Consider the following 454,572-nt stretch of genomic DNA (forward strand, 5'->3'; position numbering starts at 1 on the left):
TCTGAATCTTTGGCCATTTTATGCTAGAGCACCATATAGTTTGAAACTTAGGCGGCTCTGATACGCCTTTGATCGAAGGCATTGTTGATTTTGGCGAGGCAGAAGCCGTCGGCCAAAGGGTGTTACTCCTCCGGCACGCCGTCGGGCCTGATACTCGCCATTTCGGCCTGCTGCGAACATTCACTGGATGTTCGGTCAGGCCGAAATGGCTCGTCACGGCGAGCAAGCTCGCCCCATGGGGGCTCCGCCGCGCCCTCCCTGGCGCGGAGGGCCGGCGGAGCAGTGCTCTTTGTCCTCCCTATCGCACTGCAGCTGCCTGCTGGCACCACCCTCAGATGGCGTCAGCACTTGAAAGAGGCAACAGACAACAAATAGCTAATTGGGCGATGCCACCCAGGCCATTACCGGGCTGCTGGTCAATTATCACTTCTGAGCCGGTGCCGCCCGCTCAGAGCGCCACCGCCGCGCCGCTGACCCGGATGCCGCCCGCGGCCGGTACCCTCACCCGCAGCTCACTGGGCCGGCCCATGGCCTCGCCCTGGCGGATCAGCAGCTCGCCCGGTACCGGCATCAGCCCCGCCGCCCGCAGGTAGCCGCCCAGGGCCGCGGCCGCCGCCCCGGTGGCCGGATCCTCCACCACGCCACCCACCGGGAAGGGATTGCGGGCCTGGAACACCAACTCCCCCTCCCGGTATACCAGCTGCAGGGTGACCAGGCCGGCGTCTTCCATCAGCGCCTTCAGCCGCTCGACGTCGTAGTCCAGCCGGGCCAGGCGCGCGGCCGAGTCCGCCGCCAGCACCAGGTGCCAGGCCCCGGCATAGGCCAGCATCGGCGGCAGCCCCGGATCCAGCTCCTCGGGACGCCAGTCCAGCGCCTTGAGCACCTTCTCCAGCCAGCCGGGCGGCACCGCCTTCTGCTCCGGCTCGACCGAGGTCAGCGCCGCCAGCCACTGTTCGCCGTCCCGGAACACCTCGACCGGCACCTCGCCCACCGCCGTCTGCAGCCGGTAGCGGCCGGCGCCCGCCGTCTGGCCCAGCACCACGCCGGCGGCGATGGTGGCGTGGCCGCAGAAGCTGATCTCCCGGAGCGGGCTGTAATAGCGGATATGGCGCTCGGTTCCGTCGAGCGGCGCCACGAAGGCGGTTTCCGAATAGCCGACCTCGGCGGCGATGCGCTGCATGGTGGCGGCGTCGGGCAGGGTCTCGCCCAGCCAGACCCCGGCGGGATTGCCGCCGGCCGGGCTGGTGCTGAAGGCCGCCAGGCGATAAAGGGGCTCGTTCATCGATCATTCTCCTGTGGTGGTGACAGGCGCATTCTGACATTAGCCATCCTTAAGACAACTGCTATATTCTAGCCCTAAGACTTAGCTGAGTTTACCCTTAAAGATGCCCACATCCCCACCCCTCAACACCCTGCGCGCCTTCGAGGCCGCGGCCCGGCTCAACAGCTTCAGCGCCGCGGCGGGTGAGCTCCACCTGACCGCCGCCGCCATCAGCCACCGCATCAAGGAGCTGGAGCAGGCCCTGGGCGTGCCGCTGTTCATCCGCCAGGCGCGGGGCGTGCGCCTGACCGAGGCCGGGCGCCGCTACCAGGCCAGGATCGCCGACGCCTTCGGCATCATCGCCAGTGCCACCACCGAGCTGAGCCAGCCCCCGCTGGCCGGCCCCCTGCTGCTCTCCCTGCCCCACGGCTTCTGCCGGCACTGGCTGCTGCCGCGCCTGGCCGGGCTGCTCGCGCGTCATCCCGGGCTGAGACTGACCCTGCAGGCCGAAGACCGGCTGGCGGATCTGCGCACCGGCCAGGCGGATCTGGCCATCCGCTTCGGCGCCGGTGACTACCCGGGGCTGCATACCGAGCTGCTGCTGGACGATGCCGTTACCGTGCTGGCCGCCGCCCGACTGCTCGACCGCCATCCTCACCGTCGCCCCGCAGATTGGCTGGCCGACACCCCCCTGCTGGACGATACCGGCGTCCGGGCCACCGAGCCCTGGAGCGGCTGGCGCCCCTGGCTGCGGGAGGCCGGGGTCGAGGCGGCCGGCACCATCGGCGTGACCGATGCGGGCCTCGCCCTCGACGCCTGCCGTCAGCGGCTGGGGCTCTGTCTGGGCCGCTGGTCCCTGGCCCAGCCGCTGCTGCAGGCGGGTGAACTGCGCCCCCTGCTGCCCTGGCGCGGCACCGACTTCGCCTATTACCTGCTGAGCCGCCCCGGCGAGGAGGACAACCCCCGCATCCGGGCCCTGCGGCTCTGGCTGCGGGAGCAGGCCGCGCTGTTCGCCCGGGAGCCACGACCCTCGCCATAATTTACTGCTCCTAATAGCACCACAGCGACCGAGCACCGCACGCAGACACGCCGAGAGGACATGACACTCGCGGTTTCAGCCTGCTGCGAACATTCACTGGATGTTCGGTCAGGCTGAAACCGCGAGTCACGACGAGCAAGCTCGTCCCCTTGGGGCTCCACCGCGCCATCCCTGGCGCGAAGGGTCTGCTTAGCAACACCCGGTCGCTGTCAGCAGGGATCTGTTATTCGAAACAGCTATTTAGTCCGGTGGAGCCTTGCCCCGCCCTGGCCTACGCTTAAGCCTATATGACACCGGCTCCGGGCCCCGCCCGTCCGCTAGCGTTGCGAGGCGCCCCATGCTCGACTTGCCCGTTCGTCTGCTGCTGATCGAAGACAACCCGCTCCATCGCCGGCTGATCCAGCAATTGCTCACGGCCGATCCCCAGCTGCAGTGCGAGGTGGAGGCGGTGGAGCGGCTGGCCGACGGCCTCGCCTGCCTGGCCCGCAACGACGTGGACCTGGTGCTGCTCGACCTGGTGTTGCCCGACAGCCAGGAGCTAGAAACCCTGCTGCGGGTGCGCCTCGCCGCGCCCCAGGTACCGGTGGTGATCCTCACCAGCCTGGACGACGTCAAGCTGGCGGCGCGGGCGGTGGAGTCCGGCGCCTACGACTACCTGGTCAAGTCCAACCTCAAGAGCACCGCCCTCAGCCGCTCCATCCGCTATACCCTGTCCCGGGCGCGGGCCCGGGGCGGCGAGTGGGACTCGCCCATGTTCCGCCTGGCCCAGCAACAGTTCCTCAAGGCCGCCCAGTACATGGATCTGGACGACAATATCCGCCAGCGGCTGCTGTTTCCCCAGCGCACCCAGGTGGTGTCCTTCCCCTTTTTCCGCGACGATCGCAGCCAGGTCGAGACGGTGTTCGGCTACCGGGTGCAGCACGTGCTGTCCATGGGCCCCACCAAGGGCGGTATCCGCTACCACCAGGACGTGGACCTGGGCGAGGTGGCGGCCCTGGCCATGTGGATGACCTGGAAGTGCGCCCTGATGAAGCTGCCCTTCGGCGGCGCCAAGGGCGGGGTGCGGGTCGATCCCACCAGCCTGAGCAAGCGCGAGCTGCAGCGCCTGACCCGGCGCTACACCGCCGAGATCATCGACATCATCGGCCCCGACAGGGACATTCCCGCGCCGGACATGGGCACCGACGAGCAGGTGATGGCCTGGCTGATGGACACCTACAGCCAGCAGGTGGGCCACGCGGTGCCAGCGGTGGTGACCGGCAAGCCGGTGGTGCTGGGCGGCTCCCTGGGCCGCAAGGAAGCCACCGGCCGCGGCCTGGTCTACCTGATCAAGGCCTCGGCCGAGCACCTGGGGCTGGATCTGTCCAAGTCCCGCGCCGTGGTGCAGGGCTTCGGTAACGTGGGCAGCTACACCGCCCGCTTCCTGGCCGAGGCCGGAGTCAAACTGGTCGGGGTCAGCGACGTCTCTACCGGCCTGTTCAATCCCGCCGGCCTGTCGGTGGACGCCCTGCTCGCCCATGTGGCCGAACACCGGGTGCTGGCCGGCTTCCCGGATGCCGAAGCGGTCAGCAACCAGGAGCTGCTCGAGCTCGACTGCGACGTGCTGGCACTGGCGGCGCTGCAGAACCAGGTGACGGTGGAAAACGCCGACAGGCTCAAGTGCCGGTTGCTGGCGGAAGGGGCCAACGGTCCCACCATGCTGGAGGCCGACGACATCCTGTTCGAGCGGGGCATCTTCGTGCTGCCCGACATCCTCGGCAACGCCGGCGGCGTGACCGTGTCCTACTTCGAATGGGTGCAGGGCATACAGAACCTGACCTGGACCCTGGAAGAGATCAACGCCCGGCTGCAGACCATACTGCTGGACGCCTTCCACCGCACCCTCAAACGGGCCGGTGAAAACCACATCGACATGCGCACCGCGGCCCTGATCGAGGGTGTTTCCCGGGTGACCGAGGCCAAGCTGCTGCGCGGCGTCTTTCCCTGAGCACGGGAGCGATCATGGCCCACCGCCGCACCCAAAGCGCCCTGCTGCGCCTCAACCAGCTCATCACCCGCGCCGCCAACGAGGCCCGCAGCGTCGACGAAGCGATGCAGACCGCCCTCGATCTGGTCTGCGCCCACACCGGCTGGCCCCTGGGGCACGCCTGGTATCCATCCGCAGACGGGGATGGCCTGGTGTCGACCCGGCTCTGGCACCTGGGCGACGGCGAGCGCTTTCGCCTGTTCCGGGATCTCACCGAAGCCAGCCGCTACGGCTCCAGCATGGGCCTGCCGGAGCGGGTGCTGGCAAGCGGCGAGCCCGCCTGGATCCCGGACGTAACCCGGGACCCGGACTTCCAGCGTGCCCACCAGGGGCAGGACACCGGGGTGCGGGCCGGCGCCGCCTTTCCGGTGCTGTCCGGCAGCCAGGTCATGGCGGTGCTGGAATTCTTCTCCGACCGGGTTCAGGAGCCCGATCCGCCGCTGCTCGAACTGATGGCCCAGATCGGTACCCAGCTGGGCCGGGTGATGGAGCGGGAAGGCGCCGCCCGCGAGCTGCAGGAAAGCCGGCGCCGGCTGGCCACCCTGATGGCCAACCTGCCCGGCATCGCCTACCGGGGTCTGAACGACCCCCAGTGGACCATGACCTTCCTCAGCCAGGGCTGCCGGGCCCTGACCGGCTATGCGCCGGAAGAGGTCACCGCCGGCCGCCCCCACTATGCCGAGCTGGTCCACCCCGAGGATCGCGACACCCTGTGGCAACAGGTGCAGGAGGCCATTCAGAACAAGCGACCCTACCAGTTCGAATACCGCATCCATAGCCGCCACGGCGAGGAGAAATGGGTGTGGGAGCAGGGCTGCGGGGTGTTCGACGAGGCCGGTCGGCTGCAACTGCTGGAAGGCTTTATCACCGACATCACCGCCCGCCGCCAGGCCGAGCTGGAGCTGGCCCAGCAGTACCAGGAAACCCGCCGCCTGCAGGCCAGGGCCGAGGCCGCCCACCAGCAGTTGATCGAGGCCATCGAGTCCATCTCCGAGGGCTTTACCCTGTACGATGCCGACGACCGCCTGGTGGCTTTCAACTCCCGTTTTCGCGACGACTATTCGGCCGCGCCCGACATAGTGCGGGAGGGCATGCCCTTCCGGGATCTGATCCAGGCGGTGGTGGACCGGCGCCTGCTCGAGTTCGGCGAGGATGACGGCCGGCAATGGTTCGAGTGGCGCCTGGCGCAACGCCGCCATCCGGGGCCACCGTTCAAGCTCAAACGAACCAATGGCCTGCAGCTGCGGGTCAGCGAGCGCCGCACCAAAGACGGCGGCGTGGTCGCCATCTACACCGACATCACCGAGCTGGAAGAGCAGCGCGAGGATCTCGAGCGGCAGGTGCGGCTGACCGAAGAGGCCCAGCGCCGGGCCGAGTCGGCCCGGGATCAGCTGACCGAGGCCATCGAGTCCATCGCCGAGGGCTTTACCCTGTACGATGCCGACGATCGCCTGGTACTGTTCAATTCCCGCTTCAAGGAGCATTTCGCCCTGCCCAACGATCTGGTGGCGGTGGGCATGGCATTCGAGGCGCTGCTGCGCGACGTGGCCAAGCGGGGACACGTACCGCTGGGCTACGCCTCGGGAGAGCAGTGGATAGCCGAACGACTCGAACGACACCGGCATCCCCGCGGCCCCTACTTCTTTATCCGCAGTGACGGCCTCGCCATCCAGGTGAGCGAGCACCGCACCGGGGACGGCGGCTATGTGGCGGTGTACACCGACGTCACCGAGCTGGAACGCCACCGCCATCACCTGGAGGAGCTGGTGGCCGAACGCACCCAGGAGCTGCAGGCCACCACCGAGCAGTTGCGCCGCTCCCAGGCGGAGCTGCAGCGGGCCCGGGATCTGGCGGAGCAGGCCAGTCTGGCCAAGAGCGAGTTCCTGGCCAACATGAGCCACGAGATCCGCACCCCCATGAACGGGGTGATCGGTGTGGCCGAGCTGCTGGCCCGCACCGAGCTGACCGAGCAGCAGAGCGAATACCTGGCCATCATCGAGAAGTCGGCGGACACCCTGCTCGGCCTCATCAACGACATCCTCGACTTCTCCAAGATAGAGGCCGGTCGGCTGGAGCTCGATTCCCTGCCCTTCCAGCTGCGCGACACCCTGGGCGACACCCTGCAGACCCTGGCCCTGCGAGCCGACGAGAAGGGCCTGGAGCTGGCGGTGCACATCCCCACCGAGATCCCGGACCGGCTGGTGGGTGATCCGGTGCGGTTGCGCCAGGTGGTGGTCAACCTGGTGGGCAACGCCATCAAGTTCACCGAAAGCGGCGAAATCGTGGTGGACCTGGGGCTGAAAAAGCGACAGAAGACCCGCATCCGCCTGCATTTCGAGGTGCGCGACACCGGCATCGGCATCCCCGAGCATCAGCGCCGGCGCATCTTCGAGGCCTTCGCCCAGGCCGATGGCTCCACCACCCGCCAGAGCGGCGGAACCGGGCTGGGCCTGTCCATCGCCGCCCAGCTGGTGGGCATGATGGGCGGTCAGATCCGGGTGGACAGCGGCCCCGGCGGCCGGGGCAGCCGGTTCGCCTTCGACGCCGACTTCGGCCTGGCCGAGGAGCGCAACGAGCCACTGACCGCCCCGACCGCCCTGCACGGGCTCAGGGTACTGGTGGTGGACGACAACCACACCAACCGCATGATCCTCGAGGAAATACTGCAACACTGGGGCATGCGGCCGGTGCTGGCCCACAGCGCCATGCAGGCCCTGACCCTGCTCGACCAGAGCGGGGACGACCCCTTTCCCCTGGCTCTGCTCGACGTCATGATGCCGGGCATGGACGGCTTCGAGCTGGCCGCCCGCATCCGCGAGCGGCCGGCCCTGGCCGGCCTGCGCCTCCTGATGCTGTCCTCGGGGGGCTACTCGGGCGACACCGCCCTGCGCCGGCAATTGCGCATTTCCCGCCAGCTGATGAAGCCGGTGAAGCAGTCGGAGCTGCTCAATGCCGTGGGCGAGGCCCTGGGTACCGTGCTGGCCGAGGCCCCGCTGCCGCCCGGCGAGGCGGTAGCCCGGCCGCAGGCGCGCCGGGTACTGCTGGTGGAGGACGGCCTCACCAACCAGCGGGTGGCCATGGATCTGCTGCACCAGCGGGGCCACCAGGTGACGCTCGCCGAGAACGGGGAAGAAGCGGTCGCCGCCGTGGCCCAGGACAGCTTCGACGTGGTACTGATGGACATCCACATGCCGGTGATGGACGGCCTGGCCGCCACCCGGGCCATCCGCGTCCGGGAGGCCGATCACGGCGGTCATGTGCCCATCATCGCCATGACCGCCAGCGCCACCAAGGAAGACCGGGAGCGCTGCCTGGCCGCCGGCATGGACGACTATGTCACCAAGCCGTTCCGTGCCGCCGAACTCTACGCGGCGGTGGAGCAGCAGGCAGCCGCAGTCTCGGAACGGCGGGGGCCGCCCGCCACCACGGTGGCGGCACCGGAAATACCAGAAACGCCGGACACCGGCGCCATCCTGGACTGGGTTCAGGCCCTCGCCCGGCTGGAGGGCAACACTGCCCTGCTGGCGGAGATGGCCGGGCTCTTCCTGCAGGAGGCACCCGGCCTGCTACGGGCCATGACCGAGGCCCTCGCCCGGCAGGATACCGCCGAGCTGCGCCGGGCGGCCCACACCCTCAAGGGTTCGGCCCAGGTGGTGGGCGGCCGGGCTCTGGGTGAAGCCGCCCTGGCGCTGGAAACCCTGGCCCGCAACGGCGAGCTGGAAGCGGCGGCCGAGCAGCTGCCGCAGCTCGCACAACGGCTGGCCGAGCTGGAGTCGGTGCTGCGAGCCCAGCTGGCGACATAGCGAAGGCTTCATATGAAATCAAAACTGACGATGACGAACTCCGACTAACGTCGTAGGATATGCTTAGGTGAAAACAGTCTCCAGACGATACCGGCACGAGGATAGGGACGCCCTTGAGCATTATTCTCCCGAACAACCCGCTGAAGCGGCTGTCTCCATGGCTGCTGTTTTTTCTGCTGCTGCCCCCGGCACAGGCCCAATCCGTGCGGCTGGGACTCTACCATAATCCTCCCAAGATACTGGCCGATGCCCGGGGGCAAGCCACCGGCATCTTCGGCGATCTGATCGCCGAGATCGCGGCGGAAGAGGGCTGGCAGCTGGAGCCGGTGCCCTGCCAGTGGCAACAGTGCCTGGAGTGGCTGGCGGAGGGACGCATCGACCTGATGCCGGACGTGGCCTTTACCGAAGAGCGGGCCGCCCGCTTCGACTTTCACCGCACTCCCGCCCTGTTGAGCTGGTCCCAGATCTATACCGCGTCCCACCGCCGCCTCGCCAGCCTGCTGGAGCTGGACGGCAAGCGGCTGGCGGTGCTGCGCGGCTCGGTGCAGCAACAGTTCCTGAGCCAACTGGTCGACAGCTTCGGCCTGCGGGTGGAATGGTTGCCGCTCGACAGCCAGAACCAGGTGTTCGACGCCCTCGCCAGCGGCCGGGCGGATGCCGCCGCGGCCAACCATTTTATCGGCAACCTGCAGGCGGCCAGCCGGGATCTGGTGGCCTCCCCCATCCTGTTCCAGCCGAGCAAGCTCTATTTTGCCGTGCCAGCCGGCACCAATCCGGCCCTGCTGGCACGCATCGACCACCATCTGCAACGCTGGCAGTCGGACAACGACTCCCGTTATTTCGACATACTGGCACGCTGGAGCGGCCGGCCGGCTCAACCCCTGCCGCCGGCCCTGTGGTGGAGCCTGGGACTGCTGCTGGCAGCCCTGCTGCTGGCCATCGGCTTCAACCTGCTGCTGCGGCGCAAGGTTGCCGAGCGCACCTTCAGCCTGCAAGCCAGCGAAACCCGGCTCAACACCATCCTCGACAGCGTCGAGGCCTGTATCTATATCAAGGACGAGCAGCTGCGTTACCAGTACGCCAACCGCAAGGTGTGCGAGCTGTTCGGCACCACGCCGGCGCAGATCCTCGGCCAGACCGATGACCGCTTTTTCGACGCCGCGACCTGCACCCTGCTGCAACAGAACGACCTGCGAGTGCTGCGCCGGGGCGAGCGGGTGGCCGGGGAGGAAACCAACGGCCTGAACCACAAGGGGGAGCAACGCACCTTCCTCACGGTCAAACTGCCCCTGCGCCAGCCGGATGGCCGCATCCATGGCCTGTGCGGCATCTCCACCGACATCACCGAATACCGCCGGCTGCAGGAAGACCTGCACCAACTGGCTTTTTTCGATCCGCTCACCGGCCTGGCCAACCGCCGCCTGCTGCTGGACCGGCTGCGCCATGCCCTGGCCGGCAGCCAGACCACCGGTTACCAGGGGGCCCTGGTGCTGATCGACCTCGACAATTTCAAGGACATCAACGACAGCCGGGGACATGAGGTTGGCGACCAGTTGCTGCGGCAGACCGCCGATCGCCTGCGGCACAGCCTGGCCGGCACCGATAGCGCCGGCCGCCTGGGCTCCGACGAGTTCGTGCTGATCCTGGAGGATCTCAGCCCCCGCCAGGAAGACGCCATCCTGCAGGCCCGCAACCGGGCCCGGCAGCTGCTCGAACAACTGGCCAAGCCCTACAACATAGCGGGCAAGGAGCACCGTTGCTCCGCCAGCATCGGCATCGCCATGTTCTCCGATGTCCGGGGCAATATCGAGGAATTGCTCAAGGCCGCCGACCTGGCGATGTTTGCCGCCAAGGCCGACGGTCGCAACAATCTGCACTTCTTCAACCAGGCGATGCAGGAGGAGGTCAATCTCCGCAGCCGGCTGGAGCACGATCTGCGCCAGGCCATGGAGCGGGACGAACTGGAGCTGCACCTCCAACCCCAGGTCGACGCCGGGGAGCGGATCACCGGCATGGAGGCCCTGCTGCGCTGGCAGCACCCGGAGCTGGGCCCTGTTTCCCCCGCCGACTTCATCCCCCTGGCGGAGAGCAGCGGGCTCATCATTCCCCTCGGTGACTGGGTGTTGTCCAGGGCCTGCCGGCTGCTGGACGACTGGAGCCGGGAGCCGGCGCTGGCCCCGCTCAGGCTGGCGGTCAATATCAGTCCGCGCCAGTTCCGCCACCCGGACTTCGTGGCCAGCCTGCAACGCCTGCTGCGCGACAGCGGTGTCGAGCCGGCCCGGCTGGAGCTGGAGATCACCGAAAGCCTACTGATCGACGATATCGAGCAGACCATCGGCCGGATGGAGCAGCTGCGCCGGCTGGGGCTGCGTTTCTCCCTGGACGACTTCGGCACCGGTTACGCCTCTCTCGGCTACCTCAAGCGGTTGCCGCTCAGCCAGCTGAAAATCGATCAGTCCTTCGTGCGCGACCTGCTCAGGGATCCCAACGACGAAGCCATAGTGCGCACTATCATCGCCCTGGGCCACAGCCTGGACCTGCAGGTGATCGCCGAGGGGGTGGAAACCGCCGAGCAGGCAAGCCGGCTGCAGGAGCTGGGCTGCACCGCCTTTCAGGGCTACTGGTTCGGCCAGCCGGACAGCCCCCGGCACTGGCGCGCCCGGCTGAGCGAGCTCGCCGGGGCCGAGCGCCGCGCCGCCGGCGACTAGAGCTCGACCGCCCGCCCGATAAACTGGATGGGCCCGGTGGGCAGGCCAGTGGGCGAACCGCCGGCCTGCTCCAGGGTCAGCTCGAACAGCTGGTTGGGCGCCAGGGGCGGCAAGTCGTCCAGCGCGACGCGCAGCCGCTCACCCGGCGCCACCAGCCCCAGGGAGACGGGTTGGTTCCAGTCGTCGCCCTTGGTCCAGAATTCCAGCACCTTGTCCGCCGGCACCTCCACCGCGGCCAGCGGGATCAACTGAACTTCCCGCGGATCCCGCGCCTGCACCAGCCAGCCCGGCGTGCTCTGCTCCGGTGCCACCAGCACCACCACATAGCGCGGCTCGGGCAGGGGCCGCAAGACCTGCACGGCCAGCACCAGGCTCATGGTCAGGCCGGCGGCGGCCAGTCCCCGCCACCAGCCCAACCGCTGCCACCAGTGCCGGGGCCGGACAGGCGGACGCCAGCGGCCCAGGGCATCCAGGCTGCGCTCTACCCGGGGCCACAACCGGGGGGAAGGCGACCTCGGCTCGGCCAGTGCCGTCAGGGGATGCAGCCGCTCTTCCCACTCCGCCACCGCCTGTTGCAAGCGTTCGTCGGTCTCCAGGCGCTGCTCCAGACGTTGCCGCTCGTCGGCGGGCAGGGTACCCAGCACATATTCGCCGGCCAGGGCATAACGTTCGGGATCCTGCCGATGCAATTCGCTCATGCCATGCACTCCCGCAATGCCGCCAGGCTGCGCCGGATCCAGGCCTTGACGGTCCCCAGCGGGGCGCCCATACGGCCGGCGATCTCATGATGGGTGCAGCCGTCCACATAGGCGTGGAGTATACAGCTGCGCCGTTCGGGCTCGAGCTGCTCCAGGCAATGCTCGATGCGTCTGCCGTCCTCTTCCCAGGTAGCGGCGTCCTGGCGTTGTCGCCAGTGTTCGAACGACTGGCGGGCATCCAGGGCCGCGGCCATGGCTTCGTCCATCCCCAGTTCTCGCCCCCTGTTGCGTACCGCATTCAGGGCCAGATGGCGGGTCACACTGTAGATCCAGCCCCGGGCGGAGCCACGGGTCGGGTCGAAACTGTCGGCGCGCAGCCAGATGTTGATCAAGGCATCGTGCACTATGTCTTCCGCCAGGGCGTGGTCGCGCACGATGCGCATCACCACCCCGAGCAGACGGGATCCTTCCCGCTCATAAAGGCGATGCAGGGCACTGCGCTCTCCCCGGGCACAGGCCGCCAGCAGGGCCTGGTAATCCGTATCTGGTGTCGGTGTTGTCATCGGCGAGGCGCCATCCGCGAAGTAGTCAAACGAACCCATAGTAAGACTCAAGTGTAGACTACATCGGGACGGACAGCGCCCTTTCTCCTAGCCGGCTTTCCAGAAAATATAATCGGCCTGGTACCGGACTATCTGGCGCTCGCCCTTGTTGTCCTCGCCGCAGGCCATGGCCGGCGCCACCCCGCCCCGGGTATCCAGTCGCTGGATATAGGTGACGCCGGTCATGGCGCCCTCGCCCATGGCGGGGTTGGCCTGCACCAGCTGGTAGGGAATATTGCCCTCGCCGGCCGGTGCCACGGCCAGTTGGGTGGCGGTGACCCTGGAGCCGTCCGCCGCCTCCCAGGTGGCCGGCGGCCCGAAATAGCGACCCACCGGCTTGCCGCTGCGATCATTCAGCACCGCATCCGGCCCCATGAACACCCAGCCCAGTTCACCGGGGGCGTCTGGCTTGTCGCGGCATTCGTAGGTGATTTCACCTACCCCCACGGTTTCCCAGGCCACCTGGTGGCCTGCCGGCACCTGTATACTCTCGGGCACTCGGGCCTGGGCGGCGGAGGCGAGGCCGAGCAGCAGGGCCGGGGCCAGCACCGGAATCATCTTGCGGTGAAGCTTTTGCATGTCATGTCTCCTTATGACGGTCGTATCGAGCGCGGCAACGGGTGCCACCCTTGTACTACCCGCCAGGAGCACAAACGGATGCAGGCAAAAATAAATTTTTTGTCTTTTTCGCAGGGTCAGGGACCCTCGCCCTGGCGGGCCGACAGCAGGGCCGCCCTGAGTTCGGCTTGGGAGCCCCGGCCCAACTCTCCGGCGAAACGCGCCACCGCCCAGCCGAGCCGGGCCGGACGAAAGCGGATCAGGCGGGCCAGCTCCGCCAGGGCCGGCGGCAGCTGGTCGCGGCGATGGACCATGCCGCCGGCCGCATCCTCCACCAGGTAGACGATTTCCCCCACCCCGGCGTACAGGGCCCGGGTCAGGCACATCGGGCAGGGCTCCAGGCTCACCCAGAGGCTGAGCCCGGTGGCGGCGGGACGCACCGGCAGTCGTTCAAAGGCATCCAGCGCCTGCATCTCGGCGTGGGCCGCCGAGCAGAAACCACTGCTGAACACCCGGTTCTGCCCCTGCGCCCAGATCCGGCCCGAGGCATCCATCAGCCAGGCCGCCACCGGGTAGTCGCCCCGCGTCCCGGCCGCCAGGGCATCGGCCAGCAGGCCCAGGGCCGGACCGTCGTCCGCCGTTTCGGCCTTGAGTCCCGCCAGTCGTTCCGTCCAGTCCATGCGCCCACCCTCCTCTTCGAAGTTGCAGATAGTGTAGCCGCCGCTCCGGCAGGCGGGTGTCACCACCTCTGCCGCTCCCTTTGGCGGCTTACGACGCCGGGGAAGGCCAGCGTACCTGGCAGACCTCGGCGGGGATGCCGACCCGGTGGAAGAAAGCCAGCCAGCGGTGCTGGTTGTCCTGCAGCCGGTCGCCCGGCCCCTTGACCTCGACCAGCCGGTAGTGGCCCTGGTCCGGATACAACTGGATCAGATCCGGCAGGCCGCTGCCGTGGCCACGCAGATCCGACAGCAGGCGGGTGAAGATGGCGCTGAGATGCGCCGGCGGTATGCAGCTCAGCGTCCGCTCCAACAGCGGCTCGGACAGCACCGGCCAGGCCAGCAACGGGCAACTGATGCCCCGCTTCTGCCGGTAACACGCCATGATGGCAGCGTGGTAACTGCCGTTCTCCAGCCGGGCCAGGCAGGCATCGAGCAAGTCCCGCCGCCGCTCGGCGAAACCGGGCCGGTACAGGTCCGCCGGCCCGGCGTGGAAGGGATGGAAGAAGGCGCCGGGCAGGGGCGCGTACAGGGCCTCCCAGCACAGCAGCGCCAGCAGGCCGTTGAACAGCTGGTTCTCCACGTAATAGACCGGGGCGTCCGGCCCGGCCAGGGCCTCGGCCGCCGCCAGCTCGACCCGCACGCCGGACGCCGGCAGCGTCAGGGTGCGGGTAGGGATGGCGGCCTCGGTGACGGACACCGGCGCCGGGGCCCCCACCTTTTTATAGAGCCGGCGATACAGCCGCTGCAGGCCCTGCAGCTCGGCCTCGTCCCGGGGCTGTGCCAGCCCCGCCTGCACCAGGGCAAAGGCGTCGCCATGGTCACCCCGGCGCTCCAGCCCCCGCGCCAGCCGCAGTCGGGCCTCGGGGTGACGGCTCTGCCGGTAGGCCCGCTCGGCGCCGTCTCGGTCGCCGGCCCGTTCCGCCGTCCGGGCCAGCGCGAACAGCAGCTTGTCCTGCCGGGCCGCCAGCCAGTCGTTGTCTGGCCGGGCCGGCAGGGCGTCCAGCAGGGTGGCCGGCGCCTCGCCCTGCTCCAGCCGCTCCCGCAGCCGGTGCAGGAGTAGATACTGATCCACCTCGGCCCGGAAGCGGAAGGTGCGGGACTCGGGCGTGAAGGCCACGGTTTCGTAGCGCTGGTTGCCCAGTTCGGTGAGCACGAATTCGGACCAATCCTGGCGCAGGTTGCCGAAGAACATCAGCCGCAGTCGCTCGAACAGGGGCTTGCAGGCGAGGCTCAGCAGGCGATCCTGGCTTGCGGGCCACCAGTCGGCGAATGGCCTGGAAACGGCGTATTCGGGCCGGGCCTGCAGCCAGTCCCGTTTCGCCCCTTTGGCAGCGCGGGCCAGCCCGGCCCCGGCGAAGGCCTCGGCAAAGCAGGCATCCAGCTCCGCCAGGGTGAGCTGGTCGGTCAGTGCCGCCACCGATATCGACGCCCCGCCCTGCACCAGCCCGAGCGACAGCAGCTCCTCCGCGGCCGGAGACGGATCTCCAATCTCCGGGTAGCGCAGCCGGCTCAGCCGAAAATGCTCGCCCTTGCGCATCACCATGCGCACCAGCAGGGCCCGGGCTTCGCGCCCGGCGCCGAGCCAAGCGGCCAGCTGCGCCTTTTCCCCGTCCAGCAGCAGCTCGCCATGGTGGTCCAGCACCCAACCCACCAGGGTGCGGGCATTGGCCAGGTAGTAGAAGGGATCCGCCAGCGGCGCCGCTCTCAACCGCATATCAGAATTCCTTTTTCATCGCTGCAGGCTTTCCAGCAGGCCGCTCTGGCGCTCCACCCGGCGGGCGATGGCCTGCTCGAACACCCCGGGGCGCGGCTCCAGCAAGGTGAACCAGTGCCGGGCGCGGGTGATGGCAGTGTAGAGCAGCTCCTTGGTGAGCACGGGATTGAGGCTTTCCGGCAGCATCAGGGCGGTGTGGGCGAACTCGGAGCCCTGGGACTTGTGCACCGTCATGGCGAACACCGTCTCCACCGCCCCCAGCCGGCTCGGCAGGATAAAGCGCAGGCCGCCGCTGCCGTCGTTGCGGGGAAAGGCCACCCGCAACACCGGCCTGCCGTCCTGCTCCGGCAGGCGCAGGGCGATGCCGATGTCGCCGTTCATCAGGCCGAGGCCGTAGTCGTTGCGGGTCACCAGCACCGGCCGCCCCTCGTACCAGCCCTGATCCGCCTCGAGCAGACCCTGGCGGTGCAGCAGGGCGGCGATGCGCAGGTTGAGCCCCTCCACTCCCCAGGGTCCCCGGCGCACGGCGCACAGCAGGCGGAACTGGTCGAAGGCGGCCAGCACCCCGGCCGTCCAGCCGGTCCAGGCCGGGTCGGCGAAGGGGGTCTCGGGCGCCGGGCGCGTGGCCTGCATCCGCTCGAGATAATGGCCGTAGCCCGGGGCCCGGCCCCGTCCCTGGTGCAGCAGCCGGTCGAGGGCCCTGTCCTGCTCGCCCCTGAGGCGCAGGCCGGCCACCTCGTCGCCGCCGCCGAGCACCGCCCGGGCGGCCCCGGCCCGCTGCTCGTTCACCGCCCGGGCCAGCTGGCCGATGCCGGAGCCGCCGGCGAAGCGGCGGGAATGGCGCAGCATCAGGATGCGCTGGGCCAGGGGGTAGCGACCCTCGGCATCGGGCACCAGCGCCGGGTGGGCCAGCCGCTCGCCGCTGACCTGCTCGAGCCAGCGTACCCGTTCGGGCTGGTAATGGCCCTGCTCCGCGTGGCGGCACAGATCGCCCAGCAGGGCCCCCGCCTCCACCGAGGCCAGCTGATCCCTGTCCCCCAGCAGCAGCAGCCGGGCATGGGCCGGCAGCGCCGACAACAGGCAGGCCATCATTTCGAGATCGATCATCGAGGCCTCGTCCACCACCAGCACGTCCAGGGGCAGCGGATTGCCGGCGTGATGGCGGAAGTGGCGGCTGTCGGGCAGGCTGCCCAGCAGCCGGTGCAGGGTGCCGACCTCGGTGGGGATGCGGCGACGCACCGCCTCGTCCACCGGCAGCGAGGCCACCTGGGCGCCGATCGACTCGGTAAGCCGGGCCGCCGCCTTGCCGGTGGGCGCCGCCAAGCGGATGCGCAGGGGCTGCTCCGCCGTGGCCTGCAGCAGGGCCAGCAGCCGCACCACGGTAGTGGTCTTGCCGGTGCCGGGACCGCCGGTGATCAGGGTGAAGCCGCTCGCCGCCGCCAGGGCGCAGGCCAGCTTCTGCCAGTCGGTCTGGCGCTCGCCGTCCAGCACCAGGGGCTCGGGAAAGAGCCGCTCCAGCCAGGCGGGCAGATCCTGAGGCACCGGCCTGTCGTCGCGGATGCGCGCGGCAAGCGAGCGCGCCACCGCCTGCTCGTAGTTCCAGTAGCGGCGCAGGTAGAGGCGTCCGCCGTGCAGCACCAGGGGCCGCTCGGCTTCGCCCTCGGGGCCGGCCACCAGGGGGCTGGCCGCCAGGGCCGAGCGCCAGTCGTCCAGGGTGAGGCCGGCGAGCAGGCGCGAGGGCAGCCAGGCGTCGGCCAGGCCTTCCTCCCCTTCCGGCGGCAGCGACAGGGCGAAGTCGGGCTCGGCCAGGGTAGCCGCCAGATCCAGGCAGACGTGGCCGTGGCCGAGCTGGTGGCTGGCGAGCGCCGCCGCCAGCAGCACCCTGGCCTCGGCGTCCGGGTCCAGCCCGGCGAAAAAGCCCGCCAGGGCCCGGTCCAGGGGCCGCAGCCAGCCCAGATCGAGCCAGCGCTCGAGCAGCGCCAGCAGTTCCCGCTGGCCGGCCAGGGGCGTGATGGTAGCCGTCATGGCGCTGTCTCCTCGGGCTGTTGGTGGCGGAACAGGGCGTCCAGGCCTTCGATCAGCGCCTTCGGCGGCCGGTCGAACCAGACCGCGCCGGGCCGGCGCACGAACAGGTAGAGGGCTCCGCCCATGTGGCGGTCGTAGTCGTAATCGGGCAGGCGCAGCCGCAGCTGGCGGTGCAGGGCCAGCAGGTAGAGCAGGTACTGCAGATCGTAGCGGTGCCTGAGCACCTGGCCGGCCATGGCCTCCCGGGTGTAATGTTCGTCCTCCGGGCCCAGCCAGTTGGACTTGTAGTCCACCAGGTAGTAGCGCCCCTCATGCTCGAACACCAGATCGACAAAGCCCTTGAGCATGCCGTTTAAGGTATCGGGGGCCAGTTCGGGCCGCTCCCGGCCCGGCAGCACCGTCTGTTGCGCCAGCCGGTCCAGGCGCTGCACCGGCACCCGGCTCACCTCCAGCCAGAACTCCATCTCGGGCTGGTAGTGGGACAGTCCGGCCAGGGTCGGTCCGCCCTCGAACAGGGGCGTGTCCAGCAGGCCCAGCAGCCAGTCCGCCAGGGGATCCGTCCAGTCGGCGAGCCCGCGCAGCTGGCAGCGCCGGGCGATCTGGTCCCGGAGCGCCCCGGGGTTATCGGCCAGCCGCTCCCTGAGCGCCAGCTCCAGCAGGCCGTGCAGGAAGGTGCCCGCCGCCGGGCCACGGGCGAAGCGGTGCAGGCTGGGATGCTCGCCGGGGCGCAGGGGCACGAAGGCCAGCTCCAGCTCGTCGTCGCCGGCCTTGCCCGCCTCGGGCCGCTCGGGCGAGGCGTCGTCGAAGCGCCGGCCAGTCGCCTCCCGGGTGCGCAGGGCGCTGTAGGAGGCGATCCACCAGTGCTCGGCGGCCGGCCGGGCCGGCACCGCCCACACCGGGGGGGCCTCGTCGCCCGCGGCTTCGGTCCAGCATTCGTCGCCCGGCTCGGGCGCCGGGCACAGCCGGGTATGGGCGCACACCAAAGGGACGAGCCAGTCGGCCAGGGGGCCGGCAAGCGGGCTGCCGCCGCCCAGCACCCGGCCCATGGCCGAGTCGTGCAGGCGCGAGCTCTTGCCGTTGCCGACCCCGATGTCGGCCAGCCCCAGCCAGCAGGCGTGGCGGGCCCGGGTAAGGGCCACGTACAGCAGGCGCAGATCCTCCCCCAGCCGCTCCCGCTCGGCCAGGGCCTTTTCCTCCTCGCTGGGATTGAGCACCAGACGCTTGCGCCGGCCGTCGTAAAGCTGCACCGGGCCGCCCTTGCCGCCGCTTTCCCGGAAGGAGCAGATAAAGGGCAGAAACACCAGGGGGTACTCCAGGCCCTTGGACTTGTGAATGGTCACCACCCGCACCAGATCCGCGTCGCTCTCGAGCCGGAGCACCTGCTCGTCGGCGGCCTCGGCGCCCGCCTCCCGGGCCTCGGCCAGGTGGCGGATCAGCGCTTGCTCGCCGTCCAGGCCGGCGGCGGCCTGCTGCAGCAGCTCGGCCAGGTGCAGCAGGTTGGTCAGGCGGCGCTCGCCCTCGGCGCCCGCCATCAGCCGGGCCGGCAGGCCGAAGTCGTGCAGCAGCCGGTGCACCATGGGCAGCACTCCCTGGCGCTGCCAGCAGCGGCGGTAGTCCCTGAACTGCAGTACCCGCCGTTCCCAGTGGCGCTCGTCCTGGTTGAGCCGCTCAAGCTCGGCCAGGCCGAGCCCCAGGGTGGCGGTGGCCAGCGCCGCCCGCAGGCGGGCGTCCTGCTCGGGCTCGGCGCAGGCACGCAGCCAGAACAGCAGATCCAGCGCCTCCGGGCTCTGGTAGACCGAGTCCTTGTCCGACAGGTAGACGCTCTTTACCCCGAGTTCCGCCAGCGCCCGGCGGATGGCCTGGGCCTCGCGGAAACCGCGCACCAGCACGGCGATGTCGCGGGAACGCACCGGCGCGAACCCGTCCGCCCCGGCGAAGCCCGCCTGGCCCCCGCGGCCCAGGTTCAGCAGCCGCACTATCTCGCCGGCGCAGCGCCCCGCCATCTGCGCCACATAGGCGCCGCCGGAAAAGGGCTTGCCGTCGGCGCCGTCGAGCTGCCACAGGGTCAGGGCGGGCTGGACCTCGCCACCGCACTGCCAGCGCTCCTGCCGACCCCGGGCCGCGACCGGCGCGAAGGGCAGCGGGTTCTGCCCGCCCCGGCGGAACAGGAAGGCGCCCTCGGGGTGCTGCTCGGCCCGCTCGAACAGCCGGTTGACCGCGTCCACCATGGCCTCGGAGGAGCGGAAGTTGGTGTCCAGGCTGTAGTGCCGGCCCTCGGTGGCGGCGCGCGCCGCCAGGTAGGTATGGATGTCGGCGCCGCGAAAGGCGTAGATGGCCTGCTTGGGATCGCCGATCATGAACAGGCCTCGGTCGGCGCCGTTGTCGGCCACCCGATAGATGGCGTCGAAAATGCGGTACTGGAGCGGGTCCGTGTCCTGGAATTCGTCGATCAACGCCACCGGAAACTGGCGGCGGATCACCTCGGCCAAACGCGGGCCGTTCTCCCCCGCCAGGGCCTGATCCAGCCGGGTCAGCATGTCGTCGAAGCCCATCTCGGCCCGGCGGCGCTTTTCCGCCTCGAAGCGGCGGCGCACCCAGGCGGCGGCATGGCGCAGGGGGGTCTCGGGAGGTGCGGCAAGGGCAGAAAGCTGCCCGGGCAGCGTCTGCATGGCCGTAAAGGCGGGGTGCGATGGTGCGTTTCCGTCTTTCCAGGCTTCCGCTATCCCCTCGGGCGTCAAACGGTAAAGAGCCGCCTCGCTGAGCGAAAGCTCAACCTCATCACTCTTGAGCCAATGGCGTATGGCCGCCAGCCAGCCGTCGGTTCGCTTGGCCTGTAGCCATTTGCCGTGTACCTGTTTTGCCGCTATCGCCGATTGCAGCAGACCATCAATTTCTTCCAGCCAAGCGCTCCAAGGCGCCTTGAGTTCGGCCAGCGCCCGCTCGCGTTCGCTTAAGGCGCCTTCCAGCAGGGCGCCCAGCTCGCCGCCGGCGTTATCCTGCTCCCCCAGCAGGGGGCGCAGCTGGCGCAGCAGCCGGTCCGGGGTTTGCCAGTGCGCCATCACCCAGTCGAGGGCGTCGCCGTCCAGGGGGTAGCACTGGCGGCGCCAGTAATCCCGCGCCACCTCGGCCAGCAGCTCGCCGTGATCCGTTTCCAGGGTCTGGGTAAAGAGGCTGCCGCTGTCGAAGGCGTGCTCGCGCAGCATCCGCTGGCACCAGCCGTGGATGGTGGACACCGCCGCCTCGTCCATCCACTGGGCGGCGATGTCGAGCCGGTGGGCGCAGGCGGGCCAGCGCTCGGGTGCGAAGTCGGCCTTCAGGGTGTCGAGCAGGGCATCGCCCTCGCGCTCGCCGCGAAACACCGCCGCCGCCTCCACCAGGCGGGCGCGGATGCGATCCTTGAGCTCCTTGGTGGCGGCGTCGGTGAAGGTCACCACCAGGATCTCCGGCGGCAGCAGCTCGCGGGCAAAGCCCTGCTCGCCGCCGTGGCCCAGCACCAGCCGCAGGTACAGGGCCGAGATGGTAAAGGTCTTGCCGGTGCCGGCGCTGGCTTCGATCAGCCGGCTGCCGTGCAGCGGAAAGGTCAGCGCCAGGGGACGCGGTGCCGTCATGATGAGGCCTCCTGCGGTTCCGGTTGCGGGCCATGCGCGAGCAATGGCCGGTAGAGCCGCTCGCACCAGGCGGCGAAGTGGCCGTCGGCGGTGAGGGCGTCGAAGTCGGGATAGTGGCGGGCCAGGGCGCCGCTCTCGGCGCGCTCGCCGCCGGGGCCGAAGCCGTCACCCTCGTAGGCCTTGCGGGCGGCCTGCCCGGCCTTGCCCTCGTCCTCCTGGCCGAGCCAGGCCATGGCGGTCTTGAGCGCCACCGGCAGGGGCGCCGTCATGCCCGCCTGCAGCGCCTCCAGCCAGCCTTGCACCAGCTGCCGCGCGGTGTCCCGCTCAAGGGGCGTGCCGTGCAGGGTGGCGTCCTCCCCCACCAGGTAGAGCCAGAGCTCAATGCCGCAGGCGCAGGCTACCGCCTGGGCGACAAAGGCGCGCAGGGTGCGATGCCATTTGGGCCCGCTCTTGCCGAGCAGTTCCCCGGGCTGCAGTTCGATCAGCGCCAGCCTGTCGCCCTGCCGGCGCAGGCCGCCGAGCCAGCCTTCCAGTTGCAGGCCGCCGTGCTCAAGGGCCAGCGGCAGGGGGGAGTTCAGCGGTGCGGGCCAGGCATGACACAAGGCCCGGTAGCGGGCCAGCTGGTCCGGCAGCGCCGCCTCCACCTCGGCGCGCAGCCGCTCGCCAAAGCCCGCCAGCGGTAGCCGGCCCTGACCCTGCAGCCTGGCCGCGGCCCGGGCCAGGGCCGGCTGTGCCTCGTCGGCGCCGGCGGCGGCCTCCAGCAGCTCGCGCTTGATCACATAGCGCTCCAGGCCGTCCAGGGCGAAGGGCTCCTCGTCCAGCCGGACGGCGGCGACCTCATCCAGCACCACCTTGAGCCGGCGGGAATAAAAGCTCGCCACCGGCTGGCGCAAAAACTGCTGCAACTGCTCCGGGGCGACCGGCTCCTCGGGCTGCCAGGGCGGCAGGGGGCCCTCGGCTTCGGGGGCCCTGTCCCGGGCGGCCCACTCCCGGGCGTAGCTGACCAACCCCTCGCCGCTGAAATAGCGCCGGCTGAAGGGCTGCAGCGGGTGCTCGGTGGTGATCGCCGACAGCAGCTCGCCGCCGTCGGCCAGCCGCCATTGCCCCAGCAGATCCCTAAGCTGGCCCACCAGCACCGAGGGCGGGCGCTCGCCGTTGTCGCGGATGCTGCGCCCCACCCAGCTGATATAGAGCCGGTCCCGGGCCGAGAGCAGCGCCTCCAACATCAGGTAGCGGTCGTCCTCCCGCCGGGAGCGGTCGCCGGGCCGGTAGTCCCCGGCCATCAGATCGAAGTCCAGCGGGGTGACGCTGCGCGGGTAGTCGCCGTCGTTCATGCCGAGCAGGCAGACCTGGCGGAAGGGGATGGCGCGCATCGGCATCAGGGTGCAGAAGTTCACCGCCCCGGCCAGAAAGCGCTGGCTGAGCCGGCCCTGCTCCAGGGCCCCCAGCCAGGCCTCGCGCACCACGGTGAGCGGCAGCGGCTCGGCCAGCGCCACCTCGGCACACAGCGCCTGCCACTGCTCCAGCGACTCGGTGAGCCCGTTCAGCAGCTCCTGCTCCTGCTCGCCCTCGGCCAGGAAGAAGCGCGCCAGCAGCCCCTGCAGCCGCGCCGTCCAGTCGTCGGCCGGCACGCGCTCGGCCAGTTGGTCGTGCAGGGCGTCGATGGCGTCGAGCAGGCCCGCCAAGGGGCCGATGACGGCCGCGTCCAGGCCGCCGATTTCGTCGTAGGGCTCGATCTCGGCCCAGGGCTCCCCCGCCCCCACCGCGTAGCCCAGCAGCATGCGGCGCAGGCCGAAGCGCCAGCTGTTCTGCTCCAACGCCGGCAGGCCCAGGGCGGCCCGGCGGCGGGCGTCCAGCCCCCAGCGGATGCCCGCCCCCTCTATCCAGCGGTGCAGCACCGGCAGATCCGCCTCCTCGATGCCGAAGCGCCGGCGCAGGGCGGCCACATCCAGCAGATCCAGCACCTCGCTCACCGGCAGCCGGCTCTCGGGCAGGCGCAGCAGGTGCTCCAGGGCGATCAGCAGCGGCTCCCGGCCCCGGCTGCCCTGATCCGCCAGGGTAAAGGGAATGAAACGATCGTCGTCCCGGCCGTACTGGCCGAACACCGCCTGGACATGGGGCGCATAGAGGTTGATGTCGGGCACCATCACGATGATGTCCCGCGGGCGCAGGGTCTCGTCCTCGGCAAAGCGCGCCAGCAGCTGGTCGTGCAGTATCTCCAGCTCCCGCTGGGCGCTGTGGGCGATGTGGAAGCGCACACTCAGCTGCTGGCGTTCGAGCGGCGGCCAGTGGTCGCGGCTTTCCGCCGGCGGGCGCAGGTTGAGGATGTCGTCCTGCAACTGGCCCAGCAGGTGATCGGTGTCGCCCGGGCCGAACAGGTCGATGCGCTCGCCCAGGGCGTCGAAACGCGCCTGGTACTGGCCGGGATCGTCCAGGCTGTCGAGCAGGTTGATGTAGTCCCGCCCCTGCTTGCCCCAGGCCGCCAGCAGCGGGTGGGCGTGCTGGTGCAGCTCGGCTTCATCCAGGCCCGGGGCCAGGCCGCCCTTGCGGGCGTGGCGGCGGTACTGGTGGCGCAGCAGATCCTGGTCCGGCACTATGTCGCCCCAGTGGTGCTGGCAGGGGTTGTGCACGCACAGCAGCACCTGGCTGAAGCGGGCCATGGCGGCCAGGGCCTCCAGGGTCTGGGCCGGCAGCGAGGAGATGCCGAACACCACCACCCGGCGTGGCAGCCCCGCCGGGCGGCGCTCGCAGGCGCGCAGCTCGGCCACGAAGCGCGGATGCACCCCGGCCCGGCTGCCGGCCAGCTCCTGTTCGCCCACGTCCGCCAGCAGCGCCCGCCACAGGGCCGGCTGCCAGCGCACCGCCGGATCCAGGGCCACCCGGCCCCGGCGCAGGCTGACTATCTCGTCCCGCCCCTCGGCCCAGGCGGCCAGCCAGTCGGCCCGGTAGACCTGATACTGATCGAACAGGTCCGCCAGCCGCTCGGCCAGCTGGTAGCGCTTGCGATAGTCGGCGTCGTCCTGCAAAAAGCGGTGCAGGGGCGTGAACACGGCCTCGGCCAGCAGCCCCGGCAACAGCCGCATCAGCCGCCAGGTGAGCGGCGCCTTGTCCAGCGGCGACTGGCGGGGAATGCTGTCGCTGCCGAGCACGGCCCGGTAGCTCGTCCACAAAAAGCGCGCCGGCAGCTCCACCTGCACGGCGGCGGCGATGCCGCCGCTGCGGTGCTCGGCCAGGGCCAGCTTGAGCCACTGGGCGATGCCGTTGCTCTGCACCAGGATCACCTCGTTCTCGAGCGGCGCCAGGGGATGGCGCCGCATCCAGGTCACCGCCAGCTCGCGCAATGCCTCCAGCTGGTTGCCGTGCACCACCATCAGGCCGGGGGCGAGGTTGTCGTCATGCTGCATCTGGGTTCCTTATACCGCTCCGTTCGACACCCATCATAGCGCCGAACAGACGCGCCGGGCAGTTGAAACGGCAAACGGAAAAAAGCGGGAGACAAGGCCGGGATGGTAGCAAGGCCGGGCACAGCGGGAAAGGGTGGCCGCTTGTATTGTCGCCCCCGCGAAGGCGGGGGTCCATGGGATGGCACCGGGCATCAGCCTGCCCGGTGCTGCAAGCGGCCACCGCCTCAGGGCGACTCCGCCTCGTCGACGGCGTCCATCCAGAACAGTTCCCAGATATGACCGTCCGGATCTTCGAAGGCGCGGCCGTACATAAAGTCGTACTCTTCCGGTTCCCGCGCTTCCCGGCCGCCGGCGGCCAGCACCTTGGCCATCAGCTCGTCGACCCGGGTGCGGCTTTCCAGCTGCAGCGCCAGCAGCACCTCGGTGGTGCTGGCGGCGTCGGCGATCGGCTTGCGGGTAAAGCGCCGAAAGCTGTCCGGCGTGTGCAGCATGGCGTAGATGGTGTCGGAAATCACCAGGGCGGCGGCCTGCTCGTTGGTGAAACGGGGGTTGAACGCCAAGCCCAGCGCCTCGAAAAAGCGCATGGCGCGGGGCAGGTCCGCCACCGGCAGGTTGACGTAGATGGCCTGGGGCATAAGGTACTCCTTGTGATGATGAAGGATTAGTCCAGGGAAGCTTCATCCTGGCAGAGCAGGTGGATGATCTGGGCCGGGTTGGCTATCCAGAAGGCGGCAAAGCCTTCCGGCAGCGGCTCGATTTCGTCCCGGCGCACCACGCCGGCGGCCTGCAGGTGTTCGGCGGCGCCCTCGAGATCGTTGGTGACCACCTCGAGCCAGGTTTCGGCCTGGCTGAGCCCGGGCACCTTGTCTATCCACAGCTGGCAGGCGCCGAACTCGAAGGCCACCGACGGCAGCTGTTTGTCGACCTGGCGCAGCGCCAGCACGTCGCGGTAAAAGGCCACCGTGGCCTCGAACTGATGGGGCGGAACCTTGAGCGCGATATTGCGCCCGCCGCCGAAGCGGAGTGACTGGGTCATGGGGCCTCCCGGGGTCCGGTTGAGGATACGTCCCCTCAGTATAGGAGGCACCGGGTTTGCCGGACCCACTTCAGTGGACCAACAGGGCACCGGCGCCGGGGTTCGGTCGAATAAATTCGGCCGACAGGGGATCGGTTTTGTACGGCGCAATAAAACAACTACCGGGGTTCGCCGCCATGCGACCGGGCCAGCAGCATATAGAGCGAGGGCACCACGAACAGGGTGAAGAAGGTGCCGATGGCCATGCCGCCCACCAGCACCAGGCCGATGGCGTTGCGCGCCGCTGCCCCCGGGCCGTCCACCAGGATCAGCGGAAAGTGCCCCGCCACCGTGGCCATGGAGGTCATCAGCACCGGCCTCAGCCGGGTCATGGCCGCCTCCTCGATGGCCGCCCGCTTGGCCAGGCCCCGCTCCTGCAGCTTGTTGGCGAACTCCACGATCAGGATACCGTTCTTGGCGATCAGTCCCACCAGGGTCACCAGCCCCACCTGGGCATAGATGTTCATGGTGGTGGTCCAGCCGTCGGTCCAGTAGGGCAGGTCCGGGTTGGGCATCTTCAGCAGGGTGAACACCAGGGCCCCGAACATGGCCAGGGGCACCGAGCCCAGCAGGATGACGAAGGGATCGCGGAAAGAATTGAACTGCACCGCCAGCACCAGGAAGATCATCAGCACCGCCAGCCCCAGGGCCGGCAGGAAGCGGCCGCCCTCGGTGCGCAGCTGGCGCGACTCGCCGGTGTAGTTGACGCTGTAGTCCGCCGGCAGTATGTCCCGCGCCGCCTGCTCCAGCACCCCCAGGCCCTCGTCCAGGCGGGCGGTCATGCCCGACAGCTTGATGGCGTTGAGCTGCTGGAAGCGGTTGAGGGAGCGCGGCACCGTGCCGGGGCGCAGGGTGGCGAAGGCGCTGAGCGGCACCAGGTTGCCGTCGGGGCCGGTGACGTGGATATCCTTGAGCTGCTCCGGGTTGAGCCGCTCTACCCGCGCCAGCTGGGGGATCACCTTGTAGGCGCGGCCCCGCACGTTGAAACGGTTGACGTAGTTGCCCCCCAGGGCCGCCCCCAGATCGGCGCCCACCTGCTGGTTGGTCAGCCCCAGGGCCGCCACCTTCTGGTGATCGAGCACGATTTCGGTCTGCGGCTGGTCGACCTTGAGATCGATTTCGGGCGGAAAGTAGAACAGGCCGCTTTCCATCGCCACCTGCTGCAGACGCTCCGCATAGGGCAGCATCTGCTCCGGCTCGGCGGTGGAGGCGATGATGAATTCCACCGGGAAGTTGCTGCCCCCGGGCAGGGCCGGCGGCTGGCCGGCAAAGATCTGCAGGCCGGGAATGGCCGACAGCCCCGCCTGTATCTCGGGCACGATGTCGGAAATGGTGCGCTCGCGCTCGCCCCAGGGACTGACCACCATGCCGCTGAAGCCGCCCACCCCCATGGCCGCGGCGAAAGGGTCCGAGGGCGACAGCAGGATCTGGAAGGTCAGCTCCCGCTCGGGCGCCTCGAGGAACACCTGCTCCGCCGCCCGGCCGAAGTGGATCTTCTGATCCGCCGAGGCGTTGGCGGCGTTGTTGATGATGGCGAACATAAAGCCCTGATCCTCGAGCGGCGCCAGCTCCTTGGGCGAGAACAGGTACATGGGCACCACCGCCAGGCTGAGCGCCGCCCACAGGGCATAGACCGCCGGCCGACCGTTCAGGCTGTGGTCCAGCACCCGGCCGTAACGCGCGCGCAGCCGGTCGAAGCGGTGGTTGATCCAGCCGGTCAGGCCCCGCTCCTCCCGCTCGGCGCTGCGCAGCAGGCGGGCGCTCATCATCGGCGACAGGGTCAGCGCCACCAGGCCGGAGATGGTGACGGCCCCGGCCAGGGTGAGGGCGAACTCCCGGAACAGGGCGCCGGTGAGTCCGCCCTGCAGGCCGATGGGGGTATAGACCGCCGCCAGGGTGATGGTCATGGTGATAATGGGCCCAATCAGTTCCCTTGCCCCCACCAGGGCCGCCTCCCGCGGGGTCCGCCCCTCGCGCAGGTGGCGCTCGACGTTTTCCACCACTACTATGGCGTCGTCCACCACCAGGCCCACCGACAGCACTATGGCCAGCAGGGTGAGCAGGTTGAGGGTGAAGCCCAGGGTCTGCATCAGGAAGACGGCGCCGATCAGCGACACCGGTATGGCCATCACCGGCACCAGCACCGAGCGCACCGAGCCCAGGAACAGGAAGATGACCACCACCACTATGCTCAGGGTGTCGATCAGGGTGCCCACCACCTCGCGGATGGCGTTGTCGATGTATTCGGAGGCGTCGTAGGCCAGGCGGGCCTCCAGCCCCGGCGGCAGCTCCGGCTCGAGTGCCGCCAGGTCGACCCGCACCCCCTGGATCACCTCGATGGTGTTGGTATTGGGCAGGGGGAAGATGCCCATGAACACCGCCGTTTCGCCGTTGAAGCTGACCTCGGTGTCGTAGTCCTCGGCGCCCAGCTCCACCTCGGCCAGGTCCTGCAGCCGCACTATGGTGTCGTTCTCCCGGCGGATCACCAGCTGGCGGAACTGTTCCACCGTATGCAGATCGGTGTTGGCGGTGAGGTACACCTGCACCAGGGCGCCCTTGGTGCTGCCCACCGCCGAGATGAAGTTGTTGGCCGCCAGGGCGGCGCGCACCTGGGCCGGGCTGACGTTGAGCGCCGCCATCCGCTCCGGCTGGAGCCAGACCCGCATGGCGAAGGTGCGCGCCCCGAAGATCTCGGCCCGCTGCACCCCGGCCAGGGCCGCCAGCCGGGGCTGTACCACCCGCACCAGGTAGTCGGTGATGTCGCTCTGAGACAGGCTGGACGAGGAAAAGCTCAGGTAGGCGGCGGCGAACTCGGAGTCTGCCGACTGCACGCTGATGGAAGGCAGCTCCGCCTCCGCCGGCAGTTCGTTGCGCACCTGGTTGACCTTGGCGGTGATGTCGGCCAGCGCCTTGGTCGGCTCGTAGTTGAGCTTGAGCCGGGCGGTGACCAGCGACAGCCCGAGCAGGCTCTTCGACTCCACGTAATCGATGCCGTCGGCGGAGGCGATGGCGCCCTCGATGGCGGTGGTGACGAAGCCGCGCACCACCTCGGCGCTGGCCCCCACATAGGGGGTGGCGACGATGACGGCGGCGTTCTCGCTCTGGGGATACTGGCGCACGCTGAGCGACCACCAGGCCTGCAGCCCGGCGATGACGATGACGATATTGACCACCAGCGCCAGCACCGGCCGGTGGATGAAGAGATCGGTAAAGGCCTTCATGGCGGCGCGCTCAGCTGTTGCCGGGATCGGGGTCGAGCCGGAATGCCGGCGCCAGCCGGTTGTCGACCACCACCGCCATGCCGCTGCGCAGCTTGAACACCCCGGTCGATACCACCCGCTCGCCCGCCGCCAGCCCCTCGCTGACCGCCACGAAATCCCCCCGCCGGGCCCCGAGCCGCACCAGCCGCTGCTGCACCCTGAGGGTGTTTTCGTCCTGCCCGTCCGGCTGGATCACGAAGACGACGTCGCCGTAGGGGCCGTGCTGTACCGCCGTGACCGGGATCAGCAGCACCCGCTCGGTGCGCTCGGGCAGCAGCAGCACCGACACGAACATGCCCGGGCGCAGCCGGCCCTCGGGGTTGGCCAGGGTGGCCTGCACCCGCACGCTGCGGGTCTGGAGATCGAGATCCGGGTTGAAGGCGGTGACCCGCCCCTCGAAGGGTCGTTCGGGATAGGCGTCGGACCACACCCGGACCGGCAGCCCGCCAGCCAGTTCGGCCAGTTGCGGCTGGGGCAGGGAAAACTCGACATAGACGGGATCGAGGGAGTGCAGCGACACCACCGGGCTGCCCTTGTCGAGGAACTGGCCGACGCTGACACGGCGGATGCCGAGCCGGCCGTCGAAGGGGGCGCTCAGGGTCTTCTTGGCGATCAGGGCGCGGATCATGTCGGCCCGGGCCTCGGCCTGCTGCAGGTTGGCGGCGGCGGCATCGAGTTCGCCCTGGGAGATGTTGCGGCTGCGGGCCAGCTCCCGGGCCCGCCGGAAGGACTGTCTCGCCAGGGCGGCGGCGGCCTCGGCCTCGCGCAGCTGGGCCCGCTCGATGTCGGTGTCGAGCCGCACCAGTTCATCCCCGGCCTTGACCGGGGCCCCGGCCTCGAAGCGGATCTCCCGCACCAGGCCCTCGGCCTCGGTACGGATCACCGTGCCCTGCACCGCCACCACCGAGCCCACCGCCTGCAGCTCCGGATGCCATTCGGCCTCGCGCACCAGTTCGGCATTCACCGGCTCCGGCGGCATCTGCATCTGGGCCGCGGCCGCCCCCATGGCACCGAACTGCAGCGCCTTGATCAGTACCAGGGTGCCGACGATGGGCAGGGCCAGCAGCAGGCCCATGCCCACCCACAGCAGCTTTTTTGTCGTTGGCCCCCGGCCCCGTCGTTCCGGCTCCATGCTCCCTCCCCCGCCTGCCCGGTGCCACCCCGAGCGCGCCACAATAGGAGAAGTTTAGATGGCACCTCAGCGGCCCGCCTGCAAAGTCACCGACAGGAACACACCGCCGTTTGCAGATCTGGCGGGACACAGCGGGCCGCCCGCGCCCCATAAAACGGCACTGCACCTGCCTTACAGGCCTTTTTCCAGCTCCACCAGGTGCGCCTTGAAGCCGGCGGCGCGATAGAGGGCCAGGGCAGGCGCGTTGGCGGCCAGCACCCCGATGCGCAACCAGCGCACTCCTTGCTGGCGGGCCCGGGCCTCGGCGGCGGCGAGCAACTGCCGGCCCAGGCCGCGCCGACGCCAGGCCGCACGCACATGCAGATCGGTGATCAGGCCGTATTCCAGGCCGCCGTCGTCCGGCTCCTCGCTCACCACCCGGGTCAGCACCACCACGAAGCCAGCCAGGGTGCCGGCCCGCTCCGCCACCAGTATCCGGCCCGCGCATTGCGCACAGCGGCGGAACAGCTCGGCGAGGTAGGGCTCCAGGACAAGCTCTCCCGCCGGCAGGCGCGGGTCCAGTGCCCGCTCCGCCTCCTGCAATTCGTGCACGCAGGTCCGCAGCCCGGGCAGATCGGTGGCGGGGTCGAAGGGCCGGATGATCACGCGCCCTCCCCCGGCCGCCAGTCGGCCCGCGCCAGACGAAACACCAGGCAGTCGTCGTCGCCGAAACGGCGCCGCTCCAGCGGCCGGAAGCCGAACCGCTGGTAGAAGCGATGGGCGCGCACATTGGTTGCCAGCGGGTCCACCAGCACCGCCGTTACCGCCGGCACGGCAAAACAGCGGGCCAGGGCCTGGCGCATCATCTCGCCGCCATGGCCGCGGCCGAGCAGGTCGGGCTCGCCTATCCAGATGTCGATGGCGCGCAGATCCGCCGGTACCTCGCCCCAGTAACGGCTCTCTTCCCGCGCCGGGTCGATGATCTGCACAAAACCGATGGGCCGGCCGTCCAGCTCGGCGATCAACTGCTCCCGCCAGTCCGGCCGGCGGTACAGCTCGGTTTCCCATTGCCAGTCGTCGTTGGGATCCGCCGCCCGCACCTGGGGTGCCTGGTCCCAGCGGCGCAGCAGGGCCAGATCGGCGGGGCCGGCGGGCCTTAGTCTGATCATCGCTATGCTCCCTCGGGTTATATTCCAAATCCATGCAAGATAGCACCGAGGCCGGGCTCAGGCATCGGGCCTGGCGGCCGAGCCCGCCAGTATGCCGCCGTCGATGTTGAGCTCGGCGCCGGTCATGTAGGGCACCTCGTCCGAGGCCAGCATCACCGCCAGGGCCGCCACCTCCTCCGGGCGGCCGAAGCGGCGCTGGGGGCAGTCCTGCACAAAGTCGCGCAGCCGCTGCTCCCGCTCCGGCCCCGTGCCCAGCACCGGCTCCCACATGGGAGTGAGGATGGCCGCCGGGTGGATGGAATTGCAGCGGATGGCCAGCCCCTGCTCGGCACAGTAGAGCGCCACCGTCTTGGTGTGGTTGCGCACCGCCGCCTTGGAGGAGGCGTAGGCGGCGGCACCGGGAATGCCCACCAGGCCGGAGCGGGACGAGATGTTGATGATGGCGCCCGCGCCACCGCAGCGGCGCATGGCACGGATGGCGTACTTGCAGCCGAGGAAAACGCCGTCCAGGTTGGTGCTGTGCACACTGTGCCAGTCGGCCAGGGAGGCGTGCTCGGGATCCTGGGCCAGCATCCCCCGCTCGAAGCCGGTGATGCCGGCGTTGTTCACCACCACCTGCAATCCCCCGGCTTCCGCCAGTATGGCCTCGGTCACCGCTTGCCAGTCGGCCTCCCGGCGTACGTCCAGCCGCCGGTAGCGGGCCCGCTCGCCCAGGCCGGCGGCCAGGGCCCGGCCCCGGTCGTCGTCGATGTCGGTGAGGTAGACGAGGGCGCCCTCGGCCACGAAGGCGCGGGCCATGGCCTCGCCGATGCCCCGGGCCGCGCCGGTGATAAGGGCGGTTTTATGCTGTAAACGCGGCATGGTTGCCTCCTGTCAGCTTAGGTTCTGGTCCGGTTCGGGCCGGACCCGGGCAAAGCGCACCGGCAACCGGCGCAGGCTGTCCTTGCCGCGGGCGCTGAGATCGGAAACAAACTGGAACTGCTGGCGCGGATCCATGGGGTAGGCCTTGATGCGATAGTGGGTGCCCCAGGGCCGCTCCGCCAGCACCACCGAGATCGGCTTGGCCAGCTTCACATAGGGGCTGGACAGGGCCACCTGCTCCAGTACCCGGCGCACCTGGTGGGCGTCGTGCTCCGGCTCCAGGTAGAAATGGGCCACGCACATCAGGCTGGCGCCGCCGTTGTTGGCGTTGTGGATAAGGCCGGTCCACAGCTTCTGGTGCGGCACGTACACCAGGGTGTCGTCGGGGGTGACGATCTCCACCGCCCGCATGCCGATATGGCGCACCTCGCCGTAGCAGCCATCCACCTCTATCCAGTCGCCGGGCCGGTAGGGGTGCTCGTAGGCCGCCACTATGCCGGCGATCAGGCTGCTCACATAGTCCTTAAGGGCGAAGCCGATGGCCAGGCCCGCCGCCCCCAGTATGGCCACCATATTCTGCAGCGTGGGCGCCAAGAACAGCGGCACTATCCACAGCAGGGCGCCCAGCAGCACCAGCAGGCGGATGGTCGGCATCAGCGCCAGCACGAACAGCCGGCGTTCGCTGTGCAGCCGCGCCGCCAGCCAGGGCAACAGCCGCTGGCTGAGCCAGATGAGCAGCAGCGCCGCCCCCGCCACCGCCAGGGCCTCCACCAGGGCAGCACCGGTGATGCGCTGAAAGAGCCCGGCCAGTTGTTCCCTGTCCATGCCGTCGTCCTCCCGTCTTCAAAAGCCGTCCGGCCAGAAATCGCGCTCGGCGAGGAAATCCCGCACCACCAGGTAGCCGTGGATGCTCACCCGCCAGCGTTCCTCTTCCCGCAGTACTATGCCGCACTGCTCCAGGCGCAGCAGTTGCACGTTGAGCAGATCCGGCGACACCACCGGCAGCACCCGCTGCAGCAGCGCCACCCCCAGCCCCCGGTGCAACAGCAGGGCATGGAGCACGAAGGCGGTGACGTCGTCGGCCTCCGGCGGCAGTTCTGGCAGCTCCTGCTGCGCCTGCCGCTCCACCGTCCACAGCGCCAGGGCCAGCCCCGGGTTGCCCCTGGCCCGCGCCGCCAACCGGCACAGCACCTTGTCCGACGCCCGTACGCCGAGCTGGCGCAGCAGGCCGGGGGCCACCGGCGCAAAGCAGTACACCCGGGGCAGGCACAGCGGCCAGGCCCGCCCGACAAAGGCGAACATCCAGCTGTCGCACACCACCAGCCCCTGCCCCAGTTCGCCCTGCAGCAGCCGGGGCAGCAGGGCGCGCACAAAGCCCATGCCCTCGGCCGTGCGCAACAGGTAACGGGCCAGATCGTCGATAAGCCAGGGGCCGCTGCCGCGCTGGTCGCGCCACCATTGCTCCACGTCGGCCCGCTCCAGGGTGGCGGTATCCGGCGGGGTCAGGGCGCGCCAGCCATGCAGGCCGGCCCAGTCGCGGGCGATGGCGGCGGTGCCGCTGTAGGGTGGATCCAGCAGGAAGCAGGCCCCGGCCCGGGCCTCCCGCCGCCAGGCGCCGAGCCGCTCGTCCAGGGCGGCCACCGCCGGGCGGCGATCGTAGGCCTGGTAGTCGGGCAGATCGGCCTCCTCCTGCTCCGGCTCCGCCTCGGCGGCACGCAGGCGGAGCAGACGCAGCAGCCGCAGCCAGCCCTGGCGGAGCCGGGTCACCGCCGGTGGCGACGGACAGCAGAAGTCCTGCGCCGGGATCAATTGCCAGTGGTTGTGCTCGGTCATCGAATACGCTGCCTCCCTGCGCATCAGATCTGCCGGCAACGCCGGCCGGTGCGGCATATGAAAAAACAGGACTAGCCGAGCACTGCCGCGGTGATGGCGAAGTAGATAAGGATAGTCGACAAGTCCTGGATCACGGTGGCCAGGGGGCCGCTGCCGAAGGCCGGGTCCAGCCCGGCGCGATACAGCAGCCAGGGCAGCCCCATGGCGGTGATGGTGGCGGTGGAGCAGGCGGCCAGCACCGCCAGGCCCACGCACAGGGCCACCGTCGGGTCGCTCCAGCGCAGCCACACCAGGGGGCCGGCCACCAGCGCCAGCACCAGGCCGATGGCCAGGCCCGCCAGCAGCTCCCGCCTGACCATGGTGCGCATGGCCACGCCCACCGAGAGGCCGCGCACCACCACGGTTTCGGTTTGGGTACCCACCGCGTCCGCCAGGTAGACCAGGCCGGGGATGAAGAAGGCCAGCATCAGGGTGCGCTGCAGCTGGGATTCGAACCAGCCGACCAGATCGGCGGCGATCAGGGCGCCGAGCAGGCCCACCAGCAGCCAGGGCAGCCGGTGGCGGAAGCGGCGCGGCACCGGCTCCTCGCTGGAGGAGCGCGCCGCCTCGGTGCTCTTGGTAAAGCCGCCCAGCCGGGTGAGATCCTCCTCGTGCTCGGCCAGCAGCACCGCCAGCATCCGGTAGGGCGGGATCAGGCCCACGAAGCGCCCTTCCCCGTCCACCATGCCGAGGGCCGACTCCGCATGGCGCACCGCCCGCCAGGCCACCACCTCCTGATCCACCCCCGGTGCCACCACGGGCGGATCCTGTTCCATCAGCGTTGCCAGGGTGACATGATCGGGAGCGGGCAGCAGATCCTCGATGCGCACCATGCCGCAGAGCCGGCCGTCCCGGCACACCACCACGTGGCTGGCGCATTCGTAACGACGCTCGGTCAGCCCCTGCCGGGCCTCGGCGGCGCGGCAGTCGGGGGCGAACACCGGCACCTCGGTGCAAACGTGCTCCGCCGCCGTTTCAAAGACGACCGGCTCCCCGAGTGATGGGAGATCTCGCGGCATGGGGCCTCCTCGGGCAACGCGCGGATACAATGGGACTCATTTCAGCATAGCCCCAACATCCGCCGTCGCCTCAGGCCGGCGCCCGGGTTGCCAGCAGTTCGCCCTTGCCCACCGGCACCAGGCAGGAGCTGAAGTCCGGATCCGCCGCCAGCGTGCGGCTGAAGTCGGCCAGTTGCGCCTGGTGGGAGATGGCGTTGTCCACCACCAGCAGGCCGCCCGGACGCAGGGCCCGCTTCAGCCAGGGCCACCAGTCCAGGTACCGGGCGCGGTCCGAGTCGAGGAAGATCAGATCCTGGCCGGCCGGCGCCAGCTCGGGCAGCACCTGGCCGGCGTCGGCACAACGCGCCTCTATCAGCGCCTCGAGGCCGGCGGCGGCGAAGTTGGCCTGCGCCAGCCGGTGCTTGTGGGCGGCGTATTCCAGGGTCAGCACCCGGCCGCCGGTGCGGCGGGCGGCCTCGGCCAGCCAGAGGGTGGAATAGCCGTTGGACGTGCCCACCTCCAGGATGCGGCGGGCCGCCGTGGCCTGCACCAGCACGGCGAGCAATTCGCCGGTATCCCGGGTGATGTTGAGCATGCGCGCGCCGCGCTCGGCGGTCACGGCGTCGTGTTCCGCGCCGAAGCGTTCCAGCTCCCGCTTCAGTTGTTCGAGTGGGGTCATGTGCTGTTTCCGTGTTGTGGTTGAAGTCTACAGCGCCAGGGCCATGGCCACCCGGCCCTTGAGCCCCAGGCTGCGCTCGCCGGCCAGCTGTCGGGCCAGCCGTTCGTCCAGCTCGGTGTCCGCCAGGAAGCGAAAGCCCAGCCGGGCGTAGAAGGGGGCGTTCCAGGGCACGTGCTCGAAGGTGGTCAGGGTCAGGCTGCGGTACCCCCCGGCCCGGGCCCAATCGATGGCCGCCGCTATCAGCCGCCGCCCCAGGCCGCGGCGCTGGTGATCCGGGAGCACGTCCAGCTCCACCAGAAAGGCCGCCTCCGCTCCCGGCTCCGCCAGGGCAAAGCCCACCGGCTCCCCCCGGGGCGACAGCGCCACCCACAGCCGCCGCTCCGCCTGGGCCCGCTCCAGCCGGAGCGGCGACACCACCCCCTGCCTGAGGGCGGGCGGGAGCACCGACGCCGGGAACAACGCCGCCGCCGCCCGCTCTATGTCCGGCAGCAGGGGCAGGTGGGCGGGCTGGGCCGGTTCGATACGGTAATGGCTGCTCATGTCGGCTCCGCGAGCGAAGAGAAAGGCCGGCAGTCAAGCTGCCGGCCGCAATACGAAAGGGTTGTCCGGCCTGCGCTCAGGATGTGCGCGGCGAGCAGAACCACAGCTTGTTGCCCTCGCTGTCGAGGAAGCTGCCGATATGGAAGAGATCGTCGTACAGCGCCACCGGATCGGCGATGGTCACGCCCCGTTCCCGCAGCCGGGCCTCGGTGTCGGGGGCGTGATCGCAGGCCAGGGTGAGGCGCGGGTTGGGCTCGGCCGTGGGCCGGCCGTACCAGTCGTCCTTGAGCAGCAGGGTCACCTCCCCCAGCTGGAAGCCCACCGCCTCGCCGCCCTCGGTGGCCGGTGCCAGCCCGAGCACTTCGCCGTAGAAACGCTCGGCCCTCGCCTTGTCGGACACGGCCAGGGCGATCACCTTGACCTGCCGCAATCCCAATGAAGAAGTGGCCATGGTGGCCTCCAGATGGTTGAGTGGACACCTTAAGTATAATGGTTGTCGCGACGCCGCCCCTGTTCCGCTTTCAGCGCAATACCTGCTTCACCAGCAGGGGGCCGAGCAATTCAAACACTATGGTGGAGCAGACCACCACCGGCAGCAGGCGGGCGCCGTATTCGGGGAACTGCTCCGCCGCCAGCAGCGCCATGCCGATGGCCATGCCCGCCTGGGGCGTCAGTGCCAGGCCGATATGGGGCGGCAGCCGCGCCCGGCGGGCCGGCGACGCCAGTCGAATGCCGATCCAGCCCCCCAGCCAGCGGCCGAACAGGCGCAGCAGCACATAGGCCAGCGCCAGGCCCAGGGCGTCGTCCAGCTGGCGGAGATCGATGATCATCCCCGACAGCACGAAAAAGAACACCAGAAAGGGCCACTCGATATGCTCGATGGCGCGGAACGAACGGGTATGGTGCGGCGAGAAGTTGGCAATGAGGGTGCCGGCGGTCATGGCCGCCAGCAGGGGCGACACCCCGAGCCAGGCCGAACAGCCGGCCAGCAGCAGGATAAGGGCCACCGCCTCCACCTGGGTCGGCTCGCCCGGTGCCAGCCGGCCGGTGAGCCAGGCGGCGGGAAAACCGATGAGTCCGCCCAGCAACAGGGCCCCGCCCAGCTCCCACAGCGCCCGCCACAGGGCCAGGTTGCCATCGCCCGCCAGCAGCCAGCCGAGCAGCGCCATGGCCAGGCCGAACACCAGTATGCCCCAGCCGTCGTCGATGGCGACAATGCCGAGCAGCACCCGCGCCGCCAGCCGGGTGTCGTTGCTGCCGCGCACGGTGTCGCGCACCGCCGCCGGATCCGTTGCCACCGAAATGGCCGCCAGGGCGATGGCCACCGCCAGCGGCACCCCCAGCAACCACAATCCCGCCCCGACCACCACCACGCTGCACAGCACCACCGCCAGTGAAATTACGGTGATCAGCCAGCCGGTACGGCGCAGCCGCGCCAGGGTCAGCTCGCTGCCGAGCAGAAAGGCCACCATCACCAGCGCCAGCTCGATCAGCGGCCGGGCCAGCTCATCCAGCAGGGCGGCGGGCCGGGGCAGCCACAGCTGCTGCACCACGGCGATCAGCACGCCAAGCAGCACCAGCAACGACACCCGGGGCAGCGCGGTGCGCGCCGCCAACACATCGGCGGCAATGCTCAACGACAGTATCCCCCCCAGCAGCACCATGTTCAGCGCGGCGCCGTGGGCGGAAAAGGCAACCAGGGAATCGGCAAGCAGCGGCGACACGGCATTCTCCCGTCAGGATCACGCTCCCAGTGTAGCCAATGGATCAGGCCGAGGCCGGATAAAGCCGCACCCAGCCCAGCAGCAGGGCGGCGGCGCACAGCACAACCGCTCCTCAGGCCTTATCCGCCAGCCATTTGTACATCACCAGGGCGTCCACATCGCCCAGGCGGGGGTGATGGAAGGCCTTGGGCAGCCGGCCCACGGTGGCGAAGCCGAGTCTGGTCCACAGCCGCACCGCGCCCTCGTTGGTCGAGGCCACAAAGTTGAACTGCATGGCCCGGTAGCCGAGCGCCAGCGCCACCTGCTGGGAATGGTCGCACATGGCACTGGCCAGGCCCCGCCCGCGCGCCGCCGGCGACACCATGTAGCCGCAGTTGCACACGTGGCTGCCGGGGCCGGCCTGGTTGGTCTTGATGTAGTAGGTGCCGAGGATGCGGCCCCCCTCCTCGGCCACGAAGGTCTTACGCGGCAGGTCCAGCCACAGCTGGCGGGCCTGCTCGCGGTTAATATCCCGCGGGTAGGCGTAGGTGTCGCCGGCGGCGGCGATGTCGCGGAAGATGGGCCAGATCTGCTCGAAGTCGTCTTGGGTTGCTGCTCTGATGTTCATGGCTCGGTTTGTCGCAATGTGAGTAATAAACGGATGTATTGTCACTCCCGCTCGGCCCCTTGTCACTCCCGCGCGCCCTCTTGTCACTCCCGCGAAGGCGGGAGTCCAGTGCACACTGTCGTGGATCTCCGCCTGCGCGGAGATGACCGCTAACACCAAGGATGCAGGCAGGAACAAGGCCGGCGAAAATAATAACGATGGACCTTGCCGGCAAACGGCGGCGCCCGCGGGCGCCGCCGTGGCAAAATCCGGCTCAGCGCCGGCCAGAGCGCAGGCAGTCCAGGCTCCAGCAGCCACCACCGGCGAACACAAAATAGAAGAAGGTGAAGCAGAACATGATGGCCAGTTCGCCGCCGTTGTTCAACGGCCAGAAATCCCGCGGGGCGTGGGCGATAAAGTAGGCGAAGGCCATCAGCCCCGAGAGCACGAAGGCCACCGGCCGGGTGAACAGGCCCACCAGCAGCAGGGCGCCGCCGAACAGCTCGAGCACCCCGGCCGCGCCGGAGAGCGAGAACAGCTCGAACTCGCCCCGCGGTGCGGCGGGAAAGCCGAACAGTTTTTGCCCGCCGTGTTGCATGAACAGGAAGGCGGACACCATGCGCACCACGCTCAGCACCCGGGGACGCCACGCATTAAGGAATTTTTCCATTTTTATTCTCCTTGTTGTGTTGTTATCGGTATTGAATGTAGGTCAGTCGCCGCCGGGCGCAACGCCGCTTTCCGGCGGCCGCCACGGCGGCACCTCGTCCCGGCTGGGGGGCTGCCAGTCTTGCTGCATTACCCGGCTGAGGGTTTCTTCCAGCTTCATGAACAGCTCGCCGTAGCGGGGGCTGAAGTGGATGCCCTGCTCTATCTCTTTCCAGGCCTCGAACAGCTCGTCTTCGTGGGCCTTCTCGTTGTTGACAAAGGCCCAGGTCATCTGCCGGGCGCGCAGCGGGTGCACGCCGAAGGCGGTCAGCGCCTGGCCGCCCAGCTCCAGGGCGGAGTGGTAGGTTTCGCTCACCACCTCGTCGGCCCCCGCCCGCCGCAGCTCGTAGCCGTGGCCCCGGTCGAAGGCCCGCGCCAGCACCCAGAGCCCCGGGTAGTGCCGCTTGACGTGGTGCACCAGGGCCACCGCCCGCTCCCGGTCGTCGATGGCCACCACCAGCAGGCGGGCCTGGGCGATGCCGGCGGTGTCCAGCAGATCCAGGCGGCTGGCGTCGCCGAAGTAACTCTTGATGTGGATGCGGCGCAGGTTCTCGATTTGATCCAGGGCCAGGTCCAGCGCCACGATGGGAATGTTGTTGGCCCGCAGCAGCCGGCACACGATCTGGCCGAAGCGCCCGACGCCGGCCACGATCACCGGCGCCTGCTCCTCGATGGCGTCCGCCTCCCGCGGGGCGTTGCGGTCCTCCCGGTATCGCGGCAGGATCAGCCGATCGTAGGCGATGAACAGCAGCGGCGTGAGGAACATGGACAGCGCCACCACCAGCGACAGCAACTGGGCCAGCTCCGCCGGCATGACCCGGCTCTGCATGCTGTAGGTGAGCAGCACAAAACCGAACTCGCCGGCCTGGGCCAGGCCCAGCACGAACAGCCAGCCGTCCCGCCCCCGCAGGCCGAACAGCAGCGCCAGCCCCAGCAGCACCGCCGCCTTCACCGCCATGACCGCCAGCCCCAGGGCCAGCACCTTGCCGCCCTGGGCCGCCAGCACCTCGAAGTTGATGCCGGCCCCCACCGTGATGAAAAACAGCCCCAGCAACAGGCCCTTGAACGGCTCGATGTTGGCCTCCAGCTCATGGCGGAACTCGCTGTTGGCCAGCACCACCCCCGCCAGGAAGGCGCCGAGGGCGGGCGACAGGTTCACCACGCTCATCAGCGCGGCGATGCCGATCACCAGCATCAGGGCGGTGGCGGTAAACACCTCCCGCATGCCGGAACGCACCACGTAACGAAACAGCGGCCGGCTCAGGTAGTGGCCCCCGACGATCACCGCCGCCACCGCGCCCACCACCACCAGCGCGTGGGCCCAGTCGGGCAGGTCGGCCACCAGGCTGAGGCCGCCGTGATGCCCCGCCTCCGGCCCGGTCGCGCCCGCCCCGGACAGCGCCAGCAGGGGGATCAGGGCCAGCATGGGAATGACCGCGATGTCCTGGAACAGCAGCACCGAAAAGGCACCGCGGCCGCCCCGGGTTTTGGTCAGCCCCTTCTCGTTGAGCGTTTGCAGGACGATGGCGGTGGACGACAGGGAAAAGATCAGCCCCACCGCCAGCGCGGTTTGCCACGGCAGCCCCAGCCACCCGGCGATGGCCATGCCGGCGGCGGAAGTCAGCACCACCTGCAGCCCGCCCAGCCCCAGCAACTGGAGCCGCATGGCCCACAGGGATTTGGGATCCAGCTCCATGCCCACCAGGAACAGCATCATCACCACGCCGAATTCGGCGAAATGCTGGATGATGGCGGCCTCCTGGCCCACCAGCCCGGTGACCGGGCCGATGACCACGCCGGCCACCAGGTAGCCGAGCACCGAGCCGAGCCCGAAGCGCTTGGCCAGCGGCACCGCCACCACCGCCGCCAGCAGGTAGATAAAGGCCTGGATAAAATACAGGGTCATGGCTGTTGTTCCTTCTTGTTGTGAACCGGGCGCGGCCGCTCAGGGCCGTTTCGGCGCCGGGCGCCCTTTGCGGGCGGGGGTTTTCCGGCCCCGGCCGCTCCCGGGCCTGCCGGCGGCCAGCCCCAGCAGGCGGCGGAAGCTGGGGCATTCCATATGGCTCGGCGCCGGGCAGGCGGCCGCGTGGCGCAGCCCGTCGCGCATGGCGGTTAACCGGCGGATGGCCTGGTCCAGCTCCTCCGCCTTGTTCGCCAGCAACTGCCGGTCGATCCGGGGCTGGCCGTCGGCACCGAACATCAGGGCTATCTCGTCCAGCGAAAACCCCACCGAGCGCCCCAGCGCGATCAGGGCCAGCTGCTCCAGCACCCCGGGCGCGAACTGGCGGCGCAAGCCCCGCCTGCCGGAGGAAACAATCAGCCCCTTTTGCTCGTAGAAGCGCAGCGTGGACGCCGGAACGCCGGCGCGCCGCGCCACCTCGGAAATGTCCATCGGCCCCCCTTGACCTCAAGTCGACTTCAAGTTGTACGCTACCACCGGTATCACCCGCAGACAAACACTTGGAGACTCTTATGACTCATCTTATCTTCACCCTGTGCATCGGCATTGGCGCCACCATGGTCATGGACTTGTGGGGGCTGCTGCGCCGGCCGCTGTTCGGTGTGCCGCCCGCCAACTACGGGCTGGTGGGGCGCTGGGTCGCCCATATGGCGCGGGGCCGCTTTCGCCACGACGCCATCGCGCAAGCGGCGCCGGTGCCGGGCGAACAGCCGCTGGGCTGGGCGGTTCACTACCTCACCGGCATCGGCTTTGCGGCGGTGCTGACCGGTATCTGGGGGCCGGCCTGGGTGCAGCAGCCCACCCTGGGCCCCGCGCTTATCGTGGGCATCGGCACCCTGGCGGCCCCGTTCCTGCTGATGCAACCCTGCATGGGGCTGGGCGTTGCCGCCTCCCGCATGCCGCGCCCCGGCGCCGCCCGCCTGCAGAGCCTGATCACCCACGCGATCTTCGGGCTCGGCCTGTACGCCGCGGCCTGGGCCATGCGGCTGTTTTACCCGGTGTGAAGCCCTACCGTGCCCTTGCTGGCAACGATAAACACCGATCCCTTGCCCGGCTGCCACTGGTGCTCGATGCGAAAGCCGGCCTTGGTCAGCCCGGCCACCAGCTGCTGCCGGCCCAGGCGGTTTACGTAGGGGGCCAGGCCCAGGCGCTGCATCAGGGGGATCAATAACCGCCAGAAGACAGCGATGTCACCGACCAGCGCGGTGCTGGAAACGAAAATGCCGCCCGGTTTCAACAACCGGTGCACCCTGGCCAGGGCCGCGTCCAGATCGTCGAGCAGGTGCAACACGTTGAGCCCCAGGACGGCGTCGAAGCTTGCCGCGGCCAGTTCGAGGCTTTCCAGGGTGCCCTGTTGAAAGCTGATATTGTCCACCCCGGCCTCCCTCGCCCTCTGCCCGGCGATGTCCAGCATGGTGTCCGAAATATCGGTCGCGAGGATATGCCCGACGTGGGGCGCATGGATAATGGCGGTGCCGCCGGTGCCGCAGCCGAACTCCAGCACCGACCAGTCCGGCCGGAAATACCCCTGGGTGATCGCCAGCTTCCTTTGATAGGCCTGCTCGTCCCGGATCCGGCTCTTGGCGTAACGGGGCGCGCTTTTATCCCAAAATGTTTTTGCGTCCTTCAATGGTCACCCCCTTAACCCGTGCATTTCTGTTCATATTTATTGATCCTGTCGACGTTGGTTAACCCCATGCCCCTGCCCCGGTGCAAGCCGGGGCACAGCTTTGTCCACCCACTTGGCTATGACTTTTCCGTACCTGACTTTCTTGCGATATAGACACCGTAGCCGTAATAAGCCTTGTACTTTTCATAAAGCTCGATTTCTTTTCTTTCGGCCTCGACGATCGCGCGAGCGTCTTGGCTATTGCCGTTGCGGCTCAGAAAGCCCTGAAAGCTGGCCCGCAGGGGGTCGTAATAGTTTTTCAACCAGCAATGTTCTGGCAGCACAAAGTAGCCTATTGGCGAATAGCCACATTCCTCCAGCGCTCTTATCTTTGAAGAGACCAGGTCAATTTCGGGATATTCGTTTTCCCAGTAACGCTGGATTTCTGAAGGGCGAGCCTGGGTGATCCAGCTCATCTCCGAGACGACCAGCAGCCCCCCAGGTTTCAGATAACGCTGCCAATCTGCGATGCCTTGTTTAAAGCCGATGTTGTAGATCGCGCCCTCGGACCAGATAACATCAAACTCCTCCTCTGCAAAGGGCAGTTGGTCCATTGACGCACAAAGCGGAGTGATGCTTTCAGCAACGCCTTCGCGCCGTGCTCTCGCGGCCAGAACATCGAGGAAGTCCGGGAGCAAATCAACGGCCGTAATGTTGGCATTCAATAACCGCGCCAGCGTCAGCGTCGATGCTCCCGTGCCACAACCTATATCCGCCACTTTCAGCGGCGCATTGCGATCCATGCAGGCAAGGTCGACCGCTTTTTCGGTTTCGGCATCGCCCCCCGGGCCTTGCCGCCAGGCGCCTTTATGGAGGTCTATCAGTAACTGGAACGCATCCACTGGTGTCTCCTTCTGCAACGCACCCATGCTTCACTCACCGGCGGCGGGAACGACGCCTGGTACGGGCCGTCCGTGAGGGTGCTATCTGCTTACGGGCCGCTTGAATCGCTTGCGCGACTGCTCGACTTTTTCTCTAAATACACAGGCATCGGAATGATCATTTACCAGCCCCATCGCTTGCATGAATGCATACACGGTGGTGGGGCCGACAAACTTCCATCCTCTTTTTTTCAACTCCTTTGCCAGCGCGACAGACTCCGTTGAGGTAGAAACCGTCTGCGGCTCAGGCAAGTCGGATCGGCCGGGCTCGAAGCGCCAGAAAAAAGCGGCGAGCGAGCCTTCTTGCTGGACGAGTTCACACGCCCTCTGGGCGTTGTTGATGACAGCTTCAATTTTTCCCCGATGCCGGACGATACCTTCGTTGAGCAGTAACCTCTCCGTGTCTGCATCACTGAACCCGGCGACTTCGTTGAAGTCGAAATTTAAAAATGCGGCACGAAAGTTATCGCGCTTGGCCAGAATTGTACGCCAGTTCAATCCGGACTGAAAACTTTCCAGGCACAGCTTCTCGAATAACCGGACATCATTATCGACGGGATAACCCCACTCGGTATCATGGTATTCAAAAAACTCCGGGGCCGCCGAGCACCAGCCACAGCGTGCTCTGCCGTCGGGGCCTTCAATGGTCGCATTCATCGCCAACTCCTCCCTATGTCAGTCCAGAAGAAAATCCAGCCGCTCATCGGCTTTTTTAGGCTCAATTTCAAGTATCTCGGGGGTAACAATATTCTCAGCGACAAACGGATCTTTGCTGACACGGTCTTCAAGATCCTCCCGCGATACCCCATGAGCCATGATAGCGCCACCCAATCCCGGCCGGAGGCTGCCAGCCATTAGAAAAACGCCGTCGTCAAAGCCCTTTTTAATCCATTGATTGTGGCCTTCCATAAATGCACTGGCCTGGGCCTTATTCTCAGAAAAGCGTAAATTCACAATAAACATTTAAAGCACCTCCTGTGAAGAAAGAGTGAGGAGTGAAGAAAGAAGAAAGGGATCAGGCCTGGCCTTTTTCCTCTCTAACGAGAGCCGGCAGCAAAAGGCAAGACCTGGCCCCATGACTCGCTTTGGGCACATCACCAGAGCCCCTTCGCCATCCTGCCGCGCCGCGCCAGCTCCTTGTCGCTCGGCTCGGCAGCGGCGAACGTGCCGGGCCGGATTTCGCCAGCGGGCACATAGGTGCTCATCACCACGCCGCTGGCCGACACCCGGGAGCGGACCAGCCGCAGCGCGCAGGGCCTGAGCGCCTCGCCGAAGAGGCGCTTGCCCCGCCCGAGCAGCAGCGGAAAGGTCCAGACATGGTATTCGTCTATCAGGGCGGCGGCCTGCAGCGTGTGCAGCAGATTGCCGCTGCCGATGACCTGCAGGCTGGGGCCAGGCCGGGCCTTGAGCGCCTGGATGGCCGCGACGACATCGCCACGGAGCAGAGCCGAATTGTGCCAGTGGAGCGCCGTTAGTGTGCGCGACGCGACATGCTTTTTGGCGGCATTGAGCGTGTTCGCCACCGGATCCTCGCCGGGCTGGTACGGCCAGTAGGCCTCGAAGATCTCGTAGGTTTTGCGGCCGAGCACCAGCTCCCGATCCTGGCCGGTGAACCCCGCCGCCGAGAGATCCATGGCCTCATCCCAGTAGTTGAACATCCAGCCGCCGAGGGCAAAGCCGCCGGTCGGATCCTCCTCCGGCCCGCCTGGGGCCTGCATGATGCCGTCCAGCGACACAAAGGTAGAGGCGACAAGCCTTCTCATGGCAACACTCCTGCCGTGTTCAAGAGGCGGGCCCGGCCGGGCGCCGCCCTGTGGTTAGCCGAGGATATCGGCCCCTTTATGGCCTTCCGGCACGCCCTGGACCAACAGCACCTCGCCCCGGGTATGCCGGGTGCGAAGCGGGCGAATCGCCTCATAGGCATCGGACTCGTACCAGCCCCTGGCTTGCTCCATTGAGGGAAATTCGATGACGACCAGATCGCCGGACCAGGCTCCCTCCAGTGGCACACAGGGCCCGCCGTGAACGAGGTACTTGCCGGAGAAGGGCGCCAGCGTCGCGTCTATGCGCTGCAGGTACTCCTTTATCTCCGGGCCAAACCGGGTTTCGCGTATCACGGCAACAGCATATGCGGTCATCTCTGGCTCCAGGGGGTATAGGGGTGGCGGTGTAGTCCGGCGCCTGCGTTAAAGGGCGCACTGTGGCGAGTTTAGTTGAATGTTGGGTTGGGCGGCTTTATGGGAACGAAAACAGGTTGACGAGCAGCCCATTCGGGTCGGCAACCATAAAACGCCTCATGCCAAAGCTTTCATCACGCAGTTCCTGCGCGATACGGAAACCGCGCTGCCGCACCGCGGAGTACGCCGCATCGACGTCTTCGACCTGTACGGAGAGGATGACGCCCTGCGCCGGATGCCGAAAGGCCTTGGGTGTGAACTCGTGATCACGACGCATAATGCCGACTTGAAGCTGAGGATGGGTTGGCGATGCCAGCTGGATGTACCACCCTTCATGCTCGAACCCGACCACGAAGCCGAGCAGCGCCATGTAAAAATCCCGGGTCTCCTCCATTTTATCCGTGCAGATATTGGGAAGCAGTCTTGTGACGGTAATGCTTTCCATCGCGGTTGCCTTCTTCGGCATGGCTCCTCCACTCACTGCATCAAATATGATCGGCCCAAGGAGCTGGGCTGGCTCGCCTCATATCGTTATCGAGGTGTCCCCGTTAAAGCGGGTGAGATCCAGTGTCCGGTTAATGGAATGGTGAGTGGCAAGGCGATAACACTCAGGCTAGAGCCTGGGCACCAAGCAGCCCAAACTGGATCTCAATACGATTGTCTTCCGACCTTGCTCCCAGCCAATCGATATAAACCTCTCTGACTTCACCAGAGAGTGCATATTTGTTACGCCGAACCTCGTCAAGGAGCGGACCATACCCATCGTTGAACAGGTTAGCCAAGTCCCCTGTGTACTCATTGCTTATGCATGTGAATTGGTTCAGGATCTTTACCTGGCAGTCACTTTCCGGCACATCGTCTGCACATCGGACAGGCAAACAAAAATCAATCTGAAATTGATCATAAGGATTTTCAGGCAGGTTGTAGGAAATGAAAACCCATGGTCCCGCAATCTCCATGCCCAGGCTTTCAGACTCCGCCAGGATGCCGGCACAATGTTTTTCAGCATAAGCAGCAACCTCTGGAATTGTGAGGTATTGGCTTTTAAATAGAACCGGCTGCTGGCCGATAGTCTTCTTTTGCACAGTACCCTCCTGTTAACACCGCAATGTGCGGCCGTAGCGGATCTGCGAGGCAACGGAACGAAGGTCCAGAGTGCTGGGTTCGCTTTCCTGTTTTGTAGGCTGGCATGGCTCACCTCTCTACGTTATCGAGGTGTGTCCGTTAAAGCGGGTGAGGTCCACGCGACACTTATCCTTATTTGTTACATTCTTATACTTGCTTATTTTCTGCATCATTATAACTTTCGCTAACTGCGACAGACATCCATAAAAATGGGGCAGCCAGCACCAAGAAAATTAATGGGTATTTTAACTCTCCTAGAATAGGGAAGTATGTTACTCCTACAATTCCACAAGCAAGTATTGATCCCGTAATCACTCTATAAAGGCAAACTAAGCCAGAACCGACTTCATTCAATATTGGATACGCGGTGTGAAATAGTCTTTTTACTTTTTCATATGACCTTGGTGACCAGAATCCAAGATGTGAAACTAGAGAATGAGCAAGAGCTAATATAGCAAAGTAATACACCGTTGTATCAGATGTATCGATTGCTATCAGATAACTTTCAATTCCAGCTACACCCCCCGTCTAAATGCTATTAAACAAGGGACACCACCCAATATAAACGACACTACGATTTCTCTTCCAATGACTTTAAATTTCATCGACTTACTCTTCTTGGCATATAACGTCGTTGTAAGCGACTAAAAAACAGTTGGCTTTGTTCGTATCTCACAAAATTTTAGTCAACTGTTTTTTAGTCGCGTTGACGACTTTGTTAAATGCCGTCAGCAAACAATCTAAAACTGACGTCAAATCCAATATTTGGATTGCTATTTTTAAACCTAACATTTTCCTGTGATATGTAAATAGGCTCACCAGTTTCATAGCAATTATCATTGATCGAAACATACGATCCAACCAAATTACCAATATATTCGTTAGCTATAGTGAAGACTTCATTACCACGAAGAAAACCGACTAACTCATACTTTTTATTAAAAATCTCACCACCCAATTCCCAGCCAACTGCACTACTTTTTAGATTTTTTATCTGTCTTGCGGCCTTTTGGCTTGCTAAATAAATTGCTAAATAAAGTCGATTGTACTTCCTTACCGCAGGATGAGAGCCAATACTTATAGCTGAGCCACAGTTATTGACTTGAATTTCCCCCAAGGTGAATTTAGACTCACCTTGTTTCATTAATAGCTCTCCTTTAGCGTTGACTGTTACCTGCGTGTCTAAGTACCTTCCTTTCATTCTAGATATATTTATAACTTCTCCACCCTCTCTATCCATTTCTAAACACTTAAAACCACCTGAATGGATAGTTAATATCGTGGATTCACTTTTCACATCCTGATTACTAGAAAAGGCGATGAACTGGTTTCGATTTACATATGAAATTGGTTTACCACTATCATCACAAAAGATTGCACATAAATTATATAGTTCATTTTCCTCCACTGGGGGTTCAAACCATAAAATTGGCTTTCCATGGATAGTTAGAATAACTTTCGTATCTTTATACCTTGAGTTACCAATTCTGATTTCCATGTTTTCTGTATCGGTAAAAAGAAGGTCGTGTACGGCGCCATCTTGTAACGCCTTTGGATTAGATCTTGCCTCCCACACTTGATTCTTTGATATTAATTTTCTAGTCACCCTTCCATGACAAGAAATACAAAGGAGCGTCATTTTATCCGGATCATGTTCCTTAGCATTGTGAAACTCTGGCTCTATATGTTCATAATCAACAAGAACACATCCACAAATTACGCAGCCAAAACCAGAGTTCTTCCTGATCTTTGAGCGTATATCAGCTGGGATGTATCGTTTTAAACCATATTTATTTATATTTTGTTCCAACGCTTACTCCATATACGTGAATTAGGCAACTAACGCTTGGGCTCAGCCGACCCGAAAACGCCCCAGCGTTTTTGGGTGATGTTCACCCGATAAAACGGACACACATTGTTGTTAAGCGGCTTTCTCGTACTGTATCGGAGATACATAATCGAGGCTACTGTGCAGCCGCACCCTGTTGTAAAAATACCGGATGTAATAATCCACCTGTTTCCTCAACGATTCGAGTGAACCGAAGTAGCTGGCATGGATCAGCTCAGCCTTTAGCGTCTTGAAGAACGACTCCACTTCCGCATTATCGGTACACTTACCTGGCCGGTTCATGCTGTGACGCATGCTATAATGATCCGCCGTTTCAGACGCTTCAGCTCATCCTGCTCTTGCAGCTTGCCTTCGGGCGCCGGGGTCTTACGGTGTTTTGTCATGCCGAATTTTCCTTCTCGATACTCTTTGCGCCAACGAGACAACATGAAGGGATGGATGTCCAGTGCTTCGGCAACTTCCTTCACACTCCGGTGCTCTTCATGGCTCCAGAGGACAGCTTTTATCTTGAAGTCGTTGCTGTACTGCTGGGTTCGCTTTCCCGTTTTGTAAGCTGGCATGGCTCACCTCTCTACGTTATCGAGGTGTGTCCGTTAAAGCGGGTGAGGTCCACGTTGCTGTGCCTGCGTTTGTTAGGCCTTGGGTATTTGCTAAAAGAGACTATTGATTGCATAGCCGCATGCCTTTAATTCTTTTGCCACTTCGGTTTTCCATGCGCCGAATGGATCCAAGGTAACGTATACGACACCACTTATATCATTCGGCGTCTCAATATCACCCTTCACAAGTGAGCATACGTTTTCTCTGCCTAGCTTTGCCATAAGGTAGCCATGCTCAAATACCACGTTTTGTCGCGCTCTATTCATAGGCCTAATATTCGATTCATGTGCGCCGCGCCCGAGATCACAAGCGGTGTAAAGCACGAGCGCAAAGTCCGCGTCGTTGGAATAGTGTTCAATTTTTTCAATGATCGTCATCCCGGCGCTTGCTTGTTCATGCAAGACAATTGCTTCGAGACCCAGCTTTTCAATAAACCGGCTGACCTCTTGCTTAGCTTCATTATCTCGCCCATGAACAATAAAAACTTTCCGCTTATTTCTGGCCACGACCTTTGCCTGGTTCGGTAACATATTCTGAAAAGAGTCAACTTGTGAGGTCGGCTGTGCTAGTTGGCCAAACTCAAGCATATCAAGAACCGGGGTAAACTCCTCCGATAGATATGTTCTTCGCTCAGCATATGTCCCGAACTTCTGTTTTATGAATCCCCAAAAAGTGTCTAGGTTTCTGTGTTGCTTTAACCATTGAGGAAGGTAAGGAGAAACGGCGGGATTGCTTAGCAATTGATGGCGCAAGATTTCAAACTCTCGTGAGTCAGCCGCCAACCCAGTAGCCCTCGAAGTCAAAAGGTTCACAAGATAGCTGACCTTATCGAAATCACTCTCTAAAAATTCGATACTCAAATTTAATTCCTTTGCTCAGTCTATGTGCCCGTCCGGCCTAACAATTGTATATTGACCTGGCTTGATAACCTGCATTCACACAGATCAAAAAGCGATGATAACACTCTAATTTTACTAAAACTTTCCCAAAATCACGTTTTTCTTGAAAGTGTAGAACACGCATTCTCGATAACCGCCTACTTCGGGCACGGATGTTTTTGAAAGTTGTTCGTAGCTTATTGAATAATAAAAAATCATATCTCTACTCCTACTGCCAACCGAGAGATCCGATGCACCGACCTCTTTGGTCCATTGAAATGGACCCTACGGCCGGCACGGAATTGCTGGCAGGTACGCTACCGCCCTGATGTTACAGGCCATCATCTCCTGCCAGCACGGTTTCCATATGCGACTATTCTGGACGGGGTGGCGGAGGCTGGCAATTGCAAAAAGGTGAAATGGGGATGCAAAACGCGCCGAGTGGCGATTATTTAAACAGGAAGCGCAACGGTGACAGATCCGCCGCCCTGCCGGCGGCGCTTTTATTGTGGCGGCCTTATCCGGCCACGGTTGCGGGTTAACGCCGTCCCGGCGGATCAGCCGTCGGCCGGCTCCTGCCCCAGCCAGGCGCGTTCGAGGGTGGCGATATCGAGCTTTTTCATGCCGAGCATCGCCTGGGTCAGGCGCGCCACCTGCTCCGCGCTGCCGTTTTGCAGCAGTTCATCCATGATGGCGGGCACTATCTGCCACGACAGCCCAAACCTGTCCTTGAGCCAGCCGCATTCCACCGCCTGGCCGCCATCGGCGCACAGCCGCTGCCAGTAGTCATCTACCTCCTGCTGGCTGTCGCACTTCACCATAAAGGAGATGGCTTCGTTAAAGCGGAACAGCGGGCCGGCGCTAATGGCCATAAAGGGCTGCCCCAGCAGTTCGAAGCTCACCACCTCCACCCTGCCCGAGGGGTGTCGGAGATGGTCACCCGGCTGGTGATGCGGGCGTCGTCGAAGATGGCGGTTTGACATCCTCCCCCGCCTGAAGGTGGGGGATTCCTACGGCGCTCAGGGACGGCATCGAGCCACTCCTGAGTCGCTTCGGTGGGTTCCTGCTGCTGGCGGCATTACCGCACCGCTCACTTCACAGGCTAACCGGGCGTGTCCCGCCCTTAGTACGTTGATCGCGCCAACCACGTCAGCGTTTTCCTCGAAGCCACAAGCCACACACCTGAACTGGGCCTGGGTCCGGCGGTTGTCCGCCGACACATGGCCGCAGCACGGACAGGTGCGGCTGGTGTTTTGTGGCGGCACCGCAATGAGATAGCCGCCGTTCCACGCCAGCTTGTAATCCAGTTGGCGGCGGAACTCGAACCAGCCTTGATCGAGGATGGATTGGTTCAGGCCGGATTTGGCCCGAACCTGCTTGCCCGGTTTCTCGGTTGTGCCTGTCGCCGACCTGGACATATTCCGCACCTGCAAGTCCTCGATACACACCATCGCGTGGTTTTGGCTGATCGTGGTCGTGGCCTTGTGCAGGTAGTCGCGGCGGGCATTGCCGATGCGGGAATGGATACGCTGGACGCGGGCTTTCGCCTTCTTCCAGTTGCTGCTGAATGTGGTTTTGCGGCTCATGGCCTGCTGCGCCTTGCGCAACCTGTCCTCATGCCGCTTGAAGCTGTTGAGCGGGGCGTGGAAGGTGCCATCCGACAGCGTGGCGAAACGCGCCACGCCCAGGTCGATACCGACCGCGCCGCCTTGTGGAATGGACTGTGCCACTTCCCGCTCGGTCTGGATACTCACGAACCACCGGCCGGCGCCCCGGTTCCCGCATGTCTGGCTGACGGTGACGTTTTTCACCCGGCCCAGCACCTCCCGGCTGTGGCGGTAGCGCAGCCAACCCAGCTTGGGAAGGAAGAGGCGGCGGTTAGCCTGATCCAGTTTGCAGCCCTGGGGAAAACGGAAGCTGTCGTGCCGGCCGCGTTTCTTGAAGCGAGGGAATGCGGCCCGTTGGTCGAAGAAGTTCCTGTACGCCCGTTCCAGATCCTTGAGCGATTGCTGCAAGGCCTGAGAAGGGGCGTCGGCCAGCCAGAGGGTTTCAGGCTGGCTTCTCCAGTGGGTCAGGTATTTGCACAGGCCGGCATAGCCGAGTTTTTTCTCGCCTTGCTCATAACGCGCTTTTTGCAATGCCAGCGCCTGGTTGAACACGAAGCGGCACGAGCCGGCGAAGCGGCGCATCACGCGCTGCTGCTCGCCAGTCGGCATCAATTCGTATTTGAAGGCTTGCAGGCGTTGCATCATCCAGACCTGTTCATTTATACAGTATCGGAATTATAGGACGGCTGCGCTGTCCACGCTATCCATCTCCCCCCATGAATGAGGGAGCTTTTCGCGCGAACTTGGTAAAACTCGGCCGCCACCTGCGCCTCGTGGTCGAACCACAGGTGGGGCACTATCTTGTGCTTGAGGGTTGCCATGGCTGCTCTCCTTGCGGGTCCGGCGGCCGGTGCCGTGCCGCTTGATGTTCGTTGCGCCACCTGTAACCGGCTGCTGCACGTTATCAGGCCGGGCGCCGGGCTTCCAGGGTGATCAGCCGACAACCCGGCCGGGGCGGCTCGGCCCGGTAATCACCATAAACCCGAACATCGACAAAGCCCAGTTGTTCAAGCAGCAGGCTCAGTTCCTGGATCCCCCACCACCGCAGGGAAAACCGCTCCAACTCGCTCAACACCAAACGCCCCGCCACCCAGTGCTCGTAGCGCAGCAGGGTGCGGCTTTGCTGGGCCAGGTAGTCCAGCTCCGGCGGCGAGGCGGTCAGTGTCAGCAGTTCATCCTCTCCTGCGGGCCAGCTACGCAGGCCACTCACATCCTGGATGAGTTCGCCCATGGCATCCAGATCCAGCAACAGCACGCCGCCCGGATGCAAGTGCTGATAAAAACGCTGCAGGGTTATCCTGGCCTGTTCGAAGTCGAGCAACTGAAAAGAGCCGGCCGGCACCATGATGGCCGCGAATGGCTCGGCGTAGTAAAAATCCTGAAAGCGCTGTCGACTGAGCGCCGCGGACAAGCCTCGCTGGCGACAATGGGCCCGGCATCGGGCCAGCATGTCTTCCGAGGCATCAAACCCCACCATTGCCAGCCCCTGCTCCAGTAGGGGAATAAAAACACGGCCATTGCCCACCGCCGGTTCCAGGATGGGCCCTCGGCAGTCGCGCAGGCGGTCGTGGTAAAAGGCGATATCGCCGAAGCTGTGTCCGATGGGCTTGTCGAGATCGTATACCCAGGCGGCGAGGGAGCCATAACGATTGTCTTGCTTCATGCCGGTTTCCTCCCCACGAGGAAATGCCCTTTCTTGTCCACCAAGAACTCTGCCGCCTGGCCCCCACCCATTTCCCCGCTGACAGAGTGGCATATCGGCGGCAGGTACAGGCGAGGGCTATACAATGAAGTAGGGATATTCATGGAGTGTTCCTGTTTGGTCATGGCCCAGCGGCTACCCTGGCCCGGGGTCCGGGTCAGGCCGGTCCGCAGGCTCGCCCCGGTCGCATTTTTTGCAGTTCAGCATCATCCCCAGCATGGCCTGCCGCCCGGCGGCGGTGGTCACCCAGGGCCGGTTGATAAAGGGCGGCTGGTGGCGCACGTGCTGAAAATGGCCGCAGCGCAGTTCGGCCACCCAGTGCCCTTCTTCATCCCGATGATAGCCCACAATGGCCTGCTCCATGCCGGCGTTAAAACCGCTCGAGCAGGCGCGGATCGTAGTCGTCCGCGTTCAGCACCAGGCCGTGCCGCCCGGCCAGCAGGTCGAGCTCGGCCTGCTTGGCCGCCAGCTCGTCCATCACAATGGTGTTGTCGTCCAGCTGCCACAGCTGGCGCGAGCCGGCATAGCAGAACTGCAGCGCCAGCATGGCGTTGCGGTCGCCCTGGCGGGCGGCGGCTTCAATGTGGCGCTGCTTGCGGCTGATCTTGTTGAGCTGCTGTTTCAGCTCCCACACATAGACCACCTCGGCCAGGAAGGGATGACGGCGCAGCCGGCTCAGGCCGCCCCCCAGGATGAGGGCGCCGGCCACCACGCCCAGCAGGTTCCAGTGGAAGTGGCCGCCGTCGGGGCTGGGAAAAACGCGGATCAGCAGCTGGGAAATGGCCAGGCTCAGGGCCGCCAGCACCAGGGCGCAGCCCACAAACACCAGGTTGAGGTGGCGGCGGTAACGGGTTTTGTCTATCGGGGTGAGTTTCATAACAGCCTGAAAAAATGGGTGAAAATGGCCGCATTATAAGCACGAAAGCGCCCCGGCCCAAACCGGGGCGCCTTCAGTCCTTTACTCGAACAGCGGCCGGAAGAAGCTGCGCTCGTAGCTGAGGATGCAGCGGGTGTCTTCCGCGTATTTGAACGCCGCCTGGCAGGCGGGATCCTCCAACGAGGCGACCCGGTATTCTTCGTACAGCGCCAGGCTGGGAAAGGTGAACAGCGCCAGGGCGACGTTGTTGGCCCCTTCCGACGGCATAAAGTAGCCGTGATGCCGGCCGCCGAACTTCTCGACCAGGGGGATCCACATCCGGCCGTAGTATTCGAATTCCTCCAGCTTGTAGGGATCGATGATGTAGCGCAGGTAACAGGTAACCATGGTGTCTCCTTGGGATATTAACGGTTGGGGTAAAACGGGCCTCAGCGGCCGCCGGCAATGTCGATAAAGGAGCCGGTCACGTAGGAGGCGGCATCGGACAGCAGCCAGGCGATGGCGGCGGCCACTTCTTCCGGCCGGCCGCCACGCTGCAGCGGGATCTGCGGGCTGAGCCGCTCGACCCGGCCCGGCTCGCCGCCGTCCGCATGCATCTCGGTGTGGATAAAGCCCGGGCGCACCCCGTTAACCCGGATGCCGGCGGCGGCCAGCTCCAGCGACAGCCCCCGGGTAAGGGTGTCTATCGCGCCCTTGGCGGCCGCATAGTCGACATATTCGTTGGGCGAGCCGGTGCGCGCCGCCACCGACGACACATTGACGATGGCACCGCCCCCTTCCATGCGCCGGGCCGCCTCGCGGCAGCACAGAAAGCAGCCGATCACGTTCACGTTCAGCACTCGGGCAAAACGCGCCAGCTCCATCTCCGCCAGCCGCGCCTGGGGGGCGAGCATGCCGGCATTGTTCACTAGGTGGGTAACGGGGCCCAGCACCTGCTCGGCGGCGTTGAACAGGCCAGGGACCTCGCCTTCCTGCGACACGTCGGCGGCGTGGGCAAAGGCGCGCCCGCCCCCGGCGGTGATGTCGGCCACCAGCGCCTCGGCCTCGGCCGACCGGCTGCGATAATTGACGCACACCCCGTAGCCCTGCTCGGCCAGCAGCCGGGACGTGGCGGCCCCTATGCCCCGGCTGCCGCCGGTAACGATCACGACCTTGTTCATATGTCTCCTCAATATTTGCGCCGGGGGCCGTTAAACAGGGCCCTGAGCGTCGGTTGCGGCTGGTTCAACGGTAGTACTCCACCCCGTCGAACACCAGCACGCGGCCATCGTACCGGCAGGGTACCGTGCCCGAGGGGGCGCTCATGCGCTGCAGCACCTGGCCGCTGGCCGCATCGCTGTAGGTGCCGTTGCCGTAGGTGACCGACATGCTGTCGGCGGTGGTGGTAAAGCTGAAGCCGATGTCAAAGCGGTATTTCGCCGCCCCGCCTTTGGTGTAGCTCACCAGGCTGCCGTTGCCCTGGCCGGGGCCGTCCAGGCGCAGGGTCGAGTTGCCGGTTTGGTCGCGGAAGGTGCCGCTGGCCGCGCGGCAACCGGCCGGTTCCGCCACTGGTGCGGCGGCGGCCGGCGCGCTCTCCGCCTCGCGCCGGCGGTCGGCGGCCAGTTGGCGATCGCGCGCCATCAGGGCGGCCAGCGCTTCGGCGCCGGCGAGTTTTTTACCGCTGTAGTAATAGCATTCGCCGGCCGGCACCCGTTCCCCGCCGCAGCTGAATGTACCGGTCTGGTGGGGAAAGGCCGCCCCGTCGGGCATGTCCATCCAGCCGCCTTGCCACCAGATCAGGCGCCCCTGGCCGGCCGGTTTGCGCTCGCTGACCGGCCCCCGCCAGACGTTGCCGTCGGCCATGTGCAATTCGCCCTGCTGTGGCTCAAAGGCCCGGTAGCTGCCGGTAAAGCGGGTGCCGTCGGGCCAGGTGGTGGTGCTGCCCGGCTCAATCTGGTGGCTGTGGTTCAGGTAGTCGCCATCCACCTCGCGGCCATCGGCATACCGGGTCTCGCCGGTGATCTTGTCGCCGGTCACCTCGGCATGAGTGATCTCGGCAAAGGGTTGCCCGTGCCGGGTGATCTCGACCCGGCCGGTGCCGACCCGGTCGCCGTTGTTTTGCGGGCCGGTATATTCGGCCCGGTAGCCGTTGTGGGCAAAGAGCGCTTCGGGGCCATAGCTGGCCGAGACGGGCGTGCGCCAGGCGCGGGTATCCAGCTCCGGGCTGGCCCGGGTCGGATCGGGTTCCCGGCTGATCACGATATCGTCGAACAACAGGCCGTAATCCGCATACACCACGGTGATTTCGCCCGGCACCACCTCGACCCAGTCGCTGAATTCCAGCTTGCCCAGGCGATACACATTCACCGCATAGCGGTCCGGCCACAGCGCATATTCCTTGCTCGCCCCGGCGGAAAGCTGCTCGGTGATAAAGGGTTTGAAACCCTGGTTGCGCGCGGCCTTTGTCACCTGCATCTGCCAGCCGTAATAGGCTCCGACTCCCGACGGGTTGATCCTGAACTGGATAACGCCCGGATCGGACACCTCGGCGGCGGCAAGCCGGTATGGTGAGGAAGCGGGCGGGGCCGGTTGTACGCTGTTGGCGGTGTTGCCGCCCTGGCACGCCGCCAGGCCCAGCCCGACCAGGCCGATCAAACCGGCCCGCGCCGCCGCGGCCATCTTCGGGTCCAAAAAGGTATTCAGCATCTGGTTTCCTTCTGTCTGCGGGTGGCGGCACCCTTCAGGTTGAGCGACGGCGGGGTCGCCATATGGACACCCCTATGCCCGCCAGGGTGATGACCATGCCGAGCAGGGCGCCGGCGCTCTGGGCCTCGCCCAGCCAGAGCCAGGCCATGATGCTGGCGCTGATGGGCGTGGACATGCCGATGATGTTGTGCAGGGTCGGGTCCAGCCTGAGCGACGCCTGGTTGTTGAAAATGTTGGGCAGAAAGGTGGCCACTACCCCCAGCCCCAGCAGGCAGGCCAGGTTGGCCGGGCCCAGGCTGTGCGCGGTAAGCGGCTGCGCCAGCACCGCCGGCAACAACAGCACCAGGCCGAGCACGAAAATGTCGTTGCTGGTATAAAAGCTGTCCATCGGTTTGCCTTGCTGGGCGCCTTGCCAGGCGACATGGGTGAACAGCGCGCGCAGCATGGCCGCCCCCAGGCCGCACAGGCCGCCCAGCCACAGGCTGGCCGGCACCTCGCCCGCGCCGCCCTCCCGGCTGCCGAAATACAGCAACAGCCCGGCAAAAGACAGTACGAAACCCGCCGCCTCATTGGTCTGGTAGCGGCGGGTGGCAATCAGTTTGAGCAGAAAGGTAAAGAGCGGCGCCAGGGCAATGAGCAGGGCCGCCACCCCCACCGGCGCGTAATAGAAGGCATAGGTCGCCAGCACGTAATAGCCGGTCATGGCGGCGGCCAGGCCGTAGCGGCGCGTCGGCGGCAGGCGCGCGGGCCGGGCCCGGCGGGTGAGCACCACAAACAGCCAGCCGCAGGCAAGCGCCACCAGAAAGCGCCCCCAGATCACCTGGGACATGCCCAGCCCCTGAAAGAGTTTGACGAACAGGCCGGTGGAGGCCCACAGGGTGGCGCAGAGCAGGCTGTACAGCATGGGATCAGGCCAGATCGGGGCGGATACGCGCCATCAGCACCACATCGTGGTAGCGCCCCGCCTTGAAGGTGGCCAGCCGTTTCACTCCTTCCTGCTCGAACCCCAGGCTGCGGTACAGCGCCTGGGCGGGGGCGTTATCCGCCTGCACTTCCAGCTCCAACCGCACCAGGTTCAGCCAGTGGTCGGCCTGTTCGATGGCCGCCTGCATCAGGAGCCGCCCCACGCCCCGGCCCTGGCTGTCGGGGTGCACCGCTATTGCCAGCATGGCGCCGTGCCGCTCCCGCGGCTTGTGGCGGAGGAACAGGGTCAGGTGCCCCACCACCCGGCCCTCCGTCTCCGCCACCAGGGTGTAATGGCCGGCCTGGTGGAAGAGCCCGGCCACCTGTTCGCGGCTGAGGTAGGGCAGCTGGGAGGAGTTTTCGGTCACAGCGGTATGACGGTAGATCTCGAACAGATCGGGGTTATCCGAAAGTTCGCAATGCCGGATGCTGATGGTCAAGGCGGGTCCTTAGTCTGCTTTGAAGATCCGGGCCTTCATCGACGGATGAAAGGCTTTGTATGGAACACATTTTGGGGATGGCCGGGCTTGTTGTCCAGACCGGGATCCGCCGGCGGTCGCGCACCGCCACCCTGTCAGCGCCGCGACTGTCGGGGATCCCGTCGGACGGCTCGCCATGGCCGGAGCAAATCAGTGCCGGACGAGCCCTTCCAGCCTGATCTCGTATTCTGCGCTCGCGGCGTCGTAGCGTACGCCATACCCGGTGGGATAGGCGAAAGCGGGATCATGGACCTCCGGCTGTTTCACCGGGGTCGAGACCGCCGGGCGGGATGCCAGGAATTCCAGCGTCATCATCGGCTCCACGAAGACGATGCGCCCGTCGTAGAAACCGTAGATAAAGGTCTGGGTAAAGGGCTTGTCCTGGAACTCGTCGCTGCCGGGATCGACGGCGTGGGCCCCCATTCTCGGCACCTCGGTGCCCGGCGGCAGCACGTAGCCCGCCGGCATATGGGCGGGCTCGGGTGCCTTGCGCGCCCGTTCCAGATCTTCCCCCTCGACGGTGATGGCATTGCGTTGCTCCTTATCGATCACGTAGAAGTGGAAGTCGAAGTGGGGCTTGTCGTAGATGCCCGGGGGGATATGGCCATGGGGATTCCAGTCGACGGTGACATGGTCGTAGCCGGTGCCGGCGGCTTCCTCGGGCAGGCTCAGCGGGTATTCCCGTTCGCCGTCGGCCGGCAGGCCGGACAACGCCGCCTCGCTCAGCCTGATCCCGAGCGTGTTGGCCTGCCCCCGCTCATCCAGCACGACGAAGGTGCGCGCCTGCCCCTGGCCGATGGCCACCGGCGGCCCCTCGTAGGTGCCGGCCGGGGAATAAGCCGCCCGGTCGGGCATGGCACAGCCGGCAAGCAACGCCGTGCCCAGCGCAAACAACGCACACCGCTGGCCGCGGTCGGCAGGACTGAGTCGCATCATACGGGATCCCTCGTGTTCTCACCCTGAATCGCCGGCGCCAAACAGGATGCGCCGGCCCGTTCGACAAGAATGGTTCCGGCCCCGCGTTAGCGCCAGGGTCCGCACCAGATTAATCTTGCGGCGGATGCGGTATGGGTCGGTGGCGGCCATTCAGGGCCTGTTGCGCCTGGGTTTTCCGTACAGGGCCCTCAGCTCGTCCTTGGCCGCCTCGAGGATCCGGCGCCGCTCCCCGGAGAGCTGCCGGCCGGCCCGGTTGATATAGAAGTTGAGCATCGACATGGCCGAGGCAAAGGGCGATGCCTTGCGGCGCTCGCTGCCGTCGGCGGCGCGCTTGAGGGATTCGGCAATCTTGCGCGGATCCTCCCAGGAGAACACACCCGGCTCGAGATCCAGCGCCGGGCTGCGCTCGGTGACTTGCCGGGACCACTGTGTCGGCTTTTTCATGACCGCTCCTGGTGTGCAGGCAGGCCGTGCCGGCCTTGGCGGGCGCTTACTGGCTATCGAAGCACATGGCCACGCTCAGGCCGGTGTGCATGGCGAAGCGGTAACCGTCGAAGACGCCGTCGTTGTTCATCACTATATCCAGGCGCAGCACGCCGTCTCGGGTCGCCACCTTGAGACCGGTGGCCAGATCGATGCTCATGATGGTGCCCGGCCTGAGGCCGAAGTTGTCCTCCTGCAGGGCCGTGGCCTGCAGCAGCTGCACCTGGCTCGCGCCCATCCGCAGCAGGCTGCCGTACTGGGGATTGCCCGCCCGCACCATGTCGGCGATCCGGGCCGCATCCTGCTGGCGCCAGTCCACCCCAAGCTTGTCCGGCGTCGGCATCGGCGCCAGGCTGGCGCCCTCCCCGTCCTGGGGCCGCAGCGAAGGCTTGCCGCCCGTCGCCGCCAGTTGTTCAACCACCCGCTCGACCAGTGCCGGCAACCGGGCCGCCATCCGCCCGAGCAGGGCATTCAGGGTGTCGTAGGGCCCGATCTCGAAGGGCTCCTGCAGCAGCACCGGGCCGGTGTCCATCCCTTCCTCGGCCCGGATCACGCTGTATTGGGAATGACGATGGCCTTCGCGGATCAGCCAGTACAGGGGCTGGGCGCCGCGGTAGGCCGGCAGGTGGGAGGGGTGGATGTTGTAGCAGCCCCAGGCCGGCGCCGTGCGCAGCGCCTCGGGCAGGCGGTGGCGAAAGGCGCAGATCAGGCCGAGATCCGCCCCCAGATCCCGCACCGCGGCGACACAGCCGTCCGGCTGATCCGGCATCAGCGGCAGGCGGACGATGCCGGCCTGCTGCAACTGTTGCTCGAACAGGGCGAACTCGCCGTCCGGGCGCGGCGTCAGCACCACGGCGGCCAGCCGGCCCTGGCCGTGCAGGTGCAGGATGGCGGGCAGCGCCAGCAGGCTGGAAGAGAAGAACACGACCTTGACCGCCCCGGGCCGGTGGACATCAGGATTCATATTGGCCTCCTAGGCCCAGGTGGGCATAAAGCCGGGCTGGCCGGTCAGCTTGTAATAAAACTGGATGTGATCGCCGCTTTTCAGCAGCAGGTCGTCGGGCTCGGCGGCGCGGGGCCGGAAGTCGATGCACACCGAGGTGTCGGGCAACGGATGGCAGATGCCCGAATCGTACTCGCGGATCCCTTCCTCGCCGAAGGTGGTGGCTTCCACGCAATAGAGCATCAGCTTGCGCGACAAGCCGGGCTGGTCCTTGGGCAGCTGGACCCGGCCGCATTCGATCACCGAGGCCCCCTGCCCCAGCCGGATTTCCTTGAGTTGCCGCAGCGAGTCCAGGGTCAGATCCAGGATGGTGCCCAGCTCGACCCGGGTGCCGGCGGCCTCCGGCTTGACCTTGCTGGAGTGGGTATAGCCGGCGTCCCGCCACTGGTCCACGAATTCGGCCTGGCCTTCGTTGAGGAAGGCCCGCACCCGGATGCGCTCGGGGATCATCAGCGCATCCTCTGCCAGGTAGTGGCCCAGGTGCCGCGCCATGCTGAGGTGTCCCTCGCGGCTGAACCCCCGTTGCAGGGCCTCCAGCATCAGCAGATCCAAGGGCTGGTCCGGCCGGTAGTCCATGACGTCCATGCACAGGACGTCTTCGATACAGTCCTCGATGTCCAGCGCCCGGATCAGGTTGCGCAGCACCTGCACGGCCCCTTCCTGAATGTCGATCAGGGTGACCCGCAAGGGGCGCAGCCCGGCCTGGGGCCGTGCCTTGTAATGGCGGATCAGCGGCAGCAGCAGGGGCGCGAAGGGGCCGCAGGCCGGGTACAGCACCCGCAGCGGCTGGGCCGGATCCCGGCTGCTCTGCGCCCGGATGGCCTGGTCGACGCCGCGGATAAAGGCCCGGACCCGGTAGATGTCCTTGCAGGTATGCACGGCGTCCTTGACCGCCATGACGCAGCCGGTGCGGGTAAAGAACTGGCGGGTATCCTGCGCCTCGCCGAGCTCGCTCTGTTGGTAGACGGTGAACAGCTGGCTGGCGGTCTCGGCGAAGAGGTCCACCAGCTGCTGGTGGTCCGCCTGGCCGTCCTGCAGCAGGGTCGAGGCCAGGGTTTCCACCTGCTGCCTGAGCCGCTGCTGCTGTTCATCCTCTGGCACCGCATGCAGCAGGTTTTCCAGCTGGCGTCGCAGCGACTGGGTGAAGAGCCTTTCCAGTTGGGGATCGACGAAGGCGGTGTCCGCCTTGAGCGGCTGGGTCGAGGGGGCGGCGTCGCCGGCCTGGTGCTGTGCCTGTTCCAATCTCATGGCCTTTCCTTTTCCGTCTCGAAATTAAACGCGCCTGGCGCAGGTCGTGCCGCGCGAAAAACGGGTAGAGGCCACGGCATTGAACGCGCCGTGGCCAGGGTCCATCAGGGCCGCATGGGATACGACCCGCCCTGACTGCCCAGGATCACGTAGGTCACCGCCTGAACCGGGCTCTGGGTGGAAAAGGGCTGCGAACCGCCGGTGTTCCCCACCGCGACGCCGCCCTGGATCTGCAGATCGCTGAGCTGGGCGCTGCTGTGGATGGTGCCGCCGTTCAGGCTGCTGTCCGCGGTATTGGCGTAGCCGTTGGTCACGGCCGCCAGGCCCGCCGTCGCCGTCGCCAGGTAGTTGCCTTCGGCGGTGGAGCTGTTGCCCTTGCCGCCGTTCACATAGAGGGTGCTCTGTACGCTGACCTCGGCGCTGGCCGACTGGATAGCGATGGCCGCCGCGTGGGTATGGCTCGGCATATTGAGGGTAGACAATCTTTGCGTCGGGGAGCCATCACGTTCACCCAGCACATAGTTGTCCAGCCCCGGCCCCTGGCCGGTGCCGATGGCGGCCCGGCCGCGCAGGTCGGGCAGGCCGAACGTCACCCGTCCGTCGCCGCCGAAAGCATCGCCCATCAGGCTGTAGAGCGCCGTTTCATCGGCGATGGCCAGCAACCGGCCATCACAGGGGTAGGTATTCCTCGGGGCAAAGGTAATGCCCAGCGGCAAAATGGTGCCCATGGTCAAGGTATCTTGCATTTTGGTCTTCCTTGTCTGCCGGCAGTCCGGCGTGGTGGTTGTCTGAGGCTCCCCGGAGACCGCCCGCCACCGGGGAAAGGTTCCGCACTATCCGGTTACGGCCGCTGGGGATACAGGCCGCCGGCCAGGATCACGTAGGTCACCGCCTGGACCGGGCTCTGGATGGAAAACGCCGCCGACTCGCCGGTATCATCCACCGTGACGCCGCCCTGGATCTGCAGATCGCTGAGCTGGGCGCTGCTCTGGATGGCACCGTCGTTCAGGTTGCTGTCCGCGCTATTGGCGTAGCCGTTGGTCACGGCCGCCAGGCCCGCCGTCGCCGTCGCCAGGTAGTTGCCTTCGGCGGTGGAGCTGTTGCCCTTGCCGCCGTTCACATAGAGGGTGCTCTGTACGCTGACCTCGGCGCTGGCCGACTGGATAGCGATGGCCGCCTGGTGGTTATGGCTTGGCAAGTTGTCGACCGACAATGTCTGCGTTTGGGAGCCAACACGCTGGCCCAGACCCAGTTCGACCAGCCCCGGCCCCTGGCCGGTGCCGACGGCGGCCCGGCCACGCAGATCGGGCAGGCCGAAATTCACCCGCCCGTCGCCGCCGAAATAGGTTCCCATCAGGCTGTAGAGGGCCTGCTCTTGGTTAATGGCCAGCTGCTGGCCATAGCAGCGGTAGGTGTATGCCGGAGCAAAGGTAATGCCCAGCGGCAATATGGTTCCCATGGTCAACGAATCTTGCATGCTAATCATCCTTCCCTGTTATGCCGGCGCGCCGGCGTGATGTGCGTCGTTCGTCTCCTGGGAACACCCGACTACCACCCAGGAAGCCATCTCTACCCTAAAGTAATTTTTGAAGGGAGCAAGAAAAATAAGGCTCCAAACTGGTCCGACTGGTTGAGTCGATCGCGGCGTGTCCGTGAAAGCGATAGCGCCGTCGGCTATGCACGCCGGATGGGCGGGCGCAATGGACCCGCTCGGCCACCCCTTCAGTCATGCGTGTTGCACTTGTGAGTTGAATTCGCGCTTGTCTGAATTCCCGAACACCTTGCCCGGCGATGAATGCCCCTGTATCCTATGCGGCCTTTTTTGCTTTTGGACATCAACATGATCGGATTTGACTACGGTACATCAAACTGTGCCGTCGGTATTATGGAAGGAAATAACCCCCAAATTTTACCTTTAGGTGATCATGGTCGATATATATCGTCAACGTTGTATGCTCCGAGTCGTGATGTCATTGTCAACTGGCTGTGCAAGCACTTGCCATTGGCAGAGCAAAAAAATTTTCAGCAGCAACGCCAGAGGCAATTGCAAAAAGGGCAAGCCGTATTAAGAGAGCTTACATTGGATGGCTGCCCAACCGAATTGTCGTTTGGCCAGCAAGCATTAAACAACTACTTGCAGGAGCCCGATGAAGGTTACTACATAAAGTCGCCAAAATCATTCCTTGGCGCCAGCGGTTTAATGCCACAACAGGTTGAATTATTCGAAGACATTGTTGCGGCCATGATGAGCAATATAAAAATGCTCACCGAAGCGGCACTCGGAAGAACTGTTAGCCAAACGGTTATCGGCCGCCCTGTTAACTTTCAAGGTTTACGTGGTGAAGAAAGCAACCAGCAAGCACTGACAATATTGACCAATGCCGCAAAGCGCGTCGGCTTTAAAGATGTTGAATTTCAATTTGAGCCAGTTGCCGCGGGCTTTGAGTATGAAGCCAGCCTGAATAAGGAAACCAGGGTTCTGGTAGTGGATATTGGCGGCGGCACCACGGATTGCTCAATGTTGTTAATGGGCCCTAAACAAGCCGCTTCACAAGATAGAGCCGGTGACCTGTTAAGCCACAGTGGCGAGCGTATTGGCGGTAATGATTTTGACATTGCCTTTGCGCTTAAAGGTATTATGCCAAGTTTTGGCATGGATACCATGTTGAAAACGGGAAAGGCCATGCCAGTCAACAGCTACTGGCAAGCCGTGGCAATTAACAACATTACTCATCAAACCGAATTTTATAGCGCCGCCAATGGCCGTTTTTTACAACAGCTGATCCGTGATGCGGAGCAGCCCCGGTTATTAAGACGCTTATTGACCGTGCAACAACAAAAATTGAGCTATCGTGTGGTCAACGCCGCAGAGCAGAGCAAAATTGCCTTAACGGATCACATGCAACAGCAGGTGGATTTATCCGACATCGATGACGGACTGACCGTCAGCCTGGATAGGGATGGCTTTGCCAAGGCATGCAAGCGCGAACTGGGTGCCATAGCCGCACTAATGGCAGATGCCATTGCTCAGGCCAGCTGCCAGCCCGATGTGGTCTTTGTTACCGGAGGCACCGCTAAATCTCCCGTAATAAATCAGTTTTTAAAACAGCAGTTTCAGCATACCCCCATTGTCATAGGTGACCATTTCGGCAGTGTTACCGCCGGCCTGACACGTTGGGCCCGGACTATTTACTCATAGAAAAAACAGCCATACTTCAAGGCGATTAAACTTTACCATCCCTGACCTTTAACCGCCTTGAGTCCGTGAATTTTACAGACTTGAAAAACCAGACAGCCAAATGAAAACTGTTATCGTTTCAATATCATCCAAACTTAACGGTGAAATAACACCGCCAGATATTGAAAGTTGCCATTGAACACCTTGTCACGAGACCGGCTCAGGGTTTTGGCAGCGGGTTTATACCCAGCTCTTGTTGTTTTCGCTTGCTGAGGCCGAGTGACACTATCCGATATGACTCGGATAAATAGTACTTCAACTCCTCGTCCAAGATACCGGAGGTGTCGGTCTGCTGTATCCATTTCATGCCACGGCTGGCGAAATAGGGCGCAGGCCGATAACCTTCATGGCTACTGAGAAATTCAAAATTCAGATTTGATGTTTTAAAAGTGAATGCCGGTTGACCCTGCTTGCCCCAACCACCGATGGCGAATACTTTGCCACCGACTTTCCAAACGTGAGCGTCCCCCCATTGAACAACATGGGTGGTTGCATGCATAGAGCCACAAAATTGGTTGAATGCATTATAATTCAAGCTTGTCTCCTTCCGTTCTCATGGCATTGTCATCGGGGTGGTCACAGTTCTGTCCCTTGGGCAATGGCAAGTGTTTGCGGATACGTGCAGACTTATTGGCAGCTTATCACCATAACGCCCGATTCAGAGAGAGCTTGAAGCGCAGCGTAAATCGAATTTATACACTACCTTCACATTCCACCACCAGCACCCTTGCTTCCCCTATGGGGTGGGCAACATGCTCGGTACCAATTGAAGCGAAAAAAATATCACCTGCATTCAATAAAACCGACTCTTCTTTACCGCTAAACCGATAATACATTTCAACTTGTCCATCCAAAACAACGAACACTTCTTCGCCATCATTAACATGCCACTTGTACGGCTGATCTGTCCAATGCAGACGCGTCGTTATGCCATTCATATTAGCAATATCCTTCGCACCCCAGGCTCGCTCAGCCTTAAATTCTTTACTTCTTACTACTTCCATAAATTTGCTCCAATAGAGATAAGTGCATACCAGTATAAGGCCACAATAAAGGCCCGCATCGGCAACAGGCACGCTACCGCCCGGGCGTTACAGGCCGCCATTCCTGCCACCACGGTTTCCATATGCAACCATTCTGGACGGGCTGGCGAGCGGAGGCAATTGCAAAAAGGTGAAATGGGAATGCAAAACGCGCCAAGTGGCGATAATTTGAACGACGTGAGTGGTGGACATAAAAAAACCGCCTTGCGGCGGTTTTTTCGGGCTCGTTGCGATTAGGCGCGAACGAAGTCCAGGTGAGCCAGCTTGGGCTTGTAGGGGTGACGCTGAACGTCTTGCAGCTTCACTTTTACTTCCTGGCCGTTGATCACCAGGGTCAGCACGTCGCTGTAGAAAGCGTCGTTTTGCTGGGCGATGATGGCTTTTTTGTGGTCCAGGGCGATGGCTACCGGCTCCTGGTCGCCGCCGTAAACGATGGCGGGTACTTTGTCTTCATGACGCAGGCGGCGGCTCGCACCTTTCCCCAGGTCTGAACGGACTTCGGCTTCAAATACGAATGACATAATTTTCTCTCTAAGGTTAGTGGCGAAAGCTGCGACCGGCCTTCGCCTGTAAAAAGCGCGCGGATGGTAACACGCGCCGGGGGTGAGGGCAAGCTGGAAGCTGGAAGCTGGAAGCTGGAAGCTGGAAGCTGGAAGCTGGAAGCTGGAAGCTGGAAGCTGGAAGCTGGAAGCTGGAAGCTGGAAGCTGGAAGCTGGAAGCTGGAAGCTGGAAGCTGGAAGCTGGAAGCTGGAAGCTGGAAGCTGGAAGCTGGAAGGATGATGGTGAAGGAGCCTGGTGGTTGCAAGCCCCGAGTCACCGGCGTGACTCGGGTTTCCCATTTCCGCCCTCTTCAAGCTTCCGGCTTATGGCTTCCGGCTTGTTACAACCCTTCTATCTGCTGCAGTACCCGCTTGTCCGACACCGGATAGGGGGTGCCCAGGGTCTGGGCGAAGTAGGACACGCGCAGCTCTTCTATCATCCAGCGTATTTCCTTCACCTCCGGGGCCAGGGGCTTGCCCTTGGGCTGCTTGTTCAGCAGCGCCTGGTAGGCGGTTTGCACCTGCTGGATCTTCAGCAGGTGGGCCCGGTCCCGGTGCGGATCTATGCCCAGCTTGTCCAGGCGCCGGCTCAGGGCCTCCAGGTAGCGGCTCAGATCTTTCAGCCGCTCGGCGCCGGTGTCGGTGACGAAGCCGCGGAAAATCAGGCCGTCGAGCTGGGCCTGGATGTCCGACATCGCCATGGCCATGGCGAGATCGATCTTGCCCTTCAGCCGTTTCTTGATGGCCTGGGCCCGGCTCAGCACCTCTTCCACCTGCAGGGCGATGGCCGCCACCGTGGGGTTGAGCTCGCCGGCCACCCTGTCCTTGAGCGCGGCGAACTCCTCCGGCGTCCAGGCCGGCGCCCCGTACTGGCGCATCAGCTGGTGGATGCCGGCGCGGATGCAGTCGTCCACCAGATCCAGCACCTTACCGTAGGGGTTGAAGTAAAGGCCGAGCTTGGCCTTGTTGGGCAGCTTGTCCTGCAGGTACTTGATGGGCGACGGCAGTTGCAGCTGCAGCAGCTTGCACTGGCCGTCCCACATGGTGCGGGCCTGGCTCGGCTCGTCCTCGCACAGCTGCAGCGCCACGCTGTCACCCTGATCACTCAGCGCCGGGTAGGCCTTCACCTCGAAGCCGGCGCGTTTGGCGGCAAAGGTCTGCGGAATGGCCTTGGCCGGAAAGGTCAGCAGCCCTTCCTGCTCGAAACGGTCGTCGTCCACCGCCTGGGTCAGGGCCGTCTGTACCTGGCCCTGCAGGGCGAGCTTTATCGGCTCCAGATCCCGGCCGGCGGCCAATTCCTTGCCGTCCGCGTCCAGCACCGCAAAGCGCATGATGAGGTGGGGCGGCAGCGCGCTCCAGTCCCAGTCCTCGCGCGGCACCGTCACCCCGGTCATGCGGCGCAGGTGTTTTTCCATCTGGTCGAGCAGCCGGCCCTCGAAGGGGATCATGGCCGCCAGCAGCGCCTCGGCGAAGTTGGGCGCCGGCACAAAGTGCTTGCGCATCGGCTTGGGCAGGGATTTGATCAGCGCGATCAGCAGCTCCCGGCGCAGCCCCGGCACCTGCCATTCGAAGGGCTCGGCCGCCACCTGGTTGAGCAGCGGCAGCGGAATGCGCACCGTCACGCCGTCTTCGTCCTTGCCCGGCTCGAACTGGTACTCCAGGGCCAGGTTCAGGCCGTCGTGCTGCCAGGCGTCCGGGTAGTCGCGCACCGTCACCGCCCCTGCCCGCTCGTTCAGCAGCATCTCTTCGGTAAAGTGCAGCCGCTCGGGGTTGTCCTTGCGCGCCTTCTGCCACCACTTGTCGAAATGGCGGATGGAGACGATGTCCGCCGGCAGCCGTTCATCGTAAAAGCGGAACAGGGTCTCGTCGTCGATCACCAGATCCCGGCGGCGGGACTTGTGCTCCAGGGTTTCGGCCTGCTCCAGCAGGGCCCGGTTGTGGTGGAAGAACTCGTGGCGGGTGCTGAGCTCCCCCTCCACCAGCGCCTGGCGGATAAACAGCTCGCGGCACAGTTTGGGGTCCACATGGGAATAGTTCACCCGCCGGCGCACCACCACCGGCAGGCCGAACAGGGTCTGGCTCACATAGCCCATCACCGCCCCCTGCTTCCTGGACCAGTAGGGCTCGCTGTAGCTGGACTTGAGCAAATGCGCCCCCGCCTCCTCCAGCCAGCACGGGTCCACCTTGGCGGCGATGCGGCCGTACAGGCGCTGGGTTTCGGTGAGTTCGGCCACCATCAGCCAGCGCGGCGGCTTCTTGGCCAATGCCGAGCCCGGCACCAGCACGAAGCGGGCGTTGCGTGCCCCCAGGATTTCCTTCTTGTCGCCGTCGCGCATGCCCACCTGGCTCAGCATGCCGGTGAGCAGCGCCCGGTGCAGGCTGTTGTAGTCGGCGGGCTCGCTGTTGAGGGCAAAGCCCAGCTCACGCACCACCAGCCGCAGCTGGCTGTAGATGTCCTGCCACTCGCGCACCCGCAGGTAGTTCAAGAATTCCTTGATGCACTGCTTGCGGAACTGGTTGCCGCTCAGCAGTTTCTGCTGCTCCCTGAGGTAGTTCCACAGGTTCAGGTAGGCGACAAAGTCGGAATCGCCGTCGGCGAAGCGGCGGTGCATCTCGGCGGCGGCCTGCTGCTTGTCGAGCGGGCGCTCGCGCGGATCCTGGATGCTGAGCGCGGCGGTGATCACCATCACCTCGGTCACGCAGCCATGGTCCCGCGCCGCCAGCACCATGCGGCCCAGGCGCGGATCCACCGGCAGCCGGGCCAGATCCTGGCCCAGTTTGGTCAGCTTGAGCTCACCCTGGTGGCCGGTGACGGCGCCCAGCTCTTCCAGCAGCCGGATGCCGTCGGAGATGTTCTTGTTGTCCGGCGCCTCCACGAAGGGGAAGGCGGAAATGTCGCCCAGCCCCAGGGAGAGCATCTGCAAAATGACCGAGGCCAGGTTGGTGCGCAGGATCTCCGGGTCGGTGAACTCCGGCCGGCTCAGAAAGTCGTCTTCGCCGTAGAGGCGGATGCAGATGCCCGCCTCCACCCGGCCGCAGCGGCCCATGCGCTGGTTGGCGCTGGCCTGGGACACGGGCTCGATGGGCAGGCGCTGCACCTTGGTGCGGTGGGAATAGCGGCTGATGCGCGCCGTGCCCGGATCGATCACGTAACGGATGCCGGGCACGGTGAGCGAGGTTTCCGCCACGTTGGTGGCGAGCACGATGCGCCGGCCCGTGTGGGATTCGAAAATGCGGTTCTGCTCGGCGTTGGACAGCCGCGAGTAGAGCGGCACTATTTCGGTGTGGCGCAGTTCGAGTTTGTTCAGCGCATCGGCGGTGTCGCGGATCTCCCGCTCGCCGTTCATAAAGATGAGGATGTCGCCCGGGCCTTCGCGGGTCAATTCGGTCACCGCATCGAAAATGCCCTGCAACTGATCGCGCTCGCTGTCGTCTTCCACCAGCGGGCGATAGCGCAGCTCCACCGGGTAGGTGCGGCCGGACACCGAGATGATGGGCGCGCCCTCGAAGTGGTTGGAAAAGCGCTCGGGGTCGATGGTGGCCGAGGTGATGATCAGCTTGAGATCGGGCCGCCTGGGCAGCAACTGCTTCAGGTAGCCCAGGATAAAGTCGATGTTGAGGCTGCGCTCGTGGGCCTCGTCGATGATGATGGTGTCGTACTGGCGAAGCATCCGGTCCTGCTGGATCTCGGCCAGCAGGATTCCGTCGGTCATCAGCTTGACCTGGGTTTCGCTGCTCACCTGGTCGTTGAAGCGCACCTTGTAGCCGACCCGCTCGCCCAGCTCGCATTCCAGCTCCTGGGCCAGCCGGCTGGCCACGCTGCGGGCCGCCAGCCGCCGGGGCTGGGTGTGGCCTATGGTGCCCTCGATGCCGAGGCCCAGCTCCAGGCACATCTTGGGGATCTGGGTAGTCTTGCCCGAGCCGGTTTCGCCGGCGATGATCACCACCTGGTGATCGCGAATGGCGGCCTTGATGGTGTCGCGCTTGTCGCTCACCGGCAGTTGCGGCGGGTAATGGATGGGGCTGTGCAGCAACTGTTGCCTGCGGGCCCGCTCGGCCATGGAGGTGGCCATCTCCAGGGCGATGTTCTCCAACACCGGCTGCCGCTTTGCCTCGGGCAGTTTTTCCAACCCCTGCAACCGGCGGCGAAACCGCCCCCGCTCCGCGCCCCGGCACTCTTTCAGCCTTGCCTGCAACTGTTCAACGGACTGCGCCAAACCCAACCCCATTTGCTCCTGTTAAAACTGGCGCGCAGTCTAGCAGAAACGGGGCGGGAATGGAGCCGTCAGCTCATGGCCTGCAGCAACAGCAGCAGCTCGGCGTGACGATGGCAGCCGGTCTTGTGGTAGATGGACTGCTGGGTGGTTTTCACGGTTTCCTGGCTGACATGGCGCTGCTCGGCGATCTGTTTGCTGTCGCAGCCCCAGGCCAGCAGGCGCAGATGGGCTTTTTCGGCCCGGCTCAGGGAGAAGAGGCAGGCCAGGCTCTCGATATCCAGCCGGGGCGGCAGCCCGGGATCCTTGATCATCACCAGCCAGTAGCGGCTTTCCGGCAGGCGGATCAGGTGCGCCACCTGAAAGGCGCAGGGCATTTTCATCACCTGCTGGCAGCCGTCGTCCAGATCGCCGATGACGGCCCCGAAGCGGATCACCTCGCCCCTGTCGCCCTGCATCAGCAGTTGGCCCGCCTCATCCTGCATCAGGGTCGCCCCCTGCCGCAACAGGGCCAGGGCGCTCTGGTTGGCAAACAGCAGCTGGCCGGCCTCGTCCACCATCAGCTGCGGCCGATCCGACAGGTTGGCCCATTGCTCCAGGCAACGGCTGTGCGCGCGCAGCCGGCTCAGCTGCCAGAAATGCAGCTGCCACAGTTGCAGCTGCAGGGCCAACCAGCGCAACGAGGTGGCCAGCTGTTCATAATCGCCTTTCAGGGCCACCACCAGGGCACCGCGGCAATGGCTGCCGGGCAGGTAGAGGGAGCGGAACCAGTGCCGGCTCGTCAGTCGCGTCTGGCACCGATGCAGCAAGGGATGCAGCTTGCTCAACGGCCGGTAGCCGGTGCCGCCGTCGAAGCAGCGATACTGCTGGGGTTGCTGCCAATTGATCTCCGGCGGGGCCAACACCAGGGTGATCCCCTCGATGTCCAGCACCCGGCACAGCTCATCGAAGATGGGGTCGTAGGCCTCATTGCCGGTATGGCAGTGGTACAGCCGTGCAAACAGTGGCACCAGCATGTCCATATGCTTCATTCGCTCTCTCCCGCTCATTGTTGGTATTTTTATCATCACCAAGCCTAGTCACAGGCTCAAAGTTTGACCAGCGGCCGCGTGCCACTTTGAAATAAAGCATCACAAGCGGGGTATGTCCGCCCTGCCCCGCCAAAACAGAAATCATCACCAAAAATAAATCTAACCAAATGATTAAAATGGATTTTAACTACTCATAACCACCATTGAGCAGCGCACTCTCCGCCACCGACCGGCAGTGATTCGAAAGGTAAATTGTCAAAAATAGACGCTTAAGCACGCGAAACAAGAAACACCCTAAAAAATCGCAAAATACAGATTGAAAAGACAACAGCATGGCCGTATATTGTGCGTACAGCCCACTGTTGAGGAAGGTAAAAAATGAAAGAGTTAGTAGTAACCGTCATTTTTACAGTCTGTGCGGCCCTAATCGCCGTTTCTGCACCTTCCTTGGCACAATTTTAACTGAGCCCGGGAAGACAGGACTGTAACACACTAAGAAATAACAATATTTCCTGTTAATAAAAAAGGCGCCCTCCTGGGCGCCTTTTTATTTTCTTCGTTCATACCTACATCGGGGCGACGCTCATGTTGCCGCCGGAGCCGACCATCCGCACCCGCTGGCCCGGTTGCCAGGTACGATCGGCTTTTTGTACCACCACCAGGTGCTCGCCGCTGTCGGTACGGATCTCCAGCTCTACCGCACTCACCTGGTTGATCTTGTCCTCGGCCCGCGAGCCCACCATGGCACCGGCGATGGCACCGGCCGCGGTGGCCAGTGAACGGCCGGAGCCGCCGCCCACCTGGCTGCCCAGCATGCCGCCCACCACGCCACCCCCCACGGTACCGATCAGGTTGGGGTTCTCGTCCCCGGCCTGTATGGTGACCGGGCGCACCGACACCACGGTGCCGTAGGTGACGCTCTGGGCCTGCTTGGCGGCGCTGCCGCTGTATACGTCGCCGGAGTACACATCGGGATTGGCACAGCCGGCCAGGCCAAGGGCACCCGCCATGGTCACAATGGATAATGTTTTCAGCTTCATCGGTTCCCCCTGTTGAGCATAGGTGTGCTGATGGTTGTTTTTGGCTGCTGACAGTATAGACCCGGGGTGGTCGCGACGGGTTTCACTCCCCGGCGGCGCCGGCCCCTCCCGGCAGTGTACGCCGCCAGGCAGGACAAGGAAAAAAACCCGAAAGGCAGGCGTCAGGAAATGGCGGAGGCGAGGCTGCAGACGGAAAACGGCGGCCAGAGGGCCCGGCGCGGGTCTAGCGCATCCCCCTGGCCGACCGCCCTCAGGCGGCGTCGCCCAGGGGCTTGTCCAGCACCAGGCGCACCAGCAGCAGCCACAGGGCCCAGCCCGCCACCAGCAGGATGATAAAGAGGAAGAGGCCGGACTGGAATTTCTCCAGCATCATGCCCGCCATCATGGGCCCGGTGAGCGAGCCGATGCTGTAGGCGAACATCAGCTTCTGGGTCATCTTCACCAGGGCCCGGCCGTGCATCCTGCCGCAGGCGTAGGACATGGTGGTGGGATAGAGGGTGAACACCCCGGCGCCCAGCAGCGCAAAGGCCAGGATCAGCATGCCGTCGCCGCCGGATTCCCACAGCAGCAGGCAGGCCGCCCCTATCATCAGGGTCTGCGCCGCCATCATGGTGCGCTTGCCCAGGCGGTCGGCCAGGCTGCCGTTGGGCAGCTGGAAGGCCATGCCGCAGAGGATGAGCCAGGCCATGTAGAGGCCGATTTCATCGCCCCGGGCCAGTTGCTGCAACTGGATGGGCATGAGCGCATACAGCGCCCCCAGCAGCATGCCGGCCACCAGGCAGCCGGCCAGGCCCAGGGCCCGGTCGGCCCGGGGCGGCTTGCCGCTGTTGGCATTGCTGCCGGCCTCGGCACTCAGATCGGGCCTTTTGGCCCACAGCAGCGGCAGCATGGCCAGGGCGCACAGGCCGGTGGCCAGCCAGAAGGCGGCATCATGCGCGACCGGGATCCAGTCGATAAACAGCTGGCTGATGCCGTAGCTGAAGTAATAGACAAGCATATAGCGGGCCATGGCGCTGGAGCGGCGATGCAGCGGCGCCACCCCCAGCACCCAGCTTTCCACCGCCACGAAGCTCACCGCCGCCGCCATGCCCGCCACCATGCGCAGCGCCAGCCACAGGGGCAGCAGGCTGGTCCAGGTGAGGGCCACCGCCGCCAGGGCCAGGGTCAGGCAGCACAGCACCAGGGCGCGCACATGGCCCAGCCGCTGGATCAGCCGGTCGGCGAAGAAGCTGGCGCCCAGCATGCCCAGGTAGAAGGCGGAGCCCACCAGGCCGATCTGCGCCGCCGGCGCCCCCTGGCCATTCAGGTACACGGCGACCAGGGTCACCAGGAAGGCGTTGCCCAGGGTCAGCAGGATCAAATGGGTGTACAGGGGAATTAAGTGCATGGCGCCTCCGGATTTCGAGGCGCGCATTCTAGGTGGGGCTAAATGGCAAGTACAACGAGAAAAACTTGTGAGTTAGCGCAAATTTTTTATGTTTAACCAATGTTACCGGAGCCATGCCAGATAATGCCCTGGCCAAGGGTCAGAGCCCCTATCATTAACAGGGCAGCGACCGCGATCACCGGCGGTTTTGTCTGCTCCTTGCGCAGCAGCGGGGCGAACCATACCAGGGCTCCGATCAGCACGGCCGCGCTGACCTGCACAAAGGGCATAACCAGCCCCTGCAACTGCGCCTCGCCGAGCCCCAGGGTGCGCACCAGCAGGGCCAGCAGCCAGCAGACGCCGAACAGGGAGCCGGCCAGGGGCAGCAGGGTATTGAAGGCCTGCAACCGGTGTCTGGCGCGCACCATGATGAGGTGGGCGAACACACAACCGCCGCAGCCCGCCGCCAGCAGCGCCCAGCCCGGTCCCATCAGCCAGCCCAGCCAGAGCCCGTAGAGCACCGCCAGGCCCAGGGCGGGATAGTGCCAGCTCAAGCCCAGGCTGCGCTTACCCTGCAACCGGGCCTGATACAGCACGCTGCCCAGCCCCGCCGCCAGCGCCAGACCGCCCAGCCACAGCAGGGGCCGGGGCGCGCCGGCTTCCACCCCCAGCATCAGCGCCAGACCAAACACCGCCCAGGCCGACAGCAGGCCGTCGCTGATCCGCCGCCGCTGGCCCGGGCACAGGTCGCCGTTGCGCAATACCCAGATCAGCAGGCCCAGGGCCGCGACGGCGGTGAGAGCCAGGGGCGCATACAGCCGCGCCGGCAGCAGTTCTGTCATCAGTGTGTCTCCCTCTGTTAAAACCGGGCCATTCTACCCTTGTCGGCGGGCGATCGCGACTATGCGGGCGAACATCCGTCGCAGCTCCACCGGCACCAGCTGTGGCCCTTGCAATTCAATGGCCTCCACCACCGCCAGTGCCATGCCCGGCTTGCTGCGCCGGCTCAGGGCGCGCTCTATGATGCGTGTGGCCGGGGTGTGCTTGTCGTGGATCTGCGCTTCTTGCCGGAACACCGGCTCCAGGCCGTTGTAGAACAGGTAATGCTCGATGTCGGAGCGGGGCAGCACCGTCAGGTGGTCCGTCTCCCGCTCGCCGCGCAGCATGCTGCGCACGCCCTGGGCGTATTTTTGGCCGGCCTCGTCGCCGTCGGTCAGCAGGTGCCAGCCGATACCGAAATCCCGCGCCACCTTGATCAGCGGGCTGTGGCCACACTGGGCGAACTCGATGATGCGGATACCCTCGGCGGGCAGCACATAGCCGCAGATCCGCGCCAGCTCCGCCAGCAGCCAGATCTCGGTTTCCCCTTCCACCAGCAGCCAGTAACGGGCGAACAGCGACATGGGCCGGTTGATGCGCACGTGGAAGGCGATACGGCGCATGTCCTCCCCGCTGTATCTCTCGCTGCCGAGATGGAAGCTCAGGGTTTCGTGCTCGACCCGCACCAGCCGGCGCAGGTGGTTGAGCGGAAAGGCGGAGAGCAGGTCGCCGGAATTGGTAGTGACCAGCTTCTGGCCGGGAAAGCGCTCGAGGATGCCCCAGGTGACCGCCAGGGTGGTGGGGTGCAGCCGGCTCTCGGGATCTTCTATCAGCAACAGCGGACGGGAGCCCGGCTCGATGGGGCGGCCGCCCCGGGCCTGCAGGACGGTGCGGGCCACCGCCGAGAGCGCCAGCGACAGGCCGCTCTCTTCCCCCGTGGGCTGCCAGTCGTTGAGCTTGCCCAACTGGCTGAGGGTCACCGGGTGCACGGCGATGTCCTTGGCCCGGCGGGGCGCCCGGCTGGTGGCCCCCTGGGGGGTGAAGTAGTGCTCGAACAGCTGGCGCACCGCATCCAGGCCGGCCTTGATGTCCCGCTGGCTCAGCTCGTCTTCTTCCGCCAGCTGTTCGCTCAGGCGGGTCAGCAGCTGTTCATAGTCGCCGTTCAGGCTGACGATGGGCAGGTTTTCCGGCGCCCCACGGGAGTCGCGCAGGCGGAACACCGGGTTCATCTCGATCAACTGATGGACCAGCTGGGCGGCGTTGTCCAGCGCGATGGGGTTGCCGGCGGCGTCGACGAAGTCGTGCTCGCTCACCACGCCCCGGCCGGTGCGCCGGGCACGGGCACGGTAGTGCACCCTGTGGTAGTTGTCCCTGTGCCTGACCCACACCGGCTCCAGCCTGGCCAGGCGGGAGGAGTGCTCGCTGATGCCGGGCCGGTGCTCACGGTAGCTGAGCACTATCTGCAGTTCGTCGGCGGTGACGTTCTGTTCGGTGCGGTAGAAGTCGTCTTCCACGAACTGGTAGCAGCAGGCCCCCTGCCCCAACAGCCGCCACAGGGCCCGGAACAGGCTGGTCTTGCCCCAGGCATTCTCCCCCATCAGGGCCGTGCTCTGATCCAGCGGCAACGACAGCTGGTTGATGCCCATGAAGTTGCGGATCTGGATGTGTTCAAGGTACATGTGCGATGTCCGTTGGGGAAAGGCAGGCGGTCAGTTGCGGTAGAGCACCTTGATCAGATGATAGCCGAAGCGGGTCTTGACTGGCCCCTGTACCTTGAGCTCGGGGCCGCTGAACACCGCCTTGTCGAAGGGGCCGACCATGTCGCCCTTGCTGAACTCGCCCAGATCGCCGCCACGCTTGCCGGACGGGCAGATGGAATGCTGCTTGGCCAGCTTGCCGAAGTCGGCGCCCTTGTCCAGTTGTTGCTTGAGTGCCAGGCACTCGGCCTCGGTTTTGACCAGTATATGCAGGGCGCAGGCGCGTTTTGCCATCGGAGAAGTCCGGATAAATAAGGAAACAAGGGGCAAGTGTGCCAAAAACAGGCGCCGCAGGGAAGCTGGAAGAATCGTAGCCGGCGCTTTAGCCGCCGGGCAAGGACGAGCAAAGGGTGAGGGATCTTCGGCCCAGATGGCGGTTGCCGGTTTGCGCCGGCTAAAGCGGCGCCTACCATTCACCTCACCCTTAACGCAGGATCAGGCGACCGCCAGGGCCACGGTGTCGGCGTGGGTCTGTACCAGTTCGTCGTGCAGGGACACCACCGCCTGCTCGTAGTATTCGTCGTCCACGATAAACTGCATCTCCACCGCCCGCAGCGACTGGTGCACGGCGCGCACCGGCACTTCGGCCTTGTTGAGTGCGCCCACCGAGCGGGCCAGCAGGCCGGGGATGCTCATGTCGCTGCCCACCGCCGAGACCAGCGATACCTTGTGGGTGTTGACCTCGGCATTCTCGAACCGGCGCTGCAGCGAGCCGACCAGGCGGCGCACCTGCTTGCGGTTGCCGGCCAGGTAATAGGTCAGGGTGTTGGCGTTCATGTCCTTGGCCACCAGGTTGAGCTGCATCTTGTCCAGCTCGTCGGTAAAGCCCTCGGCGTAATGGGACACCCGCCCCACCATGTCCTGATCGAACAGCTCCACCGCGAACAGGTTGCGGCGCCCGGCCACCATTTCCACGCAGGGCGAGGGGCTGCGGTAGTCGGTGGTGATCAGGGTGCCTTCGTGATCCGGCTCGAAGGTGTTGCGCACCCGCAGCGGAATACCCTGCTGGCGCAGCCCCTTGGCGGCCTGGGGGTGGATGGCCTCCATGCCCAGGTTGGACAGCTGATCGGTCACGTCGTAATTGGTGCGGCCGATGGGGATCACCTGGTCTTCCCCCGCCAGCCGCGGATCGGCGCTGCTCAGGTGGTACTCCTTGTGGATGATGGCCTCGGCCGCGCCGCTCAGCACCGCCAGCCGGCTGAAGGTCATTTCGCTGTAGCCCCGATCGAAGCTGCTCATCAGCCCCTCCCGGCAGTGGGCATAGCCGGTGACCACCGGCAACTGGCTGGACAAATCCACCCGCGCCAGGGCCTGGCGGAGCACCTCATCCAGCGGCAGCGCCTCGTCGGTGCGCCAGCCAGTCAGATCCATCAGCACCGCGTTGACCCCGCTCTGGCGCAGATAGAGCACCATGTTGTGGGCGCTGTGGGCTTCGCCCATGGCGGCCAGCAGCTCGCGGATAGTCTGCAGCTGCTCGGCCAGCTGGAACTGGCCGAAGGCGCAGACCTGGCGCAGGTGATGCAGGCAGTCGCGGATGCCGGCGATGCGCTCGTTGAGGAAGGCGTCGGCCAGCGCCCGCTCGGGGGTGGTGCCGAACATCTCTTCATTGATCTGCGCCATGCGCTGGCTGACGTTGTCGAGCGTCTGCTCCCAGGCGCCGTCGTCCTCGGCGTCCGCATAGGTGGCGTACACCCCCGGCGCACCGGTACGCTTGCATTCGAGCAGGCCGTCGGTGATGCCGCCGAAGGCCGACACCACCAGCATGCGCCGGTAATAGTCGCCGGCCTTGCGGTTGTGCAGCACTATGTTGTCCCGCACCGCCCGGTACTGGCTCATGGACGTTCCGCCGATTTTTTCTACCGTGTGTGACACAAGTTACTCCCGTTTCCTGAAGATAAGGTTGGCAAGTCTGGTCGCACATTTTCACTGGGCCTGGGCCGGACCCTGCCCAGTGAAAATGTCCGGTGCGGGGGCCTTGGCCCCCGCGCGGTTTCAGCCGCCCACTTCCTCGGCCTCGAGCGGATAGACGCCGTCGGCATCGTGCACTTCCTTGCCGGTGAGCGGCGGGTTGAACACGCAGGCCAGCTTCATGTCCTCGCTGCCGCCGCGCAGCAGGTGCTCGTCGTGCTTGTCCAGGATGTAAAGGGTACCGGGCGCGATGGGATAGACCTTGCCGTCGGCCAGGGTCTCGATCTCGCCGTTGCCGTTCATGCAATACACCGACTCCAAGTGGTTCTGGTAGTGGATATGGGTCTCGGTATTGGCATAGATGGTGGTGATATGGAACGAAAAGCCCATGTTGTCGCTTTTCAGCAGCATGCGGGTGCTTTCCCAGGTGCCGGTTTCGGACTTGACCCGACGCTCGGTTTGTTCACATTCGGCAAGAGTACGTACGATCATGGTGTTTCCTTCGATTCTGTTGGCCTTTCCCGCCTCGGGCGGGAAAGTAAAGGTCTGCCGTTACCGCCCGGCCCTTGGGCACGGGCGGCTGCGACGCAGAAAGGGGGATGCCCCGGGGCGGAGACGGCCGCCGCCGGGGCTGCGCTCAGGAGGCCTTGCTCAGGCGCTCGCCGGCGGTCTCGTCGATGGCCGCTTCCAGCCAGTCCAGGCCCTGGTTCAGCTCGGCCTCGGTGATGACGAGCGGGCACAGGCACTTGACCACCTCGTCGTCCGGGCCGGCGGTTTCGATGATAAGACCCCGCTCGAAGGCCTTGCTGGTGATCACATCGGCGATGTCACCGCTCACGCAGGCGATGCCCTGCATCATGCCCCGGCCCTTGACCTTGAGGAACAGCTGCGGGTGCTTGTCGACCATGGCCTGCAGGCGACGGCTGAGCAGTTCGCCCTTGGCGCGTACCCCGGCGGCGAATTGATCGTCCTGCCAGAAGGTTTCCAGCGCCTTGCGGGCGGTGATGAAGGCATGGTTGTTGCCACGGAAGGTGCCGTTATGTTCGCCGGGCTCCCACTGATCCAGGTCCGGGCGCATCAGCACCAGGGCAAAGGGCAGGCCCATGCCGCTCAGGGACTTGGACAGGGTGATGATGTCGGGCTTGACGCCGGCGGGCTCGAAGCTGAAGAAGGTGCCGGTACGGCCACAGCCGGCCTGGATGTCGTCGGCGATCAGCAGGATGTCGTGCCGGCGGCAGATGGCTTCGAGTCGCTTGAGCCATTCGACCGAGGCGGCATTGAGCCCACCCTCGCCCTGCACCACCTCGAACAGCACGGCGGCGGGCTTGTCCAGGCCGCTGGAATTGTCGTTGAGCATGGTTTCGAACAGCAGCAGGCTGTCGTCACCGGCGCCGGGGTAACCGTCGTAGGGCAACCGGGTCACGTTGGCCAGCACGGTGCCGGCGCCACCGCGGTGATGCTGGTTGCCGGTGGCGGCCAGCGCCCCCAGGCTGACACCGTGGAAACCGTTGGTAAAGGCCACTATGTTCTCCCGGCCGGTGACCTTGCGTGCCAGCTTCATCGCCGCCTCCACCGCGTTGGTACCGGTGGGGCCGGTGAACTGGGCCACGTGATCCAGGCCGCGGGGTTTGAGGACGATGTCCTGCAGCGCGGTCAGGAAGGCCGCCTTGGCCGAGGTGTGCATATCCAGGCCGTGGGCGATGCCGTCGGCCTGGATATACTCAATCAGGGCCTCTTTCAGCACCGGATGGTTATGGCCGTAGTTGAGGGTGCCGGCACCGGCCAGAAAATCCAGATAGCGCTTGCCCTTGGTGTCGTGCAGCCACACGCCCCGGGCCTGGTTGAACACCACCGGAAAAGAGCGGGCGTAAGTTTGTACACTGGATTCCATTACATCAAAAATACTCATTTCGACTCCTTAAAGTCCTGAGTTCAAATCTAAACATCGAAAATAACGCGAACGGGGCCGTTCGGCTCAGTCGAGGGGGATGCGATAGAGGATCTCGCTCTTGCCGGCGCCGTCGAAGTGCCGTTCCCGATCGAACAGCACATGGCGCACGCCCTGGCCCTTGCCCTTGTCGCGCACCAGGCTGTCAAACAATGCCCAGGAAGCGGTGTTGTCGGCGGTGATGGTGGTCTCGACATGGGTGACGCCCTCGCAGGCCGCGGAGCCCAGTATGGTGTCGAGCAGCCGGCGGGCCAGGCCTTCGCCGCGGGCGCGTTTATCTATGGCTACCTGCCAAACAAAGAGGGTGCTTGGTTCGGTCGGTTTACGGTAGGCAGAGATAAACCCCAGCAGGGAGCCGTCTTCCTCGTCTTCGGCCAGCATGCAGGTCTCGGCGAAGTGCAGGCACTGCAGCAGGTTGCAGTAAGTGGAGTTGGTGTCGAGCGGCTTGCAACGGGCGATCAGGCGATTCACCTCGTGGCCGTCGGTCGACTTGGGATGACGCAGCAGCAGCTGCAGGTCAAGTGTGGTATCTGTGTCCATATCCATCATTTATAAGCCTAATTAGTTTTAGTTAGTAGGCGAAACATAAAATCCTTTATTAACCTAACAAAACATTGATAAATTGCAAGACAACCCGTATTAAATTAATTTGAACAGCACTTAATTTAGCATTGAAAAGCAACTTAAACGGGTCTCTTATGGCGCCTTTCTACAGCCATTCCCCGCCTTGCCGGCCGCGTCATCGGCAGAAAATTAACGGCCAGTGAGCCTCGCCTCCGATGACAGCTGCTACTATCAATCCAGTGGCGGTGCTTTTATCGCCACTCTGTCAGACCAACACGGAAATACACTATGAGCACCAAAGAAACAGGGACCGTAAAATGGTTCAACGAGGAAAAAGGGTTTGGATTCATCTCCCGGGCATCCGGCGCGGATCTGTTCGTTCACTTCTCCTCCATACGGGGTGATGGTTTCAAGACCCTCAAGGAAGGCCAGCCGGTCAGCTTTGTGGTCACCCAGGGCAAAAAAGGGCCACAGGCGGATGAGGTGGAACTGATTTGATCCCTAATCAGGCGGCACGTCCGTGCCGCCCCAGTCTTCATTTGAAAACGAAGTAGCTGACACCGCCTTTAGTCTCCCGATCCCGCGCCTCATTTACCGCTCCGAAGGGCGCCGCCGTAGCCACGGCCTCCGGGCCTCTTCTCCTTTCTCCATGCCCGCCGACGTGCATCTGCACCACGTCGAGATGAGCTGTCAGCTCATCCATAAGATTCATGTGAGACATACCCCATGACAAAAAACACACGTGAAAATATTTTCAACGAAACATAAAAAAAATTGATTTTGCGTACCGGCATGCGGTGCCATACTTTCCGCGATCTATAGAGCCACTTAGAGTGAGAGTGAATATGAGCTTTGAGTCACCCAAGCCTTTTCAGGACTTCGCCCACTTCCCTCGCGGGTTGCGTCGCTGTGGCGAGTTTACGGTGGCGGAAGCCCAACTGCTTGAGCAATGCGGCCATGCCATGCTGGGGCTGTATACCGGTCAGCGGGCAGCAGCCACCGATGAAGAGCAACGTTTTATCGAGCAGGTTCAGCAAGGGGCAGCCCAGGAAAGCCGCCATGCCAAAGTCTGGCTGAAATACCTGAAAGTAATCGGGCCCAAGCGAGTACACCGCCTGTGTACCCCCATGGCCTCCGGCAGCGGCGACGAAGACTACGAGCCGGTAGAAGACGTAGCCGAGTGATCCCATCCCCAAGGCCGGATTCGTTCCGGCCTTTTTGATCCCCTTTCGCCCGTTGGCGGACAAAACTCAGGCGATCGTGCCTTCCCTGCCGCTTTAGTCCCCTTCCCGGCTTGGGTTCACCGCCTTGCTCGCGCATAATGACGGTACCCGTCAGGCACACCCAAAAAGAACGACCATGAGCGAGCAGGCACAGCCCAGTTTCTTCTTCCATGATTACGAGACGGCGGGAGTCAATCCGGCCCTGGACCGGCCGGTGCAGTTCGCCGGCATCCGTACCGACGCCGAACTCAATGAAATCGGCGAACCGCTGATGCTTTACTGCCGCCTGCCGGTGGACTACCTGCCCTCTCCCGAGGCCACCCTGATCACCGGCATCACCCCGCAGAAAGCCCAGCAAGAAGGGCTGTGCGAGGCCGACTTTATCGCCCGCATCCACGACGAGTTCAGCAAACCCAACACCTGCATCCTCGGCTACAACAATATCCGCTTCGACGACGAGGTGACCCGCCACACCCTGTACCGCAACTTTTACGACCCTTACGCCTACAGCTGGCAGCAGGGCAATTCCCGCTGGGATCTGCTGGACGTGGTGCGCGCCTTCTATGCCCTGCGCCCGGAGGGCATCCACTGGCCGGAAGACGAGGACGGCAAGCCGAGTTTCAGGCTGGAGCGGCTGACCGCGGCCAACGGCATCGACCACGGCAATGCCCACGACGCCCTGGCCGACGTGCGCGCCACCATCGCCCTGGCCCGGCTGTTGCGCCGGGCCCAGCCCAGGCTGTTCGACTACCTGTTCGAGTTGCGCAACAAGAACAAGGTAAAGGCGTTGATCGACGTCATCGGCAACAAGCCCCTGGTGCATGTGTCCGGGATGTTCTCGGCCTGGCAGGGCTGCGCCAGCTGGATTGCCCCCCTGGCCTGGCACCCGGACAACGCCAACGCGGTGATCTGCGTCAACCTGGCGATGGATCTGAGCCCCCTGGTGGAGCTGGAAGTGGAGCAACTGCGCGAGCGGCTCTATACCCGGCGGGAGGAGCTGGGCGAGCTGGCACCGGTGCCGGTAAAGCTGGTGCACATCAACAAGTGCCCGGTGCTGGCCAAGGCGGCGGCCCTGACCGAAAGCCGCGCCGACGCGCTCGGCATCGATCGCGCCCGCTGCCGCCAGAGCCTGGACCTGCTGCGCCGCCATCCGGAAATCCGCGCCAAGCTGGTCGAGCTGTACCAGCAGGATAGGGAGTTCCCCCCGGTGACCGATGTGGACGCGGCCCTCTACCAGGGCGGCTTTTTCAACGACGCGGACAAGGCCGCCATGGCCATGGTACGTGCCAGCCACCCCGAGGCCCTGGCCGAGCTGCCCCTGCAGTTCAACGATGCCCGCCTGCCCGAGCTGCTGTTCCGCTACCGGGCCCGCAACTATCCCCATACCCTGAGCGAGCAGGAGTGGCAGCGCTGGCGGCTGCACTGCCAGGAGCGGCTGCAGGCCCAGGCCGAGCCCTATATGCACCGACTGGAACAATTGGTGATCGAACATCAGGATGATGAACGCAAGCTGGCCCTGCTGCAGGCGGTGGCCCGTTATGTCCAGTCCCTGTGAGTGACGCCATGAAACTGATACGCGACTTTGCGCTGATCCTGGCCTGCCTGCTGGTGGGCAAGGGTGTCGCCGCCCTGTTGCCCTTTGCCTTCCCGGGTAGCATTATCGGCCTGTTCCTGCTGTTTTTCCTGCTGAGTACCCAGCTTATCCCGCTGTCCTGGGTGCATGACGGCGGCCAGTTGATCCTGCGCCATATGGCGCTGCTGTTCATTCCGGTGGCGGCCGGCCTGCTCGGCTATGTGGACGTGCTGAGCCAGGGCCTGGGACTCATCATCAGCTCGGCCCTGAGCGGCCTGGTACTGATCCTGCTGGTGGTGGGCCGGCTTTACCAGAGGCTGCAGCCATGATGCTCTGGCTCGCCATCCCGCTCACCGCCCTGCTCTACCTGCTGGTGAAAAAACTGGCCCGCCGGCTGAACAGCCCGCTGATCAACCCCATCTTGCTGCCGGCGCTGGCCATCATCGGCATCCTGCTGCTCACCGGCCAGGATCCCGCCGACTACCAGGCCGGCGCCCGGCCGCTCAGCCTGCTGCTGGAGCTCGCCGTGGTGGCCTTTGCCCTGCCGCTTTACCAGCAGGCGGCCAAGATCCGCCGCCAGCTGGGCCCCATACTGCTGTGCTGCAGCCTGTCGGTGCTGATCTCGGTGGGCACCACCCTGTTGATCGGCGCCCTGGTGCACGCCAATCCGGCGCTGCTGGCCTCCATCGCCACCAAGTCCATCACCACCCCCCTGGCCATGAGCGTGAGCCAGGCCATGGGCGGCATTCCGGCCATTGCCGCCGGCCTGGTGATCATCGTCGGCATGATGGGCGCCATCATCGGTTTTCCGCTGATGCGGCTGGCGGGCATCCACCATCCGGAAGCCCAGGGCCTGGCCATGGGCGCCGGGGCGCATGCCATCGGCACCGGGGCCGCCGCCGAGGTGGGCACGGTGCAGGGCGCCTTTTCCTCCCTGGCCATGGTGGTGTGCGGCATCGCTACCGCCGTGCTGGCCCCGCCGCTGTTTCATCTGTACCTTTGGTTCATGTCCTGAGTCCCACTAAGGAGGCTGTGATGGCCCAATCCCTCGACAAGGCACTGCAAGAACGGCAACTCGACACCCTCTGCCGCTTCAGCCCGGCACAGATAGACACCCTGCAGCGGGCCACCGGCCTCGGGCAGGAGGCGCTGGCCCTTGCCCTGCTGCCCCTGGCCCAGCAGAAGGCGCTGGTGCCGGTTTCCCACTTTCGGGTCGGCGCCCTGGCCATCGCCGGCTCCGGCCACTGGTACCTGGGCGCCAACCTGGAGGTGGACGGCCTGCCGCTCAACCACTCCCTGCACGCCGAGCAGTCCGCCATCGGCCACGCCGCCCTGTGGGGGGAAACCGCCATCGACAAGGTGGTGGTCACCGCCAGCCCCTGTGGCCATTGCCGCCAGTTTATGAACGAACTGAACCAGGACAAGCTGGCCATCGTCCTTCCCGAGACGCGCCAGAGCCTGGCCGAGCTGCTGCCCCACGCCTTCGGCCCGGCGGATCTGGGCATTGACGGCGGCATGCTCAATGCCCCGGCCGGCAGCCTCGCCTTCGATACCGAGGATCCGCTGATCCTGGCGGCGCTGGCGGAGGCCAATGCCAGCTATGCCCCCTACAGCCAGAACCGGGCCGGGGTGGCGCTGCTGCTGGACGACGGCCGCGTCTGCCGCGGCCGCTACCTGGAAAATGCCGCCTTCAACCCGAGCCTGAGTCCCATGCAGCTGGCCCTGAGCCAGGTGCTGCTGCAGGGGGCGACGCCGGCGCGGATCCGCCAGGCGGTGCTGGTGGAGGCCGCGGCCGGCATCCGCCAGCACGACACCGCCGCCCAGACCCTGGCCCGGCTCAGCCCGGTCGCCCTCTACAGCCTGGTACTATAAGGAGATGTCATGAAGCTCTACCTGTTCGACCATTGCCCCTTCTGCGTCAAGGCCATGATGGCCGCGGGATACGGCGGGCTGGCCGTGGATTATGTCTGCCTCGACAACCACGACGTGGCCGCCCGGGAGCGGATGGTGGGATACAACGCCGTGCCCATACTGGAAAAGGACGACGGCAGCTTTATGGCCGAAAGCGCCGACATCGTCGCCCTGCTGATGGCGCAGAGCGGGCGCGACCTGGCGCCGGCCACCCATGGGGAGCGGATCAGCCAGTGGCACGAAAAACACAGGCAGACCTTCTGGGGCCTGCTGTTTCCGCGCAACGTGCGCCTGCCGCTGCCGGAGTTCGCCAAACCCGAGGCCATCGACTACTTCACCCGCAACAAGAGCGCCCTGCTGGAACGCAGTTTCGAGGATGCCCTGGAGGACACCCCGGCCTACCTCGCCAAGGCCGCCCAGGCCCTGGCCGAGCTGGACTGGCTGGTGCCGCCATCGCACCGCGAGGACAGCCGCCTGGGCTGGGACGACATCCACCTCTTCCCCACCCTGCGCAACCTGACCATGGTCAGGGGGCTGGACTTCGGCCCGGGCCTGGATGCCTATCTGGACGAGGTATCCCGCATGACCAGGGTGCCCCTGTACCGGGAATGGGCCTGCTGAGCCTGCGACCTTTGGCTAATGGCCGGGTGGGCGCCCGGCCGGTTACACTGGCCACAACAAACTGTTAACACAAGGGCGCCGACGCGGTGCCGGGAAGGGGCGTCATGCACTGGCTGAAAATCATCGAAGTGTTGCTGTTGCTGGCCGGGTTGATCCTGGTGCTGGCGGGCACCCTGCGCTACGGCAGCCGCAAGAAGGACTGGCTGGCCCTGCCCAGGATCGTCTTCAACCGGGCAAAAGATCTCACCTTAAGCGAATACCAGTGGCTGCGCTACGGCGGCATGCTGCTGTTCGCCGGCGTGCTGGTGCGCATCGCCAACCTGACCTTTTATCCCTGAGCCTGCCATCGAATAACGGAAATGGCCGCTCGGACGGCTGACAAACCCTCGTAGTTCTCTGTGGTCACTCCCGCGAAGGCGGGAGTCCAGTGCACTATGTCATGGGTCTCCGCCTTCGCGGAGATGACCAGAGGGAAACGACGGAGATGACGGCGGTTGAACAGCGATGATAAAGGGAAATATCTGGCGACAAAGCAGGTGATGGACTTTGCCATGACGCCGAGGGCCCTATTTCAATCGGCGAAAGCCTTGCGCCCCATCAGCGAATGGCTGAGGGTATTGCCGTCTACCAGCTCCAGCTCGCCGCCGATAGGCACCCCGTGGGCGATACGGCTGACCCGCACCCCGTGGCTGCGGGCGATGTCGGCAATAAAGTAGGCGGTGGCTTCCCCCTCCACGGTGGGATTGGTGGCCAGGATCAGCTCCTCGAAATGCTCGGCGGCCAGCCAGTCGGCCAGCTTGTCCAGCCCCAGCTCTTCCGGCCCCACCCCGTCCAGGGGCGACAGATGCCCCATCAGCACGAAATAGCGCCCCTGGAACTGGCCGGTCTGCTCGATGGCGACCACGTCGGCCGGGCTTTCCACTATGCACAGCTGCCCGCTGATGGCCCGCTTGGGGTTGGCACAGAGGGGGCAGATCTCCTCCTCGGTAAAGGTCCGGCACTGGCGGCAGTGGCCGATGCGATCCAGCGACTGCTCCAGCACATGAGCCAGTTTGCGGCCGCCGGCACGCTGGCGCTCCAGCAGGGCAAAGGCCATCCGCTGGGCCGACTTGGGCCCGACCCCGGGCAACACTTGCAGGCTTTTGATCAGTTCATCCAACAGGGGGCTAAAGCGCATAACGGAACTCTTGGAAAGGGAGCTGGAAGCTGGAAGCTGGAAGCTAGAAGCTGGAAGCTGGAAGCTGGAAGCTGGAAGCTGGAAGCTAGAAGCTAGAAGCTAGAAGCTAGAAGCTAGAAGCTAGAAGCTAGAAGCTGAAATATAAAAACGCAGCAGATCAGGCACAAGTGTTTTTCTTCCAGCTTCCAGCTTACGGCTTCAAGCCTTAAAACGGCATCTTGAAACCGGGGGGCAGCTGCATGCCGCCGGTGAGTTCGGCCATGCGGCTCTTGTTCTGCTCTTCGATGCGACGCACGGCATCGTTGACGGCGGCGGCCATCAGGTCTTCCAGCAGCTCCTTGTCGTCTTCCAGCAGGCTGTCGTCCAGCTCGACCCGGCGTACCGAGTGGCTGCCGGTCATGGTGACCTTGACCAGGCCGGCGCCGGCCTCGCCCACCACTTCCATCTGGGCCAGCTCTTCCTGCAGCTTCTGCATTTTTTCCTGCATCTGCTGGGCCTGCTTCATGATATTTCCAAGTCCACCTTTACCAAACATAGGTTGTCACTCTTAATTGATGGGTTAACAAACGCAGTGCCTCACTGCGCCATGGGTTCAATGCTGTCGCTGTCGAGCACGGCGGCAAAGCGCGAGATAAAAAATTGTACCGCATCATCGGCCTCTATTTCATCCCTGGCACGCTCCCTGGCCGCCTGGTACAGCAGTTGCTCTATTTCGAAGGGGGTCTGCCCCTCCCCCTCGCCGATCTCCACCCTCAGGGTGACAGGCTCGGGTGCTTGTCCGTTGATCACCGCCTCCAGCTCCTGCCGGGTCTTGTCGGTCAGCAGGTGGCGATGGGCCGGCCGCAGCCAGAGCCGCCACTCGGCGCCGTTGCGCTCCAGGGTACTGTGCATGGCCAGTTGACGCAGCAGGCCGCCCAAGGGCAGCGTGGCCACCCGCCGGGTCCATTCGTCATCGGCCCGGGGCAGCAGGCTGGCGGCCTTGAGCGGTACCGGCCCGGCGCCGCCGGCCGAAGCATCGGTTGGGCCCGCGGCCGTATCCGTGAGCTCGGCAGGGCCGGCATCGGGTCTGGCTGTTGCTGGTACCTTGGGCCGCACCAGGGCCGGCTCGGGAGCCGGCGCGGTGCGGACGGGTGCGCGTTCGGGCACCACGGCATCGTCCTGCCAGGGGGGCAGATCGTCGTTGTCCCAGGGCATGTCTTCGTAGGCATCGAGCGGCGGCAGCTCGTCCGCCTCCGGCCTGGGCTCGGCGGCGGGTCGTACCGGCGCGGGCCTTTGCGGGGCCGTCGCCATGGAGCTTGACGAGACCTTCGCCGGCGCACCGGCCCGCGCCGTCGCCGGAGCCGGCCTGGCTTCGGCCGGGGGGGGCGCCGAGGCCGGTTTTTCCGGCTCCTGGCTGCGCAGCCGGTTACGGGTTTGCAGCAGGCGACGGATGCGGGCCACCTCGGCGGCGGCTTCGTCCACCACCGGCTCCGCCGCCGATGAGGCTTCGCCCGCCGACGCCTCATCGGCGGCAGGGCCCACAGGCGGCAAGGCGGCCGCCGGCGCCCTCTCCTGAGCCGGCGGTTGCGGTTGCGGTTGCGGTTGCGGTTGCGGTTGCGGTTGCGGTTGCGGTTGCGGTTGCGCAGCAGCAGCCTGTGTCGGCGCCTCGCCGTTGGCAAGGGTGGCCGGGTGGCCCAGGCGGCCGGCTTCGGTCAGGATCTCGGCCTGCTCCTGCAGCAGTTTCGCCGCCATGGCCTCGTCATCGTCCGCCTCGGCGGAGGCGGCCTCGGGCAACGGCGGCTCAGGCTTTTTTGCGGGAGCAACTCCGACGGCCGGCGCCGGGGCGGTGGGCGCCTCGGCGCGGAAAGCCAGGGTGCGCAGCAGCGTCATTTCCAGCGCCGAGCGGCCATCGGGGGCAAAAGGCAGATCCTTGCGGCCCTGCAGGCAGATCTGGTAATAGAGCTGGATCTGCTCGGGGGAGACCAGCGGGGCCAGGCGGTTGAGTTCGGCGGCATGGGGCTGGTGGTGGGCCGGCACCACCTGGGCCAGTGCCAGCTGGTGCCAGAAGCCGATCAGCTCCTTGTGGATCTGGTCGTAATCCGGCCCCAGGCTGGCCAGTTCCGCCACCCGCGCCAGCAGGGCCTCGCCGTCGCCGGCCAGCACCGCCGCCACCAGCGCCAGCAACTGCTGGCGGTTGAGGTTGCCGAGCATGGCTTCCACCTGCGCCAGCCGTACCTCGCCGTTGCCGAAGGCCAGGGCCTGGTCGGCCAGGCTGAGGGCGTCGCGCAGGCTGCCGTCGGCCGCCCGCGCCAGGGCGGCGGTGGCTTCGGGCTCGAACGGCAACTTCTCCTGCTGCAGTATGTGCCGCAGCTGGCCGTCGATAAGATCCGGCTCCAGGCTCTTCAGGTGGAACTGCAGGCAGCGGGACAAGATGGTGATGGGCAGCTTCTGGGGATCCGTGGTGGCCAGCAGAAACTTCACGTGGGGCGGTGGCTCTTCCAGGGTCTTGAGCAGGGCGTTGAAGCTGTGGCGGGACAGCATGTGCACCTCATCGATCAGGTACACCTTGAAGCGGCCCCGGGCCGGCTGGTACTGCACGTTGTCGAGCAGCTCGCGGGTATCCTCGACCTTGGTGCGGCTGGCGGCGTCTATTTCCAGCAGGTCGACGAAGCGGCCCTGCTCTATCTCCTGGCAACTGGCGCACCGGCCGCACGGGTCGGCCGTCACGCCGGTTTCGCAGTTCAGGGCCTTGGCCAGCAGCCGGGCGATGGAGGTCTTGCCCACCCCCCGGGTGCCGCTGAACAGGTAGGCATGGTGCAGCCGCCCCAGGGCCAGGGCGTTGACCAGGGCGGTCAGCACGTGCTGCTGGCCCACCACCTCGGTGAAGCGGCGGGGACGCCATTTTCTGGCAAGAACCTGATAACTCATCGCCGCTTAATGGCCCTCGAACTCGACCAGGCTGGTCACCTTGACCCCCAGCTTGTTCAGGCGCTGCATGCCGCCCAGGGCCGGCAGGCCGATGACGAAAGCCGCATCCTGCACCTCGCCGCCGCAACGGCGCACCAGCTTGACCGCCGCTTCCACGGTACCACCGGTGGCCAGCAGGTCGTCGATGATCAACACCTTCTCGCCGGGGGCGATGGCATCCACGTGGATTTGCAGCTTGTCCTGGCCGTACTCCAGATCGTAGGCCACCTCGATCACCTCGCGCGGCAGCTTGGAAGGCTTGCGCGCCGGAACAAAGCCCACGCCCAGGGCGGCCGCCACCGGCGCGCCGAAGATAAAGCCCCGGGCCTCGGTGCCCAGGACTTTGTTGATGCCGGAGTGGCGATACAGTTCCACCAGGGCTTCGATGGTCAGGCGAAAGGCCTCGGCGTTTTCCACCAGGCTGGTGATGTCGCGGAAGATAATGCCTGGTTTGGGGTAATCGGGAATAGAGACGATACTGTCGGCAATCAGCTTAAGGGTTTCTTGTTTCATATCGGACAGGAGCCTTGTTAGGCCCGGATAGCACACGGGCACGGCATATAGGTTGAACTGCGGCTAGCTTAGGGCCTCGGCTGTTTCATTGCAACCGCAGGCTGGTCGGGGACCAGGGGTAAGCGCAAAAACCACACCAGCAACGCCAAAAATGTGAGCACCAGGCCCGCCTTGACCCACCACAGCGGCACTATGTAGATGGAAAAGGAAAAGCTGAGCGTCATCAGCAGCAGGGCCCTTCTGCGCACATGGGCGCGCAGGCCGCGATGAGCCTGCCAGTCGTGGATCATGCCCCCGAACCAGGGGTGATTGACCAGCCAGGCGTGCACCCGGGGCGAAGACTTGCCGAACAAAAAGGCCGACAACAACACGAAGGGCGTGGTGGGCAACACCGGCAGAAAGGCGCCCAGTACTCCCAGCCCCAACGAAAGACTGCCAAGCAGGGCAAACAATATCCGCATCCGGCCCTCCTTTGTTAACAGCCTGAGCATAGCAGGAAGCGACTTCCCGCCGCCAGCCTTAAGCTTTACAATCGCCGCTTTTCCTCGATACCGAATGACTATGCGCCTGATACTGGCCCCGATGGAAGGGGTATTGGATCACCTGATGCGGGATCTGCTCACCCGCCTCAACCCCTTCGATCTCTGCGTGACCGAGTTTATCCGGGTGGTGGACATGCGCCTGCCGCCCCGGGTGTTCTACCGGTTATGCCCCGAGCTGCACCGGGATTGCCGAACCCCGGCCGGTACGCCGGTGCGCATCCAGCTGCTCGGCCAGGATCCGGACTGGCTGGCGGAAAATGCGGCCCAGGCCTGCCGTCTCGGTGCCAGGGGCATCGATCTCAACTTCGGCTGTCCGGCCAAAACCGTCAACCGCCACAGAGGCGGCGCGGCCCTGCTCGATGATACCGAGTTGCTGTATCGCATCGCCCGGGCGGTGCGGGCGGCGGTGCCGGCCGGACTGCCGGTCAGCGCCAAGATCCGCCTGGGCGTGGAGCAAAAGGACACTTACCTGGAAAACAGCCTGGCCCTGTATGAGGGCGGCGTCAGCGAACTGGCGGTGCATGCCCGCAGCAAGAAGGACGGGTATCGCCCCCCCGCCTACTGGTCGCTGGTGGCCGGGATCCGCCAGGCCCTCCCCATTCCGGTGGTGATCAACGGCGAGATCTGGAATGCGGCCCAGGCCGGCCAGGCCAGGGCCCAGAGCGGCTGCCCGGATGTGATGCTGGGCCGGGGGGCGCTGGCCCTGCCCAACCTGGCCGCCACCATCAAGCAAGGACACCCGGCCATGGCGTGGGAGCGGGTGGTGACCCTGCTGCTGGACTATTCCGCCCTGGAAATCGAAGGCGACAAGGGGCTCTACTACCCCAATCGCATCAAGCAGTGGCTGAGTTACCTCAGGCTGCAATATCCCCAGGCCCAGGCGCTGTTCGGCCAGGTTCGCACCCTCAAGCACACCCGCGATATCAGGCAGACTCTGGCTTCCCTTTGACTTGTATCATGATGTGCCGTAAGAGCGGGCCCTATACTGGCGGCCAGTATTCCCTTTTTTGGATATCATCATGAGCAGCATCATTACCGAATCCCAGCTGGAGGCCCGGTTGCTGGCGGTGGTGGAGCAACGGCGCCAGCTCTTCTTGCAGGCGCTGCTGGGGCTGGATGCTCCCCTCGCCGCCGAGCTGCACCGCCTGCCGGCGGATGAATGGGCCGACTATCCGTCCCTGGCCGCCTATCCCCAACTGCAACCGCAGCTGACCGCCCTGAAGCAGGCGGATGCCGCCCTTTGCCAGTGGCAACTGGGCCTGTACGGCCTGTGCAGCGACTGCGAGGCCGAGCTCAGCCCCGAGCAGCTCTGGGACAACCCTTGCCGCCAGCGTTGCGACCCTTGCGAAGAGAAATTCCGCAAGGCCCAGCACGGCGCCTGGGAATTGTAGCGTAAGGCGTAAGGCGTAAGGCGTAAGGCGTAAGGCGTAAGGCGTAAGGCGTAAGGCGTAAGGCGTAAGGCGTAAGAATAATAGACCGACCAGATTTAAAGCCCAATAAAAAAGCCGGCTTTCGCCGGCTTTTTTGAACTTGCCAAGTTAGCTTAAGGCTAGCTTAGAAGTTGTACTGGATACCAACGCCGTAGCGGTCATCTTGATCCAGGTCGTTATCGTTGATTTCGTATTCGGTGTACAGTTTGGCCTTGGCGGTCAGGTCGTACTGAACACCCAGGGTTACGGCGTCAACAGTATCTACCTTGCCAGAAACGCCTTCTATTTCCAGCTCTTCTTTGGAGTACTGGGCCAGCAGAGTCCAGGCATCCACATTGTAAGTGGCGGTCAGTTCGTAACCCTTGGTTTCAATCTTCTCGACGTTGTCTTCAGCTTCCTGTTGGGTATAGGCAGCGGCAACATAGAAACCGTCCAGGGTGTAGTTTACGCCCAGGATCCAAGCGTTGAATTCACCGTCACCGTCAGCAGGAACGCCACCGTTGCCGAAATTCTGCTGCTCATAACCTGCACCGAAGCCCAGGCCCATCGGCAGGGTGTAACCGGCGGCTACGGACCACTGGTTTTCTTTTTCTTCTTCGGTCAGATCGCTTTTCTGATCGTCAGCAAAAGCATAGGCGGCACGCAGGTCCAGGCCGTTGGCGGCGTAGGAAACGCGTACCTGGTCGTCAGTCTTGTCGTCAACCAGGCCCAGTGAGCCGTAAGTGGCATTAGCGCCGAAGATGTTGAAGATATCGTGGTGGTAGACAACCAGTGCATAGGGATCCTGGCTGCGACCGAAGGTCAGGTCGGTGGTGTCCATAAAGCGGAAACCGGCCCAAGCGTAACGGGCGCTGATATCGTCGGAACCGGTAGCGTCGGAACCTTCGGCGGTAACCTGCCACTCCAGCTTACCGATCAGGTCGACGTCGTTGTTCAGGCCGTATTTAACGTTCACGCCCAGACGGGCTTCACCGTCACCACCGAAGTTTTCTGCTTTACTGATAGAGTCACCACCAGCATCTTTCTGGAAGCGCATCTGGCCGGCTTCGTACTGGACGCGGCCGTAGATATCAACCTGGGCGCCTTCGTCGGAGTAAACGGTTACGGCGCTGGCAGCAGAGGTCGCGAACAGCGCAGGGATAGTCAGTGCAAGAATAGTCTTTTTCATAGTTTTGAATGCCTACTGTAATTAAACACTAAGTCCTTGTTATTCCCTGTGTTAGCAACGCGTACGTTACTATGGCTGGCAGCCTATCACCGGTTTTTTGAGCTTGCAACAAAATCCCGGGAACTTTTTGTGACATTAATACTCATTGAAGATGTAAATGTGACCTCGGCCACTTTTCCCGGAATCGTGGTGGCAACTAGCATAAAAAGTGCTGGCGGGTATACTTGGCCCCGGATTTTATACCGGAAGCAGCCGATGCCGAGCGCCGATTACCGCACCCTGGTGCGCGCCAATTACCGCCGTTTAAGTCAGTCTATTCAAGGCTTTAGCCCCCGCCGCGAGCAAAACTACCTGATCGCGGAAATCGGCAAGGTGCTGCTCGGCCACTACGATAACACCAGGCGTATCCTGGTGGCAGAAGCCGGCACCGGCATCGGCAAATCCCTCGCCTACCTGCAGGCCGCCATCCCCTGGGCCCGGCTGCAGCAAAAGAAATTGATCGTCTCCACCGCCACCCTGGCGTTGCAGGAGCAGCTGGTCGACAAGGATCTGCCCCTGTTTCAGCCTCATTGTCAGCCCGGATTCCGCTTCGTGCTGGCCAAGGGGCGAGGCCGCTACTGCTGTGTGCGCCGGCTGGAGGCCCTGGCCCGGGGCGACGGCCAGTTCAGCCTGTTCGAAGCCACCCATGCCCTCACCGCCCCCCAGCAACGGCAGCTGGCCGAACTCTGGCAGGCCTGGTGCGACAACGGCTGGCCGGGAGACAGGGACAGCTGGCCCTACCCGATCGACGATGCGCTCTGGCAACAGCTGCAGGCGGAGCCGCACAGCTGCCAGCCGCAATGGGGCCACCAGCGGTGTCCTTTTCACCTGGCCCGGGCGGAACTCGACAAGGCCGACGTGATAGTGGTCAACCATGCCCTGCTGCTGGCGGATCTCGCCATGGGCGGCGGCGTGATCCTGCCCGAGCCCGAGCAATGTGTTTACGTGCTGGATGAAGCCCACCATATCGCCCCGGTCGCCCGGGAGCAGGGCTCGGCCCGGCTGGCCCTGGGCCCGGGCCGACGCGCCCTGGAGCAGTTCAACAAGCAGTTTGCCGGCCTGCACGAACTGTTGGGGACGGAAGGCCAGCACCAACTGGGACAATTGCAGCAGGCCATCCAGCAACTGATACCGGCCCTGACCACGCTCGGCCAGCAGTTTAACGGTGCCCTGCAACGGCAGGAGCTGGTTCCCGACGAGCAGGGTTGCCTGCGCTTTGCCGCCGGTGAGCTGCCCGGCTTTCTGGATGAGGCACTGCGTGTGCTGAGAGAAGACAACAAGGTGTTCGGCCGCGCCCTGGACCGGGTGCAGGGACAGCTGGCGGAGCAACTGAAACGACAGCCGGCCAAGGCCGCGGTGATCGAAGCCGCCCTGGCCGCCTTGAGCCAGCAACGGCTGCGCGCCGAACAGACAGCCAGCCTGTGCGAGCTGATGCTCAGCCCCAGCGGCCCCAAGAAAACGCCGCCGGCGCGCTGGCTGGAGCAGAGCCGGCAGGAGCTGACGCTGTGCGCCACGCCACTGGCGGTGGGCCACCTGCTGGAGCAGTGGTGCTGGTCACGGGCGGCGGCGGTGATCATGGTGTCGGCCACCCTCACCGCCCTGAACGACTTCGGCTACTTCCGCCGTGCCGTGGGGCTGAAGGCGGACGACGGCAGCCATTACCTGCGCCTGCACTCTCCCTTCGATTACCGCAGTGCCCGCCTGATCATCCCGCCCCTGGCGTGCGATCCCACCGACGCCGGTTTCGATCGCCTGCTGGCCGAGCAGATCCCCCTCTGGCTCGAGGGCCAGGGCGCCAGCCTGGTGCTGTTCTCCTCCTACCGGCAGATGCAGGCCGCGGCCGAGGCGCTGCGGGCCAAGGGCCATTCGCTGCTGGTGCAGGGGGAAGCCAGCCGCCAGGCCCTGTTGCAGCTGCACAAGCAACGGTGCGACGGCAACAGCCCCAGCATCCTCTTCGGCACCGGCAGCTTTGCCGAGGGGCTGGATCTGCCCGGCCATTACCTGACCAACCTTATCATCACCAAGCTGCCCTTTGCCGTGCCTACCTCGCCGGTGGAGCAGGCCATGGCCGAGTGGATCACGCTGTGTGGCGGCAATCCCTTTATGCAGCAGGCCATGCCCGAGGCCTCCCGCAAGCTGATCCAGGCGTGCGGCCGGCTGCTGCGTACCGAGGCCGACCATGGCCGCATCATCCTGCTCGACAAGCGCCTGGTGAGCCGCCGTTACGGGGCCGCCCTGCTGGCTGCCCTGCCCCCTTTCACCCGGGAATTGCCATGACCCTGGATATCTCCGTTTTTCTGCTGCTGGCCGCCACCGGCCTGGTTGCCGGCTTCCTCGATGCGGTGGCGGGCGGCGGCGGCCTTATCACCATTCCCGCCCTGCTCAGCGCCGGCCTGCCGCCCCACCTGGCGCTGGGGACCAACAAGGTCGCCGCCAGCATCAGCTCGCTGACCTCCGCCACGACCTTTTATCGCCAGCGGCTCTTTACCCCGGCCTTCTGGTGGCGGGCCTGCCTGGCCGCCGCCCTGGGCGCCCTGGCCGGCACCCTGCTTATCAACCAGATCAGCGCCGTCTGGCTGGAAAAGGCCCTGCCGCTGCTGATCCTGATGGTGGCGGTGTACACCGTGCTCAACCGCAAGCGCGAGCCCCAGGGGACACAACTGCCCAAGGCCGGGCCCCGGCTGTATCGCCGCCAGTGGGGCCAGGGACTGCTGCTCGGCGCCTACGACGGCGCCTTCGGTCCCGGCACCGGCGCCTTCCTGATCGTGTCGGGCATGGCCCTGTACCGGCTGAATATCCTGCTCGCCTCGGGGCTGGCCAAGCCGATGAACTTTATCAGCAACTTCGTTTCCCTGCTGACCTTCGTCGCCCTGGGTCAGGTGGACTGGCTGCTGGGCCTCGCCTTAAGCCTCGGCATCATGGCCGGCTCCTTTATCGGCGCCCGCTCCGCCATTCGTTTCGGCGGCGGCTTTATCCGCCCCATCTTCGTGCTGATGGTGCTGGCCATCTCCGCCAAGCTCGCCTGGCAGGCCTGGTTTTGACCGTTGCGCTCCGGGCCATTAATTGCCACAATCCTGCGCTTTAGTGGGTATTTGGTTCAATTACTTAGCAGCCCGTTACGGGAATCATAATGGCTCAGGAGCCCCAGATGAAAATGCGTTCAACCCTCGCCGCCCTGGTTGTTGCCGGCCTGTCCTTTGGCGCCAGCGCGGCGACCTTCGAAGCCCAGCAGCCCTACCAGATCTACCTGGTGGATGGCGAAAAAACCGCCAACAGCATCACCAAGTCCATCCATAAGGTGGAGATCGGTGAGGGCAAGCACCAGTTTGCCGTGGCCTATACCAAGGACTTTTCAAACCGCTCGGAAGTACGCCTGCTGAACGGCGATCCCGTTATTATCACCCTTGAGGTTCCGGCTGATGCTCAGTTGAGTCTTGATTACAGCCCCCCCATCAACTACCAGCTTACACGCCAGTTCCTGCGCGAACAGGAGACCCAACTGCGGGTGGTCGACAAGGCCAGCGGCCGGGTGATGGAGGCGGATATCTTCACCATCCCCACCCCGGCCGGCCTGGATACCGGCCGCGGTATCCAGAGCTATCTGCAGGAGCAGGGCAAGGCCTTCAACGGTCGCACCGAGGCCGCCGTGGCCGCCGCCCAGGCAAAATTCGGCGAGGCCGCCGTCGATGCCGATGCCCTGGACATGCTGAAACACTGGTGGAACGCCGCCGACAAGGACACCCGCCGCGCCTTCCAGATCTGGCTGATCCAGCAGCAATAACCGGCAGGTCATTGCGCAGAAAAGGCACCCGCGGGTGCCTTTTTTCATTTGGTCAGAAACTCGAGCCGGGCTGTTCCAGGAACCGCTTTTCTTCCTCGGTAGACGCCCGCCCCAGCAGGGCGTTGCGATGGGGATAGCGCCCGAAACGGGCGATGATGTCCCGGTGGCGCACCTCGAACTCCAGGTTGTCCGTCAGGCCGTTCTGCTCGAACAGCGCCAGGGCCACGTCGTGCACCTTGAGCGACTCGCTGTGCATAAAGGGCATGTAGAGAAACAACCGCTCCTGCGGACTCAACCCCTTCTCGGCACCGTTGCTTATCGCCTCCTGGGCCAGCACCAGGGCCATGCCATCGGCGGCAAAGGCTTGCGGCCTGCCCCGGTAAATGTTGCGGGAAAACTGATCGAGCACGATGATCTCCGCCAGCCTTCCCCGGGTCCGGGTGCGCCATTCGAACAGTTCGCCCAGGCAGGCCTGGGCGTGCAGCCGGCCGAAGCGGCGGCGGATATCCATATCCAGCTCGGGGCTCTTCACCCACCACTGGTCCGGGTCCAGTTCTTCAAACCAGAATTGCAGTACAGACTGATACATGAACATCCCCTCTACCATGGCTAGTGGCCACAGTATAGGGGATGCTTCGGGAAGTGGCGGGCTCAGAACACCAGGTGGGCGATCAGGGCGATCACCGGCAGGGTGACCAGGGTCCGCAGCAGGAAGATCACGAACAGCTCGACGATATTGACCGGGATCTTGCTGCCCAGCAGCAGGGCGCCCACTTCGGACATGTAGATAAGCTGGGTGACCGACAGGGCGGCGATCACGAAGCGGGTCATGTCGCTCTCGATGGAGGTGGCGAGAATGGCCGGAATAAACATGTCGGCAAAGCCCACCACTATGGTCTCGGAAGCGGCGGCGGCTTCCGGGATCTGCAGCAGCTCCAGCAGCGGCACGAAGGGCAGGCCCAGCCAGGTGAACAACGGCGTGGTTTCCGCCACCACCAATGCCAGGGTACCGAAGGCCATCACTACCGGCAACACGCCGAACAGCATGTCCAGGGCATTGTGCACCCCGGTGCGGGCCACCTGCCCCATGCCCTCTACCTTGCCGGCCCGGGCCAGGGCCAACGCATAACCGTGGCTCAGGCGGGAATAACCGGCGGGTGTGCTTTCATCGTCGGCCGGGCGGGTCTCGCCATTGATGAAGGTGTCTTTCTTCCAGCTGAGCGGCGGCAGCCGCGGCACCACTATGGCCGCCACTATGCCGGCCAGGCATACCGCCAGGTAAAACTGCACGAACATGTGCTCCAGCTTGACCTGGGCCAGCACCACCAGGCTGAAGGTAATGGACACCGCCGAGAAGGTGGTGCCGATCACCGCCGCTTCACGCTGGGTATAGTGGTGGCCTTCGTACTGCTTGCTGGTCAGCAGGATACCGACACTGCCGTCGCCCAGCCAGGAGGCCATGCAGTCCACCGCCGACCGGCCGGGCAGGCGGAACACCGGGCGCATCAGGCCGGTCAGCAGGGTGCCCACGAACTCCAGCAGGCCGAAGTCCAGCAGCAGCGGCAGCAGCAGGCCGGCAAAGATGAACACCGCGAACAGCACTGGCAGCAGGTCGTTCAGCACCAGGCCGCCGGTGTCCCCGCTGTACAGCAGCTCGGGGCCGGACTGGGTAAAGACCATCAGCACGAAGGCCGCGCCCAGCAGCCGGCTCGCCAGCCATACCGGCCGCACGTTGAACAGGGTATTCAGGAACAGGCTGCGGGTCACGAAGGCCGGCTTGAGCAGGGTGGTCAGCAACGACAGCAGCGCCGAGAGGGTGATGAGCACGGTGACGATGGCCGTCAGCCGGTCGGACAACAGCGCCTGCAGGCTCTTGGCCAGTACCGCTATCATGATGGTGAGATCGCCGTTATAGCTGACCGGAGTCATAAACAGCAGTATGCCCGCGAGCGAGGGCAGCAGGAACATCAGCAGGTTTCGCTTGCTTGCCTCGCCCTGCACCGTCAACGTCTTTTCCATGGTTACTCCTTCCTTATCGGGCAACAGCACCCAACTCGGCTAAAAAAGGTAAAAAACCGCACTTTTATGCAGCCCAGCCAACCAACCCAGAATAAAAACAACTTTTAAGCGCATAAGTTGCCAATAAAGAGATGGCTTGCTGAATACTTATTTTATAGCCAAATATATTTAATCAAAACATTTAATCGAAACATAAACCCAAAAATATGGATCTTGTTAGATATTTGTTCTGCATTGTTAATTTCAGGGGGGAGTATAAGGATTTTGTACGCGCATGCAAACAGATCCGGCGCACAAAACGGAAACAAGCCTGATGGTACAGCGTGGGCATGAAGCGCCAGGGCAGCCGGTGTACACCGGGCCGCCGGCATATTTCGGTGACGCCTGACAGCGCCGGAGACAGGGCATTTCACCACATCGCCGCGATGTTCATCGTTGTTTTTTCGGCAACAGGCTATCGGGCCGGATACGGTGCCATGAGTGAATAGACCCCGGGGATGGCGCCCGGCTCCATATGCCGGCGGGGTCGGCATCCAGAACCGGCTATGCGGCTACAGATGTGATGAAGGCGGGGCGCCCGGCTGCCGGCCGGCGCCCTCAAGCGGGAGTCATGCTTTCGGAGTTACGACTTTCGCCGCAACACAAAGCAGAGTTCATCGAAAAACTGCCGTTCGCCGCTGGCCACCCGGGGGTTGCTGTTTCCCTCTGCGATGCGGCCAAGCAGGGTCACCTCGAAATCGGCCCCGAACAGCCGCCTGACTTCCTGCTCGTTCACCGCAAAGGGAGGAGACTCGTGCTGCACCGGGGCGTAATCCAGGGTCACCAGCAGCATGGCCGCCCCCGGATTGAGCAGCCGCGCCAGCAAACGGGCATAGAGCGGCCTGACCGGCTCGGGCAAGGCGACCAGGGCAGCCCTGTCGTAGGCGGCATCGAAACGCCTGCCCAGGGATTCCGCCTGGAAGAAATCGCCTTCATACAGGCTGAAACCGCCGGCTTGCCAGCAAAGATAATGAACCAGCTTCTGTTGCTGTGGCAATACGCCCGCCTCACTGAAAAAATCGCGGATAGCCAGCGGAGACAGCTCGAAGCCGGCGACATGGTGGCCCTGCTCCGCCAGCCAGTGCATGTCGCGGCTCTTGCCGCACAGGGGCACCAACACCTCGGTGTGCTCGGGCACCCCCAGCTGCCGCCAGAAACGGCTGAGCAGTTCGTTAACCTGCTGCTGGTGAAAGCCGATGCGCGATGACTGCCAGCGTTGATGCCAGAATTGGGCGTCCATTTCATCTCCCGTAATACAATAAGGAGGACTACTATCTCAGGACTCATCCGGTCATTTCAAGCCGCCTTGAACTGGTTGCTGCCAGTGTCGTAGTGGTAGCCAATCCGGGCCATGCGTGCGTTTACATGGCCGCTGTCCAGCTCATACAGCGCCAGCAGGGCTTCCAGGCTTTCACACTCCAGGCGCAGCTTTTCGTTGAGGATGCTGAGCAGCATATGATCGTCCATCTGTTCCAGTTGTGCCTTGTTCATGTCCCTCTCCTGGCTGCCGTTCTTTTGTAGTCAGTATAGATTGGGCCCCGTGGGCCACCAGCCCACAATACTGTAAATTTAAACAGTATTTTTCTTGACCTGTCCCCTCGATGATCGATACTGTATATATAAACAGTAAAACAACAGGGAGTGCATATGGCCACCATCTTGTTATCGCGCGTTCAGGCTGTTCCCGCCTTGTCCCGGCAGTGGCAGCGCCCAGCAGAACCCACCGCCATGGCCACCACATTGGTCGAGTGGATAGAAGACTGGAGCAACGGCCGCCAGGGCCAGTTGCTGGCCGAGTTGGCCGCCATCAGCCGGAGCCGCCGCGGATGGATACTGATGCTCAACACGCCTGCGCCCCTGTCGCCTCGCGCCCTGGCCACCACCGGCGTGGACCCGGCCCTGGTCGTCGACATGGGCAAGGGAGTGCTGCAGCCCCTCGGCCTGGTGCACCGGGCCATCGCTCACAAAGGCATAGCGGCGGTGGTGTGCTGGCAATGCCGGCCGGTGGCCGGGCAACGTCAGTCACTCGAGCAGGCGGCACAACGGCACCGCAACAGGGTATTCCTGATTGCGCCAACTAACGAGATGCCGGCCCTGCACTGAGGCAGGGCCGGAAAAGAAAAGGTTACGCCAGCTCGCGGCAGACCAGATCCATCATCATGCGGATATGGCCGGGCTGATCATTCAGGGCGGGGATATAATGATAGGCTTCGCCACCAGCGGCCATGAAGAGCCCCTTGTTCTGCTCTGCGATCTCTTCCAGGGTTTCGAGGCAGTCGGCGGAAAAGGCCGGGCAGATCACGTCCAGCCGTTTAACGCCCTCCCCCGGCAGGGCCTTCATGGTGTCGTCGGTATAGGGCTGCAGCCATTCTTCACGCCCGAAGCGAGACTGAAAAGTGGTGCGCCACTGGTGACGCTCCAGCCCCAGTTCGGCGGCCAACAGTTCGGAGGTTCGGTGGCATTGCCGGCCATAGGGGTCGCCTTCATCTTCGTAGCGCTTGGGGATGCCGTGGTAGGAAAGCAACAGCAACTCACCCCGGCCGTGCTGTTCCCAATGCCGGCGGACCGATTCGGCCAGCGCCTGGATATAACCGCCGTGATCATGGTAGTCGTGGATAAAGCGAAAGGCCGGCACCAGGCGTTCTTTTTTCATCAGTCCCGCCCAGCTGTCGAACACCGATGCCGTGGTGCTGACCGAGTACTGGGGGTAAAGCGGCAACAGAATCACCCTGTCCACGCCGGCCGATTTCAGCTCCTGCCAGGCCGTCGCCATGGAGGGTTCGCCATAGCTCATGCCCAGGGCGACCGGCATGTCGATGCCCGCTTCCTTCAGCGCCTCGCCCAGTGCCTTCTGCTGGTGCCGGCTGATCACCATCAAGGGTGAGCCTTCTTCCCACCAGATCGACTGATAAAGCCTGGCAACCTTGGGCGAGCGGAAGGGCAGAATGATGCCGTGCAGCAGCGGGCACCACAAGGCCCTGGGAAGATCAACCACCCTGTGGTCGTGCAGAAACTGGCTGAGAAAAATTTTTACCGCCTTGGCGGTGGGGGCGGTGGGGGTACCCAGGTTAACCAGTAAGACGCCTGTTTTCACCTTGTTACCATATCCTGAATAGAAAAGGCCGGGAGCCAAGGGGCACCCGGCCGAAGAACGGTAGAATTAAGACAGAATATCGGTCAGTTCGCGGCTGACTTGCTCGACCGACTGGGTACCATCCACCTTGTAGTGGCGGGTATGACCGGCTTCGGCCTCTTGCTTGTAGTAGTCGATCAGCGGTGCGGTTTGCTCATGGTACACCGCCAGGCGCTTGCGTACCGTGCTTTCCTCGTCGTCGGCACGGATCACCAGCTCTTCGCCGGTGACATCGTCCTTGCCCTCCACCTTGGGCGGGTTGTACACCAGGTGGTAAACCCGGCCCGAGCCCGGATGCACCCGGCGACCGCTCATGCGCTTGACAATTTCTTCGTCCGGCACCGCGAATTCCAGCACGTAGTCGACGGGAACACCGGCTTCCTTCATGGCGTCGGCCTGGGGAATGGTGCGCGGGAAACCGTCGAGCAGGAAGCCCTTGGCACAGTCGTCTTGGCTGATGCGCTCTTTAACCAGACCGATGATGATATCGTCGGAGACCAGTTGTCCTTGATCCATGACTTCCTTGGCTTTCAGCCCCAGCGGGGTGCCGGCCTTGATAGCGGCACGCAGCATGTCACCGGTGGAGATTTGCGGAATGCCGAACTTCTCCATGATGAATTGAGCCTGCGTTCCCTTACCCGCGCCCGGAGCACCCAGCAAAACGATGCGCATAACAGCGTCCTCTTCTGATTAGTTATTACATAATTTGGGGCATGATTGTGTCATGACACCGGCATGGGGACAAGGGAGAGGAAGGCCCTGTTAGACCTATTGATGAGATTGACGGCAAGCCTCGCCTTCACAGCCGTGCCGAACGATACCTGCCTCCCCGCCGGGGAATCGCCTGGCCATCATACCCCGGATAACGGTCGGTCCGCCTGCTCGGTGTCCCTCATCTGCACCCGGGATGGGCACTAAACTGAACATAGGGCATGGCAATATGGGTCCTCCGGGGAGCAAGGCATGCAGCTGCAGACGTTCAGCGCCAACACCAGAGGTAACGACTTCGCCATCGGCGATCTGCACGGCTGCTTTGACGCGCTTCGCGCCAGCCTAGCCGAGGTCGGTTTCAATCCCGGGCGTGACCGTCTGTTCAGCGTGGGCGACCTGATTGACCGGGGTCCCCGCTCCCTCGACTGCCTTAGCCTGGTGTTCGAGCCCTGGTTTTTCGCGGTGCAGGGCAATCATGAGCAGATGATGTGGGCCGCCCTGGAATGCGCCGGCCCCGGGGCCCTGGCGCAGTGGGTCATGAACGGTGGCCAATGGGGCTTCGAGTACGACTGGTCCGAGCTGAAGGCCTATGCCCGCACCGCCCTCGCCCGCCTGCCCCATGCCATCGAAGTGGAGCTGAACGGCAGCAAGGTCGGCCTGGTACACGCCGAGGTCCCCGAGCGGGATTGGCACAGCCTGCACCGGCCACTCACCCCGGTCCAGCTTGCCCAGCTGGTATGGGCCCGGGAGCGGCTGGCCCGACGCGACGCCACGCCCATCGCCCATGTCGACCTGGTCCTGGCCGGACACAGCATAGTCCCCGAGGTTACCCGACTCGGCAACATGCTGTATATCGACACCGGCGCCTTCACCCCCCGGGGGCATCTGACCCTGCTGGAAATCCGCAGCTGGCTCTGAGCCGCCGAGCCTGGTACCACCGCACCATGTCGGTTGGCCCTGGCTTCGGTGGCCCGGATGCAGTGTGATGCCACTTGCTAGCAATTTCATAACAATTGGTTAGCAGAAATTACCACCGTCAGGCAAATGGATGTGATAAAGGAAACGCGATGGATAACACAAGAGACAAAACGGCATGGTCGGCCATGCTCCTGGCTTCTGCCATGACCTTTTCCGCCGGGGCCGCTACGGACGGGGGCGAAGCCGAAACCATCTACTATAATGCCCGGGTCATCACCGTCAATGACCACTTCGACATTACCGACGCCGTGGCCATCAAGGCGGGACGGATCATGGCGGTCGGCAGCCATGATCAGTTGCAGGAGCTGGCCGGAAACGATACCCGGCAGATCGATCTGCAGGGCAAGTCCCTGCTGCCCGGCTTCTATGACGGTCATATCCACGTGGGGACCGGCCCCCGCCCCTTCGGTGCCACCTTCAGCATTCCCACCCCGGATCAGTTAACGGAAATACTGGCCCGGGAGGCCGCCAAGGTGCCGGCCGGTGACTGGCTGGTCGGGATGATGAACCGCCCCCATTGCCATATGCAGATGCCCGACCGCCGGGAGCTGGACGCCATCGTGCCCGACCACCCGGTGATGCTGGCCTGCGGCGTGCTCAAGCTCACCCTCAACTCCAGGGCCATCGAACTGGCCGGGTTGAGCAAGGACACGCCGGACCCCAAGGATGGGCTTATCGTACGGGACGAGCAGGGCGAGCCACAGGGCGTACTGACCATGGGCGCGCGACGCTACGCCACCCGGGTCATCCCCAACCCGGCGCTGAGTGACGACAGCGCCCGGGACAACCTGCGCGCCCAGTTGGCAAAATTCCTGCCCATGGGGGTCACCAGCGTCAATATCGCCGGCGTGCGCCCGAACGAGTTGCGCCTGATCCAGGATGTCTACCAGCGCTGGGGCGACGAACTGCCCCGAGCCACCCTGCAGATTTTCCTGTTTCCCGGTTACGACGATGTCGAGTCCAGCCTGGCCGAACTCGACGGACTCGGTTTTCGTACCGGTATTGGCGATGAACGGCTGAAACTCGGCGCCATCAAGATGAGCATGGACGGCGCCATAGCGGTACCGGACTTCAGGACCCTCAAACCCTATGACGGCCAGGTGCGCTTCGATGAACGCGGCCCCTGGGAAAACCGGGAGGGCAATTTCGACGGCGTGACGGTGATCCCCAAGAACAGCCTGTACCGGGTGGCCAGCCGGGCCCATGAGCTGGGCTGGCAGCTCGGTATCCACACCATAGGGGATGCCGCCGTGGTCGAGGCGGTCGAGGTGCTGGAGCGGGTGCTGCGGGAGCGGCCCCGGGAGGATCACCGCCACCATCTGCATCACCTGACCATCAGGCCGCCGGAGGAGACCCTCGCCAAGATCGCCGAGCTGGAGCTGATCGTCGATACCCAGCCCAACTATACCTACTACAACAACGCCTTTATGCTGGCGGCGGTGAGCGGCAACCGGCTGGAGCGGCAGAACCCGCAACGCTCCCTGCTGGATCACGGCATCCGCATCGCCTACGGCTCGGACGGCCTGCCGCATGGCCCCCTGCTCGGGATCTGGGCGGCGGTGAACCGCCTCGGCCATGACGGCAAGGTCTATGGTGCCGAAGAGGCGATTTCCGTGGAAGAGGCGATCCGGGCCTACACCCGGGGACCGGCCTACCTGACCTTCGACGAACAGGAGCGCGGCAGCATCGAGGCGGGCAAGGTGGCGGATCTGGTGGTGCTGGCGGAAGATCCCCTGAGCATCGATCCCCGGCGACTGCGGGATCTGGCGGTGGAAAGAACCATTATCGCCGGCCGTGAGCTGTTCCAGGGCTCCCATGTCGAACCCTACCATCAACGGCCGCCGGCGCCCTGAAAAAGCAACGCCCTGCGAAGGCAGGGCGTTGCTGGGGATGGAAGGAAAACCGCCCCGGTGCGCCGGGGCGGTTTTGTGCTTAGCCCAACAGCAGGCGGTTGACCCGGGCCACGAAGGCGGCCGGGTCTTTCAGGCCGCCCTGCTCGGCCAGCTGGGCCTGCTCCAGCAGCAGCTGGGACCATTCGGTGAACTGCTCACCTTCGGCCAGGCTCTCCAGCTTTTTCACCAGTACATGGTCGGGGTTGAGCTCCAGGATGTACTTCTGCTCCGGTACCGGCTGGCCGGCGGCGCGCATCAGCTTGATCATCTGGGTGCTCATGTCGTGCTCGCCGGCCACCACGCAGGACGGGGTGCTGGTCAGGCGGTGGGTCAGGCGCACTTCCTTCACCTCGTCGCCCAGGGCGGTCTTTACCCGCTCCAGCAGGGGGGCCAGGGCTTCCTTGGCTTCTTCCTGGGCCTTTTTGGTTTCCTCGTCGTCCAGCTCGCCCAGGTCCAGTTCGCCCTTGGTCACCGACACGAACTGTTTCTCTTTGTAGTCGTGCAGATGGTTCATCAGCCACTCGTCCACCCGCTCCCACATCAGCAGTACTTCAATGCCCTTCTTGCGGAAGATTTCCAGGTGCGGGCTGTGGCTGGCGGCGGCGTAACTGTCGGCGGTGATGTAGTAGATCTTGTCCTGACCTTCCTTCATCCGGCCGAGGTAATCGTCGAGCGACACCGTCTGGGCATCGGCGTCGTTGTGGGTGCTGGCGAAGCGCAGCAGGCCGGCGATCTGCTCCCGGTTGCCGTAGTCCTCGGCCGGGCCCTCCTTCAGCACGTTGCCGAACTCCTTCCAGAAGCCCTGGTACTTGTCGGCGTCGTCTTTCGCCATCTGCTCCAGCATGCCCAGCACCCGCTTGGTGCAGGCCTTGCGCAGCTGGGCGGTCACCTTGTTGTCCTGCAGGATCTCGCGGGACACGTTGAGCGGCAGATCGTTGGAGTCCAGCACCCCTTTGACGAACCGCAGGTATGTTGGCATAAACTGCTCGGCGTCATCCATGATGAACACCCGCTGCACATAGAGCTTGAGGCCATGGCTCTGATCCCGGTTCCACATGTCCCAGGGTGCCTTGGCAGGCACATACAGCAGGCTGGTGTATTCCTGGTTGCCTTCCACCTTGTTGTGGCTCCAGGCCAGGGCGTCCTGCCAGTCGTGGGAGATGTGCTTGTAGAATTCCTGGTATTCCTCGTCGCTCACCTCACCCTTGGCGCGAGTCCAGAGCGCCGTGGCCTTGTTCACCTGCTCCCACTCGCCTTCGGTGGCGAGAATTTTTTCGCCGTCTTCTTCGCGCTCGGGTTCACCCTCTTTCCACATTTCCACCGCGATGCTGATGTGGTCGGAGTACTTGCCGATGATGCTGCGCAGGCGCCAGTCGTCGAGGAACTCCTGCTCGGCCTCGCGCAGATGCAGGATCACGTCGGTGCCACGACCGGTTTTCTCGATGTCGGCCACGGTAAAGGTGCCGTCGCCGTCGGACTCCCAGCGTACGCCGCGATCGGCGGGCTGGCCGGCGGCCCGGCTCAGCACAGTCACCTTGTCGGCCACGATAAAGGCGGAGTAGAAGCCCACCCCGAACTGGCCGATCAGCTGGGAATCCCTGGCCTGGTCGCCGGACAGCTGGCTGAAGAAGGCCTTGGTGCCCGACTTGGCGATGGTGCCCAGGTGCTCGATCACCTCGTCCCGGCTCATGCCGATGCCGTTGTCGGAGATGGTCAGGGTTTTGTTATCCTTGTCCAGGATCAGGCGTACCCGCAGGTTGCCGTCATTTTCATAGAGTTCACTGTCAGACAGGGCCTTGAAGCGCAGCTTGTCGGCGGCGTCGGCGGCGTTGGACACCAGCTCGCGCAGGAACACCTCTTTATTAGAATAGAGGCTGTGCGCCATCAGGTTGAGCAGTTGTTTGACTTCGGTTTGAAAACCATGAGTTTCGGTATGCACGGCTTCTGACATGATAAGTTCCTTGCTTGGTTTAACCTACAGCCTGAAAGATGGGGTTGCCGCGCGGGATTTCAAGGGCTGGGTGGAAACAAAGCCGGAAGCCGGAAGCCGGAAGCCGGAAGCCGGAAGCCGGAAGCCGGAAGGATGGCTCTTCCAGCTTCAAGCTTCAAGCTTTAGTCAGTAGTAGCTGCGCCCTTCTTCCGCCAGTCGGCGCAGGGCGTCGCAGGGGGCGAAGCGTTCGCCGTACTTGCGGGCGTATTCCTCCATTTTGGCGATGATTTCGCCGATGCCCTGCCGGTGCATATGGTGGAAAGGGCCTCCGCTGAAGGGCGGGAAGCCGATGCCGAAGATGGCGCCGATGTCCCCGTCCCGGGCCGAGGCCACCACCCCTTCGTCCAGGGTCATGGCCGCCTCGTTCAGCATCAAGAGCACGCAGCGTTCGGCCATGTCCCGGGCCGGCAGCCGGCCCTGGGGCTTGACGCCGAGCAGCTTGTAGACACTCTCGTCCACCGGCTTGCCCTTCTTGTCGAACCGGTAGAAGCCGCGGCCGTTTTTCTTGCCATGACGCTTGTCGTCCAGCAGCTTGCCGAAGGCCTCCGGCGCCTTGAAGCGGCTGCCCAGCTCCCGCTCCAGGATGGGGGAGATCTTGGACGCCACGTCGATGCCCACCTCGTCCAGCAGGGTGATGGGCCCCACCGGGAAGCCGTAGTCCACCAGGGCCCGGTCGATGACCTCGATGGGCTCACCTTCCAGCAGCAGCCGCGCCGCCTCGTTGAGGTAGGGGGCGAGGATGCGGTTGACGTAAAAACCGGCCTTGTCCCGCACCACTATGGGGGTCTTGCCCTGGGCCCGGGCCAGCTTGATGGCGGTGGCCACCGTCTCATTGCTGGTGCCTGCATGGGGGATGATCTCCGCCAGGGGCATCTTGTCCACCGGGCTGAAGTAGTGCAGGCCGACCACCCGCTCCGGCCGCGCCGCCCCTTCCGCGATGCGGTGGATGGGCAAGGAGGAGGTGTTGGAGGCGAAGATCACGTGGGCCGGGCAATGGGCTTCCACCTCCGCCACCATCTTGCGCTTGACCTCCAGATCCTCGAACACCGCCTCCACCACCATGTCGACCCGGTCGAAGCCGCTGTAATCCAGGGTGCCGGTCATGCGCGCCAACTGGCGTTGCATCTCGGTGGCGCGCAGCTGCTGCTTCTTGACCCTGGGCGCGAGCAGCCGGTGGCCGGTGGCCATAGCCTGGTTGATGCCGTCATGGGCAATGTCCTTGATGCGCACCGGCAGCTCCGCCTTGGTGGCGGTGACGAAGGCGATGCCGCCACCCATCAGGCCGCCGCCCAGCACACCGATGCGCTTAAGCGCCATGGGCTCGGCGCCCTGGACGGTTCTTTCCTTTTTCATCTCGGTAGTGGCAAAGAACAGGTGGCGCAATGCCGCCGATTCCGGCGTCATCACCAGCTCGCCGAAGGCCCTTGCCTCGGCGGCCAGGCCCTGGCTCATGCCCTCGTCCAGACCGGTGCGCACCACCTCCAGCAGCCGCTCGGGTGCCGGGTAGTTGCCGCGGGTCTTGTGGCGCAGGGCGCTCAGCGCCTTGTCGAACACCAGCTTGCGGCCGAAGGGGTTGGCCTCGAGCGCCAGAGTCTTGAGATCCGGCTTGCGCTTGTGCTTCGGCTTGCCCTTGCGGGCCAGGGCGATGGCGGTATCCAGCAGTATGCTCCTCGGCACCATATCGTCCACCAGGCCGGCTTTCAGCGCCTGTTTGGGCCGCAGCTGCTTGCCGGTGAGCATCATGTCCAGCGCCCTGGTCAACCCCACCAGCCGAGGCAGGCGCTGGGTGCCGCCGGAGCCGGGCAACAGCCCGAGCTGCACTTCCGGCAGCCCCAGGCGGGTGATGTCGTCGTCGCTGCACACCCGGCCGTGGCAGGCCAGGGCCAGCTCCAGGCCGCCCCCCAGGCAGGGGCCATGGATGGCGGCGATCAGCGGCAGTTTCAGCGCCTCCAGGGCGGTGAAGATCTCCTGGCCGGCCCGGGCCAGGGCTTCCGCCTCGCCGGCGCTCCGGCAGGCGGCCAGCATGTTGACGTCGGCGCCGGCCACGAAGGAGTCGGGCTTGCCCGAGCAAAGCACCAGCCCCTTGAGGCTGGCGTCGGCCAGGATCTCGTCCAGCAGGGCGCGGATCTCCCCGGCAAAGCTCGCCCGCAGGGTGTTCATGCGTTCGCCCGGCACATCCATGGTGATGATGCCGATGCCGTCGTCCTTGCGCAGGGTGAAGGTCGGTTGTTGTTCGCTCATTCTGCTGCCTCCAGTACCATGGCCGCGCCCAGGCCACCGGCGGCGCAGGCGGTGGTCAGCGCCAGGCCGCCGCCACGGCGGTTAAGCTCTCTCAGGGTTTGGGTGATCATGCGCGCGCCGGTGGCGGCGAAGGGGTGGCCGTAGGCCAGGGAGCCGCCCAGCACGTTGAATTTGGCCATGTCTACTTGTCCTATGGCCTGGCCGCGGCCCAGCTCGCGCTCGGCGAAGGTCTGGCTTTCGAACATCCTGAGGTTGGCCAGGGTCTGGGCGGCGAAGGCCTCGTGCATGTCGACCAGATCCATGTCCGCCAGGGTACAGCCGGCGCGCGCCAACGCCAGGGGGGTGGCGTAACTCGGCCCCAGCAGCATGTCCTGCCACACATCGATGGCGGCGTAGGCGTAGCTGCGCAGGTAGCCGAGCGGCCTGAGGCCCAGCTCCCGGGCGCGGGTCTCGGTCATCATCAGTACACAGGCGGCGCCGTCGGTAAGCGGGGTGCTGTTGGCGGCGGTCACGCTGCCGTGGCGCTTGTCGAAGGCGGGCCTGAGTTTGGCGTAATCCGCCAGGCTGGACTCGGTGCGGATATTGTTGTCCCGTTCGAAGGGCGTCTTGAAGGGCGGCACATAGGCAGCCATCACCTCCCCGTCGAGCCGCCCCTGCTGCCAGGCCCGGGCCGCCAGCTGGTGCGAGCGGTGGGCCAGTTCGTCCTGCTCCCGCCGGCCGATGCCGTGGCTCTTGGCCATTTGCTCGGCGGTCTGGCCCATGGACAGGCCGGTGGTGTATTCCGCCACCGCCGGCGGCACCGGCGCCAGATCCTTAAGCTTCAGGCGGCGCAGTATGGCGAGCCTGGCGCCCAGGGACTTGGCCTTGCTCAGATCGAGCAGCGCATCCGCCAGCCTGGCGGATACCCCTATCGGCAGCACCGAGGAAGAGTCGGCCCCGCCGGCGATACCCACCTGGATATGGCCGGCCATCATCGCCTCGGCGATGTTGGATACCGCCTGGAAGCTGGTGGCGCAGGCGCGGGTCACGCTGTAGGCGTCGGTGCCCACCGGCAGCTCGGTGCCGAGCACAATCTCCCGGGCGATATTGGGGGCCTTGGGCATCTGCACTACCTGGCCGAACACCAGTTGCTGCACCTCGCTGGCGTCCATGGGGGTGCGCGCCAGCAGCTCGGCCACCACCATGCACCCCAGATCCAGGGCGGGAATGCCGCGATAGGCGGTGGCTTGCCGGGCGAAGGGGGTTCTCAGGCCGGAGACGATGGCAATGCGATCGCCGGCTCTGGTGGTTAAGGGGTTAGTCAGCGTCATGTCTGCTCCTTGTTGGCAAGAGGTCTGACCTCGCGGCCATATTAACAATGCCCCTACAAGTTTTAAACAGGTGATTGAAATTTTTCCTTGGGGACTGCCCGTCGCATAACAGCAGTTCCAGACAAATACTCCTGTCGCGTAGCCCTTCAAGAGTGAGTAGACTGATAGAAGCCACCCCTAGCCCACGGTGAATGATGATTTCCATATTCAGGCGAAAGAAGACAAAGCCGGATGCGGTCTCTAACAGCATGAAGATCAAACAAAAGCGTTACGAGGCGCTGGTGTATGCCTTGCATGGCGATCTGTTCCGCTATGCTTACTGGCTATGCCACGATCGGCAGGTGGCGGAAGACTTGGTGCAGGAAACCTTCCTGCGCGCCTGGAAGGCGCTCGACAGTCTGAAGGATGAAAAAGCGGCCAAGGCCTGGCTCATTACCATACTGCGGCGGGAGAACGCGCGCCGGTTCGAACGCAAGCAGTTCGATCTGGTGGATCTGGAAACGGTGCCCGTGGCCGACAAGCAGAGTCTGGGGCCGGAGCAGGACATGGAGAACGAATGGCTGCGCCGGCATATCGCCGAGCTGGCCGTGGAATACCGGGAACCACTGTTGCTGCAGGTCATCGGCGGCTTCAGTGGCGAGGAAATCGCCGAGATACTGGACTTGAACAAGAACACCGTAATGACCCGCCTCTTTCGCGCCCGCAACCAGCTGAAAGAGGCCCTGGAGCAGGACAAGAGCATACGAGGCCGCAGCAATGGATGATCTGGAATTTCGCCGACGGGCTTATGCCGATCCCTGTGACAAGAGTCCGGAGTTTGTGTCCGCTTCTACCACCAACGCCGGCAACCGGCAGTTCATGGAAGAATTGAAAGAGTTCAACCGCAAGCTGGAACGGGCACTGAACGAACCCGTCCCCCCGGCCCTGCCCGACAAGCTGATGCTGTCACACCTGCTGCGCCAGCCCGACCAGAAGGATGGCCTGGGCTGGCGCCACCTGGCCGTGGCCGCTTCCATCGCCTTCGCCCTGGGCTTTTCCACCCGTTTCATGCAGCTGTCGGCGGAGTCCGGCAACCAGCCCCCCTCGGTGGCCAAGGTGGCGATGCAGCATGTGCAGATGGAAATGCCCTTTACCCGCTATGTCGACGAAGAGCTGACCCTGGCCACGGTGAACGCCAAGCTGCGTCCCTACGGCGCCAGGCTGAAGGACATCGCCGCCGTCGGCAAGATCTACTATGCCAACCACTGCATGTTCGGCGGTGGTCCGGCGGCGCACCTGGTGATCCAGGGCGAGCATGAGCGCGTGCACGTCTTCCTGGTACCCATGGAGCGCGCCTTGCAGATCGTCGCCGAGTTTTCCGACGCCAACCTGCACGGCGAGGTGATCCCCATGACCTACAACCGCCTGGTGGTGGTCAGCGACAAGCTGGAGAACGTGCATTCCATGGCCGAGAAAGTCCAAGCGTCACTGGAAAGAGCACTATAACCTTACGGGCGCCCCGGCCGCCCGCTTGTCTTGCTCTCCTGCAGGCGCGGCCCGCCGGTGCACCGACGTATTCAGGCTCGGCGCCGGGCTCCCACTATGCCTGCCACAGCAGGCGGCCCGTACGGTGACACCGGCATCGGATGTCCTCATCGACACCGTTCAAAAGCAACACCAATCGCTGGGAGTTCAATGGCTTAATGGTGTAACATTCGGCCTCCTTGCCCACACGGAAGCGAAAACGCTGTTCGGAACAACAGGAATGCGCTATGACCATAGAACTCCCCATTCTGATAACCTTCGTCGGCTATCTGTTGCTGACCATGCTGATCGGCCTGGTAGCCTATAAGGCCACCAGCTCGCTGAGCGATTATATTCTCGGCGGCCGCCGCCTCGGCCCCGGCGTGGCGGCCCTGAGCGTCGGCGCCTCGGACATGAGCGGCTGGTTGCTGCTCGGCCTGCCCGGCGCGGTGTACCTGTATGGTATCAACCAGGCCTGGATCGGCATCGGCCTGGTGATCGGCGCCTGGCTCAACTGGCTGTTCGTGGCCAAGCGGCTGCGGGTCTATACCGAACAGGCCAACGACTCCCTCACCCTGCCCGATTTTCTGGAGAATCGTCTGGCCGACCACAGCGGCCTGATCCGGGTGATCTCGGCCCTGACCATACTGGTGTTCTTCATCTTCTACACTGCCTCCGGCCTGGTGGGCGGCGCCATCCTGTTCGAGAAAGTTTTCGGCCTGCCCTACCTCACCGCGCTGTTCGTCGGCGGCGGCGTGATCGTCGCCTATACCTTTATGGGCGGTTTCCTGGCCGTGTCCTGGACCGACTTCTTTCAGGGCATACTGATGCTGCTGGCGCTGATCGTGTTGCCCTGGGTGGTGATGAACGAACTCGGTGGCATGAACCAGACCCTGGCCAGCCTCGAGGGCATGGACAGCAGCAAGCTCGATCTCTTCCACGATTTCTCGCTGCTGAGCGGGCTCAGCCTGCTGGCCTGGGGCCTGGGCTATTTCGGGCAGCCCCATATCCTGGCCCGCTTCATGGCCATCGACTCGCCGCGCTCCGTGCCCCTGTCCCGCCGTATCGCCATGAGCTGGATGATATTGTCGCTGATCGGTGCGCTGGGAGTGGGTCTGGCCGGGGCCGTCTACTTCAGCGACGCCCCCTTGGACAACCCGGAGACCGTCTTCCTGGTGCTGGCCAACACGGTGTTCAACCCCTGGGTGGCCGGCTTGCTTATCGCCGCCATCATGTCCGCCATCATGAGTACCATCGACTCCCAGTTGCTGGTGTGCTCCTCCGCCATTACCGAAGACTTCTACAAGCGCTGGCTGCGTCCCCAGGCCGGAGACAACGAACTGGTCTGGGTGGGGCGTTGCGCGGTGCTGGGGGTGGCGGTATGCGCCATGCTGATCGCCCTGGATCCGCAAACCACGGTACTGGGCCTGGTCAGCTATGCCTGGGCCGGCTTCGGTGCCGCTTTCGGCCCGGTGATCATCCTCGCGGTGTTCTGGCCCCGGCTCACCCGCAACGGTGCCCTGGCCGGCATCGTACTGGGGGCCCTGACCGTGATCGGTTGGAAGCAGCTGAGCGGCGGCCTGTTCGACCTGTACGAAATCGTGCCCGGTTTCCTGGTCTGCGGCCTGGCCGCCATGCTGATCAGCCGGATGGACAAGCAGCCATCCAAAGCCGTGGTGCTGGGATTCAGGCGGATGGAGTCGGACCTTTAACATTTGATTATTCTCACAAAAAGGGCCTGATGGCCCTTTTTTTGTAAACAAGTGTTTTACTTTTTAATTACATTTTTTTATTCTCCCAACTGGTAAGAGTTCATACCTCCTGCCAGTTGCGCAAACAGCAGTAGCGCCCGATTCACATAACAACGAGAAGAGAGTCTTCTATGAGCAAAAAGACGTTGAAACTGTCCATGCTCGCCGCTTCCATTGCTGTGGTAGCAGGGCAGGCCCATTCCGCCGCTTTCCAGCTGGCCGAGCAGAATACCACCGGCCTCGGCCGCGCCTACTCCGGTGAAGGCGCCGTGGCCGACAATGCCGCGGTATTGGGACGCAACCCTGCCGCCATGACCCGGTTCGATCGCCCCGCGCTTTCCACCGGCGCCGTCTATATCAATCCGGAAGTGGATGTGGAGGGCAAGGACAGCGTGCTTGCGCAAACGGCCGAAGACATCGCCAATGATGCCGTGGTGCCTTTTTTCTACTATGTGCATCCCATCAACGAACAATGGGCGGCCGGTTTTGGCGCCTTTACCAACTATGGCCTGGCGACCAATTATCCCAACGACTATTACGCCGGCCCGGTCGCCGGTAAGACCTCGCTCAAAACACTGAACCTCAATCCCAATCTCGCCTTTAAGGTGAACAACAGGCTCTCCTTAGGCCTCGGCTTCAACGCCGTCTACGCCGATGCCGAGTTAATTCGTCATGCCGGTGCGATGTACGATCAACGGCTTGGCCAAGCCACGCAGGGGATCCTGGCGGCCAATCCCGGGCTGGCTCCGGAACAGGCTTCCCAGCTTGCCGCCCAGGGCCTGGCTCAACAGGGTCTTGAGGGACGCGGCACCGAGGTCGCCCGCCTGACCGGGGATGATTGGGGCTACGGCTGGAACACCGGCCTCCTGTTCGAGGCCGATGAGAATAATCGCTGGGCCCTGAGCTACCGTTCCAAGGTCGACCTGAGCTTCGATGGTCAGTACAGCGGCATCCACTCCGGCTTCCAAACCGTTCCCGGAAAATTGGAACTGACGTTGCCCGCCATCGCGGAGTTTTCGGGTTTCAATAAAGTATCGCCCGACTGGGCCCTGCATTATGGCCTGATGTGGACCGAATGGCGCCATTTCGATGAGCTGAAAGCCACCAGTGACCAATGCCTCGATGGCGTCTGCCTGGAGAAGCCCGAGCAATTCAAAAACAGCTGGCGGATCAGTGCCGGCGCCACCCATTACTTGAACGATCAGTGGACCCTGCGTGGCGGCCTTGCTTATGATAAATCACCGGTGCAGGAGCAGTACCGCTCTATCTCCATTCCGGACAGCAACCGGACCTGGTATACCCTGGGTGCCACCTATGCCTATAACCAGAACCTGAGTTTCGATACCGCCTTTGCCTTCCTCAAGGGTAAAAAAGTGGACGTGATCGAGGATGGATTTACCTTCGTCTCTGGTGGCGATGCCTATCTGTTTGGCCTGCAGATGAACTACAGGTTCTAAGCGGTGCGAGCCATGAACGATAAAGCGCCCTCGGGCGCTTTTTTATTGGCCCCGCCTTTGTCAGCCCGGGGATTATCCTGTATATTCCACAACCTGTTTTTGACGTGCCGGGTCTCTATGAACTGTTTTGTAGCCAGACAAGCGATTCTCGACAAACAGGGTAATCCCCTGGGGTACGAGCTATTGTTCCGCCTCGGCCTTGAAAACCGCTTCCCCAATATCGGTGCCGAGCTGGCTACCCGCCGCCTGATGGCGGAACAGTTTTTAAGTCAAAAAATCGAGGAGCTGGTTGGCGATAGCCTCTGCTTCGTCAACTTTCCCGATACCCTGCTCCGGGAAGGCATGGCGGATGCCTTTCATCAGCACCGGCTGGTGATTGAGATCCTCGAAGATGCCACACCGGATACGGCCCTGTTGGAATGCGTCAAACGGCTTAAACAGCTGGGTTTTAAACTGGCCCTGGACGATCATCTGCCGAACGGCGAGTGGGATGCTTTCCTGCCTTTTATAGACTTTATCAAGCTGGACCTGCGCCAGACCTCCCTGGCCGACTGCGCCCGCTTTATCAACGACTGCCGTCGTTATCCGCAGTTGCGTTTTATTGCCGAGAAAGTGGAAACCCGAGAAGAATTCGCCGCCGCCGCCGAAGTCGGCTTCGAATTTTTTCAGGGGTATTATTTCCAGCAGCCCCAGGTGATCCGCCGGCGCATCCTCACCACCGACGAACTGACCGCCTTCGAATTGTTGTCCGCCGTCAATGAAGATGATATCGACTATAACAAGTTGACCGAACTGTTCAGCCGTGATTTGTCGCTGTCCTACAATCTGCTGCGCTACGTGAATAACCTGCACATGGGATATCGGCACCAGAATATCGAAAACCTGCGCAGCGCCATCGTCTATCTCGGACACCAGCAACTCAAGCGTTTTACCGCCCTGGTCATGACCGCCTATATCAGCAAGAACAAGAACATCGAGCTTTATCGGCTTTCCATCATCAGGGCCAAGTGGTGCGAACTGCTGGCCGAGAAAGTGAACCCCACCCTCAAGGATGACGCCTTTATCTGCGGGCTGTTCTCCCTGCTGGACGTCCTGCTCGAACGCCCCATGGCCGAGATATTACCGCAATTGTCGGTATCGGACGGCATCTGTCACGCCTTGCTGGAAAGCAAGGGCGAACTCGGCTTTTTTATGGGTTTGGTGCACGATCACGAGCAGGCGAACTGGCCCCAGCTGCAGCAACGCCTCGCCTTTATCCGCCTGAGCGAAGCCACCAGCAGCCAATGTTATGAGCAGGCGGTGCAATGGAGTAACCGGCTCGGCAATGACCATCACCTGACCTGAAACCCCGCGCTCAGCCCCTGGCCTTGCCTTGGATATAATGCTGGCGGCACAGGGCCACATAGCGCTCATTGCCCCCGATCTCGATCTGCTCACCGTCATGCAACACCTGGCCATCGCTGGCCAACCTGGCGTTCATATGTGCCTTGCTGCCACACCAGCAAATGCTCTTCAGCTCCTCCAGCTTATCGGCCAGGCACAGCAGATAATAGGACCCCTCGAACAGTTCTCCTCGAAAATCGGTTTTCAAGCCATAGGCCATCACCGGGGTGTGAAGCTCATCCACGATACGGGCCAGCTGATACACCTGGGCTCGTGTCAGGAACTGGGCTTCATCAAGAATGAAAACATCGGTGGGATGCCGCTCGATGCGCGCCTTGAACAGTTCAAAAAGATCACAATGGCGGCTGAAGGTATCCACCTCCAGGCGCAACCCGACCCGGGCTTCGATCACCCCCACCCCGGCCCGATCATCCAGCCGCGGCGTCATGGCATAGGGGCGGAGGCCCCTTTCCCGGTAATTGAAATGGGCCTGTATCAGTTGGGTGGACTTGCCCGAATTCATGGCCGCGTATTTATAGTGCAGAGAGGCCATTGACGCTTATACCCGTTGCTGCCAGGCCCAGAATGCCAGTATCAGCATGAAGCCAGTCATCGCGGCCATCATTCCCATGGCCAGAGAGGCACTGTAACCCAGTGCCAGGTACCCTATCAGGCTGACCACGGCAATGGACAGGGCATAGGGCAGTTGGGTGATAACATGATCGATATGATGGCAGGACGCCCCGGTGGAAGACAGGATAGTGGTATCCGAAATCGGTGAACAGTGATCCCCGAATACGGCCCCCGCCATCACCGCCGACATGCCCGGTATCAGCAGTTGGCTATCGATGGCCATGGTCATGTCGGCCGCAATGGGCAACATGACGCCGAAAGTTCCCCAACTGGTACCGGTCGCAAAGGCCATTACCCCGGCCAGCAGAAACAGGATGGCGGGCAACACGAACAGGGGGATGCGTTGCTGTACCAGGGAAGCGAGGTACTTGCCCGTCTCCAACTCGCCAATCAGGCCGGCGATGGTCCAGGCGAACAGCAGAATGTAAATCGCCGGCAGCATGCCCTTTATTCCCACCTTGAGGGCATGCCCCCAGGCCGCAGGAGAAGCCTTGTGCCTGAACATGGCAAGGGCGCATACCAGCACGCCGGCGACGCCGCCCAGTACCAGGGAGCGCCCCACGTTGGTGTTCTCAAGCGCAGCCAGCATCGTAAAAGGGGCTTTGTCGGCCGCCAGTGCCGCAGCGCCGGTGCCGATAAGTGACAGCACGGTTACCAGGGTGAGAGTACCAATCGCCGCCAGCAAATCGCTGACATGCCCCGCCGTGCTGGCGCTATCGGCCACTCCAGGCGGTGTGCCCTTGGCCTTATCAAACAGGTGACCTTCCAGCGCCTGTTGCTCATGATGCGCCATCCCCCCCAGATCCCAGCCACCGCGGATGACCAGCAACACCATCAACAGGGTAAACAGCGCGTAAAAATTCATGGAGCCCATCATCAGGAAAGCGCCCAAGGCACTTTGCCCGGTAAGGCCGTAACTCGCCAGTATGCCGCCCACCAGGGCGATAATATAAGCCCCCCAGGAAGAAACAGGCATCAGCACACAGATGGGCGCCGCGGTGGAGTCCAGCAAATAGGCAAGCTTGGCCCGGGAGATACGAAAACGATCGGTGACGGGCCGGCAAATAGTCCCCACTGAAAGGCTGTGGAAATAATCATCGATAAAAAAGATAAACACCAGCATCCCGGTCATCACCTTGGCCTGACGGCGGGTTTTGATCCGGGTTTGGACCCATTCGGCAAAGGCGAGTGTGGCGCCGGTGCGGCTCAGCATGCTGATCATGCAACCCAGCAGCAATAAAAACAGTAATATATTGACATTCCACTCGTTCAGAGAACCCGCTGACCAGAATAACGCGGCTACACTAGCACTCAAATGCATCACCCCGGCAACAGGATTGAATTGCTGCAGCAACAGGGTGCCCAGAATAATGCCGGCGCCTAAGGAAAGCAGAACCCGGCGGGTGGCGATAGCCAGGAAAATTGCCGATAACGGTGGTAGCAGAGACCAGAAGGTCTGAACAAAGGGGTGTGATTCCACGACGACACCTGAATATGAGTTGTTAACATGACTACCAGGAGCAGGATATCGATGCCATGTCGGCCTCTCTTTCCCAGCAGTAGCGCATCATGAGAAAGTCATGACAGTATCGGTCCTTTCGGCACTGATCCCAACCAGGCCACCGGATAAATGCCATCATCCCGCCCTGGTTTACTGATAAGATACGCGCCAAAATGCAGTTAAGCCGGTGGATTTTACTGACAAAAAGTAAAAAATCAACATATTTAACCAACATTTAGCCAATTTAAGCCTTCCGCCGTGGCCTTTAGCATATCCGCGCCCTGCCGTTGCCTGAAAAAATGCTGTCCGGTTCACATGTTTTTGTTAGTCATTGGCATCCGTCCTCTCCTTTTCCCATTCACACCAATGCTGTCAGATATTAATGCACTCCTTATTAATTTTTTTAATAAGCAAATGATTTTGCAAAATGCAATGCTATATCCGTCAGTATATGACGACTTATCACCATATATGACGAGCGGAATTTACCTTTACATTAATTAACTTGCTTCATTTAAAATGAAGTTGTAAATTTAATTTATTAAAAAACCAATAGAACACCACAGGTGAACCCAATGACTGAATTTCTGAAAACACTGCTCAACATTCGCAGCCTGCGTGCTGCCACTCGCGAACTGACGCTGGAACAACTGGAAGAGGGCTTGGCGAAATTAACCTCAGTTGTCGAAGAATTGCGCGAAACCAAGGCTGCCGAACAAGCCGCCGCAGAAGAACGTGAGCGTAAACTGAAAGAGTTCGTCGACAAGCTGGAAGCCGATGGCATCGATATTAACGAGCTGATCGAGTTGGCCGAGCCCAGCAAGAAAGCGGCCAGCACCCGCAGCAAGCGCCCCGCCAAATATCAATACCAGGACGAAAGGGGCGAATACAAGACCTGGACCGGTCAGGGCCGTAAGCCCGCCCCTATCCAGAAAGCCCTGGACAGCGGCGAGAAGCAACTGGAAGATTTTCTCATCAAGTAATCCGATGCAAACTAAAACAGGGCCGTGGGCCCTGTTTTTATGTCCGAACCTTATCTGCTCCCTTTCCGCACTTGCTTTACCGCCAGCCCGAATAGTGCCCGATGAAGGATCAATTATTTAAGTAAGTGTTCCGAATGGTAGATCACTACCGGCAGCGACTGGGTTTCGCTGAACAGACCCTCCGAGCCAGGGATGGCGCGGCGGAGCCCCAGGGCGGGTTCACGGCGTGTCTGCGTGCGGGACCCGGTCGATGTAGCACTATTATGATCAGTTATTTAACCAATAGGCGATAGAGTCCCTCGTCAACCCCGTCCAGCTTGAGTTCGTAAATCAGCGCCAGCTCGGCACCAAGCCGGCCTTCGGGCCAGCCTTGCCGCTCCATCCAGCACAAATAGGCCATGGGCAGCCGCAGCAACGGCTTCCCTTTGTATTTGCCGAATGGCATGGGTCTGTTGATGATCAGCTCCAACTCGGCAGCGCTTGCCATCATGGCTCCCTGTTACGGCCAAATGCCGAAAACCTGGCGATCAGGTTAACCGAGGGCAATCAGACTGCGATTAATGTCGGCCAGTACCCCGGCCGGGTCGACGGCCTGGGTGATGGGACGACCAATCACCAGGTAATCGCTGCCGGCGGCCAGAGCCTGCTCCGGCGTCATGATCCTGCGCTGATCACCGGCATCGCTTCCCGCCGGACGAATGCCGGGGGTCACCAGTTTGAAGTCCGGCCCCAGCTCCGCTTTTAGCAGGCTGGCCTCCTGGGCCGAACAGACCACGCCGTCCAGGCCCGAATCCCGGGCAAGGCGGGCCAGGGCCAGCACCTGCTCGGCAGGAGAGCGCATGATCCCCACCTGGTGCAATTCTTCCCCGGTCATGCTGGTCAGCACGGTGACGGCAATAAGCAGGGGCGCCTTGTCCCCATAAGGCTGCAGGGCCGCCTTCGCCGCCTGCATCATGCGAGTGCCCCCGCTGGCATGGACGTTGACCATCCATACCCCGAGCTCCGCCGCCGCCGCCACCGCCTTGGCCACGGTGTTGGGAATATCATGAAACTTCAGATCGAGAAAGACATCAAATCCGGCACTCACCAGAGAGCGGACAAATTCCGGACCGAACAGGGTGAACATTTCCTTACCGACCTTCAGCCGGCAGTTGGCGGGATCCAGCTTGGCGACCAAGGCCCGGGCCTGCTGTTCATCGGCGAAGTCGAGCGCGATGAGGATCTTGGGATCATGAATGTTTGAATCTTGCATGGGTTACCTTTTTTATCAGGGGTCGTAAGGAGTGGGGGGTGAGCAGTAAGGCGTCCTTCTCTCGTTACGCCTCACGCCTCACGCCTCACGCCTCACCCTTTATTCACCATCGAGACCACGCACCGGTTTGATGCTGCCCCATTGCTTGCAGGAGGGACACTGCCAGAATAAAGATTGGGAAGAGAAGCCGCACTGACCACAACGATGGCTGGGTTTGGCCTTGAGCTGCTCTGCCACCAGCGACTTGAGCATTTCCAGGCTTTCACGCGCCCTCCCCTGCTCGGCATTGGCTGCATGATAGGACATCAGCCGATGGAAGCCCTTCATGGTCGGATGTCGCTGCAATTGCCGCAGCACCAGCTGCTCGGCACTGAGGGGGCCTTCGGACTCACCGATCTTGTCGGCCAGCATCAACACCACACTGGCGCCGCTGTCGCTGGCCACCCAGTGTTCGAGCTGATGGACGAAGTCGGCGTCTTTACCCAGCTCCTGGTAACAACGCTGCAACGCCGGCAACACCTCGCAGATAAAGTCCGCATCCTGCTCGGTCACGCGCAGCAGGCACTGGCGAGCTGGTTCCCATTGATGTTGGGCCATATGGATAGCGGCCAGGCGGATATTGGCCCTGACACAGCCGACATCCACTTTCAGGGCCCTCCTGAAGAGCTGCATCGCCGCCTTAGCATCCTGCTGCCGCCATTTCTGCTCGGCCAGCTCGCAATAGAAATGCCCCATGGGGGTCATGGCCTTGATGCCCTGTCGCTTTTTCAGCCGTTCGGCCACGGCAATGGCTTTTTCCCATTCCCGCAGTTGCTGATAGATCTGCATCAATTGACCCAAGGCTTCTTCTTCGTAATCCGGATCCTCTTTCAACTCGACCAGGATATGCTCGGCCCTGTCCAGCAGACCCGCGGCCAGAAAGTCCCGGGCCAATTCGAGCATCGCCAGATGCCGCTGCTCCAACAGCAGGTTGGGACGGGCGATCAGGTTCTGGTGAATGCGAATGGCGCGGTCGACTTCACCCCGGGAGCGGAACAGGTTACCCAGTGCCAGATGGGTTTCTATGGTCTCGCTGTCGACCTGCAACAGCTGAATAAAGAGATCGACCGCCTTGTCAGGCTCGTCGGAAAGCAGGAAATTCAACCCGGCAACATATTGCCGGGAGAAACGATTGGACTGTTGCTGGGCGTCCTGCCGAACCCCCCTGCGTCCCATATACCAGCCATAGGCGGCGGCCACAGGCAGCAGCAGAAACAGCAATTCCAGCATGGGGCTCGTCAATCCTTAATGGGCAAGGCCCTGAGCTCTTCCAATTCCTTATGTTGACGCTCAACCTTTTTACGCAGCCCGCTGTTGTTCATCTTGAGGCGCAGCATCACCAGACCGAATACCAGCCAACCGATAAGAAAACCGGCCACAAAAACCACAGCCAGCAATGTGGAAAGACGGTATTCACCTTGGGCCAGCAGGTAGTTCACCTGTACCAGCTGGTCGTTTTGCGCTCCCAGGGTCAATCCCGCCGCAAACAAGATTGCCAGGATCACCAAACCAAAAATGATTTTCACCTTATCCTCTCAACTTCCTGATTTTGAGTGTTGGCATTATCCCGGAAAAGCGCCGTACCCGCCAGCCGGGTGAACATGAAAAGTGATATCGAACGGATCAGGGCTTGCTCAGGAGGGGTTGACCCGCTCCCGCAGCTCTTTACCCGGTTTGAAGTGGGGAACATATTTACCGGTCAATTCCACTTTTTCACCGGTTTTGGGATTGCGACCCTGGCGGGGAGCACGATAGTGCAATGAGAAGCTGCCAAAACCGCGGATCTCGATACGATCACCGGTTTGCAGGGTGGAGGCCATCTGCTCGAGGATTTCCTTAATGGCGTTCTCCACTTCCTTGGCGGAAAGATGACCGTATTGCTCGGTCAAACGCTCAATCAGATCGGATTTGGTCATGATGTGTATTCTCCTGAACACCAAATAAAAAGGGGGCGCGAAGGCCCCCTTTTGAATTCGGACAGGCTTATTCGCCTTTCGCAGCCTTGAAAGCTTCGGCCATGGCACTCAAACCAACTTCTTCTTGCTGTTGCTGGTTCAGGTTGTCCATAACGGCTTTTTCTTCAGCTTCGTCTTTCGCACGGATAGACAGGCTGACGGTACGGTTCTTGCGATCAACGCCCATGAAACGCGCTTCGACGACTTCACCCACGCTCAGGACGGAGGAGGCGTCTTCGATGCGATCGCGGGAGATGTCGGCAACGCGGATGTAACCTTCCACGCCTTCTTCCAGCTCAACCACGGCACCCTTGGCGTCAACGGCGGTGATGGTACCCTTAACGATAGCACCTTTCTTGTTGTCGGACAGGTACTTATTGAAAGGATCTTCGTCGATTTGCTTCACGCCCAGGCTGATACGCTCACGCTCCGGATCGACCTGCAGCACCACGGCGTCGATTTCGTCGCCCTTCTTGAACTCACGAACGGCTTCTTCGCCGTTGGCGTTCCAGGAGATGTCGGACAGGTGAACCAGACCATCGATGCCACCGTCCAGACCGATGAAGATACCGAAGTCGGTGATGGACTTGATCTTGCCGGAAACACGGTCACCCTTGTTGTGGGTTTCCGCGAACAGCTGCCAGGGGTTGGACTTGCACTGTTTCAGACCCAGGGAGATACGACGACGTTCTTCGTCGATGTCCAGCACCATCACGTCTACGTTGTCGCCAACGGAAACCACTTTGGACGGGTGGATGTTCTTGTTGGTCCAGTCCATTTCGGACACGTGCACCAGACCTTCAACGCCTTCTTCGATTTCAACGAAGCAGCCGTAGTCGGTCAGGTTGGTCACGCGGCCGGACAGGCGGGTGCCTTCCGGATAACGGTTGGCGATATCGACCCAGGGATCTTCGCCCAGCTGCTTCAGGCCCAGAGACACACGGGTGCGCTCACGGTCGAACTTCAGCACCTTGACGTTGATTTCGTCGCCCACGTTCACGATCTCGGAAGGATGCTTGACGCGCTTCCAGGCCATGTCGGTGATGTGCAGCAGGCCGTCTACGCCACCCAGATCGACGAAGGCACCGTAGTCGGTCAGGTTCTTGACGATACCCTTGACTTCCTGGCCTTCCTGCAGGTTTTCGAGCAGTTGCTCGCGCTCAACGCTGTTTTCGGTTTCGATCACGGCACGGCGGGAAACCACCACGTTGTTGCGCTTCTGGTCCAGCTTGATGACTTTGAACTCAAGCTCTTTGCCTTCCAGGTGCAGGGTGTCACGTACCGGACGCACGTCAACCAGAGAACCGGGCAGGAAGGCACGGATGCTGTTCACTTCTACGGTGAAGCCGCCTTTGACCTTGCCGTTGATGATACCCACAACGGTTTCCTGATCTTCGTAGGCTTTTTCCAGTTGCAGCCAGGCTTCATGACGCTTGGCTTTTTCACGGGAAAGCAGAGTCTCGCCGAAACCGTCTTCTACCGCATCCAGCGCAACATCGACGCTGTCGCCAACGCTGATCTCCAGCTCGCCCTGGGCGTTTTTGAATTGCTCGGCGGGGATGGCGGATTCGGATTTCAGACCGGCGTCAACCAGAACGATGCCGTTCTCGATGGCAACAACGGTGCCCTTGACGATGGAACCGGGACGGGTTTCGAGTTCTTTCAGAGACTCTTCAAAGAGTTGAGCAAAAGATTCAGTCATGTTTAATGAATACACTGTTTAGAGTTGAACATCCACTGGGCAATCCGGCACCTGTGGGGTGATTAACACTGGCCTGCCTCTTCCATAAGGCGGGCATTGCCAAATCGCTTCAGCGACCAAGGATAACCTTAGTATGACTCAATACTTTGTCCAGCACCTCGGCGATGGACAAATGGGTGGAGTCGATAACAAGGGCATCGTCGGCGGCTTTAAGGGGCGCCACGCTCCGGTTTCTGTCCCGGTCGTCACGCGCCTGGATTTCGCTTAAAAGACGGTCAAAGCTAACATCAAAGCCCTTATCTTGCAACTGTTTAAGCCGCCTGTACGCCCTTTCCTCGGCGCTGGCATCAAGGAAGATCTTGACCTGGGCATCGGGGAACACCACCGTGCCCATGTCCCGCCCGTCGGCAATCAGTCCGGGCTTGGCCCGGAAGGCTCGCTGGCGCCGCAGCAGGGCCTCGCGCACACGGGGAAAGGCGGCGACCTGGCTGGCCGCCTCGGCGATATCCTGGGTGCGGATGGCTCGGGAGACGTCCTCCCCTTCCAGGATGGTCTTGATCTGCCCCTCCACCACCGGAAACTGCACATCCAGGTGGGCCGCCAGGGGCATGAGCCCGGCTTCATCATCCAGCGCCACATTGTGATGCAGTGCCGCCAGCGCCAGCACGCGATAGATGGCGCCGGAATCAAGCAAATGCCAATCCAGTTTTTCGGCCAGCAACTGACAAAGCGTTCCCTTGCCGGCTCCGCCCGGGCCATCGACGGCGATGACGGGAGCTAGTTCAGACATTGCATCCTCCACTCAATCATGTATCTGGGCACCTCGGGTGCCGCGCGGCCGGCATTATACCCGAGTTGGGGAACAAAGGGCATAATTTACAATTAATTAACCTTCCTACATTGCATATTGCGCCTATACCTGCAGCCCCATCCGCTTTACAATGGCCGCTATTTTTTGTTGCTTGAGAAACGAAGAGGAACGCCATGAGCAGTGTTACCCGGATGGCAAACTCAAAACTGCCGACACCCTGGGGCACCTTTACCCTGGTCGGGTTCGAAGAAAAAGGCACCGGCAAGGACCATGCCGCCCTGGTGATGGGCGACGTGGCCGACGGCCAGCCGGTACTGGGCCGTATCCATTCCGAATGTCTGACCGGTGACGCCCTGTTCAGCCTGCGCTGCGACTGTGGCTTTCAACTGCAGGCGGCCATGGAAAGGATCGCCAAGGAAGGCCGGGGCGTGCTGCTCTATGTGCGTCAGGAAGGCCGCGGCATCGGCCTGCTCAACAAGATCCACGCCTACCATCTGCAGGATCAGGGCAAGGACACGGTAGAAGCCAATGTGGAGCTGGGTTTTGCCGCCGACATGCGCGACTACACCATCTGTGCCGACATGCTGCGCAGCCTGGGTATCAAGCAGCTCAGGCTGATGACCAACAACCCGCGCAAGGTCAAGGCGATGGAAAACTTCGGCATCGACGTGGTGGAGCGGGTACCGCTGCAGGAAGGCCGCAACCCCTTCAACGAGCATTATCTGGATACCAAGGCCGGCAAGCTGGGCCACATGCTGAAAGAGCAGGACTGAAGGTTCCTCTCCCCCGCCCCATGAGTCATACCGGCCCCAGGCCGGTATTTTCTTGCTCGGATTCGCCGGCGTGCCGGCTCAGGTAATCCACCATCTGCGACAGCTGAGTGATGCTGGCAAAGTCGGCTTCCGGAATAGGTATCTCCAGCTCCCGGCCCAGCGCCTCAACCAGCCGCAGAAAATCCATCGAGTCCAGATCGAGTGCGTCTCTCATGTCTTCTCCCGGATCCAGCTGTGCGGTATCGGCATCCGGTGCTATGTCCCGAATGTGGCGACAGACCAGCTCGGTCAGCGCTTGCTTGTCTTTCATTCCAGTTGCTCCGGCTGTTGCAATAAGTTGTCTATCCGATTAAGCAAACGGGCGCCCTCGTGACCGTCACTCACCCTGTGGTCGGCGGCCAGGCTGAAGCTGGCCTGGAGCATGGGCACTATGCTCTGCTGCTGTACCCAGGGAGCCAGGCGCACCCGACCAATACCCAGCAGGGCCACTTGCGGCGGAAAGATCACCCCCTGAATGCGATCCACTCCCCGCTCCCCCAAACTGGACACGGTCACCGTCGCCTCCTGCAGTTCAGCGCTGCGCAGCCCCCCTTCCCGGGCCCGGATCACCTGATCCCGAAGGGCCGCCATCATTTGTGCCGCTCCCAGTAGGTGCGCGTCATGGATGGCCGGCACCACCAGCCCGCCCCGGCGCAGGTGGATGACGTTGCCCAGGTGCACCCGGGGCTCGCTGTAATAGTGACCGTCCCGGTAAAAACCGTTGAAGCGGGGAAACTCGGCCAGTGCTCGAGCCAGGGCACAGTAGACAAGGGCATTGACCAGCACCAGTTGTTCGGCGGGCTTGCCATGATTAAAGGCCGTGCACCAGGCCTGGGCCTGCGCCAGGGCAATGTCCTGCTCCAGATAGTAATGGGGGATCTCCCGCTTGGAGCGACTCACCACGGCGGCAATGGCCTGGCGCATCCGCGGCTCCGCTTCCTGCGGCTTTGAAGATGACGCCAACGCCTCGATGTCCGCCAGCACCAGGGCGCCATCGGGTCCGCTGCCGGGTCCCAGACCACGCCAGTCGATGCCCAGCTGGCCGGCCCGCTGGCGGGCCGCCGGCGAAATGCGAACGGATCTCCCGGCAGTCGCCGGCCTGGTCGGTTCCGGCTCAGGCATATTCGGTACCCGGGGTTCTCTGACCGTTTCCTCCTGTTCGGCATCACCACTCAGGCGCAAGTGAGCGATGGGCTCACCCACCTGCAACGGCTCACCTATCGGTGCCAATAGTGTCTCAACCACGCCGTCGTCGAAGACTTCCAGATCAATCAGCCCCTTCATGGTGTCGATGGTGGCGATCACATCGCCCCGGTGAACCGCATCCCCGGGTTTCACCCGCCACTCCGCCACCGTGCCCTTGGCCATGTCGGATCCGAAGGATGGCATGCTGATGGTTTTGATCATTTTCCCACCACCCTGATGGCGGCAGCCACTATGCCCTCGACCTGGGGGGTGGCCGCCAGCTCCAGATGCCGGGGATAAGGGATCGGTACCTCTGTGCTGCACACTCGCTGGGGCGGTGCATCCAGCGACCAGAAGCAATGCTCCGCCACCTGGGCGCAAATTTCGCCGGCCAGGCTGCCGGTGCGCCAGCCTTCGTCCACTACCAGCAAGCGCCGGGTCTTGTTGACCGAGGCAAACAGGGTGTCGCTATCGAGCGGACGCAAACAGCGCAGGTCCACCACCTCGGCGCTGATGCCCCGGCCTTGCAGCAACTCGGCCGCCTCCAGCGCCTTGGGCAGGGAGCCGCCGTAACTGACCAGGCTGAGCTCCGTCCCTTGCCGGCGCACCAGCGCCCGGTGCATGTCCGGGCATTCCTCCGCCGTGGGGGCCGGCCCCGTCATGTTGTAGAGCAGCACATGCTCAAACAGCAGCACAGGATCGGGATCCGACAGGGCCATGGCCAGCATATAACGGGCATCGGCCAGGGTGGCCGGCGCCAGCACCTTGAGGCCGGGCACGTGGGCATACCAGTTTTCCAGACTGTGGGAATGCTGGGCCGCCAGCTGCCGGCCGGCGCCGCAGGCCATGCGGATCACCAGCGGCACTCCCAGCTGACCACCGGACATATGGCGCAGGGTGGCGGCATTGTTGACGATTTGATCCAGCGCCAGCAGGCTGAAATTGACCGTCATCACCTCCACAATGGGCCGCATGCCACCCAGCGCCGCGCCTATCCCCGCACCGACGAAACCGGACTCGGACAAGGGCGTATCCCGCACCCGCTGCTCGCCAAACTCCTGCAACAGCCCCTTGGTCACCGCATAGCAGCCACCGTAATGGCCCACATCCTCGCCCATCAGGAATACCCGGGGATCCTGCCGAATGGCTTCCCGTATGGCTTCCCGCACCGCTTCCCGATAGCTGATGTCTGGCATATTCATGCTTCCGGCTCCTGATAGACACCGCGGCACAGCTCCGACTCGGGCTCAAACGCCGACTGCTCGGCAAAGGCAACGGCGGCGTTAATCTCCAGCCTGACCGCCTGCTCCAGCTGTTGCCACCGGGCTTCATCCAACTCACCGCGCTGCTCCAGATGCTGTCTGAGCTGCACAATGGGGCCCTTTTTCTGCCATTGCTCGACTTCTTCCGGAGTACGGTAAAGCTGGGTATCAAACATGGAGTGACCGCGAAAACGGTAGGTCAAACATTCCAGAAAACGGGGCCCGCCCCCCTGGCGAATGGCCTCGCAACATTCCCGCGCCGCCGCGTCCACCGCCAGCACCTGCATGCCGTCCACCTCGCGGGCGACCAGGCCATAGCTGGCGGCCTTTCTGTAAATGTGTTGCTCCGACTCGGAGATAGCCAGGGCCGTGCCCATGGCGTAGCGGTTGTTCTCACACACGAACAGCACCGGCAGTTGCCACAGTTGGGCCAGGTTGAGGCTTTCGTGAAACTCCCCTTCCGCCGCCGCCCCTTCGCCAAAAAAGCAGCAGGTCACCCGCTTGTGCCCCTGCAGCTTGTCGGCCAATGCCAGCCCTACCGCCATCGGCAGGGCGCCGGCGACAATGGCATTACCGCCATAAAACCGTTTTTCCTGATCAAAAATGTGCATGGAGCCGCCCCGCCCCCGGCTGCTGCCCCCGACTTTGCCGAACATCTCTGCCATCACCGCTTTTATGTCCAGCCCCCGGGCCAGGGCATGGCCGTGCTCCCGGTAGGTGGCGATCACCGCATCTTCCGCCGTCAGCGCCTGCATCACGCCCACCGCCACCGCTTCTTCGCCAATATAGAGATGCAGAAAGCCGCGGATTTTCTCTTCCATATACAGCTCGGCGCAGCGCTCTTCAAAACGGCGAATGCGCAACATCGCCTGCAGCAACTGCAGCAAGTGACGGCTGTCCGGCCCGCGGCCGTCAGCTTCGGGGTGAGTGTTCATAACCGTTGCCCTCATCGCTTTCCAGGGTGGAAATATCGCCCGGTGGCAAGCCCAGATCGCGGGCCCGCAGCAGGCGGCGCATGATCTTGCCGCTGCGGGTCCTGGGCAGATTGTCCTTGATGGCGATCTCCCGGGGCGCCACCGCCGGGCCCAGGCGCTTTCTGGCATGGGCCATCAGGCTTTTCAGCACGTCCTCACCGGCCTCATAACCGGGTTTGAGCGCCACAAAGGCCTTCACCACTTCACCGGCGACCGCATCGGGAATACCAATTACCCCGGCTTCCGCCACCGCCGGGTGCTCGAGCAGCACGCTTTCCACCTCAAAGGGGCCGATCAGATGGCCGGAGGACTTGATCAGCTCCTTGCTACGGCCCACAAACCAGTAGTAGCCGTCCTCATCCCGCCAGGCCAGATCACCGCTCAGATACCAGTTGTCCCTGAAGCAGTGGCGGTAACGTTGCTCATCATGCAGATAGCCCCTGAACATGGACGGCCAGCCCGGCCTCAGCGCCAGCTCGCCCACCTGCCCGGGAGCGCTCAGCTCGGTGAGCCGCCCCTGGTCATCCACCCGGACGATGCCCGCCGTGATGCCCGGCAGCGGCTGCCCCATGGAGCCCGGCTTCACCGGCTCGGATGCAAAATTGGCCAGCATGATGCCGCCGGTTTCGGTCTGCCACCAGTTGTCGTGAAAAGGCATGCCAAATAGCCGCTTCCCCCAGACCACCGCCTCGGGATTGAGCGGCTCGCCGACGCTGGCCAGAAAACGCAGTGCCCCCAGATCATACCGGGCCGGCAGCTCGTCACCGGCTTTCATCAGCATGCGAATGGCGGTGGGGGCCGTATACCAGACATTGACCTTTTCGTCGGCCAGGATCCGGTACCAGCGCTCGGGATCGAACTCCGCCTCGTCCACGACCAGGGTGACCCGGTTGCACAAGGGGGCAATGACGCCATAACTGGTGCCGGTAACCCAGCCCGGATCCGCCGTGCACCAGTAAATGTCGCCGGGATGCAGATCCAGCGCGCACCAGGCGGAATAACTGTGATGCACCACCGCCTCATGCACATGCAGGGCGCCCTTGGGCAGGCCGGTGGTGCCGCTGGTAAAATGCAGCAGGGCCGGGTCTTCAGGCTGCGTCGGATAGATGTGAAAGGTTTCGGCGGCCCCCGCCAGAGCGGAGTCCAGATCCAGGCAGCCGGCGGGGCAGTCGCCGTGGCAGTGGTAGAGCAACACATGCTGAAGATAAGGCAGCTCGCTGCGCCAGGGCGCCACTTTCTTTTGATAAAGACGGGCGCTGCTGATCAATACCCTGGCATTGCCAATCTCCATACGGGAACGAATGGGCTCGGGGCCAAAGGCGGAAAACAGCGGGCAAAACACGGCGCCGGCTTTCAGGCTGCCCAGCAAGGCGGCATACAGCTGGGGCGTGCGTCCGCACAGGCTGAACACGGTTTCTCCCTTGACGACTCCCAGGCTGGCCAGCAGGCTGGCAAAGCGGTTGCTGAGCCCCTGCAATTCGCGGTAACTGAAGGTGCGCCGCTCCCCCTGTTTGCTCAGCCAGACAAGCGACGTCTGCTCGCCCAGCCCCTCCAGCACATGGCGATCCAGCGCCTCAAAAGCGATGTTGATGCCCCCCTCATGGCCCTTAATCCTGGCTTGGGCCTGCTGCCAGTGAAACTGACGACAGCCTTGCCGGTAGTCCGGCAGATTGGGTCTGACGCCGGACGGCTCCGGTGTCTTGGTGATGATTTCAAAGCCCATGCGAGCCTCCTGCTTGCCGGTGGCTTTACGGGTGGCAGAGCGGGTGACCGAATGATGCCACCCTTTGACGCTCTTGAGGCAAGTTTAGCCATAAACCGGCTATTCGCGCCGCAGCCTGAACTGCAGAAAATGGGTGGAGCAGGAAATGCAGGGGTCGTAGTTGCGGATCAGCCGCTCGCAGAACAGTTTGAGCTCCTGATCGCTGTGGTGCAGGCCAAAGCGGGTGACCGAAGCCCTGAGATCCTGCTCGATACGGGCCTGATTCTGACTGGTGGGCGGAATGATGGAGCAGGACAGCACCCGGCCCTGCTCATCCAGCCGGTAATAATGATAAATCATGCCCCTCGGCGCCTCGGTACAGAAAAAGCATTCTCCCGCGGTAGGAGTGACCGGCAGGCTGGCCTCGCCGTTGGGGCATGGCTGCGCCAGCAACCGGTTGGCCTCGAACAGAGCCCAGTATATTTCCAGTGCCCGGGCTCGAATGCTGGTAAACATGTTGCGACTGGGAAACGCAAAGCCGCATTCCCGGGCCAGGACGCGCACCTCGGCAGGCAGCCGCTCAAAACTGTTGTTCATCCGCGCCAGCGGGCCGACCAGGTAATCCTGGCCATTGAGCAGGGAATAGAGCGCGGTGGAATGAGGCTCCTGATGCTCGGCAAAATGTCGGGGGTAGTCGGAATAATCCAGGCTCAGGCCATGGCTGCTGGTGATACGGCCACCATTGATGGCATAACCGTCGGGCTCGGTGAGGCTGACCCAGATAAAGTCGTGGCTGTAATCGGGCAACGTCAGCTCCGCAGTCCAGCGCACCAGTGCCTCGGCGGCGGGCAGCGCCTGCTTCACCAGCCCACGCACTTCATGCCAGCGTTCGTGATCGGGCAGACGGCCAAAGCCCCCCACCTGCAACCCCACCGGGTGTACGGAGCGACCGCCCAGCAGCGCCATCAGGGCATTGCCGGCTTCCTGCAGCAACATGCCCCGTTTAAGCACCTCGGGGAACACCTTGGCCATGTCGAGGGCATGATCAAACCCGAGAAAGTCGGGTGCCGCCAGAAAGTGAATATGCAGGGCATGGCTTTGCACCCACTCTCCCAGATTCATCAGCAGTCTCAACTGCGCCAGCGGCGGGGGCAGCGCTATGCCGAACAACCGCTCCATCGCCTGAATGGAAGTGAGCTGGTAGGCCATGGGGCAGATGCCGCAGATGCGGGCGTTGAGATCCGGCACCTCCTGATAGCCCCGCCCTTCCAGAAACTTCTCAAACAACCGGGGCGGCTCGAAAATGGCCAGATGCAACCGGTCGATGCGGTCGCCTCTGGCGTTCAGCTCCAGACTGCCTTCCCCTTCCAGCCGGGTCACAAAGGGCACCTTGAGAGCGATGCGACGCCTGGCCTTTTTCTTCATTCGTCGACCTCCCGCACATCGATGCGCTGCCAGCGCCGGTACTGCTCGCGAAACGGCGGACTGTGGCTGTGAATGGCGGCAAACCGCCGGGCAATGTCGTCGGGCAGCAGCCCCAGGCCAGCGAAGCGGTTGGCCAGGCTGTCGCCGTTGGGCTGCTCGGACGGACCAAAACAGCCATAGCAGGCCCGGCCAAAGGCGGGGCAGAGGGCACCGCAGCCGGTGCGCACCACCGGTCCCAGACAGGGGGCGCCCCTGGTGACCATGACGCACACCTGCTGGCGGCGCTTGCACTCCATGCACAGCTTTTCAGCCTCGGGCCGGGGCCACACGCCCAGGCGCAACTGACTCAGAAAATGGCGCATCTGCTCCACGGTAATGGGGCAGCCCCAGAGTTCAAAGTCCACCTGGATGTGCTCGGCTACCCCGGTGGACGTGGCCAGGGTGGCGATAAAGTCCGGCCGGGCATAAACGGCCGCTTTCCAGCCCGGGCCATCCGCCAGATTGCGCAGGGCCTGAATGCCGCCGCTGGTGGCACAGGCGCCCATGGTCACCACCAGCCTGCTGTTGCGGCGAAGGCGCCGGGTGCGTTCGAGATCGTCCGGCGTGGACACACTGCCCTCGACAAAGGCCACATCCACGGTTTTGTCCGGCCCGGTTATGCCCGCCTCGATAAAATGCACAAACTCCACTTCCTCCAATAAATCCAGCAGCGCCGGCCCCTGATTGAGCAAGGCCAGCTGGCAGCCGGAGCAGGAGGTCAGCTTGTGCACCGCCAGGGTCAGCTTGGCCGTCATACGCCCTCCCTGCCCAGCCAGGGCTTGACCTGCGGATAATGAAATACCGGACCGTCCTTGCAGACAAAATACGGCCCCAGCTGACAATGACCACACAGGCCCCGGCCGCACTGAAAATTGCGTTCCAGGCTCAGATAAACCGCCTCGTCCGCCACTTTTAAGCGCGCCAGCTGTTTAAGGGCCGCCAGCATCATGATCTCGGGCCCGCACATCATGACCGCACAGTGATCAGCAGCGAACTCCGCCAGCGCCAGCAATTCGGTCACCAGCCCCAGCCGCCAGTGATGCCGGTGCCGGTGTTCCTCGCTGGCGGCCAGCAATACCTGGCATTCGCCCAGGGCTTGCCAGCGCCGGTACTGCGTCTGCCACAGCAGATCGGCATGGTGCTTGACCCCTTGCAGGATCACGATGCGACCGTATTGATCCCGGTTGGCCACCGCATGGTGAATGGCCGCCACCACCGGGGCACAGCCCAGCCCGGCGGTAATAAACACCAGGTCCCGCCCCCGCAGCTGCGCCAGTGGCCAGCCCCGGCCAAAGGGGCCGCGCAGGCCCAGCTGCTGGCCGACCTCCAGCGCTGCCAGCGGCCGCGTGACCCGGCCCACGGCGCGAATGGTGTGCTGCAACAGCCCCTGATGCCAGCCCATGATGGAAATGGCTACCTCACCGGCGCCAAACAGGTAAAGCATGTTGAACTGGCCGTAATCGAAGTCGAACGGTGAGCGCGTGTCCAGCGCCAGACTCAGGGTATGTACTCCCGGCACCTCCATGGTTTTGGCCGCCAGGGTGGCGACCATGGGCACCCCGTCAGCCATGTTTGCCCTCCTGTGATGGCTCCTCCAGCAGGGCCTGGCTTTCTTCCACCAGATCGATGGCCACCGGACACCAGGCAATGCAGCGACCGCAGCCGACACAGCCACTGCGGCCGAATTGCTGCTGCCAGGTGGCCAGCTTGTGCACCAGCCATTGCCGGTAGCGGTGGCGGAGTTCATGGCGGATCACCTTGCCGGTGATGTAACTGTGCTGCTCGCTGAAGCAGGAGTCCCAGCGCTGCACCTGCTCGGCCTGCCGATGGCGAATGTCGCCTTCGGTGTCCTGTTTCGAGCAAAAACAGGTAGGGCAGACCGAGGTGCAGTTGCCACAGGCCAGGCAGCGTTCGGCCACCTGCTGCCAGCGCGGGTGGTCGAGCCGGTCCACCAGCTGCGCCAGTTCGGCTTCGCCGGGCATGACTCGCTGTTGCCGGCGGGCGGCCGCCAGCGCGGTTTCCGCCTCGCTCAGTTGCTTATTCTTCGCCTTGTTCAGCGGCAATTGAGCCGCAATGGTGTCGCCCTTGTCGCTGCTGGTCTGCAACAGGTAGCCCTCTGCCAGCTCGTCGAGCAGAATATCAAAACCGAAACGGGCCTCGGGACCGTCGCCGGTCGACACACAAAAGCAGGTGTCGGCGCTGCGGCCGCAGTTCACCGCCACAATAAAGAGGTGCTCGCGCTGAGCCCGGTAAAAGGCATCGGCATAAGGCCCTTTGATAAAATGCTGATCCTGAATGCGCAGTGCCGCCAGATCGCAACCCCGCAGGCCGATAAACGCGAGCAGCCTGGGCTTTGGCTCCACGGCGCGAAAACACAGGCCATCGTCGGTGTGCTCGGCCCGCCAGAGGGTTTGCTCAGGTAAAAACAGCCAGGGTTTGAGGCCCTGCGGGCCGGTGTTCCAGGCAAAGGCGCGCTCGCCGGCGGTGCGCTGCAGGCGGTAGCTGCCCGCGTCGGCCTGCTCCTGCCAGCCCCAGGGAAGTTGATCGACATGTGCCAGCGGCGCGAACACAATGGCGTCGTCTTTCACTTGCGGGCCAATCACCTCATAACCGGCCTGCACCAGCGCGTGATGCAGCCGGTGCAGGTGCTTTCGCGGCAGAAAACGCCGGCTCATGGCCGCGTGCTCAACAGCCAGTCGTACCAGGCATTCAGCCCCTCGCCGCTCTGGGCAGACAGCACCAGGATCTGAACATGAGGGTTAAGCCGGCGCAGGGCGCTTTTTATGCTGTCGAGATCCACCTTCAGATAAGGCAGCAGATCGGCCTTGTTGATAATAACCAGCCCGCAGCCGGCAAACAGATGAGGATATTTTTCCGGTTTGTCGTCGCCGTCGGTCACCGCCATCATGGCGACACGGTGCTGCTCGCCCAGATCGAACAGCGCCGGACACACCAGGTTGCCGACGTTTTCGACCAGCACCAGCGCGCCGTCCGGCGCCGCCAGGGTGGCCAGCCCCGCCTGTATCATGTGCGCGTCCAGATGACAGCCGGTGCCGGTGTTGATCTGCACCACCCGGCCGCCACAGGCCTGAATGCGCCGCGCATCGTTCTGGGTGTGCTGATCCCCTTCCAGCACCGCCATCGGCGGCCAGCCGGCCTGTCTGGGGGCATGGGCAAAGGTGGCTTCCAGCAGCCGGGTCTTGCCGGCGCCCGGGGTACCCATCAGGTTGATGCAGGTAATACCATGGGCGATCAGCCAGTCGCGGTTTTGCCGGGCCAGTTCATCGTTGCCGGCCAGCAGTGCCTGCTGCAGTTGCAGGCTGTCACCTTCATGGTGAAGGTGACGATGGATTTCGCTGCCCGGTGTCGACAACCGGGCCTTGTCGCCGGAACATCCGCAGTGACCACACATCAGCCGAATCCTATTTCCGTTAACAGCAGTTGCCTTCCTGACGTCAAAGTATAGTCGTGGCTGCTGCAGGGACAGGCGTCCCCCGGCTTGTCCGGGGTGAAATGCCGGCCGCAGTGCCGGCATTCGGCCCGGGCCGGCACCACCTGGATGACCAGCTCGGCACCGCTTAACCCGGCCTCTTCCTTGACCATGTCAAAACAGAACTGCAGCCGTTCACCATCCACGCAGCTCATGGCGCCCACCTCGACGGTAATGCGGCGGATCTCCCGGTGTTGATAAGGCTTGAGCCGGGTCAGCAGGGCCCGCACCACCGAGAGCTCATGCATGCTCAGCAGATCCGTGGCAATTGCAGGCCATGGGGCACCTCCAGCAGCCGCGCGCCGCCGTAGGGACCGAGCAGGCTGAGCCGTCCCGGCGAAGCCGGCGCCCTTACCTCGCCGATAATGCGGGCATGCCGGCCCAGGGGATGAGCCTGCCACAACGCCAGGGCCTGCCCGGCCTGCTCGGGGGCGATCACCATGGCGGCCAGCCCTTCATTGGCAAGCAGCAGCGGCTCCAGCCCCAGCAGTTCGCACAACGCCCGGGTCTGCGGGCGAATGGGCAGATCCTGTTCGGTCAGCCGAATCTCCACCGACGACGCCTCGGCCATTTCGTTCAGCACCCCTCCCAGGCCGCCGCGGGTGGCGTCGCGCAGGCAGCGCACGCCCGCGCATTGCGCCAGCACCGGCTGAATAAGCGTGTGCAGGGCGGCACAGTCGCTGGCAAGCTTCCCCTCCAGTCCCAGCTCTTCCCGGGCCAGCATGACGGCGGCGCCGTGATCCCCTACATGACCGTTGATCAGCACTTTGTCGCCGGGCCGGGCCGCGGCAACGGACAGGGTCAGCCCCGCCGGGATCACTCCCACGCCGGTGGTGTTGATAAAGAGTTTGTCGGCCATGCCCCGTTCCACCACCTTGGTATCCCCGGTGACGATGGTAACCCCGGCCTGGCGGGCGGCCTCGGCCATGGAGCCGACCAGGCGTTGCAGCAGCGGCAGCGGCAGTCCTTCCTCGATGATAAAGGCGGCACTCAGATAAAGCGGCACGGCCCCGCCCACGGCCAGATCGTTCAAGGTGCCGCACACCGCCAGCTTGCCGATGTCGCCCCCGGGAAATTCCAGCGGGCTGACCACAAAGCTGTCGGTGGTCAGCGCCAGCCGGTCCCCCCGGGCCTGCAGGCCGGCCAATGGCAAGCGGGCCTGATCCTCCTTTTGCAGCAAGGGCATATCGCCAAAGGCGGACAGAAACAGGCCGTCGATCAACCCATGCATGGCCCCGCCCCCGGCCCCGTGAGCCAGGGTGATGGTCTCTTCGGCGCTAGTCACGGCGGGCCTCCTCGGGGTGGTCTTGCTCGGGCCGGTACTGGTAGTAGGCGGCACAGGCGCCCTCGCTCGATACCATCAGGGCTCCCTCCGGGTGCTCGGGGGTGCACCGGCGGCGAAACAGCGGGCACTGATCCGGCTTGATCCGGCCGGTGAGCACGCCATGGCACCAGGCAGGATCACCGGCGGCCTTGGCCGGCCCGGCCACGGCCAGCAGCCCGGTCGCATCCAGATGCCGGTATGGTGCGCGTATCCGCACCCCCGAGCCCGGCACCCGGCCAAGGCCGCGCCAGTGGCCGTCAACGCCCGATTCAAACGCCTGCTCGATTGCTTGCAGGGCGGCCGGATTGCCTGTGTCCGCCACCACCCGGGCATAGGCGTTTTCGATGTCACAACGCCCCTGATCCAGCTGCAACACCAGCTGATACAGGGCCTGCAGAAAGTCCACCGGCTCAAAGCCGGCAATCACCAGCGGCTTGTGGTACTGCCGAGCAATGGGGGCATACACCCGGCTGCCGATCACCATGCTGACATGCCCCGGCCCCACAAAGCCATCCAGCTTAACCTCGCCCGCCTCAAGCAGGCCGGTCAGGGTCGGCATCAGCCGAATGTGGTGACAGAGAAAACGCAGGTTACCGATGCCGGCCCGGTCGGCGGCCAGAATCGAATGGGCGGTGCCCGGCATGGTGGTATCGAAACCGATGGCAAAAAACACCACCTGTTTGCGGGGATGTGCCTTTGCCAGCGCCAGGGCGTCATAGGGGGAATAAAGCACCCTCACCCCGGCGCCCTCGGCTTTGGCCTGCAGCAAACTGCCCCGGCTGCCCGGCACCCGCAGCGGATCACCAAAGCTTGCCAGGATCACGTTGGGCTGCCGGGCCAGAGCGACCGCCTGATCCACCGCCGCCACCGGCAGCACGCACACCGGGCAGCCGGGGCCGTGAATAAACTCGATGGCATCAGGGATGAGCTGGTGCAGCCCGAAACGAAAAATGGCATGGGTATGGCCGCCACACACTTCCATGATCTGCAAGGGCCGGCCAAGGCGCGCCGCCACCCGTCCGGCCACCGGGGTCATGGCGGCCAGCAGGGCCCGTACCCGGTCGGCATCACGAAAGTCTGTGTTAAGGCTCATCACATTCCCTCTGCTCAATTTGCGCCAGCAAGGCCAGGGTGCGGTCGGCTTCCTGCTGGTCAATCAGCGCCATGGCAAAACCCACATGCAGCAACACCCACTTCCCCACCAGCGTCGAGAGTGCGCGCCCATCGGCAGCCAGCAGCGCGATATTGATTTGCCGGCGTACCCCGGCAGTCTCTGCCAGCGCCAGGCCGGCGTCGGCATCCACAATGCTCACGATTCGGGCCGGTATTCCCAGGCACATAAACACCCCCTTCCCCTCGGCGCAGGTCGAAACAACCTGCTCGCGCCGGCTAACGCGGCGCCTTCCCCCTGCTCCTGCCCCGGGCAAGGGCGATGGCGGCCTGACCCAGGGCAATGCCCCCGTCGTTGCTGGGCACCCGGCTTTGGGTCAGTACCGTCAGCCCCATGGCTTCCAGCGCCTCAACCAGGGCCGCCAGCAGCAGGCGGTTTTGCATCACACCACCGCTCAGGGCCACGACGTCAAAGCGAGCTTGGCGTTGCAACTGCTGCACCATTCGGCACAGCCCACTCACTAAACTTAGGTGAAAATTGGCCGCCAGCACCGCTTCGCTTGCTCCCGCCAGCAGGGCATTGATCATCATGGGCCACATCGGGGCCGGGTCCAGTTGCCAGAGTCCGCCTTCTCGGCTTACCCGAACGTCATAACAGGCGCTGGCCTGCACCCTGCCGGCCAGGCTTTCAAGCTTCATGGCCGCTTCCCCTTCAAAACTCTGCTCGGCAGGCGCCACGCCCAGCAGTGCCGCCACCGCATCGAACAATCGCCCCGCCGATGAGGTCAGCGGAAAACGCGGCGCCATGGCCAGCAACGTCTCGGCCTCATCCCCGAACAGTAACGGACAGCGGGATTGCAGCTCCGGCCATAAAGAAAACGATGCCCGCTGGGCCAGCAGGTTGCGCCAGGGCTGGCGGCTGGCCTGATCACCCCCCAGCAAAGGGAAAGGCCGCAGCCGCCCCAGCCGGCGGTAAGCGGTGTAATCGGCCAGCATGAACTCCCCGCCCCACAGGCTGCCGTCATCGCCAAGGCCCAGGCCGTCGAGCACCACGCCCAGCACCGGCTCATTTGGCCCATGGCTGTTTTCCACCAGGCAGGACACCAGATGGGCATGATGATGCTGCACCCGGTACAACGGCAGTCCGCGCTCCCTTGCCAGGCGCACGCCCAGCCGGGTGGCGGCATAGTCGGCATGCAAATCGACGGCAATGGCCCGGGGCTTGAGGCCCAGCAGCGCCGGCAGACGTTCCACTTCCTGCCCTAACGCATCCAGACAGGCCGGACTGGCCAGATCGCCCATGTGGGCAGACAGCACCGCCCGGCCTGAACCGGCCAGGCAGCAACTGTTTTTCAAATCCGCGCCCAGCGCCAGCACGGTGCCGTTCAGCCCGGCAGGCAGGGGGATGGGATCCGGGACAAAACCCCGGGCCCGGCGAATCAGCCTGGGCCGGCCGGCCACCACGGCCAGCACCGAATCATCGCAGCGGTTCACTATGGGTCGGTTATGCAGCAGAAACGCATCGGCCAGTGGGGCCAGCGCCGACAGGGCCTGCCGGTTACCGGTACAGATGGGCTCGCCCCCGGCATTGCCCGAGGTCATCACCAGCGGACCGTCCAGCTCGTTCAGCAACAGCCAGTGCAGCGGCGAGCTCGCCACCATCACACCGAGGTGCGCCAGCCCCGGCGCCAGCGCTTCGGCCGCCATGCCCGCCAGCTGCGGTCGCAGCCGCGCCCTGGGCAACAGCACAATGGGCGCCGCCGGGCTGCTCAGTTGCACCTGCTCGGCGTCATTCAGTTCAAACCAGGCGTCCACTTGCGCCAGATCCCGCATCATGACCGCAAAGGGCTTGGCGGGTCTGTACTTGCGCTCGCGCAATAACCCAATGGCCGTTGCCGAGCCGGCATCGCAGGCCAGCTGAAACCCGCCAATGCCCTTGAGCGCCAGCACTCGACCTTGCTTCAGCCAGGTGGCACATTGCGCCAGCAGGCTCGCCGCGGCCCCCCGGATATGCTGCCCTTCGGCACCTTGCAGCCACAAATGCGGACCGCAAACGGCACAGGCCACGGGCTCGGCATGAAAACGCCGGTTGCCGGGATCGCCATACTCTTCATCACAGGCAGTGCACAGGGCAAACTCCGCCATGGCGGTATGGGCCCTGTCCCAGGGCAGGGCCCGCACGATGGAATAGCGGGGGCCACAATTCGTGCAGTTGATAAAGGGGTAACCATGGCGCCGGTCGGTTGCGTCGTTCAGCTCCGCCAGACACGCCGCACAAGGCGCCAGATCCGGCGGGATCCGGGCGCCCTGTCCCTTCGTCTGGCTGTTCACCACTCCAAACTCGCGGGGCACGGACACCCAGTCAAAGGGCTCGGTATCGATACGCTCAATGCGGGCATGAGGCGGGCACTCGGCCCACAACCGCCGGCAAAACGCCGCCACCGTGGGCTCATCGGCGGCCAGCCGGATTTGCACTCCGGCGCCGATATTGCCGACCTCCCCCACCAGACCGAGCCCGGTGGCCAGCCGATAAACAAAGGGGCGAAAGCCCACCCCCTGCACACACCCGGTAATGTGCAGGCGGTAACCCGCCGGCGCTTCGCTCGCCAGGCCGGGCGGCATCAGCTCTTCCGTTACATAGCCATGCAGGCGCCGGCACAATGCCGGCAGGGCACAAGCCAGCTCATGGCTGAGCTCGAGGGTACAGGGCGTAAAACGGTGCCCGCCAATCACCATCAGATCGACAACCGGGGCCGGTGATACCAGTTGCGGCACCAGCGCCAGCAGCCCCTTGATGCCGCCGCCATGTTCAGCCCCATCACTGCCCGCCAGTGCGTCCGCCGTCACATTGCGCAAAAGATTAATGCCGCCCGCACGCCCGGCGGTCAAAAAAGTGTCCACCAGTATCACGCGCCGGCAGTGGCGAAACAGCGGCAGCAGACTCACTCCTCCCGTGCCCCCGTCCACCAGCTCGACCCCGTCGGGCCAGGAAAAGCGCCGGCACAGTGCCAGCGCGCGCAGACCGGCGGCATCGTCGCCCCGCAGAGGATTCCCCAGAAACACAATCCGTACCCCGGCCGTCGCCTTCATTGCCGTCCTTCTTCGATGTCTGGTCTTTCAACTATGGCTCACCCACTAAAAACGGGCGCCGCAGCGCCCGTTTTTAGTGAAGAAGGTGCATCCGTCATTCCTTGCCAAAGTGCACCTCTTCTTCCTTTTCACCGGCGTGGTGAGGCGTGAAGCGTGAAGCGTGAAGCGTAAGTAATTGGAGACAAAAAACCCGGGAAACTCCCGGGTTTTTTATTGCTTCGGCCGTTATGCCTTGGCGGCGGCCTGCTGGCTGGCGGCCAGCATTTCCGCGTCGCTGCGCTTCAGTACCGAGTAGAGCACACCGGTGACGAGGGAGCCGACGGCGATCGCCAGCACGTACCACGTCAGTTGCTGGATGGCGTTGGGGATGAACAGCACGAAGATGCCGCCATGGGGTGCCAGCAGCTTGGCGCCGAACAGCATGGACAGGGCGCCGGCCAGGGCACCGCCGATCATGCAGCTCGGGATCACCCGCAGCGGATCCCGGGCCGCAAAGGGAATGGCCCCTTCGGAGATAAAGCACAGCCCCAGCACGAAGGAGGCCTTGCCCGCTTCCTGTTCGTTGGTGTTGAACTTGCGCCGGGCCAGGAAGGTGGCGATGCCCATGCCGAGCGCCGGCACCATGCCCGCCGCCATGGCCGCCGCCATGGGGCCATAGGTCTCGGACGCCAGCAGGCCGACCGAGAAGGCGTAAGCCGCCTTGTTGACCGGGCCACCCATGTCGAAGCACATCATGGCCCCGATAATGATGCCGAGCAGCACGGCGTTGGCCGAGCCCATGTTGTTGAGGAAGTCGGTCATGGTGTTCATGATGGCCGCGACGGGACCGCCGACGATGTAGATCATCACCAGGCCGGTAAAGAGGCTGGCGAACAGCGGGATGATCAGGATCGGCTTGAGCGACTCCAGGCTCTTCGGCATGGGGATGTTGCGTGCCAGGAAGCGGGCGGCATAGCCGGCCAGGAAACCGCTGGCGATACCACCGAGGAAACCGGCTCCCAGGGAGCTGGCCAGCATGCCGCCGATCATGCCGGGGGCGATGCCGGGACGGTCGGCGATGGAATAGGCGATATAGCCGGACAGCACCGGGATCATCAGGGCGAAGGCCGAGGCGCCGCCGATCTGCATCAGGGCGGCGGCCAGGGTGCCTTCCTCTTTAAAGGCCTCGATGCCGAACACGAACGACAGGGCAATGATAAGGCCCCCCGCCACCACCATGGGCAGCATGAAGGAAACCCCGGTCAGCAGGTGCTGGTAGGGGCCGGCCTGTTTCTTGTCGTCCTTGCCTTCCTGGGCGGCGCCGTTGCCCTGCCCCTGATGCTGGTACATCTTGGCTTCGGCGAGGGCGGTCTCGATGGTGAGCTTGGGCTTTTTCAGCGCCTGGCCGGTGCTGGTGCGGTAGACCCGCTTGCCGTCGAACCGGCTCAGGTTGACGTCGATGTCGGCGGCCACGATGACGCAGTCGGCGGCGGCGATGTCCTCGGCGGTAAGGGCGTTCTGGGCACCCACCGAGCCCTGGGTTTCCACCTTGATTTGGTGGCCCATGGCCTTGGCGGTCTCATTCAGGGCCTCGGCGGACATAAAGGTGTGGGCCACCCCGGTCGGGCAGGCGGTAATGGCCACCAGCCTGACGCCGGCAGCGGCGGCCGGCGCGCTCCCCTGCTGCCTGACCGCCTGGCCGGCGGCCTGCTGCAGCCAGGCCTTGGGCCCGTTCAGCGCCTGCTGGATATCACTCTTGTACAACGGCTTGCCGGCAAAGCGGGACAGGTCCAGTTCGGTGCCGGCGGCCACCACCACCAGTTCGGCCTCGTCGATCTGGGCCTGGGTGAAAGGGATCACCGGCTCGAGCTGGCTGTGGCATTCCACCGTGGCCTGCCAGCCCAGTTCCTCTGCTGCCTGGCGCAACAGGCGGGCTGCCATGTAGCTGCTCGCCATGCCGCTGGGGCAGGCGGTTACGATCAATGTCTTCATTTATATCTCCTTGGCCTCGACCTGAGTGATCAGGATGGCGTTTTGATAGTCACTGACTTCCTTTTGATTGCGAATGCCTACCCCGATCTGGGTCACCGCCATCAACGACAGTGCCACGGCCCGGCGCAGGGTCTCTGCTTCTTCCAGTCCTTCCACGAAACCGGCGCACAGGCCGGCCACCAGGCTGTCCCCTGCCCCGACGGTGCTGACCACCTTGACCTTGGGCACCTGGGCCCGCCAGTACCCCTTGGGGCTGAACCAGTGCACGCCGTCGGCACCGGCCGACACCACCACGTGCTCGATGCCCTGGGCCTGCAGCTCGCGGGCGCAGGCGGCGAGATCCGCATCATCCTGGATGGGCCGGCCGACCAGGCCGGCCAGCTCGTCGATATTGGGCTTGATCAGCGCCGGCAGGCCCTTGATGCCCGCCCGCAGCGCCTCGCCGCTGGCGTCCAGCAGGACCGCCTTGCCCCGCTCCCGCCACATTTCGATCATGCCTTCGAGCTGCTGGGGGTGGACCCCGGGCGGCAGGCTGCCCGCCACCACCAGGGTGTCGAAGTTGTTGGCCAGGGATTCCAGCCGCGCCAGCAGCCGGTTCCAGTCCACGTCGGTCACCTTGAGGCCGGGCAGGTTGATGTCGGTGACCCGACCGTCCCCCTCACTGACTTTGACGTTGACCCGGGTATCGCCCGCCAGGCGCACGAAGTCGTCTTCGATGCCGTGCTGGCTGAACAGGGCCCGGAACGACGAGTCGTTGTTCAGGCCGAGAAAGCCGCAGGCCCGGGGGGTATGGCCCAGATCGGCCAGCACCCGTGCCACGTTGATGCCCTTGCCGGCCGCACCCAGGTGGCCGGACTTGGCGAGGTTCACCTCGCCAGGCTTGAGAGAATCCAGGGAGACCGTCAGATCCAGGGCCGGATTCAGGGTCAGGGTCAGTATGCTCATTTGGCTTCTCCTACCAGGGCCCGCACCGCATTGGCATCACTGGCCTTGAGGGCCTGCTCGGCCAGTTGTTGACACTCGCTCAGGCTCCAGTCGCGGACCTGGGCCTTGACCATGGGCACCCGTTTGAGGCTGACCGACAGCTCATCCACCCCCAGGCCCACCAGCAGCGGCAGCGCCTTGGGATCCGAGCCCAGCTCGCCGCACACCCCGACCCACTTGCCCTTGGCGTGGGCGGCGTCGACGGTCATCTTGATGAGGCGCAGCACCGCCGGGTTGAGGCCGTCGGACAGGCTGGCCAGCTCGCCGTTGCCGCGGTCCACCGCCAGGGTATATTGGGTCAGGTCGTTGGTGCCGATGCTGAAGAAATCGGCCTCGTCGGCAAACACCTGGGCGTTGAGGGCGGCGGAAGGCACTTCCACCATGATGCCCACCTGCACGTCCTTGGCATTCACCTCGGCCTGGACCTTGTCGAACATGTCCTTGGCCCAGCGCCATTCGGACCAGTCCGCCACCATCGGGAACATGATGCGGATGGGCTGGTCACCGGCGGCGGTCAGCAGGGCCCGCAGCTGGGTTTCCAGCAGCTCGGGCTTCTGCATGCACAGGCGGATGCCGCGCACCCCGAGGAAGGGGTTTTCCTCTTTCGGCACCGGCCAGTAGGGCAGCGGCTTGTCACCGCCCACGTCCAGGGTCCGGGCCACCAGGGGGCGGCCGTCGAGGGCGTCGATGGCCTTCTTGTACTCGGCAATCTGGGCATCCAGGCCAGGCGCACTGCTCTGGGCCATGAACACGAACTCGGTGCGCAACAGGCCCACGCCCTCGGCGCCGGCCTCCACCGCCTCCACCGCCTTGGCGGTCTCACCCAGGTTGGCACAGATCTCCATGCGATGGCCGTCGCGGGTGGTCGCATGCTGATCGCGGCTGGCCCAGGCCTTTTCCGCCAGTTCCTTCTCTTGCTGCTGGCGGACCTTGGCCTGCGCCAGCTGCTCGGCCTCGGGCGCCACCCAGAGGGTACCGGCCTCGCCGTTCAGTATCACTTCGGTGCCCTGCTTCAGGGTCATGACCGCGCCGCCCATGGCCACCAGGGCCGGGATGCCCAGCGAGCGGGCCAGGATGGCGCTGTGGGAAGAGGCGCCACCGCCGGCGGTGACCATGCCCAGCACCTTGGCCGGATCCATGTTGACCACGTCGGAGGGGCCGATGTCTTCCGCCACCCAGACATAGGGGGTATCCGGCTTCTGCGGCAGGCTGGTATTGCACAGAATGGCCATCACCCGCCGACCGATGTCGCGGATGTCGGCGGCCCGCTCGGCGAGCAGGGCATCGGGGCTGGCGGCCTGCAGGGTGGCGGCGGAGTCGATTTCGCTCCACCAGCCGGCGGCGGCGGACTGCCCCTTCTGGATACGTTCGGCGGCGCCTTCCGCCAGGGAAGGATCGTCCAGCAGCTCCTGGTGCATGGCCATGATTTCCTTGGCCTGGGGCTGGGTCGCCTTGGCCACGCTGGCGGCCAGGTCGCTGTGGGCCTGCTTGATGGCGGCGCTCAGCTTGCCCTGTTCGGCGGCGGCATCGCTGGCCTTTTCCGGATACTCGAACTGAATGGGGGCCTCCACGAACACCGGCCCGATGGCGGTGCCCGGCGAGGCGGCCACGCCCTGTACTTCGGTGTTGGGGGCAATATCGTGCACCTGATGGATCTCGGGCTGCTCGGCCTCGGCCACCGGGGCGGCCGCAAGCGGGGCGAGTTCTTCTCCCAGGCCGCTGTTCACCGCCTCGACCAGGCCGTTCAGAGCGGCCTCGGCATCGGTACCCTCGGCCTTGAATACCAACTGGTGGCCGGCCTTGACGCCCAGGCTGATGACCTTCATCAGGCTCTTGGCGGACACGCTGTGGCCGTCGCCGTCCAGGTTGCGCACCTGGATGTCGGCCTCGAATTTCTTGGCGGTCTGCACCAGCATGGCGCCGGGTCGGGCGTGCAGGCCGTGGGGATTGCGCACCTCCACCAGCCGCTCGTTGGCGGCCAGGGCCGGCGTCTCGCTCTCGACCGGCGCCGGCACCACTTCCTCACCCAGGCCGGAACGCACCGCGTCCACCATGCCCTTGAGGGCGGCGTCGGCATCTTCACCGTCGGCGGTGAAAGCCAGGGTATGGCCGAGCTTGACGCCCAGGGTCATGATCTTCATCAGGCTCTTGGCGGACACGGCCTTGCCGTCGCCGCTCAGGTTACGCACCTTGATATCGGCCTGGAACTGCTTGGCGGCCTGTACCAGCATGGCACCGGGTCGGGCGTGCAGGCCGTGAGGGTTGCGTACTTCTACGGTCACCTCGCCGACGGCCAGGGCGGCCGGTCCCTGACTCAGGGCGGCGAGCAGCGCCTCGGGGGAGGACTGGGCGGCCAACTCATGGCCCTTGCCGGCGGCCAGCCAGTCGGCCAGTTGGCTCAGCAGGGTCTTGTGGGTCGCACCCTTCACCGCCAGCGCCAGCAGGGCCGCTACCGGCTGCTGCCGGTGCTCGAAGGCATCCGCGGTCACCAGCGCCGCCCGGGAGGGGCCAGTGGTCGGGGTCTGGCTCAGCCACCAGCCCTGTCCCAGGTGACTGGCGTCGCCCTTGATCAGGGCGGACTGCTCGCCGGCCGAGGCCTTCATCAGTACCGCGGCCTGTTCGGCCAGTTGGCTCAGGGAGCTGGCCTTGGCCTTGACGGCGATGCTTTCCACGCCCAGGGCCAATTCGGGCTCGCTATCGCCCTGCAATAGTTGCAGAATATCCTGCGGCTCACGGGCGGACCTGACCCGCTCGGCCAGATCGTCCTGGGACAGGGCCCGGGCCAGTTGCTTGAGCAGTCCCAGGTGCTCGTCGGAGCCGGCGGCGATGCCCAGCACCAGATAGGCTTTTTCACCGTCGCCCCACTCTACGCCTCCAGGCAGGTGGATGGCCTTGATGCCGGTTTTTTTCACCAGATGGCGGGTATCCTGGGTGCCGTGGGGAATGGCGATGCCCTGCCCCAGGTAGGTGGCGGTTTGGGCTTCACGTGCCAGCATGCCGGCCTCGTACCCGGCGGCCACATTGCCGTCCCGCTCCAGCCACTGGGCCAGCGCATTGATAACGGAAGTCTTGTCGGCCAAGGCGGCACCGATTTTTACGTCTTGTGTAGACAGTGAAAGCATGACATCACCTGCTGATTTACAAGGATATTTACACCCTAGAACAAGATGGGAATAGCTTGGGTTATTTTGTAACTGAATTCATACTGAATCGTTTCAGCCATTCAGGCAAGCTATCTGCACCGGCAGATTGCGATGATATGATCTGGTGCACATTTTGATGGATTTAACGAACGATGAAACTTGACGAAGTCGCCCGCCTGGCCGGGGTATCGCGCACCACCGCCAGCTATGTGATCAACGGCAAGGCAGAGCAGCACCGGATAAGCCAGGCCACCCAGGACAAGGTGATGGCAGTGGTGCGGGCCCACAACTACCAGCCCGACCGCCAGGCCGCCGCACTGCGCGGGGCCCTGTCACATACCTTCGGCCTGATAGTGCCGGATCTGGAAAACCCCAGTTATGCCCGCATGGCCAAGCTGCTGGAATGGCATGCCCGCAAGGCCGGTTTCCAGCTACTGGTCACCTGCTCCGATGACGAGCAGGACACCGAGAAGGACCTGGCCATGATGCTGAAAGGACGGCGGGTGGATGCCCTGATAGTGGCGTCCTGCCTGCCGCTGGATGATGAATTTTACCTGAAGATCAACCAGGAGTTGCCGGTTATCGGGGTGGACAGATCCCTGCCCTCTCCCCTGATCTATGTGAGCAGCGAAAACAAGGCCTCCTCCTTCCGGCTGACCCAGACCCTGGCCAGTCCCGAACTGGAGCAGGCCTGGCTGATCGCCGCCGCTCCGGATCTGGGCATCAGCCTGGAGCGGGAGCAGGGCTTCGTGAAGGCCCTGGAGAAAACCGGGGTGCCTTACCAGGTGCTCTATGGCGAGCGGTTCGAACGCCAGACCGCCTTCCGCCTGCTGAACGAGCTGGAGCAGGTGGACTGGCAACGGCCCCAGGCCATCGTCACCACCGCCTTCGTGTTGCTGGAAGGGGTACTCGATTATTTCTACCAGCACGAAGCCCAGTTGCCGCCCCGCCTGCGGCTCGGCACCTTCGGCGATCACCGGCTGCTCGATTTCCTGTCGAGCCCGATCAACACCATCGCCCAGGATCACCATATCGTGACTCAGCAGGTACTGAACCTGACGCTGGACGCGGTGCGGGGCAACTACCGCAGCGGCCATTACCCGGTACCGCGGATACTGCACAAGCGCTGAACCCGGGGCTGGAGTCGGTGTCGGCGCCCTGGCAACCGACGCAAACGGGCCCCGCTCGATGGGCCTGTCCTCCCGGGCTCAGGGTGCCCATCAGCGCCCGTCCGTTCGGGAGGTTCGGCCGAACATCCGCTCCCAGACCCCGTCCTGCAGCACCAGCCGGTGATAGAGCGCCGCCAGCATGTGCAGCAGCAACACCACCACCAGCAGGTTGGCCGCCAGCCGATGGGTAGCGTTGGCCAGACTCGCCAGTTGGTCCAGCGGCGAGACCCAGCCTCCAATCACCCACCAGTCGAATACCGCCACCTCCCGTCCGGCGGCCACCGACATCAGGATGCCCGACAGCGGCATTACCAGCATCAGCAGGTAGAGCAGGTGGTGGCCGGCCCGCGCCAGTTTTGCCTGCCCACCCCGGAGCACGCCGGCCGGCACCCGTGAAACCCGGTGCCACAGCAGCCGGCCCAGCAGGGGCAGCAGCAGGAGAACGCCCAGGCTCTTGTGCCAGAAGAAGGCGTCACCGCGCGCCGGCCCGCGCGGCAGGCTGCCGGCGTACCATCCCAGACCGATGATCAGGAAAATCAAAAGTGCCATGCCGAGGTGCAGGAACCGGCTGGTCACGCCATAGCGTTGTGCGTTATTGCCCCATTGCATCTGTTGTGTGTCTCCCGTTAGCAGTGTCGGGGAAGACTATCCATTTGATCCCGCAGATTGATGTCAAGTTGTGACATCTTGTGACAGGGCCCAGCGCTCCATCGCCTCGCCCGACTCCAGGAAAAACCGCCCTTCGCGCAAGGGGGCCCGGACGCTCAGTCGTTCGCCGCCATAGCCGAACGCCAGTTGCCAGGCGTGTAGATAGCCCCGGTCCGCCGGGCTGCCGCCGTAGCGTTCATCGCCCAGAATGGGGCTACCCAGGCTCTTTAATGCGACCCGCAGCTGGTGGGTCTTGCCGGTATAGGGCTGCAGCAGAAAGGCCCGCAGTCCCTCGGCAAGCGGAGTGCTGTAAAAGCGGGTGATGGCCGGATTGAGCTGGGTGCGGCACAGTTTCCAACTGCCACCCCGGGCCTTTTCCATGTCGCCTCTGATCAGTCCTTGTTTCTTGCTGGGTCTGCGATCCGACAGGGCCAGATAGAGCTTGCGGGTACTGCGCTCGGCGAACTGGCGGCTGAGCTCCCGGTTAGCATCCGGGGTGCGGGCCAGCAGCAGGGCGCCGGTGGTCATCTTGTCGAGCCGGTGCACCGGGTAGAGCGGCTCGCCCAGTGCCTCGCTCAGTCGGCGTACCAGACCCGGGCTGTCTCCTTCCTGGTGCATGCCGAGACCGGCGGGCTTGTTGATCACGTAGAAATGGTCGTGGCGTAACAGTATGTCCATGGGCTCACTCCGGGAGGGATAATGCAAAAAGCCCGCTGCGATGACGCAGCGGGCTTTTCAGGTCTGGCGGAGGAGGTGGGATTTGAACCCACGGTGGGCTATTAACCCACGCCGGTTTTCAAGACCGGTGCATTCAACCACTCTGCCACCCCTCCGGACAGCGCGCATCATACTTGCACCGACCGGAGCTGTAAATAGGGCGGGATTCAACTGCTTTCTAAATCACCATTCTGGTCACGTTCTGACTGGGGTGCTCCCCTGGAAGGGCGATCGAAAAAATACCGGTGCAGGAATTCTTCATCCAGCGGCGACAGATCGAAATGCCGGCTCGCCTCGGCAATCAGCCGGGGTGTCAGCCGTGGCTGCTGCAGTAGCCAAGCCAGTGCCTTGCGCAAGGGTTCATGTTCGTTCATCTCAGCCTCCGAGCCTGTTGCAATACGCCACACACCTCTGGCCACGGCGTCACCCTTTAATTTTTTATATATTTTAAATACAATTTAACGCTCTGCCGAGTTCCAACGACACGCAATTTCTCATTGCCACCGAGGTCTGCATGCATTTTAAACACCGGCTGCGCGATGCCACCCTGGCCGGTCTGGCCGCCTTTGTTGCCGTCATCTGCCTGAGCTACCTGAAAAGCTGGGCCCACTTCATGGTGCTGAGTGCGCCCCTCGGTGCCACCCTGGTGCTGCTGCTGCTGCTGCCTTCGGCGCCCCTGTCACGGCCCAAGCACGTGGTCCTGGGACACCTGTTGACCACCAGCGTGGCGGTGATCGGGCTGGAGTTGCTCCCGGATCCCATCTTGGGGCTGGCCGTCTGCTTCGGCCTGGGAATCACCCTGATGGTGCTGACCGATACCCTGCACCCACCGGCCGGCGCCAACCCGATACTGATCTACCTGTCCGGTGCCCATCTGCCACCGATGGACTTCATCCTGCCCACCCTGTCCGGCACCCTGTTCATGGTGGCCTTCGCCAGCCTCTATCACCGCGCCTTTACCCATCGCCGTTATCCCTTCGGTCCCAAGGCGGCGCCGTCAGCGGCGGGAAACACTCCCCGGGCCGGTGGCAAGCAGGAGCGCTGCGGGAAGAAATCTTCATAAAAAGAATCTTCACATGAAGATTTATATAAAATTGTGACTCCCTTCACAACCTCACTGGTAACAGTTGGGTAACATTGCGTTACCGTTAACTTGATACAAGTTAACGGAATTTATAACCCAATATAATCCACAATATTGTATACAAAAGTGACAGGGAGTCATGATGAGAAAAACCGCCTTAGCGCTGCTGGTAACCGTGGCCGCCGCCCCCGTATTCGCTGCTGACTGGAGTTCAACCGAACTCCAGTATCAGCTGGGCAGCCTGAAGCAGAATCCCTTCGGGGCCGATCCCGATCAGCAGTCGACCACTCATATCTACACCCTGCAACACGCCAGCGGCTGGAAATACGGTGACAACTTCTTCTTTATCGACTACTCCGACTGGGACGACGGTCAACGGCAGCGGGACTGGTATGGGGAAGCCTATTTCAACTTCAGCCTCGGCAAAATCGGCGGCACCGAACTGGCCCTGGGCCCGATCAAGGACGTCGGGCTGGTGCTGGGAGTCAATGCGGGAGGTGACAGCAAGATCCGCAAGTACCTGCCAGGTATCCAGCTGGCTCTCGATGTACCCGGCGCCGCCTTCTTCAATACCCTGGTCACCGCTTACATCGACGACAATCTGGGCGTCGCCAACGGCGGGGCTCCCAAGGAAGGTAACAGCTGGATGCTGGACACCGCCTGGGCCTTTCCCTTCGCCTTCGCCGGTCACGACTTCAGCCTGGAAGGCCACGCCGAATACATCGGCAGTCGCACCAACGAATTCGGCGACAAGGTCAAGGCCCATATCCTGGCCCAGCCCCAACTGCGCTACGATCTGGGCAAGACCCTGTTCAATGATCCCCAGCGGCTGTTCGTTGGCGTAGAGTACCAGTACTGGCACAACAAGTTCGGCAGCGATGTCAACGAAAGCGCGGTGCAGGGACTGGCGGTCTGGCGCTTCTGACAGTAGCGAAGAAGAGCGCCGCGGCGCTCTTCTGCTCTATGCACAGGGATAATGGGAAGTAGGCAGACAGCTTAGAAATGCCATTCCAGCTGGAAGGTCGGTGCGCGGGTATCCACTCCCGGCTTGCCGTGGTTGCCGAACTTGTTGTCCCAGTATTCGTAGCCGACACCGGCCCAGAGGGTGTTGCTCTTGTTGAAGGCCAGCTGGCCCACATCCACCATCAGCGAGCTGCGTGACAGTATCTCCGGCTTGGTGCCGTTGTTGAAATAGTCATCCCCCTTCTCGGTGTTGTAATTGGCAAAGCCCTGGAACTTCATCGGCACCGGACCGGCCTGGAATGGCAGCCCCCAGGCCAGGCTGACCACATAATAGGGATCGAAGCTGATATCGTTGCTGTTGCCCGGGGCACCGCAACCGGGCAAGCCACAGTGGTTCTGCTCATAGGCATAGAGCAGGCTCAGGTCTACAAAGCCCTTGGGCACACCGAACTTCAGGGTGGGACCCGCCACCAGCATGCGCTTGCGCGGGGCGAAGGTGGTGTTCTTGGTGTTCAGATCGAAACCGGCGGTCAGGGCGACTTCCTTGACCGGGCCAAAAGCCAGATCGGTGTCGAACACCTTGCCCAGGTGCAGCTGGTGGCGATAGGTCAGATAAGCTTCCACCGCGCCTTTGTCGCTGCCGTTCGCCCTGTCGTTGCCGTCCGACTGCAGCAGATCCAGGTTAAAGAAGTTCTGTCCGTAGGTGTAACCACTGGCGTGGGTCAGCTGAAGGACATGCTTCTCGATATCCTCGGGGTTATTCGGCTCGGTGAACTGGGTGCCGTACCTGTAGCCGATATAGGTATCGGACCAGGTGGCGGCACTGAGCTGGGGGGCGGCGGATACCGCCAGTGCCAATGCAGAAAGGGTAAAAATACGCTTGCCGATGCGCTTCATATCCGTGATTCCCTCACATTCTTGAAGTGTGACTTCCTGATTTTTATGAATACAAAAACGTTAGTTAATGTGCCTTTTTAGCTTATTGTTAAAGCACAAAAATGATTACATAAAACAACTATAAAGATCTACATTTTGTTCACAAAAACACAAACAAAAAAGACCACAGTGGCATTGCCACCATGGTCTTGGCAAAGCGGGACGGCTCAGGCTCAATACATCTGGTCGGGAGCCAGCTCGGTAGATACCACCATCAGGGCTGCCCTGTGCCCGTCCGCGACCTTGGCATTGGGGAAAATGACCGCCTCCTCCCGTTCCCGCACGAACCAGCGTTGGTCGCCGTCTTCCGCCAGCAGGGTGCCGGCGGGAAAGGCAGTGAAATTGGCAACGTCGTCGGCGAAATGGAAGTGAAAGTCGCCACTCTGCTTGACGATTTCCTGGCATACCCGGAACACCCGGATCTGGTCGAGCGCGACCGGGGCTGCCTGCCAGGCGGGTTCGCCGATCAGTGTCTCCAGGCTGCGCTCCATGGCGGCGAAGCGGCTGGCATCGTTCTGACCGAAGGGCATCACCTTGCCCAGCTCGACGGTGAAGGCATGAGCCCCGAAGCCGCGGGCACTGAAATAGCTGAAGGTAGTGGTAGGGCCATGGGCCAGCAGTATGGTGTCCACACCGGCCCCCGCCAGGAAGGACAGCTGTTGACGGCAGTAGGGCGCACCATGGGGAAAGGGGTAGATGGCGAATTTTTCGTAGGCGGAAGGCCGGATAGCCGTGTGCAGATCGTAATGCAGCCGCTCGACGCCCCGGCGCGCCTCGAAGAAGCGCGCCACATAGCGCTCGAGCCTGGCCGCCCGCTCCCGCTCCCGGCTGTGCCTGCCGCCCCTGGCGTGAGCACCGGAAAACAGCCGATTGAGGTTTTCTTCCAGCTCCCGCACGCCCAGATTCATCGCCGCCGGATTGCCGAAGATCAGCAACAGCCGCTGGCGGCAGGGCAAGCGACCGGTCACGATGCCCTGCAACAGCCGTTCGCACAGCTCGATGGGGGCGGTCTCATTGCCGTGGATGCCACAGGAAAGCACTATGTCCTTGTCCGCCGGCGAGGCCGGCTCGATGCAGAGGACGCCGGTGTCCCACACCTGGATGTCGCCGCCATCGGGCAAGCTGTCGCTGAAGGGGGCAAGTTCCCAGGGATGCTCCCTGCTGAGGGTCAAAAAATCACCGAGCCGGCTTCCGTTCACATTTACCTCCAGTAACATCATTAAAAGCAAAATATCACATGGCGATAAAACATGATTTCAGCAGTAAAGTCTAGCAACGGCAAACCGCCCCCGGCGCTCCGAAAACACCCCGGGATGCGGTTCTAGGCAGCAGACTTGAACGGTTATGCCAAGTGGTGGGTATGGTGCGTTTTGTTATGCATTCCTGCCCATGACAACAACGGGCAAAAAAATTCGCCGGGGCCAAGGGACTGGCCGATGTGATAAAACACGACGCCCCGCTATCCGGGCCGTCGTCGACGGCGAGACCCTAGACGCCGGCCTTGGCGAAGGTGTCACTCACCAGTTGTCGGGCTTCGGTGATTAACCGCCCGAGATGGGCCTGATCCCTGAAGCTTTCGGCGTAGATCTTGTACACCTGCTCGGTGCCGCTGGGACGGGCAGCAAACCAACCCTGCTCGGTGACCACCTTGAGGCCGCCGATATCGGCACCGTTGCCCGGCGCCTGGGTCAGGATGGCGACGATGGGATCCCCTGCCAGGGTCTCGGCCTCGACATCATCGCGGTTGAGCCTGGCCAGCACCTGCTTCTGGGCCAGACTGGCGGGGGCATCCAGCCGGCGGTAGACGGGGCGGCCCAGCTCGGCCACCAGCCGTTCGTAATACTGGTGCGGCGTCAGGCCGGTGATCGCCAGGATTTCCGCCGCCAGCAGGGAAGGAATGAAACCGTCCTTGTCGGTGCTCCAGACGCCCCCGTCGAGGCGAAGGAAGGAAGCACCGGCGCTCTCTTCCCCGACAAAGCCAAGCCGGCCATCCACCAGGTCCTGCACATACCACTTGAAGCCGACCGGCACCTCCATCAACGGCCGTCCCAGGTGGGTCGCCACCCTGTCTATCAGGGAGGAGGACACCAGGGTCTTGCCCACCGCCAGGGAAGACGGCCAGCGGGGCCTGTGGGTGAAGAGGTAATGGATGCAGACCGCCAGGTAGTGATTGGGGTTCATCAGCCCGTCCCGGTCCACTATGCCGTGGCGATCGTAGTCGGGATCGTTGCCGCAGGCGATGTCGAAGTCGTCCTTCATCGTCAGCAGCTTGGCCATGCAGTAGGGGCTGGAGCAGTCCATGCGGATCTGGCCGTCGTGATCCAGGGTCATAAAGGAGAAGGTCGGCTCCTGGCACGGGTTGACCACGGTAATATCCAGGCCATAACGCTCGGCAATGTGCGGCCAGTAGGCCAGACCGGCGCCCCCCAGGGGATCGATGCCGATGCGGATGCCGGCTTCGCGGATGGCGGTCATGTCCACCACCTCTCCCAGCTCCGCCACATAGTCCTCGACATAGTCGATCTGCACGGCGCGTCCGAGCGCTTCGGCAAAGGGCACCGAGGCGATACCGGCGCCGCCGCCGGCGATCAGCGCGTTGGCCCTGTCCTGGATCCAGCGGGTGGCCTCGGCCGCTGCCGGGCCGCCGTCCGGCCCGTTGTACTTGATGCCGCCATCCCGGGGCGGGTTGTGGGAAGGGGTGATCACGATGCCGTCCGCCCTGGCATCGGCATGCTTGCGGTTATGGTTGAGAATGGCATGCGACACCACCGGCGTCGGGGTATAGCCCCGGCCCTGTTGCACCCTCACCTCCAGGCCGTTGGCCACCAGCACTTCCAGGGCCGAGCCCCAGGCCGCCTCCGACAGGGCGTGGGTATCCATGGCCAGGAACAGGGGACCGGCCAACCCCTGCCCGGTTCTGTACTCCGCCACCGCCTGGCAGATGGCCCTGATGTGCAGTTCGTTGAAACTGCCGTCGAGGGCGCAGCCCCGGTGCCCCGAGGTGCCGAAGGCCACCTGCTGCTCCGCCCGGGCCGGATCCGGCTGCAACTGGTAGTAAGCGGCCATCAGCCGCGGGATATTGACGAGATCGGAGGCCTCGGCCGGGGTGCCGGCCCTGGGATGCGTGGTCATGGGCTCAGTCCTTTTAGTCTGCTAAATGCTTTGGCACACTCGTTCGATCAGTCCGTGGGGGTACCCCATGGCCGCCATCAGCTGCGCCACTATGTTGCGCTTGCGGCCGGTGTTGGTATTGGTGATCACCCAGTAGGGGCTGCCATCGATGGCCTTGGGCTTGGTGGTATTGCCAGCAGCCAGCAGGGCCGCTTCGGAGTCGGCGAAGTAGATGCGCTTGCGGCCCTTGATATCGCTCGCCTGGGCAAAGGAGTCGGGATGCTCGCGGTAGAGCACCGACAGTATGTGCATGAAACGATCGATGGCCGACTCTTCCGCCGCCAGCTGGTTGTTGTCGAGCATCTGGGCTATCCCCTGGCCCGGTACGGCGCGCGGGACGGCGGCCGGCACCGCCACCGGGGCCTGTTCCAGCTTCAGCAGCCGGCGCAGAATATCCGAGGCGCTCTCGCCGATATGGCGGGTGTTGCTGGCGATATAACGGTAAAGATCTTCATCTACCTCTATGGTTTTCATCATCTTTTCTGGCATGTCCACTCCCAATGAGGAGCCCGATTATACATGGAGGGAGCATCAGGCCCAAGCGGGTTGCGCCGCCGGCGCGAGCGGGCAACAATAACGCCCTTGGTCCAGTTCGGGAAAATCACATGCAACTCAATTTTCGCCGCCAGGGGCAAGGCCGCCCGGTCATGCTGATCCATGGCCTGTTCGGCAACCTGGATAATCTCAATGGCCTCAGCCGGGAGCTGGCCGAAGGGTTCGAGGTCATCGCCGTCGATGTCCGTAACCATGGGTTGTCCCCCCGCAGCGAGCGGATGGACTATGAAGAGATGGCCGGTGACATACTGGCCCTGGCCGAGCGACTCGAGCTGGAGCAACCGGCGCTGGTGGGTCATTCCATGGGCGGCAAGATTGCCATGATGGCCGCCGGCCTGGCCCCCGATCGCGTTCGCACCCTGGTGGTGGCCGACATCGCCCCGGTCGCCTACAGCCAGGCCCGCCATGAGGCCGTGTTTCAGGGGCTGCTGGCGGTGATCGAAGCCGGTTGCCGGAACAGAAAGGAAGCGGACGAGGTGCTCGGCCGTTACGTCGAGCCGGCCGGAGTGCGCCAGTTTTTGCTGAAGTCCTTCGTGCCCGACGGCGCCCAGCCCTGGCGCTTCAACGTGCCGGTACTGTTCGCCCATTACCAGGCCATCATGGGCTGGCCCGGCCTGCCCCGGCCATACCAAGGCCCCACCCTGTTCATCAAGGGCAGCGAGTCCGATTATCTGCTGCCCGAACACCAGCCCCAGGTGTTGCGACAGTTCCCGCGGGCCAAGGCCCGCGTCATCCAGGGAGCGGGGCACTGGCTGCATGCGGAGAAACCCCAGATGTTCAACCGGTTAGTCCTGGATTTCCTGACCGAGGCCGGTTAACAGGCTTAAATCCTTTATGGTATAGTTGCGCTCAATTTCAACGGTCGGGCAACAAGATGTCATTGGAACAAATCGAGCTGCTGGAAAATCTGGGCCTCAAGCTGTTTTTTGTAGCCATTTTCCTGCTGATCGGGCTGGCTATTCAGGATGTACTCAAACGAGGCAATGTGCCCAAGTTTGGCCGTTACATCGTCTGGCTGGTGTTGTTTCTGGGCTGCGCCGGCTTTGTCGCCAAAGGGATCATCGAAGCCGCCTGGGAAGGAGGCGGTCTCGGTTAAGCCATGGCCAAGCAAGATGCGGACAGAACCACGCTGGACTTGTTTGCCGACGAGCGTCGGCCCGGCAGGCCAAAGACCAACCCCCTGCCCCGGCAAGCCCAGCTCAAGCTCAACAAGCGCAATCAGCTCAAGCGGGATCGCGAGCGCGGCCTCAGGCGTATCGAGCTGAAGGTGGATCAACACTTGTTGAGCAGGTTGAATCTGCTTGCCGCCGAGCGTCAGCTCAGCCGGGCAGAATTGATCCAGACATTACTGTTGCAACAGCTGGAGCAGCAGGATTTTGATTAGGCCGGGTGGCCTGACACCCACATTTTCTAAGGTACAGCATTATTATGGCAAGCGTAGGTCTGTTTTTTGGAAGTGACACCGGCAACACCGAAGCCGTGGCCAAGATGATCCAGAAAGAGCTGGGCAAGCACCTGGTCGAGGTGCACGATATCGCCAAGAGCACCAAGGAGGACATCGCCGGTTTCGACCTGCTGCTCCTCGGCATCCCCACCTGGTACTACGGCGAATCCCAGGCCGACTGGGATGATTTTTTCCCGGAACTGGAGCAAATCGACTTCAGCGACAAGCTGGTGGCCATATTCGGTTGCGGTGACCAGGAAGACTACGCCGAGTATTTTCTCGACGCCATGGGTACCCTGCGTGATATCATCGAACCCAAGGGCGCCATCATCATCGGCCACTGGCCGACCGAAGGTTATGACTTCGAGGCATCCCGCGCCTTGGTGGACGACGGCCACTTCATCGGGCTGGGGATAGACGAAGACCGGCAACCCGAACTGACCCAGGACAGGGTCAAGGCCTGGTGCAAGCAGATCTACGAAGAGATGTGCCTGAAGGAGCTGGAATCCTGATCCTCCTTCGCAGGTCCAACGTAGGGACGCGGCAGCGCGTCCCTTTTTTGTATCCCTGATGAACAACGGAACAACCCAAACCAGAATCAAGAGAAGCAGTACATGAAGATGTTAAGAGCGTTACTGTTGACCCTGCTGTTGCCGGCTTCGCTGGCCCAGGCCAACATCAATCCCCTCCCCCTGCCGGAAGACCCGGGTCAGCCGGTGGGCCAGATCGTGCTCCATACCGCCCAGGAGGGAGACAGCCTGGCTGCGCTGGCCCGCTACTATGGGGTCAGCCCCATACTGCTGCTGGCGGCCAATCCGGAACAGGATCTGTTTCTGCTGCAACCGGGCCAGAAGGTGATCATTCCCAACCAGTTGCTGCTGCCCAAGGCGGAAACCCAGGGCATCGTCATCAACCTGGCGGAGTTGCGGCTGTACTATTATCCGGAGCAGGGTGACGAAGTGTATGTGTTCCCCATCGGTATCGGCCGGGTGGGCCGGGCCACGCCGGAAATGATCACCCGTATCTCCGAGATGCGCAAGGATCCGACCTGGACCCCCACCGCCAATACCCGCAAGGAATATGAAGCCAAAGGCATTCCCCTGCCGGCCGTGGTCCCCCCGGGCCCCGACAACCCCCTGGGGGAATACGCCATGCGCCTGGCCTATGGCAGCGGTGAATACCTGATCCACGGCACCAACGATCCTCTGGATGTGGGCCTGCGCGCCAGCGCCGGCTGTATCCGCATGTATCCCGAGCATGTGGAATGGCTCTTTGCCCAGGTCGACAGCGGCACCCGGGTACAAATCGTCAACCAGGCGCTCAAGGTCAGCACCGATCAATACGGCCAGACCTTTGTGGAAGCCCATGAGCCGCTGACGCCGGAAGGGCTGGCCGACACCCGGCCGCTGGATCTGAGCGCACTGATGCCGCTCCTGGAGCAGGGCGCCGACCGTGACTTTATCGAGCAGGTGATCAGCCACCAGCAGGGCGTGCCCCAGCTGGTGGGACAGCTGTACTGAGCCGAATAAGGGCGCCCTTGGCGCCCTTATTCAATCAAGTCCCCTCCTATCACCGCCACGCTATCCACCCTTAGATAGGCATTGCCCAGGGAAAGTCCCAGAGTATCCAGCATGGGATCCACTACCTGCGCTGACACACTTTCCAGCAAAGGCGCTACTATAGGCGTAATCAACTGGGCCAGCAAAGAGTCGACTAAACCACCAACCCAAGGATTTACGTGGATAGTCGAGCCATCTAGCTGCAAGAGCAGGCTGGACAGGAGATTACCCAAGCTCTCTCCCGATGACGCGCTGACCTGCGTTTCTTCTGAGGGTAACTGCTGTGGATTAATGCTGACTAGCTCGGGATTATTCGGTTCAGCCGCCACATTTATCGGCCCCAAGCTAACATCGGCTAAAGGGACGGAGGCAAGCAATACAATGGCGCTCAACTTTAAAGGGCTGACAGTGTTCAGGGACATGGAGGCGATTGAAGGTGTAACCTCAAGCCCAACTTCCAAGTCCTCTTGTAACGCGCAACCTGTGACATGGGTAAGATGACTACGGGCACTACCGGCGGTAATTCCTAAGTCTAGCCAGAAGGGAGCAACTTCAACACCGGCTAACCCCAGAATACTTAACGCCAGCGGTTCTTTTAATATATTCACCCCCAGCTCCAGCCTGAGCTGGGCCGTTTCCATATATAGCTCGCCCGCATCCTCCGGCAGCCGTCCCAGCCGATAGCGGGGCGGCTCTATCACACTGGCCTTGACCGAGAGATCGGCCAGATCGCTTATCAGGGGAAAGTCCCCCGTCCCCAGCCCCAGATCCACCGCATTATTCAGGTTGGAGACCATAATGGCCCCCTTGATCAGCTCCAGGGCATTGAGCTGGCTCTGCAGCGCGGCCCGGCTCAGTTGCTGCTGATCCTCGTCGCCCGGTGTTTGCAAAAACAACAGCTCGTCCAGGCTGACCATGGCATCTTCGACCTGGGCCGCCGCAGTCAGGCGCTGCTCAATCACTCCCAGATCCAGGCCCGCGGCCTGCTCCTGGTCCACCGCCTCGAGCATCAGCTGCAACAGGGTTCCCAGGGGCACCTGGGTCTCCAGCAAGGTGCGGGTAGAGCCCAGGGTCAGCTCGGTGGCGTTTTCCTCCCCCAGCAGTTGCAGTAGTCGTCCCAGGTGGACACGGGAGCGGGCCAGTCCTTGATAATGGAGCAGGTCGAGATCCAGCTCGGCCCCCAGCAAGCCGCCCAAGAGGGCATTGAGCAGCCCCTCATCCAGGGAGGCCAGCCCCGATCCCAGCGAATAGCCCACCACCATCTGCTTGTCGATACCGGCGCTGGCGGCCAGGGTGATCTCCTGCCCCATCAACCCTCCCGCCAGCAGGCTGGCCGGTACCCGGCGGCTCAGCTCGACCCGGCCGGCGCTGCCGGGAGCACCGCCGGTGTCGATCTGCCAGCGGCTGTCGGCGATATGGCTCCGGCCGAACTGCAGCCGCATATTGACCCCGTCGGTGGCAAAGCCATTGGCCGCCAGGTTGGCCCGCACCTCGGCTTCCAGCTCGGCCGCCTGGCCGGCACCGTCGATATAGCAGGCATGGCGACCCAGGGTCAGCGCCGCCAGATCCGCCTGCTTCTGCAACCGCCGCTGCTCGGTGTAAAGCCGGCCGGCATCGATCGCCAGCGCCGTGACCAGCAACAGGGCGGTGAACAGCCACAGAAAGGTGAAGACGACGGCGCCCCGCTGGCGAACCATGGTCACTCCTTGAAGTTCGATTTGATATAGCGGTCGGGAATGGCGTGGCCAAAGCTCTCCAGCATCCGCTGCTTCGCCTTGGCGGTCGCTTCCGGCGCCAAGCGATCCTGATGACGGCTGGCCTGAAGCTGGCTGCGCTGCAGCTCAAGCCACTGGCGAGTCTGCCGGCCGAACTCTTCGGGCCCGGGGGGCACCGCCACGGCGACGCCACCGGGCAGCATGAGCAGCAACAATAATAGGTAAGGCATCAGCGGACTCCTTCTTGCCAGGGTTGAAAATGGCGCGCCGCGACGATAAAGCGGTGCCGTTCTTGCTCATCCCAGCCGAAACGACGGGCCAGGTGATCGGCGGCCTCGAGCTGCTCGTGTTTCAACAGCAGAAACCAGAGATTGCGCGCCGCTATGCCATGGTCAGGCTCCAGCTCCAGAGCCGTCATCAGCTGCACCCTGGCCTCCCTGTCCTGCCCCACCGCCAGCAGGGCAAAACCATAGTCGTTGCGAATATCGGTATCGGTTGGAGCCAGGTTGATGGCCTGACGGAAGTGGGCCAGGGCCGCCGTCATCTTCCCCTGCTCGGCTTCCAGCAACGCCAGGCCATGGTAGGCCCCCGCCGCCATACAGCCCTTGGTCAGGCCGAGATACCAGGATTCCGCCTCGTGCCCGCGATCCACCAGCCGCAGCAGGTCGCCCCGCAGCAGCCGGGCCCGGGGGGAGTCGTCCGCCAGCGCATCAAGGGTGGCAAGGGCGGAATAGTAGCTCTCTTGCGCCAGCTGCTGCTGGACCAGGCTTAACTGTACCTGCGCCACATCCTGCCCCGGGGAACAGCCCCCCACCCTGCTTGCCGGCGCACTGCTGCAGCCGGCCAGCACGAGGGGCAGGAGCCCACAGCAAAACCAGCCATATATTTCCCGTCTCATCTTGTCACCCCATATTGCCCAAGGCCTTGATCAACGCCAGGAATCCCGGTCCGGCCAGGACCAGCAACAGGGCCGGGAACAGAAACACCATCATCACCGCCGACATCCTGCCCGACAGCTTGCTGACCGTTTCCTGTAGCTGGGTGCGCCGCCGATCCTGCAACAGCTGGGTCAGGCGCTGCAGCGCCTCGCTCATGCCTCCGCCACTGGCCGAGACCTGGGCCAGCAACCGCAGCATGTCCTGCCAGCCTTCGGCGGGCACGATCATGGCCAGCTCGTTCAGGGTCTGCTCACGATCTTCGCCCGCCTCAATCCGGGCCAGTAGCAGCCCGAGCTCCTTGCAACTTTCCGGTGCCATCCGGGTTAGCTCCCGGATCAACACCCGCAGCAGGCTCTCCAGCGACATGCCCACCTCCCACAGGATACGCATGACCTGCAATACCAGCAGCAGCTCCTCTTCCAGCAGGGCCGCCCGCCGACGCACCCTGAGCCGCAGCGCGATCAGCATGACGTAGGCAACGCCGGCGGCCGCTACCGCCACCATTGCCCCCGCCCGCGGCGCCGGCAGTTCACTCCCCATCACTATCAGCGCCGCTGCCAGGGCCGTCAGGCCCAGCCACAACAGCCCGGCCAGGCACAAGAACCGCAACTGGCGATGGCTGCCGGCGACGCCGGCCTGGCGCAACAGCAATGCCAGCTCGTTCAGCCGCCGGCCCGGTTGCTTGGCCTGCGACCACAGCGTCCTCCCCTTGTGCCAGAGTTGCCGGCGATAGGAGGCTTGCAAGGTTTCATCGAGCTGAGCCAACGCCTGCCGGCGCAACTGGCGGCGGGCCTGAAACAGCACCATGGCCACCGCCAGTACCAGCAAGGCCATACTCATCGCTATCATCGCCATGAACGACCTCCTGCTCCTAAATGGAACGCAACATCCGCCACAGGGCCAATACACCGGCCAGTTGCAAGGCCGCCCCGCCAAACAGCAACCGTCGTCCGCCGTCGTCCAGCCACAGACCCAGGATATAATCCGGATTGACGGCCAGCATATAGAGCACCATCAACAGCGGCATCGAGCCCATGACCCAGGCCGTGACCCGGGTTTCTCCCGTCATCGCCCTGAGCTCTCTCTGGCTGCGCTCGCGCTGTTCCAACAGGGTGATCAGGCCGTTGAGCGCCCCCCTGATGCTGCCGCCATACTGGTGATTGACCGAAAACATGCTGGCCAGCAGCCCGAACTCCGCCACCCCGGTCAGGCGTGCCTTGAGGTGGAAGGCCTCAGCCAGTTCCTCACCCAGTTGTACCCTCAGCAAGGCCTGCTCCAGCACCCCGCGCAGCGGACTGGCACTGGCGGCGGCCGACTGCTGCACCGCCTGCTCCAGGCTCATGCCCACGTCGATACGCCGGTTGATTTGACCGATAAAGCCGGGCAGTTGGCGCAACAGCTGCCGCTTGCGGGCGCTCCGCCTGAGCTGCCCCAGCAGGATTCGCAGCACCAGCCAGAGCCCCAATCCCAGCCCGGCCCAGGCTTCCTTACCCAGCACCCAGCCCGGTCCCGTTGCCAGCCCCATCAGGATCAGTTCCCCCGCCACACCACGCCGCCCACCGGCCAGCCCCAGCCGTAACCAGGCTTCCTGCAGGGGGCCCAGCGTCCCCTTCGGCTTGCTCCCCGGCACCACCGGGGCCGTCCGGCCTTGACGACGGGCGGCCAGCACCAGCAACAGGGCGCCGGCCGACAGCAGGGTTATCGCCAGTCCGATCATGATCCGCCCTCCGCTTCCAGCGCCGCCTGCAGCCGCTTGGACGGCTGATCCACCGGCACGAAATCGCCCCGCTCGAGATCGAAGGCATACAGCTCGCGGGTGCGGATCATGCCATCGGCGACCCCTTCCACCTCCAGGATATGGGTCACCAGGCGGCGGCCATCGGGCAGGCGGCTGACCTGCACGATCAGATCGAGCGCGGTCGCGATGATCTGTTTGATCAACACCTCGGTGGCGCTGAAGCCAGAGAGGGTGACCATCATCTCTACCCGCACCAGGGCGTCCCGCGCCGAATTGGCATGCACCGTGCTCATCGAGCCCTGATGGCCGGTGTTCATCGCCTGCAGCATGTCGAGCACTTCCCCGCCCCGGCTCTCACCCAATACGATGCGGTCGGGCCGCATGCGCAGGGCATTTTTCACCAGCTCCCGCGGCGTCACCTCTCCCCGACCTTCACTGTTGGGCGGGCGGGTTTCCAGGCGCACCACATGGCCGTTGCGCAACTGAAGTTCGGCCGCATCTTCGATGGTCACCACCCGCTCCCTCCCGCCGATAAACTGGCTCAGAATATTGAGCAAGGTGGTTTTGCCCGAGCCCGTGGCACCGCTGATCAACAGGTTGCAACGGGCCGCCACCGCCCGTGACAAAAACGACAGCATGGCCGGGCTGATAGAGCCGCCGTTGACCAGCGCCTCGACCCCCAGGGCATCTTGCCTGAATTTACGAATCGACAGGCAGGGACCATCGATGGCCAGTGGAGGAACGATGGCGTTGATCCGGCTGCCGTCGGCCAGGCGGGCGTCAACGATGGGATTGCTCTCGTCGATGCGCCGTCCCAAGGGGGCCAGCATGCGCCGGATCACCCGCAACACGTGCTGATCGTTGAAAAACCGCAGTGGCACCTGCTCCAGCCGCCCCCCTCTTTCCACAAAGATGCGATGCGCGCCGTTGATCAGGATGTCGTCGATGCCGGCGTCATCGAGCAGGGGTTGCAGGGGACCGAAGCCGATCATTTCATCCAGCAGATCCCGCACCAGGTGCCCGGTATCCTCGCGCCCGGAGAGGGTATTGCCCTGCTCCAGCAAATAAGCCTGCACATACTTGTGCACCAGCGGGGAAAGTTCGCTGCGCTCCATTTCGAACATCAGGCCGTCTTCTTCCAGGCGCTCGATAATGTAGTGATGTAACCGTGCCTTCAGCATCGCCAGGCTGTCGTCCGGCGAGACATCCAGGCGGCGGCCGTTGCGGTTGAGTTCGGTTGCCGTCATCCGTGCTTCCTCCCTATCCATCGCGCCCACCAGGGGCTCTCCCGGGTCTGGCCAACCATGCCGGCAATCGCCTTCAGCAGTGGCGCCAAGGGCGGCTTGGGCGGCAACAGCTGACCGGCATTGATCAGGGTGATTAATTCATGCATGTCGGGCAGGCAGGCCAATACCGGTATCTCCAGCCGCTGCCCGATGGCACCGGCATCGGGCACCTGCTGCGGATAATAGGGCGCCAGCACCAGGCCCAGGCCCGCCGGCCTGACCCCCTGGCCCAGCAGATACTCGGCCATGACGGCGGCACTCTTGATGCTGATGTTCTTCTGGTCCGCCAACAGCCACAGGTGGCTGCAACATTCGGCCACCAGGGATACCAGGCTGGAGATGCCCTGGCCGGTCAGGTTGAACAGCAGGTGGTCATAATGCTGCTCCAGCCGGGCCAGCACTTCCCGGACCTCGCTGCCGCTGAGCGCGGCCAGCTCATCGTCGGGCGACAACGCCAGCACATGAATGCCACTGGCCGTGGCCAGCCGCTGCTGCAGCCAGGCTTCGTCCAGCACATGCCGATGGCTGACCAGATCGCTCAGCGAATAATCGGCAGCCGCCCCCAGATAGGCCGCTATGTCGCATTGCGGCAGGGCGAAGTCGAGCACCAGCACCCGTTTCCGGTGGCGGGCGCTCAGCACCCAGGCGGTCGCAATGGTCAGAATGGCACCATCATAGTCATTCCGCGGGGTCAGCAGGGCCAGGGCGCCGCCGGCGGCCACCGGCTCCGGCAGCAATAGCCATTCAAGGGTCTGCTGCAAATTGTCGAAGTTGGCCAGATGCAACTGGCGGTGGTTGCCATAAAACTGCCACTGCCCCTCCGCCGTGGTATCTATCAGGACCACCGGCTTAGGCAAAAATCCTTTCAACAAGCGCTCCAGCTGTTCATCGGGCCAGCAGCTGGCAATCAGCACCATGGCCCTGGCCCGCCGCCATTCCCGGGCACCATTCAAATCATCGAGCATCGTCACCCAGTACAGCCGCTCGCCGCCGGGCAGGTATCGCTCGAGGTCCCGTTGATAGCTGGGATCGGGGCTGTAGGCCAGAATCGTCATCGGCTTCCTCCTTTCACAAAGCCCATGCCGCTGGGCAGGGCGCCGGGATCCCGATCCAGAAACAACATCTCAAAAAAGGCGGGGCGATAGCTGCGGTAGGACTCTCCCGGCAACGCCGGCAGCGCGGCGCCCGCCGCCAATGGCCGCACCAGGTAGGGGGTCACCACCATCAGCAACTCCCGATCACTGCTGTCGAACCGGGTCGACCGAAAGAAGGCGCCGAGGATGGGAATATCGCCCAGCAGCGGCAGCCGGTCGGCATTGCGCTGGGTGGCGGTACTTACCAGCCCGCTGATCACGAAGCTTTCACCATGACCAAGCTGTACCGTGGTATCGGTGCGCCGGATCCGCAGCGATGGTACAGCGGCACCGGCGGTTTCCACCCCGCTGGTGAAATCCAGCTCGCTCACCTCGGGGGCGACCTTCAGCAAGATCCGTTCATCTTCCAGCACCGTCGGGGTCAGATGCAGGCGCACACCGAACTCCTTGAATTCGATGCGGACATCCCCATCCCTGCTGGTGCTGGGATAGGGAAACTCGCCCCCGGCCAGGAAAGTGGCGGTCTGTCCCGACATGGTCACCAGGCTGGGCTCGGCCAGGGTATAGGCATAACCACTCTGATTGAGGACACGAATGGCCCCCCACAGGTTGCGCGCCGTATTGCCGGCCACGATATTGAGGGTGCCTTCGGCCAGCCTGGTGCTGTCCCCGGGCAGAAACCCGGAAAGCAGGCCGCTGCCGGCATCGATGGTGGTGCTGCCCCGCACCGACTGCTTGAACAGCCCGGTGCCGACGGCCTGCAAGGCGTTGCGGCTGACCTCCACCACCTTGATGTCGGCCTGCACCTGGACATTCTGCTCGGCAACGCCGCCCGCCCGCACCCTGAGCAGACGTCGTTCCGGTTCGTCGCTACCCCGGTACCACAGCAGCAACCGGGTCTGTCCGCTGGCCTTGGCGGTGAGCAACAGGCTGCGGCTGGACAGCACCTGTACGCCGGCGATATCCGGGTCCCCCACGGCCGCCCGCACCACCGCGGCCGGGCTGTTCAGTTGGTGTTGCTCTCCCTGCCGCAGAACCAGCTCCTCGGCGGTGGCGATAAAGGCAAAAGCACTGAGCCAGGCGGCCCATAGGATGCGGATCGAGGCCATGGTATTGCTCCTAGCGCGCCGTTGTGAACACGGCTTTATGTTCCCCGTAAAACACTTCCACTCGCGGCCCGCCCGCGGCCCGTCCCCTCGGCGGCAGGGGCCGGGCCGCGACAGGCGGAGCCGGCTCCGCCAGCCGCTCGAGCGCGGCCAGCTCCTTCAGCCGGATCGGCATGGCCGATGGCTGGCCGACCCTCTCCTCCCTCCGGCCGATCACCGCCAGCCGCAGGCTGCCGGTGCTCTCCGCCAACAACAGCCCCGCCATTTCCTGCTCCGGGACGGCCAGCACCACCGACCTGGCCTTTTCATTGCGGGTCGGCTCCGCGCCCGGATCACCGATAAGCTCATGGCCGTGGGCCAACACCTGGACATTAGCCAGCAGGCGGCGGGCACTGCTGTCCTGGCCGCTCTCCCTGTTGGCCTTGAGGTAATAGAGCACATCCACCCGGTCGCCGCTGTTCAGGTGTCCGCCCACCGCCGACACCTCATCCACGCGCAGCGCCAGCGCCCGGTATCCCGGTGCCAGTGCATCCAGCAGGGGCTGGGGGTGGCCGAGCATCCCTTCGTCCAGCTCGGTGCCGGCCACCACGTCTTCCATCAATACCCGCCCCATCAGCGCGCCCGGCTGCACCTGCGGGGCAGGCGCCGGCCCCGGCCGGGTTTGCGCCTCCAGCATGGCGGCACTCAGTGCCTCGCCGCTGACCGCGTCGCGGGCAAAGATCCAGACGCTGTGCTCTTCCCGAGGCGCCGCCGGCGGTGCCTCGGCAACCTCCTGTCCCCTGCTCAGACTGTACAGCCCCAGCAGCAGTGCCAGACCCAAAAGCGCAAAGGCCAACAGATATAATCCTTTTCCCTGCATGGTCGCCTCCCTGGCCGACAGTGTGACTAGAGTTGCAGGCTGGCCCGCGATGAAATCACCGCAGGGACCGGCAACAACGGGGGAATAAAGGGGTGCTCCTGGTAGTTATAGGAAAACTGCAATACACAGCAGTCCCCCGGCAGTATGGTCACCGACAACGCCTCGCTGCGCGGCTGGCCGAAGATGCTGTCCGGATCCGTGAGAAAGTCGTCGAGCAGGGACTCCACCTGCTGGTGCAGTTGCTGTTTCAGCGCCGTATCGTCACAGCCCTCGTCCTGCCCGTCGATCAGGCAGCTTTCGTTGACGTAAGACACGCTGCGGCGCAGGGCTTCGGAACCGATATGGTTAAACAGATACTGGGTATAAAATATAAGGCCGTAGGTCACGATGGCGTAAAACAGGGTCATGATCACCGGCAGCACCAGTACCGCTTCAACACCGGCCGCTCCTTTCTGTTTTTTCCGTGCCTTGTTGTCGGCTCTATAATAAAGCGGCCCCGTCAGAAGAGCGCTCCGTGCATCCATAGCGACACCCCAAACCCCAAGGTCAAAAAGGGGATAAACGGATATTCCCGTCTCTTTCTGTCCCGGAGCAGCCACCAGAACGCTATGCCGGCAAAGGCCAATAACAAGGCATGCAGCAAAAAATCAAAGGGGCTGATCAGGGCCAGAATAAGAATTATCTTTATATCGGCCGCACCGAAGACCTTGAATAAAAAGCCCGGCAGCAGCAGCAGAAACCATAATAATACCCAGAGCAACTGCTGCCAGTGCCAGAGTTGGCCGTCTATCAGTGCGCCTGCCACCGGCCACACCAGGCTTATGCTCAGCAAAAGCCATATCAGTGGGGCCGGGAGCCGGCGAGACCCGATATCCTTAAGGGAACAAAACAGCAATACCAGAAAAAGCAGTGCCATCATCAGATGGCTTTATCCTTCCGCTGGTGGAATACTCTCTGCTGATGTTGTGAGAGAACTTTCAATTTCTCCCATGATGGTCTCGACAGCAGTGGCTATATCGCCAGAAAACGCCGTCAATACCACCGCGACCATCACCGCTATCAACACATATTCAATACCGCTGGCCGCCTTATCTTCCTTGATAAAGCGCAGGGACTGGGACTTGGCATAAACCCAAAGACGAGTAAGCATATCCATATTGTTAACTCCTGAGAGTGTGCCCTATTATTTTTTTGTTCAGTTTGAGTCTAGAAGAGCTTTTCTTTGATGCAAGTCAATCCGGCGCAATTTTTTCGGCCTCTAACTGCCCGCCGGCTCCGGCCGGCTCACCTTCCCCGGCCCAGGCGTAACGGCCCTTGCCGGCCCGCTTGGCCCGGTACATGGCCTGGTCGGCCGCCTTCAGCAGGATCTCGGGCGTATCGCCGTCGGCCGGACACAGGGCGATACCCAGGCTGGTGGAAATCCGGCACTGCCGGCCGCCCAGCTCGAAGGGCTCTTCCAGCCGTTGAATAATCAGCGCCGCCACACGGCTGGCGGCAGCGCGGCTGTCGCCCTCCACCGTCAGCCAGACCACGAATTCATCGCCGCCCAGGCGGTAGACCCGATCGCACAGGCGCAGGGAATGACCCAGCCGCTCGGCCACCGCCTGCAGCAACGCATCGCCGGCGTCATGGCCCAGCTCATCGTTCACCCCCTTGAAGCCGTCGAGGTCGAGAAAGAGCAGTGCCCCCCCCTGCCCCGGCCGGCAAAATGCCGCCAGCTGCTCGATCATGGCGCTGCGGTTGGGCAGGCCGGTCAGCCGATCCTGATAGGCTTGGCGGGACATCTGGCGCAGCTGTCCCGAGCTGGCGCTGACATCTTGCTGCAGGCCGATCAAGCGCCACCGCCGGCCTTCGTATACCCAGCGTCCGGTGATCTTCAACTGCCTGAAAGGCAGCTCGAGCTCCAGTTCCACCCATTCCGCCATGCCGCGTCGTAACTGTTGCTCGAGCCGCAGGGCAGCCTCCTGGGGAAGGCAGCTTTTCCATTGCTCGATATCGATATGGGTGCTGGGTGCCAGGCCATAAAACCCGAACACCGTCGGGCTCCAATACAGCTTGCCGCTTGCCGGCTGCCATTCCCATACTCCCAGTCCGGCGCCGGCCACCGCCAACCCCAGTCGCCTGGCCGGCCATGCCTGGCTAAGCCGGTAGCGGCCGAGGCGATGCCGGTACCACAGCCATGCGGCCAACTGCATGCTCAGCACCAGCAACAGCGCCATGCCGGTCCAGTGCTCAAAAACGGCAGAGAGCTTCTCTTCCATGATGCTCCTCCATCCAGACGTCCCGATAGCGGCCGGCCCGGAGTTGCCCCCCCGAACCGCCGTCTGCGTTACAACTTAGGGGCTTTCGGCCGGGATTGCCAGTGGCACCTTGGACCGGCAAAAAAAAAAGCCTGACCGGAGCCAGGCTTTTTTTCCGAACAACCAGTGTTACTTGGTGTAGCGGCCCATCTGATCCAGACGAGAGTTGGCGCGATCGGCAGAAGCGCGGGCTTCGGCAACGTCGGCAGCCAGACGGTCGATCTTGGCAGAGTTCATTTGCTGGCCTTGTTGTACGGCTTGTACGTCCTGGGCCAGGCTGTCCAGCTTGCTTTCCAGCTCGGTGGTAGAGCTACAGCCAGCCAGCAACAGAGCACTAACAACACCGCCTACTAACATCATTTTATTACGCATTACCTGCTCCTTGTTTTTTGGGAGTCAAAAAGACCACATTAGGCGCAATAAGTATGGACGAAGTTCCCTGCTTATCGCAAATTATTTTATAGACCATGACATTAGGAATTTTTGCTTAACGTCATGATTTAACGTTTGTTTGCCTGTTTTTTACGCACATAGAGGGTACGCTCCACCTCGGCGACGAGATCCCCCTGCTCATCCAGGATGTTGATACGAAAGTGGGGAAAATATTTCTCACCATGCTCGGTGGCACTGAGGATATCGTCCAGCCGCTCCCGACTCAGATGAATATCGGCATAGACCCGCCCCCGACCGGGTTTAAGGAAGGTGATGTTGGCCGCCCTGTCCCATACATAGTATCCCGGCCCCAGCACCCCCATCAGCATCATCGAGTAAACCGGATCCGTCATCGAGAACAGGCTGCCCCCATACTGGGTACGATTGGCATTCTTGTTCCACCAACGCAGCACCAGCCCCACCCGGCAGTAACTGTAGTCAGGGCTGAGCCGCTCGATGCGGATCCCGGCTCCCCAGAACGGGGGCCAGCCGTTCAGCAGGCGGCGAAGCAGCCAGGGGCGAGAAAATATCAGCTTCATCTATCTCATCCGACCAGTCAAGATTGAAGCCGATACTAACAAAAATGACGCCCTCGTGTCAGCCTTCCGGAGCAGATCATGGCAATCCGCCCGCAAACCAGATTGAGGTTGCCATCGGGGTCAGGAACAAGCACAATAAAAGCAATACCCAAACGAAATGCGAACCTTTATTTTTATGGCAGACAACAATCAGGCACTGAAGAAGGCAGGACTCAAGGTGACGCTACCGCGAGTAAAGATACTCGAGTTGCTGCAACAACCGGAAACCCAGCATGTCAGTGCGGAGGATCTGTATAAGCTGCTGATCGACCAAGGGGAAGAGATCGGCCTGGCCACCGTTTACCGGGTACTGAACCAGTTCGACGACGCCGGCATCGTCACCCGCCATCATTTCGAAGGTGGCAAATCGGTGTTCGAGCTGGCCACTCAGGAGCACCACGATCACCTTGTATGCCTCGACTGCGGCAAGGTCATCGAGTTCCACGACGAGATCATCGAGCAACGCCAGCGCGACATCGCCAGTCAGTACAATATCAAGCTCACCAACCACAGCCTCTACTTGTATGGCCACTGTACCAACGAGCAGTGCAACCACAACGACGAAGAGCACCACTGATTCCCAAAGCCGCAGCCAGACTGCGGCTTTTTTATTTAAAGCCGCGGCAGGCGCGGCTTTGGTTGGCCAGCGGGCTCAGGCCTCTTCCTTGCCCCAGGAATCGCGCAGGGCGACGGTCAGGTTGAACACCAGGCCTGGGGCCTTGCTGTCGCGGCAGAAATATCCTTCCCGTTCGAACTGGAACGCCTTTTCCGGCTGTGCATGGACCAAGGAAGGCTCCACCACCGCCTCTTTCAACACCAGCAGGGAATGCGGGTTCAGCGCCTGCTCGAAGGACTCCGCCGCACCCGGGTTCGGCACGCTGAACAGCCGATCGTAGATCCGCACCTCGGCCGGAACTCCCCGGCTGGCGGATACCCAGTGGATCACGCCCTTGACCTTGCGGCCGTCGGCCGGATCCTTGCCCAGGGTATCGGGGTCGTAGCTGCAGTAGAGGGTGGTGATCTTGCCATCGGCATCCTTTTCCACCCGTTCGGCCTTGATCACATAGGCGTTGCGCAGCCGCACTTCCTTGCCCAGCACCAGCCGCTTGTACTTCTTGTTGGCCTCTTCCCTGAAATCGGCCTCGTCGATATAGAGTTCACGGGTAAAGGGCAGCTCCCGGTTGCCCATCTCGGGCTTGTTCGGGTGATTGAGCGCACTCAGGGTTTCCAGGTGATCCTCGGCCAGGTTTTCGATCACCAGCCGCAGCGGACGTAGCACCGCCATGGCCCGCGGGGCGTTCTCGTTGAGATCATCGCGGATACAGGCCTCCAGCATGCTCATCTCGACGGTGTTGTCCTGTTTGGTCACCCCGATGCGCTGGCAGAATTCACGGATGGAGGCCGGGGTATAACCGCGACGGCGCAGGCCGGAGATGGTGGGCATGCGCGGATCGTCCCAGCCTTCCACATGGCCGTCGGTCACCAGTTGGTTGAGCTTGCGCTTGGACATCACGGTGTATTCCAGGTTGAGCCGGGAAAACTCGTACTGGCGCGGGTGGCAGTCGATGCTGATGTTGTCGAGCACCCAGTCATACAGACGCCGGTTGTCCTGGAATTCCAGGGTGCAGAGCGAGTGGGTGATACCCTCGATGGCATCGGAAATGCAGTGGGTAAAATCGTACATCGGATAGATGCACCACTTGTCCCCGGTCTGGTGATGGTGGGCAAAGCGCACCCGGTACAGCACGGGATCGCGCATGACCATGAAAGGCGAAGCCATGTCTATCTTGGCGCGCAGGCAGGCTTCGCCTTCCTTGATCTCGCCATTGCGCATGCGGCCGAACAGGGCCAGGTTTTCTTCCACCGGGCGATCCCGGTAGGGGCTGTTGCGCCCCGGCGTGGTCAGGGTACCGCGGTATTCGCGGATCTGATCCGGCGTCAGCTCATCCACATAGGCCAGCCCCTTCTCGATAAGCTCCACCGCATAGCCGTGCAGCCGATCGAAATAGTCGGAAGAGTAGTGAACGTCGCCACTCCATTCGAAACCGAGCCAGCGAACGTCGCGCTTGATGGACTCGACGTATTCGACACTTTCCTTTTCCGGGTTGGTGTCATCGAAACGCAGGTTGCACTGTCCCTGGTAGTCCTGGGCAATCCCGAAGTTGAGACAAATGGACTTGGCATGGCCGATATGCAAATAGCCATTCGGCTCTGGCGGAAAACGGGTCTGTACCGACTGGTGTTTGCCGCTGGCCAAATCTTCATCGATGATTTGGCGAATAAAATTGCTGGGACGATGGTCCGCCTGACTCATTCATGCACCTCGAGTGTGGGGATAGCATAATCAAACGCTCATGATCCATGATCTCCGCCCGGGGCTCAATAGCCAGAGCCGGAATAACCGGTTTTACCATCAATAAAGCCGCCCGCAGGCGGCTTGAGGGGTCAGTCTTCTACCGGCAGCGTCTGCTGCACATAGCGTCCCGGCGCCGGCATCAGGCCCGGACAATCGGCGCTGCCCACCGCTCGGGCAGGCACCGGCTGCTCGCCCAGATAGGGGGTCACCCACTGCTGCCAGTGCGGCCACCAGGAGCCGCCCTCCCGCTTGGCGGACGCCAGCCATTGTTCGGCGCTCTCGAAAGCCGCGTCGTTCAGCCAGTAGCCATACTTGTTCTTGTTCGGTGGATTGACCACGCCGGCCACATGCCCGGACTCGCCGAGCACCAGGGTGGTCTCGCTGCCGAGCAGTTTGGACCCCATAAAGGTCGCATCCCACAGAGCGATATGGTCCTCCTTGGTGGAGAGGAAATAGCTGGGGGTCTTCACCTTGGACAGGTCGATGCCGAAGTTGCCCACCTTCACCTCGCCGGCCCGGCTCAGCCGGTTGTTCAGGTACAGCTCACGCAGCAGGAAGCTGGCACAGGTAGCGCTCAGGTTGGTGCTGTCGCTGTTCCAGTAAAGGATATCGAAATCCGCCGGCTCTTCGCCTTTCAGGTAGTTGTCGATGTAGTAGTTCCAGTACAGGCTGTTCTCCCGCAGCAGGCTGAAGGTCACCGCCATCTGCCGGCCATCGAAGAAGCCCTGAGCATCGTTCATCTGCTCCATGGCGCCGACCACGGGCTCGTTGATGAAAACTCCCACCTCCCCCGGCTGGGTGAAGTCCAGCAGGGTGGTCAGGAAGGTCGCGCTCTTGACCCTGGGTTTCATCCGCCGGGCCGCGTACAGGGCCATGGTGGAGGCCAGCAGGGTGCCGCCGATGCAGTAACCGATGGCGTTGACTTCCTTCTCGCCGGTGATCTGCTCGATCACCCGGATCGCTTCCATGGTGCCGGAGTGGATCAGATCCTGGAAGCCGATGCTGGCCTGTTCCTTGCCCGGATTGCGCCAGGAGATGATAAAGACCGTATGGCCCTGATCCCTGAGCCAGCGCACCAGGGAATTCTGCTCCTTGAGATCCAGGATATAGAACTTGTTGATAAAGGGCGGCACCACCAGCAACGGCGTCTGGTGCACCGTCTCGGTGCTGGCCTGGTACTGGATCAACTCGAAAATATCGTTCCTGAACACCACCTCGCCGGGGGTGGTGGCAAGGTCCTCGCCCAGGGTGAAGGCCGACTGCCGGGTCATGCGGATTTTCAGCAGGTTGGCGCTGGCGGCCAGGTCTTCCTGGAACAGCTCGATACCCTTGACCAGGTTGGCTCCCTTTTCTTCCAGGGTGCGGTGCAGCAACTCGGGGTTGCTCCAGATAAAGTTGGTCGGCGACAGCGCATTGATGGTCTGGCGGAAGAAAAAATGCAACCGCTGGCGCACCGGCTCGGGCAGGCCTTCGACCACATCCAGCATATTGGCCAAGGACTTGGCGAAATGCAGGTAGGACTGGCGCATAAAATCGAAGTGGGGATCCTCCCGCCAGGATTTATGCTGAAAGCGCCGTTCGCCGGGCGGATCCTGGACCAGGCTGTCGGCATCCTTGTCCAGCGTCTTGACCATGCTGTTCTGGCAGATGGCCAACTGCCCCTGCCACCATTGCATCTGCATATCGAGCAGCCGCATCGGGTTGGTCGAGACCGCGTCATAAAAGGTCTTCAGATCCTGGGCATTGACTTCCGATAACGCTTGGGTCACCGGGTTGTCCCCCAGGCTGGCACGTTGCATGTCCGACCACATGGTCTCATTCCACTGAAAGAACTGACGTATGGGATCGGTACCGTTATACATATCTTGCTGCATTGTCCCTCCCTGATAGAGATAGCGCCCGCCAGAACAGGGGAATACGGCAACAGCAACGGGAAGGAGCCCTGAGAGCCCCTTCCCTGGCTGTATCTTTAATCCCCGACGGGCTAAGCCATCACAGACGATTATTTTTTCTGCGCGTCTGCGGCCAGGGCTTCGAGACCAGCCTTGAATTCCTGGGCCAGTTCGGCCAGTTTCTTGCCGTCCTCAATCATCTGCTGGCTGATGCGGGTCATGGTTTCCAGTTGCTTGGCGCCACAGCTGACCAGGCTCTGAACGTCCCTGACCTGGCTGTTGGCCTGCAGCTGGGCCAGACCGATGTCGGCATACTGGCGGGCGGCTTCGAGCTGCAGGTTGGTCAGGTCGGTGAAGTTCTTGGCCACCAGCTGATTGTATTTCATCATGGGGCCGAAGGCCTTTTCGGTTTGATCGTTAAAGCTTTTGAAAATATCGGTGTACATAACCAGTTCCTTAAAGGGAAAGTAAATATTTATTATATCGGATTCCGTTTGGCCTCAGACCCGCTTCAGTACCACCGCAGTGCCCATGCCGCCACCCACGCACAGTGAGGCCAGCCCCAGGGTATTGCCACTGCGCTGCAGTTCATACAGCAGGGTGACCAGGATACGGTTGCCGGAAGCGCCCAGCGGATGCCCCAGGGCGATGGCGCCGCCGTTCATGTTGGTCTTGTCCAGCAGCGCCTGTTCGGCGATGTCGTACTTGGCAGAAAGCTGTCTGACCACGCCCAGCGCCTGACCGGCGAAGGCCTCGTTGAGTTCCAGTCGCTCCATCTGCTCGAGCTTGAGGCCACCGCGGGACAGTGCCTGGTCGATAGCCGGTACGGGACCCAGGCCCATGATCTCGGGTTCGATACCGCCCTGGCCATAACTGACCACTTCCGCCAGCGGGGTCAGGCCGTATTTTTCCACTGCCGATTTGCTGGCCAGAACGATGGCGCTGCCACCGTCGTTGATGCCGGAGGCATTGCCCGCCGTGACGGAACCATCCGGCTTGAAGGCCGGGCGCAGCTTGGCCAGGGTCTCGAGGGTAGTGCCGACCTTGGGATACTCGTCGGTGTCGATGGTGAGGGTTTCCTTACGGCTTTTCACTTCCACCGGCACTATCTCGGCCTTGAAGTGACCGGCTTCAATCGCCGCCACCGCCTTGGCCTGGCTGGCCACGGCCAGGGCATCCTGCTCCTCGCGGCTGATCTTTTCCTGGGCCACCACGTTTTCGGCGGTCACGCCCATATGGTACTTGTTGAACACATCGGTCAGGCCGTCGCTGATCAGCAGGTCGGACAGGGCCATATCGCCCATCTTGTTGCCGCCCCGCAGATCGCCTTTTACGACGAAGGGGATCTGGGACATGTTTTCACAACCGGCAGCCACGACCACCTCGGCATCGCCTGCCTTGATATGGGCGCAGGCATCCATCAGGGTCTTCATACCGCTGCCGCACACCATGTTCAGGCTGTAAGCCGGCACGCCGGCCGGAATACCGGCAGCCAGTGCCGCCTGGCGGCCTACGCCCATCCCCTGGCCGGCACCGACCACGTTGCCGACGATCACTTCATTGACCTTGTCTGCCGACAGCCCAGCCTGCTCCAGTGCGCCCTTGATGGCAATACCGGCCAGCTCTGCGGCAGGAACGGATTTCAAGGCACCACAGAAGCTGCCGATAGGGGTACGTTTAGCCGCAACAATATATACAGATTCAGACATAAATAATGCTCACTCCGTTGATGACAGACCGGTGGGTCTTACTTCATGTACAGGCCGCCATTGACCGACAGGGTTTCACCCGTAACGTAACCGCCGTATTCGCCGGCCAGATACAATACCGCGCCAGCCACTTCGTCGGTGGTGGCCAGCCGTTTCAGGGGAATGGTGGCCTTGATGGAATCCAGCACATCTTCACGAATGGCGGTCACCATGGGGGTCGCGGTATAACCGGGTGCCACGGCATTAACACATACACCGAAGCGTGCGCCTTCCGCAGCCAGGGCCTTGGTAAAACCGATCATGCCCGCCTTGGCGGCCGAATAGTTCACCTGACCGTATTGGCCCTTGAGACCATTGACGGAAGAAATATTGATGATGCGACCGCTACCCTGCTCACACATTTGATTAAATATGGGTTGGGTAACGCTGAACAGACTGTTGAGGTTGGTGTCCATCACCTCCTGCCACTGCTGCAAGGACATTTTCTTGAAGGTGGCATCGCGGGTGATCCCGGCGTTGTTGACCAGAACGTCGATGTGTCCCAGCTCACGCAGGGTTTCGGCCAGTACTTCACTGACCCCATGATGATCGCTCACATCCAGGGCCAGCAACTGAATATCCTTGTCAGCCAGGTTTTCTTCCTGCAACCAGTTAGCCGCCTGCTGTTCCTTTCCCGGACGGTGAGTGGCCACAACTTTGTATCCATTTTCCAAAAACAGACGGCACACTTCCGTTCCAATCCCACCAGCGGCTCCGGTCACCAGCGCAACTCTTTTATCGGTCATCAAATCCACTCCTTTGTTTGCAGCTATATCTAAAAATCGGCGAAACACCGTTTTTCATAGGTAAGGCCCCTCTCATCAAATCCAGGGGCAATACCAAAACCCTCGTACTCTCTTTGCTTTGTATTATTTAAGTTTGAGCGTCTTGACCAGACCACTATAAGCCTATTTTTATGACAAATAAATTAACTTTAATCGTTTTTTTCATTAAAAGGTGACGTTTAATAGCGGATACTAAGACACCCGTCACGGACAGATAAAAAAACCAATAATCGACATTAGCGCAGCAAAAAAAACCATAAAAAAATCCAGGTTGGCGATTTACTCCAGTAATGTAAATGCTTGGGCCAAACGTCGCCTCTTCCCGTCCATAAAAACACACCACCAGCTTAGGGTGTATAAGCCCAGGCAACATCACTTCTAAATAAAACCAACACGGCCAAAAAGCAGAAAACAATTCAATGAATTAGTGTTTTTACTCTGGCGTTGTTTTATTTTGGTGCAATATTGAGCACCTTTATTTGCCTGCTGCCACTATTGGGGCAGCAACAGCACCACAAAGGAGCACTCTCACCATAACCGTTCCTGATTGTTCTGGCCGGGTAAATAACTGATCCTGATAGTGCTACATAGACCGGGTACCGTACGCAAACACGGCGGGAGGACATGACACTCGCTGTGCCAGGCGCTTCGCGCCCCCCCTGGCGCAAGCTCTGCTTAACAGAGTCCGGTCGCTGCCGGCAGTGAGCTACTTTCGGAACAACTCGGGACGCACGGACAGGCTATGACCACTGGTCGCGGAAACCGTCGTGAGCACAACAGGCTTCCCGCCCCTCCATCTCCCTGTGGTCACATCGTCTCCCCTGCGGTCAATAATAGGGGGTTGCTGCATAAATCGGCGTCGATTGCATATTCTTAGAGCAAACAGCCTGATTTCGTTGGGAAAGCCGCTTTGAGTGTTGACAGTCCATGGGCCAGCCATTACCATGCGCCTCGCATTCAAGGATGCTCTTCCCCCTTAGTTCAGTCGGTAGAACGGCGGACTGTTAATCCGTATGTCGCTGGTTCAAGTCCAGCAGGGGGAGCCAGTTTCAAAAATTGTTCCTCCTTAGTTCAGTCGGTAGAACGGCGGACTGTTAATCCGTATGTCGCTGGTTCGAGTCCAGCAGGAGGAGCCAGTTTCACAAGTTGTTCCCCCTTAGTTCAGTCGGTAGAACGGCGGACTGTTAATCCGTATGTCGCTGGTTCAAGTCCAGCAGGGGGAGCCAGTTTCAAAAATTGTTCCTCCTTAGTTCAGTCGGTAGAACGGCGGACTGTTAATCCGTATGTCGCTGGTTCGAGTCCAGCAGGAGGAGCCAATTTTCTTGTCTTTTCAGAAGCTTTGGCTCATTATGAAGCGATAATTTCTGCCCTCTTATCGTATTCCTAACCCTGTTGTCCCGTTCATACAAGGATAATGAGCATGCGGGAAACTCGCCCCTTCGGTCAAGCACTGCTGCTGGCAGGCATCATCTTCTTGCTATTGAGTCTACTCTTACCCTGGTGGGCAAGCTACCGTTTCCTGCTCCATCAGGATCAGCTGATCGACCGCCATTTTCCCCTTCTGGTAACCTCGGAAAATCATACCGCCCTGCTGCCTGGCATGGCCGAGCTGTCGATAGGGCATCCCCTGGCCGCGGACAATCAGGCATGGTGGTTTGGCCGGGCAGCCGCCAATCATCAGCGACTGCTTGAACAAACCCCCGTCTTCTATCGTTTGGAGACCCGGGCGGCCACGATGCAATGGATGCTGCTCTCACTGCCCCTGAGCCTGGCCTGTCTGCTGGTCTTTGGCGGCCTTTATCTGCGCTGGCGCCGGGAGAATAACGACAAAGAGCAACATTACCGAGCCTTGTTGCTCGACCCGGAAGCTGGGCAGCTCAGCGTCCGGGACCCCGTAGAACAAGGCATCCTCGGCCTGCATCAAAGCCATCGGCACGAGCTGGAAACGCTCCAGCAACAACTCACCGAGGCCCATCAACAAGGGCATCAGGACAGCCTCACCGCGCTCGGCAACCGTTACGCCTTCCGCCGTGATCTCGGCCTGATGCTGACCGACGATAACAAGCTCGCCACCGCCACCCTGCTTATCGTCAGGGCCAGCGCCCTGCAGGACACCAACACCCGGCTCGGATTCCAGGCCGGCGACCAATATCTGCAGGATATCGTCCGTCTGATCCGCAAGGTCATACAACCGGTGCTGGGCGCCCGGGCCTATCGCATCAGCGGAACCGATATCGCCGTGCTGATCAAGGGACAGTGCGAGCCCTTGGCCCAGTCCCTGGGCACTCAACTGCGCCAGGATTTGACTCATTATCAACACCTGCATGAGCTGGATTGCGCCGCCTATATGGGCTTTACCCAGCTGTTGCCCGGGCAGTCACCGGAGCAGGTGCTGATCCGTGCCGACATCGCCCTGGCCCAGGCCCAGGGCGGCGAGCCCAATGGCTGGCGCATCGTGCTGAAACACCAGGGCGACGAGGACCTGGGGGAAAGTCAGTGGCGCCAACGGCTGCAGACCATGCTGGCAGAAGATCGGATACAGCTGATGGTACAGCCGGCCCAAATCCGCAAACCGGGAATGCCCGGCTACAACGAGATCTACTCGCATTTTCCCAACGATAACGACGGCTATTACCCGACCACCACCGTCTTTGCCATGTTGCAGCGGCTGGATCTGTCCATGTTGTTCGAGCAGAAGATCATCGAAATGACCCTGCGCCAGATAGTCGAGAAGAACATGCCGGCCCAGCGCTGGGCCCTCAACCTGACCCCCGCCAGCCTGCAACAGAACTCTTTCCTGATCTGGCTGGAACGGCTGTTGCTGCGCGATACCAACATTACCTCCAACCTGGTATTCGAACTGGACGAGCACGTGCTGGAGCACCAGCTGGTGGCCGGCAAGCGGCTGCTGGAAATGATCCGTCGCTGCGGGGCCCGCTCGGCGGTGAGCAAGTTCGGCCATGGTTACGGCTCATTCCGCCTGCTGAAGGAGGTCAAGCCCGATTACATCAAGCTCGATGCCCAATTGGTCAAACACCTGGAAGAAGACAGCACCAACCAACAATTCGTGCGCATGATAGTGGATCTGGCCCAGCGACTGGGTTGCCACGTGATTGCCGAAGGAGTCGAAACCGGCGAGCAGAAACGGGTGCTGGAGAGCATGCATGTCGACGGCGTCCAGGGCTACCTGATCGCCAAACCCAGCGACCTCGCCAGCTTCAGGGGGTTGGCGTTTTAAGCCGGAGCAGATAGTTGATCAGCTCCCCCAGATGACGATAGCGCTTGATTTCCTCGGGGCTGTAGCGGGTCGACATGGTGGACGGATTATGGCGGTGTTTGAGATAGCGCATGATCTGCAGGCGGTTGAAGCCGCCGACCCGGTAAACCAGCTCGAGCAGGTTCTTGATCTGTTCCGAGTCCAGGCCGCACAGCTCGGCGTAGTCCGGATCGAAGGGGGTTCTGATCTCCACCTCGACCAGACCGAGCTTCCCTTCCTCCTGCAGGTACTCCAGCCATTGCTCCACATACATCGGCTTGGTACCCGGCAGCAGCGAAAAGAACCCCTTGCCCGAGCGACAGCCGGACAGGAGCAGTATGGCCAGGGCATCACTGTTGCAGGAAAAACGCACCTCGCCCTGCTCGCTCCAGTCCAGCGCCTGGATGCGGATCTCGGCCCGTCCCCCTTGGCCGTCTTGCACCTTGAAGATAAACACAGCCTCTCCGATATAGCGGCAAAGCCTTCATCTTGGCCCAATCTCGGGGTCGAGTCAAAGCCGGGCTTCACAGCCCGCCCGTATGGGTGTAAGGTCTGGCTTCGTCCGCTTCCCTTACCGATATTGCGCAGGAGTGATCGATGATGCCCAATAAGGAAGTTACCTATACCATTTCTGAATTGGCCGATGAATTCGACATTACCCCGCGCACCTTGCGTCACTACGAAGAGCTGGGCCTGCTCAGCCCCCGGCGCAAGGGCAATAGCCGTATCTACAGCCACAAGGACAGGATCCGCCTTGCTCTCACCCTACGCGGCAAACGCCTGGGCTTCAGCCTGGCGGAGATGCGCGAGCTGTTCGAACTTTACGATGCCGAGCACAGTTCCCGCCCCCAGTTGCATTCGATGATCGCGATGATCGCGGAAAAACGCGCCAGCCTGCAGCAGCAGCAGGAAGACATCGAGAAGGTGCTGGCGGAGCTGGATGCTGCCGACATCAAGGCGCGGGAAGCGTTGGAAAAGATGAAACATCACTAAAGCTGGAAGCGGGAAGCTGGAAGCGGGAAGCTGGAAGCGAGAAGAAATGATGAAGCCCCGCGATGCGGGGCTTCAGGATTTATTCTGCCCGGCTGATACTGGCCAGCTTGTCGAAGTAGTCCGGGAAGGTCTTGGAGGTGCACCTGGGATCCAGGATCACCACGGGCGTATCACTCAGCGCCACCAGCGAGAAACACATGGCGATACGGTGATCGTTGTAGGTGGCGATGTCGGCTTCCTGCAGCTTGGCGGCCGGCGTCACCACCAGGTAATCTTCTCCTTCCTCCACCTCGACCCCGAGTTTACGCAGCTCGGTAGCCATGGCGAACAGCCGGTCGGTTTCCTTCACCCGCCAGTTGTAGATATTGCGGATGCGGGTGGTGCCCTCGGCAAACAGGGCGGTAGTGGCGATGGTCATGGCGGCGTCGGGGATATGGTTCATGTCCATGTCCACCGCCTTGAGCGGTGCCACGTGCTCGGCCTCGATAAAGTCATCGCCCCAGGTGATGCGTGCCCCCATGGCCTCCAGCACATCGGCGAAACGGATATCGCCCTGGATGCTGTGGCGGCCGATACCGGTCACCCGCACCTTGCCCTTGATGGCGCCCGCCGCCAGGAAGTAAGAGGCCGAAGAGGCGTCCCCTTCCACCAGGAAGGTCCCCGGCGACACATAGCCCTGGTTGCCCTGGATATAGAACACCTGGTAGTTGTCGTGCTCCACCCTCACCCCGAACTGTTTCATGATGTGCAGGGTGATGTCGATATAGGGCTTGGACACCAGCTCGCCCTTGATATGGATACGGGTATCGCCAGAGGCCATGGGGGCCGCCATCAGCAGCGCGGTGAGAAACTGGCTGGAAACGGAGCCGTCGATATGCACATCGCCGCCCCACAGGCCCTTGCCGTTGATAAACAGCGGCGGATAGCCATCGGTCTTGAGGTAGCTGATATCGGCGCCCGCCTCGCGCAGGGCATCCACCAGATGGCCGATGGGCCGCTCCCACATGCGCGGCTCGCCGGTCAGGGTGAACTCGCCGGTGCCCAGGCACAGGGCCGCACAGAGCGGACGCATGGCGGTGCCGGCATTGCCGAGGAACAGGGAAACCGGCTCCTTCACGCTGAACGCCCGGCCCAGACCGTGCACCACGCATTCGGTCTTGTCTTCCGACAACTCGTACTGCACCCCCAGGATTTTGAGAGCATCCAGCATATGGCGGATGTCATCGCTGTCGAGCAGGTTGGTCAGGCGGGTGGTGCCCTGGGCCAGGGCCGCAAGCAGCAGCGCCCGGTTGGACACGGACTTGGATCCGGGCAGGTTGACGGTGCCCTCCACCCGGGCGATAGGGGATAGTTTAAGGCTTTCCATATGATTCCTGGAGATTCGGGGTAAACAACAACTGAAGCTTTCTAGACGTTAACAGGGCTGGTGCATCAGGGCAAGATAAACAAAAGGCCGGTGTGCACCGGCCTTCGCTCAACCCAGCACCTTGGCCAGGGCTTCCAGGCACCGCTGGTTCTCGTGCTCGAGACCGATGCTGATGCGCAGGCAGGTCGGCAGGCCGTAGCCGGCGATGGGCCGCACGATGACACCCTCGCGCAGCAGCGCCTCATACACAGGCCCGGCTTCCCGCTGCAGATCCAGGGTGATGAAGTTGGCCCGGGAAGGAATGTATTTCAGGCCCTTCTCCTGGAAGAAAGCCTCGTAGCGCGCCATCTCCCGCCGGTTCAGTTCCACCGCCTGGTTGAGATAGTCCTCGTCGTCCAGCGCCGCTTCCGCCGCCGCCAGAGCCAGACTGTTGCAGTTGAAGGGCTCGCGCACCCGGTTGAGCACCGCCACCAGCTCCGGATGGCAGACCATGTAGCCCACCCGCAGCCCCGCCAGGCCATAGGCCTTGGAGAAGGTGCGCGACACGATCAGGTTGGGATAGCGGGCCAGCCAGTCGATGGACGGGATCCGCTCGTCTTCCGCCACATACTCGGTATAGGCCTCATCCAGCACCACCAGCACCTGGGCCGGCACCTTGTCCATAAAAGCTTTGATCTCGGCCGCGCCGACGAAGGTGCCGGTCGGGTTGTTGGGGTTGGTGATGCACACCAGCCGGGTCGCCGGGGTGATGGCCGTCGCCATGGCCTCGAGATCATGGCCGAAGTCCCTGGCCGGCACCACCACCGCCTCGGCGCCGTGGGCCTGGGTGGCCAGGGCGTAGACGATAAAGGTGTACTGGGAATACACTACCTGCTGCCCGGGCGACACGAAGGTGTGGAACACCAGGTCGATCAGCTCGTTGGAGCCGTTGCCGAGGATCAGCTGCTCGCGGCGGACGCCGAGCTTGTCCGCCAGCTTGGCCTTGAGGGCGAAACCGTTGGCGTCCGGGTAACGGGCCAGCTCCGGCAGGGCGCGTTCGATGGCGGCCCGGGCCTTGGGCCCCAGACCCAGCGGGTTTTCATTAGAGGCCAGTTTCACGCTGTTGCTGATGCCGAGCTCGCGCTCCAGCTCTTCCACCGGCTTGCCCGGCTGGTAAGGGTGCAGCCCCTCCACCCCGGGGTTGGCCAGGGCCAGAAAATCAATACTCACGGTGACTCCTTGTATCTGTTCCAATGGCCTTGCACAACAAGGCCCGCCAACTGAAGTGGCGGCTACAGCGCGGTGCCGCCTTTTCATATGACGCTGTTTTTTCTTCCAGCTTACCGCTTACGGCTGCAAGCTTTAGCTTCCGTGCTGCTTGGCGAACCTGTCCATAAAGGCGACCAGCGCCTGCACCCCTTCGATGGGCATGGCGTTGTACAGGCTGGCGCGCATGCCGCCCACGATGCGGTGGCCCTTGAGCGCCAGCAGGCCTGCGGCCTTGGCCTCCTTCAGGAAGACGTCGTTCAGGCTGTCGTCCTTCAGCTGGAAGGGGATGTTCATCCAGGAGCGGGCGCTGGGATGCACCTCGTTGCGGTAGAAGTCGCTGGCATCCACGTAGTTGTACAACAGTTCGGCCTTGGCCTTGTTGCGCTCGCCCATGGCCTCCAGGCCACCCTGGCGTTTCAGCCACTGGAACACCAGGCCGGCCAGGTACCAGGCATAGGTGGGCGGGGTGTTGAGCATGGAGTCGGCCTTGGCCATGGCGGCGTAGTCCAGGATCGCCGGCACCTGGGGACAGGCCTGGCTGAGCAGGTCTTCACGCACTATGACCACCGCCAGGCCGGAGGGACCGATGTTCTTCTGGGCGCCGGCGTAGATAAGGCCGAACCTGGTCACGTCGATGGGACGGGAGAGGATGGTGGACGACATGTCCGCCACCAGGGGCACGTCGCCGGTGTCGGGAACAAAGTGGTATTCCAGACCTTCGATGGTTTCGTTGGGGCAGTAATGCACATAGGCGGCGGTGGAGTCCAGCGCCCAGCTGGTGGCTAGGCCCTGGCGTCCGTCTGCGGCGGCCTTGAGCCCGTCCAGCACCCGCACGTCCCCCACCTTCTCGGCTTCGGAGACGGCGGACTTGGACCACTGACCGGTGACGATGTAGTCGGCCTTGGCGTTGATGCCCATCAGGTTAAGCGCCACGGCGGCGAACTGGCCACGGCCACCGCCCTGCAGGAACAGCACCTTGTAGTTGTCGGGGATCTGCATCAGATCCCGCAGGTCCTGCTCGGCCTGGGCCGCCACCGCCATGTAGTCGGTGCCACGGTGGCTCAGCTCCATCACCGACACGCCCAGGCCGTGAAAGTCACGGAACTCGGCCTGGGCCTGTTTCATTACCTCTACCGGCAGCATGGCCGGGCCTGCGCTGAAGTTATAAACCATCTTCTCCATTTTCCCTGGGTTACCCTCGATTAAACAAAGTGACAAAAGCGGCCGGCGGGAAGGAAGATCCCCTACCCGGCCTGCACGCTTCTTTATTATTACTAGCTTTTACACGGCGGCGGGGCGCCGAGTCAAAATGATTTTTCGGCCAAGGGCTGGCCCGAACAAAAGGGGCCCAAGGGCCCCTTACTGACTTACTCCTCGGCCGCGCCGTCCTGGCCTTCGGCCAGTTCGTCGCCCTCGGTTTCCTCGATGCGCTGCAGGCCCACCACCTGCTCGTCCTCACCGGTGCGGATCAGGCGTACACCGGCGGTGTTGCGACCGATCAGGCTGACCTCGGACACCCGGGTACGCACCAGGGTGCCGCCATTGGTGATCAGCATGATCTCGTTGCCCTCGTCCACCTGGATGGCGCCCACCACGGGGCCGTTGCGCTCGCTCACCTTGATCGAGACCACCCCCAGGGTAGCCCGGCTCTTGGTCGGATATTCCTCGAGCGCGGTGCGCTTGCCGTAACCGTTGGCGGTGGCGGTGAGGATGGCCCCGGCGCCGCGGGGCACGATCAGCGACACCACCCGATCCCCCTCGGCCAGGCGGATGCCGCGCACCCCGGAGGCGGTACGGCCCATGGGGCGCACCCCCTTGGAGCCGCCGGTACCGGCGGCGTCATCGGCCTGTTCGTCACCCTCTTCGGCTCCGTCGGCCTCGGCGCGACCGCCGCCTTCGGCGAAGCGCACAACCTTGCCGGCGTTGGAGAACAGCATGATCTCGTTGCTGCCATCGGTGATGTCGACCCCGATCAGCTCATCCCCTTCCTTCAGGTTGATGGCGCGGATACCGGAGGCCAGCGGCCGGCTGAAGGCGGACAGGCTGGTCTTCTTGACGGTGCCGTCGGCGGTGGCGAAGAACACGTATTTGTCGTCGGAATATTCCTGCACCGGCAGTATGGCGGTGATACGCTCCCCCTGCTCCAGCGGCAACAGGTTGACGATGGGCCGGCCACGGGCGGCACGGCTGGCTTCGGGCAACTGGTAGACCTTGAGCCAGTACACCTTGCCGGCGGTGGAGAAGCACAAAATGGTGTCGTGGGTGTTGGCCACCAGCAGCCGCTCGACGAAGTCCTCTTCCTTGATGCTGGTCGCCGACTTGCCGCGCCCGCCCCGGCGCTGGGCCTCATAGTCGGACAGCGGCTGGTACTTCACGTAGCCCTGGTGGGACAGGGTGACCACCACGTCTTCCTGGGTGATCAGGTCCTCGATGTTGATCTCGGCGCTGGAAGTGGTGATCTCGGTGCGGCGGGTATCGCCGAACTGCTCCTTGAGCGCTTCCAGCTCCTCGCGGATCACCTCCATCAGGCGGACCGTGCTGTTGAGGATGTGCAGCAGCTCGGCGATCTGCTCGAGCAGGCTCTGGTATTCCTCCAGGATCTTCTCGTGCTCGAGGCCGGTCAGGCGGTGCAGGCGCAGATCCAGGATGGCCTGGGCCTGCTGCTCTGTCAGGTAATAGTGGCCGTCGCGGATGCCGTATTCGGGCTCCAGCCATTCCGGACGGGCGGCGTCGTCACCGGCCCGCTCCAGCATGCCGGCCACGTTGCCCAGCGCCCAGCCCTGGGCCAGCAGCCCGGCCTTGGCCTCCGCCGGGGTCGGCGAGCGGCGGATCAGCTCGATCACCGGATCGATGTTGGCCAGGGCGATGGCCAGGCCTTCCAGGATGTGGGCCCGGTCCCGCGCCTTGCGCAGTTCGAAGATGGTGCGGCGGGTGACCACTTCGCGCCGGTGCTGGATAAAGCACTCCAGCATTTCCTTCAGGTTGAAGGTGCGCGGCTGGTTGTTGTCCAGCGCCACCATGTTGATGCCGAACACCGTCTGCATCTGGGTCTGGGCATAGAGGTTGTTGAGGATGACCTCGGCCACCTCGCCCCGGCGCACCTCGATCACCACGCGCATGCCGTCCTTGTCGGACTCGTCGCGCAGGGCGGAAATGCCCTCGATGCGCTTTTCCTTGACCAGCTCGGCGATTTTTTCAATCAACCGCGCCTTGTTCACCTGGTAGGGCAGCTCGGAGACGATGATGGTCTCGCGCCCGCTCTTCTCGTCGGCCTCGATCTCGGCCAGGGCGCGCACATAGATCTTGCCACGGCCGGTGCGGTAGGCATCGATGATGCCGGACTTGCCGTTGATGATGCCGCCGGTGGGGAAATCCGGGCCCGGGATCAGCTCGATCAGCTGGTCGACGCTGATGTGTTCGTTGTCGATCAGCGCCAGGCAGCCGTCCACCACCTCGTTGAGGTTGTGGGGCGGAATATTGGTGGCCATGCCCACGGCGATACCGGAGGAGCCGTTGACCAGCAGGTTGGGCACCTTGGTCGGCATCACCGCCGGTATCATCTCGGTGCCGTCGTAGTTGGGCACCCAGTCGACGGTTTCCTTGTCCAGATCCGCCAGCAGCTCGTGGGCGATCTTGTCCATGCGCACTTCGGTATAACGCATGGCGGCGGCGGAGTCGCCATCCACCGAGCCGAAGTTGCCCTGGCCGTCGACCAGGGTATAGCGCATGGAAAAGTCCTGCGCCATCCGCACTATGGTGTCGTATACCGCGCTGTCGCCGTGGGGGTGATATTTACCTATTACGTCACCCACTACCCGGGCTGATTTCTTGTAGGGCTTGTTCCAGTCGTTGCCGAGCTCGTTCATGGCGAACAGCACACGGCGATGCACCGGCTTCAAACCATCTCGCACATCGGGAAGCGCCCGTCCCACGATCACGCTCATGGCGTAATCCAGGTAGGAGCGTTTGAGCTCTTCCTCGATGTTTATCGGCATGATTTCTCGGGCCAGATCGGTCATAGCAAGCCTTGTCCCCAGTTTATTGATTATATGGCTTTGAAAAACGCGCCATTCTAGCACAGTTCCGGCCCGACGGGAGCAGGGAAGCTGGCGGCGACAGGCCGCTTGGTTATAATGGCCTCCTCAGTTTGTCCGGCTTTAAGGCTTCGACCATGAACGTAGATCAACAGGAAATCGACAAATTCGAGGCCATGGCCTCCCGCTGGTGGGATCCGGAGGGCGACTTCAAGCCCCTGCACCGGCTCAACCCCCTGCGCCTGGACTGGATAGCCGGCAAGGCCGGCGGCCTGTTCGGCAAGCAGGTGATCGACATCGGCTGCGGCGGCGGTATTTTAAGCGAGAGCATGGCCCGGGAAGGCGCCGAGGTCACCGGGGTGGACATGGGCCGCGAGCCGCTGGCCGTGGCCCGGCTGCATGCCCTGGAAACCGGGGTGAGCGTCAATTATCGTCAGGGCACCGCCGAGCAGCTGGCCGCCGAACGGCCCGGACAATTCGAGGTGGTGACCTGTATGGAAATGCTGGAGCACGTGCCCGACCCGGCTTCCGTGGTGCAGGCCTGCGCCGAGCTGGCCCGACCCGGCGCCACCCTGGTGTTTTCCACCATCAGCCGCAACCCCAAGGCCTGGCTGCTGATGATAGGGGTGGCGGAACATCTGCTGAAAATGGTGCCGAAAGGCACCCATGATCACCGCAAGTTCATCACCCCGGCGGAGCTGTGTTCCTATATAGAGCGGGCCGGTCTGGTGGTGAAGGACATCAGCGGCGTGGTCTACCGGCCCCTGACCGGCGATTTCAAGCTGAGCCGGGATGCGGACGTCAACTACATGGTCCACGCCATCAAACCGGAGTAAACCATGGACGTGCGCGCGGTGTTGTTCGACCTAGACGGTACCCTGCTGGACACGGCCGGCGACATGGGCGCGGCCGCCAACCATGTCATCACCGGCCTGGGGTTGCCCCCGCTCTCCGACGAGGTGCTGAGCTGCACCACCTCGGATGGCTCCTACGCCCTGCTCCAGGCCGGCATCCAGCCGGCGCTTATCGCACAGCACGGACTGGAACAGCTGCGCCGGCGGATGCTGGCCTTTTACGGCGAGAACCTCTGCCGCCATACCCGCCCCTACGACGGCGTGGCGGAGCTGCTCGACTGGCTCGACCGGCGTCGCATTCCCTGGGGGGTGGTCACCAACAAGCCCGCCGCCCTGACCGAACCGCTGCTGGCCGGGCTGCCGCTGTTCGCCGGTTGTGGCGTCACCGTCAGCGCCGATACCCTGCCCCAGAAAAAACCGCATCCGGCTCCCCTGCTCCACGCCGCCGGACAGCTGGCGGTGGCGGCGGCCCAGTGCGTCTATGTGGGCGACCACAGGCGCGACATAGAAGCGGGCCGGGCCGCCGGCATGGTGACCATCGCCGCCGCCTGGGGCTACATCTCGGCCGGCGAGAACCCGGACGACTGGCAGGCGGACCATCGACTCGACTCGGTGCCGGCCCTGAAAAGCTGGCTCGAAGACGCGTTCGGCACCTCCTGCTGAAAGTTCCGGCGGGATCCCCAAACGCCTTTTTTTGCAAGCCAAATTTTTCAAAAAAAGTTTCCTCCCGCCCATAAAAACAGCAGGCTTTGGCCAGCGCCAGACTCCCAACGGAGCAGAAGTTAGTGAGTGCAAACACAAGCCCGAAGATCACAGATTATCCACAAGATCTTCCGGCGGCAGCCGGCTTGAGAATCGGGGGGCAACCCACTATATTGTGCCCATCCTCAATATCACAACTAGATGTTGTGCTTCCTCCGATTGCCGACCACACTATATAGGGTGGCTGGCTGCACGGGTTTTGCCGGAGCAGACACAACACCACCGGGAGAAGGTCCGCCTCATGAACAAACATCTGCTGGTCACCAAACGCTCCGGCGCCAAGGAGCCCATCGATCTGGACAAGATCCACAGGGTCATCACCTGGGCCGCCGAGGGCCTGGACAATGTTTCCGTCTCCCAGGTAGAGCTGCGCTCCCATATCCAGTTCTATGACGGTATCCGCACCGAAGACATCCACGAGACCATCATCAAGGCCGCCGCGGATCTGATCTCCGAACAGAGTCCGGACTACCAGTACCTGGCCGCCCGCCTGGCCATGTTCCACCTGCGCAAGAAGGCCTACGGCCGGTTCGAGCCGCCCCACTTCTACGATCATGTGGTCAAACTCACCGAGATGGGCAAGTACGACCAGCACATCCTGGCCGACTACAGCCGCGAGGAGTTCGAAACCCTGAACGCCCGCCTGCACCACGAGCGCGACATGGACTTCTCCTACGCCGCGGTCAAGCAGCTCGAGGGCAAGTACCTGGTGCAGAACCGGGTCACCGGCGCCATCTACGAGAGCCCCCAGTTCCTGTACATGCTGGTGGCCGCCTGCCTGTTCTCCAAGTACCCCAAGGCGACCCGGCTGGACTACATCACCCGCTTCTATGATGCGGTGTCCCAGTTCAAGATCTCCCTGCCCACGCCCATCATGTCCGGCGTGCGCACGCCCACCCGCCAGTTCAGCTCCTGCGTGCTGATCGAGTGCGGCGACAGCCTGGATTCCATCAACGCCACCTCCGGCGCCATTGTGCGTTATGTGTCCCAGCGCGCCGGCATCGGCATCAACGCCGGCCGCATCCGGGCGCTCGGCAGCCCCATCCGTGGCGGCGAGGCCTTCCACACCGGCTGTATCCCCTTCTACAAGCACTTCCAGACCGCGGTCAAATGCTGCTCCCAGGGCGGCGTGCGCGGCGGTGCCGCCACCCTGTTCTATCCCCTGTGGCACCTGGAAGTGGAGTCGCTGCTGGTGCTCAAGAACAACCGCGGCGTGGAAGAGAACCGGGTCCGCCACATGGACTACGGCGTGCAGATCAACCGGCTGATGTACCAGCGCCTGATCAAGGGCGGCGACATCACCCTGTTCAGCCCCTCCGACGTGCCCGGCCTGTACGATGCCTTCTTTGAGGATCAGGCCAAGTTTGAAACCCTGTACGAGCAATACGAGCGGGACGACAGCATTCGCAAGCGCACCGTCAAGGCGCTGGAGCTGTTCTCCCTGATGATGCAGGAACGCGCCGGCACCGGCCGCATCTATATCCAGAACGTGGATCACTGCAACACCCACAGCCCCTTCGACCCGGCGGTGGCCCCGGTGCGCCAGAGCAACCTCTGCCTGGAGATCGCCCTGCCCACCAAGCCGCTGATGGACATCAACGACGAGAACGGCGAAATCGCCCTCTGCACCCTGTCCGCCTTCAACCTGGGTGCCATCGGCAGCCTGGACGACCTGGAAGAGCTGGCGGAGCTGGCGGTACGCGCCCTCGACGCCCTGCTCGACTACCAGGACTACCCGCTGCTGGCCGCCCACAAGGGCTCGATGAACCGCCGGACTCTGGGCATTGGCGTCATCAACTACGCCTACTACCTGGCCAAGCACGGCGTCAAATATTCCGATGGCAGCGCCATCGGCCTGACCCACAAGACTTTCGAGGCCATCCAGTACTACCTGCTGAAGGCCTCGGTGCAGCTGGCCAGGGAGTTCGGGGCCTGCCCGGCCTTTAATGAGACCACCTACGCTCAGGGCATACTGCCCATCGACACCTACAAGAAGGATCTGGACAGCGTCTGCAGCGAACCGCTGCACCTGGACTGGGAAAGCCTGCGCGAGGAGATCAAGACGGTGGGCCTGCGCAACAGCACCCTGACCGCGCTGATGCCCTCCGAAACCTCGAGCCAGATCTCCAACGCCACCAACGGCATAGAGCCGCCCCGCGGCCTGGTGTCGATCAAGGCCTCCAAGGACGGCATCCTCAAGCAGGTGGTGCCCGAGTACGAACGGCTCAAGGGCCAGTACGAGCTGCTGTGGCAGATGCCCTCCAACGACGGCTATCTGCAGCTGGTCGGCGTGATGCAGAAGTTCGTGGATCAGGCCATTTCCGCCAACACCAACTACGATCCGGCCCGCTTTGAGGGCGGCCGGGTACCGATGAAGCAGTTGCTGAAAGACCTGCTCACCGCCTACAAGTTCGGTCTCAAGACCCTGTATTACCACAACACCCGTGACGGTGCGGCAGACGCCCAGAACGACATGCAGGAAGATGACGGCTGCGCCGGCGGTGCCTGCAAGATTTAAGGCACCGTCACACTCAAATAATCCCGGCGAGGGCCACCTCGCCGCTGTGCGCAGCGTCGCTCACTACCGCCAACGCGGGCTGAGCGGCACTGCGCTCATTGTCTTTGCGGAACGAGAAAAATGTCTTACACCACTTTCAGTCAAGTTCAAAACGATCACATGAAAGAGCCCATGTTCCTCGGCAACCCGGTGAACGTGGCCCGCTATGACCAGCAGAAATACGAAATTTTTGAGAAGCTGATCGAAAAGCAGCTGTCCTTTTTCTGGCGTCCGGAAGAGGTGGACGTGTCCCAGGACAGGATCGACTACCAGGCCCTGCCGGATCATGAGAAGCACATCTTTATCAGCAACCTCAAGTACCAGACCCTGCTCGACTCCATCCAGGGCCGCAGCCCCAACGTGGCCCTGCTGCCGCTGGTGTCCCTGCCCGAGCTGGAAACCTGGATCGAGACCTGGGCCTTTTCCGAGACCATCCACTCGCGCTCCTATACCCACATCATCCGCAATATCGTCAACGATCCCTCCAAGGTGTTCGACGACATCGTGGCCAACGAGCATATCCAGAAGCGGGCAAAGGACATCGCCGGCTACTACGATGAGCTTATCGAGTACACCAACTTCTACCACCTCTACGGCGAGGGCGAGCACGAGATCAAGGGCCAGAAGGTCACCGTCAACCGCTACGAGCTGAAGAAGAAACTCTACCTGTGCCTGATGTGCGTCAACGCCCTGGAAGCGATCCGCTTCTACGTGAGCTTCGCCTGCTCCTTCGCCTTTGCCGAGCGCGAGCTGATGGAAGGCAACGCCAAGATCATCAAGCTGATCGCCCGGGACGAAGCCCTGCACCTGACCGGCACCCAGCACATGCTCAATATCCTGCGTGCCGGCGAGGACGATCCGGAGATGGCCCAGGTGGCCCGCGACTGCGAACAGCAGTGCTTCGAGCTGTTCAGGGCCGCCGCCATCCAGGAGAAGGAATGGGCCGAATACCTGTTCAAGGACGGCTCCATGATCGGCCTGAACAAGGATATCCTGTGCCAGTACGTGGAATACATCACCAACCTGCGCATGCAGGCGGTGGGACTGGCGCCCGCCTTTGAGGGTTCCAAACAGAACCCTATTCCCTGGATCAACGCCTGGCTGTCGTCCGACAACGTCCAGGTCGCGCCCCAGGAGGTAGAAGTCAGCTCCTACTTGGTAGGCCAGATTGACTCCCAGGTGAGCCACGACGATCTGGGTGACTTCGAGCTGTGAGCCGAGTCCGCACCCGGGAACTGAGCTTCGAACTGCGGGCGGGGGAAACCCTGCTCGAGGGGCTGGAGCGCACCGGCCACGCGGTGGAATACCAGTGCCGCAGCGGCTACTGCGGCGCCTGTCGCACCGCCCTGCTGGCCGGCCGGGTGACCTACCATGAAGCCCCCCTCGCCTACCTGGCCGAGGGGGAGATACTGCCCTGCTGCTGCCGGCCAACCGAGCCGGTCAGCCTCGATATCCCCCTTCTGGAAATAAAAAAACAGGCCTAAATAGCTGTTCCGAATAGTAGATCATTGTCGGCAACGACCGGGTTCCGCTAAGCAGACCCTCCGCGCCAGGGATGGCGCGGCGGAGCCCCCAGGGATGGGTTCACGGCGTGTCTGCGTGCGGGGCCCGGTCGATGTAGCACTATTAGGATCAGTTACTTAGGGCCTGCCCTCCTCCTTCAGCGGAAAGAGATGCCAGCTCAGCCGGCCGTTCTGCTCGAAGGACTTTTCCCGCTCGCAGATAAACAGCTGGTCGCCCACGGTGATCACGGATCCCTTCGAATAGCGCTGGTCGGCGTAGAAACACACCGGCTCCAGCCCCGATGAAATATTCAGCTCCACCGGCGGCCGGGTGCTGATGGTATCGGCCCCGGCCAAGGTACTGAGCACCAGCGCTCCCCAGCACAACTGTCTTATCATCATGGTCAACTTCCTCTTTACCCCGGGTCCGGCTCATGGTAACACCGTCCCAGACCCCGTCGACAAGGCCCGACAATGAAAAAATCCCACTGGCTGCTGTTGCTGGTCCCGCTCCTCGCCGCGACCTTCTTCCTCCTGCTGCGCCAGCCGGCATCGGCGCCGCCACTGGCCCTGTCGCTGCCGGCGCCCGGCGACCGGCCGGTGGACTACGAACGGGACGTCAGGCCCATCTTCGAGCACAAGTGCATCGCCTGCCACGCCTGCTACGACGCCCCCTGCCAGCTCAAGCTCGCCAGCCACGAGGGTGTGCAGAGGGGCGCCAGCAAGCAGGTGGTCTACGACGGCACCCGCACCCAGGACGCGCCGCCCAACCGCCTTTATGTGGATGCCGAGAGAGAGCAGGCCTGGCGGGAGCGCGGCTTCTTCAGCGTGCTGGACAATCATGCCGGCGACGCCGCTCTGATGGCCCGGATGCTGGCCCTGGGCCGGCAGGCCCCCTGGACGGCCAACGAACGGCTGCCGGACGACCTGGACATTTCCATCAAGCGTAACAACCAGTGCGTGAACGCCGACGAGTTCGAGACCTTCGCCGCCAGGCACCCCCAGGCCGGCATGCCCTTCGCCGTCGCCGGCCTGACCGATGATGAATACCAAATCCTGGTGGACTGGCTGGCCCAGGGGGCAAGGGTGCCGGAACAGCAACTTCCCCTCTCCGCCAGCCTGGAGCGGGAGCTGCGCCGGTGGGAGCACTGGCTCAACCGGACAGACAACCGCCACCGGCTGGTGGCCCGCTACCTGTACGAGCACTGGTTCCTCGCCCATCTCCATGTCGAGGGCGACCGGGACCAGGTGTTCTTCGAGCTGGTGCGCTCCCGCACCCCGCCCGGTGAACCCATCGCGCTCATCCCGACCGTGCGTCCCACCGACGGCATAACGGGGAGCTTCTACTACCGGCTGCGGCCCCGCCTGGAAAGCCGAGTGCACAAGACCCATATCACCTATCCCCTGAGCGAGGCCAAAATGGCCCGCCTGGAACAATTGTTTTTCGGGCCGGACTGGACGGTCGCCACCCTGCCCGGCTACGGCCCGGCCCGGGCCGCCAACCCCTTCGCCACCTATGCCGCCATCCCCGCCCGGGCCCGCTACCAATACCTGCTGGACAACGCCGAATACTTCGTGCGCACCTTTATCCGCGGCCCGGTGTGCCGGGGCCAGATCGCCACCGACGTGATCCGGGACCAGTTCTGGGTCGGCTTCCAGCACCCGGATCACGACTTGTTTATTACCGATAGCACTCATCAGGCCCGGGTGCGGGAATGGTTGTCCCTGCCGGGGTTGCAGTCGGACCTGTTGAGCCTGGGGCCGGATTGGGTCGCCCATCGGGAGGCCCGCAATCGCTACCTGGCCGCCCGCCAGCAGGACTACGCCCGTACCTATCCCCAGGGGCCGTCACTCGATCACCTGTGGGACGGGGACGGCCACAACCGGGACGCCCTGCTCACCATTTTCCGCCACCACGACAGCGCCAGCGTGCTGCGCGGCTGGCAGGGGGATGTCCCCACCACCCTGTGGGTGATGGACTACCCGCTGCTGGAGCGCACCTACTACGCCCTGGTGGCCAACTTCAACGTCTACGGCAGCGTGGCCCACCAGGCCCAGACCCGGCTCTACTTCGATCTGATCCGCAATGGTGCCGAGGCCAACCTGCTGCGCTTTTTACCGGCCCAGATACGCAACCCGCTGCTGCACCGCTGGTATGACAACAGCGCCCGCATCAAGCTGTTCACCACCTATGCGGACGTGGACGAAAATACTCCCAGCCGCATTGCCGTCGGTGCCGAGGCCCCGCTGGCCGATTTCGGCCGCCAGGTGCTCACCACCCTGGCCCCGGTCGCCGGCCCGCCGGAGCGGCTTAACCGCTGCCACCGGCAAGCCTGCGCCGAGGCGGACAGCGCCGCCGAACGGGAGGCCGAGGCCCTGCTGCGCCGCCTGACCGGGATTACGGCCACCACCCTGCCCGCCATCCAGTGGCTGCCGGAAGTCAGCCTGTTGCGTATCGAGGTCGGCGAGCAACGGCTGCTCTACAGCCTGCTGCACAACCGGGATCATTCCAACGTGGCCTTCATGCTGGGGGAAGATCTTCGCCTGCGGCCCCAAAACGACACCCTGACGGTGCTGCCCGGGGTGGTCGGCAGCTACCCCAACTTTATCTTCAACGTCAAACTGGAAGAGCTGGACGACTTTGTGGCGGCACTGATGGCCATGGCCCGGGCGGAGGACATCCACACCCTGGCGCGCCACTTCGGCATCCGTCGCACCCATCCCGGGTTCTGGTCCTACTTCCACGATCTGCACCGCTACCAGCAGGACACGACCCCCCTGGAGGCGGGGTTGCTGGACATGAACCGTTACCTCAATCTGTAACGGCCGGACAATATCCAGGGTGGCCCGGACGCCCCTGGATATTGTTACCAATCAAAACGATAGGAATAGCAGCCAGCGAGTTTGCGCGCCGCCAGCGTGGCGCCGCCTTCGCTTGCCTTGCACATTTTCCTGTGCCAGTCAACTCTCCGGACCCAACTTGACTACACTGAGGGATAGTGGTCATCAGAAGGATCTGCACCATGAAGTATCATCTTGCCTGCTGTCTGATAGTGCTGTCCCTGAGCGGATGCACCTATAAGTCCCAAACGGTTATCCCCGAGCAACGGCTGGTGGCAGACAATCAACACTGTCTGAACGCAACGACGCCGGGCGTGCGCAAATTCCTGGCTCCGGCCCTCGGCCTCTATCTGGCCAAGCCCAGTCAGGAGCCCGCCAATGCGGCCTACCATTCGTGCATGAGAGAAAAAGGGTGGTGAGCCATCCACGGGGTGAACCCAGGCCCCGGGAGCAAAGACCGGCAACCGCCGGCTCCCGGCTTCCTCCGGATTGTTGCGGACGGCGGCGGTGAAGCCTGCGTAAACTCAATCCTCATTCCGGGTCCCCGGGATGGTTGACCGGGCCGTTACACGCCCCGCTCGTTGTTCCAGATCAGCACATGCAGTTGCGGCAGCACCCGGGCCCGATACCAGCGGTCGCCGGTCACCCTGTCCACCAGCCAGCGCAACCGGGCGTTAAGATCTTGTAGATCGGTCTCCCGCTCCGGTTGCTCGGGGGTGGCCGGTGCCGGGTTGCAGGGTTGCAGGTAAAGCGGCAACTGCGGATAGTCGTCCGCCAGGGACCGCGCCCAGCGATAATCCGCCTCGTCGGCGATCACCAGCTTGAGGCTGAGCTGGGTGCCGGCCCCGGCGGCGGCCAGGCTGGCCTCGAACCGCTCCCGGTTGAACGCCATGCCCGAGGAAGGCGGCTTGGGGCTGAGCGTCAGGTGGTCGAGCATCCCGAACCAGGCTTGCGCCTTGCTGCCCTGGGTTTCCATGGCGAAGCTATGGCCCAGCTCGTGGCCGAGCCGCAGCAGCTCGGCCAGGGGCTGCAATGCCGGATTGCCGCCGGAGAGGGTCACCAGTATGGGCTCGCCGCCGCTCAACCGGTTCACCTCGGCCAGTATGGCCGAGGCCGCCATGGGCTGCCAGTCGGCCCTGAAGCGCGGCTCCACCGCGTAGAGGGTGTCGCACCAGCTGCAGCGAAAGTCGCAGCCGCCGGTGCGCACGAACACCGTGGGCACGCCGATAAGCGCTCCTTCCCCCTGGATGGTGGGGCCGAAGATTTCACTGATGGCGATGCTCATGGCCGGTACTCGGCCCAGGTCTTGGGGGTTTCCGACACCGCCACCGCGCTCACCTCGGGCCAGCGGGCCCTGGCCCAGTCGAACAGGTGGCAGGCCAGGCGCTCGGCGGTGGTGCACTCGTCGCCCAGCACCTCGTTCAGGTGACGGTGATCCAGGCGCTCGTCGATATACTCCTTGAACGCCTTGAGCTCCAGGTAATCACGCACGAAGCCGTACTGGTCGAGGGTCTCGCTCTGCAACTCGATCACCACCACGTAGTTGTGGCCGTGCAGCCGGGCACAGGGGTGCCAGTCGGGCATCTGCTTCAGTTGGTGGGAGGCGGAAAAATGAAACTCTTTCTTTATGGTGTACATGCGTTCACCCTCGCCACCGCTTCCCGCCAGTACTGCTCGTCCCGGTAGGGGGTGGGATCGGCCACCCCGGCCAGGGCCATGGCCTCGATGCGCTCCACGCAGGTGCCGCAGCAGCCGCAGTGGAGGTCGCCGCCTTCGTAGCAGGACCAGGTATCGGCCACCGGCACATCGAAGCGCGCCGTGTCCCGGGCGATCCCGGTCTTGTCGCTGTTCACATAGGGGGCCAGCAACGCCACCTCGGCCACACCGTCGAGGGCACGGGCCTGCATCTCGCCGAACAGGCGGATAAAGTCGGGCCGGCAGTCGGGATAGATAAAGTGATCGCCGCCGTGCACCGCCAGGGCCACGGTGTCGAGACCGCGGGCGGCGGCCACGCCGAAGGCGATGGTGAGCATGATGGCGTTGCGGTTGGGCACCACCGTCACCTTCATGTTCTCTTCGCTGTAGTGGCCGTGGGGCACCTCGATGTCGTCGGTCAGCGCCGAGCCGGACAGCTGGCGGCCGATATGGCCGATGTCCATCACCAGGTGCGGCACGTCGAGCCGCTCGGCACAGCGGCGGGCGGCATCGATTTCTTTCTTGTGGCGCTGGCCGTAGTCGAAGGTCAGCAGGGCACCGAGGGACTGCTCCGCCGCCAGCCGATGGGCCAGGGTCACGGAGTCGAATCCGCCGGAGCAGATCAGTAACGCTTTCATATTGTGTCCTTGTTTTGTCCGGGTAGGCTGCGACCGGGGGGTAAAGCGGAGGCCATTTTAACGGCCGGCCCCGCCTTGTCCACCATTATCTGGGCAGCTTGTCGCCATCCGGCGCCGATGGGCGGAAAAATCCCTGGTATTGGCCGGGAGTCAGCGCCAGACGGCGCTTGAAGTGGCGCTGAAAGTAAGCCTGATCGGTAAAACCGAGCTCGCTGGCCACCCGGCTGAGCGCCAGCCCCCGGCGCAAAACAGGAAAATCCGCCCCGCCTCGTTTCAAGGCACAAATCCTTACTTGGCTACCATTCCCAATGCCGCCAGGACCATCATGACTGCCGCGCCTTTAAACAGCACATGCTGCGCACGAGAACTTGCCAACAAGTGGCGTATTTTCAGGGCACCGAGAATAAATACAGCCCCGACAATCAACAGCACAGCAATGGTCAATGGCACCAGCATCAAGCCCCAGGTTTGTAGCGAGATAGTGTCCAAGGCAATGACCAGCGGCAGCAATGCCAAATAGAAGGCGATTGTTTTTGGATTGCCGAGGGTAATCGTCAGACCTGAAAACCATGCGGACACCAGCTCTCGCTTACTGATTTTCTGGTCTATAAGCAAGGTCTGTGGTTCATGACGCCAAAACTGCCACGCTAACCAACACAGGTAAAATGCTGAACACCAGCGAACCAATAAAAACCATTCACTGTGGCTGTGGGCGACCACCGCCAAGCCAAATACCGCGAACGACAAGTAGATTAAATCCCCCAAAATCAAACCGGCAAGCATCGTGAATGCAGTTAATGCCCCACCGCTCACACTACGGGCGACCAAGGCCGTCATTCCCGGCCCAGGAATAGCGGCGGCCAATCCTAGCGCAATAACATATGCCAGAACCTGAGTCGTATCCAACATAAACTCTCCTTCCATCATCAGAGTAATAAAAGCCAGGTGGTAACATGGTTGTTTTTCTGAAAACACTTTCAATGACTTACCTAAACAACCGATCCATCTGTATTTTTTAAAATAAAAAATACAAGGCAATGGATGTCCTTTATCCCTTTCGGCATAAAACCCGCGTTCAACTTCAATGTTTACGTACAAAATTATGCATGATGAAACCGGAAAAAAATGACCTTTTATCATTGATCTTTCACGAGCGGAGGGTAATATTTTTCACAATCAAACAAATAATAGAAAATTATGACCAAAACACCTTTAAACCTGACAGACATCAAGATTCTTACCTCACTGCAGAAAGACGCTCGCATAACGAATCAGACACTGGCAGAGCAGCTGGGCATGTCTGCTTCTCCTTGCTGGCGCAAGGTCCGCAAGCTGGAAGAGGATGAAGTGATCCTGGGTTACCGGGCGGTACTGGACAGACGCAAAATCGGCTTGGGAGTGATGGTCTTCGTCCGTGTCAGCATCGACAGTCACAGCGAAGCCGAAGCTCGCAAATTTGAACAGGAAGTGATGGAGCTGGAAGATGTGGTGGCATGCTATAGCATCGGTGGCGATGCCGACTTTCTGTTGCAGGTGGTCTCCCGCGACCTGGATTCGTATGCCGAGTTTTCCATGTCGGTCATCCGTCGCCTACCCGGTATCAAAGAAATGCAAAGTATGTTTGTCCTGAAAGAAATCAAACCATTTGTCGCCTTCCCGATAAAAAAGCCGAAGCAGGATTAGTACCGACACCAAATCCAGCGACTGTCACCACCGCCAAAACAAAGGGCGCCGCAGCGCCCTTTTATAGGATAACCGAACCCGCTTACTTCTCGCCGAAGTGCTCGGCCAGGTACAGCCAGGTGTCGATCACGGTGTCCGGATTGAGGGACACGGAATCGATGCCCTGCTCCACCAGCCAGGCGGCGAAGTCGGCGTGATCCGAGGGCCCCTGGCCGCAGATACCCACGTACTTGCCGGCCTTGCGCGCCGCCTGGATGGCCATGGACAGCAGCGCCTTCACCGCCTCGTCCCGCTCGTCGAAGGAGCCAGCCACCAAGCCCGAATCCCGATCCAGGCCCAGGGTGAGCTGGGTCATGTCGTTGGAGCCGATGGAGAAGCCGTCGAAGTAGGCCAGGAACTTGTCCGCCAACAGGGCGTTGGAGGGCAGTTCGCACATCATGATCACCTTGAGCCCGGCTTCGCCGCGCTTGAGGCCATTCTCGGCCAGGATGTCGATGACCGAGGCCGCCTCGGACAGGGTGCGCACGAAGGGGATCATGATCTCGACGTTGGTCAGGCCCATGTCGCCCCGTACCCGCTTCATCGCCTCGCACTCCATGGCGAAGCAGTCGCGGAAGTCCTCGGAAATGTAGCGGGAGGCGCCGCGGAAGCCCAGCATGGGGTTTTCCTCGTCCGGCTCGTAGGCGTCACCGCCCAACAGGTTGGCGTACTCGTTGGACTTGAAGTCGGACAGCCGCACGATGACCCGCTCCGGCCAGAAGGCGGCGGCCAGGGTCGAGATGCCCTCGGCCAGCTTGGCCACGAAGAACTCGCGCGGGCTGTCATAGCCGGCGATCATCTCGTCGATCTTGAGCTTGAGCTCGGGGCTCTGGCGGTAGTACTCCAGCAGCGCCTTGGGGTGGACGCCGATCATGCGGTTGATGATGAACTCGAGCCGCGCCAGGCCCACGCCTGCGTTGGGCAGCTGGGCGAAGTCGAAGGCCCGGTCCGGGTTGCCCACGTTCATCATCACCTTCACCGGCGACAACGGCATGGCGCCCACTTCGGAGGTCGCCACCTTGAACTCGAGCTTGCCGTCGTAGATAAAGCCGGTGTCGCCCTCGGCGCAGGACACGGTCACCTCCTGGCCGTCCTCGATGCGGCTGGTGGCGTCGCCACAGCCCACCACGGCGGGAATCCCCAGCTCACGGGCGATGATGGCGGCATGGCAGGTGCGGCCGCCCCGGTTGGTGACGATGGCGGCGGCCCGCTTCATGATCGGCTCCCAGTCCGGGTCGGTCATGTCGGTCACCAGCACGTCGCCGGCCTTGATCTGGTCCATCTGCTCGATGCTGTCGATGACCTTGGCCACGCCGGCGCCGATCTTGTGGCCGATGGCACGGCCCTCGGCCACCACCCGGCCTTGTTCGTTCAGGGCGAAACGCTCCAGCACGTTGGCGTCCTGGCGACTGCGCACGGTTTCCGGCCGGGCCTGGACGATGTAGAGCTTGCCGTCGACCCCGTCCTTGGCCCATTCGATGTCCATCGGACGATCATAGTGTTTTTCGATGATCAAGGCCTGCTTGGCCAGCTCCATCACTTCCTCGTTGGTCAGCGAGAACTGGCGGCGCTCTTCCTTGCTGGTTTCCCGGATCTCCACCTGCTTGCCGTGCTCCTCGGCGTTGGCGTAGATCATCTTCTGCAGCTTGGAGCCCAGGGTCTTGCGCACCACCGCCGGCCGGCCGGCCTTGAGGGTGGGCTTGTGCACATAGAATTCATCCGGGTTGACCGCCCCCTGCACCACCATTTCGCCCAGGCCCCAGGCGGAGGTGACGAACACCACCTGATCGAAGCCGGACTCGGTGTCCAGGGTGAACATCACGCCGGAGGCGGCGATGTCGGAGCGCACCATGCGCTGGATACCGGCGGACAGCGCCACGCCGCGGTGGTCGTAGCCCTGGTGCACCCGGTAGGAGATGGCGCGGTCGTTGAACAGGGAGGCGAACACGTGCTTGATGGCCACCATCACCGCGTCCAGGCCGCGCACGTTGAGGAAGGTTTCCTGCTGGCCGGCGAAGGAGGCGTCGGGCATGTCCTCGGCGGTGGCGGAAGAGCGCACCGCGAAGGAGGCTTGCTCGCCGCCCTGGCCGGCCAGCTCGCCGTAGGCGGTGGCGATGGCGCTTTCCAGCGCCGGCTGGAAGGGGGTGTCGATCACCCACTGACGGATGGTGCGGCCGGCTTCGCCCAGGGCGGCGATGTTGTCCACGTCCAGCTGGTCGAGCAGGTCGTGGATACGGGCGTTGAGCCCGCTTTGCTCCAGAAACTCGTTAAAGGCAAAGGCGGTGGTCGCAAAGCCGCCGGGCACCGACACGCCGGCGCCGGCCAACTGGCTGATCATCTCGCCCAGGGAGGCATTCTTGCCGCCAACCCGATCCACATCGTGCATACCGAGTTGTTCGTACCAAATCACGTAATCCTGCACTGCCACGTCTCCAAAAAGTTGTGTTCTCGGGGTTTCCGTATCTCACCGTATGTCGCGGCGGACCGTGTGCGTCGTTCCGGCCCTTTATTATTTAATTGCGACGATGGGCCTGCACACGCGATGATTCTACAATGGCGCCAAAAAGCAGGTAAACGTTTTACCTGGGACAAATGTTAAAAGTGAGATCTGGAGGCTCTGTGCACACAGTTTTTTATGTTTCTGATGGGACGGCGATCACAGCCGAGGTGTTCGGCCATGCGGTGCTGAGCCAGTTTCCCCTGCCCTTCGAGCAGTTCACCATCCCCTTCGTGGAAGACGAGGACAAGGCCCGGGCGGTACAGGCCCGTATCAACGAGGCCTACCACCAGAGCGGCAAGCAGCCGCTGGTGTTCCACACCATAGTGGACGACGGCCTGCGCCGTATCGTCACCGACAGCGACGCCATGTGCTACGACTTCCTCAACACCTTCGTGGCACCCCTCGAGCAGCAGCTCGGGATCAAGGCCGAGCCGCGCACCCACCGCACCCACGGCATGGAAAACAAGCAGCACTACGATGCCCGTATCGATGCGGTGAACTACGCCCTCGACAACGACGACGGGGTCAACACCAAGGAGTACGACGAGGCCGACATCATACTGGTGGGCGTGTCCCGCTGCGGCAAGACCCCCACCAGCCTGTACCTGGCGCTGCAGTTCGGCATCCGGGTGGCCAACTACCCCTTCATCGACCAGGACATGAGCCGGCTGAGCCTGCCGCCCGCGCTCAAGGCCAACCGCCACAAGCTGTTCGGCCTGACCATAGACGTCAACCGGCTGCAGGAAATCCGCCAGCGCCGTCGGGCCGACAGCCGCTACGCGGCCATCGAGCAGTGCCGCTTTGAACTGAACCAGGTGGAGAAGCTGTTCCGCATGGAGGCCATCCCCTTTATCGACACCACCTACCACTCGGTGGAGGAGATCTCGGTCAAGATCCTGGAACGTACCGGCATCCGCCGGCGCATCTTCTGATTGCACACAACCTTTACTGTAAAAACTGCGATCAATGACAAAATATTGCACACAATAATAAACAAAATGTTGATTTAGTGTTTACATAAATGTATACATTAACCCCGATGTTTAACCAGCCTGCTAATAACAAACATCAACCATAAAACATGGACGTCTGGTCGTGGCTACCCTGCCGACTGTATACGCAGCCGGCGGCGGACAGCGCCGATGCGTTCTATTGTGCAGCCGGCGACGTCAAGTCGACCCCGGTGGTTTGCAGCCCTGCGCGCGCGACAACACCAACAACAAGGGCGTGAACAGGAAGCCAAAACTCACGAGCAATACCCAGGGACTTATCGCAATGAAACACAGTCAAAGCAAGTCAGTATTCGATTATTATGGCAAGCCCTCGTTCGGCAAGGCGCTGCCGCTGTCGTTCCAGCACATACTGGCGATGATCATGGGGGCGGTCACCCCGCCGCTGATCGTGGCCGGCGTGGCCGGGGCCAACGCCCAGGAAACCATGCTGCTGGTGCAGATAGCCCTGCTGTTTTCCGGCATCTCCACCCTGTTGCAGCTCTACCCGGTCGGCCGCCTCGGCGCCGGCATGCCGACCATTTTTGGGGTCGGCTTCGCCTATGTGCCCAGCCTGATTGCCATCGGCAGTGTATACGGTATCCCCGGCATTCTGGGTGCACAAATCGCCGGCGGTGTCGCCATGATAGTGGTGGGCATCTTTATCAAGCAGATCCGCCACCTGTTTCCGCCGGTGGTCGCCGGCACCGTGGTGCTGGTGATCGGCCTCTCGCTCTACGACATCGCCATCAAGTACATGGCCGGCAACGGCAACGTGGCCGCCGACGGCTTCGGCAGCGGCCAGAACTGGCTGGTGGGCCTGACCACCCTGGCGGTGGTGCTGTGCTGCTCCCAGTTCGCCAGGGGCTACCTGCGCCTGGCCGCCATTATCGTCGGCATCCTGGTCGGCTATGCGATGGCCTTCTTCTTCGGCATGGTCGACTTCTCCCGGCTGCACGAGGCGCCCTGGGTGATGGTGCCCACCCCCTTCGCGCTCGGCATCGAATTCCACGCCTCCGCCGTGATCTCCATGGTGGTGATCTGCATCGTCAACTCGGTGCAGACCATCGGCGATCTGTCCGCCACCGCCGTCGGCGGCATGAACCGGGAGCTGAAGGACAAGGAGCTGTCCGGCGGCCTGCTCGGCAACGGCGTCTGTACCCTGGTCGGCGCCTTCTTCGGCGGCCTGCCCACCGCTTCCTTCAGCCAGAACGTGGGCATCGTCGCCATGACCAAGGTGATCAGCCGCTATGTGCTGAGCATCGCCGCCGCCTTCCTGATCCTGGCGGGGCTGCTGCCCAAGTTCGGCGCCGCCATGACCACCATCCCCTACCCGGTGCTGGGCGGTGCCACCATCATCGTGTTCGGCATGATCACCATGACCGGCATCCAGCTGCTGGTGAAGGACGAGCTGTCGTCCCGCAACATCACCATAGTGGCGCTGTCGGTGGCCCTGGCCATGGGCCTCAATGCCGTGCCCGAGGCCATCGCCGCCCTGCCCGACACCGCCCGTATGCTGATTGGCTCGCCGGTCATCGTGGCCGCCAGCATGGCCTTTATCCTGAACATGGCCCTGCCCCGCAAATCCCTGCAGGACGAGGCCCGCGAGCGCGAGCAGATTGAGCGCGAGATGAACGGTGACGAAGCGCCCGCCACCCCTTATCAGAACCGGCAGATAAAGGCCGAAGCCGGAAACTGAAAGGGTCAGCTCAGAGGCAGGGATCTTCCCCCCGAATAGCAAAAAGCCGGTCAATGACCGGCTTTCCGTTTTATTGACGGCCGGCCCATTCCGTAACCGCCGGCCAAAAGACCCGCCCTGCCGATACCGCCCTATCCCTTCACGCCGCCGGCGGTCAGACCGCCCACCAGCCAGCGCTGGGCCAGCAGAAACACCGCCGTGATGGGAATGGCAGAGAGCACGGCGGCGGCGGCGAAGTCGCCCCACAGGTAGTTCTGGGGATAGAGGTACTGCTGCATGCCCACCGCCAGGGTGTAGTTCTCCACGTTACGCAGCAGCAGCGAGGCCACCGGTACCTCGGTGATGGCGGCGATAAAGGAAAGGATGAACACCACCGCCAGAATGGGCACCGACAGCGGCAGCAGCACCAGCCGGAACGCCTGCCAGGGCGTGGCGCCGTCCAGGGCCGCCGCTTCCTCCAGGGAGCGATCAATGGTTTCGAAATAGCCCTTGATGGTCCACACGTGCAGGGCAATGCCGCCCAGGTAGGCGAAGATCACCCCGCCGTGGGTATTGAGCCCCAGGAAGGGAACATAAAGCCCGATACGGTCGAACAGGGCATAGAGGGCCACCAACGACAGCACCGCCGGGAACATCTGGAAGATCAGCATGCCCTTAAGCAGGCTTTCCTTGCCGCGAAAGCGCAGCCGGGCAAAGGCATAGGCACAGGTGGTGGACAGGGCCACTATGCCGAGCGCCGTGATAACGGCGATTTTTACCGAGTTCCACAGCCACAGCAGCACCGGAAAGGGCGGCTGCGTCAGGCTGCCGTCCGGGTTGCTGACGGCGATGCCGAGCGCCAGCTTCCAGTGTTCCAGCGAAGGGTTGCTGGGAATAAGCTCGCCGGTGGCGTAGTTGCCGCTGCGAAAGGAAATGGCCACCACCACCAGCAACGGAAACATGATGAGGGCGCAAAAGGCGATAAGCCCCGCGTGGGCGGCCCATACCCGGTAACGCATCGATTTTGGTCTTACCATAGCCATGGTATTGCTCCTTGGGTTATTTCTCGCTTAGTTCCAGTTTGCTGGCCTTGATATTGAGCACGGCCAGGGCGCCCACCAGCAGGAAGATCAGGGTGGCGATGGCGGCGGCCAGGCCGAAGTCCTGGGTACCCGAGCCCTCGAAGGCGATGCGGTAGGTGTAGCTCACCAGCAGGTCGGTATAGCCGGCGGGGGTGGTGGTGCCTATCATGTCCGGACGGCCGTTGGTCAACAGCTGGATCAGGACGAAGTTGTTGAAGTTGAAGGCGAAGCTGGCAATCAACAGGGGCGTGAGCGGCCTCAGCAACAGCGGCAGGGTAATGCGCAGGAAGTTGTCCAGCGGGCCGGCGCCGTCCATGGCCGAGGCTTCGTACAAATCCTCGGGAATGGCCTTCAGCAGCCCCATGCACAGTATCATCATGTAGGGATAGCCCAGCCAGGTGTTGACCATGACCAGCATGGTCCTGGCCAGGGTCGGATCGGTGAACCAGCTGGGGCTGATGCCGAACAGGCCCGAGAGCAGCATGTTGATTTCACCGAAGCTCTGGTTGAACAGGCCCTTGAAGATCAGGATGGAGATAAAGGCCGGCACCGCATAGGGCAGGATCAGCAGCAACCGGTAGGTGCCCTTGCCCCGGAGCGATTCCCATTGCACCAGGCAGGCCAGCACCATGCCCACCGCCAGAGTGAAAAACACGGTGAGCCCGGAGAACAGCACCGTCCAGATGAAGATGGAGATAAAGGGCCCCTGGATGCCCTTGTCCTGGATCACCCGCAGGAAGTTATCCCAGCCGATAACCACGGTAAAGCCGGGGCTGACCGGCTCGCCCACAAAGTTGCCCCCATCGTCGATGGGCTGGTAAAAACCGATGTCGAAGTTGGGTGCCAGCCGTTCGCCGGTGCGCTGGTTGAACAGCACAAAGTCGTCTTGCGGCACATAGACGGGCTCGCTGGCGGCAAAGCGGCGCAGCGAGCTCATGGTGAGCAGTTCACCGTCGGGCAGGGCCACCGCCAGCGCGGCCAGCGCGGCCCGGTTCTGGGTGATCACCCGCAGGGGCGCCGCCTCGCCGGCCGGTGCCTCGCTGGCCGGGCTCATGTCCAGGGGTTCCTGGGGCGGGGCCGCCAGGCTGAAGGCATCGCTCAGGTAGCGATCGCCGCTCGCGTCATCGGTCAGCCACAGGCGCCACTGGCCCTCGTCTTCCTGGTAGAGGGCAAAGCCCATGTCCCTGCCGGTCTGGAAGCGTTGTTGTTGCAGCACCTGCTGTACCCGTTCCAGGGTGAGCTGGTTCTTGCCGCTGTAGTTGGTAAAGGCGATGCCGATGGTGCACAGCAGCGGAAACAGCACGAACAGGCCCATGCCCGCCAGCCCCGGGTAGACATAGCGCCAGGAGTAACTGCGCCGGTTGGCGAATATATAGAGGCCGCTGCCCACCAATACCAGGGTCAGCATGGCGAAGAGGATTTCCCCCTGGGCGTACATCAGTATCACCAGCCAGGCGTTGACAAGGCCGATGCCCCCGATGCACAGCCATTTCAGCCAGGCGGATAACGGCGGCCACGCCGGGGATTTAGGGGGAAGTGTGGTCGTTTCTGATAACTGCATGATACTGCTCTGTTGATGTGCCTGGGCGGGATGCCCGTTTGATTCAAAAGGTACAGTGACCGCCACCGGCATGACCGGTGGCGGTTTTTTCTTACTCGGTGATCCGGGCGGCGGCGTCGTCAAGCGCGGCCTTCACTTCCTGGCGGCCGTTGATGGCGTTCAGGATGGCGCTGCGCTCGGCATACCAGAAGCCGGCCATTTCCGGGATGTTCGGCATGATTTCACCCTTCATGGCGTTCTCCATGGTGGCGCTGATCCGTGGATCGCTGGACAGCTTCTTCTGGTAGGAGCGCAGGGCCACGGCACCCAGCGGCTTGTCATTGTTGACCTGCTCCAGGCCCTTATCGGTCAGCAGGAAGTTTTCCAGAAACTCCTCCGCCAGTTCCTTGTTGGGGCTGGCCGCGTTGATGCCGGCGCTGAGAATGCCGGTAAAGGGCTTGGAAGGCTTGCCGTTGAGGGTGGGCAGGGTGGTCACGCCGTAGTTGATGCCGGCCTTGTCGATATTGGCCCAGGCCCAGGGACCGTTGATGGTCATGGCGGTTTCGCCCTTGTTGAAGGCGGCCTCGGCGATGGAGTAATCGACGTCGGCGGAAATATGCTTGTTGTTGACCAGATCAACCAGCGTCTGCAGGCCGCGCAGGGAACCGTCGTTGTTCACCCCCACATTCTTGGGATCGTAACGTTCACCGTCGAAATGGAAGGCATAACCGCCGTCGGCAGCGATCATCGGCCAGGTAAAGTAGGGTTCCTGCAGGTTCCACATGATGGCGGACTTGCCCTGGGCACGCAATTTAGTGTCCAGCTCCGGAATATCCTCCCAACTGGTGGGGGGCTCGGGCAGCAGGTCCTTGTTATAGATAAGCGACAGGGCCTCAACCGCCACCGGGTAGCCGATATATTTGCCGTCGTACTTCACCGCGTCCCAGGTAAACTCGTGCAGCTTGTCGATCAGTTCCTTGCTGGGGTTGATTTCGGCCAGCAGGCCGGACTGGGCGTAGCCGCCGAAGCGGTCGTGGGCCCAGAAGATGATGTCAGGGCCATCGCCGGAGGCGGCAACCTGGGAATACTGTTCTTCCAACTGGGCCGGATGCTCCACCCGCACTGGCACCCCGGTTTCCTGCTCGAACCACTGCCCCACCTCGGCCAGACCGTTGTAGCCTTTGTCGCCGTTAATCCAGATCAGCAACCGCCCTTCTTCGATGGCGGCGAGGGCGGAGGATGACATCATCAGGCCGGCCAAGACACCGAGGGCGACCTTACCCATTGCTTTTTCCATAGTTCATATCCTTATCCGTGAGGGGGTAAAAACGAAAACCGCCGCACCGAGCATAACGGATTCCGGTTATCCGCATCTTCCGCCGCGAGGACGGCCCCGGCATCCTCCTCCCCACTACGCCCCCCGGTCGCCAAACGTGAGTGAAGTCACAGACCCGCCGGTTATGTGATCCGACGCACATCGAAAACATCCGTTATCGTTAACCGGCTCACAAAAACAGCGCCAAAAAAACACTTGCCGCCCCACCCAGCCCGTCCCCCTCCCCCCAAGCGCCATTTCTCCTCCTCCCCCCTCCTCCCCCGCTAAAATTTGCCCGGACGGAGGATTCCCCCCCCTTTGCCTGCGGGCATGATGAGACCAATGACAATAACCCCGTGAGCCAGGTCCGAATGACATTCGATACCCGATCTTCAAGTCTGCCCCGTAACGCGACCCTGTATCGCGTGGACAGCGCCCACTTCTTCGACGGTGACGGCGACGGTCGGGGCGATCTGGCCGGGGTGTTGCTACAACTGGATTATTTTACCCGACTGGGGGTGGATGGGTTGGTACTGACCCGGCATGACCGGCGTGGTCTTGCGGAGGGATATTGGCAGGCGATCGCGGATCGGCTGCAACAGGCGGGATTATCACTTTGGCTGGAAGAATACCGGCACTACCGCTCCTGGCCACAAGGGCAGATCCTGCCCCTGTGCACCCTGGTCGATCACGGCCCCGTCGGGCTGACCCACTGGCTGGAAAAACGGGCCCAGGGCGGAGCGGCGATCTGGGCCACCGGCGGCCAGGATCTGGCCCGGGTGGTCAGCCGCTGCGGCGGTGGCGATCTCAAGGTCGCCCTGCCCTACCTGGCGCTGCTGGCCTGCCTGCCCGGCCCCGTCAGCCTGTGGCAGGGAGAAGAGCTGGGCCTGCCCCACGCCGCCGAACCGGGCGACACCAGGGGTAACCGCAGCCCCCTGCCCTGGGTCGAATACCCGGAGCAAAGCCCGGTCGCGCAGCAACCCATGCAGCGCCGGGTTGCCACCGAGCACAGGGCCATGGCCGTCAGTCGCCAGGAGCAGGAGCCCGACTCCCCCCTTAACCAGTGCCGCCGGCTGCTGCAGTGGCGCCGCCGGCAGCCGCTGGTGGCCAATGGCCGGATCGACGTGACCGGCCTGCACGATGGCCTGCTGTGGGTACGGCTGGTGGGAGAACAGCCATCGCTGACCGTCGTGCTCAACCTGCTGCCCTATCGCCAACACCATCATCTTCCCCCGCAAACCCGCGGCTGGCAAGCGGAGCTGACCCTCGGCCAGGCCGAGATGAGCGACGACCATACACTGAACCTTGGCGGTTTCGCCGCCGCCATCGTCAGGCCCAAGGAACAGGAGTAATTCATGGCCAATGTCACCCTGCACAATGTGTGCAAATCATACGGAGACGTCCATATCTCCAGGGATATCAACCTGGAGATCCACGACGGCGAGTTCGTGGTGTTTGTCGGTCCGTCCGGCTGCGGTAAATCCACCCTGCTGCGCATGATTGCCGGCCTGGAAGAGATCACCTCGGGAGAACTGCAGATCGGTGAAGCCCGCATGAACGAGGTGCAGCCCTCGGAGCGGGGCGTGGGCATGGTGTTCCAGTCCTACGCCCTCTATCCGCACCTGTCGGTGGCCGACAATATGTCGTTCGGGCTCAAGCTGGCCGGCGCCCCCAAGGCGGAGATCCGGCAGCGGGTCAACCACGCCGCCGAAATCCTGCAACTGGCCCATCTGCTGGAGCGCCGTCCCAAGGAACTGTCCGGCGGCCAGCGCCAGCGGGTGGCCATCGGCCGCACCCTGGTGGCCGAGCCCCGGGTGTTCCTGCTCGACGAACCGCTGTCCAACCTGGACGCCGGCCTGCGGGTGCAGATGCGCATTGAAATCGCCCGCCTGCACAAGCGGCTGAAGAGCACCATGATCTACGTCACCCACGATCAGGTCGAGGCCATGACCCTGGCCGACAAGATAGTGGTGCTGGACGCAGGCCGGGTGGCCCAGGTGGGCAGGCCGCTCGAACTCTACCACTACCCCGCCAACCGCTTCGTCGCCGGCTTTATCGGCTCGCCCAAGATGAACTTCCTGCCGGTGAAGGTGACCGCCGCCGAGGCCGGGCGAGTGGAGATAAGTACCAACGACACCCGCTTCTGGATCCCGGTGGACGGTCGCGCCGTGCAGGAGGGTGCCAATATGTCGCTCGGCATCCGTCCCGAACACCTGCTGCCCGCCGAACAGGCATCGGTCCGCCTTAACGGCGAAGTACAGGTGGTGGAGCAACTGGGCAACGAAACCCAGATGCACGTCCGCATCCCCGCCCTCAAATGCAACCTGATTTACCGGCACAACGACGTGCAACTGGTGGAGGAAGGTCAATTGCTGGAGATAGGCATTGCGCCCGAGCGCTGCCACCTGTTCCACGAAGACGGCCGGGCCTGCCGCCGGCTGCACCCCGAGCCCGGCGTCTGACCGGGCACCGATACAACCGACCTTTTTAATCAAGCAAGGCCGACCAGGGAATGGTCCCTGCACCAGGCCAACAAGGAGAACTCAAATGAACAAATGGCGTTTACTTCCCACTGCCTCCGCCGTGGCGGCGGCAGTCATGGCCACCCAGGCCATGGCGGTGGATTTTAGTGGCTATGCCCGTTCCGGTATCGGCTGGACCAGCGGCGGCGGTGATCAAGAGTGCTTCGCCGCCACCGGTGCCGCTGCCAAGTACCGCCTCGGCAACGAGTGCGAAACCTACGCCGAACTGAAGCTGGGCAAGGAATTGTGGGCCGAGGGTGGCAAGAGCTTCTACTTCGACACCAACCTGGCCTACGCCATTTCTCAGCAGAACGACTGGGAACAGGTCGAGCCTGCCTTCCGAGAGGTCAACGTCCAGGCCCGCAACGTCTTCGACGCCCTGCCGGGCGCCACCCTGTGGGCGGGCAAGCGCTTCTATCAGCGTCATGACGTGCACATGCTCGATTTCTACTACTGGGATATCTCCGGCCCCGGCGCCGGCCTGGAAAACGTCGACCTCGGCTTCGGCAAGCTGTCGCTGGCGGTCACCCGCAACACCGAGGAAGGCGGCGCCGCCAGCTTCGGGAGCGATGACAACGCCTATAACAACGTTTTCGACCTCCGCCTGGCTGGCCTGCAGACCAACCAGGACGGAAACCTGGAACTGGGCCTGGATTACGGACGCGCCGGCACCGCGAAAGACGCCTCCCTGGATCCGGACGCCACCAAGGACGGCTACATGCTTACCGCCCAGCACACCCAGGGCAACTTCTTCGGCGGCTTCAACAAGTTCGTGGCGCAATACGCCACCGATTCCATGACCTCCTGGAATTCAGGCCACTCACAAGGTGCCAGCACCAGCAACCACGGCAACATGCTACGCCTGATCAACCACGGTGTGGTACAGCCCGCCAGCGACTGGGAGCTGATGTACGTGGCCCTGTACCAGGATATCGATCTGGACAACAACAACGGCAGCACTTGGTACTCGGCGGGCGTGCGCCCCATGTACAAGTGGAGCAACACCATGAGCACCCTGCTCGAGCTGGGCTATGACAACGTCAAGGACCAGGCCAGCGGCAAGCGCAACGATCAGATGAAATACACCCTGGCCCAGCAGTGGCAGGCCGGCGACAGCATCTGGGCCCGCCCGGCCATCCGCCTGTTCGCCACCTACGCCGACTGGAACGACAAGTGGGGGGACCGCGCCGGCACCCCGGAGGCGAACGACGGCGAAGTGACCTTCGGCGTGCAGATGGAAGCCTGGTGGTAATGGCCCGGGCCGGCCTCGGGGCCGGCCTGTTCGGCGATTGGCCGGGTTTTATTCCGCTTTGCCGTAGCGGGAAATTCCTGCCCCTGTTACTCCGTCGTCACTCCCGCGAAGGCGGGAGTCCATGAAGGCAGGCACTGGATGCCCGCCTTCGCGGGCATGACCACAGCACAAAGGAGCACCTTTATGAACAAGACCCTGACGGCACTGTGCCTGTTCGGCACCATGCTGGCCGTCCAGCCCCCGGCAACGGCCGACGGACGCCAGGAAGTGCCTGCCATCGGCCAGCAGCAGCTTGCCGCCCTGCAATGGCAGCCACTGAACCCACCGGTCACCGAAACCCTCGTGCTCGATGACGCCGGCCCCCGGCTCGACACCGGACTGGGCGAAGGGCCGGTCGCGGCCTTCACCCTGCCCGCCGACCGGGGCACCCTGGAGCTCACCCTGCACAGCCTGGTGAACGAGCACAATCAGGTCTTCGCCCCCAATGTGCTGGTGCTGGATGAACAGCTGCGGCCCGCCGCCTTCTATCCCGCCGACGCCTTTCCCTTCGCCTCCGGCCGGCTGCTGCTGGACAACCGGCTGGCAGGCAGCATCAGGTTGACGCCCATGCCGGGGCAACAACGGATCCATATACTGGTGTTCACCCGGAGCGAAGACCTGGCCCGCCATACCATGATGCCCCACCCGGCCAAGGTGCATGCCCAGGCCATCGGCAACCAGCCGCCGGCCATCCCGGATGTGCGGGTGTCCCATCAGCCCCAGGGCAAGCTGCAACTGAAGGTGGCGGCCGAGCAGAAGCAGGGTGCCGTGGTCATAGGTCCGCAGCCGCTGGCGGCAACAGCAGCCAGTCCGGCCGCAGCGCCCCAGCCCGAAACCGAAGCCTACTTTACCCAGGCCATCCGCGCCGCCGCCGGCCAGGGGGATATCGACAAGGCCCTGCGCCTAATGGAGGAAGCAGAACGGCTGGGCATCGATGCCGCCCGCCGCACCTTTGTGGAGGCGGTGAAATAACCCGTCTGTCCGCTAAGTTCCTTGTGTTTGGGTGTGCATAGCACACCCTTTTTTTCACCCATCCCTGCACCGTCACCCGTCCCCGAGCACAAAAACTGTGATCGGACACGGTTAAATGAGGCCTGCGGTTGTGCTCCGTACCACCCCGGGCAGGATATTGGTAGACTATTCCGAACGAACACCAGGGAAGACAAAGACTTCGCCATGCTGATCCCGTCCAAACTGAACCGGCCGTCACGGCTGCACCACACCCTGCTGCGCCCGCGGCTGCTGGCCTTGCTGGGCCAGGCCGAACATTATCCGCTGCTCCTGCTGCACTGCCCGGCCGGCTACGGCAAAACCACCCTGGCGGCCCAATGGACCACCGATCACGAACACCTGGGCTGGTATTCCCTGGACGACAGCGACAATGACCCCCAGCGCTTCGGCCACTATCTGATCGCCGCCCTGGCCCGGGCCACCGGCCAGGCCTGCCCCAAAACCCTGTCCATGGCCGAAAAACGCCAGTTCAGCAGGCTCAGCACCCTGTTCGGCCAGCTGTTCGAGGAACTGGCCGGCTGGCACACCCCCACCCTGCTGGTGCTGGACGACTATCACCTGATCCGGGAAGAACAGATCCACGATGGATTGCGCTTTTTCCTCCGCCATATGCCCGAGTCTCTCAGCCTGCTGGTAGCCTCCCGCACGCTACCGCCACTCGGCATCGCCAATCTGCGGGTACGGGGGCAACTGTTCGAAATAGACAGCAGGGAACTGGCCTTCAACCACCAGGAAACCGGCCAGTTTTTCCGGCAGCGGCTGGATAAGCCCCTGGCCGAGGCCGACTCGGCCCGGTTATGCGACGATGTCGAAGGCTGGCCCACCGCCCTGCAACTGATCGCCCTCTCTTCTCGCCAGGGCCACCTCGAACCCCGGCAGTCGGCCCAGCGCCTGGCCGGACTCAACCAGGCGCACCTGCGGGATTACCTGGAAGAAGAGGTACTGGACAGAGTGGATCCGGCCACCCGCGATTTTCTGCTGCGCTGCTCGGCGCTGCGCTCGCTCAACGCGGCCCTGGCCAACCGGCTGACCGGCCGGGAAGACGGCCAGTTGCTGCTGGAGAACCTGGAACGCCAGGGACTCTTCACCCAGCGTCTGGATGCGGAAGGGGTCTGGTTTCGCTTTCACCCCTTGTTCACCCAGTTTCTGTCCCACCAACGGGAATGCGAGCAGCCGGGGCTGGGCCCGCAGTTACACGGTATGGCGGCCCAAGCCTGGCTGGAGCAGGATTTTCCGGTGGAAGCGCTCTACCATTGCCTGGCCGCCGACGATCCCGCCCTGTTGCAGCAATTGTTGCTGGAACACGGCTGGCCGCTGTTCCACGGCGGCGAGCTGAGGCTGCTGGAGCACAGCCTCGACCGGTTGCCCGAAAGCCGGCTGCTGCTGACCCCCAGCCTGGTGCTGCTGCGCGCCTGGCTGGCCCAGAGCCAGCATCGCTATCCCGAGGTGGAACTGCAGCTCGGCCGTGCCGAACAGGCGATGGCGGTCGAAGGACTGACGCTGAGCCCCGGTGACCAGGGCGAGTTCCAGGCACTGCGTGCCCAGGTGGCGATCAACGCCGGCCAGCCCCGCCAGGCCCTGGCCCTGGCGGAGGAAGCCCTTGCCCAGTTGCCGGCCGATCGCAGCCACAGCCGGGTGGTGGCCACCACCGTCACCGGCGAGGTCTACCACTGCCTGGGACAACTGACCCGGGCCCTGCCGGTCATGCAGCAATGCGAGGCCATGGCCCGCCGCTACGGCATCTACCACCAGGCCCTGTGGGCCATGCTGCAGCAGAGCGAAATACTGCTGGCCCAGGGCTACCTGCAGGCCGCCTTCGAAATACAGGACAGGGCCTTCGAACTGGTGCAGGAGCAGCACCTGCAGCAGGTGCCGCTGCATGAGTTTCTGCTGTATCTGCGCTCCCGGGTGCTGTGGAGCTGGCATCGCCTGGACGAGTCCGAAAGCGCCGCCCGCAAAGGGCTGGAGGTGCTGGAAGATCTCTCGCCCCAGCAGCAGCTCAAGTGCAGGACCATGCTGGTGAAGATCTCCCTGGTGCGCGGCGACGTGGACAATGCCCGGGTACACCTCCAGCACTGCGAACAGCTGCTGCGGGGGGGGCATTTCCACATGGACTGGGTGGCCAGCGTGGATCAGACCCGGCTGCTGCTGTGGCAACTGGTGGGCGACGAGGTCGCCATCCGCCAGTGGCTGGCCGAGGCCCAGGCTCCGGAAGGCGACGCCAACCACTTTCAGCAGGCCCAGTGGCGCAACCTGGTCCGGGCCCAGATGCTGGCCGGCGACCCCGACACCGCCCTGGAACTGCTGCAGCAGCGCAACGACACCGCCCGCCGGCTGCAATTGGTGAGCGATCTCAACCGCAACCTTATCCTGCAGGCCCACCTGCACCTGCGCCGGCACGAAACCGACGAGGCGCGCCAGTGCCTGCTGGAAGCCCTGACCCTGGCCAACCGCACCGGTTTCATCAGCCACTTTATTCTGGAAGGGGAAGCCCTGGCCCAGTTGCTGCACCAGGCCGCCAGCCAGGCCTCCCTGGACGACATGACCCGGCACCGGGCCCAGCGGTTGCTGAAGGAGTTGAGCCAGCATCAGCACCGGCACCGTTCGGCCCACTTCGACGAGGCCTTCGTGGAGAAACTGCTGACCCACCCCCAGGTGCCCGAACTGGTGCGCACCAGCCCGCTGACCCAGCGGGAGTGGCAGGTGCTGGGATTGATCTACGCCGGTTACAACAACGAACAGATCGCCGCCGAGCTGGACGTGGCCGCCACCACCATCAAGACCCATATCCGCAACCTCTATCAGAAGCTCGGCATCAACCACCGCCAGGAGGCGATAGCCCAGGCCAAGAGCCTGCTGGAACTGATGGGATACTGAGCACCGGGCCGTTGTCAGCCATCTGAAGCCGATCAGCGACCGACTGTCTCTTTATCCGAGGAGACCAGAGCACCGGTCTCCGTTTTTCTTACTTCAGTTTCCACAGGGTCATTTCCGCCAGGCTATGCTGGAACTTGCGACGGGTTTCACGGATCACGAAGGGAATGTCTTCCTGGCCCACCAGCTCGAAACGCCCGCCCAGTAACGCCTTAAGACCGTCCAGGGTGGTGAAGTTCTCGCCGTTGACCTTGATGCCGCCCAGCCACTTGGCCTTGGGGGTGTAGTCCTCCAGCCAGGTGTAGGGCGAGGTCAGCACCAGGCAGCCACCGGGGTTGAGCCGCTCGTGCACCTGGCCGAGGAACAGGCTGGGATCGTAGAGCCGGTCAATCAGGTTGCCACAGAAGACGAGATCGTAGCCGCCGAAACGGGCTTTCAGGTTACAGGCATCGCCCTGCACGAACTCCACCTTGTGGGCCACCTCGGCGTAGCCCAGGACGTGCAGGCTGGTCTCTTTAAATTCCACCAGTTCGCCCTCGGTGGGAATGGCGAAGCGGGTCTGGCCGCTCTCCTTCAACTGGAAGCCGTGCTGGATAAAACGGGCGGAAAAGTCGATGCCATCCACCGCCCCGAAGTGCAGCGCCAGCTCGAAGCTGGCCCGGCCCACCGAGCAACCCAGATCCAGCGCCCTGCCCTTGTCGAGCCCGGGCAGACGCGCCAGCAGGGTGCGCACGCAGGCCACCGGATAGTTGGCCACGCCGAAGTATTCGGCCCCGTAGTGGAACTCCAGGTACTGGGCCACCAGTTCGTCGGTTTCATAGGTATTCACGGGTTCCACGGGCACCTCTGCATAGTCTGATTCAATGTAACGAAAGCCGGCATGCTGGAAGAAATGCCGGCGGAAAGCATAGCGGGAATAACGGGTGGCCTCGTTGCCGGTCGAGATCCAGGAGCCGCCCTTGATCAGGTTGTGACGGTTGTCGAAGGTGGGGGTGGAAAAGTCGTCGTAGAGCGGATGCACCTCGAAGCCGGGAAAGCCGTCGATGGGGGTTTCGGTCCACTGCCAGACGTTGCCGACCAGATCGTGGATGCCGTCCACCGCGAAGCGGTCCACCGGACAGGACGAGGCGAAGTATTCCAGGTTGATGTTGCCCGGCGCCCGTCCCCAGCCCGGCTGGTCGGTGTCGAGCCGGTTGCGCAGCAGGGTCCACTCGGCCTCGGTGGGCAACCGCACATGGGTGCCGGCCTGGGCCGCCTTCCAGTTGCAGAAGGCCTTGGCCTCGAGATAATTGACCTCCACCGGCCAGTCCAGCGGCAATGGCACCTCCTGCAGCAGGTTGCGCTGGTAGTATTCGCCATGACGTTCACACCAGAAGCGGGGCATGGCGGCCCGGCTGAAGGCGAGCCACTGCCGGCCCTCCTCGGTCCAGTACTCCGGGCTTCGGTAGCCGCCGGCCTGCACGAAACGCAGGTATTCCCCGTTGGACACCAGGTAGCGGGCGACCCGGAACGGCTGCACCACCACCGTCTTGCGGCCGTACTCGTTGTCCCAGCCGTAGCTGGCGGCGGAGTCCGGCTTGCCCAAGGTCAGGGTGTCGCCGGCCACCGGCAGCAGGCCGTTTTCCGGCGCCGGGCCCGCTTCGGGACAGGCCGAAGACCAGAGCGGATGGGGTTGCAACCAGTCGAGCGACAGCATGCGCAGGATCACCGACGAGGTCTCCAGGTGGATACGCTCGTGCTCTATGCCCATCAGCACTATCCAGGCCGGAGAGTCGGGGGTGATGGGCAGGCTGAGCGGCATCTCGTCGATAAAGGCGTCCACCCGCTCGCGCACCCGCCGGCGGTAATCCCGGGTGTGCGCCACCGAGGGCCAGTCGTAGTGGGCGTCGTTCAGATCGTCCCAGGACATCTCGTCCACGCCGATGGCAAACATCGACTCCAGCCGCTCGTCCAGCCGCCGGTCCAGGTACTTGCCCAGCACCAGTTTGTTGATAAAAAACACCGCCGTATGGCCGAAATAGAAGATGAGCGGATGGCGCAGCGGCTCCGGCCGCAGGTAATAGGCGTCGTCGCTGTTGATACAGTCGAACAGGGATTCGTACAGACTGAAGGTCCGGTGAAAATAGGTCCTGACCTCTTCCCGCTTTCGCTCCACCGAGTCCCCGGTCAGTAGAATGGTTCTGGTGACTGCCTCTGCAAGTAGTTCCATGGAAGATCCCCGACAAGGTGTTTTTGCTTTACGTTACCCGGTTAGCCGGGCGATGAGAAGCAAAAGCCCCGTTGTTTTCCGGCCAGGTTCATTCCCCCCACCGGGTAAGCCGTGCCATGGCCGCACCATCGGGCCCGGCCAGGCCGTCACCGGCCACCGGAGGCTGCACCCAGAAGCGAAGGCTGTGCGCCGCCACCAGGTGAGATCCGCCTTCGTCCGACAGCTCGATACCCGGCCTGGCACTGTCCAGTGCCAGACGCCAGGGGGTACGACCGGGCAGGCGATGATACTCGGCCCGGTCACCGCGATTGAGTTGCCACAGCACCGAGCCCAAGCTGGGTTCGGAAATCAGCAGTTGCAGGCTGCGCAGCCCCGGCTCTCGCCGCTCCACTTCTTCCATGGCTTCACCGTCTGGACGCAGCCAGTGCATATCCGGATAGGAGGTCTGGGGAGAAGCATAACTCATGCGTTGCTGCAGCGGGATGATCCACTGCCGGCGCAAGGCGGCCAGCCGGGAAATAACGGTACGTAGCCGCCCCTCGGGATCCGCTCCCCAGTCCAGCCAGCCGACGACATTGTCCTGATCGTAGGCATTGACGTTGCCGCGCTGGCTGTGCGCGGCCAGATCCGAACCCAGCAGGTGCGGTACCCCAAAGGACAGCAGCAGGCAGGCCAGCAGGTTGCATTGTCGCCGGAACGCCACGACGTCGTCCCCGGCGGCCTGTCCCTGCCCGCCCCGGCCAGGGCCGCCGACCAGATCCACCAGGGTGGGGCCGTCGTGGCTGCAGATATAATTCACAGGCAGGAGTGCCGGCCAGCGCTGTTCGCTGAACCGACCACGCGACCCGGTCAGACAGTGGGCGAGCTCCGCCGGCGCTACCTTGTCCCCGCGCCAAAAGCCGGTAATGCCGTCGCGGAAACGGTCATTGCCTTCGGCGAAATCATCGGGAAAGCGCCCCGACTGGTCACCGTGGGGGCCCCTGTCCCGGGGTTCGGCGATCAGCTTGCAACGCTGCAGCACCGGATCCTGCGCCAGCGCCCGGAAAAAGGGCGAAGACTCGGCGAAGTGCTCCCCCTCCCGTCCCAGCGTGGTCGCCATACCGATGCGAAAGCCGTCAACCCGGAATTCCTCCGCCCAGAACCGCAGGCAGTCCATCACCTGGCGCAGGGCGGCGGGGTGGCGCAGATCCACCGTATTACCACAACCGCTGTAGTTGGCGAGCAGGCCATCCTGATCGCGCAGGTAATAGTCGGGACAGAGGTGTTTCCAGTGCCATACCGGCCCCTCTTCCCCGCCTTCGGCGGTATGGCCGAGTACCAGATCCAGGATCACCTCGATGCCGGCACGGTGCAGCTCGCGCACCAGGGTCTTGAACTCATTCACCGGATCCTGCCGGGCGTAACGCCGGCTGGGTGAAAAGGGCGCCAGCGGGTTATAGCCCCAGTAATTGGTCAGGCCAAGCGGCGGCAGTTCGGGCTCGTCCCGCCATTCCGCCACCGGCATCAGCTGCACCGCCGTGATGCCGGTCTCTTTCAGCTGCCTGATCACTCCGGGATGACAAAGGCCGGCGTAGCGACCCCGCTGCTCGATCGGCACGGCCGGATGACGATGTGTAAAACCCTTGACGTGCACTTCTGCAATCACCGTCTCGTGCCAGTCGTGCCGGGGGGAGCCAACCCCTTGCCAGTCGAAGCCGGCGTCGTAGGGATGGGCGAAAAACGGCAACTCCGACAGCTGGGTGGCATAGGGATCGAGCAGGTAGCGGGGCCGGCTGCCTCGCCCGCTCTGGTAGCAGTATCGCCAGTGCCGGTCCACTCCGGGCACGAACAGATGGCGGACGCCCTTGTGGCAGTCGGTCAGCGGCAGCCAGAAGCGGTGCTTCTGCGGGTTTTCCAGCACCAGACGCAGGCTGGGGTCGTCCGGAGCGTAGACGGCAAAATTCACCCCATCCCCACCACAGCGGGCTCCGAGGGGAAAGGGCAATCCCGGGCGGCAGGACAATAACAGGGGCATAGGCTCTCCTTAGCCTGAACACACAAACAACAGACACGCCCGGCACCACCGGGCGAAAAACAGGGATCCTGAGAACAGCATAGCGCCTGACGGTTCCCCGCCGCCGGATGGCGACAGGGAACCGTCGGGACCTTCCCGACCTCGGCTAGCCCTTGACGCCGCCGTCGGACAGGCCGGACACCAGGTAGCGCTGGGCCAGCAGGAACATCAGGGTGATCGGCAGCCCCGACAGGATGGCGGCGGCGGCGAAGTCGCCCCACAGGTACTTGTGATCCACCAGGTACTGGCGCGCGCCCACCGCCAGGGTCATCTGCTCGGTCTTGCGCAGCAGCACCGAGGCCAGGGGGTAATCGGTGACGGTACCGATAAAGGCCAGCACGAACACCACCGCCAGTATGGGCACCGCCAGCGGCAGGAACACATGGCGGAAGGTCTGCCAGGGGGTGGCGCCGTCGATCTGGGTGGCCTTGTCCAGGGCCGGATCGATGGCATCGAAATAGCCCTTGATGATCCAGATGTTCATGGTCACCCCGCTCAGGTAGCAGAGGATCAGCGACCAGTGGCTGTCGATGCCGAGGATGGGCGTCACCTTGCCCAGGGCGTCGAAGATGGCGTAGAGCGCCACCACCGCCAGGGCACTGGGGAACATCTGGATCAGCAGCAGCGAGTCCAGCAGGCCGCCCTTGCCGCGGAACTTCATCCGCGAGAAGGAATAGGCGGCGATGGTGGACACCACCAGCACCCCCAGGGAGGCGATGGTGCCGACCTTGACCGAGTTCCACAGCCACAGCAACACCGGAAAGGGCGGCGTCACCAGGGTGCCGTCGGCCCGCTGGTAATCCAGCCCCAGGGCCAGCGCCCAGTGTTCCAGGGTGGGCTGTTCGGGAAAGATGCTGCCGGTGGCGAAATTGCCCTCCCGGAAGGAGATGGACAGTATCATCACGAACGGAAACAGGATCAGCAGCAGGAAAATCCAAAGGAAGCCGTGGGCCAGGATTTTACGAAGCAGCAGGTTGCGTGGATATTCGACGATCATGTTATTTCCCCTTGGCGGCCACGGCACGGCGCAGTGCCACGAAGTTGGCATAGGCCATGGCCCCGACGATGAAGAAGATCAGGGTGGCGATGGCGCCGGCCAGGCCGAAGTTCTGGCCCGAGTCCATAAAGCTGATGCGATAGGTGAAGGACGCCAGCAGGTCGGTGGAGCCGGCCGGGATCAGGGTGCCCGGAATGTCCGGCAGGCCCCGGGTGAGCAGCAGGATCAGCACCAGGTTGTTGAAGTTGAAGGCGAAGGCCGAGATCAGCATGGGCGCGAAGGGCGGCAAAATCTGCGGCAGGGTGATGGAGAAGAAGCTGCGCACCGGGCTGGCTCCTTCCAGGGCCGCGGCCTTGGCGTGATCGCCGGGCACCGACTGCAGGTAACCCATGGCCAGCAGCATCATGTAGGGATAGCCCAGCCAGGTGTTGACGATAATGGTCATGGCGCGGGCCAGGGTCGGATTGGTGAACCACTCGGGCCGGATGCCGAACACCGCCTCCAGGATCATGTTGATTTCGCCGAAGTTCTGGTTGAACAGGCCGCGGAACACCAGGATGGAAATAAAGCCCGGCACCGCATAGGGCAAAATCAGCAGGATGCGGTACAGGCCGCGAAAGCGCAGGTGCTCCCACTGCAGTATCACCGCCAGCAGCACCCCTACCCCGAAGGTGAACAGCACCGACAGCAGGGCGAAGGCGACCGTCCAGATAAAGATTTCCAGCATGGGGCCGCGGATGCCCTCGGAGAACAGGATGCGCTTGAAGTTGTCCAGGCCCACGTTGACCCGCCAGCCGGGGGCCACCTGGTTGCCCGCTTCGTCCCGGTAGAAGCCCACCGAGTGATCCGCCACCAGTATGCCGCCGTCGAGCCGGTTGCGCAGCTGGCCGTCCTCGAGTTCTTCGAACACGGGCTGGACATGGGCCATGGTGCGGATACCGGAGGTGGTCAGGCGCTGGCCGTCGGGCAGCAGGGCGGTGATGGCGCCCAGCTCGCCGCGCAGGCGCACCAGGTCGCGGGCCGGCAGAAAGGCGTCGGCCCGCGCCGCCAGTTCCCCGCTTGCCTGCATCGGCAACCGCTGGGGCTGGCCATCGGCGACGAAGGGGTCGCTTATCAGATCGCCGTCGGCACCACGCAGCACCAGCCGGTAACCGCCCTCGACCGGCAGCAGGAAGAAGGGGCGCTCGCTGCTCTTGTCCACCGTCACCTGGGACAGGTGAATGTCGTTGACCCGGTGGAAAGACAGCAGGTTGCTGGCGCTGTAGTTGGTGAAGCCGACGTAGCTGGTGTAGATCACCGGAAAGGCGATAAACAACCCCACCGTCACCACCGCCGGAAACACGAAGCGGGCGGTGTAGAAACGCCGGTTGCCGTAGATCAGGGCAAAGCCCACCAGCACCGCCATCACCAGCACCGCGAACAGCGGCTCGCCGGCCAGGTACAGGCTCCACACCGCGTACAGCAGTGCCAGCGACACCACCCCGAGCACACTCAATTTGACCATGTTGGCCAGGGACCACCGCGACGGCTTCTCAACCCCCATCACCGGTTCCGCATAGACCGTCGGCGAACTCATGCCAGCCTCCAAAAATACATTGTGATCGTTGCTACAGGCTGCCGGCACCCAAGGTGCCGGCATGGCCATTATTTCGCCAGCATCCGGGTGGCGGCGTCATCCAGCGCCTTCTCCACCGTCTGCTGGCCGCCGGTGATGTTCTGCAGCGCCGGGTTCATCGCCGCCCAGAACTTGCCGGTTTCGGGAATGCCGGGCATGGGCACGCCCTGGGCCGCGATCTGCTGGGTGGCCGCCACGTTCGGATCCCGGGACAACACTTGTGAGTAGGCCTTGTGCGCCACCGCACCCAGGGCCACCGCCTCGTTCAGCCCGGCCAGGCCGGCTTCGGTCAGCAGGTAGTTCTCGATGAATTCCACCGCCAGATCCTTGTTCGGGCTGGCGGCGTTGATGCCGGCGGAGATCACCCCGATAAAGGATCTGGGCGACTGGCCCTCGATGGTGGGCAGGGGCGCCACGCCGAAGTTGATGCCGGTGGCCTTGAGGTTGTCCCAGGCCCAGGGGCCGTTGATCATCATGGCCAGTTCGCCCTTGTTGAAGGCGGTGTCCATCACGTTGTAATCGGCCCCGACCGGCATCACTTTTTCGTCGATCAGCCGTTTTATCATTCTGGCGCCCTTGACCGCACCCTCATTGTTGACCCCCACATCACGGGCATCATAGACGCCGTTCTCCTGCTTGAACACATAGCCGCCGTTGGCCATCAGCAGCGGCATGGAGAAGTAGGCGTTGTTGTAATCCCACATGATGGTCTTGACGCCATCGGCCAGCTTGAGATCGAACAACTGTTCAAAGGAACTCGGCGGCTCAGGCAGCAGATCCTTGTTGTAGATAAGGCCAACCGCCTCTATGGTGAGTGGGTAGCCCCAGGTGCGTCCGTTGAGCGTAAGGGCATCCCAGCTGAAGTCGAACATCCGCTCCCTGATCTCCTGGCTCGGCTCCACCGGCGTGAGCAGGCCGCCGTTACCCCATTCGCCGAAGCGGTCATGGGCCCAGAGGATGATGTCCGGTCCCTGGCCATTGGCGGCGGACTGCTGGAACTTGTCGGTAACCGGCTCGGGATGCTCCACCACCACCTCGATGCCCAGCTCGTCGGTGAACTGCTGGGCCACGGCGGCCACCCCCCTGTTGGTGCTGCCACTCCAGATCACCAGCTTGTCCTGTTCAAAAGCCAGCACCGGGCCGGACATCGTCCCGGCAAGCAGGCCGGCAAGCAGTTTCACCCTAAACTTCATCATGGTTGTACCTTCCCATACTATAGTTTGACCCAGACTCCTGCCTGGCAGACCAATGACAATACGCTCGCAGCCCCAGGCAAGGGGGAAGCGGCGAATGATTTTATTTAAAGCGCTTTCAATCGGAGATGCAAGATAGATCCCCCATCGGCCTATCATTGTGTGATCCAACGCAAAATTTACATCAAATAACAGTGTTACCCGCCATAAACAGCAACTCACATCACAAAACAACCAACAAAAACGTCATTAAATTTCACAATAGGGAATTAAATTACGATTAAACCGGGGACTGTCTCTGCCATTTCCCCCACCAAAGTTAGATCCCGGTCACAAGTCACCGATATGATGGTTGCTTCTTCGTCCAGTTGGGTTAACTTCAAAGCGTTTTAAATTTCAGGAAAGCAAGGCGCTCAGATGGCTTTTGCAACAGAAATCGCGTCGCGGGTGTCCTTGGCATAATGGAGCAACAGATGGTGAACACAGCAATCCAACAGGAGCAGGCCCACAAAGTGCTGTCGGTCAATGCCCTGATCAAGAGCTACGGCGGTGCCGACATCCTCAAGTCCGTGTCGGTAGACATGGACGAGGGAGACTTCCTGGTGCTGGTCGGTCCCTCGGGCTGCGGCAAGTCCACCCTGCTCAACTGCATCGCCGGGCTGGAAGAGGCAACCGGCGGCCAGATCCTGATCGATGGACGCGATGTCACCCGGGTACCGCCCCGGGATCGGGATATCGCCATGGTGTTCCAGTCCTATGCCCTCTATCCCACCATGACGGTGGCGGAAAACATCGCCTTCGGCATGAAAATCCGCAAGGTTCCGAAGGAAGAGCAGCAGCGCAAGACCCGGGAGGTGGCGCAAATGCTGCAAATCGATCACCTGCTCGATCGCAAGCCATCGCAGCTCAGTGGCGGCCAGCGGCAACGGGTGGCCATGGGCCGGGCACTGGTGCGGGAGCCGGTGCTGTTCCTGTTCGACGAGCCCCTCTCCAACCTGGATGCCAAGCTGCGGGTGGAGATGCGCGCCGAGATCCACCATCTGCACAAACAGACCAACGCTTCCATCGTCTATGTGACCCACGATCAGATAGAAGCCATGACCCTGGGCACCAAGATAGTGGTACTGCGCGACGGCCATATCCAGCAGGTGGGGACCCCACAGCAAATCTACGACGAACCGGCCAACATGTTCGTGGCCAACTTTATGGGCACCCCGCCGATGAACCTGCTGCCCGCCCGGGTCGAGCTCAGCGATGCCGGCGTCCTCCTCGAGGTGTGCGGTCCAAACGGCTTTACCCTGGTGGATAGTCGCGCCACCGAACGGCTGCGTGACTACCAGGACAAGGAAGTAGTGGTAGGCCTGCGTCCCGAGGCGCTGCATCCCTACCGCGAAGCGCGACACGATCACGCCATCCACCTGCCGGTAGCCAATGTCGAGTCCTCCGGCTCCGATACCTTTGTGCAACTGCAAGCCGGAGAGCACAGGCTCAACGCCCGCCTCGGTGGCCGGAGCCGCGTCGCGGAAGGCGAGCCGCTGGCCCTGGCCGCCGAGATGGATCATGTCTGCTATTTCGATCCCCAGACCGAACTACTGATCAAGTAACCTGAATCAACGAGGATTTTTATGCCCGGGCAACCCCCTACCTCCGTCACCCGCCACTGGTGGAAAGAAGCCGTGGCCTACCAGATCTACCCGCGCAGCTTTATGGACTCCAATGGCGACGGCATCGGCGATCTGAACGGCATCACCGCCAGGCTGGACTACCTCCAGGATCTCGGCATCGATGTGATCTGGATCTGTCCCATGTATCCGTCCCCCAACGACGACAACGGCTACGACATCAGTGACTACCAAGGCATAATGGCCGAGTTCGGCACCATGGCCGACTTCGACCGGCTGCTGGCCGAGGTGCACGCCCGTGGCATGAAGCTCATCCTCGACCTGGTGGTCAACCACAGCAGCGACGAGCACCCCTGGTTTATCGAGTCCCGCTCTTCCCGCGGCAACCCCAAGCGCGACTGGTATATCTGGCGCGACGGCAAAAATGGCGCCGAGCCCAACAACTGGGAGAGCATCTTCAAGGGTTCGGCCTGGGAATATGACCAGACCACAGAGCAATATTACCTGCATCTGTTTTCCCGCAAGCAGCCGGATCTGAACTGGGAAAACCCCGAGGTACGCGACGCCATCTACGAGATGGTACGCTGGTGGCTGGACAAGGGCATCGACGGTTTTCGCCTCGACGCCATCAGCCATATCAAGAAGGAAGCCGGCCTGAGCGACGTCCCTGCCCTGGAAGGCCAGGCCTATGGTGCCGCCTGGGACAAGATGATGAACGTCGACGGCATTATCGAGCACCTGGACGAGATGTGCCGGGAAACCTTCAACCGTTACGACGTCATGACGGTGGGCGAAGCCAACGGCGTATCACCGGCCCAGGCAGAAGACTGGATAGGCGAACGGCACCAGCGGCTGGACATGATCTTCGCCTTCGACCATGTGGGGCTGTGGGCGGAAGATGAGGCGGCGGGCCTGGACCTGTCACAGATCAAGCAGGCCTTCGGTCGCTGGCAGACGGGAGTGGAAGGTTTTGGCTGGAATGCGCTCTTCGTGGAGAACCATGACGTGCCCCGCATCATCTCCAAATGGGGTGACGCCGAGCACTATTGGTACCAGAGTGCCACCGCCATCGCCAGCCTCTATTTCCTGATGCAGGGTACGCCCTTTATCTACCAGGGTCAGGAAATCGGCATGACCAACACCACGTTCGGGAGCCTCGACGATTTCAACGACGTGGCCGCCAAAAACCAGTATGTCCAGATGAAGCAACAGGGCGTGGATGACGCCGAGATCATCCGGACCCTGTCGCAGACCAGCCGGGACAATGCCCGCACCCCCATGCAGTGGGACGCCGGCCCCGGGGCGGGCTTTACCACTGATCGCTCGTGGCTGGCGCTCAACCCGAATTTCGAAACCATCAACGTGGCGTCCCAGTGGCGCGACTCGGACTCGGTACTCGGTTTCTACCGCCAGTTGATCCGCCTGCGCAAGGCCGAGCCGGCCCTGATCTACGGCCGCTACCGGCTGGAGCTGGAGTCGGACTCCCAGGTGTACGCCTACAGCCGCCTGCTCGACGGCCAGCACTGGCTGGTGCTGGTCAACCTGAGCAACCGGCCGGCAGAGCGGCGGCGGTTGCCCTGGCCGCTGCATCATGAGCGACTGGCCCTGGCCAACTACCCGGTCGCACCGCACCCGACCGGCGACACCCTGGATCTGCGCCCCTTCGAAGCCCGGGTTTACCGGCTGAACGACTGATCCCCTCCCCCCATATCCTGTAACTCCCACACGTCACTCCCGCGAAGGCGGGAGTCCATCCACACTCTGCAGAAGCAATGGGGCATGGGGAGTAGCGCCCCTTGCCCTGGATGCCCGCCTGCGCGGGCAGGACGGTAGGCATTACTCCCGCTTTTGACTTCGTCACTCCTGGTGACGACGGTTAAACGCCAGTATTGACGGGGAAATAGCAGGGGAAAAATCGGATGGTGGACTGGTCAACAAACTGAAAGGGCGCCGCGGCGCCCTTGTTGGTTATTTGGTTATTCTGCCGCCGGCTCCAGCAACGGCAGGTAATATTCGACCCCGTCCGGATCCCGGGCCCGCCACAGGGTCACATCGTGGTCGCCGTCTTGCGCGAAGCGGTGGCGCAGGTTGCCCGGGTTGCCGCCCGCGCTCAGGCCGGTGGCGGTAAGTGGCGCGCCCAGGTTGATCACCCCCCAGCTGGCGTCGGCGAACTTGAACTCGCTCACCCCGGCCCGGGCCCGGATCTTGCCGGCGTAGGTGCCGGGAGCCACCGCCGCAAGCGGGCTCAGTCCCCAGTCGTTGGCGCCGCCCCGGAAGTGCAGCTCGGCGGCCAGGGGCTCCGGCACCAGCTCGAGCAGGGGCCTGGGCGCGCCCTCCAGCCGGAGCGGGGCCACCAGTTCACCCTGGTCATTCTCCCGGCTTACCCCCATCACCTGCTCCCGCTCGAGTATCAGCGGCTGCTCCAGCACCGAGTCGCCTCCATCCCGCTCAAGGCGGGCAAACACCAGGGTGCGCCGGTTTGCGTCCCCCCAGTCGATATCGGCCTGGAATCCCGGCGTGGCGGCATCGGCATCCTGCAGCAGGGTCATGCCGCCCTCCTCGTCGTACAGCAGCAGATCGGGCAGCTCCCGGGGGTTGGCGTAGCTCAGCTCGAGCCGGGGCGAGCGATCATCCAGCGCAAAGGACACCTCGACCTGGCGCGGCGGCGCCACCAGGTTGCTCATGCTGGCACGCAGGGTCACCTCGGTGCCCGCGGCCAGGGCGCCGGTGTCCCAGTAGAGGCGGTACGGGGCGTTGTTGTCCACCGCCAGGGTCTCGAAGTCGCCGCCGTCGAGGCTGGCCTCGAAGCGCACCTGGTACTGGGGCAGAGCCTGCCCGGCCAGTGCCTCGGCCGTGACCTCCAGCTCCAGCAGACCCGAGGTACGGGCCCCCGGCGCCACCCCGCTCAGCACCGGCTTCGCCACCGGCGAAGGGGCTATGCCCTCGGCCTTCAGGATGGCGAACTGCAGCGGCGCCAGGGTCAGTTGCAGCTCACCCTCGCCGGCCTGGAGCCCGGCCTCGCCCGTTATCGGCCGGTAGTCGCCGGCCGACGGCAAGGTCAGGCTCCGGGTCTCGTCGCCCAGGTTGAAGGCCAGCAGGTACTCGACTCCCTCGGCCAGATCCACCCGCGAGAAGGTCAGCACCCTGTTGCTGTCGTCACTGTTGGGTCGGGCTATCTGGATGCCGCGGCGCAACACCGGATGGTCACGATACAACTCGCTCAGCTCGGCGATATTTCGGTACAGGGGATGGGTGGGATCGAAGTTGTCGTCGGCGGTGGTGGCAGTGGTGCCGATCAGCCGGCCCGCATTGTAGCTGGCCACCCGGGAGGGAAACATATTCTGGCGGGCATCCTTGTCACCGCCTTCGCCGGTAAAGCCCTGCTCGTCCCCGTAGTAGATCACCGGCACACCCCGGCTGAAGAACAGCAGGGCGTTGGCCAGGCGGTAGCGGGCCAGCAGCTTGGCGTCGTCCTGCTCTCCGCCCGCCTGCAGGAAATGGCCGAAGCGGCCGATATCGTGGTTGCCGAGGAAATTCAGCAGCTGGTTGGCGGAGCCGCCGGCATGGTTGTAGCGGTCATCCTGCTCGAACAGGGCCGTCAGGGCCTCGGCACCGCTCTGACCGGCCAGGGCAGCACCGGCGGCGGCCTGGAAGCCGAAGTCGAGCACGGTGGGAATGCCGGCGCTGCGGGTGTAGAAACTGAGCTCACGCGGATCGCTGCTGAACACCTCGCCGAACATGGTGAAATGGGCGATGCCGGCGCTGTCACGGGCATGGTCCAGCACGGCCGGGGCGAAGGCCCGCCAGAAGTCGGCATCCACGTGCTTGACGGTATCGAGGCGGAAGCCGTCGGGACGCCATTCGTCGATCAGCCCGGTGAAGATATCGATCAACCCGGCCACCACCTCGGGGTTGCCGGTGTCCAGATCATCCAGCCCGAAGAAATCGCCGTAGAGGCTGTCCTCGCCGGAAAAGCTGGAATCGCCCTGGTTATGGTAGAACCGGGGATCGTTGAGCCAGGCCGGCACCTTGGCGTTCTCCTCTCCCACCGGGATAAAGGGGGTATAGCCCTCCCCGGCCGCCACCCGCTCCCGGGAGCGGTAGTCGCACCGGTCCAGTCCAGCCAGGTGGGCGCCGTCCTCCCGGTGGCATTCACGGTATTTGATCACGTCGGCGGTGTGGTTGACGATGATGTCGAAGAATACCTTGATGCCGCGTTCGTGAGCGGCGGCGATAAAGTCCTTCATCTCCTCATTGTTGCCGAAATGGGGATCCAGACGGGTGAAGTCCAGAGTCCAGTAGCCATGGTAGCCGGCCGTGTCGCCCTGTACCGCCTTGTTCTTGAGGATGGGCGTCAGCCAGATGGCGGTGATCCCCAGCCCCTCCAGGTAGTCGAGCTTCTGCTGCAGACCGGCAATGTCGCCACCATGGAACATGCCCTTGTCGGTGGGATCATAGCCACCGGAGGCATGAGGGTCACTTGGATCACCCTCATTATTGTCCGGATTGCCGTCATGAAACCGGTCCGGCAGCACGAAGTAGAACACTTCGTCCTCGATGTCGTGACGCGGAATGTCGAACAGGGTGCGAGGCTGGGAGTCCGCCAGGGCGGGTGCGGTCATGATGGCGCCCAGAGCCATGGCCAGTATGGTGCGATTCATCTGCTGGTCCCTATAGATGATGGAAGTGCCGGCCCGGGGGCCGAAGAAGGGGTGATACCCGGCACAAAATTAAAGCGCTTTAAAACATCAATGCAAGGCAGCCGCGTTGCCCGATGCAAAATCTGTGACCTACTCCGCCTTTTGGTTGATCTATCCCGTTAAAATGGTGATATTGTGCTGTTGTTACCGGCCGGTAACGGCATACTTAATTGAAGCGCTTACAAGCAAGAGGAGAGACACGGGTGGTCACCTTAAAGGATCTGGCCGAACATCTGGGGCTGTCGCAAGCGACGGTGAGCCGGGCCCTGAACGGCTACCCCGAAGTCAACGAAAAAACCCGCCACAGGGTCGTGGAGGCCTCCAGAAAGCTCAACTATCTTCCCAACCTGGGCGCCCGCAAGCTGGCCACCGGCAAATCCGGCATGGTGGGCATAGTGCTCAGGTCCTGCGACGAACTGGTGAACGCCCCGGAATACGTGCAGATGATTGCAGAAATAAGCCACCACCTGGGCAACGCCGGCTACGATCTGCTGATCAATTCGGCCCGCCAGGGCAACGCGCTGGACTCGTTCAAGCGCTTTGTGGCCGGCCGGGCGGTGGACGGCCTTATCCTCAACAGCCCGGAGCTCGAAGACGAACGGGTCGCCTTTTTGCAAAAACAGGGCTTTCCCTTCGTGATGCACGGGCGTTCGGCCAGCCAGGTCGACTATCCCTACTACGACATCGACAACTACGACGCCATCAACCAGGCGACCGAGCTGTTGCTCGCCCTGGGACACCAACGTATCGCCCTGCTCAACGGCCCGGCCCAGTTGGCCTTTACCGCCGAGCGGGCCCGCGCCTTTCACGACCGCCTGCAACAGCAGGGCCTGGCGCCGCCCGATGTCTGGAGCGTCAATACCGGCACCACCGACGACGACGGTTATCTGCAGGCCCTGAGCTGGCTGGGGGATCCCTCCCGGCCCGTGCCGAGCGCCATTATCTGCGCCTCGGCCACCCAGGCACTGGGCGTCTACCGGGCCGCCGGAGAACTGGGTATCACCATCGGCAAGGAACTGTCGGTGATCGCCCACGACGATGTGGTGTCCTTCCTGCGCACCGACCATTTCGATCCGCCGCTCACGGTCACCCGCTCGCCCTTTATGGACGCCTGCCGGCCCCTGGCCGAGATGATGGTGGCGCTGCTCGACGGTGCCGATCCCCAGTCCCTGCAGACCGTGGTACCGGTGGAGCTGATCGTGCGCCGTTCCTGCGGACCTTGCCCCCGCTCCTGACCCCGAAACCGGCGCGACAAGCGCGCCGGTCGGTCGAACTCAGTCCCGACTGCCGAACAGACGCCGGCCCAACCCTTTCAGCAAGCCGCGCTCTTCGCTCTGTTCAAGCCGGCCGGCCTTGACCAGGGTCTCGTACAAGGCTTGGGCCTTCCCCGCCCCCACTACCAGCTGATAGGCCTTGTGCTGCCCGAGCACACCACCTTCGATCACCGCAACGATCGGCGCCAGCCGCTCGATACGGCTCTTGTCGAAGCGGGTCTCATCATGGATATCCGCCCGCAGCCGGGTGGCGCAGTAAGAGAGCCGGGCCAGGTTGTCGGCCCCGCCCATGGCGTCCAGCAGTTCGGCGGCAATGGATTCTTGGTTCATGTTGACTCCTCGGTAATGGCAGCTCTCAAAAATTAAAGCGCTTTAAATATAGCATATACTACCCCATCATCCAGGACAGACAAAACGCTGATTGAGTGAACGACCTCAGCCTACCGTTAGAGCCGCATCCCCAACTGCTGGCGCAGATAGGCCCCCGCCCCCAGCAGCCCCGGATGCGGGTGGGTGATGAGGAAAACGGGGACGGCGGCCAGGTAGTCACTGAAGCGGCCCTTGTCCTCGAACGCCGCCCTGAAGCCGGAATCGCGGAAAAAGTCGAAGAAGCGCGGCACTATGCCGCCGGCGATATAGACGCCGCCGAAGGTACCCAGGTTCAACGCCAGGTTGCCGCCGAAGCGTCCCATCAGCACGCAGAACAGGGATAGGGTCCGCCGGCACAGCTCGCAGTCACCGCCGAGGGCGCGCTCGGTGATCTGCCCGGGCGCCAGCGCCTCGGGCGACCGGCCCACCAACTCGGCCAGGGCCTGATAGAGGTTGACCAGGCCGCTGCCGGAGAGCAGGCGTTCCGCCGACACATGGGCCCAGCGCCGGCGCAGTACCCGCAGCAACTCCTCTTCCTCGGCGTTGCCCGGGGCCAGATCCACATGGCCGCCCTCGCCGGGCAGGCTCAGCCAGGTATCGCCACAGGGCACCAGGTGGGCCACCCCCAGGCCGGTGCCGGCGCCGTACACCGCCACCGGCTGGCCGGGCCGCCCCTCCCCGCCCCCGAGCTGGCAACGGTCTTCCGGCGCCAGCGCCGGTATCGCCATGGACACGGCGGTAAAGTCGTTGATCACCTCGAGCCGCGCCAGCCCCAGGCCGGCCCGCATGGCCGCGATGGAAAAGCGCCAGCTGTGGTTGGTCATCACCACCTCATCCCCCTGCACCGGGCAGGCGATGGCGATGCAGGCCTCGGTCACCGCCACCCCCTGTTCGGCAAGATAATGTCGGATCACCTGCTCCAGGCCGGGGTAGTCTGCGGTGGGATAGCTGCGGATGCCGGACAGGGCGCCCGATGCTCGTTCACAGAGGGCCAACCGGGCATTGGTGCCGCCCACGTCGCCCACCAGGATATATTGGATCATCGTCGTTACTCGCTAGATTAAAGAAGTGGCATGGCGGGTCGGGCCCGCTCGGACTGGGGCCAGCATAAAGACGGCCATGGTACAAATGAAATCGATTTTATTGCTGGCAATATAGGTTTTATCTATGCCAGCAGGAGGTAGCCTCCTTCGCCGGCCGGGGCGGAGAGAACGGCATAAAAATTCCGTTTATGCCCCCGGCCTTTGTGCTATAACCAGAGGCCGTTTTTTTCGCATAGCTACAGGAAGTATCATGACTCAATTCGACAACGTAACCGTGATCAAGAAGGCTAATGTCTACGACGGCGGCAAGGTCACCAGCCGGGTGGTCAAATTCGCCGACGGCAGCCGCAAGACCCTCGGCATCATGCTGCCGGGCGAGTACACTTTCGACACCGCCGCCGCCGAGCTGATGGAAATCCTCGACGGCGAGCTGGACGTCCAACTGCCGGGCAGCGACGACTGGCAGGCCATCAAGGGCGGCGAGTCCTTCAACGTGCCCGCCAACGCCATCTTCAAGCTCAAGGTCCACAGCCTGGTGGACTACTGCTGCTCCTACTTCGATTAAGCCGTAGTCCCGGGGCCAGGCCTTGGCTTAGCCCCGGGACATCCCCCCTTCAACTCCCCAAAGCACTGTCCACATCCACTCCGCTGTTCTCACCAGACACAGCTTCTGATGTTAATCACAGGTCGCCCCCTGTTCCGGGATTGCCACCGCCACTTCGCCGAGCCGCCGCCAGGGGGTAGCCCATGAATAACGCGCCGGGTTCATGTTTTTTCGGGTATACGCGCGAAAACGTCGCGGTGACTGCCGCTCACCTGCCCACCTTTACCCAATTGCACGGTTTTCCCCCTCTCGGAGCAAAAAGGGGCTGGTCGCGCGTATACTCGGGCCGCGCTACATGGCTGCAGGACGTCCTTGATCGCGTTTCAGGTCTCGCAGGCAGGGGAAGGCATGCGAAACAGGGGACTCAGTCAACAACGGAGGTCTCCATGCGCTACTTCGCATCCCTTTTCCTGTATCTCGGCCTGTGCGCCACTTTGGCGGCAGAACCATCCCACCCGATCGGCGTCCGTACGCTCGACGTGCCGGACATCGAGGCGGTCGTGTGGTACCCGTCGGCGCGTGACGAGCCCGCAACGCTCATCGCGGACAATCCGGTTTCGTTGGCGTGTGGGTGGTGAAAGACGCGCCCGTCCAGGCGGGCACACATCCCGTTGCGCTGCTTTCGCATGGCTACAGCGGCCTGTGGCGCAATCAGGCCTGGCTTGCGGCGCGGCTTGCGCAAGCCGGATACCTCGTCGTCAGCCTCAACCATCCCGGCACTACCTTCGGCGATATGGATCCATCCTGGGCGACGCGCCTTGCCGAACGCCCGCGTCAGGTTTCCCGGGTGCTGGATGTGCTGCTGGCGGATGATGATTTGGCTTCAAGGACCGATCCGGCGCGGATCGCGGTGATCGGGCATTCCCTGGGCGGCTGGACGGCGCTGACCCTGGCCGGTGGTGTGTTCGATCCCGCCCGCCTGCAGAACGCTTGCGGGAACAGCACGGATAAGATGGTCTGCACGGTATTCCGCAACGGCGGCATGACGAAGCAAACCGCCGTGCCCGATGCACTCGACGGCCGCATTTCGGCGGCGGTACTGCTGGACATGGAAGGCATCCACGGCTTCACCCCCGGCAGCCTGCGCGAACTGTCCATCCCGATCCTGGCGCTTACCGCCGGGATCGAGGATCCGGCACTGCCTCTGGAGTGGGAAAGCCGCACACAAAGCAGCCTGCTGCCTGCCGCCACCAGCCGCTACGCGGAGGTGATCGGTGCCACGCACTTTTCGTTCATGAGCGAATGCAAGCCGGGAGCGGAGGATATCCTGGAGGAGGACGCGTTCATCTGCCGGGGAGAGACTGCGCCACGCGCGAGGCTGCATGAGGACATCGCCTCGACCGTCATCCGTTTTCTGAACGCCGGTCATCACTTGGTGTCTGCCCTGCAGTCTCCCTGAAAGCGCGATTGAAGTTGGATTGGGTCTGAAGCCCGCCGCCAGCATGCTCCAGGTAGCCGGCTGTTTACTGTCGCGCATTAGTACCGGTGTCGATGGTGTTATCTCATCCAACAGGCGGCTCCATTTCCGCCCGGTATTGGTCACGCAGTTGCTGCCAGTACCGTCTGTCCTCCTCGGTGATCGGCCTGATGACCCGGCAGGGGTTGCCGGCGGCCACCACGTCGTCGGGAATGTCCCGGGTCACCACCGAGCCCGCGCCTATCACCACCCGGTTGCCGATACGCACCCCCGGGTTGATCACCGTGTTGCCGCCCACCCAGACGTCGTCGCCGATGGTCACCGGGCGGCCGAGTTCAAGCTCGGCGCGCACCCCGGCGTCGATGGGATGACTGGCGGTGTAGACGCAGACCCGGGGCCCGAACAGCACCCGCTCGCCGATGCGGACGCGGCACACGTCGAGGATGATGCAGTCGAAGTTGGCGTAGAAACCCTCGCCGACCTGGATGTTGCCGCCGTAGTCACAGCGAAAGGGCGGCTCTATGTAGAGCCGCTCGCCGGTGGCGGCGAACAGCTCCTTCAGCAGCGCCAGCCGCTCCTCCTGCTGCTCTTCGGTGGTGGCGTTGAACAGCCGGGTCAGCCGCCGCGAACGATGGCAATCGGCCTTGAGCTCCGGCCCTTGGGCCACATAGAGTTTTCCCGCCAGCATGCGTGCCTTTTGGTTCATTTTTCCTCCGGATTCGATTTGAATTTCAATTGGTCATGATACGCCAGGGGCGGACCGGATGCCCGCCCCATGACGCTCAGTCCAGCCGGTATACCCGGGCCTCGAAGGGGCGCAGGGTCTCCTCTGTTTCCGTGGCCGGCGGATAGTTGGCCAGTTGCGGCGTCAGGCCCCGTACCGGTGCTTCCAGGGCGCCGAACGCCGCCGGCTCGCCGCTCAGGTTGACCAGCACCAGCCAGCGATCCTCTCCCAGGGTACGGCTATAGGCGTAGACCTGCGGATGCTCCGCCAGCAACAGTTGGTAACGGCCGTAGATCAGCGCCGGAGAGTCCTTGCGCAGGCGGATAAGGGCGCGGTAGAAGCCGAGCACCGAGTCCGGGTCGCCTTGCTGGGCGGCCACGTTGATGGTATCAAAGTTGGGATTGACCTTGAGCCAGGGCTGGCCGGTGGTAAAGCCCGCCTGGGGGCCGGCGTCCCACTGCATGGGCGTGCGCGAGTTGTCCCGCCCGGTGCGGGACAGCAGCGCCAGTATGTCGGATTCGGCCCAGCCCTGGCGCTGCAGTTCGGCATACTGGTTTTTGGCCGAAACATCGTCGAAGTCGGCCAGGCTGTCGAAGCGGGTGTTGGTCATGCCGATTTCCTGGCCCTGGTAGATAAAGGGCGTGCCCTGCATCAGGAAGTACATGGCGGCGATGGCGGTGGCGCTTTCCCGCCAGTAGCCCCGGGTATCCCCCCACTTGGAGACGATGCGCGGGATATCGTGGTTCTCCACGTAGAGCGCGTTCCAGCCCCGGCCCTCCAACACGGTCTGCCAACGGCTGAAAATGGTCTTGAGGGCATTGACGTCCAGCGGCTCGCTGTTGCTGCTTTCCCACAGCTTGACGTGCTCAAACTGGAAGATCATATTGAGCCGCCCGTTCTCCTCGCCCAGCCAGTCGAGGGCTTGCTCCGCCGACACCCCGTTGGCCTCGCCCACCGTCATGATGTCGTAATGGCGAAAGGTGTTGCGGCACATGTCATCCACATAGTCGAGCAGGCCTTCAACGTTGAGGTGGCCGTCGAAGGAAGGCACGCAGCGCAGCCCTTGCGGGTTGGGCAGATCGGGCAGCCCCGGCACTTTCTTCATGTGGCTGATGGCGTCGATGCGAAAGCCGTCGATGCCCTTGTCCAGCCACCAGCGCATCATGTCGTACACCGCGTCGCGTACCTCGGGGTTTTCCCAGTTCAGATCCGGCTGGCGGCTCGAGAACAGGTGCAGGAAATACTGGCCGGTCTGTTCGTCGCGCCGCCAGGCCGGCCCCTTGAAGATGCTCTCCCAGTTGTTGGGCTCGGCGCCGTTTTTGCCGTCGCGCCACACATACCAGTCGCGCTTGGGGTTGTCTTTGGAGGAGCGGGACTCGAGGAACCAGGGGTGCTCGTCGCTGGTATGGTTGACCACCAGGTCGATGATCAGCCGCATGCCGCGGGCGTGCACTTCTTCCAGCAGCCGGTCGAAGTCGGCCAGGGTGCCGAATTCGGCCATGATGCCCTGGTAGTCGCTGATGTCGTAGCCGTTGTCGTCGTTGGGCGACTTGTACATGGGGCAGAGCCAGAGCACGTCCACCCCCAGCTCCTGCAGGTAGTCCAGCTTCATCAGGATGCCGTTCAGATCGCCAATACCGTCGCCGTTGGAGTCCATAAAGCTGCGCGGGTAGATCTGGTAGGCAACGGCTTCCTTCCACCAGCTGCGCTGCAGCCGGCCGTTTGTTGTGGTGGTCATGGCATTGTCCTTGTTCTCAGGGGCGGCACCAGTGCCGCCGGGATAGAAAATCGGTCTGTGTTGAGCCTTGATGGAGTGCGAACGCTCGGCCAAAGGGCACTACCCAGCCGACACGCTGTGAATACCTCCCTGTACGCTCTCTGTTTCATCCCTGAAACAGAAGGTCGGCTGAGCAGCACCCTTTGTCCTCCTCCATGCACCGGTGGCGCTGCTGGCAACACAAGCAGACGGCGGCGAGGCTTGAAAGAGGCAACAGAGCTAGCCTCAGCCGGCCGCTTCGTCCAGCAGCACCATAAAGGCTTCAAAGGGCTGCAGCTCCAGCTCGCCGCGCCAGTGATCGCGGGGGGCGTAGTTGCTGATCAGCACCTCTCCCGGCTGCTGCAGCGCGTCGGGCAGGGCAAGGCTGGTGCGGCCGGCGAAGAAGTTGCACAGCACCAGCAGCCGCCGGTCGCCGAGCCGGCGCTGGTAGGCGAACACCCGCGGGTGCTCGCTCAGCAGCGGCTGGTAGTCGCCGTACACCAGCACCGGATGTTCCTTGCGCAGGCGGATCAACCGCTGGTAGTGGTAGAAAACCGAGTCCGGGTCGTCCAGGGCGGCGGCCACGTTGATCCGGTCGTGGTTGGGGTTGACCTCGATCCAGGGCGTGCCCCGGGTAAAGCCGGCGTTGGCCTCGCCGCTCCACTGCATGGGAGTGCGGGCGTTGTCCCGGCCGTTGGCGTGGATGCCGGCCAGCATCTGCTGATGGGGCACGCCGGCGGCGGTGCGCTCCCGGTACAGGTTGAGGCTCTCGATATCCCGGTACTGGTCGATGCGCTCGAAGCGCACATTGGTCATGCCGATCTCCTCGCCCTGGTAGACATAGGGCGTGCCCTTGAGGCCGTGCAGGGCGGTGGCCAGCATCTTGGCGGACTCGACCCGGTAGCGCCCCGGGTCGCCGAACTTGGATACCGCCCGGGGCAGGTCGTGGTTGTTCCAGAACAGGGAGTTCCAGCCGCTGTCGGCCAGGCCCAGCTGCCACTTGCCGGTGATGGCCTTGAACGCCGCCAGGCAGAAGGGCCGGCTGCGCCACTTGCCTGCTTCGTCGTCCCAGGTCTGGGTGATGTGCTCGAACTGGAACACCATGGACAGCTCTTCCCGCGCCGGATCCGAGTAGAGCCTTGCTATCTCGGGGGTGGCGCTCCAGGTTTCGCCCACGGTGAGCAGGTCACGCCCGCCGAAGGTGGCCTTGTTCATCTCCTGCAGCAGCGGGTGCAGGCGGGCGCCGTTGGTCATGATCTGGGCGTCCACCTCCTTGCCGATCAGGTCGATCACGTCCATGCGAAAACCGCCGATGCCCTTGTCCAGCCACCAGTTCATCATCTTGTGCACCTCGGCCTGCACCCGGGGGTTCTCCCAGTTCAGATCCGGCTGCTTGCGGGAAAACTGGTGGAAGTAGTACTCGCCGGTCGCCGCGTCGTATTCCCAGCCGCTGCCGCCGAAGTAGGAGCGGAAGTCATTGGGCGGGCCGCCGTCCGCCGCCGGCTGGCGCCAGATGTAGAAGTCCCGGTAGGGGTTGTCGCGGGAGCGGCGCGCCTCGACAAACCAGGGGTGTTCGTCGCTGGTGTGGTTGACCACCAGATCCATCAGGATGCGGATATCGCGCTGGCCGGCCTCGGCGATCAACTGCTCCATCTCGGCCAGGGTGCCGAACTCGGGGGCGATGTCCTGGTAGTCGGAAATATCGTAGCCGTTGTCGTCCATCGGCGAACGGAACACCGGCGACAGCCAGATGACGTTGACGCCGAGCCGCTGCAGGTAGTCGAGCCGCTGGATGATGCCCGCCAGATCGCCGATGCCGTCGCCGTTGGCGTCCATAAAGCTGCGCGGGTAGATCTGGTAGACCACGGCATCGTGCCACCATTTTTTGTCTGTTGCTGGGTTCATGTCCGGTTCCGTCTCAAAAAGTAAAAGCAATCAATGCTGGGCGGTGGGCAGCAGGCGGTCGAAGGCCCGGCCCTCGCGATCGAACAGGTAGCAGCAGGCCGCCGGCAGGCGGATGCCGACCAGGGCGCCCGCCGCTATGGGCGAACGCTCGGCGTTGCGCACCACCCAGGGCTCGCCGGCGTTGCCGTTGTCGAGGTAGAGGTAGGTCTCGTTGCCCATGTGCTCGACGAACATCACCTCCCCCTGGTACTCGCACTCGGCTTGCTCGCCCCATTGGACGTGCTCGGGGCGGATACCGAGGTTGACGCTCTGGCCTTCGGCCTCGGCCGGGGTGGCGATGGGCAGCAGCAGTTCCTTGCCGTTGTCGAGCTCGACCAGGCTCTGCTCGGCCCCGGCGCGCCTGAGGATGGCGGGGATCAGGTTCATCTTGGGCGAGCCGATGAACTGGGCCACGAATTCGTTGGCCGGGTGATCGTAGAGCTCGAGCGGGGTGCCCACCTGCTCGATATTGCCCTTGCTCAGCACCACGATACGGTCGGCCAGGGTCATGGCCTCCACCTGGTCGTGGGTCACGTAGATGATGGTGGCGCCCAGCCGCTGGTGCAGGGTGGCGATTTCCATGCGCATCTGCACCCGCAGCGAGGCATCCAGGTTGGACAGGGGCTCGTCGAACAGGAACAGCTTGGGCTCGCGCACGATGGCGCGGCCGATGGCCACCCGCTGGCGCTGGCCGCCGGACAGGTCCTTGGGCTTGCGCTCCAGCAGGGGTTCGAGCTGCAGGATACGGGCCGAGTCGCGCACCTTCTGGTCTATCTCTTCCTTGGGATGCCCGGCCAGCTCGAGGGCGAAGGCCATGTTCTGGTACACGCTCATGTGCGGGTAGAGGGCATAGGACTGGAACACCATGCCGATGCCGCGCTCGGCGGGGGTGTCGTCGTTGACGTACTGGCCGTCGATATACATGCTGCCGCCACTGATTTCCTCCAGCCCCGCTATCATCCTGAGCAGGGTGGACTTGCCGCAGCCCGAGGGGCCGACGAACACCACGAACTCGCCGCTGTTGATCTGCAAGTCCAGCGACTTGATCACCTCGGCCGATTTGCCGTAGCGTTTTTGCAGTTTTTCCAGTGTTAATTGCGCCATGTTGTTACATCCTGTTTTTGATAATCCGTTTACGATCTTTGTAAAGCTTGTCTGTAACGGCTCATCGAAGAGTCAACAGGGCCACCTCCACCGACACGCTGCAAGCACGTCCCTGTGGCGCTCGGCATATGCCATCCCTGGCATGTGACGGTCGGTGTAGGCAATCCCTGTTGCCTCTTCCAGGCCCCGCTGTGGTCTGATGGTAGCGCCAACAGACGATACTGAGCTTTAGGGAGCAGCACCCCTTGTCCTCTTCGAGATTCCGCTATCTGAAGTGGTAGCCCCCGCCCCTGCCTTACTTGAGGTAGTCCAGATAGGGCCGCTGGCGGTCGATCATCAGATCCACCATTTCCGGGATACGGCGGCACTTGTCGTTGACCGAATCCACCAGCAGCGCCTGGATCACCAGATCCCGCGAGCCCTGCAGCACCGCCTCGGCGGTGAGGTCGTGCACCGCCACCTGGTTGCAGAGCAGCCCCGCCACCCCGGCCGGCATGTCCAGCCGGATGCCGTGCACGCCCTTGCGGTCGATGATGGCCGGCACTTCCACCACCATGAACTCGGGCAACTGGCGGATAAAACCCTGGTTGGGGATGTTGACCGCCCCTTCCTCGTAGCCGGCGTCGGTGAGCATGCCTTCCATGATGGGCACCACCCGCTCCTTGAGCTTGAGCTCGATCACCGGCTCCACCTGGCCCAGGTAGTTGCGGTAGAAGGTGTAGAAGTCGAGGATGCCGCGATGGTCGCTCACCTCATGGGCCCAGCGGATGTACTCGCCGAAGTGGCTGTCGCCGGTGATCGGCAGGTGGTGGAACTTCTCGAGGATTTCCCTGAACAGGGTACGATCGGCCCAGGGGTAGGCGCTGTCGGCGCCGCCCAGGGCGTCGCGCTCGGTGCTGCCCTCGGTGTCCACCAGCTTGCCGTGGGTGCGGGTGTATTCCAGGATGTCGCTGTAGCCCGGCAGTTTCCCGAAATAGCCCGGCGCCTTGGCGCGGATGTCGGCGTAGGCGTCCTTGCCGCTGTCTTGATAGCTGGCTTCGAGCAGCACGCTGAAGTGGTTGAGGCCGCCGGCGCGCAGCGCCAGGTTGCTGAAGGGGGTGTCCAGCATTTCCGGCAGGTAGCGCTCCAGGGAGGCGATTTCGTGGCACATGCCGACGAAGTTGAGTCCCGGAAAGCGGCGGTGCACCGTGGTGCAGATCCGGCTCATGGGGTTGGAGTAGTTGAAAGTCCAGGCATCGGGACAGATGTCGGCGATATCGGCGCAGATCTCCAGGATCGGCGGTATGATGCGCAGGGAGTGGAACAGGCCGCCGGGGCCGCCATTCTCGCCGTAGACCTGCTGGATGCCGTACTGCAGCGGGATCTGCCAGTCCTGGTCCCAGAGCGCGAAGCGATCGCCCACCTCGATGGAGATGATCACGAAGTCGGCGCCCTGCAGCGCGACCTTGCGATCCACGGTGGCGCTGACGGTAAAGGGCAGATCCCGGGCGGCGAGAAAATCGCGGGCGGTCTGCTCGGTGGCCGCCAGGGCGCGGGGGTTGATGTCGTGCAGCACGATTTCGCTGCCGGCCAGGGTGGCGCTCTGGAAGATGTCACCCAGGGTGCCGTAGCCGAACTGGGCGCTGCCGGCGCCGATCAGGACGATTTTTGTAGCCATTCGTTTTCTCCTTGTTCAGACACTGTTGGTAAGTGGGATCAACCCTTGACCGCACCGCTGGTCAGGCCGCTGACGATGCGTTTCTGGAAAATCAGTACCAGCACGATGATCGGCAGCGTCACCACCACCGAAGCGGCCATGATGCTGCCCCAGGGCAGTTCGTACTGGGAGGCGCCCTGGAACATGCCGATGGCCACCGGCACTGTGCGCTTGCCGCTCGAGATCACGAAGGTGAGCGCGAACATGAACTCGTTCCAGGCGCCGATAAAGGCCAGCAGGCCGGTGGTGACCAGCGAGGGCCCCATGATGGGCGCGAAGATACGGGTGATGATCACCCAGGTGCTGGCCCCGTCGACGATGGCCGCCTCTTCCAGCTCCACCGGCATGGACTTCATAAAGGTGGTCAGCACCCAGACGGTGAAGGGCAGCGAGAAGGTGGTGTAGGACAGCACCAGGGCACCCAATGAGTCGTACAGCCCCATAAAGCGCACCAGCTCGAACATGCCCGACAACACCGCCACCTGGGGGAACATGGACACGCACAGTATGGTGAACAGCAGGACCTTGCGCCCGCGGAAGGAGATCCGCGCCAGGGCGAAGGCGGCGGTGATCGACACCAACAGGCACAGCCCCACGGTGACGGTGGCCACCAGCACCGAGTTCAGCAGGCTGCGGGCGATGCCGTTGTCCACCAGGGCACCGAGATAGTTGTCCCAGTGAAAGCCCGAGGGCAGGTAGTTGGCCAGGAACAGCTCCTGGCCGGTGCGCAGCGAGGTGAGCACCGCGTAGTAGAAGGGAAACACGCAGATCAGGCCGGCCAGGGCGGCGCCGGCGTAGATCAGGCCCTTGTGGCCCCATTCCCGTTGCTGACGGCTGAGCTTCATGCCTTGTTCTCCTTGTCGTTGAAACGGCCCACGTAGAGGAAGCAGGCGGCGATGCCGGCCACCATCATGAACACCAGTACCGAGGCGGCGGAGCCGAAGCCCATTTCCTGGTAGCTCACCATCTGATCCCGGGCGTAACCGGAGATGGAAATGGTGGCCTCGCTGTTGGAGGTGAGCACATAGATGAGATCGAACACCCTGAGCGCATCCATCACCCGGAAGATCAGCGCCACGATCAGCGCCGGCATGATCAGCGGCAGGGTGATGCGCCAGAAGCGCTGCCAGGCGGTGGCGCCGTCGACCCGGGCCGCCTCGTACAGGTCCTTGGGGATCAGCTGCAGCGCGGCCAGCAGCATCAGCGCCATAAAGGGGGTGGTCTTCCACACGTCCGCCATCACCACCGCCCACATCGACAGCGACGGGCTGGCTATCCAGGCCAGGGGCTGGTCGATCAGGCCGGCGCGCAGCAGCAGATCGTTCACCACCCCGAACTGGTCGTGGAACATCCAGCCCCACATCTTGGCGGTGACGATGGTGGGAATGGCCCAGGGCACCAGGATGGCGGTGCGCACCAGGCCCTGGCCGCGGAAGGTCTGGTTCATCAGCAGCGCCAGCAGCATGCCCAGCACCAGTTCGAGCGACACCGACACGGCACTGAACCAGAGGGTGTTGCCCACCGCCTGCCACCACAGGGGATCGGCCAGCACGCCGTAGGCGCCGCTGTCGGTCAGCTCCAGGTAGTTGGCCAGGCCGACGAAGTTGTACTCGCCCGGCGCGTCCAGGGCGGCGTCGGTCAGGCTGTAGAACAGGGTGCGCAGCAGCGGCCAGCCGGCCACCGCCGCCAGCAGCAGCAGCGCCGGGGCCACCAGCAGCCAGGCGACGCGGGCGCGCCGCTGCTGGTGGTTGAGCTTGCGAGCCCCGGCCCGCCGGGGCGCCGCGGCATGTTCGGCCGCCTTGGCGCGCTGGGTCAGGGTCTTGGTGTAGTGATCCATGGGTTACTCCATGCAATTCAGATCGGCGTGGGAAAGAAGGACCGCCCGGCGACGGGCGGCCAAGGGCACAGACCTAGCGCCAATCTTTCCCCTTGATACGTTCCAGCCGGCTCTGCAGATCCGACACCGCTTCTTCGCCGCTGCTGCGCCCGCTCAGCACGTTGTAGGTGGCGTTGTAAATGGCGTTGGACACCCGGGCGTACTGGCTCCTGGTCTGGGTGGCCGGCCGCGGCCGGGCATTGGCGAAGATGTCCCTGAATTCGGCGAGATAGGGCGCCATGGCCAGCACTTCCGGATCCTCGTACAGGGCCACGCGCGAAGGGGCGACCCCGACCAGTTGCAGCGCCTTCTTCTGGGCCTCGGCGTCGCTCACGATTTTCAGCAGGGCCACCGCCGCCTCGGGGTTCTTGCTGTAGGCGCTCACCGACCACTGCCAGCCGCCCAGGGCGGCCACCGACTCGCCGTCGGCCCCGCTCGGCAGCGGCATCACCCCCACCTTGCCCTTGACCGGGCTGTTGTCGGCCTGGGCCAGCACATAGGCGTAGGGCCAGTTGCGCATAAACAGGGCGCCGCCGTTCTGGAACACGGCGCGGGCCTCTTCCTCCATGTAACCGAGGGCGCCCTGGGGCGCTATGGTGCCGACCCAACCGGCGGCCATGTCCAGGGCCCGGGCGGCGCGGGCATTGTCGATGGTGACCTGGCCGTCGCCGTCGACGAAGTCGCCGCCGCCATGGGAGGCCACCCATTCCAGGGCGTTGCAGGTCAGCCCCTCGTAGGACTTGCCCTGGAATACCAGGCCCCAGAAGTTGCGCTGGCCGGCGGCCCGCTCCCCTTCCTGGATGCGGGTGGCGATGCGGGTCAGTTCCTCCCAACTGGCGGGCGGCTGCTCGCCGTATTTTTCCAGCAGATCCTGGCGGTAATAGAGGGCGCCGGCGTCGAGGAAGGCCGGCACCGCCTTGACCCGGCCGTTGACGATGTTGTTCTGCCAGGCCCCGGGGAAGAAGTCGGCTTCGAGCTCCGCCACCTGATCGGTCAGATCCAGGGTATGGCGGTCGAGCAGGCCCACCCACACGGTGTCGGCCTGGAACAGATCCACGGCGTTGCCGTCCCGGGCGGCAAACAGTTGCTGGAACAGGCCCAGCTTTTCGTCGGAGGAAGGGGGAAACTCGATAAATTCCAGGGTATGGCCGGTCTGCGTCTCGAAGCGATCCTTCACGTAGTCGCAGAACTCCTTGCCGGCGCCGGTGGGGGCGCATTCCATCCGCAGGGTATCGGCCTTGGCCACATTCAGGGATGCGGCCACCAGGGCCGCCACCATGCTGAGCGTACGTACTTTCATCTTGACCTCTCGTCTTCCTGATTGGAGGGATAAGGGATGGCGTTAACCATCCGTTAACTTTAGCTGTGTCCATCCTAGGGGAAACGAAGGAATAAAAAGAAATGCTTTATTTCACACACAATATAGAAAGTATCTATATCTCAAACTGCCCGGGTGATCCGTTTCACAGTTCTGGCCCCCTGCCGTCCACGGCCAGGTGCGGATCTGTGATCGCACCGCAAAAAATCCTGCGCCCTGGTCTTGGTCCCTACCCCGACGCCGGACATCATCATTACCCGAAGCTATATTTTTAAAGCGCTTTGGCTCGAAACGTTGACAAAAATGGCCAGACTTTTAAGCTCTGAGATAGAAAACTTCTATAGAACAGACAAGGACGTACCGTGGACAAGCTGTTGCGCCAGTTTATCGAGGTGGCCACCTTCAAGAACGTCAGCCATGCGGCCAACCGGCTGTGCCTGAGCCAGCCGACCCTGACCCACAACATGAAGAAGCTGGAAGACAACCTGGGGGTACAGCTGCTGGTGCGCAGCTCGAGCGGCGTGACTCTCACCGAATACGGCGAGTTGCTGCTGGAGCAGGCGCGGATGATGCAGCGCATCTACGACAACACCCTGATCCGGATGGATCTGCTCAAGGAGCGCCAGGAGCGCAGCCTGAAGATAGGCAGCGGGCACGCCTGGTGGCACATGTTCCTGCGGGAAACCTTCGAGGCCCACCGCCACCAGTACCCCACCGCCAATGTCCATATCGATCTGGGCAACCACCTGCGGCTGATGGATTTATTGCTGAGCGGCGATATCGACCTCTTTATCGGTCACGAACTCCAGGGGCTCAACCCCAAGGCCGGGGTCAGCTTCCTGCCGCTGCTGAGTTCGACCGATACCTGCTATGCGCGCACCGGCCATCCGCTGCGCGGGCGTACCGTCGGCCAGGAAGAGCTGTTGGCCTACCCCCACGTCGAACTCACCCCCGACGAACCCCGTTACCAGCACGTGATGGAGGACATGCAGGCCAAGCGCCGGGAGCGGCTGCAACTGCACATGACCGAGCGGGTGGTCTATTCCACCAACTCCGTCGCCACCGCCGTGGACATGCTGGCCGCCACCAACGGCATCATGGTGTTCCCCAGTTGCATGCAGGACTACTTCGCCCGCTTCGAGGTGCTCCCGCTCAGGCTGAAAGAGCCCCTGCGCAAGGGCATAGTGGGCATTTACCTGATGCGGGAAAAAGTGGAAGACCCGCATATCACCCAGGTAATCGAGCTGATGCGCCAGCATATGGAACAGCACCGCCATCTGCTGGAATAACGAAGGGGCCATGCCGGCCCCTCGGTTTGATGGCAGAGTCCATCTGCCGCTTTTTTGCCAGATATTTTCCTTTATCACTGCGGTTAAACTGCCGTCATCTCCGCGAAGGCGGAGATCCATGACATATTGCACTGGACTCCCGCCTTCGCGGAGTGACGGCAGAGAACGGCGAGGGTTGTCAGCAGTCTAAAGGGCCATACCGGCCCCTTCGCTTATTTGTCTTCGGCTACCAGCCGCTCCAGGCCGCCTGCCGCCACCAGTTGCTGATAGAGCGGCCTGGCCTTGCCCGGCCCCAGCACCAGTTGCTGCTCGCCGGCGGCCCCCTCCACCAGGGCGCGTACCTCTCCCAGTTGGGCGATGCGCGCCCTGTCGAGCAGCGCCTCGTCGTGCAGGCACACCCGGATACGGCTGGCGCAATAGCGCAGTCGCGCCAGGTTCTGTTTGCCACCCAGGGCGCCCAGCAGCGCCTCCGCCAATGCTTTATCTTCCATCACCGCCTCCTGAATCGAATGGGATCTTGCCGTCGGGATCATAGCGAGGGGCACTCGGATAAATAAAATCGATTTTTACCGGCTCAACATAGATATTATCTATATTGAGCCGGTCCGGGATCAGCCCTGTTGGCTTTGCGCCTGCTGGGGAGTCCAGGTGTCGGTTTCGAAGGGCGCGAACCAGCTGAGGCAGATTTCCCCATGCAGTTCACTGAGGGCTATCTGCACCAGGTCGATAAAATCGTGCAGCCGATCGGGCTGGCGCGCCAGCTTGTCGATGCAGGCCCCGCTCAGCAGCCGCTGGCAGCGTTCCGCCGCCGCCAGCGCCGGCTGGTGCCGCGGCAGGCTGGCCAGCTCCCGGGACAGCTGGTCGATACAGCAGGCCACCGCCCTGGGGAAAGCCTCGTCCTGCAGCAGGAAACGCAGCACATCGGGCCCGCGCACCGCCAGCCGCACCTGCTGGCGGTACATCTGGTGGCCGCTCAGGGATTTCAGCACGCTCATCCACTGCAGGGTTTCGAACGGCTTGAGATCCTCGGCGCTGCGCGGCAGCAGGTTGGCCGAGCGCACGTCTATGATGCGGGTGGTCATGTCGGCCCGCTCCAGCTGCCGGCCCAGGCGCAGGAAGGTGCGCACCTGGGTGTGGCTGAGGGTGCCGGCGATGATGCCGTTGACGGTGTTGCAGCTGCGGATGACCTGGGTGAGGAAGCTGTCCCGCATGCGCGGGCTCAGCCCCTGCTCCGCCTGCTTGACCACGCTCAGGTAGAGCTGGTTGACTTCCTCCCAGATGCTGTTCGGCATCACGTCCCGGGTGGTGCGCAGGTTCTCCCGCGCCGCCGCCAGCGACGACAGTATGGAGCCCGAATAGCGCCGATCCATGCACAGGAAGTTCAGCACGCTGACTTCGTCCGGCTCCCGGTAATGCTGGTTGAACAGCGCCTCGCTGCCGGTGATGGTCACCAGCGACGACCAGCCCAGGCTGGTGGCCTGGGGAAAGTCCAGCAACAGGTGGCTGTTCACACTGATCAGGCGCGCCGTGTCTTCGGCCCGTTCCAGGTAGCGAGCCAGCCAGTAAATGTTTTCAGCTACTCTCGACAGCATGATCAGTTCCCTCCCACGTCTACTATCCAGGTGTCCTTGCTGCCTCCCCCCTGGGAGGAGTTCACCACCAGCGAGCCCTTGGTCAGCGCCACCCGGGTCAGGCCGCCCATGGTGACGTAGGTCTGCTCGCCCGAGAGGATGAAGGGGCGCAGATCCACATGGCGCGGCTCCATCTCATGCTCGCACAGGGTCGGCGAGGTCGACAGGGCCAGGGTGGGCTGGGCCATGTAGTTGCGCGGATTGGCCTTGATCAGCTCGGCAAACTGCTTCTGCTCGGCGACGGTGGAGTGAGGCCCGACCAGCATGCCGTAGCCGCCGGACTCGTTGGCGGGCTTGACCACCAGCTTGTCGAGATTGGCCAGCACATAGTCGCGATCCTGCTCGAACATGCACAAATAGCTGGGCACATTGGGCAGCAAGGGCTCCTCGCTCAGGTAGAAACGGATGATCTCGGGCACGAAAGCGTAGATGACCTTGTCGTCCGCCACCCCGGCACCGGGCGCGTTGGCCAGCGCCACCTTGCCGTTGCGCCAGGCCCGCATCAAGCCGGGCACGCCCAGCATGGACTCCGGGTTGAAGGCTTCCGGGTCGAGGAACATGTCGTCGATGCGACGGTAGATCACGTCCACCCGCTTGAGGCCGTCCACGGTGCGCATATACACGCAGTCGTCGTCCAGCACCACCAGGTCCGGCCCTTCCACCAGCTCCACCCCCATCTGCTGGGCCAGATAGGAATGCTCGAAGTAGGCGGAGTTGTAGATGCCCGGGGTCAGCACCACGATTTGCGGATCTTCCCCCGGCCGGGGCGACATGCTGGCCAGCATGTCGTAGAGCTGGGCCGGGTAGTCGTCCAGCGGCTGGATGCGGCCGGTGGCGAACAGCTCCGGCAGAACCCGCTTGGTGACGTTGCGGTTTTCCAGCATGTAGGACACCCCCGAGGGTACCCGCAGGTTGTCCTCCAGCACATAGAGGGTGCCGTCCTTGTCGCGCACCAGATCCGAACCGCAGATATGGGCCCACACCCGGTGGGGCGGCGTGATCCCTACGCACTGGGGCCGGAAGTTCACCGACTGGGCCAGCACCTCGGCGGGCAGTATCCCCTCCTTGACGATACGCTGCTCGTGGTAGAGATCATCGATAAAGAGGTTGAGCGCCTTGACCCTTTGCTTCAGGCCCGCGGCGGTTTTTTGCCATTCGTGCAAAGGGATGATGCGCGGCACTATGTCGAAGGGCCAGGCCCGGTCGATCATATTGCCCTCGGTATAGACGGTAAAGGTGATGCCCATGGCCTGGATGGCCACTTCCGCGGCCGCCTTGTGTTCGGCAAGCTCATGGGGCGCGAGTTGCGCCAGGTATTCACACAACATTCTCGCTTCCGCCCGGGCGACGCCCGGCTGGGCAATCAGCTCATCGTAAAATCCGTTGCACGCATAATTATGCCAGTTCGCTTTGCTCATAAGCGTGATTCCCGATATTTTTTGTTTGGATAAGAAAGGCTCGCTAACCCATCCCCTACATCACTACTGCATCTAACAGATGCTTAATCGATAAAGCAACCGGCATGCCAATGTTTGTCAATTCCAATGCCGCCGTACTTTATAACAGCACTTTATTTTTATTTGTGCCATCCAACGCACCACTATTATCAGCTTTCCCGCCATGTCCTCACCAAAATGGGGCGGCACTGTGATAGTGATATAAAACAACCGCCTTTTGTTAATGGAATCCTCCATTCCCCCCAGGCTCTCAGCGGACTCACACGCACCATAATGAGTCCCTGAAAGTGCACTAACGCACTAAAAAGGCGCACTTTTTATATTCAGCAGCCTCTTCAATACGAATATGAAATGAATATTCATCATTATTTTTACGTTATTTACCAACATCACCCCCCCCCCCGGGCCACACTGTGATAACGCAGCGACGGAAACGGCCGGCAACACCGGAACATGCCCCTTGCTTTTATTCCTCCCCGCCCCCGATACTCAACCCTTCTTCTACTCTCCTCTTTAAAAAGAGAGACATCAAGTGCAAAAAAGAACAGGCATATTAATTGCTTGAAAAAAAGCATCTGCTCCTGCACCTTTATTCAGTCTTCACCCACAGATCGGACCAAGCCCATGACTATTCGCGTTGCGCTCAAGCATGTCACCCGCTATGACTTCGATAAACCGGTTTCGCTGTCTCCCCATCTGGTTCGCCTGCGGCCCGCTCCCCATTGCCGTACTCCGATTGACGCCTATTCATTGAAAGTGTCGGGCGGCGAGTATTTTATCAACTGGCAGCAGGATCCCTTCGGCAACCATCTGGCCCGCCTGGTGTTTCCGGAAAAGCTGCGCCACCTGCAGGTAGAGGTGGAGGTCATAGCACCCCAGACGGTGATCAACCCCTTCGACTTCTTCGTGGAAGACTACGCCAAGGCCTTCCCCTTCGAATATCCCGCGTCACTCAGGAAGGAACTGGCTCCCTACCTGGAGCTGGAAGAGGCCGGCCCCCTGCTCAACGCCTGGCTGAGCGAGGTGGATCCCGGTACCCGGCCGGTGGTCGACTTCCTGGTGGCGCTCAACCAGCGGCTGCAGCAGGATATCGACTACAACATCCGCATGGAGCCCGGCGTGCAGAGTCCGGAAGAAACCCTGTCGCTGCGCCGGGGTTCCTGCCGGGATTCGGCCTGGCTGTTGGTGCAGATATTTCGTCGGCTGGGGCTGGCGGCCCGCTTCGTGTCCGGCTATCTCATCCAGCTCACCGCCGACGTCAAGGCCCTCGACGGCCCCTCCGGCACCGAGGCCGACTTTACCGATCTGCACGCCTGGACCGAGGTCTACATCCCCGGCGCCGGCTGGGTAGGGCTGGACCCCACCTCGGGCCTGTTCGCCGGCGAGGGCCACCTGCCCCTGGCCGCCACGCCCGAGCCTTCCAGCGCCGCCCCCATCACCGGCTTTACCGACGAGTGCGAAGTGGAATTCAGCTTCGACATGCAGCTGACCCGCATCCACGAGGATCCCCGCGTCACCAAGCCCTACAGCGACGAACAGTGGCAGGCCATCCTCGCCCTGGGCGAGCAGGTGGACGAACGGCTGCAGCAGCAGGACCTTCGCCTGACCATGGGCGGCGAGCCCACCTTCGTGTCCATCGACGACATGGATGCCCCCGAGTGGAACACCGCCGCCCAGGGCCCCACCAAGCGGCGGCTGGCGGAAGGCCTGCTGCGCCGGTTGCGGCCCCACTTCGCCCCCGGCAGCCTGGTGCACTACCAGCAGGGCAAGTGGTATCCCGGCGAACCCCTGCCCCGCTGGGCCCTGGCCTGCTACTGGCGCAAGGACGGCCAGCCGGTGTGGCGGGACGACCGCTGGCTGGCGGACATCGACAAACACTACGCCGTCACCCCCGAGCACGCCCGGCTGTTCGGCCAGGCCCTGGTCAAGCGCCTCGGCATCGCCGACAAATGGCTGATCCCCTGTTTCGAGGACGCCTACTACTACCTCTGGCTGGAGCAGCGTCAGCCGGTGGACGTGGAGCTGCGCGGCGAGAACCTCAAGGATGAAGAAAACCGCCGGCGCCTGGCCCGGCTGCTGGAGCGGGGGCTGGACGAGATCACCGGCTTCGCCCTGCCGCTGCTGCGGGATCAGGGCGGCCAGCGCTGGCGTACCGGGCCCTGGCCGGTGCGGCGCGAATCCCTCTACCTGATCCCCGGCGACTCGCCCATGGGCCTGCGCCTGCCGTTGTCGTCCCTGCCCCTGGCCGGCCGCGAAGACCAGCCCCAGCCCGCCAGCCTGTTCGAGCCCAGGCCGCCATTGCCGGATCTGCACGGCGAGGTGGCCAGCCGCTACAGCGATTGGCAACACCGGTTCGAGGTGGGTGGCCACCACCAGCCGGCGCCGGGCCAGCAGTGGCAGGAGCAGCAGACGGAGCAGAACAACGGCACCATCCACACCGCCCTCTGCCTGGAGCCGCGCGAGGGCAAGCTGTTCCTGTTCATGCCGCCCCTGCCCCGGCTGGAGGATTACCTGGCGCTGCTGGCCGCCGTGGAGCAGACCGCCGCCGCCCTGGAGCTGCCGGTATGCATCGAAGGCTATGCCCCGCCGGCGGACCCGCGTCTGGAGAAGTTCATGATCACCCCGGACCCGGGCGTGATCGAGGTGAACATCATGCCCGCCAAAAGCTGGCCCGAACTGGTGCGCAACACCGAGATCCTCTACGAAGAGGCCCGCCTGTCCCGCCTGGGCACCGAGAAATTCATGCTCGACGGCCGCCACACCGGCACCGGCGGCGGCAACCACGTCACCCTCGGGGGTGAAACCCCGGCGGACTCGCCCTTCCTGCGCCGGCCCGATCTGCTGGCCAGCCTGCTCTGCTACTGGCAGCACCACCCCAGCCTGTCCTACCTGTTCAGCGGCCTCTTCATGGGACCCACCAGCCAGGCGCCGCGCGTCGACGAGGCCCGTCATGAGGCCCTGTACGAACTGGAGATCGCCCTGCAGCAGATGCCGGTGGGCGAAGTGCCCCAGCCCTGGATGGTGGACCGGCTGCTGCGCAACCTGCTCACCGACATCACCGGCAACACCCACCGCGCCGAGTTCTGCATCGACAAACTCTATTCCCCGGACAGCCCCACCGGCCGGCTCGGGCTGGTGGAGCTGCGCGGCTTCGAGATGCCGCCCCATGCCCGCATGAGCCTGATGCAGCAGTTGCTGATCCGCGCCCTGGTGGCCCGCTTCGCCGCCGAGCCCTATCGCCGCCCGCTGGTGCGCTGGGGCACGGCGCTGCACGACCGCTGGCTGCTGCCCCACTACATTTGGGCCGACCTGCTCGACGTGCTCACCGATCTGCGCCGCCGGGGCCTCGACTTCAACCCCGAGTGGTTCGCCCCCTTCCTGGAATTCCGCTTCCCCCACTACGGCCAGGTCTGCTACGACCAGGTCCAGCTGGAGCTGCGCCAGGCCATCGAACCCTGGCATGTGCTGGGCGAGGAGGTGAGCGGCAGCGGCACCGCCCGCTACGTGGATTCCTCGGTGGAGCGGGTGCAGGTCAGGCTGTCCGGCTACAACCCGGCCCGCCACGTGCTCACCTGCAACGGCCGGCGGGTACCGCTCACCCCCACCGGGGTCAACGGCGAGGCGGTGGCCGGGGTGCGCTACCGGGCCTGGCAGCCGGCCTCGGCTCTGCATCCGCTGATCCCGGTACAGGCGCCGCTGGTGTTCGACCTGATTGACGGCTGGAACCAGCGCTCCCTCGGCGGCTGCACCTATCACGTGTCGCACCCGGCCGGGCGCAACTACGAAAGCTTTCCGATCAACGCCAACGAGGCCGAAGCCCGCCGCCTGGCCCGCTTCTGGGCCATGGGCCACAGCCAGGGGCCGGTGGTGATACCGCCGGAAAGCCCCGCCGGCGAGTACCCCCATACCCTGGATCTGCGACGCCACTACAGATCCGCGGGCGATGCCAGTCTATAATCCCGTGCAGATGCACAATACCGCCGGCCGCATCCTCCGGGTGCGGCCGGCCTTTACCCGGTAACCACCATGCTCGATCCCAACACCTTCAGCGCCGAACTGCAGACCTTGCTGGCCAACTACGCCGGCAAGCTGCTGCAGTCCGACGGTCCCGGCCACGATGAACTGCTGAGCGACCGGCAGCGCATCCACGCCCATTGGCAGCCGGTGCTGGACGAACTGAGCCAGCTCGGCACCCGCGCCCTGATCGGCCGCTGCGAAGAGGCCCAGAACCTGTTGCACGAAAACGGGGTGACCTTCAACACCTACGAGGACGATCCGGGCAAGCTTCGCTCCTGGCAACTGGACTGCCTGCCCTACGTCATCGCGCCTCAGGAGTGGGAACAGCTGGAGCAGGGCCTGACCCAGCGTACCCGGCTGCTGGAAGCCCTGGTGGAAGACCTCTACGGCGAGCGGCGCATGCTGGCCGAAGGCCTGCTGCCGCCCGAACTGGTCTATACCCATCCGAGCTTCCTGTTCCCCGCCGCCGACGACACCCCGCCACCGGAGCGGCCGCTGGTGATCTTTCACGGCACCGACCTGGTGCGCAGCCGCGACGGCGACTGGCTGGTGCTGGGCGACTGGACCCAGTCCCCCTCCGGCACCGGCTACGCCCTGGAAAACCGCATCACCCTGGCCCGCGCCCTGCCCAACCTGTACCGGGAGGCCCCGCTCAAGCGCCTGGCCGGCTTTTTGCAGGCCCAGTTGCGCAGCCTGGCGGCGCTGTGCCCCAACCAGCGCGAACAGCCCAACATAGTGCTGCTCTCCCCCGGCCCCGGCAGCCCCGGCTACTTCGAGCATGCCTGGCTGGCCAACTACATGAACTGCTCGCTGGTGGAGGGCGCCGATCTGGTGGCGCGCGACGGCCAGGTGTCCATGCGCACCCTGGGCGGGCTCAAGCAGGTGGATGTGATCGTGCGCCAGATCAACGATCCCTGGTGCGACCCCCTGGAGCTGCGCGGCGACTCCCTGCTGGGCGTGCCCGGCCTGATGCAGGCGGCGCGCAACGGCGAGGTGGCCATCGCCAACGCCCTGGGCGCCGGCATCCTGGAGCACCCGGCCCTGGCCGCCTACCTGCCGCAGCTGTGCCGCCGCCTGCTCGGCGAGGAACTGCAACTGAAAGGCCGCGACAGCCGCTGGTGCGGTGAGGCCGGCAACCTGGAGCAGGTGCTGGCCGAACCCGGCCGCTGGTGGCTGCGCGACGTCAAGGCCCCGGCCCAGCCGATCCGGCCGGAGACCCTGGCCGCCGACGAGCTCGACCGGCTGCACTGGCGCATCCGCCGCCAGCCCCACCTGTTCGTGGCCCAGGCCCGCATCGAGGGCGCCACCGCCCCGGTGTTCAACGTGGCGGACCGCCAGCTCGAGCCCCAACCGGTCAACCTCCGGCTGTTCAGCCTGGTGGAGCCCGACGACATCCACAAGCCGCTCGGCGAGCGCCACTACCGCATCATGCCCGGCGGCCTGGCCTGGGTGGGGGAACCCGGCACCCCGCTGATGGAGAGCCGCATGGTCAAGGACATCTGGGTGCTGGCGCCGGTGCCCCAGCCCCATATCAGCCTGCTGCGCCAGGCCCACGGCCCCATCGTCGTCACCCGCGACGGCCAGGACCTGCCCTGCCGGGTGGCCGACAGCCTGTTCTGGATGGGCCGCTACGGCGAACGGCTGGATATCCGCTCCCGACTGCTGCGCGAATCCTTCGCCCGGCTGCTGCAGGAAGATCAGAACGAATCGGGCGACAGCCTGATCCCGGACCTGTTCACCGCCCTGGAGCTGCCCTACCCCAGCTCCGAGGAACTGGCCGAGCTGCACCGCAAACAGCCCGTCCAGCAGCGCTTCAAGCAGGACTACATCTTCCTGCGCCACCGGCTGCTGGAGCTGTTCAGTGAGGAGCACCCGGACGGCATGCCCTGGCTGTTCAGCCACTTCCTGCGCAACTGCCGGGCGGTGCGCGACCACCTGGGCGACGATGCCTGGCGCACGGTCAACAGCCTGCGCCAGAAGTTCAACGACATGCCCCGCGACCAGGGCGCCATGGGCGGCCAGCGCCACCTGGAAGGAGTGGTGACCGACCTGGCCGCCTTCTTCGGCCTGTGCAACGAGACCATGCCCCACCACTACGGCTGGCGCTTCCTCGATCTGGGCCGCTTTATCGAGCGTATCGTCTGCAGCCTGGAGTTGCTCAAGCTGGCGCTGCTCACCGCCCGCCGCCCGGGCATCCCGCTGTGGGAAGTGGTGCTGGCCACCACCGACAACCTGACCGTGTACCGCCGCCGCTACCGCTCCCAGCTGCACCCCTCGGCCATCCTCGATCTGCTGCTGTTCGACGAGACCAACCCCCGCTCGGTGGGCTACATGCTGCGCCGGCTGGAGCGCCAGATAGAGCGGCTGCCCCAGCCCGAGAACAGCCCCTACCGCAACCTGGAAACCCGGCTGGTGATCCAGGCCTCGAGCGCCCTGCACCTGGTGGACATCAACCGGCTGAGCGACCTGGAGCACTCGAGCGAAGCCCGGGACGCGCTGGCCGGCCTGCTGGACAGCCTGCTGGCGCCCCTGTCGGAGCTGTCCAATGCCATCTCCCACAGCCATTTCAGCCATGCCGAGGCGCCCCGCCAGCTGGTGACCATGCAAAAATCCGTTTAGGTTGAGCCATTTATGCACTATCAATTGCGCCATACCACCCGTTACGATTATTCCACCGACGTGGCCCTGAGCCACAACGAGGCCCGCCTGCTGCCTCGGGAGCTGCCCTGGCAGCAGGTCGGGCAGACCGACATCGCCATTCACCCCACCCCGGTACGGCTGAAGGAGCGGCGGGATTTTTTCGGCAACCGGGTGGGCTATTTCTCCATCCAGGAGCTGCACGGCGGCCTGGAGGTGACGGCCACCAGCCTGGTAACCACCAGCCCCCGGCCCCGGCCCGAGCCGCAGGGCCATTTCATTAGCTGGGAGCAGGCGGCGGCCTGCCTGCGAGAGGGCACCGACTGCCTGGAAGCCCGGCTGTTTATGCTCGACTCCGACTTCGTCGGCGCGGACGAGGCCCTAGCGGACTACGCCCGGGCCAGTTTTACACCGGGGCGCGCCCTGGTGGAGGCGGTGTATGCCCTCAACCAGCAGATCTTCACCGAGTTCACCTACGATCCGGAACACACCACCATCGCCACCCCTCTCCTCGACGTGCTCGCCAGCCGGCGCGGGGTGTGCCAGGACTTCGCCCACCTGGCCATCGGCTGCCTGCGCTCGCTGGGGCTGGCGGCACGCTACGTGAGCGGCTACATGGAAACCCTGCCGCCCCCGGGCCAGCCCAAGCTGCAGGGGGCCGACGCCACCCACGCCTGGCTGGCGGTGTTCATTCCCGGCTGGGGTTGGCTGGAGATAGACCCCACCAACGGCTGCCTGCCCGACGAGCGCTATATCATCCTCGGCTGGGGACGGGACTTTTCCGACGTGACCCCGCTCAAGGGGGTGATGAGCGGCGGCGGCAACGACCGGCTGACGGTGGCGGTGGACGTGATACCGGTAGAACGTTGAGGCGGCTTCGTAAAGATGTGCTTCCGCACAGGTAAGGGGAGTCCCTATTGCCAACGATAGGATCTCGTCGGCATCTGACCACCCCCATCGGCACCGGATCAGTACCTCAATGGCGACCTGCAAGGCATGGCGCACACTGGACCGGCGATCCGCCGTGTGAAGGAGCTCAAGCAGCGAACCCGCTCCTGTACGCAGAAGTTACAACGCAGGCCGGAGCGGGTGAAAAATTACTTCCAATCCAGGGAATATCGCTTATACGGCATAGCGATGTATTTTTCCGCCGGGTTAATAGTACTCAGTTCAAATCCGGCTTAAAACTTTGTAACTCGTCGAATTTTCCCTGTACGACTTGGGCTTCTTCAATTCGCTGAAAAAAATGACTCATGGCCATCGCATAGCCGCTAACCATATTAACAGAGTAGTGATCTACAACTCCGGGGTTCGAACGTGCATTGATGTCCATTAACAAGCTACAACCCCAAGCCCCTAAATCGAGAGGGTTTGAGGAGACAGTTAAACTGGTGACCCTACCCTCTCTATTCTGCTTCAACCAGTACCCAAGCGTATTGGAACAAGGATCTGACCGCTCTCCAGGCTTGATAAGCACTCCATCAAGATCGTATACCCAATACCACTGCATATCATCGGCGGTTTCAGCACTCGGTAGCCCATACTGCTCGAACAAAACGTCCTTAAAGCTACTCAGCATAACCGGAGCCTCGTACTGACGATAATATCGCGCCGAGTAGAGTACATCCCAAGGCCACCCGGTTATCTCTGCCGGTGCAACGTACCCCTGAACATTACGCGGTTTACCAGCTTCCACTCCAACGTTTCGTTGAAAGTACCGATAGATGTATCCATTTGGACTGTTGGTACGTGGCAGCGGCCCAATATCTTCTTGATCCAACACCGGACCTAGTTGTACGCCTTTGACTTCATGACGGCGAAAATGACTTGCACCAAAATCCACTGAGACCAGCGGTGCTTGCGCAATAATAGCGTGGCGACGGCTGTAATCTGAAGCGGATTCACGCCGTTTTAGAGCTGGCTTATGATGACCATATAGTGGCGCAGCTTCGACCCGAACGTCATCTCCCTCCAGCGTCAGAGTGAATTTTGGACACAGCGTATTAACGCCAATCCGTCGAGCTTCCATTGATGCCTCAACGCCAAAAGTGATTGATTTTCCGGTATAACTCCCTGGGACAGCAGCAGCCAGACAGCCACGTTGACTTGTGGTAGTCACAGCGGCATAACTGCCACGCGAGGAAATAAAAGTGACAATGTGATCCCCACCGGGCAGTACATCATGCCCTCCGGTAAACTCAATAATTGTAATTCCGTCCAATGACTCGGCTGCAGTTGCCGGGCCAGCCCATGCCGTTACACAGGCAACGATCACTGCCCTCAAGAGCCACACTCTTTGTCGTTGCATTCCCTTTCTCCTCTTTACCAACTACCGGCTTTAGAGTTCCACCTTACGTACTTCGGTATTACGAACCTTTTCACGCAGAGCCCGCACTTGCTCCAGCCGCCAGGAAAAATGATTGAGTGCAGCGGCGTAGCCATTCATCACTTCAAACTCATACTTGCTCACTTTCCCCTGCCCGTTCGCGTCATCGCGCAAGCGTACAATCAGGAGACAATTCCATGGCCCAACATCGACTTTAATTCTCGACAACCAGTCTTGATGCTCCCATAAACCTTTGGTGTCCAAACATGACTGCGAAGGTCGTGCCTCTGCATAGACCTGTTGTCCGTTCAGGTCAAATAACCAATAATGATCACGTCGTCTGGAGCCAAAAAGCTGATTAACCTGAGTAGGAGTACCCCAACGATTTAGGATAGCCTCATCAAAAGTGGCTACAGTACTTCTTTTCTGAAAGTTGTTGACAAGACGAGCACCGAACAAGACATCCCACGGCCAGCCCAATCGCTCCCCGGACATCACCTCGCCAACCACACGACGTGAGCTCCATTTATCACTGGGGGTCTGGTCGACAATGAAGCGTTTACTGTTGACCTTTAAGGCAGAGAGCGACATTTTCGAGTCAGGTGCAAGTGCTGCCGTAACGGCTGGCCAGGGACCTAACGACACCTTATGCAAGGAATAGGTATTAAAAAGTGGCAGCCCCCAATCAATTGCTATCAGTGGCACCCTGATCAGCACCGGATGGCGCCGGCTGTAGCGCATAACCTGGGCGTCTGCTGCCAAAGGACTACTTCTTCCAACCGGATTCTCCGCCTGTATACGCACTTCACCATTCGCTTCAAGGCTGAGTTGAAATGGCTGGCAAACGTAAGGAAAGCGATTAATGCTGGCAGCAGTGGCGGGGGAACCAAAGGTAATGCTGGTGCCGGTGTAGCTGCCATCCACAGCCCAGGCAACACAGTGGCGTTTGTCACGATTGCCGACCGAGGCGTAGTTGCCTTGGGCCGAAACATAGACCACCAGATAGGGATCGCTACCTTTCCGGGTGCCGTGAATCACATGAGCTGCGTCCTTATCCGCCAGCGCAATCACGGTGATACCGTCTAAGTTCTCGGCGGAAAACGCAGCTGCTGCAGGCAGCTGACTATACATGACCAATACAACAACAATAATAATTCTGTAATTTCTCATGGCGTTATCTGCCGTTATAGCTTAAGGTCCGAGCCAGATATATCCCCACCGAATGTGGCTTTGCCAGACTCAACCAAGCGCCTGCTCTCTTCATAGAGTTTTATATAGTGATTAGGGTCAATAAGATGAAAAACCAGACGATTCAAAGCAGATGGGTTATTCGTTTCATCGAATTTCATAGCAAGAACCGGCCCACAAATCCGACCGCGCATATCACTGTAAAACGTCATCTCCGGAACTGCGTTAAGAGAGGCAGCCATCGGCTTCCATTGGCTCGAAGATCCATCAACTTCCGTCCAGTCCCGGGCACCTCGGTTGCCGGTACCAGGTAGGCATTGATGCGTCATGCTGTCTTGGATCGTCGTCTGTCGCAAGCCTTCTCCCCAACCAATAATATTCGTCATGCTGCCAACCCAATCCTCCTGTCCATACTTCTTCCGCAACTGCGTAAGCACTGCGGCTGCGGTCATCTGTTCTTGCGAAAAATTAATCTGCCGCGTGATCCCGATCACTGTTTCTGGAGCAGCAGGCGGCTCGTCATAAAGAATAATGAATTCACTACCGTCCTCCGCTACATAGATGCGACTCGACGACAGTTGCTTGAAGTTGCCTGTAACCGCTTGCGATTGGCGTGCCCGATCGCGCGTCAGCACGCGACCGACCTCCATGTGATCCCGGATAAGCTTGTCTGCCTGCTCGAAACTCATACCGAGGCGTAAATTAACGATATCCAGACCGACGGATGCATCGGGCATTTCCAGCTCCGTGCTTGGCATCGTTAGAGCATTTAGGTCCGGTGTCCTGGCTGGCCGTAGCTCGAGAGCTTTGATTGGCTCTCGCGTCTTATTATCGACAAGATGTGCGGAGTGTACCTCTGCATCGAATATCAGATATCTGCTCGATAAGGCCTCTTCATTTATTCGCTCTCCCCCTGAGCTGCTGAGCCCCAGGTTCTCGCGAAACATCTCATACCTCTTACGTGCTTCGATAAATGGTATCGGCAATGGCTCACCAGCGATGTGTGCCCCCTTGATGCCAATATCAACAATCATTCCAACACTCCCCCCAAGGGAGAGGGCTTCAGACTGTGTACCAGGGAAGAAAAGCTCCTTGTCGTAGATCAGGATTTCGCGGAAACCCGGGTCGAACTGCGTACTACTGATTTTTTCGAACTGGGCTTGGCGTGCATCACAGTACACCTCCTTCTGACCAAAGCCCAAAGCCGAGCGGCATCCTAGGCGCGGTCCAGCCATCCCGTGGCCGAGACCAAAGGGATAGATCGCCGGCGTATTTTCATCGATATTCTGCAAATAATCGCAGGCTGGAGCCAATGCCGGATATGAATGGAGGTTTGTCCGGCATGAGAGGATTATCGAGTAAATGGAATTTGCGTTCATGTTACCGAGCTGATGGATGCCCGAAACGAAAACGGGAACCGGTTGGCCTTCCTGTACCCTGACTGAACTGGAGTAAAGCCTTAGCCTTGCTGGCAATACTGCAGCGCGCTCATTTGTCCACTCCTTAAATCGCGCAAGAATCTCTGCCTGCTGCGCCTTATCTGGCTTCGGCCTACCTGGGATGAAGAAACGGCCCCAGTCTGGTTCGCCCTTACCAAGCGGCAACGAAGTCTCATACTCCCATCGCGCCATCATCATCTGGCGGTAACCTTCGTCTGACACAGAGTCGGGTAAATACTTTACCGTCAACAAGTCCATCGCCTCGGCCGAGAGTGGTAAGGCATCAACTGTCGGCGGTGACACACTGTCCAGATCCGTCGTTTCCAGGCGACCTATATGCAAGGCTTCTACCTCGTAACGCTTTTCGAACAGGATCGCTTTAGAGCGAGAGTCGATCACCCGCAAGGTGTTAGGAACACCATAAATGACGAAAGCCTCACTTGGTCCCGAACGCTGGCTTTCCTCCCCCACAGACACTAGTTCCGTATTATCAACGCTAACCACAAACTGGACTGTCTTTACAACACCTTCACCTGCCTCGCCTGCCTGTTGCATTTCAGTCGCAGGCGGAAGGTAGCGTCGCACGAGATTAGGAAGAACCAGAATCGGCTGGCGGCTCAGACCCTCGTCTGAAAGAAATTTTGGATCGAATCGATCGTTGAAGCTGCGGTTGACGTCCAGTCTCAGGAGTTGATTTGTTGAGTATCCTTTGGCCTGCAACGCTTGGACAAAGGCGTTATGGAGACGGCTATCTAGGGCAGACCAGGCCGGAGAATAAGCTTCACCATCCCGTTTAAGTTCCGCCCAAAGAGTGACTTCACTTGGCATACTCTCGGCGCGCTTTTTCGCCCAACGCTTAAACAGAGCAATCTGTGACTCAGAGAACCGTCCATTGGTGGTTCTCTGAAAACCGTTGGGAAAAAACGGAACGTAGTCAGTATCATACCGTGCTGTGCGGTTGCCGGAATACAACCTGCCTGCCGATACGGTGGAGTCATACTGGCGGTTATAATAAAGCTTGTCCTGTTCCTCCTGTTGGCGCATCAGAAGTTGCCAGGCATTGGCATCTAGTACATCGCCATGATCGCGTAATAGTAGAAGAGCCAAGGAAGTCTCATTGAAGGATGCAACTGAAGGGGCAGAGGTGCGCTTAGAAATACCGGAAAGCACTATCGGCTGCTTCCCCTGATCCAGTGGTATTGCGTACAGAAGCTGCTCAAGATCTGGATCCTGATAAACCCCAATGGAAACAATTTCAGACCAAACGGGGACACTGGGAGACGATGGCTGTGAGCCTGTCACCACTATCTTAGCATCGGGCATGGCCTCAAAACGGTAAAAAAAACCAATGTAGACTTTCCTTCTCACCCCGTTCCGAGCGCCCTGTGTAGTCCGTAAAGTGGCGAGTACCCGCTCAGCCTCGTCTGGCGCGATAGTCCAAATGTTGGCCAAATTAACCGCTGGCGGGTGGAAGGTAAAATCTTCGGCACAGAGTGCGCGCGGCACAGAGGCACCATAGGAGCTAAGCTTCCTGAAGGTCATGCCGTCCCGTGCCATATCATCGAGACTGAGCTCAAATCCGCCCTTTTCACGGCTGTAGTCACCCAGCTCATACTCCTGCACAACTGCTACTTCTAGCGGCATCGTAACAGCCTTTTCCCGCAAGGCAGGCCCTTGCTGCTCAAGGAAACTCTTGCGGATCCGATCACGTTCAAACTCGTTGTTGCCCCTCCACCCCACAAGTGTTTTTTGATACGACTTAGTGCTCGTAGGGCCCGCCTTTAGTGCTTCGGTGCCGGTCAAAATATATTCACGCCTCTGCTCAGGGGGAAGATGGTTCAGGGCCCAGCACAATGGGTCACCCTCTAACAGTGTCGAATTCAAGCCAAGCTGTACAAAATCCAGGAAGCCCGCAATCGTTGCTTGTTGCTCCTGCGATAGGTTGTGACGACCACCTCCCACGACAGGAATACCGCGGGCAATTGGCAAACCGAATCGCTTTGCGAGAATATCTAATTTTCCAGATTCTCCCGCGTGGTCTATCTGAACCTCGCTGGTAGAGCGAACCTCTGACTGCTTGAATGCAGCACCAGCCGGCGCCGGGGCAACCAAAGATCCAACAGAATTGGCCAGCTTTGGCGACGAAGATGGTGAGGTCTCTCTCTGTTTTGCTGCAGTGTGGGTCTGGGTCGAAGCTTCCAGCTGGGACATGAGCTCAGCAGAGGGAGTCCCCGTCTGTGCTAGTCCGTGGTCGGCCTGGTAGCGCTTGATAGCATCGGCAGTATGGGAGCCAAAGGCTCCATCCACCGGGCCTGGCTGATAGCCGAGTTCGCTCAGCAGATATTGCACGCGCTTTACCTGCTGCGGTGAGTAGTTCGAAGCAGGAGAGTTAGCGGGCGGCGATGTCGTCACGGGTGGCCCGGACACGAGTCGCCAGTTGTCAGCTTTCAACGCCATGCCACTGTACACCTGCCTGTCTGCCACCACGCCGGTTATTTTGATGGAGGAAAGGTTTGGACATTCAAAACCCAGGGCTGCCCGCGCCAAACCAAGCAGCCGCTGCAGCCGTATCTGATCCTCAGTGAACAATGACGGATCGGGTGCCCTGATCGTAACCGGTGCCATCGTATCGCAGCGATACTGAACGGGCAGGCTTAAGGTAACATCCCCATCAGAGCCCAGTTGTCGCTCCTGGGCCACAGAGGTTCCCGCCAGTAACAAGCTGGTCAGCAGTACCGCCCCGATAGCAGGAAAGATCCGCATCACAACGATCCCTCCCTCGATCAGCTCTGTTGATATTCCCAGCCGTTAGGTGTCTGGCAGGCGGTTACCGTGTCCGTTCTCTCGGCCCCGTCGGGAAGAATCACCACCTGTTCGATTGTTCGACAGGTACTTTCTGCCTGGATATTTGCCGTCTCTACTGTCCCTTGAGGCCGTACATTTCCCTTTGCGGCAGCCATTTGCGTGGATGTAGCCGGCGCCAGAAAGCTTCCATGTACGAAGCCGGTAGCCACACCGCCCTGGGAGATCATGTACCAGTCGCTGCCCTTGACTTTACCCTGAACCATGATCACTTCACCTTGGCTCAAACTACCCACGCGCTTATAGTCGGTTCCCGGGCCTCCACGAACATTAACTGCCGAGGTAGCTGCATAGTCTTCGCCTATAAGTTCGAGCGGAGGAATTGTTTCAACACGTTCCTTTAGCACGGGGACCTGAACGGAATCGGTTGTGGACCGGGAATTGACAACCCGGGTAGAGCCAGACGCACCGGTTTGGGGGTTACTCCAGGTCGATGAACTGCCGGTGCGTGCGGTGTTGTGTGTCGCTTCAGCAAGTTGCCTTTGCTCTCTCTCATCGAGATAACGACCTAGCTCCCTGCCCACAAGCGCACCTGCGGCTACTCCACCGAGGATTGCCAGTGTACGCCCTTGGCCGCCACCAATCTGGGAACCAAGCAGCCCTCCTGCCACTCCACCGATAACGGCTCCCATGTCCTGCCTGGTTGTTTCGCATCCCATCAAAGTCAACGAAGCTGTTAGTGATGCAGCCAACATCACAGCGCCCTTGTTCATCATGAACTCCTTCTCGACGTATGGAGACGACGCTTCCCTTACTAACTCAGTGTAAGCAACATCCCCCGAACGGCAAGGAAGCCGCTGCACAATGAATCGTTCTGTGCGCGTTATAGCTATCGGAATGCCTTTCGTTCTTAAGCAACATTACCAGTCCCTGCATCCTCACGCAGCTATTGTCTGTCTACAATGATTAGGAAGGAAATTGGCTTGGTCGTGACTTTATGGGAGAAATGTCATGAGAGGGTTGTCGCACATGACGTTCTGCGTCTGCACGCTGTCCTTTGGTGCATATGCCACTGAGGACTGTACTGAAATACGCTTCACGCCCGGCGCAACGTCTGTGGAAATTCAGGGCGAAGCACCACCAGAAGATGTACTCTGCTACCTCATGCGTACCGGCGAAAATCAGGAGGCAAGGATCCAGGTGCTTGAAGGCTCAAACACCATGATCACAGTCCTCGACATTGCAGATGGACGCCAAGATATCTCTTTCACTACCCAGGCCCGGCAGTACGAGATTAGGGTCGGCCAATCGTTGCGCGCAATCGAGGCTCAGCCCTTCCGAATGCTGGTCAGCGTGGAGTAGTTTCATTCATGCAAGCCTGAGCCATGTTAGGGGCTGGACTGTTTGCAGCTGCAAACAGGCGTAGTAATGCGGGCGCTATTTTGGTCCCAGCATGACGGTTACTGGCAACTCGATCGCGGCACTAACGCTGGCGCTATTAACCCGGCGTAAGTTTACATCTGATAAATAGCTGTTCCGAATCTTCCCCATGACTCCGCGAAGAACCTTATAAAAGCGGAAAGAAACACATTAAAACCAAATAATCCATCAAACCCGCTCGCTTTCCGGCAACAAAAGTAACGACTCGATAGCAAAAAAATTCGCTCTTCCACTCACCACAAAAATAGTATCCGCACCAAAAACAGATCTCCTGCACTCCAAACCGGCAATATCAGACTTCCCCCGTGTCGGCTCCATCCCATTTGAAAATTAAAAATCGTAAAATGATCAATAAATTAAGATAAAAGCTCCCCCCGAAACGGCCCCTCTGTTTAACGGCATACATCTTGCTTTAATAAAATAAAACACTATTCCGCCGCCATCTGTACCTATACAAAAAAGCCCCGCCAGGGGATAAAAAATAAGTGGACCAAAGGGATAATAGATGAACAGCATGATCAATGTTCTTAACAGCATACTCTGGGAATATGTACTGATATACGGCCTGCTGGCGGTAGGCCTGTTTTTTACCGTACGACTCGGTTTTCTGCAGTTTCGCCACTTTCCGGAGTTCATCCGTTCGGTGCTCAGAGCACCGCAGGAAGATCGGGGCGGCATTTCGCCCTTCCAGGCCCTGTGCACCAGCCTGGCCTCCCGCGTGGGTACCGGCAACCTGGCGGGGGTCGCGGTGGCGCTAGCACTGGGGGGACCCGGAGCCATTTTCTGGATGTGGATGGTCGCCCTGGTCGGGATGGCGACGGCCTGTGCCGAAAGTACCCTGGCTCAGCTCTACAAGGTCAGGGATCAACACGGCCAGCTCCGGGGCGGGCCGGCCTTCTATATCGCCAAAGGGCTTAACGCCCCCTGGGCCGGCGCCCTGTTCGCCATCTGCCTGATGGCGGCATTCGGCCTGGTGTTCAACGCCGTGCAGGCCAATTCGATCGCCGAAGCCGTCCACGGGGCCTTCGGGGTGCCCAAGATGGTGGTCGGCGGGCTCACCGCCCTGCTCACCGGCATCATTATCTTCGGCGGGATCCGGAAAATTGCACGCTTCGCCGAACTGGCCGTTCCCTTTATGGCGGCGACCAGGGCGGACATCATGATATAGACGAAGTCCAGGGGGGAAACCTGAAGCCCGCCGAGGTCGACGATGCCGCCCCGGATGGTGCTGGTGACTTCACCGCCGGCGAGTACAGCCCCGCTGACTTCGAATACCGCCGCCACCACCAGGGCCTGCTTGACGGTGAGGGTACCGGCCCCGACGCTGGTCCCGAAGGAATTGGCCACGTCGTTGCCGCCGATATTAAACGCCATAAATACGCCGAACAGGATCGCCAGCAGGAGCAGCAAGACCGCATTCCCCCCCGTGTACCCGACACCCCAGAACATAAAATAGCCGGTCATGCCGATGAACATGACCGCAAAGAACAGGCTTAACCTGGAAATACGCGGAGACCCGACCGGGAGCCCCTTATCGCTGATCGTATGGTAAGACATAGATAATCCCGTTATTGAAATAATGATGTGTTACTGCAGTTAACCGTGACTTTCCCAAAGCTGAAACGATTTAGCCGAGCAGAAACTTAGCCGGGCTCCATGACAAAAAGAAGGCACTCAGATGACAATCGCTGCCATGCATATCGGCCGGCCCGGCTGATGACGATGCCCCGGGCTTGCCTCTACCCTGGACGCGGTATGGAAAATGGCCCTCAGGCCGCCAACCGCATGCGGTAACATCCTTTCCTTTGTGCACTATAGTGAACAGAATCAATATCTTGATTCTGCACGGAGAGACTTATGCGCCTGTTTGCCGGCCTGTTGTTGTCGCTCAGCACCGCCCTCTTTGCCCAGGACTACCGGGTGGAGACCCTGGCCGAGGGCCTGCACCACCCCTGGGGACTGGCGGAGCTGCCCGGCGGCGACCTGCTGGTGAGCGAGCGCCGGGGCCGGCTGCTGCGGCTCACGCCGGAGGGCGGCCGCCACCAGATAAACGGCCTGCCGGACGTCGCCGCCGCCGGCCAGGGCGGCCTGCTGGATCTCGCCCTGCATCCGGACTTTGCCGACAATCGCTGGCTCTACTTCAGCTACAGCCAGCCCGGCCGGGGCGGCGCCGGCACGGCAGTGGCCCGGGCCCGGTTAGAGGGAGACCGGCTGCAGGGCCTGGAGGTGCTGTTCGAGCAGCAACCCAAGACCTCGGGCCGCGGCCACTTCGGCTCCCGCCTGGTGTTCGACCGCGACGGCTACCTGTTCATCACCACCGGCGATCGTTTCCACTCCCGGGACCAGGCCCAGCGGCTCGACAGCCACCTGGGCAAGATCCTCCGCCTGCACGACGACGGCCGGGTCCCCGCCGACAATCCCTTCGTCGGCCGGCGCCAGGCCCGCCCCGAGATCTGGAGCTACGGCCACCGCAATGTGCAGGGCGCCGCCCTCCACCCCGGGACCGGCGAACTCTGGACCCACGAGCACGGTCCCCGGGGCGGCGACGAGGTCAACATTATCAAGAAAGGCGCCAACTACGGCTGGCCCCTGGCCACCTTCGGCGAGGAATACGGTGGCGGCCGCATAGCTCCCCCCTCCCGCCCCGGCATGGAAGACCCCGCCTGGGTCTGGGTGCCGTCCATCGCTCCCTCCGGCATGATGTTCTATACCGGCGACCTGTTCCCCCGGTGGCGGAACCAGCTGTTCCTGGGCGCCCTGGTCGGACAGCGGCTGGTACGGCTGGAGCTGGACGGTGACAAGGTGGTACAGGAGCACCACCTGCTGCGTGGCCAGGCCCGGTTGCGCACCGTCACCCAGGCCGCCGACGGCGGCATCTACCTGCTTACCGACGAACCCGACGGCAGGCTGCTGAAGCTGGTGCCGGCACAATAGGCTGATTTTTCGATTGAATTGCGTTACCCTTTAAAAGTTGTACTTTATTTTTAATATTTTTGTGAACAATAAAGGGATGCAATATGAGTCAGAAAACATGGAACATCTACCTGTCCGGCGAAATCCACACCGACTGGCGCGAGCGCATCATCGAGGGTGCCAGGGCCAAGGGCCTGGCCGTGCAGTTCGGCTCGGCGGTGACCGATCACGACGCCAGCGATCTGGTGGGGGTGAACATCCTGGGTAGCGAGGAAGATCCCTTCTGGCGCGATCGCAAGGCCTCCGGCATCAACAGCATCCGCACCGCCACCCACATCAAAAACGCCGACCTGGTGGTGGTGCGTTTCGGACCCAAGTACAAGCAGTGGAACGCCGCCTTCGACGCCGGCTTCGCCGTGGCCCTGGGCAAACCCGTCATCAGCCTGCACGACGCCGAGCACGATCATGCCCTGAAGGAAGTGGACGAAGCCGCCAAGGCCACCTGCCGCCACCCGGAGCAGGTGGTCGACATCCTGGCCTACCTGCTGTCCTGATCCCAAGGGAGCGATGTCATCAGGACTACTGACAAAGCTCTGGGCTTGCCTAAACACGCAATGCCCATGCCAAAACAGACGGACAAAGGGAACGGCTCCGCCGACCCTCCGCGCCAGGGAGGGCGCGGTGGAGCCTCCATGGATGGATTTACGGCGTGTCGGCGGAGTTGGCCCTTTGGCCGGCTCATGCCAGTGAAACAGACGACTTTGTCATCAAGCTAAGCGGAGCCCTGGTCTGCGCTTTTTTGTTTTATGTGCCGGTTTCTGTCGGTTTTTGCCAATCGGGTCCGGGTTATTCAGCGTTTTCTGTTTTACACTCTGGGCCTGTATCGATGCAGGATGTAACGCATGAAGAACTGGATGACAGCACTGCTGCTGTGCCTGAGCCCGCTGGCCTGGGCCACGGAGCCGGTATGGATAGACGTGAGAAGCGCCGAGGAATACCAACAACAGCACCGACCGGGTGCCGTGCATATTCCCCATACCCACATCGCCCGGGGCGTGACCGAGCGCTACCCCGACAGGGACACCCCCATCAACCTCTACTGCCGCAGCGGCCGACGCTCCCAGCTGGCCCTGGAAGCCCTGCAGACCCTGGGCTATCGCCGGGTAGTGGACCACGGCGCCCTGGAAAACCTCCAGGCCGGCGGCCTGAGCACCCAGGGTGTCATCCTCGACACCCTTTCCTTCGAACCCTGAAACACCGCGGTCTAACGGCTGGCCTTTCTGGCCGCCCCCGGGGCGGCCCGACCTCATCAGTGCCTGTCGAGTTCGTGCTCGCGCAGGCCCACCTTGAGCACCCGGTCGCCGTCCACGTCCGCCACCGTCCACACCATGTCGTAGCGGATGAAATGGTCGCCCACCACCGGGTGGCCGCTGTTGTGCTTGAGCATGAACTCGCCCAGGGTCAGCTCCGCCTCGCTCTCGTCCACGTCCACCCCGTACATCAGCGCCACGTCGCCCATGCGGGCACCGGCGTCGAGGATAAAGTCGCCGAAGAAGGCCCTGGCCTTGCTGCGCGCCGCGTCCAGATCACCGCCGAACATGTTGTTCAGGGTTTTCAGGTGATTGCTGCGGCCGATCACGCACAGGGTGTCGTGCATCGCCAGCCGGGTACTGCCCGAGGCCGGCAGCAGGTTTTCGCCCCGGAACACCGCCGCCACCCGGCAGTGGGGCGGAAAGGTGAGCTGGCGCACCACCACACCGTCGATGGACTCGCTGTCCACTGTGTAGAGGAACATCTCGAAGTCGTCTTCCGGAAAGATGCCCAGCATGGAGCGGCGCCTGGGCGCCGGCTCGGGCGGCACTTCCACATCCAGCAAGCGGGCCACCTTCGGCAGGCTGGAGCCCTGGACCAGCAGCGAAATCAGCACCACGAAAAAGGCCACGTTGAACAGCATGGACCCTTCGGGAATGCCCGCCATCAGCGGGAAGATGGCCAGCACGATGGGCACGGCGCCGCGCAGCCCCACCCAGGAAATAAAGCCCAGCTCGCGGAGGTTGAAGCGGAAAAAGGGCACCAGCGACGCCAGCACCGCCAGCGGCCGGGCCACGAAGATCAGCGCCAGGGCGATCAGGCTGGCGGGAATGGCCATGGCCCACATGTCGGAGGGCGAGATCAGCAGCCCCAGCACCAGGAACAGGCCGATCTGGCTGAGCCAGGCCAGGCCGTCGTAGACCGGCAGAATCGCCTCCATATGGCGCAGCCGGGCATTGCCCAGCACCAGGCCGGCCAGGTACACCGCCAGGAAGCCGCTGCCCGCGAGGGAGGCCGTGAGCGCGAACAGCGACAGGCCGAAGCCGGTCACCAGTATCGGATACAGGCCCGAGGCCAGCTCCACCCGCTTGATCAGCTGCACCAGCAGGATCCCGCCCAGCAGGCCGGCCACCGCGCCCACCCCGAACTGGGTGAGCAGGAACAGCAACGCATCGCCGGCGCCGTCCATCTCGCCGGTGATCAATGCGATCAGGGTGAGGGTGAGGAAGATGGCCATGGGATCGTTGGTGCCCGATTCGATTTCGAGCGAGGCTCCCACCCGCTGGTTGAGGTGCATGCCCTTGCCGCTCAGCAGCGAGAACACCGCCGCCGCGTCGGTGGAGCCGACGATGGCCCCCAACAGCAGGCCGTGCAGCCAGCTCAGGTCGAGGATGTAGACGGCGAGAAGACCGGTGATGCCGCTGGTGATCACCACCCCCAGGATGGCCAGGCTGAGGGCCGGGCGCAGGCCCACCCGGAAGGTTTCCATCCGGGTGCGCATGCCGCCGTCCAGCAGTATGATGGCCAGGGCCAGGTTGCCGATGCCGTAGGCCAGGGAATAGCTCTCGAACTCGATGCCGCCGGGCCCGCTTTCGCCGGCCAGCATGCCGATGCACAAAAAGATAAGCAGTATGGGGATACCCGAGCGGGCCGACAGCAAGGTGGCCAGCACGCTTAAACACAGCAAAACCCCGGACAGCAAAAACAGGTGCTCTATATTATTCAATCAGGTTATTCCGACAGGGTTTAGATGGCGTAGTTATATCACATTCGCCACCTTCAGATAAAAGTGAATTTTTAATTAAAAATATAAAATATATATTCAAAAAAATGGCGCCGCTACTGTCATCGTTTTATTCAACCTCATACCGCTCCCCCGTCTGTTCCAGCGCCCGACGCAGGACCTGCCGGTGCAGCTGCAGATCCGCCTCGCCGAACAGCACAAAACGCAGATGGCGCACCCTCTTCAGTGACGTTCTTTCGGCCAGCAAGGTGTTGAAGGCGATGTCCGCCGCCTCCTCCATGGGGTAGCCGAAGACGCCGGTGGAAATGGACGGAAAGGCCACCGAGCCCAGACCCTGACGCTCGGCCAGCCGCAGGGCATTGCGATAGCAGGCCGCCAGCAGCTCGTCGGAAGGAATATCCACCCCGTACACCGGCCCCAGGCAGTGGATTACATGGCGGTTGGGCAACCGATGGGCTCCAGTGATCACCGCCTGGCCGGGGCGGATGGGCGCCAGCGGTCGGCATTCCCGGGCCAGCTCCGGCCCCGCCGCCCGGTGAATGGCCCCGGCCACCCCGCCGCCGGGCAACAGGGCGGCATTGGCGGCGTTGACGATGGCGTCCATGTCCGGCTGGGCGGCGATGTCGCCGCGCACGCACTCCAGGATCAGCGCTCCAATACGAATTTTCATGGCCTGGCTCCTTGCGGTTCGTCTCTTAAACAGCGTAATGCCTGCGTTGCCGCTTGGCGATGTCCGCCCTGAACACGACCATCTACACTTGAGTAAGCCGGGTGTCGTGCCCCTCGCCCCACGGAGCCCCCATGCCCAGCGTCCACCTTTCGAATACGCTCGCCCAGGAACTGCTCCGCCAGGCGGTGCTCGATCCCTCCAGCCACAATACCCAGCCCTGGCTGTCCCGCCATCATGCATCCGGTAGTAGGACCAAATCGTGGTCGCGGTGAGGTCCGGATAACCGCTCCCCCCGGCTTTCGTGTCTGGCTCAAGCCCCTTGCCTTTCTCTTGTCCGGCCACCAGAATGGATCCGAACGCTGCCCCGCTCCAGCCGGCGCAGCCGCCTTCAACCATGCACAGGGGAGCGAGCGAGATGTCCGAATACGGCGCCATGGTAAGCTGGGAGCGGGGCGATCAGCCCTTCGTCGACAATCAATACAGCCGGGGCCACTGGTGGCAGTTCGACGGCGGCGCCCGGGTGCCGGCCTCTTCCTCGCCCCAGGTGGTGCCCCTGCCCTGTTCGGTGGCGGCCAACGTGGATCCGGAAGAGGCCTTTGTCGCCGCCCTCTCAAGCTGCCATATGCTGTTCTTCCTCGCCCTCGCCGCCAAGCGGGGGCTGGTGGTCGACGCCTACACCGACGAGGCGGTGGGGTTGATGGAAAAGGGCCCCGACGGCAAGGTCGCCATGACCCGGGTGACCCTGAGGCCCAAAGCGCTCTTTGCCGGCGAGCCCCGGCCCGACCGGCAAACACTGGAGCAATTGCATCACCAATCCCACCAGCTGTGCTTTATCGCCAACTCGGTCAAGAGCGAGGTGGTGACCGAAATCCAGGAATAAGCGCCGTCCGGCGGCTTGCCGATTGCGCCCATCGTCCGTTCTTATCAAGGGGAATCATGTCGCTACTGTCCATCGAACCCATCACCGAGGCCGCCTGGCCGCAGATCCTGGCGCTCCAGGCCGAATGCTACCAGGAGGTGGCGCCCGAAAGCGAAGCGGTGCTGCGCAGCAAATGGCGCGCCTCCCCCGCCACCTGCCTGCAATGCCGGGACCGGGGCGGCGCCCTGCTCGGCTACCTGCTGAGCCACCCCTGGCCCCACGCCGGGCTGCCGGCCCTGCACCGGGAGTACGAGATAGCGGGCCCCTGCGACCGGCTGTACCTGCATGACCTGGCGGTCAGCCCCCGGGCCCACGGCCTGGGGGTGGGCAAGGGGCTGGTGGCGGCGCTGCTCGACCGCGCCCGGGCACAACGGTTCGCGCGCATCAGCCTGGTCTCGGTGCAGGGCTCCGAAGGCTTCTGGGCCCGCTTCGGTTTCCGGCCCCTGCACCGAGCCGAACTCTGCGCCAGCTACGGGGACGCCCCCAGGGCCATGGCGCTGGAACTGTAGCGCGCCCAATAGTTTAAGATTTGGGCCGCAACGATATTTGGGCCGCGGGCGTCCCGCCTGCGCTCCGGAGGGTCTAATCAATAATCAAACCCCGGCTGGGCCTTGATGCCGGCCTCGAAGGCGTGCTTGATCGGCTGCACCTCGCTCACCGTGTCCGCCAGCTCGATCAGGGCGCGGTGGCAGGCGCGGCCGGTGATCACCACATGCTGGTGGGCGGGGCGCTGTTTCAGCGCGGTCAGCACCCGCTCCAGCTCCAGGTAGTGGTAGCTCAGCATGTAGGTCAGCTCGTCCAGCAGCACCAGATCGATGGCCGGGTCGGCCAGCAGTCGCTCGGCGTCGGCCCAGGTCTGCTCGGCGGCGGCGATGTCCTGCTCCTTGTTCTGGGTTTCCCAGGTGAAGCCGGTGCGCATCACGAAGAAGGCCACCCCCGCCGGCTCCAGCAGGTTGCGCTCGCCGCACTCCCAGGCCCCCTTGATAAACTGCACCACCGCCGCCCGCTTGCCGTGGCCCACCGCCCGCGCCACGGTGCCGAAACCGGCGGTGCTCTTGCCCTTGCCGTTGCCGGTCAGCACCAGCAGCACGCCCCGCTCCTCGGTGGCGGCGGCGATTTTGGCGTCCACCTTCTCCTTCAGCCGCTGCTGGCGTTCCCGGTGGCGCCGGGCCTTGGTCTGCTCACGGTCGTCTTGTTCACTCATGTCATTATCCTTGTTGTATCGAAGCCACTAGCAGCTCCAGGTTGAGGTGTTGTTCCAGGGTATCCGCCAGCCGCTCCAGGCTCTGCTCGCGCAGGGCGTCCCAGTCCGGGGACTGCCGGCCGCTCTGGATCCCGGCCCAGGCCAGCAGCCGGTCGCAGGCCTCTGGGTGGTCGAACAGGCCGTGCAGATAGGTGCCGAGCACCTGGCCATCGTCCGACAGCAGGCCGTCCGCCGCCGTCTCGCCCCCGGCGCGGACCAGCTCGAAGGGCCGCTCGCCCGGCGCCAGCAGCCGGCTTTCGCCGCAGTGGATTTCATAGCCCCGCACCGGCGCCCGGCCGCCCGCCAGCCGCAGGGTGCCGGTGACGTTGCGCAGCTGCTTGTGATCTTTCAGCTCGGTCTCCAGCGGCAGATAACCCAGGCCCCGGCTTTCGCCGGCCTCGCCTTCGAGGCCCAGCGGATCCCTGACCCACTGGCCCAGCATCTGGTAGCCGCCGCAGATGCCGAGCACCTTGCCGCCGTAGCGCAGGTGGCGCGCCAGGGCCTGGTCCCAGCCCTGGCGGCGCAGCCAGGCCAGATCGGCGCGCACCGCCTTGCTGCCGGGCAATATGATGAGATCCGCCGGCGGCAGACGGCCGGGCTCCTCGCTGCTGTGCACCAGGGTCAACTCCACCCCCGGATGCGCCCGCAGGGGCTCGAGGTCGGTGTGGTTGCTGATGCGCGGCGGCACCAAGGCCAGCACCCGCAGCGGCTCGGACTCAAGGCTCCGGCTGGCGGTGCGCATGATGGCGTCTTCGGCGTCCAGCCTGAGATCGGTGAGATAGGGCAGCACCCCCAGCACCGGCTTGCCGGTGAGCCGCTCCAGCATGGTCAGGCCGTCCTGCAGCAGGCGGAGGTCGCCGCGAAAACGGTTGATCACAAAACCCTTGATACGCGCGCGCTCGGAGTCGCTCAGCAGCGCCAGGGTGCCCACCAGCTGGGCGAAGACCCCGCCCTTGTCGATATCGGCCACCAGTATCACCGGGCAGTCCACCTCCTCGGCGAAGCCCATGTTGGCGATGTCGCCCTGGCGCAGGTTGATCTCCGCCGGACTGCCCGCCCCTTCCACCAGCACCAACTGGTGTTGGCCGCACAGCCGCTGGTAGGAGTCGAGGATGGCGGCAAAGAGCCGCGCCTTGTTCTTGTTGAGGCTGTCGGGGCCGAACAGCTCGCTCGCTTCCACCGAGGACAGCGCCCGCCCCTGCAGTATCACCTGGGCGCGGGTGTCGCTCTCGGGCTTGAGCAGCAAGGGGTTGAAGTCGATCTGCGGCGCCAGCAAACAGGCCGCCGCCTGCAGCGCCTGGGAGCGGCCGATTTCGCCGCCGTCGACGGTAACGGCGCTGTTCAGCGCCATGTTCTGGGGCTTGAACGGTGCCACCCTGATGCCGCGGCGGGCGAACAGCCGGCCCAGCCCCGCCACCAGGGTGGTCTTGCCGGCGTCCGAGGCGGTGCCCTGCACCATCAGGGTCAGGGCCCGGCCCTCCGGCCCGGGAGGTAAAGAGAAAGGGTCCGGCATGGGAGTTTTCCTTGAATGATAAAGCGTCATTGGCGCGCCAGGGCCCCGCCCAGGGCGCGAAAGTAGCGGCCGAAGGCGGCGTTGCAGCGCGCCCGTTGAGTACCCCGGGGGTAGAGGCCCTGCTCGGCCTCGGAGGAGGCGAGGGTGCCCTTGACCAGAAAGGCGTTCTTGATGGGCGCGTCCTGCACGAAGGCCTCGAAGGCGCGGGCGCACAGCTCTTCCGGCTGGCTGTAATACAGGATGCCGTGGCGCCGGTCCGCCTCGGCCGAGGCGCGGAACAGCTCGCTCGGCTGTGCGCCGGTGTCGTCCAGCAGCACCGCCTGGAAGCAGTCGAACAGCGCCTGGTTGAGCGGGTGCGCCACCCGGGCCGCCTCGTCCAGCCAGGCACGGGAGGCGAAAACGTTGGGGACGGTGCCGGTAAAGGCCTTGTCGGCCATATGGTGGTCGAAGGCGTGAAACCATTCGTGGGCGATGCTGCCCGGACCGGCGTTCTTGGCCAGGGCGAAGCTGCGGCTGGCCGGGTTATAGTGGGCCGCGACCCCGGGCCGGCCGCCGATGCCGTATTGCAGGCTCAGGGTGCCGCGCAACGACACCAGCTGCTCAGGCCCCTGCAGGATCAGCATCAGATCGCACAGGGCATCGTAGAACAAGCCCGCCGCCCGCTCCCGCTCGGCCCGGGTGACCCAGCGGCCGAGCTCGATGGCGCGAAAGTCGAAACGCCGGCGCAGGGCGGCGAAGTCCACCCCCTCGCCGCCGTGTGTCGGCCCCCGGCGATAAAAACGATCGGTGTTGTGTTCGCCCGCCATGGTGCCGGCTCCCTGCTGCTGTTCGGTCGAGCCCGGGATTGTACCGGCGCAAGCGGCGGGCAGGCAAACCCCGGGCTATTCGTCCACTACCATGGCGAAGCCGCCGTAGATCAGCCGCTTGCCGTCGAAGGGCATGGGGTTGACCTCGGGCTTGAGCCGCGGGTCTTCCATCACCCGGGCCATGCCCTGGTCGCGCACCTCGCGGGAAGGCCAGAGGATCCAGGAGAACACCACGGTTTCGTCCTCCCGGCACTTCACCGCCATGGGGAAGGAGGTCAGCTCGCCCTGGGGCACGTCGTCGCCCCAGCATTCCACCAGCCGCAGGGCGCCGTGCTCCTTGAACACCTCGGCGGCGGCGCGGGCATGATGGATATAGATCTCCTTGTTGCGGGTGGGCACGGCGGCCACAAATCCGTCTACGTAGTTCATCTCAATGATCCTCGCTCAATGATTCGTTTCAAATGCTGCGGCATCGACCGGATACCACACGCAGACACGCCGTAAACCCCTCCCTGGGGGCTCCGCCGCGCCCTCCCTGGCGCGAAGGGTCTGCTTAGTGGCACCCGGTTGCTGCCTTCCCGTGTTCTACCATTCGACTGGCTATATTTGTCGGTCCTTGGGCGGCAGCTCGCGCACCGGCCGCAGCTCTATGCTGCCCAGCCGGGCCGGAGGGATGCGGCCGGCCAGTTGCAGCGCCTGGTTCAGATCCCGGGCTTCCAGCAGGTAGAAGCCCGCCAGTTGCTCCTTGGTTTCGGCGAAGGGGCCGTCCGAGATCAGCACTTCGCCGTCACACACCCGCACCGTGGTGGCGTTGGCCACCGGCTGCAGGGCCTGGCCGGCCACGAAGTGGCCCTGCTCGCTCAGCCGCTCCACGCAACGGATGCATTCCTGGTTGAGAGAGTGCCACTCCTGTTCGGACATGGCGTTGATCAGGCTTTCCCGGTAGTACACCAGCGCCAGGTATTTCATGATGGCCTCCCCTGGCCGCCGGCCTGCTCGCAGCTCACCATCCAGTCGACGCCGAAGCGGTCGGTCGCCATGCCGAAGCGGTGCGCCCAGAAGGTCTCGGCAAAGGGCATCTGCACCCGGCCGCCCTCGGCCAGGGCCCGGAACACCTGCTCGGCCCGGGCCGGCTCCGGATACTCCAGGTGTATCGACACCCCCTGGGGCTTCTGGTAACAGTCGCCGCCGGCGTCGCTCGCCATCAGCAGGCGACCGCCCAGGTTCAGCCGGGCATGGGCGATGCGTTGCTGGCAGTCGGACGGCATCTCGGCCGCCACCGGGGTCTCGGCATAGGGCAGCATCATCTCCAGTTGCCCGCCCAGCAGCTCGGCATAGAAGGTCATGGCCTCCCGGCAGCGGCCGTCGAACATCAGGTAGGTGGCCACGGCGACCGGCAGTTTGGCCATCCGCTCGCCCATGGCCCTGTGCTTATCGATGGCCGCCCCCGGGGCAAAGTCTTCCAGCTGGTAGTAGGGCCGCAGCTCCAGGGTGACGTCGCCGTCGAGCCGGGGCCACTGCCGCGCCCAGGCGATCGCCTCTTCTTTGGAGGCCACTTCCAGCACCGAAAAACCCGCCAGCAGTTCCTTGGTCTCGGCGAAGGGGCCGTCCGTCACCGTCGGCTCGCCGTCGCGAAAGGAAATACGGCAGCCTTCGCGGCTGGGCTTGAGCCCTTCGCCGGACACCAGTACCCCGGCCTGCACCAGCCGCTCGTTGTAGTCCGCCATGGCCTGCAGCAGTTCCTCCGAGGGCATCACACCCTGCTCGGTGGCGGCGTCGGCCTTGCGCATCAAGATGAATTTCATGGTGGTTCTCCCGTGGTGGTTCGCTTGTGGTTATCAGTAAGTCGCGCGGGCCGAGGGCAAATCGACAAGGGTCGGTCATTTTTTTCCGTTTTTTTCGGATAACCCATCCAGCTCCCGCAGCCGCCGGGCCAGGAAGCGGCGCTCCGGCTGCTGGCGGCACAAGTCCAGGGCGCGCCGGTAGGCGGCCCGGGCGGCAGTGTGCTCACCCGCCCGGCGGTAGAGATCGGCCCGGGCCGCATGGTAGAGGTGGTACCCCTGGATGGCCTTGTGGCCGCCCAGCTCGTCCAGCAGCCCCAGCCCCCGCGCCGGGGTGTCGGCCATGGCCAGGGCCACCGCCCGGTTCAAGGCCACCACCGGCGAGGGCTGCAGCCGGTACAACGCCTGGTACAGCTCGGCGATGCGCGGCCAGTCGGTATCCTGCGGGCGGGGGCTCCGGGCATGCTCGGCGGCGATGGCCGCCTGCAGGGCATAGGGCCCTGCCGGTTGCCGCCAGGCCAGCGCCAGCAGGCCGAGCCCTTCGTCTATCTGGGCCCTGTCCCACAGGCTGCGGTCCTGCTCTTCCAGGGTGACCAGGTCGCCGGCGGCGTCCTGCCGGGCCTGCCTGCGGGCATCGTGCAGCAGCATCAGCGCCAGCAGGCCGAACACCTCGCCGGCAGGCAGCAGTTGCGCCAGCAGCCGGGCCAGGCGGATGGCCTCGGCCGAGAGACCGGGATCCAGCACCCGCTCCCCCTGGCTGCTGGAGTACCCCTCGTTGAACACCAGGTACACCACCTTCAGCACCACCGCCAGCCGCTCGGGCAGGGCGGCGGCTTCCGGCACCTCGTAGGGAATGGCCGCCTCGCGGATCTTCTGCTTGGCCCGCACGATGCGCTGGGCCAGGGTGGCCGGTCGCTGCAACAGGGCGCTGGCCACCTGCTCGGTGGTCAGGCCGCAGACTTCGCGCAGGGTCAGGGCCAGCTGGGCTTCGGTGGCCAGGGCCGGATGGCAGCAGGTGAAGATAAGCCGCAGCAGATCGTCGTCGATGCCGGCCTCCTCGTCCGCTGGCGGCACCGCGGGCTCCTCGGCGGGCGGCCGTTGCTGCCATTGCCGGCGCCGCAACTGGTCGATGCCCTTGTGGCGGCCGGTGGCGATCAGCCAGGCCAGGGGCTGTTCGGGCCGGCCCTGCGGCGGCCATTGCTGCAGGGCGGCGGCGAAGGCCTCCTGCATGGCCTCTTCCGCCAGGTCGAAGTCGCCCAGCAGGCGGATCAGGGTGGCCAGCACCCGGCGGGAATGCTGGCGGTAGAGGTCGTCCTGGGTCTGGTTGGCGGGCATGGGCACCTCGCAGGTTAAATACCGCTTCAGTGTAGGTCAGGGCGAGGCGGTCGGCCCGGGTGGGCGGCGCTGCAACACAACGGTCATAAAACTGTCGCACTGTAATAAAACCGTCATATTCGCTCGGCATAGTGGCGCCAACTTCAGCCCGAGAGAAAGCATGATGAACCTGGAATCCACCGCCGTTCCCGGAGCCGCAGACAACAGCGCCCAGTCGAACTGGCTGTCCTGGCTGCTGGTCGCCGTTCTGATCTACGTGCTGCTGGCCGCCGTGGGCGCCATCGGCGACGGCTTCAAGGCCGCCACCGGCAGCAACGCCAAGGAGCTGTTCGCCTTCGCCTCCAACCCGGCCATCGCGCTGATCATCGGGGTAGTGGCCACGGCGCTGATCCAAAGCTCCAGCACCGTCACGTCCATCATCGTCGGCATGGTCGCCGGCGGCCTGCCCATCGCCATCGCCATTCCCATGGTGATGGGCGCCAATATCGGCACCTCGCTGACCAGCACCCTGGTGAGCCTGGGCCATATCCGCAACGGCGAGGAATTCCGCCGCGCCTTTTCCGCCGCCACCGTGCACGACAGCTTCAATATTCTGGCGGTGGCCATACTGCTGCCCCTGGAGCTGCTGTTCCGCCCCCTGGCCACCGCTTCCGAATACCTGGCCGGCCTGCTGGTGAGCGATGCCAGCGTCAGCATGAGCAACCTCAACTTTATGAAGACCCTGCTGGCACCGGCCGGCAATATGCTGGACACCGCCACCGGCTGGCTGCCGGGCATCTGGTCGGGAGTCGCGCTGATCCTGGTGGGCATCGGCCTGATCCTGCTGGTGGTGACCCAGATCGGCCGCATACTGCGCACCCTGATGGTGGGCCGGGCCATGAACATACTGCACAGCGCCGTGGGCCGGGGCCCGGCGTCCGGCATGGCCTCCGGCACCCTGATCACCGTGCTGGTGCAATCCTCCTCCACCACCACCTCGCTGATCGTGCCCCTGGCCGGCACCGGCGTGTTTTCGCTCAAACAGGTTTATGCCTTCACCCTGGGCAGCAACGTGGGCACCACCATCACCGCCCTGCTGGCCGCCACCGCCATCACCGGCGCCTCCGCCCTGGTGGCGCTGCAAATCGCCCTGGTGCACCTGTTGTTCAACCTGCTGGCCATCGCCCTCATCTACCTGCTGCCCTTCCTGCGCCAGGTGCCGGTGCGCATGGCCGAAACCCTGGCCCACCAGGCCCAGCGCAACAAGGGCTATGTGCTGGCCTATATCGGCGGCGTCTTCTTCGCCCTGCCGCTGGCCATGGTGGGCGTCAGTCAGCTGTTCTGATGGCCTCGCCCCGCCGGGCGTAGCGCCGGGCCAGCACGGCGCACGCCATCAGCTGGATCTGGTGAAAGATCATCAGCGGCAGCAGCGCCGGGCCCAGCATGGATCCGGCAAACAGCACCTTGGCCATGGGCACGCCCGTGGCCATGCTTTTCTTGGAGCCGCCGAAGACGATGGTGATTTGATCTTCCCGGCCAAACCCCAGCCGCCGCCCCAGCCAGGCGGTGAGCAACAGCACCAGGGCCAGCAGCAGGCAGCACACCGCCGTCAGCAGCGCCAGCCGCGCGGGCGACACCGCATTCCACAATCCCTCCACCACGGACGCGCTGAAGGCGGTATAGACCACCAGCAGGATGGAGCCCTGATCCACCCGTGCCAACAGGGCCCGGCGCCGGTCCACCCAGCCGCCGATACGGGGCCGCAACAGGTGCCCCGCCACAAAGGGCAGCAGCAACTGCAGGCTGATGGCGCCGATGGCCTCCAGGGTAGAGCCGGCCGCCCTGTCCGCCTGCACCTGGAGCAACAGCCCCGCCAGCACCGGCGTAAACAGGATGCCGAGCAGGCTCGAGGCCGAGGCGCTGCACACCGCCGCCGGCACATTGCCCCCGGCCAGGGAGGTAAAGGCGATGGCCGACTGCACCGTGCCCGGCAACACGCACAGGAACAAGACGCCCAGGTAAAGCGTTTCTCCCAGCAGCGGCAGCAACACGGGCCTCAGCGCCAGCCCCAGCAGCGGAAACAGCACGAAGGTACAGCCGAACACCAGCAGGTGCAGCCGCCAGTGGGTGGCGCCGTCGATGATGGCCCGGCGCGACAGCCTGGCGCCGTGCATAAAAAACAGCAGGGCGATGGCGGCGGTGGTCAGCCCCTCGAAGAACAGCGCCTCCTGGCCCCGGGCCGGCAGCAGGGCGGCGGCGGCCACCGCCGCCAGCAGAGTCAGGGTGAACTTATCGAACAGCAGTCGCAAATGGCCGAGCATGGCAGGCTCCGGGTTGAGTCGATAAAAAAGCCACTGTACCCTGAACTCCAACCGGAGTTTGTCGGTAAAAGAAGATGAAGTATCGCCAAACGGACAAAACCAGTGCATTGCTAGGGCAACTGGAGCAGCTCAGGGCCCTGCCCCGCCCGGTGCTGGGCCATGCCCAGTCCCTGCCGAACCAGGCCATAGACAGGCCCCATTGCCATCCCTGGGTGCAGCTTTCCTACGCGGAGCGCGGCGTGGTGACGGTGGAAACAGCCGACGCCCGCTACCTGGCGCCACCCAGCCTGGCGGTGTGGATACCGCCCGGCCTGGAGCATGGCGTGCGGCTTGGATCCAAAACCCGGATCAGCAGCCTCTATATCGCGGCCGATGCCCTGCCGGCGCGGGGCTGCCAGGTACTGGAGATCAGCCCCCTGTTGCGGGAGCTGATCGTCGCCTTCAGCCACTTCCCGGTGGAATACGACGACGCCGGCGCCGAGGGCCGGCTGGCGCGGGTGCTGCTCGACCGGCTGGCCGCCGCCCCCAGCCGCGATCTGGTGCTGCCCTGGCCGCGGGATCCGCGGCTGCAGCCCCTGTGCCGGCAGCTGGCGGCGCAACCGGACTGCCCCCAGCCGCTGGGCCATTTCAGCGCGCAGCTGGGGCTCAGCGACAAGACCCTGAGCCGGGCGTTCAAGATGGACACCGGCATGAGCTTTCGCCAGTGGCGCCAGCGCTGCCGGCTGCTGGCCGCCCTGCCCCTGCTGGAGCGGGGCGAGCGCATCACCGACGTGGCCCTGGCCTGCGGCTACGACAGCCTGTCCGCCTTTATCGCCGCCTTCCGGGCGCTGCTCGGCCGCACCCCGGGGGACTATCTGCAGCCAGGCTGACGGCGTTCTGCTCCCCGGCAAGGGCCACCCTTTGCGCCGATAATTAAAGTGCCCGCCCGGCACGAGGCGGGCATGACACCGGCTCTTGCGGGAGGAGAACATCATGCATGCGAGCATACGCAGGTACAAAACCCGGCCCGGTGCGGCGGAAGAGCTGCTGCAGCGGGTCAACGCGGGCTTTGCCGCCATCATCGGCCAGGCGCCCGGCTTTATCGCCTACTACGCGCTGAATGCCGGCAACAATGTGGTGGTATCGTTCAGCCTGTTCGACAGCGCCGACAACGCTGCCGCCTCCAACCGGCTGGCCGCCGACTGGGTCAGGGAGAACATCGCCGCCCTGGTGGTGGCTCCGCCCGAGATCAGTGGCGGCCCGGTCACCACCATGATCACCGCCCAGTCCAGGGCGGCGGAGGACGACAGCCTGAATATCTGACAGCCAGGCGGATGCCGGCCCCGCCGGTTGGGTGACAAACTCATTTGTCATAGCCGAAGAAGTCGACCAAAGGGTCCCACTCCGCCGACTCGCTTCAAACACGTCCATGTGACGCTCGGCACATGCCATCCCTGGCATGTGACGGTCGGTGGAGCGGTTCCCTTTGGCCTCCTCCCTAGCCTGGGAATTACGTTTTTAGGTGTTCAACGGTGTGTCGGCAGTCGGCGGCTTTTTAGCCGCCACCCAGCGGCAGCGCCGTGCTGTACTTGATCTGCTCCATGGCGAAGCTGGAGGTGATGTCCGACAGCCCTTCGGTGCTGGTGATCAGCTTCTTGTAAAAGCGGTCATAGGCATTGATGTCGGCCACCACCACCCGCAGCAGATAGTCCCAGTCGCCGGACATGCGGTAGAACTCCACCACCTCCTCGAAGGCGGTCACCGTCTCGGCAAAGCGGGCCAGCCAGCGACTGTCGTGGCGCTGGGTCTTGATCTGCACAAACACCGACAGTCCGAGCCCCAGCCGCTCGCCGTCGAGCAGCGCCACCCGGGCGCGGATATAGCCCTCTTCCTCCAGCCGCTTGACCCGCTTCCAGCAAGGCGTGGTGGATAAGTTCACCGCCTCGGCCAGATCCTTCAGCGCCAGGGTCGCGTCCTGCTGCAACAGGGCCAGGATTTGCCTGTCGAAAGAATCCATTCTATTAAACCTTTAATAAAGAGGAAAATTTTCCAAAAAATAGCACTATAGGCGGAAAGAAGGAAAACTTATTTCCCGAAGACGGGGATACAATTTCCGCCTACCGCCACCGGGAATTAGACCATGAACCACTGGATCCGCACCGCCCTGCGCACCCTCTCCAGCGATCAGCTGCGCACCTCCGACACCCACCTCTACCGGCTGGATATCCCCGGTATCAAGGGCGTCGACATCTACCTCAAGGACGAGAGCACCCACCCCACCGGCAGCCTCAAGCACCGGCTGGCCCGCTCCCTGTTCCTGCACGCCATCTGCAGCGGCAAAATCCGCGCAGGCACCCCGGTGGTGGAGGCGTCCTCCGGCAGCACCGCGGTGTCGGAAGCCTACTTCGCCCGGCTGCTGCAACTGCCCTTCACCGCCGTGATGCCGCGCCACACCACCCGCAGCAAAATCGCCCAGGTGGAGCGGCTGGGCGGGCGCTGCCATTTCGTGAGTCACGCGGGCGAAGTCTATGCCGAAGCCGAGCGGCTGGCGCGGGAGTGCGGCGGCCACTACATGGATCAGTTCACCTACGCCGAGCGGGCCACCGACTGGCGCGGCAACAACAACATCGCCGAGAGCATCTTCCGGCAGATGGCGGAAGAGCCCCACCCGGTGCCCAGGGCCATCGTCATGAGCGCCGGCACCGGCGGCACCTCCGCCACCCTGGGCCGCTATATCCGCTACCTGGGGCTGGACAGCCGGCTGGTGGTGGTGGATCCGGAACATTCGGTGTTCTACGACAGTTACCGCACCGGCAACCCCGGCCTCACCAGCCAGGCCGGCGGCCGCATCGAGGGCATAGGCCGGCCACGGGTGGAGGCCTCCTTCCTGCCCGAGGTGATCGACGAGATGATCAAGGTACCGGACGCCGCCAGCATCGCCACCATCCACTGGCTGGAACAGATCCTCGGCCGCAAGGCCGGCGGCTCCACCGGCACCAACCTGTGGGGCGCGCTGCAACTGGCCCGGCGCATGCAGGAGGCGGGCGAGCAGGGTTCCATCGTCACCCTGATGTGCGACGGCGGCGAGCGCTACCTCGACACCTACTACCACCCCGACTGGGTCGCGGAGCATATCGGCGATATCGCCCCCTACCGGCAACAGCTGGTGGAACTGGGCTAACCCAAGCCGGAAGCTGGAAGCTGGAAGAGAATAAGGCCTGTTTCACAGGCCTTGCCGGCTAAAGCGACAGCTACAACAACATCTTGCTTACAGGTACCACACCGCCCCTCCAATTCGCATAGCTTCTAGCTTCCAGCTTCCGACTTCCAGCTTGTCCTTAAGACCAGCATGCAGGGGGTGAGCAGCAGGGTCAGCAGGGTGGCGAAGCTCAGGCCGCCGGCGATGGCGCTGGAGAGCTGGGTCCACCACTGGGTGGACGGCGCCCCCAGCCCGAGGCTGGGGGTCAGCAGATCCACGTTCACCCCCAGCACCATGGGCATCAGCCCCAGCACGGTGGTGACGGCGGTCAGCAGCACCGGGCGCAGGCGCAGGCAGCCGGTTTCCAGCGCCGCCTCGAAGGGCGGCAGGCCGTCGGCGCGCAACTGGTTGTAGGTGTCGATCAGCACGATGTTGTTGTTCACCACTATGCCCGCCAGGGCGATGATGCCCATGCCCACCATGACGATGCCGAAGGACTGGCCGTTGAGCAAGAGCCCCATCAGTACCCCGGCGGTGGAAAAGACGATGGCCGACAGCACCAGGGCGGTCTGGTACAGGCTGTTGAACTGGGTGACCAGGATCAGCGTCATCAGGAACAGCGCCACCAGGAAGGCGGTGGTGAGGAACCGGGCCGCCTCGCGCTGATCCGCGTCCTCCCCCGCCACCACCAGGCCGACCCCGGACGGCAGCTCGATGTTCTGCCCCGCCAGGGCCGCCAGCCGCTCGTCCAGCCGGTAGCCCTCGGCGATGTCCGCCTGGATGGTGATGGTGCGCCGCCCGTCCACCCGGTGCAGGGTGCCGATTTTGGGGGCCGGGCTCAGGGTCACGAAATGGCTGAGCGGCACCTGGCCGCGCTGGGTGTTCAGGGTCAGGCGCGACAACTGATCGAGGGAACGCCAGCTCTGGGGCAGCCGTACCCGGATGTCCACCTCGTCACTGGCGTCCTCGGGGCGATAGCTGGCCAGCTTCAAACCATTGGTCACCAGCTGCACCGCGTTGCCCACGCTCAGCACGTCGGCGCCCAGGCGGGCGGCGGCCTCCCGGTCGACCCGGATGCGCCACTCGATGCCCGGCAGGGTGCGGTTGTCCTCGATGTCGGCAAAGCCGCCCAGGGCCTGCATGGCGGTGCGGATCCGCTCCGTGGCCTCGCTCAGGGCACGCTCGTCGGTGCCCGACACCCGCAGCTCCACCGGTTTGCCCGCCCCCGGCCCCATCTGCTGCTCGCGAAACTCCAGCACCACGCCGGGAATGTCCCGGGTCAGCCCGGTCATGGTCTCCTTGATGGCGCTGGCCGGGCGGCGCCGGTGCCAGTCGGTGAACTGGAACTGCAATACCCCGATGACATCGGTGCCCATCTGGCCGTCGGCCATGGCGAAACTGCGGGCGTAGAGCGCCTTCACTTCGGTCAGCCCCTGCAGGCGGCGCTCCACCTCGCGCAGTATGGCATCCTTCTCGTACACCGACAGATCGCCCCGGGCGCGCACCTGCAGCTGGGCGCTGTCCGGCTCGATATCGGGGAAGAATTCCACCCCGTGGTTGAAGCGGGCGTAGGCGGCGTACAGCAGCGCGATGATGGCCAGGGTGCCGGCCAGGGTCAGCCCGGGCCGGCACAGCAACCGGCTCAGCACGGCCCGGTACAGCGCGAGCCCGGGCACGGTCACCGGCCGGGCGTAGCGGGGCCGGTGCCGGCTCACGCCGCCCATGGTGGGCAGGAACACCAGCGCCATGGCCAGGGAGGCCAGCAGGCAGATGATAACGGTGGCGGGCAGGTACTTCATGAACTCCCCCACCACCCCGGGCCAGAACAGCAGCGGCACGAACACCGCCAGGGTGGTGGCGGTGGAGGCGATCACCGGCCAGCTCATGCGGTGGGCGGCGTTCACCCAGGCCTGGGCCGGGGGCTGGCCGTCGTGCAGGTGGCGATCGGCAAGCTCCGACACCACGATGGCGCCGTCCACCAGCATGCCCGCCACCAGGATCAGCGAGAACAGCACTATGATGTTCATGGTGAAACCGATGGCCCAGATCACCAGAATGCCGGCGAGAAAGGCGCCGGGAATGGTCAGGCCCACCATCACCGCCGAACGCAGGCCCATGGTGGCGACGATCAGGATAAGCACCAGCACCACGGCGGTGAGCACGTTGTTGAGCAGGTCAGACAGCATGGTTTCTATCTGGATCGACTGATCCATGATGTAATGGATTTCCATCCCTTCCGGCAGCAGCGGCCCCGCCTGCTCCAGCAGCGCCTTGACCCGGGCGATGGTGTTGATGATGTTGGCCCCGGCGCGCTTGCTCACCTCCAGCACCACCCCGGGCTCGCCGTTGATGCGGGCGAAGCCGGCGGGATCCTTGAAGTCACGGCGGATAACGGCCACATCGCCGAAGGTGACCACCCGGTCGCCGGCCACCTTGACCGGCAGGCCGAGCACGTCGTCCAGGTTCTCGATCACCCCCGGTACCTTCACCGCCAGCCGGCCGGCGCCGGTGTCCAGGCTGCCGGCGGCCACCAGCCGGTTGTTGCGCGACACCAGGTTGAACAGCTGGCCGTAGTCGATGCCGTAGCTGTCGAGCACCTGGGGATCGACCAGGATCTCCAGCACGTCCTCCCGGTCGCCGCCGATGTCCACCTCCAGCACTTCGGGAATGCCTTCGATTTCCTCCTTCAGGCGGCGGGCGAGGATCACCAGCTCCGCCTCGGACAAAGGCCCCGACAGCGCCACCGACAGCACCGGGAACAGCGCCACATTGATCTCGTGCACCACCGGCTCGTCCGCCTCTTCCGGCAGCTTGCTGCGCGCCGAGTCCACCTTTTCGCGTACCTCCTGCAGCGCCTGTCTGGGATCGAAGCCGGCATCGAACTCCAGCATCACGGAGGCGTGGCCCTCGCCGGCGGTGGAGCTCATCTTCTTGACCCCTTCCAGGGTGCGCAACTCCTGCTCCATGGGGCGCACCAGCAGCCGCTCGGCGTCTTCCGGGCTGATACCCTCCAACCTCATGGACACATACATCATGGGAATGGTCACGTCGGGGTTGGCTTCCTTGGGGATCGCCTGGTAGGCGCCATAGCCGCCCAGCAGCAGGAAGACAAAGGCCATCAGGGTGGCGCGGCTGCGCGTTACCGCCGCCTGGATCAGCGCCCTCATGTTGCCGGCTCCCGCTCGACCGCCCTCACCTCCTCCCCTTCCATCACGAAACCGGCACCCCGGCTGATGAGGCGTACCCGTGCCGGCAGGCCGCCCACCCAGGCCTGTTCCGGGCTGATGGCGAACAGGGTCACCGGCATAAAGCGCACCCGGTTGTTATCATCCACCGCCCGGATGCCGGGCCGCCCCTGCTCGTCCAGGACCAACAGGGCCGGCGACAGCCGGTGGGCGGTTCGAGCCGGCAGCGCTATCCTCAGGCCGGCGCTGGCACCGGCCACCCGCCACTGCCGCAGGTTGTCGAGCCGGGCCTCCAGGGCGTAGCTGCGGGTGGCCCCGTCGGCGGCGCTGGCCACGAAGGTCAGCTCGCCCTCAAGCTCCCGGCCGTCCAGCAGCACCGCCGTGACCGGCAGGCCGGGCTGCAGCTCCGCCACCTGTTGCTGGGGCACCTGGGCGGTCAGCTTGAGTGAGGCAACGTCCACCAGGGTCAGCAGGGGATCCCCCGCCTGCACGAAGTCGCCCAGCTCCACCGGCAGGGCGTCGACACTGCCGGCAAAGGGCGCCGTGACGCGGGTGTGATCCAGCGCCAACCGGGCCGCGTCCAGGGCGGCCCGGGCGGCGGCGGCGGCGGACTTGAGTGCCAGGTAGTCGGTTTCGGACACCAGGTTGTTGCGGCGCAGGCGCTCGGCCGCCGCCACTTCCGCCTGGCGCAGCGCCAGCTCGGCCTGGGCCCGGTCCAGGTTGGCCCGGCGTTCGTCCTCGCTCAGGGCGAGCAGGCGCTCGCCCTCCGTCACCGCCTGGCCCAGTTGCGGCAAGGCGGTGACAACGGCACCGACCCGGGCGCGCAGCTCCACCTGGCGGTGGGGCAACAACTGGCCCTGAAGCAGGATATGGGGCTGGTAGGACTCGGCCTCGAGCCAGATCACCTCGACGCTGGGCCCCGCTATGGCGGCCGGGGCCTGCGGTGCCGCCGGCGCCTCGGCCCGGGCCCGGTACAGCTCGCCCCGCCACAGCCAGAACACGGCCAGGGCCAGCAACAGCAGCCACCAACCCCATTGTTTGTGCCGTTCACACCACTGGCCGAGCTTGCCTGCCATCATCTTGCCGATTTCCGTGCCGAATAGAGCGGATACTCAGCATAACAACTTCACCGAGGGGACAACAGCGGGCCGGATCAAAGACGGGAGCGTCGTCCCGGACACCATGGCATCCGGAACGACAAAAGTGGATGGGATCAGAGGCTGATACGGGTGCCCAGCACCTGGAGGAAGGCCGCCAGCCAGGCGGGATGGGCGGGCCAGGCCGGGGCCGTGACCAGGTTGCCGTCCACATGGGCCTGATCCACCGGGATGTCCACCCAGTCGCCGCCGGCCAGGGCGATGTCCGGCCCCACCGCCGGATAGGCGGAGCAGTCCTTGCCCTCGACCACGCCGGCGGCCACCAGCAGTTGGGCGCCGTGGCAGATCGCGGCGATGGGCTTGCCGGCATCCCCGAAGTGGCGCACCATCTCCAGCACCCGCGGGTTGAGGCGGATGTATTCCGGCGCCCGGCCGCCCGGCACCACCAGGGCGTCGTAGTCCGCTTCGTTGATGTCGGCGAAGCTGGCGTTGAGGGTGAAGTTGTGGCCCGGTTTCTCGCTGTAGGTCTGATCGCCCTCGAAGTCGTGAATGGCGGTACGGATCTGCTCGCCCGCTTCTTTGTCGGGGCAGACCGCGTCCACCCGGTGGCCCACCATCAACAGCGCCTGGAAGGGCACCATCACCTCGTAGTCTTCCACATAGTCGCCCACCAGCATCAGAATGTTCTTCGCGCTCATCGTGCTCTCCTTGAAGGATGTAAAAAAACCTTCTAAAGACTAGCAGAGCCGGCAGGAAGCGAGATGAAGAGTGAGTGACAAATCAAAGAGGTGTACATGGCCCTCGCCTGCGCGGAAGCAACCTGTGCGGCGTCACTGGCCCGGTGGTCACCGGCACATGGCCCTCGCCTGCGCGGAAGCAACAGAAAAGCGCTCCTGGGCGATATCCACACCGTCATGCCCACGAAGAAGGTGGGCATCCAGGGCAGAGGGCACCGATCCTGAGAATGCGGCATGAGCTACAGAGATATATGGACCCCCGCCTTCGCGGGGGTGACAAGATAGAACACGGGGGTGACAAGATAGAACGCGGGGCGGGAGATAAGACCCGGGAGGGTGGATATTAAAAAACCCCGCCGGAGCGGGGCTTTGGGTTCAGTCGAGCTGGCTGCGCAGCCAGTCCAGCACGGGGCCGTAACTGGCGGGCAGCAGGGGCTCGAGCCGGTCCAGGGCCGAGCGGGTCTCGGCCTGGCTGTCGAGGCAGAAGTTGATGTGGCCCACCTTGCGGCCGGGGCGGACTTCCTTGCCGTACCAGTACAGCTCGGCGCCGTCCACCGCCAGCCAGCCGTTGTCCCGCTCGGTGCCCACCAGGTTGACCATGACGCTCAGGTTCTTCACCCGCGGCTTGACCAGGGGCAGGCCGGCCACGGCGCGCAGGTGCGCCTCGAACTGGCTGACGCTGGCGCCGGCCTGGGTCCAGTGGCCGCTGTTGTGCACCCGGGGCGCCAGCTCGTTGATCAGCAGGTGGTCGCCGACCCGGAAGCACTCCATGGCCATCACGCCCACGTAGTCCAGATCGTTCATCAGCCTGCCCAGCATGCCCTCGGCCTCGGCCTGCAGGTGGGCCAGCCGCGCCAGGGGCGACACCGAGCCCAGCAGGATGCCGTTGACGTGCAGATTGAGGGTGAGCGGGTAGAAATAGCACTGGCCGTCGTCGCCGCGCATGCCCACGATGGACACTTCCTCGTCGAAGTCGATGGCCTGCTCGGCGATGGCCTGGGTGTGCCAGTCGTCGGGAATGGCGTCCCGGCCCGGCTCGCGCAGCCAGTGCTGGCCGCGGCCGTCGTAGCCGCCGGTGCGGCGCTTGAGCAGCACCCGCTCGCCCAGGGCCCGGTGCAGCCCGTCGGCGGTGGTGTCGGCTTCGACCGGGCGCCAGGGCGCGGTGGCCAGCTCCAGCTTGTCGATCAGCGACTTCTGGGTGAAGCGGTCCGCCAGTATGGGGAAGGTGTTCAGGTTGACGAAGCCCGGGTGTGCCGCCAGCTGGCGGGTGGCGGCGGTATCCGGCCACTGTTCGCGCTCGGCGGTCACCTGCTCATGCAGCTGCAGCGGAAAGGTCTCTTCCGATTCGATGTCCACCGGGCACACTTCGAGGTCGAGGGGCATGCCCGCGTGCTTCAGCATCTGGCCGAGCTGGCCGGCGCCCAAAACCCAGATACGACTCATGCTTCCTCCCGCGGATCCGGCTGGCTCAGCACCGCCTCGGTCTGCTCGGTGCGGAAAGCCTCCAGCCGTTCGGCCAGGGCGGCGTCGTTGTTGGCCAGGATCTGGCAAGCCATCAGGCCGGCGTTGAAGGCGCCGGCGGCGCCGATGGCCAGGGTGCCCACGGCGATGCCCTTGGGCATCTGCACGATGGACAACAGGCTGTCGAGCCCGCTCAGGGCCTTGCTCTGCACCGGTACACCCAGCACCGGCAGGCGGGTCTTGGCCGCCACCATGCCCGGCAGGTGGGCCGCGCCGCCGGCACCGGCGATGATCACCTCATAGCCGCGAGCCACGGCCTGCTCGCCGAATTCCATCAGCTTGTCGGGGGTACGGTGGGCCGACACCACTTCCACGGTATAGGCGACCTGCAGCTTATCCATGATTTCCGCAGCGCCCTGCATGGTGGGCCAGTCACTCTTAGAGCCCATGATGACGGCGACTTTTGCTTGCATGACTACTCCTGTTCAACAACGTTCTGCATTGGGGTGGATCCGGGGGAGCGCGGATTATAACACCAAACCGGGCCGCTGCAGCCTTATAACAACGGTCTAACCTGAGCAAAAAGGCGGCAAACGGCAGTCCTCCGTGAGTTTTATCACTGTCTTGCGGCGCCCGATCCCTTAGGCTTACGGAGCAGAACGAAGCATCCCAGCCACGATACGGAGACAAACCACCAGATGAGCAGGAAACAGCGAGTCATCGGCACCCTGATCGCCGGCCTGATGCTGGCCGCCGGCCTGGCTGCGCCCCTGCATGCACAAGAGTGCCGCCGCCTCAGCGCCAGCGGCAACGCGGAATATCCGCCCTACCTGTGGCGGGACTCGACCCAGCCCGGCCGGCTGACCGGCGCGGTCGGCTATCTGCTGGAGGACCTGGCCGAGCTGGCCGGCGTCGAGATCAGCCTGGTCGACAGCGGTCCCTGGGGCCGCACCCAGGAAGAAGTGGCCGCCGGCCAGGTGGACATGATTGCCGGCGCCTTTTTTACCCAGGCCCGCAGCGAATGGATGGATTATCTCCATCCCGCCCTGGCGCACACCCGTACCGCCATCTGGACCCGCGAGGACAACGCCTTCGAGTTCAGCCAATGGCGCGATCTGATCCCCCATGCGGGGGTGACGGTCATCTACAACAGCTTCGGCCAGGAGTTTGATCTCTTCGCCCGGGAGCACCTGAACATAGAGCAGGTCGGCAGCCTGGAGCAGGGCATGATGATGGTCTCCCAGCGGCGGGCCGACTACCTGATCTACGAAGATCACCCGGGCAAGGCCTATGCCGAGATGCTGGGCGTCGACAACCTCCGTCCCCTGTCCCGGGGCGTGACCCACCAGCCCCTGTACCTGACCTTTTCCAAGGCCTCGGCCTGCAACAGCGGGGCGCTGAAAGCCAGGCTGTCGGCCGCCATAGAGCAGCTGGCCCGCACTGGAAAGATGGCGCAGCACCTGGAGCGGGCCGCCGCCGAATGGCAGCGGCAGTCGGCGCACTAGGATCCCCCGTGCCGCCCCGTCGCTACCGCTCGCTGACCCACGCCTTCCTGCTGCGGGTGATCCCGGTGCTGCTCATGGTCACGCTGGCGGTGACGGCGCTTTTTTCCTGGCATGAGCTCCGCCAGGAAAAAGAGCGGGAGCGGGACTTCACCCGGCACCGCACCGACAACCTGGCCCGGCTGCTGGCCGAGCCGGTGTGGCAGCTCTCCCACTCGGTCACCGAAAACATCCTGCGCGCCGCCCTCGACGAAACGGATATCCACTGCGTAGAGCTGCTCCACAGCTCCGGCGTGGTGGTACAGACCCCCCCGGTCCGGCTCGGCAAGTGCGACAACGCCACCGCCGAAGGCTATACCCGCTTCAGCAGCCCGGTTGTTTACGCCTCCCCCCAGGGGATGCGGCATATCGCCGAGGTGTCGCTGTACCAGCAGGATACCGGCCGCAGCCTGAAACGCACCCTGCTTGACAGTGCCCAGGGCCTGCTGGTACTGCTGGTGCTGTTGTTCGCCAGCCTGGTGGTGGCCACCACCCTGATCTTCCGCTGGACCATACTGCGTCCGCTGCACCAGGTATCCGAGTCGCTGCGGCAATACCAGTCAAGCGGGCAGCGCGTGCCGGTCAACTGGTCCTCCAACGACGAGCTGGGCCTGCTTATCCACGAATACAACCGGACCAGCGCCCTGCAAGTCCGCACCGAGCAGGCCCTGTCGGAAGCCAAGGACGAAGCCGAGCAGGCGCTGGCCAACCTCAAGGATGCCCAGAATTTATTGATCCAGTCGGAAAAGCTGGCCGCCCTCGGCAGCCTGGTGGCCGGTATCGCCCACGAGATCAACACTCCCATCGGCAACAGCCTGACGGTGCTCAGTGCCCTGAGCCTGAAGCAGCAGGAAATGGCCGCCGCCATTGCCGCCGGCAGCCTGAAGCGCTCGACCCTGGACGGTTTTATGGCCGAGCTGCAGGAGGGGCTGTACATCGCCGAATCCAGCCTGGCCATGGCGATACGCCAGATCGGCAGTTTCAAGCAGGTGGCGGTGGACCAGACCAGCATGCAACACCGCCGCTTCGATTTGAAAGAGGTGATCGATGAAGTGGTGTATACCTTCAGGCCCAGGGCCAAAAAGTCCGACTATCATATTGAAGTGGCGGTGCCCCCGGGCATCGTCATGACCAGCTACCCCGGTCCCATCGGCCAGATCATCGTCAACGCCATCGGCAACGCCTTCGTGCACGGATTCGAAGGCCGGGACAGCGGTCGCATCCGGATCGACGCCCGGCAGGAAGGCGACCAGGTGGCCGTCTCGGTGACCGATGACGGCCACGGCATGGATCCGGTGAGCCTCGGCAAGGCATTCGACCCTTTCTACACCACCAAGATGGGACAGGGGGGCTCTGGCCTCGGCCTGCATATAGTGTTTAACTTGGTGAAAAACGTGCTCAAGGGCTCCGTGGTCGTGGAAAGCGCTTCGCCAACCGGAACCACGCTGCGCTTTACCATTCCACAGCACCTGCAGCTGGAACATTGACGGAACAAGACCAGGATGCCATCAGGATCGGATCACGACATCTTTGAATTTGCACCGGAAACGCTGGATAACGGCGCCGGGCATGGCCCTGTGCGGACGCCCTGGCGCATCCTGATCGTCGACGACGAGCAGCAGGTACATGCCGCCACCCGTTTTGCCCTGTCGGGAGTTGAGGTACTGGGCCGGCCACTGGCGTTCACCAGCGCCTTTTCCGCCCGGCAAGCCCGCGACATACTGCAACACCAACCCCGTTTCGCCTGCATCCTGCTGGACGTGGTGATGGAGTCAGAGCAGGCCGGACTGGAGCTTATCGGCTTTATCCGGGAGGAGCTCGGCGAGCACTGCAGCCGCATCATACTGCGCACTGGCCAGCCCGGTTACGCTCCCGAGCTGAAAATAGTGCGCGATTATGACATCAACGATTACAAGCAAAAGAACGAACTGACCAGCACCCACCTGATCACCGCCGTGACCACCGCCCTGCGCGGCTACCACCAGCAGGAGCAACTCGACGCCCACCGCAAGGGTCTGGAGCACATCATCCAGGGCGCGGCCGAGCTGTTCGGTGCCCGGCAGACGGACCGCTTCTCGGCCAATGTACTGCAGCAGCTCGGCCGGCTGCTGCACAGCGAGGCGCAGGGACTGCTGTGCCGGCGGGCGGAGGAAGAGCCGAGCCGCCTGATGATCGAGGTGGCGGCGGGCGCCTGGACCCGACACTGCGGACAGCCCCTGGACACCCTGGACGATGCGCCACTGCGCAGGCAGGTAGAGCAGGCTTTTGCCTGCCGCCAACCGCAGTTTTCCCCCCGCCTCGCCGCCCTCTACATCCACACCCCCCAGGGGGATGAACTGGTGTTTGCGGTACCCACCGCAACCGAACCCGACGACGCCCTGCGCCACCTGCTGCAGCTGTTCGGGCTTTATGTGTCGGTGGGTTACGACAACGCCGGGCTGTTCGAAAAAATCGAGGATCTGGCGTTCAATGATCACCTGACCGGCGTGCTTAACCGCACCGGCTTTATGTATGCCCTGGGCAAGCAGATCACCCTGGGGCAGGACTTTGTGGTGCTGCTGGCCGACATCGACAACTTCCAGGCGGTCAACGACGGCCTTGGCCACCAGGTGGGCGACCTGACCCTGATCCGCATGGCCCGCCACCTGGGCACCATCTTCGGCAGCCACAGTCCCCTGGGCCGGCTCTCTTCCGATACCTTCGGCCTGATACTGCCGGCATGCCGGCCCGACGAGATAACGGCCATCAGCCAGCGCCTGAACGACTCCCTCCGGCAGGGCTTCAGGCTGCAGGGCTACGACATTCCCGCCTCCCTGACCCTGGGCGTGGCCATGTACCCGCAGCATGGCAGCTCCGCCAAGACCCTGCTGCAAAATGCCGGCATCGCCCTCAAGAAGTGCAAGGCCGATCAGCGCGGGGCCCTGGCCATCTTCGGCGAAACCCTGGAGCAGGCCCTGCACCAGCGGCTGCAGATCGCCACCCGGCTGCGTTACGCCCTGGAGCACAACGAACTGAGCCTGAGTTACCAGCCCCAGATCTGCCTGAGCAGCGGACGCATCATCGGCGCCGAAGCGCTGTTGCGCTGGCACAACGAGGATCGCCTGATACCGCCCGACACCTTTATCCCGGTGGCGGAAAGCTCCGGCAGCATAGTCCCCATCGGCGCCTGGGTGCTGGAGCAGGCCTGCCGCCAGCAGCGGACCTGGCAGCGGAACACCGGCCAGGCCCTGCGCATGGCGGTAAACGTGTCGGTACGCCAGCTCAAGGATACGGGCTTTATCGACAACCTTGACCGGATCCTCGGCCAGACCGGCATGCCCCCCCGGCTGCTGGAGCTGGAGATCACCGAGTCCATGATGATGGAAGACCACCAGGCCCTGATTGCCACCCTGCAGGCCGTGCGCGCACGGGGCGTGCAGGTGGCCATGGACGACTTCGGTACCGGCTATTCCTCCATGAAGTACCTGCAGGAGCTGCCGATAGACCGGCTGAAAATAGACCGCAGCTTCGTCAGCCGCATGACCGAGAGCGAGCAGGATCTGGGGCTGGTGGAACTGATGGTGAAGATGGGCCAGTTGCTCCGCCTCGGGGTGATTGCCGAGGGGGTGGAACAACCCCGGGAAAACGACCTGCTCAGGCAGCTGGGCTGCGACGAGGCCCAGGGCTACCTCTACCAGAAGCCCACCACTCCCGACCATATCGCCCTGCTGCTGCGGGAGCAGGGTTAGCACCCGGGCCACCGCCTGAACGGGGACGGTCGGCCGGGTAATGTCAAGCCGATGGACCTGCGGGGGCCGGCCGGGACCGCCTTATTCTACGCAAGAGCTGTGCTGGGGTTCCGCCGGCAAAACGGCGCCGGCGCGCTCGGCCAGCGCAGCCTGACAACAGGCTTCCAGCACCTGCGTGGCCAGGGCGGGATCACTCAGGGCCCTGGCCACCGCCACGCCCCCGACCATCAGCACCACCGCTCTCAGCGCCGCGGCATCGGGCACCGCGTCCGGCCGGGCGGAGACGCGGGAGGCCAGAGCGGTGAAGATGCCGGTATAACTTTCGCGCACCTGTTGGTCCCGCTGGCCGATATCGGACACCAGAAAGGCCAGCGGGCAGCTCCCGCTCTCCTGGGCGAGGTGCTCCGGGCTCAGGTAACGACGGATCAGGTCGTCCACCTTCGGCGGGTGGTGGCGAGCCATGCGCCGGGCGGCCGAGCGTATTGCCTCGGCATAAAGCTCCCGCTTGGAATCGAAATGGCTGTAAAAGGCGCCGCGGGTCATGCCCGCCTCCTGCATCACCAGGTCGATGCTGACCTGTTCGAACCCCTTTTCGGTGAACAGCCGCTCGGCACTGAGCAGGATCCGGTCACGGCTTTCGGCACGGCGGTCATTGGGCCAGGGCATATCATTACTCCTGTCGGGCTGGTGGCAGCAGCATGCCACAACCTCAGAATATGTTCTTTAACATATTCTGGGCAGACCGCAGACTGCGTCTGTCTCATTACCCCATGGAGCAGGCTTATGGAAAACCCCGTCTACATTTTCGCGCCGACGTTCAGCAGTTTTGCCCGTTCGATCATGCTCTGCTGCGAGGAGAAAGGCATAGCCTACCGCTGTGGCATGGCCCCCGAGGGCACGGAGATCGGCTTCAGGAGCCCCGAGCACCTGGCGCTCCACCCCTATGGCAAGGTGCCCGTGCTGTTTCACGAAGGCCATACGCTGTTTGAAACCAACACCATCTGCCGCTATCTCGATGCCCGCTTCGCCGGGCCTGCCCTGCAACCCGCCGATCCCATGGCGCGGGCACGGGTGGACGAGCGCTGCGGAGAAATCGCGCTCTACATCGACCAGGCGCTGCTGCGGGAAATCGTGCTGGAGTTTGCCTTTCCCAAGGGCCCCGGCGGCAGGGTGAGGCGGGATCTGGTCGAGGAAAAACTGCCGGCGGCGCGGGCGGCCCTGCGGCGACTGGGCGCGCTGCTGGGGGATTCCCCCTTCATCTGCGGCCCGCGCTACACGCTGGCGGACGCACTGCTGACCCCCATTCTGGACTATGTCGCCAACCTGCCCATCGGCAGCGAGCTGATCGGTTCAGGCGCCTTGAAACACTACCTGGAACGGATGCGGGCGCGGCCTTCCGGGCAGCGGGTGTTGAACACCAAGTGACTCCTTCTCCCACCCGGAGCAGCGGCAGATCCCGCCCGGGGCGCCGGGCACGGCGGCCGACGCCCGATGCGCACGGCCACCATCCGCTACCGCGGTCCTGGCGAGCGCACCGGACAGGGTCACGTCGGCTCAGCCCACCGCCAGCAGGCGGGCATAGAGCGGTATGCCCACCACCACGTTGAAGGGAAAGGTCACCGCCAGCGCCGCCAGCATGGCCAGGCCGATGTCCGCCTCCTTGATGGCGGCGCCGATGGCGGCCGGGGCCGCGATGTAGGAGGCGCTGGCCACCAGGGTCACCAGGATCAGTGCCGAGCCCGCCGGCAGACCCAGCAGCCAGGCCGCCCCCATGCCGATGCCGGCCAGCACCAGGGGGGCGAGCACGGCAAACAGCATCACCGGCCAGCGCCGCCAGGGCACCGGGGTGAGCGCCTGGGCGGTGCACAGCCCCATCTCGAGCAGGAACAGCGCCAGCAGGCCCTTGAAGGCGGTGATAAAGAGGTCGCTCACCGGCGCCGACTGCTCAGGGCCGTAGAAGTAGCCGATCAATACCCCGCCGGTGAGCAGCACCACGCCCCGGCTGGTGAGCGCCTCGTGCCACACCGCCGCCTTGCTGCCGGTATCCTGCCCCGACAGGGTCTTGTACAGGTAGATGGCGACGATGATGGCCGGCAGCTCCAGCAACACCAGGTAGAGGGTGGTTTGCGGGGCTATCTCCAGTTGCAGGCTCTGGGCGTAGGCCAGGGCCACCGCGAAGGTACCGGCGCTGACCGAGCCGTAGTGGGCGGCGATGCTGGCGCTGTTGGCGCTGTTCAACCTGAGCAGCTTGCGCGCCACCGGGTAGCACAGCAGCGGGATAAGCACGCCCAGGGCGGCCACCGCCAGCAGCTCGGGCAGCAGCCGCCAGTGCAGGTTGCCGTGCAGCGCCAGTCCGCCCTTGAAGCCGATGGTGAGCATCAGCAGTATGCTGAGGGTGTCGTAGGCCGCCTTGGGCACCTTCAAATCCGAGCGGGCCAGCCCCGCCGCCACTCCCAGCGCAAAAAACGCCACTACAATATCCGGCATCAGATCCTCTCTTGATGATGTGGCCCGCCCATGTCCGGACACGGCCGGGCCCGCCGTTGCGGCCCGGGGGCATCAACGGGAAGAAAAGGGTCACCGGCGTGATAAGGAGTCGGGCGAAGCCTTGCTTGACAGATGCGGACATTGTGCGGCGCCCGCGCTATAGTTACCAATAAATGTTAATAAAAGAAGATATAGATAATAACCTATGAACATACGCCACCTGACCTTTCGCCTGCTGCAGGTATACGTGGCCGTGGTGCGGCTGGGCTCGGTGTCCCGCGCCGCCGCCCAGCTGCACCTGACCCAGCCGACCGTGTCCCAGCAGCTCAAACGCCTGGCCGAGGCGGTGGGCGAGCCCCTGCTCGACAGCCGGGAAGGGCGCATCCGCCCCACCGCCGTGGGCACCGAGCTCTATCACGCCGCCCTCGACGCCCTCTCCCGCTTCGACGACTTCAACGGCTTTCTGCAGGACGCCCGCCAGGGCATCCGCGGCGGCTTCAGCATCGGGGTGGTGACCACCGCCAAATACATACTGCCGCGCCTGCTGGGGCCCTTTAACCGCCGCTTTCCCGAGGTGGAGGTGTCGATCAGCGTGGGCAACCGGGGCTATATCCTGGAGCGCCACCGCCACCAGCAGGACGACCTCTACCTGTTCAGCCACCCGCCCGCCGGCGAGCACACCCTGAGCGGCCGCTTTATCCGCAACCCGCTGGTGCTGATCACCCCGCCGGATCACTGGGCGGTGCACCGCCCGCCGGCGGACTTTTCCGCCCTGCTGGGCGAGCGCTTTCTGCTGCGCGAGCCGGGCAGCGCCACCCGGCTGGTGTTCGAGGAGTGGCTGCGCAACCACAACCTGCAGCTGAAGCGGGTGATGCAGATAGAGAGCAACGAGGTGGTGCGCATGAGCGTGGAGCAGGGCCTGGGGCTGGCCGTGCTGTCGGAGCATACCCTGGCGGAAGGCGAGCACCGCCTGGGCCGCCCGGCGCTGCCCGAGTTCCCGCTCACCAGCCACTGGTACCTGGTGTGCCACAACAACCGCCGCCTGCCCTACCCGGCGGCGAATTTTGTCCGCTTTATCAACGATAACCTGGCAAGCTGCATCGACAGCCGCTATATCCACAATGACTTGGCCAGGCTGCTGGCCCATCTCCACCCCCCGGGCAAGGGAGCCTGAGCCATGAAGATAGATCGCCAACAACTGGAGCAGGCGGCCCGCCGGGGCCTGCTGCACGCGGAGCAGGTGGCGCCCCTGTGGCAGTTTCTGGAGCGGGACGCCCCCGCCGGCTTTCGCTTCGCCCATATCCTCTATTACCTGGGCGGCCTCATCGCCATCGGCGCCATGACCCTCTTTATGACCCTGGGCTGGCAGCAGTACGGCGGCTGGGCCCTGGCGGGTCTGGGCGTGCTCTATGCCCTGCCCGCCCTGGCCCTGGCCGAAGGGCTGCAGCGCCGGCGGCTGTGGGTGCCGAGCGGCATTCTCGCCGCCTTGGTGATCTGCCTGACACCCCTCACCGTGTACGGCCTGCAAGTTGCCCTGGGCTGGTGGGATCCGGCGCTGGACTACCGTCAGTACCACACCCGCATCCACGGCCGCTGGCTGAGCCTGGAGCTGGCCACCCTGGCGGTGGGCGCCCTGATGCTGTGGCGCTATCGCCAGCCTTTTCTGCTGCTGCCCCTGGCCGCCACCCTCTGGTATATGAGCATGGACCTGAGCCTGTGGCTGAGCGGCCGGGATGTCGCCAGCTGGGAGTTCCGCCAGTGGGTATCGCTCTGGTTCGGGCTTTTGATGGTGGTGCTGGCCTTTTGGGTGGACATCCGCAACCGCAGCCGGCGGGACTTCGCCTTCTGGCTTTATCTGTTCGGCGCCATTACCTTCTGGGGCGGGCTCTGCCTGCTGACCGACAACGGCGGCGGCGAGCGACTGCTGTTTTTGCTGGTCAACCTGTTGATGATAGCCACCGGCACCCTGCTGGCCCGGCGGATATTCGTCGCCCTGGGCGGCCTGGGCCTGGCCTGGTACCTGGGCTGGCTGGCCTGGGAGGTGTTCGAGGACAGCCTGCTGTTTCCCCTCGCCCTCACCGCCATCGGCCTGGCCGTGATGGGCCTCGGCATCCTCTGGCAGCGCCACCAGCAGCAACTGACCGAGCGCCTGCAACGGCAGTTGCCCGCCGCGCTGCGCGAACTGCTGGCGAGAAGGGAGTAGTATGCAGGCAACCGATTTCGTGCCTCTACCGGGTGTGGCCAATACTCTTCCGGCTAGAGCCCCATTGACACCTGACTGGTGGAGCGCAGGCAGACCGCCCGTGCCCCAATGGCCATCACTGCCTAAATATAAGAGTCGTATCTTTTACAGAAGCGCGTAATAACCTGAAAACGGTGCTGGATGATGTCGTCATCGATGCGGACACCACCATCATCACTCGCCGTAATACCAAAGATACGGTGGTGATATCGCCGGGTTCCTACAACAGCTCCATAGCCCAGTATCAATCAGGCCAGGGTGCGGCCGGGGCCGCTGCTGTTGTAAACATTTCAAATGAAACCGGGGGTATGCTGTGCCAGAATGGCCAAAAGACTGTGAAACGGGACAGCGCAGCCATGACAACCATAAATAAGTCAGCCCTTACTGAAACCGACATCATCACCAAGTTCATCCTGCCTTCGGTGAAGGAAGCGGGCTGGGACGACATGATGCAGATCCGCCAGGAAGTGAAGCTGCGCGATGGCAAGGTGATTGTGCGCGGCCAGGTGGCGGCGCGTAAAAAGGTCAAATCCGCCGATATCGTGCTTTATCACAAGCCCAACATGCCGCTGGCGGTGATTGAGGCCAAGGCCAACAAGCATGATGTGGGCAAGGGAATGCAGCAGGCGCTGGATTACGCTGCCCTGCTGGGCGTGCCCTTCGCCTTTGCCTCCAACGGCGATGGCTACCGCTTCCACGACAAGACCAACCCTCGGCAGCTTGAGTCCGACATCACGCTGGAGGACTTCCCTACCCAGGCCCAGCTGTGGGACAAATACTGCGCCTGGAAGGGCTTTCAGCCGGCCCAGTTGCCCGTGGTGACCCAGGACTACTACGACGATGGCAGCGGCAAGATCCCCCGCTACTATCAGCTTCAGGCCATCAATAAAACGGTGGAAGCCATCTCCGGCGGGCAGAGCCGGGTTTTGCTGGTGATGGCCACCGGCACCGGCAAAACCTACACCGCCTTCCAGATCATCTGGCGGTTGTGGAAGTCGAAAAGCAAGAAACGCATCCTGTTTCTGGCCGACCGCAACATCCTGGTCGATCAGACCATCACCAACGACTTCCAGCCCTTCGGCAGCGCCATGACCAAAATCTCCGGGCGCAAGGTCGACCCGGCCTACGAAATTCATCTGGGGCTGTATCAGGCGCTCACCGGGCCGGAAGAACATCAGAAAGCCTACAAGCAGGTCTCCCCCGACTTCTTCGACCTGATTGTGATCGACGAATGCCATCGGGGCAGCGCCGCCGAAGACAGCGCCTGGCGGGAAATCCTCGAATACTTCAGCAGTGCCGCCCAGGTGGGCCTGACCGCCACGCCCAAGGAAACCGAGGACGTCTCCAACACCGACTACTTTGGCGAACCCGTCTATACCTATACCCTGAAGGAAGGCATTGAAGACGGCTTTCTGGCGCCCTACAAGGTGGTGCGCGTCGATATCGACATCGACCTGCAAGGCTGGCGTCCCACCAAGGGGCAGAAGGACAAAAGCGGCGAGCTGATCGATGACCGCATCTACAACCAGAAGGACTTCGACCGCACCCTAGTCATCGACGAGCGCACCCAACTGGTGGCGGAAACCATTACCAGCTACCTCAAGAAGAGCGATCCCCTGACCAAGACCATCGTGTTCTGCAACGACATCGATCATGCCGAGCGGATGCGTCAGGCGCTGGTCAACTGCAATCCCGAGCAAGTGCTGAAGGACGACCGCTATGTGATGAAAATCACCGGTGATGACGATATCGGCAAGGCCCAGCTCGACAACTTCATCAACCCCAAGAAGACCTATCCGGTTATCGCCACCACCTCCGAGCTGATGACCACGGGGGTGGACGCCCAGACCTGCAAGCTGGTGGTGCTCGATCAGAACATCAAGTCGATGACCAAGTTCAAGCAGATCATCGGTCGCGGCACCCGTATCAACGAGAAGTTCGGCAAGCTGTGGTTTACCATTCTCGACTTCAAGAAGGCCACCGAGCTGTTCGCCGACGAACGCTTCGACGGCATTCCCGAGCGCGTGATGGCGGTTAACCCCGAGAAAATCAACGACGAGGACGACCCGCTCGACGATATGCTGCACGGCGAAGGCGAGAGCGATGAGCCCACCGGAGAGACGCCGCTCGATACGTCCGATGACCAGGGCAGTTTTCAGCCGGAAATTCACGAAGGCGACGCCGGCCCCTACGCCAATCCCGATGACGAAACCACCCCCGTGCGCAAGTTCCATGTGAACGGCGTGCAGGTGAAGGCCATCGCCAAACGGGTGCAGTATTACGATGCCGACGGCAAGCTGGTCACCGAGTCCTTCCAGGACTATACCCGCAAGACCCTGGCCCGGCAGTTCGCCAGCCTGGACGACTTTATCAGGCGCTGGAACCAGGCCGACCGCAAGCAGGCCATTATCGACGAGCTGGCCAACGAGGGCGTGCTGTGGGAAGTGCTGGCAGAAGAGGTGGGCAAGGAACTCGATCCCTTCGATCTCATCTGCCATGTGGTTTATGATCAGCCCCCGCTGACCCGTCGTGAGCGGGCAGAGCAGGTGAAAAAACGCAACTACTTCACCAAATACTCAAGCACCGCCCAGCAGGTGCTGAACGCCCTGCTGGACAAGTATGCCGACGCCGGTGTGCAGGAAATCGAGAACATCAACGTGCTCAAGGTGCAGCCCTTCGATCAGCTGGGCAGCCCTCTCGAAATCGTGAAGTCAGGCTTCGGCAACAAAAACGAATACCTGAAGGCGGTCAGCGAGCTGGAAGCCCGGCTCTACACACTGCCGGCCCCGAAACAGGCTTAACCACCTTATCATGCGGCCAGCCCCTCCCCGGGGCTGGTGGTATTGCGAATAACAAGACGAAAAGAGAATCCCCATGTCGATCAGTTCCGTAATCAAATCCATTCAGGACATCATGCGCAAGGACGCCGGTGTTGACGGCGATGCCCAGCGTCTGGGGCAGCTTTCCTGGCTGCTGTTCCTCAAGGTGTTCGACGCCCAGGAAGAGGCGCTGGAAGTTGAGCTGGACGACTACATGGCCCCCATTCCGGAGCCCTATCTGTGGCGCAACTGGGCGGCCGATAACGACGGCATCACCGGCGACGCACTGCTGGAGTTCATCAACAACGAGCTGTTCCCGGAGCTGAAGGAGCTGTACGCTCCGGTAGACCGCAATCCCCGTGGCTATGTGGTAAAGGAAGCCTTCAGCGACGCCTACAACTACATGAAGAACGGCACCCTGCTGCGCCAGGTGATCAACAAGCTGAACGAGGTCGACTTCACCAAATCCAGCGAACGCCATCTGTTTGGCGATATCTACGAACAGATCCTGCGCGACCTGCAAAGCGCCGGTAACGCCGGTGAATTCTACACCCCCCGCGCCGTCACCCGTTTTATCGTCAATCGTATCGACCCCAGGCTGGGCGAGAAAATCATGGACCCAGCCTGCGGCACCGGCGGCTTTCTGGCCTGTGCCTTTGATCATGTGAAAGCCAATTATGTCGGGAGCGCCGACGATCATCAGCGGCTTCAGCAGCAGATATTCGGGGTCGAGAAAAAGCAACTGCCCCATCTGCTGTGCGTCACCAACATGATGCTGCACGGCATTGAGGTGCCCTCGCAAATCCGCCACGACAACACCCTGAACAAGCCGCTGTCGAGCTGGGACAACGACGTGGACGTGATTGTCACCAACCCGCCCTTTGGCGGCACCGAGGAAGACGGCATCGAGGCCAACTTTCCCGCCGACCTGCGCACCCGCGAAACCGCCGATCTCTTCCTGCAACTGATTATCGAAATCCTGGCGGACAAGGGGCGTGCCGCCGTGGTGCTGCCGGACGGCACCCTGTTCGGTGAGGGCGTAAAAACCAAGATCAAGAAGCTGCTCACCGAGGAGTGCAACCTGCACACCATAGTCCGGCTGCCCAACGGCGTGTTCAACCCCTATACCGGCATCAAGACCAACCTGCTGTTCTTTACCAAGGGCAAGCCCACCCAGGACATCTGGTTCTACGAGCACCCCTACCCGGCCGGCGTGAAGAACTACAGCAAGACCAGGCCGATGAAGTTCGAGGAATTCCAGGCCGAAATCGACTGGTGGGGCAACGAGCAAGACGACTTTGCCGCCCGCGTGGAGAACGAGCACGCCTGGAAGGTGAGCATCGACGAGGTGATGGCCCGCAACTTCAACCTCGACATCAAAAACCCCCACGTCGGCGAAACAATCAGCCACGATCCCGACGAGCTGCTGGCGGCCTATGCCCGGCAGCAGCAAAGCATTCGTGATCTGCGTAATCAGCTTAAAAACGTGCTGGGCAACGCCTTGCTGAGCGAAGCCGCCCAGCTTGAAGAAAGGGCCGAGGAGAGCCACCCATGAGCCGGGCGCAACAGCTGATCACCGAGAATATCGCCACCTGGACCGGTGCCATCCAGGCCAAGTCCAGCGCTGGCCGTGGCGGCAGCAACAAGTATGAGCTGTATGGCATCAAAAAACTGCGGGAGCTGATCCTGGAACTGGCCGTGCGCGGCAAGCTGGTGCCGCAAGACCCCAATGATGAACCTGCATCCGTACTACTGGAACGCATCGCCGCCGAAAAGGCCGAGCTGATTAAGCAGGGCAAAATCAAAAAGTCCAAGGCACTGCCGGCGATTAGTGATGATGAGAAGCCGTTTGAGCTGCCTGATGGGTGGGAGTGGAGCCGACTACCGAATACCTGCCACTATAAGGTAGGAAAAACGCCATCAACTAAAAACTCTGTATATTGGACGGAATCAGAAAATGGCATTCCTTGGGTAAGCATATCGGATTTAAATCATTTTGGCGCAGTAGAAAAAACGGCCAAGAGAGTAACTCCGGTTGCAGCCAGAGATGTATTTAAATCTGAACCGGTTGCAGCTGGCACGATACTAATGAGCTTCAAACTCACGCTAGGCAAGATTTCGATAATAAATAAAGACGCCTATCACAATGAAGCAATAATATCTATACACCCATTTTCAGGCATTTCAAAGCAATTCATATTCAAGGTGTTACCTCAAAGAGCATTAGCAGGGAACTCTAAACAAGCAATAATGGGAAACACTCTGAACGCGGAGTCTTTAAACTCATTATTAATTCCTGTTCCACCTTTCTCTGAGCAACACCGCATCGTTCAGAAAATCGACGAGCTAATGTCCCTCTGCGATCAGCTGGAGCAACAAACCGAGTCCAACATCCAGGCCCATGCCATCCTGGTCGATACCCTGCTGTCTACCCTGACCAACAGCGCCGATGCCGAGGAATTGCAGCAAAGCTGGACCAGAGTCGCCGGGCACTTCGACACCCTGTTCACCACCGAACAAAGCATAAACGTCCTCAAGCAGACCATACTGCAACTGGCCGTAATGGGTAAGCTGGTGCGCCAGAACCCGGAAGACGAACCCGCCTCCGTGCTGCTGAAAAAAATAGCGGCGGAGAAGGAAAGACTGGTTAAAGAGAAAAAGATCAAAAAGCAGAAGCCACTGCCCGCAATGACTGATGATGAAAAGCCGTTTGAGTTGCCTGCAGGGTGGGAGTGCTGTCGTTTTGGCTTTCTTTTTAAGTCATTCTCAAATGGAATTTATAAACCTGAAAAGTTTTATAAGGAAACGGGAATAATTTCATTGCGGATGTATAATATTCAAGAGGGAAAAATAAACTTCAACTCAACAAGGAGAGTTGAAATCAATGAGGATGAGCTAGAAAAGTTTTCATTAGAAGAAAACGATTTGCTTATAAATCGAGTAAACAGTAAAGAACTTGTCGGAAAATCAGCGATCATACCTCATCTCAATGAGCCCCTTGTATATGAAAGCATGAACATGAGAGCAAAACCTTTTACCAATTTTCTAGATCCCTTTTATTTAAATATATTTATGAGCTCAAGCATTGCAAAATCCGCACTATTTTCTCATGCAAAAGAAGCTATAGGTCAAGCATCTATTAATCAAGGACAAATAAGCTCTCTGATTACACCTTTACCACCAAAGAATGAGCAACACCGCATCGTCACCAAAGTCGATGAGCTGATGGCACTCTGCGACCAGCTTAAGGACAAGCTGCGGCAGTCACAGCAAACCCAGGTGCATCTGGCCGGCGCCATTGTTGAACAGGCACTGGCCTGATCGCCGCCTTCCAGCCCCGCCCAGTGTGGGGCTTTGATAGCTCTACGTTTGCATGACGTCAGGAGGAGTGGAAGTCTTCGGCAATATCGGCATAGCCCGGCAGCTTGGTCAGTTGGCGACGGCAACGCTCATGGGCCGGCTCGGGGATAACGGCTATCAACAAATAGCGATTACGCTGGGCAAAGTGCTGAACGTAAACCAGAAAAACATCACTTGTCTGTTTGATTTGTCGACGAACACCACGCGCCCTGTAACGTTTTATTTGCTCATCGGAAAGCAGATGAATATGCCGGAGTGCGGACTGAGCCACATGAGCAGGCCAATCAAAGGGAACGTCTTTGCCAAAAGTGTCAGGCCGGCGACCTGCCTTGTAGGCAAAAAACAGACTTTTCAGGCGCTCGGCCTCTTCCTGGCCAAGCGCTTCAATCAGGGAAAAGTGCAGTTCAACGGAAGGAGCAACAATGCTTGAAGACATGCAGGTCAGTGAATCAGCTTTTTGGCTTCATCGTCACTGAGACCCAGAGCCACCAGTCCTTTCACGGACACCGCCAGCGCGTCATCCCGGCTGGCAAACAGAGCACCGGACTCCAGTGGCTCATCTTCCTTGAACTGTTTGAGCAGCACATACAGATCTTCAAACTCATTGCGCACCCTTATAATCGAGGCCAGCACGGTTCGATCCACAACACTCACTTCAGGATCGGCGTTTAACTCCAGCTCGGTCTGTATGTATTCGACTTGGCCGGCAAACTGCAGGGTGGCACTGGACACCAGATCGAGTGCGGCATCAAGCTCAGACTCATCTATGTCGTCCATATCAGCCACTCTTGAAGCCAGCACGGAGAGCTTGGCCCGAAGGTCGCCAGCGGCTTTAACTACCTCATTGGCCAGCGCCTGCTGAACGGACAAGGCGGATGGAGCTGCCTGCACAGAAGAGCCTGCCGCACCAACGACCCGATTCCCCACCTTTATCAGTTGGTGAGCGTCTTGTTTTATACCGGTGAGGCACAGGGAGAGACCCGCTGCAGTCAGTAACCCCATCAAAACAAACCTCTTGAAAATCAATGGGTTAAATAAAAATATGTAATTCACCCGTTTGCCGAGCCACACATTATACGCCAGTGAGACCATAAGCCAAGGATAGCAGCCACGACGGCAAGCCTCTTTAACTACGACCGGAGTTTTGGTGGTAAAGTGTTTCCAAAGTAATCTCTAGGTGCCAGCCATACCACCTGAACTCGACCCTGACCAAACCGGTGTCCAGGGGAAAGCGGCTGGGGCTAAAGCGTCACCCGGAATATGACGGCAAGTCGGCCACCTTCTGGCACATGATTTCTGAGATGGAAGTGCAAATCCAGGCCATCCGTGACGCCCTGTTGCTGTCTCAGGCGCAGATGGCAGAGACCATGGGCATCAGTCAACCTTCCGTTACCGCCCTGGAGAAGCGCTGCAGCAGGCGCTGGCCCTGCAGGCGCCCGACAGGAACAAGCCGTGAACCGGAAAAAGAAGCGCCTATCCGAAAATTCAGGATGGTGAGATCTGGAGTTTCAACACCCAGACGTTCCCAACAACAACACATAAGACCTCGAGTTAACCCATGCAGGCATTGATCACGTCGGCAAAGCGCATCGTAAAGGCGCACTCCCCGTTGCCCTTTTCGGTGTATTCGTCCGGCCAGGAGCAGCACATCCTCAATGTGCCGGTGAACAAACCCTTGCTGGTTTGCGTGCTCAGCGGCCACAAGCAGCTGGGCAGCCAGGGCGCGACCCATTGCCCGGCGGGCAGCTTTGTCTTTTTATCCAACCGCCCCGGCATCGACATGCGCAACATTCCGGCCGGAGCGGAATATTTCGCCCTGCTGCTGGAGTTCGAGCAGGAAGACTTCGATGGCTTCACCGGCCGCCGGGCCAGCGCCCGGACGCATCTCCAGGGCCCCCTCCAGCCATTGCTGACAGATGCGCTCAGCCAGTTGATCGAATGGTCGGCCTATGCCCCGCCCGCACTGTGGGGGTTGAGGCGCCGGGAAATCCTGCACACCCTTCACCACCTGGGCCACCGCGAGCTGGCCGCCCTGGCCGCGCCGCCCAGTCTCGGGTACCGGGTCCAGTGCCTTATCGGCAGCCGGATGACGGAAGAGGTGGGCATGCCGTTTTTGTCATCTGCACTGGCGATGAGTGAATCCACCCTGCGCAGGAAGCTGGCCCATGAGGGAACCAGCCTGCAGGCCATCAAGGACAGGGTGAAACTGGGCCACGGGCTGCATTTGGTGCAGACCACCGCCAGCCCCATCGGGCTGATTGCCGAGCAATGCGGCTATCATTCCCAGTCTCGCTTTACCGACAAGTTCAAGTCGCTGTTCGGCATTACGCCGACCGAGCTCAGAAAAACCAGAATGATTGAAACGGGCGAATGAATGAAGGATTGGGTGCTAACCCGGGCCCGGATGCCCCCCTATGATCGGCCTCTCAAACCAAGGTGTTTTCAGGAGGCTCTTATGTTCACTCACGCAAAAAAATGTTCCCTGGCGGTGCTGGCCGCACTGGCTTGCGGCCCGGCCCTGGCCGGGGAATTCACGCTCACCAGCACCGACATCGCGCCCGGTGAATTCATGGCCAGCGCCCAGGAATTCCAGGGCTTCGGCTGCGCGGGCGGCAACCTGTCGCCCCAGCTTTCCTGGTCCGGCGCCCCACAAGGCACCCGCGCCTTCGCCATCCTGGCTTATGATCCGGACGCCCCGACCGGCAGCGGCTGGTGGCACTGGCAGCTGGTGAATATCCCCGTGGACGTGCGCTCCCTCCCGGCCGGCGCCGGCGACCCGGGCAAGCAGCTGGCCCCCGCCGGCAGCCTCCAGATCGCCAACGACTACGGCAGCCCGGGCTTCGGCGGCGCCTGCCCGCCCCAGGGGCATGGCACCCATCGCTACCAGTTTACCCTGCATGCCCTGTCGCAAACGCTGGACTTGCCCGACAATCCCTCCGGGGCCCTGGTAGGTTATATGGTGAAGGCACACTCGCTGGGCTCCAGCACCATAGAGGCGTTATACCGGCGCGACTGACCCAGTACGCCCGCACCGGCTCACGCAACACTGCCGGGCCTCTACCCCGACCGGCCCGGCAGTGTTTACGCCCCGCTGCGGGCATGCTTCCTTCCCGGCCGATTTTCGCTTGCTCAGCCCGAGAGGCCGGTTATGCTGATGACCGTGTTCGGGGGGTGCCTGGACCGCCAACCAGAGTCGCTGCAGCCGACGTCGGCGCTGTCGCGCCTCCTCGGCTAAGCTTGGCGGTTAGCATTCAAGCAAAATCACGAGGAAGCCAGTAGCATATGGACGATCCAGGCAAACCGATGTTCTGGCGCGATCTGCGCATGCCCTATGTGGAGCTCCGGAGGGTCGGGGACGGGCGAAAGGTCTGCTACGCCCCACACAGCCATAGCCAATGGTCCTTGGGCGCCATCACCGAGGGCAGCAGTACCTTTCTCTACCGAGGTGATCAGTTCAAGGTCAGCGCTGGGACTTTGGTCATGATGAACCCTAACTGGGTTCATGCCTGTAATCCGATCGACAATCAGCCTTGGGGCTACCTGATGCTGTATATTGACACCAACTGGTTAACCAACCTGCGCTATGAGGCTGGCCTGCTGGATGCACCTTGTTGGCAGGATATCTCGACAGCCATCATCTCTGATCCCGAGTGGTATGCGGGCTATTGTTGGATGGCGGAATGCTTACTGGATCCGAATAGAGCGTTGCTGGAAAAGCAAACCGTTGTGGTGGAATACCTCACCGCCATGATGTGCGAACTGGCAGACCAGGCGGCGGAACCACTCCCGAAGGCACCCGATAAGTTGCAGGCGCTAGCCGCCTACTTGAAGGATCATGCGGCGGTGGAGGTGTCTTTGGACACCTTGTGCGAGCGCTCCGGTTACAGCCCCGGTCATCTCATCCGCGCCTTTAAGCATTACTTTGGTTTCACGCCCCATGCGTATCTGATCAATTATCGAGTCCAACGCGGACAACAGGAGCTGAAACGGGGCAAGCCCATTGTCGAAACTGCACTCAGCACCGGATTTGCCGACCAGCCGCATTTTCAGCGCACCTTCAAGCGATTGTTGGCCGCCACACCGAAGCAGTACCGACAGTCCTTACTCAATCAGCAGATACACGCAACTGGCGGCAAGCAGCAGTGCGAGTGCCCGGTTGAAGAAGACCAACACTCTGGGCCGATGAATATGCCGACGCAGGAAGACACCGGCGTAAACCCAGCAACTCAGCGACAGCCAGCAGATGGGCAGATAGAGCGCCGCAAAAAGGATGACCTCATGTAAGTCGTTACCACTGGTGTAAGCCCCGATGCCGGAGGCCGATGCCAGCCAGGCTTTGGGGTTGAGCCACTGCATGACAGCGCCGCTAATGAAGCCCGGTGCTTTGTGGGCGTCACCTTCAGGCAGGCGCCCATCATCGCGGAACAGCTGAACACTCAGGTAAAGCAAGAATCCGACGCCGGCCCAACGCAAGATTGCGTTGAACCCCGGCACAACCGTCAGCACCGAATACAACCCCAAACCTATGGTAACGAAAAGGGCGATAAAACCCAGGGTGGCTCCGGTGACGAAGATCAGCCCTCTTGCGAGGGGATAGCGGGTACCGCTGCTCAGACACACCAGATTCACGGGACCAGGTGAAATAGATGCCGCAAGGGCAAATGCTGTCATTGGCAAAATCAATGAAATTGTCATGGTTTTTCTCTTTGTTTGTGGGCTCCAGCTGAAGTTTGCGATAGCGTCAGTGCGAAGTATTGAACAAAACTGCGGTGATTCTGTTCAGCGGAGTCAGCTGCATTCAATAATGAGGAAGCAGCATGGGCGCCGGCGGACGGCTGGTGGCGCTGTTTCAGCTACTTCATGGGGGTGTGGATTCTGATGATGTACACCTGGGACTATGCGCGCCTGGGTCGGCAGGAAGACGCCGACTACCACGCCCGCATCAACTTCGGGCTGCCGTTCTACGTGTTCACCTTTGTGCTCAACGGCGTGGCCGGCATTTTCCTCGCCGCCAGTATTCCCACCGAGGGGCCGGTGACCGAGGTGTCGGTGGTGCTGGCGCTGCTCAAGCTGATGGGGTTCTGGGGCCTGGCCTTCGTCTGGGTGAGCCAGACCCGGATCAACACCGCCAACTTCTACCTGGCCACGGTCAACCTGCAAAGCTGCCTGGAAAAGGGCCTGGGGCTCAGGCTGCCCAAGCTGGCCTGCGGCGTGCTGGTGGGGGTGGTGGTCTATCTCTTGATGCTGACCAATGTGTTCGACTTTATCCTGCAGGCCCTGGCCTATCAGGGCATATTCGTGGTGGCCTGGGTGGGGCTGGCGCTCGGCCATATCTTCTTCGACCCGGCCACCCTGCGCTACGGCGAGCAGGCGCCCCGGCTGCGCCTGGCCGGCCTGGGCGCCTGGCTGGCGGCCACCTTCCTCGGCATCGGCTGCATGGAAGCGGGCGAGCAGTGGAGCCAGCTGTCGGCGCCCCTGTCCTTTGTCACCGCCTTCGGCCTCTACAGCCTGCTTAACCGGCGTTCAGCCCGCCTGGCTGCCGCACAACAGTCCTGAGGCCGGCGCGCTTCCGATATCAAGCGACAATTGCAGCCGGCACAGGGTGTCCGGCTGCAACGCCTGGCCCTGGCGCTCGTCGTTGAAGCCCAGTTCCAGGGCCTTGAGGGTGCCGTCCCCGGCCAGGCTCACCAGGGTCTGGGCCCGGGTGCCGTAGCCGGGGTGTACGATAAACACCGCCGACAGCGCCCGCTCCCACTCCAGAGCAATGCCGGTGTCCGGCAACGCCTCGTCCGCCGCCCGCGTCTTGTCGCCCAGCAGGGCCAGGGCCCCGGTTTCGTCATGGTGGGTGGCCAGGCTCGCCAGCCCCTGTTTCAGCCGCTCCACCTTGGGCCAGGGGCTGTCCAGCACGGCGTTGGAAAGCCCATAAAGTCCGGGCGCCAGCGGGCGGGCATCGGCGCCGGGCCGGTTGCCGCCGTACCAGAGTTCACCGCCGACAAGATCCCCCACCAGCAGGTTGAAGCCCTGGTAGGCGTGGCGCCGGGCCATCACGCCCGCCATATAGTCTCGCGGGCTCAGGCCGCCGGTCAGAAACTCCGCCACCAGCTCGCCCCGGGAGCGGGCCTCCGCCGGGGGCGCGGCCCGGCCGTCCCTGTGGTTGGTGATGGCGGCCAGGCGACCGTGGCGCGTGACCCCCAGCCAGCTGCCGCCCGCCTGCAGATCCCGCCCGCCCCAGACATGGGGATGATCCGGCCACCAGCCGGCCGGGGCCGTGGGCCGGTGGTAGAATTCGTCACGGTTGGCGAGCAGCAGCAGCGGGCATCGGCCCCCCGGCTGCCAGGAAAAGGCGATAAGGCACAAGGTGCGGCTCCTCGGTTCGATGGCGTTGCCTTCTACCTTACCCCCGGGCAAGGACAGACACCAGTTCGGCAGAGTCGACGTTTGGACACAGACCGGTCAAAGAACGTCAGACCTTTCTCTTCGGCATGAATGCTTAATCATCGTCACCTCCGCGCAGGCGGAGGTCCATGGCCGCCTGCACTGGACTCCCGCCTTCGCGGGAGTGACAGCAAGGATCTCCGACAATGCCAGCAGCCTAAGGCTGCCCGGGCTCGTCGCTTCTCACCCGCAGGAAGCTGGCGAAGCGCGGCAGGCCGGTGGCGGTTTCGCCCCGGTAGCGGTAGCTGACGGTGCTGCCCGGCGCCGGCGGCAGGCGGCGCTGTTCGTCGCTGAAGCCGGTGCCCAGCCGGAAGCGCCGGCCGTCCGGGGTTTCCACCAGGAGCGCCCCCAGCATGCCTTCATATTTGCCCTGGCCGGGCAGGTGCGCCAGCACCACCGCCTCGGCGTCCCGGTGGCGCTTGAGCTTGAGCAGATCCTCGTTGCGACCCGGCAGGTAACGGCTGTGGCGGTGGCGCAGCATCAGCCCCTCCCCGCCCCCGGCCTCCACTTCCGCCAGCCAGGCCGACAGGGCGGTCCGATCCGGCACCCGCCGCTGTTCCACCAGTTCGAGGTGGGGCGTATCGAGGGTGACGAACAGGACCTGCAGCGCCGAGAGCCGCGCCTCGAAGGGCAGCTCGCTGGCCGGCAGGTCGAACACCATAAAGCGGATCTGTCGCCATTCATCGTCGAGGGGGACAAAGCGACGCACGGCGGCGGACAGCTCACTGAAGCGGCCCCGCCCCAGCCACAGCTCGCCGTCGAGGGGCGTGGCGGGAAAACCGGCCAGGAACCAGTCCGGCGCCGAAAAACGGTGGCCACCGCGGGACAGCAGCTCACGGCCATTCCAGTAGGCGCGCACCCCGTCGAGCTTTTCGCTTACCCGGTAAAGGGCCGAGTCCTGCTGCTGGTACCAGCCCGCCAGTTGCAGCGGCGGGGGCGCAAGCCCCTGGACCTCCCCGGCGACCCACACCAGCCCCAGGGGCAGCAACAATGCGTGTTTCATAAGGGCTCCTCCTGCCTGTCACCAAGCTTAGGCAAAGCCGTGCTCCTTATTGACGCCTCACGGCAGAATCCCCCAAGGGGAGTAAGCCTAGCGCTCCTGATCCGGCACCACGTTGACCGGCCTGGCCGCCATCCAGCCAAAGCCGGACTGGAACAGCTGCAGCGCCAGCATGGCGGCCAGAGCCCACTGCCAGGCGCCGCTGAGATCCCGCAGCAAGCCGAGGGAGAAAGGCCCCAATGCCGCCAGCAGGTAGCCGATGCTCTGGGCCATGGCGGAGAGCGCCGTGGCCTGGGCGGTGCTGGCGGCCCGCAGCACGAAGAACGACAGCGCCAGGCTGAGCGAGCTGCCGCAGCCCATGCCGATGAGCGAGGCCCACAGCAGCGGCGCCGCCGCCGGCTGCCACCACAGGCCGGCCACCCCGGCGAAAGAGGCGGCGAAGGTGGCCAGCACCAGCACACGCTGATCCTTCATCCTGGCCGCCAGTATGGGCACGAACAGGTTGAAGGGAATGCTCACCAGGTTGATCAACGCCGTGGCGGTGCCGGCCTGGTGGGCATCGAGGCCGCTTTCCAGCAGTATCTTGGGCAGCCAGGTGGCCATGGAGTAGAAGTAGAAGGACTGCAATCCCATGTAGAGGGTGATGGCCCAGGCGGTCTTGTCCCGCCACAGGCTGACCCGCACCGGGTTGCTGGGCCGCCCCACGCCCCTCACCCGGAGCATGGGCAGCCAGAACAACAGGCAGAACAGGGGCAGCATCGCCCACAGGGCCACCGGATAGCGCCAGCTGCCGAACTGCTCCATCAAGGGCACCGCCAGGTAGACGCCCAGGCCGGCCCCCAGGCTGAGGGTGACCGAGTAGAGGCCGGTCATCAGCCCCACCTGGCGCGGGAAAAACGCCTTGACCAGGCCGGGGATCAGCACATTGAGCACGGCGATGGCCGAGCCCAGCAGCAGGGTGCCCAGGATCACCAGGGGAAACTGCTCCAGCAGCCGCAGGGCCACGCCTGCGCTTATCACCAGCAGGCCGACGATGGCCAGTTGCTGGGGTGCCCAGCACCGGGTCAGCCAGGGCACACAGATGGACACCACCCCGAAGCAGATCAGCGGCAAGGTGGTGAGCAGGCTGAAGGCGCTGGCGTTGATGTCGAGCGCCTCGCGGATTTCCACCACCAGGGGGCCCACCACCACCAGGCCGCCGCGCAGGTTGGCGGCCGCCAGCATCAGGGCGGCGATGGCGAGGGCGGCAACGAGGGGACGGCCGCTGAACGGACCGTCGGGCAGATTTTTTATTGTCATTATCATGGCCTTAGCAGGTGTCGATAACGGCCGTCCGGGTCAGGCCGGGCCTCGCTGGGAGCCGGAGCCCGGGCATTGACTCGCCGGTTATCTTTTGTAGGGCCCCCCATGTTAGGAGCTGGTGCTGCCGAGGGCAAGGGCCATAAAAATGCCATTTGTTTGACGTACCCCCTGCTCATGGCAGGGTTAAGCAGTTAATATTAATAAGGAAAGCCGTCACACTGGGAGCAGTATGCTAGATCCGAAAGAGATTACCGCCGTCATCCTCGCCGGCGGCGAAGGGCGCCGCATGAACGGCGCCGACAAGGGGTTGCTGCCGCTGTGGGGCAAGCCTTTGGTAATCCATGTGCTGGAACGCCTCAAACCCCAGGTGGGAGAAGTATTGATCAACGCCAATCGCAACCTGGGCGAATACCGCAAGCTGGCCCCCCTGGTGCGGGATGAAGGCTATGGCTATGCTGGCCCGCTGGCCGGGTTCGAGGCCGGGCTGACCCATGCGCCGAGCGAGTGGGTGCTGTTCGTGCCCTGCGACAGCCCGCTGATACCACTCGATCTGGCCAGCCGGTTGTGCGGCGCCGTGCAGCGCCACAACCAGATTGCGGTGGTGGACGACGGCATCCAGCTGCACGCCGCCACCGCCCTGCTGCACCAGTCACTGCTGCCCTCCCTGTGCAACTACCTGGACGGCGGCGATCGCAAGCTGCAGCTGTGGTACGAGCGCCATCAGCTGGTGCCGGTGGACTTCAGCGACGAGGCCGACGCCTTCTTCAACCTCAACACCAGCGAAGCCCTGGCCCAGCTGGAGCAAAAAGGAAGGGGCTGAGCCGCTCCTTGACTGGGCTACCGACAGCCCCTGATGCTGCTACCGTGCTCTCTCTCGCCACTCCCGCAGGCGGGAGGGCATGCCCGCCGGCAGGCCAGGCGGCGTCATCCGGGCCGGAGCCCTAGGCCCAGGATGCCGCCTTCGCGGGCAAGACGGTGGATCGGAGGCTGAATCGCCCCGGGATCTTACTCCTGGCCGAAATAGCGCACGAACTGGGCCGGATCCCGCTCCGGCAGCTTGCGCACTTCCACCAGCGGGGTGCCCAGGTACAAAAAGCCCACCAGTTGATCCTGCTCGTCCAGGCTGAGTTTGTTGTGAATGGAACGATCGAAGATAAACCAGCCGGAACGCCAGATGCCGTTGAAGCCCTGGGCCTGGGCCGCCATCTGCATCGCCATCAGGGCGCAGCCGGCGGACAGCTGTTGCTCCAAAGCCGGCACCTTGTCGTGGGGTTTGACCCTGGCCGCCACGGCGATCACCATGGGCGCACGCAGGGGAGCCTTACGCGCCTTGTCCACCGCCTCCGGCGCCTCGCCCCTGGCCTCGGCCGCCGCCGCCAGGATCTCCCCCAGCCGGTCGCGCTGTTCACCGGTAAAGACGATAAACTCCCAGGGCGTCAGGGTGGCGTGATCCGGGGCGCGCAGCCCGGCCTTGAAAATGGTGTCGAGCTGCTCGCCCGCCGGGGCCGGCTCGGCCAGGCGGGGGCAGGAATGGCGGTTCAGTAACAGTTCCAGTGCGTCCATCATGTCACTCCTATTTGCGATGGCGCTACCTTAGCAGCCGACCGGAACGGTGCAAAGCAAAAAAGAGGCATTCTCAAATGGCAGTCCCACCAACGGGGGACTGCCAAGGATCCATTTCAATGGACCTCCCACCCCCGACGCCGGGGTTCGGTCGACTGAAGTCGACCCTACAAACGGCGGCCGGGTGGCTCAGATCCTCGCCGCCAGTTCGGCGCCCTGGCGGATGGCGCGCTTGGCGTCCAGCTCCGCCGCCACGTCGGCGCCGCCGATCAGGTGCACCTTGCCACCGCGGGCCTCCAGCGCCGCCTGCAGGCCACGCTCCGGCTCCTGACCGGCACAGACGATGACGCTGTCCACCGCCAGGCACAGCGGCTCGCCGTCCTTCTCGATATGCAGGCCGTCGTCATCGATGCGCTGGTAGCTTATTCCCCCCCACATCTGCACCCCGTGGTGGCGCAGGCTGGCCTTGTGGATCCAGCCGGTGGTCTTGCCCAGGCCCTGGCCCGGATTGCCGGCCTTACGCTGCAGCAGCCAGACCCGGCGACCGGGCTTGACCGGCGCCGGCGTCATCAGCGCGCCCGGCGCCCGGTACTCCTTGTCGATGCCCCACTCCGCCAGCCACTGCTCGGTGCCCTGGGCCGGAGTGGCCACCAGGTATTCGGCCACGTCGAAGCCGATGCCGCCGGCGCCGATGATGGCCACTTTCTCCCCCACCGGGGCCTGGCGCGCCAGCACGTCCAGGTAGCTCAGCACCCTGGGATGATGGATACCCTCTATCTCCGGAGTGCGCGGGCGGATGCCGGTGGCCAGCACCACCTCGTCGAACGCCGCCAGCCGCTCGGGCGTGGCTTCTGTGCCCAGGCGCAGGTTCACCTCGCTTCGCGCCAGCCGCTCCCGGAAGTAGCGCAGGGTTTCAAAAAATTCCTCCTTGCCCGGGATCTGCTTGGCGTAGTTGAACTGGCCGCCGATGTCCGCTGCCCGGTCGAACAGGGTCACGCTATGGCCGCGCGCCGCCGCCTCGCAGGCGAAGCTCATGCCCGCCGGCCCCGCGCCCACCACCGCCAGCCGTTTGGGGGCGGCCGTGGGCAGGAAGTTCAGCTCGGTCTCGTGGCAGGCCCGGGGGTTGACCAGGCAGGAAGCCCGCCGGCCCTTGAAGATATGATCCAGGCAGGCCTGGTTGCAGGCGATGCAGGTGTTGATGAGTTCGGGCGTGCCCGCCGCCGCCTTGGCGACGAAGTCCGCGTCCGCCAGGAAGGGCCGGGCCAGGCACACCAGATCCGCCTGGCCGCCGGCCAGTATGGTTTCAGCCACCTCGGGGGTGTTGATGCGGTTGGTGGCCACCACCGGCACCGACAGCGCCTGCCGCACCCGCTCGGTGACCCAGCTGAAGGCGGCCCGGGGCACGCTGGTGGCGATGGTGGGCACCCGCGCCTCGTGCCAGCCGATGCCGGTGTTGATAATGGTCACCCCGGCCCGCTCCAGGGCCTGGCCCAGGGCGATCACCTCTTCCAGGGTCGAACCCTGCTCCACCAGATCCAGCATCGACAGCCGGAAGATGATGATGAAGTCCTCGCCCACGGCGGCGCGCACCGCACGCACCGTTTCCAGCGCAAAGCGGTTGCGGCGCCCGGCGTCGCCGCCCCAGCCATCGTCCCGCCGGTTGGTGCGGGCGCAGATAAACTGGTTGATGAGGTAGCCTTCGGATCCCATGATCTCCACCCCATCGTAACCGGCCTCCCGCGCCAGGCGGGCGGTGTTGGCGAAGTCGTCGATGCAGTTGCGGATCTGTCGCTCGCTCATCACCGCCGGCTTGAACGGACTGATGGGCGCCTGCTCGGGCGAGGGCGCCTGCAGGAAGGGATGGTAGGCGTATCGCCCCGCGTGCAGGATCTGCAGCGCTATCTTGCCGCCCTCTTGGTGCACCGCTTCGGTCACCAGCCGGTGCCTGGCCAGTTGCCAGGGAAAGCTGAGCTGGGCGGCGTGGGGCATCAGCCGGCCGCGGAAGTTGGGGGCGATGCCGCCGGTGATGATCAGTCCCACTCCGCCCCGGGCCCGTTCCCGGTAAAAGGCGGCCAGCTTCTTGAAGCCGCCTTGCTCTTCTTCCAGGCCGGTGTGCATGGAGCCCATCAGGACCCGGTTTTTCAGTGTGGTGAAGCCCAGATCCAGGGGGGCCAGTAAATGGGGGTAACGGCTCATGATCCCTCCGCCGATAAAATGCCGAAATGACCCGCTCAGGCTAATGGATTAAAACACCTTTTTCAAACACTTGTTTTATATCCGGCGTTCAGGGCATCCGTGGTATTGTGCCGCTGCTCACGTCATAATAGGCCGATTCGACAATTTTCCGATTAAGGCGTCGCTATGTGGTCTGCCATCAAATGGTTTTTCCGCACCCTGGGCCGGGTGTTGAATGCCATTCGCATGTTGATTATCAACCTGATTTTTCTGGCCGTTCTGGTCTCCTTCATTCTGATCTTCACCGCCGAGGAAGAAATACCCCGGCTGCCGGACAGCGCCGCCCTCAGCCTCACCATCACCGGCCCCATCCTGGAGCAGGACGACCCGGTGAGCCCGCGCCGCCTGGCCCAGAAATGGCTGGCCGGCGACAGCACGCCACCGCCCATGACCCTGGGCCAGATCAAGGAGGCCCTGGACCGGGCCCGCAACGACGACCGCATCCAGGCCCTGGTGCTCAGGCTGCAGAACATGACCGAGTCCAGCCTGACCAAGCTGGATGAGATCGGCGAGGCCATCCAGGGCTTCAAGACCTCGGGCAAGCCGGTGTACGCCATCGGCGACTATTACACCCAGGGCCAGTACTACCTGGCCGCCCACGCCGACGAGATCCTGCTCAACCCGGCGGGGGCCGTGACCATTCAGGGCATGGGCGTGTACCGGCTGCACTACAGGTCGGCCTTCGAGCGTTTCAACATCACCCCCCATGTGTTCCGGGTCGGCACCTACAAGTCGTTCGTGGAGCCCTACCTGCGCGACGACATGTCCGAGGAAAGCCGGGAAGATACCCTGCGCTGGCTGAACCAGCTGTGGCAGCACTACCAGGACAACATCGTCACCCTGCGCGGCATACCGGCCGACCGCATCAGCCCGGACAAGGACCAGTTGCTGAGCCGTTTCCGCGCCGTGGCCGGCGACCCCGCCCGCTACGCCCTGGAGCAGGGCCTGGTCGACCGGCTGGCCAGCCGCACCGAAATGCTGGAAACCGTGGCCGAACAGGTGGGCTGGGACAGCCAGACCAACCAGTACATGGGCGTGGAACTCCCCACCTACCTCAACCGCAGCGAGGAACGGCGCCACAGCGCCCCTGTGGTGGGGCTCATCACCGCCAGCGGCGCCATCATGAGCGGCGAGGCCGGCGGCAATACCATCAACGACGAGTATGTCAGCCAGCTAATCGAGGAGGCCCGGCTGGATGCGGATATCCAGGCCCTGGTACTGCGCATCGACAGCCCCGGTGGCAGCGCCTTCGCCGCCGAGCAGATCCGTACCGCCCTGCTGCAGTTCAAGAGCAGCGGCAAGCCGCTGGTGGTGTCCATGGGCAGTACCGCCGCTTCCGGCGGCTACTGGATAGCGGCGGACGCCGACCGGATCTACGCCGCCCCCACCACCCTCACCGGCTCCATCGGGGTATTCGGCCTCTTCCTCACCTTCGAGGAAGCCTTCGAGAAGCTCGGCCTCAACACCGACGGCGTGGGCACCACCGACTTCGTCGGGGCCGGTCTCACCACCGGCCTGCCCGAGCACACCAAGGAGCTGATCCAGCTCGGGGTGGAACACACCTACGATCAGTTCGTGAGCCTGGTGGCCAAGGGCCGGGGGCTGAGCCCCGAGCAGGTGGAGCGCGCCGCCCAGGGCCATGTGTGGACCGGGGCGGATGCCAAGGCGTTGGGGCTGGTGGACGAGCTGGGCTACCTGGACGACGCCCTGGCCGCCGCCGCCGAGCTGGCCGGCTTGCCGGAGTTCAGGGTCAGGCCGGTGCGGCTGCCGCCTTCGACCAAGGAGATGCTGCTGGAGCAGTTGCTGCTGGATTCGGGCAATACGCTCGCCGGGCTGGTGCAAAGCGCCCTGCCCGCCGCCCTGCGCCCGGCCGGCGAGCAGCTGGGCAAGGAGTTGTCCGCCCTGGCCCGGTTCGACGATATCAAGGGCCAGTATGTGCTGTGCGTGGAATGTCAGGAGTTCTGATGGACAAGAAGAAGATCTATATCGCTTATACCGGCGGCACCATCGGCATGCAGAAATCCGCCAAGGGCTACGTGCCCCTGGCGGGCTTCATGACCGACACCCTGGCCAACACCCCGGAGCTGCACCGGCCGGAAATGCCCGGCTACCATATCCACGAGTACGATCCCCTGATCGACTCCTCGGACATGACCCCCGCCGACTGGCAGCGCATCGCCGACGACATCAAGGCCAACTACGATCGCTACGACGGCTTCGTGGTGCTGCACGGCACCGACACCATGGCCTTCACCGCCTCGGCGCTGTCGTTCATGCTGGAGGATCTGGAAAAGCCGGTGATCGTCACCGGCTCCCAGATCCCCTTGGTGGAGCTGCGCTCCGACGGGCGCAACAACCTGCTCAACGCCCTCTATATCGCCGCCGAGTACCCCATCCACGAGGTGGGTCTGTTTTTCAACAACCGGTTGTACCGGGGCAACAGGGCCAGCAAGGTGCATGCCGACGGCTTCAATGCCTTCGACTCCCCCAACTTCCCGCCCCTGCTCAACGCCGGCATCCATATCAGCCTGGAGGCGGGCAAACTCGGCACCCCCACCGGCAAGCCGCTGACGGTCAGCCCCATCACCCCCCAGCCCATCGGCGTGGTCACCCTGTACCCGGGCATTTCCGCCGAGGTGATCGGTAACCTGCTGCGCCAGCCGGTGAAGGCGCTGTTGCTGTTGTCCTACGGGGTGGGCAACGCGCCCCAGAACGACGTCATGCTCAAACTGCTGGCCGAGGCCTCCGCCCGGGGCGTGGTCATCGTCAACCTCACCCAATGCCTGCGCGGTTCGGTCAATATGGAAGGCTACGCCACCGGCCACGCCCTGGCCGAGGCCGGGGTGATCTCCGGCTTCGACATGACCACGGAAGCGGCACTGACCAAGCTGCACTACCTGCTCAGCAAAAAGCTGCCGCCGGCGCAGATCCGTAAGCTGATGAGCCAGAGCCTGAGGGGCGAACTAAGCCCGGCGGGATAGCCCTAAACTGGAGGCTGGAGGCTGGAGGCTGGAGGCTGGAGGCTGGAGGCTGGAGGCTGGACGATAATGGCTGACAAGACGGAACTCAATCAACAAAGACGGCGGTTCTGGGGCGCGGGCGGCCCGCCCGCATGAGGGTGACACCGAGGTGAGCGAAGGCACAGTCCAACCCGTGATGCCTGTTCTGCCTCGCGCCTTTCCAACCCTTGTGGTGGCAGGGCTGGCCGAGGTTCGCGCTACGCGCGAAGGCAGGCGGGCCGCCTGCGCTCCACCAGCAAGGCACACATCTGCACACGGCGGTGTTTTCCTGCCGATAAGAGTGGCAGGGATAGCACACACCTGACAGCTCGGTTTTTAAACGCTATGGCACTCTAACTCTCCGGCACAGCCAGCCATTGAATGGGGTGGCCGGTATGCTCGGCAAAGCGCAGCAGATCGGCGCGGCTCAGCAGCAGGGTGGCGGTGTTGCGCAGGGGGTGGCAGTGGAAGTCGTCCCCGTCCTTCAGCTCCTCGTCCAGCCACAGTTCCACCTGCCGCTCCACGTCGTTCACCAGCGCCAGCACCGACACCTGGCCGGGCGCCACGCCCAGGTAGCGCTCCAGCCGTTTGGCCGAGGCGAAGCCGATGCGCGACCAGCCCAGTTGGCGGGACAGGGCTTTGAGATCCACCTGCTTGTCGGGCCGGGTCAGCAGCAGGGCGTGGCGGCGGCCGTAGTTGTCCCGCAGGAACAGGTTCTTGAGCCGGGTGCCGGGCCTGTCCACCAGCAGCCGGTCGGCGTCGTCGCAACGGTGCAGCGGCGGGTGTTCGATAAGCGGCGGCCGGATCTGCCAGCCGGCCAGCCGCGCCATGATGTCCATGCTTCCTCTCCGTTGTTCAGCCATCGGCATAAGATATGCCTTCTTTGGATAGCGGATGCCGGCGAAATATGTTGTTATCGGGCTATTGTTTCAATCGATACCATTACCATTTATGAGCCTATTATCCAAGGTCAAACTGTCCATCCTGGACCTGGTGCATATCCGTAGCGGCTTCGACGCCGCCGACGCCATCGCCAACTCGGTCGCCCTGGCCCGCCATGTGGAGGACCTCGGCTTCGAGCGCTTCTGGCTGGCGGAACACCACAACCTGGACGGCATCGCCAGCTCAGCCACCGCCGTACTGGTGGGCCATATCGCCGGCCACACGGCCCGTATCCGGGTCGGCTCCGGCGGCATCATGCTGCCCAACCACCCGCCCCTGGTGGTGGCCGAGCAGTTCGGTACCCTGGCCACCCTTTACCCGGGGCGTATCGACTTGGGATTGGGCCGGGCCCCGGGCACGGATCCCGACACCATGCGTGCCCTGCGCCGCCGGCCGGAAGACGGCGAGGATTTTCCCGAACAGGTACAGCAGCTGCGGCAGTTGCTGGGGCCGGCGCACCATGGCCAGAAGCTGATGGCCATCCCCGGCGCCGGTACCCAGGTGCCCATCTGGCTGCTCGGCTCCAGCCTGTTCAGCGCCCAGCTGGCGGCGCAGCTCGGCCTGCCCTACGCCTTCGCCTCCCACTTCGCACCGCGCATGCTGCATGAGGCGGTGGCCATCTATAAAGACCGCTTCCAGCCCTCGGACGTGCTGGCCGAGCCTTACCTGATGCTGGGGGTACCGGCCATCGTCGCCGACAGCGACCGGGAGGCCGGGTTCCTGGCCAGCACGGCGCAACAGAAGGTGCTGTCGCTGTTGCGCGGCGAAGGCCGACAGCTGCAGCCGCCGGTCACCGACATGGACCAGCGCTGGCTGCCCCACGAGCAGCGCGGGGTGGAGGGCTTCCTCGGCGCCGCCGTCATCGGCGGCCCGGCCCGGGTGGCGCAGCAGCTGGAAACGCTGCTGGCCCGCACCGGCGCCGACGAGCTGATGGTGGTGTCCGATATCTACGATCAGGGTGCCCGCCACCACAGCCTGTCGCTGCTGGCGGGCCTGGTCGGCTGAAAGCGGGAAGCGTAATTATTCCTCCTGCGGGCACAAGCTGTCTCGACAGGACAAGGGGCCGGACTCAACCCCGTTGCCGGCCCCTGGATTCCCGCCTTCGCGGGAATGACCGCCTTCATGCCGTATTCCCCGCGCAGGCAGGGGCCCAGGCTCCGGGCACGGATCTTACCGTGCCGGATTGACCGCCAGCACCCCGGCGCGGATCACCGACTGCTCGGCAATCAGCTCGTTGACCACGGCGCGGCTGGCCAGGTAATGTGGGGTTTCCTTGTGGGCCGCCAGGGCCGCTTCGTCCTCATAGATTTCGTACAGCCAGAACAGCTCGGGATCCGCCTTGTCCTGCAGCACGTCGAAGGTGTGGCAGCCGGGCTCGTCGCGCACCGAGGCGGCGGCGTTGGGCAGCATGGCGTCGAGAAAGGCCTGGGTGGCGCCGGGCTTGAGCTTGGTTTTGACAATAATTGAATACATTGTAAACTCCATTTGTTTATTTTAATCAAACAAACAGTACACAATATTTTCCGTAAAGAGACAAGGAGCCCCGCCATGGAAAGACCCGGTCGTTTCAACGGCATGCGCCATATCGCCTTCACCATGCCCAACCTGGAAGAATGCGTGCAGTTCTACACCGAGATCATGGGCATGGAGATACTGAACCGGGCCCACGAGGATCTGGTGTACCTCACCTGCGGCAACGACAACCTCTCCCTGGGCCGCGCCGACCTGCCCGCCAGCGGCGTGCAGCGCATGGATCACTTCGGCTTTATCGTGGACAGCAAGGAAGAGCTGGACCAGTGGTACCTGTACTTCAAGAGCAAGGGTGTCACCCTGCTGGACCGGCCCTTCGACCATGGCGACGGCGCCCGCAGCTTCCATATCACCGATCCCGCCGGCAACGTGATCCAGCCCCTCTACCACCCGGCCATCTCCGGCCAGCGCTTCAGCCGGCCGGAATAAATCCCGCTTTCCCCCTTCGCCGTGGTTTTCCCTGCCACGGCTTTCCGTTATGGTAAGGACATAGTGCGTACGCACCCCGATTTTACTGCATCCGAGAAACCTATGTCCCTGCATACCGATGAACTGAGGAGTCGCCGGCTGGCGGCCCTGATCACCCCGCACCAACTGAGCGAACAATACCCCCTGTCCGACGCCATGGCCGAGACCGTGCTCGGCGCCCGGGCCGAGATCGAAGCCATCCTCGCCGGCGCGAGCGACAAGCTGCTGGTGATCATCGGCCCCTGCTCCATCCACGACCCGGCCGCCGCCCTGGCCTACGCCGAACGGCTGGCCCCCCTGCGCGCCCGCTACGCCGACAAACTGTGCATTGTGATGCGCACCTACTTCGAGAAGCCGCGCACCATCGTCGGCTGGAAGGGGCTGATCAACGATCCGCACCTGGACGGCAGCTTCGATGTGAACACCGGCCTGGGCCTAGCGCGCAAGCTGTTGTGCGACATCAATGCCCTAGGGCTGCCCACCGCCACCGAATTCCTGGATATGGTGACCGGCCAGTATATCGCGGACCTGATCAGCTGGGGCGCCATCGGCGCGCGCACCACCGAGTCCCAGGTACACCGGGAAATGGCCTCGGCCCTGTCCTGCCCGGTGGGTTTCAAGAACGGCACCGACGGCAATATCCAGATCGCCCTGGACGCGGTACGGGCGGCGAGCCACCCCCATATCTTCTGCTCGCCGGACAAGGACGGCCGCATGACCATCTACCAGACCGACGGCAACCCCTACGGCCACCTGATCCTGCGTGGCGGCAAGGCGCCCAACTACGATGAAGAGAGCATCCGCCAGGCGGCCGAGGGGCTGGCCGCGGTTGGGCTCTCCCCCCGGCTGGTGGTGGATCTCAGTCACGGCAACAGCCTCAAGCAACACCAGCGCCAGCTGCTGGTAGCGGAAGACATCTGCCGCCAGCTGCGCCAGGGCAGCCCCCATATCGCCGGCATCATGGCCGAGAGCTTTATCGAGCCGGGCCGCCAGGAAGTGGTGAACGGCAGGGCCGAGGTGTTCGGCCAGAGCATCACCGACGCCTGCCTGGGCTGGGCGGACAGCGAACGGCTGCTGGAGATGTTGTACCAGGCGGTAAGCTGAAAGCTGGAAGCTGGAAGCTGGAAGCTGGAAGCTGGAAGCTGGAAATGATGATGGCTGCGATTTAGTGCAAGATCGCAGCTTTTTTCACATGGAAACGCGGAGCGGGCAGCCAGGCAACACCCTGTTTAAGAACAAGCTCGATGCCACATCCACAAGGGTTTTTCTTCCAGCTTCCGGCATCTAGCTTCCAGCTTCAATGTCGGGCAGCAGCAGCCGGGCGCCGTCCTGCTCCAGCAGCCGTACCCGGACCCCGAACACCTCGGCGATGAGTGCCGGCGTCACCACTTCGGGTCCGCCCCGGGCGGCGAGCCGGCCCCGGTGCAGGCACCAGATGTCGTCCCCGAACTGGCAGGCCAGGTTGATATCGTGGATGGAGGCCACCACCGCCAGCCCCTGCCCGGCATAGTGCCGCAGCAGGCGCAGGGTGGCGAGCTGGTGCTGCCAGTCGAGCCCGGCCAGGGGCTCGTCCAGCAGCAGCAGGGCGCCGTCCGGGTTCACCTTGGGATCCAGCTGCAACACGGTCTTGGCAATCAGCAGCCGCTGCTGCTCGCCCCCCGACAGGGCGGCCAGGGGCCTGTCGTAGAGGGGCTCCAGCCCAAGCTCCGGCGCCAGGGCGGCGATTGCCCGGCACAGGGCCTCGCTCACCCCGCCCACCGGCTCGGCGGCCAGCGCCAGCAGCTCGTAGCCTCGCAGTCCCTGGGGCAGTGGCACCTGCTGGGTGAGCATGGCCCTCTGGCGGGACAGCTCAAACAGATCGAACCCGTCGAGATCCCGGCCCGCCAGTCGCACCCGGCCCTCGCCTTCTGCCAGCCCGGCGGCCCCCGCCAGCAGGCTGGATTTGCCGCTGCCGTTGGGACCGATCAACAGGGTCAGGCGGCCGGCCCGGAATTCGCCGCTGACCGGACCGACCCGGCCGGCCAGGACGAAGTCCTCAAGCGCCAGCATGACGGCGCACCAGCAGCCAGATGAACACCGGCGCTCCCAGGGTGGCGGTGACGGCGCCGATGGGCAGCTCGCCCACCGCCAGGGCCTGGCGCGCCGCCACGTCGGCCAGGGTCAGCAGGGCGGCCCCCGCCAGCGCGGACGCGGGCAGCAAAAAGTGCTGCCGGCCCCCGGCCAGTAGCCGCAGCAGGTGGGGGACCACCAGGCCGACAAAGCCGATCACTCCGGCCATGGCCACGCTGAAGGCGGTGAGCAGGCACACCGCCAGCACCAGCCGGGGCCGCAGCCGGTGTACGTCCAGCCCCAGCAAGCGGGCCTGATTTTCGCCCAGCGCCAGCAGGTCGAGCCGCCGCCCCTGCCCCATCAGCCAGCCCAGGGTCAGCACCGCCGGCAGCCACCACCAGAACGACAGCTGCTGGCCATAGCCCAGGCTGCCCATCATCCAGAACAGGAAGGTGCGCAGGGAGGCGTCGTCGGCCAGGTACAGCAGCCAGGTGAGGATGGCGTTGGCGAAAATGGCCACCGCCACCCCGAACAGCAGCAGGGCACCCTGGCCCAGGCGGCGCCGGGCCAGGGCCAGCAGCAGCCCGGTCACCACCAGGGCGCCGGCGAAGGCCGCCAGCGACAGGCTCCAGTAGGGCAGTACCAGGCCGAGCCGGGCAGAAAAGAAGAGGGTGAGCACCGCCGCCAGGCTGGCACCGCTGGAGATGCCAATCAGCCCCGGCTCGGCCAGGGGATTGTGCAGCAGCACCTGCAGCACGGCGCCGCACAGGGCCAGGCTGGCCCCCACCAGCACCGCAAGCAGGGTGCGTGGCAGGCGCAACTGCCAGAACACCTGCTGCTCCAGCGCCGACACCGGCCGCCACAGGGCTTCTATGCCCACTCCCACGGCGCCCAGCTGCAGGCTGAGCAGCATGGCCGCCGCCAGGGCCAGGCCCAACCCCAGCAGCCAGTAACGGTATTTTTGTTGTTGTCGGATAAGCAGCGCGCTCGGCACCATGGGCTCTCGTCGGCGGAAAAGGGCCATGGTACCACCCTTGGCGGGGCGGCAAAACCGGCGGACAGGGTGCCGGACAACTCCTTTTCCTTGCCCCCCTGATCTGCCCGGCCAAGGCTGTTACACTGGAACATTCCCAACCGGAATAGGTAAAACCATGCTGCTCGAAGGACTGGAAACCCTCGCCCTGCTGGCCCAGGAAAAGACCATGGGCAAGGTGGCCGGCCGGCTCTATATCACCCAGTCGGCGGTAAGCAAGCGGATCAGCAACCTGGAAGCCCGCCTCGGCAAGAAGCTGGTGGAGCCGGACGGCCGCCACCTGCGGCTCACCCCCGATGCCCTGGCCCTGCTGGAGCGCATCGGCCCCAGCCTGGACGAACTGAGGGGACAGCTGTTCGACAGCCAGCACCTCACCGATCAGAGCAGGCTTGCCATCGCCTGCTCCGAGACCATCCTGGCCGGCTACCTGGGACCCCTGCTCAACCGCCATCTGCGCCGCGATCCCTATTTGCAGTTTTCCACCCACCACACCCCGGTGATCCTGGAGCGGGTGCGCGCCGGTGATGCGGTGCTGGGCGTCTGCGCCGGGGAAATCCTCCATGCCCGCGGGCTGGAGGTGGTGCCGCTGCTGGAAGAAGAGATGGTGCTGGTGTCGCCCGAGCCGCCCGACTTCGGCCAGCCGCTGGCGGTGGTGACCATCGATCTCGGCAACCCGGCCAACCGCTATCTGGAGCACCGGCTGCGCAGCGCCGGGCTCACGCCCTGGATGCAGATGGACTCCTACTTCGCGGCCGCCGAGCTGGGTCGTGCCGGGGTGGCGCCGGCGGTAGTGCCGCTCGGGGTGGCCCGGCTGATGGGCATAGCCGCCGCCTTGCGGCACGCCCCACCCGCGGGCGCCCGCCTGACCCGGCCGGTCAGCCTGGTGTTCCGGCCCAGCTCGCGCAAGCGGGAACGGCTGGCCAGCCTGATCGCGGTGCTGGAGCGGCATTTCGCCGAGCTGGCGGGGTAAAGCGGCGCGGCGGGCGCTCCCGTAGGGTCCGTTTCAACGGACCATTCCAGCCACGGCACCGGGATTCGGTCGACTGAAGTCGACCCTTGACGACCCTACGGGACCGCCCCGTCATCGACGCCGCTACCCTGCCCAGGCGAACCATTCCGGGTGCTGCTGCCACAACAGCCGCGCCGACATCACCAACGACACCGTCACCAGCATGGGGCGGATGATGCGGGTGCCCCTGGTCACCACCATCTTCGACCCCAGCCGGGCACCGACAATCTGGCCGAGCGCCATGGACAGGCCCACCACCCAGGCCACCTGGCCGCCGAGGATAAAGAACAGCAGCGAGGCGATATTGGAAGTGAAGTTCAACAGCTTGGTGTGGGCCGTGGCCCTGGCCATGCTGAAACCGGCGAGGGCGATAAAGCCCAAGGCAAAGAAGGAGCCGGTGCCGGGGCCGAAGAAGCCGTCGTAAAAGCCGACTCCCGTGCCCACCAGCAGGGCAAAGGGGATCATGCCGAGGCGCCGGTGGCGATCCTCGTCCCCGATGCGGGGTGAAAACAGGAAGTAGAGGGCGAAGGCCGCCAGCAGGAAGGGCAGCACCTTCTGCAGCAGGCTGGCGTCGATGCGCTGCACCAGCAGGGTGCCCAGCACGCTGCCGACAAAGGTACAGGCCACCGCCCATTTCATGCTGCGCCAGTCGATCAGGCCCCGGCGCAGGTAATAGAGGGTGGCGGAAAAGGCGCCGAAGCTGCTCTGCAGCTTGTTGGTGGCCAGGGCCATGGTCGGCGGCATGCCGGTGGCCAGCAGCGCCGGTATGGTGATCAGGCCGCCGCCGCCGGCGATGGCGTCGATAAAGCCGGCCAGCAGGGCGGCCAGGGCCAGCAGGCCGAGGGTGAGCAAATCCAGTTCCATGAGTATCCCGCACAACAACAAGAAGGCGCCCAGCCTAACAGCATGGCCGGGGCGGCGACAGCGAAACCCCAGACTGCCACCTATTCCTCTTATTCATCGGTAAAGGCAAAGCCCCAAAGTTGTTAACATTGGCCATTCAGCCCGGCGAACGGCTATGGTAACTTAGCGCCGTACCCACGAGGAGATAATAAAATGACGGATTCCGTATTGAGTCTGCTGCCTACCGATTTTCCCGATGCCGACGACCACGCCTTTCTCGACGCCGGCGTACGCCAGCTGGTGCTGGCCGGCGGCTGTTTCTGGTGCACCGAGGCGGTCTATCGCCAGCTGGAGGGCGTGCTGGGGGTGGTCGCCGGCTACGCCGGCGGCACCGCCGACACCGCCGACTACGACAGCGTCTGCAGCGGCACCACGGATCACGCCGAAGCCATCTGCATCGAGTACGACAGCGCCCAGATAGGTCCTTCTACCCTGCTGAAGGTATTTTTCGGCATCGCCCACGATCCCACCCAGCTCAACCGCCAGGGCAACGATATCGGTCGTCAGTACCGTTCGGCCGTGTTCTACCGGGACGACAACGAACGCCGGCTGGTGGCGGACTATATCGCCCTGCTGGAACAGCAAGGCGTATTCAAGGCGCCCATCGTCACGACCCTGGAGCCGTTGAATGCGTTTTATGCGGCCGAAGGCTATCATCAAAACTATGCGGCGACGCATCCCGATCAGCCTTATATCGCCGCCGTTGCCCAGCCCAAGGTGGCCAAGGTACAGCACTATTTCAAACACCGGCTGAAGAAGGATCTGTAATCATGGCGCAAACTCCCAGCCCTTACGATCTCAGCCCGCCCGGGCCCGAGCAACTGCAGCAGCTGGCCGAAGCGCTCACCCCGGAAGAGCGGCGCATTCTGCTCAACCAGGGCACGGAGCCCCCCTTCTGCGGTGGCCTGCTCGACAACCATGAAGCCGGCAGCTACGTGTGCCGGCTGTGCGCCCTGCCGCTGTTCTCTTCCGCCTGCAAGTTCGAGTCCGGCTCCGGCTGGCCCAGCTTCTATGCGCCCTATCACCCTGACCATATCCGCGAGCTGGTGGATCTGGGCCACGGCATGCGCCGGGTCGAAATCCGTTGCGCCCGCTGCGACGGCCACCTGGGCCATGTGTTTCCCGATGGCCCGCCCCCTACCGGCCTGCGTTACTGCCTGAACTCGGCTTCGCTCGCTTTCTGCGGCGACGGCCAGCCCAAGCCGGATCCGCTGCGGCGGGGAGAGCGCGACTTTTTATAGGAGAGCAGCATGGCGGACGGCAGCGGTCACCCAGATCGGTTCGACACATTCAAGCAGGTCCTGACCGACAGTCCGCTCCTGGTCAACGGTTTCGACCGGCAGGGTCGCTGCGTGTTATGGAATCACGAGTGCGAACGCCTGTTCGGCTGGGCGTTCGACGAGCTGAGCCGGCATCCGGATCCCCTGGCCCTGATGTATCCGGACGATGTCGTCCGCCAGGCGGTAAAGGACAGCTTCCTCGCCCCTGCCGGCTCCCGTTTTCGCGAATGGGCCCCCTTGACGCGCCAGGGCCGTCCTCTGCCCAGCCTGTGGGTCAACATCGCCCTGCCGGACGGTGAACTGATCTGCATCGGCCACGATATCAGTGAGCAGAAAAAAGCAGAGACCCAGCTGCAACTGGCCGCCCGGGTGTTCGAATGCAGCTACGAAGGCATTCTGATCACCGACGCCGACAATCGCATCATCAAGGCCAACCCCGCCGTCTCCCTGGTGACCGGCTACAGCACCGAAGAACTGCTGGGCCGGACGCCAGCCCTCTTCGCCTCGGGGCGTCATTCCGCCGACTTTTTCGCGGCCATGTGGCACAGCCTGAATACGGGGGATCACTGGCGCGGCGAGATCTGGAACCGGAGCAAGAGCGGCGAAATCTACCCCCAGTTGCTGGCCATTTCCGCCCTGCGCAACAGGGAAGGACGGATCAGTCACTATGTGGCGGTGTTCAGCGATATCAGCCAGCTCAAGGCCGATGCCGCCGAGCTGGAACAAATTGCCCAGTACGACGCCCTCACCGGCATTCCCAACCGCCGGCTGCTGGCCGACCGCCTGCTCCAGGCCATGGCCCGCTCCAAGCGCCTGGGCAGCCAGCTGGCGGTCTGCTACCTGGATCTGGACGGCTTCAAGCAGGTCAACGACGAGCACGGCCATCCCGCCGGGGATCAGCTGCTGATCGAAATCAGTCATCGTCTCCGGCACATACTGCGTCAGTACGATACCCTGGCCCGGCTGGGGGGAGATGAATTCGTGTTGCTGTTCGCCGAGCTGCAGCACAGCACGGACATGGAGCCCATCCTGTCCCGGGTACTGGAGGCCGTTGCCGCACCGGTCGAGCTGGCGGATGGCCAGGCCCGGGTGTCGGCCAGCATCGGCGTGACCTTCTATCCCCACGACGACAGCAATGCCGATCTGCTGCTGCAGCACGCGGACCAGGCCCTGTACAGCGCCAAGCAAAACGGTAAAAACTGCTACCGCTTCTACGATCCCTGCCAGCAGGAGGAGCAGCTGAATCGTCATCATCAGCTGAAAGCCCTGGAGCAGGCCCTGCACAACCAGGAGTTCGTGCTTTATTACCAACCCAAGGTGGACCTGCTCAACGGTCAGGTGATCGGGTTGGAGGCGCTGATCCGCTGGCAGCATCCGCAACAGGGCCTGCTGGTCCCCGCCGCCTTTCTCTACCAGCTGACCGGCAGCCGGCTGGAATGGGGGCTGGGCCAATGGGTGATTGAATCGGTACTGCACCAGATCGACGAATGGCAACGACAAGGGCTGGACATGACCGTCAGCCTCAATATCAGCGCCGATCACCTGCTGCAGCCGGAGTTTGCCGAACAGTTGGACCTAGCCCTGCAACGCTACCCCCTGGTGTCGCCCGCCAGCCTGGAGCTGGAATTCCAGGAAATCGCCGCCATCCGCCAGCTGGAGCAGGTGACCCAGGTGCTGGAGCACTGCCACCGCCTGGGGGTGCAGATCGCCCTGGATAATTTCGGTACCGGATTGTCCGCCCTCTCCTTCCTCCGCCACCTGCCGCTGGACATTCTGAAGCTCGATCACAGCTTCGTCAGCGACATGCTCACCAACGATGAGGATCTCAGCCTGGTCAGCAGCGTGCTGCACCTGGCCCGCACCTTTCATCACCCGGTGGTGGCCGAAGGCGTGGAAAGCCCCGAGCTTGGCGCCATGCTGCTCCAGCTGGGATGCCGCTTCGCCCAGGGCTACGGCATCGCCGAGCCCATGCCGGCAGGGCAGGTCCCCGCCTGGATTGACAACTGGCACAACAAGGGACTCTGGGCCGATCTGAAAACCCGCTTCGGCCCGGGCCAGGCGATCAACTCACACGAATAGACGCACCTCAGCGAGATGAGGGAGCCCATGGCGAAGGCGTTGCCGCGCGTTCAATCCCAAAAGCCGCCGCCTGTCGCGACTTCCGGTCGTGCCGGGTCAGTCCGCCTCCAGCCGGCGCACGAAGTCCTCGATCACCATGTCGTAGAGCCGGTCCTTGAGGAAGAGATCCTCAACCCCATGATCGATATTGGGATTGTCGTTCACCTCGATCACCGCCACCCGGCCCTTGCCCTCCTTGATGTCCACCCCGTAGAGGCCGTCTCCGATGGGCTTGACCGCCTTGAGGGCGGCGTTGATCACCGCCTTGGGCGCCTCGAAGGTGGGCAGGGTGACGAAGCCGCCGGAGTCCGCCTCCTGGCCACCGCCGTTATGGCGGTAGATCTGCCAGTGGCCCTTCACCATGAAATACTTGCAGGCGAAGATCGGCTGGTGGTTGAGCACCCCGATACGCCAGTCGAACTCGGTAAAGAAGTATTCCTGGGCCAGCACCAGGGCCGAGGCGTTGCGCAGCTTGGCCAGGGTCTCCAGCAGGGCCGCCCGGTCGGCCACCTTGTACACCCCGCGGGAAAAGGCACCGTCGGGGATCTTCAGCACCAGGGGGTAGCCCAGCTCCCGCTCCAGCCATTCGGCGGCATCCTTCTGTTTGGGGTTGACCATCAGCGTCTTCGGCGTGGGCACCCCGTGCTTGGCGAAGCTTTCCGCCAGGAAGATCTTGTTGGCACAGCGCAGTATGGAGGTGGGCGAGTCGATCACCACCAGGCCTTCATGCTCCGCCTTCTGGGCGAAGCGAAAAGTGTGGTGATCGATGGCGGTGGTCTCGCGGATAAAGAGGGCATCGTACTCCGCCAGCCGCTGGTAGTCCTTGCGGGTGATGATCTCCACGTTCACCCCGGCCCGCTCCCCGGCCTTGACGAAGCGCTTGAGCGCCTTGGGATCCGAGGGCGGCAGCGTTTCCTCCGGGTTGACCAGCATCGCCAGATCGTAGCGATAGCGCTTCACCGACTTGGGCTTGCGCCAGATGATGCGGGAATAGGCCTCGAGGGCATCGGCAAACTGATCCTCCTCCTCTCCCGCCAGATCCCGGGGGGCCAGGGTGGCCAGGCCGGTCAGCTCCCAGCGGGAGCGACGCTTGAAGCTGAGCTCCATGATGGGGCACGGCAGCCGCTCGAACAGCTCCCGGCACAGGTTGGCCAGGCCCGGCACCTGGCAGTGGCCGAAATAGCTTTTCAGTTTGAGCTGCTTGACCGGCTCCCCGCCCGCCACCCACTGGTCCAGGGCCTCGGCCACGCCGTCGAAACCAAAGGCGAACAGCCCCTTGTTGCGCAGGTTGTTTAGGGTGGATACCGAGGGGATCACATGCTGGCCCCGGGCCTCCGCCAGCAGCGAGCAGTAGTAGCCGTTGGACAGGTACTTGCCGGCCTTGCACAGGTTGATGACCCGGGTGCGGGGCGCGTTCCTGGCCGGCGCCTGCTTGAGATAGGTCTCGAAGTCGACCAGATTTTCCGAAGGAAAATAGGGTTCCCAGGCGCTGAGTTCATCCACCACCAGGATCAGTTGAGTCATGGGGAATTCCGTGTTGGCTGCAGACGTTGTGTGTGCCTAACTCTACCGCCAAATCCGCCTGCCGGGCATGGAAATTTGCTCGCTGGCGGAATATTTTTGACGTATGGTGAAGCGATTCACATGGCCCATCCGGTGACCTATGTCCGAGCCCGTCGTCCGCCCCGCCCAGAAGTCCGAACTGTCCGCCCTGCTCGCCCTCGAGGCCCGTTGTTTCGAGCAGGACAGGATCAGCCGGCGTAGCTTCCAGCGCTTTATCGAACACCCCCAGGACATGCTGCTGGTGGCCGAACTCGGCGGACAATTGCTGGGCTACATACTGGTGCTGTTTCGCCGCAACACCCGCCTGGCCCGGGTCTATTCGGTGGCGGTGGCGCCCGACGCCCGGGGCCTGGGGCTGGGCCGCGCCCTGATGCTGGCCGCCGAGGACGGTGCCCGGGACAAAGGCGCGGTCTTCATGCGGCTGGAGGTGCGCGCCGACAACACCGCCGCCCAGAACCTGTACCAGCGGCTCGGCTATCGCCAGTTCGGGGTATTCCACGACTACTACGAGGATCACCAGACCGCCCTACGTTACCAGAAACGCATCCACTACTATCATCCCCTCACCGGCGCCAAGGCGGTGCCCTACTATCGCCAGACCACCGACTTCACCTGCGGCCCGGCCTCGCTGATGATGGCGGTGAGCGCCCTGGATCCGCGCTACCGGCCGGAAATCGACGAAGAGCTTCAACTCTGGCGCGAAGCCACCACCATCTTCATGACCCGGGGGCACGGCGGTTGCGGCCCGCACGGCCTGGCCCTGGCCGCCAAACGGCGCGGCTTCGAGGTGGAGCTAATGCTGAACCAGCAGGGGCCGCTGTTCGTCAGCAGCGTGCGCACCCCCGACAAGAAACAGATCCTCGAGCGGGTGCACGAGCAGTTCCTGGCGCAGATGGCCGAGCTCGGCATCGCCCCCCGTTACGGCAGTTTCAGCCTCGACGAGCTGGAGCAGGGCCTGGCCCGGGGCCGGCTGCCGCTGGTGCTGATCAGCACCTATCACCTGGACGGGCGCAAGGCCCCCCACTGGGTGCTGGTGTGCGCCATCGACAAGGAATTCGTCTATATCCACGATCCGGACATCGACGACGACGCCGGCGAAAGTCCGGTGGACAAGCAGTACCTGCCGATAGAGCGCAGCCGCTTCGACCGCCTGGCCCGCTACGGCCAGAACGGCCTGCGCACCCTGGTGTGGGTGTACAAGAACTGAACCACCGCGCGTTCGCCGCGACTGGTGCCGTTCACATCGCGACGGCACCCTGTCAGGGCAAGGGGAACCGCTCGGGAACACGGCCTACGGACAGGAGTTGTCGGTCACAATCGCTCTCCCGTATTGGGAATAAAATAAAAAATAATTTAATAACAATGCGTTAAGCATAAAATCCCACAAAGAGATTCAAGCAGCGCCTACCTGCCCTTGTTTTCTTTCCTGCACGGCTTTGTATAGTCAGCCCCAAGTTAAACAGCCTGACAGAGAGTCTGCATGTTGAAAAAAACCATCACCTTGAGCCTGTTGCTGCCGCTGCTCGGCCTGAGCCCGGCCATGGCCGGCGAAACCCTCAATACCATTATCGGCGGTGGTGCCGGCGGTGCCGCCGGTGCCCTGCTCGGCAAACAGATGGCCGGTGACACCGGTGCCCTGGTGGGGGCCGCCCTGGGTGGCGCCGCCGGTGGCGCCGCCACCGCCAACAGGGGCAACAAGAACGAAGCCGCCCTGGGCGGCGCCGTGGGGGCCCTGGGTGGCGCCGCGCTCGGCAAGAACCTGGCCGGCGACAGCGGTCAGCTGATCGGCGCCGGGGTGGGCGGGGCCGCCGGCTCGGCGCTGGGCGCCAAGTCCGGTGACGGCCACCGCGAGGTGGTGCACCACCATCATTACGGCAAGAAGAAAAGGTGGAAGAAGAAACGCCGCCGTTGGGATGACTGACATACCAAGGCCCGGTGCAAACCGGGCCTTTTGTTTCTGCGCCGGGCACTTTCCTCCATCGCCGCTGCCCGGTACCCGTCACCTCCGCGAAGGCGGAAGTCCATGACATAGCGCACCGGGTTCCCGCCTGCGCGGGAATGACCACAAAATGCAACGGGGATTTGCCGAAAGGCCCGGTGAGAACCGGGCCTTTTCCTTTACTGGCTGCGCGGGTGGAACTTGATCTTCAGGAAAATCAGCCCCGCGCCCATGACGGTGCCCAGGGGAAAGGACGGCAGCTGCACCGCCACCAGCACCCAGAACGGCCATTGTCGCTTCATTCCTTCCGTCGACAGATAACCGGTCCAGGCCCGGCGGCACAGCCATAGCCAGGTGGCCACCAGCAACGCCAGGAACAACCACGGCAGCGGTCCCCGCAGGGCGGCTTCCTGCCCGCCGTTTTCCGTCGCCTGTTGCATCAACAAGCCGCTGCCGATCAACAGCAGGCTGATCAGCACCGCCTGCACCACGATGATCACTTTCGCCAGGGTATCGGCGGTTTCCACTTTCATTGTCGTCTTCCTGTCATCTCGCCGTTATCAAACTGCCATTTTTGCCTTCTACCATGGCGTGGTCGTAACCCCATGTGAGCAAAGGATAAATTAAAAATGAGCCAGTTTGAACTGAAGGATGAACTGAACCACCCGCGCCCCGATACCCCCGAGTTTACCCAGATGGTCGAGCGCGGCCTGAGCCGCCGCCGCTTCCTCGGTGGCGCCGCCGCCCTGGGTGCCGCCGCCTTCTTCACCGCCTCGCCGATTTCCCGCGCCATCGCCGCCGCCACCGGCAACAGCCCGCTGCTGGGCTTCAAGTCCGTACCGACCAGCACTGCCGACACCATAGTGGTGCCGGAAGGCTACAAGGTGGAGCGGCTGATCTCCTGGGGCGACCCCCTGTTCTCCAACGTCGCCGAGTTCGCCAACCACGGCGGCAACACCGCGGCGGATCAGGCCGGCCAGTTCGGCGACAACAACGACGGCATGAGTTTCTTCCCGGTCGACGACAGCACCGCCATCCTGGCCATCAACAACGAATACACCAACTACGAGCTGATGTTCTCCCACCAGGGCAAGGACATGAGCGATGACGACGTCAAGCGCGCCCAGGCCGCCCACGGCGTGTCCGTCATCACCATCAAGCAGCAGGCCGACGGCTGGCGCTTCGAGAAGGACGGCAAGTTCAACCGCCGCATCGACGCCAACACCCCCATCGCCATCGGCGGCCCGGCCAAGGGCCACACCCTGCTGCAGACCGGCGCCGACCCCAAGGGAGAACTGGCCCTGGGCACCTTCAACAACTGCGCCAACGGCATGACTCCCTGGGGCACCTACCTCACCTGTGAGGAAAACTTCAACGGCTATTTCGGCACCGACGGCGAGGCCGAGATCACCCCGGCCCTGGCCCGCTACGGCGTGGCCGCAGAAGACGCCGGCTACCAGTGGCACAAGTTCGACGAGCGCTTCGACCTGGCCAAGAACCCCAACGAGCCCAACCGCTTCGGCTGGGTGGTGGAAATCGATCCCCGGGATCCCCAGTCCACCCCCGTCAAGCGCACCGCCCTCGGCCGCTTCAAGCACGAAAATGCCGAGCTGGTGGTCGACCGGGATGGCCATGTGGTGGTCTACCTGGGTGACGACGAGCGCGGCGAGCACCTGTACCGCTTCGTCAGCGAAGGCAAATACAGCCCCAACGACCAGGCCGCCAACCGCAACCTGCTGGACAACGGCACCCTCTACGTGGCCAAATTCCACAACGGCCCCGACAGCGAGCTGAAAGGCAAGGGCGAGTGGCTGGAGCTCTCCTTCGGCAAGAACGGCCTGACCCCGGAAAACGGCTTCCACAGCCAGGCCGAGGTGCTGATCCACGCCCGCCTCGCCGCCACCCGGGTAGGCGCCACCACCATGGACAGGCCCGAGTGGGTGGCGGCCCATCCCACCGAGCCGGTGGTGTACTGCACCCTGACCAACAACAAGAACCGCGGCACCAACGACAACCAGCCGGTGGGAGGCCCCAACCCCCGCGCCGAAAACCACTACGGCCAGATCGTGCGCTGGCGTCCGGCGGGTGGCCGCCACACCGCCGCCGAGTTCGACTGGGATCTGTTCGTGCTGGCCGGCAACCCCGAGGTGCATAACGGCGATCTCTACGCCGGTTCCGCCAACGTCAATACCGACAACATGTTCAACAGCCCGGACGGCATCGGGTTCGACCAGAGCGGCCGGCTGTGGATCCAGACCGACGGCAACTACTCCAATGAAGGCGACTTCGCCGGCCAGGGCAACAACCAGATGCTGTGCGCCGACCCGGATAGCGGGGAAATCCGCCGTTTCCTCACCGGCCCCATCGCCTGTGAAGTGACCGGCCTCGCCTTTACCCCGGATCAGAAGACCCTGTTCGTGGGCATCCAGCACCCGGGCGAGGAGCTGGCCGGCTCCCACTTCCCCCTGGGTGGCGACAGCACCCCCCGCTCCAGCGTGATGGTCATCACCCGGGAAGACGGCGGCGTGATCGGCGCCTGATCAACGGACAAGCGGGGTCGGCGCACCGGCGCCGACTCCGTTTTTATTGTTGAGGATCCAGCCTGGCCTCGCGGAAGGCGGCCAGCCGCTCGTCCACCAGGGCGCGGGTGGCTTCGGCGTTGTCCCTGATATTGCCCGCGTAAACCCCCAGCCCGTCCAGCACCTTGACCGCCTCGCCAAATCCCTGGTCGATGGCTTCGCCGATCTTGGCCAGAAACTGCTCCACCTGCTCGGTTTCGGTCAGCTTGGGATGTTGTTTTTTAAAGGTATCGAAGTGGCCCAGGGCCCCGCTGGCGATGCGCTCGGCGGTGTTTTCCGGCGACCAGAAATCGTCCGCCTGACCCGCCAGCCTGTCCTCGCTCACGGCGAATTCTTCGCCCAGCTCCGTATTGAGCTTGTCCAGCACCTCCCGGTAGAAGATGCGCATGGCCTTGTCGTTACCCTGGTCCGCCGCCCCGAACATGGCCTCGATCACCCCCTTGTTGCTGCGGGCCCTGAGTTCATCCCGCACGCTCGACAGCTCTGCCCCGGGCCTGTGCTCGGCCTGTTGCTCCGCCGTCCTGGCCTGCTCGGTGTTTGCCCGGTCCGGGTTGCCGATCCGGGAATGTAAAATCGGTGGCACCGCCATTATCCTGCTCCTCTGCTCTTGCGATATGGAAGGGTTATCGGCCGGAGAGGCTCGGGGATGAGCCGTCATCGTGATCTCGACCCGCCTTTGCTGTTACCCTGTGGCCATGGCGTTTCTGTTCCAACTCATTAATCCCGTTAAGGAAATCCCATGAAATACAGAAAACTGGGCAACACCGACCTCGACGTCAGCCTGATCGGCCTGGGCACCATGACCTGGGGCGAGCAGAACACCGAGGCCGAGGCCCACGCCCAGCTCGACCTGGCCCTGGACCAGGGCGTCAACCTGGTCGACACCGCCGAGATGTACCCGGTGCCGCCGCGCCAGGACACCCAGGGGCGCACCGAAACCATGATCGGCAACTGGCTGGCCGCACGCGGCAACCGCGACAAAATAGTGCTGGCCACCAAGGTGGTGGGGCGCGCCCACGATCCCAAGCGCCCCTCCTACTTCCGCGACGGCCAGCCCAAGTTGGACAGGGCCAATATCGTCACCGCCCTGGACGACAGCCTGCGCCGGCTGCGCACCGACTACATCGACTTCTACCAGCTGCACTGGCCGGATCGCACCACCAACATGTTCGGCCAGCTCGGCTTCGAGACCCTGGTGGAGGAAGAGAGCATTCCCATCGAGGAGACCCTGGCGGCGCTGGACGAGCTGGTGAAGGCGGGCAAGATCCGCCATATCGGCGTGTCGAACGAAACCGCCTGGGGGGTGCACAAATTCCTGGCCGCGGCGGACAAGCACGGCCTGCCACGTATCCAGGGCATCCAGAACCCCTACAACCTGCTCAACCGTACCCACGAGGTGGGGCTGTCGGAGTTCAGCCTGCGCGAGCGGGTGGGCCTGCTGGCCTACTCGCCGCTGGCCTTCGGCATGCTGAGCGGCAAGTACGAGAACGGCGCCAGGCCGGAAAACGCCCGCCTCACCCTGTACAGCCGCTTCCAGCGCTACTGCAACCCGCAGGCCCGCGCCGCCACCAGTGCCTACGTGGCGCTGGCCCGGGCCCACGGCCTGACCCCGACCCAGCTGGCCCAGGCCTTCGTCAACAGCCGGCCCTTCGTGACCAGCAACCTGATCGGCGCCACCACCCTGGAACAGCTGAAGGAAAACATCGCCTCGGTGGAGGTCGAACTGAGCGAAGCGGTGCTGGCCGGCATCGCCGAGATCCACCGCCAGTGGTCCAATCCGGCGCCCTGAAAACAATGCCGGCGTGTCTTGGGGCAGGCATTAAAGGCCGTCACCACCGCAATTTACGTTCGTCACCCCCGCAACTTAAGAGTGTCTCCCCCGCGCAGGCGGGGGCCCAGGAAACCAGGGCTGGAATTCGGATCGGTTAAGCTCCGCATCGCCGGCCCTGGATTCCCGCCGTCGCGGAAATGACCATGTTTTCGCCGGTCCCTGATGTCCGTCTTCACGGACAGGACGGCCCGGCCGCTCAGATCACCGGCCGGCGGATCAACTCCGCCGGCCGGCGCTCCACCAGCACCCGGCCCCGACGCACCGAATAGAGCACCTCGCCCTGGCGGCGGATCACCTCGAAATCATCGCCCCCTTCCAGGATCACGAAACTCGCCGGCTTGCCGACCGCAATGCCGTAGTCGTCGAGGCCCAGCACCCGGGCGCCGTTGTCGGTGATCAGATCCAGCGCCCGGGAAATATCCTCGTAGCCCATCATCTGGCAGATGTGCAGGCCCGCGTCCAGCACCCGCAGCAGCTTGCCGTTGCCGAGGGAATACCAGGGATCCCGGATGGAGTCTTCGGCCAGCGCCACGTTGATGCCCGCCGCCAGCAGCTCCTTCACCCGGGTCACGCCCCGGCGCTTGGGATAGCTGTCGAAGCGCCCCTGCAGGTGGATGCTCTCGGTGGGACAGGACACGAAGTGGATGCCGGACAGTTTCAGCAACCGGAACAGCTTGGAGCAGTAGGCGTTGTCGTAGGAATGCATGGCGGTGGTGTGGCTGGCGGTGACCCTGTCTCCCATGCCGGCTTCCAAGGCGGCGGTGGCCAGCACCTCCAGGAAGCGGGAGGAAGGATCGTCGGTTTCGTCGCAGTGCACGTCCACCCGCTTGTTATGCCGCTTGGCCAGCGCCATCACCCAGCGCATGGACTCCACCCCGTATTCCCGGGTGAACTCGAAATGGGGAATGCCGCCCACCACGTCGGCGCCCTCCGCCAGCGCCTGCTCCATCAGCCCCTTGCCGTCGGGATAGGACAGTATCCCCTCCTGGGGAAAAGCCACTATCTGCAGATCGAGCACCGGTTTCAGCCGTTCCCTGAGGCGGACGATGCTTTTCAGTGCCACCAGCTCCGGATCGGTCACGTCCACATGGGTGCGTACATGCTGGACACCGTTGGCCGCCAGCAACTCCACCGTGCTCAGCACCCGCCGCTCCACATCCTCCGGTGTCAGCAGCGGCTTGCGCTCGGCCCACCGCTCTATGCCCTCGAACAGGGTACCGCTCATGTTCCAGTTCGGCTCGCCGGCGGTGAGCGCCGCATCCAGGTGGATATGGGGTTCGACCAGGGGGGCACACAGCAGGTTGCCGCCCGCGTCCAGTGCTTCCGGCGCCACACTCAGGGCGGTGACCTGGGGCCGGATGGCGGTGAAGCGCCCCTCGGCCACTTCCAGGGTAAAGAGCCCTTCTTTTTTTCTCAGCCTGGCATTGATGATGTTCATCCCTTTCCCCCGTGCTGTGCACCACTAGGTATTCAATAAGGTCCTTTTCAGCTTATCCCGCCCGGCAAGGGAGAAACAAGTCCGGCGCTAATCCCGACGGCTGTCGAGCAGCGGGGCACGAAGCCAGCGGGCCAGGCCGGTGGCGCCGTCCCGCATCACCGCATGGTGACTCCAGGCGAACAGCGGCCTGGCCAGGGGGGCGGCCAGGTTCATCCAGCGGCGGGTGGTGCGCACCCGCCATTCGTAGCGGACCCGGGTAATGCCCGCCTCTTCCGTCAGCTGCCAGCAACCCCAGCCGTCCAGGTCGCCGCAGGCCCGGCCCACTATCACCCGCGGCGGGTAGAGCCGGATCACCCGCATATCGAACGCCAGCCCGTAGCCCAGCCGACTCTGCCAGTGGTAGCGGTACACCCGGCCGATGCCGCGCTCGTCGCCGGGGGCCAACTCCCGTACCCCGGCCAGCCCCGGCCACCACAGGGGCCAGCGCTGGGACTGGCTGATGGCCTGATATACCCGCTCCAGGGGGGCGGCTATCCGCCACAGGGTCACGAAGTGATAGCTCGCCATGCGGGCCTCAGGGAAAGAAGAGGTCGTCGGCAAAGGGCGGATCCAGCTCGATGTGCTCCAGCCAGACGGTTTCGAGCAAATTGCCCCGGGCATCATGGCTTTTTACCCGCACCGGGAACAGCAGGGTCTTGTCCAGCCAGATCTCATAGCGGGCCACCTGCCCCGGCTCGGCCGGGCCCCGCGCCAGCAGCTTCAGCACTGTGTCCCCCGCCAGCCGGCTTTCTCCCAGCACCCGAATTTCCCCCTGCCGGGCGAGCTGCCGGGCGCTCTGCAGCAGCACGCCCACGTCGGATCGATCCAGACGATGGCCGTGGGGGCTTTTCACCAGCCGGTTGTCGGGGCTCAGGCTCAGGGAGGGGCCCTTCAGGCCAAAGGGCCAGAGCCGCACCCGCTCGCTGTAAGGGCTGTAGATCAATACGGCACCGGCATGGGGCGAGATCACGTCCAGCCGTACCAGGCCGGGCTTGCGGTAGGCATAGCGGAGCTGCTGGTTGCCCTCGGGCCCTTCGCTGCGCAGCTCCAGCCGGTAGCCCTGGATCTCGTCGAAGCGGGCCAGGGCCTGTTCCAGGGGATCCGGGTTATCCAGCGTCAGCGCCATCAGCAACAGCATTCCGCTCAGCATGGTTCACTCCACCACCTCCAGCACCCCGGTCATGCCCCGTTCCTGGTGGCTGGCAAAAAACAGCAGCTTTTCCCGGCAGGAAAAGTCGACCCGGCCGGTGACCCTGGGGGTAAAGCGGATCACCCGGCCGCTGCTACCCAGCATGACATCCACGTCGATACCCATGCGCGGCGACCAGATCACCAGGCTGTGGGGCGTGAGCCCCGGCTCCTTGCTGACCATCAGCTCCACCGGCACCCCCACTTTCACCACGATGTGATCGGGGTGGAAAAAATAGTTGCCGCCGACGATCTCCACCCGCTGCACCCCGTCGGCGTCGAGCCGGGCCTGCACCGGCTCGGCCCGGCCCGTCCCCGGCGCCAGCGCCGCCAGCAGGAGCAGCACGCCTTGCCATCGCCCATTCATCACGTCTCCCGGGGATCTGATCCTATGTTCAGCATAGCAAGGAGGAGTGACGAGAGCCGTGCCGGAGGAAATCCAGGAAGGCGGGAGTGACGAGTAAGAACGCGGGAGTAACTGGAAGGCGGCAGTGGTGGTGGGTGTGTCATATCCGCGCAGGCGGATATCCAGGGATCGGGCGTAGGTAAAGAAAGCGCCGGCGTGTCGCGCCGGCACCGCAGTAGGGTTATCAGGCGAACACGAAGTATTTGCGCACGGTTTCCACCACCTCCCAGGTGCCCCGGAAGCCGGGCTCGACCACGAAGATGTCGCCGGCCTTGAGGTGGATGGGCTCGCCGCCTTCCGGGGTGAGGATGCAGTAGCCTTCACGGAAGTCGCAGTATTCCCACTTGGTGTAGTTCACCGCCCACTTGCCCGGGGTGCACAGCCAGGTGCCCATGATCTTGCTGCCGTCTTCCGAAGTGTAGGCGTTGAGGTTGACGGTATGGGGGTCGCCGGAGAGCTTTTCCCATTTGGTGGCATCCAGCAGTACGGTGGGCTGGGTATCGCGCAATACCGTGATCTTGTCGGACATGATGTCTCCTTGTCGCTGTTTGAGGTTATTGGCCGGCGCCGCCGGCCCTGTGCGTTGTCAGTTGCCCAGCACCACCGTCTTGCCCTGGTACATGAACACCCGCTTTTCGATGTGGTACTGGATGGCCTTGGCCAGGGTGACGCATTCGATGTCGCGCCCCTTGGCCACCAGGTCTTCCGGGTAGTGGCTGTGATCCACCGGCTGGATACCCTGGGTGATGATGGGACCTTCGTCCAGCTCGTTGTTGATGTAATGGGCGGTGGCCCCCACCAGCTTGACGCCCTTGGCGTAGGCCTGGTGGTAGGGCTGGGCGCCCTTGAAGCCGGGCAGCAGCGAATGGTGGATATTGATGGCCCAGCCGGCGAGCTTGTCGCACAGCTCGGGGCTCAGCACTTGCATGTAGCGCGCCAGCACCACCAGCTCCGCCTCGCTTTCGTTGATGATCTCCCACATCTTCGCCTCCTGCTCGGCCTTGGTGTCGGCGGTCACCGGCAGGTGGTAGTAGGGAATGTGGTGCCAGTCGGCCAGCCGCTGCAGGTCCGGGTGGTTGGAGATGATGGCCGGGATCTCGATGGCCAGTTGGCCGGTGCGGTAGCGGTACAACAGGTCGTTGAGACAATGGTCGAACTTGGACACCAGTATCACCACGTTGGGCTTGCGCTTGCGTTCGGTCAGTTGCCACTGCAGGTCGAAGCGGGCCGCCCGGGGGGCGAAGCCGTCGCGAAAGGCCGTCTCGTCGAACTGGCCGTCCGCCGGCCGGCGGAATTCGGCGCGGATGAAAAACTGGCCGGCGCGGGCGTCGTCGAAGGTTTGCATGTCCGCCACGTAACAGCCCTGCTCGCACAGGTAACGGGTGACCACATCCACGGTGCCCAGCCGGCTGGCACAGGTGGCGGTGAGGATCAGGGTATCGGGGGTGTTCATTGGCAACCTCCTTGTGGAACATGGCGTCTGTCGGTCGACTGAAGCCGACCCTACGGGCCGACCGCCGGCATCCGTAAGGCCCATGTCAACGGGCCTTTACTGGTCGAATAAATTCGACCCTACGGGCCGACCGCCGGCATCCGTAGGGCCCATTTCAATGGGCCCTTATTGGTCGAATAAGTTCGACCCTAGGTACGAGCAGGCCGTACCCTTAGCGGCTGATCACCAGGCCGTATTCGCGGCTGGCGTCCTGCAGCCAGAGCCAGAGGTAGTCGGCGAAGCTGCGCCGGACCACCAGCTCGAAGCTCTCCGCCCCGGTGCGGCGCAGCAGTACCGTGCTCTTGGCGAACACGGTGCCCACGCACTTGCCGGTGGGGAAGTTGGAGGGGTGCACGTCGTAGGGGCAGGACTTGCGCACCACCAGCTCCGCCTTGGGACCGGACAGCTCCAGCACCGTCTGGCCGCCGCTCACGTCGGTGATGGCGTAGTGGCCGGACAGCTGCTCGCGCAGCTGGGCCTCGAGCTGCCCTTCCCGGCCCCCTTCCACGATGATCAGCCACTCGTCCGGCGCCAGCCACTGCACCAGCACCCGGTCGGTTTCCACCGAGCCGCAGGGCTGGGTGGGCAACGCCACTCCCAGCACCTTTTCCACGGTTTTGGCGAACAGCTCGTTGCCGGCGTTGCCGCGCAGTACCAGGTGGCCCAGCATCGCCTTTTCGCGCAGCACCACCTCTCCCTGCTGCCGCTCGGCCGCCAGGGCCGGCAGGTTGGCGTGATAGAGCGGGGATTCCACCCGCACCCGGGTCTCGGTCCGGGCCAGTTTGGCGGTAACGTTAGACATGCTGGCGCTCTCCTTTGGGATCATAGAAAACGGGACTGGTGATCTCGGCTTCCAGCACCCGGCCGTCGGCCAGGGGGAAGAACACGGTTTCACCCATGCGGTTCAAACCGCCTTTCACCACACCCATGGCGATGCTGTAGCCCAGGTTGGCGCTGTAGTAGCTGGAGGTCACATGGCCGACCATGGGCACCGGCACCGGGTGCTTGGGATCCAGCACAATCTGCGCCCCCTCCGGGATCACGGTCTTGGGCTCCTTGCACTTCAGCCCCACCAGTTGCTTGCGGTCGGTGCGCGCGGTGTCGCTGCGCGACCAGGAGCGCTTGCCGATGAAGGGGAAGGGCTTGGTCTTGCCCACGCACCAGTCCATGCCCAGATCGTAGGGGGTCACGGAGCCGTCTGTATCCTGGCCGACGATGATGAAGCCCTTCTCGGCCCGCAGCACGTGCATGGTCTCGGTGCCGTAGGGGGTGATATTGAACTCGGCCCCCGCCGCCATCAGCGCTTCCCACACGTGCAGCCCGTAGTTGGCCTGCACGTTCACCTCGAAGCTCAGCTCGCCGGTGAAGGAGATGCGGAAGATACGTCCGCTCACCCCGGCGATGGTGGCATTCTGCCAGGTCATGAAGGGGAAGGCCTCGCCGGACAGATCCACGCCTTCCACCACCTTTTCCAGCACCTTGCGGCTGTTGGGGCCGGACACCGTCATGGTGGCCCAGTGGTCGGTGACGGAGGTGAAATACACCTCCAGCTCCGGCCATTCGGTCTGGTGCCACAGCTCCAGCCACTGCAGCACCCCGGCGGCCCCACCGGTGGTGGTGGTCATGATGAAGTGCTGGTCGCTGATGCAGGAGGTGACGCCGTCGTCGAACACCATGCCGTCTTCCTTGCACATCAGGCCGTAGCGGCAGCTGCCGGGGTTGAGCTTGGCCCAGGCGTTGGTGTAGATGCGCGACAGGAACTCCCGGGCGTCCGGGCCCTGGATGTCGATCTTGCCCAGGGTGGATGCATCGAGGATGCCCACGCTGGTGCGGGTGGCCACGCATTCCCGGTTCACCGCCTGGTGCAGATCCTCGCCCGGCTGGGGGAAGTACCAGGGACGCTTCCACTGGCCCACGTCCTCGAACTCGGCGCCGTGCTTCAGGTGCCAGGCATGCATGGCGCTGAAGCGGGCCGGGTCGAACAGCGGGCCGGCATCGCGCCCGGCCAGGGCGCCCATGGTCACCGGGGTGTAGTTGGGCCGGAACACGGTGGTGCCGGTCTCGGGGATCGACTTGCCCATGGCGTTGGCGGCGATGGCCATGCCGTTGATATTGCCGAGCTTGCCCTGATCGGTGCCGAAGCCCATGGCGGTATAGCGCTTGATGTGCTCGATGGACTCGAAGCCCTCGCGCACGGCCAGCTCGATGCCGGCGGCGGTGACGTCGTTCTGGTAATCCACGAACTGCTTGGGCGCGCGGCTCACCGGCTTGTCGTGGGGCACCAGGAACAGCGCCTGGGCCGCATCTTCCCGCGGATCCACCGTTTTGAGCTCCGCGTCCACCACCTGGGCGGCGATCTCGCCGTAGCCGGTGGCCTCGGCGGCGGCGCGGCCGGCCTCCAGCCCTTCGGCCAGCACCCGGGACAGGCCATAGGTGCCCTGCACCCCGCCGGCCAGCAATTGTTTCTGCACGGTGTCGCCGGGCACGAAGCCGATGATGTCGTCATTCCATACCGGGCGGGCGCCGGTGTGGGCGGTCAGGTGCACCACCGGGCTCCAGCCGCCGGAGCTGGCGATGGTGTCGCAGGTCAGGGCCTCGGCCTTGCCGGTGACCTTGCTGCCGTCGCTGGACAGCGGAGCCACTTTGGCGCCGTTCACCCGCTTCTTGCCGGTGGCCTCGATCAGGCCGTGGCCGGTGTAGATCTTGACGCCGCGCGCCTTGAGCATCTGGTAGCGGGCACCGTCGGGCTTGTGCCGGCTGTCCACCACCGCCACCACTTCGCGGCCGGCGTCCAGCCAGTCGAGCGCGGCCTGGTAGCCGTAGTCGTTGCAGGTCATCAGCACCAGCCGTTGGCCAGGGGCCACGCCGTAGCGGTTGACGTAGGTGGAGATGGCACCGGCCACGAAGCAGCCGGGCAAGTCGTTGTTGCCGAACACCAGGGGGCGCTCGTGGGCACCGGCGGCCAGCACCACCCGCTTGGCGCGGATGCGGTGCAGGCGCTGGCGGGTCTTGCCGCCCAGCCGCTCGCCCAGGTGATCGGTGCGCCGCTCCACCACGGACACGAAGTTCTGATCGTAGTAGCCGGTGGCGGTGCTGCGCGGCAGCAGGGTCACGTCGGGAAGCGCACTCAGCTCCTTCACCGCCGCCGCCACCCAGTGGCCCGGCGCCTGGCCGTTGATGGGCTGGGTGCTGTGCAGCAGGTGGCCGCCGAATTCGTTCTGCTCGTCCACCAGGATCACCCGGGCGCCGCGGCGGCCGGCGGCCAGGGCCGCGGCCAGGCCGGCGGCACCGCCGCCCACCACCAGCACGTCGCAGTGGTGGTTGAGCTTGTCGTAGCTGTCCGGATCCCGCTCCTGCGGCACCCGGCCGAGGCCGGCGGCCTTGCGGATCAGGTGCTCGTACTTGGGCCACATGGACTGGGGATACATGAAGGTCTTGTAGTAGAAGCCGGGAGGCATCATGCTGCCGCCGAGCTTGCCCATCACGCCCATCAGATCCTTGTCCACGCTCGGCCAGCCGTTGGTGCTGGCGGCGGTGAGGCCGTCGTACAGCTCGGCCTGGGTGCCGCGGATGTTGGGGATCATGGTGGCCTCGGAGCCGCCCACCTGCAGGATGCAGTTCGGCTCTTCCGCCCCGGCGGCCATGATGCCGCGCGGCCGGGCGTACTTGAAGGAGCGGCCGACCACGTCCACCCCGTTGGCCAGCAGCGCCGAGGCGATGGTATCACCCGCGTAACCCTGGTAGCGCTTGCCGTTGAAGATAAAGCTGAGCGGCTTGCTGCGGTCCACCCGCCCCTTGCCCTGAATGCGATGTTGCTGGCTCATGACTGGCCTCCTTGCTCGCCGACCTTGTAGGTTTCTTCGATTTCATACGTCACTGTGTGCCGGGCCGCGTTGAAGAACTTGCGGCAGCCGGCGGCGTGGTACCACATCTCCCGATGCAGGCCGCGCGGGTTCTTGCGCATAAACAGGTACTGGGCCCACTCCTCGTCGCTGAGGGCGTCCGGATCCGCCGGACGGGCGATGTGCGCTTCGCCGGCGTAGCGGAACTCTTCTTCTTCGCGGTATTCGCCGCAGTGCGGACAATAAAGATGTAACATCGGCTCTCTCCTCAGTGGGCTACGCCGGCAGCGCCGTGCTCGTCGATCAGGTGGCCGCTGGTAAAGCGGTCGATACTAAAGGGTTTGGCCAGGGGGTGCGGCTCGTCATGGGCGATGGTATGGGCGAACACATTGCCCGAGCCCGGGGTGGCCTTGAAGCCGCCGGTGCCCCAGCCGCAGTTGAAATACAGCCCCTTGATAGGCGTCTTGGAGATGATCGGGCAGGCGTCGGGACAGGTGTCGACGATGCCGCCCCAGGTACGGTTGAGGCGCACCCGGCTGAAGATGGGGAACATCTCCACGATGGCCGCCATGGTGTGCTCCACCACCGGGAAGGAGCCGCGCTGGCCATAGCCCAGGTAGCTGTCGATGCCGGCGCCGATCACCAGGTCGCCCTTGTCGGACTGGGACACGTAGCCGTGCACGTGGTTGGACATCACCACGGTGTCGAGGATCGGCTTGACCGGCTCGGACACCATGGCCTGCAGCGGATGGGACTCGAGCGGCAGCTTCATGCCCACCATGTTGGCCATGACGCCGGAGTTGCCGGCGGTGACGCAGGCCACCTTGCGCGCCTTGATCAGGCCACGATTGGTTTCCACCCCCACCACGGCGCCGTTCTCCCGGCGGATGCCGGTGACTTCGGTCTGCTGGATCAGGTGCACGCCCATGGCGTCGGCGGCGCGGGCAAAGCCCCAGGCCACGGCGTCGTGGCGGGCGGTGCCGCCGCGCGGCTGCCAGGAGGCGCCCAGCACCGGATAGCGGGCGTTCTTGGAGCAGTCCAGGATCGGCACCAGCTCCTGCACCTGCTTGGTGTTGAGCACTTCGCCGTCGATGCCGTTCAGCCGGTTGGCGTTGACCCGGCGCTCGATGTCGCGCATGTCCTGCAGGGTGTGGCCCAGGTTGAGCACGCCGCGCTGGCTGAACATCAGGTTGTAGTTGAGTTCCTGGGCCAGGCCTTCCCACAGCTTCATGGAGTGCTCATAGAGCCAGGCGGCCTCGTCCCACAGGTAGTTGGAACGCACTATGGTGGTGTTGCGGGCGGTGTTGCCGCCGCCGAGGTAACCCTTCTCGATCACCGCCACGTTGGTGATGCCGTGCTCCTTGGCCAGGTAGTAGGCGGTGGCCAGGCCGTGGCCGCCGCCGCCGACGATCACCACTTCATAGCCTTCGTGTTTGGGGGTGGGGTTGCGCCACACCTTCTGCCAGTTCTCGTGATGGCTCAGGGCATGCTTGAGGAGCCCGAACCCGGAATATTTTTGCATAGTGTCACCTGTTATCTTTAAGTCAGTGTCCGGACCTCGGCGTCCGCAGCTTGGGCCATCCTCACGCCGACTCGCCGTAAAAGTCCGATACTCGCGTTTCCTGCCTGCTGCGAACATTCACTGGATGTTCGGTCAGGCAGAAACCGCTCGTCACGGCGAGCAAGCTCGCCCCCTGGGGGCTCGACGGCGCCATCCCTGGCGCCAACGGTCGGCTTAGAGGACTGCCCTAATCTGCGCTCTGGCTACGAGGCAGTTGGCCATCAGCAATCAGCGATATACCGGGAAGTAGCTGCACAGGCTGGCCACCTGGTCCTTCACCGCGATAATCACTTCCGGGTCGTCCATGTTGTCGAGAATGTCGCAGATCCAGCCCGCCAACTGGCGGCAGTGCTCCACCTTGAAGCCGCGGCTGGTCACCGCCGGGGTGCCGATGCGCAGGCCCGAGGTTACGAAGGGCGGCTGGGGATCGTTCGGCACCGCGTTCTTGTTGACGGTGATGTGCGCCTGGCCCAGCACCCGATCCGCGTCCTTGCCGGTGATGCCCTTGGCGGACAGGTCGAGCAGGAACAGGTGATTGTCGGTACCGTTCGACACCACATCGAAACCGCGCTGCTTGAACACCTCCACCATGGCGCGGGCGTTGTCCACCACCGCCTGCTGGTAGTCACGGAATTCCGGGGTGAGCGCCTCGGCAAAGGCCACCGCCTTGGCGGCGATGGCGTGCATCAGCGGGCCGCCCTGGCCACCGGGGAAGACGGCGGCGTTGAGTTTTTTCTCGATCTCCGGATTGGCCTTGGCCAGGATCAGGCCGCCACGGGGACCGCGCAGGGTCTTGTGGGTGGTGGTGGTGACCACGTCCGCGTAGGGCAGCGGGTTGGGGTAGCAGCCCGCGGCCACCAGGCCGGCCACGTGGGCCATGTCCACGAACAGGTAGGCGCCCACCTTGTCGGCGATGGCGCGGAAACGGGCCCAGTCCATCACCCGGGAATAGGCGGAAAAGCCGGCCACGATCATCCTGGGCTCGTGCTCCAGGGCCAGGGCCTCGACCTGGTCGTAGTCCACCTCGCCGGTGGCCTCGTTCAGGCCGTATTGCACCGCGTTGTAGATCTTGCCGGAAAAGCTGACCTTGGCGCCGTGGGTGAGGTGGCCGCCGTGGGCCAGACTCATGCCGAGCACGGTGTCGCCGGGGGCGCACAGGGCCATATAGACGGCGGCGTTGGCCTGGGAGCCGGAGTGGGGCTGGACGTTGGCGTAGTCGGCACCGAACAGCTCCTTGGCACGATCGATGGCCAGCTGCTCCACCTTGTCCACCGCCTCGCAACCGCCGTAGTAGCGCTTGCCGGGGTAGCCTTCCGCATACTTGTTGGTGAGCACGGACCCTTGCGCTTCCATCACCGCCGGGCTGGTGTAGTTCTCCGAGGCAATCAGCTCGATATGCTGCTCCTGGCGGGCGGCCTCCTCTTCCATGGCGGCCCACAGTGCCGGGTCCATATCCTGAATGCGGGTGTGTTTGCTGAACATCTTGTGACCTCCTTGCTCGGCTCGGGCCTCCCCCAGCCTGACATTGTCCATCCCTTCGGCGCCGCGTCTCGGCGGGCTGCCGGGTTCTGCTTTGACTTGCATACTACTGAGGGCCCGAGGGGCAGGGATGACTGGCTGCGGCCTAAAGCTGCGTATTTGCGACAAGGATGGCGCAGGCGGGCAAGCCGCCGCGCCGCCGAAGACCGCGGCCACCGGCGCCGGGATAAGGCCCCAACGCCGGCAATAGGTCGGAAACAGATAATGGCAGTGATAGAGCCGGCGGAAGAAACATGGTCATTCCCGCGAAGGCGCTGAGGGATCCCCAAAAAAATCGGCAGGCATGGTAGATTGCGTCTTTATTAATCGCCAAAAAAACAAAGACGTTCCGCCATGCCTGCCGTGTCCTCAGTTTGCCATAAATTCTTCGCGTCTGCCTTCGCTCCTTTTCATCAGGCTCGGGTAAAAACCCTGCTGAACTGTGCCGAAGGACTCATTACCGGCAACACCCTCTCCTTGACCCGGATTGGACGACATCTGCCCGGCAAAGCCTGCGTCAAGCACAAGATAAAACGCGTCGACCGCTTTCTTCGTAATGAGAAGGCCCACCAGGACTGCGTCACCATGAGTGCCGCCCTGACCCGCCGCATCACCGATTGCTTGCCCTGCTGCTTCATTGCCATTGACTGGAGCGGCTGTTGCAGCCAGGACTTTCATGTCTTGCGCGCCAGCCTGGTGTATGAAGGTCGCAGCCTGCCCTTGCTGAACCGTGTTGTGCCCTCTGCGCGGCAAGAAAATCATGATGAACATCAGCAGTTTCTGCTCGATCTGCATGCCGCCCTGGGGGCACACCAGCGGGTCATTCTTCTGTCGGACGGTGGCTTTAAAACGCCGTGGCTGAATCAGGTGCGGGCGTTGGGCTGGGTGTTTGTAGGGCGAGTGCGCGGGCGCATCCATGGCAAGTTGGATAACGAGAAAGAGTGGTATCCCGCGGCCACGCTGGCCCAGCAGGCGACGGCCACCCCGGAGGCGCTGGGAGCGGGCCTGTTGGGTAAGACAGTGAAGCCGGCCTGCCCGGTTTACTATCACCAGTACCATGCCCCCTCGAAGGGACGGCACAAGAAAAGGGGCAAGAAGCAGCCCATGTATCCCCAGGCAGAGAAGCAGTATCGCGACGCGGCGGAAGAGCCGTGGCTGCTGGTGACCTCGGATGCGGAACTCACTGCCCAGCAGGTCGTCTCGCTGTATCGGAAGCGGATGCAAATCGAGCAGAACTTCCGTGATGACAAGAGCCAGCGTTACGGTTTTGGCTGGAGCAACAGTAAAAGTCAGGGGGAGGGTCGCTTGGGTCAACTGTGCCTGATAGCCCAGGTAGCAACCCTGTTCCTATGGTTGGTGGGGTTCGAGTGCGAACAACAAGGGCTGCATCGGCGATACCAGGCCAACACCGAGGAGCGTCGGGTGCTTTCCTTTTTAACCTTGGGAAAACAGGTGCTTATCCATGAGCCGAGGAGAGTAACGGGCTCGCTACTGGAGCGAGCCTTAACACGCTTGAGCCGTATCTACACCCTCATGGAAGAGGTCGCGGCATGACCAGAAAAAACTGGGGAGCCGTCAGCGCGAAGGCGGGAATCCAGGGGCAGGCAAGCGGCCCAATGCCAAAAGGATGCAAAGCCAGGTCCGGCGGGGTACTATCCCAACCAGGTTGTCACCGTCACGCAACTTGCCCTTGCGGACCCGTTAACAGATGCCATGCCCCCAGTGAGTGAAAAACGCCTTTTCAGCCACCGCCTGCGCGACACCAACAGCGCCTTCCTCCCGGCCCGCCAGCAAGAGGAGCGGCCGACCCGGGTGGGCTTTGTACTGCTGCCCCATTTCTCGATGATGGCCTTCACCGCCGCGGTGGACGCCCTGGTCACCGCCAACCTGGTGCAGGCCACGCCCCTGTTCGCCTTTGCCACCTACGGCCTGGAGAGCACCACGGTGCGCAGCGATCTGGCCATCGACATCTCCGCCAACGCCACCCTGGAGCAGTTGCCGCTGGAAGGGGAAGACGCGCTGGACGTGGTGATAGTGTGCGGTGGCTTTCGCTGCGACCTGAACGAGCGGGCGCCGCTCAGCCACAAGCTGAAACTGGCCGCCAAGCGCCAGAAGGTGCTGGGCGGCCTGTGGAACGGCGCCGTGGCCCTGGCCCACGCCGGCCTGCTCGACCGCCTGGCCTGCGCCATCCACCCGGACAACCACACCTTCGCCCGCGAACGTTTCCCCCATGTGCAGGTGTCGCACCAGGTGATGGTGGTGACCGAGCGGGTGCTGACCAGCGCCGGCCCCAGCAGCGCCCTGGAGATGATGCTGGTGCTGATCGAGCGGCTGCACGGCAAGGACACGGTGCGTGCCATCCGCGAGATCCTGAGCAGCGACCGCATCGCCGACAGCAACGAAACCCGGCTCACCCTGGCGGAAAACGACCCCAGCCTGCCCGAGCCCCTGCGCAACCTGCTGCACCTGATGAACAGCAACATCGAAGAGCCGCTCGGCATCGAGGAGCTGGCCGCCTACGTGGGCCTGTCGCGCCGGCGCATCGAACGGCTGTTCCAGGGCCACCTGGAAACCACCCCTTCCCGCTACTACCTGGAGCTGCGCATCACCCACGCCCGCCGCCTGCTGCTGCAAAGCGACGCCAGCATCGCCAACATCGCCGTGGCCTGCGGCTTCGTCAGCTCCACCCACTTCAGCCACTGCTTCAAGGACTTCTTCGGCGTCTCCCCCAGCCAGGCCCGGCAGCTGCGCAAGGGATGAACCACCCTGGTTGTAAAAAAATGTAATAACATGTGCTGATTTGTTCGCATCTGCAGCGAACAGCACCACCGTTGACAAGCGAAGCCGAGCGGTGTTAGAAGTTTCCGGCCAGCGGACGCCCGGTACGCGATTGACCTGAAGGTGAGCACGATATGGATATCAGCATCTTGATTGTGGAAGATGACGATATAACGAGGGACTGCCTCGTGGAGTATTTCAAGACGGAGCAGTACCGGGTTTATTCGACCGAGTGCGCCGAACAGGCCGAGAGAATACTGCAAGATGAGCAAATCGACCTGGTACTGCTCGATATCCGGCTGCCCGGCAAGGACGGCCTGACCCTCACCCGCGAAATCCGGGCCAACGCCGAAACCGGCATCATACTGGTGACCAGTCGCCAGGACGAGATAGAGCGCATCATCGGCCTGGAATGCGGGGCCGACGAGTACGTCTCCAAGCCCTTCAACCCCCGGGAGCTGCTGGCCCGCGCCAAGAACCTGGCGCGCCGGGTACGCACCGCGGCCAACGGCCGGCCGGCGGCTACCACCGGCAACGTGCGCCGCTTCGACGACTGGCGCTTCGATCTGGATCGGCGGGTACTGATCGACGGGGACGACCAGCAAATCTCCCTCACCCACGGCGAATACCAGCTGCTCTGCGCCTTTATCCGCCACTCGGGCCAGACCCTGTCCCGGGATCAGTTGCTGGACCAGATCAAAAACCGGGAATGGGCGCCCAACGACCGGACGGTGGACGTGCTGGTCGGCCGCCTGCGGCGCAAACTCGGGGACAACCCGGCCCACCCCAAGACCATCCTCACCGTGCATGGCGCGGGCTACGTGTTCACCCCCAGGCCGGTTCCGTGCCACTGAGCCTCGGCCTGTTGCTGCTCGGGCTGCTGCTGGCCCTGCCCGCCTCGGCCAGGACCCTGCTGGCCTGCGGCCATCCCATGTATCCGCCCCTGTCCTGGGCCGAGCGGGGCGAACTGGTCGGCATCGCCCCCCACCTGGCCCGCCGGCTGCTCGGCGAGTTCGGCTACCGCCTCGACCTGCGCATCTTCGGCAACTGGGAGCGTTGCCAGCTGGCCGCCCGCCAGGGCAAGGTCGACCTGATAGTGGCGGCCTACAAAACCCGCCGGCGGGAGCAGGATTTTCTGTTCAGCGACACCCCCATCATCGCCGATCCCGTGGTGCTCTTTACCCATGCCGGCCAGGCACCGCCGTCGGGCAAGGCCCCCGAGCTGGGCGGCCGCACCCTGGGGCTGCTGTTCGGCGACAGCTTCGGCGACGCCTTCGACCGGCTGATGGCCCGGCATCCCCGGGTGGAGCGGGTGTCCACCGGCGAGCAGAATTTCCACAAGCTGGCCCAGGGGCGCATCGACTACATGCCCATCGGGCTCGCCACCGGCCGCTTGCAGGCCCGCAAGCTGAACCTCACCGACCGGGTATTTCCCCTGGATCAGATCCTGACCGTGGAACGCTACCACCTGGCTCTGCCCAGGGGATCCAGGCTGGCGCCGCTGCTGCCGGCGCTGTCGGAGCGGCTGCGCCAGCTGACCGAGGACAAGTACATCGGCCACATCAGCCAGCATTACGAGCGCCGCTACCTGGACGGCCCCTGAGATGCGCAGCCTGCTCGCCCTGCTGCCCCGCTATCGCCGCCGGCACCCGCTCGGCTTCCGGCTGTTCCTGCTGATCCTGGGGTTCAGCCTGGTGTTTTCCCTGATCTCCACCGCGGTGCAGCTGTCCCTGGATTACCGCCAGGCCAGGCAGGACATGGCCGCGCGGCTGTCGCTTATCGAGCAGAGCTACCTGGAGGGGCTGACCCAGAGTCTGTGGGATCTGAACCTGCCCCAGGCCAGGCTGCAGCTCAAGAGCATGCTCGACATGCCCCATATGGCCCGGCTTACCGTGACCGCCGACGCCCTGGCCGCGCCGCTGGTACTGGCCGGGGACCATGCCGGCGACAGCGAACCCTATCGGCATGTGTTTGAACTGATCTACCCCAGCCCGGTGCTGGGGCCGCAACCGGTGGGCCGGCTCGAGCTTGAGTTCAGCCGGTCCAGCATCCGCCGGCAGCTGGCGCAAAACGCCCTCTCGGCCCTGCTCGGCCACAGCCTGACGGTGCTGGCCATCGCCCTCAGCTTGTTGTTGCTGTTCCAGCGCCTGGTCACCCGCCACCTGGAGCGGATGGCCCGCCATGTGGAACAACTGGGCCGGGGGCAGTGGAGCCAGGCCCTGCAACTGGACCGCCGGCCCCGCCGGCAACAGGACGAGCTGGACACCCTGGTGCGCGCCCTCGACACCCTGCGCCAGTCGGTCGAGCAGGACAGGCAAGACCGGGAGCAGCGCCAGAGCGAGCTGCAATCGGACAAGGCCAGGCTGGCAGCCCTGGTGGACAAGCGCACCCGCCGCCTGCGCCAGGCCAAGGAAGCGGCGGAGGCGGCCGACCGGGCCAAGAGCCGGTTCATCGCCAACATGACCCACGAACTGCGCACCCCCATGAACGGCATACTGGGCACCATCACCCTGCTGCGGCCGGTGCTCGCCGGCGGCCCCGGGCAGCACCGGCTGGATACCCTCCAGCAGTCGGCCGAGCACCTGCTGATGCTGCTGAACGACGTGCTCGACTTCGCCGCCCTGGAGCAGGAGCCCTTGCCCGAGGAGGCCGCGCCCTTCGCCTTGCAGGAACTGCTCGACAGCACCCTGGCCATGATGCGGGGCTATGCCGATGCCAAGGGGATAGGGCTGCGGCTGGACAACGGCGCACCGCCGTCGACCCGGCTGCTGGGGCACGCCAGCCGGCTGCGCCAGGTGCTGATCAACCTGCTGTCCAATGCCATCAAATTCACCGCCGAAGGGGGCCGGGTGACGGTGCGGCTCCACCGGCAGGACGGGCACTGGCGGTTCAGCGTGGAAGACAACGGCATCGGCATCGCGCCCGAGCAACAGCGGCGCATCTTCCAGCGCTTTACCCAGGCCGATGAAAGCATCACCCGGCGTTATGGCGGCACCGGCCTGGGGCTGGCCATCTCCGAGCGGCTGGTGAACGCCATGGGTGGACGGATAGGGGTGGAAAGCCAGCCGGGCCGGGGCAGCCGGTTCTGGTTTTCGCTGCCGCTGGCCAGCGCCGGGCCGGCGCCGGCCAGCGCCAGACACACTCTCCCTCCCCTGCCCAGCCTGAGCCTGCTGCTGGTGGAAGACGTGGCCATCAACCAGGAGATCATCGGCGCCCTGCTCGAGCAGCACGGCCACCTGGTCTGCCTGGCGGCCAGCGGCGAACAGGCCCTGTCGCTGACAGCACAGCAGGCCTTTGATCTCATCCTGATGGACATGCACCTGCCCGGCATGGATGGCCTGGAAAGCCGCCGCCGCATCCAGGAACAGCCCCAGGGCCTGAACCGGGATACCCCGGTGGTAGCCCTGACCGCCAGTGTCACCCCGGGGGACATCGGCCGTTACCTGGCGGCCGGGATAAAAGCGGTGGTCGCCAAGCCGGTGCAATGGCCCCGTTTGCATCAGGCCATGGCGCTGGCCACCGACATGCCGGTAGCCGCGGATCTGCCGCCCGAACTCGCTCACCCCCTGTTGCAGGAACATCTGCGGATGCTGGGCCGGCCACGACTGCAGGCCCTGCTCACCCGTTTTGCCGAAGAGCTGCCCCGCCAGCATGCCGCCTTGCGCCGCGAGCTTGCCGACGGCGATCATCTGGAGCTGGCGCAGCTGGCTCACCGCCTGCGCGGCTCGGCCCAGCTGCTCGGGTTCGATGCCCTGGCGGCACTGCTGGCGGACATGGAAGCCCGGGCCGACGCCCGGCAACCGATACCGGCAGGGCAACAACACCGGTTGGAACAACTGCTGGCCGACACCCGGAAAGCGCTGACCGAAGTCCAGGCCCGGCTGGCCGCGGATTAAGCGGTACAATTTTTTACAATTCCGCACAACCGGCGCAAAGCCCCGTTACAGTCACCCCTTAGCCTGAGGCATCCCTCGGGATATCAGACCCGGGCCCCCTGCGGGCCTGCCTGCTCAGGATCTAAGGAGAGAACCATGATGACAACGAGAACGCCTCAAAAGCCCGGCTTCTGGCTGGCCTGCCTGCCCATCGCCCTGACCTTCGCGGTGCTGGGCGTACAGCTGTTTTACTTCAACAACTTTACCCCCCATATTCCGCTCGCCATCGGCGTGGCCGTGGCCGCGCTGATCGGCTGGCTGCGCGGCTACCGCTGGCACGACATGGAAGACGGCATCATGCACGTGGTTCGCCTCGGCCTGCAGTCGGTGGGCATCCTCATCATCGTCGGCATGATCATCGGCATCTGGATTGCCAGCGGCACCGTGCCCTATCTGATCAAGCTGGGTTTGAGCCTGATCTCGCCCGAGCTGTTCCTGGCCGCCAGCGTGCTGATCTGCGCCGTGGTGTCGGTGTCGCTCGGCACCTCCTGGGGCACCACCGGCACCGTGGGCCTGGCGCTGATGGGCATCGGCAACGGTTTCGACATTCCCATGTACTGGACCGCCGGTGCCGTGGTGTCGGGCGCCTTCTTCGGTGACAAGATGTCGCCGCTGTCGGACACCACCAACCTGGCGCCGGCCGTGACCGGGGTGGATCTGTTCGCCCATATCCGCAACATGCTGCCCACCACCATTCCCGCCATGCTGATCGCCCTGGTCGTCTACCTGGTGGCGGGATTCAGCCTGATCGGCGAGCAGGCGGTGGACTTCGCCCGCATCGAGAGCATCATCGGCGGCCTGGATCGGCACTTCAGCCTGTCCTGGCCCCTGCTGCTGCCGCTGGCGGTGACCGTGGTGCTGGCGCTGAAGAAAATGCCCGCCCTGCCCACCCTGTTCGCCGGCGCCATGCTGGGCCTGGCCACCGCCATGCTGATGCAGGGAGTGCATCTGCAGCAGGCCTTCGAGTTCATGTTCAGCGGCTACCGGATAGAGACCGGCGTGCGCGAGATAGACGCCCTGCTCAACCGCGGCGGCATCCAGTCCATGACCTGGGTGATCACCCTGATGCTGGTGGCCCTGGCCTTCGGCGGCGTGCTGGAACGTACCGGCTGCCTGGCGGTGATAGTGGAAAAAATCCTGTCCCGCTCGAACAGCTTCGGCGCCATGCAGTCCTCGGCCATCGCCACCTCGGCCATGACCAACGTGATCGGCGGCGACCCCTACCTGTCCATCGCCCTGCCCGGCCGCATGTTCGCCCCGGCCTACAAGGCCAAGGGCTATTCGGCCTTGAACCTGTCGCGCGCCACCGAGGAAGGCGGTACCCTGATTTCTCCGCTCGTGCCCTGGAACGCCGGCGGCGCCGTGGTGATCACCGCCCTCGGGCTCGGCATTGCGGAGGGCAACACCATCAACCTGCTGTACATCCCCCTGGCCTTCGCCTGCTGGCTGTCGCCGCTGATCGGCATGGCCTACGGCTACCTGGGCTGGTTCTCGCCCCGGCTGAGCACGGAGGAAGCCGCCCGGGCACCGACCGATGAGCCGTCCCGTCCAGAGCGGGCTTTCGCCAGGTAAGCCTCCGGTGGCCCCGCCAGGGCGCCGCCATCACCACGCCCGCCGCTGCGGGCGTGGTGGCCTCTTCGCCTTGTCTTCAGAACCTTTTCGGCACAAGGTACCCTCGCATCAGGCAAAACACCCCGGATCTTGCTGCACGGGCTGCCCGCCTGCGCTCCACCAGCAAGGCGCACATCGGCAAACGGCGGTGTTTTCCTGCCCTGAATAACGTTAAGCATCGAAAGTCCTGCTCTTGACGCATATCGAGAAGCAGCAGGACCACGAGCAGACGCTGGCCCTGATGGATGAAATGGTCGACGATTACGACGCCAACAAGGCATTGATTGACATTCTTTCCCTCAGCATTGAGCACTGGGAAGAGCACGCGGACGAGTTCGCCGACTTCACTGCCGCCCTGGCCGAGATGGATAACGGGATCTCCGTGCTGAAAAACCTGATGGCACAGCATCACCTGGGCGTTGCAGATCTGCCGGAGCTGGGCTCGAAAGGCAATGTGAGCAAGTTGCTGAACGGGGTGGACGGTAAAAAGCTGACCTGCAACCACATCGAAGCCCTGAGCCGCCGGTTTGGGGTATCCCCGGCCCTCTTTTTTGAGAGAAATGAAGATTAGTAATGTACGACACCATGTTCAGGACGACCGGTTTTGTCGGATGCGCTTGGATGCGCTTGAAATATTCCAAAAAAAGCCGGCCAATCGGCCGGCAAGGTAGTGCCTGGAGACGGTCTTCGCTCAGACCAGTCCGTGCAGTTCCTTCCAGTTGCCCGGATGAACCACATAGCCGAACAGGGCATGGCCGCCGTAGACCAGCTCGGTGCCTTCCGGGATCCACAGCAGCTGGCCGGGGCGGACTTCATGCTTGCGGCCGTTGGCGGTGAGTTCGAAACAGCCCTCGATCACGAAGATCACTTCGTCATAGAGCACCGTCCAGGCCACCTCGGCGCCTTCCCATCGGGCAAAGCCGACCCCGATATGGGGCGACACCTCGGCGCTCAGGGCGCGGGCCACATAGGCCATGCCCGGCGGCCCGCCGCGCACGCTGAAATCCAGTTGCCGGCTGTCGATCAGTTGCACCTCTTTCACAGTTCGCTCCTGCTCTGCCACTTGGCGAGCCGGATGCGGCTCTTCACGCCCAGGCCAAGGAAAGGCTCGGGCGGGTTCAGGCTGGGCATGCCGGTCACCTGCCGGATGTCCCGCAGCGCCTGGGAGTCGGCGCCCACCGCCAGATCCGCCAGCAGGGTGCCGGAAATGGTGCCCCAGGCCGCGCCCACGCCGTTGTCGCAGGCGCTGGCGAACACCCCCTCCTCGAGCCGGCCGAAGAAGTTGGTGAAGTTGCGGGAGATGGCATAAACCCCGCCCCAGGTATGGGTGAAGGGCACCTCGGCCAGGGCCGGATAACGGGCCAGGAACGCCTTGCGATGGTCGGCCCGGATGCGCTGGCGCATGCCCTCGCTGACGCTGGCGCCGTATTTGGAGACGTGCTTGTAGCTGTTGCGGATCAGGATGCGGCGGTCGGCGGTCATGCGCAGGGTGGTGCCGGCGTGATCCGCCGGGGTCAGCCCCCAGTTCAGCTCGCCGCCGTAGCGGGCCAGCTCCTCGTCGGTCAGCGGCCGGGTCCAGCTGGCGAAGGTCATCACCGGCAGCAGCCGGTTCTTCAGGTAACCGAACTCGCGGGTAAAGATGCTGGTGCCCAGCAGCAGCCTGGGCGTGGTGATGCTGCCCTCGTCCCCCTGCAACCGCCACTGGCCCCGCTCCCGGTGCAGGCCGCGGATGGGCGACTGCTCCAGCAGTTCCACGTTGCCCGGAAGGTGGTCGGCCATGCCGCGCACCAGGGCCGCCGGCTGCGTCAGGTAGCAGCCGGGGGTGAAGATGGCCCGACTGTAGTAAGGGGTGCCGAGCACCTTGCTCAGTTCGCCCTTTTCCACCCAGTGGTAGGGCTCGCCCAGATCCTGCATCAGGTGTTCGAAGTGCTCGAGGAAGGCCTCGCCACGCTCGCCCACCGCGCCCTGGTACTTGCCCACGGCGGACCACTGGCAGTCGATGCCGTGGCGCTCCACCAGCCCCTGCAACTGGGCGATGGCGGCCCGGTTCAGGCCCAGCAGTTTCTGCTTGTGGACCGGATCCGGGTGCTCCAGCGCAAACTTGTGGGGCAGGTCTATGACAAAACCGGAGTTGCGCCCGGAGGCGCCCTCCGCCACCCGCTGGGCATCCACCAGCAGGATGCGGGCATCGGGTTTCAGCTCGGCCAGCCGCCGGGCGGCGGCCAGGCCGGCAAAGCCCGCGCCCAGCACCGCATAGTCGGCCTGTTGCTGGCCCCTGAGCCGGGTGGCCGGGGCCGCCGGCGGCAGCGCCTGGTACCAGCCGCAGCTGTTGTCGTCATTGGGTAAGGCAATCATCATCTCTTCCTCAGGCTGCGGTTCGGGTCGGGTTCAGTTGTTCCAGCCAGCGGCTGCGCTGGCCTTGCAGGCCATGGCCCAGCAGCGCGAAGCCGGTCAGGGTGCCGTCCGGCCCGTAGCAGCCGGCGGCCAGCTCGTTGCCGTGCGACTCCACCTTCCACTCGCCGGGCGCGGGGGCCGGCAGCACGGACAGCGGCAGCACCGGGGTTTTTACCAGCACCGGGGTGGCCTTGAGCGCCGCCCGGGCGGGCTGGCCCAGCAGGCTGTCCACCAGGGCCGGTATGGCCTGGTTGATGGGTGCAATATAGGGAGCCCACTGGCGGTCTACCTCGGCACAATCGCCCAGGGCGAAGATGGCCGGATCGCTGGTCCTGTGCTCCAGGTCGACACTGATGCCCCGGCCGGTGCTCAGCCCGGCGGCCTGGGCCAGGGCGGTGTTGGGGCGCAGGCCCACCGCGCTCAGCACCAGATCGGTGTCCAGTTGCCGGCCGCCCTGCAGCTGCAAGCGATAGCCCTCGCCGCAGGCGTCGATGCGGGCAATGCTGTCCTGCAGCGCCCATTCCACCCCCAGGCCGCTCAGGGCCTGTTGCAGGGCTAGGCCCAGGGGCTGCGGGATCAGCCGCTCCATCGGCCACTGGCCCAGGCCGACCACGGTCACCCCTATGCCCTGGGCCGCCAGATCGTTGGCGAACTCGCAGCCGATCAGGCCGTCGCCGAGTATGGTCACGTGTTTCTTGCCGGCCAGCTGTTGGCGGAAGCGGCGGTAATCGGCGAGATCGTTGACGCTCAGCATGGCCGTCTGTTCGCCCTCAACCGGGATCACGATGGGCGAGGCGCCGGTGGCCAGCACCAGGCGGCCATAGGGATACTCGCCGATGCTGGTGTGCAGCCGTTTGTTTTCCCGATCGATGCGCTCGACCCGGGTATGGGGATACACCCGCACCCCGAGCCGCTGCTCCCAGGCCAGCGCCGGCTCGCTCACCAGGCTGTCGCCGTCCTTGCCCAGCGCCAGGGCGTTGGACAGGGCCGGCTTGCTGTAGAGGGCGCCGTCATCGGCGGTAAACAGGGTGATGGGCAGTTCCGGCGAGCGGGCCCGCAGCGCCGCCGCCAGCTGGTAGCCGCCGTGGCCGGTGCCGATGATCACCACCGGCTCGAGCGCCGGCCCAGCCGCCGGGGTGACGGCGTCGGCCACCGCCGCCAGGGGGGCCGGCTCCTCGTCGGTGATCTCGAGCATCTCGAAATCCGCCTTGGTGACCAGGCAGTCGGGGCAGACCCAGTCATCCGGCACGTCTTCCCAGGCGGTGCCCGGGGCAATGCCGTCCGCCGGCCAGCCCTTGGCTTCGTCGTAGATCAATCCGCAGATGATGCATAACCACTTTTTCATCTTGTCCTCCCCACTACCCTGTTACTGCTTTTTGCAGGCCGGTGACGGCCCTTTGACTCGTTAATCCCGGCTCAACGCAGGCGGATGCCGATATTGCGGGTCTGGACATAGCTGTAGATCGCTTCCTGTCCTTTCTCGCGACCGAAGCCCGACAGTCCCACCCCGCCGAACGGCGTTTCGATGCCGCCGGCGAACCATTCGTTGATGAACACCTGGCCGCCGCGCAGCCGGTTGGCCAGCCGCAGGGTCTGGCTCAGGCCCTCGCCGAACACCCCGGCCACCAGGCCGAAGTCGGTGCCGTTGGCCAGGGCCACCGCCTCGTCTTCGTCGTCGAAGGGCATCAGCACCAGCACCGGGCCGAACACTTCCTCCCGGGCGATGGTCATGTCGGGCGTCGCCTCGATCACGGTGGGCGCCACGAAGTAGCCGGACAGGTCCGGGGCCACGCCGCCGGTGAGCACGCGGGCGCCTTCGGCCCGGGCCTGCTCGACCATCGCCAGCACCCGCTGTTGCTGATCCGCCGACACCACCGGGGTCAGATCCGGGTTGCCTTCGCCCTGGCCGATACTCAGGCCCTCGGCCAGGGCCACCACCGCCGCCTTGACTTCGTCGTAGCGGCTGCGGTGCACCAGCAGCCGCGACATGGCCGAGCACACCTGGCCGGCGTTGAAGAAGATGCCGACTTTCACGCTGGCCAGCAGGGTGTCGAGATCCACGTCCGCCAGGGCGATGGCGGCGGACTTGCCGCCCAGCTCCATCACCGAGGGGGTGGCCCGCTCGGCCGAGTCCCGCAGGATGCGCTGGCCGGTGGGCACCGAGCCGGTGAACACTATCTGGTTGGTGTCCTGGTGTCTGACCAGGTGGCTGCCCACCTCCGAGCCCTTGCCGCACAGCAGGTTGACCGCCCCCAGGGGGAAACCGGCCTGCTCGACGGCCCTGACCAGCAGGGTCATGGCCAGCGGCGAGATCTCCGGCGACTTGATCACCACCGCATTGCCGGCCGCCAGGGCCGGGGCCAGGGAGCGGGCGCAGATGGACACCGGGAAGTTCCAGGGCACGATCTGCACCGACACGCCGAAGGGCACGTACTGGGTGAAATCCACGTAGTCCTTGCCGAGCGGCACCGAGATGCCTTCTATCTTGTCGGCCATGCCGGCGTAATATTCGAAGTAGCGGGCCGCCTCGAGAAACTCGTCGCGGGCGTCGTTCAGGCTCTTGCCGTTTTCCCGGCAGGCCACCAGGGCGCCGTCGTCGGCGATGGCGCGGATGGCCTCGGCCGCCTTCAGCAGCCAGCCGGTGCGAATGGCCGGGCGCACCTCGCTCAGGGCGCCGCTGTCCACGCAGCGGCGGGCGGCGGCCATGGCCAGATCCGCATCCTCGATGCCGGCCTGGGCGATGGTGGCGTAAGGCTCGCCGGTGCCCGGGTTCATCACCGTGAGTCGGCGGGAAGCATCCCGCCACTGGCCATCGATATAGTTCAGGTAATGTTGCATGTTCAGCCCTCCAACGCGGCCTTGGTCTGGGTGGCCAGCCATTTCTGGAAGTAGTGGGTCGGCAGATCCATCTCGGGCGAGAACACGCCGCCGCCGAAGCCGGGGGAATGGCGGCCCTTCTGCATGCCTTCCACCGCGCCGATGTCTTCACCGAACACCACCCGCCAGGACTCCAGGGTGGCGGTACGGCAGCCGGCGTATTCGTCCTTCAGCGACTCGTCGCCTATGTAATAGAGGCGCAGGTTCTCCACGGTTTTTTCCGCGTGGATGGGGTCGATCATCATGGCGAAGGCGTGGTCGGCCTGGATGCCCAGCAGCACGTTGGGGAACAGGGCCACGTATTCCGCGTGGCGCAGCTTGTCTGCCGGCCAGCTCGGGAACTTGGGCAGGTGGGTGCCGGCGGTGTCCGACAGGTTGTATTTGTAGCTGCCCTGCCCCGCGAAACGCTCCTCGAACATGATGTTGTAGTGATCTTCCAGCTTGGAATAGGTGTTCAGGGCCGGGTGCACCCAGGGCAGGTGGTAGGCTTCGCAGTAGTTTTCCACGGTCAGCTTCCAGTTGCTCTGCACCTCGATTTCCAGGTGGCCGCCCATGTTGACCCGGCGCAGCAGGCTCAGGCCCTCGTCGCCCCAGAACGGCTGCCAGCGCTCGACCAGGGGCGCGATGTGCTCCTCGAAGGAGGCAGCGTCGCCGGACAGGTTGACGAACACCATGTCCATCCACACCGCGGAGCGCAGGGCTTTAAGGCCGTGCTTTTCGCACTTGAAGCGCTCGTCCTTGTGCTGGCCGGTGCCGCCGATATGGGGGGTGCCCTTGAGGTTGCCGTCCAGATCGTAGGTCCAGGAATGGTAGGGGCAACGGATCATGCCCTGCACCTCGCCGGCCTCATGCACCAGCTGCATGCCCCGGTGGCTGCACACGTTGTGGAACACCTGCACCTCGCCCTGGCGGTTGCGCATCATCAGCAGCGGCAGGTTCATAAAGCTCACCGGCTTGACGTAGCCGTTTTTCAGCAGGTCGGAGGCGAAACCGATGCAGGCCCAGGTTTTGCCGATAACTTGATCTCGCTCAAAGGCGAAATATTCCTGGCTGGTATAACAGGCATTCGGCATGCCGTTGGCTTCGACGATCGGGTTCAGTACGCTTTCCACCTGCTGTACCGGAATAAGGGTTTGGCTGACGTTGCTCATGCTGTTCTCTCCACAATGGTGCAGTGCTTCCTGCGCTGTTTGTTGTCATTGGCACCCTGGGGTACCGATGGGGGAGAGTGTCGTTAACATGACGGCAACAAACAAACGACTTTTTGGCCGGGTATGGATGAGCTTTTGTCATCCATCCCCGGCCCTGCCCTTCCTGCCCGGAAACCGGTCCGCGGCAGCGGTCATCCATGACCAAAACTCACCGATGGATGAGAATAAATCGATTGAGCGAACCCCCGCCGCGCCCTAACCTCCCCACCATGTTAACAACTGGTTAACTGACAACGAGTAACGCAGAGGGAGGAGTTATGCGTGCGACATCCGGGATCCTGAAGGGACTGAACCCGACCGTGACCATTGCATCCAAGGTGCTGGTGATCGGTTTCGTGCTGTTCTGTGCCATTCTGGCCAACCAGGCCGGGCAATACTTCGAAACCATTTCCGGCGTTCTGCTGCAGAACATGAAATGGTTTTATCTGGGGCTGGTCACCCTGGTGGTCGGCTTTTTGCTGTATCTGATGATCAGCCGTTACGGCCATATCCGCCTGGGCAAGGACGATGAAAAGCCCGAGTTCAGCTACCTGTCGTGGGTGGCCATGCTGTTTTCGGGCGGCATGGGCATCGGCCTTATCTTCTGGTCGGTGGCCGAGCCCATGTGGCACTACGCCGACAATCCCTTTACCGCGGGCTTAAGCAATGAGTCCGCCAGCACCGCCATGCAACTGGCCTTCTTCCACTGGGGTCTGCATCCCTGGTCGGTGTTTATCATCGTCGCCCTGGCGCTGGCCTATTTTTCCTACCGCAAGAACCTGCCCTTTACCCTGAGATCCATCCTCTATCCGCTGATCGGCAACCGCATCTACGGCCCCATCGGCCATGCGGTGGACATCCTCACCGTGGCCATCACCGCCTTCGGCATTTCCCAGACGCTGGGGATGGGGGTCATCCAGATCAACTCCGGCCTGAACCAGGTGTTCGGGGTGGGCATCGGCCTGGGTGTGCAGCTGCTGATCATAGTAGTGCTGTGCACCTGCGCCGTGGCCTCGGTGCTGTCGGGCGTGGGCCGGGGCATCCGCCGGCTGTCCGAGTGGAACATGCTGCTGTCGCTGCTGCTGGTGCTGATAGTGCTCTACGTCGGCCCCACCCGCTACATGCTCAATACCCTGCTGGAAAGCACCGGCAGCTACGCCCAGAACATCGTCGGCATGAGCCTGTGGAGCGATGCCCAGAATGATTCCGGCTGGCAGAACTGGTGGACCGCCTACTACTGGCCCTGGTGGATGACCTGGGCGCCCTTCGTCGGCATGTTCGTGGCCCGCATCTCCAAGGGGCGCACCATCCGCGAGCTGATCGGCGGCGCATTGATCGTGCCCACCCTGATCACCTTCCTGTGGATGTCGGTGTTCGGCGGCGCCGCGCTCAAGGTGGAGCAGGATGCCCGCACCGCCTACGAGCAACGGGCGGTGGTGCTGGCCGAGGCCGGCGAGCCGGCCCAGGAGCCCTTCGCCGGCGGCCCCATACTGGCGGCCACCAAGGCCGACACCACCCGGGCGCTGTTCACCCTGTTCGACAACCTGGATGCCGGCGCCCTGGGCAAGCTGTTGAGTGTGCTGGCCTGCGTGCTGCTCGGTACCTATTTCATCACCTCGGCCGACTCCGGCACCCTGGTACTCTGCACCCTGGACGCCGCCGGCGCCAGCGAGCCGCCGACCATGATACGGGTGCTGTGGGGGGTGATCATCGCCGCCATCGCCGCCGTGCTGCTGTACGCCGGCGGGCTGAAGGCGATGCAGACCGCCTCCATCATCGCCGGCTTCCCCATCGCCATCTTTATCGCGGTGATGAGCCTGACCCTGTTCCACAGCATCCGCCGCGAGCCCAAGCCCTGGGCCATGCTGCCGGATCATGTGCGCCCCGAGCCCGCCCGGCTGGACGGCCCGGTGCCGGAGCCCGCGCCGGAAGAACCATGGCAGGCCGAGCCCCAGTTCGGCAAGTGAGCAAAAAAACGCCGGGCACTGTCCCGGCGTTTTGCTATATGCACCTGAGCCTGACCCAGGCCGTTTCCTCACCTGCCAGCCCGTAATAGGTATCCATTACCAAAACTCACCGGAATCGATAAGATTATATCGATTGAGCCCCACTCCTCCGCACCCTACTCTCGTTTCCTGGTTAATAACTGGTTAACCCTACATCAAGCGCAACGCAGAGGGAGGAATTATGCGTGCCAAATCCGGGATCCTGAAGGGACTGAACCCGACCGTGACCATTGCGTCTAAGGTGCTGGTGATCAGCTTCGTGCTGTTCTGTGCCATTCTGGCCAACCAGGCCGGACAATACTTCGAAGCCGTTTCCGGCATTCTGCTACAGAATGTGAAATGGTTTTATCTGGGTCTGGTCACTCTGTTGGTCGGCTTTTTGCTGTATCTGATGATCAGCCGCTACGGCCATATCCGCCTGGGCAAGGACGATGAAAAGCCCGAGTTCAGCTACCTGTCGTGGGTGGCCATGCTGTTTTCGGGCGGCATGGGTATCGGCCTTATCTTCTGGTCGGTGGCCGAGCCCATGTGGCTCTATGCCGACAACCCCTTCACCACGGGCTTAAGCAATGAGTCGGCCAGCATGGCCATGCAGCTGGCCTTCTTCCACTGGGGTTTGCATCCCTGGTCGGTGTTTATCATCGTCGCCCTGGCGCTGGCCTATTTTTCCTATCGCAAGGGCCTGCCTTTTACCCTGAGATCCATCCTCTACCCTATCATCGGCAACCGCATCTACGGCCCCATCGGCCACGCGGTGGACATCCTGTCCGTGGCCATCACCGCCTTCGGCATTTCCCAGTCCTTGGGGATGGGGGTCATCCAGATCAACTCCGGCCTGAACCAGGTGTTCGGGGTGGGTATCGGCCTCGGCGTGCAGCTGCTGATCATCATGGTGCTGTGCACCTGCGCCGTGGCCTCGGTGCTGTCGGGCGTGGGCCGGGGCATCCGCCGGCTGTCCGAGTGGAACATGCTGCTGTCGCTGCTGCTGGTAATGATAGTGCTCTACGTCGGCCCCACCCGCTACATGCTCAATACCCTGCTGGAAAGCACCGGCAACTATGCCCAGAACATCGTCGGCATGAGCCTGTGGAGCGATGCCCAGGCCGACTCCGGCTGGCAAAATCTGTGGACCGCCTACTACTGGCCCTGGTGGATGCTGTGGGCACCCTTCGTCGGCATGTTCGTGGCCCGCATTTCCAGGGGACGCACCATCCGCGAGCTGATCGGCGGCGCCCTGATCGTGCCCACCCTGATCACCTTCCTGTGGATATCGGTGTTCGGCGGTGCCGCGCTCAAGGTGGAGCAGGATGCCCGCCTCGCCTACGAGCAACAGGCGGTGGTGCTGGCCGAGGCTGGTGAGCCGGCCCAAGCCCCCTTCGCCGGCGGCCCGGTCCTGACCGCTACCAAGGCCGACACCACCCGGGCGCTGTTCACCCTGTTCGACAACCTGGACGCCGGCGCCCTGGGCAAGCTGTTGAGTGTGCTGGCCTGCGTGCTGCTGGGTACCTATTTCATCACCTCGGCCGACTCCGGCACCCTGGTGCTCTGCACCCTGGACGCCGCCGGCGCCAGCGAGCCGCCGACCATGATCCGGGTGCTGTGGGGGGTGATCATCGCCGCCATCGCCGCCGTGCTGCTTTATGCCGGCGGGCTCAAGGCGATGCAGGCCGCCTCCATCATCGCCGGCTTTCCCATCGCCATCTTTATTACCGTGATGAGCCTGACCCTGTTCCACAGCATCCGCCGCGAGCCCCAGCCCTGGGCCATGCTGCCAGAGCACGTGCGGCCAGAGCCGTCCAGTCTGACTGGCTCGTTGCCGGAGCAGGCGCCGGAAGAACCGTGGCAGGCCGAGCCCCAGTTCGGCAAGTGAGCAAAAAAACGCCGGGCACTGTCCCGGCGTTTTGCTATCCAGGGCCTGGGCTCAGGCCAGGCCCTTTTCCCCCACCTGCCCCGGCAACTGCTCCAGCAGCCAGCTGCGGAACAGCTTGACGCTGGCCGGCACCAGGCCCCGTCCCAACGGCTCCAGCATGGAAAAACTGGCCTGGGTACGCAGTACCGTGTCCACCGGCCGCACCAGGGCCCCGCTTTGCAGGTAGTCGTCCACCAGCGAGCCCCAGGCCAGGGCGATTCCCTGGCCGTTGATCGCCGCCTGCAGCAGCATGGGGTAGTTGTTGATGTTGACCCTGTTGCGCGGCGCCATCACCGGCAGGCCCACCGATTGGAACCATTCCGGCCAGTTGAGCCAGTCCCGCTGGGACTCGTCCAGATAGAGCAGGGTCTTGCCAAAGATCTCCTCCGGGCTGTGGCATTCGCCCAACCGCGCCAGGTAGTCCGGGCTGCACACCGGGAACACCTCCTCCGGGAACAGGGGGGTGACCTTCATCTCCGCCGGCGGCACCCGGCAGTAGAACAGCGCGAGATCGCAGTCGAGCCGGCGCAGATCCATGATGTTGTCGGTCGCCAGTATGCGCAGGTCTATTTCTTCGTGCTGTTGTTGAAAGGAGGCGACCTTGGGCAGCAACCAGAGCGCCGCCATGGCGTTGGTGGTGGCCACGGTCACCTGCTGCTCCCCCTGCCACTTCTTGATTTCGCCGGTGGCCTGGGCCACGTCCAGCAGGGCACGGTACACGGTCTGGTAATACTGCAGCCCGGTGGGTGTCAGGGTAATGCTGCGACTGGCCCGCACGAACAGCGCCTTGCCGAGGTAGTCCTCCAGCTGGCGGATCTGGCGGCTGATCGCCCCCTGGGTCACGTTCAGTTCGCTGGCGGCGAGGGTAAAACTCAGATGGCGCGCCGCCGCCTCGAACACGATCAGGCTGTTCATGGGCGGCAGCGGTTTAAGCTTCATGGTCATCCTGGATACAGTCCGGTAACAGTCCGTTTTCGCTTACTTTAACATTTAAACCCGCTGTTCGCTTCTCCGCCGCCGCGCTGGCGAGGAAGCGCAAAACCTCAGCCTTCCACTTCGCCGAATGTTTTGCGCCAGGCCCGGGGGCTGACCTGGTATCGTTGCCGGAAGTGCTGGCGGAACGAGGTCGCCGTTTGAAAACCCACCATTTCCGCGACTTTTTCCACCGAGAAGGAATGGTTTTCCAGCAGTTCAAGGCTGCGCTGCAGGCGCTCGTTCACCAGCCATTCGCCAAAGGTCATGCCGGTGGCCTTGTGAAAATGGCGGGTAAAGGTACGGCGGCTCATGGCGGTGCGGGCGGCGAGCTCGTCGATGCCGTGCGGCCGGGCCAGGTTTTCCCGCAGGTAGTCGAGCAGCCGGTTGATATGGGCGTCCTGGGTGGAAAGGGCGACGGGCTGTTCGATGAACTGGGCCTGCCCGCCCTCGCGGTGCGGCGGCACCACCATGATGCGGGCAACCTTGTTGGCTATCCGGGTGCCGTAATAGGCGCGCACTATGTACAGGCAGCAGTCCAGCCCCGCGCCGGTGCCAGCGGAGGTGATCAGGCGCTCGTCTTCCACGTAGAGCGCGTTGGTGTCGAGCGCCACCGCCGGAAAACGCCGGCCGAAGTCCTGCTCGGCCATCCAGTGGGTCGCCGCCTTGCGGCCATCCAGCAGGCCCGCGTAGGCCAGGGCATAGGCGCCGTAACACAGCCCCACCACATGGGCCCCCCGACTGTGGGCACGCACCAGCGCCTCGGCCAGGGCCGGCTCCGGCGGCACATTCAGATCGTGCCATCCCGGCACCACCACGATGTCCGCCGTTTCCAGCCATTCGAGCCCGCCGTCGGGCGCTATCGTCATCGCCCGCTCGGCCTGCTGCGGCCGGCCGCCGGGAGACACGATTTTAAGTGAAAACAAGGGATTATCCGGCAGCATCGAATCGAATATCGCGTAAGGCACCGACACATGGAAGGGGCTGAAACGTGGATAGAGCACAAGGACAACCAGGGGCCTGGACATAGGAACACCTCACAAACGGCGGGAGCCTCATCCTAACAGCATGGCCCAATCTTTTCGATCATTGGCATAAAGGTCAATTTTTTGGGTGGCCAGAGGCATCGATAATAGCCTCCATCGCTTAACCACTCAGGAGCAATACCATGAAAAGCAACCCCCTCGCCCATTCCCTGATCCTGGCGCTGGCCCTGGGCACAGGCAACGCGGTGGCCCAGTCCGGCTCGACCACAGCCACCACAACGGATGGGCCGTCGCTTCAGCTGCAGCATATCCGCAACGCCACCACCAAGGTCACCTACGGGGACACCACCTTCCTGGTCGACCCCATGCTGGCCCAAAAAGATACTTACCCCGGCTTCGAGGGAACCTACCGCAGCGAGCTGCGCAACCCGATGATCGAACTGCCGATGCCGGCACAAGCGGTGATCGAGGACGTGGACGCCGTCATCGTCACCCACACCCACCTGGACCACTGGGACGACGCGGCCCAGGCACTGTTGCCAAAAACCATGCCGCTGTTCGTCCAGAATGACGACGATGCCGGCCTTATCCGCGCCCAGGGCTTCACCGACGTGCGCGTGGTCGGCGAGCACACCGAGTTCAACGGCATCACCCTGAGCAGGACCGGCGGCCAGCACGGCACCGACCAGATGTACGCCGCCCCGCCCCTCGCCGAACTGCTCGGCGAGGCCATGGGGGTGGTGCTGCGGGCCGATAACGGCAAAACCCTGTACTTGGCGGGCGACACCATCTGGCGGCCGGAAGTGCAGGATACCCTGACCCAGTACCGCCCGGACGTCATCGTGCTCAATACCGGCGATGCCCGGGTGGACGGTTTCGAGGGCTCCATCATCATGGGCAAGCAAGACACCCTGCGCGCCCTCGAACAGGCCCCCCAGGCCACCGTCGTCGCGGTGCACATGGACGCCGTCAACCACGCCGCCCTGAGCCGCGAGGAGCTGAGACGCTTCGTGCAGGAAAAAGGCGTGCAGGACCGGGTGCGGGTGCCGGCCGACGGGGAGGTGATGACATTCTGAATAATACCGGCTGCCTCTATTCCCGGGGCAGCCTTCATCCCGGTTCACCAAAGGAAAAATGCCATGAGCAACGCATTGATCGTGATCGATATCCAGAATGACTACTTCCCCGGCGGCGCCTTCACCCTGGAACATGCAGAAGCAGCCTGCCAGGCGGCCGTGGGAGCGATTGAACAGGCCAGGCGCGACGGCTGGCTGGTGGTGGGCGTGCGGCACCTCAATCCCCCCGAGGCCTCGGCGTTTGTCCCCGGCACCGAAGGCGCGGAACTTCACCCCGCCATCACCGCCGCACTGGGCGATGCCCCGGTCGTCCTGAAGCATCAGGCCGACAGCTTCTTCGACACCGGGTTGGAGCCTATCCTGCGCGATGCGGGCATCACCGACATCTACCTGACCGGCATGATGACCCAGCATTGCGTGACGCATACCGCGCTCTCGCCCCAGGCACAGGGCATGCAGGTCCATATCATCGCCAAGGGCTGCGCGGCGCCCACCCAGGGCCTGAGCGACATCGCGCTACGGGGGTTGGGCGCCCGCTGCCGCCTGGTGTAGCCATAACCACCCTGGCCTGCGGCTTTATCGGCTGCGGGCCGGCGGTGGCCACTTCCCGGCTCGCTGCACTTATGGTTTCATATGAGACATAATCAAGGATGGTGTCCAAAGAACCACTGCTTGTTCCCTGTATCACCCATGCGGAGTAATGACGATGAACTACCCCATCAAGGGCTCCTGCCAGTGCGGCGGCGTAACCTATGAACTGAAAGAACCGCCGCTGATGGTGGTGGCCTGCCACTGCAAGGAGTGCCAGAAGCTCTCTACCAGCGCCTTCAGCATCACCGCCGTGGTGCGCGCCGAGGCGGTGCAATTCGAGGGGGAGATGGCCGAGTGGCGCCGGGTGGCCGAGAGCGGCAACATCAACGGCGCCAGCTTCTGCCCGGTCTGCGGCAACCGCCTCTACCACTTCAATCCCGATGAACCGGGCATCATCAAGCTCAAGCCCTCCAGCCTGGCCGACACCCGCCTGATCCAGCCCAGCGCCCATGTGTGGGTAAGCCAGAAACAGGACTGGTTCCCGATTCCCGAGGGCGTCAAGGTGTTCGACAAGCAACCCTGAAGGGCTTCCAACCCAATAACGGCAAGCAGTACCCGACCCTGCCGTACAAAGATGTAACACAACCCGGCCCTATGTAACGGCCGGGTTAACTCCCGCTTGGCCACGCCGCTGTCGACTATTTCGGCGTCGTTTCTGCGCCTTTTCCGCTTTCGGCAAGTTCCCATACTCGGGTGGAACTCACTCTCAGGGATGACACCACCATGAAACACACCCTTTCCGCCCTCGCCCTTTCCCTCGCCGCCCTGCTGCCGCTGCAGGGGGCCGCCGCCACCCGGATGGACTTTTCCAACGAATACAACCACGGCTCCATCCATGCCGAAGGCGACAGCTACTTTATCGACAAGGTGAAGGAGCTGACCAACGACGAGGTGGTGATCACCCTGCATACCGGCGGCGCCCTGGGCTACAAGTCGGCGGATCACTTCTACGCGGTGGCGGACAACGCCATCCAGCTGGCGGACACCCTGGCCGGCACCCTGGCGGGGATAGACCCGATTTTCTCGCTCTCTTCCCTGCCCTTCCTGGTGCGCGACGAAGACCAGGCCGAGCGGCTGTACCGCCTGGCCCGCCCCCACTATGACCAGGTGTTCGCCGACAACGACCAGATCCTGCTTTACGCCTCGCCCTGGCCGGCCAGCGGCATCTGGGCCAAGCAGGAGGTGGCCTCCGCCGCCGGCCTGAAAAACCTGAAGATCCGCACCTACGACAAGAACGGCACCCTCACCCTGAAGGAAGCCGGCGCCACCCCGGTGAACCTGTCCTGGGCCGACGTGGTGCCCCAGCTTTCCACCGGGGGCATCAGCGCCGTGCTCACCTCCGCCGAGGCCGGCGCCAACGCCAGCTTCTGGGAGCAGCTGCGGCACTACAGCGCCATCCAGTACGCCATTCCGCTCAACATGGTGCACATGAACAAGGACGAGTTCGACCGGCTCACGCCCGAACAGCAGGCCGCCCTGCTGGAAGCCGCGCGCCAGACCGACGCCCACAACTGGCAGCAGGTGCGTACCCGGGTGGCCGCCAACTACCGGACCCTGAACGAGCACGGCGTGGCCATCAGGGAGGAGCTGCCCGCCGATTTCACCCAGGCGCTGCAACAGGCCGCCCAGGTCGCGATAGACGGCTGGCTGAAGGAAACCGGCGAGCGCGGCCGGCAGATCCTCGAGCAGTTCCGGCAGGAAGGCTGAGCCATGGCGGCGCTGATCACCCTGCTCAGCCGCCGGCTCAACCAGCTGGCGGGCGGGCTCGCCATGGGGCTTATTCTCTACATCACCGGCCACATCCTGCTGGAGATAGTGCTGCGGCTGTTCGGCCGTTCCACCTTCGTGCTGGACGAGTTCGTGGGCTACGGGGTGGCCACCATGACCTTTCTCGGGCTCGGCTATGCCCTGGAGCGGGGCTCCCTCATCCGGGTGCAACTGCTGGTGGACAAACTGCCGCCCCGCTGGCACTGGCTGCCCGAACTGCTGGCCACCCTGGTGGCGCTGTTCACCTTCGCCACCCTGGCCTGGTTCTGGGGCCGGAACGTCTGGCGCAGCTACCAGCACGGCACCACCAGCGACACCCTGGCCGACACCCCGCTCTGGCTGCCCGAAGGCATGGTCTGGCTGGGCATGGCGCTGCTGTGCCTCAGCCTGCTGGGCCGGGCGCTCGGCCTCGTTACCCGGGCCGCTAACCGGCAAGGAGAACACTGATGGATACCCTTCTGACCGCGGCCGGGGTGATCGGCCTTATCTTCCTGCTGCTGGGCCTGGGCACCTGGGTGTTTGCCGGGCTGGCGGCGGTGGCGCTGGGCTCGCTGGTGTGGCTGGGCGGTTTCGACCTGGATCGGGCAGGCATGATCCTGAGCCGCATCCTCTACCGCGCCGGCAACGCCTGGGAGCTGTCGGCCATCCCGCTGTTCATCCTGATGGGGGAGCTGATTTTCCGCTCCAATATTTCGGACCGGCTGTTCCGCGGGCTGGAGCCCTGGGCCCAGAAGATCCCGGGCGGCATACTGCACACCAATGTGTTCGGCTGCGCCATCTTCGCCGCCGTGAGCGGCTCCAGCGCCGCCACCACCGCCACCATCGGCAAGATCACCACCCACGAGCTGGCCCGCCGGGGCTACGACCGGCAACTGTCCATCGGCTCCCTGGCCGGGGCCGGCAGCCTGGGCCTGCTGATCCCGCCGTCCATCGTGATGATCGTCTACGGGGTGCAGGCCGAGGTGTCCATCAGCCAGCTGTTTATGGCCGGGGTCATACCCGGCCTGCTGATCGCCCTGCTCTACTCCGGCTATATCGCGGCCCTGGCCCTGCGCCGGCCGGAAAAAGCCCCGCGCGGCACGGCGGCCGGGCTGTCGCTGTTGGCCAGCCTGGCCTGCCTGGCCCCGGTGCTCCTGCTGATTGCCCTGGTGATGGGCTCCATCTACTCGGGCATCGCCACTCCGTCGGAAGCGGCGGCGGTGGGCGTGGCCGCCACCCTGGGGTTGCTGGCGGCAGAGCGGCAACTGAGCCTGGCCATGTTCAAAGAGGCCCTGGCCGCCACCCTGCTCAACGCCACCATGGTGTGCAGCATACTGGTGACCGCCGCCCTGCTCTCCACCGCCATGGGCTACCTGCACCTGCCGCGGGAGCTGGCGGGCTTTATCGCCGGGCTGGAGCTTTCCCCCGCCCTGCTGCTGGTGGCCCTGGCGCTGTTCTATATCGTGCTGGGGCTGTTCCTGGACGGCATTTCCATCACGGTGATGAGCCTGCCCATTACCCTGCCCATCGTGCTGCAGGCGGGGTTCGATCCGGTGTGGTTCGGGGTCTTTCTGGTGATCATGGTGGAGCTGGGGCAGATCACCCCGCCGGTGGGCTTCAACCTGTTCGTGCTGCAGGGGCTGACCGGCGAGCATATCGGCCGGGTGGCCTATTCCGCCCTGCCGTTCTTTATGCTGATGTGCCTGGCCGCCGCCCTGGTGAGCCTGTACCCGGGCCTGGCCCTGTGGCTGCCCCAGTGGCTTGCCGGCTGAGCACTTCCCAACGGCCCCGCCACCTCCGGCCGTCGCCATGGTCCGGGGCGGCGGGGATCGGTTAGTCGCCCATCACCACGCCTTCACGGCGCGGATCGGCGCCGCCGAACCAGCCCTGGTCGGTACGCCCGATCGCCTGCAAACCGCTGGTCATGTCCATTTCGGTCAACTCGTGATCGCGTGACCGGAGCCAATCCAGGGTCTCGGCCGGAAAGCGGTTGTCCTCGAGCAGGGTCGGTGCGCCGAGGGCACCGAAGTTCGGCAGGTTAATCGCGCTCTGGGCGTCCATGCCCCAGTTGAGCATGCCGTACAGCGTCTTGGCGGTGTAGTGGATGATCAGCGCGCCGCCGGGGCTGCCGCCGCTGATCAGCACCCGGCCGCTCGGCTTGTCGAAGACCAGCGTCGGGCTCATCGAGCTGCGCGGGCGCTTGCCCGGCTGCACCCGGTTGGCGGTGGGCAGGCCGGCGGCGTCGTTGGGCGCGAAGTTGAAGTCGGTCAGCTCGTTGTTGAGCAAAAAGCCGCCGGTGTCCGTGCCGTAGGGGTTCACCATCTGGCGGGAGCCGAACTGGGCCTCTATGGTCGTGGTCATGCTCAGCGCCCTGCCCTCGCGGTCGATGATGCTGATGTGACTGGTGCCGTATTCGGGTTGCGGAGCGGACAACCCCAGGGATACCTGCATCTCGCCGGGCCGGCCGGGCTCGGCGGTTTTCATGCTGCGTTCGCCGATCAAGCCGGCTCGGGCGGCGAGGTAGTCGGGTGCCAGCATGCTCGACCAGTTGCCGCCGGGCGGACTGACAAAGTCGGGATCGCCGAGGTACTTGGCGCGGTCGGCGAAGGCGAGCCGCGAGGCTTCGGTGTACAGGTGCAGCCACTGCGGTGAGGGCAGCGGCTTGCCGTCGTCGGTGCGCTGCAACGGCAGTCCGGCGGCTTCGGTATGGCCCAGGATGCCGAGGATCTGGGCGACGGCGATGGCTCCGCTGCTGGGCGGGGGAAAGCCGCACAGCAAATATTCCCGGCCACGGGCATCGTAGTCGCTGCACAAGGGCTCGCGCTGCTTCGGCCGGTAACCGGCAAGATCGGCCAGCGTCATCTGGCCGGGATTGGTCGCATGGCCCCGGACTTTCGCCACGATGGCCTCGGCTATCTCGCCGCGGTGCAAGGCCGCGCTGCCCCGGGCGGCAACTTTCTTGAGCACCGTCGCATAGGGCCGGTTCTGCAGCACATGGCCCACCGGGTAGGGGCTGCCGTCGGGCTGGTAGAAGTAGGCCGCGGCCACCGGATCCTGCCTGAGGAAGGCGTCGGACTCGAGCTGGGTGTACAGACGCGGGCTGATCGCAAAACCCCGCTCGGCGAGCCGGATCGCCGGCTGGAACAGCTCGGCCCAGGGCAGGATGCCGTGCTCGCGGTGGGCAAGCTCGAGCATCGCCACCGCGCCCGGCACCCCCACCGAGCGGCCGCCCACCACGGCCTCGTTGAACGGCAGCGGCGCGCCGTCGGCATCGAGGAACAGGGTTTCATCAACCGCGGCCGGCGCCGTCTCGCGCCCGTCGTAGGCGCTGACCCGCTTGCCGTCGTAATACATCAGGAAGGCGCCCCCGCCAATGCCGCTGCTTTGCGGCTCGACCAGCCCCAGCACCATCTGCACCGCTATGGCCGCGTCCAGCGCCGAGCCCCCCGCGGCCAGTACCTGGCGGCCGGCGTCGGTGGCGAGCGGATTGGCGGCCGCCACCGCATAGTCCCGCAACGCCCAGCCGGGTTTCTCCTGGTAGCCGGAGGCGACCTCGGGCTGTGGCGGCGGGGCCTGGTAGCTGAATGACTGGGGCTGGCCGGTGCAGCCGGCGAGCAGCAGGGATAAGGCGATCGCGTGAACGGATAGCTTCATGGACGACTCCTGTCGAATGGGACCCTTAACGGCCGAATATTCTCAGCGTTGCCAATGGGAATGGGAGGTACCACCCAAACCACGCCTCCTGGAGACCCGATTGAATAACAAGCATGCACCATGGACCCGCCATGGTCGATGACTTTTCGTCCGTGGGCTACGTAAAGCGGGTTTCAGGCCGTCGCCATGGCCTGGGGGTAGCGCCGGGGATCGAAGCGCAGGCAGATCAGCATCACCACGCCGACCAGCCCCAGGTGCAGCGCCCAGCCGCCGGCGAAGCTGCCGCTCGCCTCCCGTACCAGCGACACCGCCAGGGGCCCCGTGGCCGCGATCAGAAAGCCGCCGCCCTGCATCAGGGCGGTGAGCGCGCCCGCCTGCTGCGCCGCGGGCAGATGATCCAGGGCGGTCACCAGCGACAGGGAGAAGTTTCCGCCCAGCCCCATACCGCACACCGCGGCCCACAGCAGCGGGCACTGGCCGGGCCAGAACAGCAGGCCGGCGTAGCCGGTGGCCTGCAGCAGCAGGGTCAGCCACAGCCAGGGGCGCCGGTCCCGTCCCCGCGCCAGCAGGGTGATGCCCACCGCGAACAGCGCCTGGGCCAGGGCCATCGCCGCCACCAGGCCGGCGCTGTCGGCGGCGCTCCAGCCCTGCTGCTGGTAGTAGGGCGCCAGCCAGGTGACCATGGTCGAATAGCCGGCGTTAACCAGGCCGAAGCAGAGCATCAGCTGCCAGGTGCGCGGCCGCCCCAGCAGGCGCCGGGCCAGGCCCGGCTCGGGCGGGCGGCTCTGCCGGTCCGACAGGGTCCGCCAGGCGCAGGCCAGGGCGATGACCGCCGGCAACGCCAGCCAGGCCAGGGCCGCGCGCCAGTCGTGGCCGCCGCCGGCCAGCCGCGGGGTGAGCTGGGCGCCGATGGCGCCGCCGCCCATGATCATGGCCGAATAGAGGCCGGTGACCATGGCCACCCGGCCGGGAAAATACTGCTTGATGATGCCGGGAAAGACGGACTGGACGAAGGCCACCCCCAGCCCGCACAGCAGGGCGGTGAGGATCAGGGTGGTGCCGTCGGGCACCAGCAGCCGGAGCCCCGAGCCCAGCATCAACAGCAGCAGCGCCGTGAGCATGCCCCTGCGGGTGCCCCAGCGGGCCTGGAGCCGCGGCGAAACAAAGGCGCCCACCCCCATCAGCAGGGTCGGCAGCAGGGTCAGCAGCGCCATGCCCACGTAGCCCAGGCCGGTACCGGCCCGGATCGGCTCGATGATGGGCCCGGGCCCGGTGAGAAAGGGCCGCAGGTTCAGGCCAATCAACACCACCAGGAGCAGCATGGCCCCCTGCTCAACCGGCCTGCTTGCTGTCGTCATCGCATCGTCTCTCGGGAATGGGAAAAGGGGGCGGCGGGCTTGTCACCGTCGCTTCGGGCATGGTAGAAGTCGGACTAACTATTTAAAAGTTAAATATTTGAATGGGTACCAGTGCAAAACCAAATAGGCTTCTGTTCGATCTGGATCTGCTGCGGGTGATGGTCACCGTGGCCGACAGCGGCAGCTTCACCGCCGCCGCGGCCCGGCTGCATTCCACCCAGTCCACCATCAGCCAGAAGGTGCGCCGGCTGGAAGAAATGGCCGGACACCGGCTGCTGGAGCGGGGCAACCGGGAGATACGCCCCACCGACGCGGGCGCGGCGCTGCTGGGTTATGCCCGGCGCATGCTGGCGCTGAACGACGGGCTGCTGGAAGCCCTGGCCGGCCCGGAGCTGGCGCTCAGCATCCGCCTGGGGGTGCCGGACGACTTCGTTACCCCGCGGATGACCGCCACCCTGGCCGCCTTCAGCCGCCACTACCCCCAGGTGAAACTGGAGGTCACCAGCGGCCTGAGCCGGGACCTGACCGCCGGCTACGATCACGGCGAGCTGGATCTGATCCTCGTCAAGCAGCGGCGCCACAGCCGGGCCGGGGTGGCCTGCCGCCCCGAGCCGCTGCTGTGGCTGGACAGCGCCGCCAACCCGGCCTGGCGGCAGGATCCGCTACCGCTGGTGGCCTTTCCGCCCCGGGGCCTGTACCGGGACGACATGATCACCGCCGTCGAGCAGGCGGGCCGGCGCTGGCGCATCAGCTTCACCTGCTCCAGCCTGAGCGGCATCCAGGGCGCGGTGGCCGACGGCCTGGGCGTCACCCTGCTGCCGGCCCGGGCCCGGACCCCGGCGCACCGGGTGCTGACCGAAGAGGACGGCTTTGCCACCGTGGACACCATGGAGGTGGTGATACTGCACCGGCCCACCGCCGATCCCCTGGTGCAGGCGCTGGCCCGGCAGCTGACCGGCCTGCTGGACGACGCCGGCTGATCCGAGCCGGCCAGCTTGCACGGAGGCTGGCCGGCTCCCGTTCAGCGCCGTTCGCCCAGCGGCACGGCCGGCACGGCTAGCCGCCGCCACTGGCGCCACAGCAGCCAGCCGGCGAACAGCGACAGGCAGACGTTGGACAGGGGCAACGCCAGCCAGACCCCGTCCAGTCCCAGCCAGAGCGGCAGCAGCGCCAGAAAGGGCAGCTGGATCAGCATGTTGCCCAGGGTGATCAGGGTCGCCTGCCGGCCCAGGCCGAGGGACTGGAACCAGCAGGCCGCCAGCACCAGGAAGCCGTCCAGGAACAGGGCCCACAGGTGCAGCCGGATGGCCCTGGTGGTGGCCGCCAGCAGGGCCGGATCTTCCCCCATAAAGGCCGAGGCGAACCAGGCCGGCGCCGCCATCATGGCCAGCACCAGCAGGATGCCGCCCCCCACCCCGACCAGGCAGGCCAGGCGCAGGGTCTGGCGCACCCGCGCCGACTGGCCGGCACCCTGGTAGTAACTCACCAGGGGCTGCATGCCTCCCGCCACCCCTTCCGCCGCCAGGTAGTAAAAGGCCATCAGATAGCCGGCAATGCCGTAGGCCGCCACCTGCACCGCCTGGCCGTGCTTGAGCAGCAGCAGGTTGTGCAGCACCACCGCCAGGCTGAGGTAGAGGTACATCAGCATGCTGGAAAAGCCGGTGCCCAGCAGCACGGCACCCGCCCTGGGCCGCCACCGCCAGGCCCGGCGGTCCAGCGGCGCCCGGCTGCGGCGGCTCAGCACGAACCACAGGCATACAACCACCACCAGCGCCTGGCTCAGCAGGGTGGCCAGGGCGGCGCCGGCGAGCCCCCGTTGCAGCCAGGCGATGAACACCGCATCCAGCAGGATATTGCCGATGGCCCCCAGCAGCAACGCCAGGGTCGCCAGCCGGGGCGCCCCCAGGTTGCGCACCAGGAACGGCAGCGCCACGCCGGCCATCACCAGGGGCGTGGCCGGCGCCATCAGATCCAGGTAGGCCTGGGCATGGTCCGCCACCGCGCCCTCGGCCCCCTGCCAGGCCAGGAACCAGGGGCTCGATCGGGTCAACCCCAGGGCCAGCGGCAGCCCCAGCAGCGGCAGCAGCCACAGGCCCTGGGCCACGAACAGGGCGGCGCGGCCACGCTTGCCGCCGCCCTGGGCCAGGGACGCCTGGGCCCCGGTACCGATGCCGACCATCATGCCGGTGGCCAGCATGATGCCCACCCAGGGCCAGGCCAGGTTGATACCGGCCAGGCCGTCGCCGCCGATGAAATGGCCGACGAAGATGCCGTCGACCACCTGATAGGTACCGCTGACCAGCAGCGCGGCCAGCGACGGCAGGGTGTAGTGCCAGAAGGCGCGCTGGAGCGGCGCCGAACCCAGGTTCATGGCGTCAGTCCTGCTTGCGGGGGGACAGATCCGCCGTGGGCAGCGGCCCCCGGGGCAACGCCAGGGCGCGGCAGGCCTTGGCCAGCAGCCGTTCGAGCTGCTCGAGTTCCGCCGGGCTCAGTTCGCGGCTCATGGCCGCCGCCGTTTCCCGGTAGACGCTGGTTTCTTCCTTCTGCAGGTAGAGCGCCTTGTCGGTGGGCAGCAGGCGGCTGGCCCGGGCGTCCTCGGGGCAGGCCTCGCGCCGCAGGTAGCCCTGGCGTTCCAGCTTGCGTGCCATGGTGCTGGCCGAGGCCTTGCTCACCTGCATCAGCGCCGCCAGTTCGGTCAGCCGCAGCCCCTGCCCCTGGGCCGACATCAGCCCGTAGAGGTATTCCAGTTCGCTGCTGGTCAGCTCCATGCTGCCGCTCTGGCGCGAATGCTCGCGCCAGCGGTGCCAGATAAACCACTCCAGTTGTTTCAGGCTGTCGGTCAGCGCCATGGCATCCTCCCCGAAATAATTTTAGTTAGACTAACTAACTAAAAAGGGAGGCGCAATCCACGCAGCAGCGGTGGAGCAAACCCCTGGACTCCCGCCTGCGCGGGAGTGACAAGGTTGAGAGCAAGAGTGACTGAATCGGGAGAGGGAGCGGCAAACATCAGCCGGCACGCTCACCGCGTTCGCGCCATCCTGTCGAAATGGGCATCCATCAGCCGCACGTTGCGCTGGTTGGCCTTGAAGGCGAAGTCGAACAGATCGCCGAACAGCGGGATGGCGCCGATCAGCAGTTCCAGTAGCACATTCAGCCCCATGCGGGCCAGCACGCCGGCGGGCAGCTTCATGCGGGCGGCTTCCGCGATGATATAGGCCGACAGGCCGGCGGCGACCAGATCCCCCACCCCGGGAACCAGGCCGATAAGGCCGTCCAGGCCAATCCTGAAGCCGCCGGGCAGCCTGATTGAACTGTCCAGCAGCCAGGCCAGGCGCTTCAGGCGAGCCCTGCCGGCATCCGCGCCACCGCCCGCTTGCCCCGGGCGCCGCTCAGGCATCGACCCCTCCCGGGCATAAAGGCCGGTGGCTCATTTTTTGGCGATGACCCACACCGCGTGCACGATGCCGGGGATATAGCCCAACAGGGTCAGCAGGATATTGAGCCAGAAGTGCTTGCCGAAGCCCACCTGCAAAAACACCCCCAGGGGCGGCAGCAGGATGGCAACGATAATGCGGATAAGGTCCATGAGTGAGTCCTCTTTAAGCTGATGGCCGACGATTATATCAGGCGATGGTCCGCTCCTGATCATGGCCCTTGTCAGGCTTGTTTGACGGCGATGACACTGAGTCCATTGATGATGTTGGCATGAACACTTCCCACTTACAAAATGAGAATTGTTTGTAGTATCATCTGTCGTCCTAATAACCAAACGAGAACACCATGCAGCGCAGCCCCCTCCTGACCAAGGCGTTCACCGCCGCCGCGGCCCTCTGGTCGCTGGCCTTGTCCGCCGAAACCATCACCGTCACCGACATCGCCAACCGCCAGGTGGAGGTCGAGGTGCCGGTGCAACGCGTCATCCTGGGCGAAGGCCGCCAGGTTTACCTCACCGCCGTGCTCGACCGGGAGAACCCCTTCCAGCGCATCGTCGGCTGGCGGGACGATTTCGCCAGCGCCGATCCGGACAACCATGCCGCCTACCTGGAAAAATTCCCCGAAATGGCGAAGATCCCCGCCTTCGGCGGCTTCAAGGACGGCACCTTCGACGTGGAGCAGGCGGTGTCGCTCAAGCCCGATGTCATCATCATGAACATCGAGTCCAAGCAGGCCACCGAGGACGCCAAGTACATCGAGAAGCTGGCCGCCGCCGGCATCCCCCTGGTGTACGTGGATTTTCGTGAGCACCCCTTCACCCACACCGAGCCCAGCCTGCGTCTGTACGGCCAGCTGTTCGGCGAGGAGGAAAAGGCCGAGGAATTCATCGCCTGGCGCGCCGCCGAAATCGCCAGGGTGACCGAGGTGCTCGAGCAGCATCAACCCACTCGGCCCCAGGTGTTCATCGACCGGGCCGGCGGCTACTCGGAAGAGTGCTGCATGAGCTTCGGCGACGACAACTTCGGCAAGTTCGTGACCCTGGCCGGCGGCGAGAACATCGCCAAAGACATCATTCCCGCCACCTTTGGCAACCTCAACCCGGAGCAGATCATCGCCTCCAATCCCGACCATGTCATCGTCACCGGCGGCATGTGGGAAGCCTATGTGCCCGGCGGCGGCTGGGTGGGCGTGGGCCCGGGCCAGGACCAGGCCGAGGCCCGGCGCAAGCTCGAGGCACTGACCCAGCGTCCGGCCATGACCGGCATCGCGGCGGTACAAAACCGGCAGATGCACGCCATCTGGCACCAGTTCTACAACAGCCCCTACCAGTTCGTGGGCATCCAGCAGATGGCCAAGTGGCTGCACCCCGAGCTGTTCGCCGAACTCGACCCGGAGGCCACCTTCAAGGAGCTGCATGAGCGCTTCCTGCCCGTCGACTACCGTCCCGGCTATTGGGTGTCGCTGACCGATGCAGAGTAACGCCATGACCCCGGCCGCCGGCAGCGGCCGTTACAAGACCATCGTCTGGCGGCGGCAGTTGCTCCTGCTGGGCCTGGCCGCCGCGCTGCTGCTCAGCCTGTGCGCCGACCTGGCCCTGGGTCCGGCCCGCTACAGCCTGGGCGAAGTGGTGCGGGCGCTGTTCCTGCCCGAGTCGGTGCCGCTGCAGGTGCGGGTGGTGCTGTGGGAAATCCGCATGCCGATCGCACTGATGGCGGTGGTGGTGGGCGCGGCGCTGGCGGTGGCCGGCGCCCAGATGCAGACCATCCTCAACAACCCGCTGGCCAGCCCCTTCACCCTGGGCATTTCCGCCGCCGCCAGCTTCGGCGCGGCCCTGGCCCTGGCCTTCGGGGTGGCCTTCATCCCGGCGGCCATCGCCTGGATGGTACCGCTCAACGCCTTCGTCATGGCCATGCTGGCGGCCCTGCTCATCCACCTGCTCAGCGCCCGGCGCGGCATGACGGTCAACAGCATAGTGCTGCTCGGCATCGCCCTGGTGTTCACCTTCAACGCCCTGCTGGCGCTGGTGCAGTTTTTCGCCTCGACCGAGGCTTTGTCGGCGGTGGTGTTCTGGACCATGGGCAGCCTCAGCAAGGCCACCTGGCCCAAGCTGGCCATCACCACCCTGGCGCTGGCGCTGGTGCTGCCGGTGTTCGTCCGCCGGGCCTGGGCCCTGACCGCCCTGCGCCTGGGCGAAGACAAGGCGGCGAGCTTCGGCGTCAGGGTCGGCCGGCTGCGGCTGGAGACCCTGCTACTGGTGAGCCTGCTGGCGGCCATTCCGGTGTCCTTCGTGGGCACCATCGGCTTTATCGGCCTGGTCGGCCCCCATATCGCGCGCATGATCATCGGCGAGGATCAGCGCTTCTTCCTGCCGGCCTCGGCCCTGGCCGGGGCGCTGATCCTCTCGGTCAGCTCGGTGGTGAGCAAGTCGCTGATCAGCGGCACCATCTTCCCCATCGGCGTGGTGACCTCGCTTATCGGCATTCCCTTCTTCGTTTCCCTTATCCTGTCCCAGACGAGGCGCTCATGGTAAGCATCCGGCTCGAGGCACTCGGTGCCCGCTACGGCAAACAGCTGCTGCTGCAGGGCATTTCCACCCCCACCTTCAAGGCGGGCGAGGTGGTGGCCATCATCGGCCCCAACGCCGCCGGCAAGTCCACCCTGTTCAAGCGCATCAGCGGCCTGATCGACGGCCCCGGCCGGGTGCACGTGGAAGGCCTGCGGCCGGAAGGCGGCGGCATCAGCTACATGCCCCAGGACAGCGCCGCCAGCGCCGCGCTCAGCGTGTACGAGTCGGTGCTGCTGGCCTGCAAGCAGGGCGGCGGCTGGCGCGTGAGCGAGGCCGAGCTGGCCCGCATCGACCAGACCCTGGCGGCGCTCGGCATCGCTTCCCTCGCCTTTCGCCACCTCGGCGAGCTCTCGGGCGGCCAGCGCCAGCTGGTCAGCCTGGCCCAGGTGCTGGTGCGCGAGCCGGACATCGTGCTGATGGACGAGCCCACCTCGGCGCTGGATCTGTCGCGCCAGGTGGAGGTGCTCGGCCACATGAAGGACCTGGCGCGGGAAAAGGGCATGCTGGTGCTGGTGACGCTGCACGATCTCAACCATGTGCTGCGCTTTTGCGACCAGGCGCTGGTGATCGCCGGCGGCCGCCAGGTGGCCTGCGGCCCCACCGCCGACATCGTCACCCCGGCGCTGCTGCGCGACACCTACCAGGTGGAGGCGCGGGTGGAGTCCTGCTCCCGCGGCTTCGGCCATGTGATCGTGGACGATATCGCCAGCCAGGGCCGCACCTTCGCCCTGGCGGCCGGCTAGGGCGCATTGCACCGGGCTGTCGTAGGGTGTGTTGTAGGGTCCACTTCAGTGGACCACCCCGCCAGCGGCGCCGTGGTTTGGTCGAATAAATTCGACCCTTGACGGACGGCGGTTTGAGCCGTAGGGTCCACTTCGGTGGACCGCCCGACCACGGACGGCGGTTTGGCCGCGCGCCGCTTGTTTTTAACTGATCGGTGCCCGATCGGCACCTCACGGACCATAACGTGACCACGACCCACTACCGCCAGAGCTGGCGGATGCTGAGCCCGGCGGCCCGCCTGCTGGTGTGCAACGGCCTGTTCTTCAACCTCGCCTTCTACATGACCCTGCCCTACCTGGCCTTTCACCTGGGCGGCACCCTGGGGCTGACCGGCTGGGCCAGCGGCCTGGTGATGGGCATGCGCGTGTTCAGCCAGCAGGGCCTGTTCCTGCTGGGCGGCGCCCTGGGCGACCGGCTGGGTTACCGGCCCGCCATCGTGCTGGGCTGCCTGGTCCGCAGCCTGGGCTTTGCCCTGCTCGGCTGGGCCGGGGATCTGCCGCTGCTGCTGCTGGCCGCCTTTCTCACCGGCTTTGCCGGTGCCCTCTTCACCCCCTGCGCCCAGGCCTACCTGGCGTCGGAATGCCTGGACGGCCGCCAGCGCCAGCAGGCCTTTGCCCTGCACAACCTGGCCAGCCAGCTCGGGCTGCTGCTGGGCCCCCTGGCCGGCATGCTGCTCACCGACATCGACTTTATGGTGACCGGCCTGGTGTCCGGCGGCATCTTCCTGCTGCTGACCGCCCTGCAGTGGCGGCTGCTGCCCCCCAGCCCCCGCCATGTGCGGGAGCGGCCGCCCTCCTGGGGCGAACAATGGCGGGACTTGATCGGCAACGGCCCCTTCCTGCGCTTTACCCTGATGGCCGCCGCCTACCAGCTGCTGTTCCACCAGCTGTACCTGGCCGTGCCCGCCTACATCAACAGCCAGCAACAGGCCACCGGGCTGCTCGGCGGCGTCTTCACCCTCACCGCCATCATCGGCGTGCTGCTGCAGCTGCCCGCCAGCCAGCTGGTGCAGCGCCGCCTGGGCGTGGCCCGGGGCATGGGGCTGGGCCTGGGGCTGATGGGGGCGAGCTACCTCGCCCTGCCCTGGCTGCAGCCCTGGCCGGTGGCCGCCAGCCTGATGCAGGCGGCCTGCCTGTCGCTGGGCTCCATCCTCTGTTTTCCGCTCTTTGCCGCCCACCTGCCCCACTACGCCGGCGACCGGGCGCTGGGCGGCTATTACGGCTTTTACGCCAGCCTGGGCGGTTGCGTGGCCCTGCTCGGCAACGTGCTGATCGGCGCCCTGCTGGGCGAGGCGGCGGCGACCCCGCCCGCCGCCATCTGGTACGGCCTGGCACTGTGCGGCCTGGTCGCGGGCTGGGCCCTGTACCGGCAACTGCGCAGGGAAGAACGGGCTAACGCCACCGGCGCCCCGCTGGCAAACCCTCGTCGTTCTCTGTAGTCATTCCCCAAGGCGGAAGTCCGGTGCAAACGGTCATGGATCTCCGCCTTCGCGGAGATGACCGGAGTGAAACGACGGAGATGACCAGGGTGAAACGACGGGAATGACGGCAGTTAAACAGCGGTGATAACGGGAACTATCTGGCGGAAAAGCAGGTGATGCACCTTATCATCCAGCCGCGGGCGGCTGACGCCGCCCGTGGACCTGCCCGGCAGATCTGCACCTCGGCGCTGGCTTTCATTGCCGAAGTTAATGACAATAACAGCGTCATTAACTTTGGAAATATTGAGCATCCAGGATGAAGAACCTGCCCACGGATTTGCTGCGTACCTTTGTCACCATCAACCAGTTGGGGGGCTTTACCCAGGCGGGGGAAGTACTGGGCCGCTCCCAGCCGGCGGTGAGCCTGCAGGTGAAGCGGCTGGAGGAGCTGCTGGGCGTGAAGCTGTTCGACCGCGGCCAGGGCTTGCAGCTCACCGAGGAAGGGCAGATGCTGATGAGCTGTGCCCGCAAGATGCTGGAGCTGAACGACGCCCTCGTCTCCCGCCTGGGCTCGCCCCAGGTAAGCGGCGCGGTACGGCTGGGCATTCCCAACGACTTCGAGGTGTCCTTCCTCGCCACCACCCTGGGGCGTTTTTCCCAGTCCTATCCCAATGTCACCCTGGACGTGAGCAGCGACATCAGCGCCAACCTGCTGCACGACTACAAGAAGGGCGCCTACGATCTGGTGATGGCCATCGAGGAAAGCAACCAGCCCCATCCGCGCCTGACCAACTTTATCCTCGATCCCCTGGTGTGGGTGCGCAGCAGCAACCTGATGCTGGAGCCGGGGGCGCCGCTGCCGCTCATCCTCTACCCCAAGGGCTGCCTGTACCGCAAGTCGATCATCAACGCCCTCACCCAGGCCAACCTGCCCTGGCGCATCGTGTACAGCACCTCCAGCCTGCTCGGCATCCACGCCGCCATCAAGGCGGGGCTCGGCATCAGCGTGCTGGCCAAGAGCACGGTGCCGGACGATCTGGAACATTCCCCCGAATATGCCCCCTGCCCGGCCCTCGGCAGCGTGTCGGTGGGCTTTTGCTACAACGGCAACGAGCTGAACGCCGCCAGCCGCATGCTGCTGGATTACCTCAGGAATGCCCTGCACCGGTTGTAGCGGGTGCACGAAGTTGCAGACACGACTGGACTCCCGCCTGCGCGGGAGTGACGGAGTAAGACACGGGAGTGACACCAATTCCGTCATGCCCGCAAAGGCGGGCATCCAGGGCAGGGTGCACCGGCCAGGACCACGGCGCCGGGTCTGCAGACCCGCATGGACTCCCGCCTGCGCGGGAGTGACGGCATAAGACACGGGAGTGACACCAATTCCGTCATGCCCGCGAAGGCGGGCATCCAGGGCAGGGTGCACCGGCCAGGACCACGGCGCCGGGTCTGCAGACCCGCATGGACTCCCGCCTGCGCGGGAGTGACGGCATAAGACACGGGAGTGACACCAATTCCGTCATGCCCGCGAAGGCGGGCATCCAGGGCAGGATGCACCGGCCAGGACCACGGCGCCGGGTCTGCAGACCCGCATGGACTCCCGCCTGCGCGGGAGTGACGAGGTAAGTCCGCGGCTCAGCCCGCTGCGGGGAGCAGGCCGGCCTGCGCCAGGCAGTCGCGGATCTGCTCCAGCGCCCGGGGATTGGCCAGGGCGTCGTGGTTGTCGGCGCGGGCGGCGCCGTTCAGCAGCCGGGCCACCGCCAGCTCCACCTTCTTGCCGCTGCGGGTATAGGGAATGTCCGGCACGGCGATGATGTGCCGCGGCACATGGCGCGGGCTGGCGCCGGTGCGGATGCGCCGGCACAGGGCCTGGCGCCGTTCCTCGTCCAGTCCGCCGGCATCCGCGGGCACCACCAGCAGCACCACCTCCACGTCGCCGTCCACCTGCCGGCCCACCACCAGGCAGTCGCGCACCATGGGCTCCTGCTCCACCTGCCGGTAGATCTCGGCGGTGCCGATGCGCACCCCGCCCGGGTTGAGGGTGGCGTCGGAGCGGCCGTAGATCACGGCGCCGCCCGACTCGGTAAAGGCCACGAAGTCGCCGTGGGCCCAGACCCCGGCGAAGGTCTCGAAATAGGCGGCCCGGTAGCGTTGGCCGTCGTCGTCCTGCCAGAAGGCCACCGGCATGGACGGCAGCGGCTGGCGGCACACCAGCTCGCCGCGCCCGTCCGTCACCTCGCCCCGCTCGTCCATGGCCACCGCATCCACCCCCAGCAGGCGGCACTGGATCTCGCCCCGGCGCACCGGCAGCAGCGGGCAGGCGCCCACGAAGCAGCCGCAGATATCGGTACCGCCGGCGATGGAACCCAGCAGCAGCTGGCCGGGCAGGGCCCGGTAGACCCAGTCGTAGTCTTCCGGCAGCAGGGGCGAGCCGGTGGAGAACAAGAGCCGCAGCCGCTCCAGCCCGAAGCGTTGGCCCGGCGCCAGCCCCTCCTTGCGGCAGCCGGCGATAAAGCGCGCGCTGGTGCCCAGGTGGGTCACCCGCTCCTGCTCCGCCAGTTCCCACAACCGGTGCAGGCTCGGGTGGCCGGGCGAGCCGTCCACCGTGATCACCGTCGCCCCGGCGAGCAGGGCCGAGGCCTGCCAGTTCCACATCATCCAGCCGCAGGTGGTGAAGTACATGAAGCGGTCGCCGCAGGCCAGGTCGCCGTGCAGGATCAGCTCCTTGGCGTGGTTGACCAGGATGCCGGCGGCCCCGTGCACGATGCACTTGGGCTTGCCGGTGGTGCCGGAGGAATAGAGGATGTACACCGGGTGATCCGCCGGCAGCGGGGTGAAGGAAGGCGCGCTCCCCTCCCCCGAGGCCAGGGCACGGTCCCAGCCGGTCACCCCTTCGGCCTCGATATCGCCCAGCTCCGGCAACTGGCGGATGCTGACCACGCAGCGCAGCCCGGGCAGGGCCGACACCACCTCTGAGAACTCTCCGCGCCGGTCGAAGCGCTTGCCGCCATAGCCGTAGCCGTTGACCAGCACCAGCGCCGAGGGGGCTATCTGGCCGAAGCGGTCCAGGATGGCGCCGGCGCCGAAGTCGGGCGAGGCCGAGCTCCACACCGCCCCCATGCTGGTGGCCGCCAGCATGGCCACCAGCGCCTCGTAGCCGTTGCTCACCACCCCCGCCACCCGGTCGCCGCAACCGATGCCCCGGCTGCGGAAAAAGGCCTCCAGGGCGCCCACGTCCCGGCGCAACCGGCCGTAGCTGTAGCGGGCCACCGGGCCGGTTTCACTGTGGCAGACCACCGCCTCCCGGCTCGCCCCCTCGCCCTCGCCAAAGCGCAGCAGGTTGGCGGCGAAGTTCAGCCGCATGCCGGGAAACCACTCGGCGCCCGGCATCTCCCGCCGGCCCAGCACCCGCTCGGCGGGCACCGCGCAGCGCAAGCCGCAGAAGTCCCACACCGACTGCCAGAAGACCTCGAGTTCGGTGATCGACCAGCGATGCAGGGCCTGGTAGTCGGCGAAGGAACCCAAGCCCCGTTCTTCGAGCCAGGCCAGGTAACGGGCCAGCTGGCTGCGTTCGCGCAGGGCGGGGCTCGGGGTCCAGAGAATGTCGTGCTGTTGCATGGGGTCGCCTCCTATTGCATGTGCCAGCCGTGGCTGACCACCACCGACTGGCCGGTGAGCGCCGCCGAGGGAAAGGCCGCCAAATGCACCGCCAGCTCGGCCACGTCTTCCAGGGTGGTGAATTCGCCGTCCACCGTGTTTTTCAGCATCACCGCGCGCACCACTTCTTCCTCGCTCAGGCCCAGCTCCCGGGCCTGCTCGGGGATCTGGCGCTCCACCAGCGGCGTGCGCACGAAGCCCGGGCAGATGATGTTGCTGCGCACCCCGTGCTCGGCACCTTCCCTGGCCACCGCCCGGCACAGGCCGAGCATGCCGTGCTTGGCCGCCACGTAGGGCGCCTTGAGCGGCGAGGCTTCGAGCGAGTGCACCGAGCCCATGTACAGCATGGTGCCGCCGCCGTTGGCGTACATCTGTTGCAGGGCGGCCCGGGTCACCAGGAAGGCGCCGTCCAGGTGCACCTTCAGCACCCGGCTCCAGTCCGCGTAGGAGAGCCGGTGCAGCGGCTCTATGTGCTGGATGCCGGCGTTGGCCAGGGCGATGTCCAGCCGGCCCCAGTGGCGCACCAGCCGGGCCACGCCCTGCTCCACCGCCTGCTCGTCGGTCACGTCCATGCCTAAGGCGATGGCGTTGCCGCCCGCCGCGACGATGGCCAGGGCCACCTGCTCGGCCCGGCCCAGCTCCAGATCGGCCACCGCCACCCGGGCCCCCTCCCGGGCATAGTGCTCGGCGATGGCCCGCCCTATGCCCTGGCCGGCGCCGGTGATCAGCGCCACTTTGTTGTCAAGACGCATGGTTGTTTCTCCTTGTTAAGCACCACTTCCGTGATTCAACGGCCGCCGTAGATACGCTCGGGCAGCCAGGTCGCCAGCGGCTCGAACCAGAACACCAGCGCCAGCCCCAGCAATTGCAGGCAGATGAAGGGCAGCACGCCCCAGTAGATATGGCGGGTGCTGATGCCCGGCGGGCACACCCCCTTGATGTAGAACAGCGCAAAGCCCACCGGCGGGGTCAGGAAGGAGGTTTGCAGGCAGAGCGCGAACAGCACCGCAAACCACACCGGCTCCACCCCCAGCGAGAATACCACCGGCGCCACCAGCGGCAGGATGATCAGGGTGATCTCCACCCAGTCGAGGAAGAAGCCCAGCAAAAAGGTGATGAAGAGGATGGTCAGCAGTATGCCGGTGGTGCCGAACGGCAGCCCGGTAATGGCCTGGCGGATGACGTCGTCGCCGCCCAGGCCGCGCAGCACGGCGGCAAAGACGGTGGCGCCGATAAAGATGCCGAAGATAAAGGCGGTGGTGCGGCTGGTCTGGTACAGGGACTCTTTCAGCACCTCCATGTTCAGCCGCCGGCTCAGCCGGGCCATCAGCAGGGCGCCGGCCGCCCCCACCGCCGAGGCCTCGGTGGTGGTGGCGATGCCGAGGAAGATGGAGCCCAGCACCGCCACGATCAGCACCAGCGGCGGCACCACGGCGCACACCACGTCCCACCAGGCGCCAAGGTCCATGCGCTCGCCCCGTTCGGGCGCCGGCGCCGCCTCCTTGTCGAACCAGGCCAGCAGCACTATGTAGAGCACGTACATGATCCCCAGCATCAGCCCGGGGATGAGCGCGCCCATAAACAGCTTGCCCACCGACGCCGAGGGCGTGCCCAGCCGGTCCGCCATCAGCACCAGCATGATGCTGGGCGGCACCAGTATGCCGAGGGTGCCCACCGAGCAGGCGGTGCCCACCGCCAGGCTCTTGTTGTAGTTGGCCTGCATCATGGGCCCGAGCGACAGCATGCCGAGCAGCACCACGGAGGCGCCGACGATGCCGGTGGAGGCCGCCAGCAGCACCCCCACTATCACCACGGTCACCGCGTAGCCGCCGCGCAGCGGCCCCAGCACCCGCACCAGGCTGTGCATCAGCCGCTCGGCGATGCCGGAGCGGTCGAGCATGATGCCCATGAAGATGAACAGCGGCAGCGCCACCATCAGCTCGTTGGCCACGATGCCGAAGATGCGGGCGTCCAGCACCCCCATGGTGCCGTTCCAGGTAAACCAGAGGTTGGCGTCGAACTGCTCCACCAGCACCCAGCCCAGCAGGGCGAACAGCAAGCCGGTGCCCGCCAGCACCCAGGCCACCGGAAAGCCCAGCAGCAACAGCACCATAAAGGCGCCGAACATGGCGATGACCAGTAAGGTTTCCAGTTCCATGCGTTATTTCTCCATGTCCGGCAGCAGGGCCCCGCCCCGGCGCGGGGCCGGCGCGTCCGTGCTGGCCCGGGGAAAGGCGAACAGCAGCGTCATGCAGCGCAGCCCGCGGGAAAACAGGGCGATGGCCACCAGCATCAGGCCCAGCGGCAGGGCGCTCTTGAAGATAAAGCGATAGGGCAGGCCGCTCGGCGCCTGGGAGCGCTCGCCGTAGACAAAGGCCTTGTAGGCGTAGGGAATGAGCACCTCGATCATCAGCAGGATGACCGGCAGCGCCAGCAGCGCGATGCCCGCCAGCTCGATGATGGCGCGGGTGCGCAGGGAAAACTTCTCCCGCAGCACGTCCACCCGCACGTGGTCGTCGCGCACCACCGCAAACCCCAGGGTCAGCATCATGGCGATGCCGAACAGGTGCCAGGACAGCTCCTCCAAAGCGATGGAGCCCGCCGACAGCACGAAGCGGCTGAACACGTTGGCCAGTACCACCGCCAGCACCGCCAGCCAGAGCCAGGAGCTGAGCCGGCCCACGGCCGCCACCAGGGCGTCGAGCCGGCACGAGATCCGGTTGCTGGGCAGCTCGGTGCCGGATTCATTGGGTTGAGACATAGCTACCTCGTTCACAGGTAAGGATGGGGCGGGCACCGCCGCGCCCGCCGCAGTTTGTTGACAAAGTCTCTTTTCTGTTTTTTCGCCAAATATTTTTCTTTACCACCGTTATTTGACCATCGTCATCTCCGCGAAGGCGGAGATCCATGAAACATGGCACTGGACTCCCGCCTTCGCGGGAGTGACAACAGACAAAGGCAACGGTTTGTCAGCTGGATGAGGCGGGCACCATGGTGCCCGCCGTGTAAGAGCCTCAGTCGTACTGGTAGAAGTCGCGCGGCAGGTAGCCCTTGCCGTGCCAGATGGCGTGGTGTTTCATGAAATTGCGCTGGCTGGTCAGCACCCGGTTGAACATCTCGTCCTCGGCGGCGATGTCGTTCATCACCTGGGCGGTGACCTTTTCCAGCTCGCGCAGCACCGGCTCGGGCAGCACCTGGGCCCTGACCCCTTCCTTCTCGTAGTCGCGCAGCGCCGTGGGCTGGGCCCACTCGCTCTGGGCGAAGCCCTTGAGGGTGGCCGACTCGCAGCCCATCTCGATCAGCGCCCGGGTCTGGGGCTCGAGGCCGTTCCAGACGTCCTTGTTGACCAGCAGGTGCGAGGTGGTCAGGGTCTGGTGCCAACCGGGCATGATGTAGTTTTTCACTATCTGATCCAGGCCCAGCATCTTGTCGATGGCCGGCTGGGAGAACTCGGTGGCGTCGATGGTGTTGCGCTCCAGCGACTGGAAGATCTCCGCCCCCGGCACCATGGTGACCGAGGCGCCCAGCCGTTCCAGCACCTTGCCGCCGATGCCGGCGAAGCGGATGCGCAGATCCTGGAAGTCCTCCAGGCTCGCGATCTGCTGCTTGAACCAGCCGGCCCCTTCCGGCCCGATGATGCTGCACAGCATGGGGTGGATGTTGCGCTCGGCGTAGATCTCCTCCAGCAGGGCCTTGCCGTCGCCTTCGTAATACCAGGCCAGGTAGGCCGGCGGCTCCATGTTGAAGGGCGCGCCCGAATAGAGCGGCAGGGCGGCGATGGTGCCCTGGTCGTAGCCGACCCAGGTGTAGCCCGCCGGGTACTTGCCCGAGCCCACCGCGTCCATGATCTCGAAGGGCGGTACCAGTTCGCCCGGCTCGTAGTAACGCAGCTGCACCTCGCCGTCCGAAATGGCCGCCAGCGACTCGGACAGGTGTTTGACCGGCGTGGTCAGCCCCACCAGGTGGGAAGGAAAGGCCAGCGGCACCTGCCAGCGCACCTTTTCCACGGCGGCGGCCGGGGCACTGATCACTCCGGCGCACAGCGCGGCGGCGGCCATACCCTGGGTAAAGCGGGACAACGTGTTCTTGATCGACATGGATTATTCCTTCTGCTTGGTTCAATCCTTGGGCCCGGCGGTGACTCAACCGGGCATGATGACGTTCATCCCATTAAATACATGAAATGTGCCAGATATGTAAATTTTATGTGAAACAATGGTTTACAGAAATGCGTGCGCGGCGGAACGGCCAACCCGTCCTGAAATCAGGACAGGCGGGAAGAGAAGGGTCATTTGAAGCGTCCTGAAAACCGGACAGCTGTCCGGAATTCAGGAATGGCGGGCCAGCTTTTCGTAGAACACGGAGCGGGACACCCCCAGCAGCCGGGCCGCCTGGCTGCGGTTGCCGCCGCAGCGGGCCAGGGCGGCGTGAATGGCCTCGGCCTCGGCGCGCGCCAGCACCTCGGCCAGGGGCCTGGGTTCGGGCTCCGCCGCGCCGGGTTTGGCGCCGGCTTGCTCCGTATGCGGTGGTGCGGGCAGGACCGGCGCCGGCAGCACCCGGCGCAGGGTATCCACCTCCAGCACCTCGGCGCCCTCGCTCATGGTGAAGGCCCGCTCCAGCACGTTGCGCAGCTCGCGGATATTGCCCGGCCAGGGGTGGCGGCCCAGCTCGGCCACCGCCGCGCCGGTGATCTCGACCCGCTCCTGGCCGAGGCAGATGTCTTCCAGCAGGGCCTCGCACAAAATCCCCAGATCCGCCAGCCGCGCGCGCAGCGGCGGAATGGGGATCTCCAGCACGTTCAGCCGGTAGTAGAGATCGGAACGAAAGCTGCCCTCGGCCACCATGGCGGCCAGATCCCGGCTGGTGGCGGCCAGTACCCGCACGTCCACCGGCACCACCTGGTTGGAGCCCAGCGGCTCTATCTCCCGCTCCTGCAGGGCCCGCAGCAGCTTGGCCTGCAGCCCCTGGGGCATGTCGCCCACCTCGTCCAGGAACAGGGTGCCGCCGTGGGCCAGCTGGAACTTGCCCTCGCGCGTGCGCCGCTCGGCACCGGTATAGGCCCCCGGCGCCACCCCGAAAAACTCGGCCTCGAGCAGGTTTTCCGGAATCGCGGCCAGGTTCACCCCCACGAAGGGCCCCTCGGCCCGGGCCGAGAGCGAATGGATGGCCTGGGCCAGCACCTCCTTGCCGGTGCCGGTTTCGCCCAGCAGCAGCACCGGGATGTCGCGCCCCGCCGCCAGCCGGGCCCGGCGCTTGACCTCCAGCGCCGCCGGGCTGGCCCCGACAAAGTCGCCCAGCTGGTAGCGGGTGCCGCGGCGGCGCTTGGCCAGGGCGCGCTTGGCCGCCAGCAGATCCTGGTGCAGGCGGCGGTATTTGCTGACCAGGGGCGTGAGCGGCTGCAGATCGTCGTACAGCACAAAGGCCACGGCGCCGCTCACCCGCCCCTGCTCGTCGAAGAACGGCAGCCGGGTCACCACCAGTTGCTGGCTCTGGTATTCCATGATGTCGAGCAACAGCGGCCGACCGGTTTCCACCACTTCCGGCATGCGGCTGTGGGGGATCACCGCGCGCACCGGCCGGCCGATGACGGTGTGGGCGTCGGCAATGCCGAGCAGGTTGGCGTAGCGGGCGTTGATCCAGCTGATGCGCCCTTCCCGGTCCACGGCAATGGCGCCGGCGCTGGCCTGCTCGAACATGGGAAACAGCACTTCAATCAGTTCCCGGGTCAGGCCGTTGCCTGACTGGGGCTCAAACGGCATGGGCATATCCAGCCCTCCTTGGCGCACAATGACCCAGATGTTAGCCAAAAGCCCCGCCGAATTCGAGGTGCCGGGTCGGCAGACAGCCATGGACTCCCGCCTGCGCGGGAGCGACGACTCGTTGAGATTCACTATCGGGTCTTTTAGTCATGGGCTCCCGCCTACGCGGGAGCGACGCCTGCCCGTCATGCCCGCCCTCCCCGTCATCCCCGCGCCTCCCCCGTCATCCCCGTCATCCCCGCGAAGGCGGGGATCCAGGACGGGGTGCACTAGCCCGAACCACGGCGCCGGGTCGGCAGACACCCATGGACTCACACCCGGTTCCGGCCGATATTGTCCCGCATCACGCCGGAACATTACATCCGCCCCGGGTTTCGCTACAATATGCCCCTTTTTCCACGGTGGCCCGGTCCGGGCCGGCCGACTTCCCCTACTCCCGGAGCAGTGACTTGGCGCAACAATCCCCGCATTTCAACGATTTTGGACTGGACTCCCGTCTTATCAGGGCCCTCGGCCACCTGGGCTTCGATACCCCCACCGAGATCCAGGAAAAGGCCATTCCGGTGGTGCTGGCCGGCCATGATCTGATGGCCTCGTCCCAGACCGGCTCCGGCAAGACCCTGGCCTTTCTGCTGCCGGCCCTGCACCGGCTGCTGAAGACCAAGGCGCTGAGCAAGCGGGATCCGCGCGCCCTGATCCTGGCTCCCACCCGGGAGCTGGCCAAGCAGGTGTTCGGCCAGTTGCGCTCGCTCACCGGCGGCAGCGGGCTCAACATCGCCCTGCTGTTGGGCGGCGAAAACTTCAACGATCAGCTCAAGGCGCTGCGCAAGTCGCCGGACGTGATCGTGGCCACCCCGGGCCGGTTGGCCAACCACCTGGAAGCCCGTTCGCTGCAGCTGAACGGCCTGGAGCTGCTGATCCTGGACGAAGCCGACCGCATGCTGGATCTGGGCTTCGCGCCCCAGCTGGAGCAGATCCACCAGGCCGCCGACCACCGCCGCCGCCAGACTCTGATGTTTTCCGCCACCCTGGATCACGCCGAGGCGGACGACATGGCTGCACGCCTGCTCAAGGCACCCAAGCGGGTGGCCGTGGGCGCCGCCAACGCCGAGCACCAGGACATAGCGCAGCGCTTTTTGCTGTGCGACCACCTGGATCACAAGCAGGCGCAGCTGTTGCACCTGCTCGGCCACGAGGACTACCAGCAGGCCATCGTCTTCACCGCCACCCGCGCCGACACCGAGCGGCTGGCGGCCCTGTTGCAGGAGCAGGGGCAGACTGCCGCCGCCCTGCACGGCGACATGAGCCAGGCCGAGCGCAACCGGATCATGGACGCCTTCGGCCGGGGCCAGCAGCGGCTGCTGATCACCACCGACCTGGCCTCGCGCGGGCTGGACCTGCTGCAGGTGTCGCTGGTGGTGAACTTCGACCTGCCCCGGCAGGCGGAGGAATACGTGCACCGCATCGGCCGCACCGGCCGCGCCGGCGCCAGCGGCATGGCGGTCTCGCTGGTGGGCCCCAAGGACTGGGACGCCTTCAAGCGAATTGAGCGCTTTTTGCAGCAGGACATCGCCTTTGCCAGCATCGAAGGGCTGGAAGGCAAGTTCAAGGGCATCAGGCCCAAGGCGGCCAAGCCCCTCATCAAGGCCGGGCCCAAGCCAGCCGCCAAGGGCAAGCCCCAGCGCGCGCCGGTGAAAAAGCCCGCCAAGCCGGCGCACAGCCGGGCCGAGCGCTTCACCGGGCCGGGCCTGGGCTCCGACGACGGCATGGCCCCCATGCGGCGCAAAAAGCCCGGCGGCGAATAAGCGCGGCAGTCCCCGCCCTGACGCTTCCCCGTCATCCCCGCGCCTCCCCCGTCATCCCCGCGCCTCCCCCGTCATCCCCGCGAAGGCGGGGAGCCAGGGCAAGGGGCACCGGCCCAAACCACGGCGCCCGATCTGCAGATACCCATGGACTCCCGCCTGCGCGGGAGTGACATCTCCCCATCATCCACGCGCCTCTCTCGTCATCCCCGCGAAGGCGGGGAGCCAGGGCAAGGGGCACCGGCCCAAACCACGGCGCCGGGTCGGCAGACACCCATGGGCTCCCGCCGTCAGGCCAGGGGCTGTTGCCAGAAAGACCGCCATTCATCCGGGCGGCCATAGAACCGGCTCAGGCCGATGGCCTGCCACTGCCCTTCCCTTTCCATCAGCATCGACGGAAACCCGCCCAGACCGAACTGCTCCATCAGTTGACGGGTGCGCCGCACCGCGGCTTCCACCTCCTCGCCCGCCCGGCTCATGGCCTGGGCCCAGGCCTCGGGGCCGATACCGAGCTGGCCTGCCAGGGCGGACAGGGTGTCCGGCCGGTACACCGGCAACCCGGACTGGTAATGGGCCTGCTGGATGCGGTGCAGCATTTCCACCTCCGCCAGCCCCAGATGCCCGGCTGCGATCACGGCCTGGGCGGTGATATAGGAGTCCAGCACCAGGGGCGCATCGCCGGCGACCCGCTCCAGGTAAGGCGCCCCGAAAACCTGCCCCGTCTGCGCCTCGATGCGTTGATCAGCGTCGAGAATATGCCGGCGAAAACCGGCATCAATCGCGGTTTTACGTATCATGCCGCCGGGGTGCAGCGCCAGCCGCACACCGTCCATCCGGCTCAGTTGCCCGATAAGGGAGGCGGCGCCGTAGCACCAGCCGCACATGGGGTCGAAAATATAATGCGCCGTTACCATGTCATTTCTCCCATATGGACCTTGGCCCCGATTTCCAGCGCCATGGGCAGGCCCGCCTCGGGGTAGGCCCGGCTCAGGGCATCGATAAGCTGGGCGCTATCCTTGCTCTCGGCCTTCGCCCCGGCAAAGTCCGCCAGGTAGCGCTGCGAAAAGGCGATGGCGGAAGCATCGGTTCGGGTGCCCGGCAGCATATGGCCGGGGATCACCAGCTCGGGCTCGAGGGCCGCCATGTCGTCCAGTTGCCCGGCCCAGGCGACACGCTCTTCATCGCCTTGGGCGTCGGCCATCCACAGGTGCACATTGCCGTATACCGCCACGTTGCCCAGAATCGCCTTGTTGGCCGGGATCCACAGGTAAGGGCGATGGCTCAGTGTGCCGTCGGTGCCGCGGATCTCGATGCTCTGGCCGTCGATGCTCAGGCTGTTGCCGTTGTAGGCCGTGGGCAGCACCGGCTTGACCGGCGCGTTGTCGCCCATTTTGGGCGCCCAGAATGCCAGTTTGTCTTCCAGTTTCGAAGCGATGGCGTCACGCACCGCCGGCGTGGTGACCAGCTCCGCCTGGGGGAACAGCTGCTGCAGCACCTCGGCGCCGAAGTAGTAGTCCGGATCCGCCTGGCTGATAAAGATGGTCTTGAGCCGTTTGCCCGAGTCCAGCACCTTGGCGGCGATGCGCAGCGCGTCCGACCGGGTAAAGCCGGTATCGACCACCATGGCTTCGGTGTCGCCGTACACCAGGGTGGAATTGACGTGGAAACTGTTGCCGTCGGCGTTGTATACCTCCAGCGTCAAGGGTTGTGCCGCCATGGCGGCGCCGGACAGCAGCAGGCCGGCAGCGAGGGTGGTGACTGTGTTCATCTGGGTTGCTCCGAATGGGTTTGTTGTATGGGGAGCAGTTTACGGCTTGAACTTGTTCGGATATATGGCTAAAAAACAACATCATTATTTCTTAAATCGAGCATGTAATGGATCGTTTGACCGCCGCCCGGGTATTTGTCGATGTGGCCGCCACCCAGAGCTTTACCGCCACCGCCGAGCGGCTGGAAATGTCGCGCCCCATGGTAACGCGCTATATCGACGCCATGGAAAGCTGGCTGGCCGCCCGCCTGCTCAACCGCACCACGCGCAGGGTGTCGCTCACCTCCGCCGGCGAGCAGTGCCTGCCGCAGGTGCAGGCCTGGGTCGAGCAGGCGGAAGGGTTGCAGTTTCAATTGATGGGGCGGGACGAGCCGGCAGGGAAAATCCGGGTGGCGGCCAGCATGTCCTTCGGTTTTGCCCAGCTCATCCCCGCCGTTAAGGCCTTTATGGCACGCCACCCCCGGGTGGATATCGACATAGAGGTGCAGGACAGGGCGGCCGATCTGGTGGCGGAGCGCATCGATCTGGCCATTCGCATCGCCGCCGACCCGGATCCGTCGCTTATCGGCAAGCCCATCGGCCGCTGCGAGTCGGTGCTGGTGGCCAGTCAACGCTACCTCGACGGCGCGCCGGAGATCACCCGGCCCGCCGATCTGACCCGGCACCGGTGCCTGGGCTACAAGAACTTCGAACGCCATATCTGGCATTTGAGCCGCGACGGCCGGCACGAATCGGTGGAAGTAACTTGCCGGCTGACGGCGAACGAGGCCACCACCCTGCTGAGTGCGGCGCTTCAGGACATGGGCGTCGGCCTGCAGCCCACCTACCTGGCCCAGGGCGCCCTCGCCCGCGGCGAGCTGGTACGGCTGCTGCCGGAATGGCGGCCCAAGGTGATGGACATTTACGCCCTCTATCCCTCGCGCAAGCACCTCTCCCCGGCGGTGCGCGCCCTGATCGACCACCTGGCCGACTGGTTTGCCGATGGCACATGGCAGGATATTAGGCTGTAGCTTGCCCGCGAGCGCCGCTTTGCGGCCACCGGAAGGCCGCAAAGCACGGGGTGCCTGTCAGGGAGTGTCGCCGTAGATATCATAGGGAAAATAGCGGGAAGCAATTTCCTGATGGATCCCTTTTTCCCTCAGGGTCAGTATGCCCCGGTTGAGCAGCTCGGCCAGATCCTGATCCTGTTTGCGCACGGCGATGCCGATCCCCTTGCCGAACCAGGCCTCTTCGGTGAAGACCGGCCCGGAAAAGTGAAACTCCCGGCCATCCGGCTTGTCGAGCAGGCCGCTCTGGATGCCGAGGGCACCGCCAAACACGGTGTCGACACGTCCGGCCCGCAGATCCATAAAGGCTTCATCGAAGGTACCGTAACGCACAATATCGATGCCGTTGTGTTTATCGGTGAGGTACTTGTCGCCAATGGTCGCCCTTTGCACCCCGACTTTAAGATTGGCCATGCCGGCATCGCTAAAGTCGATCTCGTGCTCTTTGTGGGTGACGAAACGGGTGGGCACCCGGGCGTAGGGAATGGTAAACAGCACCGTCTTCTCCCGCTCGGGCGTGATGGTCATGGCCGCGATAATGGCATCGTGCTTGCGCGACAGCAGGGCCGGAATAATGCCGTCCCAGTCTTGCGCCGCAATTCGGCATTTGACTTGCAGCTCCTCGCACAAGGCCCGGGCCAGATCGACCTCGAACCCTTCCAGCTCGCCATCGGTGGTGGTCCAGCTGAAGGGCGGGTAAGACCCCTCCACACTGAACTTGATCTCTTTCCATTCCCGGGCCTGTCCGGTACAGGCCAGGCTTAACAACGCCGCTCCCAGCAGGGAGGATTGCCAGAATCCGTGCTTCATCCTGAATATTCCTTGTTGGTATTTATCGCCATACACAGCGAAAAAATAAAATGTGACAATGGCAGAAGTTAACGAAATATGATGCCAAGCATCACGTTATAAGCAGGAGAGGATAACGGTCAACAAGGAGATGTTGGATTTATGTGAATTAGGTTAAAACTGTGAGGCGGGCGTAATATTGAGCCAAACGAAGCTCTTTTGGCTGGCCCTCCCCCGTCATCGCCGCGCTTCCCCGTCTTGCCCGCGCCCCCCGTCTTGCCCGCGAAGGCGGGCATCCAGGGCGAGGTGCACCGACCCGGGCTACGGCGCCCAATCTGCAGACACCCATGGACTCCCGCCTGCGCGGGAGTGGCGAGATAAAACACGGGAGTGACGCTTCCCCCGTCTTCTCCACGCCTCCCCCGTCTTGCCCGCGAAGGCGGGGAGCCAGGGCAAGGGGCAGCAGATCAGCAGCATCAAAAAAAGGGCGCCTTGCGGCGCCCAAATTGACTTCCCCTTGTCAGTTCAGGCGGTGGCGCGGCGCGGTGCGCGCTGGCCCGAGGTGAGTCTGCTGACCAGCACATAGGTGAGGCCGGAGGCCAGGCAGCCGTAGAGCGGACCTTCCACCCAGCCGACCTTGGTGAACAGCAGGAAGCCGCCGCTGGTGACCAGGCCGGTGAACATGGCGGCCAGGGCGCCGTAGCCATTGCCCTGCCAGAAGGCGGAGATGAACACCGGGCCTATCATCACCGCCAGCAGGGTGCCGGAGCCCAGGATGCCGAGCCAGGACAGCATAAAGGGCGGCGCGTACAGCATCATCAGGAAGCCGACAAAACCGAGAATGGCCACCCAGATGCGGTTGATCCACAAAATGCGGGCACCCGAGGCCCGGCTGTGCGGGAACAGGGCGGTGCGCAAGTCGTGGGAGGCGGCGCTGGACACGGTGTGCAGCAGCGAGTTGGCGGTGGATTTCATGGCGAACAGGATGAACAGGGTGATCACCCCCGCCAGGGCCGGGTGCAGGAAGTTGGCCAAATACACCGGCATGGCCTGATCCGGCTCGGCCAGCTCCGGGTGCGCCACCCGCACATACATGCCGACGATGGGCACCAGGCTGAGCAAGCAGCCCATGGGCGCCACCCAAATGGCCACCTGGTGCATTTTCACCGTGGGTTTAAAGGCCAGGAAGCGCACCGCCATATAGGGCAGCACGGCGGTGAACAAGAAGGCATAGGGCAGCACCAGGAACACCGAGCCCCGGCTCTCGCCGTAGGGCGCCGAGGTGGTGGGGTTGAGCAGCTGGGGATCGATGGCGTTGAGCCGCTCCACCATTTCCATGGGACTGACGTCGGTGAACACCTGCACCATCATCACCAGGGCGCCGATGCCCATGCCCGCCACCATCAGGGTGTCGGTCCAGGCCACCGCGGCCAGGCCGCCGAGCATGGTGTAGAGGATGATCACCGAGATCATCAGCAGCGCGCTCTCGCTCAGGCTGATGCCGAGCCAGGAAGCGCCCAAGAGCCCCACCGCCTTGATCTGGCTGGTGAGGAACACCAGCAGCAGCACTATGGTAATGGCCGCCGCCACCCCCTTGACCCAGCGCTCCAGCAGGGCGCCGCCACCGTGCAGCTGGGCCACGTATTCGGGAATGGTGCAACTGCCCAGCTCGTCGGCCCGGCGGCGCAGAAAGCCGGCGAAGTAGAGCACGGCAATCACCATGGCCGGGGCGAAGAAGAAGTTGCCCAGCACCTCGATGGAGCCGAACTCGTAGGCCACCCCCGGCGAGCCCATAAAGCCCCAGCCGCTGAAGCCGGTGGCCACTATGGTGCCGGCGCCCACAAAGGGCCCCAGGCTGCGCCCGGCCACCAGAAAGCCGGTTTCGTCGCTGTCTTTCACCACCCGGCTGGAGAGATAGCCGATAAAGATCAATATTCCGAACGAGCCCAATAGCAGGGCCCAGTTCAACCACTGGTAATTTTCCATCTCAAGTTCCCTTTAACGTGTGTTGGCCCGGCCGTTCAGCAACGGCGGTGATCTTTGCGCACATACTGCCGGTAGCCGTAGGCCAGCGCGGCCCAGGCGAGGATGATGGCGTTAAGATAGGCAAACCATTCCATGGTCCAGGATTGCATCAACATGACTTCTACCTCTTCGAGCAGCCTCTGCCGAGGCTGGTTTAAGTTCCCTGATTCCACCGGCCTGGCCGGCCTCACCAGAAGTAGTTTGGCAATAATGACTCCCTCTATTGCCGTTGCGTCTTGCAGTTGTTCGAGCCTGCAAAACACAAAGGCCCGCCTGAAACAGGCGAGCCGAATGCGTTAACCCTTGATGATGTTGTACTCGGGGCCGAACGGGAAGCGGGTGATGTTTTCGACCCCGCTTTCGCTGATCACCAGGATGTCGTGCTCGCGGTAGCCGCCGGCGCCGGGCAGCCCTTCGGGCAGCATGATCATCGGCTCCATCGACACCACCATGCCCGGCTGCAGCACGGTGTCTATATCCTCGCGCAGCTCCAGCCCCGCCTCGCGGCCGTAGTAGTGGCTGAGGGTGCCGAAGGAGTGGCCGTAGCCGAAGGTGCGGTATTGCAGCACGTCGTGCTGGGCGAAGATCTCGTTCAGCTCGGCGGCGATGTCGCAGCAGCGGTTGCCGGCCTTGATCAGCTCCAGGCCGCGGCGGTGCACCTTGCAGTTGATCTCCCACAGCTCCAGGTGGCGGTCGGAGGCGTATTCGCTGAACAGGGTCCGCTCCAGGGCGGTGTAGTAGCCGCCGATCATCGGGAAGGTGTTCAGGCTGAGGATGTCGCCGGCCTCTATCTTGCGGCTGGTAACCGGGTTGTGGGCGCCGTCGGTATTGATGCCGGACTGGAACCACACCCAGGTGTCCATCAGCTCGCCATGGGGGAAGGTGCGGGCAATTTCGCGCACCATGGCCTGGGTGCCGGCCAGGGCCACTTCATACTCCGGCACACCCACCGCAATGGCGTCGCGAATGGCGGCGCCGCCCACGTCCGCCACCCGGGCGCCCTGCTTGATCAGGGCGATTTCTTCCGCCGACTTGATCATGCGCATCTTCATGGTGGGCACGCCGATGTCCACGAACTCGGCCTCGGGCAGCGCGGCCTTGAGCTTGTCCAGGTTTTGCAGGCTGAGGTGGTCGAACTCCACCCCCACCCGCCGGGCGCCGCCAATCAGCTGCTGCACGGCACGGAAGAAGTTGTCTTTTTGCCAGTCGGTATACACCAGGTTGTCGCCCAGGGCGTTGCGGCGATAGGGCTGGCCGCCGTCGATATTGGCGGTGATGGTGGTGTGGATCTCCTGGGTGACCGCCAGGCCGTAGTCGCGGCCGAAACGGCAGTACACAAAGTCACTGAAGTAGTTGATGTTGTGGTAGGAAGTGAACAGCACCGCATCCACATCGTTGGCGGCCATGTACTGGCGCAGCTTTTGCTGGCGGGAGAGCATCTCCTCGCGGGAGAACATGCCGCGGACTTTTTCGCCGTTGGGGATGCTGAGGGTGTTGGGCATTTGCATGGTAAGACTCCTTCCTTGTAGCTGATGGTTGCTGCGCCGAGAAACACCGGTTTAGCGCATAACCCCGATGCTAGAGTCCCGCCCACCATAAAAGAAATGAATACTTCAAATCAGCCCATTTAGGATGTTAATGCTTTGTTATGGTGCACTACTACCCCGTCATCCCCGCACTCCCCCGTCATCCCCGCACTCCCCCGTCATCCCCGCGAAGGCGGGGATCCAGGCGGCCCCTCAAACACCACCAGCACCAACCGAAAAGCCCCCATCCCACACCGGCCACTCCCCCATCCCCCGTCATCCCCGCGAAGGCGGGGAACCAGAGCAAGCCGCACCAGCCCGAAGAACAGCACTTAGTCTGCAGACACGCTTGGGCCCCCACCCCGCCAAATCGGACAAAACTTAACCGAACAGCACAAAACTCAAACAACCCCCTCGCAAAACGCACCCTTTGCCATTGCCTTTTAACTAGGATGTGGCAAAAATGGCTCTTAAACGAGTTAAGGAAGGGATGCAATTGACTCTTATATCGGTAGGATTCATCTAACCTGTTTACACCTTGTCTATGGGTTTAATGGCTCTCTTACTCTTGGATAAGCACAACTTTACTCATTAAATGCCTTACCAACTCAAAAAGTTAACAAAAACCCTTATAAAACAATGTTATATGTTAAATCTATGATCACATTTGAGCTTGTTCATAGGTTGAAAAAGTTAGTTCGATCTCTACAAATCCGTCACCAAGCTCTAAATCCGTAAGATGAGTTAAATCAGCTATTTACATCATCGAACACTCAACTGGTCTAATGAGCAGGAGCGAGCCGGCGTGCAATGCACAAATGTTATTCGCACTAAAGCCTCCCTGGCGGATGCCAGAGTGTCGGATTCAGGTCATACCCCTAGGATTAAGAACACATGAATTTGCAGCTACACGAGCAACTAAAAGGCCACATCTGGGAAATCGCCAACCGCCTGCGCGGCCCCTATCGCCCACCACAATACCGCTTGGTTATGCTGCCCATCGTTGTACTGCGCCGCTTGGACTGTGTGTTGGAGCCCACCAAAGACGCTGTGCTCCAGCAATACGAAAAGCTGACCGCGAAGGACACGCCTAAAAGCGCGATGGAAAAGCTGCTGGGCAAGGCTGCTGACCCCACGCGTACCCATCCGCTGTATAACACCAGCCCCTTCACCTTTGAGAAGCTGCTGGGTGACCCGGAGAACATTGCGCCCAATCTGGTGGCTTATATCAATGGTTTTTCTCCAACCGCACGCGCCATCTTCGAACGCTTCAAGTTCACTGATCAGATCGAAAAGCTCGATGCCAGCAACCGCCTTTTCACCATCGTTAAGGCGATGGCGGAAGTGGATCTGCACCCGGAGCGTATCGACAACCTGCAAATGGGCTACCTGTTCGAGCATCTGGTGATGCGCTTTAACGAGCAAGCCAACGAAGAGGCCGGGGATCACTTCACCCCCCGCGAAGTGATCCGCCTGATGGCAAATCTCGTCTATACCGGTGAGAAAGATGTCTACAAACCGGGCATCTTCCGCACCATCTATGACCCTGCCTGCGGCACCGGCGGCATGTTGTCAGAATCGGAAAAATTCATTCTGGATCAGAACGATCAGGCCAACCTGGCCTTGTTTGGTCAGGAATACAACGACGAATCCTGGGCGATCTGCTGTTCAGACATGCTGATAAAAGACGAAGATACCAGCAGCATCGTATTGGGCGACACCCTGGGCGATGGCAAAACACGAGATGGCTTTCAAGGACACAGCTTTCACTATATGCTCGCCAACCCCCCCTTTGGCGTGGAGTGGAAAGACCAGAAAATCGTGGTCGAAAAAGAGCACAAGGAAATGGGCTTTGCCGGGCGTTTCGGTGCCGGGCTGCCCGCCATCAATGATGGTTCTCTGCTGTTTTTGCAGCACATGATTGAAAAGATGCACCCCTATGAGGAAGGCAACGAAGACGCCACCGGATCTAAGATTGCCGTGGTCTTTAACGGCTCACCGCTGTTTTCCGGCGATGCCGGCTCCGGCCCCTCCAATATCCGCCGCTGGATCATTGAAAACGACTGGCTGGACGCTATCGTCGCACTGCCTGACCAACTCTTCTATAACACCGGCATCTTCACCTATGTCTGGTTGGTCACCAACCGCAAGGCCCCGGAACGGCGCGGCAAGGTGCAACTGATCGACGGTACCCGCTTTTCCCGGCGCATGAAGAAAAGCCTCAACAACAAGCGTAACGAGATCACTGAAGACCAGATCCGTCACCTGACCCGGCTGTACGGCAATTACCAAAACGGCGAGACCGCAGAAGTCAAGATCAATGGCGGCACCGAGACCCGCGTTGTCTCCCGCATTTTCGAGAACCGTGAGTTCGGCTTCCTCAAGGTGACGGTGGAACGCCCCCTGCGCATGAATTTCGAGGCCACGCCCGAGCGTATCGCCCGGCTGGATGAGCAGACCGCCTTTGCCAACCTGGCTACATCCAAAAAGCGCAAGAACGAGGCCGCGGCCGCCAAAGAGATCGCAGAGGGGCAAGAACTGCAGGAGGCCATTCGCGCCCTGTTAGCCAAGCTGGCCGCGAATGGGCAGTACACCGGCCGCTCCGCCTTCGAAGCGGATCTGAACACCGCGGCCAAGGCCGCCGGCCTGAAGCTCCCGGCGCCCATCAAGAAGGCGATCTTCAACGCCCTGGGCGAACGCGACCCGGATGCCGAGATTTGCCGCGACAGCAAGGGCCGGCCCGAGCCGGACAGCGAATTGCGCGACACCGAAAATATTCCGCTACCCGCTGGCACTAATTTACCGCTGCCCATGCAGTTCGGCCCGGACAAGCCTAACGATGAGCTGGTGGAAACCTTCAAGGATGAGATCGACGCCTATATGGTTCGCGAAGTGCTACCCCATGTAAAGGATGCCTGGGTGGACTACAGCAAGACCAAGGTGGGCTATGAAATCCCCATCAACCGGCATTTCTACGTCTACAAGCCACCGCGTCCGCTGGAGAAGATTGAGCGGGAGATTACCGAGCTGGAAGGGGAGATTGCTGGGTTGTTGAAGGGGTTGGTAGGATGAGTAGTACCTTTGAAGAAGAATGGCTTGCCGATTTACCTGACGATTGGGTGGATAAGCGAGCGGATTTTCTGTGTGACTCTTATCGAATCACTGTGGATCCGTCGCAATTTGGTGATGATCTTGTAGCACATTATTCGATCCCGCAGGTTCAGGAAACTGGTGGACCAATTGTTGAGCCTGCCAGCGATATAGACAGCTCAAAACTACTCATAAAAACCGATACGTTGTTGGTTTCTAAGCTGAACCCGCGCAAACGTACTATTTGCATTGCCAGACCCCATGGCGAACATCCGACGGTCGCCTCTGGCGAATTCGTAGCGATCAAGTCCGATAAGATAGATCAAGGATACGCTTACTACCTATGGTGCAGCGAAAAGGTGACAGACCGATTATCAGCAATCGTGCAGTCCGTTACCCGTTCTCACCAACGAGTGAACCCGTCAGATATTCAAAAGCTGCCTTGGAAGTGGCCCCCCCTCGAAGCCCAACGCCGCATCGCGCAGTTTCTGGACGAAAAAACCGCACGTATCGACGGGCTGATCGAAAAAAAACGCGCTTTGCTGGATCGGCTGTCAGAAAAGCGCCAGGCCCTGATCACCCACGCGGTTACCAAGGGCCTGAACCCCGACGCACCCATGAAGCCCTCCGGCATCGACTGGCTTGGGGATATTCCGGCACATTGGGATCTTGTACCTTTCAAATGGCGTTGCCGTATTCAAAGTGGACAAGTTGATCCACGAGAGCCTGGTTATGCAGATATGCCTCTGATTGCCCCTGATCATATAGAAAGTGCAACTGGACGATTGTACGAGATAACAAGTGCTGAAGATCAAGGCGCGATTAGCGGGAAGTATCTATGCCCAACAGGATCAGTTCTATACTCGAAGATACGTCCCGCGCTTCGCAAAGTTGCACTATTTGACACAGAGTGTCTTTGTAGTGCCGACATGTATGCCATAGATCCTGGCCCTTATTTTGATCGCAGTTATCTATTCTATTTTCTTCTTACAGATGCGTTTACCGCATATGCAGAACTTGAATCTCTCAGAGTTGCAATGCCGAAGGTAAACAGGGATGCTCTTGGAGCCTTTCCTTTACCTGTTCCAAACCCAGATGAGCAAGTTGCTATCGCGACGTTCTGCTTGCGGCAAGATAAGGAGCACAGCATTGTTGTGGACCAACTCAAACATAGCATAGAAAAATTAGAAGAGTACCGAACGGCCCTAATCACCGCCGCTGTCACAGGCCAATTGAAGCTTCTGATCCCCGAAAATACCAAACTGGATGCACAAGACAGGCGATGTGATACGGTAAATTAAATGTATTGAACATGATGTCCTGAGGAGGGATGGTATGAGTAATAACCTGCTGATTCTTGGTGCTGGCGTTGACCGCACTCAGGGCATTGATTTTCCATTAGCCAATACTCTGCTGGCAGATGTGTCACGCTATCTTGAAGGGCCAGGAAAACCTGTTGATGAAGCACTACGGGCGATGCTGCCCGGGTTACGCTTCAGTTTTAACAATATGATTGCACGTGCAGTGGATAAGATCGCTACGCGTGAAACCCATGAGCAAAAAGCAATGGTGCAGAGAGTTCGCGAAGCGATTGTCGATTTGCCTCCCGAACAAGATAGCATTCGTAAACATGGCGAGCTGATTATTCGTTTATTCGAAAAACTGGCGACTATTGCTGAGCAGAGTTATCTGGATAAAGAAACGGAAGCTTTGATTCGCGAGGTATTCCCCAAAGATGCCGACGATCTGATTGATAGTGATTCTATTTTGGACATCCATAAGCTATCACTGTCGGACACCTTTAAAACTGTTCTCAAGCGCACACTCAAGATGGGATTAAGTGGCGAGCACCATGCGGTTGCAACTGCGCTTGGTGCCGACATGCTAAATATTGAAACATTGTTGGTCGAAAAATTTCTTGGTTTCTATAACGAGAAGCCTGCCGACATCAAGAACTATCTCTATATTTCATGGGCGCTCTGGGCCTATCTAGTAGCAAAGCAGAGAGAGGTTTTAATTTCTCATGGGGATGTCAAGCTTCCATTCTATGGAAAGATCCCTAACACCATTCGAGCACTGACACTGAACTACACTGCCTTCCTACAAAGCCATCTTGGTGATGATCAAGTCATCTACTTTCATGGTGGTCTAGCGGAATACGTCAGGATGGACACGCGTGATCTGTTGCCTGTAGAAAATATTTTGGAGTGCGACCCAGCTGACTTCATACGTACAATAATTGCACCTAACGTCGATGTGACACATGAAGATGTGCGACAGCAACGCCATGTAATCCCCGCTCTAGTACCTCCCCTTCGGCTAAAACCAATTCTGTCCCACAAATACATCGAGCTCTGGTCAAAAGCGTCACATTGGGTCAGTGAAGCACAGCACATTGTGGTAGTGGGCTACTCATTTAATAATGCAGACGAACATTTTAACGACATTCTGCGCTGTCACCCAGGTAGGAAAATCGACATCGTAGTGCCTGAAGCGCACAGTGAATACTTCAAGAGACGTATGGAGGCAGTTCTTAACATACCTGCATCCCAGTTCAACACGGTGAAGATCAATGGACATCTAGCTCTGCAAGCGAGAAATGTTAGGTTGATCGCAGCCAGAGCTTCTGATGTGAATATACCATCTCTGTTCGGACTTGAATGATGAATGATTTGCAGATGTGCAGTAGATGGTCAGCGGTCAGAATCACCTCTGAAGCCGGCCTGACTGGCGATACCAGGGTGTCTATAATGACCCCAGAGGTGGTGTTATGAACCGTGTAGCGGTCAATCCAGAGTTAGTGCAGTGGGCAAGGAAGCGCGCCCACCTAGCCATTGAGGATCTTGCAGGCAGGTTTCCCAAGCTGGTCTACTGGGAACGCGGTGAGGTTTTGCCTACTTTCAAGCAACTGGAAGACTTCGCCAAGGCGACTCATGTGCCGTTTGGCTACCTGTTCCTGCCAGAGCCACCACAAATCCCCATGCCGATTTCTGACTTTCGCACCCTGGGCAATCAGTATGTAGGTTCGGTCAGCCCAGACCTATTGGATACCATTTATGCCATGCAGAGGCGTCAGGCCTGGTTGCGTGAAACCCGCTTGGAATGTGAAGCAGAACACCTTGCCTTTGTCGGTAGTGCCCGTCTGACCGACGATCCGGCGGCGATTGGCCGCGAGATGCGCCGTTTATTGGGCCTGGAAAACGGCTGGGCCGCAAACGTACGTACCTGGCAAGAGGCCGTCAGTGCGTTGCGTAACTCGATTGAGTCACTGGGTGTGATGGCGGTAATCAATGGTGTGGTAGGCAATAACACACATCGTAAGCTCAATGTAGAGGAGTTCCGAGGCTTTGCACTAAGCGATGATCATGCACCACTGATTTTCGTGAACGGTGCGGATGCCAAGTCAGCACAGATGTTTACTCTGGCCCATGAACTGGCTCATATCTGGCTCGGCTCCGCAGGTTCCGGGCTTTCCGGTTTTCCCGGTATTTTCCCCGATGGTGGTGAAGTAGAGGCATTTTGTGACCGGGCAGCGGCTGAATTTTTAGTGCCAGAAGCAGAATTACGGGCACGTTGGCCCGAAGTTCAGCGCGATGCTGCGCCTTTTGAGACGCTCGCGCGTCGTTTCAAGGTCAGCCCTATCGTCATTGGTCGCAGGGCTATGGATTTGCAGTTGGTGGATCGGCAACATTTCTTTGATTTCTACGAGGCTTATACCCAGCAGGAGCGCAGGCAAAAGCAAGTGTCAAGCGGCGGCGGCGATTTTTACAATAACCAGAACACGCGTGTTGGCAGTATGTTTGCCGTTCATGTCATTCGTGCAGCCAGGGAAGGACGTATAGGCTTCAAGGAAGCCTATGAACTAACCGGCTTGAATGGTGGCGCCTTTCAGGAGTATGCACAGCGTCTGGGAATGGAGTTGCCCCGATGAGCTATATCATTGATTCGGATGTCCTGATTACCGCCAAGAACAGTTACTATGCATTTGACCTGTGTCCCGGATTCTGGGAAAGCTTGCTGGCACAACACCACACTGGACGGGTTCATAGCCTGGATCGCAACCGGCAGGAACTGCTGCAAGGGCGCGATGACGACAACTTGGTGAAATGGGTTCACGAATCGGTACCAGACAATTTCTTTCTGAGCTGCAATAACGCCGACGTGGTTTCCACCTATACAGAGGTAATGCTCTGGGTACAGCGCAATCCTCAATTTTATGATGGAGCCAAGGCCAAGTTTGCGACCGGCGCTGATGGCTGGCTGGTTGCGTATGCACGAGTATATGGCAATACAGTCGTAACTCTGGAAGAGTCCAGGCCAGAGTCGCGTAATCAGATAAAACTACCTGACGTGTGTATCCAGTTTGGTGTGCCATATCAAAACGTCTTTACCATGCTCAGGGAACTGAATGTGAAATATGACTATAAGGAAACAAATTAATGCCTGCGCATAACGAGGCGGCGTTTGAAACCGCCATCGAAACCGGATTGATAACATCAGGCGGTTATCAACAACGCGATGCTGCTACCTATGACGAGGCACTGGCATTATTTCCTGAAGATGTAACCGGTTTTTTGCAAGACAGCCAACCCGGTAAATGGAGCCAGCTAGAAGCGCTGTTGGGCGATAAAACCGGAGCCACAGTACTCGATAGCCTGGTCAAGGAGCTGGAGATCAAGGGCACACTGCATGTGTTGCGCTATGGCTTCAAATGCTATGGCAAAACCTTTCGTCTTGCCTATTTTCGCCCCAATTCCGGCATGAATCCCGAGGCTGCCATCGCCTATGGTAAAAACCGGCTAACTATCACCCGCCAAGTGGCCTTCACTTCGGTAATGAAAAAGGCCGGTGGCAAAAACCGGCGCTGTATCATTGACGTGATCCTGAGCCTGAACGGTCTGCCGGTAGTCACGGTTGAGCTGAAAAACCCACTCACCGGCCAGCACGCGGCAGATGCCGTGAAGCAATACCAGCAAGACCGCGATGAACGTGATTTGCTCTTTGCCTTCAAAAAACGTGCGCTGGTGCATTTTGCCGTGGACCCTGACGAGGTGTGGATGGCCACCCGGTTGAAAGGCAAGGAAACCGTATTCCTGCCCTTCAACCGGGGCCGAGATCATGGCGCGGGCAATCCGCCGGTGGAGAATAACTGGAAAACCCACTACCTCTGGGATGAAGTGCTGCATAGCGACAGCCTGATGGACATCCTGCAACGCTTTATGCACCTAGAGGTGAAAGAGCGGCAGGTTAAAACCGACAAGGGTATGCGTACCATCCGCAAGGAAACCATGATTTTTCCGCGCTACCACCAACTGGATGTGGTGCGCAAACTGGTCGCCCATGCGCAGATTAATGGCTCAGGACACAACTACCTGATTCAGCACTCTGCGGGCTCCGGCAAGTCCAATTCTATTGCCTGGCTGGCCCACCGCCTGGCCAGCCTGCACGATGGCCAGGACCAGAAGGTGTTTCACTCGGTAATAGTGGTGACCGATCGGCGCGTACTTGATCAGCAGTTGCAGAACACCATCTACCAGTTTGAGCACAAAACTGGGGTGGTGGAAAAGATCGACGAAAACACCCAGCAACTCGCTGCTGCGCTCTCGAACGGTACGCCAATTATCATTACCACCTTGCAGAAGTTTCCGTTTATCTCCCAAGCGCTGTCGACGCTGGAGAGCAAAGGTAGCGGGGTTAAGATAAGCACAGCGGGCAAGCGCTTTGCGGTGATTGTGGATGAAGCCCATTCGTCGCAGAGTGGAGAAACCGCCGCTGCACTAAGGGGCATGCTCAACAAGGACGGTATTGAGGCCGCGATTGCCGCACAACTGTCGGAGGAAGAGGATGATGCACTATCCGATGAGGCCAAAGCGGCGATTTTGCGTGATTCCCTACGCCGGACGCGGCAACCCAACCTGAGCTTTTTCGCCTTTACCGCCACACCCAAGTTCAAAACCAAAATACTGTTCGATGAGCCAGGGCCGTCCGGCACCTCGCCTTTTCATGAGTACTCCATGCGCCAAGCTATCGAAGAAGGCTTTATCATGGATGTGCTACAAAACTACACCACCTACAAGCGCTTCTTCGGCCTGATAAAGCAAGTGGAAAATGATCCGGAGGTACCGCGTAAAAAAGCTGCCAAAGCTCTGAGCCGCTATCTGGAACTGCATCCAGTCAATATTGACCAGGTGGTCTCGGTGATCGTCGAGCACTTCCGGCTCTATGTGATGAGTGAAATGGGCGGACGCGCCAAGGCCATGGTGGTTACCGGCTCGCGGCTCGCAGCGGTGAAATACAAACTGGCATTTGATCGCTACGTCAAGGACAACGGCTACAGCGGCATCCGATCCTTGGTGGCCTTCTCCGGCAGTGTAGAAGACCCGGACGACCCCGGAGCCTCCTATACCGAAGTCTCGATGAACGACGGCCTGGCCGAAAGCGAATTACCCGAAACCTTCGAGCGTGACGACTACCGTGTATTGTTGGTGGCCGAAAAATACCAGACCGGCTTTGACCAGCCGCTGTTGCAGACCATGTATGTGGTCAAACGACTGGCCGGGGTACAAGCAGTGCAGACCCTGTCACGCCTCAACCGTATGGCACCAGGCAAAACCAGAACCTTCGTGCTCGATTTTGCCAACAAGGAAGAGGACATCTACCAGGCTTTCAAACCCTACTACGAAGCCACGTCTATCGGTGAGAATGCAGACCCACACCGTCTGTCTGCATTGCAGCATAAGCTATTGACATGGGCGATCTTCGCACCGGACGATGTGAACACCTTCGCGGAAGTCTGGTACCAAGGCAAGCGCGATCATTCAGCCACAGACCATCGGGTGATGAATGCGGTCCTTGACGCCGTTGTCGCCCGTTTCTGTGATCAGGAAGAAGCAGAGCAGGAAGAGTTTCGTGGCCAACTGACCGCCTATCGCAATCTCTATGCCTTTTTGTCCCAGATCATTCCCTATCAGGACAGCGAGTTGGAAAAACTCTACGCTTTTGTACGCAACCTGCTCGCCAAACTACCGCCACCCGGCGATGGCCGGGCTTTTGTGCTGGATGATGAGGTGACCTTACGCTATTTCCGCTTGCAACAGATGACCGAAGGCTCCATTGATCTTGGCAGCGGCGAGGCCTACCCCCTGAAGGGGCCGACGGATGTGGGGACCAGCGGTGTGCGGGAAGAGCCGGTGGCGTTGTCGTCCTTGGTGAAAAAACTCAATGAACGTTTCGGCACCGATTTCACCGAGGCCGATCAACTGTTCTTCGATCAGATCAGCGCCAGTGCCGAGGGCAACGAAAAAATCGTCGAAGCCGCCAAGGCCAATAACTTGCCCAACTTCTCAGCTTACCTGGAGCGTATACTTGATGAACTCTTTATCGACCGCATGGAGAATAATGAAGAGATCTTCTCGCGCGTAATGACGGATAAACAGTTTCGTTCTGCCGCGCATGAGCACTTAGCCGAAGAAATCTTCAAGCGGGTACGGGAGGGTGATAAGTAACAGATTGGCGCGTTCATAGTGCATAAAGCTTATAAACAAGGCGCTGTTGGCTGACCTAAATCGAAGAATGGTTGGCGCTATATAATCAAGTTTATCGCAGTTTTATCTGACGATACTCTCACAAACAACGCCGGCTTCCGCCGGCGTTGTTATTTAAAACTTCAAAACTCCCAACTCAACAACCCAACCTACTTCCTCAATACCCCCTCCTCTACCAGCAGGTCGTAGATGGCTTTGGCGGCGGCCTGGGGATCGTTGCGGATGATCTGCCCCTTGCCGCCTTGTGCCTTGGCGGTGGCCTGCTTGAAGCGGTCGGCGGCGGTTTTGGCGCTGGCCACTTTCAGGCGTTTGGGCCTGGGCTTGGCGTCCTGCAGGGTCCAGCCGGCGCGGTCGGCGTCGGGCCTGGGGGCGGCCGGCTGCTGTTCGCTGATGCTGCCGCGCCGGGCCTTGGCAAAGGCCAGCTGACGGGGGCTGGCGGCGGCTTCGTCCACGCTGGCCACAAAGGGCAGGCGCACGCTCAGGCGGCGGCGCTGGCCCCGGGGCAGGGCCTGCAGCAGGGTCACTTCGTCGCCGTCTATCCGCTCGATGGCGGCAATGCCGGTCACCAGCGGCCAGCCCAGGCGTTCGGCCAGCAGGTAGGGCAGCATGCCGGAGCCCTCCCCCTGCTCGGCGCGCACCCCGGTGAGCAGCAAGTCGGGCTGCAGCTCGTTGAGGTAGGGGGCCAGCAGCTCCAGGGCGTCGTCGTCCGGGCCCTGGCGCAGCACCGTCAGCCGGTTAAGGCCCATGCCCAAATAGTCCTGCAACGCCGGCTGGGCCGGGCTGCCGGCGTGAATGGCCTCGAGCTTGCCGCCCAGGGCAAAGCCCAGCTCCAGGGCGCTGGCGTCCTGCAGGGCGCGGCGGGCGCGGCCCGACACCGGGTGGCGGCCTTCGCTTACCAGCACCGCTATGTTGAGGGAATGATCAGGCTGCATCGCTTACCTCCTGGGCCGGCCGGGCCTCTACCAGCGCCATCAGCGCCGCCAAAATTTCGCTGCTGTCGCCGATGGCGCTCAGGCTTGCGCGTTTTACCATGTCGCAGTCGGTGTCCTGGTTGATGGCCACCACCTTCTCCACCTTGCCGATGCCCTGCAAGTGCTGCACGGCGCCGGAAATGCCCACGGCAATGTACACCCGGGCGCTCACCCAGGTGCCGGTGGCGCCCACCTGGCGGTTGCGCGGCATAAAGCCGTCGTCCACCGCCACCCGGCTGGCGCCTTCGGCCGCGCCCAGCAGGGTCGCCGCCCGGTGGAACTGCTCCCAGTCGTGCACGCCGTTGCCGGCGGAGAGGATGAACTCGGCCTCGGCCAGGGGAATGTCGGCGGGATCCACCGCCACCCGGCCGCCGTCCCGCACCCGGGCCTTGAGCAGGGCTTCCGGCTCAAACTCCACCGGCTTCGCCTCGTAGCGGTGATCGGTGCAGGGCAAGGCGCATTCCTCCAGCAGCAGCAGCAGCCGGCACAGGGGGCGCGCTATGTCCTGGTGGCCGGCGCCGGTGCGGGCGATCAGGTGCTCGCCTTCCCACTTCCACACCCCGGTGGCCGGGCGCTCGCCCAGCTCCACCGCCAGCCGGCGGCCCAGCTCGGCGGACTCGCCCGCATCGGGGAACAACCAGTGCAGCGGCTTGAACTCGCGCTCCACCTGCCGGCACAGCTGGGTCCAGGCTTCCGGCTGGTAGCCTTCCACCCCGTGCAGCTGCAGCAGCCGGTCCACCCCCGCCTCGGCAATGCCTTCCTTCAGCTCGCCGCACAGCACCCCCAGCACAGCGGTGCTTTGCGCCTGCGCCGCCGCCAGCTGCTGGGCCAGGCCCAGCACGTCCTTGCCGTGGGCGGTAAGGCGCCCGCCGGAAAGGGGCAGCCACACCGCAATGTAGCCCTGGGGCTCCACCACCTTGTGCAGGGGCAGCTTGGGCTGCTCGCTGCGCTTCTTGGAAAGCTGCGACACCTCGCCGCCGCCGGCCAGGTTCAGCCGGTCCAGCCGGCGCAGGCCGCTGGGGCCGAGCTGCCACTGGGGCCGCGGGTTCTTGCGCAGCAGGCCGCTGGGGCCGCGCAGGGGCTGGCCGCTCAGCTCCGCGTGGCGCGGGTGCAGCCGGTTGCGGCGGATCCAGGCCAGGCGTGGATCCTTGCGAATAATGTCAGACATGGGCTTCCTCCTTTTGCCGCTGCGGTTGCTCCTGGGCCGGTTGGGCCAGGGCGTCCAGCAGCAGCTCGGCAATGTCCTTCACCTGGGGCCGGGGCTCCACCACCCCTTCCATCATCAGGGTGCACTGGGGGCAGGCCACCGCCATCAGCTCGGCGTCCACCGCCCGGGCGTCGTCCATGCGCATGTCGGCAATGCGGCGCTCGCCGGGAATGTCGGTCACCGGCGCCCCGCCGCCGCCGCCGCAGCAACGGGAGCGGAAACCGCTACGCTCCATCTCACTGCGCTCGAAGCCCAGCTGATCCAGCAGGTAGCGCGGCGCGTCGTACACGCCGTTGTAGCGGCCGAGATAGCAAGGGTCGTGATAGGTCAGCTTGCCGCTCTGGCCGCCGTTAAAGGCGAGCTTGCCGGCCCGGTGCAGCTCCGCCAGCAGTTCGCTGTGGTGCTCCACCCGGTAGTCGCCGCCCAGCTCCGCGTATTCGGTGCCCAGGCACTGCAGCGAATGGGGATCGGCGGTAACGATGCGGTTAAAGCGGTACTTGCCAAGCGTCTGGATATTGGCCTTGGCCAGGCGCTGGAAGGTGGCTTCGTCCCCCAGCCGGCGGGCCAGGTCGCCCGAGTCCAGCTCCTCGTTGCCGAGGTAGGCAAGGTCCACGCCACCGGCGCGCAGCAGCTGCACCAGGGCACGCAGGGTGCGCTGGTTGCGCATGTCGAAGGCACCGTCGCCCACCCACAGCAGCACGTCGGCCTCGCGCACTTCCTTCATCAACGGAATGTTGAGGTCGGCGGCCCAGTTGCTGCGGCTGGTGGGAGCCATGCCGCCCGGGTTGTCGGTGGCGATCAGGTTTTCCAGCACTTCCTGGCCCTTGCCCGGGGTCTGGCCCCGCTCCAGGGTGAGGAAGCGGCGCATGTCCACCACCGCGTCCACGTGCTCGATCATCATGGGGCACTCTTCCACGCAGGCGCGGCAGGTGGTGCAGGACCATAATGTCTGGCTGTCGAGCATGCTTTCCACCAGCGGCTTGTCGGGGCAGCCGGTGCGGGCGGCGTTTTCCTGGCCCGGGTGCGGGCTGCCGCGGTAGGTCACTTCTTCCTGGGCGGCGAGGCTTGTCACCATGTCCTGGATCAGCTTCTTGGGGTTGAGCGGCTGGCCGGCGGCAAAGGCCGGGCACTTGCTCTCGCAGCGGCCGCACTGCACGCAGGCGTCAAAGCCCAGCAGCTGGTTCCACTTGAAGTCGGTTACCTTCTCCACCCCCAGCTTGTCGGCGGTGAGATCCAGCGCCTTCAGGCCGGTGTCGCGGCCGCCGCCGAAGCGGGCCGGGCGACGGTGAAAGGCCAGGTGCAGGGCGCCGGCAAAGGCGTGCTTCATGGGGCCGCCCCAGGCCATGCCGAACACCAGCTCGCCCAGGCCCCAGGTGCACAGGGCCAGCAGCAGCAGGGTCAGCAGGGCGCCGCCGGTGCCCTCGGGCAAAATGCCCGCGGCCGGCAGGGTGGCGATAAAAAAGCCCAGGGCAAAGGCCAGCAGGCTTTTCGGCAGCCGCTGCCAGGGCCCGCGCGAGAGGCGCGAGTTGGGCAGCTCACTGGCGGGCTTGCGGCGGCGCTTCCATACGAACAGGGCGCCCACCGCCATCAGCAGGCTGGCCGCCAGCAGCGGCCACACCAGCCAGGCGCTGTGCAGGCCCAGGCCGTGCACCAGCACCACCAGCACCAGCGCCAGCACAAAGCCGCCGCCGGTGGCCACGTGGGTGTTGGACATATACTTGTCGCGCGCCACCACGTGGTGCAGGTCCACCAGGTAGCGGCGCGGCATGGCGGCAAGCCCCTGCCAAAAGGGCACCGGGCTGGGCTGGCCCCGGCGCCACAGCCGCACCCGGCGCGCGGCGCCGATGGCGGCCAGGGCGAAGGCCAGCACTAACAGATAAGGGATCACAGGCTCGAACATAGCGGGCACCTCGGCAGGGCCGGGGTTGCCCCCGGCCCCTTGGCTCAGAAGTCTTTACACAGACGCAGGGCGTCGTAAATGGCGGCGTGGGTGTTGCGCTGGGCCACGCAGTCGCCCAGGCGGTAGAGCAAATAGCCCTGGCCGTGCTGGGCCAGCGCCGGCTGGGCCTGGGCCGCGTACAGGGCTTCCAGATCGATCTGGCCCTTGTTCAGGGAGTCGCCCTTCAGCTCGTAGTAAAGCCGCTCGTCCGGACGGACGCCGTTCTCCACCACCACCTGGTCCACCACCCGCTCTTCTTTCTGGCCGGTGTATTCGTTTTCCAGCACCGCGATGAGCTTGTCCCCTTCCTTGTACACCTTGTGCAGGGCCATGTCGGAGCTCATGATCACCTCCCGCTCGTACAGGGAGCGGTAATAGGTGGGGAAGGTGGTGCCGCCGATGGCCGCGCCCGGCTTGATGTCGTCGGTCACCATTTCCACCAGGCTGCCCTTGGACGCCAGGTAGTCGGCCACCGACATGCCGGAGAATTCGCAGATGGTGTCGTACACCAGCACGTTCTTGCCCGGCTCCACCTTGCCGGAGAGGATGTCCCAGCTGCTCACCACCAGCCCTTCGGCCGCGCCCCACTCGGGGTTTTGCTCGATAAAGGGGGTGCCGCCCACCGCCAGGATCACCACGTCCGGCTTTTCCGCCATGATGGCGGGCATGTCGGCGGCGGTGTTGAGGCGCAGGTCTACCTTGAGGCGGGCCAGCTCCAGGGCGTACCAGCGGGTGATGCCGGCAATCTGGTCACGCTGGGGTGCCTTGGCCGCCAGGGTGATCTGGCCGCCCAGCTCGGGCGCCTTTTCAAACAGCACCACGTTGTGGCCGCGTTCGGCCGCTACCCGGGCCGCTTCCATGCCGCCGGGGCCGCCGCCCACCACCACCACCTTGCGGAGGGGGCCGTCGGTTTTTTCGATGATATGGGGCAGGCCCATGTGCTCGCGGGAGGTGGCCGCATTCTGGATGCAGAGCACGTCCAGGCCCTGGTACTGGCGGTCGATGCAGTAGTTGGCGCCCACGCATTGGCGAATTTGGTCCACCTGGCCCAGCTTGATCTTGGCGATCAGGTGCGGGTCGGCGATGTGCGCCCGGGTCATGCCCACAAAGTCGACATAGCCGCCTTCGAGGATGCGCTGGGCCTGGTTGGGATCCTTGATGTTCTGGGCGTGGATCACCGGTACCTTCACCACTTCCTTGATGCCCGCCGCCAGGTGCAGGAAGGGCTCGGGCGGGTAGCTCATGTTGGGGATAACGTTGGCCAGGGTGTTGTGGGTGTCGCAGCCGGAGCCGATGACGCCGAAAAAGTCGACCATGCCGGTGTCGTCGTAGTATTTGGCGATCTGCTTCATGTCGTCGTGGCTGAGGCCGTCCGGGTGGAATTCGTCACCGCAGATGCGCATGCCCACCACGAAGTCGGGGCCCACTTCGGCGCGTACCGCCTTGAGCACTTCCAGGCCGAACTTCATGCGGCCCTCGAAGGTGCCGCCCCATTCGTCGGTGCGCTTGTTGACCCGCGGGCTCCAGAACTGGTCGATCAGGTGCTGGTGCACGGCGGACAGCTCCACGCCGTCCAGCCCCCCTTCCTTGGCGCGGCGGGCGGCCTGGGCGTAGTCGCCGATGATGCGCCACATTTCTTCCGGCTCTATGGTCTTGCAGGTGGCGCGGTGCACCGGCTCACGGATGCCGGAGGGCGACACCAGGGTGCTCCAGTTGTAGCCGTCCCAGCGGGAGCGGCGCCCCATGTGGGTGATCTGGATCATGATCTTGGCGCCGTGCTTGTGCATGGCGTCGGCCAGGTTCTGGAAGTGGGGAATGATGCGGTCGGTGCTCAGGTTGACCGAGCTCCACCAGCCCTGGGGGCTGTCGATGGACACCACGCTGGAGCCGCCGCAAATGGCCAGGCCGATGCCGCCCTTGGCCTTTTCTTCGTAGTATTTGACGTAGCGCTCGGTGGTCATGCCGCCGTCGGTGGCATACACCTCGGCATGGGCCGTGCTCACCACCCGGTTGCGGATGGTGAGCTTGTTGATGTTCATGGGTTGAAACAAGGCGTCGAACTGTCCCATCCTGGAATCCTCTAGTACATGCCGGGCCTGCGGCCCGCCGAAAATTAAAACCTGCTCGCTTCGTCACTTTCGAGCCCTGCCCTGGATGCCCGCCTTCGCGGGCATGACGGGTGGCACCGTTACAGCGGGCTCACCTCGAACAGGCCGTAGTCGCAGCCGGTCTGGGCCCCGCTCTGGGTCTGCCGTGCGACGGTGCGCACCGGATAGCCCAGGCTCTGGGCAATCTGGTCCATGGCGCCGGCGAACCAGCCGGTGAACATGTAGTCCACCATGCGGTCCACCTTGCCGTACTGGTAGACGAAGGCGGAGTGATCCAGCCGCACCCGGGCGGTGCCGGCGGGAATGTCCAGCTGTTCGATGGTGAACAGACCCCAGCCACGCTGGGACAGGCGCTTCATGTAGTGCTCGAACACCGCGTCGCCGCTGATGCCGTGGCACTCGGCCTCTTTTTCGCACCAGTGCCAGGCGGACTTGTAGCCGGCCTTGTACAGGATCTCGGCGTAGCGCTCGGGGCCCAGCTCTTCCTCTATGGCCATGTGGTTGTTCACGAAGAAGTGGCGCGGCACATAGAGCATGGGCAGGGCGTCGGTGGTCCAAACGCCGGTGTCGGCGTCTACTTCAATCGGCATTTCGGGTGCATGTACTGACATTGCGGTTTCTCCTTCGCTTCCTTTATATGTTGCTTATTCGCCCCAGACGTCCTTGAGCACACGTACCCAGTTGCCGCCCATGATCTTCTCCACCAGGCGCGGGGAGTAGCCGTGGCGCAGCAGGGCCTCGGTCAGGTTGGGGAAGTCACCGATGGTACGAATGCCCTCGGGGTTGATGATTTCGCCGAACCGGGTCAGGCGGCGGGCATAGCCCTTGTCGTGGGTCAGCCACTCGAAGAAGTTCTGATCGTGACCCTGGGTAAAGTCGGTACCGATGCCGATGGCGTCTTCACCGACGATGTCCAGCACATAGCCGATGGCCTCCACGTAGTCGTCGATGGTGGAGTTGATGCCGTTTTTCAGGAAGGGGGCGAACATGGTCACGCCCACAAAGCCACCGTGTTCGGCGATAAAGCGCAGCTCTTCATCCGACTTGTTGCGCGGGTGGTCCTTGAGCCCGGCGGGCAGGCAGTGGGAGTAGCACACCGGCTTTTTGGAGGCCAGGATCACTTCTTCCGAGGTTTTGGCGCCCACGTGGGACAGGTCGCACATGATGCCGACCCGGTTCATTTCTTCCACCACCTCGCGGCCGAAGCCGGACAGGCCGCCGTCGCGCTCGTAGCAGCCGGTGCCCACCAGGTTCTGGGTGTTGTAGGCCATCTGTACTATGCCCACGCCCAGCTGCTTGAAGATTTCCACGTAGCCCAGCTGATCCTCGAAGGCGTGGGCGTTCTGGAAGCCGAGGATGATGCCGGTGCGGCCTTCTTCCTTCGCCTTGAGGATGTCGGCGGTGGTGCGCACCGGGCGGATCAGATCGCCGTGCTCGCGGTAATGGCGGTTGAACTCGGCGATGTTGTTCACCGTGGCCTGGAAGCCTTCCCACACCGACACGGTGCAGTTGGCGGCGGTCAGGCCGCCGCGGCGCATGTCTTCGAACAGCTCGCGCCCCCAGTTGGCGATAATCAGGCCGTCGATCACTATCGATTGTTGGTGTACTTCAGCTGCACTTTGCATAGCCAGACCTTCCTTGCATCTATTAGACGGGTGAACCGAGTTCACCGGATTCAGGGGCAGTCTAGCCCGCGGGTCTCCCCGTCCACTGGCTGAAAGCGACGAGCGCATAGCCAAAAACGTCACTGTTCAGAAACGGTGTCGGGAAAAGACAAGTGGGGATGAAAGCGGAAAGCTGGAAGCTGGAAAGCCAAACCCCGGCGCCGGTGGCGGGACGGTCCACTGAAGTGGACCCTACGGACGGAGGTGTTTGTAGGGTCGAATTTATTCGACCAAACTCCGGCGCCGGTGGCGGGATTGGTCCGTTGAAACGGACCCTACGGACGGAGGTGTTTGTAGGGTCGAATTTATTCGACCGGAATAGAAAAAGGCCCCATAACGGGGCCTTGGATTGAAAAGGGAAACCGGCCTTACAGGGTGACCGAGGCGAAGGTGGGTTCACCGCGGGCCGAATCCAGGCGGATGTTGAGCTCCAGCTCGGGCATGACCGGGGCGATTTCCTCGGCCTTGGGCGCGGAGCGGCCGCAGCGATCGTCCCGGGGCGGCACGCCGAAGTTCTCCCGGTAGCATTTGCTGAAATGGGGGGTGGAAACGAAGCCGCAGGCGGTGGCGATTTCGATGATGGAATAGGAGGTCTGGCGCAGCAGCTGCCGGGCCCGCTTGAGCCGCAGGTTCAGGTAGTAGCGGGAGGGCGAGCACTTCACGTGGCGCTGGAACAGCCGCTCCACCTGGCGGCGCGACAGCCCCACGTAGTGGGCCAGTTCGTCCAGGGTGATGGGCTCTTCGAGGTTGGCTTCCATCAGTGCCACCACCTCGGCCAGCTTGGGCTGGGCCGAGCCCACCAGGTGGCGCAGGGGCACGCGCTGCTCTTCCTGGCCTTCGCGGATGCGCTCGCACAGGAACATGTCGCAGATGGCGGTGCTGAGTGCGCTGGAGTGTTCCTTTTCGATCAGGTGCAGCATCATGTCCATGGGCACGGTGCCGCCGCTGCTGGTGAGGCGATCCCGGTCGATGCAATAGAGGGCATTGCTGGTGTCCAGCTGCGGAAAGGCTTCCTTGAAGGCGGCCATGTATTCCCAGTGCAGGGTGCAGCGGTAGCCGGTGAGTACGCCCGCGTCGGCCAGCAGGTAGCTGCCGGTGCACAGGGCGCCGAGCTTGACCCGGCGGTGGGCCAGTTGCTGCAGCCAGGCGCGCAGGCTGCGGCTGCGGGCGTTGGCCACCCCTACCCCGCCACACACCAGCACCATGTCGATATGGCCGCAGTCGTGAATGCCGTGATCCGGGGTGACCATGATGTTGTCGCTGGCCCGCACCGGCTGGCCGGTTTCGGTGAGCATCACCCATTCATAGAGCGGCTGGCCCGAGAGCTGGTTGGCCATGCGCAGGGGTTCGATGGCCGAGGCAAGGGAGATCATGGTGAAGTTGTCCACCAGTAAAAAACCGACGCGTTGTGTTTGGCTCATTGCTCTTGCTCCTCCTCCCTCTGCGCTGGCAGCCGGGATCCCTGTTTTATACGACGGCGACTCAATGACGGGCTGCGCCATTTACATCACAAATACACGCATTTAAAAAATATATAACAGACACCGGGGTTTCAGAAATCCGATCACCGGCTATTTTTCGGCGTTCAGTCACAACTTACGACTAAAGCATAATAATTCAGTCATTACTTATGTATCAGCGGACTCGGGTGCCGCTTTCCAAGCGGAAAAAAGCCAGGCCTTATAATCCTTTCCCTCAGATAAACGGCAATATGCGTGCCAGCTTGTTGAGCCTGAAAAAAGCACAAAAAAACCCGATGTGGGGCGCATTTGAGACGGTTTTTCGGACCGAAGTGATTACCCATAAAGGGATAGAATGATTGGACGTCTGGCGAGGATCCAAACTGGGGCAGCACTGCCCCAAAAAAAGACATGAAAAGGGGGGCAAGCCCCCCTTCAGGGTCAGGAGGCCGGCGGCACCTTCACCGTTTCCGGCTGCGGCGCGGGCAGCTCCTGGTGCAGGGCGCGGAACAGGCCCCACATCATTACCATGATCACCACCGAGAAGGGGAAGGCGGCGGTTATGGCGGCGGTCTGCAGCGCCTTGAGCCCGCCCGCCAGCATCAGGATGGCTGCCACGGCGGCCACCGACATGCCCCACATTACCCGCTGGCTGCGCGGCGGATGCTCCTCGCCCAGCGAGAGGATGGTGGTCACCACCAGGGTGCCGGAGTCGGCGGAGGTGATAAAGTAAAGCGCCACCAGCACCGTGGCCAGAATGGAGGCCATATAGCCGATGCTGCCGCTGTCGAGCAGGCTAAGGGTGGTGTACAGCGCCGAGGTCACGTTTTCGCCCACGGCGGCGACGATGCCGGCCTCACCGATGGCCGAAACCACCTCGCCGGCGGCATTGGTCACGGTGTGGGTCAGTTCAAGGTAGAGGGCGGTACCGCCGAATAGGGTCAGCCACAGCATGCCGAGCAGGGTGGGCACCAGCAACACGCCGCAGATAAACTCGCGGATGGTCCGACCTTTGGAAATACGGGCAATAAACATACCGACGAAAGGCGACCAGGACATCCACCAGCCCCAGTAGAACACCGTCCACCAGGACTGCCACTGGCTGTCCTTGCTGGCGTCGGTCCAGGTGCTGAGCGGCACCACGTGGGCCAGGTAGTCACCGATGCCCTGCACATAGCTCTGCAGCAGGTAGCGGGTGGGACCGTATACCAGCAGGAACAGCAGTATGGCGACGGTCAGCCAGATGTTGATCTCCGACAGCCACTTCACCCCGCGGCCGATGCCGGACAGCACGGAGGCGGTGGCGATAAGGGAGATCACCAGGATCAGCAGCAGCTGGTTGGTGGTGCTGATCTCCATTCCGAACAGGTGATTGAGGCCGGTGTTGATCTGGGCCACGCCCAGGCCGAGGGAGGTAGCCACCCCGAACACGGTGCCGAACACCGCCAGCACGTCAACGGTATGGCCCATCCAGCCGTAGATGCGCTTGCCGATCAGCGGATAGAGGGCGGAGCGGATGGTCAGTGGCAGCCCCTTGCGGTAGGAAAAGTAGGCCAGCGACAGCCCCACCACCACGTAGATGGCCCAGGGATGCAGGCCCCAGTGGAAGTAGGTGATGCGCATGGCCACTTCCGCCGCCTCGCTGGTCATCCCCTGCGTGATAAAGGGATTGCTCTGGAAGTGGTAGATGGGCTCGGCGATGGACCAGAACACCAGGCCGATGCCCATGCCGGCGCTGAACAGCATGGCGAACCACGAAAACAGGCTGTATTCCGGCCTGGAGTCATCGTCGCCCAGGCGCAGCTGGCCGAAGCGGCTGCAGGCCAGCACCACGCAAAATACCAGCATCAGGGTGATGATGGCGATGTAATACCACTTGAAGTGGCTGAGAATGCCGCCCGACAAGGTGTCGAACAGGCTGGCGGCGGAGTCCGGGTAAAGGGCTCCGCCCAATACAAACAAGGTAACGATCACCATGGAGCTGATCGTTGCCGCCGGACTCATTCCTTTCAAAATTCCATCTTTGCCTAACATAGGACAAGATCTCCGTCGGATTGGGGGCTGTTGCAGTGGGTTAGGCAATGGCGCTATCGTCCTCTTGCGCCTTTGCCCGTTGTTATGGGTATTGGCTGGTCGTGTCCGTTTGCAAACTCCGGTCGCGACCAGCAAATACCGGCCCCTATAACAACAGCTAACGACTGTTCAAAATTTCCCCTGTACGACACCGGGTTATCCGGGGGCGCCTCTTTCCGTCATCGCTGTTCTGTATGCGACACGATGACGCAAGATCCTTGCTCACGATACGGGGGCTGCTTAGGCTGGGCAAAAATTGCGGAGGAATGAGCGATGATGATTACCGAGCTTATCGATCAGGACGATTTCCGGGCCCAGCTGCAGGCCTGGGGGCTGGCGGAGGCCGGCCGGCTGTCTCTGGCGGACTGCCGGCCCCTGCTGGCGCTGCTGCTGGTTGGTCCGGATGGCGACCTGTGGCGGGAACGGCTGCAAGCCCTGCTGGCCAAGCGGGAACTGTTGCACCCGGAGGTACTGGCCCTGGTGGAAGGGTGTTTGGGGTAAAAACATGGGTTGGCTGAGAAAGCCGCAATAGACTCCCGCCTGCGCGGGAGTGACGAGATAAAGTGCGGGATCGACGGGATAAAATACGGGTGTGACGGGATAAAGTGCGGGAGCGACGCAAACTCCGTCATGCCCGCGAAGCCGGGCATTCAGGCAAGGGGAGCCGGTGGCTCCCCTTTTCAATCGGCTGCTGACTGGCTTGCTGTCCGGTTACAGGAACCCGAGCCACCTGGGCAGAAACAGCGACAGCTCCGGCACAAAGGTGGTGATCAGCATCACCGGCATGCCGACAAAGACCATCAGCGCCAGCGCGGGTTTGACCGTTTTATGGATGGACACCCGGCCAATACGGCACGCCATGTAGAGGATGGGCGCCACCGGCGGGCTGTTGGCACCTATTACCACCGAGCAGGCGACGATGGAGGCAAAGTGCACCGGGTGGATGCCGGTATCCACCATCAGCGGCAGGAACAGCGGCGCCACCACCACGGTGACCGATACGTCATCCATAATCATGCCGGCGACGATCAGGAACAGATTCACGACAATCAGTATCAGCAGCGGGTTTTCGATCAGGGTGGTGACCATTTCGGTCAGATCCTGAGGGATTCGCTCCGACGCCAGGATACGCCCGATCATAAAACTGAACAGCAGGATAAGGATCACCGTGCCCGTGGTTTCCGCCGCCGCCACCACGCTCTTGGCAAAGCTTTTCAGGTTCAGGTCCCGGTAGATAAAAAACCCGATCAGCATCGCCGAAAAGGCCGCCACCGCCGCCGCCTCGGTGGGCGTAAAGACACCGCCGTAGATACCGCCGAGAATGATCACCGGCAGCGACAGTGCCGGAACGGCCTTTATCGTCGCCCTGCCCTTGCCGGGCAGTGGCTCGAACCCCTTGCCGGCCGCGCTGCTCACCTCATTGAAAAAGCGCCCCACGCCGATACGGTTGGCGATGATAAGCCCCAGCATCAGCAGAATGGCCGGCCCGACCGACGCCGCAAAACAGGCGGCCACCGACTGCCGGGTGACCACGGCAAACAGTATCATGGTGATCGACGGCGGGATCAGAATGCCAAGCAATGACGAAATACCGAGCAAGGCCGAGGAATAACTGCGGGGATAGCCGCGCTGTTCCAGCGGCCCTATCATGATGGTTCCGATAGAGGCAACGGCCGCGGTGGCGGTGCCGGCAATGGCACCGAAGATACCCGAAGCCATGACCATGGACGCCCCCATGCCGCCCCGCCGCTTGCCGATCATGACCTCGATAAAATCGACCAGCCGGCGGGCAATGCCGCCACTTTGCATCAGGTAACCGGTTAGCACGAACAGCGGCAGGGCAATCAGGATCACCGAGTCCACCGAGCGGTAGCCCTGCAGCATCAGGGTATTGAGGTTGGCGTCATACACATACGCCATGTAAGCCAGCACCCCGGCAAAGGACCAGGCCACCGGCACGCCGATGATCATCAGCAGCATCAGTAGCCCGATGGCAATCAAACCTTCCATGTCAGTGTTCCTCTTTCAGCCGGCGGGAGCCGCAGCCCGCACCGCACAGGCCGGTAACGGCCCCCAGCAAATCACGCAGCGAATAACAGCTGCAGCCCACGGCCGCCAGCATGATCGACGCCTGGGGCAGCCACAGCGGGATACCCATACCAGGGGTCGATTGAGGCCTTCGCAGTCCCCAGGCCAGCATGCGCCAGGCCAGTACCACAAAGAACAGGCAGATCATGAAGGTAATCAGCGAGATCAATGCCTTGTGCATTAATTGGAGCCGATGATCGGTGATCTGCAGCTGGACGAAGTCCACCACCAGATGCTCGTTGCGGCGACTGGCGATCAGCGCACCGAGCATGTAAAGCCACATGCCAAACAGCATGATAAGTTCCAGCAGGCCGACTACCGACCAGCCGAACACATAACGCGCCAGAACCAGAAACAGCATCAGTCCCACCACCAGCAGGCTGGATGCGAACGCAGCCGCTTCCAGCAACCAGCCGACACCCCGATCCAGTCTGGAAAAGAATCTGCCGATCATTTTCTGCAACCTCTGAAAAAACCGGCCCAGGTGATGGGCCGGCCATGTTGAAACACTGCGTCTGTCCGGTTAAAGCTCGGTGGCATTGGCACGAATGGTATTCATGATCTCGGGGCCGATTTCCTTGTCCATCAGCGGCCAGACCTTCTCCCGGGCGGCCCGGGCAAACTCGCGCAGCTGCTCTTCGCTGGGCTCGAAATACTTCATGCCGGCCTCCTGGGCCTTTTTGATGTAGTACTCGTCCTGTTCCTTGGCGGCCTTGAACTGCTCGTTCATGATTTCCACCGCCGCTTCCTGCACCACTTTTTGCTGCTCCTCGGTCATGCTCTCCCACACATCCAGGTTCATCGACAACACCCCGGTCATAAAGAAGTGCTTGGTCTGCACGTAGTAATCGAGCGAGTCCCGGAAGTACTCATAGTCCCAGTAGATAACGTTGCCGGCCTCACCGTCGACCACGCCGGTCTGCAGCGCGGTATACACCTCGCCCCAATCGATGGCGGCAGTCTGATAACCCAGGGCCTGCATGGTCTGCGGGGCCGGGAACACCGTCATGGTGCGTACTTTGAGCCCTTCCGCATCCTTGATATTGAGTGCGTACTTGCCCCGGGAGCCCACGCCGTTGAACCCTTCGGGCCAGGGTCCGAAGAACTTCAGGCCAATGTCTTCGTACACGCCGCCGAGCAGGTTGTTGACCCAGCCACCCGGGCTGTAGGCGTTGAGCGCCTCATCCCACGACAGCGTCATGTAGGGGGTGTAAATCACGCCAATGCGCTTGTCGTAGGAGGTCATGGGCCAGTTCAGCATGACATCCACGTCGCCGGCGACATGCAGGTCGAACACTTCCTGCTGGCCGCCCAGCTCATTCTGGTAGTAAACCTTGGTCTCGATGTCACCGCCGGACTTCTGCTCGATCAGCTCCCCCCATTTTTTCAGGGCGTCTCCGGCCGGCGACCCCTGGGTGCCCGAGTCGGTGGCGAGCTTCAGGGTCAGCGCCTGGGCACCGGTACTGACCAGGCAGGCGGCGGTAATGGCCGAAGCCAGCAGGGTTTTGAAACTGAGTCCGATTGTCTTCATGTGGTTATCTCCCTATATGATGTCGTGCTGATGAAACACTGGTGGATCACCGGCGCGTCGTCCGCGCCGGGCTCACACGGATGTTGTGCAAAATCCTTTTGCAGATCGCAGGCAGGGCTGTACGCCAACAAGCGGAATATACGCTGCTGAAGAGTCCGTACCTCGGCTGCTGGGGGAGCCGGGCGGCTCCCCCTTTGTCGTGATGGCTTATTCCGGCAGGGCGATGGGCAGGGTCTGGCCCAGGGCGTTGGCCACGAAGGTGTCGGCGTACCAGTTGATGAAGTTCACCACCCCGAACTCGTAGGTGGGCGAATAGGGGCCCGGCTCGTAGGCGATGGAGTTGATGCCGCGCTGGTTCTCCTCGGCCAGGGTTCTGTCCTGATCGTTGGTGGCGTCCCACACCCGGCGCAGTTTCTCCACGTCGTAGTCCACTCCTTCCACCGCGTCCTTGTGTACCACCCACTTGGTGATCACCTTGGTCTGCTGCGGGCCGACCGGGATCACCTGGAAGGTGATCAGGTGGTCGCCCTGGCCGTGGTTCCAGGAGTTGGGCAGGTGCAGTATGCGCAGCGAACCCAGATCCCGCTCCTTCACCCGGCCCAGCAGCTTCTGGCAGGCGGGGCTGCCGTCGATGGTCATGGCCACCTTGCCCTCGGCCAGGGGCATGCGCACCATGCGGTTGCGCAGGCCGAAGGAGATATGCTCGTGGGGGATGTTGTCGGCATCCCACTGCTCCGCCATGCGCGCCACATGGGCCTTGAAGGCGTCGCTGGCGCGGGGGTCGTTGGTGTCGTCCCACTCCAGCAGGGTGTTGAGCAGTTCCGGGTGGGAGCCGGCGCAGTGGTAGCACTCCCGGTTGTTCTCGATCACCAGCTTCCAGTTGGCCTGCTCGATGATCTCGGACTGCACCGCCACCTTGGCGTTTTCGAGATCGTAGGGCTCCAGGTAGCGTGCCAACTCGGCCAGGAAGCCGTCGATTTCCGGCGGGTTCTCCGCCAGGCTGATGAAGATGTAGCCGCCGGCGGTTTTGGTGTGCACCTGCTTGAGCGGGAAGTCGGCCTTGTCGAACTGGTCGCCCATTTCATTGCCGGCGTAGAGCAGCTGGCCGTCCAGCTCGTAGGTCCACTGGTGGTAGGGGCACACCAGCTTGGCCACCTTGCCCTTTTTCGAGGTGCACAGGCGCGAGCCCCGGTGGCGGCAGACGTTGTGGAAGGCCTGTACTCCCATCTGCTTGTTGCGCACTATGGTGATGGGGTTGTTGCCCACCTCCAGGGTGATGAAGTTGCCCGGCTGGGGGATCTCGCAGGTCAGGCCCACGTACAGCCATTCCTTGTAGAAGATCTGCTCCATGTCGGCGGCGAACACCTCGGCGCTGTTGTAGCAGGCCTGGGGAAGGGAGTAGCCGGGACGACGCTGCTGCAACAGTTGTACGGTTTCCGCCAGTTTGGGGCTGTTGCCGGTGACGGTGGTGATACTTTGCTCCATCGGTATTGCTTCCTTTGCTGTGTTGAGGGAGTGGGTGTCCCGACCGCTGAGTTGACCCCCACTGTTGGCCTTATTTTTATCATGGTTATCAAGCGCGGATTATCTGAAAACGACTCGCCCACCGGGGTTTTCCGACCTGCCCGCCTTCGCTTTGTCCCGGCGCCGCCTGTCCCTTGACCAAAGCGGGGCTGGCGGACATTTCCATGTCGTTTTTAAGCAACCGTCCGGGGCCAAACTGCTCAAGAATGCGGGCATAAGGACAACGCGGGGATCCCTCCCCGGGCCCCACCGGAGGACAGCGATGAATCAGGACTTTATTTCACCCATCAATACCCAAACCTGGAGCAACGGTCGCCACCCGGTGCGCTGCGTGCGCGTGATCCAGGAAACCTGGGACGTACGCACCTTCTGCTTTACCGCGGAGAGCCCGCTGCTGTTTTTCTTCAAGCCCGGCCAGTTCGTGACCCTGGAGCTTGAAATTGATGGGCAGCAGGTGATGCGCAGCTACACCATTGCCTCCTCGCCCTCGGTGCCCTACAGCTTTTCCATTACCGTCAAGCGGGTGCCCGGCGGTGTGGTGTCCAACTGGCTGCACGACAACCTGAAGGAAGGCGACGCCCTGGCGGTGCACGGCCCGGTGGGCAACTTCAACTGCATCGACTTTCCCAACGACAAGGTGTTGCTGCTCTCCGGCGGCGTGGGCATCACTCCGGTGATGTCGATGGCGCGCTGGTGGTTCGATACCAACGCCGAGGTGGACATCCATTTTGTGCACAGCGCCCGCACGCCCAAGGATCTGGTGTTCTACCGGGAGCTGCAGCACATGGACTCGCGGCTGAACAATATCCACCTGAGCCTGATTTGCGAACGCACCGATATCGGCGAAACCTGGAGCGGCTACAAAGGCTACCTGAGCGGTACCATGCTGAGCCTGATCGCCCCCGACTTTATGGATAGGGAAATCTTCTGCTGCGGCCCGGCCCCCTATATGAAGGCGGTGCGCACCCTGCTGCAGCATGCCGGCTTCGACATGGACCACTACCACGAGGAAAGCTTCGGCGCCACCCCGGTGGAGATCATCGAGGACGTGGAGCAGCTGGCCCAGGAGGCCTCGGAGCTGGCTGAAGAATTGGAGCGTACCGAAGACCGGCTGACCGTCTCCTTCCTGGAAAGCGATCTGCAGGTGGACATAATGCCCGGCGAAACCCTGCACAGCGCCGCCGCCCAGGTGGGCCTGCATATTCCCAAGGCCTGCGGCATGGGCATCTGCGGCACCTGCAAGGTGAAGGTGACCAAAGGCGAGGTGGCCATGGAGCACAACGGCGGCATCACCGACGAGGACGTCGCCGAAGGCTATGTGCTGAGCTGCTGCAGCGTGCCCAGCGGCAACGTGGAGGTCGCGTTTTGAGTTAACGGATTACTTGGTCGAGGGGATCTTACTAGGTCCATCCACTTTGCCTGAGCCGGATAATAAGGCTCAGGCTTTTTTGTGTTGGGTAATATTCGTGGTCCGGGCCGGCGCCCCCTGCCCTGGATGCCCGCCTTCGCGGGCGAGACGGTGTTGGTGTCACTCCCGCGTTTTATCTCGCCACTCCCGCGCAGGCGGGAGTCCATGCGGGCCTGCAGATCCGGCGCCGTGGTCCGGGCCGGCGCCCCCTGCCCTGGATGCCCGCCTGCGCGCTGACGGCTCCCCAGTTTTTTCTGGTCATGCCGCGACCTCTTCCATGAGGGTGTAGATACGGCTCAAGCGTGTTAAGGCTCGCTCCAGTAGCGAGCCCGTTACTCTCCTCGGCTCATGGATAAGCACCTGTTTTCCCAAGGTTAAAAAGGAAAGCACCCGACGCTCCTCGGTGTTGGCCTGGTATCGCCGATGCAGCCCTTGTTGTTCGCACTCGAACCCCACCAACCACAGGAACAGGGTTGCTACCTGGGCTATCAGGCACAGTTGACCCAAGCGACCCTCCCCCTGACTTTTACTGTTGCTCCAGCCAAAACCGTAACGCTGGCTCTTGTCATCACGGAAGTTCTGCTCGATTTGCATCCGCTTCCGATACAGCGAGACGACCTGCTGGGCAGTGAGTTCCGCATCCGAGGTCACCAGCAGCCACGGCTCTTCCGCCGCGTCGCGATACTGCTTCTCTGCCTGGGGATACATGGGCTGCTTCTTGCCCCTTTTCTTGTGCCGTCCCTTCGAGGGGGCATGGTACTGGTGATAGTAAACCGGGCAGGCCGGCTTCACTGTCTTACCCAACAGGCCCGCTCCCAGCGCCTCCGGGGTGGCCGTCGCCTGCTGGGCCAGCGTGGCCGCGGGATACCACTCTTTCTCGTTATCCAACTTGCCATGGATGCGCCCGCGCACTCGCCCTACAAACACCCAGCCCAACGCCCGCACCTGATTCAGCCACGGCGTTTTAAAGCCACCGTCCGACAGAAGAATGACCCGCTGGTGTGCCCCCAGGGCGGCATGCAGATCGAGCAGAAACTGCTGATGTTCATCATGATTTTCTTGCCGCGCAGAGGGCACAACACGGTTCAGCAAGGGCAGGCTGCGACCTTCATACACCAGGCTGGCGCGCAAGACATGAAAGTCCTGGCTGCAACAGCCGCTCCAGTCAATGGCAATGAAGCAGCAGGGCAAGCAATCGGTGATGCGGCGGGTCAGGGCGGCACTCATGGTGACGCAGTCCTGGTGGGCCTTCTCATTACGAAGAAAGCGGTCGACGCGTTTTATCTTGTGCTTGACGCAGGCTTTGCCGGGCAGATGTCGTCCAATCCGGGTCAAGGAGAGGGTGTTGCCGGTAATGAGTCCTTCGGCACAGTTCAGCAGGGTTTTTACCCGAGCCTGATGAAAAGGAGCGAAGGCAGACGCGAAGAATTTATGGCAAACTGAGGACACGGCAGGCATGGCGGAACGTCTTTGTTTTTTTGGCGATTAATAAAGACGCAATCTACCATGCCTGCCGATTTTTTTGGGGATCCCTCAGCGCCTGCGCGGGCATGACGGTGTTGGTGTCACTCCCGCATTTTATCTCGTCACTCCCGCGCAGGCGGGAGTCCATGCGGGTCTGCAGATCCGGCGCCGTGGTCCGGCCCGGTGCCCCCTGCCCTGGATGCCCGCCTTCGCGGGCAAGACGGTGTTGGTGTCACTCCCGCGTTTTATCTCGTCACTCCCGCGCAGGCGGGAGTCCATGCAGGTCTGCAGATCCGGCGCCGTGGTCCGGCCCGATGCCCCCTGCCCTGGATGCCCGCCTTCGCGGGCAAGACGGTGTTGGTGTCACTCCCGTGTTCTCTCGTCACCCCGCGCAGGCGCTGAGGGATCCCCAAAAAAATCGGCAGGCATGGTAGATTGCGTCTTTATTAATCGCCAAAAAAACAAAGACGTTCCGCCATGCCTGCCGTGTCCTCAGTTTGCCATAAATTCTTCGCGTCTGCCTTCGCTCCTTTTCATCAGGCTCGGGTAAAAACCCTGCTGAACTGTGCCGAAGGACTCATTACCGGCAACACCCTCTCCTTGACCCGGATTGGACGACATCTGCCCGGCAAAGCCTGCGTCAAGCACAAGATAAAACGCGTCGACCGCTTTCTTCGTAATGAGAAGGCCCACCAGGACTGCGTCACCATGAGTGCCGCCCTGACCCGCCGCATCACCGATTGCTTGCCCTGCTGCTTCATTGCCATTGACTGGAGCGGCTGTTGCAGCCAGGACTTTCATGTCTTGCGCGCCAGCCTGGTGTATGAAGGTCGCAGCCTGCCCTTGCTGAACCGTGTTGTGCCCTCTGCGCGGCAAGAAAATCATGATGAACATCAGCAGTTTCTGCTCGATCTGCATGCCGCCCTGGGGGCACACCAGCGGGTCATTCTTCTGTCGGACGGTGGCTTTAAAACGCCGTGGCTGAATCAGGTGCGGGCGTTGGGCTGGGTGTTTGTAGGGCGAGTGCGCGGGCGCATCCATGGCAAGTTGGATAACGAGAAAGAGTGGTATCCCGCGGCCACGCTGGCCCAGCAGGCGACGGCCACCCCGGAGGCGCTGGGAGCGGGCCTGTTGGGTAAGACAGTGAAGCCGGCCTGCCCGGTTTACTATCACCAGTACCATGCCCCCTCGAAGGGACGGCACAAGAAAAGGGGCAAGAAGCAGCCCATGTATCCCCAGGCAGAGAAGCAGTATCGCGACGCGGCGGAAGAGCCGTGGCTGCTGGTGACCTCGGATGCGGAACTCACTGCCCAGCAGGTCGTCTCGCTGTATCGGAAGCGGATGCAAATCGAGCAGAACTTCCGTGATGACAAGAGCCAGCGTTACGGTTTTGGCTGGAGCAACAGTAAAAGTCAGGGGGAGGGTCGCTTGGGTCAACTGTGCCTGATAGCCCAGGTAGCAACCCTGTTCCTATGGTTGGTGGGGTTCGAGTGCGAACAACAAGGGCTGCATCGGCGATACCAGGCCAACACCGAGGAGCGTCGGGTGCTTTCCTTTTTAACCTTGGGAAAACAGGTGCTTATCCATGAGCCGAGGAGAGTAACGGGCTCGCTACTGGAGCGAGCCTTAACACGCTTGAGCCGTATCTACACCCTCATGGAAGAGGTCGCGGCATGACCAGAAAAAACTGGGGAGCCGTCAGCGCGCAGGCGGGAGTCCATAAGACTCAGCAAATCGAACGGATCATCCTCGCTACCCCGAGCACAAAAAGGGCCGCCGCGGCGACCCTTTGGTAACGACTTGCCAACCCTCAGCCGGCCTTGGCGGGCACCTTTACTCCTTGCCCCAGGGCGCTGCACTGGGCCCGGCGCTGCCACAGCAGGCCGGCGATCAGGGCGTAGAGGAAGATCACCACCAGGCCCACCCACTCAATCTTGAGCGGGGTGAACTGGAACAGCAGCACCAGGCCGAACATCAGCACCCAGTTGCCGGCCACGTAGGCCGGCAATCCAATCCGACCCGGCTCCAGGTTCAGGTTGCTGGTGTAGAGGCGGATCAGGGAGTCGAGGGAGTTGACTACGAAGATGACCCCCACCACCACCATCGCCAGCTTGAGCGCGCCGGCGATGGCGATCGCCTCGCTGAAGTGCAGATAGAGCACCGAGAACCAGATGGCGATGGGAATGGAGGGCACCACCAGCATGGCGATGCACAGCTGCCAGGCCGGCAGGCCGCCGGCGAAACGGGCTACGAACTGGCCGATCATGATGCTCCAGGAGAACCACCAGAACAGGTAGAAGGCGTGGTAATCGGTGATCGGGGTGACAAATTCATGAATATTGGTGAAATACTCGCCGATGCCGGCCACGGTGCCGCCCAGGCCCGCCAGGCTGGCGCCCGAATTCCACCACATGGTGCCGATCAGCGCCAGGAACAGCCAGGTGGAGGCCACGCTCAGGAACTTGACGTAGCGCACGTCCGAGCTGGACCAGACCGCGCACAGCACCACCAGGGCCACCAGGCCGTAGCGCACCGCGGGCGTGATGCCTTCCACATAGTCGGGCAGGTAGCTCAGGAACAGGAAGCCGGTGAAGGCGCAGGTACCGATAATCACCAGGTTGTTGATAAGCTTGACGAAAGGGATCTCGAACAACTTGAGCCTGGGCTCAATCAGCACGAAGTAGAAGGTGGTCAGGAAGTAGAACATCCACACCAGAAAACCCCAGAAGCCGAACTCGATGGCGAGCGGATTGGCGAAGCCGTATTCGGGCTCGCTGGCATACACCGGGAATTCGGTCAGGGGGAACATCACCAGGCCCACGTCCAGGCCAGAGGTAAACAGAATGGCGATAAAGGTGAACAGGGAAGTGGGCATTTCACCCTGGCAGCGCAACTTGCCGAAGCGCAGCAAAATAAAGGCCGACGCCGCCAGCGTCAGCATTATGGCAGCAGATAACACCATCTCCATGGATACATTCCTCTTGTATTGGTTCCATCACTCGTAACGTGTCGTGCGTTAGCACCATGACCATCCACCATTCCTTGTTATGGTTGTCGCCCCTCTGGGGAGGCTTGTCGTTCACCTGTTGCCGGTGACTTTTTATTGAACGTTCAATTAACCCTAAATGTAAGACGATGCTTCCATCATTGCACCATGGGTGCGACCGAAAAATGCCTGAATGCGACATGACACCAAAAAACTTCGTCCCCTAGCCAAAATAGGGCTCGAAAGAGGATTGTCATAAAAAGATAAATAGGGGTCGTTTGGAGACATATCTCGTCCGATTTTCGCTCCTAGGCTGTTTTGTCCGGGCCAGCGAGCCCGGCCAATCCACTCTAAGGAGAACCAGATGATAAGGATAAGTCATTGTATTTACGGTGCATTACTGGCAAGCGCCGGCCTCTTCGCCCAGGCGGAAACCACCCTGAGCCACTGGCCCCAGGACGCCGCCCGCCAGCTCGACGCCATGATCGCCGCCAACACCAACCAGGGGGCCTACGCGGTGTTCGACATGGACAACACCAGTTATCAGTTTGATATCGAAGAATCCCTGCTGCCCTACCTGGAGATGAAAGGCCTGCTGACCCGGGAGACCATGGACGCGTCCCTCAAGCTCATTCCCTTCAAGGACACGGCGGAGCACCAGGAAAGCCTGAACAGTTACTACTACCGCCTGTGCGAGATCGACGACCTGGTGTGCTACCCCTGGGTGGCCCAGATCTTCTCCGGCTTCACCCTGGCCGAGCTCAAGGGCTACGTGGACGAGGTCATGGCCCATGGCGAGCCCATCCCCATCCAGTATTACGACGGCGACCAGGTGGTCGAGGGCCATGTCACGCCGCCGAAGATCTTCGCCGGCATGCAGCAGCTCTACAACCGGCTGCAGGAAAACGGCATCGAGGTGTATGTGATGACGGCGGCCAGCGAGGAAATCGTGCGCATGATCGCGAGCGATCCCCAATACGGCTACAACGTCAAGCCGGAGAACGTTATCGGGGTCAATATGCTGCTGAAAAACCGGGAAACCGGCGAACTGACCAGCTCCCGACTGCAGATCAAGGCCGGGGAATACGACCCCGAGGCCAACCTGCCGCTCGAGCTGACTCCCTACCTGATGAACCCCATGACCTGGTACGAAGGCAAGCTCGGCAGCATCATCGGCTGGATCGATCAGTGGCGCAAACCGGTACTGGTGGCCGGCGACACTTCCGGCTCCGACGGCTATATGCTGCTGAACGCCACCGACGTGGACAAGGGCGGCATCCGGCTGTGGGTGGACCGCAAGAGCAAGTACACCCAGCACATCACCGACTGGGCGAAGGACGCCGCCGCCACCCAGGCCAGACTGAGGCTGCCGGCCGACGCGGACAAGAACTGGATTATCGTTAAACCGGACGATATCCACCAACAGTAAGCCGCACGGAAGGTCGTAAGGCGCGACCAAGGAACAGAGGCGGTGCCGCCGCTCTGGATGCCCGCCTTCGCGGGCATGACGGCATTGATGTCACTCCTGCGCCCCTTCTCGTCACTCCCGCGCCCCTTCTCGTCACTCCCGCGCAGGCGGGAGTCCATACGCATCGGCCACAGCGCCGTTGTCCGGCCCTGTGCCCCAAGCCTGGATGCCCGCCTTCGCGGGCATGACGATATGGATACTGTGTCAGGTATAGATAACGCCGTCGCCGTGGCGGGCGAAGCCGATAAGGTTGAGCCCGGCGGCGCGGGCCTGGTCGATGGCGAGCGAGGTGGGGGCCGACACCGCCACCAGGGTGGCGGCGCCGAGCACGGTGCACTTGTGCACCATTTCATAGCTGGCCCGGCTGGTGACGATCACGAAAGCCGGCGTGACCTGGAGGCGCGCCAGGGCGCCCACCAGTTTGTCGAGGGCGTTGTGCCGCCCCACGTCTTCCCGCGCCGCCAGCAGGTTTCCCTCCCCGTCGAACCCGGCCGCCGCGTGGGTGGCGCCGCTCTGGTAATGGAGCGGCTGCTGGTGTCGGAGTTCGGCAAAGGCGCGGTCGATGACCGCCCGCTCCGGCACCGGACCCGGGCCGACGGCGCACACCGGCGCCACCGCCTCGGCCAGGGACTCGGTGCCGCACAGGCCGCAGCCGGTGCGCCCACTCAGGCTGCGCCGCCGGGCCTTGAGCCGGAAGAAGCGCTCGGCCGCCAGCTCTATCTCCAACCGCAGGCCCTTGGGGTCGGCTTTGACCTCCACCCCGTAGATCTGCCCCGGCCGCTCGACGATGCCCTCGGTCAGGCTGAACCCCAGGACAAAGTCCTCCAGATCCAGCGGGCTTGCCATCATCACCGCGTGGGAGATGCCGTTGTACACCAGGGCCACCGGCACCTCTTCCGCCACCCAGTCATGGTCCTGGCCGCCGCTGAGGCGGCCAACCCTGGCTTCCACCAGGCCGGGTTCGGGAGCCGAGGCTTTTGGTTTACCTTGTGCCATGGGCTCGTCCTCCTCAGTCTCCCTGCCCGGCATGGGCCATCTGCTCCCGATTGAAGTCGTAGAAGCATTGTTGCCAGTCCGACAGCGCCTGGGGCGCCTCGGCCGTCACCTGCACCGCCGTCACCTTGTATTCCGGGCAGTTGGTGGCCCAGTCCGAGTTGTCGGTGGTGATCACGTTGGCCCCGCTGTGCGGGAAGTGGAAGGTGGTGTACACCACCCCCGGCTGCATGCGGGTGCTGTGCTGCGCCCGCAGCACGGTACGCCCGGTGCGGCTGTCGATGCTCACCGGCTGGCCGTCCTCGATGCCGCGGGCGGCGGCGTCGTGGGGGTGGATTTCCAGCACGTCCTCGCCGTGCCACACGTTGTTGTCGGTGCGCCGGGTCTGGGCGCCCACGTTGTAGTGGCTGAGGATCCGCCCCGTGGTCAGCAGCAGCGGATAGCGGTCGCTCACCTGCTCGGTGGTGGGAATGAACTCGGTCACCACCATCCGCGCCCGGCCGATGGGGAACTGCTCTTCGTGCATCACCGGCATGCCCTCGGGATGCTCGGCGTTGCAGGGCCACTGGATGCTGCCGAGCCGTTCCAGCTTGTCGTAGCTGACCCCGGTGAAGGACGGCGTCAGGGCGGCGATCTCGTCCATGATCTCGGAGGGGTGATCGTAGTGCATGGGGTAGCCCAGGGCGTTGGCCAGATCCATGGTCACTTCCCAGTCCTCTTTGCCCGCCAGCGGCGTCATCACCTTGCGCACCCGGTTGATGCGCCGCTCGGCGTTGGTGAAGGTGCCGTTCTTCTCGAGGAAGCTGGCGCCGGGCAGGATCACGTGGGCGAACTTGGCGGTCTCGTTGAGGAAGATGTCCTGCACGATCAGCAGCTCCAGGGAGCGCAGCGCCGCCTCCACGTGCTGGGTGTTGGGATCCGACTGGGCGATGTCCTCCCCCTGCACATACATGGCCTTGAAGCGGCCCTCGATGGCGGCGTCGAACATGCGCGGGATGCGCAGGCCCGGCTCGGGATCCAGGGTCGCGCCCCAGGCGGCCTCGAAACGGCCGCGCACGGCGGCGTCGGTCACCGGCTGGTAGCCGGGCAGCTCATGGGGGAAGGAGCCCATGTCGCAGGAGCCCTGCACGTTGTTCTGGCCGCGCAGCGGGTTCACCCCCACCCCGGGCCGGCCGATGTTGCCGGTGGCCAGGGCCAGGTTGGCGATGCCCATGACGGTGGTGGAACCCTGGCTGTGCTCGGTGACCCCCAGGCCGTAGTAGATGGCAGCGTTGCCGGCCCCGCCGTAGAGCAGGGCCGCCTCGCGGATGCGCCGGGCGGGCACGCCGATGATGTCCGCCACCGCCTCGGGGGCATGGCGCGGCTCCAGGATGAAGTCGCGCCAGGCCTGGTATTCCGTCTGGGCGCAGCGCTCGGCGATAAAGTCGTGGTCCTCCAGCCCTTCGGTCACGATCACGTGCGCCAGGGCGTTGACCAGCGCCACGTTGGTGCCCGGGCGGATCGGCAGGTGGATGGCCGCCCCGGTATGGGGGCTGTCGAGCAGGTCGATATGGCGCGGATCCGCCACGATCAGCCGGGCGCCCTGGCGCAGCCGCTTGCGCAGCAAGGAGCCGAACACCGGGTGGGCGTCGGTGGGGTTGGCGCCGATCACCAGGATGCAGTCGGCCTTGAGCACCGAATCGAAGTCCTGGGTGCCCGCCGACTCGCCCAGGGTCATCTTGAGGCCGTAGCCGGTGGGGCTGTGGCACACCCGGGCGCAGGTGTCGGTGTTGTTGTTGCCGAGCGCGGCCCGCACCAGCTTCTGCACCAGGTAGGTTTCCTCGTTGGTGCAGCGCGACGAGGTGATGCCGCCCACGCTGTGGCGGCCGTGCCTGGCCTGCACTTCCTTGAGCCTGCGGGCGGCGAAGCCGATGGCTTCATCCCAGCTCACCTCCCGCCAGGGCTGATCGATGTGGTCGCGGACCATCGGCGTGGTCAGCCGGTCCTTGTGGGTGGCATAGCCGAAGGCGAAGCGGCCCTTGACGCAGGAGTGGCCGTGGTTGGCCTGGCCGCCCTTCCAGGGGGTCATGCGCACCAACTGGTCGCCCTGCATCTCCGCCTTGAAGGAGCAGCCCACGCCGCAGTAGGCGCAGGTGGTGATCACGCTGTGCTCGGGCTGGCCCTTGGCGATCACCGACTTCTCGGTGAGGGTGGCGGTGGGGCAGGCCTGCACGCAGGCGCCGCAGGACACGCAGTCGGAGCCGAGGAAGTCGGTGTTCTTGCCGGTGGACACCTGGGAGTCAAAGCCCCGACCCTGGATGGTGAGGGCGAAGGTGCCCTGCACCTCGCCGCAGGCGCGCACGCAGCGGGAGCAGAGGATGCACTTGCTGGCGTCGAAGGTGAAATATGGGTTGGACTCGTCCTTGCCCAACGCCAGGTGGTTTTCGCCGGCAAAGCCGTAGCGCACCTCGCGCAGGCCCACGGCGCCCGCCATGTCCTGCAGCTCGCAGTCGCCGTTGGCCGGGCAGGTCAGGCAGTCGAGCGGGTGATCGGAGATATAGAGCTCCATGATGTTGCGGCGCAGCCTGGCCAGGGCCTGGCTCTGGCTGCGCACCACCATGCCCTCGGCCACCGGCGTGGTGCAGGAGGCATGAAAGCCGCGCCGGCCTTCGATCTCGACCGTGCACAACCGGCAGGAACCAAAGGACTCCAGGCTGTCGGTGGCGCACAGTTTGGGGATGTTGATGTCCACCAGGGCGGCGGCGCGCATCACCGAGGTGCCTTCGGGCACGGTCACCTCGACGCCATCGATGTTCAGGGAGACCAGGGTGGCCGACTCGACGGCCGGGGTACCCAGGTCTTTTTCGGGATAAAAATGCTCAACCATCAGCCTTCGCCTCCCTGGCGGTGGAAATCTTCGGGAAAATACTGCAGTGCACTCTTGACCGGGAAGGGCGTCATGCCGCCCATGGCGCAGAGCGAGCCCTGCATCATGGTGTCGCACAGCTCCTCCAACAGGGCCAGGTTGGCCTCGCGCCGGTCGTTGGCGACGATGCGGTCGATCACCTCCACCCCGCGCACGGCGCCGATGCGGCAGGGGGTGCATTTGCCGCAGGACTCCTCGACGCAGAACTCCATGGAAAAACGGGCCTGTTCGGCCATGTTCACCGACTCGTCGAACACCACCACCCCGCCGTGGCCGAGCACGGCGCCGATGGCGGCAAAGGCCTCGTAGTCGAGCGGGGTGTCGAACTGCTCGGGCGCCAGGTAGGCGCCGAGCGGCCCGCCCACCTGCACCGCCCGCACCGGCCGGCCGCTCTCGGTGCCACCGCCGAAGTCTTCTATCAGTTCGCGCAGGCGGTGGCCGAAGGCCAGCTCCACCAGGCCGCCGCGCTTGAGGTTGCCGGCCAGCTGGAACGGCAGGGTACCCTTGGAGCGGTCGACGCCGAAGCTGGCGTAATGCTCGGGCCCCTCGCTCAGGATGGAGGGCACGGCGGCGAAGCTCAGCACGTTGTTCACCACCGTGGGCTGGCCGAACAGGCCGACGATGGCCGGCAGCGGCGGCTTGGCGCGCACCATGCCGCGCTTGCCTTCCAGGCTTTCGAGCAGGGAGGTCTCCTCGCCGCAGATGTAGGCGCCGGCGCCG

General features: G+C 63.5%; 399 protein-coding genes, 5 tRNA genes and 6 pseudogenes (1 of these 410 only partly in view). 143 read left to right on the forward strand and 267 right to left on the reverse strand.

Annotated elements, in window-relative coordinates:
* Positions 1 to 448 precede the first annotated feature (448 nt).
* Entirely contained in the window at positions 449 to 1,282 is an 834-nt protein-coding gene (locus ACT7DK_RS10560) for a PhzF family phenazine biosynthesis protein (RefSeq protein ID WP_445398911.1), read from the reverse strand.
* A 103-nt stretch (positions 1,283 to 1,385) separates the two neighbouring features.
* On the opposite strand from ACT7DK_RS10560, the gene ACT7DK_RS10565 reads away from it, so the two are divergent.
* The 4 genes from ACT7DK_RS10565 to ACT7DK_RS10580 all read left to right on the forward strand — a co-directional run bounded on the left by ACT7DK_RS10565 (position 1,386) and on the right by ACT7DK_RS10580 (position 10,837).
* Positions 1,386 to 2,300: a LysR substrate-binding domain-containing protein gene (locus ACT7DK_RS10565; protein WP_445398913.1), complete on the forward strand. Its 915-nt coding sequence runs from the start codon at positions 1,386 to 1,388 to the stop codon at positions 2,298 to 2,300.
* Positions 2,301 to 2,637: 337 nt separating this feature from the next.
* Entirely contained in the window at positions 2,638 to 4,287 is a 1,650-nt protein-coding gene (locus ACT7DK_RS10570; RefSeq protein WP_445398915.1) for a Glu/Leu/Phe/Val dehydrogenase dimerization domain-containing protein, read from the forward strand.
* Between the two features lie 14 nt (positions 4,288 to 4,301).
* Positions 4,302 to 8,129 (forward strand): PAS-domain containing protein, encoded by a 3,828-nt coding sequence (locus tag ACT7DK_RS10575; RefSeq protein WP_445398917.1) that lies wholly within the window; start codon positions 4,302 to 4,304, stop codon positions 8,127 to 8,129.
* Between the two features lie 113 nt (positions 8,130 to 8,242).
* Positions 8,243 to 10,837, forward strand: coding sequence for an EAL domain-containing protein (locus ACT7DK_RS10580; protein WP_445398919.1), 2,595 nt, complete (start codon positions 8,243 to 8,245; stop codon positions 10,835 to 10,837).
* On the opposite strand, the gene ACT7DK_RS10585 is transcribed toward ACT7DK_RS10580, so the two are convergent.
* The 26 genes from ACT7DK_RS10585 to ACT7DK_RS10710 form a co-directional block, all read right to left on the reverse strand.
* Complete coding sequence (locus ACT7DK_RS10585) at positions 10,834 to 11,535, reverse strand: anti-sigma factor (RefSeq protein WP_445398921.1); 702 nt, start codon at positions 11,533 to 11,535, stop codon at positions 10,834 to 10,836. The two genes, ACT7DK_RS10580 and ACT7DK_RS10585, sit on opposite strands and share 4 nt — an antisense overlap.
* The gene (locus ACT7DK_RS10590; RefSeq protein WP_445398923.1) at positions 11,532 to 12,137 is read right to left on the reverse strand and encodes a sigma-70 family RNA polymerase sigma factor; all 606 of its coding nucleotides are present in this window, start codon (positions 12,135 to 12,137) and stop codon (positions 11,532 to 11,534) included. Before ACT7DK_RS10590 ends, ACT7DK_RS10585 begins: the two co-directional genes overlap by 4 nt.
* Before the next feature lie 48 nt (positions 12,138 to 12,185).
* The gene (locus ACT7DK_RS10595; protein WP_445398925.1) at positions 12,186 to 12,716 is read right to left on the reverse strand and encodes a DUF3455 domain-containing protein; all 531 of its coding nucleotides are present in this window, start codon (positions 12,714 to 12,716) and stop codon (positions 12,186 to 12,188) included.
* 116 nt (positions 12,717 to 12,832) lie between these two features.
* The gene (locus ACT7DK_RS10600; protein WP_445398927.1) at positions 12,833 to 13,375 is read right to left on the reverse strand and encodes a nucleoside deaminase; all 543 of its coding nucleotides are present in this window, start codon (positions 13,373 to 13,375) and stop codon (positions 12,833 to 12,835) included.
* Between the two features lie 88 nt (positions 13,376 to 13,463).
* Positions 13,464 to 15,128, reverse strand: a complete 1,665-nt coding sequence (locus ACT7DK_RS10605; protein WP_445398929.1) for a VRR-NUC domain-containing protein — start codon at positions 15,126 to 15,128, stop codon at positions 13,464 to 13,466.
* A 15-nt stretch (positions 15,129 to 15,143) separates the two neighbouring features.
* Positions 15,144 to 17,153 carry an exodeoxyribonuclease V subunit alpha gene (recD, locus tag ACT7DK_RS10610; RefSeq protein WP_445398931.1) on the reverse strand — a complete coding sequence of 670 codons (2,010 nt, stop codon included), beginning with the start codon at positions 17,151 to 17,153 and terminating at the stop codon, positions 15,144 to 15,146.
* On the reverse strand, positions 17,150 to 20,761 hold the full coding sequence (recB, locus tag ACT7DK_RS10615; protein WP_445398933.1) for an exodeoxyribonuclease V subunit beta: 3,612 nt from the start codon (positions 20,759 to 20,761) through the stop codon (positions 17,150 to 17,152). Before recB ends, recD begins: the two co-directional genes overlap by 4 nt.
* Positions 20,758 to 24,165: an exodeoxyribonuclease V subunit gamma gene (gene recC / locus ACT7DK_RS10620; RefSeq protein WP_445398935.1), complete on the reverse strand. Its 3,408-nt coding sequence runs from the start codon at positions 24,163 to 24,165 to the stop codon at positions 20,758 to 20,760. The genes recB and recC overlap by 4 nt, the downstream gene beginning before the upstream one ends.
* Before the next feature lie 224 nt (positions 24,166 to 24,389).
* Entirely contained in the window at positions 24,390 to 24,800 is a 411-nt protein-coding gene (locus ACT7DK_RS10625; protein WP_445398937.1) for a VOC family protein, read from the reverse strand.
* A gap of 26 nt (positions 24,801 to 24,826) precedes the next feature.
* Positions 24,827 to 25,201 (reverse strand): VOC family protein, encoded by a 375-nt coding sequence (locus ACT7DK_RS10630; protein ID WP_445398939.1) that lies wholly within the window; start codon positions 25,199 to 25,201, stop codon positions 24,827 to 24,829.
* Positions 25,202 to 25,359: 158 nt separating this feature from the next.
* On the reverse strand, positions 25,360 to 28,461 hold the full coding sequence (locus ACT7DK_RS10635; protein WP_445398941.1) for an efflux RND transporter permease subunit: 3,102 nt from the start codon (positions 28,459 to 28,461) through the stop codon (positions 25,360 to 25,362).
* A 10-nt stretch (positions 28,462 to 28,471) separates the two neighbouring features.
* On the reverse strand, positions 28,472 to 29,632 hold the full coding sequence (locus tag ACT7DK_RS10640; protein WP_445398943.1) for an efflux RND transporter periplasmic adaptor subunit: 1,161 nt from the start codon (positions 29,630 to 29,632) through the stop codon (positions 28,472 to 28,474).
* Between the two features lie 171 nt (positions 29,633 to 29,803).
* The gene (locus ACT7DK_RS10645) at positions 29,804 to 30,277 is read right to left on the reverse strand and encodes a GNAT family N-acetyltransferase (protein WP_445398945.1); all 474 of its coding nucleotides are present in this window, start codon (positions 30,275 to 30,277) and stop codon (positions 29,804 to 29,806) included.
* Positions 30,274 to 30,780: a GNAT family N-acetyltransferase gene (locus tag ACT7DK_RS10650; RefSeq protein ID WP_445398947.1), complete on the reverse strand. Its 507-nt coding sequence runs from the start codon at positions 30,778 to 30,780 to the stop codon at positions 30,274 to 30,276. The genes ACT7DK_RS10645 and ACT7DK_RS10650 overlap by 4 nt, the downstream gene beginning before the upstream one ends.
* A 57-nt stretch (positions 30,781 to 30,837) precedes the next feature.
* Positions 30,838 to 31,641 carry an SDR family oxidoreductase gene (locus ACT7DK_RS10655; protein WP_445398949.1) on the reverse strand — a complete coding sequence of 268 codons (804 nt, stop codon included), beginning with the start codon at positions 31,639 to 31,641 and terminating at the stop codon, positions 30,838 to 30,840.
* A gap of 12 nt (positions 31,642 to 31,653) precedes the next feature.
* Positions 31,654 to 32,466, reverse strand: coding sequence for a mechanosensitive ion channel family protein (locus ACT7DK_RS10660; RefSeq protein ID WP_445398951.1), 813 nt, complete (start codon positions 32,464 to 32,466; stop codon positions 31,654 to 31,656).
* Positions 32,467 to 32,484: 18 nt separating this feature from the next.
* The gene (locus ACT7DK_RS10665) at positions 32,485 to 33,474 is read right to left on the reverse strand and encodes a hypothetical protein (protein ID WP_445398953.1); all 990 of its coding nucleotides are present in this window, start codon (positions 33,472 to 33,474) and stop codon (positions 32,485 to 32,487) included.
* 71 nt (positions 33,475 to 33,545) lie between these two features.
* A complete protein-coding gene (locus ACT7DK_RS10670) occupies positions 33,546 to 34,532 on the reverse strand; it encodes a magnesium transporter (RefSeq protein ID WP_445398955.1) in 987 nt (328 codons plus the stop codon).
* Between the two features lie 70 nt (positions 34,533 to 34,602).
* Positions 34,603 to 35,190 carry an O-methyltransferase gene (locus tag ACT7DK_RS10675; RefSeq protein WP_445398957.1) on the reverse strand — a complete coding sequence of 196 codons (588 nt, stop codon included), beginning with the start codon at positions 35,188 to 35,190 and terminating at the stop codon, positions 34,603 to 34,605.
* Positions 35,191 to 35,217: 27 nt separating this feature from the next.
* On the reverse strand, positions 35,218 to 35,730 hold the full coding sequence (locus ACT7DK_RS10680) for a GNAT family N-acetyltransferase (RefSeq protein ID WP_445398959.1): 513 nt from the start codon (positions 35,728 to 35,730) through the stop codon (positions 35,218 to 35,220).
* A gap of 76 nt (positions 35,731 to 35,806) precedes the next feature.
* Positions 35,807 to 36,181 (reverse strand): VOC family protein, encoded by a 375-nt coding sequence (locus ACT7DK_RS10685; protein WP_445398961.1) that lies wholly within the window; start codon positions 36,179 to 36,181, stop codon positions 35,807 to 35,809.
* A gap of 70 nt (positions 36,182 to 36,251) precedes the next feature.
* Positions 36,252 to 37,454: a cation:proton antiporter gene (locus ACT7DK_RS10690; protein ID WP_445398963.1), complete on the reverse strand. Its 1,203-nt coding sequence runs from the start codon at positions 37,452 to 37,454 to the stop codon at positions 36,252 to 36,254.
* Between the two features lie 112 nt (positions 37,455 to 37,566).
* Positions 37,567 to 38,061 (reverse strand): GNAT family N-acetyltransferase, encoded by a 495-nt coding sequence (locus tag ACT7DK_RS10695; RefSeq protein WP_445398965.1) that lies wholly within the window; start codon positions 38,059 to 38,061, stop codon positions 37,567 to 37,569.
* Positions 38,062 to 38,314: 253 nt separating this feature from the next.
* Complete coding sequence (locus tag ACT7DK_RS10700) at positions 38,315 to 38,710, reverse strand: DoxX family protein (RefSeq protein ID WP_445398967.1); 396 nt, start codon at positions 38,708 to 38,710, stop codon at positions 38,315 to 38,317.
* A 42-nt stretch (positions 38,711 to 38,752) separates the two neighbouring features.
* A complete protein-coding gene (locus ACT7DK_RS10705; RefSeq protein WP_445398969.1) occupies positions 38,753 to 40,654 on the reverse strand; it encodes a monovalent cation:proton antiporter-2 (CPA2) family protein in 1,902 nt (633 codons plus the stop codon).
* A gap of 39 nt (positions 40,655 to 40,693) precedes the next feature.
* Positions 40,694 to 41,140 carry a helix-turn-helix domain-containing protein gene (locus ACT7DK_RS10710; RefSeq protein ID WP_445398971.1) on the reverse strand — a complete coding sequence of 149 codons (447 nt, stop codon included), beginning with the start codon at positions 41,138 to 41,140 and terminating at the stop codon, positions 40,694 to 40,696.
* Positions 41,141 to 41,220: 80 nt separating this feature from the next.
* Here ACT7DK_RS10710 and ACT7DK_RS10715 point away from each other — a divergent pair, with 80 nt between their 5' ends.
* Complete coding sequence (locus tag ACT7DK_RS10715) at positions 41,221 to 41,712, forward strand: DUF2938 domain-containing protein (RefSeq protein WP_445398973.1); 492 nt, start codon at positions 41,221 to 41,223, stop codon at positions 41,710 to 41,712.
* On the opposite strand, the gene ACT7DK_RS10720 is transcribed toward ACT7DK_RS10715, so the two are convergent.
* The 28 genes from ACT7DK_RS10720 to ACT7DK_RS10855 all read right to left on the reverse strand — a co-directional run bounded on the left by ACT7DK_RS10720 (position 41,700) and on the right by ACT7DK_RS10855 (position 63,347).
* A complete protein-coding gene (locus tag ACT7DK_RS10720) occupies positions 41,700 to 42,338 on the reverse strand; it encodes a class I SAM-dependent methyltransferase (protein WP_445398975.1) in 639 nt (212 codons plus the stop codon). The two genes, ACT7DK_RS10715 and ACT7DK_RS10720, sit on opposite strands and share 13 nt — an antisense overlap.
* 116 nt (positions 42,339 to 42,454) lie before the next feature.
* Positions 42,455 to 43,246, reverse strand: a complete 792-nt coding sequence (locus ACT7DK_RS10725; RefSeq protein WP_445398977.1) for a class I SAM-dependent methyltransferase — start codon at positions 43,244 to 43,246, stop codon at positions 42,455 to 42,457.
* A 54-nt stretch (positions 43,247 to 43,300) separates the two neighbouring features.
* Positions 43,301 to 43,915, reverse strand: a complete 615-nt coding sequence (locus ACT7DK_RS10730; RefSeq protein ID WP_445398979.1) for a DNA-3-methyladenine glycosylase I — start codon at positions 43,913 to 43,915, stop codon at positions 43,301 to 43,303.
* Between the two features lie 18 nt (positions 43,916 to 43,933).
* The gene (locus ACT7DK_RS10735; RefSeq protein ID WP_445398981.1) at positions 43,934 to 44,221 is read right to left on the reverse strand and encodes a YciI family protein; all 288 of its coding nucleotides are present in this window, start codon (positions 44,219 to 44,221) and stop codon (positions 43,934 to 43,936) included.
* Positions 44,222 to 44,352: 131 nt separating this feature from the next.
* Entirely contained in the window at positions 44,353 to 45,021 is a 669-nt protein-coding gene (locus ACT7DK_RS10740; protein ID WP_445398983.1) for a dihydrofolate reductase family protein, read from the reverse strand.
* Positions 45,022 to 45,075: 54 nt separating this feature from the next.
* Positions 45,076 to 45,396 (reverse strand): DUF1330 domain-containing protein, encoded by a 321-nt coding sequence (locus ACT7DK_RS10745; RefSeq protein WP_445398985.1) that lies wholly within the window; start codon positions 45,394 to 45,396, stop codon positions 45,076 to 45,078.
* 97 nt (positions 45,397 to 45,493) lie between these two features.
* On the reverse strand, positions 45,494 to 45,901 hold the full coding sequence (locus tag ACT7DK_RS10750; protein WP_445398987.1) for a VOC family protein: 408 nt from the start codon (positions 45,899 to 45,901) through the stop codon (positions 45,494 to 45,496).
* A 142-nt stretch (positions 45,902 to 46,043) separates the two neighbouring features.
* Complete coding sequence (locus ACT7DK_RS10755; RefSeq protein ID WP_445398989.1) at positions 46,044 to 46,520, reverse strand: hypothetical protein; 477 nt, start codon at positions 46,518 to 46,520, stop codon at positions 46,044 to 46,046.
* A 758-nt stretch (positions 46,521 to 47,278) separates the two neighbouring features.
* Positions 47,279 to 48,370, reverse strand: a complete 1,092-nt coding sequence (locus ACT7DK_RS10760; RefSeq protein WP_445398991.1) for a hypothetical protein — start codon at positions 48,368 to 48,370, stop codon at positions 47,279 to 47,281.
* Between the two features lie 111 nt (positions 48,371 to 48,481).
* Positions 48,482 to 48,703, reverse strand: a complete 222-nt coding sequence (locus tag ACT7DK_RS10765; protein ID WP_445398993.1) for an integrase core domain-containing protein — start codon at positions 48,701 to 48,703, stop codon at positions 48,482 to 48,484.
* The gene (locus tag ACT7DK_RS10770; protein WP_445398995.1) at positions 48,688 to 48,969 is read right to left on the reverse strand and encodes a transposase; all 282 of its coding nucleotides are present in this window, start codon (positions 48,967 to 48,969) and stop codon (positions 48,688 to 48,690) included. The genes ACT7DK_RS10765 and ACT7DK_RS10770 overlap by 16 nt, the downstream gene beginning before the upstream one ends.
* A gap of 90 nt (positions 48,970 to 49,059) precedes the next feature.
* Positions 49,060 to 49,869, reverse strand: a complete 810-nt coding sequence (locus tag ACT7DK_RS10775) for a TIR domain-containing protein (RefSeq protein WP_445398997.1) — start codon at positions 49,867 to 49,869, stop codon at positions 49,060 to 49,062.
* Positions 49,870 to 50,444: 575 nt separating this feature from the next.
* Positions 50,445 to 50,870, reverse strand: coding sequence for a VOC family protein (locus tag ACT7DK_RS10780; protein WP_445398999.1), 426 nt, complete (start codon positions 50,868 to 50,870; stop codon positions 50,445 to 50,447).
* A 36-nt stretch (positions 50,871 to 50,906) separates the two neighbouring features.
* Positions 50,907 to 52,139, reverse strand: coding sequence for an RNA-guided endonuclease InsQ/TnpB family protein (locus ACT7DK_RS10785; protein ID WP_445399001.1), 1,233 nt, complete (start codon positions 52,137 to 52,139; stop codon positions 50,907 to 50,909).
* Between the two features lie 259 nt (positions 52,140 to 52,398).
* Positions 52,399 to 53,157, reverse strand: a complete 759-nt coding sequence (locus ACT7DK_RS10790) for a class I SAM-dependent methyltransferase (RefSeq protein WP_445399003.1) — start codon at positions 53,155 to 53,157, stop codon at positions 52,399 to 52,401.
* A 174-nt stretch (positions 53,158 to 53,331) separates the two neighbouring features.
* Positions 53,332 to 53,559: a DUF3565 domain-containing protein gene (locus ACT7DK_RS10795; protein ID WP_445399005.1), complete on the reverse strand. Its 228-nt coding sequence runs from the start codon at positions 53,557 to 53,559 to the stop codon at positions 53,332 to 53,334.
* A 7-nt stretch (positions 53,560 to 53,566) separates the two neighbouring features.
* Positions 53,567 to 54,073 (reverse strand): DUF3087 domain-containing protein, encoded by a 507-nt coding sequence (locus tag ACT7DK_RS10800; RefSeq protein ID WP_445399007.1) that lies wholly within the window; start codon positions 54,071 to 54,073, stop codon positions 53,567 to 53,569.
* 81 nt (positions 54,074 to 54,154) lie between these two features.
* Positions 54,155 to 54,460 (reverse strand): NIPSNAP family protein, encoded by a 306-nt coding sequence (locus ACT7DK_RS10805; RefSeq protein WP_094039647.1) that lies wholly within the window; start codon positions 54,458 to 54,460, stop codon positions 54,155 to 54,157.
* A gap of 41 nt (positions 54,461 to 54,501) precedes the next feature.
* A complete protein-coding gene (locus ACT7DK_RS10810) occupies positions 54,502 to 55,233 on the reverse strand; it encodes an SDR family oxidoreductase (RefSeq protein ID WP_445399009.1) in 732 nt (243 codons plus the stop codon).
* Positions 55,234 to 55,297: 64 nt separating this feature from the next.
* Positions 55,298 to 56,758 carry a hypothetical protein gene (locus tag ACT7DK_RS10815; protein WP_445399011.1) on the reverse strand — a complete coding sequence of 487 codons (1,461 nt, stop codon included), beginning with the start codon at positions 56,756 to 56,758 and terminating at the stop codon, positions 55,298 to 55,300.
* Positions 56,759 to 56,792: 34 nt separating this feature from the next.
* Positions 56,793 to 57,662, reverse strand: a complete 870-nt coding sequence (locus ACT7DK_RS10820) for a DMT family transporter (protein WP_445399013.1) — start codon at positions 57,660 to 57,662, stop codon at positions 56,793 to 56,795.
* A gap of 4 nt (positions 57,663 to 57,666) precedes the next feature.
* Positions 57,667 to 58,161, reverse strand: coding sequence for a GNAT family N-acetyltransferase (locus tag ACT7DK_RS10825; RefSeq protein WP_445399015.1), 495 nt, complete (start codon positions 58,159 to 58,161; stop codon positions 57,667 to 57,669).
* A gap of 189 nt (positions 58,162 to 58,350) precedes the next feature.
* Positions 58,351 to 59,136: a DUF5602 domain-containing protein gene (locus ACT7DK_RS10830; RefSeq protein WP_445399017.1), complete on the reverse strand. Its 786-nt coding sequence runs from the start codon at positions 59,134 to 59,136 to the stop codon at positions 58,351 to 58,353.
* A 150-nt stretch (positions 59,137 to 59,286) separates the two neighbouring features.
* Positions 59,287 to 59,580 carry a DUF3175 domain-containing protein gene (locus ACT7DK_RS10835; RefSeq protein ID WP_445399018.1) on the reverse strand — a complete coding sequence of 98 codons (294 nt, stop codon included), beginning with the start codon at positions 59,578 to 59,580 and terminating at the stop codon, positions 59,287 to 59,289.
* A 46-nt stretch (positions 59,581 to 59,626) separates the two neighbouring features.
* Positions 59,627 to 60,583: a methionyl-tRNA formyltransferase gene (locus tag ACT7DK_RS10840; protein ID WP_445399020.1), complete on the reverse strand. Its 957-nt coding sequence runs from the start codon at positions 60,581 to 60,583 to the stop codon at positions 59,627 to 59,629.
* A 9-nt stretch (positions 60,584 to 60,592) separates the two neighbouring features.
* Positions 60,593 to 61,870 (reverse strand): hypothetical protein, encoded by a 1,278-nt coding sequence (locus ACT7DK_RS10845; protein WP_445399022.1) that lies wholly within the window; start codon positions 61,868 to 61,870, stop codon positions 60,593 to 60,595.
* Positions 61,871 to 61,974: 104 nt separating this feature from the next.
* Positions 61,975 to 62,616, reverse strand: coding sequence for a phage tail protein (locus ACT7DK_RS10850; protein WP_445399024.1), 642 nt, complete (start codon positions 62,614 to 62,616; stop codon positions 61,975 to 61,977).
* A gap of 95 nt (positions 62,617 to 62,711) precedes the next feature.
* Entirely contained in the window at positions 62,712 to 63,347 is a 636-nt protein-coding gene (locus tag ACT7DK_RS10855; protein ID WP_445399026.1) for a phage tail protein, read from the reverse strand.
* A 363-nt stretch (positions 63,348 to 63,710) separates the two neighbouring features.
* Here ACT7DK_RS10855 and yegD point away from each other — a divergent pair, with 363 nt between their 5' ends.
* Positions 63,711 to 65,069, forward strand: a complete 1,359-nt coding sequence (yegD, locus tag ACT7DK_RS10860; protein ID WP_445399028.1) for a molecular chaperone — start codon at positions 63,711 to 63,713, stop codon at positions 65,067 to 65,069.
* Between the two features lie 199 nt (positions 65,070 to 65,268).
* On the opposite strand, the gene ACT7DK_RS10865 is transcribed toward yegD, so the two are convergent.
* The 3 genes from ACT7DK_RS10865 to rplY all read right to left on the reverse strand — a co-directional run bounded on the left by ACT7DK_RS10865 (position 65,269) and on the right by rplY (position 66,672).
* On the reverse strand, positions 65,269 to 65,643 hold the full coding sequence (locus ACT7DK_RS10865) for an MmcQ/YjbR family DNA-binding protein (RefSeq protein ID WP_445399030.1): 375 nt from the start codon (positions 65,641 to 65,643) through the stop codon (positions 65,269 to 65,271).
* A gap of 157 nt (positions 65,644 to 65,800) precedes the next feature.
* Entirely contained in the window at positions 65,801 to 66,112 is a 312-nt protein-coding gene (locus ACT7DK_RS10870) for a cupin domain-containing protein (protein WP_445399032.1), read from the reverse strand.
* A 272-nt stretch (positions 66,113 to 66,384) separates the two neighbouring features.
* Positions 66,385 to 66,672: a 50S ribosomal protein L25 gene (gene rplY / locus ACT7DK_RS10875; protein ID WP_202088689.1), complete on the reverse strand. Its 288-nt coding sequence runs from the start codon at positions 66,670 to 66,672 to the stop codon at positions 66,385 to 66,387.
* Between the two features lie 82 nt (positions 66,673 to 66,754).
* Between rplY and ACT7DK_RS10880 the strand changes: the two genes are divergently transcribed.
* Positions 66,755 to 66,931 carry a hypothetical protein gene (locus tag ACT7DK_RS10880; RefSeq protein WP_445399035.1) on the forward strand — a complete coding sequence of 59 codons (177 nt, stop codon included), beginning with the start codon at positions 66,755 to 66,757 and terminating at the stop codon, positions 66,929 to 66,931.
* A 100-nt stretch (positions 66,932 to 67,031) separates the two neighbouring features.
* Here the strand turns inward: ACT7DK_RS10880 and hrpA are convergent, their stop codons facing one another.
* The 11 genes from hrpA to ectA all read right to left on the reverse strand — a co-directional run bounded on the left by hrpA (position 67,032) and on the right by ectA (position 81,313).
* Entirely contained in the window at positions 67,032 to 70,919 is a 3,888-nt protein-coding gene (gene hrpA, locus ACT7DK_RS10885) for an ATP-dependent RNA helicase HrpA (protein ID WP_445399037.1), read from the reverse strand.
* A 56-nt stretch (positions 70,920 to 70,975) separates the two neighbouring features.
* Positions 70,976 to 71,935: a helix-turn-helix transcriptional regulator gene (locus tag ACT7DK_RS10890; protein ID WP_445399039.1), complete on the reverse strand. Its 960-nt coding sequence runs from the start codon at positions 71,933 to 71,935 to the stop codon at positions 70,976 to 70,978.
* A 566-nt stretch (positions 71,936 to 72,501) separates the two neighbouring features.
* Entirely contained in the window at positions 72,502 to 72,975 is a 474-nt protein-coding gene (locus ACT7DK_RS10895; RefSeq protein WP_445399041.1) for an outer membrane lipoprotein, read from the reverse strand.
* A 250-nt stretch (positions 72,976 to 73,225) separates the two neighbouring features.
* Positions 73,226 to 74,362, reverse strand: a complete 1,137-nt coding sequence (locus ACT7DK_RS10900; protein ID WP_445399043.1) for an MFS transporter — start codon at positions 74,360 to 74,362, stop codon at positions 73,226 to 73,228.
* Between the two features lie 92 nt (positions 74,363 to 74,454).
* Positions 74,455 to 75,183, reverse strand: coding sequence for a hypothetical protein (locus tag ACT7DK_RS10905; RefSeq protein ID WP_445399045.1), 729 nt, complete (start codon positions 75,181 to 75,183; stop codon positions 74,455 to 74,457).
* A 33-nt stretch (positions 75,184 to 75,216) separates the two neighbouring features.
* On the reverse strand, positions 75,217 to 76,839 hold the full coding sequence (locus tag ACT7DK_RS10910; protein ID WP_445399047.1) for a DUF2813 domain-containing protein: 1,623 nt from the start codon (positions 76,837 to 76,839) through the stop codon (positions 75,217 to 75,219).
* A 30-nt stretch (positions 76,840 to 76,869) separates the two neighbouring features.
* A complete protein-coding gene (gene ppiC, locus ACT7DK_RS10915) occupies positions 76,870 to 77,151 on the reverse strand; it encodes a peptidylprolyl isomerase PpiC (protein ID WP_445399049.1) in 282 nt (93 codons plus the stop codon).
* Between the two features lie 201 nt (positions 77,152 to 77,352).
* Positions 77,353 to 78,789, reverse strand: coding sequence for an aspartate kinase (locus ACT7DK_RS10920; RefSeq protein ID WP_445399051.1), 1,437 nt, complete (start codon positions 78,787 to 78,789; stop codon positions 77,353 to 77,355).
* Positions 78,790 to 78,909: 120 nt separating this feature from the next.
* Positions 78,910 to 79,317, reverse strand: a complete 408-nt coding sequence (locus tag ACT7DK_RS10925; RefSeq protein WP_445399053.1) for an ectoine synthase — start codon at positions 79,315 to 79,317, stop codon at positions 78,910 to 78,912.
* A 145-nt stretch (positions 79,318 to 79,462) separates the two neighbouring features.
* On the reverse strand, positions 79,463 to 80,734 hold the full coding sequence (gene ectB / locus ACT7DK_RS10930) for a diaminobutyrate--2-oxoglutarate transaminase (protein WP_445399055.1): 1,272 nt from the start codon (positions 80,732 to 80,734) through the stop codon (positions 79,463 to 79,465).
* 66 nt (positions 80,735 to 80,800) lie between these two features.
* A complete protein-coding gene (gene ectA, locus ACT7DK_RS10935; protein WP_445399057.1) occupies positions 80,801 to 81,313 on the reverse strand; it encodes a diaminobutyrate acetyltransferase in 513 nt (170 codons plus the stop codon).
* A gap of 312 nt (positions 81,314 to 81,625) precedes the next feature.
* On the opposite strand from ectA, the gene ACT7DK_RS10940 reads away from it, so the two are divergent.
* The 8 genes from ACT7DK_RS10940 to ACT7DK_RS10975 all read left to right on the forward strand — a co-directional run bounded on the left by ACT7DK_RS10940 (position 81,626) and on the right by ACT7DK_RS10975 (position 87,003).
* Positions 81,626 to 81,835: a cold-shock protein gene (locus ACT7DK_RS10940; RefSeq protein WP_445399059.1), complete on the forward strand. Its 210-nt coding sequence runs from the start codon at positions 81,626 to 81,628 to the stop codon at positions 81,833 to 81,835.
* A 347-nt stretch (positions 81,836 to 82,182) separates the two neighbouring features.
* Positions 82,183 to 82,521: a DUF413 domain-containing protein gene (maoP, locus tag ACT7DK_RS10945; RefSeq protein WP_445399061.1), complete on the forward strand. Its 339-nt coding sequence runs from the start codon at positions 82,183 to 82,185 to the stop codon at positions 82,519 to 82,521.
* 175 nt (positions 82,522 to 82,696) lie between these two features.
* Positions 82,697 to 84,115, forward strand: a complete 1,419-nt coding sequence (sbcB, locus tag ACT7DK_RS10950) for an exodeoxyribonuclease I (RefSeq protein WP_445399063.1) — start codon at positions 82,697 to 82,699, stop codon at positions 84,113 to 84,115.
* Between the two features lie 8 nt (positions 84,116 to 84,123).
* Positions 84,124 to 84,462 (forward strand): CidA/LrgA family protein, encoded by a 339-nt coding sequence (locus ACT7DK_RS10955; RefSeq protein ID WP_445399065.1) that lies wholly within the window; start codon positions 84,124 to 84,126, stop codon positions 84,460 to 84,462.
* On the forward strand, positions 84,459 to 85,148 hold the full coding sequence (locus tag ACT7DK_RS10960; RefSeq protein WP_445399067.1) for an LrgB family protein: 690 nt from the start codon (positions 84,459 to 84,461) through the stop codon (positions 85,146 to 85,148). The genes ACT7DK_RS10955 and ACT7DK_RS10960 overlap by 4 nt, the downstream gene beginning before the upstream one ends.
* A gap of 20 nt (positions 85,149 to 85,168) precedes the next feature.
* Positions 85,169 to 86,005 (forward strand): cytidine deaminase, encoded by an 837-nt coding sequence (cdd, locus tag ACT7DK_RS10965; RefSeq protein ID WP_445399069.1) that lies wholly within the window; start codon positions 85,169 to 85,171, stop codon positions 86,003 to 86,005.
* A 9-nt stretch (positions 86,006 to 86,014) separates the two neighbouring features.
* The gene (gene grxB, locus ACT7DK_RS10970; RefSeq protein ID WP_445399071.1) at positions 86,015 to 86,665 is read left to right on the forward strand and encodes a glutaredoxin 2; all 651 of its coding nucleotides are present in this window, start codon (positions 86,015 to 86,017) and stop codon (positions 86,663 to 86,665) included.
* A gap of 104 nt (positions 86,666 to 86,769) precedes the next feature.
* Positions 86,770 to 87,003: a hypothetical protein gene (locus ACT7DK_RS10975; RefSeq protein ID WP_445399073.1), complete on the forward strand. Its 234-nt coding sequence runs from the start codon at positions 86,770 to 86,772 to the stop codon at positions 87,001 to 87,003.
* Between the two features lie 233 nt (positions 87,004 to 87,236).
* On the opposite strand, the gene recR is transcribed toward ACT7DK_RS10975, so the two are convergent.
* The 5 genes from recR to ACT7DK_RS11000 form a co-directional block, all read right to left on the reverse strand.
* Entirely contained in the window at positions 87,237 to 87,842 is a 606-nt protein-coding gene (gene recR / locus ACT7DK_RS10980; RefSeq protein WP_445399075.1) for a recombination mediator RecR, read from the reverse strand.
* A gap of 205 nt (positions 87,843 to 88,047) precedes the next feature.
* Positions 88,048 to 88,377 carry a YbaB/EbfC family nucleoid-associated protein gene (locus ACT7DK_RS10985; RefSeq protein WP_094038499.1) on the reverse strand — a complete coding sequence of 110 codons (330 nt, stop codon included), beginning with the start codon at positions 88,375 to 88,377 and terminating at the stop codon, positions 88,048 to 88,050.
* Between the two features lie 41 nt (positions 88,378 to 88,418).
* Entirely contained in the window at positions 88,419 to 90,749 is a 2,331-nt protein-coding gene (gene dnaX, locus ACT7DK_RS10990) for a DNA polymerase III subunit gamma/tau (protein WP_445399078.1), read from the reverse strand.
* A gap of 6 nt (positions 90,750 to 90,755) precedes the next feature.
* A complete protein-coding gene (gene apt, locus ACT7DK_RS10995) occupies positions 90,756 to 91,301 on the reverse strand; it encodes an adenine phosphoribosyltransferase (RefSeq protein WP_445399080.1) in 546 nt (181 codons plus the stop codon).
* 68 nt (positions 91,302 to 91,369) lie between these two features.
* A complete protein-coding gene (locus ACT7DK_RS11000) occupies positions 91,370 to 91,762 on the reverse strand; it encodes a YbaN family protein (protein ID WP_445399081.1) in 393 nt (130 codons plus the stop codon).
* A gap of 100 nt (positions 91,763 to 91,862) precedes the next feature.
* Between ACT7DK_RS11000 and dusC the strand changes: the two genes are divergently transcribed.
* Both dusC and ACT7DK_RS11010 read left to right on the forward strand, forming a co-directional pair.
* Positions 91,863 to 92,792 carry a tRNA dihydrouridine(16) synthase DusC gene (gene dusC / locus ACT7DK_RS11005; RefSeq protein WP_445402328.1) on the forward strand — a complete coding sequence of 310 codons (930 nt, stop codon included), beginning with the start codon at positions 91,863 to 91,865 and terminating at the stop codon, positions 92,790 to 92,792.
* Positions 92,793 to 92,862: 70 nt separating this feature from the next.
* Positions 92,863 to 93,234 (forward strand): transcriptional regulator, TraR/DksA family protein, encoded by a 372-nt coding sequence (locus tag ACT7DK_RS11010; RefSeq protein WP_445399083.1) that lies wholly within the window; start codon positions 92,863 to 92,865, stop codon positions 93,232 to 93,234.
* Between the two features lie 163 nt (positions 93,235 to 93,397).
* Here the strand turns inward: ACT7DK_RS11010 and ACT7DK_RS11015 are convergent, their stop codons facing one another.
* Positions 93,398 to 94,441, reverse strand: a complete 1,044-nt coding sequence (locus ACT7DK_RS11015; RefSeq protein WP_445399085.1) for a porin — start codon at positions 94,439 to 94,441, stop codon at positions 93,398 to 93,400.
* 255 nt (positions 94,442 to 94,696) lie between these two features.
* Between ACT7DK_RS11015 and dinG the strand changes: the two genes are divergently transcribed.
* The 3 genes from dinG to ACT7DK_RS11030 all read left to right on the forward strand — a co-directional run bounded on the left by dinG (position 94,697) and on the right by ACT7DK_RS11030 (position 98,261).
* Positions 94,697 to 96,757 carry an ATP-dependent DNA helicase DinG gene (dinG, locus tag ACT7DK_RS11020; RefSeq protein ID WP_445399087.1) on the forward strand — a complete coding sequence of 687 codons (2,061 nt, stop codon included), beginning with the start codon at positions 94,697 to 94,699 and terminating at the stop codon, positions 96,755 to 96,757.
* Positions 96,754 to 97,521 (forward strand): sulfite exporter TauE/SafE family protein, encoded by a 768-nt coding sequence (locus ACT7DK_RS11025; protein WP_445399089.1) that lies wholly within the window; start codon positions 96,754 to 96,756, stop codon positions 97,519 to 97,521. Before dinG ends, ACT7DK_RS11025 begins: the two co-directional genes overlap by 4 nt.
* A 107-nt stretch (positions 97,522 to 97,628) precedes the next feature.
* Positions 97,629 to 98,261 (forward strand): YccT family protein, encoded by a 633-nt coding sequence (locus ACT7DK_RS11030; RefSeq protein WP_445399091.1) that lies wholly within the window; start codon positions 97,629 to 97,631, stop codon positions 98,259 to 98,261.
* A 52-nt stretch (positions 98,262 to 98,313) separates the two neighbouring features.
* Here the strand turns inward: ACT7DK_RS11030 and ACT7DK_RS11035 are convergent, their stop codons facing one another.
* The 4 genes from ACT7DK_RS11035 to ACT7DK_RS11050 form a co-directional block, all read right to left on the reverse strand.
* Entirely contained in the window at positions 98,314 to 98,850 is a 537-nt protein-coding gene (locus ACT7DK_RS11035; RefSeq protein ID WP_445399092.1) for a DUF924 family protein, read from the reverse strand.
* Positions 98,851 to 98,912: 62 nt separating this feature from the next.
* Positions 98,913 to 100,280 carry a YjiH family protein gene (locus tag ACT7DK_RS11040; protein ID WP_445399094.1) on the reverse strand — a complete coding sequence of 456 codons (1,368 nt, stop codon included), beginning with the start codon at positions 100,278 to 100,280 and terminating at the stop codon, positions 98,913 to 98,915.
* Positions 100,281 to 100,902: 622 nt separating this feature from the next.
* Positions 100,903 to 101,559: a thiopurine S-methyltransferase gene (locus ACT7DK_RS11045; RefSeq protein ID WP_445399096.1), complete on the reverse strand. Its 657-nt coding sequence runs from the start codon at positions 101,557 to 101,559 to the stop codon at positions 100,903 to 100,905.
* A 56-nt stretch (positions 101,560 to 101,615) separates the two neighbouring features.
* Complete coding sequence (locus tag ACT7DK_RS11050; protein WP_445399098.1) at positions 101,616 to 101,810, reverse strand: DUF4250 domain-containing protein; 195 nt, start codon at positions 101,808 to 101,810, stop codon at positions 101,616 to 101,618.
* Positions 101,811 to 102,047: 237 nt separating this feature from the next.
* Between ACT7DK_RS11050 and ACT7DK_RS11055 the strand changes: the two genes are divergently transcribed.
* Complete coding sequence (locus ACT7DK_RS11055) at positions 102,048 to 102,422, forward strand: hypothetical protein (protein WP_445399100.1); 375 nt, start codon at positions 102,048 to 102,050, stop codon at positions 102,420 to 102,422.
* A gap of 22 nt (positions 102,423 to 102,444) precedes the next feature.
* On the opposite strand, the gene hemH is transcribed toward ACT7DK_RS11055, so the two are convergent.
* Positions 102,445 to 103,413, reverse strand: a complete 969-nt coding sequence (gene hemH, locus ACT7DK_RS11060) for a ferrochelatase (protein WP_445399102.1) — start codon at positions 103,411 to 103,413, stop codon at positions 102,445 to 102,447.
* A gap of 66 nt (positions 103,414 to 103,479) precedes the next feature.
* Complete coding sequence (gene adk, locus ACT7DK_RS11065; protein ID WP_445399104.1) at positions 103,480 to 104,124, reverse strand: adenylate kinase; 645 nt, start codon at positions 104,122 to 104,124, stop codon at positions 103,480 to 103,482.
* 291 nt (positions 104,125 to 104,415) lie between these two features.
* Here adk and ACT7DK_RS11070 point away from each other — a divergent pair, with 291 nt between their 5' ends.
* Positions 104,416 to 105,081: a metallophosphoesterase gene (locus tag ACT7DK_RS11070; protein WP_445399106.1), complete on the forward strand. Its 666-nt coding sequence runs from the start codon at positions 104,416 to 104,418 to the stop codon at positions 105,079 to 105,081.
* Between the two features lie 149 nt (positions 105,082 to 105,230).
* On the forward strand, positions 105,231 to 106,994 hold the full coding sequence (locus ACT7DK_RS11075; protein ID WP_445399108.1) for an amidohydrolase: 1,764 nt from the start codon (positions 105,231 to 105,233) through the stop codon (positions 106,992 to 106,994).
* Positions 106,995 to 107,073: 79 nt separating this feature from the next.
* Here ACT7DK_RS11075 and htpG read toward each other — a convergent pair whose 3' ends face one another.
* From htpG to fadI, 3 genes are all read right to left on the reverse strand, one after another.
* Positions 107,074 to 108,984 (reverse strand): molecular chaperone HtpG, encoded by a 1,911-nt coding sequence (gene htpG / locus ACT7DK_RS11080; RefSeq protein ID WP_445399110.1) that lies wholly within the window; start codon positions 108,982 to 108,984, stop codon positions 107,074 to 107,076.
* Positions 108,985 to 109,149: 165 nt separating this feature from the next.
* Positions 109,150 to 111,264, reverse strand: a complete 2,115-nt coding sequence (gene fadJ, locus ACT7DK_RS11085; RefSeq protein WP_445399112.1) for a fatty acid oxidation complex subunit alpha FadJ — start codon at positions 111,262 to 111,264, stop codon at positions 109,150 to 109,152.
* Positions 111,261 to 112,574 (reverse strand): acetyl-CoA C-acyltransferase FadI, encoded by a 1,314-nt coding sequence (gene fadI, locus ACT7DK_RS11090; protein ID WP_445399114.1) that lies wholly within the window; start codon positions 112,572 to 112,574, stop codon positions 111,261 to 111,263. Before fadI ends, fadJ begins: the two co-directional genes overlap by 4 nt.
* 191 nt (positions 112,575 to 112,765) lie before the next feature.
* Between fadI and ACT7DK_RS11095 the strand changes: the two genes are divergently transcribed.
* The 5 genes from ACT7DK_RS11095 (at position 112,766) to ACT7DK_RS11115 (ending at position 118,629) form a co-directional block, all read left to right on the forward strand.
* Entirely contained in the window at positions 112,766 to 113,338 is a 573-nt protein-coding gene (locus tag ACT7DK_RS11095) for a sigma-70 family RNA polymerase sigma factor (RefSeq protein WP_445399116.1), read from the forward strand.
* Entirely contained in the window at positions 113,331 to 114,059 is a 729-nt protein-coding gene (locus ACT7DK_RS11100) for a DUF3379 domain-containing protein (protein ID WP_445399118.1), read from the forward strand. The genes ACT7DK_RS11095 and ACT7DK_RS11100 overlap by 8 nt, the downstream gene beginning before the upstream one ends.
* Positions 114,060 to 114,325: 266 nt before the next feature.
* The gene (putP, locus tag ACT7DK_RS11105) at positions 114,326 to 115,789 is read left to right on the forward strand and encodes a sodium/proline symporter PutP (protein WP_445399119.1); all 1,464 of its coding nucleotides are present in this window, start codon (positions 114,326 to 114,328) and stop codon (positions 115,787 to 115,789) included.
* Positions 115,790 to 115,959: 170 nt separating this feature from the next.
* On the forward strand, positions 115,960 to 117,285 hold the full coding sequence (locus tag ACT7DK_RS11110; RefSeq protein WP_445399121.1) for an outer membrane protein transport protein: 1,326 nt from the start codon (positions 115,960 to 115,962) through the stop codon (positions 117,283 to 117,285).
* A gap of 117 nt (positions 117,286 to 117,402) precedes the next feature.
* A complete protein-coding gene (locus tag ACT7DK_RS11115; RefSeq protein ID WP_445399123.1) occupies positions 117,403 to 118,629 on the forward strand; it encodes an EAL and HDOD domain-containing protein in 1,227 nt (408 codons plus the stop codon).
* 10 nt (positions 118,630 to 118,639) lie between these two features.
* Here ACT7DK_RS11115 and ACT7DK_RS11120 read toward each other — a convergent pair whose 3' ends face one another.
* Together ACT7DK_RS11120 and ACT7DK_RS11125 are read right to left on the reverse strand one after the other, a co-directional pair.
* Positions 118,640 to 119,221, reverse strand: coding sequence for a thymidine kinase (locus ACT7DK_RS11120; RefSeq protein ID WP_445399125.1), 582 nt, complete (start codon positions 119,219 to 119,221; stop codon positions 118,640 to 118,642).
* Between the two features lie 6 nt (positions 119,222 to 119,227).
* Positions 119,228 to 120,781 carry a Na+/H+ antiporter NhaC family protein gene (locus tag ACT7DK_RS11125; RefSeq protein WP_445399127.1) on the reverse strand — a complete coding sequence of 518 codons (1,554 nt, stop codon included), beginning with the start codon at positions 120,779 to 120,781 and terminating at the stop codon, positions 119,228 to 119,230.
* A 596-nt stretch (positions 120,782 to 121,377) separates the two neighbouring features.
* Here ACT7DK_RS11125 and ACT7DK_RS11130 point away from each other — a divergent pair.
* Complete coding sequence (locus tag ACT7DK_RS11130; RefSeq protein WP_445399129.1) at positions 121,378 to 121,785, forward strand: H-NS family histone-like protein; 408 nt, start codon at positions 121,378 to 121,380, stop codon at positions 121,783 to 121,785.
* 271 nt (positions 121,786 to 122,056) lie between these two features.
* On the opposite strand, the gene ACT7DK_RS11135 is transcribed toward ACT7DK_RS11130, so the two are convergent.
* From ACT7DK_RS11135 to cmk, 7 genes are all read right to left on the reverse strand, one after another.
* Positions 122,057 to 122,275, reverse strand: a complete 219-nt coding sequence (locus ACT7DK_RS11135) for a DUF3820 family protein (RefSeq protein WP_445399131.1) — start codon at positions 122,273 to 122,275, stop codon at positions 122,057 to 122,059.
* A 42-nt stretch (positions 122,276 to 122,317) separates the two neighbouring features.
* Complete coding sequence (pyrF, locus tag ACT7DK_RS11140; RefSeq protein ID WP_445399133.1) at positions 122,318 to 123,037, reverse strand: orotidine-5'-phosphate decarboxylase; 720 nt, start codon at positions 123,035 to 123,037, stop codon at positions 122,318 to 122,320.
* Positions 123,038 to 123,136: 99 nt separating this feature from the next.
* Positions 123,137 to 124,306, reverse strand: coding sequence for a lipopolysaccharide assembly protein LapB (gene lapB, locus ACT7DK_RS11145; RefSeq protein WP_445399135.1), 1,170 nt, complete (start codon positions 124,304 to 124,306; stop codon positions 123,137 to 123,139).
* Between the two features lie 8 nt (positions 124,307 to 124,314).
* Positions 124,315 to 124,602, reverse strand: coding sequence for a LapA family protein (locus tag ACT7DK_RS11150; RefSeq protein ID WP_445399137.1), 288 nt, complete (start codon positions 124,600 to 124,602; stop codon positions 124,315 to 124,317).
* Between the two features lie 108 nt (positions 124,603 to 124,710).
* Positions 124,711 to 125,049: an integration host factor subunit beta gene (ihfB, locus tag ACT7DK_RS11155; protein WP_445402330.1), complete on the reverse strand. Its 339-nt coding sequence runs from the start codon at positions 125,047 to 125,049 to the stop codon at positions 124,711 to 124,713.
* A 10-nt stretch (positions 125,050 to 125,059) separates the two neighbouring features.
* Positions 125,060 to 126,733 carry a 30S ribosomal protein S1 gene (gene rpsA, locus ACT7DK_RS11160; RefSeq protein ID WP_445399139.1) on the reverse strand — a complete coding sequence of 558 codons (1,674 nt, stop codon included), beginning with the start codon at positions 126,731 to 126,733 and terminating at the stop codon, positions 125,060 to 125,062.
* 109 nt (positions 126,734 to 126,842) lie between these two features.
* On the reverse strand, positions 126,843 to 127,523 hold the full coding sequence (gene cmk, locus ACT7DK_RS11165; protein WP_445399141.1) for a (d)CMP kinase: 681 nt from the start codon (positions 127,521 to 127,523) through the stop codon (positions 126,843 to 126,845).
* A 194-nt stretch (positions 127,524 to 127,717) separates the two neighbouring features.
* Between cmk and ribA the strand changes: the two genes are divergently transcribed.
* Positions 127,718 to 128,317 (forward strand): GTP cyclohydrolase II, encoded by a 600-nt coding sequence (gene ribA, locus ACT7DK_RS11170; RefSeq protein ID WP_445399143.1) that lies wholly within the window; start codon positions 127,718 to 127,720, stop codon positions 128,315 to 128,317.
* A 25-nt stretch (positions 128,318 to 128,342) separates the two neighbouring features.
* Here ribA and ACT7DK_RS11175 read toward each other — a convergent pair whose 3' ends face one another.
* The 20 genes and pseudogenes from ACT7DK_RS11175 to fruB form a co-directional block, all read right to left on the reverse strand.
* Positions 128,343 to 128,627 carry an acyl carrier protein gene (locus ACT7DK_RS11175; protein WP_445399145.1) on the reverse strand — a complete coding sequence of 95 codons (285 nt, stop codon included), beginning with the start codon at positions 128,625 to 128,627 and terminating at the stop codon, positions 128,343 to 128,345.
* Positions 128,624 to 129,763: a dihydrolipoamide acetyltransferase family protein gene (locus tag ACT7DK_RS11180; RefSeq protein WP_445399149.1), complete on the reverse strand. Its 1,140-nt coding sequence runs from the start codon at positions 129,761 to 129,763 to the stop codon at positions 128,624 to 128,626. Before ACT7DK_RS11180 ends, ACT7DK_RS11175 begins: the two co-directional genes overlap by 4 nt.
* On the reverse strand, positions 129,760 to 130,743 hold the full coding sequence (locus ACT7DK_RS11185) for an alpha-ketoacid dehydrogenase subunit beta (RefSeq protein ID WP_445399151.1): 984 nt from the start codon (positions 130,741 to 130,743) through the stop codon (positions 129,760 to 129,762). Before ACT7DK_RS11185 ends, ACT7DK_RS11180 begins: the two co-directional genes overlap by 4 nt.
* Positions 130,740 to 131,738 (reverse strand): pyruvate dehydrogenase (acetyl-transferring) E1 component subunit alpha, encoded by a 999-nt coding sequence (gene pdhA / locus ACT7DK_RS11190; protein WP_445399153.1) that lies wholly within the window; start codon positions 131,736 to 131,738, stop codon positions 130,740 to 130,742. Before pdhA ends, ACT7DK_RS11185 begins: the two co-directional genes overlap by 4 nt.
* A complete protein-coding gene (gene acsA, locus ACT7DK_RS11195; protein WP_445399155.1) occupies positions 131,716 to 133,500 on the reverse strand; it encodes an acetate--CoA ligase in 1,785 nt (594 codons plus the stop codon). Before acsA ends, pdhA begins: the two co-directional genes overlap by 23 nt.
* A gap of 99 nt (positions 133,501 to 133,599) precedes the next feature.
* Positions 133,600 to 134,904 carry a Ni/Fe hydrogenase subunit alpha gene (locus ACT7DK_RS11200; protein ID WP_445399157.1) on the reverse strand — a complete coding sequence of 435 codons (1,305 nt, stop codon included), beginning with the start codon at positions 134,902 to 134,904 and terminating at the stop codon, positions 133,600 to 133,602.
* Positions 134,901 to 135,698 carry a sulfhydrogenase subunit delta gene (locus tag ACT7DK_RS11205; protein WP_445399159.1) on the reverse strand — a complete coding sequence of 266 codons (798 nt, stop codon included), beginning with the start codon at positions 135,696 to 135,698 and terminating at the stop codon, positions 134,901 to 134,903. The genes ACT7DK_RS11200 and ACT7DK_RS11205 overlap by 4 nt, the downstream gene beginning before the upstream one ends.
* Positions 135,695 to 136,513: an FAD/NAD(P)-binding protein gene (locus ACT7DK_RS11210; RefSeq protein WP_445399161.1), complete on the reverse strand. Its 819-nt coding sequence runs from the start codon at positions 136,511 to 136,513 to the stop codon at positions 135,695 to 135,697. The genes ACT7DK_RS11205 and ACT7DK_RS11210 overlap by 4 nt, the downstream gene beginning before the upstream one ends.
* Positions 136,506 to 137,618: a 4Fe-4S dicluster domain-containing protein gene (locus tag ACT7DK_RS11215; protein ID WP_445399163.1), complete on the reverse strand. Its 1,113-nt coding sequence runs from the start codon at positions 137,616 to 137,618 to the stop codon at positions 136,506 to 136,508. Before ACT7DK_RS11215 ends, ACT7DK_RS11210 begins: the two co-directional genes overlap by 8 nt.
* Positions 137,615 to 138,355 carry a hydrogenase nickel incorporation protein HypB gene (gene hypB / locus ACT7DK_RS11220; RefSeq protein ID WP_445399165.1) on the reverse strand — a complete coding sequence of 247 codons (741 nt, stop codon included), beginning with the start codon at positions 138,353 to 138,355 and terminating at the stop codon, positions 137,615 to 137,617. Before hypB ends, ACT7DK_RS11215 begins: the two co-directional genes overlap by 4 nt.
* Positions 138,355 to 138,681: a hydrogenase maturation nickel metallochaperone HypA/HybF gene (locus ACT7DK_RS11225; protein WP_445399167.1), complete on the reverse strand. Its 327-nt coding sequence runs from the start codon at positions 138,679 to 138,681 to the stop codon at positions 138,355 to 138,357. Before ACT7DK_RS11225 ends, hypB begins: the two co-directional genes overlap by 1 nt.
* Before the next feature lie 2 nt (positions 138,682 to 138,683).
* Positions 138,684 to 139,718 carry a hydrogenase expression/formation protein HypE gene (gene hypE, locus ACT7DK_RS11230; protein WP_445399169.1) on the reverse strand — a complete coding sequence of 345 codons (1,035 nt, stop codon included), beginning with the start codon at positions 139,716 to 139,718 and terminating at the stop codon, positions 138,684 to 138,686.
* Entirely contained in the window at positions 139,711 to 140,850 is a 1,140-nt protein-coding gene (gene hypD / locus ACT7DK_RS11235; RefSeq protein ID WP_445399171.1) for a hydrogenase formation protein HypD, read from the reverse strand. The genes hypE and hypD overlap by 8 nt, the downstream gene beginning before the upstream one ends.
* Positions 140,840 to 141,097, reverse strand: coding sequence for a HypC/HybG/HupF family hydrogenase formation chaperone (locus ACT7DK_RS11240; RefSeq protein ID WP_094038093.1), 258 nt, complete (start codon positions 141,095 to 141,097; stop codon positions 140,840 to 140,842). The genes hypD and ACT7DK_RS11240 overlap by 11 nt, the downstream gene beginning before the upstream one ends.
* A gap of 49 nt (positions 141,098 to 141,146) precedes the next feature.
* Complete coding sequence (gene hypF / locus ACT7DK_RS11245; protein ID WP_445399174.1) at positions 141,147 to 143,957, reverse strand: carbamoyltransferase HypF; 2,811 nt, start codon at positions 143,955 to 143,957, stop codon at positions 141,147 to 141,149.
* A 225-nt stretch (positions 143,958 to 144,182) separates the two neighbouring features.
* Complete coding sequence (locus ACT7DK_RS11250) at positions 144,183 to 145,928, reverse strand: PTS fructose-like transporter subunit IIB (RefSeq protein ID WP_445399176.1); 1,746 nt, start codon at positions 145,926 to 145,928, stop codon at positions 144,183 to 144,185.
* Positions 145,929 to 146,873, reverse strand: coding sequence for a 1-phosphofructokinase (gene pfkB, locus ACT7DK_RS11255; RefSeq protein ID WP_445399178.1), 945 nt, complete (start codon positions 146,871 to 146,873; stop codon positions 145,929 to 145,931).
* The gene (gene ptsP / locus ACT7DK_RS11260; RefSeq protein ID WP_445402332.1) at positions 146,870 to 148,639 is read right to left on the reverse strand and encodes a phosphoenolpyruvate--protein phosphotransferase; all 1,770 of its coding nucleotides are present in this window, start codon (positions 148,637 to 148,639) and stop codon (positions 146,870 to 146,872) included. The genes pfkB and ptsP overlap by 4 nt, the downstream gene beginning before the upstream one ends.
* Positions 148,619 to 148,900 (reverse strand): annotated as a pseudogene (locus ACT7DK_RS11265) (HPr family phosphocarrier protein); the annotation flags it as partial. The gene ptsP and the pseudogene ACT7DK_RS11265, both read right to left, overlap by 21 nt.
* A 42-nt stretch (positions 148,901 to 148,942) precedes the next feature.
* A pseudogene (fruB, locus tag ACT7DK_RS11270) lies at positions 148,943 to 150,034 on the reverse strand (fused PTS fructose transporter subunit IIA/HPr protein); the annotation flags it as partial.
* A 173-nt stretch (positions 150,035 to 150,207) separates the two neighbouring features.
* Between fruB and cra the strand changes: the two are divergent.
* Positions 150,208 to 151,185: a catabolite repressor/activator gene (gene cra / locus ACT7DK_RS11275; RefSeq protein WP_445399180.1), complete on the forward strand. Its 978-nt coding sequence runs from the start codon at positions 150,208 to 150,210 to the stop codon at positions 151,183 to 151,185.
* A gap of 90 nt (positions 151,186 to 151,275) precedes the next feature.
* Here the strand turns inward: cra and ACT7DK_RS11280 are convergent, their stop codons facing one another.
* From ACT7DK_RS11280 to ACT7DK_RS11295, 4 genes are all read right to left on the reverse strand, one after another.
* Positions 151,276 to 151,833: a cytochrome b gene (locus ACT7DK_RS11280; protein WP_445399182.1), complete on the reverse strand. Its 558-nt coding sequence runs from the start codon at positions 151,831 to 151,833 to the stop codon at positions 151,276 to 151,278.
* Positions 151,834 to 151,896: 63 nt separating this feature from the next.
* Positions 151,897 to 152,550, reverse strand: a complete 654-nt coding sequence (locus ACT7DK_RS11285) for a TIGR01621 family pseudouridine synthase (RefSeq protein WP_445399184.1) — start codon at positions 152,548 to 152,550, stop codon at positions 151,897 to 151,899.
* A 64-nt stretch (positions 152,551 to 152,614) separates the two neighbouring features.
* Positions 152,615 to 152,705 (reverse strand) — tRNA-Ser (locus ACT7DK_RS11290).
* A 51-nt stretch (positions 152,706 to 152,756) separates the two neighbouring features.
* A complete protein-coding gene (locus tag ACT7DK_RS11295) occupies positions 152,757 to 152,963 on the reverse strand; it encodes a hypothetical protein (protein ID WP_445399186.1) in 207 nt (68 codons plus the stop codon).
* Between the two features lie 140 nt (positions 152,964 to 153,103).
* Here ACT7DK_RS11295 and ACT7DK_RS11300 point away from each other — a divergent pair, with 140 nt between their 5' ends.
* Complete coding sequence (locus ACT7DK_RS11300) at positions 153,104 to 153,652, forward strand: HPP family protein (protein WP_445399188.1); 549 nt, start codon at positions 153,104 to 153,106, stop codon at positions 153,650 to 153,652.
* 160 nt (positions 153,653 to 153,812) lie between these two features.
* On the forward strand, positions 153,813 to 154,598 hold the full coding sequence (locus ACT7DK_RS11305) for a nucleoside-binding protein (protein WP_445399190.1): 786 nt from the start codon (positions 153,813 to 153,815) through the stop codon (positions 154,596 to 154,598).
* 71 nt (positions 154,599 to 154,669) lie between these two features.
* Here the strand turns inward: ACT7DK_RS11305 and ACT7DK_RS11310 are convergent, their stop codons facing one another.
* The 4 genes from ACT7DK_RS11310 to ACT7DK_RS11325 form a co-directional block, all read right to left on the reverse strand.
* Positions 154,670 to 155,533, reverse strand: coding sequence for a hypothetical protein (locus ACT7DK_RS11310; RefSeq protein WP_445399192.1), 864 nt, complete (start codon positions 155,531 to 155,533; stop codon positions 154,670 to 154,672).
* Positions 155,534 to 155,745: 212 nt separating this feature from the next.
* Complete coding sequence (astE, locus tag ACT7DK_RS11315; protein ID WP_445399194.1) at positions 155,746 to 156,771, reverse strand: succinylglutamate desuccinylase; 1,026 nt, start codon at positions 156,769 to 156,771, stop codon at positions 155,746 to 155,748.
* A gap of 289 nt (positions 156,772 to 157,060) precedes the next feature.
* On the reverse strand, positions 157,061 to 158,704 hold the full coding sequence (pgm, locus tag ACT7DK_RS11320; protein WP_445399196.1) for a phosphoglucomutase (alpha-D-glucose-1,6-bisphosphate-dependent): 1,644 nt from the start codon (positions 158,702 to 158,704) through the stop codon (positions 157,061 to 157,063).
* A 21-nt stretch (positions 158,705 to 158,725) separates the two neighbouring features.
* Positions 158,726 to 159,217 (reverse strand): replication initiation negative regulator SeqA, encoded by a 492-nt coding sequence (locus ACT7DK_RS11325; protein WP_445402334.1) that lies wholly within the window; start codon positions 159,215 to 159,217, stop codon positions 158,726 to 158,728.
* A 131-nt stretch (positions 159,218 to 159,348) separates the two neighbouring features.
* Here ACT7DK_RS11325 and ACT7DK_RS11330 point away from each other — a divergent pair, with 131 nt between their 5' ends.
* From ACT7DK_RS11330 to ACT7DK_RS11350, 5 genes are all read left to right on the forward strand, one after another.
* Positions 159,349 to 160,116, forward strand: a complete 768-nt coding sequence (locus tag ACT7DK_RS11330) for an alpha/beta fold hydrolase (RefSeq protein ID WP_445399198.1) — start codon at positions 159,349 to 159,351, stop codon at positions 160,114 to 160,116.
* A 56-nt stretch (positions 160,117 to 160,172) separates the two neighbouring features.
* Positions 160,173 to 160,394 (forward strand): DUF2788 domain-containing protein, encoded by a 222-nt coding sequence (locus ACT7DK_RS11335; protein ID WP_445399200.1) that lies wholly within the window; start codon positions 160,173 to 160,175, stop codon positions 160,392 to 160,394.
* Between the two features lie 3 nt (positions 160,395 to 160,397).
* The gene (gene ybfE, locus ACT7DK_RS11340; RefSeq protein ID WP_445399202.1) at positions 160,398 to 160,682 is read left to right on the forward strand and encodes a LexA regulated protein; all 285 of its coding nucleotides are present in this window, start codon (positions 160,398 to 160,400) and stop codon (positions 160,680 to 160,682) included.
* Positions 160,683 to 160,726: 44 nt separating this feature from the next.
* Complete coding sequence (gene fldA, locus ACT7DK_RS11345) at positions 160,727 to 161,254, forward strand: flavodoxin FldA (protein ID WP_445399204.1); 528 nt, start codon at positions 160,727 to 160,729, stop codon at positions 161,252 to 161,254.
* 102 nt (positions 161,255 to 161,356) lie between these two features.
* Positions 161,357 to 162,262: a L,D-transpeptidase family protein gene (locus tag ACT7DK_RS11350; protein WP_445399206.1), complete on the forward strand. Its 906-nt coding sequence runs from the start codon at positions 161,357 to 161,359 to the stop codon at positions 162,260 to 162,262.
* 26 nt (positions 162,263 to 162,288) lie between these two features.
* Here the strand turns inward: ACT7DK_RS11350 and ACT7DK_RS11355 are convergent, their stop codons facing one another.
* The 15 genes from ACT7DK_RS11355 to ACT7DK_RS11425 all read right to left on the reverse strand — a co-directional run bounded on the left by ACT7DK_RS11355 (position 162,289) and on the right by ACT7DK_RS11425 (position 174,308).
* Positions 162,289 to 163,998 (reverse strand): pilus assembly protein TadG-related protein, encoded by a 1,710-nt coding sequence (locus ACT7DK_RS11355; protein ID WP_445399208.1) that lies wholly within the window; start codon positions 163,996 to 163,998, stop codon positions 162,289 to 162,291.
* A gap of 2 nt (positions 163,999 to 164,000) precedes the next feature.
* The gene (locus ACT7DK_RS11360) at positions 164,001 to 164,246 is read right to left on the reverse strand and encodes a DUF3613 domain-containing protein (RefSeq protein ID WP_445399210.1); all 246 of its coding nucleotides are present in this window, start codon (positions 164,244 to 164,246) and stop codon (positions 164,001 to 164,003) included.
* Positions 164,246 to 164,803 carry a tetratricopeptide repeat protein gene (locus ACT7DK_RS11365; protein ID WP_445399212.1) on the reverse strand — a complete coding sequence of 186 codons (558 nt, stop codon included), beginning with the start codon at positions 164,801 to 164,803 and terminating at the stop codon, positions 164,246 to 164,248. Before ACT7DK_RS11365 ends, ACT7DK_RS11360 begins: the two co-directional genes overlap by 1 nt.
* A gap of 115 nt (positions 164,804 to 164,918) precedes the next feature.
* Positions 164,919 to 165,809 carry a type II secretion system F family protein gene (locus ACT7DK_RS11370; RefSeq protein ID WP_445399214.1) on the reverse strand — a complete coding sequence of 297 codons (891 nt, stop codon included), beginning with the start codon at positions 165,807 to 165,809 and terminating at the stop codon, positions 164,919 to 164,921.
* Between the two features lie 16 nt (positions 165,810 to 165,825).
* The gene (locus ACT7DK_RS11375) at positions 165,826 to 166,671 is read right to left on the reverse strand and encodes a type II secretion system F family protein (RefSeq protein WP_445399216.1); all 846 of its coding nucleotides are present in this window, start codon (positions 166,669 to 166,671) and stop codon (positions 165,826 to 165,828) included.
* Entirely contained in the window at positions 166,668 to 167,939 is a 1,272-nt protein-coding gene (locus ACT7DK_RS11380; RefSeq protein ID WP_445399218.1) for a CpaF family protein, read from the reverse strand. The genes ACT7DK_RS11375 and ACT7DK_RS11380 overlap by 4 nt, the downstream gene beginning before the upstream one ends.
* Positions 167,936 to 169,033 carry an AAA family ATPase gene (locus ACT7DK_RS11385; RefSeq protein WP_445399220.1) on the reverse strand — a complete coding sequence of 366 codons (1,098 nt, stop codon included), beginning with the start codon at positions 169,031 to 169,033 and terminating at the stop codon, positions 167,936 to 167,938. Before ACT7DK_RS11385 ends, ACT7DK_RS11380 begins: the two co-directional genes overlap by 4 nt.
* The gene (locus tag ACT7DK_RS11390; protein WP_445399222.1) at positions 169,030 to 170,181 is read right to left on the reverse strand and encodes a type II and III secretion system protein family protein; all 1,152 of its coding nucleotides are present in this window, start codon (positions 170,179 to 170,181) and stop codon (positions 169,030 to 169,032) included. The genes ACT7DK_RS11385 and ACT7DK_RS11390 overlap by 4 nt, the downstream gene beginning before the upstream one ends.
* Positions 170,182 to 170,191: 10 nt before the next feature.
* Complete coding sequence (cpaB, locus tag ACT7DK_RS11395) at positions 170,192 to 171,013, reverse strand: Flp pilus assembly protein CpaB (RefSeq protein WP_445399224.1); 822 nt, start codon at positions 171,011 to 171,013, stop codon at positions 170,192 to 170,194.
* Between the two features lie 50 nt (positions 171,014 to 171,063).
* Entirely contained in the window at positions 171,064 to 171,561 is a 498-nt protein-coding gene (locus ACT7DK_RS11400) for a TadE/TadG family type IV pilus assembly protein (RefSeq protein ID WP_445399226.1), read from the reverse strand.
* On the reverse strand, positions 171,537 to 171,956 hold the full coding sequence (locus ACT7DK_RS11405) for a prepilin peptidase (protein WP_445399228.1): 420 nt from the start codon (positions 171,954 to 171,956) through the stop codon (positions 171,537 to 171,539). Before ACT7DK_RS11405 ends, ACT7DK_RS11400 begins: the two co-directional genes overlap by 25 nt.
* 9 nt (positions 171,957 to 171,965) lie before the next feature.
* Positions 171,966 to 172,193 carry a Flp family type IVb pilin gene (locus ACT7DK_RS11410; RefSeq protein ID WP_445399230.1) on the reverse strand — a complete coding sequence of 76 codons (228 nt, stop codon included), beginning with the start codon at positions 172,191 to 172,193 and terminating at the stop codon, positions 171,966 to 171,968.
* A 76-nt stretch (positions 172,194 to 172,269) separates the two neighbouring features.
* On the reverse strand, positions 172,270 to 173,298 hold the full coding sequence (locus ACT7DK_RS11415) for a diguanylate cyclase domain-containing protein (protein ID WP_445399232.1): 1,029 nt from the start codon (positions 173,296 to 173,298) through the stop codon (positions 172,270 to 172,272).
* Positions 173,299 to 173,466: 168 nt separating this feature from the next.
* On the reverse strand, positions 173,467 to 173,709 hold the full coding sequence (locus ACT7DK_RS11420) for an LPP leucine zipper domain-containing protein (RefSeq protein ID WP_445399234.1): 243 nt from the start codon (positions 173,707 to 173,709) through the stop codon (positions 173,467 to 173,469).
* Between the two features lie 128 nt (positions 173,710 to 173,837).
* Positions 173,838 to 174,308, reverse strand: coding sequence for a DUF4442 domain-containing protein (locus tag ACT7DK_RS11425; protein WP_445399236.1), 471 nt, complete (start codon positions 174,306 to 174,308; stop codon positions 173,838 to 173,840).
* Positions 174,309 to 174,483: 175 nt separating this feature from the next.
* Between ACT7DK_RS11425 and fur the strand changes: the two genes are divergently transcribed.
* A complete protein-coding gene (gene fur, locus ACT7DK_RS11430) occupies positions 174,484 to 174,924 on the forward strand; it encodes a ferric iron uptake transcriptional regulator (RefSeq protein ID WP_445399238.1) in 441 nt (146 codons plus the stop codon).
* A gap of 75 nt (positions 174,925 to 174,999) precedes the next feature.
* On the opposite strand, the gene glnS is transcribed toward fur, so the two are convergent.
* The 5 genes from glnS to phbB form a co-directional block, all read right to left on the reverse strand.
* The gene (gene glnS, locus ACT7DK_RS11435) at positions 175,000 to 176,661 is read right to left on the reverse strand and encodes a glutamine--tRNA ligase (protein ID WP_445399240.1); all 1,662 of its coding nucleotides are present in this window, start codon (positions 176,659 to 176,661) and stop codon (positions 175,000 to 175,002) included.
* 131 nt (positions 176,662 to 176,792) lie between these two features.
* Entirely contained in the window at positions 176,793 to 178,577 is a 1,785-nt protein-coding gene (gene phaC / locus ACT7DK_RS11440) for a class I poly(R)-hydroxyalkanoic acid synthase (protein WP_445399242.1), read from the reverse strand.
* Between the two features lie 128 nt (positions 178,578 to 178,705).
* Positions 178,706 to 179,041 (reverse strand): phasin family protein, encoded by a 336-nt coding sequence (locus ACT7DK_RS11445; protein WP_445399244.1) that lies wholly within the window; start codon positions 179,039 to 179,041, stop codon positions 178,706 to 178,708.
* A 54-nt stretch (positions 179,042 to 179,095) separates the two neighbouring features.
* Positions 179,096 to 180,304 (reverse strand): acetyl-CoA C-acetyltransferase, encoded by a 1,209-nt coding sequence (locus ACT7DK_RS11450; RefSeq protein WP_445399246.1) that lies wholly within the window; start codon positions 180,302 to 180,304, stop codon positions 179,096 to 179,098.
* Between the two features lie 38 nt (positions 180,305 to 180,342).
* On the reverse strand, positions 180,343 to 181,089 hold the full coding sequence (gene phbB / locus ACT7DK_RS11455) for an acetoacetyl-CoA reductase (RefSeq protein WP_445399248.1): 747 nt from the start codon (positions 181,087 to 181,089) through the stop codon (positions 180,343 to 180,345).
* 1,009 nt (positions 181,090 to 182,098) lie between these two features.
* On the opposite strand from phbB, the gene ACT7DK_RS11460 reads away from it, so the two are divergent.
* The 5 genes from ACT7DK_RS11460 (at position 182,099) to ACT7DK_RS11480 (ending at position 184,366) form a co-directional block, all read left to right on the forward strand.
* Positions 182,099 to 182,174 (forward strand) — tRNA-Asn (locus ACT7DK_RS11460).
* A 14-nt stretch (positions 182,175 to 182,188) separates the two neighbouring features.
* Positions 182,189 to 182,264 (forward strand) — tRNA-Asn (locus ACT7DK_RS11465).
* 14 nt (positions 182,265 to 182,278) lie between these two features.
* Positions 182,279 to 182,354 (forward strand) — tRNA-Asn (locus tag ACT7DK_RS11470).
* Positions 182,355 to 182,368: 14 nt separating this feature from the next.
* Positions 182,369 to 182,444, forward strand: a tRNA-Asn gene (locus tag ACT7DK_RS11475).
* Positions 182,445 to 182,548: 104 nt separating this feature from the next.
* The gene (locus ACT7DK_RS11480; protein WP_445399250.1) at positions 182,549 to 184,366 is read left to right on the forward strand and encodes an EAL domain-containing protein; all 1,818 of its coding nucleotides are present in this window, start codon (positions 182,549 to 182,551) and stop codon (positions 184,364 to 184,366) included.
* Here ACT7DK_RS11480 and ACT7DK_RS11485 read toward each other — a convergent pair.
* Positions 184,347 to 184,841: a hypothetical protein gene (locus ACT7DK_RS11485; RefSeq protein ID WP_445399252.1), complete on the reverse strand. Its 495-nt coding sequence runs from the start codon at positions 184,839 to 184,841 to the stop codon at positions 184,347 to 184,349. The genes ACT7DK_RS11480 and ACT7DK_RS11485 overlap by 20 nt on opposite strands.
* A gap of 140 nt (positions 184,842 to 184,981) precedes the next feature.
* Here ACT7DK_RS11485 and ACT7DK_RS11490 point away from each other — a divergent pair, with 140 nt between their 5' ends.
* Positions 184,982 to 185,377, forward strand: a complete 396-nt coding sequence (locus ACT7DK_RS11490; protein WP_445399254.1) for a MerR family transcriptional regulator — start codon at positions 184,982 to 184,984, stop codon at positions 185,375 to 185,377.
* A gap of 79 nt (positions 185,378 to 185,456) precedes the next feature.
* Here ACT7DK_RS11490 and aroA read toward each other — a convergent pair whose 3' ends face one another.
* The 4 genes from aroA to gyrA form a co-directional block, all read right to left on the reverse strand.
* Positions 185,457 to 186,743, reverse strand: a complete 1,287-nt coding sequence (aroA, locus tag ACT7DK_RS11495; RefSeq protein WP_445399256.1) for a 3-phosphoshikimate 1-carboxyvinyltransferase — start codon at positions 186,741 to 186,743, stop codon at positions 185,457 to 185,459.
* Between the two features lie 108 nt (positions 186,744 to 186,851).
* Positions 186,852 to 187,952 (reverse strand): histidinol-phosphate transaminase, encoded by a 1,101-nt coding sequence (gene hisC, locus ACT7DK_RS11500; protein ID WP_445399258.1) that lies wholly within the window; start codon positions 187,950 to 187,952, stop codon positions 186,852 to 186,854.
* Between the two features lie 132 nt (positions 187,953 to 188,084).
* The gene (serC, locus tag ACT7DK_RS11505; protein WP_445399260.1) at positions 188,085 to 189,173 is read right to left on the reverse strand and encodes a 3-phosphoserine/phosphohydroxythreonine transaminase; all 1,089 of its coding nucleotides are present in this window, start codon (positions 189,171 to 189,173) and stop codon (positions 188,085 to 188,087) included.
* A 185-nt stretch (positions 189,174 to 189,358) separates the two neighbouring features.
* The gene (gene gyrA, locus ACT7DK_RS11510) at positions 189,359 to 192,010 is read right to left on the reverse strand and encodes a DNA topoisomerase (ATP-hydrolyzing) subunit A (protein ID WP_445399262.1); all 2,652 of its coding nucleotides are present in this window, start codon (positions 192,008 to 192,010) and stop codon (positions 189,359 to 189,361) included.
* A gap of 152 nt (positions 192,011 to 192,162) precedes the next feature.
* On the opposite strand from gyrA, the gene ubiG reads away from it, so the two are divergent.
* From ubiG to yfaE, 5 genes are all read left to right on the forward strand, one after another.
* Positions 192,163 to 192,861, forward strand: a complete 699-nt coding sequence (gene ubiG, locus ACT7DK_RS11515; protein ID WP_445399264.1) for a bifunctional 2-polyprenyl-6-hydroxyphenol methylase/3-demethylubiquinol 3-O-methyltransferase UbiG — start codon at positions 192,163 to 192,165, stop codon at positions 192,859 to 192,861.
* Positions 192,862 to 192,864: 3 nt separating this feature from the next.
* Entirely contained in the window at positions 192,865 to 193,542 is a 678-nt protein-coding gene (locus tag ACT7DK_RS11520) for an HAD-IA family hydrolase (RefSeq protein WP_445399266.1), read from the forward strand.
* 340 nt (positions 193,543 to 193,882) lie between these two features.
* Complete coding sequence (gene nrdA / locus ACT7DK_RS11525) at positions 193,883 to 196,159, forward strand: class 1a ribonucleoside-diphosphate reductase subunit alpha (RefSeq protein WP_445399268.1); 2,277 nt, start codon at positions 193,883 to 193,885, stop codon at positions 196,157 to 196,159.
* Between the two features lie 120 nt (positions 196,160 to 196,279).
* Positions 196,280 to 197,413, forward strand: a complete 1,134-nt coding sequence (gene nrdB / locus ACT7DK_RS11530) for a class Ia ribonucleoside-diphosphate reductase subunit beta (protein WP_445399270.1) — start codon at positions 196,280 to 196,282, stop codon at positions 197,411 to 197,413.
* Positions 197,410 to 197,682 carry a class I ribonucleotide reductase maintenance protein YfaE gene (gene yfaE / locus ACT7DK_RS11535; protein WP_445399272.1) on the forward strand — a complete coding sequence of 91 codons (273 nt, stop codon included), beginning with the start codon at positions 197,410 to 197,412 and terminating at the stop codon, positions 197,680 to 197,682. The genes nrdB and yfaE overlap by 4 nt, the downstream gene beginning before the upstream one ends.
* Positions 197,683 to 197,838: 156 nt before the next feature.
* Here the strand turns inward: yfaE and ACT7DK_RS11540 are convergent, their stop codons facing one another.
* Positions 197,839 to 198,102 (reverse strand): DUF1496 domain-containing protein, encoded by a 264-nt coding sequence (locus tag ACT7DK_RS11540; RefSeq protein WP_445399274.1) that lies wholly within the window; start codon positions 198,100 to 198,102, stop codon positions 197,839 to 197,841.
* A 72-nt stretch (positions 198,103 to 198,174) separates the two neighbouring features.
* On the opposite strand from ACT7DK_RS11540, the gene ACT7DK_RS11545 reads away from it, so the two are divergent.
* Both ACT7DK_RS11545 and ACT7DK_RS11550 read left to right on the forward strand, forming a co-directional pair.
* Positions 198,175 to 200,523, forward strand: coding sequence for a fatty acid cis/trans isomerase (locus ACT7DK_RS11545; RefSeq protein WP_445399276.1), 2,349 nt, complete (start codon positions 198,175 to 198,177; stop codon positions 200,521 to 200,523).
* 200 nt (positions 200,524 to 200,723) lie between these two features.
* Entirely contained in the window at positions 200,724 to 200,960 is a 237-nt protein-coding gene (locus tag ACT7DK_RS11550) for a hypothetical protein (protein ID WP_445399278.1), read from the forward strand.
* Between the two features lie 146 nt (positions 200,961 to 201,106).
* Here ACT7DK_RS11550 and queE read toward each other — a convergent pair whose 3' ends face one another.
* From queE to ACT7DK_RS11575, 5 genes are all read right to left on the reverse strand, one after another.
* Positions 201,107 to 201,826, reverse strand: coding sequence for a 7-carboxy-7-deazaguanine synthase QueE (gene queE, locus ACT7DK_RS11555; RefSeq protein ID WP_445399280.1), 720 nt, complete (start codon positions 201,824 to 201,826; stop codon positions 201,107 to 201,109).
* Entirely contained in the window at positions 201,823 to 202,179 is a 357-nt protein-coding gene (queD, locus tag ACT7DK_RS11560) for a 6-carboxytetrahydropterin synthase QueD (protein ID WP_445399282.1), read from the reverse strand. The genes queE and queD overlap by 4 nt, the downstream gene beginning before the upstream one ends.
* On the reverse strand, positions 202,167 to 202,874 hold the full coding sequence (gene queC, locus ACT7DK_RS11565) for a 7-cyano-7-deazaguanine synthase QueC (RefSeq protein ID WP_445399284.1): 708 nt from the start codon (positions 202,872 to 202,874) through the stop codon (positions 202,167 to 202,169). The genes queD and queC overlap by 13 nt, the downstream gene beginning before the upstream one ends.
* Positions 202,875 to 202,959: 85 nt before the next feature.
* Positions 202,960 to 203,151 (reverse strand): helix-turn-helix domain-containing protein, encoded by a 192-nt coding sequence (locus ACT7DK_RS11570; protein WP_445399286.1) that lies wholly within the window; start codon positions 203,149 to 203,151, stop codon positions 202,960 to 202,962.
* Positions 203,152 to 203,162: 11 nt separating this feature from the next.
* A complete protein-coding gene (locus tag ACT7DK_RS11575) occupies positions 203,163 to 204,014 on the reverse strand; it encodes a LysE family translocator (protein WP_445399288.1) in 852 nt (283 codons plus the stop codon).
* 57 nt (positions 204,015 to 204,071) lie between these two features.
* Between ACT7DK_RS11575 and ACT7DK_RS11580 the strand changes: the two genes are divergently transcribed.
* A complete protein-coding gene (locus ACT7DK_RS11580; protein WP_445399290.1) occupies positions 204,072 to 204,557 on the forward strand; it encodes an Lrp/AsnC family transcriptional regulator in 486 nt (161 codons plus the stop codon).
* Between the two features lie 82 nt (positions 204,558 to 204,639).
* Here ACT7DK_RS11580 and ppsA read toward each other — a convergent pair whose 3' ends face one another.
* Positions 204,640 to 207,018, reverse strand: a complete 2,379-nt coding sequence (gene ppsA / locus ACT7DK_RS11585) for a phosphoenolpyruvate synthase (protein ID WP_445399292.1) — start codon at positions 207,016 to 207,018, stop codon at positions 204,640 to 204,642.
* Positions 207,019 to 207,215: 197 nt separating this feature from the next.
* Between ppsA and ppsR the strand changes: the two genes are divergently transcribed.
* Positions 207,216 to 208,028 carry a posphoenolpyruvate synthetase regulatory kinase/phosphorylase PpsR gene (ppsR, locus tag ACT7DK_RS11590; RefSeq protein ID WP_445399294.1) on the forward strand — a complete coding sequence of 271 codons (813 nt, stop codon included), beginning with the start codon at positions 207,216 to 207,218 and terminating at the stop codon, positions 208,026 to 208,028.
* A 343-nt stretch (positions 208,029 to 208,371) separates the two neighbouring features.
* Positions 208,372 to 209,784, forward strand: a complete 1,413-nt coding sequence (locus ACT7DK_RS11595) for a uracil-xanthine permease family protein (RefSeq protein WP_445399296.1) — start codon at positions 208,372 to 208,374, stop codon at positions 209,782 to 209,784.
* A 131-nt stretch (positions 209,785 to 209,915) separates the two neighbouring features.
* Here the strand turns inward: ACT7DK_RS11595 and malG (ACT7DK_RS11600) are convergent, their stop codons facing one another.
* The 3 genes from malG (ACT7DK_RS11600) to malE (ACT7DK_RS11610) all read right to left on the reverse strand — a co-directional run bounded on the left by malG (ACT7DK_RS11600) (position 209,916) and on the right by malE (ACT7DK_RS11610) (position 213,682).
* On the reverse strand, positions 209,916 to 210,806 hold the full coding sequence (gene malG, locus ACT7DK_RS11600) for a maltose ABC transporter permease MalG (protein ID WP_094040787.1): 891 nt from the start codon (positions 210,804 to 210,806) through the stop codon (positions 209,916 to 209,918).
* A gap of 16 nt (positions 210,807 to 210,822) precedes the next feature.
* Entirely contained in the window at positions 210,823 to 212,406 is a 1,584-nt protein-coding gene (gene malF, locus ACT7DK_RS11605; RefSeq protein WP_445399299.1) for a maltose ABC transporter permease MalF, read from the reverse strand.
* A gap of 91 nt (positions 212,407 to 212,497) precedes the next feature.
* Positions 212,498 to 213,682, reverse strand: coding sequence for a maltose/maltodextrin ABC transporter substrate-binding protein MalE (gene malE / locus ACT7DK_RS11610; protein ID WP_094040785.1), 1,185 nt, complete (start codon positions 213,680 to 213,682; stop codon positions 212,498 to 212,500).
* A 389-nt stretch (positions 213,683 to 214,071) separates the two neighbouring features.
* Between malE (ACT7DK_RS11610) and ACT7DK_RS11615 the strand changes: the two genes are divergently transcribed.
* The 5 genes from ACT7DK_RS11615 (at position 214,072) to malT (ending at position 221,401) form a co-directional block, all read left to right on the forward strand.
* Positions 214,072 to 215,052 carry an alpha-amylase family glycosyl hydrolase gene (locus ACT7DK_RS11615; protein WP_445399301.1) on the forward strand — a complete coding sequence of 327 codons (981 nt, stop codon included), beginning with the start codon at positions 214,072 to 214,074 and terminating at the stop codon, positions 215,050 to 215,052.
* 3 nt (positions 215,053 to 215,055) lie between these two features.
* The gene (malK, locus tag ACT7DK_RS11620; protein ID WP_202088172.1) at positions 215,056 to 216,162 is read left to right on the forward strand and encodes a maltose/maltodextrin ABC transporter ATP-binding protein MalK; all 1,107 of its coding nucleotides are present in this window, start codon (positions 215,056 to 215,058) and stop codon (positions 216,160 to 216,162) included.
* 85 nt (positions 216,163 to 216,247) lie between these two features.
* The gene (locus tag ACT7DK_RS11625; protein ID WP_445399304.1) at positions 216,248 to 217,474 is read left to right on the forward strand and encodes a maltoporin; all 1,227 of its coding nucleotides are present in this window, start codon (positions 216,248 to 216,250) and stop codon (positions 217,472 to 217,474) included.
* Positions 217,475 to 217,657: 183 nt separating this feature from the next.
* The gene (locus ACT7DK_RS11630) at positions 217,658 to 218,485 is read left to right on the forward strand and encodes a MalM family protein (RefSeq protein WP_202088170.1); all 828 of its coding nucleotides are present in this window, start codon (positions 217,658 to 217,660) and stop codon (positions 218,483 to 218,485) included.
* A 204-nt stretch (positions 218,486 to 218,689) separates the two neighbouring features.
* On the forward strand, positions 218,690 to 221,401 hold the full coding sequence (gene malT / locus ACT7DK_RS11635) for an HTH-type transcriptional regulator MalT (protein WP_094040186.1): 2,712 nt from the start codon (positions 218,690 to 218,692) through the stop codon (positions 221,399 to 221,401).
* Between the two features lie 88 nt (positions 221,402 to 221,489).
* Here malT and ovoA read toward each other — a convergent pair whose 3' ends face one another.
* The 5 genes from ovoA to malE (ACT7DK_RS11660) form a co-directional block, all read right to left on the reverse strand.
* A complete protein-coding gene (gene ovoA / locus ACT7DK_RS11640) occupies positions 221,490 to 223,607 on the reverse strand; it encodes a 5-histidylcysteine sulfoxide synthase (RefSeq protein WP_445399307.1) in 2,118 nt (705 codons plus the stop codon).
* A gap of 88 nt (positions 223,608 to 223,695) precedes the next feature.
* Complete coding sequence (locus tag ACT7DK_RS11645; RefSeq protein WP_094040184.1) at positions 223,696 to 225,621, reverse strand: hypothetical protein; 1,926 nt, start codon at positions 225,619 to 225,621, stop codon at positions 223,696 to 223,698.
* Positions 225,622 to 225,766: 145 nt separating this feature from the next.
* On the reverse strand, positions 225,767 to 226,657 hold the full coding sequence (malG, locus tag ACT7DK_RS11650) for a maltose ABC transporter permease MalG (RefSeq protein ID WP_094040183.1): 891 nt from the start codon (positions 226,655 to 226,657) through the stop codon (positions 225,767 to 225,769).
* Position 226,658: 1 nt separating this feature from the next.
* The gene (malF, locus tag ACT7DK_RS11655; protein WP_445399309.1) at positions 226,659 to 228,233 is read right to left on the reverse strand and encodes a maltose ABC transporter permease MalF; all 1,575 of its coding nucleotides are present in this window, start codon (positions 228,231 to 228,233) and stop codon (positions 226,659 to 226,661) included.
* 68 nt (positions 228,234 to 228,301) lie between these two features.
* Positions 228,302 to 229,468 (reverse strand): maltose/maltodextrin ABC transporter substrate-binding protein MalE, encoded by a 1,167-nt coding sequence (malE, locus tag ACT7DK_RS11660; RefSeq protein ID WP_445399311.1) that lies wholly within the window; start codon positions 229,466 to 229,468, stop codon positions 228,302 to 228,304.
* A 470-nt stretch (positions 229,469 to 229,938) separates the two neighbouring features.
* Between malE (ACT7DK_RS11660) and ACT7DK_RS11665 the strand changes: the two genes are divergently transcribed.
* Together ACT7DK_RS11665 and ACT7DK_RS11670 are read left to right on the forward strand one after the other, a co-directional pair.
* Positions 229,939 to 231,069 carry an ABC transporter ATP-binding protein gene (locus ACT7DK_RS11665; RefSeq protein ID WP_094040181.1) on the forward strand — a complete coding sequence of 377 codons (1,131 nt, stop codon included), beginning with the start codon at positions 229,939 to 229,941 and terminating at the stop codon, positions 231,067 to 231,069.
* Between the two features lie 21 nt (positions 231,070 to 231,090).
* The gene (locus tag ACT7DK_RS11670; protein ID WP_445399314.1) at positions 231,091 to 232,782 is read left to right on the forward strand and encodes an alpha-glucosidase; all 1,692 of its coding nucleotides are present in this window, start codon (positions 231,091 to 231,093) and stop codon (positions 232,780 to 232,782) included.
* A 281-nt stretch (positions 232,783 to 233,063) separates the two neighbouring features.
* Here the strand turns inward: ACT7DK_RS11670 and ACT7DK_RS11675 are convergent, their stop codons facing one another.
* A complete protein-coding gene (locus ACT7DK_RS11675) occupies positions 233,064 to 235,748 on the reverse strand; it encodes an alpha-amylase family glycosyl hydrolase (RefSeq protein WP_445399316.1) in 2,685 nt (894 codons plus the stop codon).
* Positions 235,749 to 235,990: 242 nt separating this feature from the next.
* Here ACT7DK_RS11675 and ACT7DK_RS11680 point away from each other — a divergent pair, with 242 nt between their 5' ends.
* The gene (locus tag ACT7DK_RS11680) at positions 235,991 to 237,022 is read left to right on the forward strand and encodes a LacI family DNA-binding transcriptional regulator (protein WP_445399318.1); all 1,032 of its coding nucleotides are present in this window, start codon (positions 235,991 to 235,993) and stop codon (positions 237,020 to 237,022) included.
* Positions 237,023 to 237,061: 39 nt separating this feature from the next.
* Here the strand turns inward: ACT7DK_RS11680 and ACT7DK_RS11685 are convergent, their stop codons facing one another.
* Together ACT7DK_RS11685 and glk are read right to left on the reverse strand one after the other, a co-directional pair.
* Positions 237,062 to 237,391, reverse strand: coding sequence for a PTS transporter subunit EIIB (locus ACT7DK_RS11685; protein WP_375055084.1), 330 nt, complete (start codon positions 237,389 to 237,391; stop codon positions 237,062 to 237,064).
* Positions 237,392 to 237,507: 116 nt separating this feature from the next.
* On the reverse strand, positions 237,508 to 238,473 hold the full coding sequence (glk, locus tag ACT7DK_RS11690; protein ID WP_375055085.1) for a glucokinase: 966 nt from the start codon (positions 238,471 to 238,473) through the stop codon (positions 237,508 to 237,510).
* 250 nt (positions 238,474 to 238,723) lie between these two features.
* Between glk and ppnP the strand changes: the two genes are divergently transcribed.
* The 3 genes from ppnP to ACT7DK_RS11705 all read left to right on the forward strand — a co-directional run bounded on the left by ppnP (position 238,724) and on the right by ACT7DK_RS11705 (position 240,476).
* Positions 238,724 to 239,038: a pyrimidine/purine nucleoside phosphorylase gene (gene ppnP / locus ACT7DK_RS11695; protein ID WP_445399321.1), complete on the forward strand. Its 315-nt coding sequence runs from the start codon at positions 238,724 to 238,726 to the stop codon at positions 239,036 to 239,038.
* 425 nt (positions 239,039 to 239,463) lie between these two features.
* The gene (locus tag ACT7DK_RS11700; protein WP_445399323.1) at positions 239,464 to 239,655 is read left to right on the forward strand and encodes a hypothetical protein; all 192 of its coding nucleotides are present in this window, start codon (positions 239,464 to 239,466) and stop codon (positions 239,653 to 239,655) included.
* A complete protein-coding gene (locus ACT7DK_RS11705; RefSeq protein WP_445399325.1) occupies positions 239,643 to 240,476 on the forward strand; it encodes an alpha/beta hydrolase family protein in 834 nt (277 codons plus the stop codon). The genes ACT7DK_RS11700 and ACT7DK_RS11705 overlap by 13 nt, the downstream gene beginning before the upstream one ends.
* Before the next feature lie 103 nt (positions 240,477 to 240,579).
* Here the strand turns inward: ACT7DK_RS11705 and ACT7DK_RS11710 are convergent, their stop codons facing one another.
* The 8 genes from ACT7DK_RS11710 to ACT7DK_RS11745 form a co-directional block, all read right to left on the reverse strand.
* Positions 240,580 to 241,200 (reverse strand): sugar O-acetyltransferase, encoded by a 621-nt coding sequence (locus tag ACT7DK_RS11710; RefSeq protein ID WP_445399327.1) that lies wholly within the window; start codon positions 241,198 to 241,200, stop codon positions 240,580 to 240,582.
* A 76-nt stretch (positions 241,201 to 241,276) separates the two neighbouring features.
* Positions 241,277 to 242,956: a glycoside hydrolase family 13 protein gene (locus ACT7DK_RS11715; protein ID WP_445399329.1), complete on the reverse strand. Its 1,680-nt coding sequence runs from the start codon at positions 242,954 to 242,956 to the stop codon at positions 241,277 to 241,279.
* 264 nt (positions 242,957 to 243,220) lie between these two features.
* Positions 243,221 to 244,879, reverse strand: a complete 1,659-nt coding sequence (locus tag ACT7DK_RS11720) for a glycoside hydrolase family 13 protein (RefSeq protein ID WP_445399331.1) — start codon at positions 244,877 to 244,879, stop codon at positions 243,221 to 243,223.
* Between the two features lie 30 nt (positions 244,880 to 244,909).
* A complete protein-coding gene (locus ACT7DK_RS11725; RefSeq protein ID WP_445399333.1) occupies positions 244,910 to 246,022 on the reverse strand; it encodes an ABC transporter ATP-binding protein in 1,113 nt (370 codons plus the stop codon).
* Between the two features lie 295 nt (positions 246,023 to 246,317).
* A complete protein-coding gene (locus ACT7DK_RS11730; protein ID WP_445399335.1) occupies positions 246,318 to 247,679 on the reverse strand; it encodes a family 4 glycosyl hydrolase in 1,362 nt (453 codons plus the stop codon).
* A 38-nt stretch (positions 247,680 to 247,717) separates the two neighbouring features.
* Positions 247,718 to 248,563 (reverse strand): carbohydrate ABC transporter permease, encoded by an 846-nt coding sequence (locus ACT7DK_RS11735; protein ID WP_445399337.1) that lies wholly within the window; start codon positions 248,561 to 248,563, stop codon positions 247,718 to 247,720.
* Complete coding sequence (locus tag ACT7DK_RS11740; protein ID WP_445399339.1) at positions 248,560 to 249,555, reverse strand: carbohydrate ABC transporter permease; 996 nt, start codon at positions 249,553 to 249,555, stop codon at positions 248,560 to 248,562. Before ACT7DK_RS11740 ends, ACT7DK_RS11735 begins: the two co-directional genes overlap by 4 nt.
* Before the next feature lie 73 nt (positions 249,556 to 249,628).
* Complete coding sequence (locus tag ACT7DK_RS11745) at positions 249,629 to 250,894, reverse strand: ABC transporter substrate-binding protein (protein ID WP_445399341.1); 1,266 nt, start codon at positions 250,892 to 250,894, stop codon at positions 249,629 to 249,631.
* A 380-nt stretch (positions 250,895 to 251,274) separates the two neighbouring features.
* Here ACT7DK_RS11745 and ACT7DK_RS11750 point away from each other — a divergent pair, with 380 nt between their 5' ends.
* Entirely contained in the window at positions 251,275 to 252,201 is a 927-nt protein-coding gene (locus ACT7DK_RS11750; protein WP_445399343.1) for a LysR family transcriptional regulator, read from the forward strand.
* A gap of 212 nt (positions 252,202 to 252,413) precedes the next feature.
* On the opposite strand, the gene ACT7DK_RS11755 is transcribed toward ACT7DK_RS11750, so the two are convergent.
* The 3 genes from ACT7DK_RS11755 to ACT7DK_RS11765 all read right to left on the reverse strand — a co-directional run bounded on the left by ACT7DK_RS11755 (position 252,414) and on the right by ACT7DK_RS11765 (position 255,250).
* On the reverse strand, positions 252,414 to 252,692 hold the full coding sequence (locus ACT7DK_RS11755; RefSeq protein ID WP_096779314.1) for a PTS transporter subunit EIIB: 279 nt from the start codon (positions 252,690 to 252,692) through the stop codon (positions 252,414 to 252,416).
* Between the two features lie 120 nt (positions 252,693 to 252,812).
* Entirely contained in the window at positions 252,813 to 253,793 is a 981-nt protein-coding gene (locus ACT7DK_RS11760; RefSeq protein ID WP_445399346.1) for an alpha-E domain-containing protein, read from the reverse strand.
* 2 nt (positions 253,794 to 253,795) lie between these two features.
* Complete coding sequence (locus ACT7DK_RS11765; protein ID WP_445399348.1) at positions 253,796 to 255,250, reverse strand: circularly permuted type 2 ATP-grasp protein; 1,455 nt, start codon at positions 255,248 to 255,250, stop codon at positions 253,796 to 253,798.
* Between the two features lie 663 nt (positions 255,251 to 255,913).
* On the opposite strand from ACT7DK_RS11765, the gene ACT7DK_RS11770 reads away from it, so the two are divergent.
* From ACT7DK_RS11770 to ACT7DK_RS11780, 3 genes are all read left to right on the forward strand, one after another.
* The gene (locus ACT7DK_RS11770) at positions 255,914 to 259,246 is read left to right on the forward strand and encodes a transglutaminase family protein (protein ID WP_445399350.1); all 3,333 of its coding nucleotides are present in this window, start codon (positions 255,914 to 255,916) and stop codon (positions 259,244 to 259,246) included.
* Between the two features lie 69 nt (positions 259,247 to 259,315).
* Positions 259,316 to 261,925 (forward strand): circularly permuted type 2 ATP-grasp protein, encoded by a 2,610-nt coding sequence (locus tag ACT7DK_RS11775; RefSeq protein ID WP_445399352.1) that lies wholly within the window; start codon positions 259,316 to 259,318, stop codon positions 261,923 to 261,925.
* A gap of 12 nt (positions 261,926 to 261,937) precedes the next feature.
* Positions 261,938 to 262,813: a transglutaminase family protein gene (locus ACT7DK_RS11780; protein WP_445399354.1), complete on the forward strand. Its 876-nt coding sequence runs from the start codon at positions 261,938 to 261,940 to the stop codon at positions 262,811 to 262,813.
* A 295-nt stretch (positions 262,814 to 263,108) separates the two neighbouring features.
* On the opposite strand, the gene ACT7DK_RS11785 is transcribed toward ACT7DK_RS11780, so the two are convergent.
* Genes ACT7DK_RS11785 through ACT7DK_RS11800 form a run of 4 tightly spaced genes read right to left on the reverse strand, consistent with a single transcriptional unit; the run spans position 263,109 to position 270,474 of the window.
* Positions 263,109 to 264,251, reverse strand: a complete 1,143-nt coding sequence (locus ACT7DK_RS11785; RefSeq protein WP_445399356.1) for a hypothetical protein — start codon at positions 264,249 to 264,251, stop codon at positions 263,109 to 263,111.
* A gap of 30 nt (positions 264,252 to 264,281) precedes the next feature.
* Positions 264,282 to 265,439, reverse strand: coding sequence for a hypothetical protein (locus ACT7DK_RS11790; RefSeq protein ID WP_445399358.1), 1,158 nt, complete (start codon positions 265,437 to 265,439; stop codon positions 264,282 to 264,284).
* A 14-nt stretch (positions 265,440 to 265,453) separates the two neighbouring features.
* Positions 265,454 to 269,659 (reverse strand): peptidoglycan-binding domain-containing protein, encoded by a 4,206-nt coding sequence (locus ACT7DK_RS11795; RefSeq protein WP_445402336.1) that lies wholly within the window; start codon positions 269,657 to 269,659, stop codon positions 265,454 to 265,456.
* A gap of 20 nt (positions 269,660 to 269,679) precedes the next feature.
* Entirely contained in the window at positions 269,680 to 270,474 is a 795-nt protein-coding gene (locus ACT7DK_RS11800; protein ID WP_445399360.1) for an SH3 domain-containing protein, read from the reverse strand.
* A gap of 253 nt (positions 270,475 to 270,727) precedes the next feature.
* Here ACT7DK_RS11800 and ACT7DK_RS11805 point away from each other — a divergent pair, with 253 nt between their 5' ends.
* Together ACT7DK_RS11805 and ACT7DK_RS11810 are read left to right on the forward strand one after the other, a co-directional pair.
* A complete protein-coding gene (locus ACT7DK_RS11805) occupies positions 270,728 to 271,060 on the forward strand; it encodes a hypothetical protein (protein ID WP_445399362.1) in 333 nt (110 codons plus the stop codon).
* A 583-nt stretch (positions 271,061 to 271,643) separates the two neighbouring features.
* A pseudogene (locus tag ACT7DK_RS11810) lies at positions 271,644 to 272,279 on the forward strand (alanine/glycine:cation symporter family protein); the annotation flags it as partial.
* A 53-nt stretch (positions 272,280 to 272,332) separates the two neighbouring features.
* Here ACT7DK_RS11810 and ACT7DK_RS11815 read toward each other — a convergent pair.
* Positions 272,333 to 272,695: pseudogene (locus ACT7DK_RS11815) on the reverse strand (inorganic phosphate transporter); the annotation flags it as partial.
* 300 nt (positions 272,696 to 272,995) lie between these two features.
* Between ACT7DK_RS11815 and ACT7DK_RS11820 the strand changes: the two are divergent.
* The 3 genes from ACT7DK_RS11820 to ACT7DK_RS11830 all read left to right on the forward strand — a co-directional run bounded on the left by ACT7DK_RS11820 (position 272,996) and on the right by ACT7DK_RS11830 (position 275,304).
* Positions 272,996 to 274,072: a PQQ-dependent sugar dehydrogenase gene (locus ACT7DK_RS11820; RefSeq protein ID WP_445399364.1), complete on the forward strand. Its 1,077-nt coding sequence runs from the start codon at positions 272,996 to 272,998 to the stop codon at positions 274,070 to 274,072.
* 83 nt (positions 274,073 to 274,155) lie between these two features.
* Complete coding sequence (locus tag ACT7DK_RS11825) at positions 274,156 to 274,605, forward strand: YtoQ family protein (protein WP_445399366.1); 450 nt, start codon at positions 274,156 to 274,158, stop codon at positions 274,603 to 274,605.
* A 348-nt stretch (positions 274,606 to 274,953) separates the two neighbouring features.
* Positions 274,954 to 275,304: a rhodanese-like domain-containing protein gene (locus ACT7DK_RS11830; RefSeq protein WP_445399368.1), complete on the forward strand. Its 351-nt coding sequence runs from the start codon at positions 274,954 to 274,956 to the stop codon at positions 275,302 to 275,304.
* A 56-nt stretch (positions 275,305 to 275,360) separates the two neighbouring features.
* Here the strand turns inward: ACT7DK_RS11830 and ACT7DK_RS11835 are convergent, their stop codons facing one another.
* Together ACT7DK_RS11835 and ACT7DK_RS11840 are read right to left on the reverse strand one after the other, a co-directional pair.
* Entirely contained in the window at positions 275,361 to 277,088 is a 1,728-nt protein-coding gene (locus ACT7DK_RS11835) for a potassium/proton antiporter (protein WP_445399370.1), read from the reverse strand.
* Positions 277,089 to 277,215: 127 nt separating this feature from the next.
* Positions 277,216 to 277,776 carry a macro domain-containing protein gene (locus ACT7DK_RS11840; protein WP_445399372.1) on the reverse strand — a complete coding sequence of 187 codons (561 nt, stop codon included), beginning with the start codon at positions 277,774 to 277,776 and terminating at the stop codon, positions 277,216 to 277,218.
* 415 nt (positions 277,777 to 278,191) lie between these two features.
* On the opposite strand from ACT7DK_RS11840, the gene ACT7DK_RS11845 reads away from it, so the two are divergent.
* Both ACT7DK_RS11845 and ACT7DK_RS11850 read left to right on the forward strand, forming a co-directional pair.
* Positions 278,192 to 278,656: an OsmC family protein gene (locus ACT7DK_RS11845; RefSeq protein WP_445399374.1), complete on the forward strand. Its 465-nt coding sequence runs from the start codon at positions 278,192 to 278,194 to the stop codon at positions 278,654 to 278,656.
* Positions 278,657 to 278,712: 56 nt separating this feature from the next.
* On the forward strand, positions 278,713 to 279,204 hold the full coding sequence (locus tag ACT7DK_RS11850; protein WP_445399376.1) for a GNAT family N-acetyltransferase: 492 nt from the start codon (positions 278,713 to 278,715) through the stop codon (positions 279,202 to 279,204).
* 77 nt (positions 279,205 to 279,281) lie between these two features.
* Here the strand turns inward: ACT7DK_RS11850 and cobO are convergent, their stop codons facing one another.
* The 7 genes from cobO to ACT7DK_RS11885 all read right to left on the reverse strand — a co-directional run bounded on the left by cobO (position 279,282) and on the right by ACT7DK_RS11885 (position 285,373).
* The gene (gene cobO, locus ACT7DK_RS11855; RefSeq protein WP_445399378.1) at positions 279,282 to 279,899 is read right to left on the reverse strand and encodes a cob(I)yrinic acid a,c-diamide adenosyltransferase; all 618 of its coding nucleotides are present in this window, start codon (positions 279,897 to 279,899) and stop codon (positions 279,282 to 279,284) included.
* A 4-nt stretch (positions 279,900 to 279,903) separates the two neighbouring features.
* Positions 279,904 to 281,451: a cobyric acid synthase gene (locus tag ACT7DK_RS11860; RefSeq protein ID WP_445399380.1), complete on the reverse strand. Its 1,548-nt coding sequence runs from the start codon at positions 281,449 to 281,451 to the stop codon at positions 279,904 to 279,906.
* Between the two features lie 26 nt (positions 281,452 to 281,477).
* Positions 281,478 to 282,257 (reverse strand): CLCA_X family protein, encoded by a 780-nt coding sequence (locus tag ACT7DK_RS11865; RefSeq protein WP_445399382.1) that lies wholly within the window; start codon positions 282,255 to 282,257, stop codon positions 281,478 to 281,480.
* 75 nt (positions 282,258 to 282,332) lie between these two features.
* Entirely contained in the window at positions 282,333 to 282,686 is a 354-nt protein-coding gene (locus ACT7DK_RS11870; protein WP_445399384.1) for a DUF1428 domain-containing protein, read from the reverse strand.
* A 171-nt stretch (positions 282,687 to 282,857) separates the two neighbouring features.
* A complete protein-coding gene (locus ACT7DK_RS11875; protein WP_445399386.1) occupies positions 282,858 to 283,226 on the reverse strand; it encodes a YciI family protein in 369 nt (122 codons plus the stop codon).
* A complete protein-coding gene (locus tag ACT7DK_RS11880) occupies positions 283,223 to 284,062 on the reverse strand; it encodes a YciI family protein (protein ID WP_445399388.1) in 840 nt (279 codons plus the stop codon). The genes ACT7DK_RS11875 and ACT7DK_RS11880 overlap by 4 nt, the downstream gene beginning before the upstream one ends.
* Positions 284,063 to 284,137: 75 nt before the next feature.
* Positions 284,138 to 285,373 carry an RNA polymerase sigma factor gene (locus ACT7DK_RS11885; protein ID WP_445399390.1) on the reverse strand — a complete coding sequence of 412 codons (1,236 nt, stop codon included), beginning with the start codon at positions 285,371 to 285,373 and terminating at the stop codon, positions 284,138 to 284,140.
* A gap of 163 nt (positions 285,374 to 285,536) precedes the next feature.
* On the opposite strand from ACT7DK_RS11885, the gene ACT7DK_RS11890 reads away from it, so the two are divergent.
* Positions 285,537 to 286,697 (forward strand): Na/Pi symporter, encoded by a 1,161-nt coding sequence (locus ACT7DK_RS11890; RefSeq protein WP_445402338.1) that lies wholly within the window; start codon positions 285,537 to 285,539, stop codon positions 286,695 to 286,697.
* Here the strand turns inward: ACT7DK_RS11890 and ACT7DK_RS11895 are convergent.
* On the reverse strand, positions 286,681 to 287,655 hold the full coding sequence (locus ACT7DK_RS11895; RefSeq protein ID WP_445402340.1) for a bile acid:sodium symporter family protein: 975 nt from the start codon (positions 287,653 to 287,655) through the stop codon (positions 286,681 to 286,683). The two genes, ACT7DK_RS11890 and ACT7DK_RS11895, sit on opposite strands and share 17 nt — an antisense overlap.
* Before the next feature lie 92 nt (positions 287,656 to 287,747).
* Between ACT7DK_RS11895 and ACT7DK_RS11900 the strand changes: the two genes are divergently transcribed.
* Both ACT7DK_RS11900 and ACT7DK_RS11905 read left to right on the forward strand, forming a co-directional pair.
* On the forward strand, positions 287,748 to 288,542 hold the full coding sequence (locus ACT7DK_RS11900) for an AraC family transcriptional regulator (RefSeq protein ID WP_445399392.1): 795 nt from the start codon (positions 287,748 to 287,750) through the stop codon (positions 288,540 to 288,542).
* Between the two features lie 103 nt (positions 288,543 to 288,645).
* Positions 288,646 to 288,975, forward strand: a complete 330-nt coding sequence (locus tag ACT7DK_RS11905) for an antibiotic biosynthesis monooxygenase (protein ID WP_445399394.1) — start codon at positions 288,646 to 288,648, stop codon at positions 288,973 to 288,975.
* 232 nt (positions 288,976 to 289,207) lie between these two features.
* Here the strand turns inward: ACT7DK_RS11905 and ACT7DK_RS11910 are convergent, their stop codons facing one another.
* The gene (locus ACT7DK_RS11910; RefSeq protein ID WP_445399396.1) at positions 289,208 to 289,669 is read right to left on the reverse strand and encodes an Lrp/AsnC family transcriptional regulator; all 462 of its coding nucleotides are present in this window, start codon (positions 289,667 to 289,669) and stop codon (positions 289,208 to 289,210) included.
* Between the two features lie 123 nt (positions 289,670 to 289,792).
* Here ACT7DK_RS11910 and ACT7DK_RS11915 point away from each other — a divergent pair, with 123 nt between their 5' ends.
* Positions 289,793 to 290,833 carry a PLP-dependent cysteine synthase family protein gene (locus tag ACT7DK_RS11915; protein WP_445399398.1) on the forward strand — a complete coding sequence of 347 codons (1,041 nt, stop codon included), beginning with the start codon at positions 289,793 to 289,795 and terminating at the stop codon, positions 290,831 to 290,833.
* A gap of 125 nt (positions 290,834 to 290,958) precedes the next feature.
* On the opposite strand, the gene ACT7DK_RS11920 is transcribed toward ACT7DK_RS11915, so the two are convergent.
* The 5 genes from ACT7DK_RS11920 to purE all read right to left on the reverse strand — a co-directional run bounded on the left by ACT7DK_RS11920 (position 290,959) and on the right by purE (position 297,804).
* Positions 290,959 to 294,018, reverse strand: coding sequence for an efflux RND transporter permease subunit (locus ACT7DK_RS11920; RefSeq protein ID WP_445399400.1), 3,060 nt, complete (start codon positions 294,016 to 294,018; stop codon positions 290,959 to 290,961).
* Positions 294,015 to 295,115: an efflux RND transporter periplasmic adaptor subunit gene (locus tag ACT7DK_RS11925; protein ID WP_445399402.1), complete on the reverse strand. Its 1,101-nt coding sequence runs from the start codon at positions 295,113 to 295,115 to the stop codon at positions 294,015 to 294,017. Before ACT7DK_RS11925 ends, ACT7DK_RS11920 begins: the two co-directional genes overlap by 4 nt.
* A 134-nt stretch (positions 295,116 to 295,249) precedes the next feature.
* Entirely contained in the window at positions 295,250 to 295,831 is a 582-nt protein-coding gene (locus ACT7DK_RS11930) for a DJ-1/PfpI family protein (RefSeq protein ID WP_445399404.1), read from the reverse strand.
* 414 nt (positions 295,832 to 296,245) lie between these two features.
* Positions 296,246 to 297,313: a 5-(carboxyamino)imidazole ribonucleotide synthase gene (purK, locus tag ACT7DK_RS11935; protein ID WP_445399406.1), complete on the reverse strand. Its 1,068-nt coding sequence runs from the start codon at positions 297,311 to 297,313 to the stop codon at positions 296,246 to 296,248.
* Positions 297,310 to 297,804, reverse strand: a complete 495-nt coding sequence (purE, locus tag ACT7DK_RS11940; protein ID WP_094040768.1) for a 5-(carboxyamino)imidazole ribonucleotide mutase — start codon at positions 297,802 to 297,804, stop codon at positions 297,310 to 297,312. Before purE ends, purK begins: the two co-directional genes overlap by 4 nt.
* Positions 297,805 to 298,029: 225 nt before the next feature.
* On the opposite strand from purE, the gene ACT7DK_RS11945 reads away from it, so the two are divergent.
* Genes ACT7DK_RS11945 through ACT7DK_RS11955 form a run of 3 tightly spaced genes read left to right on the forward strand, consistent with a single transcriptional unit; the run spans position 298,030 to position 302,600 of the window.
* A complete protein-coding gene (locus tag ACT7DK_RS11945; RefSeq protein WP_445399408.1) occupies positions 298,030 to 298,836 on the forward strand; it encodes a substrate-binding periplasmic protein in 807 nt (268 codons plus the stop codon).
* A gap of 8 nt (positions 298,837 to 298,844) precedes the next feature.
* On the forward strand, positions 298,845 to 300,359 hold the full coding sequence (locus tag ACT7DK_RS11950) for a sensor histidine kinase (RefSeq protein WP_445399410.1): 1,515 nt from the start codon (positions 298,845 to 298,847) through the stop codon (positions 300,357 to 300,359).
* A gap of 15 nt (positions 300,360 to 300,374) precedes the next feature.
* Complete coding sequence (locus ACT7DK_RS11955; RefSeq protein ID WP_445399412.1) at positions 300,375 to 302,600, forward strand: EAL domain-containing protein; 2,226 nt, start codon at positions 300,375 to 300,377, stop codon at positions 302,598 to 302,600.
* Between the two features lie 81 nt (positions 302,601 to 302,681).
* On the opposite strand, the gene ACT7DK_RS11960 is transcribed toward ACT7DK_RS11955, so the two are convergent.
* Entirely contained in the window at positions 302,682 to 303,266 is a 585-nt protein-coding gene (locus ACT7DK_RS11960; protein ID WP_445399414.1) for a TetR/AcrR family transcriptional regulator, read from the reverse strand.
* Between the two features lie 117 nt (positions 303,267 to 303,383).
* On the opposite strand from ACT7DK_RS11960, the gene ACT7DK_RS11965 reads away from it, so the two are divergent.
* Complete coding sequence (locus ACT7DK_RS11965) at positions 303,384 to 304,025, forward strand: glutathione S-transferase family protein (RefSeq protein ID WP_445399416.1); 642 nt, start codon at positions 303,384 to 303,386, stop codon at positions 304,023 to 304,025.
* Between the two features lie 129 nt (positions 304,026 to 304,154).
* Here the strand turns inward: ACT7DK_RS11965 and ACT7DK_RS11970 are convergent, their stop codons facing one another.
* Positions 304,155 to 305,087 (reverse strand): sodium-dependent bicarbonate transport family permease, encoded by a 933-nt coding sequence (locus ACT7DK_RS11970; protein WP_445399418.1) that lies wholly within the window; start codon positions 305,085 to 305,087, stop codon positions 304,155 to 304,157.
* A gap of 205 nt (positions 305,088 to 305,292) precedes the next feature.
* On the opposite strand from ACT7DK_RS11970, the gene ACT7DK_RS11975 reads away from it, so the two are divergent.
* The 6 genes and pseudogenes from ACT7DK_RS11975 (at position 305,293) to ACT7DK_RS12000 (ending at position 313,469) form a co-directional block, all read left to right on the forward strand.
* Positions 305,293 to 306,261: a LysR family transcriptional regulator gene (locus tag ACT7DK_RS11975; RefSeq protein ID WP_445399420.1), complete on the forward strand. Its 969-nt coding sequence runs from the start codon at positions 305,293 to 305,295 to the stop codon at positions 306,259 to 306,261.
* Between the two features lie 3 nt (positions 306,262 to 306,264).
* Positions 306,265 to 307,290: a DUF2157 domain-containing protein gene (locus ACT7DK_RS11980; RefSeq protein ID WP_445399422.1), complete on the forward strand. Its 1,026-nt coding sequence runs from the start codon at positions 306,265 to 306,267 to the stop codon at positions 307,288 to 307,290.
* A gap of 128 nt (positions 307,291 to 307,418) precedes the next feature.
* A pseudogene (locus tag ACT7DK_RS11985) lies at positions 307,419 to 307,547 on the forward strand (type II toxin-antitoxin system Phd/YefM family antitoxin); the annotation flags it as partial.
* Positions 307,548 to 307,685: 138 nt separating this feature from the next.
* Positions 307,686 to 310,130, forward strand: coding sequence for an EcoAI/FtnUII family type I restriction enzme subunit R (gene hsdR / locus ACT7DK_RS11990; RefSeq protein WP_445399424.1), 2,445 nt, complete (start codon positions 307,686 to 307,688; stop codon positions 310,128 to 310,130).
* A 73-nt stretch (positions 310,131 to 310,203) separates the two neighbouring features.
* A complete protein-coding gene (locus ACT7DK_RS11995) occupies positions 310,204 to 311,703 on the forward strand; it encodes an N-6 DNA methylase (RefSeq protein WP_445399426.1) in 1,500 nt (499 codons plus the stop codon).
* Positions 311,700 to 313,469 carry a restriction endonuclease subunit S gene (locus tag ACT7DK_RS12000; protein ID WP_445399428.1) on the forward strand — a complete coding sequence of 590 codons (1,770 nt, stop codon included), beginning with the start codon at positions 311,700 to 311,702 and terminating at the stop codon, positions 313,467 to 313,469. The genes ACT7DK_RS11995 and ACT7DK_RS12000 overlap by 4 nt, the downstream gene beginning before the upstream one ends.
* Before the next feature lie 58 nt (positions 313,470 to 313,527).
* On the opposite strand, the gene ACT7DK_RS12005 is transcribed toward ACT7DK_RS12000, so the two are convergent.
* Positions 313,528 to 313,944, reverse strand: a complete 417-nt coding sequence (locus ACT7DK_RS12005) for a type II toxin-antitoxin system YafO family toxin (protein WP_445399430.1) — start codon at positions 313,942 to 313,944, stop codon at positions 313,528 to 313,530.
* Between the two features lie 5 nt (positions 313,945 to 313,949).
* Positions 313,950 to 314,579 (reverse strand): hypothetical protein, encoded by a 630-nt coding sequence (locus tag ACT7DK_RS12010; protein WP_445399432.1) that lies wholly within the window; start codon positions 314,577 to 314,579, stop codon positions 313,950 to 313,952.
* Between the two features lie 230 nt (positions 314,580 to 314,809).
* On the opposite strand from ACT7DK_RS12010, the gene ACT7DK_RS12015 reads away from it, so the two are divergent.
* The 4 genes from ACT7DK_RS12015 (at position 314,810) to ACT7DK_RS12030 (ending at position 317,792) form a co-directional block, all read left to right on the forward strand.
* Positions 314,810 to 315,079, forward strand: a complete 270-nt coding sequence (locus ACT7DK_RS12015; protein ID WP_445399434.1) for a helix-turn-helix domain-containing protein — start codon at positions 314,810 to 314,812, stop codon at positions 315,077 to 315,079.
* Positions 315,067 to 315,882 carry a helix-turn-helix transcriptional regulator gene (locus tag ACT7DK_RS12020; protein WP_445399436.1) on the forward strand — a complete coding sequence of 272 codons (816 nt, stop codon included), beginning with the start codon at positions 315,067 to 315,069 and terminating at the stop codon, positions 315,880 to 315,882. Before ACT7DK_RS12015 ends, ACT7DK_RS12020 begins: the two co-directional genes overlap by 13 nt.
* A gap of 81 nt (positions 315,883 to 315,963) precedes the next feature.
* Positions 315,964 to 316,524: a YbhB/YbcL family Raf kinase inhibitor-like protein gene (locus ACT7DK_RS12025; protein WP_445399438.1), complete on the forward strand. Its 561-nt coding sequence runs from the start codon at positions 315,964 to 315,966 to the stop codon at positions 316,522 to 316,524.
* Positions 316,525 to 316,832: 308 nt separating this feature from the next.
* Positions 316,833 to 317,792 carry a helix-turn-helix domain-containing protein gene (locus ACT7DK_RS12030; RefSeq protein ID WP_445402342.1) on the forward strand — a complete coding sequence of 320 codons (960 nt, stop codon included), beginning with the start codon at positions 316,833 to 316,835 and terminating at the stop codon, positions 317,790 to 317,792.
* On the opposite strand, the pseudogene ACT7DK_RS12035 reads toward ACT7DK_RS12030, so the two are convergent.
* Positions 317,676 to 318,203: pseudogene (locus tag ACT7DK_RS12035) on the reverse strand (LysE family translocator); the annotation flags it as partial. The gene ACT7DK_RS12030 and the pseudogene ACT7DK_RS12035 sit on opposite strands and share 117 nt — an antisense overlap.
* Before the next feature lie 183 nt (positions 318,204 to 318,386).
* Here ACT7DK_RS12035 and ACT7DK_RS12040 point away from each other — a divergent pair.
* Positions 318,387 to 319,064 (forward strand): hypothetical protein, encoded by a 678-nt coding sequence (locus ACT7DK_RS12040; RefSeq protein ID WP_445399440.1) that lies wholly within the window; start codon positions 318,387 to 318,389, stop codon positions 319,062 to 319,064.
* On the opposite strand, the gene ACT7DK_RS12045 is transcribed toward ACT7DK_RS12040, so the two are convergent.
* From ACT7DK_RS12045 to ACT7DK_RS12055, 3 genes are all read right to left on the reverse strand, one after another.
* A complete protein-coding gene (locus ACT7DK_RS12045) occupies positions 319,032 to 319,916 on the reverse strand; it encodes an NRDE family protein (RefSeq protein WP_445399442.1) in 885 nt (294 codons plus the stop codon). The two genes, ACT7DK_RS12040 and ACT7DK_RS12045, sit on opposite strands and share 33 nt — an antisense overlap.
* Positions 319,917 to 320,100: 184 nt before the next feature.
* Entirely contained in the window at positions 320,101 to 320,946 is an 846-nt protein-coding gene (locus ACT7DK_RS12050) for a DNA ligase (RefSeq protein WP_445399444.1), read from the reverse strand.
* Between the two features lie 87 nt (positions 320,947 to 321,033).
* Complete coding sequence (locus tag ACT7DK_RS12055) at positions 321,034 to 322,242, reverse strand: CynX/NimT family MFS transporter (RefSeq protein WP_445399446.1); 1,209 nt, start codon at positions 322,240 to 322,242, stop codon at positions 321,034 to 321,036.
* A gap of 232 nt (positions 322,243 to 322,474) precedes the next feature.
* Here ACT7DK_RS12055 and mobA point away from each other — a divergent pair, with 232 nt between their 5' ends.
* Positions 322,475 to 323,065 (forward strand): molybdenum cofactor guanylyltransferase MobA, encoded by a 591-nt coding sequence (gene mobA, locus ACT7DK_RS12060; protein WP_445399449.1) that lies wholly within the window; start codon positions 322,475 to 322,477, stop codon positions 323,063 to 323,065.
* Between the two features lie 185 nt (positions 323,066 to 323,250).
* Here mobA and ACT7DK_RS12065 read toward each other — a convergent pair whose 3' ends face one another.
* Both ACT7DK_RS12065 and ACT7DK_RS12070 read right to left on the reverse strand, forming a co-directional pair.
* Positions 323,251 to 323,808, reverse strand: a complete 558-nt coding sequence (locus ACT7DK_RS12065; protein ID WP_445402344.1) for an NAD(P)H nitroreductase — start codon at positions 323,806 to 323,808, stop codon at positions 323,251 to 323,253.
* A 189-nt stretch (positions 323,809 to 323,997) separates the two neighbouring features.
* Positions 323,998 to 326,004 (reverse strand): oxidoreductase, encoded by a 2,007-nt coding sequence (locus ACT7DK_RS12070; protein ID WP_445399451.1) that lies wholly within the window; start codon positions 326,002 to 326,004, stop codon positions 323,998 to 324,000.
* Between the two features lie 165 nt (positions 326,005 to 326,169).
* Here ACT7DK_RS12070 and sppA point away from each other — a divergent pair, with 165 nt between their 5' ends.
* Together sppA and ansA are read left to right on the forward strand one after the other, a co-directional pair.
* Entirely contained in the window at positions 326,170 to 328,008 is a 1,839-nt protein-coding gene (sppA, locus tag ACT7DK_RS12075; RefSeq protein WP_445399453.1) for a signal peptide peptidase SppA, read from the forward strand.
* Complete coding sequence (gene ansA, locus ACT7DK_RS12080; protein WP_445399455.1) at positions 328,008 to 329,024, forward strand: asparaginase; 1,017 nt, start codon at positions 328,008 to 328,010, stop codon at positions 329,022 to 329,024. Before sppA ends, ansA begins: the two co-directional genes overlap by 1 nt.
* A 371-nt stretch (positions 329,025 to 329,395) precedes the next feature.
* On the opposite strand, the gene ACT7DK_RS12085 is transcribed toward ansA, so the two are convergent.
* Positions 329,396 to 329,881 (reverse strand): prolyl-tRNA synthetase associated domain-containing protein, encoded by a 486-nt coding sequence (locus ACT7DK_RS12085; protein ID WP_445399457.1) that lies wholly within the window; start codon positions 329,879 to 329,881, stop codon positions 329,396 to 329,398.
* 112 nt (positions 329,882 to 329,993) lie between these two features.
* Between ACT7DK_RS12085 and ACT7DK_RS12090 the strand changes: the two genes are divergently transcribed.
* The gene (locus ACT7DK_RS12090) at positions 329,994 to 330,989 is read left to right on the forward strand and encodes an LLM class flavin-dependent oxidoreductase (RefSeq protein ID WP_445399459.1); all 996 of its coding nucleotides are present in this window, start codon (positions 329,994 to 329,996) and stop codon (positions 330,987 to 330,989) included.
* 165 nt (positions 330,990 to 331,154) lie between these two features.
* On the opposite strand, the gene ACT7DK_RS12095 is transcribed toward ACT7DK_RS12090, so the two are convergent.
* Positions 331,155 to 331,457 carry a putative quinol monooxygenase gene (locus tag ACT7DK_RS12095; protein ID WP_445399461.1) on the reverse strand — a complete coding sequence of 101 codons (303 nt, stop codon included), beginning with the start codon at positions 331,455 to 331,457 and terminating at the stop codon, positions 331,155 to 331,157.
* Between the two features lie 75 nt (positions 331,458 to 331,532).
* On the opposite strand from ACT7DK_RS12095, the gene ACT7DK_RS12100 reads away from it, so the two are divergent.
* Both ACT7DK_RS12100 and ACT7DK_RS12105 read left to right on the forward strand, forming a co-directional pair.
* Positions 331,533 to 331,943: a VOC family protein gene (locus ACT7DK_RS12100; RefSeq protein WP_445399463.1), complete on the forward strand. Its 411-nt coding sequence runs from the start codon at positions 331,533 to 331,535 to the stop codon at positions 331,941 to 331,943.
* A gap of 102 nt (positions 331,944 to 332,045) precedes the next feature.
* On the forward strand, positions 332,046 to 333,086 hold the full coding sequence (locus ACT7DK_RS12105; protein ID WP_445399465.1) for a 3-deoxy-7-phosphoheptulonate synthase: 1,041 nt from the start codon (positions 332,046 to 332,048) through the stop codon (positions 333,084 to 333,086).
* 180 nt (positions 333,087 to 333,266) lie between these two features.
* On the opposite strand, the gene ACT7DK_RS12110 is transcribed toward ACT7DK_RS12105, so the two are convergent.
* Positions 333,267 to 334,031 carry a vitamin B12 ABC transporter ATP-binding protein BtuD gene (locus ACT7DK_RS12110; protein WP_445399467.1) on the reverse strand — a complete coding sequence of 255 codons (765 nt, stop codon included), beginning with the start codon at positions 334,029 to 334,031 and terminating at the stop codon, positions 333,267 to 333,269.
* A complete protein-coding gene (gene btuC / locus ACT7DK_RS12115; RefSeq protein WP_445399469.1) occupies positions 334,018 to 335,055 on the reverse strand; it encodes a vitamin B12 ABC transporter permease BtuC in 1,038 nt (345 codons plus the stop codon). Before btuC ends, ACT7DK_RS12110 begins: the two co-directional genes overlap by 14 nt.
* 127 nt (positions 335,056 to 335,182) lie before the next feature.
* On the opposite strand from btuC, the gene ACT7DK_RS12120 reads away from it, so the two are divergent.
* Complete coding sequence (locus ACT7DK_RS12120) at positions 335,183 to 336,034, forward strand: LysR family transcriptional regulator (protein ID WP_445399471.1); 852 nt, start codon at positions 335,183 to 335,185, stop codon at positions 336,032 to 336,034.
* 123 nt (positions 336,035 to 336,157) lie between these two features.
* Here ACT7DK_RS12120 and ACT7DK_RS12125 read toward each other — a convergent pair whose 3' ends face one another.
* The gene (locus ACT7DK_RS12125; protein WP_445399473.1) at positions 336,158 to 336,937 is read right to left on the reverse strand and encodes a TSUP family transporter; all 780 of its coding nucleotides are present in this window, start codon (positions 336,935 to 336,937) and stop codon (positions 336,158 to 336,160) included.
* A gap of 192 nt (positions 336,938 to 337,129) precedes the next feature.
* On the opposite strand from ACT7DK_RS12125, the gene msrA reads away from it, so the two are divergent.
* The 3 genes from msrA to ACT7DK_RS12140 are packed head-to-tail and all read left to right on the forward strand — an operon-like array spanning position 337,130 to position 340,335.
* Complete coding sequence (gene msrA, locus ACT7DK_RS12130; protein WP_445399475.1) at positions 337,130 to 337,744, forward strand: peptide-methionine (S)-S-oxide reductase MsrA; 615 nt, start codon at positions 337,130 to 337,132, stop codon at positions 337,742 to 337,744.
* A 2-nt stretch (positions 337,745 to 337,746) separates the two neighbouring features.
* Positions 337,747 to 338,217 carry a peptide-methionine (R)-S-oxide reductase MsrB gene (msrB, locus tag ACT7DK_RS12135; RefSeq protein WP_445399477.1) on the forward strand — a complete coding sequence of 157 codons (471 nt, stop codon included), beginning with the start codon at positions 337,747 to 337,749 and terminating at the stop codon, positions 338,215 to 338,217.
* Positions 338,218 to 338,226: 9 nt separating this feature from the next.
* Positions 338,227 to 340,335 (forward strand): putative bifunctional diguanylate cyclase/phosphodiesterase, encoded by a 2,109-nt coding sequence (locus ACT7DK_RS12140; protein ID WP_445399479.1) that lies wholly within the window; start codon positions 338,227 to 338,229, stop codon positions 340,333 to 340,335.
* A 96-nt stretch (positions 340,336 to 340,431) separates the two neighbouring features.
* Here ACT7DK_RS12140 and ACT7DK_RS12145 read toward each other — a convergent pair whose 3' ends face one another.
* Complete coding sequence (locus tag ACT7DK_RS12145; RefSeq protein WP_445399481.1) at positions 340,432 to 341,898, reverse strand: RimK family protein; 1,467 nt, start codon at positions 341,896 to 341,898, stop codon at positions 340,432 to 340,434.
* Between the two features lie 139 nt (positions 341,899 to 342,037).
* Here ACT7DK_RS12145 and ACT7DK_RS12150 point away from each other — a divergent pair, with 139 nt between their 5' ends.
* A complete protein-coding gene (locus ACT7DK_RS12150; RefSeq protein ID WP_445399483.1) occupies positions 342,038 to 343,144 on the forward strand; it encodes a GNAT family N-acetyltransferase/peptidase C39 family protein in 1,107 nt (368 codons plus the stop codon).
* A 273-nt stretch (positions 343,145 to 343,417) separates the two neighbouring features.
* Positions 343,418 to 343,858 (forward strand): hypothetical protein, encoded by a 441-nt coding sequence (locus ACT7DK_RS12155; RefSeq protein ID WP_445399485.1) that lies wholly within the window; start codon positions 343,418 to 343,420, stop codon positions 343,856 to 343,858.
* Positions 343,859 to 344,055: 197 nt separating this feature from the next.
* Here the strand turns inward: ACT7DK_RS12155 and ACT7DK_RS12160 are convergent, their stop codons facing one another.
* Positions 344,056 to 344,409 carry a hypothetical protein gene (locus ACT7DK_RS12160; protein WP_445399487.1) on the reverse strand — a complete coding sequence of 118 codons (354 nt, stop codon included), beginning with the start codon at positions 344,407 to 344,409 and terminating at the stop codon, positions 344,056 to 344,058.
* A 96-nt stretch (positions 344,410 to 344,505) separates the two neighbouring features.
* On the opposite strand from ACT7DK_RS12160, the gene ACT7DK_RS12165 reads away from it, so the two are divergent.
* Positions 344,506 to 346,416, forward strand: coding sequence for a PhoX family protein (locus tag ACT7DK_RS12165; protein WP_445399489.1), 1,911 nt, complete (start codon positions 344,506 to 344,508; stop codon positions 346,414 to 346,416).
* Positions 346,417 to 346,459: 43 nt separating this feature from the next.
* Here ACT7DK_RS12165 and ACT7DK_RS12170 read toward each other — a convergent pair whose 3' ends face one another.
* The gene (locus ACT7DK_RS12170) at positions 346,460 to 347,038 is read right to left on the reverse strand and encodes a DUF5610 domain-containing protein (protein WP_445399491.1); all 579 of its coding nucleotides are present in this window, start codon (positions 347,036 to 347,038) and stop codon (positions 346,460 to 346,462) included.
* A gap of 156 nt (positions 347,039 to 347,194) precedes the next feature.
* On the opposite strand from ACT7DK_RS12170, the gene ACT7DK_RS12175 reads away from it, so the two are divergent.
* A complete protein-coding gene (locus tag ACT7DK_RS12175) occupies positions 347,195 to 348,244 on the forward strand; it encodes an NADP(H)-dependent aldo-keto reductase (RefSeq protein ID WP_445399493.1) in 1,050 nt (349 codons plus the stop codon).
* 238 nt (positions 348,245 to 348,482) lie between these two features.
* Here the strand turns inward: ACT7DK_RS12175 and codA are convergent, their stop codons facing one another.
* From codA to glyA, 11 genes are all read right to left on the reverse strand, one after another.
* On the reverse strand, positions 348,483 to 349,724 hold the full coding sequence (gene codA, locus ACT7DK_RS12180) for a cytosine deaminase (RefSeq protein ID WP_445399495.1): 1,242 nt from the start codon (positions 349,722 to 349,724) through the stop codon (positions 348,483 to 348,485).
* An 87-nt stretch (positions 349,725 to 349,811) separates the two neighbouring features.
* Entirely contained in the window at positions 349,812 to 350,291 is a 480-nt protein-coding gene (locus tag ACT7DK_RS12185) for an SRPBCC family protein (RefSeq protein WP_445399497.1), read from the reverse strand.
* A gap of 7 nt (positions 350,292 to 350,298) precedes the next feature.
* Positions 350,299 to 350,913: a LolA family protein gene (locus ACT7DK_RS12190; RefSeq protein ID WP_445399499.1), complete on the reverse strand. Its 615-nt coding sequence runs from the start codon at positions 350,911 to 350,913 to the stop codon at positions 350,299 to 350,301.
* A 3-nt stretch (positions 350,914 to 350,916) separates the two neighbouring features.
* Positions 350,917 to 351,318, reverse strand: coding sequence for a quinol oxidase (locus ACT7DK_RS12195; RefSeq protein WP_445399501.1), 402 nt, complete (start codon positions 351,316 to 351,318; stop codon positions 350,917 to 350,919).
* A 223-nt stretch (positions 351,319 to 351,541) separates the two neighbouring features.
* Entirely contained in the window at positions 351,542 to 351,886 is a 345-nt protein-coding gene (locus ACT7DK_RS12200; protein ID WP_094041384.1) for a cupin domain-containing protein, read from the reverse strand.
* 57 nt (positions 351,887 to 351,943) lie between these two features.
* Entirely contained in the window at positions 351,944 to 352,810 is an 867-nt protein-coding gene (gene purU / locus ACT7DK_RS12205; protein ID WP_445399503.1) for a formyltetrahydrofolate deformylase, read from the reverse strand.
* Positions 352,811 to 353,021: 211 nt separating this feature from the next.
* Positions 353,022 to 353,651 (reverse strand): sarcosine oxidase subunit gamma, encoded by a 630-nt coding sequence (locus ACT7DK_RS12210; protein ID WP_445399505.1) that lies wholly within the window; start codon positions 353,649 to 353,651, stop codon positions 353,022 to 353,024.
* Positions 353,644 to 356,673 carry a sarcosine oxidase subunit alpha family protein gene (locus ACT7DK_RS12215; protein ID WP_445399507.1) on the reverse strand — a complete coding sequence of 1,010 codons (3,030 nt, stop codon included), beginning with the start codon at positions 356,671 to 356,673 and terminating at the stop codon, positions 353,644 to 353,646. The genes ACT7DK_RS12210 and ACT7DK_RS12215 overlap by 8 nt, the downstream gene beginning before the upstream one ends.
* Positions 356,670 to 356,948, reverse strand: coding sequence for a sarcosine oxidase subunit delta (locus ACT7DK_RS12220; RefSeq protein ID WP_094040523.1), 279 nt, complete (start codon positions 356,946 to 356,948; stop codon positions 356,670 to 356,672). Before ACT7DK_RS12220 ends, ACT7DK_RS12215 begins: the two co-directional genes overlap by 4 nt.
* Positions 356,949 to 356,959: 11 nt before the next feature.
* On the reverse strand, positions 356,960 to 358,213 hold the full coding sequence (locus ACT7DK_RS12225) for a sarcosine oxidase subunit beta family protein (protein WP_094040524.1): 1,254 nt from the start codon (positions 358,211 to 358,213) through the stop codon (positions 356,960 to 356,962).
* Between the two features lie 267 nt (positions 358,214 to 358,480).
* Positions 358,481 to 359,734, reverse strand: coding sequence for a serine hydroxymethyltransferase (glyA, locus tag ACT7DK_RS12230; RefSeq protein WP_445399510.1), 1,254 nt, complete (start codon positions 359,732 to 359,734; stop codon positions 358,481 to 358,483).
* Positions 359,735 to 360,124: 390 nt separating this feature from the next.
* Between glyA and ACT7DK_RS12235 the strand changes: the two genes are divergently transcribed.
* The 7 genes from ACT7DK_RS12235 (at position 360,125) to ACT7DK_RS12265 (ending at position 368,665) form a co-directional block, all read left to right on the forward strand.
* A complete protein-coding gene (locus tag ACT7DK_RS12235) occupies positions 360,125 to 361,324 on the forward strand; it encodes an IS4 family transposase (protein ID WP_445397490.1) in 1,200 nt (399 codons plus the stop codon).
* A 159-nt stretch (positions 361,325 to 361,483) separates the two neighbouring features.
* Positions 361,484 to 362,530 (forward strand): GlxA family transcriptional regulator, encoded by a 1,047-nt coding sequence (locus tag ACT7DK_RS12240; RefSeq protein ID WP_445399513.1) that lies wholly within the window; start codon positions 361,484 to 361,486, stop codon positions 362,528 to 362,530.
* Positions 362,531 to 362,682: 152 nt separating this feature from the next.
* Positions 362,683 to 363,402, forward strand: coding sequence for a response regulator (locus tag ACT7DK_RS12245; RefSeq protein WP_445399515.1), 720 nt, complete (start codon positions 362,683 to 362,685; stop codon positions 363,400 to 363,402).
* Positions 363,393 to 364,151: a substrate-binding periplasmic protein gene (locus ACT7DK_RS12250; RefSeq protein ID WP_445399517.1), complete on the forward strand. Its 759-nt coding sequence runs from the start codon at positions 363,393 to 363,395 to the stop codon at positions 364,149 to 364,151. Before ACT7DK_RS12245 ends, ACT7DK_RS12250 begins: the two co-directional genes overlap by 10 nt.
* Before the next feature lies 1 nt (position 364,152).
* Entirely contained in the window at positions 364,153 to 366,444 is a 2,292-nt protein-coding gene (locus tag ACT7DK_RS12255) for an ATP-binding protein (RefSeq protein WP_445399519.1), read from the forward strand.
* Positions 366,445 to 366,579: 135 nt separating this feature from the next.
* Complete coding sequence (nhaC, locus tag ACT7DK_RS12260; RefSeq protein WP_445399521.1) at positions 366,580 to 368,055, forward strand: Na+/H+ antiporter NhaC; 1,476 nt, start codon at positions 366,580 to 366,582, stop codon at positions 368,053 to 368,055.
* A gap of 232 nt (positions 368,056 to 368,287) precedes the next feature.
* Positions 368,288 to 368,665, forward strand: a complete 378-nt coding sequence (locus ACT7DK_RS12265) for a helix-turn-helix domain-containing protein (protein WP_445399523.1) — start codon at positions 368,288 to 368,290, stop codon at positions 368,663 to 368,665.
* 120 nt (positions 368,666 to 368,785) lie between these two features.
* Here the strand turns inward: ACT7DK_RS12265 and ACT7DK_RS12270 are convergent, their stop codons facing one another.
* From ACT7DK_RS12270 to ACT7DK_RS12290, 5 genes are all read right to left on the reverse strand, one after another.
* Entirely contained in the window at positions 368,786 to 369,136 is a 351-nt protein-coding gene (locus tag ACT7DK_RS12270) for a cupin domain-containing protein (RefSeq protein WP_094040527.1), read from the reverse strand.
* Positions 369,133 to 370,452 (reverse strand): NAD(P)/FAD-dependent oxidoreductase, encoded by a 1,320-nt coding sequence (locus tag ACT7DK_RS12275; protein WP_445399526.1) that lies wholly within the window; start codon positions 370,450 to 370,452, stop codon positions 369,133 to 369,135. The genes ACT7DK_RS12270 and ACT7DK_RS12275 overlap by 4 nt, the downstream gene beginning before the upstream one ends.
* Positions 370,453 to 370,459: 7 nt before the next feature.
* Positions 370,460 to 371,833 carry an FAD-dependent oxidoreductase gene (locus tag ACT7DK_RS12280; protein ID WP_445399528.1) on the reverse strand — a complete coding sequence of 458 codons (1,374 nt, stop codon included), beginning with the start codon at positions 371,831 to 371,833 and terminating at the stop codon, positions 370,460 to 370,462.
* Positions 371,834 to 371,904: 71 nt separating this feature from the next.
* Positions 371,905 to 373,326, reverse strand: a complete 1,422-nt coding sequence (locus ACT7DK_RS12285; RefSeq protein ID WP_445399530.1) for an aldehyde dehydrogenase family protein — start codon at positions 373,324 to 373,326, stop codon at positions 371,905 to 371,907.
* 2 nt (positions 373,327 to 373,328) lie between these two features.
* Positions 373,329 to 374,516: an aromatic ring-hydroxylating oxygenase subunit alpha gene (locus ACT7DK_RS12290; RefSeq protein WP_445399532.1), complete on the reverse strand. Its 1,188-nt coding sequence runs from the start codon at positions 374,514 to 374,516 to the stop codon at positions 373,329 to 373,331.
* A 317-nt stretch (positions 374,517 to 374,833) separates the two neighbouring features.
* Here ACT7DK_RS12290 and ACT7DK_RS12295 point away from each other — a divergent pair, with 317 nt between their 5' ends.
* Both ACT7DK_RS12295 and ACT7DK_RS12300 read left to right on the forward strand, forming a co-directional pair.
* Entirely contained in the window at positions 374,834 to 376,522 is a 1,689-nt protein-coding gene (locus tag ACT7DK_RS12295; protein ID WP_445399534.1) for a BCCT family transporter, read from the forward strand.
* A 220-nt stretch (positions 376,523 to 376,742) separates the two neighbouring features.
* A complete protein-coding gene (locus ACT7DK_RS12300) occupies positions 376,743 to 378,431 on the forward strand; it encodes a BCCT family transporter (protein WP_445399536.1) in 1,689 nt (562 codons plus the stop codon).
* A 51-nt stretch (positions 378,432 to 378,482) separates the two neighbouring features.
* On the opposite strand, the gene ACT7DK_RS12305 is transcribed toward ACT7DK_RS12300, so the two are convergent.
* On the reverse strand, positions 378,483 to 379,409 hold the full coding sequence (locus ACT7DK_RS12305; protein ID WP_445399538.1) for a LysR substrate-binding domain-containing protein: 927 nt from the start codon (positions 379,407 to 379,409) through the stop codon (positions 378,483 to 378,485).
* 104 nt (positions 379,410 to 379,513) lie between these two features.
* Complete coding sequence (locus tag ACT7DK_RS12310; RefSeq protein ID WP_445399540.1) at positions 379,514 to 380,470, reverse strand: GlxA family transcriptional regulator; 957 nt, start codon at positions 380,468 to 380,470, stop codon at positions 379,514 to 379,516.
* Between the two features lie 140 nt (positions 380,471 to 380,610).
* On the opposite strand from ACT7DK_RS12310, the gene ACT7DK_RS12315 reads away from it, so the two are divergent.
* The 6 genes from ACT7DK_RS12315 (at position 380,611) to ACT7DK_RS12340 (ending at position 385,613) form a co-directional block, all read left to right on the forward strand.
* Positions 380,611 to 381,504, forward strand: coding sequence for an MBL fold metallo-hydrolase (locus tag ACT7DK_RS12315; RefSeq protein ID WP_445399542.1), 894 nt, complete (start codon positions 380,611 to 380,613; stop codon positions 381,502 to 381,504).
* 63 nt (positions 381,505 to 381,567) lie between these two features.
* Positions 381,568 to 382,056, forward strand: coding sequence for an isochorismatase family protein (locus ACT7DK_RS12320; RefSeq protein WP_445399544.1), 489 nt, complete (start codon positions 381,568 to 381,570; stop codon positions 382,054 to 382,056).
* Between the two features lie 154 nt (positions 382,057 to 382,210).
* Positions 382,211 to 382,618, forward strand: a complete 408-nt coding sequence (locus ACT7DK_RS12325) for a GFA family protein (protein WP_445399546.1) — start codon at positions 382,211 to 382,213, stop codon at positions 382,616 to 382,618.
* Positions 382,619 to 382,818: 200 nt separating this feature from the next.
* The gene (locus tag ACT7DK_RS12330) at positions 382,819 to 383,802 is read left to right on the forward strand and encodes a TRAP transporter substrate-binding protein (RefSeq protein WP_445399548.1); all 984 of its coding nucleotides are present in this window, start codon (positions 382,819 to 382,821) and stop codon (positions 383,800 to 383,802) included.
* Between the two features lie 3 nt (positions 383,803 to 383,805).
* The gene (locus ACT7DK_RS12335; protein ID WP_445399550.1) at positions 383,806 to 384,309 is read left to right on the forward strand and encodes a TRAP transporter small permease; all 504 of its coding nucleotides are present in this window, start codon (positions 383,806 to 383,808) and stop codon (positions 384,307 to 384,309) included.
* Positions 384,309 to 385,613 carry a TRAP transporter large permease gene (locus tag ACT7DK_RS12340; RefSeq protein ID WP_445399552.1) on the forward strand — a complete coding sequence of 435 codons (1,305 nt, stop codon included), beginning with the start codon at positions 384,309 to 384,311 and terminating at the stop codon, positions 385,611 to 385,613. Before ACT7DK_RS12335 ends, ACT7DK_RS12340 begins: the two co-directional genes overlap by 1 nt.
* 61 nt (positions 385,614 to 385,674) lie before the next feature.
* Here ACT7DK_RS12340 and ACT7DK_RS12345 read toward each other — a convergent pair whose 3' ends face one another.
* Together ACT7DK_RS12345 and ACT7DK_RS12350 are read right to left on the reverse strand one after the other, a co-directional pair.
* Positions 385,675 to 387,495 carry a gamma-glutamyltransferase family protein gene (locus tag ACT7DK_RS12345; RefSeq protein ID WP_445399554.1) on the reverse strand — a complete coding sequence of 607 codons (1,821 nt, stop codon included), beginning with the start codon at positions 387,493 to 387,495 and terminating at the stop codon, positions 385,675 to 385,677.
* A gap of 173 nt (positions 387,496 to 387,668) precedes the next feature.
* The gene (locus tag ACT7DK_RS12350; RefSeq protein ID WP_445399556.1) at positions 387,669 to 388,853 is read right to left on the reverse strand and encodes a cyanate transporter; all 1,185 of its coding nucleotides are present in this window, start codon (positions 388,851 to 388,853) and stop codon (positions 387,669 to 387,671) included.
* A 101-nt stretch (positions 388,854 to 388,954) separates the two neighbouring features.
* Between ACT7DK_RS12350 and ACT7DK_RS12355 the strand changes: the two genes are divergently transcribed.
* Positions 388,955 to 389,833 (forward strand): LysR substrate-binding domain-containing protein, encoded by an 879-nt coding sequence (locus ACT7DK_RS12355; protein WP_445399558.1) that lies wholly within the window; start codon positions 388,955 to 388,957, stop codon positions 389,831 to 389,833.
* A gap of 41 nt (positions 389,834 to 389,874) precedes the next feature.
* Here ACT7DK_RS12355 and ACT7DK_RS12360 read toward each other — a convergent pair whose 3' ends face one another.
* From ACT7DK_RS12360 to ACT7DK_RS12375, 4 genes are all read right to left on the reverse strand, one after another.
* Positions 389,875 to 391,224 (reverse strand): MATE family efflux transporter, encoded by a 1,350-nt coding sequence (locus ACT7DK_RS12360; RefSeq protein WP_445399560.1) that lies wholly within the window; start codon positions 391,222 to 391,224, stop codon positions 389,875 to 389,877.
* 4 nt (positions 391,225 to 391,228) lie between these two features.
* Positions 391,229 to 391,702, reverse strand: coding sequence for a MarR family winged helix-turn-helix transcriptional regulator (locus ACT7DK_RS12365; protein ID WP_445399562.1), 474 nt, complete (start codon positions 391,700 to 391,702; stop codon positions 391,229 to 391,231).
* A gap of 170 nt (positions 391,703 to 391,872) precedes the next feature.
* Positions 391,873 to 392,250, reverse strand: coding sequence for a DUF4112 domain-containing protein (locus tag ACT7DK_RS12370; protein WP_445399564.1), 378 nt, complete (start codon positions 392,248 to 392,250; stop codon positions 391,873 to 391,875).
* 30 nt (positions 392,251 to 392,280) lie between these two features.
* Positions 392,281 to 392,439 (reverse strand): YqaE/Pmp3 family membrane protein, encoded by a 159-nt coding sequence (locus tag ACT7DK_RS12375; RefSeq protein ID WP_138887876.1) that lies wholly within the window; start codon positions 392,437 to 392,439, stop codon positions 392,281 to 392,283.
* Between the two features lie 194 nt (positions 392,440 to 392,633).
* Here ACT7DK_RS12375 and ACT7DK_RS12380 point away from each other — a divergent pair, with 194 nt between their 5' ends.
* From ACT7DK_RS12380 to ACT7DK_RS12395, 4 genes are all read left to right on the forward strand, one after another.
* A complete protein-coding gene (locus ACT7DK_RS12380) occupies positions 392,634 to 393,767 on the forward strand; it encodes an ABC transporter substrate-binding protein (RefSeq protein WP_445399566.1) in 1,134 nt (377 codons plus the stop codon).
* A 4-nt stretch (positions 393,768 to 393,771) separates the two neighbouring features.
* A complete protein-coding gene (locus ACT7DK_RS12385) occupies positions 393,772 to 394,818 on the forward strand; it encodes a FecCD family ABC transporter permease (RefSeq protein ID WP_198401718.1) in 1,047 nt (348 codons plus the stop codon).
* Entirely contained in the window at positions 394,812 to 395,597 is a 786-nt protein-coding gene (locus tag ACT7DK_RS12390; RefSeq protein ID WP_445399569.1) for an ABC transporter ATP-binding protein, read from the forward strand. Before ACT7DK_RS12385 ends, ACT7DK_RS12390 begins: the two co-directional genes overlap by 7 nt.
* Before the next feature lie 224 nt (positions 395,598 to 395,821).
* Positions 395,822 to 397,075, forward strand: coding sequence for an MFS transporter (locus tag ACT7DK_RS12395; protein ID WP_445399571.1), 1,254 nt, complete (start codon positions 395,822 to 395,824; stop codon positions 397,073 to 397,075).
* Positions 397,076 to 397,188: 113 nt separating this feature from the next.
* Here the strand turns inward: ACT7DK_RS12395 and ACT7DK_RS12400 are convergent, their stop codons facing one another.
* The gene (locus ACT7DK_RS12400; protein WP_445399573.1) at positions 397,189 to 397,368 is read right to left on the reverse strand and encodes a hypothetical protein; all 180 of its coding nucleotides are present in this window, start codon (positions 397,366 to 397,368) and stop codon (positions 397,189 to 397,191) included.
* A 5-nt stretch (positions 397,369 to 397,373) separates the two neighbouring features.
* On the opposite strand from ACT7DK_RS12400, the gene ACT7DK_RS12405 reads away from it, so the two are divergent.
* On the forward strand, positions 397,374 to 398,231 hold the full coding sequence (locus tag ACT7DK_RS12405) for a LysR substrate-binding domain-containing protein (RefSeq protein ID WP_445399575.1): 858 nt from the start codon (positions 397,374 to 397,376) through the stop codon (positions 398,229 to 398,231).
* 461 nt (positions 398,232 to 398,692) lie between these two features.
* Here the strand turns inward: ACT7DK_RS12405 and ACT7DK_RS12410 are convergent, their stop codons facing one another.
* The 6 genes from ACT7DK_RS12410 to ACT7DK_RS12435 all read right to left on the reverse strand — a co-directional run bounded on the left by ACT7DK_RS12410 (position 398,693) and on the right by ACT7DK_RS12435 (position 406,479).
* Complete coding sequence (locus tag ACT7DK_RS12410; RefSeq protein ID WP_445399577.1) at positions 398,693 to 400,675, reverse strand: acetoacetate--CoA ligase; 1,983 nt, start codon at positions 400,673 to 400,675, stop codon at positions 398,693 to 398,695.
* A gap of 11 nt (positions 400,676 to 400,686) precedes the next feature.
* Positions 400,687 to 401,466 carry a 3-hydroxybutyrate dehydrogenase gene (locus tag ACT7DK_RS12415; RefSeq protein ID WP_445399579.1) on the reverse strand — a complete coding sequence of 260 codons (780 nt, stop codon included), beginning with the start codon at positions 401,464 to 401,466 and terminating at the stop codon, positions 400,687 to 400,689.
* Positions 401,467 to 401,501: 35 nt separating this feature from the next.
* On the reverse strand, positions 401,502 to 402,872 hold the full coding sequence (locus ACT7DK_RS12420; protein ID WP_445399581.1) for a TRAP transporter large permease: 1,371 nt from the start codon (positions 402,870 to 402,872) through the stop codon (positions 401,502 to 401,504).
* A gap of 3 nt (positions 402,873 to 402,875) precedes the next feature.
* Complete coding sequence (locus tag ACT7DK_RS12425) at positions 402,876 to 403,475, reverse strand: TRAP transporter small permease subunit (protein ID WP_445399583.1); 600 nt, start codon at positions 403,473 to 403,475, stop codon at positions 402,876 to 402,878.
* Between the two features lie 253 nt (positions 403,476 to 403,728).
* Positions 403,729 to 404,811 carry a TRAP transporter substrate-binding protein gene (locus tag ACT7DK_RS12430; RefSeq protein WP_445399585.1) on the reverse strand — a complete coding sequence of 361 codons (1,083 nt, stop codon included), beginning with the start codon at positions 404,809 to 404,811 and terminating at the stop codon, positions 403,729 to 403,731.
* A gap of 231 nt (positions 404,812 to 405,042) precedes the next feature.
* On the reverse strand, positions 405,043 to 406,479 hold the full coding sequence (locus tag ACT7DK_RS12435; protein WP_445399587.1) for a sigma-54 interaction domain-containing protein: 1,437 nt from the start codon (positions 406,477 to 406,479) through the stop codon (positions 405,043 to 405,045).
* Positions 406,480 to 406,922: 443 nt separating this feature from the next.
* On the opposite strand from ACT7DK_RS12435, the gene ACT7DK_RS12440 reads away from it, so the two are divergent.
* Positions 406,923 to 408,278, forward strand: a complete 1,356-nt coding sequence (locus ACT7DK_RS12440; RefSeq protein WP_445399589.1) for a DEAD/DEAH box helicase — start codon at positions 406,923 to 406,925, stop codon at positions 408,276 to 408,278.
* Positions 408,279 to 408,565: 287 nt separating this feature from the next.
* Here ACT7DK_RS12440 and ACT7DK_RS12445 read toward each other — a convergent pair whose 3' ends face one another.
* Both ACT7DK_RS12445 and ACT7DK_RS12450 read right to left on the reverse strand, forming a co-directional pair.
* Positions 408,566 to 409,189: a DsbA family protein gene (locus ACT7DK_RS12445; protein WP_445399591.1), complete on the reverse strand. Its 624-nt coding sequence runs from the start codon at positions 409,187 to 409,189 to the stop codon at positions 408,566 to 408,568.
* Positions 409,183 to 410,043, reverse strand: a complete 861-nt coding sequence (locus ACT7DK_RS12450) for an MBL fold metallo-hydrolase (protein ID WP_445399593.1) — start codon at positions 410,041 to 410,043, stop codon at positions 409,183 to 409,185. The genes ACT7DK_RS12445 and ACT7DK_RS12450 overlap by 7 nt, the downstream gene beginning before the upstream one ends.
* Before the next feature lie 107 nt (positions 410,044 to 410,150).
* Here ACT7DK_RS12450 and ACT7DK_RS12455 point away from each other — a divergent pair, with 107 nt between their 5' ends.
* On the forward strand, positions 410,151 to 411,053 hold the full coding sequence (locus ACT7DK_RS12455) for a LysR family transcriptional regulator (protein ID WP_445399595.1): 903 nt from the start codon (positions 410,151 to 410,153) through the stop codon (positions 411,051 to 411,053).
* Positions 411,054 to 411,110: 57 nt separating this feature from the next.
* Here ACT7DK_RS12455 and ACT7DK_RS12460 read toward each other — a convergent pair whose 3' ends face one another.
* From ACT7DK_RS12460 to ACT7DK_RS12470, 3 genes are all read right to left on the reverse strand, one after another.
* Positions 411,111 to 411,899: a transporter substrate-binding domain-containing protein gene (locus ACT7DK_RS12460; protein ID WP_445399597.1), complete on the reverse strand. Its 789-nt coding sequence runs from the start codon at positions 411,897 to 411,899 to the stop codon at positions 411,111 to 411,113.
* 504 nt (positions 411,900 to 412,403) lie between these two features.
* Entirely contained in the window at positions 412,404 to 413,864 is a 1,461-nt protein-coding gene (locus tag ACT7DK_RS12465; protein WP_445399599.1) for a sodium:solute symporter family protein, read from the reverse strand.
* Between the two features lie 335 nt (positions 413,865 to 414,199).
* Positions 414,200 to 415,411, reverse strand: a complete 1,212-nt coding sequence (locus ACT7DK_RS12470) for a M24 family metallopeptidase (protein WP_445399601.1) — start codon at positions 415,409 to 415,411, stop codon at positions 414,200 to 414,202.
* Positions 415,412 to 416,323: 912 nt separating this feature from the next.
* Between ACT7DK_RS12470 and ACT7DK_RS12475 the strand changes: the two genes are divergently transcribed.
* The 6 genes from ACT7DK_RS12475 to ACT7DK_RS12500 all read left to right on the forward strand — a co-directional run bounded on the left by ACT7DK_RS12475 (position 416,324) and on the right by ACT7DK_RS12500 (position 426,024).
* A complete protein-coding gene (locus tag ACT7DK_RS12475; RefSeq protein ID WP_445399603.1) occupies positions 416,324 to 418,501 on the forward strand; it encodes a type I restriction-modification system subunit M in 2,178 nt (725 codons plus the stop codon).
* Positions 418,498 to 419,820: a restriction endonuclease subunit S gene (locus ACT7DK_RS12480; RefSeq protein WP_445399605.1), complete on the forward strand. Its 1,323-nt coding sequence runs from the start codon at positions 418,498 to 418,500 to the stop codon at positions 419,818 to 419,820. Before ACT7DK_RS12475 ends, ACT7DK_RS12480 begins: the two co-directional genes overlap by 4 nt.
* Positions 419,821 to 419,854: 34 nt before the next feature.
* Positions 419,855 to 421,183, forward strand: a complete 1,329-nt coding sequence (locus ACT7DK_RS12485) for a hypothetical protein (protein WP_445399607.1) — start codon at positions 419,855 to 419,857, stop codon at positions 421,181 to 421,183.
* A gap of 106 nt (positions 421,184 to 421,289) precedes the next feature.
* Positions 421,290 to 422,450 carry a helix-turn-helix domain-containing protein gene (locus ACT7DK_RS12490; protein ID WP_445399609.1) on the forward strand — a complete coding sequence of 387 codons (1,161 nt, stop codon included), beginning with the start codon at positions 421,290 to 421,292 and terminating at the stop codon, positions 422,448 to 422,450.
* The gene (locus ACT7DK_RS12495) at positions 422,447 to 422,959 is read left to right on the forward strand and encodes a DUF4411 family protein (protein ID WP_445399611.1); all 513 of its coding nucleotides are present in this window, start codon (positions 422,447 to 422,449) and stop codon (positions 422,957 to 422,959) included. Before ACT7DK_RS12490 ends, ACT7DK_RS12495 begins: the two co-directional genes overlap by 4 nt.
* Positions 422,959 to 426,024, forward strand: coding sequence for a type I restriction endonuclease subunit R (locus ACT7DK_RS12500; RefSeq protein ID WP_445399613.1), 3,066 nt, complete (start codon positions 422,959 to 422,961; stop codon positions 426,022 to 426,024). The genes ACT7DK_RS12495 and ACT7DK_RS12500 overlap by 1 nt, the downstream gene beginning before the upstream one ends.
* 188 nt (positions 426,025 to 426,212) lie before the next feature.
* Here the strand turns inward: ACT7DK_RS12500 and etfB are convergent, their stop codons facing one another.
* The 8 genes from etfB to ACT7DK_RS12540 all read right to left on the reverse strand — a co-directional run bounded on the left by etfB (position 426,213) and on the right by ACT7DK_RS12540 (position 437,446).
* On the reverse strand, positions 426,213 to 426,995 hold the full coding sequence (gene etfB / locus ACT7DK_RS12505) for an electron transfer flavoprotein subunit beta (protein WP_445399615.1): 783 nt from the start codon (positions 426,993 to 426,995) through the stop codon (positions 426,213 to 426,215).
* Complete coding sequence (etfA, locus tag ACT7DK_RS12510) at positions 426,985 to 428,202, reverse strand: electron transfer flavoprotein subunit alpha (protein WP_445399617.1); 1,218 nt, start codon at positions 428,200 to 428,202, stop codon at positions 426,985 to 426,987. Before etfA ends, etfB begins: the two co-directional genes overlap by 11 nt.
* Positions 428,195 to 430,141, reverse strand: coding sequence for a (Fe-S)-binding protein (locus ACT7DK_RS12515; protein WP_445399619.1), 1,947 nt, complete (start codon positions 430,139 to 430,141; stop codon positions 428,195 to 428,197). The genes etfA and ACT7DK_RS12515 overlap by 8 nt, the downstream gene beginning before the upstream one ends.
* A 44-nt stretch (positions 430,142 to 430,185) precedes the next feature.
* On the reverse strand, positions 430,186 to 432,249 hold the full coding sequence (gene dgcA / locus ACT7DK_RS12520; protein ID WP_445399621.1) for a dimethylglycine demethylation protein DgcA: 2,064 nt from the start codon (positions 432,247 to 432,249) through the stop codon (positions 430,186 to 430,188).
* A gap of 119 nt (positions 432,250 to 432,368) precedes the next feature.
* Positions 432,369 to 432,899, reverse strand: coding sequence for a DUF5943 domain-containing protein (locus ACT7DK_RS12525; RefSeq protein WP_445399623.1), 531 nt, complete (start codon positions 432,897 to 432,899; stop codon positions 432,369 to 432,371).
* Between the two features lie 33 nt (positions 432,900 to 432,932).
* Positions 432,933 to 433,913, reverse strand: a complete 981-nt coding sequence (locus ACT7DK_RS12530; protein ID WP_445399625.1) for a dipeptidase — start codon at positions 433,911 to 433,913, stop codon at positions 432,933 to 432,935.
* A 407-nt stretch (positions 433,914 to 434,320) separates the two neighbouring features.
* Positions 434,321 to 435,373 carry a GlxA family transcriptional regulator gene (locus tag ACT7DK_RS12535; protein WP_445399627.1) on the reverse strand — a complete coding sequence of 351 codons (1,053 nt, stop codon included), beginning with the start codon at positions 435,371 to 435,373 and terminating at the stop codon, positions 434,321 to 434,323.
* A 480-nt stretch (positions 435,374 to 435,853) separates the two neighbouring features.
* A complete protein-coding gene (locus tag ACT7DK_RS12540; protein WP_445399629.1) occupies positions 435,854 to 437,446 on the reverse strand; it encodes a BCCT family transporter in 1,593 nt (530 codons plus the stop codon).
* 312 nt (positions 437,447 to 437,758) lie between these two features.
* On the opposite strand from ACT7DK_RS12540, the gene ACT7DK_RS12545 reads away from it, so the two are divergent.
* Positions 437,759 to 437,986, forward strand: a complete 228-nt coding sequence (locus ACT7DK_RS12545) for a hypothetical protein (protein WP_445399631.1) — start codon at positions 437,759 to 437,761, stop codon at positions 437,984 to 437,986.
* A 210-nt stretch (positions 437,987 to 438,196) separates the two neighbouring features.
* Here the strand turns inward: ACT7DK_RS12545 and ACT7DK_RS12550 are convergent, their stop codons facing one another.
* From ACT7DK_RS12550 to ACT7DK_RS12565, 4 genes are all read right to left on the reverse strand, one after another.
* Positions 438,197 to 439,495 carry a TRAP transporter large permease gene (locus ACT7DK_RS12550; RefSeq protein ID WP_445399633.1) on the reverse strand — a complete coding sequence of 433 codons (1,299 nt, stop codon included), beginning with the start codon at positions 439,493 to 439,495 and terminating at the stop codon, positions 438,197 to 438,199.
* Position 439,496: 1 nt separating this feature from the next.
* Positions 439,497 to 440,027 carry a TRAP transporter small permease gene (locus tag ACT7DK_RS12555; protein ID WP_445399635.1) on the reverse strand — a complete coding sequence of 177 codons (531 nt, stop codon included), beginning with the start codon at positions 440,025 to 440,027 and terminating at the stop codon, positions 439,497 to 439,499.
* A 69-nt stretch (positions 440,028 to 440,096) separates the two neighbouring features.
* Positions 440,097 to 441,104: a TRAP transporter substrate-binding protein DctP gene (gene dctP, locus ACT7DK_RS12560; RefSeq protein ID WP_445399637.1), complete on the reverse strand. Its 1,008-nt coding sequence runs from the start codon at positions 441,102 to 441,104 to the stop codon at positions 440,097 to 440,099.
* Positions 441,105 to 441,311: 207 nt separating this feature from the next.
* Positions 441,312 to 442,589 carry an aromatic ring-hydroxylating oxygenase subunit alpha gene (locus ACT7DK_RS12565; RefSeq protein ID WP_445399639.1) on the reverse strand — a complete coding sequence of 426 codons (1,278 nt, stop codon included), beginning with the start codon at positions 442,587 to 442,589 and terminating at the stop codon, positions 441,312 to 441,314.
* Positions 442,590 to 442,890: 301 nt separating this feature from the next.
* On the opposite strand from ACT7DK_RS12565, the gene ACT7DK_RS12570 reads away from it, so the two are divergent.
* Complete coding sequence (locus ACT7DK_RS12570; protein WP_445399641.1) at positions 442,891 to 443,997, forward strand: FAD-binding oxidoreductase; 1,107 nt, start codon at positions 442,891 to 442,893, stop codon at positions 443,995 to 443,997.
* A 297-nt stretch (positions 443,998 to 444,294) separates the two neighbouring features.
* Here the strand turns inward: ACT7DK_RS12570 and ACT7DK_RS12575 are convergent, their stop codons facing one another.
* Complete coding sequence (locus ACT7DK_RS12575; protein WP_445397490.1) at positions 444,295 to 445,494, reverse strand: IS4 family transposase; 1,200 nt, start codon at positions 445,492 to 445,494, stop codon at positions 444,295 to 444,297.
* Between the two features lie 483 nt (positions 445,495 to 445,977).
* On the opposite strand from ACT7DK_RS12575, the gene ACT7DK_RS12580 reads away from it, so the two are divergent.
* On the forward strand, positions 445,978 to 447,177 hold the full coding sequence (locus tag ACT7DK_RS12580) for an IS4 family transposase (RefSeq protein ID WP_445397490.1): 1,200 nt from the start codon (positions 445,978 to 445,980) through the stop codon (positions 447,175 to 447,177).
* Between the two features lie 133 nt (positions 447,178 to 447,310).
* Here ACT7DK_RS12580 and ACT7DK_RS12585 read toward each other — a convergent pair whose 3' ends face one another.
* A complete protein-coding gene (locus ACT7DK_RS12585; protein WP_445399643.1) occupies positions 447,311 to 448,468 on the reverse strand; it encodes a BCCT family transporter in 1,158 nt (385 codons plus the stop codon).
* Positions 448,469 to 448,850: 382 nt separating this feature from the next.
* Here ACT7DK_RS12585 and ACT7DK_RS12590 point away from each other — a divergent pair, with 382 nt between their 5' ends.
* Positions 448,851 to 449,915, forward strand: a complete 1,065-nt coding sequence (locus ACT7DK_RS12590) for a hypothetical protein (protein ID WP_445399645.1) — start codon at positions 448,851 to 448,853, stop codon at positions 449,913 to 449,915.
* A gap of 243 nt (positions 449,916 to 450,158) precedes the next feature.
* Here ACT7DK_RS12590 and fdhD read toward each other — a convergent pair whose 3' ends face one another.
* The 3 genes in view from fdhD to ACT7DK_RS12605 are tightly spaced (at most 13 nt apart) and all read right to left on the reverse strand, a layout consistent with a single transcriptional unit that may run on beyond the window.
* Positions 450,159 to 450,950: a formate dehydrogenase accessory sulfurtransferase FdhD gene (gene fdhD, locus ACT7DK_RS12595; RefSeq protein WP_445399647.1), complete on the reverse strand. Its 792-nt coding sequence runs from the start codon at positions 450,948 to 450,950 to the stop codon at positions 450,159 to 450,161.
* A 13-nt stretch (positions 450,951 to 450,963) separates the two neighbouring features.
* Positions 450,964 to 453,813 carry a formate dehydrogenase subunit alpha gene (gene fdhF / locus ACT7DK_RS12600; RefSeq protein ID WP_445399649.1) on the reverse strand — a complete coding sequence of 950 codons (2,850 nt, stop codon included), beginning with the start codon at positions 453,811 to 453,813 and terminating at the stop codon, positions 450,964 to 450,966.
* On the reverse strand, positions 453,813 to 454,572 hold the 3' portion of the coding sequence (locus ACT7DK_RS12605) for a formate dehydrogenase beta subunit (protein WP_445399651.1). 782 nt of this gene lie beyond the right edge of the window; only the last 760 of its 1,542 coding nucleotides appear in the window; its start codon lies beyond the right edge, outside the window; the stop codon is at positions 453,813 to 453,815. The genes fdhF and ACT7DK_RS12605 overlap by 1 nt, the downstream gene beginning before the upstream one ends.

Source organism: Zobellella sp. An-6, from assembly GCF_052487945.1.

Excerpts from the sequence above, each read along its gene's own strand:
- ACT7DK_RS10560 (WP_445398911.1), bottom strand. The coding sequence starts at position 1,282 with ATGAACGAGCCCCTTTATCGCCTGGCGGCCTTCAGCACCAGCCCGGCC.
- ACT7DK_RS10565 (WP_445398913.1), top strand. The coding sequence starts at position 1,386 with ATGCCCACATCCCCACCCCTCAACACCCTGCGCGCCTTCGAGGCCGCG.
- ACT7DK_RS10570 (WP_445398915.1), top strand. The coding sequence starts at position 2,638 with ATGCTCGACTTGCCCGTTCGTCTGCTGCTGATCGAAGACAACCCGCTC.
- ACT7DK_RS10575 (WP_445398917.1), top strand. The coding sequence starts at position 4,302 with ATGGCCCACCGCCGCACCCAAAGCGCCCTGCTGCGCCTCAACCAGCTC.
- ACT7DK_RS10585 (WP_445398921.1), bottom strand. The coding sequence starts at position 11,535 with ATGAGCGAATTGCATCGGCAGGATCCCGAACGTTATGCCCTGGCCGGC.
- ACT7DK_RS10590 (WP_445398923.1), bottom strand. The coding sequence starts at position 12,137 with ATGGGTTCGTTTGACTACTTCGCGGATGGCGCCTCGCCGATGACAACA.
- ACT7DK_RS10595 (WP_445398925.1), bottom strand. The coding sequence starts at position 12,716 with ATGCAAAAGCTTCACCGCAAGATGATTCCGGTGCTGGCCCCGGCCCTG.
- ACT7DK_RS10600 (WP_445398927.1), bottom strand. The coding sequence starts at position 13,375 with ATGGACTGGACGGAACGACTGGCGGGACTCAAGGCCGAAACGGCGGAC.
- ACT7DK_RS10605 (WP_445398929.1), bottom strand. The coding sequence starts at position 15,128 with ATGCGGTTGAGAGCGGCGCCGCTGGCGGATCCCTTCTACTACCTGGCC.
- recD (WP_445398931.1), bottom strand. The coding sequence starts at position 17,153 with ATGACGGCTACCATCACGCCCCTGGCCGGCCAGCGGGAACTGCTGGCG.
- recB (WP_445398933.1), bottom strand. The coding sequence starts at position 20,761 with ATGACGGCACCGCGTCCCCTGGCGCTGACCTTTCCGCTGCACGGCAGC.
- recC (WP_445398935.1), bottom strand. The coding sequence starts at position 24,165 with ATGCAGCATGACGACAACCTCGCCCCCGGCCTGATGGTGGTGCACGGC.
- ACT7DK_RS10625 (WP_445398937.1), bottom strand. The coding sequence starts at position 24,800 with ATGCCCCAGGCCATCTACGTCAACCTGCCGGTGGCGGACCTGCCCCGC.
- ACT7DK_RS10630 (WP_445398939.1), bottom strand. The coding sequence starts at position 25,201 with ATGACCCAGTCACTCCGCTTCGGCGGCGGGCGCAATATCGCGCTCAAG.
- ACT7DK_RS10635 (WP_445398941.1), bottom strand. The coding sequence starts at position 28,461 with ATGAAGGCCTTTACCGATCTCTTCATCCACCGGCCGGTGCTGGCGCTG.
- ACT7DK_RS10640 (WP_445398943.1), bottom strand. The coding sequence starts at position 29,632 with ATGGAGCCGGAACGACGGGGCCGGGGGCCAACGACAAAAAAGCTGCTG.
- ACT7DK_RS10650 (WP_445398947.1), bottom strand. The coding sequence starts at position 30,780 with ATGATCAGACTAAGGCCCGCCGGCCCCGCCGATCTGGCCCTGCTGCGC.
- ACT7DK_RS10655 (WP_445398949.1), bottom strand. The coding sequence starts at position 31,641 with ATGCCGCGTTTACAGCATAAAACCGCCCTTATCACCGGCGCGGCCCGG.
- ACT7DK_RS10660 (WP_445398951.1), bottom strand. The coding sequence starts at position 32,466 with ATGGACAGGGAACAACTGGCCGGGCTCTTTCAGCGCATCACCGGTGCT.
- ACT7DK_RS10665 (WP_445398953.1), bottom strand. The coding sequence starts at position 33,474 with ATGACCGAGCACAACCACTGGCAATTGATCCCGGCGCAGGACTTCTGC.
- ACT7DK_RS10670 (WP_445398955.1), bottom strand. The coding sequence starts at position 34,532 with ATGCCGCGAGATCTCCCATCACTCGGGGAGCCGGTCGTCTTTGAAACG.
- ACT7DK_RS10675 (WP_445398957.1), bottom strand. The coding sequence starts at position 35,190 with ATGACCCCACTCGAACAACTGAAGCGGGAGCTGGAACGCTTCGGCGCG.
- ACT7DK_RS10680 (WP_445398959.1), bottom strand. The coding sequence starts at position 35,730 with ATGAGCAGCCATTACCGTATCGAACCGGCCCAGCCCGCCCACCTGCCC.
- ACT7DK_RS10685 (WP_445398961.1), bottom strand. The coding sequence starts at position 36,181 with ATGGCCACTTCTTCATTGGGATTGCGGCAGGTCAAGGTGATCGCCCTG.
- ACT7DK_RS10695 (WP_445398965.1), bottom strand. The coding sequence starts at position 38,061 with ATGAACATCAGAGCAGCAACCCAAGACGACTTCGAGCAGATCTGGCCC.
- ACT7DK_RS10700 (WP_445398967.1), bottom strand. The coding sequence starts at position 38,710 with ATGGAAAAATTCCTTAATGCGTGGCGTCCCCGGGTGCTGAGCGTGGTG.
- ACT7DK_RS10705 (WP_445398969.1), bottom strand. The coding sequence starts at position 40,654 with ATGACCCTGTATTTTATCCAGGCCTTTATCTACCTGCTGGCGGCGGTG.
- ACT7DK_RS10710 (WP_445398971.1), bottom strand. The coding sequence starts at position 41,140 with ATGGACATTTCCGAGGTGGCGCGGCGCGCCGGCGTTCCGGCGTCCACG.
- ACT7DK_RS10715 (WP_445398973.1), top strand. The coding sequence starts at position 41,221 with ATGACTCATCTTATCTTCACCCTGTGCATCGGCATTGGCGCCACCATG.
- ACT7DK_RS10725 (WP_445398977.1), bottom strand. The coding sequence starts at position 43,246 with ATGGGTGCGTTGCAGAAGGAGACACCAGTGGATGCGTTCCAGTTACTG.
- ACT7DK_RS10730 (WP_445398979.1), bottom strand. The coding sequence starts at position 43,915 with ATGAATGCGACCATTGAAGGCCCCGACGGCAGAGCACGCTGTGGCTGG.
- ACT7DK_RS10735 (WP_445398981.1), bottom strand. The coding sequence starts at position 44,221 with ATGTTTATTGTGAATTTACGCTTTTCTGAGAATAAGGCCCAGGCCAGT.
- ACT7DK_RS10740 (WP_445398983.1), bottom strand. The coding sequence starts at position 45,021 with ATGAGAAGGCTTGTCGCCTCTACCTTTGTGTCGCTGGACGGCATCATG.
- ACT7DK_RS10745 (WP_445398985.1), bottom strand. The coding sequence starts at position 45,396 with ATGACCGCATATGCTGTTGCCGTGATACGCGAAACCCGGTTTGGCCCG.
- ACT7DK_RS10750 (WP_445398987.1), bottom strand. The coding sequence starts at position 45,901 with ATGCCGAAGAAGGCAACCGCGATGGAAAGCATTACCGTCACAAGACTG.
- ACT7DK_RS10765 (WP_445398993.1), bottom strand. The coding sequence starts at position 48,703 with ATGCGTCACAGCATGAACCGGCCAGGTAAGTGTACCGATAATGCGGAA.
- ACT7DK_RS10770 (WP_445398995.1), bottom strand. The coding sequence starts at position 48,969 with ATGCCAGCTTACAAAACGGGAAAGCGAACCCAGCAGTACAGCAACGAC.
- ACT7DK_RS10780 (WP_445398999.1), bottom strand. The coding sequence starts at position 50,870 with ATGTCAAACCGCCATCTTCGACGACGCCCGCATCACCAGCCGGGTGAC.
- ACT7DK_RS10785 (WP_445399001.1), bottom strand. The coding sequence starts at position 52,139 with ATGATGCAACGCCTGCAAGCCTTCAAATACGAATTGATGCCGACTGGC.
- ACT7DK_RS10790 (WP_445399003.1), bottom strand. The coding sequence starts at position 53,157 with ATGAAGCAAGACAATCGTTATGGCTCCCTCGCCGCCTGGGTATACGAT.
- ACT7DK_RS10795 (WP_445399005.1), bottom strand. The coding sequence starts at position 53,559 with ATGGAGCAGGCCATTGTGGGCTATCATCGGGATGAAGAAGGGCACTGG.
- ACT7DK_RS10800 (WP_445399007.1), bottom strand. The coding sequence starts at position 54,073 with ATGAAACTCACCCCGATAGACAAAACCCGTTACCGCCGCCACCTCAAC.
- ACT7DK_RS10805 (WP_094039647.1), bottom strand. The coding sequence starts at position 54,460 with ATGGTTACCTGTTACCTGCGCTACATCATCGATCCCTACAAGCTGGAG.
- ACT7DK_RS10810 (WP_445399009.1), bottom strand. The coding sequence starts at position 55,233 with ATGAACAAGGTCGTGATCGTTACCGGCGGCAGCCGGGGCATAGGGGCC.
- ACT7DK_RS10815 (WP_445399011.1), bottom strand. The coding sequence starts at position 56,758 with ATGCTGAATACCTTTTTGGACCCGAAGATGGCCGCGGCGGCGCGGGCC.
- ACT7DK_RS10820 (WP_445399013.1), bottom strand. The coding sequence starts at position 57,662 with ATGCTGTACAGCCTGCTCTGCGCCACCCTGTGGGCCTCCACCGGCCTG.
- ACT7DK_RS10830 (WP_445399017.1), bottom strand. The coding sequence starts at position 59,136 with ATGATGCGACTCAGTCCTGCCGACCGCGGCCAGCGGTGTGCGTTGTTT.
- ACT7DK_RS10835 (WP_445399018.1), bottom strand. The coding sequence starts at position 59,580 with ATGAAAAAGCCGACACAGTGGTCCCGGCAAGTCACCGAGCGCAGCCCG.
- ACT7DK_RS10840 (WP_445399020.1), bottom strand. The coding sequence starts at position 60,583 with ATGAATCCTGATGTCCACCGGCCCGGGGCGGTCAAGGTCGTGTTCTTC.
- ACT7DK_RS10845 (WP_445399022.1), bottom strand. The coding sequence starts at position 61,870 with ATGAGATTGGAACAGGCACAGCACCAGGCCGGCGACGCCGCCCCCTCG.
- ACT7DK_RS10850 (WP_445399024.1), bottom strand. The coding sequence starts at position 62,616 with ATGCAAGATACCTTGACCATGGGCACCATTTTGCCGCTGGGCATTACC.
- ACT7DK_RS10855 (WP_445399026.1), bottom strand. The coding sequence starts at position 63,347 with ATGCAAGATTCGTTGACCATGGGAACCATATTGCCGCTGGGCATTACC.
- yegD (WP_445399028.1), top strand. The coding sequence starts at position 63,711 with ATGATCGGATTTGACTACGGTACATCAAACTGTGCCGTCGGTATTATG.
- ACT7DK_RS10870 (WP_445399032.1), bottom strand. The coding sequence starts at position 66,112 with ATGGAAGTAGTAAGAAGTAAAGAATTTAAGGCTGAGCGAGCCTGGGGT.
- rplY (WP_202088689.1), bottom strand. The coding sequence starts at position 66,672 with ATGTCATTCGTATTTGAAGCCGAAGTCCGTTCAGACCTGGGGAAAGGT.
- hrpA (WP_445399037.1), bottom strand. The coding sequence starts at position 70,919 with ATGGGGTTGGGTTTGGCGCAGTCCGTTGAACAGTTGCAGGCAAGGCTG.
- ACT7DK_RS10890 (WP_445399039.1), bottom strand. The coding sequence starts at position 71,935 with ATGAAGCATATGGACATGCTGGTGCCACTGTTTGCACGGCTGTACCAC.
- ACT7DK_RS10895 (WP_445399041.1), bottom strand. The coding sequence starts at position 72,975 with ATGAAGCTGAAAACATTATCCATTGTGACCATGGCGGGTGCCCTTGGC.
- ACT7DK_RS10900 (WP_445399043.1), bottom strand. The coding sequence starts at position 74,362 with ATGCACTTAATTCCCCTGTACACCCATTTGATCCTGCTGACCCTGGGC.
- ACT7DK_RS10905 (WP_445399045.1), bottom strand. The coding sequence starts at position 75,183 with ATGACAGAACTGCTGCCGGCGCGGCTGTATGCGCCCCTGGCTCTCACC.
- ACT7DK_RS10910 (WP_445399047.1), bottom strand. The coding sequence starts at position 76,839 with ATGTACCTTGAACACATCCAGATCCGCAACTTCATGGGCATCAACCAG.
- ppiC (WP_445399049.1), bottom strand. The coding sequence starts at position 77,151 with ATGGCAAAACGCGCCTGCGCCCTGCATATACTGGTCAAAACCGAGGCC.
- ACT7DK_RS10925 (WP_445399053.1), bottom strand. The coding sequence starts at position 79,317 with ATGATCGTACGTACTCTTGCCGAATGTGAACAAACCGAGCGTCGGGTC.
- ectB (WP_445399055.1), bottom strand. The coding sequence starts at position 80,734 with ATGAGTATTTTTGATGTAATGGAATCCAGTGTACAAACTTACGCCCGC.
- ectA (WP_445399057.1), bottom strand. The coding sequence starts at position 81,313 with ATGGACACAGATACCACACTTGACCTGCAGCTGCTGCTGCGTCATCCC.
- ACT7DK_RS10940 (WP_445399059.1), top strand. The coding sequence starts at position 81,626 with ATGAGCACCAAAGAAACAGGGACCGTAAAATGGTTCAACGAGGAAAAA.
- maoP (WP_445399061.1), top strand. The coding sequence starts at position 82,183 with ATGAGCTTTGAGTCACCCAAGCCTTTTCAGGACTTCGCCCACTTCCCT.
- sbcB (WP_445399063.1), top strand. The coding sequence starts at position 82,697 with ATGAGCGAGCAGGCACAGCCCAGTTTCTTCTTCCATGATTACGAGACG.
- ACT7DK_RS10955 (WP_445399065.1), top strand. The coding sequence starts at position 84,124 with ATGAAACTGATACGCGACTTTGCGCTGATCCTGGCCTGCCTGCTGGTG.
- ACT7DK_RS10960 (WP_445399067.1), top strand. The coding sequence starts at position 84,459 with ATGATGCTCTGGCTCGCCATCCCGCTCACCGCCCTGCTCTACCTGCTG.
- cdd (WP_445399069.1), top strand. The coding sequence starts at position 85,169 with ATGGCCCAATCCCTCGACAAGGCACTGCAAGAACGGCAACTCGACACC.
- grxB (WP_445399071.1), top strand. The coding sequence starts at position 86,015 with ATGAAGCTCTACCTGTTCGACCATTGCCCCTTCTGCGTCAAGGCCATG.
- ACT7DK_RS10975 (WP_445399073.1), top strand. The coding sequence starts at position 86,770 with ATGCACTGGCTGAAAATCATCGAAGTGTTGCTGTTGCTGGCCGGGTTG.
- recR (WP_445399075.1), bottom strand. The coding sequence starts at position 87,842 with ATGCGCTTTAGCCCCCTGTTGGATGAACTGATCAAAAGCCTGCAAGTG.
- ACT7DK_RS10985 (WP_094038499.1), bottom strand. The coding sequence starts at position 88,377 with ATGTTTGGTAAAGGTGGACTTGGAAATATCATGAAGCAGGCCCAGCAG.
- dnaX (WP_445399078.1), bottom strand. The coding sequence starts at position 90,749 with ATGAGTTATCAGGTTCTTGCCAGAAAATGGCGTCCCCGCCGCTTCACC.
- apt (WP_445399080.1), bottom strand. The coding sequence starts at position 91,301 with ATGAAACAAGAAACCCTTAAGCTGATTGCCGACAGTATCGTCTCTATT.
- ACT7DK_RS11000 (WP_445399081.1), bottom strand. The coding sequence starts at position 91,762 with ATGCGGATATTGTTTGCCCTGCTTGGCAGTCTTTCGTTGGGGCTGGGA.
- dusC (WP_445402328.1), top strand. The coding sequence starts at position 91,863 with ATGCGCCTGATACTGGCCCCGATGGAAGGGGTATTGGATCACCTGATG.
- ACT7DK_RS11010 (WP_445399083.1), top strand. The coding sequence starts at position 92,863 with ATGAGCAGCATCATTACCGAATCCCAGCTGGAGGCCCGGTTGCTGGCG.
- ACT7DK_RS11015 (WP_445399085.1), bottom strand. The coding sequence starts at position 94,441 with ATGAAAAAGACTATTCTTGCACTGACTATCCCTGCGCTGTTCGCGACC.
- dinG (WP_445399087.1), top strand. The coding sequence starts at position 94,697 with ATGCCGAGCGCCGATTACCGCACCCTGGTGCGCGCCAATTACCGCCGT.
- ACT7DK_RS11025 (WP_445399089.1), top strand. The coding sequence starts at position 96,754 with ATGACCCTGGATATCTCCGTTTTTCTGCTGCTGGCCGCCACCGGCCTG.
- ACT7DK_RS11030 (WP_445399091.1), top strand. The coding sequence starts at position 97,629 with ATGAAAATGCGTTCAACCCTCGCCGCCCTGGTTGTTGCCGGCCTGTCC.
- ACT7DK_RS11035 (WP_445399092.1), bottom strand. The coding sequence starts at position 98,850 with ATGTATCAGTCTGTACTGCAATTCTGGTTTGAAGAACTGGACCCGGAC.
- ACT7DK_RS11040 (WP_445399094.1), bottom strand. The coding sequence starts at position 100,280 with ATGGAAAAGACGTTGACGGTGCAGGGCGAGGCAAGCAAGCGAAACCTG.
- ACT7DK_RS11045 (WP_445399096.1), bottom strand. The coding sequence starts at position 101,559 with ATGGACGCCCAATTCTGGCATCAACGCTGGCAGTCATCGCGCATCGGC.
- ACT7DK_RS11050 (WP_445399098.1), bottom strand. The coding sequence starts at position 101,810 with ATGAACAAGGCACAACTGGAACAGATGGACGATCATATGCTGCTCAGC.
- ACT7DK_RS11055 (WP_445399100.1), top strand. The coding sequence starts at position 102,048 with ATGGCCACCACATTGGTCGAGTGGATAGAAGACTGGAGCAACGGCCGC.
- adk (WP_445399104.1), bottom strand. The coding sequence starts at position 104,124 with ATGCGCATCGTTTTGCTGGGTGCTCCGGGCGCGGGTAAGGGAACGCAG.
- ACT7DK_RS11070 (WP_445399106.1), top strand. The coding sequence starts at position 104,416 with ATGCAGCTGCAGACGTTCAGCGCCAACACCAGAGGTAACGACTTCGCC.
- ACT7DK_RS11075 (WP_445399108.1), top strand. The coding sequence starts at position 105,231 with ATGGATAACACAAGAGACAAAACGGCATGGTCGGCCATGCTCCTGGCT.
- htpG (WP_445399110.1), bottom strand. The coding sequence starts at position 108,984 with ATGTCAGAAGCCGTGCATACCGAAACTCATGGTTTTCAAACCGAAGTC.
- fadJ (WP_445399112.1), bottom strand. The coding sequence starts at position 111,264 with ATGAGCGAACAACAACCGACCTTCACCCTGCGCAAGGACGACGGCATC.
- fadI (WP_445399114.1), bottom strand. The coding sequence starts at position 112,574 with ATGACGCTGACTAACCCCTTAACCACCAGAGCCGGCGATCGCATTGCC.
- ACT7DK_RS11095 (WP_445399116.1), top strand. The coding sequence starts at position 112,766 with ATGATGATTTCCATATTCAGGCGAAAGAAGACAAAGCCGGATGCGGTC.
- ACT7DK_RS11100 (WP_445399118.1), top strand. The coding sequence starts at position 113,331 with ATGGATGATCTGGAATTTCGCCGACGGGCTTATGCCGATCCCTGTGAC.
- putP (WP_445399119.1), top strand. The coding sequence starts at position 114,326 with ATGACCATAGAACTCCCCATTCTGATAACCTTCGTCGGCTATCTGTTG.
- ACT7DK_RS11110 (WP_445399121.1), top strand. The coding sequence starts at position 115,960 with ATGAGCAAAAAGACGTTGAAACTGTCCATGCTCGCCGCTTCCATTGCT.
- ACT7DK_RS11115 (WP_445399123.1), top strand. The coding sequence starts at position 117,403 with ATGAACTGTTTTGTAGCCAGACAAGCGATTCTCGACAAACAGGGTAAT.
- ACT7DK_RS11120 (WP_445399125.1), bottom strand. The coding sequence starts at position 119,221 with ATGGCCTCTCTGCACTATAAATACGCGGCCATGAATTCGGGCAAGTCC.
- ACT7DK_RS11130 (WP_445399129.1), top strand. The coding sequence starts at position 121,378 with ATGACTGAATTTCTGAAAACACTGCTCAACATTCGCAGCCTGCGTGCT.
- ACT7DK_RS11135 (WP_445399131.1), bottom strand. The coding sequence starts at position 122,275 with ATGATGGCAAGCGCTGCCGAGTTGGAGCTGATCATCAACAGACCCATG.
- pyrF (WP_445399133.1), bottom strand. The coding sequence starts at position 123,037 with ATGCAAGATTCAAACATTCATGATCCCAAGATCCTCATCGCGCTCGAC.
- lapB (WP_445399135.1), bottom strand. The coding sequence starts at position 124,306 with ATGCTGGAATTGCTGTTTCTGCTGCTGCCTGTGGCCGCCGCCTATGGC.
- rpsA (WP_445399139.1), bottom strand. The coding sequence starts at position 126,733 with ATGACTGAATCTTTTGCTCAACTCTTTGAAGAGTCTCTGAAAGAACTC.
- cmk (WP_445399141.1), bottom strand. The coding sequence starts at position 127,523 with ATGTCTGAACTAGCTCCCGTCATCGCCGTCGATGGCCCGGGCGGAGCC.
- ribA (WP_445399143.1), top strand. The coding sequence starts at position 127,718 with ATGAGCAGTGTTACCCGGATGGCAAACTCAAAACTGCCGACACCCTGG.
- ACT7DK_RS11175 (WP_445399145.1), bottom strand. The coding sequence starts at position 128,627 with ATGAAAGACAAGCAAGCGCTGACCGAGCTGGTCTGTCGCCACATTCGG.
- ACT7DK_RS11180 (WP_445399149.1), bottom strand. The coding sequence starts at position 129,763 with ATGATCAAAACCATCAGCATGCCATCCTTCGGATCCGACATGGCCAAG.
- ACT7DK_RS11185 (WP_445399151.1), bottom strand. The coding sequence starts at position 130,743 with ATGAATATGCCAGACATCAGCTATCGGGAAGCGGTGCGGGAAGCCATA.
- pdhA (WP_445399153.1), bottom strand. The coding sequence starts at position 131,738 with ATGAACACTCACCCCGAAGCTGACGGCCGCGGGCCGGACAGCCGTCAC.
- acsA (WP_445399155.1), bottom strand. The coding sequence starts at position 133,500 with ATGGGCTTTGAAATCATCACCAAGACACCGGAGCCGTCCGGCGTCAGA.
- ACT7DK_RS11200 (WP_445399157.1), bottom strand. The coding sequence starts at position 134,904 with ATGAAGAAAAAGGCCAGGCGTCGCATCGCTCTCAAGGTGCCCTTTGTG.
- ACT7DK_RS11205 (WP_445399159.1), bottom strand. The coding sequence starts at position 135,698 with ATGACGGCCAAGCTGACCCTGGCGGTGCACAAGCTGACCTCCTGCTCC.
- ACT7DK_RS11210 (WP_445399161.1), bottom strand. The coding sequence starts at position 136,513 with ATGGCTGACGGGGTGCCCATGGTCGCCACCCTGGCGGCCAAAACCATG.
- ACT7DK_RS11215 (WP_445399163.1), bottom strand. The coding sequence starts at position 137,618 with ATGAGCCGGCGTTTTCTGCCGCGAAAGCACCTGCACCGGCTGCATCAC.
- hypB (WP_445399165.1), bottom strand. The coding sequence starts at position 138,355 with ATGTGTGGTCACTGCGGATGTTCCGGCGACAAGGCCCGGTTGTCGACA.
- ACT7DK_RS11225 (WP_445399167.1), bottom strand. The coding sequence starts at position 138,681 with ATGCATGAGCTCTCGGTGGTGCGGGCCCTGCTGACCCGGCTCAAGCCT.
- hypD (WP_445399171.1), bottom strand. The coding sequence starts at position 140,850 with ATGAGCCTTAACACAGACTTTCGTGATGCCGACCGGGTACGGGCCCTG.
- ACT7DK_RS11240 (WP_094038093.1), bottom strand. The coding sequence starts at position 141,097 with ATGTGCCTGGGAATACCGGCCCGAATCGTGAGCATTGTGGATGCCGAC.
- hypF (WP_445399174.1), bottom strand. The coding sequence starts at position 143,957 with ATGAAGGCGACGGCCGGGGTACGGATTGTGTTTCTGGGGAATCCTCTG.
- ACT7DK_RS11250 (WP_445399176.1), bottom strand. The coding sequence starts at position 145,928 with ATGAAGACATTGATCGTAACCGCCTGCCCCAGCGGCATGGCGAGCAGC.
- pfkB (WP_445399178.1), bottom strand. The coding sequence starts at position 146,873 with ATGAGCATACTGACCCTGACCCTGAATCCGGCCCTGGATCTGACGGTC.
- cra (WP_445399180.1), top strand. The coding sequence starts at position 150,208 with ATGAAACTTGACGAAGTCGCCCGCCTGGCCGGGGTATCGCGCACCACC.
- ACT7DK_RS11280 (WP_445399182.1), bottom strand. The coding sequence starts at position 151,833 with ATGCAATGGGGCAATAACGCACAACGCTATGGCGTGACCAGCCGGTTC.
- ACT7DK_RS11285 (WP_445399184.1), bottom strand. The coding sequence starts at position 152,550 with ATGGACATACTGTTACGCCACGACCATTTCTACGTGATCAACAAGCCC.
- ACT7DK_RS11295 (WP_445399186.1), bottom strand. The coding sequence starts at position 152,963 with ATGAACGAACATGAACCCTTGCGCAAGGCACTGGCTTGGCTACTGCAG.
- ACT7DK_RS11300 (WP_445399188.1), top strand. The coding sequence starts at position 153,104 with ATGCATTTTAAACACCGGCTGCGCGATGCCACCCTGGCCGGTCTGGCC.
- ACT7DK_RS11305 (WP_445399190.1), top strand. The coding sequence starts at position 153,813 with ATGATGAGAAAAACCGCCTTAGCGCTGCTGGTAACCGTGGCCGCCGCC.
- ACT7DK_RS11310 (WP_445399192.1), bottom strand. The coding sequence starts at position 155,533 with ATGAAGCGCATCGGCAAGCGTATTTTTACCCTTTCTGCATTGGCACTG.
- pgm (WP_445399196.1), bottom strand. The coding sequence starts at position 158,704 with ATGACCACGCATCCCAGGGCCGGCACCCCGGCCGAGGCCTCCGATCTC.
- ACT7DK_RS11325 (WP_445402334.1), bottom strand. The coding sequence starts at position 159,217 with ATGAAAACCATAGAGGTAGATGAAGATCTTTACCGTTATATCGCCAGC.
- ACT7DK_RS11330 (WP_445399198.1), top strand. The coding sequence starts at position 159,349 with ATGCAACTCAATTTTCGCCGCCAGGGGCAAGGCCGCCCGGTCATGCTG.
- ACT7DK_RS11335 (WP_445399200.1), top strand. The coding sequence starts at position 160,173 with ATGTCATTGGAACAAATCGAGCTGCTGGAAAATCTGGGCCTCAAGCTG.
- ybfE (WP_445399202.1), top strand. The coding sequence starts at position 160,398 with ATGGCCAAGCAAGATGCGGACAGAACCACGCTGGACTTGTTTGCCGAC.
- fldA (WP_445399204.1), top strand. The coding sequence starts at position 160,727 with ATGGCAAGCGTAGGTCTGTTTTTTGGAAGTGACACCGGCAACACCGAA.
- ACT7DK_RS11350 (WP_445399206.1), top strand. The coding sequence starts at position 161,357 with ATGAAGATGTTAAGAGCGTTACTGTTGACCCTGCTGTTGCCGGCTTCG.
- ACT7DK_RS11355 (WP_445399208.1), bottom strand. The coding sequence starts at position 163,998 with ATGGTTCGCCAGCGGGGCGCCGTCGTCTTCACCTTTCTGTGGCTGTTC.
- ACT7DK_RS11360 (WP_445399210.1), bottom strand. The coding sequence starts at position 164,246 with ATGCCTTACCTATTATTGTTGCTGCTCATGCTGCCCGGTGGCGTCGCC.
- ACT7DK_RS11370 (WP_445399214.1), bottom strand. The coding sequence starts at position 165,809 with ATGGCGATGATAGCGATGAGTATGGCCTTGCTGGTACTGGCGGTGGCC.
- ACT7DK_RS11375 (WP_445399216.1), bottom strand. The coding sequence starts at position 166,671 with ATGATCGGACTGGCGATAACCCTGCTGTCGGCCGGCGCCCTGTTGCTG.
- ACT7DK_RS11380 (WP_445399218.1), bottom strand. The coding sequence starts at position 167,939 with ATGACGGCAACCGAACTCAACCGCAACGGCCGCCGCCTGGATGTCTCG.
- ACT7DK_RS11385 (WP_445399220.1), bottom strand. The coding sequence starts at position 169,033 with ATGACGATTCTGGCCTACAGCCCCGATCCCAGCTATCAACGGGACCTC.
- ACT7DK_RS11390 (WP_445399222.1), bottom strand. The coding sequence starts at position 170,181 with ATGGCCTCGATCCGCATCCTATGGGCCGCCTGGCTCAGTGCTTTTGCC.
- ACT7DK_RS11400 (WP_445399226.1), bottom strand. The coding sequence starts at position 171,561 with ATGGATGCACGGAGCGCTCTTCTGACGGGGCCGCTTTATTATAGAGCC.
- ACT7DK_RS11405 (WP_445399228.1), bottom strand. The coding sequence starts at position 171,956 with ATGATGGCACTGCTTTTTCTGGTATTGCTGTTTTGTTCCCTTAAGGAT.
- ACT7DK_RS11410 (WP_445399230.1), bottom strand. The coding sequence starts at position 172,193 with ATGGATATGCTTACTCGTCTTTGGGTTTATGCCAAGTCCCAGTCCCTG.
- ACT7DK_RS11415 (WP_445399232.1), bottom strand. The coding sequence starts at position 173,298 with ATGGAAGAGAAGCTCTCTGCCGTTTTTGAGCACTGGACCGGCATGGCG.
- ACT7DK_RS11420 (WP_445399234.1), bottom strand. The coding sequence starts at position 173,709 with ATGCGTAATAAAATGATGTTAGTAGGCGGTGTTGTTAGTGCTCTGTTG.
- ACT7DK_RS11425 (WP_445399236.1), bottom strand. The coding sequence starts at position 174,308 with ATGAAGCTGATATTTTCTCGCCCCTGGCTGCTTCGCCGCCTGCTGAAC.
- fur (WP_445399238.1), top strand. The coding sequence starts at position 174,484 with ATGGCAGACAACAATCAGGCACTGAAGAAGGCAGGACTCAAGGTGACG.
- glnS (WP_445399240.1), bottom strand. The coding sequence starts at position 176,661 with ATGAGTCAGGCGGACCATCGTCCCAGCAATTTTATTCGCCAAATCATC.
- phaC (WP_445399242.1), bottom strand. The coding sequence starts at position 178,577 with ATGCAGCAAGATATGTATAACGGTACCGATCCCATACGTCAGTTCTTT.
- ACT7DK_RS11445 (WP_445399244.1), bottom strand. The coding sequence starts at position 179,041 with ATGTACACCGATATTTTCAAAAGCTTTAACGATCAAACCGAAAAGGCC.
- ACT7DK_RS11450 (WP_445399246.1), bottom strand. The coding sequence starts at position 180,304 with ATGTCTGAATCTGTATATATTGTTGCGGCTAAACGTACCCCTATCGGC.
- phbB (WP_445399248.1), bottom strand. The coding sequence starts at position 181,089 with ATGACCGATAAAAGAGTTGCGCTGGTGACCGGAGCCGCTGGTGGGATT.
- ACT7DK_RS11480 (WP_445399250.1), top strand. The coding sequence starts at position 182,549 with ATGCGGGAAACTCGCCCCTTCGGTCAAGCACTGCTGCTGGCAGGCATC.
- ACT7DK_RS11490 (WP_445399254.1), top strand. The coding sequence starts at position 184,982 with ATGATGCCCAATAAGGAAGTTACCTATACCATTTCTGAATTGGCCGAT.
- aroA (WP_445399256.1), bottom strand. The coding sequence starts at position 186,743 with ATGGAAAGCCTTAAACTATCCCCTATCGCCCGGGTGGAGGGCACCGTC.
- serC (WP_445399260.1), bottom strand. The coding sequence starts at position 189,173 with ATGGAGAAGATGGTTTATAACTTCAGCGCAGGCCCGGCCATGCTGCCG.
- gyrA (WP_445399262.1), bottom strand. The coding sequence starts at position 192,010 with ATGACCGATCTGGCCCGAGAAATCATGCCGATAAACATCGAGGAAGAG.
- ubiG (WP_445399264.1), top strand. The coding sequence starts at position 192,163 with ATGAACGTAGATCAACAGGAAATCGACAAATTCGAGGCCATGGCCTCC.
- ACT7DK_RS11520 (WP_445399266.1), top strand. The coding sequence starts at position 192,865 with ATGGACGTGCGCGCGGTGTTGTTCGACCTAGACGGTACCCTGCTGGAC.
- nrdA (WP_445399268.1), top strand. The coding sequence starts at position 193,883 with ATGAACAAACATCTGCTGGTCACCAAACGCTCCGGCGCCAAGGAGCCC.
- nrdB (WP_445399270.1), top strand. The coding sequence starts at position 196,280 with ATGTCTTACACCACTTTCAGTCAAGTTCAAAACGATCACATGAAAGAG.
- ACT7DK_RS11540 (WP_445399274.1), bottom strand. The coding sequence starts at position 198,102 with ATGATGATAAGACAGTTGTGCTGGGGAGCGCTGGTGCTCAGTACCTTG.
- ACT7DK_RS11545 (WP_445399276.1), top strand. The coding sequence starts at position 198,175 with ATGAAAAAATCCCACTGGCTGCTGTTGCTGGTCCCGCTCCTCGCCGCG.
- ACT7DK_RS11550 (WP_445399278.1), top strand. The coding sequence starts at position 200,724 with ATGAAGTATCATCTTGCCTGCTGTCTGATAGTGCTGTCCCTGAGCGGA.
- queE (WP_445399280.1), bottom strand. The coding sequence starts at position 201,826 with ATGAGCATCGCCATCAGTGAAATCTTCGGCCCCACCATCCAGGGGGAA.
- queD (WP_445399282.1), bottom strand. The coding sequence starts at position 202,179 with ATGTACACCATAAAGAAAGAGTTTCATTTTTCCGCCTCCCACCAACTG.
- queC (WP_445399284.1), bottom strand. The coding sequence starts at position 202,874 with ATGAAAGCGTTACTGATCTGCTCCGGCGGATTCGACTCCGTGACCCTG.
- ACT7DK_RS11575 (WP_445399288.1), bottom strand. The coding sequence starts at position 204,014 with ATGATAAAAGGTCATTTTTTTCCGGTTTCATCATGCATAATTTTGTAC.
- ACT7DK_RS11580 (WP_445399290.1), top strand. The coding sequence starts at position 204,072 with ATGACCAAAACACCTTTAAACCTGACAGACATCAAGATTCTTACCTCA.
- ACT7DK_RS11595 (WP_445399296.1), top strand. The coding sequence starts at position 208,372 with ATGAAACACAGTCAAAGCAAGTCAGTATTCGATTATTATGGCAAGCCC.
- malG (WP_094040787.1), bottom strand. The coding sequence starts at position 210,806 with ATGGCTATGGTAAGACCAAAATCGATGCGTTACCGGGTATGGGCCGCC.
- malF (WP_445399299.1), bottom strand. The coding sequence starts at position 212,406 with ATGCAGTTATCAGAAACGACCACACTTCCCCCTAAATCCCCGGCGTGG.
- malE (WP_094040785.1), bottom strand. The coding sequence starts at position 213,682 with ATGGAAAAAGCAATGGGTAAGGTCGCCCTCGGTGTCTTGGCCGGCCTG.
- ACT7DK_RS11615 (WP_445399301.1), top strand. The coding sequence starts at position 214,072 with ATGACATTCGATACCCGATCTTCAAGTCTGCCCCGTAACGCGACCCTG.
- malK (WP_202088172.1), top strand. The coding sequence starts at position 215,056 with ATGGCCAATGTCACCCTGCACAATGTGTGCAAATCATACGGAGACGTC.
- ACT7DK_RS11625 (WP_445399304.1), top strand. The coding sequence starts at position 216,248 with ATGAACAAATGGCGTTTACTTCCCACTGCCTCCGCCGTGGCGGCGGCA.
- ACT7DK_RS11630 (WP_202088170.1), top strand. The coding sequence starts at position 217,658 with ATGAACAAGACCCTGACGGCACTGTGCCTGTTCGGCACCATGCTGGCC.
- malT (WP_094040186.1), top strand. The coding sequence starts at position 218,690 with ATGCTGATCCCGTCCAAACTGAACCGGCCGTCACGGCTGCACCACACC.
- ovoA (WP_445399307.1), bottom strand. The coding sequence starts at position 223,607 with ATGGAACTACTTGCAGAGGCAGTCACCAGAACCATTCTACTGACCGGG.
- ACT7DK_RS11645 (WP_094040184.1), bottom strand. The coding sequence starts at position 225,621 with ATGCCCCTGTTATTGTCCTGCCGCCCGGGATTGCCCTTTCCCCTCGGA.
- malG (WP_094040183.1), bottom strand. The coding sequence starts at position 226,657 with ATGATCGTCGAATATCCACGCAACCTGCTGCTTCGTAAAATCCTGGCC.
- malF (WP_445399309.1), bottom strand. The coding sequence starts at position 228,233 with ATGAGTTCGCCGACGGTCTATGCGGAACCGGTGATGGGGGTTGAGAAG.
- malE (WP_445399311.1), bottom strand. The coding sequence starts at position 229,468 with ATGATGAAGTTTAGGGTGAAACTGCTTGCCGGCCTGCTTGCCGGGACG.
- ACT7DK_RS11665 (WP_094040181.1), top strand. The coding sequence starts at position 229,939 with ATGGTGAACACAGCAATCCAACAGGAGCAGGCCCACAAAGTGCTGTCG.
- ACT7DK_RS11670 (WP_445399314.1), top strand. The coding sequence starts at position 231,091 with ATGCCCGGGCAACCCCCTACCTCCGTCACCCGCCACTGGTGGAAAGAA.
- ACT7DK_RS11675 (WP_445399316.1), bottom strand. The coding sequence starts at position 235,748 with ATGAATCGCACCATACTGGCCATGGCTCTGGGCGCCATCATGACCGCA.
- ACT7DK_RS11685 (WP_375055084.1), bottom strand. The coding sequence starts at position 237,391 with ATGAACCAAGAATCCATTGCCGCCGAACTGCTGGACGCCATGGGCGGG.
- glk (WP_375055085.1), bottom strand. The coding sequence starts at position 238,473 with ATGATCCAATATATCCTGGTGGGCGACGTGGGCGGCACCAATGCCCGG.
- ppnP (WP_445399321.1), top strand. The coding sequence starts at position 238,724 with ATGACTCAATTCGACAACGTAACCGTGATCAAGAAGGCTAATGTCTAC.
- ACT7DK_RS11700 (WP_445399323.1), top strand. The coding sequence starts at position 239,464 with ATGCGCTACTTCGCATCCCTTTTCCTGTATCTCGGCCTGTGCGCCACT.
- ACT7DK_RS11710 (WP_445399327.1), bottom strand. The coding sequence starts at position 241,200 with ATGAACCAAAAGGCACGCATGCTGGCGGGAAAACTCTATGTGGCCCAA.
- ACT7DK_RS11715 (WP_445399329.1), bottom strand. The coding sequence starts at position 242,956 with ATGACCACCACAACAAACGGCCGGCTGCAGCGCAGCTGGTGGAAGGAA.
- ACT7DK_RS11720 (WP_445399331.1), bottom strand. The coding sequence starts at position 244,879 with ATGAACCCAGCAACAGACAAAAAATGGTGGCACGATGCCGTGGTCTAC.
- ACT7DK_RS11725 (WP_445399333.1), bottom strand. The coding sequence starts at position 246,022 with ATGGCGCAATTAACACTGGAAAAACTGCAAAAACGCTACGGCAAATCG.
- ACT7DK_RS11730 (WP_445399335.1), bottom strand. The coding sequence starts at position 247,679 with ATGGCTACAAAAATCGTCCTGATCGGCGCCGGCAGCGCCCAGTTCGGC.
- ACT7DK_RS11735 (WP_445399337.1), bottom strand. The coding sequence starts at position 248,563 with ATGAAGCTCAGCCGTCAGCAACGGGAATGGGGCCACAAGGGCCTGATC.
- ACT7DK_RS11740 (WP_445399339.1), bottom strand. The coding sequence starts at position 249,555 with ATGGATCACTACACCAAGACCCTGACCCAGCGCGCCAAGGCGGCCGAA.
- ACT7DK_RS11745 (WP_445399341.1), bottom strand. The coding sequence starts at position 250,894 with ATGAAAGTACGTACGCTCAGCATGGTGGCGGCCCTGGTGGCCGCATCC.
- ACT7DK_RS11755 (WP_096779314.1), bottom strand. The coding sequence starts at position 252,692 with ATGGAAGATAAAGCATTGGCGGAGGCGCTGCTGGGCGCCCTGGGTGGC.
- ACT7DK_RS11760 (WP_445399346.1), bottom strand. The coding sequence starts at position 253,793 with ATGCTGTCGAGAGTAGCTGAAAACATTTACTGGCTGGCTCGCTACCTG.
- ACT7DK_RS11765 (WP_445399348.1), bottom strand. The coding sequence starts at position 255,250 with ATGAGCAAAGCGAACTGGCATAATTATGCGTGCAACGGATTTTACGAT.
- ACT7DK_RS11770 (WP_445399350.1), top strand. The coding sequence starts at position 255,914 with ATGACTATTCGCGTTGCGCTCAAGCATGTCACCCGCTATGACTTCGAT.
- ACT7DK_RS11775 (WP_445399352.1), top strand. The coding sequence starts at position 259,316 with ATGCTCGATCCCAACACCTTCAGCGCCGAACTGCAGACCTTGCTGGCC.
- ACT7DK_RS11780 (WP_445399354.1), top strand. The coding sequence starts at position 261,938 with ATGCACTATCAATTGCGCCATACCACCCGTTACGATTATTCCACCGAC.
- ACT7DK_RS11785 (WP_445399356.1), bottom strand. The coding sequence starts at position 264,251 with ATGCAACGACAAAGAGTGTGGCTCTTGAGGGCAGTGATCGTTGCCTGT.
- ACT7DK_RS11790 (WP_445399358.1), bottom strand. The coding sequence starts at position 265,439 with ATGAGAAATTACAGAATTATTATTGTTGTTGTATTGGTCATGTATAGT.
- ACT7DK_RS11795 (WP_445402336.1), bottom strand. The coding sequence starts at position 269,659 with ATGCGGATCTTTCCTGCTATCGGGGCGGTACTGCTGACCAGCTTGTTA.
- ACT7DK_RS11800 (WP_445399360.1), bottom strand. The coding sequence starts at position 270,474 with ATGATGAACAAGGGCGCTGTGATGTTGGCTGCATCACTAACAGCTTCG.
- ACT7DK_RS11805 (WP_445399362.1), top strand. The coding sequence starts at position 270,728 with ATGACGTTCTGCGTCTGCACGCTGTCCTTTGGTGCATATGCCACTGAG.
- ACT7DK_RS11820 (WP_445399364.1), top strand. The coding sequence starts at position 272,996 with ATGCGCCTGTTTGCCGGCCTGTTGTTGTCGCTCAGCACCGCCCTCTTT.
- ACT7DK_RS11825 (WP_445399366.1), top strand. The coding sequence starts at position 274,156 with ATGAGTCAGAAAACATGGAACATCTACCTGTCCGGCGAAATCCACACC.
- ACT7DK_RS11830 (WP_445399368.1), top strand. The coding sequence starts at position 274,954 with ATGAAGAACTGGATGACAGCACTGCTGCTGTGCCTGAGCCCGCTGGCC.
- ACT7DK_RS11840 (WP_445399372.1), bottom strand. The coding sequence starts at position 277,776 with ATGAAAATTCGTATTGGAGCGCTGATCCTGGAGTGCGTGCGCGGCGAC.
- ACT7DK_RS11845 (WP_445399374.1), top strand. The coding sequence starts at position 278,192 with ATGTCCGAATACGGCGCCATGGTAAGCTGGGAGCGGGGCGATCAGCCC.
- ACT7DK_RS11850 (WP_445399376.1), top strand. The coding sequence starts at position 278,713 with ATGTCGCTACTGTCCATCGAACCCATCACCGAGGCCGCCTGGCCGCAG.
- cobO (WP_445399378.1), bottom strand. The coding sequence starts at position 279,899 with ATGAGTGAACAAGACGACCGTGAGCAGACCAAGGCCCGGCGCCACCGG.
- ACT7DK_RS11860 (WP_445399380.1), bottom strand. The coding sequence starts at position 281,451 with ATGCCGGACCCTTTCTCTTTACCTCCCGGGCCGGAGGGCCGGGCCCTG.
- ACT7DK_RS11865 (WP_445399382.1), bottom strand. The coding sequence starts at position 282,257 with ATGGCGGGCGAACACAACACCGATCGTTTTTATCGCCGGGGGCCGACA.
- ACT7DK_RS11870 (WP_445399384.1), bottom strand. The coding sequence starts at position 282,686 with ATGAACTACGTAGACGGATTTGTGGCCGCCGTGCCCACCCGCAACAAG.
- ACT7DK_RS11875 (WP_445399386.1), bottom strand. The coding sequence starts at position 283,226 with ATGAAATACCTGGCGCTGGTGTACTACCGGGAAAGCCTGATCAACGCC.
- ACT7DK_RS11880 (WP_445399388.1), bottom strand. The coding sequence starts at position 284,062 with ATGAAATTCATCTTGATGCGCAAGGCCGACGCCGCCACCGAGCAGGGT.
- ACT7DK_RS11885 (WP_445399390.1), bottom strand. The coding sequence starts at position 285,373 with ATGCCCGCCAACCAGACCCAGGACGACCTCTACCGCCAGCATTCCCGC.
- ACT7DK_RS11890 (WP_445402338.1), top strand. The coding sequence starts at position 285,537 with ATGAACCTGGAATCCACCGCCGTTCCCGGAGCCGCAGACAACAGCGCC.
- ACT7DK_RS11900 (WP_445399392.1), top strand. The coding sequence starts at position 287,748 with ATGAAGTATCGCCAAACGGACAAAACCAGTGCATTGCTAGGGCAACTG.
- ACT7DK_RS11905 (WP_445399394.1), top strand. The coding sequence starts at position 288,646 with ATGCATGCGAGCATACGCAGGTACAAAACCCGGCCCGGTGCGGCGGAA.
- ACT7DK_RS11910 (WP_445399396.1), bottom strand. The coding sequence starts at position 289,669 with ATGGATTCTTTCGACAGGCAAATCCTGGCCCTGTTGCAGCAGGACGCG.
- ACT7DK_RS11915 (WP_445399398.1), top strand. The coding sequence starts at position 289,793 with ATGAACCACTGGATCCGCACCGCCCTGCGCACCCTCTCCAGCGATCAG.
- ACT7DK_RS11920 (WP_445399400.1), bottom strand. The coding sequence starts at position 294,018 with ATGAGGGCGCTGATCCAGGCGGCGGTAACGCGCAGCCGCGCCACCCTG.
- ACT7DK_RS11925 (WP_445399402.1), bottom strand. The coding sequence starts at position 295,115 with ATGATGGCAGGCAAGCTCGGCCAGTGGTGTGAACGGCACAAACAATGG.
- ACT7DK_RS11930 (WP_445399404.1), bottom strand. The coding sequence starts at position 295,831 with ATGAGCGCGAAGAACATTCTGATGCTGGTGGGCGACTATGTGGAAGAC.
- purK (WP_445399406.1), bottom strand. The coding sequence starts at position 297,313 with ATGAGTCGTATCTGGGTTTTGGGCGCCGGCCAGCTCGGCCAGATGCTG.
- purE (WP_094040768.1), bottom strand. The coding sequence starts at position 297,804 with ATGCAAGCAAAAGTCGCCGTCATCATGGGCTCTAAGAGTGACTGGCCC.
- ACT7DK_RS11945 (WP_445399408.1), top strand. The coding sequence starts at position 298,030 with ATGAGCAGGAAACAGCGAGTCATCGGCACCCTGATCGCCGGCCTGATG.
- ACT7DK_RS11955 (WP_445399412.1), top strand. The coding sequence starts at position 300,375 with ATGCCATCAGGATCGGATCACGACATCTTTGAATTTGCACCGGAAACG.
- ACT7DK_RS11960 (WP_445399414.1), bottom strand. The coding sequence starts at position 303,266 with ATGCCCTGGCCCAATGACCGCCGTGCCGAAAGCCGTGACCGGATCCTG.
- ACT7DK_RS11965 (WP_445399416.1), top strand. The coding sequence starts at position 303,384 with ATGGAAAACCCCGTCTACATTTTCGCGCCGACGTTCAGCAGTTTTGCC.
- ACT7DK_RS11970 (WP_445399418.1), bottom strand. The coding sequence starts at position 305,087 with ATGCCGGATATTGTAGTGGCGTTTTTTGCGCTGGGAGTGGCGGCGGGG.
- ACT7DK_RS11975 (WP_445399420.1), top strand. The coding sequence starts at position 305,293 with ATGAACATACGCCACCTGACCTTTCGCCTGCTGCAGGTATACGTGGCC.
- ACT7DK_RS11980 (WP_445399422.1), top strand. The coding sequence starts at position 306,265 with ATGAAGATAGATCGCCAACAACTGGAGCAGGCGGCCCGCCGGGGCCTG.
- hsdR (WP_445399424.1), top strand. The coding sequence starts at position 307,686 with ATGACAACCATAAATAAGTCAGCCCTTACTGAAACCGACATCATCACC.
- ACT7DK_RS11995 (WP_445399426.1), top strand. The coding sequence starts at position 310,204 with ATGTCGATCAGTTCCGTAATCAAATCCATTCAGGACATCATGCGCAAG.
- ACT7DK_RS12000 (WP_445399428.1), top strand. The coding sequence starts at position 311,700 with ATGAGCCGGGCGCAACAGCTGATCACCGAGAATATCGCCACCTGGACC.
- ACT7DK_RS12005 (WP_445399430.1), bottom strand. The coding sequence starts at position 313,944 with ATGTCTTCAAGCATTGTTGCTCCTTCCGTTGAACTGCACTTTTCCCTG.
- ACT7DK_RS12015 (WP_445399434.1), top strand. The coding sequence starts at position 314,810 with ATGGAAGTGCAAATCCAGGCCATCCGTGACGCCCTGTTGCTGTCTCAG.
- ACT7DK_RS12020 (WP_445399436.1), top strand. The coding sequence starts at position 315,067 with ATGCAGGCATTGATCACGTCGGCAAAGCGCATCGTAAAGGCGCACTCC.
- ACT7DK_RS12025 (WP_445399438.1), top strand. The coding sequence starts at position 315,964 with ATGTTCACTCACGCAAAAAAATGTTCCCTGGCGGTGCTGGCCGCACTG.
- ACT7DK_RS12030 (WP_445402342.1), top strand. The coding sequence starts at position 316,833 with ATGCCCTATGTGGAGCTCCGGAGGGTCGGGGACGGGCGAAAGGTCTGC.
- ACT7DK_RS12040 (WP_445399440.1), top strand. The coding sequence starts at position 318,387 with ATGATGTACACCTGGGACTATGCGCGCCTGGGTCGGCAGGAAGACGCC.
- ACT7DK_RS12050 (WP_445399444.1), bottom strand. The coding sequence starts at position 320,946 with ATGAAACACGCATTGTTGCTGCCCCTGGGGCTGGTGTGGGTCGCCGGG.
- ACT7DK_RS12055 (WP_445399446.1), bottom strand. The coding sequence starts at position 322,242 with ATGACAATAAAAAATCTGCCCGACGGTCCGTTCAGCGGCCGTCCCCTC.
- mobA (WP_445399449.1), top strand. The coding sequence starts at position 322,475 with ATGCTAGATCCGAAAGAGATTACCGCCGTCATCCTCGCCGGCGGCGAA.
- ACT7DK_RS12065 (WP_445402344.1), bottom strand. The coding sequence starts at position 323,808 with ATGGACGCACTGGAACTGTTACTGAACCGCCATTCCTGCCCCCGCCTG.
- ACT7DK_RS12070 (WP_445399451.1), bottom strand. The coding sequence starts at position 326,004 with ATGAGCCGTTACCCCCATTTACTGGCCCCCCTGGATCTGGGCTTCACC.
- sppA (WP_445399453.1), top strand. The coding sequence starts at position 326,170 with ATGTGGTCTGCCATCAAATGGTTTTTCCGCACCCTGGGCCGGGTGTTG.
- ansA (WP_445399455.1), top strand. The coding sequence starts at position 328,008 with ATGGACAAGAAGAAGATCTATATCGCTTATACCGGCGGCACCATCGGC.
- ACT7DK_RS12085 (WP_445399457.1), bottom strand. The coding sequence starts at position 329,881 with ATGGACATCATGGCGCGGCTGGCCGGCTGGCAGATCCGGCCGCCGCTT.
- ACT7DK_RS12090 (WP_445399459.1), top strand. The coding sequence starts at position 329,994 with ATGAGCCTATTATCCAAGGTCAAACTGTCCATCCTGGACCTGGTGCAT.
- ACT7DK_RS12095 (WP_445399461.1), bottom strand. The coding sequence starts at position 331,457 with ATGTATTCAATTATTGTCAAAACCAAGCTCAAGCCCGGCGCCACCCAG.
- ACT7DK_RS12100 (WP_445399463.1), top strand. The coding sequence starts at position 331,533 with ATGGAAAGACCCGGTCGTTTCAACGGCATGCGCCATATCGCCTTCACC.
- ACT7DK_RS12105 (WP_445399465.1), top strand. The coding sequence starts at position 332,046 with ATGTCCCTGCATACCGATGAACTGAGGAGTCGCCGGCTGGCGGCCCTG.
- ACT7DK_RS12110 (WP_445399467.1), bottom strand. The coding sequence starts at position 334,031 with ATGCTGGCGCTTGAGGACTTCGTCCTGGCCGGCCGGGTCGGTCCGGTC.
- btuC (WP_445399469.1), bottom strand. The coding sequence starts at position 335,055 with ATGGCCCTTTTCCGCCGACGAGAGCCCATGGTGCCGAGCGCGCTGCTT.
- ACT7DK_RS12120 (WP_445399471.1), top strand. The coding sequence starts at position 335,183 with ATGCTGCTCGAAGGACTGGAAACCCTCGCCCTGCTGGCCCAGGAAAAG.
- ACT7DK_RS12125 (WP_445399473.1), bottom strand. The coding sequence starts at position 336,937 with ATGGAACTGGATTTGCTCACCCTCGGCCTGCTGGCCCTGGCCGCCCTG.
- msrA (WP_445399475.1), top strand. The coding sequence starts at position 337,130 with ATGACGGATTCCGTATTGAGTCTGCTGCCTACCGATTTTCCCGATGCC.
- msrB (WP_445399477.1), top strand. The coding sequence starts at position 337,747 with ATGGCGCAAACTCCCAGCCCTTACGATCTCAGCCCGCCCGGGCCCGAG.
- ACT7DK_RS12140 (WP_445399479.1), top strand. The coding sequence starts at position 338,227 with ATGGCGGACGGCAGCGGTCACCCAGATCGGTTCGACACATTCAAGCAG.
- ACT7DK_RS12145 (WP_445399481.1), bottom strand. The coding sequence starts at position 341,898 with ATGACTCAACTGATCCTGGTGGTGGATGAACTCAGCGCCTGGGAACCC.
- ACT7DK_RS12150 (WP_445399483.1), top strand. The coding sequence starts at position 342,038 with ATGTCCGAGCCCGTCGTCCGCCCCGCCCAGAAGTCCGAACTGTCCGCC.
- ACT7DK_RS12155 (WP_445399485.1), top strand. The coding sequence starts at position 343,418 with ATGTTGAAAAAAACCATCACCTTGAGCCTGTTGCTGCCGCTGCTCGGC.
- ACT7DK_RS12160 (WP_445399487.1), bottom strand. The coding sequence starts at position 344,409 with ATGAAAGTGGAAACCGCCGATACCCTGGCGAAAGTGATCATCGTGGTG.
- ACT7DK_RS12165 (WP_445399489.1), top strand. The coding sequence starts at position 344,506 with ATGAGCCAGTTTGAACTGAAGGATGAACTGAACCACCCGCGCCCCGAT.
- ACT7DK_RS12175 (WP_445399493.1), top strand. The coding sequence starts at position 347,195 with ATGAAATACAGAAAACTGGGCAACACCGACCTCGACGTCAGCCTGATC.
- codA (WP_445399495.1), bottom strand. The coding sequence starts at position 349,724 with ATGAACATCATCAATGCCAGGCTGAGAAAAAAAGAAGGGCTCTTTACC.
- ACT7DK_RS12185 (WP_445399497.1), bottom strand. The coding sequence starts at position 350,291 with ATGGCGAGCTATCACTTCGTGACCCTGTGGCGGATAGCCGCCCCCCTG.
- ACT7DK_RS12190 (WP_445399499.1), bottom strand. The coding sequence starts at position 350,913 with ATGCTGAGCGGAATGCTGTTGCTGATGGCGCTGACGCTGGATAACCCG.
- ACT7DK_RS12195 (WP_445399501.1), bottom strand. The coding sequence starts at position 351,318 with ATGAATGGGCGATGGCAAGGCGTGCTGCTCCTGCTGGCGGCGCTGGCG.
- ACT7DK_RS12200 (WP_094041384.1), bottom strand. The coding sequence starts at position 351,886 with ATGTCCGACAAGATCACGGTATTGCGCGATACCCAGCCCACCGTACTG.
- purU (WP_445399503.1), bottom strand. The coding sequence starts at position 352,810 with ATGAACACCCCCGATACCCTGATCCTCACCGCCACCTGTGCCAGCCGG.
- ACT7DK_RS12210 (WP_445399505.1), bottom strand. The coding sequence starts at position 353,651 with ATGTCTAACGTTACCGCCAAACTGGCCCGGACCGAGACCCGGGTGCGG.
- ACT7DK_RS12215 (WP_445399507.1), bottom strand. The coding sequence starts at position 356,673 with ATGAGCCAGCAACATCGCATTCAGGGCAAGGGGCGGGTGGACCGCAGC.
- ACT7DK_RS12220 (WP_094040523.1), bottom strand. The coding sequence starts at position 356,948 with ATGTTACATCTTTATTGTCCGCACTGCGGCGAATACCGCGAAGAAGAA.
- ACT7DK_RS12225 (WP_094040524.1), bottom strand. The coding sequence starts at position 358,213 with ATGCAAAAATATTCCGGGTTCGGGCTCCTCAAGCATGCCCTGAGCCAT.
- glyA (WP_445399510.1), bottom strand. The coding sequence starts at position 359,734 with ATGTTCAGCAAACACACCCGCATTCAGGATATGGACCCGGCACTGTGG.
- ACT7DK_RS12235 (WP_445397490.1), top strand. The coding sequence starts at position 360,125 with ATGCCTGCCGTGTCCTCAGTTTGCCATAAATTCTTCGCGTCTGCCTTC.
- ACT7DK_RS12240 (WP_445399513.1), top strand. The coding sequence starts at position 361,484 with ATGCCCCCAGTGAGTGAAAAACGCCTTTTCAGCCACCGCCTGCGCGAC.
- ACT7DK_RS12245 (WP_445399515.1), top strand. The coding sequence starts at position 362,683 with ATGGATATCAGCATCTTGATTGTGGAAGATGACGATATAACGAGGGAC.
- ACT7DK_RS12255 (WP_445399519.1), top strand. The coding sequence starts at position 364,153 with ATGCGCAGCCTGCTCGCCCTGCTGCCCCGCTATCGCCGCCGGCACCCG.
- nhaC (WP_445399521.1), top strand. The coding sequence starts at position 366,580 with ATGATGACAACGAGAACGCCTCAAAAGCCCGGCTTCTGGCTGGCCTGC.
- ACT7DK_RS12275 (WP_445399526.1), bottom strand. The coding sequence starts at position 370,452 with ATGATGATTGCCTTACCCAATGACGACAACAGCTGCGGCTGGTACCAG.
- ACT7DK_RS12280 (WP_445399528.1), bottom strand. The coding sequence starts at position 371,833 with ATGAAAAAGTGGTTATGCATCATCTGCGGATTGATCTACGACGAAGCC.
- ACT7DK_RS12285 (WP_445399530.1), bottom strand. The coding sequence starts at position 373,326 with ATGCAACATTACCTGAACTATATCGATGGCCAGTGGCGGGATGCTTCC.
- ACT7DK_RS12290 (WP_445399532.1), bottom strand. The coding sequence starts at position 374,516 with ATGAGCAACGTCAGCCAAACCCTTATTCCGGTACAGCAGGTGGAAAGC.
- ACT7DK_RS12295 (WP_445399534.1), top strand. The coding sequence starts at position 374,834 with ATGCGTGCGACATCCGGGATCCTGAAGGGACTGAACCCGACCGTGACC.
- ACT7DK_RS12300 (WP_445399536.1), top strand. The coding sequence starts at position 376,743 with ATGCGTGCCAAATCCGGGATCCTGAAGGGACTGAACCCGACCGTGACC.
- ACT7DK_RS12305 (WP_445399538.1), bottom strand. The coding sequence starts at position 379,409 with ATGAAGCTTAAACCGCTGCCGCCCATGAACAGCCTGATCGTGTTCGAG.
- ACT7DK_RS12310 (WP_445399540.1), bottom strand. The coding sequence starts at position 380,470 with ATGTCCAGGCCCCTGGTTGTCCTTGTGCTCTATCCACGTTTCAGCCCC.
- ACT7DK_RS12315 (WP_445399542.1), top strand. The coding sequence starts at position 380,611 with ATGAAAAGCAACCCCCTCGCCCATTCCCTGATCCTGGCGCTGGCCCTG.
- ACT7DK_RS12320 (WP_445399544.1), top strand. The coding sequence starts at position 381,568 with ATGAGCAACGCATTGATCGTGATCGATATCCAGAATGACTACTTCCCC.
- ACT7DK_RS12325 (WP_445399546.1), top strand. The coding sequence starts at position 382,211 with ATGAACTACCCCATCAAGGGCTCCTGCCAGTGCGGCGGCGTAACCTAT.
- ACT7DK_RS12330 (WP_445399548.1), top strand. The coding sequence starts at position 382,819 with ATGAAACACACCCTTTCCGCCCTCGCCCTTTCCCTCGCCGCCCTGCTG.
- ACT7DK_RS12335 (WP_445399550.1), top strand. The coding sequence starts at position 383,806 with ATGGCGGCGCTGATCACCCTGCTCAGCCGCCGGCTCAACCAGCTGGCG.
- ACT7DK_RS12340 (WP_445399552.1), top strand. The coding sequence starts at position 384,309 with ATGGATACCCTTCTGACCGCGGCCGGGGTGATCGGCCTTATCTTCCTG.
- ACT7DK_RS12345 (WP_445399554.1), bottom strand. The coding sequence starts at position 387,495 with ATGAAGCTATCCGTTCACGCGATCGCCTTATCCCTGCTGCTCGCCGGC.
- ACT7DK_RS12350 (WP_445399556.1), bottom strand. The coding sequence starts at position 388,853 with ATGACGACAGCAAGCAGGCCGGTTGAGCAGGGGGCCATGCTGCTCCTG.
- ACT7DK_RS12355 (WP_445399558.1), top strand. The coding sequence starts at position 388,955 with ATGGGTACCAGTGCAAAACCAAATAGGCTTCTGTTCGATCTGGATCTG.
- ACT7DK_RS12360 (WP_445399560.1), bottom strand. The coding sequence starts at position 391,224 with ATGAACCTGGGTTCGGCGCCGCTCCAGCGCGCCTTCTGGCACTACACC.
- ACT7DK_RS12365 (WP_445399562.1), bottom strand. The coding sequence starts at position 391,702 with ATGGCGCTGACCGACAGCCTGAAACAACTGGAGTGGTTTATCTGGCAC.
- ACT7DK_RS12370 (WP_445399564.1), bottom strand. The coding sequence starts at position 392,250 with ATGCCTGAGCGGCGCCCGGGGCAAGCGGGCGGTGGCGCGGATGCCGGC.
- ACT7DK_RS12375 (WP_138887876.1), bottom strand. The coding sequence starts at position 392,439 with ATGGACCTTATCCGCATTATCGTTGCCATCCTGCTGCCGCCCCTGGGG.
- ACT7DK_RS12380 (WP_445399566.1), top strand. The coding sequence starts at position 392,634 with ATGCAGCGCAGCCCCCTCCTGACCAAGGCGTTCACCGCCGCCGCGGCC.
- ACT7DK_RS12385 (WP_198401718.1), top strand. The coding sequence starts at position 393,772 with ATGACCCCGGCCGCCGGCAGCGGCCGTTACAAGACCATCGTCTGGCGG.
- ACT7DK_RS12390 (WP_445399569.1), top strand. The coding sequence starts at position 394,812 with ATGGTAAGCATCCGGCTCGAGGCACTCGGTGCCCGCTACGGCAAACAG.
- ACT7DK_RS12400 (WP_445399573.1), bottom strand. The coding sequence starts at position 397,368 with ATGCTCAATATTTCCAAAGTTAATGACGCTGTTATTGTCATTAACTTC.
- ACT7DK_RS12405 (WP_445399575.1), top strand. The coding sequence starts at position 397,374 with ATGAAGAACCTGCCCACGGATTTGCTGCGTACCTTTGTCACCATCAAC.
- ACT7DK_RS12410 (WP_445399577.1), bottom strand. The coding sequence starts at position 400,675 with ATGCAACAGCACGACATTCTCTGGACCCCGAGCCCCGCCCTGCGCGAA.
- ACT7DK_RS12415 (WP_445399579.1), bottom strand. The coding sequence starts at position 401,466 with ATGCGTCTTGACAACAAAGTGGCGCTGATCACCGGCGCCGGCCAGGGC.
- ACT7DK_RS12420 (WP_445399581.1), bottom strand. The coding sequence starts at position 402,872 with ATGGAACTGGAAACCTTACTGGTCATCGCCATGTTCGGCGCCTTTATG.
- ACT7DK_RS12425 (WP_445399583.1), bottom strand. The coding sequence starts at position 403,475 with ATGTCTCAACCCAATGAATCCGGCACCGAGCTGCCCAGCAACCGGATC.
- ACT7DK_RS12430 (WP_445399585.1), bottom strand. The coding sequence starts at position 404,811 with ATGTCGATCAAGAACACGTTGTCCCGCTTTACCCAGGGTATGGCCGCC.
- ACT7DK_RS12435 (WP_445399587.1), bottom strand. The coding sequence starts at position 406,479 with ATGCCCATGCCGTTTGAGCCCCAGTCAGGCAACGGCCTGACCCGGGAA.
- ACT7DK_RS12445 (WP_445399591.1), bottom strand. The coding sequence starts at position 409,189 with ATGGTAACGGCGCATTATATTTTCGACCCCATGTGCGGCTGGTGCTAC.
- ACT7DK_RS12450 (WP_445399593.1), bottom strand. The coding sequence starts at position 410,043 with ATGAACACAGTCACCACCCTCGCTGCCGGCCTGCTGCTGTCCGGCGCC.
- ACT7DK_RS12455 (WP_445399595.1), top strand. The coding sequence starts at position 410,151 with ATGGATCGTTTGACCGCCGCCCGGGTATTTGTCGATGTGGCCGCCACC.
- ACT7DK_RS12460 (WP_445399597.1), bottom strand. The coding sequence starts at position 411,899 with ATGAAGCACGGATTCTGGCAATCCTCCCTGCTGGGAGCGGCGTTGTTA.
- ACT7DK_RS12465 (WP_445399599.1), bottom strand. The coding sequence starts at position 413,864 with ATGGAAAATTACCAGTGGTTGAACTGGGCCCTGCTATTGGGCTCGTTC.
- ACT7DK_RS12470 (WP_445399601.1), bottom strand. The coding sequence starts at position 415,411 with ATGCAAATGCCCAACACCCTCAGCATCCCCAACGGCGAAAAAGTCCGC.
- ACT7DK_RS12475 (WP_445399603.1), top strand. The coding sequence starts at position 416,324 with ATGAATTTGCAGCTACACGAGCAACTAAAAGGCCACATCTGGGAAATC.
- ACT7DK_RS12480 (WP_445399605.1), top strand. The coding sequence starts at position 418,498 with ATGAGTAGTACCTTTGAAGAAGAATGGCTTGCCGATTTACCTGACGAT.
- ACT7DK_RS12485 (WP_445399607.1), top strand. The coding sequence starts at position 419,855 with ATGAGTAATAACCTGCTGATTCTTGGTGCTGGCGTTGACCGCACTCAG.
- ACT7DK_RS12490 (WP_445399609.1), top strand. The coding sequence starts at position 421,290 with ATGAACCGTGTAGCGGTCAATCCAGAGTTAGTGCAGTGGGCAAGGAAG.
- ACT7DK_RS12495 (WP_445399611.1), top strand. The coding sequence starts at position 422,447 with ATGAGCTATATCATTGATTCGGATGTCCTGATTACCGCCAAGAACAGT.
- ACT7DK_RS12500 (WP_445399613.1), top strand. The coding sequence starts at position 422,959 with ATGCCTGCGCATAACGAGGCGGCGTTTGAAACCGCCATCGAAACCGGA.
- etfB (WP_445399615.1), bottom strand. The coding sequence starts at position 426,995 with ATGCAGCCTGATCATTCCCTCAACATAGCGGTGCTGGTAAGCGAAGGC.
- etfA (WP_445399617.1), bottom strand. The coding sequence starts at position 428,202 with ATGTCTGACATTATTCGCAAGGATCCACGCCTGGCCTGGATCCGCCGC.
- ACT7DK_RS12515 (WP_445399619.1), bottom strand. The coding sequence starts at position 430,141 with ATGTTCGAGCCTGTGATCCCTTATCTGTTAGTGCTGGCCTTCGCCCTG.
- dgcA (WP_445399621.1), bottom strand. The coding sequence starts at position 432,249 with ATGGGACAGTTCGACGCCTTGTTTCAACCCATGAACATCAACAAGCTC.
- ACT7DK_RS12525 (WP_445399623.1), bottom strand. The coding sequence starts at position 432,899 with ATGTCAGTACATGCACCCGAAATGCCGATTGAAGTAGACGCCGACACC.
- ACT7DK_RS12530 (WP_445399625.1), bottom strand. The coding sequence starts at position 433,913 with ATGCAAAGTGCAGCTGAAGTACACCAACAATCGATAGTGATCGACGGC.
- ACT7DK_RS12535 (WP_445399627.1), bottom strand. The coding sequence starts at position 435,373 with ATGAGCCAAACACAACGCGTCGGTTTTTTACTGGTGGACAACTTCACC.
- ACT7DK_RS12540 (WP_445399629.1), bottom strand. The coding sequence starts at position 437,446 with ATGTTAGGCAAAGATGGAATTTTGAAAGGAATGAGTCCGGCGGCAACG.
- ACT7DK_RS12545 (WP_445399631.1), top strand. The coding sequence starts at position 437,759 with ATGATGATTACCGAGCTTATCGATCAGGACGATTTCCGGGCCCAGCTG.
- ACT7DK_RS12550 (WP_445399633.1), bottom strand. The coding sequence starts at position 439,495 with ATGGAAGGTTTGATTGCCATCGGGCTACTGATGCTGCTGATGATCATC.
- ACT7DK_RS12555 (WP_445399635.1), bottom strand. The coding sequence starts at position 440,027 with ATGATCGGCAGATTCTTTTCCAGACTGGATCGGGGTGTCGGCTGGTTG.
- dctP (WP_445399637.1), bottom strand. The coding sequence starts at position 441,104 with ATGAAGACAATCGGACTCAGTTTCAAAACCCTGCTGGCTTCGGCCATT.
- ACT7DK_RS12565 (WP_445399639.1), bottom strand. The coding sequence starts at position 442,589 with ATGGAGCAAAGTATCACCACCGTCACCGGCAACAGCCCCAAACTGGCG.
- ACT7DK_RS12570 (WP_445399641.1), top strand. The coding sequence starts at position 442,891 with ATGAATCAGGACTTTATTTCACCCATCAATACCCAAACCTGGAGCAAC.
- ACT7DK_RS12575 (WP_445397490.1), bottom strand. The coding sequence starts at position 445,494 with ATGCCTGCCGTGTCCTCAGTTTGCCATAAATTCTTCGCGTCTGCCTTC.
- ACT7DK_RS12580 (WP_445397490.1), top strand. The coding sequence starts at position 445,978 with ATGCCTGCCGTGTCCTCAGTTTGCCATAAATTCTTCGCGTCTGCCTTC.
- ACT7DK_RS12585 (WP_445399643.1), bottom strand. The coding sequence starts at position 448,468 with ATGGAGATGGTGTTATCTGCTGCCATAATGCTGACGCTGGCGGCGTCG.
- ACT7DK_RS12590 (WP_445399645.1), top strand. The coding sequence starts at position 448,851 with ATGATAAGGATAAGTCATTGTATTTACGGTGCATTACTGGCAAGCGCC.
- fdhD (WP_445399647.1), bottom strand. The coding sequence starts at position 450,950 with ATGGCACAAGGTAAACCAAAAGCCTCGGCTCCCGAACCCGGCCTGGTG.
- fdhF (WP_445399649.1), bottom strand. The coding sequence starts at position 453,813 with ATGGTTGAGCATTTTTATCCCGAAAAAGACCTGGGTACCCCGGCCGTC.